Origin of the sequence: Halomonas sp. B23F22_10 (assembly GCF_043496975.1) — a bacterium.
In the GTDB taxonomy this organism is placed as follows: domain Bacteria; phylum Pseudomonadota; class Gammaproteobacteria; order Pseudomonadales; family Halomonadaceae; genus Halomonas; species Halomonas smyrnensis.
The window spans coordinates 288,756-742,304 of record NZ_JBIEKF010000001.1 but is presented as its reverse complement, the minus strand read 5'-3'; the positions used below and the strand labels follow the sequence as shown (position 1 = coordinate 742,304).

Genomic DNA, 453,549 nt, shown 5'->3' with positions numbered 1-453,549 from the left:
AGTCGGGAAAGTTGTTGGTGCCGAAGGCACGCACGAACAGCTGATAGAGGTAGGCGGCCTCGTTGCTGGCCCGGCCGGAGGTGTAGAACTCGGCCTGGTCGGGCGACTCGAGACGGTTCAGGTGCTCGGCGATCAGCGCGAAGGCGTCTTCCCAGCGGATCTCGACGTAGCGGTCACTGTCGGCGTCGTAGCGCATGGGATGCGACAGCCGGCCCTGATATTCGAGCCAGTAGTCGCTCTGCCTGAGCAGGTCCGAGACGCGGTGTTCGGCGAAGAACGCGGGGCCGACGGAGCGCCCGGTGGATTCCCAGTTCACCGCCTTGGCACCGTTCTCGCAGAACTTCACCAGCCCGCTCTCCGGCGCCTCGCCCCAGGCGCATCCCGGGCAGTCGAAGCCGTGATCCTGGTTGGTCTTGAGCATGGCACGGAGGTTCCTGACCGCGTTGTCGCTGCCGAGCCAGCTTTTGGTCACGCTCTTCAGCGCTCCCCAGCCGGCCGCTGCGCCCGAATACTCTCTGATATGCTCGTCCTGGCTCATTGCCTCTTCCCCAACTAATGAGCCCCCCTAACATATTCCTCTCGTCGCACCGCGTCCAATCGAATCCCGTGAGGCCTTGACCCTGCCGTCCGTGAAGGCGGTGCCGAGAAGATCGACACGTCCTGACCGAACAGCGCTTCGCCGAGATTCGCGCCCGGTGGCCCGAAGCGGATGACATGCCGATGTCCCGAAGCCCGACCTGCCCCGGCTCGCATGGCACCCGCGGCCTCACTCCTCTATATTATTATACAGCACGCATAAAGGATATGAGTCATGTATAGAAAATTACCGAGCCGGCGGGGCCGCCCGATCGTCTGGCTGGCCCTGGTGTTGATGCTCGCCGGCTGTGCCGGCATCGACGTGGGGCGCTACGCGGGAACCACGCCACGGCTCGACATCGCCGACTACTTCGAGGGGCAGACGCGGGCCTGGGGCATGGTGCAGGACTACAGCGGCGAGGTGCAGCGCCGCTTCACGGTGGACATCGACGGCAGCGTCGAGGGCGACACCCTGACCCTGGATGAGCGTTTCACCTACGCCGACGGCGAGACCGATCGCCGCGTCTGGACCTTCGAGCGTCGCGACGGCGGCCGCTGGGAGGGGCGCGCCAATGACGTCGAGGGCGTGGTGCAGGCTCGTCAGGCCGGGCACGTCTTCCATATGAGCTATCCACTCGAGGTCACGGTCGACGGGCGCGACCTCACCTTCCAGATGGACGACTGGATGTTCCTGCAGCCCGACGGCCGGCTGATCAATCGTACGTCCATGAAGAAGTTCGGCCTGACGCTGGCCGAGATCACCATCATCTTCGACCGCGATGCCCCACGCTAGGTAGTCACCCTGCCCTGTCTTCCCGTTCTTTCTTTACAGGAAACGACACGGCCCCGGTTCCTGATGGAACCGGGGCCGTTGGCGTCATGGCCTGATCGATGGTTGATCAGTCGTCGGCCGGCGCGTAGGAGCCATCCTCGCGGTGAACCTCTTTACCGGTCAGGCCCGGAGTGAACACGCAGGCCAGATGCATGGTCTTGGTCGCCCGCAGCAGGTGGTCGTCATGCTGATCGAGGATGTAGATGTCGCCCGGCTTGATCGGCCAGATCTTGCCGTCGGCCAGGGTCTCGACCTCGCCCTCGCCTTCGATGCAGTACACCGCCTCGAAGTGGTGCTTGTAGTGGATGTGGGTCTCGGTGCCCTCATAGATCCGGGTGATATGGAAGGAGCAGTTGCCGCCGTCCTCGGCCAGCGACAGGCGGGTGCTGTCCCAGTTGCCGTTCTCGGCGGTGACCATGCGGTCGGTCTGACGGGCTTCCTCGAGATTGCGAACGATCATTGGCGCTCTCCATGGGATGTCTGGTGTGACGGCCGGCCCGCTCGATGTGTCGAGGCACGGGCCGGCACCGATGACCACCCGCCTCGTCGGCGACGAGACGGGCCGGGTGAATCGATCAGCTCAGGGCCTGGCGGGCACTGGCCTCGAGGATGTCCAGGGCTTCGATCAGGTCCTCGTCGGGAATGGTCAGCGGGCACAGGCACTTCACCACTTCACCGTCCTGGCCGCTGGTCTCGATGATCAGGCCGTTCTCGAAGGCCTGGCCGGTGATCTTGTCGGCGATGTCACCGCTGCCGATGTCGATGCCGCGCATCAGGCCACGCCCGCGCTCGCTGGCCTCGATGCCGTGCTCCTCGGTGAGCCAGGCGGCGATCTTCTGGAAGCGCTCCTCGACGATGCGGCCCTTGCGCTGCACGTCACGCTCGAAGGTGTCGTCGCTCCAGTACTGGCGCAGCGCGGCGGCGGCGGTGGTGAAGGCCAGGTTGAAACCGCGGAAGGTACCGTTGTACTGGCCCGGCTTCCACTTGTCGAGCTCGGGGCGCATCAGCACGTGGGCGAACGGCAGGCCGAAGCCGGACAGCGACTTGGAGTTGGTGACGATGTCCGGCACCACGTCGGCGTGCTCGAAGCTGAAGAACTTGCCGGTACGGCCGCAGCCGGCCTGGATGTCGTCGACGATCAGCAGGATGTCGTGGGCACGGCAGATGCCTTCCAGACGCTTGAGCCAGTCGAGACCGGCCACGTTGATGCCGCCTTCGCCCTGCACGGTCTCGACGATCACGCCGGCCGGCACGTCCAGGCCGCCGGACTTGTCGCCGAGCAGCTTCTCGAAGTAGTCGAGGGTGTCGGTGGCCTCGCCCATGTAGCCGTCGAACGGCAGGAAGGAGGCGCCCTGGGTCGGGATGCCGCCGGTGGCCTCGCGGAACTTGCGGTTACCGGTGGTGGCAAGTGCCCCCATGGTCACGCCGTGGAAGCCGTTGGTGAAGGTCACGATGTTGTGACGGCCCTTGGCCACGCGGGCCAGGCGAATGGCCGCTTCGACGGCGTTGGTGCCGGTCGGCCCCGGGAAGTGCACTTTGTAGTCCAGGCCGCGCGGCTTGAAGATCACTTCCTCGAGGGTCTCGAGGTAGTCGCGCTTGGCGGCGGTCCAGAAGTCCAGGCCGTGGACGATGCCGTCGCTGGCCAGATAGTCGACCAGCGCCTGCTTGATCTTGGGGTTGTTGTGGCCGTAGTTCAGGGTGCCGGCGCCAGCCAGGAAATCGATGTACTCGCGGCCGGTCTCGTCGGTCAGGCGCGCATTCTGCGCTTTGGTAAAGACGACCGGAAAGGAGCGGGAATAGGTCCGGACGTCGGATTCCATGCGTTCGAGGGTCTGGGTCTGCATTGCGACCTCCTGTCGGAAAGAGCGGAAGAAAGGGAAATTCGGGCGTGACGATGCCGGCCGACGTGGCGCGCCGGCACCGTGGCAGCAGCGATCAGATGTCGGCGGTCTGGAAAGGCCCGATGCGCACGAGGTTTTCGGGGTCGTGCTCACCGCCCAGCTGATCGGTGGAAAAGTATTCACGGCTGTTCAGCGGCGCCTGCCAGCGGTCGGCCAGACGGCGGAACAGGCCCCAGGACGCCTGGTTGTCCGGCGTGATGGTGGTCTCGAGGTGGTGTACCTCGGCCAGCTCCGGGCGGCCCATCACGGCCTCCACCAGGCGGCGAGCCAGGCCGGTGCCGCGGGCCTTCTCGCCCACGGCGACCTGCCACAGGAAATAGGTGTCCGGGCAGTTGCTCTTCACGTAGCCGGAAACGAAGCCGACGATCTCGCCTTCCTCGTTGGTGGCCACGGCGCAGCTGTCGCGAAACTGGGTCGCCAGCAGCAGATAGGCGTAGGCGGAATTGATGTCCAGCGGCGGGCAGGACTTGACCAGTTCGTAGATGCCCCAGCCGTCGTCCGGGTTGGGCTTGCGGATGAACAGCGGGGTGGACTGATGGCCGACGACGGTGTCGGCAACGCTGGGCCGGGCGAGCTCGGCGGAGGGAATGAAGGGCTCTGTGGTCACGTTCATTATCATGTTCGCTTAGCGAATTCGGGAATTAGCATAACAGCTGCTTATCACCTTTTCAAAAACCCTGTTATCCGGGCGGCAAAAAACCATAAACCTGTATTATAGCTTATGTGGAAATGCCGCCATGACGGGCTTCTCACAGCATAGTCCCGTCTCGTTCCTCCGGCCTGTCGAGCCTTCAAACGCAGCGGGCCACCCATTCAGGGTGGCCCGCTCTTGTGGCGATGGTGTGACGGCGAGATGTCGCCGTCCGTGGCGTCAGCGACGCGTCGGCGTACGCATGGTCACGAATTCCTCGGCGCCGGTGGGATGGATGCCCACCGTCTGGTCGAACTGGGCCTTGGTCAGCCCGGCACGCACCGCGATGGCGATGCCCTGGATCAGCTCGCCGGCCTCGTCGCCGACCATGTGCGCCCCGACCACCACGTCGCTCTCGTCATCGACGATCAGCTTCATCAGGCAGCGTTCGCTGCTGCCGGACAGGGTGTGTTTCATGGGGCGAAAATCGGCGCTGTAGACGCGAATGGCGTCGAAACGCTCGCGCGCGGCCTCTTCGGAGAGGCCCACGGTGCCGATGTTGGGATGGCAGAACACCGCGGTGGCGATGCGCTCGTAGTCCAGCGGCTCGGGCGTGGTGTCGCCGAAGTGGTGCTCGACCAGCTTCATGGCCTCTTCCAGCGCCACCGGAGTGAGCTCGGGGCCGTCGGTGACGTCGCCCAGCGCCAGGATGGACGGCACCGAGGTCTCGAAGCGCTCGTTGACCTTGAGCTTGCCGTCGTCGCTGGTGGCGACATCGAGCTTGTCCAGGCCCAGCCCTTCGAGGTGCGGGCGACGGCCGGTGGCGGCCAGCACCGCATCCACTTCCAGCGTCTCGCCGCTGGTCAGGGTCACCTCGAGGCCGCCCTCGACCTGCTCGATGGTCTCGATGTTGGTGCCGAAGTGCAGGTTGACGCCCTTCTTGTCCATCTCGTCGCGGGTGAACTCGCGCACTTCCTGGTCGAAGCCTCGCAGGAACAGGTCACCGCGGTAGACCAGGTGGGTGTCGCTGCCCAGGCCGTTGAAGATGCTGGCGAACTCCACGGCGATATAGCCGCCGCCGAGCACCAGGAAGCGTTCCGGGAAGCGGTCGAGATCGAAGACGCGGTTGGAGTCCAGCGTCAGCTCATTGCCCGGGAAGTCCGGCACCCAGGGCCAGCCGCCCACGGCGACCAGGATCTTCTCGGCGCTGATGGTCTCGCCGCCGACGCTGACGTGATGCTCGTCGACCACCGTGGCCCGGCCGTTGATCAGGCGCACGCCGGCGCCGTCGAGCAGCCGGCCGTAGATGCCGTTGAGGCGCTTGATCTCGCCGATCTTGTTGTCACGCAGGGTCGCCCAGTCGAAGGTGGGCGCCTCGGGCAGGGTCCAGCCGAAGCCGCTGGCGTCCTCGAAGCTGTCGTGGAAGTGGGCGGCGTAGGAATACAGTTTCTTGGGCACGCAGCCGACGTTGACACAGGTGCCGCCCAGGTAGCGATCCTCGGCCACGGCAACGCGGGCCCCGGTGGCGGCGGCGGTGCGTGCGGCGCGAACGCCGCCGGATCCCGCCCCGATGACGAAGAGGTCGTAGTCATACTCGGTCACAGACACAGGCATCTCCTGTTGGGTGTGTATAGATGGGTGCGTGATAGAGGGGATGGGCGTGAGTGGCAGCGATCATACCAGCCGTCGGCAGCCCCCGGGAGGTCCGCGGCCATTGACCGCCGCTATGGTGGTAATAAAAAAAGCAACTTGTCAGCGATCCCGATCATAAGAGCCGCCTCCCTGCCCCATCAAAACGTCATGAACGCCCCGTCGGTGGGCCTCGGCCGGGTCGCCCTGCCGTATCCCAACGACCGCCTGGCACCGCCAGGCGAGCCTCATTCGCCGGGCGCATGACGCCTCTCGTTATTTCGATTGTCCTCCCGCCGCCGAACTCTCTATGTTGAAGGCCGGACCGGAACAAACGGTCGTTCGCCCCATCCCGAGGCGATACGCATAACAATCCATCCGGCATGGAATACAACATGACAATCAAGAAGACCCTTCTGGCCAGCGCCGTCGGCGCGGCCATGACCGCGGCTGCCATCGCACCGGCCGCCCAGGCCGAGACCACCCTCAGCATGGCCTACGACGCCGACCCGGTGTCGCTCGATATCCACGAGCAGCTCTCCGGCGGTATCCTGCAGCTGTCCCACATGACCTTCGACCCGCTGGTGCGCTGGAACAAGGACCTCGAGTTCGCCCCGCGCCTGGCCACCGACTGGGAGCAGGTCGACGACACCACCCTGCGCATGACGCTGCGTGAGGGCGTCGAATTCCACAGCGGCAACGCCTTCACCGCCGAGGACGTGGTGTGGACCGTGGAGCGTCTGAAGCGCAGCCCCGACTTCAAGGCGATCTTCGCGCCCATCGCCTCGGTGACCGCGGTCGATGAGCACACCGTGGAGTTCACCACCGAGAAGCCCTATCCGCTGCTGCTCAACCTGGCGACCTACATCTTCCCGATGGACAGCCAGTTCTACAGCGGTGAGGACGCCGACGGTGATCCCAAGGACGAGATCGTCAAGAACGGCAACTCCTACGCCTCGCGGCATCTGTCCGGCACCGGTCCCTTCGAGGTCAGCGAACGCCAGCAGGGCGTGCGCGTGGTGTTCGAACGCCACGACGACTACTGGGACGAGGATTCCCCCGGCAACGTCGACAAGATCGTGATGACGCCGATCAGCGAGAACGCCACCCGCGTGGCCGCCCTGCTCTCCGGCGACGTCGACTTCATCGCCCCGGTGCCGCCCAACGACCTGGAGCGCATCCGTAACGACGACGATACCCAGCTGGTCACCATGACCGGCACCCGGATCATCCTCTTCCACATGAATCAGGAGCGCGTCGAGGCCTTCCAGGATCCGCGGGTGCGCCAGGCCTTCGCCTATGCCATCAACCAGGAAGGCATCGCCGACCGGCTGATGAAGGGCTTCGCCACCCCGGCGGCCCAGATGTCGCCGGAAGGGTATGCGGGCCACGTCGAGGACCTCGCGCCACGCTACGACCTCGAGCGAGCCCAGGAACTCATGGCCGAGGCCGGCTATGAGGACGGCTTCGAGATCACCATGATGGCGCCCAACAACCGCTACGTGAACGACGCCAAGATCGCTCAGGCGGTGGCCGCCATGCTGGCGCGCATCAACGTCACGGTGGATCTCAAGACCCTGCCCAAGGCCCAGTACTGGGGCGAATACGACGACCGTGTCGCCGACATGATGATGATCGGCTGGCACGCCGACACCGAGGACTCGGCCAACCTGCACGAGTACCTCACCGCCTGCCCGGACGCCGACAGCGGGGCCGGTCAGTACAACGCCGGCAACTACTGCAACCCGGAGCTCGATGCCCTGGTCACCGAGGCCAACCTGGAGGTCGACCTCAAGGCCCGCGCCGAGATGCTGCAGCGGGTCGAGCAGACCCTGCATGACGAGGCCGCCTTCATTCCGCTGCACTGGCAGGACCTGGCCTGGGCATCCGCCGCCAACGTCGATATCGAGCCGGTCGTCAACGTGATGAACTTCCCCTATCTCGGGGACCTGGTCGTCGAGGAAGAGTGATTCCTCCCTCGCCGGCGTCATCGTCGGCGAGGACTTCCCCCCATCCTGACCCGGTGGCGCGCTCGACGCGAGCGTGCCACCCCGTATTGCCTACGGGACGCCACTCATGATCGCCTTTCTGATCAAGCGCCTTTTCCATGCGCTGCTGGTGATGTTCGTCATCAGCGTGATCGCCTTCGCCATCCAGGACAATCTGGGCGACCCCATCCAGCAGATGGTCGGCCAGTCGGTGCCGGAGAGCGAGCGCGCGGCGCTGCGCGAGGAACTGGGCCTGAACGACCCCTTCGCGGTGCAGTACCTGCGCTTCGCCGCCAACGCGGTGCAGTTCGACTTCGGTTATTCCTACGTCTTCAACGAGCCGACCACCGACGTCATCCTGCGCCACCTGCCCGCGACCCTGGAGCTGGTGGCCGCGTCCACCTTCCTGATCATCGCCCTGTCGATTCCCATCGGGGTCTACAGCGCCATCCGGCCGCGTGCCTGGCTGTCGCGGTTCTTCATGGGCGTGTCGATCATCGGTATCTCGATACCGGTGTTTTTGACCGCCATCGTGCTGATCCAGCTGTTCGCCATCGGCGTGTCCTGGTCGCCCTTCCCCGCCGATACCGGCTGGGGCGCCTGGCTCAATGACCTGATCAGTACCGACGGCGGCATGCCGGCCTACGGCCGCGGCGACCCGGTGCCGGTGTTCGGCACCTGGGAGACCAACTTCGCCTCCCTCGAGGGGCTGACCTACCTGGTGCTGCCCGCCATCTCGCTGGCCTCGATCATGCTGCCGCTGTTCATCCGCCTGATCCGCGCCGAGATGCTCGAGGTGATGCAGTCGGAGTACGTGAAGTTCGCCCGCGCCAAGGGCATCTCGCTGCGCCGCATCTACTTCCTGCACGCGCTGAAGAACACCATGCTGCCGGTGATCACCGTGGGCGGGGTACAGATCGGTACCCTGGTCGCCTACACCATCCTCACCGAGACGGTGTTCCAGTGGCCCGGCATGGGCCTGATGTTCCTCGACGCCATCGAACGCTCCGACATTCCGCTGATCGTCACCTACCTGATGATCGTGGGGCTGATCTTCGTGATCACCAACACCCTGGTCGACCTGATCTATGGCCTGGTCAACCCCACCGTCAAGCTGACAGGAAAGCCCGCATGACCACCTCGACCTCATCCGCTGCGAGCTCGTCCACGGCGAGCCGCTGGGAGCGCTTTCGCGACTCCTACCTGCTCTACAGTTTCCTGCGTGACCCGATCGCCCAGGTCAGCCTGGCGGTGTTCATCCTGATGGTGGCCTGCGCCGTCCTGGCACCCTGGCTGGCACCGATGAACCCCTACGACCTGGCACAGATCGATATCCTGGCCTCGGAGCTGCCGCCGTTCTGGGTCGACGGCAGCGATCCGGCCTATCTCATGGGCACCGATGCCCAGGGGCGTGACCTGCTCTCGACCATCCTCTACGGCCTCAGGGTCTCGCTGATCATCGGCTTCGGCGCGGTGGCGCTGCAGGCCACCCTCGGCGTGTGCTTCGGCCTGCTGGCCGGCTACCTGGGCGGGCGCGTCGATGCCTTCCTGATGCGCATGGCCGATATCCAGCTGTCGTTCTCCACCCTGATGGTGGCGATCGTGGTCGGCGCGCTGTTCAAGGCAATCTTCGGCGGCGCCACCTTCAGCACCTATGCGGTGCCGCTGCTGGTGCTGATCATCGGCCTGGCCGAGTGGCCCCAGTATGCGCGCACCGTGCGCGCCTCGGTGCTGGCCGAGAAGAGCAAGGAATATGTCGACGCCGCCCGCGTGATGGGGCTGCCGAGCCGGCGCATCATGTTTCGCCATATCCTGCCCAACACCCTGTCGCCGATCTTCGTCATCTCCACCGTGCAGGTGGCCAACGCCATCATCTCCGAGGCGGCGCTGTCCTTCCTCGGCCTCGGCATGCCCGAGACCCAGCCCTCGCTGGGCTCGCTGATCAAGTCCGGGTTCGACTACATCCAGTCCGGCTCCTGGTGGATCACCCTGATCCCGGGCCTGGTGCTGGTGGTGCTGGTGCTGGTCATCAACCTGCTCGGCGACTGGCTGCGCGACGTCCTCAATCCGCGTCTCTACAAGGGCTGAGGCCATGCTGAATATCGATACGTCCCCCATGTCCGACGGTCGCCGGCACGACGCGCTCGATCCGCGCCTCTTCATCCGGCACAAGGGCTGAGGCCAAGGAGTTCCCATGTCACTTCTCGAAGTCAACCACCTCGACGTGCGCTTCGCGCTGCGCCGCGGCGACGTCCAGGCCCTGCGCGACGTCTGCTTCAGCCTGGATCGCGGCGAACGCCTGGGCATCGTCGGCGAGTCCGGCGCCGGCAAGTCCGTGGCCGCCTTCAGCCTGCTCAACCTGATCGCCAAGCCCGGCTACATCGCCGGCGGCAGCATCGTGTTCGACGGCCAGGAGCTGATCGGCCTGTCCGACCGCGCCCTGCGCCGCATCCGCGGGCATCGCATCTCGATGATCTTCCAGGACCCGATGATGACGCTCAATCCGGTGCTGACCATCGGCGAGCAGATGATCGAGTGCCTGAAGGCCCACCGTCGCATCTCGACCAAGGACGCCCGGGCGATCTCGCTGCGCAAGCTCGAGCAGGTGCAGATCCCCTCGCCCGAGGCGCGCCTCGAGCAGTATCCCCACGAGCTCTCCGGCGGCATGCGTCAGCGCGTGATCATCGCCATCGCGCTGTTGCTCGACCCGGACATCATCATCGCCGACGAGCCCACCACGGCGCTGGACGTGACCATCCAGGCCGAGATCATGGCGCTGCTGCTGGAGCTGTGCGAGGAGCACAACGTCGGCCTGGTGCTGATCACCCACGACCTGGGCGTGGTCAGCCAGGTCACCCAGCGCATGCTGGTGATGTATGCCGGCCGCGTGATCGAGCAGGGCCCGACCCGCGAGATCATCAACGACCCGCAGCACCCTTACACCCAGGGCCTGCTCAACGCCCTGCCGCAGATGGCCACGCCCGGCGAGCGGCTCAACCAGATCCCCGGCAGCATGCCATCGCTCAGCCACCTGCCGAGCGGCTGCGCCTTCCATCCGCGCTGCGGCTTCGTCACCCGGCCCGACGGCTCGCGTCGCCAGGCCTGCGTCGACGAGGTGCCCGCCTTCGTCGCCTCGGGCAACTGCCAGGCGGCCTGCCACATGGTCGCCGAGATGATCGAACGCGAACGCATTCCGGCCGAGGAGCAAGATTCATGACCACCGCCTCTCTTTCTTCATCTACCGGCTCCTCCCCGGGCGCTTCGAAGGCGCCGGAGACGGCCGAGCCGCTGCTGTCGATCCGCGGGCTGGAGAAGCGCTTCTCGCTGTCCGGCGACTTCCTCGAGCAGCTCAAGTTCAAGGGCGGCAAGCTGGTGCGCGAGCAGAAGCACGTGCACGCCATCAACGGCGTCGACCTGGACATCCGGCGCGGCGAGGCGCTGTGCGTGGTCGGCGAGTCCGGCTGCGGCAAGTCCACGGTGGCGCGCACCGTGATGGGCCTGATCACCCCCAGCGCCGGGGAGATCCGCTACGACGGCGAGCGCATCGACGACCGCTCCACCAGGGAGCTGCTGCCCTACCGTCGGCGCATGCAGATGATCTTCCAGAATCCCTATGCGTCGCTGAACCCGCGCATGACCATCCAGCAGACGCTGGAGGAGCCGATTCGCCTGCATCATCCCGACTGGTCGCCGGCCAGGGTCCAGGACAAGGTCGCCGAGGTGATGAACGCGGTGGGCATCGCCCCGGACTGGGGGGCGCGCTACGGCCACGAATTCTCCGGCGGCCAGCGTCAGCGCATCGCCATCGCCCGGGCGCTGGCGGTGGACCCGGAGTTCATCGTCGCCGATGAACCGATCTCGGCCCTCGACGTCTCGATCCAGGCCCAGGTACTCAACCTGCTGATGGAGGCCCAGCAGCAGCGCAACCTGACCTACCTGTTCATCACCCATGACCTGGCCGTCGTCGAGCACTTCGGCACCCGGGTGGCGGTCATGTATCTGGGCCGGGTGTGCGAGGTGGCGCCCACGGCGACGCTGTTCGCCACCCCGCGCCATCCCTACACCCAGGCGCTGATGTCGGCGATTCCCCGGCTCGAGGATGACCGCCCGCAGCACATCCGCCTGCAGGGCGAGGTGCCGACGCCGGTGAACCTGCCGTCGGGCTGTGTGTTCCACGGCCGCTGCCCGCATGCCGACGCGCGCTGCCGGGAAGAAGTCCCGACCCTGATCGCCACCGACCAGGGCGGCCAGGTGGCCTGTCATGGGGTGGAGGAAGGCCGGATCTGAGGTATCGAAAAGTGCCTGCGCTCGGCTAGACGCGCGGAGAACCGCTGCCGTTGATCATCCGGCTGACCGGTTGGTCAACGCTGGCTAAGCTGAGTAGACTCACCGTCCCTGGCGCTCCGGCACAAGGAACACTATGGAATTACGCTGGCTGGAAGACTTCATCGCCCTGGCGCGTACGCGCCACTTCTCGCGGGCGGCGGAGACCCAGAACGTGACCCAGCCGACCTTCTCGCGCCGCATCAAGCTGCTCGAGGAGGAGATGGGGGCCACCCTGATCAATCGCCAGACCCTGCCGCTGTCGCTGACGCCGGCCGGCGAGGAGTTCCTGGCGCTGTGCGAGGACGTCACCCGACGGGTGACCACCGCCCGCGAGCGCCTCGGCCAGCTGGCCGAGGCGGACGCCAGCCGTCTGCGCCTGGCCGCACCCCAGAGCCTGCTGGCCAATTTCCTGCCGGAATGGCTGGCCGATTTCGATCCCGCCCCGCCGGTCACGCCTTACCTGCGCGCTACCGGCTGGCTGGCCGACGACTACTTCCGGGCCCTGGAGCGCCAGGAATGCGACCTGGTGCTCTGCTACTGGCCCGCCACGCCACGCACGTTGCCGCTGGAAACCGAGGGCCTGGAGGCTCGGGTGCTCGGCCGCGAGCGGCTGGTGCCGGTGTCGCTGCCCGACGCCGAGGGCAACCCGCGTTTCTCGCTCGAGGACAGCGGGCGTCGTCCGCTGCCGCTGATCGCCTATCACCCCCGGGGGGTGATCGACCAGTGCATTCGTGCGCATTTGCAGGCGCTCGGCCAGGTGCCGACCTTCAGCGTGCTCAACGAGAGCATCCAGAGCGGCAATATTCGCGAACTGGTGGGGCTCGGCTACGGACTCGGCTGGCTGCCGGCGCGCTCCATCCAGACCGCGCTGGCCTCCGGCGGTCTGGTGCCGGCCGGCGGCACGCGCTGGCAGGTGCCGCTGGAGATTCGCCTCTTTCGCCACCGTGACAACCCACACCCGGCGGTGGAGGCGCTGTGGCAGAGGCTCGTCGAACCCAGGGCCGACGCCATATGACGCCGGGCCGCCATGCGGCGGATTTCCGCGCCCCGACGGGCCTGGCCAATCGCCACCTGCAGACCCTGTTGCCGAGGATGCTGCCGGCGCCCTCGCCCGCGCTGGCCTGGGAGACGCTGGCGCTGCCCGACGGCGATGTGGTCGAACTCAGCTGGGTGACACCGGGCCCCGCCGACGACGACGCGCCGCTGTTCGTGCTGTTCCACGGGCTGGAAGGCTCGGTGCACTCGCCCTATGCCCGGCAGCTGCTGACGGCGGCCGGCGAACGTGGGCATCGCGCCGTGCTGATGCATTTCCGCGGCTGTGGCCGCCACCCCAACCGTCGCCCGCGGGCCTACCACAGCGGTGACACCGCCGATGCCCACTGGCTGCTGACCCAGCTGGCCCGCCGCCATCCCCGGGCGCCGCGCATCGCCTGCGGCGTGTCGCTGGGGGCCAACATGCTGCTCAAGCTGATGGCCGAGGACGCCGGCAGCGAATCCCCGGCGCTGCACGGCGCGATCGCCATTGCCCCGCCGGTGGATCTCGCGGCCAGCGCCGACTGCCTGGAACGCGGCTTCGCGCGGGTCTATCAGCGTCACCTGCTCGGTGCGTTGAAGGCCAAGGTGGCGCCGCGGCTCGAGGCCGGCGAGCTGCCGCTGGCACTGTCATCCCGGGCGCTTGCCGGCCTTGGCACCCTGCGCGAGTACGATGATGTGGTGACCGCGCCGCTGCATGGCTTCGACGGCGCCGCCGACTACTATCGCCGGGCCTCGGCCGGGCCACTGTTGCAGGAGATTCGCCGGCCGACGCTGATCCTCCACGCCGAGGACGATCCCTTCATGCCGCCGGGCCTGTTCGAGGACGTCGCACTGGGCCCGGGAATTCGCCTGGAAACGGCCCGCCACGGCGGTCACGTGGGCTTCGTCGAACGCCGTGACGGGCGGCTGGCGAGCTGGCTCGCGCGCCGGGTCGGCGCTCAGCTGGAGTGCCGGGCCGACACGGCGCCCTGCCTGCGCGAGCCGCTCAGCCGATCGGGCAGCTGACGCCGGTGCCCTTGAGGCCGCAGTAGCCGTCGGGTCTCTTGTCGAGGTACTGCTGGTGATAGTCCTCGGCGTAGTAGAAGGTCTCGAGCGGCTCGATGGCGGTGGTGATGGGGCCGCGTCCGACCCGGGCCAGGGCGTCGTCGTAGGCCGCGCGGCTGTGCTCGGCGATCTCGCGCTGGGCCTCGTCGGTGACCAGGATGATCGAGCGATACTGGGGCCCGATGTCGTTGCCCTGGCGATTGCCCTGGGTGGGATCGTGGGCCTCCCAGAAGTGGCGCAGCAGGGTCTCCAGATCGATCGTCGCCGGATCGAAAACCACCCGCACCACTTCGGCGTGGCCGGTGCGTCCGGTGCAGGTCTCCTCGTAGGTGGGGTTCGGCGTCACGCCGCCGGCATAGCCCACGGCGGTCACATGCACGCCGGGCAGCTGCCAGAACAGCCGCTCGGCGCCCCAGAAACAGCCCAGCCCGAGCACGATCTCCTGCAGGCCCGCCGGCCACGGCGGCGTCATGTCGCGGCCGCTGACGGTGTGGCGACCCAGAATCTGCAGCGGCGTGTCGCGGCCCTCGGGGGCGTACAGCGGCGAAGTGGTCATCGTGTGGCTCCTTGGTTCGTCTTGCGCATGTCGCTCATCGTGTCAGCGCCGGGGGATCGCCCGGCAGGCTGAAGGTATAGATCAGGTCGACCGCCTGGCTGGCGCCGGATACCGCCTCGAGGTAGAGGTCTCGCCACAGCTTGTAGCGCAGCGTCAGCTCGGCGATCGGCGAGAAGACGCCGACACCATATCCGACGCTCAGCCGGTCGGTCAGGTTCCCGGTCACGACCACCTGGCTATCGTCGCCGCTGCCGGCGGTGTCGAGGCTCAGGTCGTCGATGCCGAAGGCCTCGCCGATCGCGCCCACGGCGCCGCCGGCCTGGCCCAGGGTCACGCCGATCAGCGCCGAAGTCAGGGCGCTGCCGCCGCTGCTGTCGTCCGGCGCACGGCCGCGCAGCACGTAGGACAGCGCCCGGGACTCGTCCATGGACGGCTCGGAGAAGATCTCCAGGCTGGGATTGGCCGCGGGCCCGCTGACCCGCAGACCGGCCACCACGTCGTCCTGGGTATTGTCCGGATTGCGCACCGCCTCGAAGTCGAGCAGCGGCTGGCCCGGGGGGCCGCTGAAGTAGAGGATGCCCTCGCGGACGATCAGGTCCTGGCCGAAGGCCCGGAAGCGCCCGTCTTCCAGGTTGACGTTGCCGAACAGCTGCACGGGGCCGTCGGACTGGCGCACCTGCAGGTCGCCGCGCAGGTCGGTCTCGAGCCCGTAGGCCTCGAGACGCATGTCCGGCCCCAGCACCAGGTCCACCTGGACGTCCAGCGCCATGCCGGCCTGCTGCATGGCCTCGGCGGTGCTTGCCCCCGGCTCCTCGCTGGCGGCCTGGCGGTCGGCGGCCTCGGCCTCCTCGCGGGTGACGATGACCTCGTCGGGGCTCGGCGAGACCGCCGAGGCCGGGACCTTGCCGACCTCGAGCCGGGCCCAGGGAATGCCGACCTCGCCGCGCACCTGAAGCCGGTCCGGATCGGCGCGGATCGACAGGTCCGGGGCGATATGCAGCCGCCCGAACCCCGGCAGCGCGGCCAGCAGCGGCGCGTCGCGCCCTTCCAGGTCGAGGGCCGCCTGCCACGCGGCCGACGAGGGCCAGCGGGCATCGCCGGTGATGTTCATCCGGCCTTCCTCGCCTTCCAGGTAGCCGTCGATGTCGGCGCGGTCGCCGGACAGGTCGACCTCAAGCTCGCCGTCGGCCACCGACAGCGGCAGCCCGAGGCCCTCGGCACGCAGGCCGGCCAGCGCGAGGCGGCCGTTCAGCCGCGGCTGCTCGCGGTCGCCGGCGATGTCGATACCGGCGTCGAGCGCGCCTTCCAGGGTCTCCATGTCGGCGACCAGCGGCCGGTACGGCGCCAGTCGCAGGTTGTCGATCTCGAAGCGCCCGTCCAGGCGGCCGGCGCCCATGGGCTCGATGATGCCCAGGTCGAGGCGCATCGCGCCCTGTTCGCCGAAGGTCAGCCCCAGGTCGACGTCGGCACGCTCCTGATCGGCGTCGAGGGCGAGCGAGAGCCCGGTGCCGGGCACCGACCACGGCTGGCCATAGGCGTCCTGGCCGTTGATCTCGGCCTGGCTGTCGAGATTCGCGCTGGCCTGCCAGCGGGCGCCGCCGTTCGACCATTCGGCCACCAGGCCGCCCTCGGTGGCGCCGTCGATGGCCCATCCCGGCGGCATGGCGTCGTTGATCAGGTCCATCGGCAGCTCGCGGATCGCGAGCTCGGCTCGGCCGCTGTCCGACGACGCCGACAGCGGTGCCGTCAGGCACAGCCCGCCGCCCTCGGCGCGGGTCAGGCAGAACGGCTGGACCTCCACGGCGCTGGCGGTCAGGTCGGCATCGAAGGCCAGCGCCTGGTCGAGACCGAGGCTGCCGTAGGCGGTCTCGGCGTCAAGCGGCGTCAGCCGCCCGCGATAGTGCTTGCGGGCCTCGTCCAGCGCGCCCTCGAGGGCCAGGTTCAGCGCCGACAGCGGCCCGTCCGGGTCGCCTTCCACGTCGAGGGTCAGGCGATGCTCGGAGAGCCGGCCGTCGAGGCCCAGCGCGATAGACGGGAAGGCCTGGCCACCGGCGGCGACGTCGTCGGCGGCCAGGCTCAGGTCGAGGCTCGGGTCGTCGAGGCCGGCCACCTCGCCGTCCAGGCGCAGCCGGGCGAGGCGGTTGTCGCCGAAGGCCAGCCGATCGCCGCTCAGGGCCAGCGACAGCTGCGGCCGCTCGACGCTGCCGCGGGCCTCGATGTCGCCGTCGAGCGCCCCGTCGAGCTCGGGATGGAGGGTGTCCAGTCGCGGCATGTCGATGCGGGCGTCCAGGTCCAGCTCGCTCGGCGCGACCCGGCCAGAGGCGTCCAGGCGATTGTCGCCCTGGCGCAGGCTCAGCGAGGCGATGTCCCAGTTCATGTCGTGATCGCCGGACAGCTGCCCCGAGAGCGAGAACGGCTGCTCGGCGAGTTCGCCGTCCACGGCAAGCGTCGGCACGCCGAGCCGCCAGCCATCGGCGCTCTGGGAGAAGGCCACCTGCAGGCGGCCGTCGAGACGGCCGGCCAGTCCCTCGACGAAGGGCTCGGGGTCGAAGCCGTCGACGTCGAGCCGCGCCGACACCGAGAGTGCCTCGGACCAGTCGATCCGTCCCTCGCTGGTCAGCGTGCCCTCCGGCGGCGTCAGGCGCAGCGGCGCCCAGTCGAAGCGCTGCAGGTTGCCCTGCCCGTTCAGCGCGATGTCTGTGCGCGGCAGCGACGGGCCCTGGGCGGCGAGGCCCAGGCTGACCCGATAGTCGTCGAGCGTGCCTTCGGCGTCGAGATCGAGGTTCTCGACCCGCCACGGCTCGGCCGGCGTGTCTTGCGCCGTCTCGCTCGCGCCCTCGTCCTCGCCGTTATCCGAGTCCTCGGGCGCCGCCACGGCGCCGGGCAGCGGCCACTGCAGCTCGGGGCTGGTCAGGCGAGCGGAGAACGGCAGCGTCGGGTCCAGGGCGTCGAGGCGGGCCGTCAGGCTGGCTTCCATGGGGCCGCTGGCAGTCAGCGCCACGTCCAGGTCGCCGAGGTCCCCGCTCAGGGCCAGCTCGAGCCGCTGGCCGGCCAGGGCCGGCAGGCGTTCGGGCAGGTAGAAGTCGGCGCCCAGCCGTACGTCGAGGGGATAGTCATCGCGCAGGGTGACCTCGGCCTGGAGGGTGGCGTCGGCCTCCCGGGAGGCGACGGCGAGCGGGTGCACGGCGATGTGCTGGTCGCGGGCGGTGACGCGGAGATCGAGCCGGTCGATGACGTAGGCCTGCGCCCCCTCGAAGGCCGCGTCTTCCACGGTCAGACTCGGCACCTCCACCGCCAGCGGCAGGGTGACGTCCGGCAGCCGGAGGCGCTCCTCGGCCGGAGAGTCCGTCGACGGCGGCGAATCGCTCACGCCTGCGGCGGCTGCGGCGACGCTGGCCGGCAGCGGCGAGCGCACCGCCACGGCGGCGTCGATCGCCGCTGCCGTGAGCACGTCCTCGCGGCTTTCCGCCTCGCTCAGGGCGAGCCGGTTGCCCGGCGAGATCGACGGCGTCAGCCGCAGTCCGACCAGGCGCGTCGGCGACAGGGTCAGGGCGTTGCCTTCGGCCTCGGCCCCGCTCTCGAAGTGCCGCCAGCCAAGGCGGGTGCCGTCGGCGAGGCGCACCTCGACGTCATCCAGCAGCAGCTCGCGCAGCGCCACCGGCAGCGGCAGCTGGATCGGCCCGGGCGGGCCGCCGTCGCCCTCTTCCGCCACCGGCTCCTCGGCGGCGTCGCTCGCGCCGAGCCGAATGCGGGCGCCCTTCACGGCCAGGCGGTCGATGCACAGCCGCCCCTGGAGCAGGCAGTCATCGGCCCAGGCGAGCTCGACGTCGGACAGCGCGACGCTGGCCGGGCCGGCCGTCAGGCGCAGCCCCTCGATCCTGAGCGTGTCCAGGGGGGCGCCCTCGACGCGCTCGACCTCGAGCAGGCCGAGCCGCTCGGCCTGGGTGAACAGGGCGCTGGTGCCCCAGGGCGACAGGGCCAGGCCAAGCAGCAGCATGACCAGGCCGATCAGCCACAGCGGCAGCAGGATCAACAGCCGGATCAGGGCCCAGCTAAGGCGGCGCATTCTCACGATGATGACTCTCGCGGCAGCGTCGTCCGGGGCACGGTGCGCCACGGACGACGGGGGTGAACGGTGACGATGATCGGTGCCCGGCGCACGCTAGCACTCACGCTAGAACTCCGGGCCGATGGCGAAGTGGATGCGATAGGCGTCGTCGCTGTCGAAGGGATGGGCGACATCGAAGCGGATCGGCCCCACCGGCGAGATCCAGCGCACGCCGAGGCCGGCGCTGGTGTTCAGCTCCTGGGGCCACCAGTCGGTGAAGGCATCGCCTGCATCGACGAAGCTGGCCAGCCACCAGGGGCCGGTGATCCGGCGCTGGGCCTCGACGCTGCCGACCAGGCGCTGCTCGCCGCCCACCAGCTCGCCGTCGCTGTTCTCCGGCGACAGGGTCTCGTAGCCATAGCCGCGCACGCTGGTGTCGCCGCCGGTGAAGAAGCGCAGCGACGGCGGGATGTTCTCGAAGTCGTCGGTGACGATGCTGCCCGCGCCGACGCGACCCACGAAGCGATAGTCGTCGCCGAGGCTGCGGATCCACTGGGAATCGGCATCCAGGCGCAGGAACTCGGCGTCGGAGCCCCAGGCCTCGCTGGAGTACTGCACCGAGATCTGCTGGCGATCGCCCCAGCGCGGAAAGGTCGGATTGCGCGAGCGAGTGCGGGTCCAGCGCACGCCGGGATAGAGCAGCAGCACCTGGTTGTCGAGGTCGGCCTGGGTGAAGTCCTCGTAGGTGGCGCGCAGGTAGACGATCTGCTCCCAGGCATTCTCGAACTGCCAGCGGCGTCCGAACTCCACGCTGGCCTCGAGGGATTCGGTGTCCTCGTTGTCCTCGTTGCGCAGGCCGTATTGCAGGCGATAGCTGTCGCGCCGCGGGTCGTCGAGCGGCATGTCGTAGACGCCGCTGAACTCCTGCTCGGGCCCGGAGAGATAAAGGTTGTGCTCGAGGCTGTGGCCATAGCGGTTGACCCAGGGCTGGTCCCAGGAGAAGCGCATCCGGGGGCCGACGTCGGTGGCAAAGCCGATACCGACCTCGAACTGGTGACGATCGGCCGGCGTGACATTGACCTCGATGGGCACCTCGGGCACCGCCGGTGCCTGGAGCGACTCGGCCGCGGCGAGCGCCTCCGCGCTCAGGCGGGGCTCGGGCGGTGGCGCCTCTGGCAGGCCCTCCACGTCGAGGGCGTTGAGAAAGCCGATGGGCGCCGGCGGCAGCGCCAGTTCGCCGATGCCGGCATCCAGCAGCGGACGCACGCTGACCGAGCCGAACCACTCGGTCTGGCCGAGGCGCTGGTTGAAGGTAGCGATGTCGCTGGCGAGATAGGGCTTGCCCTCATGGAACGGCGCCAGGGCCTGCAGGCGTTCGGTCTCGATGTGCTGACCGTGGAAGCGCACCGGCCCGAAGCGATAGCGCGGGCCGCTGTCCAGGTCCAGCGACAGCCGGGCGCTATTGGCCCAGGGGCGGATCTCCATGCGCCGTTCGGTGAACCGCCAGTCGAAGTAGCCGCGCTCGAGGGCCAGGCCGGAGAGCTGGCTGCGCAGCGAATCGAAGGGGGCGTGGCGTAGCACATCGCCCTCTTCCTGGGGATAGGCGTCGATGGCGTCCTGGAAGGGCTGGTCGTCGGCGGCGCCACCGGCCAACCCGAAGGCGAGACGCTCGATTCGCACCGGTTCGCCGGGGTCGACGACGATGGTCACTTCTTCCGGTGCGTCGCGGTCGTCGAAGCGAAGCTCGAAGGTGGGCTCGTAGTAGCCATAGACCCTGAGCGACTCGCCGGCCAGGCGACGCACTTCGGATTCCAGCCGCTGCGGCGAGTACTGCTCGGCATCGAGGCCGTCGAGGTAGGTCTCGAGGTTCTCGGCCGGCTCGCCCTCGAGGCCTTCGATATTGGCGTCGAGGGCCAGGACGACGCCCGGTGAGACGAGGCCGGCGACCAGCAGGCCGGTCACGAGACGATTGACGAGACACTTGTCCATGATGTCGGGGTTCCCTGGCTGACGTCCTGTCACTGCCGCAGCGCTTCCAGCTGGGCGTTCATGGCCAGCTGTGACTGGCGCAGCTCCCGCAGTTCGGCCTGCAGATCCGCGAGGCGTTCCTCGAGGGCCGCGGTTTGCTCGCGCTCATCATCGCTCGACGAACTCAGGGCTTCAACGTCGTCGCTCAGCTCGGACAGGGCCTCGACGGCGCCATCGAGCCGCTCGTCCAGCGCCTGCTGACGCTCGGCCTCGCCCTGCTGAGTGCTCTCCAGCGCCGCGAGGCGCTCGGTGAGCGCGGACCGGCCCTCGCGGCTGGCGGTCTCGAGGGCATCCATGGAGTCGCGCACCGCCGCCAGGGTATCGGCGCGCACCTCGCCATCCTCGGCCAGGGTCGCGACCCGGCCTTCGAGCGCAGACTGGGCCTGTGCTTGCGGCGCCAGGTTTTCGTCCTGCCAGTCCGACAGACGCTCGGTGACGCGGTCGTCCAGCGTGTCTTGTAGCTGGTCCTCCAGCCCCACGAGCTCGTCGAGGCGTGTCTGGATCTCCGACAGCAGCTCGCCGCGACCCTCGGAGGCGTCGAAGCGGGCATGGACGTTGGAGATCTCACCGTTGAGACGGGTCAGCTGCTGCTCCAGGCGCTGACGTTCCATCCAGCCGGCGTAGGCCAGCCCGATCAGCGCCGCGGTGAGCAGCAGGATCAGCAGCCAAAGGGGCCAGACGGTCGTCCTGGGCGGGGCGTGTGACCGGTGGTGCCCGCCCAGGCTGGCATCCGGGTCCGGCACGATCGGTCGTGGCTGCCGGCTGTCTTCCGGGCGCTCTGCCATGGTGGTCTCCTTGCGCGTTGCGTGTCGGCGTCCCGCCGGCGATATCGCCGGCACGCGACCCAAGCCCGAGTCCCCTGATCGGAATTGGCGGACCCCAGGCCGGGTGATATGATGCCGTGACCGGACTGGCACAGCACACTGATAGTGTACGGTTTTTTATCGAGGGAGCGAACGGGGCACGGCCGAATCCGGGCCGACATCGACCTTGCACTCCCCCAGCGCACTGGCACACCATGGGTCGCCGACCCATGACTAGTAACGAGGAGAAACGATAATGGCATTCGAACTGCCCGCACTGCCGTACGAAAAGAACGCCCTGGAGCCGCACATCTCCGCCGAGACCCTGGAGTACCACTACGGCAAGCACCACCAGGCCTACGTCACCAAGCTCAACGAGCTGACCGAGGGCACCGAGAACGCCAACAAGTCCCTGGAGGAGATCATCCAGTCTGCTTCCGGTGGCCTGTTCAACCAGGCGGCTCAGGTCTGGAACCACACCTTCTACTGGCACTGCCTGTCCCCGAACGGAGGCGGTGAGCCGACCGGCGCGCTGGCCGAAGCCATCAACGCCAAGTTCGGTTCCTTCGAGGAATTCAAGAGCGCCTTCAACGCCAAGGCCGTCGGCAACTTCGGCTCCGGCTGGACCTGGCTGATCAAGACCGCCGACGGCGGCGTCGACATCGTCAACACCGACGACGCCGACACCCCGGTCGCTCACGGCCAGACCCCGCTGCTGACCATCGATGTGTGGGAACACGCCTACTACATCGACTACCGCAACGCGCGTCCGAAGTACCTCGAGAACGTCTGGAACGTGCTGAACTGGGACTTCGTCGCCCAGAACTTCGCCTGATCCCCAGCGGACTCGCGAACGACAACGGCCCCGCCATCTGGCGGGGCCGTTTTGTTTCTACTGCTTATTAGAGAGTCGGCCTCGATTTACGTCGCGAGCGAAGGCAGGCTGGTTGTCGCCGGAGCACAGCTATCGGAGCGTAGCCTGCTACATGAGGATAGCGAGCACCGCCGGCGGCCAGCCTGTCGAGCGCAGCAGCAAATCGAGTCGACTCAAGGATCGGCGCGGCGACCGATGCCCCGGTAGTGCAGCCCCATGTCGGCGACGTGGGCCGGGTCGTAGATATTGCGGCCGTCGAGCAGCAGCTTGCCCTTCAGCTTTGATGCCAGGCGCGGCCAGTCCGGGTTCCAGTAGGCCTTCCACTCGGTGACCAGCATCAGGGCGTCGGCGCCCTCGAGCGCCTCGTCCGGATCGCCGTCGAACAGTTCCAGCAGCGGATGCTCGCCCAGCCGTTCACGCAGCGCCTCGGTGGCGGCGGGATCGTGCAGCCGCACGCGCACGCCCTGGGCCCAGAGGGCACGCAGCAGCGTCAGCACCGGCGCATGGTCGATGCGCGCGGTACCGGGCTTGAAGGCCGCGCCCCAGATGGCCACGGTCAGGCCTTCCAGCCGGCCGTGGTAGTGGGCCCACAGCTTGCGGAACAGCGTCTCCTTCTTCTGCTCGTTGATGTCGAGCACCTGATCGAGCAGCGCCGAATGGCGGCCGCTGGCCGACTGGACGTCGGCCAGGCGCATCAGGTCGCGGGAGAAGCTGGGGCCGCCGAAGCCGCAGCCGGGATAGAGGTACTCGTAGCCGATGCGGCTGTCCGTCCCCATGCCCTCGCGCACGTCCTCGACGTCCACCCCCAGGGTGTCGGCGAGGCCGGCGATCTCGTTCATGTAGCTGATGCGAGTGGCCAGCATGCCGTTGATCGCCAGCTTGGTCAGCTCGGCGGCACGCCGCGGCATGCGCTGGAAGACCTCGCGGCGGCGATTGAAGGCGCGCAGCAGCTCGCGCACCTGTCGCTCGGCGTCGCGGTCGTCGCAGCCCAGCAGCCAGCGTGACGGCCGGGTGAAGGTCTCCCAGGCGCGGCCCTCCTCGAGCAGGTCGGCCAGCGCCACGGCGCGCCGGCCGTTGCCGAGGCCGGCGGCCAGGCGGTCGGTCTCGCCGACCGGGAAGGTCGAGTTGTTGACCAGCACGGCGTCCGCGGTCAGCCGCGACGACAGCTCGGCGACGGTGGCACGGCCTTCCTCGCGCTGCTCCGGCGACAGGGCCAGCCACAGCACCTCGAAGTCGTCGCCCTCGGGCTGTTCGCCTGCGCCGAGCACGCTCAGATGGCCCTGGGCGATGCCCTCGCCCAGGCGCGCCATCAGCTGCGGCTCGCTGGTCAGCCAGCCGCTCTCGGACAGGGTCGACCAGTCGGCGCTGGCGTGGGGCCACCAGCTCACCCGGTGGCCGACCGAGGCCAGCGCCGCCGCCGCGGTGGCGGCGGCCAGCTCACTGCCGTGGACCAGAACGCGCATGGCTTACTCCTCGCCGCTGTAGCGGGTCAGCAGCTCGCGGAAGCCCTCGCCGTAGCGGGCATGGCGGCGGCCGTAGGCGAGGATCGCCTCGAGGTAGCCGAGCTGATGGCCGCAGTCATAGGTGCGACCGCGCATGCGCCAGGCGTCGACGCCGCTCTGCTGACGCAGGGTCTCGATGGCATCGGTGAGCTGGATCTCGTTGCCGGCACCGGGCGGCGTCTCGGCGAGCAGCGGGAAGATGGCGCCGGGCAGCGCGTAGCGGCCGATGACCGCCAGGTCGGAGGGAGCCTCCTCGACCTTGGGCTTCTCGACCAGTCCGGCCAGGGCCCCGGCTTCGCCGGCCGCGGGCGGCTCGCCCTCGGGGGCGACGATGCCATATTTGTAGACCAGCTCGTGGGGCACTTCCTCCACCATCAGCTGAGTGCGGCCGGTGGCGTCGAAGGATTCGATCATGCCGGCCAGGTCGTTGCGCTCGAGGCCATCGCCGTCGACCAGCACGTCGGGCAGCAGCACGGCGAAGGGTTCGTCGTCGCCGATCACCGGGCGCGCGCAGAGCACCGCGTGGCCGAGGCCCAGCGGCTCCGGCTGGCGCACGCTGATGATGTTGACGTCCTCCGGCACGATCGAGCGCAGCTCCTCGAGCAGCTCGTGCTTGCCCTTGGCCTCGAGGCCGGCCTCGAGCTCGAAGTGCTTGTCGAAGTGGTTCTCGATGGCGCTCTTGCTGCCGTGAGTCACCAGCACGATGTCGCGAATGCCGGCCTCGACGGCCTCCTGGACCACGTACTGGATCACCGGGCGGTCGACGATGGTGATCATCTCCTTGGGGATCGCCTTGGAGGCGGGGAGGCAGCGGGTGCCGAAACCTGCAACGGGGAGAACGGCCTTGCGGATCATGGTGCGGTCCTTGTCTTGTTGCATGCAGCCCTACGCGGCCGGGCATGGGCCGGGCCGTCGGGAACGAGTAGAATGGCATCATACCGAATCATGCCGAGCTCGCCACAGTGGCCGGCCGGCGACACCTACGGAGAGGACAGATGACGGCAAGCCAGTCGCAAGCGGACAACGTCGACGCGGCGGAGATCGCCAAGTTCGAGGCCCTGGCCCATCGCTGGTGGGATACCGACGGCGAGTTCAAGCCGCTGCACGAGATCAATCCCCTGCGCCTCGACTTCATCGACGCCCGCGCCGGGCTGGCCGGCCATCGGGTGCTCGACGTCGGCTGCGGCGGCGGCATCCTCGCCGAGGCCATGGCCCATCGCGGCGCCGAGGTCACCGGCATCGACCTGGGCGAGGCGCCGCTGGCGGTGGCCCGGCTGCACGCCGAGGAGACCGGCGCGAGCGTCGACTACCGCCAGGTCAGCGTCGAGGCCATGGCCGAGGCCCATGCCGGCGAGTTCGACGTGGTCACCTGCCTGGAGATGCTCGAGCACGTGCCCGACCCCGCCTCGGTGATCCGCGCCTGCGCGCGGCTGGTCAAGCCCGGCGGCCAGGTGTTCTTCTCGACCATCAACCGCAATCCCAAGGCCTACGCCCTGGCCGTGGTCGGCGCCGAGTACCTGCTGCGCATGCTGCCGCGGGGCACCCACGACTACGCCAAGTTCATCCGCCCCTCGGAGCTCGCCGGCTGGTGCCGAGAGGCCGGTCTCGCGGTCTGTGAGCAGAGCGGCCTGACCTACCAGCCGCTGACCCGCCGCTATCGCCTGTCGGCCACCGACGTGTCGGTGAATTACCTGATGCACTGCCGTCGGGAGACGTCGTGAGTCGCGAATGGACGACACCCGAGGCGCTGCTGTTCGATCTCGACGGCACCCTGGTGGATACCGCGCCGGATCTGGCCCGTGCCACCAACGCCCTGCGTGACCACCACGGGCTGGCGCCCCTGCCCTACCCGACCATCCGCGCCCAGGTCTCCAACGGCGGCAGCGCCCTGGTGACCCTGGCGCTGGGCCTCGAGCGCGAGCACGACGGCCACGATGATGCCCGGGCCTTCCTGTTGGCCGCCTACGGCGAGGGGGTGGCGGTGGAGAGCCGCGTCTTTCCGCCGCTGGACCGGCTGCTGGACGAATGGCGTGGCGCCGGTCGCCCCTGGGGCATCGTCACCAACAAGCCGCGGGCCTACGCCGCGCCGCTGGTGGAGGCCCTGGGCCTCGAACCGGGCGCGCTGCTGTGCGCCGACGACCTGCCGGTGAAGAAGCCCGACCCGGCGCCGCTGCTCGAGGCGGCGCGGCGCCTCGCCGTGGCCCCCGGCGACTGCTGGTACCTCGGTGATCATCACCGCGACATGCAGGCCGCCAGGGCGGCGGGCATGCCGGCGGTGGCGGTGGGCTATGGCTATATCGTCGAGGACGACGACTACCGCCTGTGGCCGGCGGATCACTGGTTCGACACCGCCGAGGCGTTGACCGAGACCCTGCTGCCGGTCGATCCCAAGCGTTGATGTCCCGTCGGGGCGACACCCCTGTGCCGGCATGACGGCCCGGTCGTGACGGCTCCGGCAGGGGGGAAAACGCGATCAAGGCCATCGACAAAAAAAGCGGGCCTCCCAGTCGGGAGGCCCGCTTTCGAGAGGCCCGCTTTTTTCGGTAACCCTGGTCCGCGCCCATGCCGCGCCCTTGCCGTGCCGGCATGTTTCGCCGGTCCGGCCCTACTTGCGCGGCGGCTGAGCGTCGAACGCCTCGCCGCTGTGGCCGCGGCTATCCGGCCCCATCAGCCACAGATAGGTGGGCATGATGTCCTGCGGCGTGCGCAGCGTGCCCGGATCCTCCGCCGGATAGGCGGACTGGCGCATGGCGGTGCGGGTGGCGCCGGGGTTCAGGGTGTTGATGCGCAGCGTGCCGAGATGCTCCACCTCGTCGGCCAGCACCTCCATGAAGCCCTCGGTGGCGAACTTCGACACCGCATAGGCGCCCCAGTAGGCGCGCCCGCGGCGACCCACCGAGGAGGAGGTGAAGATCACCGAGGCATCCGGTGAGGCCTCCAGCAGCGGCAGCAGTGCCTGGGTCATCCAGATCGGGCCATTGATATTGACCTGCATCACCTGCTCCCACAGCGCCGGGTCATACTGGGCGAAGGGCGTGATGCTGCCCAGCAGGCCGGCGTTGTTCAGGATACCGTCCAGACGCCCGAACTCCTTGTTCAGGGCCTCTGCCATGTCGTGGAAGTCCTTGAGCGTCGCGCCCTCGAAGTTGAGCGGGAAGATCGCCGGCTGCGGCAGCCCCTCCGACTCGATGGCGTCGTACACCGCCTCCAGCTTGGCGATCGTCCGTCCCAGCAGGATCACCGTGGCGCCGTGGCGCGCATAGCTCAGGGCCGCGGCGCGGCCGATGCCATCGCCCGCGCCGGTGACCAGGATCACCCGGCCGTCGAGCAGCCCCTGCGGTGCCTCATAGTCGATCTTGCAGACCGTCATGATGTCCCTCCGGGGCTAGTTGCCCGACTGCCGCTGGAAGTCGGCGGCCAGATTGGCGGCGCTGCTGTCGGGATATTCCTGCTGAACCCGCTCGAGCAGTGCCTGGCTGGCCTCCGGCTCGCCCTGGCGGGCCTTGAGCAGGCCCAGCTTGTAGAGGGTGTCGGGCACCTTGTTGCTGTCGGAGAAGTCGTCGAGCACGCGCTGGAAGGAGGCCCCAGCGGCCTCGAGGTCGCCGCCGGCCGAATGCAGCTCACCGAGCCAGTAGTAGGCGTTGGCGGTCAGCCCGGCGTTCGGATACTGGTCGACGAAGGCCTCGAAGGCCTGGGTCGCGGCATCGAACTCGCGGGCCTGCACCTTGGCGAAGGCCGCCTGGTAGTCGGCCCGGGCGCCGGCGTCGTTGTCCGCCGAGCCCGACGCGCCGGCGGCCTGCCCGGTGGATGATGCCGACGGCTCGCCGGCATTGCCGCCATTGGCCACCTGCTCGGCCGCGGCGGCACCGGCCCCGCCTGCCGCACTGGCGGCGCCGGCGTTAGCCGACAGGCGCTCGTCCAGGTCCATGTACTGCTGACGGGTCTGGCGCTTGAGCCGGTCGAGCTGATAGCGCAGCTCCTCGACCTGGCCACGCAGCTGGCGGAGCTGCTCCTGGTTGCGCTGCAGCTCGTTGAACAGCTCCAGATTGCCACCCGCCGGCTCGCGGGCCGCGGTCTGGTCATAGAAACTGCCGGAGCCGGAGCGGGCGGTGAGATCCTCCACCACCGGCTGCTGGGCCAGCGCCGGGGCGGCCAGCAGGCTCAAGGCGCCGGCGGCGGTCCAGATTCTGAGACGCGGTCTCATCGCTTTCTCCCTTCGCTATCGTGGTGCCGTGCGTGGCGCGGGGCTCAGTAGGCGAAGACCACCCGGCGGTTCTGAGCGTAGGCTTCCTCGTTGCTGCCGCGGGCCGCCGGGCGCTCCTCGCCGTAGCTGACGACTTCGACCTGGGACGGCGACACGCCCTGCACGCTCAGGAAGCGCTTCACGGAGTCGGCGCGACGCTCGCCGAGGGCCAGGTTGTACTCGCGGGTGCCTCGCTCGTCGGTATGACCCTGCAGCACCACGCTGGCGTTGCCGTTGTTCTGCAGGAAACGGGCGTGCGCCTCCAGCACCGACTGGAACTCGGGGCGGATGGTGTCGCTGTCGTAGGCGAAGTAGATGGTACGGACCTCGGGAATGCGCGAGCCGGCCATCTGGCCGGCGCCCTCGCCGAGGCCGCTGCCGCTCGCCTGGCCGGCACCGGCGGTGCCGGTCCCCACGCCGCCGGCACCTGCGCCGGCGGTGCCATCCATGGAGCCTTCCTGGGTGCCACCGGTGCTGGAGCAGCCGGCCATGACGGCCATCGACATGGCGGCGATCAGAGTGCGGGCATAAGGCTTGAATTGCATCGTATGACTCCTTTCTTTGCGGGATACATTCAGTTCAGAAACGGGGACCAGGCAGGCTCGCGCACGTCGCCCTGGGCCGCGGGAAGACGGAACGAGGCACGACCGTCCGCGGAAACGCCCCCCAGCACCCCATTACCGCCCTGCTGGGTGGCGAAGATTACCATGGTGCCGTTGGGCGCGACACTGGGCGACTCCGCCTGGCGGGCGTCGCCGAGCTCGACCAGCCGGCCGCTCTCCAGATCCTGCTTGGCGACCCGATAGCCGTTGCCGCCGCGATGGATCAGGAAGATGGATTCGCCGTCCGGCGCGAAGCGCGCCCGGGCATTGTAGTTGCCGGTAAAGGTGATGCGCTCCGGCGAGCCGCCAAGCGACTGGCGATAGATCTGCGGGCCGCCGCTGCGGTCCGAGGTGTAGATCAGGCTGTTGCCGTCCGGTGACCAGGCCGGCTCGGTCTCGATGCTCTGGCTGTTGGTGACGCGCTGCAGGTTCTGCGAGGCGACGTCCATGACATAGATCTCCGGCTGGCCGTCGCGGGACAGCGCCATCGCCAGTCGGCGGCCGTCCGGCGACCAGGTCGGGGCGCTGTTGAGGCCCTCGAAGGAGGTCAGGCGCACTCGACGGCCGCTGGCGACTTCCTGCACGTAGATGCCCGGGCGGCCGGACTCGAACGACACGTAGGCCAGCTTGCCGCCGTCCGGCGACCAGGCCGGCGACATGATCGGCTCGTCGGAGCTCAGCACCTGCCGGCTGTTGCGTCCGTCGGCGTCGGCGACGAACAGCTGATAGGCGGTCTCGTCGCCGACGCCCTGAGAGGTGACGTAGGCGATGCGCGTGGAGAAGGCACCGCGAATGCCGGTGATCTCCTCGAAGATCTTGTCGCTGATGCGGTGGGCGGCGGCACGCATCTGATCCTGGCCGGCGGTGATCACCTCGCCCAGCATCCGCGATTCGCCGCTGACGTTCATCAGCTCGTACTGGATCTCGACGCCGCCGCCGGTGCGGCTGACCCGGCCGACCACCAGATAGCGGGTGTCCAGGGCCTGCCAGTCGCCGAAGCTGACGTCGTCGCCGCGGGTCGGCCTGGCGAACATCGCCTCGCGCTCGAGGGGCGCGAAGTAGCCGCTGCGTTCCAGGTCGTCGGAGATGATCCGAGCCACGTCCTGGGGCAGGTTCTCGCCTTCGGCGAACGGCACCACGGCGATCGGCGTGGCCTGCTCGTTGCCCTGGGTGATGTCGATGGTCAGGTCGGCCTGGGCCAGCGACGTGCACAGCAGCAGCACGGCCGCCAGCCAGGTGGTCATCAAGGCTCTCATCAGCGTATGTCCCCCGGTCGGAATCTGAGATTGAACTCACGGTACTGGCGCTGCACCGAAGCGGGCAGCTCGCGCAGTTCGGCGAAGGGCGCGGCGGTTTCCACCGCGCTCAGCGCCGAACGGTCGAAGGCACTGTTGCCACTGCTACGACCGATGTTGGCGGCGAATAGCTCCCCGGAGGGCCCCAGGCGAACCGATATCTCGGCCGCGGCGCCGTCGGGGACGTTGGGCGGAATCGACCAGGCCTGCTCCACCGCCTGGCGCACCAGGTTGATGAAGCCGTTGGCCGCCTCCTCTGCCTGTTGGGCGTTGGCCACGGCCTCGGACTCGCCGGCGATGGCCTGGTCGAGGCTGCTCTGGGCGGCTTCGGCGGCGCGCTGGGCGGCGGCCTCACGCTCGCGCTGCTCCTCGGCTTCGCGCTGGCGGCGGGCCTCTTCCTCGGCCTGGCGCTGGCGTTCGGCCTCCGCTTCACGCTCACGCTGCTCCTCGGCTTCGCGCTGACGACGGGCCTCTTCCTCGGCCTGGCGCTGGCGTTCGGCCTCCGCCTCGCGCTCACGCTGTTCCTCGGCTTCGCGCTGACGCCGGGCCTCTTCCTCGGCCTGGCGCTGGCGTTCGGCCTCCGCCTCGCGCTGTCGCTGTTCCTCGGCTTCGCGGCGTTGGCGCGCGGCCTCCTGCTGACGCTCCCGCTCGGCCGCCTGCTCCGCGGCCTCGCGCTCGCGGCGTTCGGCTTCGGCCGCCGCCTGTTCGGCGGCTTCGCGGGCCTGCTCCCGCTCGGCGGCCTGGACCGCCTCCTGTTCCTGGCGCTGGGCTTGCTGTGCCTGTCGCTCCGCTTCGGCGGCGGCCTGACGTTCCGCCTCCGCCTGCTCGGCGGCCTCGGCCTCTCGTCGCTGCTGCTCCGCCTTGGCCGCGGCCCGGGCCTGCTGCTGTGCCTGCTGGGCCTGATCGGTGGCGGTCTCGGCACGCACCAGGGTGGCATTGACGATGGCCTGGTTGGGCGGCTCCTGCTCGGCGCTCGGGAAGCGGATCACGCTGACCACCAGCAGCCCCAGATGCAGCCCGACGGCGAGGATCAATGGCAGACCGTAGCCGACATGGCGATGTTGTTTGGCCATGCGTCCTCCTCAGGCGTCCCCGGGCGGGGGCTCGGAGATCAGTCCGACGTTGGCCACGCCCGAGGTCTGCAGGGTGCTCATCAGGGTGACGATTTGGCCGTAGGCGACGTTGCGATCCCCGCGGACCAGGACGCGGGTGCCCGGCTCGCGCTCGAGCAGGATACCGACCCGCTGGCCGAGCTGATCGAGATCGACGGCGGTCTCGTCGCCGCTCAGGCTGACGTAGATCTGCCCCTCGCTGTCCACCGAGACGACGATCGGATCGCGATCCTCGCTGTCCTCGATCGGCTCGGAGGTCACCTGGGGCAGGTCCACCTTGACGCCCTGGGTCAGCATCGGCGCGGTGATCATGAAGATCACCAGCAGCACCAGCATCACGTCGATGAAGGGCACGACGTTGATCTCGTTCATCGGCTTGCGCCGGCCCATGCGATTGAAGGGTCCGTGCATGGCGTGGCCCTCCTCAGCCCGCGGCGGATTCGCCGCGACCCTGCAGGTTGCGGTGCAGGATGGAATGGAATTCCTCGGCGAAGTCCTCGTACTTGCCCAGCAGGCGGCTGGATTCCGCCGACAGCCGGTTGTAGAAGATCACCGCGGGGATAGCCGCGAACAGGCCCATGGCGGTGGCGATCAGCGCCTCGGCGATCCATGGCGCCACGGTACCGAGTGTGGCCTGCTGAGCCATGGACAGCGACTGGAAGGAGCCCATGATGCCCCACACGGTGCCGAACAGCCCGATGTAGGGGCTGGACGAGGCCACGGTGGCCAGGAACACCAGATGCAGGTTGAGGCGGTCTTCCTCGCGGGACCAGGCGACGCGCATGCTGCGCTGCACGCCGTCGAGGATCGCCTGGGGGCTCTGGGTCTTCGGCATCAGGCGATTGAACTCGCGAAAGCCGGCGCGAAAGATGTGCTCGGCGCCCAGGGTCTCCTGCTCGGCGGGCGTCTCGCGATACAGCTCGTTGAGGTCGACCCCGGACCAGAAGCGGTCCTCGAACTCACGGTGGGCCTTGCGCGCGCGGCGCATCACGAAGGTGCGCTGGAAGATCACCACCCAGGACAGCAGCGAGCCCAGCAGCAGCAGCAGCATCACCGCCTGGACCACGCCGCTGGCGTTCATGATCAGGTGGGGAATGGACATGGCGTCGTTCACGGGAATCCTCGTCTCGTCGAAGTCAGTCTTGGGAAGGTGTCGGCGCCGGGGCGCGGTCGTCCGGGGCCAGGCCGAAGTGCTGCCAGGCCTGGCGCGTTACCACCCGGCCGCGGGCGGTGCGCATCATCAGCCCCTGCTGGATCAGGTAGGGCTCGATGACGTCCTCGATGGTGTCGCGCTCCTCACCGATGGCCGCGGCCAGGGAGTCGACGCCCACCGGGCCGCCGTCGAACTTCTCGATCATCGCCAGCAACAGGCGGCGGTCCATGTGGTCCAGACCGTGATGATCGACGTGGAGCATGTTGAGCGCCTGGTCGGCGATCTCGGCGTCGATGCGCCCGCCGCCGCGGACCTCGGCGTAGTCGCGCACGCGGCGCAGCAGGCGGTTGGCGATGCGCGGGGTGCCGCGGGAACGGCGCGCCACTTCCCGGGCGCCGGCATCGTCGGCGGTCACGCCCAGCAGTCGCGCCGAGCGGGCGACGATCTCGCTGAGTTCCTCGATGGAGTAGAACTCCAGGCGCTGGACGATGCCGAAGCGGTCGCGCAGCGGTGAGGTCAGAAGGCCCGCCCGGGTGGTGGCACCGACCAGGGTGAAGGGCGGCAGGTCGAGCTTGATCGAGCGCGCCGCGGGCCCCTCGCCGATCACGATGTCGAGCTGGAAATCCTCCATGGCGGGATAGAGGATCTCTTCCACCACCGCCGACAGGCGATGGATCTCGTCGATGAACAGCACGTCGCCGGGCTGCAGGTTGGTGAGCATGGCGGCGAGATCGCCGGCCCGCTCGAGCACCGGGCCGGAGGTCGACTTCAGACCGACGCCCATCTCGGTGGCGATGATGTTGGCGAGCGTGGTCTTGCCGAGCCCCGGCGGGCCGAACACCAGGGTGTGGTCAAGGCTCTCGTCGCGACCGCGGGCGGCGTGGATGAAGATCTCCAGCTGCTCGCGGACCCGCGGCTGGCCGATGTAGTCGCCGAGCTGCTTGGGGCGGATGGCGTGATCGAGATGGCCCTCGCCCTCGCGGTTCTCGGCGGCGATCAGGCGGTCAGTTTCCAGCATGGGGGCCCTCCGCCGGCATCGGGATGAAAGGCTGCGAATCGCGCATGGTCATCAGCCTGCCATGCGACGCGCGAGCGCCGCCTTGATGATCGCCTCGGTGCTGCCCTCTTCCTCGAGGCCGGCGAGCATCCGCGCGGCCTCGGCGGGCTTGTAGCCGAGGCTGACCAGCGCCGCTTCGGCCTCGGCCAGCGGCTCCTGGCGCGGCTCGGGGGCGCTGCCGGTCGACGGCGCCGCGCCGTCCGCGGGCGCCTCGGCCTCCCAGTGCGGGAAGCGGTCGCGCATCTCGACGATCAGCCGCTCGGCGGTCTTCTTGCCGACGCCGGGCAGGCGCGTCAGCGACTTGACGTCGTCGTCCATCACGCAGCGGATGAAGGCGTCCTCGTCCATGCCGGAGAGGATGGCCAGGGCCAGCTTGGGGCCGACACCGTTGACCTTGATCAGGGCGCGGAACAGCGAACGCTCCTGCTCGCGGGCGAAGCCGTAGAGTAGATGGGCGTCGTCGCGCACGGTGAGATGGGTATGCAGCACCACGTCCTCGCCGACCCCGGGCAATGCCACCAGGGTGGTCATGGACGCCTCCAGCTCGTAGCCGACCCCGGCCACGTCCAGCAGCAGCCAAGGAGGCTGCTTGTCGACCAGGGTGCCTCGCAAGCGTCCGATCATGATATGTCACTGTCCTTGATGATGAATCCGCAGCGCGTCGCGCTCACTATACTGGTCCCCCCCGGGCCATGCCAGCCCGTGGAACGCTGTTCGACAACCGCTTCGGCGTCGCCGTCAGGCGACATCACTCGGGGCGAAAGTCGCGCCAGGACGCGCTCTTGCCGCGCCCTCGCCCGCCGCCGCCGTAGCTGCCCCGGCGGATCAGCCCGAGCCGGGCATAGGCGTGGGTCAGGGCGATGGCCAGGGCGTCGGCCGCATCGGCCTGGGGCGTGCCGGAGAGGCCCAGGATGGCGGTCACCATGTGCTGCACCTGGGCCTTGTCGGCCGCCCCGCCGCCGGTGACCGCCTGCTTGATCTGGCGCGGGCCGTACTCGCTCACCGGCAGGCCGTGATTGGCCGCGCAGACGATGGCGGTGCCCCGCGCCTGCCCGAGCTTGAGCGCCGAGTCGGCGTTCTTCGACATGAACACCTGCTCGATGGCGAACTCGCCGGGGCCGTGCAGGCCGATCACCTCGCTGACCCCGGCATAGACCTGAGCCAGGCGCTGGGCCAGGTCGTCGCCGCGAGTGCGGATGCAGCCGCTGGTCACGTACTTCGGTTTGGGCTCGGTGACGTCCAGCACGCCGTAACCGGTGATACGGGATCCCGGATCGATGCCCAGGATCAGCATGGGCGTTCTCTCGTCGTGAAATGATCAGTCATCATGCAGCTCTTCCAGCATCTCATCCGAGCCAGGTCGAGAGCGCATTGGTGTGCCGTCTCAATCATGCAGTTCATCGAGAATGGCATTATCGAAGTCGGCATTGGTGTAAACATTCTGCACATCGTCCAGGTCCTCGAGCCGGTCGACCAGCTTGACGATGCGCCGGCCGAGCTCGGCGTCGTCGATGCGGGTGTAATTATCGGGATACAGCCCCACGTCGCTGGCCTCGGGCGCGATGCCCGCCTCGACCAGGGCGTCCTTGACCGCGCCGAAGGTGTCGGGGGTGGTGACGACCTCCAGGCGACCGTCCTCGAGGGTCTCGATGTCCTCTGGCTCGGCGGCCAGGGTCGCCTCCATGGCCGTCTCCTCGTCGACGCCTGACGGCAGCGTCAGTCGCCCCTGCTTGTGGAACATGAAGGCCACCGAGCCGGAGGTGCCGAGGTTGCCGCCATGCTTGCCGAAGGCGTGTCGCACCTCGGAGACAGTTCGATTGCGGTTATCGGTCATGGCCTCGACCATCACCGCCACGCCTTCGGGGCCGTAGCCCTCGTAGACCACCTCCTCCATGGCATCGCCGTCGGTGTTGCCGGCGCCGCGATCCACCGCCCGCTGCACGGTGTCCTTGGGCATGTTGCTGCCGAGCGCCTTGTCCATGGCGGCGCGCAGGCGCGGGTTGTCCTCGGGATCGCCGCCGCCCTGTCGCGCGGCCACGGTCAGCTCGCGAATCAGCTTGTTGAAGATCTTGCCGCGCTTGGCGTCCTGAGCCGCCTTGCGATGCTTGATATTGGACCATTTGCTATGGCCGGCCATATTCCCTCCTTTCTTGGTGGCTCGTCAGTCGGGAAAACGCCCATGTCGCTGTACCCAGCGAGATGAGCGCCGAGGATAAGGGGGAGCGAGGTTCTTTTGACAAGGGTGAGGCGAACCTCGCCGAACGGGTTGGCCAAGGATGGCCAACACCGGTCCTGCAAGCGGTACAGGATGCACATTAGCGCGGCAGGTCAAAAGAAGCGCCCAGGGCTGGGTTTACCGCGTCCTCGCGACACCTTGTCGTCGGGAAAGCAAATCTGGGGATCGAAGCCCAGAAACGACACCGGCGCCACAAGGGGCGCCGGTGCGATCACGGGAGACTCGCCGATTATTCGGCGGCGCCTTCCGCCTTGGCCTTCTGGCGCAGGCGAATGTTGAGCTCCTTGAGCTGCTCGCCGCTGACCTCGCCCGGGGCGTCGGTCATCAGGCAGGCCGCGCTCTGGGTCTTCGGGAAGGCGATCACCTCACGGATGGTGCGGGCGCCGCTCATCAGCATCACCAGGCGGTCGAGGCCGAAGGCCAGGCCACCGTGGGGCGGCGCGCCGTACTGCAGGGCGTCGAGCAGGAAGCCGAACTTCTCGCGGGCCTCTTCCTCGCCGATGCCGAGCAGCTCAAGCACGCTCTGCTGCATAGCCTGATCGTGGATACGGATCGAGCCGCCACCCAGCTCGGTGCCGTTGAGCACCATGTCGTAGGCGCGGGACAGCGCCTCGGCCGGGTTGTTCTTGAGCGTTTCCACGTCGCAGGACGGTGCGGTGAACGGGTGGTGCAGCGCCTGCAGGCGGGCGTTGCCGTCGGCCTCGAACATCGGGAAGTCGACCACCCACAGCGGCGACCACTCGGCGGTGTAGAGCTCGAGGTCCTCACCCAGCTTGACGCGCAGCGCGCCCAGCGCCTCGTTGACGATGTTGGTCTTGTCCGCGCCGAAGAAGATGATGTCGCCGTCCTCGGCGCCGACGCGGTCCAGCAGCTGCTCGACCACGCCTTCCATGAACTTGACGATCGGCGACTGCAGGCCCTCGAGGCCCTTCGCGCGCTCGTTGACCTTGATCCAGGCCAGGCCGCGGGCGCCGTAGATGCCGACGAACTTGGTGTACTCGTCGATTTCCTTGCGCGTCAGGGTCGCGCCGCCCTTGACCTTGAGCGCGGCCACGCGGCCGTCATCGGCGTTGGCCGGGCCGGAGAAGACCTTGAAGTCCACGTCCTTCATCAGGTCGTCGACGTCGGTCAGCTCGAGCGGGATACGCAGGTCCGGCTTGTCGGAACCGAAGCGCTGCATGGCCTCGGCGTAGGGCATGCGCGGGAACTCCGGCAGCTCGACGTCCAGCACGTCCTTGAACAGGTTGCGCACCATGTTCTCGGTGATCGACATGATGTCTTCCTCCTCGACGAAGGAAGCCTCCAGATCGATCTGGGTGAACTCGGGCTGGCGGTCGGCGCGCAGGTCCTCGTCACGGAAGCACTTGGCGATCTGGTAGTAGCGATCGAAGCCGGACACCATCAGCAGCTGCTTGAACAGCTGCGGCGACTGCGGCAGCGCGAAGAAGCTGCCCGGATGGGTGCGGCTCGGCACCAGATAGTCGCGGGCGCCTTCCGGCGTGGCGCGGGTCAGGATCGGCGTCTCGATGTCGAGGAAGCCCTGCCCCTCGAGGTAGGCGCGCACGCTGTGGGAGATGCGCGAACGCAGGCGCAGCTTGTCGATCATCTCCGGACGACGCAGGTCGATGTAGCGATGCTTGAGGCGCACCTCCTCGCCGACCTTGCCGTGCTCGTCGAGCTGGAACGGCGGCGTGGCGGCGGTGTTGAGCACCTCCACGTCCTTGGCCAGCACCTCGATCAGGCCGGTGGGCATGTTCGGGTTCTGGGTGCCCTCGGGGCGCAGACGCACGCGGCCGCTGATGCGCAGCACGTATTCGCTGCGGGCGCGGTCGGCATTGGCGAAGGCCTCGGCGGTGTCGGGGTCGACCACGACCTGGGCGATACCGTCCCGGTCGCGCATGTCGAGGAAGATGACCCCGCCATGGTCACGGCGGCGATGGACCCAGCCGCACAGGGTGACCGTCTGATCCACCATGGTCTCGTTCAGCTGGCCGCTATAATGGCTGCGCATGTCGTATCCTGTTCTGTTGCGTGAAATGGTGTAAGGAGGCGACGACCGCGGTCAGGCCGCCGACCCGGACGTCTCGCCGCCGCCGGCCAGGTTCTTCTTGCTGCCGGACTTGAAGTCGGTCTCGTACCAGCCGCTGCCCGCCAGGCGGAAACCCGCCGCGGAGACCAGGCGATCGAGCTCGGCCTGTTCGCAGGCCGGGCAGTCGGTCAGCGGCGCCGCGCCGATCTTCTGCAGCTTCTCCAGGCGGTGGCCACAGGCCTTGCACTCGTATTCGTAGATGGGCATGGTTCGATATCTCCCGGTAACGACGTCCCAGAGGGCGATGCGGACCGAGCGGGCCCGCGACACGTTCTGCGATATAGGGTCGGGCGGCGAAGATTCCAACACTGGCCTGCCCTGAAAGCCCGACATTATAGCCTGCCGTCAGGCCCCAGGCCCAGCCCCGCGGTGACGTCTCTAACGACAAGGAAGACCGCCATGCATGCCGTGATTCTCGACGCCGCCAGCCTCGGCGATGATATCGATCTCACGCCGATCAGCGAGCGGGTGTCCCGCCTCGACGTCCATGCCTTCACCGAGCGCGACGAGGCCGTCGCCCGGCTCGCCGGTGCCCAGGTGGCCATCGTCAACAAGGTGGTGCTCGACGCCGACGTCCTGGCCGCCCTGCCCGACCTCAGGCTGATCTGCGTGCTGGCCACCGGCACCAACAACATCGCCATGGACGAAGCCGAGCGCCGCGGCATCGTGGTGCGCAACGTCTCCGCCTACGGCACGGCCAGCGTTGCGCAGCACACGATGATGCAGCTGCTGGCCCTGGCCGGCCGTCTGCGCCGTTATCAGCGCGACGTGGCCGAGGGCCGTTGGGGAGACAGCCCCTTCTTCTGCCTGATGGATCACACCACCCTGCAGCTCGAGGGCAAGCGGCTGGTCATCGTCGGCCAGGGCGAGCTCGGCACCCGGGTCGGCGAGCTCGCCGGTGCCTTCGGCATGGAGGTCATCTTCGCCGCGCGCCCCGGGGCCGAGCAGGATGCCCGCCCCACCCTCGCCGAGCTCGCCCCCACCGCCGATGCCATCAGCCTGCACTGCCCGCTCACCGAGGCCAGCCGGCACCTGGTCGACGCCGACCTGCTGGCGACGCTCAAGCCGTCGGCACTGCTGGTCAACTGTGCCCGCGGCGGGATGATCGACGAGATCGCGTCGCTCGAGGCCCTGCGCGAGGGCCGGCTCGGCGGTCTCGCCGTCGACGTGCTGCCCGAGGAGCCGCCGCGTGACGGTCATCCGCTGATCGATGCCCTGAGCGAGCCGCTCAACCTGATCGTGACGCCCCACAGCGCCTGGATCAGCCCCGAGGCCCGCCAGCGCATCGTCGCGCTCACCGCGGACAACCTCACGCGCCCCCTCCGAGACTGAAGACTCTTACACCGCCGGCCTTTGCTTGGCGGTTCAAGCAAGGAGGATAACGGTATAAATGTGGTATTGGGCCTCGGCCCGGCTTGCGAAGGTCGCTCTGGCCCCCGATACTCTCGCCGGTATCGTTTCCCCAAGCCCCTTCATCCGGACGACGGCATGCTGCACAACTTCGGGTCGATCAATCTCGACCATATCTATCGCGTTCCCCACCTGGTCACGCCCGGCGAAACCCTTACCAGCCACGGCTACCGCGTCGGGCTCGGCGGCAAGGGCGCCAACCAGTCGCTGGCCATGGCCCGTGCCGGCGGTCAGGTGCGCCACTGGGGCCGCCTGGGCCGGCAGGACGCCTGGGCACGCGACCTGCTCGAGGCCTCCGGGGTCGGCGTCGACAGCGTGGAACTGGTGGATGAGCCCAGCGGCCACGCCATCATCCAGGTCGACGACGCGGGCGAGAACGCCATCCTGCTCTTCCCCGGTGCCAATCACGGCTTCACCGAGGCGGCGCTGGACGCCCGTCTGGCCGAGGCCACGCCCGGCGACTGGCTGCTGGCCCAGAACGAATGCATCGCCCTGCCCTACCTGTTCAAGGCAGCGCGCGAGCGCGGGCTGCATATCGCCTTCAACCCGGCGCCGATGACCGCCGACGCCGCCGAGCTGCCGCTGGAGGCCTGCCGGCTGCTGTTCGTCAATCGCAGCGAGGCCGAGATGCTCACCGGCCTGCCCGCCGGCAGTGCCGCCTCGGCCCTGCTCGACGCCCTGGCCCAGCGCCTGCCGGCCACCGAGACCGTGCTGACCCTGGGCGGCGACGGCGCCTGGTACCAGGTCGGCGAGACGCGCCACTTCCAGCCGCCGATGCCGGTCACGCCGGTCGACACCACCGCCGCCGGCGACACCTTCATCGGCTACTATCTGGCGGCACTGCAGGAAGGCGAAGGCCCCGAGGCCTGCCTGGAACGGGCCGCCGCGGCCGCCGCCCTCGGCGTGCAGCGCTCCGGCGCGGCCGAGAGCATTCCCGAGGCCGCCGAGGTGGCTCAGTGGCAACGCCAGACTCAGACCCCGAACACTCCCTGAACCGACCGCCGAGGACGCCATGTCTGAACCGATCATCTTCGATACCGATCCGGGCGTCGACGACGCCCAGGCCATCGCCATCGCCCTGCGCCATCCCGACATCGAGCTGCTGGGCATGACCACCACCTTCGGCAACGTCGACGTGGAGACCGCCACCCACAACGCGCTGCTGCTGTCCGAGCTGGCCGGCCAGCGCATCCCGGTGGCCCAGGGCGCGGCGGTGCCGATGGTCAAGCCGCGTCATCCGGCGCCGGCGCATATCCACGGCGCCAACGGGCTCGGCGACATCGAACTGCCGGCGGTGACCGGCCAGGCCGACGCCCGCAGCGCGGCGCAGTTCATCGTCGATACCGTCAACGCCCGCCCCGGCGAGGTGTCGCTGGTGGCCGTGGGGCCGCTCGGCAACCTGGCCGCGGCGCTGCAGATCGACCCGAGCATCACCGAGCGGGTCAAGCGCGTGGTGGTGATGGGCGGCTCGATCAGGGAAGGCGGCAACGTCACCCCGGTGGCCGAGGCCAACATCTTCAACGACCCACACGCCGCCCAGCGGGTGCTGACCGCCGGCTGGCCGCTGACCCTGGTCGGCCTCGACGTCACCCATCGCTGCGTGCTGGCGCCGCAGCACATGGAACGCATCGCCGCCGGCCAAGGCACGCTGGGCGAGGTGCTGGCCGGCAGCTACGCCTTCTACCGCGAGTTCTACCAGGGCGCGCTGGGCATCGACGGCTGCTGCCCGCACGACAGCCTGGCCCTGGCCTGGCTGGTGCGTCCGGAGCTGTTCACCGTCGCCAGCGGCCATCTCAACGTGGCCACCGAAGGCCCGGCGGAGGGGCAGACCCTGTTCGCGTCCGAGGGCCGCGAGTTCATCGCCCCGCGCTGGTCGCAGACGCCGCTGGCCGACGTCTGCCTGGGGGTCGACGGCGAAGCCGTGGTCGAGTGGATCACCGAGACCCTCGCCTGATTCGCGGGCATCGCGAAGCCGTACGACACCGCCGGCCCACAGGGCCGGCGGTTTTCGTTGCGGCACCGCGTCTCGTTCGTGCCGCCGTCAGCCGGTGGTGAAGGCGCCCGGCGCCTCGCCCTCCGCCAGCGCGATCTGCTCGGACTCGACGCTTGTGACCTCGGCGTTCGGCGGCCCCTGCCACAGCCAGGCCGCCACGGCCTCGACGTCCTCCCGCGCCCCGCACAGCAGCACCTCCACGCGGCCGTCGGCCAGATTGATGGCGTAGCCGGTCACCCCGGCCTGCCTCGCGCGCTCCTGGGTGGAGCGGCGATACCAGACGCCCTGGACGCGTCCGCTGACGCGCGCCTTGATGGCATGAATCTGCATACGACGCCTCCTGTGGTGAGCGGTTGGCGATGATGATGTCCTAATCTACAGGGTGACATCGGCGTTTGCGCGGCCACAAGCCTCGCGGCGCCGCCTCGCTGCCCCGGTTTCCTCATAAGGGAGACGCCTCATGCCGGTCTTCGATCATCCCGACTTCGACCACCATCTGCAGGTCATCCACGGCTGCGACACGGCCAGCGGCCTGCGCGCCATCATCGCCATCCACGACATCACCCGCGGCCCCGCGCTGGGCGGGCTGCGCATCTATCCCTACGCCAGCGAGGCCGACGCCCTCACCGACGTGCTGCGGCTGTCCCGCGGCATGACCTACAAGTCGGCGCTGGCCGATCTGCCGCTGGGCGGCGGCAAGGCGGTGATCATTGCCGATCCACGGCGCGACAAGACGCCCGAGTTATTGCAGGCCATGGGCCGACTGATCGACTCGCTGGGCGGGCGCTACATCACCGCCGAGGACGCCGGCTCCGACGAGGCGGACATGCACGTCATCGCCGAGGCCACCGAGCACGTCGGCGGGCTCGGCCGCAACGGCGCCTCCGGCGATCCCTCGCCCTGGACCGCCCTCGGCGTCTTCCACGCCATGCAGAGCGCCGTCTACCACGGCCTCGGCCGGGCGGAATCCGAGCGCCAGTTCGACGGCCTTCGCATCGCCCTGCAGGGCGTCGGTCACGTCGGCAGCCACCTGGCCCGGCGGCTGCACGACGCCGGCGCGCGGCTGGTGCTGGCCGACATCGACCGTGACGCCGCGGCCCGGCTGGCCGGGGAACTCGACGCCGACACCGTAGCGCCCGAGGCCATCGTCGATGCCGAGGTGGACGTCTTCGCCCCCTGCGCCATGGGCGCGGCGCTGACGCCGGAGGTGGCGAGGCGCCTCAAGGCGCGGGTGGTGTGCGGTGCGGCCAACAATCAGCTGGCCAGCCCCGAGGTGGCGGACCAGCTGCTGGCCCGCGGCATTCTCTATACGCCCGACTACGTGGCCAATGCCGGCGGCGTGATCGAGATCGCCTGGCAGCGCCGCGACGACGCCCGCCCCGAGGCGGTGATGGCGCATATCGCCGGGATCGGCTCGACCCTGGACGAGATCTTCGCCAGGGCCGCGCAGGAGGGTCGCAGCCCGGCCCCGGTCGCCGACGACATGGCCCGGGAGCGCTTCGAGACCGGCGGCTGAGGCTCAGCGAGCCGAAGGGGGACGGGACTCCGAATCGCCGGTGGCGCCATCGGTGTCCTCCGTGCTCGCCTCGGCGCGGGATGATGCGCTGGCACGTTCGCCGGCGGGCGTGTCATCGGCCGCCTCGTGGGGCGACGCGTCGTCCCGGTGGCGACCGGGCCACCACCGATGGCCGTTGGTCGCGGCTTCGTCCCGGGATTCGTTCTCGACCAGCTCGTGATGCACCAGCACGGCGGTATTGCGCGGAATCACCTTGCCGCCCCGCGCCAGCAGCAGGCTCTTGGTGAAGGCGACACCGAACAGCAGGATCAGCGAGCTATAGTAGACCCACAGCAGCACGACCACCACCGAGCCCGCCGCGCCGTAGGTGGAGGCAGTGGCGGTGTAGGCCAGGTAGGTGGCGATGGCGCTGCGGCCCACGGCGAACAGCAGCGCGGTGACCACGGCCCCCACCAGCACGTCGCGCCAGCTCAGCAGCACGTCCGGCAGCACCCGGAAGATGGTCGCGAACAGGGCGCTGACCAGCGCCAGGGAGATCAGGAACTCGATGCCGGCGGTCAGGGCACCGACGAACGGCATCAGGTCATTGGCCGCGTGCAGCAGCGACTTGACCGCCACGCCCAGCACCAGCGACACCAGCAGGATGAAGCCGATGGCCAGTACCACCGTCATCGACAGGGTGCGCTTCTTCAGCAGCAGCAGCACGCTGTTGGCCTTGGGGTGAGCGGTGACGCCCCACAGGGTATTCAGCGAGTACTGCATCTGGCCGAATACGGTGGTCGCACCGACCAGCATGGCACCGATCCCCATCAGCGTCGGCCACAGCCCGGAGGCCTCGATACGCGACTGGGCCACGGCGCTCTGGATGGCCTCCGCGGCGCCGGTGCCCATGGTGCCCTCGAGCTGGGCGACGATCTGCCCCTGGGCGGCCTCCTCGCCCAGCACCACGCCGATGACGGTCACCGCGATGATGATGGTCGGCGCCAGCGAGAACAGCGTGTAGAAGGCCAGCGAGCCGGCATAGCTGAAGGCGTTGCGCTCGACCCACAGCTTGACGGCGTCGCGGGTCACGCCCCACCAGAAGAGTACGACCTGCTTGATACGGCTCCACATCACGATGTCTCCTTCACAGTCCCTTGCCGCTTCAGCATACCGGAGCCCACCGGTCGTCACGAGCATTCGCATTGCACGGCTTCATGGGGCTCACCATAATGGGCCCTTTTCACGCCGGAGCCCCGCCATGTGTCCGCCGCCGGACGCCGAGACGTCCTCTCCCGACTTCGACTGCCTGGTCTTCATCGGCCGCTTCCAGCCCCCGCACCTGGGGCATCTGGCGGTGATCCACGAGGCGCTCAAGCGGGCCCGGCAGGTGATCGTGCTGGTGGGATCCGCCTGGCAGGCACGCTCGCTTCGCAATCCCTGGCGCTTCGACGAGCGCCGCAGGATGCTGCGGAGCGCCTTCGACGCCGACGACAACGCCCGGCTCGAGATCGTGCCGCTGCTCGATGCGCTCTACAACAACGACGTCTGGGTCCGCGACGTGCAGCGCAAGGTCCGCGACATCGCCGCGCCGAGCCATGCCCGCCTGCCGCGCATCGGCCTGATCGGCGCCAGCCGGGGCCAGTCCAGCTACTACCTGTCGCTCTTCCCCCAGTGGGAATCGGTCAGCGTGCCGATGGTCGAGGGCATCTCGGCGAGCCAGATCCGCGAGCGGCTGTTTCGCTCGTCGATCGCCGCGGCAGACTACGCCAGCGCGGGCGCCTCGCATGATCTGCCGCCGGGCGTGGTGAACAGCCTCAAGGGGTTCCTCGAGACCGAAGCCTTCGAGCAGCTGGTGGAAGAACAGGGGCTGCTGGAGCAGTACCGCCAGGCCTGGGCCCAGGCGCCCTACCCGCCGGTGTTCGTCACCGCCTGCGCGGTGGTGGTCCAGTCGGGGCACGTGCTGCTGGTCAAGCGCACCGCGGCGCCCGGCAAGGGGCTCTATGCCCTGCCCGGCGGCTTCATCAGTCCTCAGGAGCGACTGCTGGATGCCTGCCTGCGCGAGCTGCGCGAACGGGTACGGCTCAAGGTGCCGGAGCCGGTGCTGAAGGGTTCACTGCGCGGGCAGCGGCTGTTCGACGAGCCGCATCGCAGCTGGCGGGGACGCACCCTGGCGGAAGCCTTCTACTTCGCCCTGCGCCCGGAACAGCAGCTGCCGCAGCTCAAGCCGGTCAAGGGCGGCGACCACGCCCGCTGGGTGCCGCTGGCCGACCTCGAACCCGACGCGCTGTTCGAGGATCACTTCTTCATCATCCAGAACTTCCTGGGCCTGCCCGCCGACTTCGGCGGGCCCTGACAGGCGCCGGCGACTCCCTGTCACCCCAGCAGTGATGCTGGAACGCTAACAAAGTCGAGATTTCCGTCACGAGCTATCGAGCGCAGCAGGAAATCCCGCCTTTTTCAGGCCTGGAGGAAATCCCGCGGCAGCTTCATCATCTGCCGCCACAGCTTCTCCACCCCCGGCTTGTGCACCAGCGAACAGCGATAGAGGCGGATCTCCAGCGGCACGTCATAGTTCTCGGGCCCCGCCCGCACCAGGCGCCCGCTGTTGAGCTCCTCGCGGATGCAGAAGTCGGGAATCCAGGCCATGCCCACGCCCTGCAGCACCATGCCCTTGAGGCCCTCGGCCATGGCCGTCTCGTAGACCACCCGCAGCCGCATGCGCAGCGGGTCGTTCTTGAGCAGCATGCGCACGCTGCGGCCGAGGAAGGCGCCCTGGGTGTAGGCGAGATACGGCACCTCCTGGCGCCCTTCCAGCGAGAAACGCGGCTTGCCCGCCTCGTCGGGCAGGCTCACCGGCACCATCTTGACCTGACCGATCGAGAACGACGGGAAGACCTCGGCATCGAGCTGCATGGTGGCGTAGGGATCGTAGTAGGCCAGCATCAGGTCGCAGTTGCCCTCCCGCAGCACGTGGATGGCGTCCCCCACGTTCATGGCGACCAGCCGCGTCGGCAGCTCGCCCACGCCCTTCTGCAGGCGCGAGATCCAGGGCGGAAAGAAGCTCAGCGCCAGGGAGTGGGCGGCGACGATGTCGAGCGCCTCGTTGGCCATCGACAGTCCACGCAGGTGCCCGAGGCTCTCGTTGAGCTGCTCGACCATGTTGCGCGCGGTGACCAGGAACAGCTGACCCTGGGGAGTGAGATCGACCGGCGTGGTGGAACGATCGACCAGGGTCACGCCGACGGCCTGCTCCAGGGAGCGGATGCGGCGACTGAAGGCCGGCTGCGTGACATGACGCTGGCGGGCCGAGGCGGAAAAGCTGCGGGTATTGGCCAGGGCAACGAAGTCCTCCAGCCACTTGGTCTCGAGATTCACCACGACTCCGAACGGAATGCATGAAGGCCGCTAATGTACCCCAGCCGGCCTGACGACCCAAGGCGATTCGCCGCTTTCCGCGTTCACTGCACCGGCGCGAACAGGTAGGCGCCCCGGGAGACCAACTTCTTCCATAGCGGGCGCGAGCGGATCTCCTCCAGCGAGACCTCGCGGCAGTTGGCGAAATCCCGCTCCAGCATGGTTTCCACTTCCGTGGCGAAGCCCTGATCCGGCACGAAGGCGGTGACCTCGAAGTTGAGCCGGAACGAGCGATTGTCGAGATTGACCGTGCCGACGCAGGCCGCGGCCTGGTCGATCAGGATCACCTTCTGGTGCAGGAAACCCGGCTGGTAGCGGTAGACCCTGACCCCGGCGCGCAGCATGTCCGGCAGGAAGGAGAAGGCCGACAGGAATACCAGCAGGTGATCGGGCCGCTCGGGCATCATGATGCGCACGTCCACCCCACGCATGGCCGCCAGGCGCAGGGCGTCCTGTACGCTGTGATCGGGCACGAAGTAGGGACTGGTGATCCACAGTCGCTCGTGGGCCCGATGGATGGCGTGCTGCACCAGCAGGCTGGCGGTCTCCTGGGGGTCCGCCGGCCCCGAGGGCACGATGACCACGTTACGACACGCCTGACCGCTCTCGCGCGGCACCCAGTCCAGGCGGATCACCTCGCCGGTGGCCCAGTGCCAGTCTTCCCAGAAGGCCTCCTGCAGGCCGAGCACGCTAGGCCCGACCAGCTTGAGATGGGTATCGCGCCAATGGCCGTGGCGGGCATGCTGGCCCAGGTACTCGACGCCGACGTTGTGCCCCCCGATCCAGCCCTGATAGCCGTCGACCACCACGATCTTGCGATGGTTACGGAAGTTGAGCTGGAAGCGATGACGCAGCCCACGTGACGAATGGAAGGCGCTGACCTCGATACCGGCTTCCCTCAGCGCCTTGAGGTAGCGCTCCGGCAGCGCGTGGCTGCCGATTTCGTCGTACAGGAAACGCACCCAGACGCCCCGCTCCGCCGCCGCCCGCAGATGCTCGCTGAGCCGATGACCCAGGTCATCGTCGCGGACGATGAAGAACTGGATCAGGATATAGTCCTCGGCGGCATCGATCCCGTCGAACAGGCTGTCGAAGGTGGCCGTACCATCGATCAGCAGCTCGGCGTCGTTGCCCCGGGTCATCGGCATCATCGCCAGCTTCTCCACGGCCCGCACGTCGGCCTCACGGGCGCCGGCCAGATAGGGCGCGACCCGCTCGCGATAGCCTTCCAGCACGCGGCGCAGCACGGTATCGCGCTCGCCCCTCGCGGAGACGTAGCCGTAGAAGCGCGGGCGCCCGAACACCCAGTAGGCCGGCACCGCCAGATAGGGCACCGTGACCAGCGACAGGATCCAGGCGATCGCCCCCTGGGAGGTGCGCGCCGACATCAGCGCCTTCACCGCCGACAGCATGCCGAGCAGATGAAGGGCGAGGATCAGCAGGCCGAACAGCCATGACGTCATGAGCAGACTCCCTTTCCGTGGGATGTGCGCGAGGGTCCCCAGCATACGCAAAACGACGACGGCCCCGCCAGATGGCGGGGCCGTCGATTCTCACGCTGGCGTCGGGGATCAGACGCGCTCGGCGATGATCTCCTTCCACTTGGCCGGACCGGTCTGGTGGACCGAGGTGCCCGCGCTGTCCACGGCCACGGTCACCGGCATGTCTTCCACCTCGAACTCGTAGATGGCTTCCATGCCCAGGTCCTCGAAGCCGACCACGCGGGCCTGCTTGATGGCCTGGGCCACCAGGTAGGCAGAACCGCCCACCGCCATCAGGTAGACGGCCTGGTTGTCGCGGATCGCCTCGATAGCCGCCTCGCCCCGCTCGGCCTTGCCGACCATGCCCTGCAGGCCGGTCTGTTCGAGCATGGTGCGAGTGAACTTGTCCATGCGGGTCGCGGTGGTGGGGCCGGCCGGACCGACCACCTCGTCGCCGACCGGATCGACGGGCCCGACGTAGTAGATGAAGCGGCCCTTGAGGTCCACCGGCAGGGTCTCGCCCCTGGCCAGCATGTCGACCATGCGCTTGTGGGCGGCATCGCGGCCGGTCAGCAGCTTGCCGTTGAGCAGCAGGGTGTCGCCGGGCTGCCAGCTCTGCACCTCTTCCGGAGTGATCGCGTCGAGGTTGACGCGCTTGACGTTGTCGCCCGCCTCGCGGGTGATCTCCGGCCAGTCCTCGAGCTTCGGCGCCGGCAGCGCCGCCGGGCCCGTGCCATCCAGCGTGAAGTGGGCGTGACGGGTGGCCGCGCAGTTGGGGATGATCGCCACCGGCTTGTTGGCCGCGTGGGTCGGGTAGTCCTTGACCTTGATGTCGAGCACCGTGGTCAGGCCACCCAGGCCCTGGGCGCCGATGCCGGTCTGGTTGACCTTGTCGTAGAGTTCGAGGCGCAGCTCCTCGGCGCGATCGGATGCCCCCCGGGCCTGCAGGTCCTGGATGTCGATCGGGTCGAGCAGCGACTCCTTGGCCAGCTCCATGGCCTTCTCGGCGGTACCGCCGATGCCGATGCCGAGCATGCCGGGCGGGCACCAGCCGGCGCCCATCTTGGGCAGCTGCTCGAGCACCCAGTCCACCACACTGTCGGAGGGGTTGAGCATGGCGAACTTGGACTTGGCCTCGCTGCCGCCGCCCTTGGCCGCCACGTGCACCTCGACTTTATCACCGGGCACCAGCTTGTGGTGGATGATCGCCGGGGTGTTGTCCTTGGTGTTCTGACGCTTGCCGTCCGGGTCGGCCAGCACCGAGGCGCGCAGGATGTTGTCGGGCAGCTTGTAGGCGCGGCGCACACCCTCGTTGACCATGTCGTCGAGACTCATGTCGGTCTCGAAGCGCACGTTCATGCCGACGTGGACGAAGACGGTGACGATGCCGGTGTCCTGACAGATCGGCCGATGGCCGGTGGCGCACATCCGCGAGTTGATCAGGATCTGGGCGATGGCGTCCTTGGCCGCGGGGTTCTCCTCGCGCTCGTAGGCCGCCGCCATGGCGTCGATGAAGTCCTTGGGATGGTAGTAGGAGATGTACTGCAGGGCATCGGCGACGCTCTGGATGAGGTCATCCTGGCGGATCACGGTCATGGGCAAGACGCTCCATTGGTGGGTCGACACGCCCGCTTCTCAAGACAGATGCCGGACTCAACGCTGATCCGACAGATGCCTGCGGCCTGAAACCGGTGGCGGGCTCGAACGGGGCGACATTATATCGCACTTGCCTTCCAGCGGCAGCGCCACCGAGGTTAGCGAGGTAAGCAAGATGCAAGATAACGGTATACTTTTCCAACGAGAGCCTTGTAGGGCTCAGTCCGGCTGGCAGGACGGGCAGCGATAGAGCCGCCGCGAGGCCACGCTGAGCTTCTCGATCGGCCGCCCGCAGCGATGGCAAGGCAGGCCCTCACGCTCGAAGGCGGCGAAGCGCCTGCGCCCCTCGCGCCGGTCGGCGGCGGCCCAGTCGTCGCGGTTGGTCACCCCGCCGGTCTCGTAGGAGCGCCGCGTCAGGGCCAGCATCTGCCCGGCAAGCTCGCGACGCTCGTCGTCGCTCAGGTTGACCGGCCGGGCCCGATGGGAGAGCGCGGCGAAGAACAGGATCTCCGAGCGCAGGTAGTTGCCGAGCCCCGCGACCAGCGACTGGTCCAGCAGCAGGCCGCCCAGGCGGCGCCCGCGCCAGCGCGGGTCCATCAGCCGCTCGACGAGGGTGTCGACCGTGACCTCATGGGTCAGCAGATCGGGACCGAGCCGCGACAGGAAGGGATGCTCGTGCAGGCGCCCGGCTTCCCACAGCGACACATCGGAGGCGCTGTAGAGGCTCGCCATGCGATCCCCGGCGGTCAGGCGCACGCGCAGCGAGCGCCGGGTGTCGGGCTCGCGCTCGGCGTCGTGGAGCTTCCACACACCATAGAGCTGGTTGTGGGAATAGAGCACCCGACCGTCGTCGAAGCGGGTCAACAGCGCCTTGCCCCAGCTGTCGACCGCCCTCACCTCGCGGCCGATCAGCGATCCTGACTGGCCCGCCAGCTCGGGAAACGCGAACCAGGCGTCGTCGAGACGACGCCCGGCGAGGTGGTCGTGCAGCGCATCCGCCGCACGACGAATCTCGGGGCCTTCCGGCATGCTTTATCCTTGCTGATACCGTCCCTGCTCAACCGCCGGTGACTAGCCCACGGCCAGCTGGCGCTCCTTGAGCTCCAGCAGCCGGTCGCGCAGCCGCGCGGCCTCCTCGAACTCGAGGTTCTGGGCCGCCTCGGACATGGCGTCCTCCAGCCGGGTGATCTCCTTCGCCAGCTCGGCCGGCCCCAGGTCGTTCGGATCGTAGACCGTCGAGCCCTCGGCCACCTTGCGCTCGCTCTTGCGGCCCTTGCCCTTGCGCCCCGGGGCCTCGGCGGCCTCGAGGATGTCGGCCACCGAGCGATGCACCGTCTCCGGCACGATGCCGTGCTCCTCGTTGTGGGCGATCTGCTTGCCCCGACGACGCTCGGTCTCGTCCATGGCGCGGCGCATGGAATCGGTGATGCGGTCGGCGTAGAGCACCGCCTTGCCGTGGGCGTTGCGTGCCGCCCGACCGATGGTCTGGATCAGCGAGCGCTCGTTGCGCAGGAAGCCTTCCTTGTCGGCGTCGAGGATCGCCACCAGCGACACCTCGGGAATGTCGAGGCCCTCGCGCAGCAGGTTGATGCCGACCAGCACGTCGAACTTGCCGAGGCGCAGGTCGCGGATGATCTCGACCCGCTCCACGGTGTCGATGTCGGAGTGCAGGTAGCGCACCCGCACGTCGTGCTCGTCGAGGTACTCGGTGAGGTCCTCGGCCATGCGCTTGGTCAGGGTGGTGACCAGCACGCGCTCCTCCACCGCGGTGCGCTCGCGGATCTCGGACAGCAGGTCATCGACCTGGGTGGAGGCCGGGCGTACCTCGAGCTCGGGGTCGAGCAGCCCGGTGGGCCGCACCACCTGCTCGACCACCTGACCGGCGTGCTCGGCCTCGTAGGGGCCGGGCGTGGCCGAGACGAAGACCGTCTGCGGGCTGATCCGCTCCCACTCCTCGAACTTCATCGGGCGGTTGTCCAGCGCCGAGGGCAGCCGGAAGCCATACTCGACCAGGGTCTCCTTGCGCGAGCGGTCGCCCTTGTACATGCCGCCCACCTGGGGAACGCTGACGTGGGACTCGTCGATGAACAGCAGCGCGTCGCTGGGCAGGTAGTCGAAGAAGGTCGGCGGCGCCTGGCCCGGCTCGCGGCCCGAGAGATAGCGCGAGTAGTTCTCGATGCCGTTGCAGTAGCCGAGCTCGAGCATCATCTCGATGTCATAGAGGGTGCGCTGCTCGAGGCGCTGGGCCTCCACCAGCTTGTCGTGCTGGCGCATGAAGGCCAGCCGCTCCGCGAGCTCCTCCTTGATGCGGTCGATAGCGCCCATGATGGTCTCGCGGGGCGTGACGTAGTGCGACTTCGGGTAGATCGTCATGCGCGGGACCTTGCCGCGCACCTCGCCGGTCAGCGGGTCGAACAGGCTGATGCCGTCGATCTCGTCGTCGAACAGCTCCACCCGCACCGCCTCGTCCTCGGCGTCGGCCGGGAAGATGTCGATCACGTCGCCGCGCACCCGGTAGGTGCCGCGCTTGAAGTCCAGGTCGTTGCGGGTGTACTGCAGCTCCGCCAGGCGGCGCAGGAAGGCCCGCTGGTCGATCAGCTCGCCGCGATTGAAGTGCAGGCGCATCTTCAGGTACTGATCGGGATCGCCGAGGCCGTAGATGGCCGACACCGAGACCACGATCAGGGCGTCGCGACGCTCGAGCAGCGCCTTGGTCGCCGACAGTCGCATCTGCTCGATGTGGTCGTTGATCGAGGCGTCCTTCTCGATGAAGGTGTCCGAGGACGGCACGTAGGCCTCGGGCTGGTAGTAGTCGTAGTAGGAGACGAAGTATTCCACGGCGTTGTCGGGGAAGAACGACTTGAACTCGCCGTAGAGCTGCGCCGCCAGCGTCTTGTTGGGCGCCATGACGATGGTCGGACGCTGCAGGCGCTCGACCACGTTGGCCATGGTGTAGGTCTTGCCCGAACCGGTCACGCCGAGCAGCGTCTGGTGGGCAAGCCCCGCATCGAGCCCGTTGACCAGGCCCTGGATGGCCGTGGGCTGGTCGCCGGCGGGCCGGTACTTGGACTCGAGTCGGAATGCCTTGCTCATCGGGTCTCCTGGTCTGGTGACGACGGGTCACATGAATCTGGGGGCTCAGTCGCACTGCCGGGTGGTGATCTCCACCGTGGCGGCGGTCATCAGGCGGTGGATCGGGCACTTGTCGCTGATTTCCTCGAGCCGCGCCCGCTGGGCGTCGTCGAGATCGCCACGGAAGGCCATGACGACCTCCAGACGATAGACGCCGTGGCGCTCCTCGCGTTCATCGCGATTGACCGTCACCTCGACGCCCTCCAGCGGCCATTCCTTGCGCCGCGCGTACATCTGGGCGGTGATCGCCTTGCAGGCGCCCAGCGAGAGGTCGAAGTAGTCGTGAGGATCGGGCGCGCTGCCCTCGCCGCCGAAGGCCTCGGGGACGTCGACGAACAGGTCCTCCGCGCCCTCGAGCTCGACCCGCTGACGGAGCACGCGATCGCGCTGGCTGGTGACACGGATCGGCGGCTTCATCACGACACCTCGATGCCGAGCCCCAGCTTCTTCACGGCCTGAATCAGCGCCTCGCGGCGCGCCCGGCCGTCGACCTCCGCCCCGTGACGGCCGACCTCGACACTCTCGACGCCGTCGAGCATCATCAGGGCGGTGGTGATGCGATTGACCTGATCGGCGTTCTCGACGCCCTTGAAGGTAAGGCTCTGCTGGGCCATGGGCTGGCTCTCCGGTCGGCTGGATGGGAATGGCACGAGTCTAGCATGCCGCCTCGGGGCCCGGCAGCGGTTGCAATGCCGCCCCGACGCCCTCATCTCGGGGGATCAAAGGCCTAAGGAAAGAGACGAGGAAGACCCCACATGATTGATTGGCTCGACCGCCTCGGCGGCCGCCGGGAAGACGACACGCGCCTCGTCTTCGACACGCCGGACCAGGCCCATCTGGCCATGGACGCCACCGTGATGACGCCGCTGGTCCACCTAGGCATCCTCGATGTCAGCGGCGCCGACGCCGAACGCTTCCTGCAGGGCCAGACCAGCGCCCAGGTGTCGCTGGCCGACGGCACCTTCGCGCCGCTTACCAGCTTCTGCACGCCCAAGGGGCGGATGCTGGCCAACGCCCAGCTGTGGCGCGTGGCCGAAGGACACTACCGGCTGCTGATGCATCGCAGCCTGGTGGCCCGCCTGCACGACCATCTCAAGAAGTTCGCGCCCTTCTACAAGGCCGAGCTTGCGGTCCGCGACGACCTGGCGCTGATCGGGCTGATCGGCCGCGAGGCGCCGGCGGTGGCCGAGGCGCGCCTGGACATGCGACCGCCCACGGCCTGGCATCAGGCCAACGGCGACGATCTTCAGCTGCTCGCCCATCCCGGGCCGCGCCCCCGCCTGCTGGCCTGCCTGCCCGCCGAGCGCGCCGAGGCCGTCTGGCAGTCGCTGGCCGATCAGGCCACCCCGGTCGACAACGCCATCTGGCGCCTGCACGACATCCAGGCCGGGCTGGCCTGGCTGAACGCCGACCAGGCCGACGCCCATCTGCCGCAGATGCTCAACTGGGAGGCCCTCGGCGGCATCAGCTTCAAGAAGGGCTGCTATACCGGCCAGGAAGTCGTGGCCCGCGCGCACTTCCGCGGTCAGGTGAAGAAGCGCCTGGTGCGCGGTCAGCTCGAGGGCGAGCGACTGCCCTCCGAGGGCAGCGCGGTGGAGGATGCCAACGGCAAGAGCCTGGGGGAGGTACTGTGCGCCGAGCTCGACGCCTACGGCCAGCCAGAGGTGCTCGCGGTGATGAGCACCAAGGAAGCCCCCGAACCGCTCAGCGTCGACGGCCAGCAGTTCAAGCGCCTGCAGCTGCCCTACCCGCTCGAACGTCTGGATCCGGAGAGCCTGGCCGCCAGGGCCTGAGCGAACGCCTCACGCACACACCGGCAGGCCGAACAGCCGCCGGGCGGTGGCGGTGCTGTCCGCCGCCACGCGCTCGGCGGACTGCACCCGCAGCGCGGCCACCCGGCGACACACCTCACTCACCCTGGCCGGCTCGTTGCGCTCCCCCTGATGACCGGCCGGTGGCATGTCCGGGCTGTCGGTCTCCAGCACGTAGCCATCGTCCGGCAGTGCCACCACGCTGCGCTGCAGGCGTCTCGCCCGCTCGTGGGTCAGCGCCCCGCCGAGCCCCACCGCGAAGCCGAGATCGAGAAACGCCTTCGCCTGCTGCGGCGAGCCGGCGAAGGCATGGATCAGCCCGCCGGCCTCGGGCGCCAGCTGACGCAGCCGCTTGGCCAGCCGGTCGTTGGCCCGCACGCAGTGGATCACCAGCGGCAGGTGGCGCTCCCTGGCGAGGCGGACCTGGGCGTCGAACAGCGCCCACTGGGCGTCCAGGGTGTCGGCGAAGCGCGCATCGATGCCGCACTCGCCCAGCGCCACCGCCTCGGGATGCGCGTCCAGCGCCGCCGCCAGGGCATCGATATCGCCCTCGCGGTGATCCTGCATGAAGTAAGGATGCAGCCCCAGGCAGACGCTGATGTCATGCCGTGCTCCCAGCGCCAGCACCCGTGGCCAGTCGCGACGCCGGGTGCCCGGCACCACGAAGTGCTCGACGCCCGCCGCATGGGCACGCGCCAGCACCGCCTCGCGGTCGGCGTCGAAGTCGGGAAAGTCCAGATGGCAGTGGGCGTCGATGAGCATGGGCTCAAGCTACAAGCTACAAGCTGCAAGCTGCAAGCTGCAAGCTGCAAGCTGCAAGCTGCAAGCTGCAAGCTGCAAGCTGCAAGCTGCAAGCTGCAAGCTGCAAGTCAGCAGCATGACACCGCCCGAAGCAAAAGAACCCCCCGAAGGCTCAACCTTCGGGGGTTTCTTGTCGCTCGGCGCTTGGCGCTTGTAGCTCCGGGCGCAGCCCGGTTCAGTGCTCGCGGGTCGGGCTGAAGCGAACGTCCGGCCAGCGCTCCTGGGTCATCTGCAGGTTGACCCGGGTCGGTGCGATATAGGTCAGGTAGCCACCGCCGTCGATGGCGAGGTTCTGGCTGGCCTTGCGCTTGAACTCCTCGAGCATCTTGGCGTCGTCGCAGTAGACCCAGCGGGCGGTCTGGACGTTGATGCCCTCGTAGATGCAGTCGACCTTGTACTCTTCCTTGAGGCGATGGGCGACCACGTCGAACTGCAGGGTGCCCACGGCGCCGAGGATCAGGTCGTTGTTGTCCATCGGCATGAACACCTGGGTGGCGCCCTCCTCGGACAGCTGCTGCAGGCCCTTCTGCAGCGCCTTCATCTTCAGCGGATCCTTGAGGCGCACGCGCTTGAAGAGCTCCGGGGCGAAGTGCGGGATGCCGGTGAATCGCATGTCCTCGCCCTGGGTGAAGGTGTCACCGATCTGGATGGTGCCGTGGTTGTGCAGGCCGATGATATCACCCGGCCAGGCCTCCTCGACATGGGAACGATCCGAGGCCATGAAGGTCAGGGCGTCGGCGATCTTGACGTCCTTGCCGATGCGCGTGTGGCGCATCTTCATGTTCTTCTCGTACTTGCCCGAGCAGACCCGCAGGAAGGCGATCCGATCGCGGTGGTTCGGGTCCATGTTGGCCTGGATCTTGAACACGAAGCCGGTGAACTTGCCGTCCTCGGACTCCACCGTGCGCAGGTTGGTCTCCCGCGACTGGGGCGCCGGCGCATATTCGACGAAGCCGTCCAGCATCTCGCGCACGCCGAAGTTGCCCATGGCGGTACCGAAGTACACCGGGGTCAGCTCGCCGCGACGATAGGCCTCGAGATCGAACTCGTGGGAGGCGCCACGCACCAGCTCCACCTCCATGCGCAGTTCCTCGGCGGCGTCCTCGCCCAGGATCTCGTCGACCTCGGGGCTGTCGAGGCCCTCGATGCGCTTGTCCTCGGGGATCCGGTTGCCCTGGCCCTGGGTGTAGAGATGGATCACGTCGTTGTAGAGGTGATAGACGCCCCTGAAGTGACGGCCCATGCCGATCGGCCAGGTCATGGGCGCGCACTGGATGTTGAGCACCTTCTCGACCTCGTCCATCACCTCGATGGGATCGCGGATGTCGCGGTCCATCTTGTTGATGAAGGTCAGGATCGGCGTGGTGCGCAGCCGGCAGACCTCCATCAGCTTGATGGTACGGTCCTCGACGCCCTTGGCGCCGTCGATCACCATCAGCGCCGAGTCCACCGCGGTCAGGGTGCGGTAGGTGTCCTCGGAGAAGTCCTCGTGGCCCGGGGTATCGAGCAGGTTGACGATACGCCCGCCGTAGGGGAACTGCATCACGGAGGTGGTCACCGAGATGCCGCGCTCCTGCTCCATCTTCATCCAGTCGGAGGTGGCATGGCGATCGTCGCGCTTGCTCTTCACCGAGCCCGCCATCTGGATGGCGTTTCCGAACAACAGCATCTTCTCGGTGATGGTGGTCTTACCGGCGTCCGGGTGCGAGATGATCGCGAAGGTGCGGCGCAGCGCGGCTTCTTGGGCGATAGGGTCGGTCGACATTGAGGCTCGTTGCTGATCTGTGCTCACCCGCGGACTCGGGCGTCCGAAGACCGCGGGCGATGATGGGTGTGAGAAATGCGGAGATTGTACCGCCAGGCCCGCCCGCTGTCTCGACAGCATGACGTCGGGCAGGCACTCGGCGGCGGGGCGATGGCTTACAAGGATGTCTGAGATCGCCGACAAGGCGCTGGCGCGCCGGCAGACTACTATCAGCGCTGACATCACCTAATAGAGAACAATCAAATGGACGATATCACGCTGATGCCTGAACCTCGCGGGGGATGGCTCATGATGTGTCCCTGCGGAGCCAGTGAGATTCGCCCATCGACGATGGACACCTGGCACGAATTCGGCGTTACCGCGGTCGAGGATCGCACCTACCTGCTGGTCTGCGGCCAGTGCCAGCAGCGCACCGTCTATCGACAGCCGGCGCCGGCCCAGGAGGACGACCGCTAGCCGGCCCCCTACACCACTGCTCCGAGCGCATCGCCCAGCGCCTCGATGATGAACGCCTTCACCTGCGGATCATCGGGCTCGGCCACTTCCACCGCCAGCAGGCGCATGGCCAGGATGTCGCTGCCGCGACTGACATCGTAGAGCGGATAACAGCGCGCGCCGGACTGCAGCATCAAAAAGAGCCCCTGCCGGGGGGCCCAGCCGACGCCGCGCAGCGGCTCACGGCGCGGGACGACGAAGACCACCTCGGGCGCCGCGCCGCCACGCTGGTGCAGTCGATGAAGGGGACGCCGCTCGACCTCGACATGACACATGTGACCGCCTCCGCGCTGACCGCTGGGACCTAAACAATAGTCCAAAGGAGGGAGGCCGGAGGCTCATGTGCGGATGAAAGTTTTGCGTCCTCGGCGTTGTCGAACAGCGGTCGATCTCCGACTCGGCGCTCAGTCCGCCCTCCCTCGCCTTCCTCCCTCAGACCTCCTCGTCCAGGCTCTCGGCCAGCGCCCGCTGCCAGCGGGGATCGCGCTCGCCGCAGGCGATGAAGGCCGGATTGAGCAGCGAGGCCTGTCGATTGCAGCGCAGCGGCGTCAGGGTCCGGGCATCCAGCACCTCGCCCCCGGCGGCGGTCACCACCGCCTGCGCCGCCGCCGTGTCCCACTCGCTGGTCGGCCCGAAGCGCGGATAGAGATCGGCGACGCCCTCGGCCACCAGGCACAGCTTCAGCGAACTGCCTCGCGAGACGAGTTCGTGCCGCGGCAGGCGTTCCAGAAAGCCCGCCAAGGCCGACAAGCCATGGGAGCGGCTGCCCATGACGTGCCAGGGCTCGCGGTCCGGATCCGGCAGCGTGCGCACGCCGATCGTCCGGGTCTCGCCGGCCTCGCGCCGCCAGGCGCCTTCCCCCAGCTGGCCGAACCAGCTCACGCCGAGCGTCGGCGCATGCACGATGCCGAAGGTCGGCACGCCGTCCTCGATCAGCGCCACGTTGAGCGTGAAGTCGCCGCTGCGCCGGATGAATTCCTTGGTGCCGTCCAGCGGATCGACCAGCCAGTAGCGTCGCCAGGTGCGGCGCGTGTCGTAGGATACGGCCTCCGACTCCTCGGAGAGCACCGGCAACGTCGGCGTCACCTCGCCGAGCAGCTCGACCAGCGCATGATGGGCGCAGAGATCGGCCTCGGTGACCGGGCTGTCGTCGGCCTTGATCGCCACGTCGAAGGGCCGCCGATAGATCGCCATCACCGCCTCGCCCGCCGCCTCGACGCCCGCCAGCAGACGCTCGCGCGCCTCGGGCGTGACGAAACCTATCCCCTCACCGGCACCGGACCTCACCATGGCAGGCGCTCGCCGTTGCAGTGCCAGAAGCCGCCGCTCGTCTCCAGCGTCAGTGCCTCGATGCGCTGGGCCAGCCCCGTGGCGGCCTCCTCGGGGTCGATCAGCCCGCCGAAGTTGACCATCCGCGTCTGCACATAGCCCGGATGCAGCTGGGCCACGGCGATGCCGCGCGGCGCCAGGTCCACCGCCAGCGACTTGCCGAAGGCGTTCAGTGCCGCCTTGGAGGCGCGATACCCGTAGCGTCCGCCGGAATCATTGTCGGCGATCGAGCCCATGCGGCTGGTGATGTTGGCGATCTTCGCCCCCTCGCCCAGGCACGGCAGCAGCGCCTCGACCACCCGCAGCGGCGCATAGGCGTTGATCTCCATCTGGGCACGGATCACATCGAAGTCGATCTCGCCCAGCACCTCGTCGTGCAGCATCCCGGCATTGTTGACCAGCAGCGCCAGCGACTGGCCCTCGAGCTCGGCCGCCAGGCGCGCGACGTCTTCCTCTCGCGTCACGTCGATGCCCTCGATGACGCGAGCCGCCACCTCGGCCAGCTCGAAGGACGCCTCCCGGCAGACGCCGATCACGGCCCAACCCGCCTCGTGATAATGACGCGCCAGCGCCAGCCCGACGCCGCGATTGGCGCCGGTGATCAGTACGGTGGATGTCATGTCGCCTCCTTGGATATTCAAAACACTAATGTGCAGAAAATTGCTCAGAAATTGTCGAAGCCGTTTTTTTTGAGAAGCACAGTTCTCAAAAAAAGCCTCCCTGCTCTATCCTGAGTAGCATATTGCTCAAAACAGATGCCTCTCATGCAGCTGACGATACAGATCCACCACCAGGCACGCTGGCAGGACGCCGCGCTGCTCGAGATTCCTGCGCCAGAACAGGGAACGCGTGGCCCCGCCAGGCTGGGATACTTCCAGGACTATGCCCTGGCATGGATGTTCCACGACGACGAACATGCGTGCAGTCTGACCCTGCCCGTCGAATTGATGATGACCCACCGCGGCAATCGCTGGTTCGGCTTTCTCGAGGACATCATGCCGGCCGGTGCCAGCCGCCGCTACTGGATCGACCATCTGGGCCTGCAGGATCTCGACGCCGGCCAGCAGGACAGCGAACTGCTCCGTCGCGGCACCATCGCACCGGTGGGCAATCTGCGCATCCGCGAGGCACTGCCCGAGCGCCCGCCCGGGGATGCACTGGCGTCCCTGCGCTTTCCGCTGGAAGACGTGCTGGAGCGCCACACCGACTTCCTCGAATACGCCCAGCAGATGGGCGCCGCCAGCGGCGGCGCCACGGGTGCCGGTGGCGAGGCACCCAAGCTGCTGATACGTCGCACCCCGGAGCGTCAGGTGTGGATCGATACCTGGCAGGACGACACCACCACGCCCGACGCCCATTACCTGGTCAAGTTTCCCCGCGGGAGCCGCAGCGACGACGACTGCGACATCCTGCGCGCCGAATATCACTATTACCGCGAGCTGCATGCCCTCGGCGTGGATACCGTGCCGCTCGAGGGCCTGGAGCTCCACGAGGGCACGCGCTATCCCTCTCTCTGGCTGCCGCGCTTCGACGTCGAATGGCGCCAGGGCCAGCTCCACCGCCACGGCCTGGAATCGGTGTACGCGCTGCTCGGCGCCGCACCGGGCACCCATCTGCGACATCCCAAGGTCATTCGCCGACTGGTGACGCTGCTGAAGGGCCAGCATCGGGTGCGCGAGGGTAACGAGCCCTTCGATACGGCCGCCTTCGTCGTCGAATGGGTCACGCGGGACCTGCTCAATCTGGCCTTCGGCAATTCTGACAACCACGGTCGCAATGCCGCCCTGCTCAAGCGCCCCGAAGGCATATGGCACGCGCCGGTCTATGACTTCGCTCCCATGAAGGCCGATCCCGAGGGCGTGACCCGGACGACACAGTGGGGCCCGGAATTCGAACGAGGCGGAGACGTCGACTGGCCGGCGGTCGCCGAGCACCTGGCGGATCTGGTCGAGCCGGAGCGCCTGATGGGTGAGCTGCGAGCCCTTGGCGAGCGCCTGACGGGCCTTCGCGATCGACTGGCGGATCGCGGCGTGCCGTCGCGCATCCTGGACATGTCGGCGGTGGGGCTGAACCATCTCGACGATCGCCTGACGCGCTGGGGGCTGACATGAAGCCACAGGCCCGAACTCCCGAAGCGCGCCAGGCGGCGCTGCTCGAACAGCTGCGGCTGCTGATGCGCGGCGAGACCACCGAAGGCCGCGTGCTGCGAACGCTGCGTCGCGAGGTCCTGGGCCTGACCCAGACGGCCTATGCCGAGCTGGTCGGCGTCAGCCGCCGCACCCTGTCAGACATCGAGCGGGATGCCGGCAACGCCTCCATGGCCAGCCTCGACCGGGCCTTCCGTCCGCTGGGGCTCAGGGTCGGCCTGATGCCGCGACAGCCCGAACTGCTGGCCGAACTGCTCGACGACGAGTCATGACCGAACCGTTCACGTTCCCCTGGCACCCGGCACCGCCTCGCGCCCGAAGCGCTCGCGCAGGTGCTCGAGATAGCTGAGCAGCGCCGGGATCACCGCCAGCACCAGCAGCGTCGAGAGTCCCAGCCCGAAGGCGATAGACACCGCCATCGGGATCAGGAACTGGGCCTGCAGCGAGGTCTCAAACAGCAGCGGCATCAGCCCGCCGATGGTGGTCAGCGAGGTCAGCAGCACCGCGCGGACCCGCTGCACCACCGCCTCGTTCAGTGCGGCATCGATGGCCAGCCCGCGGTGGCGCTGCTGGCGGTAGAAGGTCACCAGGATGATGGCGTTGTTGACCACGATGCCGGAGAGCCCGAACAGGCCGAACAGCGACAGCATGGTCAGGTCGAGCCCCATCAGCCAGTGGCCCAGCAGCGCGCCCACCAGCGCCAGCGGGATCGTCGCCATGACGATCAGCGGCAGGCTCCATGAGGCGAACACCCAGGCCAGCACCACGTACATCAGCGCCAGCCCGACCAGGAGCCCGACGCGCATGTCGGCGAAGGTCTCGCGCTGATCGGCGGCGCGGCCCTCGAAGCTGTAGCGCACGCCGTGTTCGCGCATCAGCGTCGGCAGTACCGTGGCGGCGAGATCGGCCAGGATACGGTCGGGCGTGTTGACCGCGGCGTCCACCTCGGCGGTGACCTCCACCGCCAGCCGCCCGTCGGCGTGGCGCAGCGTCTCGAAGCCCTGGCGATAGTCGAAGCGGGCCACCTGATCGAGGAGCACGAAGTCGCCGTCCGGGGTGCGAATCGACAGCCGCGACAGCGAGCTGAGCCGTTCGCGCTGCTCGCGGGGCAGCAGCACCCGCACCTCGACCTCGTCCGGCCCGTCCTGGTAGACCTGCACCAGCCTGCCGTCGTAGGCCGCGCGCAGCTGGCGCCCCAGCTCGCGGGTGGTCAGCCCCAGCGCCTCGCCGCGCGGGCTGACGCGGTAGATCAGCTGCTCCCGGCCCCAGGGCATGTCGTCCTCGGTGGCCAGCACCCCGGGCAGCTGGGAGAGCGAGCGCGACAGCGATGTCGCCGCCGCCTTCAGGGGCTCGGCGGCATCGCCGGTCAGGCGCACGTTGACGTCCTTGCCCGGCGGGCCGGCGCTGCGCTCGCTGATGGTCAGGTTCTCGATGCCCGCCGGCGGGTCGAGGCGCCCGCGCCAGTCGCGGATGATCTCGGCGTTACGCGCCGTGCGATCGTCGGAGGGAATCAGCTCGACCATGATCGAGCCCAGGTTGTCGCCGCTGCGCCCGGCCTGCCCCTCGGCGATCACCGCGCCGTGTCGCGTCACCGCCTGGGCCACCAGGCCACCGCCCAGCGCCTCGTCGGTGGCCTCGAGGGCGGCTTCCATGTCGCTCAGGAAGGCATCGACCCGAGCGCGATCGGTGCCGGCGACGAAGCTCGCGTTGGCATAGAGCACGTTGGGCTCGGGCGTGGGGAAGAAGTTGAAGGCCAGCCGCCCGCCGACCAGCAGCCCCACCGTGGCCAGCACCACGGCCACCGCCGCCGCCAGGGTCGCGGCCCGGTAGCGCAGCGTCAGCGACGAGAAGCGCCGGAAGGGGCCCTCGCGGAAGGCGTCGAAGGCGGCATCGAAGCGGGCGCGGGGGCGCGCCAGCGGCAAAGACCTCGGTGCCCTGGCGCCTTTCGACGCGGCGGGCACGAAGGCGTTGCGCAGATGGGCGGGCAGCACCACGAAACACTCGAGCAGTGAGGCGACCAGCACGCAGATCATCACCACCGGAATGTCGCCGAGGATGCTGCCGATCACGCCGCCCACCATCAGCAGCGGCATGAAGGCCGCCACCGTGGTCAGCGAGGAGGCCATCACCGGCCACAGCATGCGCCGCGCCGCGCCCTCCGAGGCGCGCTGCGAGGCCTCGCCCTGGCGGAAGTGGGCATCGGCATCCTCGCCGACCACGATGGCGTCATCGACGATCACCCCCAGTGCCATGATCAGCGCGAACAGCGAGATCATGTTGATCGAGCCGCCGATGATCCAGAACGTCGCCATGGCACCGAGGAAGGCGGTGGGAATGCCGACCGCCACCCAGAAGGCCACCCTCCCCGGCAGGAAGAAATACAAAAGCCCCAGCACCAGCAGCAGGCCGCCCAGGCCATTGCTGATCAACAGTCCGATGCGCTCGGCGATCAGCTGCCAGGTCTCGTCGTGGACCTCGAGCGTCACCGTGGGCGGCAGCAGCGGGCGCGTCTCGTCGAGCCAGGCCCGCAGCGTCTCGGCCGCCGCCAGGGAGTTGCCGTCCTCGCTGCGCTGCAGCAGCAGCTCCACCGCGCCCTGGCCGTCACGGCTCAGCGTCACCTCGCCCTGCCGGGGCTCCTGGCGGATGATGGCGATGTCGCCCAGGCGCAGCTGCACGCGGTCGCTGCCGAGAATCGGCAGCTCGCCGAAGCCGGCCGGCGAGCGGCGCTGCTCCACGGCACGCAGCTCGCGGGTGCTGTCGCGCTGGCCGATCAGCCCCGCCGGCAGGTCCCGGGACATGGCCTCGACGCGTTCGGCGATCTCGTCGAGGGACAGCTGCAGCCCCTCCAGGCGCCGGGCCGGCACCTCGATGCTGATCTGCTGCTCGGGCAGGCCCTCGATCTCCACCCGGTCGAGGCCCGCCTGCAGCAGCGAGTCCTCGAGCCGATTGGCCAGATGACGCAGCTCGTCGTCGGACAGCGCGCCGTGAATCAGCAGCCGCGCCACCGGCTCGAAGTGCGCCACCCGGCTGATGCGCGGCTCCTCGGCATCGACCGGCAGGTGGGTGAACTCGTCGACCCGCTGGCGCACGTCGTCCAGCGCCAGCACCGGATCGGTGCCCTCGCGGAATTCCAGGCTGATGCTGGACACGCCCTGGGCCGAGGTCGAGGTCATGCGCTTCAGCCCCTCGATGCTGCGCAGTCGCTGCTCCAGCGGCAGGGTGATGCCCTGCTCCACGTCCTCGGCGGCGGCCCCGCTCCACACCGTGCTCACGCTGACCACGTCGAGGGCGAAGTCGGGGAAGAACTGGACGTTCATGCGCGCAAGCCCGAGCGCGCCCCCCAGCAGCATGACCAGCATCACCAGATGCGCGGCGACGCGGTGGTGGACGAAGAAGCTCAACGGGCCGCGACGCCGGCTCATGGGCGCTCCCCGGTCCTGTCGTCTTTTTCCCCGGCGACCTCGACCCTGAGGCCCTCCGCGGCGTTGGGCAGATGGGTGACGATCACCTGCTGGCCGTCGGCCAGCCCCGCGCCGCTGACCAGCACCCAGCCGTCGCCGGGCGCCGTGGCGTCGTTCACCGGGCCATGACGCTCGACGCGCAGCCGACGCATGCGATCGTTCTCGTCGCGCAGGTAGAGCACCTCGTCGCCGTAGAGCGCGCTGGCCGGGACCGCCAGGCTATCCGCCACCGCCGGGCGACGCAGCGTCACGTCGACCAGGCTGCCCGGCCGCAGTCCCCGGGGCTCGCCCACCAGGCGCAGGATCGCCTCGGTGCCGCCCGGCGCGCTCTCGCCGACGAAGCCATCGAGGCGAAACCGCGCGCCCTCGCCCTGGGCGACGGGATGCTCGCCGTCGTCCAGCGCCGCCTGCAGCTCGCCGAGATGGGCGCTGGGCACCTGGGCGCGAAGTTCCAGGCCATCACGCGGGTAGATCGACAGCAGTTCGGCGCCCTCGCCGACCCGCTCCCCGGGCGCCACCGTCACGCCGCTGACGATGCCCTCGAAGGGCGCCAGGACCCTGGCTCGTTCGGCGTCGCGACGCGCCTCGGCGAGCCCGGCCCTGGCCTCGGCCAGCCCGGCCTCGAGCTGGGCCAGCCGGGCGGGGTGGCCGGCCAGGGCGCCTTCCCGGGCGTCGACGGTCACCCGCGCCTGGGCCAGGGCGTCGCGGGCATCGTCCAGCGACGAGGCCGAGGCCAGATTGCGATCGGACAGCGAGCGTACACGCGCGAGCCGGCGGCCGGCGTTGTCGAGCAGCTCGCGCTCCCGGGCCAGCGCGGTGCGATCGCTCTGCTGGCGCACGCGTTCGGCCTCGATCTGCGCCGCCAGGTCGGCGACCCGGGCCTCGGCTCGCGCCACCACCGGCGCCACGTCCGCCTCGTCCAGGACCACCAGCGGCTCGCCTTCGGCCACGCGCTGGCCGTCGCGCACCGGCCGTTCGGCGATGCGCGCGGGCAGCGGCGCGGTGAAGGTCACCGCCTCCGGGGCGACGATCTCGCCGTAGAGCGGCAGCAGCGGCGCATGGCTCGACAGCGCCACGGACAGCGTCTCGACGCGCCAGCTGCGCTCCTGGGGCGCCACCTCGGCGGGCTCCGGGCGCGTCGCCCGCAGGCCGAGAAAGGCGCCGGCGCCGAGCGCCAGGAACAGCACGGGGATCAGCAATCGTCGCATCGGCCATCCATCGGACAGGATTCGAAGACTCCAATATACCGTCTGAACCGCACGGAGAAACCCGAGATTCGTCGTCGACTTGCGCGCCGTCATGGTTCCGTCATCCCGCGCCCCCAGGGTCGTGCCCCGACTACCAAGGGAGACCATCGATGCGACAGGGACGCGACATCCTGGGTCTGGGCGTTCAGCCCCGGAGCAGCCGCCACGGGGCGGACACGACACCATCACGCCATCATCATCGCCGAAGCCCCGCCGGCCGGCGGTGACCTCCGGGGTGATGAGCGTGGACCTGCTGACCGGGCGCGCCATGCACTGGTCACGGGGCGGCGACCACGGCCGATCGGGGAGCGACGCCTGACCGCACCCCGCCGCGGGACGCGGTGCGGAGCGATCGGGTATCATCGCGAGCACGATTCTGCCGCGGAGCCCCCATGCCAGCCGCCCTGCCCCTGCCGCTGTCCACCCCCAACCGCAACATGGTGCGCCTGACCATCGTCCGAGGCATCACCTGGACCGGTTTCCTGTTCGGCATCGTGATCGGCGTGACGGGGCTCGGCTTCGAGCTCGACCTGCCCGCCGTGGGCGCGGTGATCGTGGTGATGGCGCTGATCAACATCGGCACCTGGTGGCGGCTGGGCCGTCCACGGGACGTCAGCCACCGCGAATACCTGGCGCACCTGCTGGCCGACATGGCGGGCCTGACGCTGCTGTTCTACTTCACCGGCGGGGCCACCAATCCCTTCATCAACTACTACCTGGTGCCGGTGACCATCGCCGCCGCCACGCTGCCGTGGCGCCATGCCTGGGGCGTGGCCGCCGCGGGCCTGGCCGGCACCAGCTTCCTGATGGTCTTCTATCATCCGGTGCCTCAACTCGGCATGCCGCACCTGCAGGACGGCATCAGCCTGCATATCCTCGGCGTGTGGCTGAACTTCGCGCTGTCCGCGGGGCTGGTGACCTTCTTCATCTTCAAGATGGCGCGCGCACTGCGCGGCCGCGAGCAGGCCCTGTCGCGCACCCGCGAGGCGGTACTGCGCAACGAGCAGGTGCTGGCCGTGGCCACCCAGGCCGCCGGCACCGCCCACGAACTCGGCACCCCGCTGTCGACCATGGCGGTGCTGCTCAACGAGATGCGCGAGGACGCCCGGGGCAACGAGCTGCTGGAGAAGGACATCGACCTGCTGCGCGAGCAGGTCGCCACCTGCAAGTCGCGGCTGCGCCACCTGGTGGACAACGCCGACCGGCGCCGTATGGCCAGCCCCGAGGTGCGCGAGGCCACCGAGTGGCTCGAGGAGGTCGTGCAGCGTTGGCTGGTGCTGCGCCCGGACGTCGGCTACCGCCTCGAGGTGACCGGCCGCCGCGGCTCGCCGCGCCTGACCGTCGACACCACCCTCGCCCAGGCGATGACCAACCTGCTCAACAACGCCGCCGATGCCAACCCGGACAACATCCTCATCCAGCTCGACTGGAAGGCCGACGAGGTGGTGATCGACATTCGCGACCACGGCCCCGGCGTGTCGCTGGACATCGCCGACCAGCTCGGCGAGACCTTCGTGTCCACCAAGAGCAAGGGCCTCGGCATTGGCCTGTTTCTGACCCATGCCACCATCAACCGTTTCGGCGGCGGCGTGCGGCTGTACAATCATCCCGAGGGCGGCACCCTGACCGAGGTGACCCTGCCTCGCAGTGCCCCCGCCGTCTGAGCGGCCCCGATTCCAGCGAGGATGCCATGCAAGAGACCGACGAACGCCTGCTGATCGTCGATGACGACGAGATGTTCTGCCATGTGCTGCACCGCGCCATGAGCCGGCGCGGCTTCGAGGTGCTGGTGGCCCACGACGCCGAGCACGCCCTGTCGCTGGCGCGCCAGCATGCGCCGACCATGGCCACCCTGGATCTGAAGCTGGAACAGGAGTCGGGGCTCAAGCTGCTGCCCGAGATGCTCGAGGTGGTGCCGGACTGCCGCGTGGTGGTGCTGACCGGCTACTCGAGCATCGCCACCGCGGTGCAGGCGATCAAGCTCGGCGCGGTGAACTACCTGTGCAAGCCCGCCGACGCCGAGGAGATTCTCGCCGCCCTGTCACAGGAAGAAGCCGACCCCGGGGCCGAGGTCGCCGAGCATCCGCCCTCGATCAACCGCCTGACCTGGGAGCATATCCAGAAGGTGCTGCAGGAGCACGACGGCAATATCTCCGCCACCGCCCGCGCGCTGGGCATGCATCGCCGCACCCTGCAGCGAAAGCTGCAGAAGCGCCCGGTCAGGCGCTGAGTCGGAAGCTGCAAGCTGCAAGCTGCAAGCTGCAAGCTGCAAGCTGCAAGCTGCAAGCTGCAAGCTGCAAGCTGCAAGTCGACAGCATGAAACCGCCCGAAGCAAAAGAAACCCCAAAGGCCCGGGCCCTCGGGGTTTCTTGTCGCTCGGCGCTTACTGCGCCGTCCAGCCCAGATCGATGTTCCAGCTGGCGCCGGTGACGGCCCCGGCCGCATCGGAGGCCAGGTAGCCCACCAGCGACGCCACCTCGCCGGGATCGATCAATCGCTTGACGGCGGCGTTCTTGAGCATGATCTGCTCGACCACCTCCTGCTCGTCCATCTGGTTCAGTCTCGCCTGGTCGGCGATCTGGTTCTCCACCAGCGGCGTCTTCACATAGGCCGGGCACAGGGCGTTGGCGGTGATGCCCTGCGGGCCGCCTTCCAGGGCCGCGGTCTTGGTCAGCCCGATCAGGCCGTGCTTGGCGCTGATGTAGGCGGCCTTGCCGGGGGACGCGACCTGGGCATGAATCGAGGCGACGTTGACGATGCGGCCCCAGCCGTTTTCGCGCATCGAGGGCCAGGCGGCCTGGGCCAGCCGGGCGGGGTGGCCGGCCAGGGCGCCTTCCCGGGCGTCGACGGTCACCCGCGCCTGGGCCAGGGCGTCGCGGGCATCGTCCAGCGACGAGGCCGAGGCCAGATTGCGATCGGACAGCGAGCGTACACGCGCGAGCCGGCGGCCGGCGTTGTCGAGCAGCTCGCGCTCCCGGGCCAGCGCGGTGCGATCGCTCTGCTGGCGCACGCGTTCGGCCTCGATCTGCGCCGCCAGGTCGGCGACCCGGGCCTCGGCTCGCGCCACCACCGGCGCCACGTCCGCCTCGTCCAGGACCACCAGCGGCTCGCCTTCGGCCACGCGCTGGCCGTCGCGCACCGGCCGTTCGGCGATGCGCGCGGGCAGCGGCGCGGTGAAGGTCACCGCCTCCGGGGCGACGATCTCGCCGTAGAGCGGCAGCAGCGGCGCATGGCTCGACAGCGCCACGGACAGCGTCTCGACGCGCCAGCTGCGCTCCTGGGGCGCCACCTCGGCGGGCTCCGGGCGCGTCGCCCGCAGGCCGAGAAAGGCGCCGGCGCCGAGCGCCAGGAACAGCACGGGGATCAGCAATCGTCGCATCGGCCATCCATCGGACAGGATTCGAAGACTCCAATATACCGTCTGAACCGCACGGAGAAACCCGAGATTCGTCGTCGACTTGCGCGCCGTCATGGTTCCGTCATCCCGCGCCCCCAGGGTCGTGCCCCGACTACCAAGGGAGACCATCGATGCGACAGGGACGCGACATCCTGGGTCTGGGCGTTCAGCCCCGGAGCAGCCGCCACGGGGCGGACACGACACCATCACGCCATCATCATCGCCGAAGCCCCGCCGGCCGGCGGTGACCTCCGGGGTGATGAGCGTGGACCTGCTGACCGGGCGCGCCATGCACTGGTCACGGGGCGGCGACCACGGCCGATCGGGGAGCGACGCCTGACCGCACCCCGCCGCGGGACGCGGTGCGGAGCGATCGGGTATCATCGCGAGCACGATTCTGCCGCGGAGCCCCCATGCCAGCCGCCCTGCCCCTGCCGCTGTCCACCCCCAACCGCAACATGGTGCGCCTGACCATCGTCCGAGGCATCACCTGGACCGGTTTCCTGTTCGGCATCGTGATCGGCGTGACGGGGCTCGGCTTCGAGCTCGACCTGCCCGCCGTGGGCGCGGTGATCGTGGTGATGGCGCTGATCAACATCGGCACCTGGTGGCGGCTGGGCCGTCCACGGGACGTCAGCCACCGCGAATACCTGGCGCACCTGCTGGCCGACATGGCGGGCCTGACGCTGCTGTTCTACTTCACCGGCGGGGCCACCAATCCCTTCATCAACTACTACCTGGTGCCGGTGACCATCGCCGCCGCCACGCTGCCGTGGCGCCATGCCTGGGGCGTGGCCGCCGCGGGCCTGGCCGGCACCAGCTTCCTGATGGTCTTCTATCATCCGGTGCCTCAACTCGGCATGCCGCACCTGCAGGACGGCATCAGCCTGCATATCCTCGGCGTGTGGCTGAACTTCGCGCTGTCCGCGGGGCTGGTGACCTTCTTCATCTTCAAGATGGCGCGCGCACTGCGCGGCCGCGAGCAGGCCCTGTCGCGCACCCGCGAGGCGGTACTGCGCAACGAGCAGGTGCTGGCCGTGGCCACCCAGGCCGCCGGCACCGCCCACGAACTCGGCACCCCGCTGTCGACCATGGCGGTGCTGCTCAACGAGATGCGCGAGGACGCCCGGGGCAACGAGCTGCTGGAGAAGGACATCGACCTGCTGCGCGAGCAGGTCGCCACCTGCAAGTCGCGGCTGCGCCACCTGGTGGACAACGCCGACCGGCGCCGTATGGCCAGCCCCGAGGTGCGCGAGGCCACCGAGTGGCTCGAGGAGGTCGTGCAGCGTTGGCTGGTGCTGCGCCCGGACGTCGGCTACCGCCTCGAGGTGACCGGCCGCCGCGGCTCGCCGCGCCTGACCGTCGACACCACCCTCGCCCAGGCGATGACCAACCTGCTCAACAACGCCGCCGATGCCAACCCGGACAACATCCTCATCCAGCTCGACTGGAAGGCCGACGAGGTGGTGATCGACATTCGCGACCACGGCCCCGGCGTGTCGCTGGACATCGCCGACCAGCTCGGCGAGACCTTCGTGTCCACCAAGAGCAAGGGCCTCGGCATTGGCCTGTTTCTGACCCATGCCACCATCAACCGTTTCGGCGGCGGCGTGCGGCTGTACAATCATCCCGAGGGCGGCACCCTGACCGAGGTGACCCTGCCTCGCAGTGCCCCCGCCGTCTGAGCGGCCCCGATTCCAGCGAGGATGCCATGCAAGAGACCGACGAACGCCTGCTGATCGTCGATGACGACGAGATGTTCTGCCATGTGCTGCACCGCGCCATGAGCCGGCGCGGCTTCGAGGTGCTGGTGGCCCACGACGCCGAGCACGCCCTGTCGCTGGCGCGCCAGCATGCGCCGACCATGGCCACCCTGGATCTGAAGCTGGAACAGGAGTCGGGGCTCAAGCTGCTGCCCGAGATGCTCGAGGTGGTGCCGGACTGCCGCGTGGTGGTGCTGACCGGCTACTCGAGCATCGCCACCGCGGTGCAGGCGATCAAGCTCGGCGCGGTGAACTACCTGTGCAAGCCCGCCGACGCCGAGGAGATTCTCGCCGCCCTGTCACAGGAAGAAGCCGACCCCGGGGCCGAGGTCGCCGAGCATCCGCCCTCGATCAACCGCCTGACCTGGGAGCATATCCAGAAGGTGCTGCAGGAGCACGACGGCAATATCTCCGCCACCGCCCGCGCGCTGGGCATGCATCGCCGCACCCTGCAGCGAAAGCTGCAGAAGCGCCCGGTCAGGCGCTGAGTCGGAAGCTGCAAGCTGCAAGCTGCAAGCTGCAAGCTGCAAGCTGCAAGCTGCAAGCTGCAAGCTGCAAGCTGCAAGTCGACAGCATGAAACCGCCCGAAGCAAAAGAAACCCCAAAGGCCCGGGCCCTCGGGGTTTCTTGTCGCTCGGCGCTTACTGCGCCGTCCAGCCCAGATCGATGTTCCAGCTGGCGCCGGTGACGGCCCCGGCCGCATCGGAGGCCAGGTAGCCCACCAGCGACGCCACCTCGCCGGGATCGATCAATCGCTTGACGGCGGCGTTCTTGAGCATGATCTGCTCGACCACCTCCTGCTCGTCCATCTGGTTCAGTCTCGCCTGGTCGGCGATCTGGTTCTCCACCAGCGGCGTCTTCACATAGGCCGGGCACAGGGCGTTGGCGGTGATGCCCTGCGGGCCGCCTTCCAGGGCCGCGGTCTTGGTCAGCCCGATCAGGCCGTGCTTGGCGCTGATGTAGGCGGCCTTGCCGGGGGACGCGACCTGGGCATGAATCGAGGCGACGTTGACGATGCGGCCCCAGCCGTTTTCGCGCATCGAGGGCCAGGCGGCCTGGGTCAGCAGGAAGGGCGCGGTCAGCATCAGATCGATGATCCGCCGCCACTGCGCCTCGGGGAATTCCTCGATCGACGACACATGCTGGATGCCGGCATTGTTGACCAGGATATCGAGCCGGCCGAAGCGGCTCAGGGCATCGGCGACCGCGGCCTTGCAGGCCTCTCCGTCGGTCAGGTCGGCCTGGAAGAAGGCGGCGCCGGCGCGCTCGGCGATCGCCTGGCCCTCGGGATTGAAGTCCACGGCCAGCACCTGATGGCCCTGCTCTCGGAAGTGGCGCACCACGGCCTCGCCGATGCCGCTGCTGGTGCCGGTGACGAGCGCCACGCGCGGCGTGGATGATTGAGCGGTCATGGAGTCTCCTCGTTCCAGTTCCATGGGAAAGCTGAAGATACGACGCTGCGCCACCAGCATATGAACCTTTGCCGCACTGCACCAGAGCGACCTTTCTCCTACTCGGCGGCAGCCGGCGCCATCACCTGCGCCATCAACCGCTGGGCCAGCCGGCTGCCGTCCTGCACCGAATCGAGATCGGAGAGATCGTCGAGCAGCGTGCACAGCCACAGCCACTCGCCGGCGCGGAGCGACACCGCCTGGAAGGGATAGCGCCCGGAGGGCAGCGCCAGCGTCAGGCGCGCCCCCTCGCCGGGACACGCCTCGTCGTCTTCCGGCACCAGCGCCAGCGACAGCGAACCCGGGGTGATCAGCGCGCCCAGCAGGCCGCGCCGACCGTCCGGCAGCGCCTGGGGCTGGAAGCACAGGGCATCCACGCCGAGCCGCGGGTTGTCGCCGGGGGCGCGGCGGGCGGCCTCCAGGAAGTCGCGCTCCCAGACCTGCGCCAGGCGGTTAAGGCGGTCGTACTGATCGGCGGACAGGGCCTGCATCACGGCGCTCCTGCGTTGAGATGACACGATGAGATGAACGGGCGGCCAGTATAGCCAGCCGACCGGGGGTTACTGCTAGCATGGTAAGCCTAACGACACCCCGAGGAGCCGCCATGACCCCCGAACAGCGCCTGGAGATCGCCGTCGACATCGCCACCCACGCCGGGCGGATGATCATCGAGGCCCGCGAACAGGGCGATTTCGACCATCGCTACAAGCAGGGCCAGGAACTGGTCACCGACATCGATCTGCAGGTGGACACCTACATCGGCGAGCGGCTGGAGGCGAGCTTCCCGGAGGAAGCGCGGCTCAGCGAGGAGCTCGCCCCGGACCGCGAGGTCCTCGAACGGCCCGATGCGCTGTGGGTGGTGGACCCGATCGACGGCACCGTCAACTTCGCCCACGGCCTTCACCATGTGGCGGTCTCGGTCGGCTGGGCCAGCGGCGGCAAGGTGAGGCTCGGCGTGGTCCACGCCCCCTTCCTCGGCGAGACCTACACGGCGCTGGCCGGACGCGGCGCCTGGTGCAACGGCGAGCCGATTCGCGCCAGCGGCAACAAGGAGATGGCCACCAGCCTGGTCGGCACCGGCTTCCCCTATCGCCGCGACAGCCGGCCGCCGCTGATGCGCCGGCTGATGGCCGTGCTCACTCACTGCCAGGACGTGCGCCGTGCCGGCTCCGCGGCCCTCGACCTGTGCGCCGTGGCCAGCGGCCGCCTGGACGCCTACTACGAGAGCGTCTCGCCCTGGGACCTGGCCGCCGGCCTGCTGATCGCCCGCGAGGCCGGGGCGCGCACCGGCCATCTCTATCCGGTCCCCGGCGGCTTGCCCGAGGATCTCTACGGCGAGAACCTGCTGGTATCGAGCCCGGCGCTGCACGAGCCACTCGGCGAGCTGCTGCGCCACGCCGACGCCAGCGACCAGGACGCCCTCTGAGCCCGGCCGCCGGGGCGCACGCCCCCGGCGGCAAGGCTCCCTATAGGGCGATGCAATCGCCGCCTCAGCCGATGCCTATTGGCCACACGCGCGTCGCTGGGGCAGAATGGCCCCCGATTTCGCCTTTATCCCCTTTCGATGCATCCGTGATGCAAGGAGTCATGTCATGTTCGTCGTCATCTTCGGCCGCCCCGGCTGCCCGTTCTGCGTTCGCGCCAAGGAGCTCGCCGAGAAGCTCGAGAGCGCCGGCGCCATCCAGGGGCATCGCTACGTGGACATCCACGAGGAAGGCATCACCAAGGCCGACATGGAGAAGACCATCGGCAAGCCGGTCGAGACCGTGCCGCAGATCTTCGCCGACCAGACCCACATCGGCGGCTTCACCGAGTTCGACCAGTACGTTCGCGAACAGGGGCTTCTGGAGAAAGCAGAAGCCGCCCAGTAAGCCGCACGACACGTGCCAGACGAAGGCCGCCCAAGGGCGGCCTTCTTGCGTCATGGCCGCGCCTGCTGCCTCGTTGAATCCGCCCACACCCGCGCGGCTTACACTGCCTGAGGGGACAACCACGCGGACAGAGGAAGAGGCAGGATGCAGCGGGAAGAATTCATCCAGCAGCTATGGCTGGATTACGTTCATCAGCACCCGGATCTCGGCGGGCTGCGGCTATGGCCGGTGGAGACCCCGCCGGAATACCTGACGCTGCTGACGCTCAACCACGGCCCCTGGGCCATGGAGGCGCTGCTGCCGACCCTGGTGCGTTTCGGCTATCGCCCGCTGCAGCGCTATGCCATGGCAGACCGCGGCCTGCTCGCCACCCTGCTGGCGGCTCCCGACGATGGCGCCTGGCTGGTGCTGGCCGAACTGCAGCTCGGCACCCTGTCGCGGCCGCCCCGCGAGGCCCTGCAGCAGCTGGTGAGCCAGGCCCATGCCGCCGACACCCGGGGCCAGAACCTGCTGTGCCGCGGTCGCCCCTGGCCGATGCCGGACTGGGCCACCTTCCAGGCACTGACGGCGGCACATCCGCTGGCCGGCTGGCTGGCCGCCATGGGGCCGCGACTGCATCATCCCGGCTTCGACTGCGCACGGCTCGGCCAGAGCCTCGATCACCTCGACGGCGCCCTCGCCCAGTCGGGCATCGACGGCAACGCCGACCGCCATCACGGCATCCTGCCCGTCTCGCCACTGCTCGACTACCGCTTCTATCCGGGGCCGGCCCGGCGGCTGATCTTCGCCGAGGGCGACGAGCACAGGGTCACCGCCGGCGGCCTGGCGCTGGTACAGAAGCAGGTCAGCGCCAATCAGGAGCGCTGCGCCGAGCTGCTGCTGCCCCACCACACCCGCTGCGAGCTCACCTAGGTTCTGTACGAAAACTGTCTGCGCTCGCCCATCCGGCGGGCGTTTTTTGCTGGCCAACCGAGCGCCAGCTCACCCGCCGTTTCTCGCCCCGGCCTCCGCCCGCGTCCCTTGACGATTCGGCCTCGAGGCGTCCCGGCTCGCGCCGCGCCGGCGCGACCATCCACAGTTTCTGTGGATAACGCTGTGTATCATCTCGTCACAGGCGGCGACGAGCCCCGTGACATGGCCGTGGCGCTTGTAATGGTCAGTTTTTCGGCACTCGCCGGCAACGAGATGGCCCGGGCAAGCCCGGGCCATGAAAGGAAAAAAATCCTTGACGCCGGAGACGTCAGTCGGCGAAGACCATCTCCGGCACGTGGTCCGGCACGATCAGCTTGCCGGCGGTCTTTTCCTTGATCTCCTCGACCGAGACGCCCGGCGCGCGCTCCTTGAGCACGAAGGCGCCGTTCTCGATCTCGAGGTAGGCCAGGTCCGTCAGCACGCGATTGATGCAGCCGGCGCCGGTCAGCGGCAGGTTGCAGGATTCCAGCAGCTTGGACTCACCGTGCTTGGAGGCGTGGGTCATGGTGCAGATGATGTTCTCGGCGCCGGCCACCAGATCCATGGCGCCGCCCATGCCCTTGATCAGCTTGCCGGGGATCATCCAGGAAGCGATGTTGCCGTTCTGGTCGACCTCGAAGGCGCCGAGCACGGTCAGGTCGACGTGGCCGCCGCGGATCATGGCGAAGGATTCCGCGGAGGAGAAGATCGCCGCGCCGGAACGGGCGGTGACGGTCTGCTTGCCGGCGTTGATCATGTCCGGATCCACTTCTTCCTCGGTGGGGAAGCGCCCCATGCCCAGCAGGCCGTTCTCCGACTGCAGCATGACGTCGATGTCGTCCGGCACGTAGTTGGCCACCAGGGTGGGAATGCCGATGCCCAGGTTGACGTAGAAACCGTCCTCGAGTTCGCGCGCCACGCGCATAGCCATCTGTTCGCGAGTCAGTGCCATCGTGATTGCCTCTTGTATGTCATGATTGACGACCGTCGGGAAAAGGCGAAGCGAGGGTTGTTGCCATGGATGGCAAAAGTAGCGCCCAAGAATGGGTTCACAGCGCCTCGCGCAGGCTTTCCCGGACAGGCTCGCCTCATCGTTGATCGTGTAATGACGCGCTTAGCCCTGGTGCACGGTGCGCTTCTCGATGCGCTTCTCGAAGGTGCCCTGGATGATGCGATCGACGTAGATGCCCGGGGTATGGATCTGGTCCGGCGGCAGCTCGCCGGGCTCGACGATCTCCTCGACCTCGACCACGGTGATCTTGCCCGCGGTGGCGGCCAGCGGATTGAAGTTCTGGGCGGTATCGCGGTAGATGACGTTGCCGTAGCGGTCGGCCTTCCAGCCCTTGACGATGGCGAAGTCGCCGACGACGGATTCCTCGAGGATGTAGTGGCGGCCGTTGAACTCGCGGACCTCCTTGCCCTCGCCGATCGGCGTGCCGTAGCCGGTGGCGGTGTAGAAGGCCGGAATGCCGGCACCGCCGGCGCGCATCTTCTCGGCCAGGGTCCCCTGCGGCGTCAGCACCACCTCGATGTCGCCATCGAGCATCTGCCGCTCGAACAGCGCGTTCTCGCCCACGTAGGAGGCATAGATGGTGCCGATCTGGCGATCCTCGAGCAGCAGGCCCAGGCCGAAGCCGTCCACGCCGCAGTTGTTGGAATAGACGGTCAGGTCCTTGACGCCACGGCGCTTGATCTCGCCGATCAGATTTTCGGGGATACCGCACAGCCCGAAGCCGCCGGCGATCACGGTCATGCCGCTCTCGATGCCGGCCATTGCCTCCTCATAGGAACCCACTCGCTTGTCGAATCCGGCCATATCTGCCTCGCCTGGTTGGAAAGTGGTTGTTGTTGCGGAGCCATATTCAAGACTCCTTGTTGCAGCCCCCCAGCAGTGTCGACGGGGAATATATATTTGTTAAGTTTGATTTTTTTATGGATTATTTTAGTTACCAAATAGACTAGCGTAGCGCCCATGACCGTCAAGCAACTCCGCGCCTTTCTCGCCGTGGCCCAGACGCTCAGCTTCACCCAGGCCTGCGAGCGGCTGCACCTATCCCAGCCGGCCCTCAGCCTGACCATCAAGAGTCTGGAGGAATCCCTCGGCGGCCGCCTGCTGACCCGCAGCACCCGCAGCGTGCGGCTGACGCCCGAGGGCGAGTCGCTGGTGCCGCTGGCCAAGCGCCTGCTGGCCGACTGGGACAACACCGAGGAGCTGCTGCGCCAGCGCTTCACCCTGCGCCTGGGCCGGGTGGCCGTGGCGGCCATGCCCTCCTTCGCTGGCAACCAGCTGCCCACCGTGCTCAGGGCCTTCCGCGCCCGCTATCCGCAGATCAATGTCACCGTGCACGACGTGATCAACGAGCAGGTCATCGAGATGGTACGCCAGGGCCGCGTAGAGCTGGGCATCGCCTTCGCCCCCGAGGCCACCGATACCCTGCACTTCACGCCGCTGTTCGAGGACCGCTTCGTGGCCGTGGTGCCGGCCGATTCGCCGCTGACCGAGCGCCAGCGGGTGGACTGGCCGACCCTGCTCTCCGAGGACTTCATCACCCTGCAGCGTCCCTCCATGGTCCGGCTGATGCTCGAGGAGCAGCTGCGCGCAGAGGCCATCGAGCTGCCGGTGGCCTTCGAGAGCTATCAGCTCTCCACCGTGGGCCGCATGGTGGCCGCCGGGCTAGGCGTCAGCGCGGTGCCGTCGCTGTGCATCGAGCAGATGCATGAGCTGGGCGCGCGCTGCCTGACCCTGGAGGCGCCGACCATCCAGCGCGCCGTGGGCGTGCTGTCCGCCAACGCCGAAGCGCTCTCGGTGGCCGCGCAGGCGCTGAGAGAGGTCATCCAGGAGACCATCACCGCCCCCGTCCTCGGCGCCGACTAATCTCAAGACAGGGGAATGCGACAGCCGTCGTCGATCAGGAGGGATGTCCCATGGCCGAACCGCTCTGGCAACCGTCTCCCGAGGCGATCGAGACGACTCGCCTGGCCGCCCTGATGCGCCGGCTCGAACGCCGGCACGGCATCGAGCTGCCCGACTACGCCGCCCTGCACGCCTGGAGCCTCGCCCATCCCGACGCCTTCTGGACCCAGCTGTGGGACGACGCCGATATCATCGCCGAGCGGCGCGGCGAGCGCGTGCTGGAACGGCCCGACGCCATGCCCGGCGCCCACTGGTTCCCGGACGCCCGGCTGAACGTTGCCGAGAACCTGCTGCGCCGCCGTGACGCGCATCCGGCGCTGATCGCCCGGGACGAGCGCGGCCGGCGCCGCGAGCTGAGCCATGCCCAGCTGTATCGGAGCGTGGCCGCCCTGGCCGCGGCGCTACAAGAGCTCGGCGTGGGCCCCGGCGACCGCGTCGCCGGCATCGTGCCCAACGGCGAGCATGCGGTGATCGCCATGCTCGCCGCCACCAGCCTCGGCGCCATCTGGTCATCCTGCTCGCCGGACTTCGGCGTCCAGGGCGTGCTCGACCGCTTCGGCCAGATCGGTCCTCGCGTGCTGATCGCCGCCGACGGCTACACCTGGCACGGCAAGGCGATCGACATCCGCCCACGGCTGGCCGAGATCGCCGGCGCCATCGACGGCCTGGCGCGCGTGGTGGTCTACCCCTTCCTGGACGACGCGCCCGAGCTCGGCGACATTCCCGGGGCCGTGGCCTGGGACGACGTCCTGGATCACGACGCCACCGAGATCGCCTTCGCCGCGCTGCCCTTCGATCACCCCCTCTACCTGCTCTACTCGTCCGGCACCACCGGCACGCCCAAGGCCATCCTGCACTCGGCCGGCGGCACCCTGCTGCAGCATCTCAAGGAGCACCGGCTGCACACCGACATCGGCCCCGGCGACGTGCTGTTCTACTACACCACCTGCGGCTGGATGATGTGGAACTGGCTGGTCTCGGGGCTCGCCTCGGGCGCCACCCTGGTGCTGTTCGACGGCGCCCCCTTCGCGCCCTCACCCGACGCGCTGTGGGCCATGGCCGAGCGCGAGGGCGTCACGGTGTTCGGCACCAGCGCCCGCTACCTGGCCGCCTGCGAGAAGCAGGGCCTGCGCCCCGGCCGCGACCACGACCTCTCGGCGCTGCGGGCGGTGCTGTCCACCGGCTCGGCGCTGTCGCACGCCTCCTTCGACTACGTCTACCGCGACATCAAGGCCGACCTGATGCTGGCCTCGATCTCCGGCGGCACCGATATCGTCTCCTGCTTCGCCCTCGGCTGCCCGATCCGCCCGGTCCATCGCGGCCAGATCCAGTGTCGCGGGCTGGCCATGGCGGTGGACGTGTTCGACGACGACGGCCGGCCGCTGCGCGGCGACAAGGGCGAACTGGTGTGCACGCGGCCGTTTCCCTCCATGCCGCTGGGGTTCTGGAACGATCCCGGCGGCGAGCGCTATCACGACGCCTACTTTTCCACCTTCCCCGGCGTCTGGGCCCACGGCGACTACGCCGAGATCACCCCGGAGGACGGCCTGATCATCCACGGCCGCTCCGATGCGGTGCTCAATCCGGGCGGGGTACGCATCGGCACCGCCGAGATCTACCGCCAGGTGGAGAAGGTCGAGGAGGTGCTGGAGTCGCTGTGCATCGGCCAGGAATGGCGCGATGACATCCGCGTGGTGCTGTTCGTGCGCCTGCGCCCGGGGCTGAGCCTCGACGACGCCCTGCGCGAGCGCATTCGAGAGACCATCCGCGCCAACGCCACGCCGCGCCACGTGCCGACGAAGATCCTCCAGGTGGAGGACCTGCCGCGCACCCTGTCAGGCAAGCTGGTGGAGCTCGCCGTGCGCCACGTGGTCCACGGCCGGCCGGTCAGGAACCGGGACGCACTGGCCAATCCCGAGGCGCTCTCGCTGTTCGAGGATCTTCCCGAGCTGAGAAAGTGATGCCTGACCATGCACGGGCCGATCCGTCGAGGGGTCCACGAGCGGGGCCGCCTCCTCGCCTTCCGGCACCGACGCCACCGAGTTGACGCGCAGCGCTGGGCACCCCCGCCACGATCCATTAGCATTGGCGCCTACATCTTTCTTCAAGGAGACCAACGGCATGTCGACCCTCAGGGGCATCGTCAGCCTGCTGCTGCTGACCCTCAATACCCTGTTCTGGGCGGTGCCGCTGATCGCGCTCACCCTGCTCAAGCTGATCACCCCGGGCCGCCCGCTGCGGCGCCGGGTGCTGCACTGGCTGAACGGCGTGGCCCTGGGCTGGGTCGACGTCAACCTGTGGTGGATCCGCCACTGGATCCGCCCCGATCTGCGCCTCGACCTGCCGGACGGCCTGAGCCGCGATGAATGGTGGCTGGTGCTGGCCAACCATCGCAGCTGGACCGATATCTTCGCGCTGTTCCTGGCCCTGCATCGCCGGCTGCCGATGCCGCACTTCTTCGTCAAGCGCCAGCTGATCTGGATTCCGGTGGTCGGGCTGGCCTTCTGGGCGCTGGAGTTCCCGATGCTGCGCCGGCTGACCCGGGAGCAGCGCGAGCGCCATCCGCACCTGGCCCGCCGCGACCGGGAGGCCACCGAGCGCATGTGCGCCCACGCCCGCGAGCGGCCGATCGCCATCTACAACTTCGTCGAGGGCACCCGCTTCACCCCGGCCAAGCACGCCGCCCGCCACAGCCCCTATCGCCACCTGCTGCCGCCGCGCGCCGGCGGCATCGCCCAGGTGCTGAACCTGCTCGGGGATCGGCTGAGCGGCATTCTCGACGTGACCCTGCGCTACTCGCGCCCCGAGCCCCGCTTCTGGGATTTCCTCTGCGGCCGCGAGGGGGCGATCCACCTGAGCGCCCGTCGCCTGACGGTGCCCGAGTGGATGACCCAGGGCGACTATCACCAGGACCCCGCCTACAAGGAACGCTTCCACACATGGCTCAACGCCCAGTGGCAGGCCAAGGACGCCGCCCTCGATACGCCCTGACCCTTCTCTCGCTGCTGCTGGTCGTCCTGCTGGCCGGCTGCGCCGGCCCCTCGGGGGTGATGCGCGGCGGCTCGCCGGCCGGCCACTGGGTGACCATCCAGCGAGGCGACACCCTGGGCGAGATCGCCCGGCGAGCCGACGTGCCGCTGGTGCGGCTGCGGCGCTTCAATCCCGGCGTGAATCCGCGCGGGCTGGCCGTGGGGCAGCGCATCCTGGTCCCCAGCCAGCGGGAGCGGGCGCCGTCCGGCGGCCCCTATCGCTACCAGATCCGATCCGGCGACACCTACAGCGCCATCGCCCGGCGCTTCGGCACCTCGCCGGTCAGCATCGCCGCGGCCAACACCGGCGTCAGCCCCACCGACCTCAAGGTCGGTCAGCTGGTGTCGGTGCCGCTGCACGGCTCCCGGGCGGCCTCGAGCCGCGGCAGCACGTCCAGCGCCCCGTCACGCGCGTCGTCACCAAGCCCGGCGCCCGATCCCGGTCCGGTGCCGAGCGACGCCCGCGACTGGCCCTGGCCGCTGGACAACTACCGGGTCGCCCGCGCCTTCGGCCAGGACAGCCGCGGCACCCTGCAACCCATGCTGCTGGCCACCGACCAGGGCGCCCGCGCCAAGGCCGTGGCCGACGGCGAGGTGCGCTTCGCCGACAGCATGCGCCAGCTCGGCCGGGTAGTGATCGTGCACCATGAGGACAACCTGCAGAGCGTCTATGCGCTGTGCGACACCCTGCTGGTGGACAGCGGTACCCGGGTCACCCAGGGCACACCGCTGTGCACCGTGAGCCGGCACGCCGCCACCGCACGCCATGACCTGCTGTTCGACATGCGCCACGGTGGCAAGCCCATCGATCCGCGCAGCGTGCTGCGCTGAGCCGAACCGCTCCGATATTGTCATCGCGGCGTCATGACGATGTCGCGATGCTGTCACCCCGCCCGGCCATCCTGAATCGGCAACGGGGCCACTCCGGCCACCGACGTCACGAGGATGGACATGCGCATCTGCCTGGTCAGCGAAACCTGGACGCCGGACATCAACGGCGTGGCCCACACCCTGGCCCAGCTCAGCGGCCAGCTGCGGGAACGCGGCTTCTCGTTGCAGCTGGTACGACCGCGCCCCGCCGACGGCGAGCATCGCGCCGAGGGCATGGACAGCGAACTCCAGGTGCGCGGCGCCTCCGTGCCGGGCTATCGCGAGGTGCGGCTCGGCTTTCCCGCCGGGGGCCGCATTCGTCGCCTGTGGCAGGCCGAGCGCCCCGACGTCGTCTACGTGGCCACCGAGGGCCCGCTCGGCTGGTCGGCGCTGGCCGCCGCCGAGAAGCTGAGCATCCCCGTGGTCAGTGGCTGGCACACCAACTTCGATCATTATTGTCGGGACTACGGCGTCGACTGGCTACGACCGCTGGTCACCCAGCGCCTGCGCCGGTTCCACAACCGCTGCGGCGCCACCCTGGTGCCGACCCATGCCCAGGCCCGCGACCTCGGCCAGCGCGGTTTCGAACGGGTCAAGGTGATGGCGCGCGGCATCGACGGCGAGCGTTTCTCGCCGGCCCATCGCGACCCGGTCCTGCGCGAGCAGTGGGGGGCCGACGAGCATCACCCGGTAGCGCTCTACGTGGGCCGCCTGGCGCCGGAGAAGAACCTCGACCTGCTGCGTGACACCTTCGCCGCCATGCTCGACGCCCATCCCGGCCTCACGCTGGTGGTGGTCGGCGACGGCCCAGGCCGCGCCAACCTCGAGCGCGCCCTGCCCCAGGCCCACTTCGCCGGCTTCGTCTCGCCGGACGACCTGATCCGCTACTACGCCAGCGCCGACCTGTTCGTGTTCCCGTCGATCTCCGAGACCTGGGGCAACGTGCTGCTCGAGGCCATGGCCAGCGGCCTGGCGACCGTCGCCTTCCGCCACGCCGCCGGCGCGGAACTGATCGAGGACGACGTCAACGGCGTACATCTGGCAGTCGGCGACGAGGCCGGCTTCCGCGACGCCGCGGTGGCGCTGTGTCAGCAGCCGGCCCGCTACGGCCGGATTGGCCGCGCCGCCCGCCAGCGCGCCCTCGGCTATCGCTGGCCCGCCATCACCGATGACTTTCTCGCCGCCCTGACCCACGCCCGGGAGATGTCCGATGAAACCTCGCGCCCCTGCCGTGTTTGACCGCCTGGATACACTCGAATGGCACCTCTGCCAGCGCCTGGCCGGGTTCAGCATTCACCGTCCCTGGCTGTGGTCGCTGCGCCTGGCCAGCAAGGCCGGCGACTGGCCGATCTGGGTGGCGCTGATCGCCGCCCAGCCCTGGCTGCACGGTGGCGAAGCGGGCTGGCGACTGACCCTCCACTATACCCTGACCGCCTTGGTGGCGATCGCCTTCTACCGGCTGGTGAAGACGCGACTGTGTCGCGAGCGTCCCTTCATCACCTTCACCACCATCGCTTGCCAGGAACCGGCCCGGGATCGCTACAGCTTCCCCAGCGGCCACACCATGCACGCGGTACTGTTCTGCACCCTGGCCGCCGCCCACACGCCCTGGCTGCTGCCGGCGCTGATTCCCGTCGCCGCCCTGATCGCGGTCTCGCGGGTCGGCCTCGGCCTGCACTACATCAGCGATGTGATCGCAGGCGCCGCCATCGGCTACGCCATGGCGCTGGCGAGCCTGGGGCTGGCGTCCTGACACTGGTGTCCACGCCCCGGGGCTGGCACCCTGCGGGCATGGACCTGTTTTCACCCTCTGCCGACGACGGCGAGCGGCTGCTCGACCATCCGCCGTTGCATCGCTTCGCGCCTCTGCTCGGTGCTGATAGCGCCGACCGGGCCCTGGCCCGTCTCGACGGCGAGCTGGACTGGCAGCGACCGACGCTGCGTCTCTACGGCCGCGACCACCCGATTCCCCGCCGCCAGGTGTGGATGGGCGACGCCGACTACCGCTACTCGGGCCGGCGCTTCGCGCCGACGCCCTGGCATCCCGCCGCGCTGGCGATTCGTGATGCCGCCGTGACGCGACTGGCGCGCGCCGGCATCGAGGCCCGCTTCAACAGCGTGCTGCTCAACCGTTACGCCGACGGCGACGAGCGCATGGGCTGGCACAGCGACGACGAGCCGGAACTCGGCGAGGCGCCGCTGATCGCCGCCGTCAGCCTGGGTGCCGACCGCCCGCTGCGCTTTCGCTGGAAGGATCGCAGTGCTCCGGCCTTCAACGTCAGCCAGCCCCACGACGGCCTGCTGCTGATGGGCTCGGGCGTTCAGGCCGACCTCGAGCACGCCCTGCTGCCGCGGCGCGGCCATGGGCTACGCATCAGCCTGACGTTTCGCTGGGTACAGCACGACTGACGCCCGCTCTCCCCGGCGGCTCACCCGACCCACCCCCCCCCTTCGCACGACGCACATAAAAAACGGCCACCCCTTTCGGGATGGCCGCCTCCGACTCGATGCACCTGCGACATTCGATGTCGCCGATGCGCTCTGTCATGAAGACCGAGATAACGGTATAACATCAGCCACGATGGTAGCCCGGCGCAACGAAAGGCATCTTGCTGACCACCATCGGTAGGCGCTTGCCGCGCACCTCGGCGAAGACCGTGGCGCCGACTTCGGCCCGCTCGATGGTCACATAGCCCATCGCCACCGGCTTGCCGACGGCGGGGCCGAAGCCACCGGACGTCACCACGCCGATGACATGGCCCTCGTCGTCGAACAGCTCGGCGCCCTCGCGCACCGGGGCGCGCCCCTCGCCGAGCAGGCCCACGCGCTTGCGACGATGATCCTTCTCGGCCACCTGATGCAGGATCAGATCGGCGCCGGGGAAACCGCCGGGCCGCTCGCCGCCACGGCGACGCGGCTTGCCGATGGCCCAGATCAGCCCGCCTTCCACCGGCGTGGTGGCGGTGTCGATATCGTGACCGTAGAGGCACAGCCCGGCCTCGAGACGCAGCGAATCGCGCGCCCCAAGACCGATCGGCTCGACCTCCTGCTCGGTCAGCAGGCGACGCGCCAGGGTCTCGGTGTCCTGGGCGGCCACCGAGATCTCGAAGCCGTCCTCGCCGGTATAGCCACTGCGGCTGACCCAGACCTCGATGCCGTCGATGGAGAAGCGGCCGTGCTGCATGAACACCATCGTGCAGGCCTCGGGGCACAGCCGTGACATGACGTCGGCGGCCTTCGGTCCCTGCAGCGCCAGCAGGCCGCGATCGAGCACCTCGACCTCGTGACCGGACAGGCCACGACGCAGGTGGGCGATATCCTGCTCCTTGCAGGCCGCATTGACGACCAGATAGAGGTGATCCCCCCCGTTGACGATCATCAGGTCATCGAGGATGCCGCCTTCCTCGGAGGTGAACAGGCCGTAGCGCTGCTGCCCCTCGGCCAGGCCGACCAAGTCGGCGGGCACCAGGGTCTCCAGCGCCTCGGCCGGCTCGGGGCCGCGCACCAGCACCTGGCCCATGTGCGAGACATCGAACAGGCCGCAGGCCTGGCGGGTATGCTCGTGCTCCTTCTTGACCCCCAGCGCGTACTGCACCGGCATGCTGTAGCCGGCGAAGGGCACCATCCTGGCGCCCAGTTCGAGATGGAGATCGTGAAGCGGCGTCTGGCGTTGTTCGTTCATCGCGGTCGTATCACTCCCATGAAAACGGGGGCGCGGGGCGGTATCCGACCCGCGCCGGGTGTTGTTTACTTGTTGAGGTCTTCGCCCGGCAGCACGTCCTTGCCGTCGAAGTAGTCGCGGGTCAGCTTGAACACCACCGGCGACAGCAGCGCCAGGGCGATCAGGTTCGGGATCGCCATCATGGCGTTGAACACGCTGGCCAGCAGCCACACGAAGCCAAGCGGCAGCACCGAGCCGACGAAGATCGCCAGGATGTAGATCACGCGGTAGTACTTGATGGCGCCCACGCCGAACAGGTACTCGAAGCACTTCTCACCGTAGAAGGCCCAGCCGAGGATGGTGGTGAAGGCGAACACCGACAGCGCGAAGGACACCACGTACTGGCCGATCCCCGGCAGCGCCTCGTTGAACGACAGCGTGGTCAGGGCCGCGCCGGTCTCGCCGGAGGTCCAGGCGGTGGTGAGGATCGCCAGCGCGGTGATCGAGCACACCACGATGGTGTCGATGAAGGTGCCGAGCATCGCGATCAGGCCCTGGCGGACCGGGTTCTTGGTCTGCGCGGCGGCATGGGCGATCGGCGCGCTGCCGAGGCCGGCCTCGTTGGAGAACACGCCGCGGGCGACGCCGAACTGGATCGCCTTGGCCACGGCCGCACCGGCGAAGCCGCCCGCCGCTGAGATCGGCGTGAAGGCGTGGCCGAAGATCAGGCCCAGTGCATGGCCGATCTGGTCGGCGTTGATGATCAGCACCAGCAGGCCGCAGAGGATGTAGGCCACGGCCATGATCGGCACCAGCTTGCCCGCCACCTTGGCGATGCGCTTGATGCCACCGAGGATGACCGCGCCGGCCAGCAGCATGATCACCAGGCCGGTGATCCAGTGCGGCAGGCCGAGGGATTCGCCCAGGCCGTCGGCCACCGAGTTGGACTGCACGGTGTTGCCGATGCCGAAGGCGGCCACGGCACCGAACAGCGCGAAGGCGCCGCCCATCCAGGCCCACTTCTGGCCCAGGCCGTTGCGGATGTAGTACATCGGACCGCCGACGTGATCGCCGGCCTCGTCGACCTGGCGATAGCGCACGGCCAGCACCGCCTCGGAGAACTTGGTGGCCATGCCCACCAGGGCGGTGATCCACATCCAGAACACCGCGCCCGGGCCGCCAAGGAAGATGGCGGTCGCCACGCCGGCGATGTTACCGGTCCCGATGGTCGCGGACAGTGAGGTCATCAGCGCGTTGAACGGCGAGACCTCGCCTTCGCCCTCATCGCCCTTCTCGGTGCTGCGCCCCTTCCACAGCAGCTTGAAGCCCATGCCCAGCTTGCGAATGGGCATCACCTTCAGGCCGACCTGCAGATAGAGGCCGACCCCGAGCAGCAGCACCAGCATCAGCGGGCCCCATACGACCCCCTCGATGGCCGACAGAAAATTGGTCAAGGTTTCCACGTCTTGTCTCCCTAAAGCTTGTTGTTATGCACCAACGTGCATTTGTCTTGCGGGCGAGTGATACCAACGATGATACGAACTCGCGTACCATAGCGGATCCTTCCGTTGGCGCTCCAGTCTCCTATAGGAAAATACGGCGATTTCCCCGCGTCACAGCATGAAGCATAGCCGAGATCGCATTTGACGCGGCGCGTCCCCATTCCTGTGCCGCCACCTCGGCCGGAGCCGGAGAAATATGTTTCTTATCGGAAACAGGCATCACTCTAGCCGCCCGCCACGAGGGTAGCAAGTCCGACATCACCGCCCCGGTGCCCTCGCCACGCGGCGCCGAACGGGTTCGTCACGGGGCAGGCGAGCAGGAATCTCCTCGGCGGCCTACGCTGGGAGAGGCGTTCACGCATCGCCCCGTGATGTCCCGTTGCGTCCGGGGCTCGCCAAACGCCTCCGGGGGCGTTAGGATGCCCCCACACCAGAAACCTTTTTCGTATAGGAAAACGTCATGAGTGCTATCCCCGCCAACCTGCGCTACGCCGAAAGCCACGAGTGGATCCTCGACAACGGCGACGGCACGGTAACCATCGGCATCACCGACCACGCCCAGCAGTCCCTCGGCGATGTGGTCTTCGTCGAGCTGCCCGAGGTCGGTGCCGCCCTGGCCAAGGGCGACGAGTTCGGCGTGGTCGAGTCGGTCAAGGCCGCCTCCGATCTCTACGCCCCGCTGTCCGGCGAGGTCGTCGCGGTCAACGAGGAACTCGAGGACGCGCCCGAGACCCTGAACGAATCGCCCTACGAGGACGGCTGGATCCTGAAGCTTCGCCTCGAGGAAACCAGCGCTCTCGACGACCTGCTCGATGCCGACGCCTACCAGGCGCTGGCCGACGCCGAGGACTGATCCGACCCCGTCGGTCCCGGCGGCGGGGCATGGCGCCAATCCCCCTGACGCCATGCCCCGCGCCCCTTTCCCCTTTCCCTGCCCGCATCGGGCGCGACCGCAATAGGGTATCCCATGGCTTTCGAACAACGCCGCCTGGCCGAACTGGCCAACCATGACGCCTTCCTCCGCCGCCACAACGGCCCGGAGGCCTCCGACGTGGCCACCATGCTGGACACTCTGGGCATGGACAGCCTGGACAGCCTGCTCGAGCGCACCCTCCCCGCCGGCATCCGCCTGGGGCGCGAGCTGGAGCTGGACCCGCCGCGTAGCGAAGCCGAAGCCCTGGACTACCTTCATCGCCTGGCCCGCCAGAATCGCGTGGCCAGGAGCTACATCGGGCAGGGTTACTACGACACCCATCTGCCGGCGGTCATCCAGCGCAACGTGCTGGAAAACCCGGGTTGGTACACCGCCTATACCCCCTATCAGCCGGAGATCTCCCAGGGTCGCCTGGAAGGCCTGCTGAACTTCCAGCAGATGGTCATGGACCTCACCGGCATGAGCCTGGCCAACGCCTCGCTGCTGGATGAGGCCACCGCCGCCGCCGAGGCCATGGCGCTGTGCCGTCGCGCCAACAAGAAGGCCAAGACCAACGCCTTCTTCGTCGCCGACGACGTCTTCCCGCAGACCCTGGATGTGGTGCGCACCCGCGCCCACTACTTCGACTTCGAGCTGATCGTCGCCCCGGCCGCGGAAGTGGCCGAGCACGACGTCTTCGGCGCCCTGCTGCAGTACCCGGGCGACGGCGGCCGCGTCCACGACCTGGCACCGCTGCTGGAAGCCGCCAAGGCCAAGGGCATCATGACCTGCGTGGCCGCCGACATCCTGTCGCTGGTGCTGCTCAAGGAACCGGGCGCCATGGGCGCCGACATGGTGGTCGGCTCCGCTCAGCGCTTCGGCGTTCCGATGGGCTTCGGCGGCCCGCATGCCGCCTTCTTCGCCACCACCGACAAGCTCAAGCGCTCGATCCCGGGCCGCATCATCGGCGTCTCCCAGGACAGCCGAGGCGAGACCGCACTGCGCATGGCCATGCAGACCCGCGAGCAGCATATCCGCCGCGAGAAGGCCACCTCCAACATCTGCACCGCCCAGGCGCTGCTGGCCAACATCGCCGGCTTCTATGCCGTCTATCACGGCGCCGAGGGCTTGCGCACCATCGCCGGCCGCGTGCATCGCCTGACCACCATCCTCGCCGAGGGCCTGGCCCGCGGCGGCGTGAGCCTGGCCCACGACAGCTGGTTCGACACCCTGCGCCTGACCGGCATCGACCCGCGCAGGATCCACGGCCGTGCCATGGCCCATGACGTCAACCTGCGCTACTTCGACAACGGCGACATCGGCGTCAGCCTCGACGAGACCACCACCGCCCACGATCTCGACCTGCTGTTCGACGTGCTGCTCGACGCCGAGCACGGCCAGTCCGTGGCCGCCCTCGACGCCGAGATCGTCGAGGCCGGCAAGAGCGGCATCCCGGCGGGCAGCGAGCGCGAGTCCGACTTCCTGACCCATCCGACCTTCCGCCGCTACCACAGCGAGACGGAGATGCTGCGCTACCTCAAGCGCCTGGAGAACAAGGACCTGTCGCTGGCCCACGCCATGATCCCGCTGGGCTCGTGCACCATGAAGCTCAACGCCACCAGCGAGATGATCCCCATCACCTGGCCGGAACTGGCGCGCATCCACCCCTTCGCGCCCAAGGACCAGGTGGCCGGCTACCAGCAGATCATCGACGAGCTGGCCGACTTCCTGGTGGAGATCACCGGCTACGACCACATCTCCATGCAGCCGAACTCCGGCGCCCAGGGCGAGTACGCCGGCCTGGTGGCGATCCGTCGCTATCAGCAGGCCGAAGGCCAGGGCCATCGCGACGTCTGCCTGATCCCGAGTTCCGCCCACGGCACCAATCCGGCGTCCGCGGCCATGGCCCACATGAAGGTCGTGGTGGTGGAGTGCGACGACGACGGCAACATCGATCTCGCCGACCTGCGTGACAAGGCCGAGCAGCACGCCGCGTCGCTGTCGGCGATCATGCTCACCTACCCGTCCACCCACGGCGTGTTCGAGGAAGGTGTGCGCGAGGCCTGCGACATCGTCCACGGCCACGGCGGCCAGGTGTACATCGACGGCGCCAACATGAACGCCCAGGTCGGCCTGGCCCGCCCCGGCGACTTCGGCGGCGACGTCAGCCACCTGAACCTGCACAAGACCTTCTGCATCCCCCACGGCGGCGGCGGCCCGGGCATGGGCCCGATCGGCGTCAAGTCGCACCTGGCGCCCTATGTGTCCAACCACGTGGTGCGCCCGCTGGACGGCGTCGAGGCCGGCAGCGGCGCGGTGGCGGCGGCGCCCTTCGGCAGCGCCTCGATCCTTCCGATCTCCTGGGCCTACATCAAGATGATGGGCGCCCGCGGACTGCGCGAGGCCACGGAGCTCGCCATCCTCGGCGCCAACTACATCGCCGCCCGCCTCGGCGAGCACTATCCGGTGCTCTACAAGGGCGCCAACGGCACCGTGGCCCACGAGTGCATCATCGACATCCGCCCGCTCAAGGCCGACTCCGGCATCAGCGAGGAGGACATCGCCAAGCGCCTGATGGACTACGGCTTCCACGCGCCGACCATGTCCTTCCCGGTGCCCGGCACGCTGATGATCGAGCCCACGGAATCCGAGTCGCTGTACGAGCTCGACCGCTTCTGCGACGCCATGATCGCGATCCGCGAGGAAGTGGCCAGGGTCGAGGCCGGCGAATGGCCCGCCGACAACAACCCGCTGGTCAATGCGCCGCACACCATGGCCGACCTGATGGACGCCGGCTGGGAGCGCCCCTACTCCCGCGAGCTGGGCGCCTTCCCCTCCGAGGCGGTCAAGACGGCCAAGTACTGGCCGACCGTCAACCGTGTCGACAATGTACTCGGCGACCGCCAGCTGATCTGCTCCTGTCCTAGCATCGACGCCTATCGCGAGTGATCCCGGGCGGCTGACGGCACCACGCGAAGCGCCCCGCCATTCGGCGGGGCGCTTGTCGTTTGTGGGGATGTCACATCAGGGGACGGGGCCGTCGATGGGAAGCGGCGCCGCGGCGGCCGAGCGGCTACCCGGCGCCCTCGTCCGGCACCTCGCCGAGATCGGCAAGGCCGGGCTCGCCGTGGCCATAGCGTTCGTGGTGGCGATGCTCGCGGAACGCCTCGAGCAGGCGGGTATAGCGCCGGGGCATGCGCATGCCGCGCCGGGTGACCAGGTAGAGCGTTTCCTGCACCGGGTGCGGCAGCGTCAGCTCGCGTACCTGGCGCTGCCAGGGTGAGGTCTCGAGCACCAGCCGCGACACCACGGTGAAGCCCAGCCCCCGTGCCACGGCGTCGAGCACCATGCTGGATTCGTTGGTAAAGCCCTGGCGCGGGAAGTGGCTCATCGAGCGGAACTCCCCGGGGAAGTTCTGGCGCAGCACGCCGCCGGCGCGATTGACCCCATCGGCATAGCCGATGAAGCCCAGCGCCATCAGGTCGGCCAGGCCGGTGCCGGTGAAGTCCGCCGGCACCACCAGGCACAGCGGCTCCTGATGCCAGGCCTCGCAGTCGATCTCGGGGTGGCGAACCGCCTCGGTGACGATGCCGAGATCATGCCGGCCGGCCTGCACGTCCGTGACGATCTCGTGGTTGAAGGCGAAGCTGTAGCTCACCGTCAGCCCAGGATGCATCTGCTGCTGGCCGAGGATGAAGGGATAGAACATCAGCCCCACGCTGCCCGGCGAGGCGATGCGACATTCGCCGCTGTCGAGGCTCTCGTCGTCCAGCGAATGCCGGAACTGCTCGTGCTCGGCGAACAGCTTGAGCGCGTAGTCATAGGCCCGGCGGCCGGCCTCGGTCAGCGCGAAGCGCCGCCCCTGGCGGTCGAGCAGCGACTTGTCCAGATAGCGCTCCAGCTTGCGGATATGCTGGCTGACCCCGGGCTGGGTCATCTCCAGACGCTGGGCGGTCCGGGTGAAGCTGCCGGTCTCGACGAGGGTGATGAAGGTACGGAAATACAGGGCATTGAACATGGCGGAAGACATCTTGACCACAGGGACCGGACATCGACATTCTACCAGCTCGCCCGGAAGCGCGCAGCGCTGCGCCTTGCGCGGGGGCGTGTTAGCATCGAAGCAGGCGGCCGCGAGCCGCCCTCCAGGCGCGATCCGACGCGCCGGCAAGCGAAGGCCAGGCACGATCGGACACCGCCGCTCCCTTTCCAGTGACACGGACGCGCTGCATGGCCAATACCATTTCCAGCATCATCTCCCCGGAAGGCAGCCTCGAGATCCTCTCTCAGCATGAGGTCAACCGGCTGCACGATACCTCCCGCAGCGGGCTGCATGGACTCCTGCGCAGCTGCGCCCTGGCCGTGCTGAACTCCGGCAACCCGACCGACGACGGCCTGGCGCTGATGGAGACCTACTCCGATTTCGACATCGAGGTCATCCAGCAGGACCGCGGGGTTCGCCTCAAGCTGACCAATGCCCCGGCGGAGGCCTTCGTCGATGGCAAGATGATCCGCGGCATCCGCGAGCACCTCTCCTCGGTGCTGCGCGACATCGTCTACGTCTACAACGAGATCCAGACCCACCAGCGGTTCGACCTGACCACCGGCGAAGGCACCACCAACGCCGTCTTTCACATCCTGCGCAAGGCCGGCACCCTGCACCCCAGCCGCGACCCGAGCATGGTGGTGTGCTGGGGCGGTCACTCGATCTCCCGCGAGGAATACGACTACACCAAGCACGTCGGCTATCACCTGGGGCTGCGCGAGCTGGACATCTGCACCGGCTGCGGCCCCGGCGCCATGAAGGGGCCGATGAAGGGCGCCAACGTGGCCCACGCCAAGCAGCGCCGCACCGAGGGCCGCTACCTGGGCGTGTCCGAACCCGGCATCATCGCCGCCGAGGCGCCCAACCCCATCGTCAACGAACTGGTGGTGATGCCGGACATCGAGAAGCGCCTCGAGGCCTTCGTGCGCTTGGGCCACGGCATCATCGTGTTCCCCGGCGGGGTCGGCACCGCCGAGGAGATCCTCTATCTGCTCGGCATCCTGCTGCACCCGGACAACGCCGACATGGAGCTCCCGGTGATCCTCACCGGCCCCGCCGGTTCCGCCGACTACTTCAGGCGCATCGACGAGTTCCTGGTCTACACCCTCGGCGAATCCGTGCGCCGGCTCTACACCATCATCATCGACGACCCGATCGAGGTGGCGCGAACCATGCGCAAGGGCATCGACGGCGTCGCCGAGTATCGCCGCCAGCGCCAGGACGCCTTCTACTACAACTGGCGCCTCACCGTGGCCCGCGACTTCCAGGCGCCGTTCGACCCGACCCACGAGAGCATGGCCGGCCTGGCCCTGCATCGCGAGCAGCCGGTGCACGAGCTGGCCGCCAACCTGCGCCGGGCCTTCTCCGGCATCGTCGCCGGCAACGTCAAGGAACGCGGCATCCGGCTGATCGAGGCCCACGGCCCCTTCCGCCTCAACGCCGAGCCCGAACTGATGGCCAGGCTCGACGAGCTGCTGAACTCCTTCGTCGCCCAGGGCCGCATGAAGCTGGCCGGCGAATACAAGCCCTGCTACACGCTGAGCTGACCCAGCGAAGCGTCCAACGAAAAGCCCCGCCGGCATCCGCCGGCGGGGCTCTTTCGTCTGACGTGGCAGGCGTTCAGTCTCGCAGCGGCCTGAGCCAGATGCCGAGCGCATGCAGCAGCAGCCCCAGGGTGGTGCCGTGGGAGGCCAGCAGCGCCCAGCCGCTCCAGCCGGCAACGAGCCCCTGCCAGGCCGCCATCGCCACCAGCCCCACCACCAGGAAGACCACCAGCCGGCGCAGCAGCGCCGGCAGCCTGGCGCGGGCCTCGGCGGCCAGCAGCCGCCACTGGGCCAGCGCCACGCCGAGCACCGCGACGATGGCGAATGCCAACAGGATCAGGCGCGTCTGATGACCACCGATCAGATAGCGCGGCAGGGTCGCCGCCATCATCACCGCCAGCCCGACCAGAAGGCTGAGCCGCTCCGGGCTAGAGGTCGCGCCCATCAGGCCACCTTCAGCTGCTGGGTGGTGATCCACTCCTCGACCCAGGGAATCGCCGCGTCGTCGGCCATGAAGGTCTCCATGGCGTCGATCTCGAGGCGCTCGCCCAGCCGCGTGGCCCCCTGCCCCTGCAGCTGTTCGTCGAGGGAGCGGCCGGCGCCGCAGAAGGAGTCGACGTAGGAGCCGTCACCGAGCGCGATCATGCCGTAGCGCAGCTCGGTGAGCCCGGGGCTCTGGGCGTCCAGTTCGCGCACGAAGGGCACCAGGTTGCCCGGCACGTCGCCGCTGCCGGTGGTGGACACGCAGAACAGCGCCAGATCGGTGGGGGTATCGGTCAGATCGGCCAGGGTCGGCTGGTCGAAGATCTCGACCTCGTAGCCGGCGTCCTCGAACAGCGGCTGGACCTGCTCGGCCACATCCAGGGCACCGCCGTACATGGTGCCGACGAAAATCTTGAGCTTGGGCATGTCGTGGATTTGCCTGAAAAATTTGATGGGATTTTAACACGGCCGCCGGCAAGGCCGCACCCTTGCGCCCCCTGCGGGTCAGGGAGCCAGGCCGTATAATGACCCTACCGTCACCCTCTCTCCGGGAGCCCTCATGACCCACACCTTCGAAGCCTGGATCACCCCCCTGATGATCGGCGGCCTGATGCTGTTCATGTGCTTCATCATCTGGGATCTGGCCAGACAGTCGAAGGCCGGGCGCTTCGGCACCCTGATGCTGTTCGTGGTGCTCGGCGCCGGCATGCTGGGCTACGTGCTCAAGGTGGTGATCACCTGGTGGCTGGAACGCGGCGCCCTCTAGCGACCGTCCCGACAGGCACAAGAAAGCCGACGCCACCCCGGAGGGTGGCGTCGGCGTATCGCATGAAGGAGGCGGGGTCAGCCCTCCTCGGGATGGTACTCCTCGACCTGCGTCTTGAGCTTCTGCCCCGGCCGGAAGGTCACCACCCGCCGGGCGGAGATCGGAATCTCCTCGCCCGTCTTGGGGTTCCGGCCCGGCCGCTCGCTCTTGTCCCTGAGGTCGAAGTTCCCGAAGCCCGACAGCTTGACCTGCTCGTTCTCACGCAGGCAGGCGCGGATCTCCTCGAAGAAGGCTTCCACCATGGACTTGGCCTCACGCTTGGAGAGACCGAGGTCGGCGTGCAGATGTTCGGCCAGTTCGGCCTTGGTCAACGCCCCCATGTCGCTTCCCTCTCGCTGCTGGTCGAGCCCGGAATCCCTCATGCGCGAAGCTCGGCGCCCAGATGCAGCCGCGACTCCTCGACGATGGCATCGACCAAGTGGTTGATTTCCTCGTCATTTAGCGTGCGCGAAGGATGCTGCCAGGTCAAGCCCAGGGCGACGCTCTTGTGACCCTCGGCCACGCCCTTGCCCTGATAGACGTCGAACAGGCGCACATCCACCAGCCATTCGCCGGCCTGGGCGTGCACGGTATCGAGCAGCGCCTGGACCGGACGCTCGGCGTCGACCAGGAAGGCCAGGTCGCGACGCACCTCGGGATAGCGCGACAGCGGCGCGAAGGCCGGCACCTGGCCCTGGGTCAGCGCCTCGAGGCGAACCTCGAACATCACCGCATCGACCTTCAGCCCCAGCTCGGCGCGCACCGCCGGGTGCAGGGTGCCGATCCAGCCGGCCTCCTCGCCGCGGTACAGCACCCGCGCGCACTGGCCGGGATGCAGGGCCGGATGCTCGGCCGGCTCGAAGCGCCAGGCCTCGGGCTCGCCCCCCATGGCCAGCAGGGTCTCCAGGTCGCCCTTCAGATCGAAGAAGTCGACCTTGTCCTTGCCGCCGTTCCAGCCTTCCGGATCGCGGGCGCCGCAGACCAGGGCGCCGAGCATCGGCACCTGATGCAGGCCGTCCAGCTCGCCGCGGAACACCAGGCCGGTCTCGAACAGACGCACCCGTGTCTGCTGGCGATTGAGGTTGTGCTGCAGCGCACGCACCAGGCCCGGGAACAGGCTCGCCCGCATCACCGACAGGTCGCTGGAGATCGGGTTGGCCAGCGTCGGAGAGACGGCTTCCGGCAGCAGCGTGGACTGCAGCTCCGGCGCCACGAAGCTGTAGGTCACCGCCTCGAAGTAGCCGCGCGCGACCATCTGGTTACGCAGGCGGGACAGCGGCGTGCGGGCCTCGACATCGGGCTCGAGGCCCAGGCGGGCCTGGGGACGACGCACCGGCAGGCGGTTGTAGCCGTGGATGCGCGCCACTTCCTCGATCAGGTCTTCCTCGATGGCCAGATCGAAGCGCCAGCTCGGCATGCGCGCCTGCCAGCCCGCCTCGACGCTCTCGACCGCGAGGCCGAGGCGCTCGAGGATCTCGCCGACTTCCTCGCCGTCGAGCACCTTGTCCAGGGCCTGGTCCAGGCGCTCGCGACACAGCAGCACCTCACGGTCGCCGGGCAGGCGCTCGGCGTCGGCCACCTCGACCAGCGGGCCGGGCTCGCCGCCGACGATCTCCAGCAGCAGCGCGGTGGCGCGCTCGGCGGCCTCGCGGGCCAGCACCGGGTCCACGCCGCGCTCGAAGCGGTGGGAGGCGTCGGTGTGCAGGCCATAGGAACGGGCCTGTCCGGCCACCGCCAGCGGCGAGAAGTGCGCCGACTCGAGGAAGATGTCGCGGGTCTCGGCGCCGACGCCGGAGTGTTCGCCGCCCATCACGCCGGCGATGGCCAGCGGGCCGCGCTCGTCGGCGATCACCAGGGTGCTGGCGCTCAGGGTGATCTCCTGGCCGTCGAGCAGCACCAGCCGCTCGCCCTCGCGGGCGCGACGCACCACCACGGCCTCGCTGAGGTTGGCGAGGTCGAAGGCATGCAGCGGCTGACCGAGCTCGAGCATCACGTAGTTGGTGACGTCGACCACCGGGTCGATGGCACGAATGCCGCTGCGACGCAGGCGCTCGACCATCCACAGCGGCGTCTCGGCGGTCACGTCGACGCCCTTGATCACCCGGCCCAGGTAGCGCGGGCAGCCGTCGGCGTCCTCGACGCGCACCGGGAAGGTCTCATCGTGGCTCGCCGCCACCGGCGCGATGGCCGGGCCTTCGACCGGCAGGCGATTGAGCACGCCGACCTCTCGGGCCATGCCCTTGACGCTCAGGCAGTCGCCGCGGTTGGGGGTCAGGTCGACCTCGATGGTGTGGTCGTCCAGGCCCAGGTAGTCGCGCACGCCCTCGCCCACCGGCGCGTCGGCCGGCAGCACCAGGATGCCCGGCGAGGCATCTTCCTCGAGACCGAGCTCGGAGGAGGCGCAGATCATGCCGCGTGACTCGACGCCGCGCAGCTTGGCCTTCTTGATCTTGAAGTCGCCGGGCAGCACCGCGCCGACCCGGGCGAAGGGCACCTTCTGGCCGACGTCGACGTTGGGCGCGCCGCACACGACCTGGACGCGCTCGCCGCTGCCGTCCTCGACCTGGCAGACATTGAGCTTGTCGGCATCGGGGTGCTGCTCGCGGGCGACGACCTCGGCCACCACCACGTCGGTGAACTCGGCCGCCACCGGCTCGATGGCATCGACCTCGAGGCCGGCCATGGTGACCTGGTCGGCCAGTGCCTGGGTCGCCAGCGCCGGGGAGACCCATTCACGCAGCCACTGTTCGGAAAATTTCATGTCAGTTCCTGTTTCCGCGTAGTCGGTGGTCGATCAGGCGAACTGCTTGAGGAAGCGCAGGTCGTTGTCGAAGAACAGCCGCAGGTCGTTGACGCCGTAGCGCAGCATGGCCAGGCGCTCGGCGCCCATGCCGAAGGCGAAGCCCTTGTAGCGCTCGCTGTCGATGCCGGCGTGGCGGAACACCTCGGGGTGCACCATGCCGCAACCCATCACCTCGAGCCAGCCGGTGTGCGAGCACACGCGGCAGCCGTCGCCGCTGCACATCACGCACTCGATGTCGACCTCGGCGGAGGGCTCGGTGAACGGGAAGTAGGACGGGCGGAAACGGACCGAGAGGTCGTCACGCTCGAAGAAGGCGTGCAGGAAGTCCTCGACGGTGCCCTTGAGGTCGGAGAAGCGCACGTCCTCGTCGACCAGCAGCCCTTCCACCTGGTGGAACATCGGGGTGTGGGTCAGGTCCGAGTCGCTGCGATAGACGCGGCCCGGGCAGACGATGCGGATCGGCGGCTCCTGATCCTTCATGGTGCGCACCTGGACCGGCGAGGTATGGGTGCGCAGCAGCCGGGTGGCGTCGAAGTAGAAGGTATCGGCCATGCCCCGCGCCGGGTGATGGGCGGGAATGTTGAGGGCCTCGAAGTTGTGGTAGTCGTCCTCGATCTCCGGGCCGACCGCCACGTCGAAGCCGACGCGGGTGAACAGTCCCTCGATGCGCTCCAGGGTGCGGGTCACCGGGTGCAGGCCGCCGCTGGGCTGGCCGCGGCCGGGCAGGGTCACGTCGAGGCGCTCGGCGGCCAGACGCGCTTCCAGGTCGGCCTTCTCCAGGGCCTGGCGGCGAGCGTCGATCTCCTGGGACAGCGCCTGCTTGGCCTCGTTGATGCGCTCGCCGGCGGCCGGGCGCTCCTCGGGGGGCAGCTTGCCGAGGCCCTTGAGCAGCGCGGTGATCTCGCCCTTCTTGCCGAGGTAACGCACCCGCAGCTCGTCCAGGGCGGCCATGCTCTCGGCGGCCTGAACGGCGTCGCGGGCCTCGGCGACCAGAGTGGGAAGGTGGTCCATCCGTTGTGCTCCGATGTCTTGATCAGGGGGTCACATGCCAAAAAAACAGGGGAAGAGCGGCTGCTCTTCCCCTGCGACGATCCGTGGCATGGCGCGCCCACGGAGAGCCCACCATGCCATCACGAGATCACTTACTGGGCAGCCTTGGCCTTCTCGACGATAGCGGCAAAGGCAGCCTTTTCGTTGACGGCCAGATCGGCCAGGACCTTGCGGTCGATCTCGATGCCGGCCTTCTTCAGGCCACCGACGAAGCGGCTGTAGGACAGACCGTGCTGACGGGCACCGGCGTTGATGCGCTGGATCCACAGGGCGCGGAACTGACGCTTGCGCTGGCGACGGTCACGGTAGGCGTACTGACCGGCCTTGATGACGGCCTGCTTGGCAACGCGGAAGACGCGTGAACGGGCACCGTAGTAACCCTTGGCCTGGCTGAGAATCTTCTTGTGACGACGACGTGCGACGACACCACGCTTGACGCGAGTCATGGCTTACTCCTGACGTTTAAAATGGTCTACCAAGGATTACAGGTTCGGCAGCATGCGCTGCACGAGCTGCTTGTCGGCGTCGTGGATCTGCTTCATACCACGCAGCTGACGCTTACGCTTGGTGGACTTCTTGGTCAGGATGTGGCTGCGGAACGACTGCTTGTGCTTGAAGCCGTTGGCCGTCTTCTTGAAGCGCTTGGCAGCGCCGCTGTTGCTCTTGATTTTCGGCATGAGAATACACTCCGCTCGAGGTTTTTGAGAAAATCCGGGGCCAATGGCCGGCTAGACGCCGGCCATCCGTTTGACGGGCCGTCGGATCACTTCTTCTTGGGGGCAATGATCATGATCATCTGCCGCCCTTCCATCTTCGGGAAGGACTCCACGGTACCGAGATCTTCGAGATCGGCGGCGATCCGTTCCATCAGTTTACGACCGAGGTCCTGATGGGCCATTTCGCGTCCGCGGAAGCGCAGCGTGACCTTGCCCTTGTCGCCACCTTCGAGGAAACGCGTCAGGTTCTTCATCTTGACCTGATAGTCGCCCTCGTCGGTGCCAGGCCGGAATTTGACTTCCTTGACCTGAATCTGCTTCTGCTTCTTCTTTTGAGCCGCCTTCTGCTTCTTCTGCTCGAAGACGAACTTGCCGTAATCCATGATCTTGCAGACGATCGGATCGGCATTGGAAATCTGGACCAGGTCCATACCGGCGGTTTCCGCGCGCTCCAGGGCATCGCGAGTCGGCATGACGCCGAGCTGCTCGCCGTCGCTGTCGATCAGGCGAACCTCATCTACGGTAATCCGCTCGTTCATCGGGGGCCGCTTGTCCTGCGGACGCCCTCTGGGGTTGCTTCTCTTGATGGTTCCGTCTCCACTTCAGTCTTGGAAGATGTCGTTATAACCGTTCGGCCAGCACCTTGTCGATGAAGGTCTCCACCGTCATGGTGCCGAGATCTTCGCCGGTGCGGGTGCGCACGGCGATGGAATCGGCTTCGACTTCCTTATCTCCCACCACCAGGAGATAGGGGACCTTCTGCAACGTATGCTCGCGAATTTTAAAGCCGATCTTCTCGTTCCTCAAGTCCGCCTTGACGCGCATGCCAATTTTCTGCAAGCGGCGTTCGAGATTTTCGACGAAATCCCGCTGCGAATCGGTGATGTTGAGGATCACGGCCTGCTCCGGCGCGAGCCACAGCGGCATGGCCCCGGCGTAGTGCTCGATGAGGATGCCGAGGAAGCGCTCGAAGGAGCCCAGGATAGCACGATGCAGCATGACCGGCGTCTTGCGCTCGCCGTGCTCGTCGACGAACTGGGCGCCCAGGCGGCCCGGCAGGTTGAAGTCGAGCTGCAGGGTGCCACACTGCCAGACGCGGTTCAGGCAGTCACGCAGCGAGAACTCGATCTTGGGCCCGTAGAAGGCGCCCTCGCCCGGCTGCAGATCCCAGTCCAGGCCGGTGCTGTTCAGCGCGGCCTCGAGCCCGGCCTCGGCGCGATCCCACAGCTCGGCCTCGCCCATGAAGTCATCCGGGCGGGTGGACAGCTTGAGCTCGACGTCCTCGAAGCCCAGCTCCTTGTAGACCTGCAGCGTCAGCGCGATGAAGGCCTCGGCCTCGGACTGGATCTGCCCCTCGGTGCAGAAGATGTGCGCGTCGTCCTGGGTGAAGCCGCGCACGCGCATCAGGCCGTGCAGCGAGCCGGAGGGCTCGTTGCGGTGGCAGCTGCCGAACTCGGCCAGGCGCAGCGGCAGATCACGGTAGCTCTTCAGCCCCTGGTTGAACACCTGCACGTGGCAGGGGCAGTTCATCGGCTTGACCGCGTATTCGCGCTTCTCCGACTCGGTGGTGAACATCAGGTCGCTGTAGTGCCCCCAGTGACCGGACGCCTTCCACAGCGAGAGATCGACCACCTGGGGCGTCTTGATCTCCTGATAGCCGTGCTCGATCTGCACCCGGCGCATGTACTGCTCCAGCGCCTGGTACATGGTCCAGCCGTTGGGGTGCCAGAAGACCATGCCCGGCGCCTCTTCCTGCAGGTGGAAGAGGTCCATCTTCTTGGCCAGCTTGCGGTGATCGCGCTTCTCGGCTTCCTCAAGGCGCTTGAGATAGGCCTTGAGCTGCTTCTTGTCGCCCCAGGCCGTGCCGTAGATGCGGGTCAGCATCGGGCGTTCAGCGTCGCCGCGCCAGTAGGCACCGGCCAGCTTGGTGAGTTTGAAGGCCTTGAGGTGGCGCGTGTTCGGCACGTGCGGACCGCGGCACATGTCGGTGTATTCCTGGTGATGGTAGAGACGAATGGTCTCGCCATCGGGAATCTCACGCACGATCTCCTGCTTGTAGGGCTCGTCGCGATGCAGGAAGGTCAGCATGGCCTTGTCGCGGTCGACGTACTCGCGCACCACGTCGTAGCCGGTGTCGATCAGCGCCTTCATGCGCTGCTCGATGGCCTCGAGGTCCTCGGGGGTCGCAGAACGACCGAAGTCGACGTCGTAGTAGAAGCCGTCGTCGATCACCGGACCGATCGCCATCTTGGCGTCGGGATAGAGCTGCTTCACCGCGTGGCCGATCAGGTGGGCGCAGGAGTGGCGAATGATCTCCAGGCCGGCCTCGTCACGCGCGGTGATGATGGCCACCTCGGCGTCCTGGTCGATGACGTCCGCGGCATCCACCAGCTCGCCGTCGATGCGGCCGGCCACGCAGGCCTTGGCCAGGCCGGTGCCGATGCTCTCGGCCACCTGCATCACGGTGAGCGGTTCGTCGTAAGTTCTCTGGCTGCCGTCCGGCAGGGTCACGATGGGCATGATGAAGAAGTTCCTTGTGCGCAGTGGTGATCCATACCAGGGATCACATGCCGCCAGAAGAAGAATGGTCGTCGGAAGCGCTTACGAAAGCGCGCCTAGCCTAGCAGACGGCGCCGGCACGAGGCCATGCCGTCGCGGCGAAACATGCCGCCACAACGAAAAGAGGCGCCCGAAGGCGCCTCTTTCACTCTCGAGATGCCCCGGCAGGCCGGGGCGAGGGCTCAGTAGGAGATCACTCCCACTCGCCCAGCTCGACGCGACGGTTCTCGGCACGGCCGGCGTCGGTCTCGTTGCTGGCGACCGGCTGGGCTTCGCCGTAACCGATGGTACGCATGCGGTTACGCTCGACACCCTGGGAGGCCAGGTAGTCGGCCACGGAGTCGGCACGACGCTGGGACAGATCTTCGTTGTAGCTGTCGCTACCCACGGCGTCGGTGTGGCCTTCGATGCGAACGCGGACGTTCTCGTTGGCCACCAGCTTGTCGGCGACGTCGTCGAGGATACCCTCGGCACCCATGGTCAGGGTCGCGGAGTCGAACTCGAAGTTGACGTCACGCAGCACCAGGTCCTCGACGCAGCCCAGGGCGTTGACCTCGGCACCGGCCGGGGTACCCGGGCACTGATCCTGGTAATCCGGCACGCCGTCGTTGTCGGAGTCCAGCGGGCAGCCCACGGCATCGACGGCCACGCCGGCCGGGGTACCCGGGCACTGGTCGTTGGCGTCGATCACGCCATCGCCGTCGGTGTCTCGCGGAGCAGGCTCGGCCTTCTTGTTGGGCTCGGCACACAGCAGGGCACCGATGGTGGCACCGGCGGTACCGCCAACGGCTGCACCGGTGTCCTCGTCGGACTCGCTGGAAGAGGCATAGCCGATGCCGCTGCCGATCAGGCCACCGGCCAGACCGCAAACCGCCGGATGCTGATACCAGGCACGATCGGAAGAGGCGCTATCGCCCATGCCGGAGGATTGAGAGGCCGAGCTCGCGCAGCCGGAGAGGCCGACGACGAGAGCGGAACCGAGCAGCAAGCCAGTCGTTGATTTTTTCATGTAAGACTCCTTCTTCACACAAATCCGAATGGACATCTCAGGGACGCCATTCGTGAGGTCCGATGGTGTTAGCCAGCGGCGGCGAACAGCGTTCGCCTACACCGATCAAGAAAGCACGAAAATGTGATTTAAGCCAGCAAGCACCGCAAGATGGCACCGGCATCCTTCCACATATCAGCCATCTACGATACCTGTACAAGGTTGCCGGAGGTGATCGTCAGATGCAATCGCTGTCTGCCCGATCGATCTTCCACGCGGACGGAGTTCAGTACCTCATCATCAATGCAGGGACGCCGGCCATTCACGACGGAATCGCAGCACCGCGCCCGCCGCCTCGATCACGGCGTCGCGCATTTCGTCCTCCACGGCCAGGCGCTCACGATCCTCCTGAAAACGCGCCTTCGGCGTCAGCGCCTGACGCGCGGAGTGCGTATGCAGGTGGCGAGTGCGACCATGCACCTCGCCGAAGGCGCGAAATTCTGGGCGCTCGACCAGGCTCGGGTCGAGGATGTCGAGCAGCGTCTTGCAGCGCCAGGCACCTTCGGTGATGTCGACCTGCTCCTGCTGCAGGGCCGAGGCCACCAGCTCCAGGTTCTCCAGACAGTTCTCATGGGCGCGACGCAGCTCCTCCTCGCGGAAGGCCTTGCGGCGGCGCACCTCGCGCCACAGCGTCACGGCATAGGCTGCCAGGCCGGCCACGATAGCCAGGGCAATGCCCAGCAGGATCAACGCGGTAGTAAGGGACATGCAGGCTCCCGAAGACATCGAAGGGTAGGGATACGCATTTTATACTCTGCCCCGCAACGCCCCAATCCCCCTCAGGACCTTCACGGCAAGGAGCCAGGCATGAGCGATTCGGAGAGTCATCCCACCACCGCGGCCCGCATCGGGCTGATACTCGGCCCGCTGTGGCTACTGATGACGCTGACGCTGACGCCGCCCGGCGGCATGAGCGAGAGCGCCTGGGCCTGCGCCGGACTGGCCCTGCTGATGGCGACCTGGTGGTCGACCGAGGCGATCCCGATTCCCGCCACCTCGCTGGTGCCGCTGGTGCTGATCCCGGCACTGGGCCTCGGCGACATCAAGCAGGCCGCCACGAGCTACGCCAACCCGATCATCTATCTGTTCCTGGGCGGCTTCCTGCTCGGCATTGCCATGCAGCGCTGGAACCTGCACCGCCGCATCGCACTGCACGTGCTGCGCGTGGTCGGCCACGAGCCACGCCGCCAGATCGGCGGCTTCATGCTGGCCACCGGCTTTCTCAGCATGTGGGTCTCCAACACCGCCACGGCGATCATGATGCTGCCCATCGGCATGTCGGTGATCAGCCTGCTGGACGACAGCGATCCCGATGAGCTGGCCCGCTACGCCACCGCCCTGCTGCTGGCCATCGCCTATTCCGCCAGCATCGGCGGTATCGCCACCCTGATCGGCACGCCGCCCAACGCGCTGCTGGCCGGCTACCTGGCCGACAGCCGCGGTATCGATCTCGGCTTCGCCCAGTGGATGCTGGTCGGTCTGCCGGTCAGCGTGACGATGATGATCTGCGCCTGGTGGTGGCTGACACGCCGCCGCTTTCATCTGGCGGGCGGCGACGACAGTGCCGACATGGTACGCCGCGAACTGGCGTCGCTCGGGCGCAGCAGCGCCGCCGAGCGCCGCGTCGGCCTGATCTTCCTGCTGGCCGCCCTCGCCTGGGTGTGTCGTCCGCTGCTCAACCAGGCCGGCCTCGACTGGCTGTCGGACACCGGCATCGCCATCGCCGCCGGCATCGCACTGTTTTTGGCGCCCTCGGGTGACGGCAGCGGCGAGCGCCTGATCACCTGGGACACGGCCCAGTCGCTCCCCTGGGGCATCCTGCTGCTGTTCGGCGGCGGCCTGACCCTGGCCGGCGCCATCAGCCGCTCGGGACTCGCCGAATGGATCGCCCAGCGACTCGAGATCTTCGGCGCCTTCCCGCTGCTGGCCCTGATCGGCGTGGTGGTGCTGGTGATCATCTTCCTCACCGAGGTGACCTCCAACACCGCCACCGCGGCGGCGTTCCTGCCCCTGCTCGGGGCGCTGGCCGTGTCGCTGGATATCTCGCCGCTGCTGATCACCGTGCCCGCGGCCATCGCCGCCAGCTGCGCCTTCATGATGCCGGTCGCCACGCCACCCAACGCCATCGTGTTCGCCACCGGCCATCTGCGTATCCGACCGATGATACGCGCCGGGTTCGCCCTCAACCTGATCGGTACCCTGCTGGTCAGCCTGCTGGCCTATCCGCTGGTGACGCTGTTCTGGTAAGCCGAGGGAGCGCTGGCCGACGCCACCTGCGGCACCGGCCAGCGCCATCGCCACCCCGCCAGCAACAGGCTGACCACCAGACACAGGGCGCCCGCCGTGTGCAGCATCGCCAGCCACAGCGGCAGCCACAGCAGGACGTTGGCCACGCCCAGGGCCGCCTGGGCCAGGCCGGTGCCCACCGCCAGCGCCAGCCAGGGGCGCATCGCGCGATCGCGGCCATGACGCCAGCCCAGCACCAGCAGGCACGCCAGCAGCGCCGCGCCGCCAAGACGATGACCCACCTGGATGGCGCTGCGCGCCTCGGCGTGCAGCTGGCCATAGAGATAGCTGGGCCCCACCGCCTGAGTCAGATGGAAGCCCTCGCCCCAGTCCAGCGCCTCGACCCAGCGCCCGTTGCAGGTGGGAAAGCCCTGGCAGGCAATGCCGGCATAATTGCTCGAGGTCCAGCCGCCCAGCGCCAGCTGCAGCACCAGCGCCAGCAGCGTCGCCCGCCACAGCGGTGTCATGCGCCGTGGCCGCATCACTGCAGGAGCCCCGAACGCCAGCCGGCGCAGCCGCAGGTGCAGCCACAGGAACATCGCCATCACCGACAGCCCGCCGAGCAGGTGCAGAGTCACCACCTGCGGCCACAGCTTGAAGGTCACGGTGAGGGCACCGAAGGCGCCCTGCACCGCCAGCGCGACCAGCAACCCCAGGGTCAGCCGCCAGGGATAGTCGTCACGACCGCGACGCAGGCGCAGACCGCGTGCCGCCAGCAGCAGCGCCACGGCGATCAGCCCTGCCGCCAGATAGCGATGCAGCATTTCCATCCAGGCCTTGGTCGCCTCGAGCGGCCAATGGGGGCTATGCGCCAGGGCCCGCTCGGCATCGGGCACCAGCGGCGCACCGTAGCAGCCCGGCCAGTCGGGACAGCCGAGTCCCGCATCCATCAGCCGGGTCGCTGCCCCGACCAGCACCACCAGGGCACAGAGCCCGGTACCGGCCAGGCTGAGCCGCATCACGCTTCGCCATGCCGGAGACGCCTGGAAGAGTCGCATCGCCTTCCTCCTTTCTCGCTGACCGCTCGCTCACCGCCATCACTCGGGCTGGAGACGCGCCATGGGCGGCTCGGGATTGCGCTCGAGCAGCAGCTCGATGTCCTCGAGCACCCTTGCCGTCTCGATGTCCGGAGCATAGGCCAGCACCGCGCGGCCGTCGGGGTCGAACACCCACAGCCGGCCCGGCGAGCGCCAGGATGCCGCCTCCGTCCAGCTGGCCGCCGAGGCGCCGGGCAGCGTCTCGCCGCTGCCGCCGAGGCGCAGCCGGCTGATGCGATGGGCGTCTCGTCCCAGCGCCCGATGCAATCGCCACCAGCGATCGGCCTGGGCGTCGCACGACGCCGGACAGTCGAAGGCCAGCACCCAGTCGTCGGCGCCCTGCCTGGCCATGCCGTCGAGCGGCCAGGCCTCGAGCGGCGGCAGGTCCGGCGTCAGCTGGCCGTGGGCGGTGCGGCCCTCGGGAATGCCCAGCCGCCACTCGACCATGCCCCAGGCCACCGCCATGGGCAGCAGGAACACCGCAAACAGCGCCAGCAGCTTGAGTCGCGACGAGACGGGAGACACACGGGCGTCGGCGGGCATCGGCTTACTCCTCTGGGGCGGGCGTGGAGAGAGAGGAAGGGGAGCGATCTCGCACCAGGCGACGGCCTCCCAGCCACATGACCGTCAGCGCGGCGAGCGCCAGACCCCACCATTGGAAGGCATAGGCCCGGTGACGCTCCGGCGGCAGCACCGCGGGCGTCCACCAGGACTCGAGGTGGCCGGGGCCTTGTTCCAGATGCAGCCAGCCGGCATGGGCGAAGCCCTCCAGCGCCGACCAGGCGGAGAGCGTGATACGCTGCAGTCGCCGACCCTCGCGATTCGGCCCGAACAGCGGTGCGCTGTCGCCGGCGACCTGCCAGCGTCCGCTGAGCGTCACCGAGCCCTCGGGCGTGGCCACCGACGGCGTCTCCCGGCGGGTGCCGGTAGCCAGGAAGCCGCGCTGCACCAGCCACAGTCGCCCCTCCTCGTCACGCAGCGGTGTGAGGGCGGCCACGCCAAGACGGTTGCCATGGGTGCGATTGTCGAGAAACAGCGTCTCCGCGCCGAGGTACTCGCCGCGCAATGTCAGCCGGGCGCCGTCCGGCGGCGCTGCGACGGGGGCCTCCAGCCGCGGCGCCGTCTCGTAGCGAAGCAGCAGCTCGCGCTTGTCGGCGGCCCGCTGCCACTGCCATAGTCCCAGTGCCAGCCCGAGCGCGACGACCAGGCTCCAGCACAGGATCCAGAGCCCCAGCCGACGGCCGTTCCCGCCCCGCGCGACGGCGTCTTTCACGGAGTGTGAGATGCTACTCAAGACCCTGATCGCCCTCGTTTTCCTGGCCATGGTGACGAGCCTCGTCGCTGGCGCCGGGTTTCTGATCAAGGACGGCGGCCGCTCGCGGCGCGTCCTCGTCTCCCTCAAGCTGCGCGTCGCCCTGGCGACGCTGCTGCTGGCCCTGCTCTTCTACGGCTTCCATGTCGGCCGCCTCGGCTGACGCACTCGGCGCAAACGTGCTCGGCACACACGCACTCAGAACACACACACACTCAGAACACACACACACTCAGAACACATAGACGAAGATGAACAACCCGATCCACACCACGTCGACGAAGTGCCAGTACCAGGCCGCGGCCTCGAAACCGAAGTGATCGTCACGGCTGAAGTGGCCGCGCACCACCCGCGCCAGGATGGCGATCAGGATGATGGTGCCGATGATCACGTGCAGGCCATGGAAGCCGGTCATCAGGAAGAAGGTGGCGCCGTAGATGCCGGCCTGTAGGGTGAGGCCGTAGTGGGCGTAAGCCTCGTAGTATTCGACGCCCTGGACGACGATGAAACACAGCCCGAGCAGCACGGTGCCGGCCAGCCAGTGTCGCGCCGTGGTGCGATAGCCTTCCTTGAGCGCTTCGTGAGCCACCGTCAGGGTGATGCTGGAACCGACCAGGATCAGGGTATTCACCAGTGGCAACTGCCAGGGCGACAGCACATTACGGGGCCCTTCGATGCCCTCCCCCGGCGGCTCGAGCAGCGGCCAGGAGGCGGTGAAGTCGGGCCACAGCAGGGCCGCCACGCCCTTGGCGCCCTCCCCGTCCAGCCACGGCAGCGCGAAGGTGCGCACATAGAACAGCGTGCCGAAGAAGGCCGCGAAGAACATCACCTCCGAGAAGATGAACCAGCCCATGCCCCAGCGGAAGGAGCGGTCCATCTGGGCATCGTAGAGTCCACCGCGCGACTCGTGGATGACGTCCCGAAACCACAGCGTCATCACCGCCAGCACGGCCAGCAGGCCGACCACCATCACCGGCATGCCGACCACCCCGAAGACCAGCAGCGTGCCGGTGCCGACCATCATCGCCCCCAGCGCCAGCGACGCCAGCACCGGCCACTTGCTGGAAGGGGGAACGTAGTAGCTTCCACCGCTCATGTGCGATCTCCTCCGCCGAGAGACGGCTCAGTGCTGCCGGGGCACGAACTCCGGCGGCGTCTCGAAGGTGTGCAGGGGCGCCGGGCTCGGCACCGTCCACTCCAGGTCCTCGGCGCCATCCCAGGCACGGGCCGGCGCCTTCTCGCCGCCGCGCACGCACATCACCACCACCACCACGAACAGCAGCTGGGACAGCCCGAACAGGAAGGCGCCGATGCTGGTGATCATGTTGAAGTCGGCGAACTGCAGCGCGTAGTCGGGGATCCGTCTCGGCATGCCGGCCAACCCGGCGAAATGCATGGGGAAGAAGGTCAGATTGACGCCAATCACCGAGAGCCAGAAGTGCCACTGGGACAGTCGCAGGTGCGGGTAGTGGCCGGTCCACTTGGGCAGCCAGTAATAGACGCCGGCCATGATCGCGAAGACCGCGCCGGGCACCAGCACGTAGTGGAAATGCGCGACCACGAAGTAGGTGTCGTGGTACTGGAAGTCCGCCGGCGAGATGGCCAGCATCAGCCCGGAGAAGCCGCCGATGGTGAACAGCACCACGAAGGCCAGGGCGAACAGCATCGGCGGCTCGAAGGTGATGGAGCCGCGAAACAGCGTGGTCACCCAGTTGAAGACCTTTACCCCGGTCGGCACCGCGATCAGCATGGTGCTGTACATGAAGAACAGCTCGGCCACCAGCGGCAGGCCCACCGTGAACATGTGATGCGCCCAGACCAGGAACGACAGGATGGCGATGGACGCCGTCGCGTAGACCATGGAGGCGTAGCCGAACAGCGGCTTGCGCGCGAAGGTCGGGATGATCACCGAGACGATGCCGAAGGCCGGGAGGATCATGATGTAGACCTCCGGATGGCCGAAGAACCAGAAAAGATGCTGGAACAGCACCGGGTCGCCGCCGCCGGCGGCGTTGAAGAAGCTGGTGCCGAAGTTGATGTCCATCAGCATCATGGTGATCACCCCGGCCAGCACCGGCATCACCGCGATCAGCAGGAAGGCGGTGATCAGCCAGGTCCACACGAACAGCGGCATGTCCATCAGCCGCATGCCCGGCGCCCGCAGGTTGAGAATGGTGGCGATGATGTTGATCGCCCCGAGGATCGAACTGATGCCGGCCAGGTGCAGCGAGAGAATGAAGAAGGTGGTGGACGGTGGCGAATAGGTGGTGGACAGCGGCGCGTAGGACGTCCAACCGAAGTTGGGCGCCCCGCCGGGCATGAAGAAGGTCGACAGCAGCAGCGTGAAGGCCACCGGCAGCAGCCAGAAGCTGAAGTTGTTGAGCCGGGGCAGCGCCATGTCCGGTGCCCCGATCTGCAGCGGCACCATCCAGTTGGCGAGCCCGACGAAGGCCGGCATCACCGCGCCGAAGATCATGATCAGCCCGTGCATGGTCGTCATCTGGTTGAAGAATTCGGGCTCGACCAGCTGCAGACCCGGCTGAAACAGCTCGGCGCGGACGACCATGGCGAACAGGCCACCGATGAAGAACATCGCCAGCGACAACAGCATGTAGAGCGTGCCGATGTCCTTGTGGTTGGTGGTCAGCAGCCAGCGCTTGAGTCCACCCGATGGCGAGTGCGGCTCGGCGGCCACCCCCGCGGAACTGGGCTGGCTGTGCTGCGTGGTCGACTTGGGAGGCAGGTGCGAAGCCATCGTGGTTCCCCCTGGTTGGCGCCTCGGGGAGGCGCCCGTCGAAAGAAGGACCGCCAGCGTGCCTAGTCGGCGAGTCGCTCGGCGATCACCGAGGGCTGGACAGTGTCGCCCGCCTCGTTGCCCCAGGCGTTTCGCTCGTAGGTAATCACGGCGGCGATCTCCGCCGGATCCAGCGTGTTGGCAAAGCCCGGCATGGCGCTGCCCGCAATGCCATCGATCACCGTCTCGATGTGCCGCTCGCGGTCATCCAGCAGCGCCTGGTTGCCGGCCAGGGCCGGGAACACCGGCGGGTTGCCGCTGCCATCGGGCTGGTGACAGGAGGCGCAGATGGTGCCGTAGACCTGCTCGCCACGCGCCATCAGCTCGTCCATGGACCATTCCCTATCGAGCCCCATGGCGGCCTCGGCGGCCTCGGCCTGGCGTTCGGCCAGCCAGACATCGAAACGTTCGGGCTCCACCGCCTCGACGACGACCGGCATGAAACCGTGGTCGCGACCGCACAGCTCGGCGCACTGGCCGCGATAGATGCCCGGCTCGTTGATGCGCACCCAGTTCTCGTTGACGAAACCCGGGATGGCATCCTGCTTGACGCCGAGTTCCGGCACCCACCAGGAATGGATCACATCGTCGGAGGTCAGCAGCAAGCGCACCTTGCGGTCGACCGGCAGCACCAGCGACCGGTCGACCTCGAGCAGGTAGTGCTCGCCCTTTTCCTGCTGGCCGGCGATCTGCTCGCGAGGGGTCGCCAGACTGGAGATGAAGGACACCTCTTCGCCACGATACTCATAACGCCAGCGCCATTGCTGCCCGGTGATCATCACCTCCATATCGGCGTCGGAGGCGTCGTACATCGACTTGAGCGTCGCCGTGGCAGGGATCGCGATCACGACCAGAATCAGCAGCGGCACGATCGTCCAGATCACCTCGACCGTGGTGTGCTCATGAAAGGCCGATGGTTTGGCGCCTCGGGAGCGGCGATAGCGGAAAAGCGAATAGAAGAGTGCACCGAAGACCACGATGCCGATGACCACACAGATCCAGAAGATGGCCATGTGAAGGCCATGGATGTCCCGGCTGAGATCGGTGACACCGACCGGCATGTTCCAGCCGCTGGCCAGGGCCCCCGACACCGGAACGCCCATGGCCGTTCCGCTCGCCGTCCATACGAGCCGCTTGCGCATCCGCATCGCCCCCTCCTGAACGTCGACGTGTATCCACCACGCCTGGATCGAGTATAGGACTCCGTTGTCGCATGACCCGCGGGCGCCATCTCCCGTACCCAACGCCCCCTTCAACGCAGTCCGGATTCCTCAGCGAGCCGCCAGCATCGCCACCAGGGCGATCAGAACCACCAGCACGATCGCCAGCACCACGCCCGCCACGATGAAGGGCCCCGCCCCGCCTCTGGAGAAATCCTCCTGGCGCCGCGCCTCCTTCTGAACCCCGAAGAAGGCCGCCAGCACCGACGCGATGACCCGCCACATGAACATGCTCCCACTGACCGACTCACTCCTAGACCGTAGACCAGGGATCGCCGATATGCGCACTCCCTGACCTGCATCAGGGAAAAAGGGAAAGCCCGCTCGGCGCACGCGAGGGCGCTGCGAGGGCCTATACTTCGGGGGTGACAGCGACGACAGCGGATGGCGTTGCACCATCCTTCAGCGCACAGATCGGGAGGTTCGAGATGACCCAGTCAACGGGAGAGACCACCAGCGCCCTCCCTCCCGCCAGCGATGCCATGCTCCAATGGTGGACCCAGCAGCTGACGCAAGGCACGACGCCCCTGGCCCGGAAGCGGATGGCGTTGCACCACCCTTCAGCGCACAGATCGGGAGGTTCGAGATGACCCAGTCAACGGGAGAGACCACCAGCGCCCTCCCTCCCGCCAGCGATGCCATGCTCCAATGGTGGACCCAGCAGCTGACGCAAGGCACGACGCCCCTGGCCCGGATGCAGTTCGCCTGGCTGGAGAGCCTGGCCGAGGCCATGCAGTTCGAGGCCGAGTGCCTGCGCGCGCTGGCGGAGAGCGGCGAGCGCATGGCCGGCTGCTACAGTGGCGAAGCGCATCCGCACGAGCTCCACGAGTGCTACCAGCGGCTCATGCAGGATGTCGCCCAGGTCCACTGGCAGCGGCTCGAGAAGGTCGCCGAGCTCTCCGAGGACTTCCGCCAGCGGATCTGGGAAGAGATCTGATCGGCCAGCGCGCGGAACTCCTTGACCCCTGCGGCGCCCTCGCCTCGGCGATCAGCTCAGTCCCAGCAGATGCACCAGCGGCGGCAGCAGGAAGGCCGTCAACAGTCCCGTGATGCCCATCGCCAGCCCCGAGAAGGCACCGGCCACCGCGCCCAGCCGTGCAAACGACTGAGCCGTGCCGAAGCCATGGGCCGCCAGCCCCATGGTGAAACCCTGCACCGCGGGATCCTGGATACGCAGCAGCCGGAAGATGACCGGCCCCAGCGCGCAGCCGATAGCCCCGGTCAGCAACACCAGTCCCGCCGCCAGAGACGGAATGCCGCCGATCTGTTCGGCGATGCCCATGGCGATCGGTGACGTCACCGATCTCGGCGCCAGCGACATCAGCGTCTCGTGACGCGCCCCCAGCACCAGCGCCAGCCCCAGCGTGCTGGCCACGGCCGTCACGATCCCGGTCACACAGGCCAGCAGCAGCGGCACCAGCAGGCGCCGCACCCGTTCGCGGTGATCGTACAGCGGAATGGCCAGCGCCACCGTGGCCGGCCCCAGCAGGAAGTGGATGAACTGGGCGCCCTCGAAATAGGTGGCGTAATCCATGTCCAGCAGCAGCAGGCTGCCGATCAGCAGGGCAATCGCCAGCATCACGGGATGCAACAGCGGCGTGCCGCCCAGCATCTTGTTGATCCGCACCGCCAGAGTGAAGGCCACCAGCGTCAACAATAGCGACAGCAGCGGATTGCCCGACAGGTAGACCCAAAGCTGGTCGAGGCGAGCGACGTTCATCGGCGGCCTCCCTGGCCCAGGCGGCCCTGAAGTCGCGACAGCACCCAGGCCGTGACGCCCAGCGTCAGCGCGGTGGAGACCACCAGCGTCACCAGGATCGGCAGAATATCGCGGCCGATCAGCGCCCCGTGCACCATCACCCCGACGCCGGCCGGCACGAACAGCAGCGTCAGATAGCGCAGCAGCCCCTCGCCCGAGGCCCTCAGGCTATCCGGCACCTTGCCTCGCACCAGCAGGGCCACCAGCAGAATCACCATGCCGATCACCGGCCCCGGTATCGGCACCGCCAACCCCCTGGCCAGCAGTTCCCCCAACATCTGACACGCCAGCAGCATGCTCATTCCCAAGATCAGCGGCATCGTCGTTCTCCCTATCCGTGTGCTCCTATTCTACTAAGCGGGGAGCACGACGGCAGTTCTCGACGGGGCTAGCCAACCTTTTGAAAAAAAGCGCAAAAAGGACTTTTCATTTGCGGAGGAGCGAGGTAATATACGCCTCGTTCTCGGGGGACACGCCCAACGGCAACAAGCCCAAAAGAGAACGTCGGAGCGTGGCGCAGCTTGGTAGCGCGTTGCAATGGGGTTGCAAAGGTCGCTGGTTCGAATCCAGTCGCTCCGACCATCAAACATCTGAAAAACGGCCACTTAGCTCATCAGAGCGGTGGCCGTTTTTCTTTGGCTGGATATTTTCGACAGACCCACCTTTTCCAACTGCGCTGCTCGCCGCCCGACGCCCTTGGTTTGCCAGTACGACGGGGCATGCAGGACAGCGCTTGTGCCGAGGGACACCGCTAGATGCTGGGAACACACTCGGATGGCTCACCGCAACAGACTTGGGCGGCCGTGACAGGGCTTGATCTCACCCACTGACGCATCCATAACTGTCGCACAGGCCATCTATCCTAGGAGCGCATGCCATGAAGAAAGCCATTGGGGCCGCGATTGCGAACTGGTTTCGCAAGCCCGAGAACCGTGAAAAGGCCAGGCAGGCGGCGAAGCAGGCCTATAGCCAGTACCGGAAGCGCAAGAATTCCGGCAAGTAGCCGAATACGCACAAGCTAATGGCGCGAATGCTCGTCGACCATAGCCCCGACCGCCATGTGTCGTCAGCCCGGTGAAGCAACCGCGAGAAGCCGCCGAGACCGGCAGGAACGACGAAATAATCGAATGCCCAAACGCTAACCGGGAGCCCTGAGGGGCTCCCGGTTAGCATGCTCGATGGCACCCTTCGGCCTGGATGATCTCTCCTGGCCGATGCCGCCTCAGCCCATATAGTGGGCGATGGCCTTTTCGGCTTCGTTCTTGGCGGCCGCCACGGCGGTCCAGTGATCGAGCACTTCGGGGGTCAGGGAAGTGGGCATGACAGACTCCTGTTTCAAACGTATGACTCGAGCGCAAGATTACCACGGCGGCCGCACGCCGCCATTCGCCTTTCGGCTACCCGGCGGCAATACTGCAGACGAGTCCATCCAGCGAGGACACGACATGCGCCACCACGAACAGACCCACATCGGCTTCGACGAGCACGGCAACGAATACGTCATCGACGAGTTCCACGACCGGCCGCACCTCGAGGGCCTTCAGCACGGCGGCGCCATCAGCCGGGAGCTGCCGACCTTCAGGACCCGCGACGGTCATGAGGTGGAGTGTCGGGGCCCGGGCGAGTTCTGCGTCCGCGTGCCCGGCGAGGAAAGCGGCGTCCCGGTGTGGACCCACGATCCCGAGCATGTCTAATAGGCTGGGCGCTCCCCAGAAGGAGCCCGACATGCCACGACTCGCGCCGACCGCCCTGCTCTGCCTCGCCCTGATGGCCCCTCTCAGCGGCTGCACCACCTACACCTGGCCCGATGGCCACCGTGAGACGGTCTGGGGCGTGCCCACCCAGGACGAGACCAAGACCGATCAGCAGAGGCGCGCCGAGGGCGTGCAGTATCGCGAGCCGGGCGAGCTGCCCGAGTGACGCCTCGGGCCTTCGATCAGGCGCCGTGCTTGCGAAAGACCAGGCACAGGTTGTTGGCCGGCATCTCCACCAGCCGCTCGAGGCCGAGCGCGTGACGCTCGGCCTCGGCGCTCACGTCCGCCAGATCGCGAATGCCCCAGCGCGGATCCCGCGCCCGCAGGTCGGCGTCGAACGCCAGGTTGCTGGAGGCCGTCGGGTGATCCGCCCGCAGGTAGGGACCATAGAGCAGCAGCATGCCGCCGGCCTCGAGCCGCTCCCCCGCCCGTGCCATCAGCGCCTCGGTCACCGCCCAGGGCGAGATATGGATCAGGTTGATGGCGACGATCGCCTCGAAGCGGCCCTCGGGCCAGTCGGCGGTGGCGTCCAGCGCCAGCGGCGCCCTCAGGTTGGGCAGCGCCACGGCCTCACGCCAGGCGGCGATGGAGGCCCGGGCCTCCGGCGTCGGGTCGCTCGGCTGCCAGTCCCAGTCCGGCCGCGCCGCGGCGAAGTGGCAGGCATGCTCGCCGCTGCCGGAGGCCAGCTCGAGCACGCGCGCCGGGCCGGGCAGCGCCTCGGCCAGCACCTCGAGAATCGGCTGGCGGTTGCGGGCCGCGGCGGGGCTGTACAGTCGGGCATCGGTCATAATGGCCTCTGACGATCGGGTAAAGGAGAGTAAACGGCCGATGATAGCCGCATCGGCCCTCGCCTCTCCAGCGCCAGCCTCTCTGCCGCGCCACCCTCCTTCCCCCGTTTGGCCGCCGGCGGTGTCCGCCTCAGGACACCGTGTCCCGCGTCATCGGCGAGGCGTTCAGCAGGCGGTGCAGCACCGCCATCACCACCAGGGTGGTGACCATGGCCACGCTCATCGAGCTGAAGCGGTAGAGTGCGGCGTAGAAGACATCCTGGTTCGGCCCCAGGTACTGGCCAAAGAGAATCCCGAGCGTCGTCAGGGCCCCGAAGCCGACCCCCGAGCCGCCGCCCTCGAGCAGATGGATGCGGGCGAACAGCATCAGGCCGATCCAGTAGCTGAGCATCACCAGCAGCAGATGATCGCTCTGGGTGAACAGCAGCAGCTGTATCAGGATCGCCAGGTTGCAGCCCAGCAGCGCGCCGACCGACCGCTTGACCGCCGAGACCCTGGCATTGGGATAGCCCAGCGCGAACAGGATCAGGATGGTGGCCATCTGCGCCGACAGCGAGTCCTTCAGGTCCAGGGTCTGGAAGACCGCGAACGACAGCGTGGCGGTGATGGCGCCGATCAGTGTCTGGTGGCGCACCAGCGAGGCCGGCTTGTCGACCGTCGGCGGCGGCTTGCGCCCATCGGCGTCGGGAAACAGCAGGTACATCAGCGCCGCGATGCACACCGCCAGCACGCTGGCCACCACGTTGTTGGTCAGCAGGTCGAACAGGTTCCGGCTCGGATAGCTGGCGAAGTGCAGCAATATGCTGAGCGTCAGCACGCCGTTGGCGCCGAACAGGAACAGCGGCCCCTTCGCCATCAGCCGGAAGCGCGAATAGAACAGCAGGAACGCCAGCCCGGTCATCACTACCGGCATGTGCTGGGTGAACCCGACCACCAGCGACACCTCGACCACGTTGATGCAGGCGTTGCCCAGGAACTGGCGCACCACATGGGGTTTGAAGACCGGCACCAGGCCCAGCAGGAACATCGGATAGACGGTATAGAAGACGCCGTAGTTCCAGTCCATCAGGTGGCTGATGGCGAAACCGATCATGCCGGCGAAGGCGATGCGCAGGCACTGGCGCATGTCGTTGACCGAGAAGCGCGACTCGCCGGCTTCCTGCTCCTCCGGGGCATGGCCGCGGTGCGGCAGCACCAGCCCCGCCAAGCGCAGCAGCAGTCGCCTCAGGCCATGCACCAGCCCGACCTGCGAACCCGCCGGCGAGGCCCGCTCGCCGGCCCCCGGCGCCGCCTCGGTCGCGGTATCCGGCCGTGCTTCGTCCCCGCCGGGACGATCAGTAGACATAGTGCAGCCAGGACATCAGGCGGATCTGCAAGCCCCCGAACAGCGCCGACAGCGGATTGGCCTCGGGCAGCAGCTGCACGGTGGCCCGCGCGCCGCTGACGGGCAGCGGCTCGGGCGGATGTTCCAGTTCGAGATGCAGACGCACGCGCTGGGCGTCGCGCACCCAGCGATCGGTGGTCGGGATGTCCGCCAGGGTCCCGTCCGCGGCCAGCTGGCCGTCCTGGACGCCGGCATCCCGCGAGGCCACGCGCGCCTCGAACACCCGTCCCGGCAGCGCGTCGAACACCACCCGGGCCGCCTCGCCCTCGCGCACATGGCGCAGGCTCTTCTCGCGCAGATCGGCCACCAGGTCGAGCCCGTCGCCCACCACCGCCAGGGCCGGCTGGCCGCGGGTCACGTAGTCGCCCTCGCGCAACTGAAGGTTGGTCACCACACCATCGCGGTCGGCGCGCACCAGGGTGTGCGTCAGGTCGAGTTCGGCCTGGTCGATGGCGTTGTCCGCCTGGCGCAGCTGCAGGTTGTTGTCGCCACGATCGCCGAGCTGCACCTCAAGCTGACGAATACGGGCCTGAGCCGCCGCCACCGAGGAGCGCGCCTGGCGCTCCTCGGCCACGATGCTGTCGACCTGCTGCTGGGAGATGCTGTGGCGACTGAGCATCGTCTCGGCCCGACGACGCTCGCCGGCCAGCTCCTCGGCGGAGGCCCGGGCCGCATCGAGATCGGCCCGGGCCTCGGCGAGATCGGCCTCGAGCAGGGTGTTGTCGCGTTCCACCGCCTCCCGATCCAGCCGCGCCTGATGCAGCGCCAGCTCGAACGGCGCGCGATCGAGCGAGAACAGCACGTCGCCGCGCTCGACCCGCTGGTTGTTGGACACGGCCACCGTCTCGACCCGGGCCGATACCTCCGGCGCCACCCGCACCACGGGCCGCAGCACCCGCGCCTGCGGCGTCATCGGCATGTAGGTATCGGCAACCACGAAATAGACGAACAGCACGCAGAAGGCCGCCAGCGCGACTCGAACCCAGCGCGCGAAACTCTGATCTGGAGACATTGACCCCTTCCCGTCGATGAGGCCGGCCGAGACGGCCGGCGACGCAAAAGGGAAAGATGATAGCAACCCTTTTAGCAAGCTAAAAGATGAATCGAGATTGTATTGCCAACTACTTTCATGCTCGCTATCGATAGCGCCGCTTGCTGGCTCCCAGACGAGCATCGATGCCCCGTTCTGCGCGGCATGCCTGGCATCGCGAGTCGAGATGACTACAATGGACGGCTGCTTTTTTCGCCCATCCCCGACCTCCCCCGCAAGGAATCCTCATGAACGCCATCGTGCTTGCCATCCTGGTCATGGTCATTCTCAGCCTGATGCGAGTGTCCGTGGTCTTCGCGCTCATCGCCGCCACCCTGGTCGGCGGTCTCTACGCCGGCATGCCGATCGGCGAGATCATGGACGCCTTCAACGACGGCCTGGGCGGCGGCGCCACCGTGGCCATCTCCTACGCCGTGCTCGGCGCCTTCGCCGTGGCCCTGTCACGCTCGGGCATCACCCAGCTGCTGTCGCAGAAGGCCATCGCCGGGCTCCACCTGGACCAGGGCATTCCCCGCCGCCGCACCATCGTCTACGTGCTGCTCGGCGTGCTGCTGGCGTTCTCGGTCAGCTCCCAGAACCTGATCCCGGTCCATATCGCCTTCATCCCGGTGCTGGTGCCGCCGCTGCTCAAGCTGATGAATCACCTCGAGCTCGACCGCCGCGCCGTGGCCTGCGTGATCACCTTCGGCATCACCGCGCCCTACATGCTGCTGCCGGTAGGCTTCGGCTCGATCTTCCTGCACGACATCCTGCTGACCAACCTCAACGACAACGGCCTCGACGTGAGCGCCGCCATGGTGCCCACGGCGATGATCGTGCCGATCGGCGGCATGGCGATCGGCCTCGTGGTCGCGATCCTGTTCAGCTATCGCGGCAAGCGCAGCTACGAGGACCGCGACCTGGCCCACGGCGACGAGACCCCGGCAGAGGCCGCCGGCCACCTCAAGCCCTGGCAGATGGCGGTGCTCGGCCTGTCGCTGGTCGGCACCGTGGCGGTGCAGCTGGTCAGCGGCTCCATGGTGCTCGGCGGCCTGTTCGGCTTCGCCGTGCTCTCCGTCAGCGGGGTGTTCCACTGGCACGAACAGGACGACATCTTCACCGAAGGCATGCGCATGATGGCGCTGGTCGGCTTCATCATGATCGCGGCGGCCGGCTTCGCCAGCGTGATGCAGGAAAGCGGCCAGGTGGAGACCCTGGTGACGAGTTCCACCGAACTGATCGGCGACCACAAGGGCCTGGCCGCGCTGGTCATGCTGCTGGTGGGCCTGTTCATCACCATGGGCATCGGCTCGTCGTTCTCGACCATCCCGATCATCGCCTCGATCTATGTGCCGCTGGCGATCGGCTTCGGCTTCTCGCCGATGGCCACCATCGCCCTGGTCGGCACCGCCGCCGCCCTGGGCGACGCCGGCTCGCCCGCCTCGGACTCCACCCTCGGCCCGACCGCCGGCCTCAACGCCGACGGCCAGCATGACCATATCTGGGACAGCGTGGTGCCGACCTTCCTGCACTACAACATCCCGCTGATCGGCTTCGGCTGGCTCGCCGCCATGACGCTGTAAGCCAGTCAGTCGCGTCACCATGCAAGAGGCCCCGCCGGGCGATACCGGCGGGGCCTCCTGCTTTCAGGAGAAGGGCTCGGCAACGCGGGACTCAGCCGCGCACGCAGCAGGCCTTGCCCTTCTTCCCGCTCCCGCACGGGCAGGGATCGTTGCGCCCCGGCTTGAGCCGCGCCACCGAGGGCTCGCCGTCCACGTAGACCCAGCGGCCCGCCTCGCGGCGAAAGCGCGAGCGCTCGTCCAATGCGCCCCAGCGACGACCCTCGCGGAAGGTGGCGCGAAAGTGCACCGTGCCGGTATCGCCCGCCTCGTCGTGATCGAGGATCTCGAGGCGCACCCACTGGGTCGGATCGTCGTCCGGCAGCGACGCCGGTCGCGTCTCGGGCGCCCAGCTCTGCAGCAGATAGTCACTCAGGCCCAGGGCGAAGGCGCTGTAGCGCGAGCGCATCAGCGCCTCCGGGGTCGGTGCCGGCTCGCCGTGATGATAGCGGCCGCAGCAGGCGGCGAGCGGCAGGCCGCTGCCGCAGGGGCAGTCGTTCGAAGTCGTCATCGGGGTCTCGTATCCCTCTTGAAAGCGTCTTCAGCGAAACGCGCTCAGGCGTTACGCCGCTTGGTGCGCGCCGTGGCTTGGGCCGACCACGGATCCTCCGGCCAGGGATGCTTGGGGTAGCGACCGCGCATGTCCTTGCGCACCTCGGGGTAGCCATTGGCCCAGAAGCTCGCCAGGTCCGCGGTGACCTGCAGCGGGCGCCGCGCCGGCGACAGCAGGTGCAAAAGCGGCGCCACCCGGCCGTCGACCAGCCGCGGCGCGGCCTCCCAGCCGAACACCTCCTGCAGTTTCACCGCCAGCACCGGCGTCTCGCCGCGATAGTCCAGCGCCACCCGCGAGCCGCTGGGCACCGTCAGGTGGGTCGGCACCAGGGCGTCGAGCCGGGACGACTGGCCGCCGGCCAGGCCGTCTCTGAGGATGCGCGCGAACGGCAGCGCCTCGACCTCGTCGAGGCGAGTCAGCCCGGCCAGGTAGGGCCCAAGCCAGGCGTCCAGGTCCTCTAGCAGGGCCTCGTCGGACCAATCCGGCCAGTCGTCGCCCAGGGTGCGGCGCAGCAGCAGGACCCGGGCTCGCAGCTGCTCGGTGGCCTCGTCGAACGGCAGCCCGCGCCGGCGCACCGCCTCGAGCAGCGCCTGCCGGGCGGCCTCCGGCGGCAGCCTCGTCAGCGGCCGGCGCTCGAGCACCACGGCGCCGAGCCCGCGCCGCCGCTCGCCGACCAGCCGCCCGCGCTCGTCGGACCATTCGAGATGATCGCGCCACTGGCCGGCCTCGGGATGCAGCGCGGTCAGCCGCGCCTCGTCGAGGGCCGCGGCGCGGAAGATCCGCCCGCCGCCGCCCTCGCCGTCCAGGGCTACCGCCACCAGCAGCTCGGCGTGGGCCAGCGGGTGAGACTCGGGCAGCGTGGCCTGCCCGCCGCCGGCCAGCCGGAAGCGCCCCGTCGAGAGCCGCTGGGCGATGCGCTCGGGCCAGGCCAGCGCCAGCAGCTCGCCGAGCGCCTCCATCCGCGGCGACGACAGCCGGCAGCCCATCAGGCTCGCCAGGCGTTTCGCATCGCGCTGCCAGGCGCGATCCTCCCCGGGGCTGGCGAAGCGCTTCTCCAGTGCCGCGGCCAGGTCGCGCTCGTCGTCGGCACCGCGCCCTTCGAGCAGCGCCGCCAGGCCGCAGGCCAGGGCCGCCGCGTCGAGCTCGGACGCGCGCTGAAGCATCACCGCCAGCCGCGGTTGGGTCGGCCAGCGCGTCGAGGCGCGGCCCAGCGCCGTCAGCCGATGGGCGTCGTCCAGCACGCCGAGGCCGCGCAGCAACTCGCGCCCGGCAGCGAGCGCCCCTGAAGGCGGCGGCGTGATCCAGGTCAGCGACTGGGGCTCGGTGATCCCCCAGCGCGACAGCTCGAAGGCCAGCGGCGCCAGGTCGGCCTGACGCATCTCCGGCTCGCGGTCCGGCACCAGCGGCTGCTCCTCGGCCCACAGCCGATAGCAGACGCCGGGGCCCTGGCGACCGGCGCGGCCGCGGCGCTGGTCGGCGCTGGCCCGGTTGACCCGCCGGGTCTCGAGGCGCGTCAGGCCGGTGCGCGGCTGGAACACCGGCAGCCGTTCCTGGCCGGCGTCGATCACCAGCCGCACGCCGGGCACCGTGACGCTCGACTCGGCGATGGCGGTGGCCAGCACCACCCGGCGACGGCCCGCAGGATCGGGTGCCAGCGCCTGTCGCTGGGCGTCCAGCGGCAGCCGGCCGTGAAGCTCGTGGATCGCGGCATCGGGCAGCCGATCGGCCAGCGCCCGCGCCAGGCGGCGGATCTCGCCGACGCCCGGCAGGATCACCAGGGCGTCGCCGTCGTCGGCCGCCAGCGCCTCGGCCACTACCGCCGCCTGATGGCGCGAGGCCTCGCCACGACGCTTCGGAGGACGGTGATGGGTGGCGACCGGAAACTGGCGCCCCTCGCACTCGATCACCGGCGTGTCCTCGCCGAGCACCGCGGTCAGCGAGGCCACGTCCAGGGTCGCCGACATCACCAGCAGGCGCAGGTCATCGCGCACCGACTGGGCGTCGAGGGTCAGCGCCAGGCCGAGGTCGGCCTCGAGGCTGCGCTCGTGGAACTCGTCGAAGATCACCCCGGCCACGCCCTCGAGCAGCGGGTCCTCCTGGAGCATGCGCGTCAGCACGCCCTGGGTGACCACCTCGAGGCGCGTCTCGGGCCCTACGCGAGACTCGCCGCGCATCCGGTAGCCCACCGTCTGGCCGACGCTCTCGCCCAGGGAATCGGCCATGTGTCCCGCCGCCAGCCGGGCGGCCACGCGGCGCGGCTCGAGCAGCAAGAGGCGCTGTCCGCGGCACCAGTCGGCCTCGAGCAGGGCGAGCGGCACGCGGGTGGTCTTGCCGGCGCCGGGCTCGGCCACCAGCAGGGCACGGGCGTGCCCGGCCAGCGAGCCCTGGATGTCGGCCAGCCTCGCCTCGATGGGCAGGCCGGTCGGAGTCGCGTCATTCACGCCTGTGGTCATGCGGATCTCGTGTCGTATTCCCGGAGAGAAAGGGGGTTCCAGGCGCCATTTTGTCGAGCCTGGGGCGTCATGGACAGGTCAAGAGCCAGTTTTCGTCGACGGGTCCCTCTCGGCGACATCGACCGCCGAGCCCGATACTCGCCTCGCTTGCACGCCGGCGGGCCAGCGGCTAGCCTTGATTTTCGCTGATCTTGACCAAAAGGTCAGAAAAATTGCCTCACATCACCCACAACAACAACAGGGTACCGGCATGCAACAGACCTCTCCCCGCGCCGACGGGGCGCTCAACGCGGACGCACCCTCGCGGCAGGCCAGCCTGCCTCTCCTCGATCGGTGGTTCGGCGTCACCCGCCGCGGCTCGACGCTGAAGACCGAGCTGCTGGCCGGCATCGCCACCTTCCTGGCCGGGATGTACATCATCGTGGTCAATCCCGCCGTGCTCTCGGACGCCGGCATCCCCTTCTCCGCGGCGTTGTCCGCCACCGTGCTGATCAGCTTCATGAGCAGCCTGGCGATGGGCCTCTACGCCCGCAACCCCATCCTGGTCGCCCCGGGCATGGGCATGAACGCGCTGTTCACCTACACCCTGGTGCTGGGCGCCGGCCTCAGCTGGGAAGTCGCGCTGGGCTGCGTGTTCTGGTCGGGGGTGCTGTTCGCCCTGCTGGCGGTGTTCAACGTGCGCCGCGCCATCATCGAGGCCATCCCCGCCTCGCTGCGCTACGCCATCACCTGCGGCATCGGGCTCTTCATCACCTTCATCGGGCTGCAGAACGCCGGCTTCATCGTCGGCAGTGACGCCACCCTGGTATCGCTCGGCACCATGGACGCCCCTCTCGCCACCTTCTTCCTCGGGCTGGTGGCCACCGCGGTGTTCGTGATCCTGCGCTTCAACGGCGCGCTGATCATGGGCATCGCCCTGACCACGCTGATGGCCGCGCCCATGGGTCGGCTGTGGGGCGACGAGGTGATGGTGGCCTGGAACGGCCTGGCCGCCTGGCCGGACTTCGGCGCCGTGATGCAGGTCGACATCCTCGGCGCGCTGAAGGTGGCCTACCTGCCGTTCATCTTCGTGATGCTGTTCACCAACTTCTTCGACGCCCTGTCGTGCTTCATGGCGCTGTCTGAGTCGGCGGACCTCAAGGACGAGGACGGCAATCCGCGCCACCTGAAGCGCTCGATGACGGTGGACGCCTTCGCCTCGATGATCGCCGCGCCGCTCGGCACCAGCGCCGCCCAGACCTTCATCGAGTCGGGCGCCGGCGTCGCCCAGGGCGGCCGCACCGGCCTGGTGGCGGTGGTCATCGCGCTGCTGTTCCTGCCCTTCCTGTTCCTCTCGCCGCTGCTGTCGCTGGTGCCCGGCATCGCCACCGCCCCGGCGCTGGTGCTGGTCGGCCTGTTCATGATGGCGCCGGTGGCGAAGATCGACTGGCAGCGCTTCGACCAGGCCTTTCCCGCCTTCCTGGCCATCATCCTGATGCCGCTCACCTACTCGATCACCCTCGGCATCGCCTTCGGCTTCATGAGCTTCGTGCTGATCAAGGTGGCCACCGGGCGCCTCGAGGACATCCGGCCGGCGATGTGGGTGTCGGCGGCGCTGTCGGTGCTGCTGCTGGTCACCGCTCAGTAAGCGACGCCTCGTCGGCCGGCGCGCGGTCGGCGGGGTGCTTCACCCCGCAGCCCTTGATCACCACCCGGGTCAGGAACTCGGTGATGCGCTCGATATCCTCGTCGGAGAGTGCCTCGTGGCCGGTGATACCCCGCACCTGGGCCTCGAAGTCGGCGTAGTGCTGGGTCGAGGACCAGATCAGAAAGATCAGCCACACCGGGTCGACCGGGTCCATCAGGCCCCGCTCGGCCCACTGGCGAAACACCGCCGCGCGGCTGTGCACCCAGTCGCGCAGCTCGCCGCTCAGGAACTCCTGCAGGAAGGGCGCGCCGCCGATGATCTCGCTGGCGAACAGCCGTGAGCCCTCGGGATACCGGCGCGACATCCACATCTTCGAGCGAATGAAGGCCGACAGCACCTCGGCCGGGTCGTCGTCGGCCGAGATGTCGTCGAGCATGGCGTTCCAGCGCTCCATCACCTGCTCCAGCAGGCGCACATAGAGCCTGCGCTTGCTGCCCATGTAGTAGAGGACATTGGACTTGGGCAGTCCCGCCTGCTCGGCGATCTCCTGCACGCTGGCCCCGCGATAGCCGTGGCGGGCGAAGACCCGCTCCGCCGCCGCCAGGATCGCCTGCTCGTTGCGCCGGCGGATGGCACCGCCTTCCTGTTCACTGCCGTTGTCTGCCTTGGCCATGGGCCCTCGCTGTCGGTACCGATCCTGGGGGCAAAGAGTGCCTCAGGGCCCGGCATCAAGGCAATTCGGCATCACCGCCGACGCCCGATCGGGGGATAAAACGGCACCGGGAGGCGCCGGACACTTGCCAAAGCTGACCACACGGTCAAGAATTAGATCATCCCCTGATTCCCGGCCACTACAACCACAATCGGAGCCGACACCCATGATCGACTTCTACCTCAACGGCAGGCGTCAGCGCTGTCGCGACGTCAGTGCCGACACCAGCACCCTCGAGCTGCTGCGCGAAGGCCTCGGCCAGACCGGCACCAAGGAAGGCTGCGCCTCCGGCGACTGCGGCGCCTGCACCGTGGCGATCGGCGAACCCGGTGAGGACGGCGAGCTGGTCTATCACAACGCCAACGCCTGCCTGACTCCGGCCCACCAGCTCGACGGCTGCCACCTGGTCACCGTCGAGGGACTGGCCAGCGGCGAGCGGCTGCACCCCGCCCAGGCGGCGATGGTCGACTGCCACGGCAGCCAGTGCGGCTTCTGCACCCCGGGGATCGTGATGTCGCTGTTCACCCTCTACGAGGATCAGCGGCGCCGACCTGCCCCGCTGAACCAGGCGCGCCTCGAGGAGGCCCTGGGCGGCAACCTGTGCCGCTGCACCGGCTACCGGCCGATCCGCGACGCCGCCCTCGCCATGGGCGACTATCCGGCGGCCGACCCCGCCTGGGCCGAGGACGCGGGCCTCGCCGGCCACGTCGCCTGCCTGCGCCAGCCCCGCGACGGCGAGCCCGCCGCGGCGGGCCACGACGTCAGCCACTACGTCACGCCCCGGGACCTCGAGGCCCTGCGCGCGCTGAAAGCCGAGCGCCCCAACGCCCGGCTGGTGGCCGGCGGCACCGACCTGTGGCTCGAGGCCACCCAGCAGCTCAAGGCGCTGGATGATCTGATCGACGTGCGCCGCGTCGCCGAGCTGAACGCCATCGAGGAGGTGGAGGCCGGCTGGTGGATCGGCGCCTCGGTCACCCTGGCCCGGCTGGCGCCGCTGCTCGCCGAGCCCTACCCGGCCTTCGCGCACCTGATGCACCGCTTCGCCTCCTCGCAGATCCGCCACCGCGCCACGCTCGGCGGCAATATCGCCAACGCCTCGCCGATCGGCGACACCCCGCCGGTGCTGCTGGCCCTCGATGCCATACTGCGTCTCGACGGCCCCGGCGGCCCGCGCGAGCTGCCGCTGGCCGATTTCTTCCTCGACTACCGCCAGACGGCGCTGGCCGACGACGAGTTCATCGCCGCCGTCTTCCTGCCGCGCCCGAGTGCGGCGCAGAATCTCAAGGTCTGGAAGCTGTCGAAACGCCGAGAGGACGACATCTCCGCGGTGCTCGCCGCCTTCGCCTGGCGCCTGGAGGACGGTGTGATGCGCGACGTCCACCTGGCCTTCGGCGGCATGGCGGCCGTGCCGCGCCGCGCCCCCGCCGCCGAGGCCGCGCTGGAGGGCCGCGCTCCGGACGCCGAGGCCTTCGCCGCCGCCCGGGCGGCGCTCGCCGAGGAGCTCGCGCCGATGACCGACGTACGCGGCAGCGCCGAGTACCGGCGCCTGGCCGCCGGCAACCTGCTCGAGCGACTGCGGCTGATGATCGCCACCGAACATGGCCCCATCGACGACAACGGCGCCAACGACAACAACGATTCCGCGACCAAGGTGACTCTCGATGCGTACGCTCACTGACATTCCCCAAGACACCTCACGGCGGAACCAGGGCGACGCGCCGCTGGCCCGGGAGACCGCCGCGGCCCGGGGTAGCGCCGGCAGCGCCCGCGCCCACGAGAGCGCCGTCAAGCACGTGACCGGCCGCGCGCCCTATATCGACGATATCGCCACCCCGGCCAACGCCCTGCACGTGGCGGTGGGCTTCTCCCCGGTGGCCCACGGCCGGCTGACCCGGCTCGACCTGGACAGGGTGCGCAACGCGCCGGGCGTGGTGGACGTAATCACCCTGGCCGACGTGCCCGGCCATACCGACATCGGCCCGGTGTTCCCGGGCGACCCGATCTTCGCCAGTGAGGAGATCAGCTACCTCGGCCAGAGCCTGTTCGCGGTGGCGGCGGAGAGCCACCGCGCGGCGCGGCTGGCGGTCAGGGAGGCGATCGTCGAGATCGACGAGCAGCCGGCGTCGCTGGACCCGGTGGCCGCCGCCGAGCGCGAGGAGTTCGTGCGCCCCACCCACGTGCACCAGCGCGGCGACTGGCAGCACGCCCTGAACGAGGCGCCCCATGTGCTGGAGGGCGAGCAGTTCGTCGGCGGCCAGGAGCACTTCTACCTCGAGGGCCAGGCCTGCCTGGTGGTGCCCTCCGAGGACGAGGGCGTGATGGTCTACACCTCCAACCAGCACCCCAGCGAGAGCCAGAAGCTGGTCGCCGAGGTGCTCGGCGTGCCCTTCCACGCGGTGACCATGGAGATGCGACGCATGGGCGGCGGCTTCGGCGGCAAGGAGACCCAGGCCTCGCCCTGGGCCTGCATCGCCGCGCTGATCGCCCGGCGCACGAACCGCCCGGCCAAGCTGCGCCTGCCCCGGGCCGAGGACCTGCGCGCCACCGGCAAGCGCCACCCCTTCCATAACCGCTATCGGCTCGGCTTCGACGAGCGCGGCGTGCTGGCCGGCGGCGACATCACCGTGATCGGCGACTGCGGCTACTCGCCGGACCTGTCCGAGGCGATCGTCGACCGCGCCATGTTCCACGCCGACAACGCCTACTCGCTGGGCGAGGCCCGCGTGACCGGCCAGCGCGCCCGCACCCACAAGGCCTCCAACACCGCCTTCCGCGGCTTCGGCGGCCCCCAGGGCATGATGATCATCGAGCGCGCCATGGACGACATCGCCCGCCACCTCGGCGAGGACCCGCTGACCGTGCGCAAGCGCAACCTGTATCGGGCCAAGGGCGAAGACGGCGCGCCGCTGGACGTCACCCGCGATATCACCCACTACGGCCAGCGCGTCGAGCAGCTCACCCTGCTGCACGACCTGATCAATCAGCTCGAGCGGAGCAGCGACTACTGGGCGCGGCGCCGAGAGATCGCCGCCTTCAACGCGGCAAGCCCGGTCGTGAAGCGCGGCCTGGCGCTGACGCCGGTGAAGTTCGGCATCTCCTTCACCGCCCAGCACCTCAACCAGGCCGGCGCGCTGCTGCACGTCTATACGGACGGCAGCGTGCTGATCAATCACGGCGGCACCGAGATGGGCCAGGGCCTGCACACCAAGGTGTGCCAGGTGGTGGCCCGGGAACTGGGCCTCGATCTGGAGCGCGTGCGCATCAGCGCCACCCGCACCGACAAGGTACCCAACACCTCGCCCACCGCCGCCTCCAGCGGCGCCGACCTCAACGGCCAGGCGGCCCGCGACGCGGCGAGCAAGCTCCGCGAGCGGCTGTTCGACTTCGCCGCCGCTCACTTCGACCGGGAAGCGGGCGGACTCGACCGCGAGACCATGCGCCTGGAGGACGGCCAGCTGGTGGCCGGGCTCGGCGAGGCCGAGACGCGCATCCCCTGGGGCGAGCTGGTGCAGGCCGCCTATATCGGCCGCGTCTCGCTGTCCGAGAAGGGCTTCTACGCCACGCCCCTGATCCACTACGACCGCGCCACCGGCCGCGGCCGGCCCTTCTACTACTATGCCTTTGGGGCCGCCGTGGCCGAGGTCGAGGTCGACACCCTGTCCGGCGAGTACCGCGTCAGCCGCGCCGATATCCTTCACGACGTGGGCGATTCGCTGAACCCGGCCATCGACATCGGCCAGATCGAGGGCGGCTTCATCCAGGGCATGGGCTGGCTGACCAGCGAGGAGCTGGTCTGGAACGAGGCCGGCCGGCTGGTCTCCGACGGCCCGGCCACCTACAAGATTCCGGCCTTCGGCGACCTGCCCGAGACCTTCAACGTCGCGCTGATGCAGGGCCATCCCAACTCCCAGGCCAGCATCTATCGCTCCAAGGCCGTGGGCGAGCCGCCCTTCATGCTCGGCATCTCGGTGTGGTCGGCGCTGCGCGATGCCCTCTCGAGTCTCGCCGACTATCGCGTCAGCCCGGCGCTGGACACGCCCGCCACCCCGGAGCGTGTACTGATGGCCGCCGAGTCCCTCAGAAGGACCCCCACCGGCGCCGATGCCGAGCGTGGCGCCGCCCATGACGAGGGGGCTGACCATGCACCCGCCTGAGCCCTGGTACGCGGCGCTCGCCCGCCTGCAGCGCGAGGCGCGCCCCCACGCCCTGGCCAGCGTGGTGGGCGTGGCCGGCTCCACCCCGCGGGAGCCCGGCGCCAAGATGGTGGTCACCGCCGACGATGTCCACGACACCCTGGGCGGCGGCCACTTCGAGCAGCAGGTGATCGAGTCCGCCCGCGAGGCGCTGGCCAGCGGCCGCCGCGACACCCGGCTCGAGGCCTTCCCGCTGGGCGGGCGCTCCGGTCAGTGCTGCGGCGGCTACGTGCACGTGCTGATCGAACCGTTCGCCGGCGCCGAGATGGAGATCGCGCTGTTCGGTGCCGGCCACGTCGGCCGGGCGCTGGTCCAGGCGCTGGCCCCGCTGCCCTGGCGCATCCGCTGGTTCGACAGCCGCGACCACGCCTTCCCGGATGACGTCGCCGACCGCGACCGGCTGCAGCATGTCCGACTGGCGGCCGGCGCCGAGGGCGCGGAGGCCGCGGTGGCCGCACTGCCGGCCGGCTGCCACGCCCTGGTGATGACCCACGATCACGCCGAGGATCGCGCCCTGGTCGACGCCCTGCTGCGGCGCGGCGACTGCGCCTCGATCGGCCTGATCGGCTCCGACAGCAAGTGGGCGAGCTTCAGGAGCCGGCTGCGCGACGCCGGCCACGACGAGGCCACACTGGCAACGGTGCGCTGCCCGATCGGCGTGCCCGGCGCCCACGGCAAGCGGCCCTGCGAGATCGCCCTGGCGGTGGCCGCCGAGCTCTTGACGCTCAAGCCCGACACCGAGCGCGACGACCGCCGCGGCGTCGCCCCGGAGGCGCTGCGCCAGGCGTTTCCATCAAGAACTTAGAGCCACACCGATGAGCACCGGGGATAAGGCGCAGCGAGGGTTTTTGCCATGGATGGCAAAAGTAGCGCCCAGGGAAGGGTTCACAGCGCCTCGCGATGGTCCGGCACCCCGGGGCTTGTCGCCGGGTAAGCTCATCTCCTGAACATTCGCCAAGACCCAACAGAATCCGACTTTTCCATGCGCCGGCCAAGCGGCGTTCAGCGGAGAGATTGATGACCGACCCCCAACCCCACATGCGCCTGCTGCGCGGCCCGCTGCTGAGCTTCGACGCCGACCCGGGCGAGGACGACGCCCCGGCCGCGGGCAGCGTGCGCCATCTGGAAGACGGCGCCGTCTGGCTGGTCGACGGCCGCATCCACGCCGTGGCCGACTTCGCCGAGCTGGCCCCGCACCTGCCGGCGGACATCGAGACCGTGGACTACGGCGACAAGCTGATGATGCCGGGCTTCATCGACAGCCACGTGCACTACGCCCAGCTCGACATCATGGCCTCCTACGGCCGCCAGCTGCTCGACTGGCTCAACGACTACACCTTCCCGGAGGAGTGTCGCTTCGCCGAGCGCGCCCACGCCGAGGCGGTGGCCGAGGCCTTCCTCGACGAGACCCTGCGCGCCGGCACCACCACCGCCCAGGTGTTCTGCACCTCGCATCCCGGCTCGGTGGACGCCTTCTTCACCGCCGCCCGGGCCCGCGGCCTGCGCATGCTGGCCGGCAAGGTGCTGATGGATCGCCACGCCCCCGAGGCGCTGGTCGACGATCCCCTCGGCGGGCTGGCCGACAGCGAGCGGCTGATCGGCGACTGGCACGGCCGGGACCGCCTCGGCTACAGCCTGACCCCGCGCTTCGCGCCCACCTCCAGCCGCGAGCAGCTCGAGGCCACCGGCGCGGTGCTGCGCAACGCCCCGGATCTTCACCTGCAGACCCACCTCTCGGAGAACGAGGGCGAGATCGCCTGGGTCGGCGAGCTGTTCCCCGAATGCGAAGACTATCTGGGGGTCTACGAGCGCTACGGCCTGGTGGGGCCGCGCAGCACCTTCGCCCACGGCATCCACCTCGACCAGCCGATGCGCCGCCGGCTGGCCGGGGCCGGCGCCAACGTCGCCTTCTGCCCGACCTCCAACCTGTTCCTCGGCAGCGGGCTGTTCGACCGCCTGGCCTGCCGCGAGGCGGGGCTCGCCACCACGCTCGCCAGCGACGTGGGCGCCGGCACCGATCTCTCGGGGCTCGCCACCCTCAAGGCCGCCTATCAGGTCGGCCAGCTGCGCGGCCAGCCGCTCACCGCCTGGCAGGGCTTCTACCGGCTGACGCTGGGCAACGCCCGGGCCCTGCACCTGGACGAGCGCATCGGCCGCCTGCGCGAGGGCCATGATGCCGACCTCGTGGTCCTCGACCCACAGGCCACGCCGCTGCTGGCCCGACGCACCGCCCGCTGCCGCACGCTCGCCGAGACGCTGTTCGCGCTGATGATGCTGGGCGACGACCGCACCGTGTACGCCACCTGGGCCAACGGCCGGCGAGTGCATCAGCGAGACGCCTGATCTCCCCCTGCACACGCCAGGCATGAATGACCGGCACGAACCGGCACGAAAAAAGGGCGGCGCCGAAGCGCCGCCCTTTTTTCATCGATTCCCGCCGACATCAGCCGCAGGCCGCGAGCCTGGCGCGAAGTTCCGAGCGGCGCTCCTCGCTCATGAAGGCCGCCTCGATCGCGTTGCCGGCGAGCCGGCTGAAGGTCTCCCGGGACCAGCCGAAGGCGCGCTGGCAGGCGAGGAAGTTCTCCAGCATACCGCCGCCGAAGTAGGCGGGGTCGTCGGAATTGAGCGTCAGGTTGAGGCCGGCCTCGAGCATCGCCGGCAGCGGATGCGCCTCCATGCGCTCGACCACCTTGAGCCGCAGGTTCGAGAGCGGGCAGACGGTCAGCACCATGGCCTCGTCGCGCAGCCGCGCGACCAGCGCCTCGTCCTCCAGGCAGCGCACGCCGTGATCGATGCGGCAGACGTCGAGCACGTCCAGCGCCTCATGGATATAGGCGGGTGGCCCCTCCTCGCCGGCGTGGGCGACCCGGGCCAGGCCCAGCTCACCGGCGCGGCGGAACGCCTCGGTGAACTTGCCCGGCGGATGGCCGACCTCGGCGCTGTCGAGGCCCACGGCGTCGATCCGGTCGAGATAGGGCGCGGCCTGCTCCAGCAGCGCCTCGGCCTCCTCGGCGGGCCGGTCGCGCAGGAAGGCGAGGATCATCGCCGTGGACAGGTCCAGCTCGTCCTCGGCGCGACGGCGGGCGCGCTCGAGCCCCGCCATCACCGCCTCCAGCGCCACGCCCCGCGACAGATGCGCCTGGGGGTCGACGTGCATCTCCACGTGCACCACGCCCTCGGCGGCGGCGCGCCGGAAGTAGTCCATGGCCAGGTCCTCGAAGTCCCGGGCGGTGAGCAGCACGCTCATGCCCTGGAAATAGAGGTCCAGGAAGGACTGCAGGTCGTCGAAATCGTAGGCGGCGCGCACCTCCTCCACCGAGGCGTAGGGCAGCGTCACGCCGTTGCGCTCGGCGAGCGCCATCATCAGTTCGGGTTCCAGGGTGCCCTCGATGTGCAGATGCAGCTCGGCCTTGGGCAGGGCCTTCAGGAAATCCCGCATGAATCACCTCGTATCAATGCTTTGCCCTATCCTGAAAGATTCCGCGCGGCGGCGCAAAGTCCTTCTCCGGCAGCAGGCTCAGGGCCTGCCAGCGGTCGACCCCGGGCAGCGCCGTCTGTTCGGCCCGTTCGTGCACCAGATAGAGCACGCTGCGCCCGGCGAGCCAGCCGTCGAGGCGCTCGGCGATGCGGGCGGCCAGCGCCGGATCGAGGCCGGCGAAGGGCTCGTCGAGGATGACCAGCCCCGGATCGCGCAGCAGCAGCCTCGCCAGCGCCACCCGACGCGCCTGGCCGCCGGAGAGTCGCCGACCGCCCTCGCCCACCCGCGTATCGAGCCCGCGCGGCAGCGATTCCGCCCAGTCGGCCAGTTCCACCGTCTCGAGCACGGCCCACAGCCGCGCGTCATCGGCCTCGGGGGCGGCCAGCAGCAGGTTGGCCGCCAGGCTGTCGTCGAACAGCTCGCTGTGCTGGGTCAGACAGGCGACCCGCTCGGCCAGAACGTCGGCGGCGATCTCGCCGACCGGCGCCTCGTTCAGCCGCACCCGGCCCGCGTCCGGCACCCGCTGGCCGGTGACCAGCGCCGCCAGGCTCGACTTGCCGCTGCCCGACACCCCGTGCACGGCCAGCCGCTCGCCGGGCGACAGCGCCAGCGAGAAGCCGTCGAACACCGTCATCAGGGCGCCGGGATAGCGCAGCGCGACCTCCTCGAGGGCGAGCGCCAGCGCACCGGGGCGCAGCGACGCCGCGCCCCGGTCGGCGTCGTCGCGACGGGCGTCCTCCAGCGCATTGAGCCGCTCGGCGGCGGCCAGGGTGGCCCCGAACTGGGTGAAGGCCATGGGCAGCGCGGTCAGCGCCTCGCTCATCGCCATCACCGCCAGCGGCATCATCACCATCAGCGGGCCGGACAGCGCCCCGGCCTGCCAGGCGAGGGCCGCGAGCCACAGCGCCGAGAGCCAGCCGAGCCCGACGGCCAGCCCGGCCACCGCCGTGCCCAGCGCCGAGAACCGCCCCAGGCGGCGCTGATCGGCGTAGAGCCGATCCTCGATGACCTCGAGGCGCCGCCGCTGGCCGGCCAGGGTGCCGTAGGTCTCGAGCTCCGCGAGCCCTTGGAGCTGTTCGATCAGCCGGCCGCGCAGGCGCTCCAGCTCATCGACCCGTTGCCGGCTGGCGGCGAGCCCGAGGCGCGCCTGGCCCAGCGTCAGCCAGCCCCAGGCGGCGCCGAGCAGCCCCGCCACCGCCAGGGCCGCCGCCGGCGACCAGATCGCCAGGAAGCCAACCAGGGCGAGGATCGCCAGCAGCGCCACCGCCGCCGGCGCCAGCAGGCGCAGGAACAGGCTGTCCAGGGTGTCGATGTCGGCGGTCAGGCGGTTCAACCAGTCGCTGGCCCGGCGCCGCGACAGCGTCTGGGCGTCGAGGCCGGCCAGCACCGCGAACATCCGCCCGCGCAGGTCGGCCAGCAGGCGCAGCACCGTGTCGTGGTTGTAGAGCCGTTCGACGTAGCGCGTCGCGGTGCGCGTCACGGCGAAACCGCGGATACCGCTGCCCGGCACGTAGACGTCCAGGGTCATGGCCCCCCCGGCGGCCAGGGCGATGCCGGCCAGCCCGGTCGCGGTGATGAACCAGCCGGACAGCGCCAGCAGTCCGATCGCCGAGGCCAGCGCCAGCGCCATCAGCGCGCCGCCGGCCAGCAGGCGGCCGCGGCGCCGGCCGAGCAGGCGCAGCCAGGGCGCGAGGGTCGCGATCGTGGCGCGTCGCTCAGTCATGGATCACCTCCTCGAGGCGGCCGTCACGCAGCGTCAAGTGCCGGTCGGCGCAGGCCAGCGGCGCGGCCCGGTGGCTGGCGATGACGAGGCTGCGGCCCTCGGCGGCCAGCGCCATCAGCGCCTCGATCACCACCGCCTCGCTCTCGGCGTCGAGGCTCTCGGTGGGCTCGTCGAGCAGCACCAGCCGCGCCTCGGAGAGAAACACCCGGGCCAGCGCCAGACGCTGGGCCTGGCCGCCGGAGAGCCCGACCCCGCGCTCGCCGAGCCGGGTGTCGAGCCCGTCGGGCAGCCCCGCCACCAGCTCGCCCAGGCCGGCGGCGACCAGCGCCCGGTGCAGCGCGGCGTCATCGGCGGCGGGCGCGGCGAGGCGCAGGTTGTCGGCCAGGCGGCCATGGATCAGCAGCGGACGCTGGTCCATCCAGGCCACCTCGAGTTGGGTGCGCAGGCGACGATGGCCGCTGTCCGGATCGACAAAGCCCGCCAGGAGCTGCAGCAGGGTCGACTTGCCGACGCCGGAGGGCCCGCTGATCGCCAGCACCTCGCCCGGCGCCAGCGTCAGGTCCAGCGGCCCCAGCACGCGGCCGCGCTCGGGGTGCGACACCGTGACCGCCTCCAGCTCGGCCACCGCCCGAGCGGCATGGGGCGCGGGTGGCGTCAGGCCGCTGCGGCGTGGCGTCTCGTCGAGCAGTGCCACCATGCCCTCGGCGGCGCCCAGGGCCGAGGCCCGGTCGTGATAGTGCTGGGCCAGGCTTCTCAGCGGCTGGAAGAATTCCGGCGCCAGCAGCAGCGCCAGCAGCCCGGAGAACAGCGTCAGCTGGTCGGCCGGCCCGTAGCTGATGTAGCCGAGCAGGCCGAAGCCCACGTAGATCGCCACCACGGCGATCGACACGGCGGCGAAGAATTCCAGCACCGCCGAGGAGAGAAAGGCCAGGCGCAGCGGGCGCAGGGTCCGGCGCCGGTAGTCGTCGGCGGCGGCGTGCACCTCCTCGGTGGCCGCGGCGGTGCGGCCGAACAGCTGCAGCGTGGTGATGCCGCGCACCCGGTCGATGAAGTGGCGCGACAGCCGTGCCACGGCATCGAACTGCTCCTCGTTGAGCCGCTCGGCGCCCATGCCCACCAGCGCCATGAACAGCGGGATCAGCGGGGCCGCCAGCAGCAGGAACACCGCCGCCAGCCAGTCGAGCCAGGCCACGACGGCCAGGATGACCAGCGGCAGCAGCACGGCGAGATAGCGCTGGGGCAGGAAGCGGGCCACGTAGCCGTCCAGCGCCTCGACCTGGTCCACCGCCCGCTGGGCCAGGCTGGCGCTGTGATGGCCGGTGAGGCCCACCGGCCCGAGCCGTTCCAGATGATCGAGCAGCTCGCCCCGGGCCCGGCGGCGCAGCCGCAGGCTGGCGGCGAGGCCCAGGGTCTCCTGGCCCCACTGGGCCAGGGCCCGCAGCCCCATCAGCGCCGCCAGGGCGATGAAGACCAGAAACAGCGTGGAGGGCGCACGGCCCTCCACCAGGAGTGATGTCACCAGCCAGGCCAGCAGCACCAGCTGTGCCACGGTGGCGATGCCGGCGACCAGGCCACAGCCCACGGCCAGGCCCAGTCGCCCTCGTTCGGCGCGCGCCAGGCCGGCGAGCCAGGCGCGCGATGTCGATGCCTGCGTCATCGTCTCAGTGGTACCCCTCGCCCACGCGGACCTTGCCGCGGAACACCCAGTAGCTCCAGGCGGTGTAGGCCAGCACGATCGGGATCACGAACAGCACCCCGAGCAGCAGGAACAGCTGGGACTCCGGCGCCGAGGCCACGTCCCACAGGGTGTAGTTCGGCGGCACGATCACCGGCCACTTGCTGACCACCAGCCCCAGATAGGTGAAGACGAACACCCCCAGGGTGGCGATGAACGGCTGGCCCTCGCGGCGCGCCTGCACCGAGCGCCACAGCCAGAAGGCACACAGCAGGGCCAGCGCCGGGAACACCCACAGCAGGTGCAGGTGACCGAACCAGCGCTCGCGCACCGCGTCATCCACGAAGGGGGTCCACAGGCTGATGATGGCGAACACCGCCAGCACCGCGACCAGCAGACGCGGTGCCAGCCGGTAGGCCCAGGCCTGGATGTGGCCCTCGGTCTTCATGATCAGCCAGGTGGCGCCGAGCAGCGCATAGCCGGCCACCAGGCCGAGGCCGGTCAGCACGGTGAAGGGCGTCAGCCAGTCCAGGGCGCCGCCGACGTAGACGAAGTCCTCCACCGGGAAGCCCTGGATGTAGGCGCCCACCACGGCCCCCTGGGCGAAGGCCGCCACGGTGGAGCCGCCGAAGAAGGCACGGTTCCACCAGCGACGATTGCGATGCGACTTGAAGCGGAACTCGAAGGCGATGCCGCGGAAGATCAGCCCGGCCAGCATCAGGAAGACCCCGATGTAGAGCGCCGGCAGGAACACCGAGTAGACCACCGGGAAGGCCGCCAGCAGCCCGGCCCCGCCGAGCACCAGCCAGGTCTCGTTACCGTCCCAGATCGGGGCCACGGAGTTCATCAGCACATCGCGGCTGTCCTCGTCCGGGGCGAAGGGAAAGAGGATACCCACGCCCAGGTCGAAGCCGTCCATCAGCACGTACATGATCACGCCGAAACCGATGATGCCGGCCCAGATCAGCGTCAGATCCAACATTTCCATGGTTCAGCTCCTTCCCGGCTGGTTGGCGGCGTCTTCGAACGGCACATGGGAGGCGGACAGCGGCCGCTTGGGACGCTCCACCTCGTCGTCATGGGGTGGCTCGGGCAGCATGCCCTGACGCACGACCCGGGTCAGGTAGAGCGTGCCGGCGTAGAACACCACGGCGTAGACCAGGATGTAGCCGATCAGGGTGAACAGCGCCATGCCGCCGGTCAGCGACGGCGTCACCGCCTCGGCCTGGGTCATGATGCCGTACACCAGCCAGGGCGCGCGGCCGATCTCGGTGACGAACCAGCCGGCGAGCACCGCCAGGAACGGCGTGATGGTCATGACCCGCATGAACTGCAGGAAGCCGCGATGATCGTAAAGCCGCCCCTTGGCACGCAGCCCGGCGCCGATCAGCACCGCGACGATCATCGCCAGGCCCATGGCCACCATGATGCGGAACGACCAGAACACCAGCCACACCGGCGGCTGCTCTTCCGGCGGCACCTCGCTGATGCCCGGGACCTCGCCGTCGATGTCATGGGTGAGGATCAGGCTGGCCACGCCGGGCAGACCGACTTCCAGCGCGTTCTCCTGGGCCTTTTGATCGGGCCAGGCGAACAGCAACAGCGGCGTGCGCGACTGGGTCTCCCAGTTGCCTTCCATGGCCGCCACCTTGGTCGGCTGGTGCTCCAGGGTGTTAAGGCCATGCTCGTCGCCGACGATCGCCTGGGCCGGCGCCAGCACCAGCAGCAGCCACAGGCACATGGAGAACGCCTTGCGGTTGGCCTCGACGTCACGGCCGATCAGCAGGTACCAGGCGCTGACGCCGGCCACCACGAAGCCGCCGGTCAGGAACGACGCCATCACGAAGTGCACGAAGCGATACGGGAAGGAAGCGGTGAAGATCGCCTCGCTCCAGTCGGTGACGTGGAAGCGCCCATCGATCAGCTCGGTGCCGGCCGGCGTCTGCATCCAGCTGTTGGAGACCAGGATCCAGAACGCCGAGATGAAGGTGCCCAGCGCCACCATGACCGAGGCGAACAGGTGCACGCCCTGGGGCACCTTGCCGCGTCCGAACAGCAGCACACCGAGGAAGGCCGCCTCGAGGAAGAAGGCGGTGACCACCTCATAGCTCAGCAGCGGACCGAGAATGTTGGAGGCCGCCAGCGAGAAGTTGCTCCAGTTGGTGCCGAACTGGAAGGCCATGACGATGCCCGAGACCACGCCCATGCCGAACACCACGGCGAAGACGCGCGCCCAGAAGATCGCCAGGCGTTCCCAGGCGGGGTTGCCGGTGCGATAGAACAGGCCGTTGAGCACGGCGAGATAGGATGCCAGCCCGATCGTGAAGACCGGGAAGATGGCATGAAAGGAAACCACGAAGGCGAACTGCAGCCGCGACAGCAGCAGAGGATCCAGTTCCATGGGTGACACCTCGTTCCTGCGGATCGATGAACGTGATGCGAAGGCACTCTCCGTGCTCTTGGTCGTCGGGCGCCGGGGGCGCCCTGCCGCATTTCTCCCTTGCCTGCCCAGCCTAGCCGAAGTGGCCACGGCAGGAACAGGCAACGAAATCATCTTACCCCGGGAAGGCTTCCCCCATGTGTGTCGGGATGTCGCAGTGCATCATGCGGCGCCGGCGTCTATCACCAGGTGCACCATGAAGCCGAGATAGGCCACGTACATGGCCAGCAGGGCGCCGCCCTCGAGGCGATTGATGCGGCCCTGTCGACCGCGCCAGCCCAGCGCGAAGACCACCATCAGCACCGTCATCGCCGCCATCAGGCTCCAGTCGCGCAGCAGCACCTCGCGGCCAGCGTCGATCGGCGAAATCACCGCGGCCAGCCCCACCACACCGAGGGTGTTGAACAGGTTGGACCCCACCACGTTGCCCAGCACCAGGTCGTGCTCGCGGCGGCGCAACGCGCTGATCGAGGACGCCAGCTCCGGCAGCGAGGTGCCCACCGCCACCACGGTCAGGCCGATCACCAGATCGCTGACGCCGAGGCTCTGGGCGATGTCCACCGCGCCCCACACCAACAGCCGGGAACTGGCTACCAGCAGCACCAGCCCGAGCGCCGTCCAGCCCAGGGCGGCCTTCATCGACATCGGATGCGAGGCCAGCTCGGTCTCGGTGTCCGACGACAGCGGATCGCTGCCGTCCTTGAGCCCCCGGAACACGCTGTAGCCCATGAAGGCCACCAGTACTACCAGCAGCAGCGCGCCCTCCAGGCGCACCACGCCGCCCAGCAGCAGCACCGCCGACAGCAGCGTCGCGCCGCCCAGCACCGGCAGCTCGCGGCGGATCACCCCGGAGTGCACCGCCAGCGGCGCGATCAGCGCCACCAGGCCCAGGATCAGGCCGATGTTGGCGATGTTGGAGCCATAGGCATTGCCCAGCGCCAGGCCCGGATTGCCCTGGCTGGCGGCAATGGCCGAGACCACCATTTCCGGTGCCGAGGTGCCGAAGCCGATCACCAGCATGCCGATCAACAAGGGCGATAAGCCGAGTCGCGCGGACGTCGCCGCCGCGCCGTCGACGAAGCGCTCGGCGCTCCAGACCAGCAGGATCAGGCCTGCCACCACCGCCAGGGCGGGAAGCATCATGGTGTCTCCATCGGAACAAATGAGACGCGCATGGTTGACTATGGTGCCCCCCGCGTCAACGTGACACACTTCCCTTAAGCCGTTGATCGTCAGGAGGACATCATCGCCGTGCCAAGGCCGGCCTTTCGCCACATCGCCCTGCCCGCCCAGGTGCCCTATGTCGACCGCATGCCGCCGGAGGCCCGCGCCACCCGGCGACGCCTGCGTGCCTGCCACGAATGCGACTGGCTGATGGCCCTGCCGCCGCTGCATTCCGGCGAGCAGGCGGTATGCCCGCGCTGCGGCCACGCCGAGGTGCGGCGCCATCGCTATCCGGCCCAGCGCAGCCTGGCGCTGGCGATCGCCGCGCTGGCGAGCCTGGCGATCGCCGCGGCCTTTCCATTCCTGGCCTTCAGCGTGCGCGGCGTGGGCAACCGCATCGAACTGACCCAGACCGCCACCGACCTGATCGGCCATCACGCGCCGTTGGTGGCGATCGTCGTGCTGCTGACCATCCTGGTGCTGCCGACCCTCTATCTGCTGGCGGTGGTGTGGCTGCAGATCGGCCTGCTGAGCGGCCATCCGCTGCCGGCCAGCCGCAGCGCCGCCCGCGCCCTCGCCCACCTGCAGCCCTGGATGATGGCCGACGTCTTCCTGATCGGCACCCTGGTCAGCCTGATCAAGATCGTCGGTCTCGCCCAGATCGAGCTCGGCCCGGCCTTCTGGGCCTTCGGCGCCTTCGCGGTGCTGCTGCTGGCCACCACCCAGTCGGTGGACCGCGACTGGCTGTGGTTCGCCCTGGCCGGCGAGCCCCCGGCACCGGAGGGCAGCCAGACCGGACGCCCCGCCGCCCCCCAGGGCCTCACCGGCTGCCACACCTGCGGCCTGGTGGGCCGCCTCGATGCCGGCGGCCACGGCCAGTGCCAGCGCTGCGGCGAGCCGCTCCACGCCCGCCGCCCCCACAGCCTTCAACGCACCTGGGCCCTGCTGGCCGCGGCGGCGGTGCTCTACATACCGGCCAACGTCTATCCGATCATGACCACCGTCAGCCTGGGTCGGGCCAGCCCCAGCACCATCGTCGGCGGCATCGTCGAACTGATCGAGATGGGTTCCTTGCCGGTGGCGCTGGTGATCCTGGTGGCCAGCGTGATCGTGCCGATCGGCAAGCTGCTGGCCCTGGCCTGGCTGTGTCTGATGGCGCCCAGGGCCCACGCGCTGAAGGCCCCGGTGCGCACCCGGCTGTATCGCATCACCGAGTTCATCGGCCGCTGGTCGATGGTCGACATCTTCGTGGTCGCGATCCTGGTGGCACTGATCCGCGCCGGCAACCTGATGGCCGTCGAGCCGGGCCCCGCGGCCGTGGCCTTCGGCAGCGTGGTGGTGCTCACCATGCTCGCCGCCATGACCTTCGATCCCCGATTGATCTGGGATGGCACCACTTCCACAGCGGACGAGGAAGCCCCGCATGAACGACACGCCCCCTGACGCCGCGCCCGACAACGAGCAGCAGCGCGCCCGGGCCACCCGCCAGGCGCCGCTGTCGCCGATCTGGATCGTGCCCATCGTGGCGCTGCTGATCGGCGCCTGGCTGGTCTACGACAGCTACCTGAGCCGCGGCCCGACGATCACCCTGATCATGGAGAGCGCCGACGGCATCGAGGCCGGCAGCACCCTGATCAAGACCCGCAACGTCGAGATCGGCCGGGTGGAGTCGGTGGACCTGTCCGACGACCTCTCCCAGGTGGTGCTGACCGCCCGCATGAAGCCCGAGGCCGCGCCGATGCTGGTCGAGGACAGCACCTTCTGGGTGGTCAAGCCGCGGATCGGCCGCGAGGGCATCAGCGGGCTCAACACCGTGTTGTCCGGGGCCTACCTGCAGCTCGAACCCGGCCAGAGCGACGAGGAGGCCGAGCGCTTCACGGTCACCGAGCAGCCGCCGGTGGCGCCCCCCGGCGCCGAGGGCCTGCGCATCAACCTGCTCAGCGAGGTCGGCAACGGCCTCAGCGTCGGCGACCCGGTCACCTACCAGGGCTTCACCGTGGGCCGCGTCGAGGAATCCGAATTCGACGTCGAGACCCGGCGCATGCGCCACCGCATCTTCATCGAGAGCCCCTACCATCGCCTGGTCACCGTCAACACCCGCTTCTGGGGTTCCAGCGGCGTCGACCTGCGGCTCGACTCCGAGGGCGTGCGCGTCAGGCTCGACTCGCTGGAGACCATGGTCAGCGGCGGCGTCACCTTCGGCGTCCCCGAGGACCTGCCCCGCGGCGTGCAGGCCGATCCCGACAGCACCTTCACCCTCTACGCCGACGAGGACAGCGCCCGGGAGGGCACTTTCGACCGCTATCTGGAATACGTGCTGCTGATCGAGGACACCGTGCGCGGCCTGTCCCGCGGCGCGCCGGTGGAGTTCCGCGGCGTACGGGTCGGCACCGTGGCCAGCGTGCCGTGGAACTTCACCTCGCCCCAGCCCGAGAGCGACGCGCGCCTGGCCATCCCGGTGCTGATCCGCATCGAGCCCCAGCGACTCGGCATCGACAGCCAGACCCTGGACCTCGACGAGTGGCGGGCACGCTTCGAGCGGCTGTTCCAGCGCGGCCTGCGCGCCTCGCTGAAGAGCGGCAACCTGCTCACCGGGGCGCTGTTCGTCGACCTCAGCCTGGACCCCGAGCGCAGCGACGACTACGCGCCCGAGCTGTTCGCCGAGCGCACCGTCTTCCCGACCACCTCCGGCGGTCTGGCGCAGATCCAGGGCCAGGTCACCGCACTGCTCGACAAGCTCAACGACCTGGAGCTCGAGCCGATCCTCGACGGCCTGCAGAGCAACCTGGCCACCTCGGAGGCCACCTTGGAACAGGTGCGCCAGCTCACCGCCGGCGTCCAGTCGCTGCTCGACGATCCCGAGACCCGCGCCCTGCCCGGCGAACTCAACAGCACCCTGTCATCGCTGCGTGACACCCTCGAGGGCGTGTCGCCGGGCGCGCCGGCCTACCGCGACCTCACCGAGACTCTGGACCAGCTCGAGCGCCTGCTGCGCGACCTCCAGCCGACCGCCCGCCGCCTCGGCGACAACCCCGGTGCCCTGCTGTTCGACAGCCTCGACGCCGATGACCCCATGCCCCGCGCCCCCGACAGGAGTTCGCCATGACCGCGCTGCGCGCCCTGCTGCCCTTCCTGGCCCTGCTGTGGCTCACCGGCTGCGCCCTTAACGGCACGCCGGCGACCCGCTACACCCTGCCCGACGCCGAAGCGCCGGCCAGGGCCGATGCCTCCGCCGGGCACACCCTGCTGCTGCGCCCGCTGCGCCTGGCCCCGCTGCTCGATGCCGAAGGCATCGTCGTGCAGCTCGACGACATCACCCTGCGCGAGGCCAGCGGCCATCGCTGGGCCGAGCCGCTGGGCCGCCAGCTCGAGCGCGGCCTGCGTGACCGGCTCACCGCGGCGCTGCCCGACACCCGGGTGCTGTTCGACGCCGAGGCCGGCGCCGGGGACGATCCCTTCCAGCTGAGGGTCACGGTGGAGCGCTTCCAGGGCCTGCCCGACGGCCAGGCCCTGGCGGCCGGACGCTGGCAGCTGCTCGACGCCGACCAGACGCTGGTCGACGCCGCTACCTTCCGCGTCGCCACGCCCCTGGCCGAGGACGGCTATCCTGCCCTGGTACGGGCACTGGGCCACAGCTGGGACGCCGCCGCCGACCAGGTCGCGGCGGCGGTCGCGCGTCATCAGCGGCGCGCGACACCCTGACGCGGCCCACGGTCGGCTGCGACTTTTCCGGCGCTATGGCATAATGCGCGCCACTCGCGGCCGCCTCCCGCCGTCGCGATTCACCTCATTCCCTCGTTCCGCCACGATCCGCGCGCCCCGCGCGATGGATCGGGCGTGACGTTGCCGCGGAGACTGCATGACCTTTTCCGATCTTGGCCTGTGCCCCGAGCTGCTGCGCGCCATCGACGCCCAGGGCTATACCACCCCGACGCCCATTCAGAGCCAGGCCATCCCCGCCGTCCTCGGCGGCGGCGATCTGCTGGGCAGCGCCCAGACCGGCACCGGCAAGACCGCCGGCTTCACCCTGCCCATGCTGCAACGCCTCAAGGACGGCCGCCGCCCGGCCAAGCGCGGCGTGCGCGCCCTGGTGCTGACCCCGACCCGCGAGCTCGCCGCCCAGGTGGGCGACAGCGTGCGCGACTACGGCAAGCATCTGCCGCTGACCTCCCACGTCATCTTCGGCGGCGTCGGCCAGCAGCCCCAGGTGGACGCCATCCGTCCCGGCCTCGACATCCTGGTCGCCACCCCCGGCCGCCTGCTCGACCTGCAGCAGCAGGGCCACGTCGACCTGTCCGGCGTCGAGATCCTGGTGCTGGACGAAGCCGACCGCATGCTCGACATGGGCTTCATCCACGACATCAAGAAGGTGCTGAAGCTGCTGCCCGACAGCCGCCAGAACCTGCTGTTCTCGGCGACCTTCTCCAAGGAGATCCAGGCGCTGGCCAACAAGCTGCTCGACGATCCGACGCTGATCGAGGTGGCGCGCCGCAACACCCCCGCCGAGACCGTGGACCAGGCCGTCTACCGGGTCGACCGCGAGCGCAAGCGCGATCTGCTCACCCACCTGATCAGCAGCCGCCAGTGGTTCCAGGTGCTGGTCTTCACCCGCACCAAGCACGGCGCCAACCGCCTGGCGGAGCATCTCGACAAGCGCGACATCTCGGCCATGGCGATCCACGGCAACAAGAGCCAGTCGGCCCGGACCCGCGCGCTGAGCGCCTTCAAGTCCGGTGACCTGCAGGTGCTGGTGGCCACCGACATCGCCGCCCGCGGCCTGGACATCGACGAGCTGCCCCACGTGGTCAACTTCGAGCTGCCCAACGTCGCCGAGGACTATGTGCACCGCATCGGCCGCACCGGACGCGCCGGCCACGACGGCCAGGCGGTATCGCTGGTCTGCGTCGACGAGCACGGCCTGCTCGGCAACATCGAGAAGCTGATGAAGCGCGACCTGGCCAAGCACATCGAGCCCGGCTTCGAGCCCGACCCCAACGCCAAGCCCGAGCCGATCGAGAACGGTCGCAACCGCGGTCGCGGCGGCAACGGTCGCGGCAACGGCGGCGGCCGCAACGGTAACGGCGGCAACCGCAGCAGCGCCGGCGGCAACGGCGGCAACGGCGGAAACGGCGACGGCCAGGCCCCGGCGCGCCGTCGCCGTCGTCGTCGCAGCGGTGGCGGCCAGGATCGCCAGCGCTCTGGCAATTAACATCCGACAATGCGAATGTACTATCCGCATTGGCTGACACGACACGTGCAAGGAAGCCCATGGACTCTTCAGAGCTGATCCACGACTACCGCCGCTGGCAGCGCTTCCAGCGCCAGGCCCAGCTCGATCGCGAACATCGCGCGGCCTGGCAGCAGCTGGAATCGGCCGGCGTCTCGGCGCAGCGCACCACCGAGGCCTACCGCAGCATGGCCGACAAGGCCGCCACCCAGGGTGCCTGCTACCGCACCCTGTTCCAGCGCGAATTCGAGGCCGGCGAGCGGCTGGCCTGCGAGGGCTGGCTGTTCGTGCGCCGGGTGATCGCCGAGAACGGCGCCACCCGCGTGCGCGCCACCCTGCTGCCGAGCTTCACGCTGACCGGCGGCACCCTGTCGCCGGCCGAGGCCGCCGCCGAATCCGTCACGCTGGAGATCTTCGACCAGCTGCTGGTCGACCGCGGCCTGGCCAGCGTCGCTCGGGTCGATCGCGTCGACGCGTCCGGCGACAGCCACTTCATCACCCTGATCGACAGCGTGCGAGGCGATCTGCGTCAACATATGAGTTGAGCGAGCCATGTGGAAGAAACTGTTCGGCAAGCCCCCGATCCGCGTCTGGGTCATCAAACAGGTCGACGACGGCCTGCTGCACCTGTGCGGCGAGGGGCACATCGAGCCCGGCAGCAAGCGGGCGCGCGAGAGCGTGCTCACCGGCCTGCAGGACGGCACCTACCGCGGCGCGGTGGCGCTGGCCGACAACGGCCTGGTGCTCAACGCCCGGTTGTTCGCGGCCCTGGTGCCGCATGACGGCCTGCATCTCGATGCCGACGGTCTCGCCCACTGGCAGGGAGGAGTGTGGCGCACGTCCCAGGTGCCCCAGCGCTGCTGGACCTACGAGGGCGCGCTGATCGCTCGCGCCACGACCCAGGGCCCGCTCGACCTGGTCAGCAGCGAGGACGTCAGCGGCATCCGCCGGCGCGCGTCCGGCGAGGGCCAGATCGCGTCGAGCCACCTGCAGTTCGGCGCCGCCGACGAACTCGAGGGCGAGGCCGAATTCGCCGAACGCTGGCGCCGCCGCCAGGAAGGGCCCTCCCTGGAGGCGCCTCCCCCTGACGCCAGCGACAGCGAACGCCAGACGGAACGCCTGCATGGCGACCAATGATCCCGGACAACGGCGCGGCACCCCGTCACCCGGGGTCTTCATTGCCCTGATGGTGCTGGTCGGGCTCAACCTGCGCCCGGCCCTGTCGTCGCTGGCGCCCCTGCTGCCACGCATCGAGGCCGACAGCGGCCTGCCGATGCTGGCCATCGGCGCCCTCACCACCCTGCCCGTGCTCTGCCTGGGTCTCTTCGCCCCCTCCGCGCCCTGGCTGTCTCGACGCCTGGGCACCGAACGCACCCTCTCGCTGGCGCTGGTGATACTGGCAGCCGGGCTCGGCCTGAGGGGGCTGGCGGCGCCGTTGTGGCTGTTCGCCGGCACCCTGCTGGTGGGCGCCGGCATCGGCATCGCCGGCACCCTGCTGCCCGCCCTGGTCAAGCGCGAGCTGCCCGACAGCGCCGACCTGATGACCGGGGTCTACACCATGGCCCTGTGCCTGGGCGGCGCGCTGGGCGCCGGACTCAGCATTCCCCTGGCCGAGGCGCTGGGCGGCTGGGCCGCGGCGTTGACCAGCTGGGCGGCGCTGGCGGTGGTCAGCCTGATCGCCTGGCAGACCCTGATGCCGACGCCGACGCAGCCGCCGACAACGGCACCGGCCCGTGGCGATACTGGCGCGCTGCTGCGCCAGCCGCTGGCCTGGCAGGTCACGCTCTACATGGGCTGCCAGTCCTCGCTGGCCTATATCGTCTTCGGCTGGCTGCCGGCCCTGCTGGTGGAGCGCGGCTACGACGAGGTCGAGGCCGGCTGGATGACCGGCGCCTCGGTGATGCTGCAGCTGGGCGCGGCGCTGTCCGCGCCCTGGCTGGCCCGCCTCGGCCGCGATCAGCGCCCGGCCCTGGTGCTGGTACTGAGCCTGATCGCCGGCGGCTTCTGGATCCTGCTGCAGGGCCCGACCGAATGGCGCTGGGCCGGGGTGGCGCTGCTCGGCTTCGGCCAGGGCGGCGGCTTCAGCATGGCGCTGTCGCTGATCGTGCTGCGCACCGCCGATGCCCGCCTGGCGGGCAAGCTCTCGGGCATGGTGCAGGGAATGGGCTATGCCCTGGCCTCGCTGGGCCCGCTGGGCGTCGGTGTGATGCTGGAGCTCGACCTGGGCCTCGCCAGCATCACCGCGGCGCTGCTGGCCTTGGCCGCCGCCGCCACCGGCTTCGCCCTGCTCGCCGGCCGCGATCGCCGTCTGGCCAGCGATGACGCGGGCCGGCTCGTCGTTCGTTGAACGAGTGCGCTGAGTCAGGAGCTCGCTGGCGTCTTGCGCCTCTTGCCTGCCGGCGCCGGCGCTCTATCATGAGCCCCAACCTCAGCCTGGAGCTTCCATGACGTCACCCGCTTCTTCCCTGCTGGTCATCTACACCGGCGGCACCCTCGGCATGGTGGACAGCCCCGACGGGCTGATCCCCGGTCATGACATCGAGCCCCGACTGCGCGCCGCGCTGGCCACGCTGCCGCCGGGCCGCCAGGCCGGACTGGCCGATTTCCGGGTCATCGCCACGCCGACGCCCATCGACTCCAGCGCCGCCACCCCCGAGGACTGGCAGCGTCTCGCCGGGCTGATCGCCGAACACTACGCCGACCATGCCGGCATCGTGGTGATCCACGGCACCGACACCCTGGCCTGGACCGCCTCCAGCCTGGCCTATCAGCTGCAGGGCCTGGACCGGCCGGTGGTCATCACCGGCTCCATGCAGCCGCTGGAAGCCCAGGGCAGCGATGCGCTGGCCAACGTCGAGGCGGCGCTGCGCTTCGCCGCCGATTCGCGGCTGCAGGAAGTGGCGATCTGCTTCGCCGGACGCCTGCTGCGCGGCGCGTGCAGCCGCAAGTGGCAGACCCGCGAGGCCGATGCCTTCGTCAGCCCCAATCATCCGCCGCTCGGCGAATGGGTGGATGACGACGCCGTGCTCTACCCCAGCCGCGGCCTGGAGCGAGCGCAGCGCGGCGCCCCTCGCTTCGAGCTGCCCGACTACACGCCACTGGCCGAGGGTGCGGTACCGCGCCTCGTGCTGTGGCCGGGGCTCGCCGCCTGGCAGCTGGAGGCCTGGCTGCTGGACGATCGCGTCAGGGGCGCGCTACTGGAGGTCTGGGGCGGCGGCAACCTCCCGGACGACCCACGCCTGGCGGGCGTGCTGGCCCAGGCCGTCGGCGAGGGCAAGCTGATCGCCGCCATCAGCCAGTGCCCCCACGGTGCGGTGGCCATCGGCCACTACGCCGCCGGCCAGACGCTGGCCGAGGCCGGCGTGCTGTCCGGCGACGACATGACGCCGGAGGCCGCCGTCGCCAAGCTGGTGCACCTGCTGGCCCAGCCGCTGCCGGAAGCGGAGCGCCGTCGACGCTTCCTGACCCCGCTGGTCGGCGAGCGCGCCGCGCCCTGAACAGGGCGCCCTGCCGGAGGGACGGTCAAGCGTTGAACACGCCGGGGCCGCCCCATCGCCATGACGGGGCCCGAGAGGCTAGAGTGGAGTCACACGTCCGCTTGCACAGGTAGCCCGTCATGGAACATCCCGATCATCCCTTCACCGAACTCTTCGAACAGCTCGGCCTGGCCTCGGAGCCGAGCGCCATCCAGCGCTTCATCGAGCGCAACTCGCCGATCCCCGAGAACATGGAGCTGCCCGACGCGCCCTGCTGGAACGAGGGCCAGGCGGAGTTCCTGCGCGAGGCCATCGAGGCCGACGCCGACTGGGCCGAAGTCGTCGATCACCTCGATGCCTCGCTACGAAAAGCCTGAGTGGCCTGAGACGGCCATCCGCCTCAGAACGAGAACGCCGCCCGGGTGGGCGGCGTTCTCGTTGGGTCAACGCTACAATCTGGCCGCGACGCGATCCAGGATCTGCTGGCTGACCCGATTGACCAGCGGCGTCACCGCGCGCTTGACGGCCTTCTCCACCAGCCGGCTCTGGATCTCGTAGTCCAGCGTCAGCGCCACCTCGGTGCCCTCGGGCACCGGCGTCAGCCGGTAACGTCCGCGGTTCTTGACGCCGCTGCGCGACTCCCAGGCCAGCGCCTCCGGCGGGCGGTGTTCGGTGATCTCCACCTCGAAGGTCCAATCCATGCGCACGGCATGCACGTGCCAGCGGTAGCGCCCCTCGCCCAGCGGCTCGATGCGCTCGATCAGGTCCGAATAGTCGACGAAGTCCTCGACCCGCTCGAGCAGGGCGAAGACGCGTTCGGGCGGCGCCTCGAGAATGGCGCGATGTTCGATGGTGGCCATGCCGTTTCCTTGTGCTGGGGGCCTTCGGTGCCGTGCCAGCTTCCCCGAAGGGCCCGGCCGATGTCCAGTCCGCGGCGATTCCGCTCGAGGCGGCTCGTCGACGTCTGGCACCTGTCTTCCTGGTCAAGTACACTCCCGGACCGCCGGACCGGACCCCGGTAAAGAAAATTCTCCGACCAAAGGTTCTCCCATGTCCGATTCTCCCCGTCCGGCCACCGTGGTGATCTACTCCGGTGGCATGGACTCCTATACCGTGCTGCATCGCGCCCTGCGCGAGGGCCGCGAGGTGCACGCCCTGTCCTTCGACTACGGCCAGCGCCATGCCCGCGAGCTCGAGGTCGCCCGCGAGGTCTGCCGTGACCTCGGCGTGCCCCACCAGGTGGTCGACATCACCGCCATCCATGGCCTGATCGACGCCTCGGCGCTCACCGACTCCAGCCAGGAACTGCCCGACGCCGACTACGCCGAGGCCAACCTCAAGGCCACCGTAGTCCCCAACCGCAACATGATCCTGCTGTCGCTGGCCATCGCCAAGGCGGTCAACATCGGCGCCGACCGGGTCGACTACGGTGCCCACGGCGGCGATCACGTGCTCTATCCGGACTGCCGCCCGGAGTTCGTCGAGGCCATGAACGACGTGGCCGGCATCGCCAACTTCGAGCCGGTGACCCTGCACGCGCCCTACCTGCGCACCGGCAAGGACGAGATCCTCGCCGAGGGCCTGGCCATGGGGCTCGACTACGCCATGACCTGGACCTGCTACCGCGGCGAGGCACTGGCCTGCGGCCGCTGCGGCAGCTGCCGCGAACGGCTTTCGGCCTTCGCCGCCAACGGCGCCGTCGATCCCCTCGCGTATGACACCATCGGCGACGAGGCCGAAGGGACCGACCATGTATAGCGTCAAGGAAGCCTTCTACTCGCTGCAGGGCGAAGGCGGCCAGGCCGGCCGCGCCAGCGTGTTCTGCCGCTTCAGCGGCTGCAATTTATGGTCCGGGCGCGAGGCCGATCGGGCCGCCGCGGCCTGCCGCTTCTGCGATACCGACATCCGCGGCACCGACGGCCAGCACGGCGGGCGCTTCCATGATGCCGAGGCGCTGGCCGAGCACCTGACCGCGCTGTGGCCGGACGCCCCGGGCACCGCCACGCCCCAGGTGATCTTCACCGGCGGCGAGCCTCTGCTGCAGCTCGACGAGGCGCTGATCGAGGCCATGCACGAGTGCGGCTTCGACGTCGCCGTGGAGACCAACGGCACCCTGCCGGCGCCACCGGGCATCGACTGGCTGTGCGTCAGCCCCAAGGGCGAGACCGAGCTGGCCCAGACCTCCGGCGACGAGCTCAAGCTGGTCTACCCGCAGAGCGACGCCCCGCCCGAGCGTTTCACCGCCCTGGACTTCCATCACTTCTTCCTGCAGCCGATGGACACCGCGGCGGTCGGCGGCGGCGATGTCACGGCCGAGACCGTGACCTACTGCCTGAGCCATCCCCAGTGGCGGCTCTCGCTGCAGACCCACAAGATCACGGGGATCGACTGATGACACTGTTCGTCAACCGCCTCACCCATCTCGACGCCTCGCTGTGGTGCCCCGAACGCGGGCTGATCGGTGCCAGCTGGCGGGTCGACGCCGAACTCGACGGCGAGCTCGGCGAGGACGGCATGCTGTTCGACTTCGGCGAGGTCAAGCCGTGGATCAAGTCGCGCATCGACCGGGGGCCCGATCACACCCTGCTGGTGCCCACCGAGGCCCCCGGCGTCAGCATCCACGACTGCGCCGAGGGGCTGTGCGTGCGCGCCGAGTCGCCCTATCCGTTCGAGGTCCGCGGCCCGCGCCAGGCCTTCGCCCTGCTGCCCTGGCCGGCCATCACTGCCGAGCGCCTGGCCGAGCACCTGTCGACCTCGCTGACCCGCCAGCCGCCGGCCCGGGTCGAGGCGATCCGCCTGACGCTGACCGACGAGGCCATCGACGGCGCCGCCTACACCTACAGCCACGGCCTCAAGCGCCACGCCGGCAACTGCCAGCGCATCGCCCACGGCCATCGCTCGCGGCTGCACGTGTGGCAGGACGGCGAGCGCCGCCCGGCGCTCGAGGCCGAGTGGGCCGAGCGCCTCGCGGATCGCTACCTGGTGGACGAGGCCGACGTGATCGAGGGCCTCGATGCCGCCTTCACCGGCCGGCTGACCACCCGCTACACGGCCGAACAGGGCCGCTTCGCCCTGACCCTGCCGCGGGAGCGCTGCATCCCGATGCCGACGCCGACCACGGTGGAGCATATCGCCGCCTGGCTGGCCGGCGAGATCGCCCGCGAGACCGGCCGCACCACCCGCGTCCAGGCCTTCGAGGGCATCGACAAGGGGGCGCTGGCGGAGGCCGAGGCGTGAGTTCGAACCCGACCATGAGCGCCGCCCCGGACGGCGGCTGCCGTCCCGGCTGCGGCGCCTGCTGCATCGCGCCCTCGATCAGCTCGCCGATCCCCGGCATGCCGGATGGCAAGCCGGCCGGCGAGCGCTGCGCCCAGCTCGACGACGACAACCTGTGCCGGCTGTTCGGCCGGCCCGAGCGGCCGGCGGTCTGCGCCCGGTTCGATTACGACCGTGAACTGTGCGGCGATCACCGCGATCAGGCGCTGGAGCGGATCGCCGCGCTGGAAGTCGCGACCTGAGCCGGCGCCTCGCGCTCCGCCCCATCACCTCTCCCGAGACGCAAGACGCCCGGCGACGCTCGTCTCACGAGCCTCGCCGGGCGTCTCGCCGTTTACCATGGCGCCGAGGGCGCGTGCGCCGTCAGTCTTCCAGGTCGGCGGTATGCGGCAGCCGCTTGTCGAGCAGGGTCCGCCAACGCACCAGCACCGGCGCATCGCTGTGGCTGACCTCGCCCAGCAAGCCGCGGAACGCCATCCGCGCGTCCTCGTCCTCCGGATCGACTCTCGTCAGCCAGGCCTCCAGGGCGCAGAGCTGCTGGTGCAGGTTGCCATCGCCGCGGGCCTGCTCGAGGGCCTGCTCGATCAGCGCGCGCACCTCCTCGGCGGGATGCCCCAGGCGGTGACGCACCCCGGCCAGATGCACCGCCAGTTCGGCGACGAACAGCGTGGCGCGCTCGCGGGCGATCAGCAGGCACTGGTCGAGGTAGTCCTCGGCCCGGGCCAGCTCGCCCAGCGAGGTGCAGGCGTCCACCCACCACAGCGAGGGCCGCTGGTAGGGATCGCGCCCGGTGACCTCGACGAACTCCTCCTGGGCCGCCTCGATGCGCTTGAGCCCTTCGCGATCGCCGGACAGCGCCCGCTGCCAGCCCAGCACCTGCCGCGCCGAGACCTGCCACAGCTGCAGATCCGGCGTGCCGGTGATCTCGTAGGCGCGCTCGGCACGCTGGGACGCCAGATGTTCGTGCCCCACCTGGCGATAGAGCGCCGCGGCATACATCAGCGCCATGGCCAGGCTGCCCGGGTGATTGATGCGCTCGGCCAGACGGATCGCCGATTCGATCTGCTGCTGGGCGCGATGGTAGTCGCCGCGCAGGCACAGCGCCCAGCTCTGGAAGCAGGTCGCGGCCACCTGAGGGTGGTCGGAGAACGGCAGCCACTCGATCATCATCGGCGAGTTGAGCGGGTCGATCTCCTCAAGATGCTCGTAGGCCTGCTGGATGCGGCCGGCCCAGTACTCGCAGCTGGCCCGCGCGAAGTCGGCCAGGCGCCGGTAGCGCGGATCCTCGAGCCGCGAGGCCAGATCCGCCAGCCGCGAGGCCAGCAGGAAGGCATCGGCGTGGGCGTTGCGCTGGCTGCAGCCGACCCACAGCCCCCACTTGACCAGAAACGCCTGCTCCAGGTCCTCGCTGTCCTCCGGCACCTCGTCGCTGCAGACCAGCAGCTCGCGGGCGCGGACGAAGCTCTCGTGGGCGGTGGGCGAACCGTGTCCCTCGAGGGCGAAGGCCGCCTGGCCGCGCACGGTGTGCAGGCTGACCTCGCGCTCCTCTTGGCCCTCCACGTGGCGCAGGCTGGCCAGGCCGAAGTCGGCCATGCGCAGCGCGGTGCGGTTGGCACTGACCTTGAGCGCCTCGCGGGCCGCCAGCTCGAAGTAGCGGGCGCCGCGGGCGTAGTGGCCGCTGCGCCGCAGATGGGTGGCGAAGTCGCCGGGATGGCGGCTGATCCAGACCGGGAAGCGCTCCTCGATCAGCGTTACGACCTGACTGTGCAGGGCCACGCGCACGTCCCGCGGACAGGACAGGTAGGCCGCCTCCTGCAGCAGCTGATGGGTGAACTGGTATTCGCGGCCCTCTTCCGTCTCGTCGACCGACTCGATGATCTCCAGCCGCACCATCTGCTCCAGCGCCGCGGTCAGCTTCGGCATCTCGCGGTCGATGCACTCGGCGAGGAAGTCGAGCCGGAATCGCCGTCCCAGCACCGCCGCCACGTGGGCCACGCCGCGGTCGCCGTCGAGCTGGTCGATGCGGCTGGCCAACAGGCCGAGCAGGCCCTGGGGCAGCTCGTCGAGGTCGATGTGACGCCCTTCGCGACGGTCCATGTCGACGCGGCGGCAGATCTCCTGGAGATACAGCGGCACGCCGTCGCAGCGCTCGACGATCTGGCTGCGCAGGCGCGGACTGAGCTGCAGCCGGTAGCGCCGCGCCAGCTGGGTGAGCAGACGCGACGACTGCATGGGATCGAGCCGCCCGAGGGTGATCTGCTGATCCCAGTCGAGCCGGGTCGGCAGCGCCTCGCGGCCATGGTGGCTGGCCACCATCAGGAAGGGGCAGGTGATCGGCAGGCGTGCCTGCAGGCGGCCCAACACCTTGAAGGAGGGCTCGTCGAGCCATTGCAGGTCGTCGACCATCAGCACCAGGGTGCGGGTCTCGGTGAGCTGCTCGATCAGCCGCTGCAGCACGCCGACCACCAGCTCCACGGCCTCGCCGCTCTGGGTAAGCATGGCCACCTCGCGGGGAAGGCAGACGCCCAGCGCCTCTTCCAGCAGCAGCCGAGGCTCGTCGCCGAGATCGTCCGGCGTCAGCGAGGCCAGCGCCTCGGCATCGAACGCGTCGCCGAAGTGCCAGTGCAGCAGCTGCCGGGCCACGCCGTAGGGTTCCTGGATCGACAGCCGGGTGGTGGGCTGCCAGCAGATCGCCGCCTCGCGGCTCTGCTCGAGGTGGCGGAAGCCGACCAGCAGCGCCGACTTGCCGAGCCCCGACGGGCCGCGCACCAGCACGCTCTGACGCAGCCCGATGCCGGCCCGGGCCAGGGCGTCACGCAGCGTGCGCAGCGCCCCTTCGCGGCCGATCAGGCTCGGCGGCATGGCCTCGCGGCCGCCTTCATTCGCGCCGAGCACCAGCGCTCGCAGCCACACGCGACCGTCGCTGGCCACCAGCCGTGACGAGAGCCGCGGCTGCAGGTCGAGCGCCGGCGGCATGTGCTGACTGGCCTCCTGGGAGATCACCAGCTCGCTGCCCTGGGAGGCCGCCATCAGCTCCAGCGCGCCCCGGGTGACCTCGCCCAGCGGATCGACCAGGTGGCGCTCCGGCAGGTAGACCACCTGGCCGCTGTTGAGACCGGCGGCCAGGCAGATGCCCGGCGGCTCGCCTTCGCCGCTCCAGTGGCGAGCGCACTCGTCGGCGAGTGCGCGCTGACAGTGTTCGTAGAGCGCCACCAGCTCGGCGAGCTGGTGGGCCGGCCCGTGGGTGCCGAAGCAGGCCAGGCCGATGCCACCGGCGGCGCCGGGCAGCCAGAAGCCGCCCAGATGATGACACTGTTGCTCGAGCCAGCGCATCAGCTCCGACTGCAGGGTCAGACTGGCCCGGGTTTCGCCGCGGGTGGAGAGATCGGCGTGCAGGTCCAGGCGGATCGCCATGACCGACAGCTGACGCATCTCGATCTCGTCGTCGCGCAGCGGCGCGCTATCCGCGGCCAGGGTGCGCGAGAAGCCGGCACCGGGGCCGACCGACTCGTCGCCGGCGCCATCGGACCAGTAGCGTGCCAGCTGCAGGAAGGCGGGGTCCGGCTGCTGGCCGGTCAGCGCCAGCAGCTGCAGGTAGGCGTTGTACTGTTCATGGGCGGCGGCCAGCTGGCCCTGCTCGGCGAGCTGGCGCACCAGCCGCTCGTGGAAGGGACCGTAGCCGGAGAAGCGGCTGACCAGGGTCTCCAGCAGCGCGTCGGGCAGCGGCTCCGCCTGCTCGAGCACCGACTCGGCATAGCGGATCACCCGCTGACGCCACTCGTTGCGCACCTGGACCAGCCAGCGCTGGAACTCGGCGCAGGTGGCGAGCTGCAGCTCCTCGACCAGATCGCCCTGGTAGCACTCCAGGATCTCTTCCAGGGTCGCCACCTCGGCGGGCGCCTCGAGCATCGACTGCAACTCGTGGAGATCGAACTGCCACGCCTCGGGGAGCTCGAAGGCGATGGTCTGGCGGGATACCGACAGCACCTCCTCGGCCTGCTCGCCCAGCGACTGCCGCAGGCAGTGCAGGGCGTGACGCAGATTGGTCCGCCCCGAGGAGAGGCCCTGGTCGGGCCACAGCAGTTCGGCGAGGGTCGCGCGGTTGACCGGCTGCTCGTGAAGCAGCAGGTAGACCAGCAGCGCCTTGACCTTGTCGTAACTGAAATGGGTCAGCGCATCGTCGCCCAGGGTCAGCGAAAAATGACCGAATAACGCCAGGCGATCTTGTTCTTCACGGGTTACGGCGTCGGAAGCATCCCGCATGATTATTAGGCCCTGCTGGGCGGCGCCCCGAACGTCAGGCGGGAACACCGCTGTGAAAACGAAATGCCGTATCCGGCATGGTGATCAGCTCGGCTTCTCGCGCGGCGAGGAAGGCGATGCGATCGTCGATGGCCTCCGGGGCGGCCCGGCGTGCCAGCATCAGGTAATCCTCATAATGACGCCCTTCCGACTTAACCAGACTGCGATAGAACTTTGCAAGCTCATCGTCAAGCTGGGGGATCAAACGGGCGAAACGCTCGCAGCTGCGCGCCTCGATCAGCGCCCCCACGATCAGGATATCGACCAGCCGCTGCGGCTCTTCGCCGCGCACGTGCCGGCGCAGCCCCTCGGCGTAGCGCGAGGCCGACAGGTGGCGATAGACGATGCCCCGCTGCTCCATCAGCGTGACCACCTGCTCGAAGTGCAGCAGCTCCTCGCGGGCCAGCTGACACATCTTGGTCAGCAGCAGCGGCCGGTCGACATAGCGATAGAGCAGGCTCATGGCCGTGGAGGCGGCCTTCTTCTCGCACTGGGCGTGATCGATCAGCAGCAGCTCGGGGTTATCGAGGGCCCAGTCGACCCAGGCATCGGGCGTCGGGCAGTGGAGAAACGCGAGCAGCCCCTCGGGCAGCAGGTCGACGGGGGCAGGGGCATCGGCAATGGCGGTCATCGAAGAGTCCGGCGGTACATGGTCTGGGAAATCAGGAGAGCGAGGCCCGGGCCTCGCGGCGCGCCTCGGCGGCGTCCAGCAGGTCGGCGGCGAGGCGGGCGTGCAGGGTCGCGGCGTCGAGCGGCTCGACGGGCGCCAGGCCATAGCGCGACAGGTCGCGGATACGATCGCGGCCGACCCGCAGCAGCTCCACCGCCCGGGACAGCGGCGGCTGATCGGCGCGAAAGCGAATCCGGTGGCGCACCAGCTGGGCCTCCAGGGCCGCGGCGTCCACCACGCTCAGGTGACGGCCGGCCACCTCGACGCGCAGGGCGTCCAGCTCGGTCATGCGCCGATCACGCGCCTCGCCGTCCAGGGCCGGCCAGTCGCGGATCTCGTCGTCGATACGCTGACAACCGCGGCAGACGCGATCGCCTACCGTCGTCGAACACAGGCCCACACAGGGGGAGGCGATACGCCCCGCCATCGGCCACTCCTCTCCGTTGATGAAAGTCGCACCATGGTAACGCGACGACCGCACACTGGCACCCCGCCGGGCCTCGAACACGACCAGAGACCAAAGTTCGAAGCCCGTCATGGCCGGGATTCTTAACATTGTCGACAGTTTCTCCTAGAATACCGCCACCGTTGACCGTGCCAGGAGCCAGCCAGGCGTCACGCCGATCGGCGACGAATCCCGGGATTCCCGCCACGATCGGTCACCTGTGGCTGGCGACTGTGCGTCGTGCCAAGCGGCTCGTTGCGGCCTCATCGCCGCCGCAGGACGCTCGGCCACTACCAACCAATGAGGGCCACCACGTGCTTGAAGCCTATCGCCAACATGTCGAGGAGCGCGCCCAGGCGGGCGTTCCGCCGAAGCCGCTGAACGCCGAGCAGACGGCTGCCCTGGTCGAACTGCTGAAGAATCCGCCCGCCGGCGAGGAAGAGGCCATCCTCGACCTGCTGACCAACCGCGTGCCGCCAGGCGTCGACGAGGCCGCCTACGTCAAGGCCGGCTTCCTGACCGCCATCGCCCAAGGCGAGGCCGAGTCTCCGCTGATCGACCGCGTCCACGCCGTCAAGCTGCTGGGCACCATGCAGGGCGGCTACAACATCGCCTCGCTGGTCGAGCTGCTTGACGACGACTCGCTGGCCAAGGAAGTGGGCGAGCAGCTCAAGCACACCCTGCTGATGTTCGACGCCTTCCACGACGTGGAAGAGCGCGCCAAGGCCGGTAACGCCGTGGCCAAGGAGATCATCGAGTCCTGGGCCGAGGCCGAGTGGTTCCTGTCCAAGCCGGCACTCGCCGACAAGATCACCCTGACCGTGTTCAAGGTGCCCGGCGAGACCAACACCGATGACCTGTCCCCGGCCCCGGATGCCTGGTCGCGCCCGGACATTCCGCTGCATGCCAACGCCATGCTCAAGAACCCGCGCGACGGCATCGAGCCGGAAGAGCCGGGGGTCACCGGTCCGCTCAAGCAGATCGAGGAAGTGAAGGCCAAGGGTCACCAGGTCGTCTACGTCGGCGACGTGGTCGGCACCGGCTCCTCGCGCAAGTCCGCCACCAACTCCGTGCTGTGGTTCTTCGGCGACGACATCCCCCACGTGCCGAACAAGCGCGCCGGCGGCTTCTGCTTCGGCGGCAAGATCGCCCCGATCTTCTTCAACACCATGGAAGATTCCGGCGCCCTGCCGGTCGAGATGGACGTCGAGAAGCTCGAGATGGGCGACGTCATCGACGTCTACCCGTATGAAGGCAAGGTCTGCAAGCACGGCACCGACGAAGTGCTGACCACCTTCGAGCTCAAGACCCAGCTGCTGCTCGACGAGGCCCGCGCCGGCGGCCGTATCCCGCTGATCATCGGCCGCGGCCTGACCACCAAGGCCCGCGAGTCCCTCGGCCTGGCCCCGTCCGACGTCTTCCGCCTGTCCGAGCAGCCGGCCGACACCGGCAAGGGCTTCACCCTGGCCCAGAAGATGGTCGGCAAGGCCTGCGGCATGGAAGGCGTGCGCCCGGGCATGTACTGCGAGCCGAAGATGACCACCGTGGGTTCCCAGGACACCACCGGTCCGATGACCCGCGACGAGCTCAAGGACCTCGCCTGCCTCGGCTTCCAGGCCGACCTGGTGATGCAGTCCTTCTGCCACACCAGCGCCTATCCGAAGCCGGTCGACGTGGAGACCCACCACACCCTGCCCGACTTCATCATGAACCGCGGCGGCGTCTCGCTGCGTCCGGGCGACGGCATCATCCACAGCTGGCTGAACCGCATGCTGCTGCCCGACACCGTGGGCACCGGCGGCGACTCCCACACCCGCTTCCCGATGGGCATCTCCTTCCCGGCGGGCTCCGGCCTGGTGGCCTTCGCCGCCGCCACCGGCGTGATGCCGCTGGACATGCCGGAATCCGTGCTGGTGCGCTTCAAGGGTCAGCGTCAGCCCGGCGTCACCCTGCGTGACCTGGTCCACGCCATCCCCTACTACGCCATCCAGCAAGGGCTGCTGACCGTCGAGAAGTCCGGCAAGAAGAACGCCTTCTCCGGCCGCGTGCTGGAAATCGAAGGCCTCGAGGACCTCACCGTCGAGCAGGCCTTCGAACTCTCCGACGCCTCCGCCGAGCGCTCCGCCGCCGGCTGCACCATCACCCTCTCCGAGGACAGCGTCAGCGAGTACCTGAAGTCCAACATCACCCTGCTCAAGTGGATGATCGCCAACGGCTACGGCGATGCCCGTACCATCGAGCGCCGCATCCAGGGCATGGAAGAGTGGCTCGAGAACCCGAGCCTGATGCGCGCCGACAAGGACGCCGAGTATGCCGAGGTCATCGAGATCGATCTCGACCAGCTCGACCAGCCGGTGCTGTGCGCCCCGAACGACCCGGACGACGCCCGCCTGCTGTCCGACGTCGCCGGCCAGGACATCGACGAGGTATTCATCGGCTCGTGCATGACCAACATCGGCCACTTCCGTGCCGCCGGCAAGCTGCTCGAGAAGCAGCCCGCGGGCAGCCTGAAGACCAAGCTGTGGCTGGCGCCGCCGACCAAGATGGACCAGCACCAGCTGACCGCCGAAGGCTACTACGGCATCTACGGCCGCGCCGGCGCACGCATGGAAATGCCGGGCTGCTCGCTGTGCATGGGCAACCAGGCCCGCGTCGCCGCCAAGAGCACCGTGGTCTCCACCTCCACGCGCAACTTCCCCAACCGCCTGGGTGACGGCGCCGACGTCTTCCTGGCGTCCGCCGAGCTCGCCGCCGTGGCCGCGGTCGAGGGTCGCCTGCCGAGCGTCAGCGAATATCGCCGCTATATGAGCGAGTTCGACGCCATGGCCGGCGAGATCTATCGTTACATGAACTTCCACGAGATCGAGGAATTCCAGAACGCCGCCTCGAACGTGATCCCGGTGAGCCAGGAAGCCTGATCACCGCCATCGTCACCGATGCTCGCAACATCGCGGGCCCGCCGTAAGGCGGGCCGTCGACGACCGAAGCGCCCCGCCCCGTGCGGGGCGCTTTTTTTGTTGCCCCGTCCGTTCTGCCCCCCCAAGGGGGGACTTTCCTCATCGTCTGGCTGTGGCATCATCGATGGGTTCATCGACCGAGGAGACACCCCGTCATGCCTGCCATCGTCACCCCCGATCTGTGCGATTCCTATCCCGAAGTGGCCGTGCTGGAGCCCATGTTCGTCAACTTCGGCGGCCATGAGACCTTCTTCGGCCCGGTGCGCACCGTCAAGTGCTTCGAGGACAACTCGCTGGTGCGCCAGGCCGTCAACGAGCCCGGCGACGGCGCCGTGCTGGTGGTCGATGCCGGCGGCTCGACCCGCTGCGCCATGCTCGGCGACCGACTGGCCGAACAGGCCGCCGGCAACGGCTGGGCGGGCGTGGTGATGTACGGCTGCGTGCGCGACGTGGACGAGCTGGCCGAGACCGAACTCGGCATCCAGGCCCTGGCCGCCCACCCGCGCAAGAGCGAGAAGCACGGCGAGGGCCAGCGCGACGTGCCGGTCAGCTTCGGCGGTGCGACCATCGAACCCGGCCAGTGGCTCTACGCCGACAACAACGGCATCCTGATCGCCGATGACCGCCTCGCACTGGACTGATCCCCCGCCAGACACGGCGCAGCGGCTTGCCGCCCGAGGGACTCGGCTGGCAGGCTGAGAGCATGCCCCACACGATGCCGACCACGCCTCGCCTGAGCGGCGATGTCCTGCGCAGCCTCAAGCACCATCTGCGCCCGCTGATCGCCTTTCACGCCTTCTTCACCCTGCTCGCCTCGAGCCTGCTGCTGCCGGCGGCGGGCTGGGGCCTGGCCAGCATGCTGGGGCGTCTCGACCGCCCGCTGATCACTCTCCAGGCCCTGCTCGAGGCGCTGTGGACACCGGGCGGGATGGCCTGGCTGCTGGCCACGCTGGCCGTCACCTTCCTGATCCTCTACCTGCAGCAGGCCGGCATGACCCTGGTCGCGGTGCGTCCCCGTGACAACCATCTTCGCCTGGCCGCCGAGGCACTCTGGCACAGCCTGCGCCGGCTGCCTGCGCTGTCCGGCCTGGCGCTGCTCCAGGTCGGCACGCAGCTGCTGCTGATGCTGCCCGTGGCCGGCATCGTGGTGACGCTGCACGGCCGCCTGCTTGGCGACCTCGACCCCTACTATGTCCAGCAGGTGCGCCCCCCGGCCCTGTGGGCCTTCCTCGCCACGATCGCCCCGGTGATACTGGGCTGGGGCGCCCTGGCCGCCGCCCTCTACACCCGCTGGCATCTGGCCCTGCCGGCGCTGATCCTGGAGGGCCTCGGCCCGCTCCACGCCCTGAAGCGCAGCGCGCGCCTGACCCACGGCTGCCGCTCCGGCATCGCGGCATCGATCCTGGTGCTGCTGGCGACGATCCTGGTGCTGCCGCTCGGGGTGGGGGCCCTCTTCGACGCCCTCTTCACCCCGCTGCTGGGCCATCTGCCCGAGCATCGCGAGATCCTGCTGCCCGCCATGCTCGGCTATGTCACCGCCTACGGCCTGGTGACCCTGGCCGCGGTCTTCGTCGGCATCGCCGCCAACGCCTTGCTGGGAAGCTGCCTCTACCTGCGCCTGGCCCATCGTGAACCCCGGCCGCCGGCGCCGCCGTCGGCACACCCCGGGCGCCTGGCCTGGGGCGTGGAGCTGGGCGTTCTCGCCTTCGCCATCGCCCAGGCCTGGTGGGTCGTCCAAGGCAGCACGATCCGCGAGGAGGTCGACAACATCGCCCACCGCGGCAGCTCGATGGTCGCCCCGGAGAACACCCTGCCGGCCATCGAACAGGCCATCCATGACGGCGCCGATCTGATCGAGGTCGATGCCCGGCTCACCGCCGAGGACAAGGTCGTGCTCTACCACGACACCACCCTGTCCCGCCTGGCCGGCGATGATCGTCGCATCGCCGACCTCGAGCACGACGTCCTCGACGGCGTGGACGTGGGCAGCTGGTTCGGCGATCCCTTCGTGGGCACCCGGATTCCCGAGCTCGAGGAGGCCCTGAGGAAGGTCAGGGGGCGAGCCGGACTGGTGATCGAGCTCAAGCCAGATCCCGGCCATGGTCAGCGGCTCGTGGACCGGGTAGTGACGATACTGGAGGCCGAGGCCCGGGCACGGCGAGTCTGTCGCGACCGCGCGTCGGACGGCGTCGGTCGCGCGGCCTGCGGCGAGCCCGATCTGAGCGCGGGAATATGGCTGGCCGCCCAGTCCTACGAGCTGCTCGACGAGGTCGCTCGACGGGCCCCCGGGGTGCGCCGCGTGCTGCTGGCCCAGCTGACGCTACGGGGCGCCCTGCCCCGGCATGGCTACGATGTCCTGGCGCTGCGCCATAACCGCATCGACCAGCGCGAGGTACGGCTCGCCCAGCACCACGGCTATGCCCTGATGGCCTGGACCGTCAACAACCCGACCCGCATGTCGCGGCTGATCGACCTCGGGGTGGACGGCATCATCACCGACCGCCCGGCTTCACTGCGCCGACTGCTGGCCGAGCGGCGGTCGCTGGGCGACGGCGCCCTGCTGCTGCTGAAGCTGCGTCACTGGCTGCGCGACTGATCAGCTAGGCATGACGCCGGCAGCGCCAGCTTGCCAACAGGCCGACCAGCGCCACACCGACCAACGCCATCGCGCCCCAGCCCACGGCCTCCACCAGCTGGCGAAAGGCGTCGGGGGCGTGCTGGGGCCGGGCCACCATGCCATGGTCAACCAGCCGTCCGCCGCCGTACAGGGCGCCGAGCAGCACGGCCAGCGGCCAGGCGCCGCGCAGCGGCGCCAGCGCCACGGTCAGCCGCCAGGGCGGCGATGGCTCCGCCTTCTTGTCGCGGCGCGCGGCATCACGGCGCGATGGCGCCTTCTCCTTTTCCCTGGACGGTGCCCTGCTCGGTGCCTTGGCGGCCACCTGTCTACCCTTCGACGCCCTGGCGGCCGTCTTCTTCCTTCCCCCGGACGGCGTGCGGCGCCCCACATGCGCGCAGGCCCAGCGCAACATCCGCCAGACGGCCCACCCGGAGGTGAAACATACGGTCAGGACCAGCCCGCCCATTACCAGAAAATACGCCATCGGGCGGCTCCTCGAGACAATCAACCGCCCATGATGCCAAAAGGCGCGCCCTCTGTGGGAAACCAGGACAGCTCAGGGGGCCACGATGACCGGTATCGTGGCCCGCGACAGGCCGCCCACCTCCTGCACCTCGCCGTGCTGCCGGTCGGGGCGAAGTCGAAGGGCTCGCTCGGGCGGCACCGGAACACCGCCTCCACCTCGAGGGGATCCACCATGGTCCGTCTCCGTCGTCGTCGGAAACAGCATGGTGGATCCCCGCGAAGGCGGCTCGATGCGGATCAGTCGAGCACGTCGCGGATCACGTCATGGATGATGTCGTTGGTGATGTCGACCAGCACGGCATCGGTGCCGACGCGGCGCCATTCATAGCCATCGTAGTGCGGCAGGTCGCGGCGGATGTCGTCATCGAACCGCTTGGCGATGCCCGGGGGCATGGGCTTGCCGCGGGCCAGATTCTGGCGCACGCCGGGGGGAATCGAGGCGCGGTCCTGATGGGCATAGCGGTCGCGATGACCGTGGAAGATATCGCGGATCAGCGCTTCCTCGAGGCGTGGGGCGTCGCGGCCATCGCGGTCGCGATCCCGACCATCGAAGCCGCGCTCCTCGTGACGCTCGTCATAACGGTCTTCATGGCGTTCCTCGCGGCGCTCCGTACGCTCGCGACCGTGAGCGTTATCGCGCAGCCGCTCGGACTGACCCTGGCCGCCCTGCCCCCCCTTGGCATGCTCCGGCGGCCCGTTACCGTTGCCGGGATTGGCCAGCGCCGGCAGCGCCAAGAGGCCGAGGATCAGGGCGCCGGCCGGCGCCAGGCGATGGAATCGACGCTTCTGTGAGGCCATGACGGGCATCCTCCTTTTGCCTGAATGATGCCCGCAGTCTAACCCCTCTCGCCCCGCCAAGCGTGCAAGGGGCGTGCAGAAACGACGACACCCGGGCCGAGGCCCGGGTGTCGTGTCGTTCACGGTCGCGATCGCGGGACGATCAGCCCAGCGTTTCGCCGGCCAGCATGAACCAGGTCTCCAGTACCGCGTCCGGGTTCAGGGATACGGAGTCGATGCCCTGCTCCATCAGCCACTTGGCGAGGTCCGGGTGGTCGGACGGGCCCTGGCCGCAGATGCCGACGTACTTGCCCTGGGCCTTGCAGGCCTGGATAGCCATGGACAGCAGCTTCTTGACCGCCGGGTTACGCTCCTCGAACAGCCCGGCGACGATGCCGGAGTCGCGGTCGAGACCCAAGGTCAGCTGGGTCAGGTCGTTGGAGCCGATGGAGAAACCGTCGAAGTACTCGAGGAACTCGTCGGCCAGCAGCGCATTGGCCGGCAACTCGCACATCATGATGACCTTGAGGCCGTTGTCGCCACGCTTCAGGCCGTTGGCGGCCAGCAGGTCGATGACGCCACTCGCTTCCTCGGTGGTGCGAACGAAGGGCACCATGATCTCGACATTGTCGAGGCCCATCTCGTCGCGCACGCGCTTGATCGCCCGGCACTCCAGCTCGAAGCAGGCCTGGAAGTCCTCGGAGAGGTAGCGCGAGGCGCCGCGGAAGCCCAGCATCGGGTTTTCTTCGCCCGGCTCGTAGAGTTTGCCGCCGATCAGGTTCTCGTACTCGTTGGACTTGAAGTCCGACAGGCGCACGATGACCCGCTGCGGGTAGAAGGATGCCGCCAGAGTGGAGACGCCTTCGACCAGCTTGTCGACGTAGAAGCTGACCGGATCGTCGTAGCCGGCGGTGCGCAGGTCGATGGTCTGCTGCAGATCCGGCGACAGGGTTTCGTAGTCGAGCAGTGCCTTGGGGTGCACGCCGATCATGCGGTTGATGATGAACTCCAGGCGCGCCAGGCCGACGCCGGCGTTGGGCAGGCTGGCGAAGCTGAAGGCGCGGTCCGGGTTGCCAACGTTCATCATGATCTTGAACGGGATGTCCGGCATCGCATCGACGCTGGTGACGTTGCGATCGAAGGCCAGCAGGCCGTCGTAGACGTGGCCGGTATCGCCCTCGGCGCAGGACACGGTGACATCGCGGCCGTCTTCCAGCACCTCGGTGGCGTCGCCGCAGCCGACCACGGCCGGGATGCCCAGCTCACGGGCAATGATCGCCGCGTGGCAGGTACGACCGCCACGGTTGGTGACGATGGCGGAGGCCCGCTTCATCACCGGCTCCCAGTCGGGGTCGGTCATGTCGGTGACCAGCACGTCGCCGGCATGGATCTTGTCCATGTCCTCGGGGGTCTCGACGACCTTGACCGCGCCGCTGCCGATGCGTTGGCCGATGGCCCGGCCGGTCACCAGGGTGCGGCCCTTTTCCTTGAGCTGGAAGCGCTCGAGCTTGCCGCCCTCCTGCTGGGAGACCACGGTCTCGGGACGCGCCTGGACGATGTAGAGTTTGCCGTCGTCGCCGTCCATCGCCCACTCGATGTCCATCGGGCGGCCGTAGTGCTGCTCGATGATCACCGCCTGGCGGGCCAGGGCCATGACCTGTTCGTCGTCGACGCAGAAGCGCGCGCGGTCGGCCAGCGGCACGTCCACGGTCTCGACCGACTTGCCGGCGCTGGCATCCTCGGTGTAGACCATCTTGATCAGCTTGGAGCCCAGGTTGCGACGCAGCACGGCCGGGCGGCCGGCGGCCAGGGTCGACTTGTGGACGTAGAACTCGTCGGGGTTCACCGCCCCCTGGACCACGGTCTCGCCCAGGCCCCAGGAGGCGGTGACGAAGACCGCATCGCGGTAGCCGGACTCGGTGTCCAGGGTGAACATCACACCGGAGGCGCCGGTCTCGGAGCGCACCATCTTCTGGATGCCGGCGGACAGCGCCACGTTCTCGTGGGCGTAGCCGCGGTGCACGCGGTAGGAGATGGCGCGGTCGTTGAACAGCGAGGCGAACACCTCGTGCACGGCCCGCTTGATGTTGTCGAAGCCTTCGATGTTGAGGAAGGTCTCCTGCTGGCCGGCGAAGGACGCGTCCGGCAGGTCCTCGGCGGTGGCGGAGCTGCGTACCGCGACCTTGAGGTTCGGATGCATGGCGGCGAGCTTCTCGTAGCTCTCGCGCAGGGCGGCCTCGAAGGTCGGCGGCAGCGGGGTGTCGATCACCCACTGGCGGATCTGGGCGCCGACGCGGGCCAGCTCGGCGACGTCATCGACGTCCAGCGTGGACAGCGCCTCGTTGATGCGCTCGTTGAGGCCTTCGTGGGACAGGAACTCGCGGTAGGCGTGGGCGGTGGTGGCGAAGCCGCCGGGCACGGTGACACCGGCCTCGGCCAGGTTGGAGATCATCTCGCCGAGCGAGGCGTTCTTGCCGCCGACGCGCTCGACGTCGTTCATGCCCAGCTTCTCGAACCACTGAATGTAATCGTCCACGAAACCCCCTTAGGATTGGAAACCGACACCGGAAAGTGCATGACGCACCGTCATGAGTGGATGCGAGCGACTCTATCAACGGCCTGCCATATTCGCCATTGGTCTAACAGCTAAGTCACTGAAGGTTTTTTACAACAATTCGCCGATCCGGGCATTTCCTGTAGTCGGCTTGTCTGGCCCCGCGCGAGACTCGACAATGAGGCCATTCCTTCTCCCGCCCGAGCGAGCCCCATGACACGCACCGCCTTCTTCATTTCCGATGGCACCGGCATCACCGCCGAGAGCCTGGGTCGCAGCCTGCTGGCGCAGTTCGAGAACGTCGAGATGCGCATGCTGACCAAGCCCTACATCGACAGCGTCGACAAGGCCAAGCGCCTGGTCGAGGTGATCCAGGCCACCGCGGTCAAGGACGGGAACACCCCGATCATCATCGACACCATCGTCGACCAGGACGTGCGCGACGTGATTCGCACCGCGCCGGGCTTCACGGTCGACATCTTCTCGACCTTCCTCAAGCCCCTGGAGCAGGAGCTGGCCACCCACTCCTCCTACAGCGTGGGCCGCACCCACGCCATCGGCAGCGACGACGTCTACATGGATCGCATCCATTCGGTGCACTTCGCGCTGGACAACGACGACGGCGCCCGCACCCATCAGTACGACCAGGCGGACATCATCCTGGTCGGGGTGTCGCGATGCGGCAAGACGCCGAGCTCGCTGTACCTGGCACTGCAGTTCGGCGTCCGTGCGGCCAACTACCCGCTGACCGAGGACGACCAGGACGAGAACGGCAGCCTCAAGCTGCCGCCGGTGCTGGCCAAGCATCGCCACAAGCTGTTCGGGCTGACCATCGACCCGCGCCGGCTGGCGGCGATCCGCCACGAACGGCGCCCCAACAGCCGCTACAGCTCCATGGACCAGTGCGTGCAGGAGGTGGCCGAGGCCGAGGCACTGTATCGTCGCATGCACATCCCCTACATCGATACCACGCGCTTCTCGGTGGAGGAGATCTCGACCCGGATGATCGCCGAGACCGGCATCAACCGACGCTTCTCGCCACGCTGAACTGGTCTCAGGGAACACCGGGCTGGAGGTCACGGACGCTTCAGCGCACGATATTCAGACGCCGCAGCCGCGCGATCGCCTCGGCGTCCAGGCCCAGCTCGGCGAGCACGGCGTCGCTGTCCTGGCCGAGGCTCGGCGGCGCGCCATTGGAGGTGGCACTCTCGCCGTCGAAGCGCAGCGGGTTGGCCATCTGCGGTACCGACCGCCCATCGGCGAGCGCCAGGGTGCGGCACAGGCCGCGATGGCGCACCTGAGGATCGTCGAAGGCCTCGGTCAGGGTATTGATCGGCCCGGCGGGAATGCCGAGGGCCTCGAGATCGGCCAGCCAGGCATCGCGCCGCCGGGTCAGCAACGCCTCGGCGATCCACGGCACCAGCGTCTCGCGGTGCGCGACCCGAGCGGCATTGGTGGCGAAGGCGGGATCGTCGGCCCATTCCGCCTGCCCGAGCAGCTCGGCCAGGCGTGCGAACTGGGCGTCGTTGCCCACCGTCAGCACCAGGTAGCCGTCGGCGCAGGCGAAGGCCTGGTAGGGCACGATGTTGGGGTGGGCGTTGCCGTGGCGGGCGGGGCTCTCACCCGTCACCCAGGCGTTGAGCGCCTGGTTGGCCAGGGTCGCCAGCTGGACGTCGAGCAGCGCCACATCGATATGACGCCCCTCGGTCCTCGCCTCGCCCTGTTCGCCCTCCTCGCCCCGCTGTCGCTCATGGAGGGCCGCCAGCACGCCGACCGCGGCGTAGAGCCCGGTCATCACATCGGTGATCGCGACCCCGGTCTTCATCGGCATGCCATCGGGCTCGCCGGTCAGGCTCATCAGCCCGCCCAGGGCCTGGATCATGAAGTCGTAGCCGGCGCGGTGGGCGTAGGGGCCGTCCTGGCCGAAGCCGGTGATCGAGCAGCCGATCAGGCCCGGATTCACCGCCTTCAGGCTCTGATGGTCGAGGCCATAACGGGCCAGGCCGCCGACCTTGAAGTTCTCCAGCAGCACGTCGGCGCCGGCGGCGAGCCGACGCACCAGCGCCTGGCCCGCCTCGGTGGCGATATCCACGGCCAGCGACTGCTTGCCGCGATTGGCGCAGAGGTAATAGGCGGCCAGACGCTCGGCGCTCTCCTCGCGGCCTTCCTTACCCTTCTCTTCGCCTTCCAGCCAGGGCGGTCCCCAGCCGCGGGTATCGTCACCGCGCACGGGATGCTCGATCTTGATCACCCGGGCGCCCAGGTCGGCCAGCAGCTGCCCCGCCCAGGGCCCGGCCAGCACCCGGGACAGATCCAGCACCACCACGCCGTCCAGCGGTCCGCTCATTGCGTCCTCCCTCCTCTCGAAGCTGCTCCGGCGTCAAGCCATCGAGGAGTCCTGTATTAGCCGGTGAAGGCCTGAATGCCGGTCTGCGCCCGCCCGAGTATCAGCGCATGGATATCGTGGGTGCCCTCGTAGGTGTTGACCGCCTCGAGATTCATGACGTGGCGGATCACCGGATACTCGTCGCTGATGCCGTTGCCGCCGTGCATGTCCCGCGACTGACGGGCGATGTCCAGGGCCTTGCCGCAGTTGTTGCGCTTGATCAGCGAGATGGTCTCGGGCACCAGCTGGCCGTCGTCGATCATCCGCCCCACCCGCAGCGCGGCCTGCAGCCCCAGCGCGATCTCGGTCTGCATGTCGGCAAGCTTCTTCTGGATCAGCTGATTGGCGGCCAGCGGGCGGCCGAACTGCCGGCGGTCCAGCGTGTACTGGCGGGCGGCGTGCCAGCAGGCCTCGGCGGCGCCCATGCTGCCCCAGGCGATGCCGAAGCGGGCGCGATTGAGGCACGAGAAGGGCCCCTTGAGGCCGGTGACGCCGGGCAGGCAGGCGTCGTCCGAGACCTCCACGTCCTGCATCACGATCTGACCGGTGGTCGAGGCGCGCAGGCTGAACTTGCCATCGATCCTGGGGGCCGAGAGTCCCGCCATGCCCCGCTCCAGCACGAAGCCACGGATCGTGTCCTCCTCGTCCCGGGCCCAGACCACGAAGACGTCGGCGATCGGCGCGTTGGTGATCCAGGTCTTGGTGCCGTTGAGCCGCCAGCCGCCCTCGGTGCGCCGGGCACGGGTCGACATGGCGCCGGGATCGGAGCCGTGATCCGGTTCGGTGAGACCGAAGGCACCGACCCACTCGCCGCTGGCGAGCTTCGGCAGGTAGCGATCCTTCTGGGCCTCGCTGCCGAAGGCGTGAATCGGGTACATGACCAGGCTCGACTGCACGCTCATGGCGCTGCGATAGCCGGAGTCGACCCGCTCGACCTCGCGGGCGATCAGCCCATAGCTGACATAGTTCATCCCGGCGCAGCCGTAGCCGTCGAGGGTCGCCCCGAGCAGGCCGAGCTCGCCCATCTCGGTCATGATCTCGCGATCGAAGCGCTCCAGGCGGTTGGCCTCGCGCACCCGGGGCAGCAGCTGCTCCTGGCAGTAGTCGTGGGCGGTCTGCTGGACCAGTCGCTCGTCGCCGTCCAGCTGATCGATGAGGCGGAAGGGGTCGTCCCAGGTCATGGGAGTGATCTGGCTCATGAGGGCGCTCCGATGAATATCTACATTTTATTAAAATGTAGACCTGAGGAGCACCCTTGCCAAGCCAGACCAAGGGAGATGAAGGGAGGCAACAGGAAGGCGGAAAGCGAGACCGGCCGCCGGCACTGTCGGCCATTCGACAGCGCCGGCGGCGAGGCCCTATTCCTCTTCGGCGCGCGGCAGGATGGCGTTGAGCAGGATACCCACCAGCGCGGCGAGGCCGACGCCCTGAAGGGTGAACTGGCCGCCGCCGAGCTGCATGCCGCCGATGCCGAAGACCAGGATCAGCGACACTACCACCAGGTTGCGCGGCGCGGTCAGCGGCTTGCCGGCGCGGACCAAGGTATTCATGCCGACCACCGCGATGGAACCGAACAGCAGCGTCATGATGCCGCCCATCACCGGGCCGGGAATGGTCTGCAGCACGGCGCCGAGCTTGCCGAGGAACGACAGCAGCACGGCGATCACCGCGGTGACCACCATGATCCGTGGGTTGAAGGCGCGGGTCAGGGTCACGGCGCCGGTGACCTCGGAATAGGTGGTGTTGGGCGGGCCGCCGAACAGCGAGGCCGTGCAGGTCGCCAGGCCGTCGCCCAGCAGGGTGCGGTGCAGGCCGGGCTTGTCCAGGTAGTTGCGGCGCGTCACCGAGCCGATGGCGATCATGTCGCCGATATGCTCGACCGCCGGGGCGATGGCCACCGGGATCATGAACAGCACCGCCGCCCAGTGGAAGCTCGGCGCCACGAACTCGGGCATCGCCAGCCAGGCCGCCTCGCGCACCGGGGTGTAGTCGACCACGCCCATCAGTGCGGCCAGCAGATAGCCGGTGACGATGCCGCCGAGGATCGGGATCAGGCGAATCAGGCCGCGGCCGAACACCGCCAGCACCAGGGTCACCAGCAGGCTGGCCATGGACAGCACCATCGCCCGGCCGTAGCCGATGGCGTCGGTGGTGCCGCCGGTGGCCATGTCCACCGCGACCGGCGCCAGGGCCAGGCCGATCACCATGATCACCGGACCCACCACCACCGGCGGCAGCAGGTGGTGCAGCCAGACGGTGCCCTTGAGGCGCACGATCTGCGAGATCACGATGTAGACCACGCCGGCGGCCAGCAGCCCGCCGAGGGTCGCGGAGACGCCGAAGCTCGCCACCGAGCCCTGGATCGGCGCGATGAAAGCGAACGACGAGGCCAGGAACACCGGCACGCTGTTGCGGGTCACGGCGTGGAACACCAGGGTGCCGATGCCGGCGGTGAACAGCGCCACGTTGGGATCGAGACCGGTGAGCAGCGGCACCAACACCAGCGAGCCGAAGGCCACGAACAGCATCTGGGCGCCGACGATCAGTGTACGCAGGGGGGATTCGGCCGTCGGGGCGGTCGAGGAAGCGGTACTTTCCGTCATCCGAAGTCTCCGTAAGAGCCTGGCAGAAAAACGCCCCTGATCAGGGGCGTTGAAGCAAAGAGTCTATTGTTGAGCGGGCACCACGGCGAGCGACGACCAGACAAGGCAAGAAGCGAGGAAAGAGCGGAGTTTACTGAAGTAAATGAGCATAGTGAGTCGCTTCTTAACGCCGTATGGTCGAGCGCAGCCAGGTGCCGGCCAACAATCAGCGGGTGCCGAAGATCTTGTCCCCGGCATCCCCCAGTCCGGGGACGATGTAGCCGTGCTCGTCCAGGCGCTCGTCCACCGAGGCGGTGTAGATCTCGATGTCCGGGTAGGACGCCTGGACGCGCTCGATGCCCTCGGGCGACGCCACCAGCACGATCACCTTCATGTGCTGGCAGCCGCGCTCGCGCAGCATGTCCAGGGTGGCGACCATGGTGCCGCCGGTGGCCAGCATCGGATCGATGACAATGGCCATGCGCTCGTCCAGCTCGCCGGCGAACTTCGAGAAGTACGGCACCGGCTCGAGGGTCTCCTCGTCGCGGTAGAGGCCGACCACGCTGATCCGCGCGCTGGGAATCAGGTCGGTGACGCCGTCGAGCATGCCGAGGCCGGCACGCAGGATCGGCACGATGGTGGTCTTCTTGCCCTTGAGCTGCTGAACGGGAATCTTGTTGCCGCTCCAGCCGTCGATCTCCTGGATCTCCAGCTCGAGATCCTGGGTCGCCTCGTAGGTCAGCAGCTTGGCCACCTCACCGGCCAGTTCACGGAAACTCTTGGTGCTGATACCGGCTTCGCGCATCAGTCCCAGCTTGTGCTGGACCAGGGGATGCTGGATGGCGTGAACACTCATGGGGCGGACCTCTTCGGGGCGTGGGGATTCGTCGGCAAGCTTAGACGCACGCGGGGCGTGCGCAAATCGCGCGCCATTCTACCCGCAAGCCGCCTCGAGGTTAAGGCGGCCGTTGAACCGCGCCCGTAAAGTCACGATCGTCGAGGAAAAGGCGCGATACAGGGCGACAACATCGTGGGGAAAGGCCGTTTCCGGGCAATGCCTCCCCCCCGGAAACGGTACGGCTTCACTCCGCCGCGGCCGGCAGCTGCCAGTCGATCGGCTCGCGGCCGTGCTCGGCCAGGAAGGCGTTGGCACGCGAGAAGTGGTGATTGCCGAAGAAGCCGCGGTGCGCCGACAGCGGGGACGGGTGCGGCGACTCCAGCACCAGGTGGCGCGAGGTGTCGATCAGCGCCTTCTTCTGGCGGGCGTGGCTGCCCCACAGCAGGAACACCGTGGGGCCGGCCTGTTCGTTGACCGTGGCGATGGCGCGGTCGGTGAACGTCTCCCAGCCCTTGCCGCGGTGGGAGCCGGCGTTGCCCTGCTCCACCGTCAGCGAGGTGTTGAGCAGCAGCACGCCCTGGCGCGCCCAGTGCTCCAGATTGCCGTGGTCGACGGGCTCGAAGCCGACGTCGGCGGCCAGCTCCTTGTAGACGTTGACCAGCGACGGCGGAATGCGCACGCCGGGGCGCACCGAAAAGCACAGGCCGTGGGCCTGGCCCGGACCGTGGTACGGGTCCTGCCCCAGGATCACCACCTTGACCCGATCCAGCGGGGTCAGCTCGAAGGCGCGGAACCAGTGCGAGGAGTGCGGGTAGATGACCTTGTGGGCGGCCTTTTCGGCCGCCAGGAAATCACGCAGCGCCTGCATGTAGGGCGCGGCGAACTCGTCGCCGAGCCAGCGCTGCCAGCTGTCGGGTAGCGGGCCATTCATGGTCAGCGCTTGACCCGATCGGCCAGGGGTTCGACATAGGTCACCCCCATGTCCCAGGGGAACTGGATCCAGCAGTCCTGGCCCACCTCGGTGAGGTACTGGTCGACCAGCGGGCGGCCCTCCGGCTTGGCGTAGACGGTGACGAAGTGTGCCTTGGGCAGCAGCTCGCGCACCTTGCGCGCGGTCTTGCCGGTATCGACGAGATCGTCCACCAGCAGCCAGCCGTCGCCGTCGTGGTCGACGCCCTTCATCACCTCGAGCGCTCCCTGGTCCTGACCCTCGTAGCTCTTGATGCAGATGGTGTCGATCAATCGCACGTTGAGCTCGCGGGCGATCAGCGCCGCTGGAATCAGGCCGCCGCGGGTGATGGCGACGATGCCTTGAAAGTCGCGTTCGACCAGTCGATGGCAAAGCTCGCGCACGTCCCGGTGGAGCTGGTCCCAGGACACGGTGAAGTGCTGGTGATAGCGATGACTCATGATGGCGTCACTCGTCCTCGGTGAAGGAACAGACCGCGAAGACGTTGAAGCCGGCCTCGCGGATACGATCGGCGCCGCCCAGATCCGGGAGGTCGACGATGGTGGACGTCTCTACCACATGGCCGCCGCTGCGGGTGATCAGCTTGGCCGCGGCCAGCATGGTGCCGCCGGTGGCGATCAGGTCGTCGACCACCAGGATGCGGTCGCCCTCGCGGAAGGCGTCGCTGTGCAGTTCGACCTCGGCCTCACCGTATTCCAGCGTGTAGGTCTCGCTGATGGTCTTGAACGGCAGCTTGCCCTTCTTGCGCACCGGCACGAAGCTGCAACCCAGCTCGTAGGCCAGCGGCGCACCGACGATGAAGCCGCGGGCATCGATGGCGGCGATGGCGTCGAGCTCCAGGTCCTGATAGCGGTGCACGAAGCTGTCGATCAGCTTGCGGAAGGCCGAGCTGTTCTGCAGCAGCGGCGTGATGTCACGGAAGTTGACGCCCGGCTGCGGCCAGTCGGGGACGGTGCGGATGACGGACTTGATGTAGTCGCCGTAGATGCTCATCGCGATTCTCGTCGGTCGGTGTCAGTCGAGGAACAGCAGCTTGGCGCTGAAGACCAGCGCCAGCACCACCACGGCCGGGTTCAGATCGCGGAAGCGACCGGACAGGGCCTTGATGGCGGCATAGCTGACGAAGCCCAGGGCGATGCCCTCGGCGATGGAAAAGGTCAGCGGCATGGCCAGCGCCGCGATCAGCACCGGCGCCGCCTCGGTGGCGTCATCCCAGTCGGCGTGCGCCAGGCTGCCCGCCATCAGCACCGCCACATAGAGCAGCGCCCCGGCGGTGGCGTAGGCCGGGATGGAGCCGGCCAGCGGCGAGAAGAACAGGCTGATCAGGAACAGCACGCCGACCACCACGGCGGTCAGGCCGGTACGCCCGCCGGAGATGATGCCGGCGGTGGATTCGATGTAGCTGGTGGTGGTCGAGGTGCCGAGCGCCGCGCCGGCCATGGAGGCCCCGCTGTCGGCCATCATGGCGCGACCGATGCGCGGCAGCTTGCCGTTCTCGTCGAGCAGGCCACCACGGTGGGCGACGCCGATCAGGGTGCCTGAGGTGTCGAACAGGTCGACGAAAAGGAAGGCAAACACCACGCTGATCATGGCCACGTCGAAGGCGCCGGCCACGTCGAGCTGCATCAGCGTCGGCGCAACGGAGGGCGGCATGGAGACGATGCCGCCGAACTCGTTGTGGCCGAGCAGCATCGACAGCACGGTGACGCCGAGGATGCCGATCATCACCGCGCCGGTGACGCGCAGATGCGACAGCGCGGTGATCACGAAGAAGCCGAGCAGCGCATAGAGGGCGGCGGGTTCGGAGAGATCGCCCAGCGCCACGTAGGTGGCCGGATTGGCGACCACGATACCGGCGTTCTTCAGCGCGATCATGGCCAGGAACAGGCCGATGCCGGCGGCGATCCCCAGGCGCAGCGACATGGGAATCGCGTTGATGATCCACTCGCGGATGCGGAACACGCTGAGCAGGAAGAAGGTGAAGCCGGACAGGAAGACCGCCCCCAGCGCCGTCTCCCAGGCATAGCCCATGCCCATTACCACGCCATAGGTGAAGAAGGCATTGAGGCCCATGCCGGGCGCCATGGCGATGGGATAGTTGGCCCACAGGCCCATGATGAGACAGCCCACCGCGGAGGCCACGCAGGTGGCGACGAATACCGCGCCGTAGTCCATGCCGGACTCGGAAAGGATGCTCGGGTTGACGAAGATGATGTAGGCCATCGTCAGGAAGGTGGTGATCCCGGCGATGATCTCGGTCTTCACGTTCGTGCCGTGTTCGGCGAGCTTGAAGTGACGTTCGATCAGGCTTTTCTGCATGGAGAAGTCGTCCTGTGCGGCGCGTGGCGTCCTGCTGGGTGCGAGAAAAGCCGCACATGGTAGCGGATGGCGCCCCGGGAATCGAGGCGCCATCCGCTAGCGACAATGCGGCACGGCCTTCAGAGGTATAAGGGATGGCCGGAGCGCTGGCCAGCGGGCTGGCCAACGCACACTGAACGCCTCAGGCCCCGCGCGAGGCCATGACCCGCTCCACCGTCTCGACGATGGCCTGGGTCTGGGGATCGATCTCGATGTTGACGTGATCGCCCGGCACCCGGTCGGCGAGCACGGTCCGCGCCAGGGTCTCGGGGATCAGATCGACGCAGAACCGCGGGCCGTGATCGGCGGTGGCCGGGCGCGCCTCGCCGATGGTCAGGCTGGCCCCGTCCACGCCGATGTAGCCCTTGTCGAACACGAAGCGACCCAGGGTCTCGGGCAGCTCGAACCACAGCCGACGGTTGTTGGGTGCCTCGTCGAGCGACACCAGTTCGGCGGTGGCGATGACGTGGCCCGACATGGCATGGCCGCCGATCTCGTCGCCGAAGCGCGCCGCACGCTCGACGTTGACCCAGTCGCCGACGGCCAGCTCGCCGAGATTGGTGACGCGCAGCGTCTCGCGCATCAGGTCGAAGCTGACGCGCTCGCCGTCGATCGCGGTGACGGTCAGGCAGACCCCGTTGTGCGCCACCGACGCACCGATCTCCAGTCCCTCGCCCAGCGCCCCCGGCAGGCGCACTACATGGGTGCGAAAGGCCTCCGCCTCCTCAATGGCCACCACCTCGGCCATGCCCTGCACGATGCCTGTGAACATGTGCTGCTCTTCCTCTCGTGTCGTACCGCCCGGACGGGCGAAAAGGCGATCAGTGTAGGAAAAGGCGGCACCTGGCGTCCATGGCGGCGTCGGTGGGCCACGGATCCGAACGCCCCCCCTACCCACCCCTTTCGCCAGACGTTTTTCCTGTCTCAGGCGTTTTTCTGGGCATTCTCACCACCACCCCGGCCAGAGAACGCCAACTTGGACCAAATGGTTTGACATACACCCGTTCGAACCCTAGGATACGCGCACATTTTGACGGCGCCGATTTGGACCCGGATTGCGGGCGCCGCTGACGCATGGTTCTCGAGCCGTGCGCTCAGGAAGTGCAGCTAAAAGGGTGTGTCCAGCGTTGATGGCCACCCGTCAGGGTGGCCTTTTTTTTGACCGCTCGCCGGCTGACGGCCCGCCCCGCCCCCGGCGCCACCCCGGTGGCCCAGATGATTCGACTCCAGAACGTATCCAAGACCTATTTCACCAAGGGCAAGCGCGACGGCGTCGAAGCGCTCAAGCCCGTTGACCTGCACGTACCCCAGGGGCAGATCCACGGCGTGATCGGCCTGTCCGGCGCCGGCAAGTCGACCCTGATCCGCTGCGTGAACCTGCTCGAGCGCCCCACAACGGGCACCGTCACGGTGGACGGCCAGGAACTGACCGGCCTGTCCCGCGATGCGCTCAACCAGGCGCGCCATCGCATCGGCATGATCTTCCAGCATTTCAACCTGCTGACCTCACGCACCGTCTTCGACAACGTCGCCCTGCCGCTGGAGCTGATGGGCGTGAAGAAGGCCGAGATCCGCGAGCGCGTCACGCCGCTGCTGGAACTGGTCGGCCTGGCCGACAAGGCCAGCCACTATCCGGCCCAGCTCTCCGGCGGCCAGAAGCAGCGCGTGGCCATCGCCCGGGCGCTGGCCAGCCGCCCGCGGGTGCTGCTGTGCGACGAGGCCACCTCGGCACTCGACCCGCACACCACCGGCGCCATCCTGGAGCTGCTGCAGGACATCAACCAGAAGCTCGGCCTGACCATCCTGTTGATCACCCACGAGATGGAGGTGGTCAAGACCATCTGCCATCGCGTCAGCCTGATCTCCGGCGGCGAGCTGGTCGAGGAAGCCGACGTCGGCGACTTCTTCACCGCTCCCGGCACCCAACTGGGGCGCGACTTCCTCAACGACTTCCTCGAGCTCGAGCCGCCGCGCACGCTGGTCGAACGCCTCGAGGAGTCGCCCGGCGCCAAGACGCATCCGGTGGTACGACTGGCCTTCTCCGGCGATGCCGTCTCCACGCCGCTGATCTCGCGACTGGCCCGCGAATGCGGCGTCGACGTCAGCATCCTCCAGGCCAAGGTGGAATCGATCCAGGATCGCACCCTCGGCCTGATGATCGCCGAACTGATGGGCGACGCGGACGACACCCGCCGCGCCATCGCCTACCTGGAAACCCATGACCTGAAGGTGGAGGTGCTCGGCCATGTCCAGCGCGATGATTGAACTGATTCTCGAGGCCACCCTCGACACGCTTTACATGGTGGCAATCTCCGGACTGATCTCCGCGGCGGTGGGCATCCCGCTGGGCGTGCTGCTCAACGTCACCCGGCCCCGCCAGGTGCTGGCCCAGCCGGCGCTCAACGGCGTGCTCGGCATCATCACCAACGTCGGCCGCTCGGTGCCCTTCATCATCCTGATGGTGGCCATCATTCCCTTCACCCGCGCCCTGGTCGGCTCCTCCATCGGCACCAACGCCGCGGTGGTGCCGCTGACCATCGCCGCCATTCCGTTCGTGGCGCGGCTGGTCGAAGGCGCGCTGAACGAGATCCCGCCGGGCCTGGTGGAAGCCGCCCAGTCCATGGGCGCCACGCCCTGGCAGATCATCACCCGGGTACTGCTGCCCGAAGCCCGCGGCGGCATCTTCACCGCCCTGACCGTGACCATCGTGACCCTGATCAGCTACTCCGCCATGGCCGGCGCGGTAGGCGGCGGCGGCCTGGGCGACCTCGGCATCCGCTACGGCTACAACCGCTTCAACCCCACCATCATGCTGATCACCGTGGTGATCCTGGTGGTCATGGTGCAAGGCTTCCAGAGCCTGGGGGACTATCTGGTGCGCAAGAGCGATCACAAGTGAGCGCATCGACTAGATAACCAGATAGCATTACACATCTCGTTTTTATACCTTTATAGTAGTGGACGAACCTCACGTCAGCTTCGACAGGGAGACATCGATATGCGCAGCATCCTGATCGGCGGCCTCGCCGCTTCCGCCCTGGCCCTCGCGATCGGCCAGGCCAACGCCGACGAGCACGGCATCAAGATCGGCACCGTGGCCGGCCCCGAAACCGATGTCATGCAGGTCGCCGCCGACGTCGCCGAGCGCGAGTACGGCCTGGACGTCGAGATCGTCGAGTTCACCGACTACGTCACGCCCAACGCCGCCCTGGCCGACGGCAGCCTGGATGCCAACGCCTACCAGCACGAGCCGTACATGCAGTCGATGATCGACGACCGCGGCTACGACTTCGCCATCGCCGGCCACACCTTCGTCTACCCGATCGGCGCCTACTCCGAGAAGTTCGACAGCATCGACGCGCTGCCGGACGGTGCCACCATCGCCCTGCCCAACGACCCGACCAACGAAGGCCGCTCGCTGATCCTGATGCACGAGCAGGGCCTGATCACCCTGGACGACCCGTCGAACCTCGAGGCCACCCCGCTGAACGTTGTCGAGAACCCGCATGACTTCGACTTCCGCGAGATCGAGGCCGCCCAGCTGCCCCGCGTGCTGCCCGACGTGGACATGGCCTTCATCAACAACACCTTCGCCCAGCCGGCCGGCCTGAGCCTGGACGACGCACTGATCAAGGAAGGCCCGAACTCGCCCTACGTCAACCTGATCGCCGTGCGCGCCGGTGACGAGGACCGCGAGGAGATTCAGCAGCTGGTCGACGCCTACCAGAGCGACGACGTGGCCGCCAAGGCCGAGGAGCTGTTCGGCGGCGCCGCGGTGCCGGGCTGGACCGAAGACGAAGCCAAATAAGGCGCACGATCGCGCCATGGTGCGCGATCACGCACCGATGAGGCCGGCCCATGGGCCGGCCTCCGTCGTTGAAGGAGAGATCATGACCGACTATGCCCTGCTCGCCCGCCAGCTCGACGCCCTGCTGGACACCCGCGACTGGCTGACCAACAGCGCCCAGACCTGCGCCTTCATCATGCAGCAGGTGCCCGAACTGAACTGGGTCGGCTTCTATCTGCAGCGCCGGCCGGAGGTGCTGTCGCTCGGCCCCTTCCAGGGCCAGCCCGCCTGCCATCCGATTCCATTCAGCAAGGGCGTATGTGGCGCCGCGGCGCGCTCCCGCGAGACGCAGCGGGTCGAAGACGTCCACGCCATCCCCGACCACATCGCCTGCGACGCCGCCTCCCAGGCCGAGCTGGTGATCCCGATCGTGGTGAACGACCGTCTGTGGGGCGTGCTCGACCTGGACAGCCCGACGCGCGGCCGCTTCGGCGCCGACGATCAGGCCGGCCTCGAGGCGCTGGTGAAGGTGTTCACCGAGCGCAGCGATCTCGACTAGAGGCCTGCTCCGCCCGGCGGCCACGACTGCCGCCGGGCGGAAGCGCATCGCTCCAGCACCACCGAGCCGCAGACAGCCACAGGCACAACGAAAAACGCCCCGAAGCGTGAGCCTCGGGGCGTTTTTACGGAATCTGGTAGGACCAGGCGGATTTGAACCGCCGACCTCCACGATGTCAACGTGGCGCTCTAACCAACTGAGCTATGGTCCTGCTGTCGATGTCGCGGTGCGCGATGGTAGGACCAGGCGGATTTGAACCGCCGACCTCCACGATGTCAACGTGGCGCTCTAACCAACTGAGCTATGGTCCTGCTATCGATGTCGTGTCGCGATGGTAGGACCAGGCGGATTTGAACCGCCGACCTCCACGATGTCAACGTGGCGCTCTAACCAACTGAGCTATGGTCCTACATTGCTGTTTGCGGCGATCTGTGCCGTGACAACGGATGCGTATTCTACGGACCCCGCGGAAAAATGCAAGCCCTTGAGTTCGCCGAATGATTCCCCGATTCGAGCCCCTACCACCTCCGCCCCGAAGCCTCTCTCGAGCGACGCCGCGCATCCCCTTCACGGCGACACGACCTCACTCGCCAAGGGCCCGGCGCTTCCTTTACGATCATGGCCAGTTTTCGACGAATCCGGCCTCAAGGGAACCACGGAATGCAACAACCACAACGACATGACGCCATCGTCGAACTGATCCAGCGCCAGGGCTACGTGAGCATCGAGCAGCTGACCGACCACTTCTCGGTCACCCCCCAGACGATTCGCCGGGATCTCAACACCCTGGCCGGCGAGGGCCGCGTGCGCCGGGTCCACGGCGGCGCCGGGCTAGAATCGAGCACGGTCAACGCCTCCTACGCCACGCGCAAGACGCTCAACCTGGAGGCCAAGCGTCGCATCGCCGAGGCAGTGGCTCGCCAGGTCCCCCACCACGCCTCGCTGTTCATCAACATCGGCACCAGCAACGAACTGGTGGCCGAGGCGCTGCTCGAGCACCAGGGGCTCGAGGTGATCACCAACAACCTGAACGTGGCCGCCACCCTGCACCACAAGGAAGACTTCACCGTCATCGTCGCCGGCGGTCAGGTGCGGTCGCGGGACGGCGGCATCATCGGCGAGGCCACCATCGACTTCATCCACCAGTTCAAGGTCGACATCGGCCTGATCGGCATCAGCGGCATCGACGAGGACGGCTCGCTGCTGGAGTTCGACTATCAGGAAGTCCGCGTGGCCCAGGCCATCATCCAGAACTCGCGCCAGGTCTTCCTGGCCGCCGATCACTCCAAGTTCCACCGCAACCCCGTGGTCCGCCAGGGCAATCTCTCCCAGCTCGACGCCCTGTTCACCGACCGCGAGCCGCCCGAGGCCATCCTGGCGCTGCTGCGCGAGCACGAGGTGGCGCTGCACATCCCCTGAGAGCCTACCCGCCGCCTCTTCGGCGCCCTAAATGTTCGATTTCAATCATTAGCCATCACGCATCCATTCTGCCGGGCACCGGCCCCGGCGGCCTCTCTCGTTAACGCACGCTCCCACCATCGCCCCGCCCGGCATGATTCAGCAAACACCCACCTATCGCACCACCAAAGTCGTAGCCCTCATCCGCCTCAGGCGCCTTGCCTGCCCTGGCGGGCTCCACTAGCATTATTTTCGATAACGAAAACAAAAGAACAAAAGAGGCGAATTCGAACATGAGGTTCGGGTTGCCGACGACAACGACAACACGCCAAAGGAGACTCGCTCATGACACCCTTTCTCGGTGAACTGCTCGGCACCATGCTATTGATCATCTTCGGCGGCGGCGTCGTCGCCGGCGTGGTCCTCAAGGGCTCCAAGGCCGAAGCCAGCGGCTGGCTCGTGATCACCTTCGGCTGGGGCCTCGGCGTGGCCATGGCCATCTATGCCGTTGGCCGCTTCAGCGGCGCCCACATCAACCCGGCGATCACCCTCGCCCTGGCGACGATCGGCGAATTCCCCTGGCGCCAGGTGCCGATCTATCTGCTGGGCCAGTTCATCGGCGCCTTTCTCGGCGCCGTGGTGGTCTGGCTGCACTATGCCCCGCACTGGCGCGCCACCGAGGACGCCGGCGCCAAGCGCGCGGTGTTCTGCACCGACCCCGCCATCGCCAATGCCCCGGCCAACCTGCTCAGCGAGATCATCGGCACCTTCGTGCTGGCCCTGGGCGTGCTGGCCATCGGCGCCAACGACTTCACCGAAGGCCTGAACCCGCTGATCGTCGGCCTGCTGGTGCTGGCCATCGGGCTGTCACTGGGCGGCACCACCGGCTATGCCATCAATCCCGCTCGCGACTTCGGCCCCCGGCTGGCCTACGCCCTGCTGCCCATCCCCGGCAAGACCGGCGCCAACTGGCGCTACGCCTGGATTCCGGTGCTCGGCCCGATCATCGGCGGCATCGGCGGCGGGCTCTTCTATCAGCACGTGGTGGTCGAAGGCAGCCTGACGGTGCTGGCCGTGGCGCTGGCGGCCGTGCTGCTTTACCTGGTGGTCGGCGCCCTCGCCGGCCGACGCACCGCCTCGAGCCACCACGGCTGATTTACCGTCACGCTCTCGATACCGAACGACAATAAATCGATCCACGCCAAGGAACCCAGCTCATGACCGCTCGCTACATCATGTCCTTCGATCAGGGCACCACCAGCTGCCGCGCCATCCTCTTCGATGAACAGGCCCGCATCGTCGGCAGCGCCCAGAAGGAATTCACCCAGTCCTACCCGCAGCCCGGCCAGGTCGAGCACGACGCCATGGAGATCTGGGGCAGCCAGATGGGCGTCGCCCGTGAGGCCCTCGAGACCTACGGCATCAAGCCCGCCGAGGTGGCGGCGATCGGCATCACCAACCAGCGCGAGACCACCGTGATCTGGGACCGCGAGACCGGCAGGCCCATCCATCCCGCCATCGTCTGGCAGGACCGCCGCACCGCGCCGCTGTGCGACGACCTCAAGGAGCGCGGGCTGGAACGTCATATCCGCGAGGCCACCGGCCTGGTGGTCGACGCCTACTTCTCCGGCACCAAGATCCGCTGGATCCTCGACCAGGTCGAGGGCGCTCAGGAACGGGCCGAACGCGGCGAGCTGCTGTTCGGCACCATGGACAGCTGGCTGGTCTGGAACCTGACCCGCGGCGAGCGGCACATCACCGACGTCACCAACGCCTCGCGCACCATGCTGTTCGACATCCACGCCCTCGACTGGGACGACCGGCTGCTGGACGCGCTGAACATTCCCCGCGCCATGCTGCCCGAGGTCTGCTCCTCCAGCGAGGTCTACGGCACCACCGGCGGCGAGATGTTCGGCGGCGCCCGGATTCCCATCGCCGGCATCGCCGGCGACCAGCAGGCGGCACTGTTCGGCCAGGCCTGCTTCGAGACCGGCATGGTCAAGAACACCTACGGCACCGGCTGCTTCCTGCTGATGAACACCGGCGAAACCCCGGTGCCCTCGCGTTCAGGCCTGCTCACCACCATCGCCTGGGGCCTCGACGGCAAGGTCACCTACGCCCTGGAGGGCTCGATCTTCATCGCCGGCGCCGCGGTGCAGTGGCTGCGCGACGAGCTCAGGATGATCGACTCCGCCGAGGACTCCGAGTACTACGCCGGCAAGGTGCAGGATTCGGGCGGCGTCTACGTGGTCCCGGCCTTCGCCGGTCTCGGCGCGCCCTACTGGGACATGTACGCCCGCGGCGCGATCTTCGGGCTGACCCGGGGCTCCAGCAAGGAGCACGTCATCCGCGCCACCCTGGACGCCCTGGCCTACCAGAGCCGCGACATCATCGACGCCATGCAGAACGATTCCGGCATCACGCTGAAATCACTGCGGGTCGACGGCGGCGCCGTGGCCAACAACGTGATGATGCAGTTCCAGTCGGACATGCTCGGCGTCGACGTCGCCCGCCCCCGAGTCACCGAGACCACCGCGCTGGGCGCCGCCTACCTGGCCGGCATCGCCGTCGGCCTGTGGACCCAGCCCGAAGTGGCCGACAAGGGCGAGCTCGACCGCACCTTCACGCCCGAGATGACGACCGAGGAGCGCGAGCGACGCTACAAGGGCTGGAAGAAGGCCGTGCGCCGCACCATGGACTGGGAGCGCGAAGACGACGAATGATCCGATCCGGGCGCTCGCCGCGGGCGCCTGGCAGCCCCCCCCCCCCCGACGGAGCCTTTCTCATGCAACTGCGAGACAGCAACATCCAGCGCCTGGCCGACGAGACCTTCGATGTCCTGATCGTCGGCGGCGGCATCAACGGCGCCTCGGCGGCGGCAGCGCTCGCCGGCAAGGGCGTCCGGGTGGCGCTGATCGACCGCGGCGACTTCGCCGGCGCCACCAGCCAGCAATCCTCCAACCTGGCCTGGGGCGGCATCAAGTACCTGGAAAGCCATGACTTCGGTCTGGTGCGCAAGCTGTGCAAGAGCCGCAACCACCTGATCGAGAGCTTCCCCTCCACGGTGCAGGAGATCCGCTTCCTGACCACCGTGGGCCGCGGCTTCCGCCACCGCCCCCACACCCTGTGGGCGGGCGCCTGGCTTTACTGGCTGATGGGCCACGGCGCCACGCGAATCCCCCACTATCTGCGCCCCGCCGGCATTCGCCGCCGCGAGCCCATCGTCGACGTCGGGGAGGCGGCGGGTGGACTCGAGTACTCCGATGCCTACCTGCACGACAACGACGCCCGCTTCGTCTTCAACTTCGTACGCAGCGCCCTCGACCACGGCGGCTGCGCGGCCAACTACGTGGCCTCGGAAGGCGCCCGGCGCAGCGGCGACGGCTGGCTGACCCGGGTGCGCGACGGGATCAGCGGCAGGACCTTCGAGGTCCGCTCCCGGGTGCTGATCAACGCCGCCGGCCCCTGGGTCGACGCCCATAACGCCCTCACCGGCCAGGCCACCGAGCATCGCCACGCCTACTCCAAGGGCATCCACCTGATCGTGCCGCGGCTCACCGATCACCACCGCGTGCTGGCCTTCTTCGCCGACGATGGCCGGCTGTTCTTCGCCATTCCCATGGGGCCGCGCACCTGCATCGGCACCACCGACACGCCGGTCGACGCGCCCGAGGTCTCGGTCACCGACGACGACGTGGCCTTCGTGCTCGACAACATCAACAAGCGTCTGACCCTGCCGACGCCGCTGACACGCGACGACGTCATCTCGACGCGCTGCGGCGTGCGCCCGCTGGCGGTCAAGGCCAGCGGCGGCGAGGGGCGCGATTTCCTGCAGCTGTCGCGCAAGCACGCCATCGACACCGACGAGAAGCGTCGCCACATCAGCATCTTCGGCGGCAAGCTGACCGACTGTCTCAACGTCGGCGAGGAGATCGTCGCCGAGGTCGAGCGACTCGGCATCGCGCCGCCCGATCCCGACGCCCGCTGGTACGGCGAGCCGGGCGACGACGTCAGGCGCGACTTCCTCGCCCGCGCCGAGCGCATGGGGCTCGACGCCCTGACGCCGGCCGGTTCCAGCGAACCGCTCACGGTTCGCCTGTGGCGCCGCTACGGCCGGCACGCCTTCGCGCTGCTGGAGCGCATCGAGCAGGACCCGCGCCAGGGCGAGCTGTTGATCGAAGGCACCGAGTATCTGCGCGGCGAGCTGGAGCAGGCCCGCGAGCGCGAGATGATCACTCGCCTGGAGGACTTCCTGCGTCGGCGCTCCAAGATCTCGCTGGTGGTGGGCAAGGAAGCGCTGCGCGCCTCGCCGGGTCTGCGCGAGGCCTGCGAGATCCTCTTCGACGAGCTGGCCGAGCAGCGGCTGGCGGAGTACTTCGCCGAGACGACAGACGGCGAGAGCCCGACCGTCCCCGATGAGGCGGCGACCGACGCGCCATCTCGCGCCAGCGCCTGAGCCGATATCGCTCACCGCCCTCGCGATCGATCGCCTTAGCCCTTACCCTCGAACGACGGGCGTGACGGACGGCGCCTATCATGGACCGACGCGAGGTAGAGTGAGATGCTCGATGGGATACTCGGATGGGTGCTCGGCGGGATCGCCGCTCTTGTGCTGCTGGCCAGCCTGATCGCCCGGGTGCCCGGGCACTGGTGGTGGCTGAGGGCCTGCGAGTTCCCGCGCCTGCAGATCGGCCTCGCCGGCGCCGCCTGCGCGCTGGCCTCGCCGCTGGCCGATGCGGCCATGACGCCCTGGATCGCCGCCACGGGTGTCACCGTGCTCGCCATCCAGCTGCGCTACATCCTGCCCTGGACACCGCTGTGGCCGGTGCAGGTGAAGCGCGCCCGGAACGACCGCCCGGATCGCTGCCTGACGCTGCTGGTCGCCAACGTGCTGACCCCCAACCGCGACAGCGATGCCCTGCTCGCGATCATCCGCGAGCAGGACCCCGACCTGATCCTGACCCTCGAATCCGACGCCTGGTGGGGCGAGCGCCTCGACGAGGGGCTGGGCGACGACTGGCCACATGCGGTACGCGTGCCGCTGGACAACCTCTACGGCATGCACCTCTATTCCCGCCGGCCGCTGGTGGACCCCAGGGTCAAGTGGCTGATCCAGGACGACATCCCCTCGATCCACTGCGGCATCGAGCTCGAGAGCGGCGATCATATCCGCTTCCACGCCCTGCACCCGCGCCCGCCGGCGCCCAGCGAGAGCGAGGAGTCGCTGTGGCGGGACGGCGAGCTGATGCTGGTGGCCAAGCACATCCATCAGGACCCGGTGCCCACCGTGGTGGCGGGCGATCTCAACGACGTGGCCTGGTCGCGCAGCACCCGGCTGTTCTGCCGGGTCAGCGGCATGCTCGACCCGCGCCGCGGCCGCGGCATGTTCAGCACCTTCCATGCCCAGCACGCGCTGCTGCGCTGGCCGCTGGATCACGTCTTCGCCAGCGAGCATTTCACCCTCGGGCGCATGCGCCGCCTGCCGTCCTTCGGCTCGGACCACTTCCCGATCCTGACCACGCTGTGCTATCGCCCCTCCCGCGCCGACGAGCACGAGAACCCGACGGCGACCAGAGACGAGCATCGCGACGCGGTGGAGACCGTCGAGGAGGCTCGGGAGCGCGAGCAGGACGACTGACGCTCCCGGCCATCTCGCCGAGGCCTAGCCCGGGATGCCGCCCCGGGTCAGCCCGGCCGGATCCAGCAGCCGCTCGAGCTCCTCGCGGCCGAGGCCGGTCTCCTCGTCCGCCACATCGATGATCGGCCGCCCCGCCTGGTAGGCCTTCTTGGCGATGGCCGCCGCGGCGTCATAGCCGATCACCGAGTTCAGCGCGGTCACCAGGATCGGATTGCGCGACAGCGGCTCGCTCAGGTGATCCTCGCGCACCTTGAAGGTGGCGATGGCGCGGTCGGCCAGCAGCCAGGCGGCGTTGCGCATCAGGGTGATCGAATCCAGCAGGTTGTACGCCACCAGCGGCAGCATGACGTTGAGCTGGAAGTTGCCGCTCTGCCCCGCCACCGTCACCGCCGCGTCGTGGCCGATCACCTGGGCGGCGGCCTGGGCGGCCGACTCGGGAATCACCGGATTGACCTTGCCCGGCATGATCGAGCTGCCCGGCTGCAGCGCCTCGAGTTCGATCTCCCCGAGCCCCGCCAGCGGCCCGGAGTTCATCCAGCGCAGGTCGTTGGCGATCTTCATGATCGTGCAGGCCAGCGCCTTGAGCTGGCCGGACAGCTCCACCGCGGCATCCTGACTGCCGAGGCTGGCGAAGAAGCTGTCATTGGGCGCAAGCGCAAGCCCGGTCTGCCGGCCGAGCTCCTGGGCCATCCGGCTGGCGAACTCGGGATGAGCGTTGATGCCGGTGCCCACCGCGGTGCCACCCTGGGCCAGCCGGCACAGCCGCCCCATGGCATCGTCGAAGCGCTCGATGGCCTGGCCGACCTGGCTCGACCAGCCGCCGAGCTCCTGGCTCAAGCGCAGCGGCATGGCATCCATCAGGTGGGTGCGGCCGGTCTTGACCACATCGTCCAGCGCCTCGGCGCGCACGTCGATGGTGCCGCGCAGGTGCACCAGCGCCGGACGCAGCTCGCAGGTCACGCCCAGCGCCGCCGAGAGATGCAGCGCGGTGGGAACGACGTCGTTGCTCGACTGCCCCATGTTGACGTGGTCGTTGGGCCCCACGTCCAGGCCGTCGCGGCTGGCCAGATGGGCGATCACCTCGTTGACGTTCATGTTGCTGGAGGTGCCGGAGCCGGTCTGGAAGACATCCACCGGGAACTGACCGTCGTGGTCCCCGGCGATCACCGCCTCGGCGGCCGCCTCGATGGCCTCGGCCCGGGCCGCGTCCAGCAGCCCCAGGTCGCGATTGACCCGGGCCGCCGCCAGCTTGATGCGGGCGACGGCATGAATGAAGCCCGTGGGCATCGCCTGGCCGGATACGGGGAAGTTGTTCACCGCCCGCTGGGTCTGGGCGCCGTAGAGGGCATCGGCCGGGACCTCCAGTTCGCCCATGCTGTCGCGCTCGATGCGGTGCTCGCTCATGTTCGCCTCCTGGCTGATGGTCTCCTGTCACCATGGTGGCGCACCCGCCGGCTTGCAAGACGCCGACAGGACGAAAAGCCGAATCGAGGATGTTGCACTGCACAAAAAGCGCTGCTATTGTGCATTGCAACAGAGGAGAGAAGGCGGCGGCATCCAGCCCAGGCCTTCGCAACGTGCGCCATCACAGGAGGCGAAGACGATGCAAAACTTCGATACCAAGCAGTTCACCGAACAGTTCGAATCCATGTTCTTCGGCCCGGCCCGCGCCTATGCCAGCCTGTCCGTGGACTACGCCGAGAAGCTGACCAACGCCCAGCTCGAGGCCGGCCGCGCCTACACCGAAACCGGCATGGCCCAGCTTCGCGCCCTGCTCGACGTCAAGGATGCCGAAGGCCTGCGCAGCTACATGGAAGGCCAGCAGAAGGTCGCCAAGGACCTGACCGAGCGCATGAAGGGCGACGCCGAGAAGGTCGTCTCCCTGCAGCAGGACTTCGTCCAGCAGAGCCAGAAGCTGACCGAAGAAAACGTCAAGCAGGCCACCGAGACCGCGACCAAGGCCGCCAAGTAAGTCCAGCGGTCCAGGCAGTCTCTCGGGGCCACCGCCATCGGCGGTGGCCCTTTCGTTGTGCATATGCGTTAAGCTCTTCCCCGCACAGGGCCAACCCTCACGGGAGAGTGCGATGACCAGTACGATGAACCGCGTGGCGACGCGCGCCATGCGATCCGCCTGTCTGCCCATCCTGACGGGCCTGATCCTCACCGGCTGCCAGCTGCTGCCGCCCGACGGCGCCACGCGACGCGGCCCCGCCGAGGTGATCGACATCGGCGGCGAGGCCCCCGGCACGGCAACGTCGTCCCAAGGCCGCGTGCCGCGTCAGGTGTCCTTCCCCGCCGACGAATACGCCGCCCTGGAGAAGACCGGCAGCGCCGCGCTCAGCGGCCGGCTGACCCTGAACACCGCCTCGGGTACCGTGGTCGGCCGCGGCGAGACCGTCTCGGTGGCGCCGATCACCACCTACTCCGCCGAGGCCGCCGAACAGGCGCTGGCCGGACGCGCGGTGGAGCCCGCCGATCCGCGGGCCCGGGCCTACACCCACACCACCCGCACCGACGGCGACGGCTACTTCGTGCTGCGCGGCCTGCCGTCCGGCAGCTTCTATGTCTCGAGCAGCGTGGTCGATCCCGCGAGCGGCCAACGCCGGGTGATCATCCACCAGGTGTCACTCTCCGACGGCCGGCGTCACGAGGTGCAGCTGAGCCGCTGAGAGGGACGCCAGGCGAGGCGCCGAGAAAACAAGGCAGGAACGCCGGCCCGGGCGAGCCGGCGCGGACTACCAGCCCAGCGCCTGCTTGACGAACGGTATGGTCAGTTTGCGCTGGGCCGAGAGCGAGGCCTGGTCGAGGGTTTCCAGGGCGTCGAAAAGCGCATCGAGCTTGCGCGGGCCGCGGTGCAGGATATAGCGCGCCACCTCGTCCGGCAGCTGCATGCCGCGCACCCGCGCCCGCAGCTGCAGGGCGGCCAGTCGATCATCGTCGCCCAGTCCCTGCACGTGGAAGGTCATGCCCCAGGTCAGCCGCGAGGCCAGATCGGGCAGCTTCACCGCCAGCTGACGCGGCGGCGCCTCGGCGGCGATCACCAGCCGCTTGCCCTCGTCGCGCAGGCGATTGAAGGCGTGGAACAGCGCCTCTTCCCAGCGCTTTCGCCCTACCACGCGGTCGATGTCATCGATGGCGACCAGGTCGAGCCGCTCCACTTCCTCCAGCATCAGCGGCGGAAAGTGGCCGAGCTCCTCCAGCGGCAGGTAGAGCGCACGACGGTCGCGATCCGAGGCGGCGTGACAGGCGGCCTGCAGCAGGTGGCTGCGGCCCACACCCTCGCCGCCCCACAGATACAAGAAGGGCTCACCGTCGTCATCCAGCTGCCGCTTCAGTCGATCGACCAGGGTGGCGCTGGGGCCGGGATGGAAGTTGGCGAAGGTAGCGTCGTCACGCAGCCCCACGCCCAGCGGGAGCTGCGCGGGTGCTCGGCTCATGGTGACTCCTCGTCCTGGGCGCTGCGTCCCGCGTCATAAAGTGTGCTGTTTTTATAATGCTCGTGAAGATAACGCAACACCACCATCACCACGGCGGCCACCGGCAGCGCCAGCAGGATGCCGGTGAAGCCGAACAGCTGGCCGCCGGCCAGCACGGCGAAGATCACCGCCACCGGATGCAGGCCGATCTTGTCGCCGAGGAGCTTGGGCTGCAGCACGGTGCTCTCGACCAGCTGGCCGAAGCCGAAGACCCCGGCCACGGCGAGCAGCATCAGCCAGTCGCCGAACTGGAAGAAAGCCACCAGGCCGGCGACGCTGATGCCGACGATCACGCCCAGATAGGGCACGATGCTGGCCAGCCCCGACAGCAGGCCGATCAGCAGCCCGAACTTGAGCCCCAGCAGGGTCAGGCCGACGGCATAGATGACGCCCAGACACAGCATCACGATCAGCTGGCCGCGCAGGAAGGCCGACAGTACCTCGTCGCACTCGCCGCCCAGGCGCGCCGCCGCCGGCTCCCACTGACGCGGCAGCGACCCACGCAGCTTGGCCACCAGCACGTCCCAGTCGAGCAGAAGATAGAAGGTCACCACCGGAATCAGCGCCAGATTGCCGATCCAGGCCGCCAGCACCAGCCCCGACTGGGACACCTTGGCCAGCAGGGTCGCGGCCACGGTGCCCGTCTCGCGCCAATTGTCGAGCAGCGCCCGGCGCAGCTGGTCGAAGTCGGTGCCCAGATCGATGCCGGTCAGGCGGCGGATCTCGGGCAGCACCGTGGCCTGCACCCAGTCCAGGGCCGCCGGCAGCAGCTGGGCCAACTGGCCGATCTGGCGGCCCAGCAGCGGAATCACCAGCAACAGCGTCAGCACGATGACCAGCGTCAACAGCAGGAACACCAGCGACACCGACAACCGCCGCGACAACCCCTTGTCTTCCAGCCGGTCGGCCAGCGGATCGCCGAGATAGGCCAGCACCGCGCTGATGAAAAACGGCATCAACACCGGCTCGATGCTGATGAAGAACCACAGCCCCAGCGCCGCCGTGACGGCCAGGACCCACCCCTGTCTGCGCATCTCGCTCTCCCTGTGTGATGCCCGGCACGGCGGTGCGAGCCGTGCGCCGTGATGCTACAATTCACGCCCCATCTTGCCCAGCCCGGCGGCGCCGACAGCGCCAAGGGCATTATTGACCGCAATGTTCATACAGGACAGGCCATGACCGATTCCACCAACCGCCCGAGCGGCGCCTCCCTCAGCTACAAGGACGCCGGCGTCGACATCGATGCCGGCAACGCGCTGGTCGACCGCATCAAGGGCGTCGCCAAGCGCACCAGCCGCCCCGAGGTGATGGGCGGCCTGGGCGGCTTCGGCGCCCTGTGCCAGCTGCCCAGCGGCTACCGCGAGCCGGTGCTGGTCACCGGCACCGACGGTGTCGGCACCAAGCTGCGCCTGGCCATGGACCTGGGCCGCCACGACACCATCGGTATCGACCTGGTGGCGATGTGCGTCAACGATCTGGTGGTGGCCGGCGCCGAGCCGCTGATGTTTCTCGACTACTATGCCACGGGCAAGCTCGACGTGGACATCGCCGCCGACGTGGTGAGCGGCATCGGCACCGGCTGCGAGCAGGCCGGCTGCGCCCTGGTCGGCGGCGAGACCGCCGAGATGCCCGGCATGTACGAGGGCAACGACTACGACCTGGCCGGTTTCTGCGTCGGCGTGGTCGAGAAGGACGAGATCCTCGACGGCAGCCAGGTCGCCGAGGGCGACGTGCTGCTGGGCATGGCCTCCTCCGGCCCCCACTCCAACGGCTACTCGCTGATCCGCAAGATCCTCGAGGTCTCCGACGCCTCCCTGGACACCGCCATCGACGGCAAGCCGCTGGGCGAGGCGCTGCTCGCGCCGACGCGCATCTATGTCAAGCCGCTGCTGTCGCTGATCAAGGAAACCGACGTGCCGGTGCACGCCCTGTCGCACATCACCGGCGGCGGCCTGACCGAGAACCTGCCGCGCGTGCTGCCCGAGGGCGCCGCCGCCCGCGTCGACGTGGCCAGCTGGGAACACCCGGCGGTCTTCGACTGGCTGCAGCAGCAGGGCAACGTCGAGGAAAACGAGATGTACCGCGTGCTCAACTGCGGTATCGGCATGGTCATCGCGGTGCCGGCCGACAAGGCCGACCAGGCCCGCGCCCACCTGCAGGGCCTCGGTGAGACGGTCTACCGCATCGGCGAGATCGTCGCCCGCGGAGACGACGAGGAGGTCGTCCAGCTGGAGAACCTGAAGGGATGAGCGAGAACGACTACAGCAGCGATACCCTGCAGGACTTCACCCCCGAGCCCGCCGAGGCTCGGCGGGTGGTGGTGCTGATCTCCGGCAACGGCAGCAACCTCCAGGCGCTGATCGACGAGCAGGTCCACGACCGCCTGGGCGGCGAGATCGTCGCGGTGATCTCCAACCAGGCCGACGCCTACGGCCTGCAGCGCGCCCGCGAGGCCGGCATCGACGCCGTCGCCCTGCCCCATCGCGAATACGACAGCCGCGAGGCCTACGACGGCGCCCTGATCAAGGTCATCGAGCGTCACGAGCCCGACCTGGTGGTACTGGCCGGTTTCATGCGCATCCTGACGCCGCGCTTCGTGCAGCGTTTCCTGGGCCGGCTGATCAACATCCATCCGTCCCTGCTGCCGGCCTACCAGGGCCTGCACACCCACGCCCGGGCGCTGGCCGACGGCGTCGCCGAGCACGGCTGCAGCGTGCACTACGTCACCGAGGAGCTCGACGGCGGCCCGGTGCTGCTCCAGGCGGCGGTCGAGGTGGCCGACGGCGAGACCGAGGAAAGCCTCAAGGACAAGGTCCACGCCCGCGAGCACCTGATCTACCCGATCGCCGTGAAGTGGTGCCTGGAGGGTCGCCTGCAGTTCGGCGAAGGCGGCGCCCGCTTCGACGGCATGCCGCTGCCGGAACAGGGCCTGCGCATGTCCCACGCCGACGCGGCCGAGGAGCTGGACGAGGATATCGAGGAGTAAGCTGCAAGCTGCAAGCTGCAAGCTGCAAGCTGCAAGCTGCAAGCTGCAAGTCGATAGCCTGAAATCGCCGAGAGCAAAAGAAAACCCCGAAGGTGGAAGCCTTCGGGGTTTTCTTGTAGCTCGGCGCTTGTAGCTCGGCGCTTGTAGCTCGGCGCTTGTAGCTCGGCGCTTGTAGCTCGGCGCTTGTAGCTCGGCGCTTGTAGCTCGGCGCTTGTAGCTCGGCGCTTGTAGCTCGGCGCTTTCCGTCTAACCGGTGCTCAGGTGCGCGGCAGGGTCACGCCTCTCTGCCCCATATACTTGCCGCCGCGATCCTTGTAGGAGGTCGCGCAGACCTCGTCGGACTCCAGGAACAGCATCTGGGCCACGCCCTCGTTGGCGTAGATCTTGGCCGGCAGGTTGGTGGTGTTGGAGAACTCCAGGGTCACGTGCCCTTCCCACTCCGGCTCCAGCGGCGTGACGTTGACGATGATGCCGCAGCGGGCATAGGTCGACTTGCCTAGGCAGATGGTCAGCACGCTGCGCGGAATGCGGAAGTACTCCACGGTGCGCGCCAGGGCGAAGGAATTGGGCGGGATCACGCAGACGTCGCCCTTGACGTCGACGAAGCTGTTGTCGTCGAAGCCCTTGGGGTCCACCACCGCCGAGTGGATGTTGGTGAACACCTTGAATTCATCGGCGCAGCGCACGTCGTAGCCGTAGCTGGACGTCCCGTAGGAGATCACCCGCCGGTCGTTCACATAGCGCACCTGGTCGGCCTCGAAAGGCTCGATCATGCCTTCCCGCTCGGCCATGCGGCGGATCCAGTGGTCGGATTTGATGCTCATGGGTCGTCCTGCTGGGTGGAATCGAAACGAATAGGGGCCGCCATGATAGCGGCCCCGGGAGCGGGCGTCACGGTTCTCGCCGCCGGCGGGCTCAGTCGCTGAACGAGATCGCCGGGCCCGTGTCGGACGAGGCGCCCTCGAGCTGCTCGGCCACCTGACGGGCCATGGCGCGGAAGCTGGCGGTGACCTTGCCGTCCGGCTCGGCGACCACGGTGGGCGCGCCGCCGTCGGCCTGCTCGCGGATCGACAGCGTCAGCGGCAGCTGGCCCAGCACGCGGGTGTCGTATTCTTCGGCGATGCGCTCGCCGCCGCCCTCGCCGAAGATCGGCTCGCTGTGACCGCAGCTCGAGCAGACGTGCAGGCTCATGTTCTCCACCACGCCGAACACCGGTACGTTGACCTTGCGGAACATCTCGATGCCCTTGCGCGCATCCAGCAGGGCGATGTCCTGGGGCGTGGTGACGATCACCGCGCCGTCCACCGGCACCTTCTGGGCCAGTGTCAGCTGGATGTCGCCGGTGCCGGGGGGCATGTCGACGAACAGCACGTCCAGCTCGTCCCACACGGTCTGGGTCAGCAGCTGCTGGAAGGCGCCGGCGACCATCGGGCCGCGCCAGACGGTGGGCTCGCGGGTATCGATCAAAAACGCCATGGACATCACCTGCAGGCCGTGGGCCCGCATCGGCTTCATGGTCTTCTCGCCCGCCGCCTCGGGGCGTGCGCCCTCGGCGACGCCGAGCATCTTGGCCTGGCTGGGGCCGTGGATATCGGCGTCCAGAACGCCCACACGGTAGCCCTCGGCGGCCATGGCCAGCGCCAGGTTGGCGGTGACGGTGGACTTGCCCACTCCGCCCTTGCCGGACGCCACGGCGACGATGTGCTTGACCCCTTCGATCACGACTTGCTCCTTACCTCGGTTGGGATGGCCGCCCGGGCGGCACAGGCCATCAGTATACCCGCCGTCCCGGCGGCCGGTGAATGCCATCTCGGTGCCCGAGAACGACAGCCAGGATCACCCGCCGGCCGCGGCGGGATTGACGCCAATGCCGTCGAGCGGCCTATCATGCCGTCAGACTTCCTCGACCCGGCCCCGCCATGACACCGCCTCCCGCCAGCGCCACCTCGTCATCTCGCCGCTTCCGCCACACCCGGCGAGTACTGAGCTTCGTCTGGCGCGTGCTCGGCGCCTTCCTGCGCAATCGCGGCATCCTGCTGGCCGGCGGCGTGGGCTACAACATCCTGCTCTCGGTGGTGCCGCTGTTCGCGGTGATGGTGGTCCTGCTCGCGCGGGTGGTCGACGAGCAGCAGCTGCTCACCCTGCTGTCGATCCAGGCGCGCCATCTGGCCCCCGCCCACGCCGAGGTGCTGCTCGACGCCGTGCGCTCGCTGCTCGACTCGCGCGAGGCGATCGGCATTCTGGGCCTGCCGGTGCTGCTGGTGTTCAGCTCCTTCGCCTTTCGCATGCTGGAGGACGCCCTGGCGATCATCTTCCACGCGCCCGATACCCACGTCGGGCGCTCGGCCTGGGTCTCGGTGCTGATGCCGTACGCCTTCATGGTGGTGCTGGGCGCGGGGCTGATGGGCCTGACGCTGCTGGTCAGCCTGGCGGATGCGGTCAATACGCTGTGGATGGCGCTGCTGGGCAGGGAGCTGCCCCTGGCGGGGCTCTCGAGCACGGCGCTGAACCTGACCAGCTTCGCCGGCGTGTTCCTGCTGTTCAGCGCCATCTACAAGGTGATGCCGGTGGTCAAGGTGGCGCTCAGGCGCGCCCTGGTGGGCGGCTTCGTCGCCGCCCTGCTGTGGGAGGGCGCCCGGCTGCTGCTGGTCTATTACTTCGCCCATCTGTCGTTCGTCAACGCCGTCTACGGCTCGCTGGCGACGCTGATCGTGGTGCTGCTGACCCTGGAAGTCGGCGCCATCATCCTGTTGCTCGGCGCCCAGGTAATCGCCGAGCTGGAGCGCAACGCCCGCCTGGGCCTGCCGTGGCATCTGGACTCACGGCATCAGGCGGTGACCCACGTCGAGTAGCGGATGACCGCGCGAACCTCCGGCGACTCAGCGGTGCTTGGCGTGCTCCTGCTGGCCACGCAGGCGCCGCACCAGCCCCATCAGGCTGCGTCCGCTGATCATCCCCAGCAGGTAGAGAGCCGCGATCAACAGCGCCAGCGGTACCGAGAAGCTCCAGGTCAGCAGGCGCACCTGGACAAGATTCAGATTCTGCACGACCAGTACGAACACCAGCGCCAGCAGCACCAGCTTCACCCCCAGCCAGAACCGTTCCATGTCGTGTCTCCCTCGTGATCGCGGATCGCCGCCGGCTGCTTCAAGGTGGGTCGGCCTCGACAAGGCTGTCAAGGCGAACCACCGCCCATCAGAAGGTCGAGAGCCCCGTGGCCTCCATCACCCGGTAGCGCCAATGATCCACCGCCCCGGCGGCATCGGACGCGGCATAGGCTCGGCTGGTGGTGCGTTCCGGCGTGGAGTGCCAGCGACGGGCGAAGAACGCCTCGGCGTCGGCCAGCGCCGGCAGGCTCGGCGGGCCCAGCAGCCGCACGCTGGTTTCCAGGTTCAGATCATCGAGGTTGCGGCGGGTGAAGTTGGCCGAACCCAGGATCAGTTCGCTCTCGCCGCCATCGGCGGGCTGGCGCATCAGCAGCTTGGTATGGCACTGCTCGCCGCGGGTGGCGCACCAGCGCACCGCAATGCCGGCCGCCACCAGCTCGTCGGCCACCGGCCGGTTGGGAATGCCGCCCTTGTCGATGCCGAAGGCCTCGCGGTTGGGATCGAGCAGCACCCGCACCTCGGCGCCTCGCCGACGCGCCACGATCAGCGCCTCGATCAGCTCGCGATGGGCCAGATAGAACACCGCCACGTCGAGGCGATCGCCCTCCCCGACCCGCTCCACGGCGGTGACCAGTGCATCGCGGATCGCGCCCTCGGTCAGCAGCTGCAGGCGGGTGCCGGGCGGGTCGTCCTCGGCGGGCGGCGGCGCGGGTCCGGGCACGGTGACGCCGGACCAGCCCGCCACCGCGCGCTCCGAGGCCAGCAGATCCAGGGCCGCCGCGCCCTCGACGCGCAGCGCCACGTTGCCGTGCAGGCTGCTGGCATCGTGGGGATTGGCCGAGGTCACCAGCCCCGCCCAGCCGTCGCCCTGGTCCACCACCAGCGTCTTGCGATGATTGGCCTTGACGTTGGCCAGCGCCAGATAGCTGCGCAGGGTGACCTCCCCCGGCCCCAGGGCATTGGGCAGCCAGCCGGCGGACGCCTGATTGCCGAGCCAGCGTGGCCCCAGATGCCACAGCCCCGACCACAGCGGGTTGGAGGCCCGCAGCCGATTCAGATCGGTGATCGCCACCTCCACGCCGGCCTGGCGCAGCCGCTCGAGGTGGTCGAGCTCGAGCCCGCCGTAGAGCGTATTCAGCGGATCGGTGATCAGGATGGCGCGCAGCTCGGGATGACGGCGCCGCTGACGGACCAGCGCCTCGGTGAGCTCCTCGGACAGCGGGCGGAAGTCGACCCCGTCGGCCGCCCCGGCGAAGTCGTTGAACAGGAACATGTCGACCACCACCAGGCGCCGCGCCTGGCCGATTAGCGCCAGCGCCTCGTCGAAGATCGACTGGCGACGATGGCGCTCCCCCGCGGCGTCGTACCAGGTCTCGTCGGTCAGCAGCCGCGGCGATTCGGCCACTCGCAACGGATGGGCCTGGCCGACGCCCTCCGGCAGCGGCTTGTAGCGCTGCCAGGCGCCCATGGCCAGCCACGCCAGCAGCAGCCCCCCGAACCACCATGACCACATCCGTCGACTCCTCGTCCCGCTTCTCATGTCGCGCCTCCCTGGCAGCCACCGAGGGCACCATCGGCCCCGCTCATCGACGCCAGCATAGCGTGGGACCGGCCTCGACGCAGCGCGCCGCTCACTACAGTGCACCAAACACCGCGCCCCTCACTAGAGCGCGCCAAACACCGCGCCCCTCACTAGAGCGCGCCGAACACCGCGCCCCTCACTTCAGCGCGCCGGACACCGCGCCACTAACTACAGCGCGCCGGACACCGCGCCACTAACTACAGCGCGCAGAGCACCGCGCCCCTGGCACAGCGCCCCTGACACAAGAGCCAGAACGCAGCGCGCCCGGCACGAGGCCGGGCGCGAGGACATCCTGCGGCGAGCGATCAGCCGATGGCGAACAGCGCGCCCATGGCGGCGATGGCCGCGCCCAGGCTGCGCAGCACCCGCTGCTCGCGAGTCATCAGCCAGCCGGCGACGCGGCGGCCGGCAACGGTCAGGCCCAGGGTCGCCAGGCTGAAGCCGGCCAGGTACAGCAGGGTGCTGGCACCGTGCGGCATCTCGGCGGCGTGGGCATGGCCGTGGAAGACCATGAAGGCGATCACGGCCACGCCGCCCAGCCCCGCGGGCACGCGGGCCAAGGCCGCGACCAGCACGCCGGCCAGCAGCACGCTCATGGCGATGCCGAACTCTACGCCGGGCAGCGCCACGCCGGCCCAGGCCAGGCCGGCGCCGAGCAGCATGCCGCCCACCGCCAGCAGCGGCACGAAGCGACCCATCGCGGCCGACTGACGCACGCTGAACAGGCCGACGGCCAGCATCGCCAGCAGGTGATCGAGGCCGAACAGCGGGTGGCCGAGGCCCGCCGCGAAGCCGCCGCCGGCGACCTCGTGACCGGGATGGGCCCAGGCGCTGCCGGCCACCAGCATCAGGGAGGCGGCGCCCAGGGCGCGCGAGCGGACGAGGGACGAGAGGTTCATGGCGTTCTCCTTGCCGTGATGAGTAGAGGGATTCAGTCGGCGTCGGCGTGCTGAGCCCGGCGCTCCGGCAGCATGCCGCGGTCGAGGATGAAGGCGATGATCTCCTCGAGCCCCACCCCGTCGTGCAGGTTGGTGAACACGAAGGGCCGCTCGCCGCGCATCATCTTCGAATCGCGTTCCATCACCGCGAGCGAGGCATGGACCTGCTCGGCGATGTCGATCTTGTTGATGATCAACAGATCCGACTTGGTGATGCCAGGCCCGCCCTTGCGCGGGATCTTGTCGCCGGCGGAGACGTCGATCACGTACAGCGTCAGATCCGAGAGCTCGGGGCTGAAGGTCGCCGACAGGTTGTCGCCGCCGGACTCGACCAGCACCAGCTCGAGCCTGGGGTGGCGCGCCTGGAGGTCGTCGATGGCCGCGAGGTTCATCGAGGCGTCCTCGCGGATGGCGGTGTGCGGGCAGCCGCCGGTCTCGACGCCGAGGATGCGATCCGCCGGCAGCGCCTCGTGACGGGTCAGGAAGTCGGCGTCCTCGCGGGTGTAGATATCGTTGGTGACCACGGCGATGTCGTAGTGATCACGCAGGGCCCGGCACAGCTGCTTGAGCAGCGCCGTCTTGCCGGAGCCCACCGGGCCGCCGACGCCAATACGCAGGCAATGGGTCATTTTCCTCTCCTTGTCCGCCATGGCGGCTCTATCAAGTTTGCAATGCCGAAGGCCAGTCGCTGCCGAATCCACCTTGCGCGGCCGCTGTCGCTTCGGCCGAGGCGACGCGGTCGATCTTCATGGATAGAAGATCGAGGTGAGCAGGCACAGGGATGTGCCGTCTCACCGACCGCGGGAGACCGGCCGAAGCGTCAGGGTTTCGGACGCGTGGAGTGGTGAGTGCAGCGTGCTGGCCCGGCAGCCTCATCCTTCAACTTCTGAACAGTCGCGAGTACTGGGTCTCGTGCTGGGCGCTGGCCAGCGCCAGGCCGGGCAGCATCGGCCCGAGTTGGTCGTCGTCGTACTCGAGGGCCGCGTCCGTCGCCGCCACCAGCGCCGGGCGCAGGCGCTCGATCAGGCGCTGGGCGGCGGTGTGGCCGAGCGGCAGCGCCTTGCAGGCCACGGCGAGCTGGTTCTCGAGCCAGGCCCAGGCGAAGCCGAGCAGCGCCTGGCGCGGCGTCACGCCCCGGGCCAGCGCCAGCCAGGCGAAGACGCCGACATAGCCCATGCCGGTGAGGCGCGACGGCTCGGGCGGCGTCAGCCCGAGGCTAGTGACCAGCCGCGTCAGGGCGCTGCCGAGGCGCGCCTCCTCGGCGGCGAGCTCGGCGGTCTCGCGGGTGGCGGCGAGCCAGCCGTTCCAGTGCTCGAGCGCCTCGACGTCGCCCTCGGCCCAGGCCGCCATGAAGCGCGCCAGGGCCGGCAATTCGCAGCGCGCGAGGCCGTCGTCGAGCACGCCCTCCAGCCACTCGCCGAGATCGTCCTCGCCGCTCACCCAGTCGAGCTCGAAGGCGCTTTCCAGGCCCTGGGACCAGGCGAAGGCGCCGATCGGCAGCGCCGGGCTGACCAGCTGCAGCAGCCCGAGCAGCGCCAGATCGTCGCTCGACTCAGTGGGCATGGTCATGACCGTGATGGTGGCCGTGATGATGGTGATGGCCGCCTTCCCCGGCGCGGGCATAGGCGCCGGGCTCGGGATCGAAGGGCGCGTCGTGGTGCTCGAGCCGCGCGCCCAGGCGCTCGGCCAGCGCCTCCAGCACGTGATCCGGCGGGAAGCGGACCCAGCCGAGGCCATCGCCATCGACCCCGATGGCGAGCTGCACGTGGCGGTTGCCCAGGTGATAGCTCAGCCGCGCCAGCGGCAGGCCGGCCTCGAGGCGCGCGGTGACCACCGGCTCCACCGCGGCCTGGACGCGGATGGCCTGGCCGTCCTCGCCGGTCAGCCCGTCGCCATGGCGCAGCACCGGCCCGCGGTCGAGGAAGACCCCGACCTCTCGGCCGCCATCGGAGCTGGCCTTGAAGCGCCCGCGGGTGCGGGTCGTGTAGTCCAGGGTCAGGGTGTCGACGGCGGCGCTCGCCTCGATCGGCCCCAGGCGTTCGGTCAATGTCAGCATCGTCACTTCCTTAGAACAGGTGATAGCGCTGGGCCAGCGGCAGCTCGGCCAGCGGCTCGCAGGTCAGGAGCTCGCCTTCGCAGCGCACCTCGTAGGTCTGCGGGTCGACGCTGAGCTCGGGGCAGGCGTCGTTGAGCTTCATGTCGCCCTTGCGCACCTCGCGCACGTTCCTGCAGGCCACCAGCTCGCTGTCGAGCCCCAGCCGCTCCTTGATGCCCGCCTCCAGAGCCGCCTGGCTGACGAAGGTCACCCGAGTGGCGCTCGCGGCGCGGCCGAAGGCGCCGAACATCGGCCGGTAGTGCACCGGCTGCGGGGTCGGAATCGAGGCGTTGGGATCGCCCATCGGCGCGGCGGCGATCATGCCGCCCTTGAGGATCAGCGCCGGCTTGACGCCGAAGAAGGCCGGGTCCCACAGCACCAGGTCGGCCAGCTTGCCGACCTCCACCGAGCCCACCTCGTGACCGATGCCGTGGGTGATGGCCGGGTTGATGGTGGTCTTGGCGATATAGCGCTTGGCGCGGAAGTTGTCGGCGCCCAGCGCCTCGTCCTCGGGCAGCAGGCCGCGCTGCAGCTTCATCTTGTGGGCGGTCTGCCAGGTGCGGCAGATCACCTCGCCGACCCGCCCCATGGCCTGGGAGTCCGAGGCGATCATCGAGATCACGCCCAGGTCGTGGAGAATGTCCTCGGCGGCGATGGTCTCGCGGCGAATGCGCGAGTCGGCGAAGGCCACGTCCTCGGGGATGTTCGGGTCGAGGTGGTGACACACCATCAGCATGTCGAGATGCTCGTCGATGGTGTTAACGGTATAAGGCCGGGTCGGGTTGGTCGACGACGGCAGCACGTAGGGCTTGGCGCAGGCGGTCAGGATGTCCGGCGCGTGGCCGCCCCCGGCGCCCTCGGTGTGATAGGTGTGGATGGCGCGTTCCTTGAACGCCCCCAGGGTGTCCTCGACGAAGCCCGACTCGTTGAGGGTGTCGGTGTGGATGGCGATCTGCACGTCATAGCGCTCGGCCACCGACAGGCAGGTATCGATGGAGGCCGGCGTGGTGCCCCAGTCCTCGTGCAGCTTGAGGCCCATGGCGCCGGCCTCGAGCTGGGCCTCCAGCGCCTCGGGCAGGCTGGCGTTGCCCTTGCCGAGCAGGCCGATGTTCATCGGCAGGGTGTCGATCGCCTGCAGCATCTTGCCCAGGTGCCAGGCGCCCGGGGTGCAGGTGGTGGCGTTCGAGCCGGTGGCGGGGCCGGTGCCGCCGCCGAGCATGGTGGTCACGCCGCTGGCCAGCGCCTCCTCCACCTGCTGCGGGCAGATGAAGTGGATGTGGGCGTCGATGTGGCCGGCGGTGAGGATCTTGCCCTCGCCCGCGATCACCTCGGTGCCGGGGCCGACGACGATCTCCACGTCGGGCTGGGTGTCCGGGTTGCCGGCCTTGCCGATGGCCGCGATGCGCCCGCCCTGGAGGCCCACGTCGGCCTTGACGATGCCCCACCAGTCGAGGATCAGGGCATTGGTGATGACGGTGTCCATGACCGCGTCATCGACGCGCTGGCTCTGGCCCATGCCGTCGCGGATCACCTTGCCGCCGCCGAACTTCACCTCGTCGCCGTAATGGGTCGCGTCGCGCTCGATCTCGATCCACAGCTCGGTGTCGCCCAGGCGCACGCGGTCACCCACCGTGGGGCCGTACATGTCGGCATAGGCCCGGCGACTGATCCTGCTGGGGGTGGCGTTGGGCGTGTTATCCGTCATGACGACTCTCCTTGATCGGCATCGCGGGATGACGAAGGACGCTCAGCCTCGGGCGCGGCAGAGGCATGACGCTCGGCTTCGGGAGCGGTAGAAGCATGACGCTCGGCTTCGGGAGCGATAGAAAGCGCCCCCATGACGTCGCCACGGAAGCCGTAGATGCGCCGATGGCCGACGAACGGGATCAGCGTCACCTCCCGCGACTGGCCAGGCTCGAAGCGGATCGCCGTGCCCGCGGCCACGTCGAGGCGCCGGCCGCGTGCCAGGTCCCGATCGAAGACCAGTGCCGGGTTGGCCTCGGCGAAGTGATAGTGGGAACCGATCTGCACCGGGCGGTCGCCGGTGTTGGCCACCTCGAGGGTGATGCGTTCACGTCCCTCGCAGAGCGCGATCTCGCCGTCCTGAAGCCGATATTCACCGGGAATCATCGATGCTCCCTCTTCGTTATTGGCGGTTATCCCATTGACGAAAGACTGCGCGGACGACGATCAGGCAAGGCGGCGGCGAAAAAACGGACCGGGCTCGTGCCCGAGTGCACTCGAGTAAATGAGCATTTTTCGTCGCGAAGCCAACACGGCCTGATCGAGTGCCGCCAGTTTTAGACGATGGGGTGATGGATGGTGACCAGCTTGGTCCCGTCGGGGAACGTCGCCTCCACCTGCACTTCGTCGACCATCTCGGCCACGCCCTCCATGACGTCGTCGCGTCCGAGGATCTCGCGGCCCGCGCCCATCAGCTCGGCGACGCTCCTGCCATCGCGGGCGCCTTCCATGATCTCGCAGCTGATCAGCGCCACGGCCTCCGGATAGTTCAGCTTCAGGCCGCGGTCGCGGCGCCGCTCGGCCAGCAGGCCGGCGGTGAACAGCAGCAGCTTGTCCTTGTCTCTCGGGGTCAGTTCCATCGCGGTCACTCCCTCGCCATATCGTGATCGTTCGATGCCGGCGCATGGCGGGCACGCCCCGGCTGGTGTCAGTCCGTCAGGTCAGCCAGATGCGCGGCACGCAGGCCGGCCGCCCCGCCAGCCGCGGGCGCAGCACTTCCCAGGCCCGCTGGCACAGCGACCAGGCGACGTTGCGTTCATCGCCCAGGTAGCGCAGCAGCAGCACGCCCTGGCGCACCGTCACCGCCCATTCCCGGCTCGCCGGCAGCGCCTCGCGCAGCGCGGCGATCGCACCGGCCTCGTCGTCGAGCCCCACCGCCCACAGCGTCGCCTGAACGCCGGCGCCACCCTGTCCCCAGGCGCCGCGGAAGCGACGATGGACCGGGTCCAGCAGCTGGCGTTCGCACCACAGCGGGCGCCCTTCGCGGGTCAGACGAAAGCGCTGCTCGATGGCGCCGGAGACATAGGGCAGCTCGCTTGCCGGCCGCCCCAGCGCCAGCACCTCCCAGCCCAGGCAGCGCGCCCCGGCGGCCAGCTCGATGTCGGTCATCTGGCTGCCCTTCGAGCCGTCGAAGGCGATGGTCTCCTGGGGCAGCCACTCCAGCAGCGCGTGCTCGGCCACGTCGAGCCGGGTGTGCTGATGCCAGCGCACGCCCTGGCTGTCGGCACGATAGAGCTTGTTGGCCGCCGGCGTGGTGAGCAGCGCCCGGGCCCCGGGCGCGAGCCGCGCCTCGATGGCGAGCTCGTCGCCGCTGACCAGGCCGCCGGGCGGATGCAGCAGATAGACGTGGCAGGCGCCGGGGCGGCCCGCCTCGTCGGGGGCCTCCGGATAGAAGGGACGCTGCACGCGCAGCGGGCCCTGGTGGCGAGCCTTGAGCAAGCGGGTATGGCCATCGTCGCGGGCATCGAAGGCCAGCGACAGCGACGCCGCCCAGCGACGCTCGCCGTCGAAGCGGTGGCCCGACTCGGCGGGCGGCGGGAGGGCACGCGGAATGGCGGTCATCGACGGGTCCTGTCGGTCGGGTGGCTGTTGTCCATTGCCCTGACTTGAGCAAGTCACGTACCAAGTTGGTGAAATCAAAAAATAACCATTAATAAACAACATTTTATGTTGTACACAATGGCGTATCCCAAGGCCGCACTGCACCAGGAAGGTACACCCAGGTCCTCGTGGCGCACTGATATCGATCGCATTTTTTCTCTTTCGCACCAGCATGATGCACCACGCCCGTCGGGAGGGGACCTCGCGACGGGCGTGGTGCGGGTGCGCCGAGTCCGACGCTCGGCGTCAGACGGTCAGGTGGGTCTTGATCAGCTCGTCGTCGAGCTCGTCGATTCCCCCTTCGGCCACGGGCCGGCCGCGATCCATGATCGCGAAGCGGTCGGCGTACTTGCGGGCGAAGGGCAGCTTCTGCTCCACCAGCAACACGGTCAGGCCGTCCTCTTTGATCAGCCGGCGGATCACCTCGCCGATCTGGGCGACGATATTGGGCTGGATGCCCTCCCCCGGCTCGTCGAGGATCAAGAGCTTCGGCTCCAGCACCAGGGCCCGGCCGATGGCCAGCTGCTGCTGCTGGCCGCCGGAGAGGTCGCCGCCGCGCCGGTGGCGCATCTCGGCCAGCACCGGGAACAGCTCGTAGATGCGCTCGGGAATGCGCCTGGCGCGGTCGCCGCGGGCCGCCAGGCCAGTGCGCAGGTTCTCCTCCACGGTCAGCAGCGGGAAGATATGGCGGCCCTGGGGCACGTAGCCGATGCCGAGCCGCGAGCGATCCTCGACGCGTTTCTTCGTCAGCTCCACGTCATCGGCGTAGCGCAGGCTGCCCGAGGCCACCGCGACCTCGCCCATCACCGCCTTCATCAGGGTGGTCTTCCCCACCCCGTTGCGGCCCATCACGCAGGTGCACTGCCCGGCCGGGATCTCGAGGTCGACGCCCCACAGGGTGTGGCTCTCGCCGTAGTACTGATCGAGTGCGCGAATGCTCAGCATCGGGCGTCCTCCGTGTTGTCCGACTCGGTGCCGAGATAGACCTCGACCACCCTCGGGTCGCTCGACACCTGATCCATGCTGCCCTCGGCCAGCACGCTGCCCTGGTGCAGCACCGTCACGGTGCGCGCGATCGAGCGCACGAAGCCCATGTCGTGCTCGACCACCACCACCGACTGCTTGCCGGCCAGGCCGGTGAGCAGCTCGGCGGTGCGCTCCATTTCCTGTTCGGTCATCCCCGCCACCGGCTCGTCGACCAGCAGCAGCCGCGGCCGCTGCATCAGCAGCATGCCGATCTCCAGCCACTGCTTCTGGCCGTGGGAGAGGATCCCGGCCGGCCGATCGCGGTGCGCGGTCAGGCCGATGGTGACCAGCACCTCGTCGATGCGGTCCTGCGCCTCGCCGGAGAGTCGGGCGGTCAATGTCGGCCAGATGCGCTTGTCGGCGGCCATGGCGAGCTCGAGGTTCTCGAACACCGTCAGCGCCTCGAAGACGGTCGGCTTCTGGAACTTGCGGCCGATGCCGAGGCTCGCGATCTGCGGCTCTTTCATGGTCAGCAGGTCGTGGCGGCTGCCGAACCACACCGAGCCGTGATCGGGCCGGGTCTTGCCGGTGATGATGTCCATCATGGTGGTCTTGCCGGCGCCGTTGGGGCCGATGATGCAGCGCAGCTCGCCGTCGTCGATGGTCAGGTTCAGGTCATTGATGGCGCGGAAGCCGTCGAAGCTGACGCTGACGTCCTCCAGATACAGGATGGGACCGTGGCGCACGTCCACCGGCGAGCGCGCCGGCGCCATGAAGTCGAAGACGCGATCGCGGCTGGCCATCTCCTTGAGCAGGTTCATGAGCTCGCTCCTTGCGCGGGTGTCTCGGAGGCGTCGTCATCGCGACGGCGACGCAGCGACGCCAGCAGGCCGGCCACGCCCTTCGGCAGCAGCACCGTGACCACCACGAACAGCCCGCCGAGGGCGAACAGCCAGGCCTCCGGCATCACCCCGGTGAACACCGTCTTGGCATAGTTGACCACCAGCGCCCCGATCACCGCGCCGTAGAGGGTGCCACGGCCGCCCAGGGCGACCCACAGCACTACCTCGATGGAGAAGATGGGCGAGAACTCGCCGGGGTTGATGATGCCGACCTGGGGCACGTAGAGCGCGCCGGCCACGCCGGCGAGCATCGCCGAGACCACGAACACGAACAGCTGCACGCGCTCGACGCGATAGCCGAGGAAGCGCGTGCGCGCCTCGGCGTCGCGGCAGGCCATGCTGACCCGCCCCAGCTTGCTGGCGACGATGGCCCGGCACAGCACGTAGCCCAGTGCCAGCGCCAGCCCCGAGGCCAGGAACAGCCCCAGCCGCGTGGCGTCGCTGCGCAGGTCGAAGCCCAGCAGCTCCTTGAAGTCGGTCAGGCCGTTGTTGCCGCCGAAGCCCATCTCGTTGCGGAAGAAGGCCAGCATCAGGGCGAAGGTCAGCGCCTGGGTGATGATCGACAGATAGACCCCGGTGACCCGCGAGCGAAACGCCAGGAAGCCGAACACCAGCGCCAGCAGCCCCGGCGCCAGCAGCACCATCAGCAAGGCGAACCACGCCATGTCGAAGCCCTGCCAGTACCAGGGCAGGCTGTCCCAGTCGAGGAACACCATGAAGTCCGGCAGTACCGGATCGCCATAGACGCCCCGGTCGCCGATCTGGCGCATCAGGTACATGCCCATGGCGTAGCCGCCCAGGGCGAAGAAGGCGCCGTGGCCGAGGCTCAGGATGCCGAGATAGCCCCACACCAGGTCCAGCGCCACCGCCAGCAGCGCGAAGCTCAGGTACTTGCCGAGCAGGGTCACGGTATAGGTCGAGACGTGCAGCGGATGTCCCGCCGGCACGATCAAGTTGAGCAGCGTGACGACCGCCAGGGCGGCCAGCAGCACGCCGAGGAATATCTGCGTCGAGCGCTCGCGCAGCGGCCGCGACAGCCAGGATCTCGAAGCCAGCATGGATCAGCCCTCCGCCGCACGGCCCTTCTGCGGAAAGAGTCCGCGGGGGCGTTTCTGAATGAACAGGATGATGAACACGAGCACCAGGATCTTGGCCAGCACCGCGCCGGCCCAGGGCTCGAGCACCTGGTTGATGACGCCCAGCGACAGCCCGGCCACCAGGGTGCCCCACAGGTTCCCCACGCCGCCGAACACCACCACCATGAACGAATCGATGATGTAGTTCTGGCCGAGGTTGGGGCCCACGTTGGTCAGCTGCGACAGCGCCACGCCGGCGAGGCCGGCCACGCCGGAGCCCAGCGCGAAGGTCAGGATGTCGACCCGGGTCGCGCGGATGCCCATCGAGCGTGCCATGGCACGGCTCTGGGTCACGGCACGCACCTCCAGGCCCAGCCGGGTGCGGCGCATCACCAGCATCAGGCCGGCGAACACCAGCAGCGCGAAGCCCAGCACGAACAGGCGGTTGAGGGTCAGCGACAGGCCCTCGTTGATCATCAGCGAGCCGCTCATCCACTCCGGCGAGACCACCGTGCGGTTGAGCGGCGAGATCAGGGTGCGCACCAGCTGCTGGAGGATCAGGCTGACGCCGAAGGTGGCCAGCAGGGTCTCCAGCGGGCGGCCCTTGAGGAACTGGATGACGCTGCGCTCGATGACGATCCCGGCCAGCGCCGCGACCAGGAAGCCCGCGGGAATCGACAGCACCAGCGCCAGTCCCGGCTGGCCCGGCAGCAGCTGCTGCATGCCCCAGGTGGTGTAGGCGCCGAGCATGATCAGCTCGCCGTGGGCCATGTTGATCACGCCCATCACGCCGAAGGTGATGGCCAGGCCGATCGCCGCCAGCACCAGCACCGAGCCGAGCGACAGGCCGAAATACAGCGTCTGGATGCCGTCGTTCAGCTTCTGCTTCTGTTCGATGCCGGCCAGGGCCTCGGTGGCGGCCTCGGCCAGTGCCGCGTCGTCGCTGCGGGCGGCGGCGCTGAGCGCCGAGCGCACGGACGCATTCAGGCTGCCGGACAGCGCCTCCACCGCCTCGAGGTCGCCCCGCTCCAGGCGCTGGATGGCGATGGCCTGGGTCAAGAGCCGCCGCACCTCGTCGTCGGCCTCGTTGTCCACCAGGCCATTCAGCGGCTCGACCATCGCCGGGCTCACCTCGCCGAGCAGGTCACGGGCCGCCTCGCGGCGCGCCGAGACCGACGGGGCACGCAGGTCGAGCAGCGCCAGGGTGTTCTGCAGCTGGCCGCGCAGCGCATTGTTGATGCCGATGCGATCGAGATCGCGGCGCGACACTTCGCCGAGGTCCTCGTCGGAGAGCGCATCACGCACCGGCCAGTGGCGGCCGCGATTGGCAAGCACCACCACGAAGCGACCGCCGTCTTCCTGACGCTGCAGCTTGCCGTCGAGCAGCGCCTCGAGCCAGACGCGGCTCTGCGGATGGCCGCTGTCGGCGATGGCCGTCACGGCCTCGCCCTTGGCGGCGTAGGAATCGGTGTCCAGGGCCTCGAGCAGAGCCCGGCCGTCGTCATCGGGCGCGGCCAGGGCGGCCGGCGCGGCGAACGAGACGACGATCAGGCACAGCAGCCCCTGCACGAGGGAGCGAATCGTCCTCATGACCATGTCCTGTCAGTGGGAGAATGGAAGCCCCGGGCCGCGACCGCGGCCCGGGGAGCGGCTTATTCGGCCGAGGCCACCTCGGCGTCGGCGCCGCCACCGCAGCGTCCCTCGACGACGTTGTAGTTGCCGCAGCGCATCGGCGCGCGCCAGTCGCTGATCAGGTCGCGCGAGCCCGGCAGGTAGTCGGACCAGGCATCGCCGGCCACGGTGGACGGGGTCTCCCAGACGATGGAGAACTGGCCATTGTCCTGGATCTCGCCGATCAGCACCGGCTTGGTGATGTGGTGGTTGGGCATCATGGTGGCGTAGCCGCCGGTCAGGTTGGGCACGGACACGCCGATGATGGCGTCCTTGACCGCGTCGACCTCGGCGGTGCCGGCCTTGCGCACGGCCTCGGCCCACATGTTGAAGCCGATGTAGTGGGCCTCCATCGGATCGTTGGTGACCGCCATCTCGTCGCCGGTGTAGTCGATCCAGCTGTCGATGAAGTCGTAGTTGGTGTCGGTATCGACGCTCATGAAGTAGTTCCAGGCGGCCAGATGGCCGACCAGCGGCGCGGTGTCGATGCCGGACAGCTCCTGCTCGCCCACCGAGAAGGCCACCACCGGGATGTCCGCGGCGTCGATGCCCTGATTCCCGAGCTCGCGATAGAACGGCACGTTGGCGTCGCCGTTGATGGTCGAGACCACCGCGGTCTTCTTGCCCTGGCTGCCGAAGTCGGCGATGTCGGAGACGATGTTCTGCCAGTCGGAATGCCCGAAGGGGGTGTAGTTGACCATGATGTCGTCATCGGCCACGCCGTGGTCCTTGAGGTAGGCCTCGAGGATCTTGTTGGTGGTGCGCGGATAGACGTAGTCGGTGCCGGCCAGCACCCAGCGCTCCACGCCGACCTCGTTCATCAGATAGTCGACCGCCGGGACCGCCTGCTGATTGGGCGCCGCGCCGGTGTAGAAGACGTTCTCGGAGGACTCCTCGCCCTCGTACTGGACCGGATAGAACAGCAGGCCATCGAGCTCTTCGACCACCGGCAGCACCGACTTGCGCGACACCGAGGTCCAGTTGCCGAAGATCACGTCGACCTCGTCCTGGGCCAGCAGCTGGCGCGCCTTCTCGGCGAACAGCGGCCAGTCGGAGGCCGGGTCGACCACCACCGGCTCGAGCTCGCGGCCGAGCAGGCCGCCCTGCGCGTTCTGCTGCTCGATCAGCATCAGCATGGTGTCCTTGAGGGTCGACTCGCTGATGGCCATGGTGCCGGAGAGCGAGTGCAGGATGCCGACCTTGATCGGGTCCTCCTGGGCCATGGCGGGTGCCGAGACGGCGAGGCTCAGCAGGGTGGCGGCGAACAGACGCTTGGGCACGGCGGGCGAATGGGAACTCATGATCATCTCCTTGTCGATCCAGACGTAGTATTGGCGTTGTTATGAAGGGCGGTGGCACGCCACGGTGCACCATGCCCTACCCCCGCGGTGCAAGAGCTACGCCACATTCTGGATCAACCGGGATAAACATTAACTTTCAATAATTTAATGGATCCTCCAACACACTTCCTCCTGCCGATAGTGCCCTTCTGGTGCAAGTGTCGCACCGGCTTCGCTCCACGTTGGTGCCACCCCGAGGCGCTGGGAGGTCGCGGCCGAGGGCGCATGGTGTCGCTGTCGATATCAATGTCAGGCCGATAACGAAACGGGGACGCCGGCACGATGCCGACGCCCCCGTCAGGTGGCGGATGCGATCAGGTTCACGCCATCAGTCGCCGTCCGGGCCTCCGGTGCCGGTGGCCACCTTCATGCGACGGCGCAGCAGCGGGCCGACGATATAGGGCAGGATCAGGCCCAGGCCGGCGAACACCCACAGGCCGATGGCCAGGCCGCTGTCCCACAGGATGGTCCAGTCGCCGTCGGCGATGTCCATGGCGTGACGCAGGTTCTTCTCCATCTCCGGCCCCAGTAGCAGGCCGAGGATGATCGGCACCAGCGGTATCTCCAGCTTGCGGAAGAGATAGCCGGCCACGCCGAAGGCCACCATGAAGTAGAGGTCGAAGGCGCTGTTGCTGATCGAGTAGATGCCCACGAAGGCCACCATGGTGACGACCGGCAGCAGGTACTTCGGCGGCACCGACAGCAGCCGGACGAAGATGCCCACCAGCGGAATGTTCAGCACCAGCAGCAGGAAGTTGCCGATCAGCAGCGCCGCGATCACGCCCCAGACGATATCGGCGTTCTGGGTGAACATCAGCGGCCCCGGGGTGATGTTCAGCGAGATCAGCAGCGCCAGCAGCACCGCGGTGGTGCCGCTGCCCGGCACGCCGAGGGTCAGCATCGGCACCAGGGCGCCGCTGGAGGCGCCGTTGTTGCCGGCCTCGGGGCCGGCCACGCCGCGCGGGTCGCCCTCACCGAAGTAGCCCTTGCTGCCGACCACCTTCTTCTCGAGGGTGTAGCCGATGAAGCTGCCCAGGGAAGCCCCCGCACCGGGAAGCACACCGGCGATGAAGCCCAGGATGCCGCCGCGGATGCTCGACGGCATGATGCCGCGGATGTCGGCCCACTTCAGCGACAGCTTGTTGACGGTCATCTTTTCCTTGCCGCCGCCGGCCTTGTCCTCGATGAAGAACAAGAGCTCGGAGATGGCGAACAGGCCGACGATGGCGATGATGAAGTCGACGCCCTCGTAGAGCTCCAGCACGCCGAAGGTGTAGCGCTGCACGCCGGTGCTGTCGATGCCCATGGTGGAGATCATCAGGCCCAGGCAGGCCGCCACCACGGTCTTCATCGGGTTCTTGCCGGTGATGCCGCCGAGGGTGGCGAAGGCCAGCAGGAACAGTGCGAAGTACTCGGCCGGGCCGAAGGTCAGGGCGAACTTGGCCAGCAGCGGCGCCAGCAGGATCAGGCCCACGGTGGCGATCAGGCTGCCCATGAAGGAGGCCACGGCGGAGATCGCCAGCGCCTCGGCGGCCTTGCCCTTCTTCGCCATCGGGTAGCCGTCGAGACAGGTCATCATCGCCGGCTCGTCGCCGGGGATGTTGAGCAGAATCGAGGAGATGCGCCCGCCGTACATGGCCCCGGCATAGACCGAGGTGAGCATGATCAGCGCGGTTTCCGGCGGCAGGCCCAGGGAGAAGGCCAGCGGAATCAGGATCGCCACGCCGTTGGCCGGCCCGAGGCCCGGCAGCGCCCCGATCAGGGTGCCGAGGAAGGCCCCCAGCAGGGCGAACATCAGGTTATGCGGCGCCAGGGCGACGCCGAAGCCGTCGATCAGATAACCCAGCGTTTCCATCAGCTCACCTCCAGGACAGACAGCGGCCCCAGCGGCAGCGCCAGATCGAGGGCAAAGTTGAACACCAGGAACACCACCACGCCGGCCACGCCGCCGGTGACATAGGCCCGGACCGGAGAGGCGCCCATGCGCCAGCACAGCGTACCCACCGCCAGCAGGGTGCTGAGGATGAAGCCGAGCGGCTGCAGCAGCGCGGTGTAGGCGATCAGCACCAGCACCGCGATCACCAGCTCGATGCCGGTGCGGCTCCAGGGCCAGGCGTTATCCGGGTCGGGACGCACGATCAGATAGAGGCTGGACAGCGCCAGCACGACGGAAAGCAGCAGCGGGAAGGTCTCGGGGCCGACGCCCTCGGACCCGCCGAACGGTTCGGGAAACTGGGTAGCGCCCCAGCCGTACGCGACGGCCAGGGCGATCAACAGGACCCCGAAGATGCGGTCGTTGAAGGTCATTCCTGAATCAGCCCGATATCTTTGGAGAGTTGGTTGATGTCGGCGATCTGGTCGTTCACGAACTGCTCGAACTCACCGGCGCTCATGTGGAACGGCATCAGGCCGTTGCTGGCCATCACGTCCTTCCACTCCTGGCTCTCGTAGATGGTGTCCATGGCCTCCATCCAGTACTGCTTGGCGTCGTCGGAGACGTCGGCCGGCATGTAGAAGCCGCGCCAGTTCGGACCGATGGCGTCGATGCCCTGCTCGCGGGCGGTGGGGATGTCGCTGTACTCGCCCGGCAGGCGCTCCTCGGAGAGCACGGCCAGCACCCGCAGGTCACCGGATTCCATGAAGCCCTGGGCCTCGGTGATGTCGCCGGTGAAGGCATCGACGTGGCCGCCGACCACCTGGGTCATGGCCTCGCCGCCGTTGTTGTACGACAGGTAGGGAATCCGCGGCAGGTTCTCGACCCCGGCTTCCTGGGCGGCGATCAGCACCTTGAGGTGGTCCCAGCCGCCCTTGGCGCTGCCGCCGGCGAACTTGACGCTGCGCGGGTTTTCCTTGAGCGCGTCCATCAGCTCGGGCAGGTCGTCGTACTCGGAGTCATCGGCCACGGCGATCACGCCGTAGTCGGCGCCCAGCGCGCCCACCCAGTTGACCATGTCGGCGTTCATGCCCGGGAACTGGCCCTGGGCCAGACGGGTGGTGGTGGCGGTGGAGGCGGCCACCAGCAGCTGGTCGTCGCCGGCGCGCTTGCTGACGGTGTGGGCGAAGGCCACGCCACCGCCGGCACCGGCCATGTTGATGGTCTGCACGCTGGCCGGCACCAGGTCCAGCTGTTCCATCACGTTGCCCACGCTGCGGCAGGTGAAGTCCCAGCCGCCACCCGGGTCGGCGGGGGCGATGCATTCGACCTTGCCTTCCGGCTCGAAGGCCATGGAGGAACCGGCGCTGACGGTGAAGGCGGCGACGGCGACAAACTTGAGTGGCGTTCTCACGGACATTGTTGTTGTCCCCTCTGATGTTTTCGTTGGCAGATCGGGTCGGGCTTGTCGGACGCTGACACCTGCCTTACAATTCTGTAAGGCAGAACAGCGTTCCCTTGGGCGGAAAATTAGGCCGCCCATGCCATGGGGGTCAATGCCGTTTCGGCGAATTGCGACCAAAGTTGCAGAGGCCCTGATCGCCGTCACGGAGGCCGCACAGGGCCATGAGAGACCATCCCCGGCGATGGCGAGAGCAAGATCATGAACGAGGAGCGACGATGGCCCAGGACCGCGTCGAGGCCGTCGAGCGCGCACTGACCGTGCTCGAGGTGTTCGATTCTTCCCAGGAGGCGTTCGCCCTGGCCGAACTGGCCGAGGCGACCGGCTTCTACAAGAGCACCCTGCTGCGCCTGCTCGGCTCGCTGGCCCGTTTCGACTACGTGCAGCGCGGCGATGACGGCCGCTGGCGGCTCGGCGGCAGCCCCATGCGCCTGGCCCGTCGACACGCGCCCTCGCAGCAGCTGGCCGCGCGCGTCCAGCCCTGGCTCGACCGCCTGGCCGCCGAGACCGGCGAGACCGCCGCCCTGCTGGCGCTGCATCCCGGCGAGGCGGAATGCCGTCTGGCCGCCCTGCCCGCCACACCGCTGCGCCACGACCTGCGCCCCGGCAGCCGCTGGCCGGTGGAGCAGGACGTGGACCCGCGCCCCGCCCTGCCCGGCGGCACCATGACCTGCCTGGCACTGGCCGACGCGCCCGGGGAGCCGCCGCTGTGGCTGTCACTGTCCGGCCCCGCCGGCCGCCTGGCCCCCGAGGCCGCCCACGAGGCCCTGGCCCGGGCCCGCGACGCCCTGAGCCGAAGCCTTGCCGGCGAGGAGACCCCACGATGATGCTGCTGGTGGAAGACGATCGGCTGCTGGCGGAGACGCTGGTGGACGCCCTGTCGCTGGAGGGACACGGCATCGAGCACCTGGCCGACGGCGAGGCCGCCCGGCAGCGCCTGGACGGCGCCGACCACGGCCTGTCGCTGGTGCTGCTGGACCTCAACCTGCCCGGCTGCAGCGGGCTCGAGGTGCTCGAGACCCTGCGCCGCCACGACGCCGACACCCCGGTGCTGATCCTCACCGCCCGGGGCGCGGTGGAGGATCGCGTGCGCGGGCTCGATCTCGGCGCCGACGACTACCTGGCCAAGCCCTTCGCCCTGGACGAGCTCGAGGCCCGGGTGCGCGCCCTGCTGCGCCGCCGCGAGCGCGGCCAGGCGCTCCAGGTCGGCCCGCTGGCCTTCGACGCCCCGGCCCAGCGCTTCACCCTCGACGGCGAGACGCTGTCGCTGCCGCCGCGGGAGCAGCGCCTGCTGGCCTGCCTGATGCGCCACGGCGGCGAACCGGTCGACAAGGCCCGCCTGGCCGAAGAGGCCTTCCAGGGCGAGGCCATGGGCGACAACGCCATCGAGGTCTACGTCCACCGCCTGCGCAAGCGCCTGGCCGGCAGCGCCGTCGCCCTGCGCACCGTGCGCGGCCTGGGCTACCTGCTGGAGGCCGAGTGACGCGGCGCGACAGCCTGTATCGGCGCCTGCTGACCTGGCTGCTGCTGCCGCTGATGGCGCTGGGCGCGCTGATGGTGCTGCAGGCCTGGATCGAGGCCCGCCACACCGCCGATCGCGCCTTCGACCGCCTGCTCGAGGCCGCCACCCTGGCCATCGCCGAGCAGGTTCAGTGGCAGGACAACCGGCTGTGGCTCGACCTGCCGCCGGCGGCGCTGGAGATGCTCGCCACCGACGCCGAGGAGCGCGTCTTCTACGCCCTCTACGACGCCGAGGGGCGCTTCGTCACCGGCAACGCCGACCTCCCCGGCCCGCCCCGCCGCGACGGCAATGACGAGAACGCGCTGCGCTTTCGCGATCTGGTCTGGCACGACCTCGAACTGCGCCAGGGCGTGCGCCGCGCCCGCCTGGAGGACTGGCGGGCGCGCGAGCGCTTCGAGGTGCGCGTCGCCCACACCCGCGAGGGGCGCGAACGCCTGACCGGCGAGCTCTTGCGCGCCAATCTGGCCTACATCCTCGGCATGGCGGGGCTCGCTGCCGCAGTGGTGGTGCTGGCCATTCGCGGCGCCCTGACCCCGCTGAGCCGCCTGCGTCGCGCCATCCGCGCCCGCGACCCGCGCACCCTGGCGCCGCTGGAGCTGCCGCTGCCGCACGAGCTCGCCGAGCTGCGCGAGACGCTCAACGAGCTGCTGGCCCGCATGCGCCGGGTGAAGGCCAACCAGGAGCGCTTCATCGGCGACGCCTCCCACCAGCTGCGCACGCCGCTGGCCGGCCTCTCGGCCAGGGCCGAGCTGGCCCTGCGCCAGGACGACCCGCAGCGCTGGCGCGAGGCGCTCGAGGCCATGCAGGCCACCAGCGCCCGCACCTCGCATCTGGCCGTCCAGCTGCTGTCGCTGACCCGCCTCGACAACCCCGAGTACCACCCGGAGCTCACCCCGGTGGATCTCGATGCCCTGGCGCGCGGCGCCGTGCGTCGACACTGGAGCCCCTGCCATCGCGCCGGCATCGACCTGGGGCTCGACGCCCCGGACTCCCCGGTGACGGTGACCGGACTCGACTGGCAGCTCGAGGAAGTGCTGGCCAACCTGATCGACAACGCGCGCCGCTACGGGGCGGCGCGCATCACCGTGCGGGTCACCGCCGCCCCGCCCGTGCTCGAGGTCGAGGACGACGGTCCCGGCATTCCCGCCGACCGGCGCCTGCTGATGCTGCGCCCCTTCCATCGCGGCAGCGACGATCCCGACGGCTCCGGGCTCGGGCTCGCCATCGTCGACGGCATCGCCCGCACCCACGGCGCGCGCCTGCGGCTCGACGACGGCCTGGACGGCCTGGGGCTGCGGGTCGGCCTGCACTTCCCGGAGGAGAACGCCTGATGCGACATCGCTGGCTCGCCCTGCTGTGGCCATGGCTATGCCTGGCCCCGCTCGCCGGCGCCGACGAGCGCCTGCACTACCCCGCCGAGCCAACGGCCGGCGAGACCTCGGACGAGCTGGTGGTGCACGGCGCGCTGGACCTGGTCTACGCCCGGCCGCTGTTCGAGGCGTTCCACGAGCGCCATCCGGGCATCGCGCTCACCTATCGCAACCTCGACACCCTGAGCCTGCATCGGCGCTTCCTGGCGCATCCCGACGAGGTCGACGTGTTGATGTCCTCGGCCATGCCCTGGCAGTACCGTCTGGCCAACGACGGCCACGCGCGCCCGCTGGCGTCGCCGGAGGCAGAGGTCTGGCCCGCCTGGGCGCGCTGGCGACACGAGCTGTTCGCCTTCACCTTCGAACCGATCGTGATGGTGGTGCGGCGCGAACTCATCGAGCGCTTCGGACGTCCGGAGAGCCACGCCGATCTGCTCGCCATGCTCGAACGCCATCCCGAGGCCCTGCGCGGGCGCGTGGTGACCTACGACCCGGAGCGCAGCGGCGCCGGCTACGGCTATGCCATTCAGGAATCGCGGCTGACGCCGCGCTACTGGGATCTGGTGGCCGCCTTCGGGGGCGCCCGAGCGGCGCTGGCGACCACCACCGGCGAGATGCTGGCGGGCCTCGACGACGGCCGCTACTGGCTGGGATACAACCTGCTGGGCAGCTATGCCCGGGCGGTGGCAGACGCCAATCCGGCGCTGGAGGTCGTGGTGCCCGATGACTATGCCCTGGTGACCCAGCGCCTGGCGCTGATCTCGCGCCACGCGCCGCATCCGGACAACGCGCGCCGCTTCATGGACTTCCTGCTCGGCGAGACCGGTCAGCGGGTGATCGCCGAGGCCACGCCGCTGGGCGCCGTACACCCGGCGCTGGAGGGTCCGGGCACGGCCGCGGCCCTGCAGGCGACCCACGGCGAGGCACTGAGGCCCGTGTCGCTGGGGCCGGGGCTGCTGGCCACCCTGGACGACCTCAAGCGCCAGGCGCTGCTGACGCGCTGGAAACGGGAGTTCACACGCACGGACGCCGCGTCACCCTGACGGGCGACGCGGCGTCCGGACGGCGGATCAGTCGACCAGGCTGAGCTGGACCCGGGCCGTGCCGCGATGGAGCATGCCGAGCGCACGGGCGGCGCTCTTGGAGAGATCGATCACGCGGCCGGAGACGAAGGGGCCACGGTCGTTGATCATGACCTCGACCTGACGGCCGTTGTCGGGCCGGGTCACCAGCACCTTGGTACCGAACGGCAGGGTGCGGTGCGCGGCGGTGAATTCACGCTGGTCGAAGGCGTCGCCGCTGGCCGTGGTGCGCCCCTGGAAGCGATCGCTGTAGAAGGACGCCACGCCCTTCTGGATCGACGCGGCGTCGCCCTCGTCGTGGGCCAGGCTCGGGCCGGTGCTGCCGAACATGCCGGCCAGCAGGCCGATCATCGCCAGACGGCGAACGCCGCTGAAGCGGACCGGGCCCGCCTTGCCGAAAAACCCCATGTGTCACCTCGCAACAGCATGGGCGCCAATCGACCTCCTGCGATCAGGCGCCGCCAGACGTATCGGACGGTGTCGGGTGCTTTCCCTGCAGCCAACCATGGCTGGCGGCTCGATCGCTGTCGAACCAGGCCAGCGCGTCATGCAATGTCACCACCGTGCCGACGATGATAAGCGTTGGAGGGCGGATATTAGCCAACTCATCGGCCGACGGCAAATCCGACAGGCTGGCCACGTGCACCCGCTGGCGTGCCGTGGTGCCCTGCTCGATCAGCGCCAGCGGCGTGTCATCCGCCAGCCCATGGGCACGCAGTTGCTCGCAGATGAGCTCGAGGCTGCCGAGCCCCATGTAGAACACCAGGGTCTGGCCGGGGCTGGCCAGCGCCGGCCAGTCCAGATCGCAGCTGCCATTGCGCAGGTGGCCGGTGATGAAGCGCACCGACTGGGCGTGATCCCGATGGGTCAGCGGAATGCCGGCATAGGCGGCACAGCCCGAGGCCGCGGTGATGCCCGGCACCACCTCCACCTCGACGCCGGCCGCCACCAGGGTCTCGAGCTCCTCGCCGCCGCGGCCGAAGATGAAGGGGTCACCGCCCTTGAGGCGCACCACGCGCTTGCCCGACTGCGCCCAGTCGACCAGCGCCTGGTTGATGCCCTCCTGGGGCACGCTGTGGTCGGAGCGGGCCTTGCCGACATAGAGACGCTGCGCCTCGGGGCTGGCCAGGGCCAGGATCTCGTCGCTGACCAGCCGGTCATGGAGGATGACGTCGGCGGCCTGCAGGCGCCGCAGCGCCTTGACGGTCACAAGCTCCGGATCACCGGGCCCGGCGCCGACCAGGCTGACGCGCCCGGGTACCAGGTCGGACGCCGCGGGAGGCAGCCGGAGAGCCGAGGAAGCGGACGGAGGGGTCGCGGCGCACATATTCCAATATCTCGATCAAAAAAGATTTTATATGCAATAAAGTAATTAATTTGCCGGCAAAATGCCACTCCCCATCGCCTCTCATACAGGATTTCCGTGCCCGCACGATGCCTGAAACGACGCGGCCCCCGCCAGAGCGGGGGCCGCATACACGCGAAGCACAGTGCCGTCAGGCGGACAGCGTGCGCATCAGCCGGGGGCTGGCGAGCTCGCCGATCAGCGTGATGACCGCCAGTGCCAGCAGCAACCAGGGCCACTGCACGCCGAACTCCAGGGTGGCGATGCCCAGGGCATCGAGGAAGATGACCACGATGCCCAGCGGGCTGACGTAGCGCACCATGAACAGCCACAGGGCATGCACCGCCGGCGACAGACCGAGCTCCTCGCGCACCGACTCGCTGTTGAGCACGAAGCCGGCCAGCAGCGCCACGCCCAGGCCGCCGAGCGGCATCATCCAGCGCGAGGTCAGGTAGTCCAGCCAGTCGAAGAAGTGCTTGCCGGCCAGGGTCCAGTCGGCACCGACGTTGAACGACAGCATGGCCAGGGTGCTGATCACCCACAGCACGATGCCGATGCCCCAGGACGCGGTGCGACGCGAGATGCCCTTGTTGTCGGTGAGCCAGGAGACCGTGGCCTCGACCATGGAGATCGAGGAAGTCAGCGCGGCCATGGACAGCATGACGAAGAACAGCACGCCGAACAGGGTGCCCATCGGCATGGCCTGGAAGGCCAGCGGCAGGCTCATGAAGATCAGCCCCGGACCGCTGCCCGGCTCCATGCCGTTGGCGAAGATCACCGGGAAGATCGCCAGGCCGGCCATCAGCGCCACCAGGGTATCGGCGACGGCCACGCTGAGGGTGGTGCGGCCGATGGAGGCGTGGCGCGGCAGGTAGCTGCCGTAGGTCAGGATCGCGCCGGAGGCCAGCGACAGGGTGAAGAAGGCGTGGCCCATGGCGGCCAGCATGCCTTCGCTGGACAGGCTGCCGGCGTTGAAGGCGAACAGGAACTGCACCGCCTCGCCGAAGCCGCCGGAGAAGGCGCCGTAGACGATCATGATCACCAGCATCACGACCATGCCGGGCATCATCCAGCTGACGCTCTTCTCGATACCGGCCTGCACGCCCTTGCCGACGATCACCATGGTGGCGACCGTGACCAGGGTGCTCCAGAATCCCAGGTTGAACGGGTTGGCGTTGTTGGCGCCGAAGAGGGCCGCCATGTCGTCGACGCTGGACCCGGCCAGGCCGCCGGTCAGCATCTTCCACAGGTAGGAGAAGGACCAGCCGGCCACGACCACGTAGAAGCACAGGATCATGAAGCCGCAGAGCATGGCCATCCAGCCGAGCAGCGACCAGGCCGAGGCCCCCTTCGATTCGGCGGTGACCCGGCGAATGGCGTCGATGGGGCTGCCGCGGCCGCGGCGACCGAGGGCGATCTCGGTCATCATCACCGGCACGCCGATGGCCAGGATGCAGGCCAGATAGACCAGCACGAAGGCCCCGCCGCCGTATTCGCCGGTCATGTAGGGAAACTTCCAGACGTTGCCCAGGCCGACCGCGGAGCCGGTCGCCGCCAGGACAAAGCCCCAGCGGCCCAGCCACTGAGTACGGGGTTGTGAGTCGTTAGTCATGTCACACCAGGGATCACGGAACTGTTGTTGTCGCCGCCACACAGCATGGGGCCACCGCAAGGCGGCTATTGTGACGGATTTTATCGTGGTTGGGCAGGGAGACGGCGGATTGTTCTGTTTTCCGCCTCCCCGCCATGACCGGCACTCGGCCGACCGGTGGGATCAGTCTGCCTTGAGCACGCCGCGGCGGATCTGGTCCTCCTCGATGGATTCGAACAGGGCCTTGAAGTTGCCCTCGCCGAAGCCGTCGTTGCCCTTGCGCTGGATGATCTCGAAGAAGATCGGCCCGATCACGGTCTCGGTGAAGATCTGCAGCAGCACCCCCTGCTCCGGGGCACCGTCCACCAGCAGGTTAAGCTCGCGCAGCTCGTCGAGGTTCTCCTCGTGGTTGGGCACGCGCTGGTCGACCCTCTCGTAGTAGGTGTCCGGGGTGGACAGGAACTGGATGCCATTGGCCTTCAGCGCGCGCACGGTGGCGTAGATGTCGTCGGTGGCCATGGCCAGGTGCTGGATGCCCTCGCCGTTGTACTCGCGCAGGAATTCGGCGATCTGGGAGCTGTCGTCGGCGGACTCGTTGATCGGGATGTGCATCTTGCCGCAGGGCGCGGTCATGGCCCGGGAGTAGAGCCCGGTCTTCTTGCCGGCGATATCGAAGTAGCGCAGCTCGCGGAAGTTGGCCAGGCGGGTGTAGAAGCCGGCCCAGACGTCCATCTGGCCGCGGTCGACATTGTGGGTCAGGTGATCGAGCACCTGCAGGCCGACGCTGTGATCCCGAGCGCTGCGGCCCTCGATCGGCGTGAAGTCGATGTCGTAGATGCTGCGACCCTCGCCGTCGAGCTTGTCGTCGACGAAGTACAGCAGCGAGCCGCCGATGCCCTCGACCGCCGGAATGCCGACCTCGCCCTCGCCCACCGGCACCTCCACCGGCGTGGCGCCGCAGTCCACGGCGCGCTCGAAGGCCCGGCGGGCATCGGCCACCTTCCAGGCCATGGCGCAGGCGGAGGGCCCGTGAACGCGCGCGAACTCGGCGGCATGGCTGCCGGGTTCGGCGTTGAGCACGAAGTTGATCCTTTCCTGCTGGAACAGGAAGACGTCCTTGGAGCGGTGCTTGCGCGTCTCGGTGAAGCCGAGCTGCAGGAACAGGCGGCGCAGCGCCTCGATGCCCTCGGCGGTGGGCGCGCTGTACTCGACGAAGGCGAAGCCGTCGGTGCCGAGCGGGTTGGTGGTATCGGTCTGGGGCGCCTGAGCGGGGGTGCCTTGGACGGGGGCGTTCATGCAGAACCTCCGGGGGTGCTTGTGATTGTGATCTCCGGGCCTTGGCCCGTCGAGGTGCCCCCAGACTAGTGCGCCTCGCCCCCCGCCGGAATGCGCCACGGCGCCCTCCCGCCGCCCTCGGACGGCCCGCCGCGACGGGCATCGTCAAGATTCCGTGACACCGTCAGCCCACCCCCCAAACCCCCTCGCTCGGGCGGAAAGGTTCGCTGACAGACCGTCAATTTTTCGTTACGCCCTAGGCGTCGGTATCGCCCAGCAGGCGCTCGACGCTCTCGACCTTGTCATCCATGCGCTGCTCCCGGTCGGTCCGCGTCCCCATCTTGAGGGTCGAGGTGATGCGCGGCGCCCCCATCTCGTGCACCGTCTCGTGACAGCGCTTGACCACCGCCATGACCTCGTCCCAGGGCCCTTCGATATTGGTGCCGTAGGCATGCATCCGGTAATCCAGTCCGGAGGCCTCGATCACCCGCTGGCAGGCCGCCACCTGGGGCGAGACCGACACACCGACGCCCAGCGGCACCACACACAGATCCACGATGACGTGCATGATATTGCCCTCCTCTCTTAACGGTTGGCGATTCATGAAACAGTAACGTGAGTTGTCAGAAACGCTCACGCCTGATCTATGCTAACGCCTTGTAATAGAACAATCGGAATCACGCCACCTCCCGCTTTCACATCCCGGCTGCCCCGACTCTGAAGGACCAGGAGGAACCATGACCAGCGACCCACGTCTCGGCCCCATCGCCCTGCCCGACACCCGAGCCCGACGCGTCTTCGAGAAGCTGCTCGACGGCTCCGGCATCGCCCTCAACGGCTCGGCCCTCGCGGACATCCGCGTCTACCACCCCGACTTCTTCTCGCGCGTTCTGCACCAGGGCACACTGGGGCTCGGCGAGGCCTACATGGACGGCTGGTGGGAGTGCGAACACATCGACGAACTGGCCCACCGGCTGCTGCGTCATGGCCTGGGCGAACATGCCCAATCCAAATCGGAACGGATGATGTATCGCCTGCAGTCCGGTTTCTTCAACCTGCAGAGCCGCGCCCGCGCCCACATCGTCGGCGAGGCCCACTACGACTTCGGCAACGACCTCTTCGAGCGTATGCTGGACGAGACCATGTGCTACTCCTGCGGCTACTGGAAGGGCGCCGGCAGCCTGCGGGAGGCGCAGCACGCCAAGCTCGAGCTCGCCTGCCGCAAGCTCGAGCTGGAGCCCGGCATGCGGGTGCTGGACATCGGCTGCGGCTGGGGCAGTTTCGCCGAACACGCCGCGCGACATCACGGCGTCGAGGTCACCGGCATCACCATCTCCAGGGAGCAGGCGGAGCTGGCCCGCCGGCGCTGCGAGGGGCTGCCGGTCGAGATTCTGCTCGAGGACTACCGCGAGCTCGAGGGCCAGTTCGATCGCGTGGTGTCCATCGGCATGTTCGAGCACGTCGGCCATCGCAACTACGCGACCTACTTCGAGACCGTGGAACGCCTGCTGCCCGCCGACGGCCTGTTCATGCTGCACACCATCGGCTCCAACATCTCTCACATCAACGCCGACCCCTGGATCAACCGCTACATCTTCCCCAACGGCGTGCTGCCCTCCGCCCGATACATCGCCCAGGCCAGCGAGGAGCACCTGCTGATGGAGGACTGGCAGAACTTCGGCGCCGACTACGATCGCACCCTGATGGCCTGGCTCGAGAACTTCGACGCCCACTGGGACGAGATCGCCGAGCGCTACAACGAACGCACCCGGCGGATGTTCCGCTATTACCTGGCCATCTGCGCCGGCGCCTTCCGCGCCCGCCATCTGCAACTGTGGCAGGTGGTATTCTCGAAAGGCCGAGAGGGACGCTACGACGCACCGCGCTGATAAAGAACACGCCGATGAAAAGACAGGCGCCGAGGCGCATGTTCCGGCTCCTGCGGGGCCTCGCCATCTGCGCCGGCGCCTTCCGCGCCCGCCATCTGCCACTGTGGTTCGACGAAGAGATCTCGCTGAGCCCCCCCCCATGCCACCCCGCTGTCGCTGATGATGATCGACATCGACCACTTAAAGGCGATCAACGACACCTGGGGACACCTGCAGGGGGATGCCACGCTTTGCGAGCTGGTCGACTGCTGCCGCTCGCTGCCGCGCGAGGAGGCTCTGCTGGCCCGACTCGGCGGCGAGGAGTTCGCCCTGCTGCAGCGCGCCGACGCCAGCCTCTACCGGGCCAAGCACCAGGGCCGCAACCGGGTGGTGGCCGACGGCTGACGACGGGGCCGCCCCGGAGCGGGGCGAGATCGCCGCCCATGGCGTGTATCCTTGTCGCTTCATCGACGCCGCCCGGAGCCGCCATGACCGCCATCGACCAGACCCTCGCCCGGGTCTTCGGCTATCCCGACTTCCGCCCCGGCCAGCGCCCGGTCATCGAGGCCGTGGTCGCCGGCCGCTCGGCGGCCGCCATCTTCCCCACCGGCTCGGGCAAGTCGCTGTGCTATCAGCTCTCCGCCCTGCACCTGCCGAACCTGACGCTGGTGGTCTCGCCGCTGCTGGCGCTGATGCAGGACCAGCTGGCCTTCCTGCAGCGTCACAGCATCGCCGCCGCCAGCCTCGACTCCTCCCAGAGCAAGGACGAGGCCCGGGCGGTGATGGACGGCGTGGCACGCGGCGAGATCCGCATCCTGATGGTGTCGGTGGAGCGGCTCAAGAACGAGCGCTTCCGCGCCTTCATCCGCCGCGTGCCGATCTCGCTGCTGGTGGTCGACGAGGCCCACTGCATCTCCGAGTGGGGCCACAACTTCCGCCCCGACTACCTGACCCTGCCGGCCACGCGCCACGAGCTCGGCATTCCCCAGAGCCTGCTGCTGACGGCCACCGCCACCCCCAAGGTGATCGAGGACATGCGCCGCCACTTCGCCATCGAGGCGGAGGACGTCACCGCCACCGGCTTCTATCGCCCCAATCTGGACCTGCAGGTGGCGCCGGTGGCGGCCGACGAGCGACCGCGGCGGCTGGTCGAATGGCTGCGCCCACGGGGCGAGGGGCCGAACGCCGGGGCCACCGTGGTCTACGTCACCCTGCAGCAGACCGCCGAGCGCCTGGCGGCCTATCTCGGCGCCGCCGGCCTGCCCGCGGCGGCCTATCACGCCGGCCTCGACGCCGAGACCCGCGCCCACCGCCAGGACGACTTCATGGCCGGGCGCACGCCGGTGATCGTCGCCACCATCGCCTTCGGCATGGGCATCGACAAGAGCGACATCCGCGCCGTGGTGCACTTCGACCTGCCCAAGTCGGTGGAGAACTACAGCCAGGAGATCGGCCGCGCCGGGCGCGACGGCGCCCCGGCCGAGTGCCTGATGCTGGCCGGCCGCGATCACCTCAGCGTGCTGGAAAACTTCACCTACGGCGACACCCCGGAGCGCGACGCCATCGCCCGGGTGACGGCGACCCTGCCCGCCCCCGGCGAGGACTGGGCCTTCACCCTCAACACTCTGTCCCGGGACAGCGACATCCGTCCGCTGCCGCTCAAGACGCTGCTGGTGCACCTGGAGCTGGAGGGCGTGATCCGGCCGCGCTTCAGCTACTTCGCCGAATACCGCTTCCGCCTGGAGGAGCCGGCGGAGACCCTGGTGGCCCGCTTCCAGGGCGAGCGCCGGGCCTTCGTCGAGGCGATCCTCGAGGCCTCGTCGAAGGCGCGCACCTGGTACCGACTGGACCTCGAGGCCCTGACGCGGCTGGGCGCCGAGCGCGGCCTCGACACCTCGCGCCAGCGGGTGATCACCGCCCTGGACTACTTCGCCGACAAGGACCTGATCACGCTGGAAAGCAAGCAGATGACCGAAGTCTTCGAGGTGCGCCAGCCCGTCGACGAGGCCCTGATCACGCGACTGCACCGGGCCTTCGTCGACAAGGAGCGGGCCGAGATCGAACGGCTGCACGCCATGCTGGCGCTGTTCGAGGGCGAAGGCTGCCTGACCCGACGGCTGGCGGACTGGTTCGGCGACGCCGCCGCCCCCGAACGCTGCGGCCACTGCTCGGGCTGCCGCGGTCAGGTGGCGCAACTGCCCTCCCCGCCGCCTCCGGCGCCGCTCGCCGCGATGGACGCCGCCGCCCTGACCGCGCCGCTGCGCGAACGGCTCTCGGCCGCCGGCGAAGGCGAGGCCGCCACCGCGACGCTGCTGGCCCGCTTCCTGTGCGGGCTGACCTCGCCGCGGCTGACCCGCCACAAGGCGCGCCAGCTCGACGGCTTCGCGGCGCTGGAGGCCCATCCCTTCGGCGAGGTGCGCGACTGGCTTTCCCGCTGATCGTTCACGCTCGCCGCCGCATCAGCGAAAGCGTCGCCAGATGCACCGGCAGATAGAGCGCCAGCGGCCAGGCCAGCATCAGCGCGATGACATAGAGCCCGTCCGGCAGCCAGGCCTGGGCGCCGCCGAAGGGGCCCTCGACCCAGTTGACGTTGCGCGAGGGATCGGTCAGCGCCCGGGCGGCGAGGATCGCCGCCCAGGTCAGCGCGGTCTGCCAGGCGAGGGCCACGCGATCGTAGCCGAGCCTCGCGACGCCGAAACCGGCCACCAGCGGCAGCACCAGGTGATAGAGCGACAGCAGCCGCACCGACGGCGCAATGCGCGTGTCGAACATGTACTCGGTGCCGCCGATGGGATGCCAGCCGCTGGCCCAGGCGACGCCGGCATCCAGCGCCCACAGGCTACCCACCAGCGCCGTGGCCAGCCAGGCCATGGAGACCAGCCGGCGGCTCTCGCCCCACAGCCCGGCCAGCAGCAGGAAGTTGGCCAGGTTGCACAGCCACAGGTAGTTCTGCACGCCGATGCGTAACGCCACCGAAGGCGCCCAGAACAGCATCCACAGCGTGAAGGTCACCTTCAGCCAGCGCGGCAGTCGCCCTCGACCGGCGACACTCATTCATCCTCCGAGCCGATCCCGTGGCGCTTGAGCTTGTTGGCGATGGTGGTATGCGAGACGCCGAGTCGCTTGGCCAGCTGGCGGCTGGAAGGATGCTGCGGATAGAGGCTCGACAGCACCCGCCGCTCCACCTCGCCGAGGATATCGCCCAGCGAGCCGCCGAGATCGATGCCGGCGAGCCCCGGTACCCGGCCCACCTCGGGCAGGCGCAGATGCGCCGGCTCGATGACCCCGCCCTCGCACAGCGACACCGCCTGGAACAGCACGTTCTCCAGCTGGCGTACGTTGCCCGGCCAGTGATAGGCCGACAGCCGCGCCACCGCACCCGGTGACAGCTGCGGCATCGGGCAGCCGATCTGGGTGGCGGCGCGGTCGATGAAGTGCGTCGCCAGCGCCTGGATGCCGTCCAGGCAGTCCCGCAGCGGCGGCACCTCCAGGGTCAGCACGTTGAGACGGTGGTAGAGATCCTGGCGGAAGCGCCCCTCGGCGCACAGGCTCGGCAGGTCCTGCTGGGTGGCGCAGATCACCCGCACGTCCAGATAGGTCTCCTCGTCGCTGCCCACACGGCGAAAGCTGCCGTCCTGCAGGAAGCGCAGCAGCTTGACTTGCATGCGCGGGCTGGTTTCGCCCACCTCGTCGAGGAAGATGGTGCCGCCGGCGGTCAGCTCCAATAGCCCCAGCTTGCCCTCGGGTCGCGCGCCCTCGAAGGCGCCCGGCGCATAGCCGAACAGCTCGGTCTCGGCCATGGATTCCGGCAGCCCCGCACAGTTGAGCGCCATGAACGGCGCCTGCCCCCGCGGGCTCGCCAGGTGGCAGGCCCGGGCCAGCAGCTCCTTGCCGGTGCCGGTCTCGCCCTGGATCAGCAGCGGCGCGTCCAGCGGCGCCATGCGGCGCGCCTCGCCGATCAGCGCCTCCAGCCGCGGGCTGGCCTGGAACAGCGACTCGAAGCCGCGCAGCTCCTGGCGCTGCACCTGATAGATGCGCTCGCCGATGCGATCGGCGCGATGCAGGGTGACCACGGCGCCGGCCAGCGAGGCCACGTCCGACTGCTGCTCGCGGTGCAGCGGCGAGATGTCGGCCAGGTAGACGGTGTCACGCAGCTTGACCCGCAGCCCGTTGACCCGAGCGTTGTTGCGGCGGATCAGCTCCGGCAGGTCGAGATCGGGCAGGTAGCGGTCCAGCGACAGGCCCGGCACCTCATCGACCCGCACGCCCAGCAGCTGCCCGGCGGCGCGGTTGGCCGCCACCAGGTGGCCCTCCATGTCGATCGACATCACCGGGTCCGACAGCGACGACAGCAGGGCATCGAGCTCGAGGTGTCGCCGCTCGCTGGGCATCAGGCCGACCCGGCGCACGCCGAACACCCCGGGCACCTGCTCGAGCTCGGGCTTGAGCGTGGCCAGCTGGGCGTTCAGCAGGTTGGGCACGTGCAGGTAGATGGCGTTGCCGTGCTCGCCGCCGACCTCGCCGTGGGCCACGTTGAGCCCGTAGTCGGCGAAGTGGGCCACGATATCGCGCAGGATGCCGATGCGGTTCTGGCAGTGGAATCTCAGGCGCATGAAAGACTCGCAGGTCGAAAAAACGGACCGGGCCGCAAGAAGGTCGTCAGCCCGGCGTGACTCATCTGTAAAGATAACGTGACATTATGGGCGTGGCGACGCCGATACCATGCGCCTTTGGCCGCATCACCCCCTCCGCGCGCCCCGACTGTCATGCATTCTTTACAACCAAACGCCTTCCCGCCGCCCGAGGTCGCCCGCTGAACGCCCCACTCGCCCCGTCGCTCCACCTAGACTGCGGTCATCCCCTTGAGGCCATGACAATTCCAATACCGTGACGGGAGCAACCATGAAGGCTCAAAGCGCCCCCAAGAAGACCGCCTATCAGGCCAGAATGCCGGACGCCAACGGCCATATCGCCTGGAGCGAGCAGGAAAACGCCACCTGGCGCACGCTGATGGAGCGTCAGATCGAGCTGCTGCCGGGCCGCGTCTGTCAGGAATATCTCGACGGCATGGAGCGCCTGGCGCTGCCCGTCGAGCGCATCCCTCAGCTCGCCGAGGTCGACGCCGTGCTGCGCGACGCCACCGGCTGGGAAACCGCCCAGGTGCCGGCACTGATTCCCTTCGACACCTTCTTCGAGCTGCTGGCCAATCGCCGCTTCCCGGTGGCCACCTTCATCCGCACGCCGGAGGAACTGGACTACCTGCAGGAACCGGACATCTTCCACGAGATCTTCGGCCACTGCCCGATGCTCACCAATCCGGCCTTCGCCGAATTCACCGCCACCTACGGCCGCCTGGGCCTGGAGGCCACGCCCAAGGAGCGCGTCTACCTGGCCCGGCTGTACTGGATGACCGTGGAATTCGGCCTGGTCGATACCCCCGCGGGCCGGCGCGTCTACGGCGGCGGCATCATCTCCTCGCCCAAGGAGACCCAGCACGCCCTGTCCGACGCCCCCGTGCATACGCCCTTCGATCCGCTGGACGCGCTGCGCACGCCCTACCGGATCGACATCCTCCAACCGCTCTACTACGTGCTGAACGACCTGGAGACGCTGCACGAACTGGCGGGCCGCGACATCATGGGCATGGTCCACGAGGCCATGGCACTCGGCCTGTTCGAGCCGCGCTTTCCGCCGAAGCCGAAACCCGCCGAGACCGAGGCGGCCAGCGCCTGATACGTCGCCGCAGCGCGACCGCCCCTTGCATCGGTGGGCGATCATCACCATGACATATCCCACATCCACCACAACGCGCCTACGAGGAGCCATCATGAGCGAACTTTCCGAACAGCAGTGCGAAGCCTGCAGCTGGGACGCCCCCCACGTCACCCAGAGCGAGATCGAGCAGTATCGCGGCAATATCCCCGAGTGGCAGATCGTCGAGCGCGATGGCATCATGCAGCTGGAGCGGATCTTCATGTTCCGCAACTTTCGGCAGGCCCTGGCGTTCACCAACCGGGTCGGCGAGATCGCCGAGGAAGCGGGTCACCACCCGGCCCTGCTGACCGAGTGGGGCAAGGTCACCGTGACCTGGTGGTCCCACGAGATGAAGGGCCTGCACAAAAACGATTTCATCCTAGCCGCCAGAACCGACGAGGTAGCGACGTAAATGTTCGAACAGATTGAGCGGGTTCCCGGGGATGCCATCCTCGGGCTCATCGAGGCCTTCAAGAAGGACACCAACCCTCAGAAGGTCGATCTCGGCGTCGGCGTCTATCGTGATGCCCAGGGCAACACCCCGGTGATGCGCGCGGTCAAGGAAGCCGAGGCCCTGCTGCTCAACAACGAGACCACCAAGACCTACATCGGTTCTCACGGCGCTCCGGCCTACGGCGACGTGGTGCTGCCAATGGTATTCGGCCAGGGCTCCCCGGTGCTCGAGGCCGGCCGCGCCAGCGCGACCCAGTCCCCCGGCGGCACCGGCGCGCTGCGCCTGGCGGCGGACTTCATCGCCACCCAGCTGCCCGGCAAGGACGTCTGGGTCAGCGATCCGACCTGGCCGAACCACCTCGGCATCTTCCCGGCGGCCGGCCTCACCCTGCACAAGTACCCCTACGTCGACGCCGACAACCGCCTCGACTTCGACGGCATGCTCGGGGCCCTGAAGCAGATCCCCGAGGGTGACGTGGTGCTGCTGCACGCCTGCTGCCACAACCCGACCGGCTTCGACCTGTCCCAGGATCAGTGGAAGCAGGTGCTGGAGGTGCTCAAGGAGCGCAAGCTGCTGCCGCTGGTCGACTTCGCCTACCAGGGCTTCGGTGAGGGCCTGGACGAGGACGCCTTCGCGCCGCGCCTGCTGGCCGAGAACCTCGACGAGGTGATCATCACCAGCTCCTGCTCCAAGAACTTCGGCATCTACTGCGAGCGGACCGGCTGCCTGATCATGGTCGCTAGGAACGCCGAACAAATGGAGAACGTGCGCTCCCAGGTGGCCATCGTCGCCCGCGAGAACTACTCCAACCCGCCGGCCCACGGTGGCGCCATCGTCTCCGAGATCCTGCACTCCGACGAGCTGACCGCCGTCTGGCGCGAGGAGCTCACCGAGATGCGCGACCGCATCAACACCCTGCGTCGCGACTTCGTCGAGGCCCTGAAGCCGTACGGCCTGGACGAGAAGTACGCCCACGTGGCCGAGCAGCGCGGCATGTTCTCCTACACCGGCCTGACGCCGGAACAGGTGGACCGCCTGCGCGACGAGTTCAGCATCTACATGGTGCGCTCCGGCCGTGCCAACGTGGCCGGCTTCTCCCACGAGAACCTGCCCTACCTGGCCAAGGCGATCGCCGCGGTCAACGACTGACCGGCTGACGCCGTTCGGACACGCGACGCCCGGGCCCTGCGGCCCGGGCGTCGTGCATTCCAGCCGCGACGCGCGGCGGCTCGGACTCAGCGCCGACCGGCGCGATGCGTGGCATCCTCCACGGCGGTCGTGGCCCGATCGTGGCGCTGCGCCAGCTGCCGCTCCACCCGGTCCGTGGCGTCATGTACCGTTTCCGAAGCCCGCTCATGATGCTCGTCCAGACGAGACGAGGCCCCGCCCCCGTCGCGGTCGGTCGCGAGGCCACTGTCGGTATCGGCGACGGCACCGACGCGCACGTCATGGTGCGAGGCCGACAGCCGGGCACCGGCGCTGGCGTCGGCCGCGGTATCGGCCAGCAGGGTGCCCGCGCTCAGTGAACTGCAGGCCAGGGTGATGCCGATGGCGAGTGTCTTGAACGTCATGATGCCTCCTTGGCGAAACCGGCGTGGCGGCGATACGACGCCTGCGACGCCCGGTGGGTATCGACGGCAGTCCATCGAGACCTGCCTCACCCTCAGAAACTGCGAACGACGTGCCACTTGTGCCTCGACACTTTAATATCAGCAAGTTAAAAAACAATCGAGACGACCGACCGAGCCCGGCGGCCGGCCTCGAACGGGCAGACGTCGCCATAAGGCGACATACTAGCCCCTCACCCTTTATTGTCTTTTAAAACAAACGATTACGTTGTCGCCATACGGCGACGGCCCGCGCCATGCGCGGGGCGTCCGGCCAATATCCGCGACCAAGTCGCGAGCAAGAGCGCGTCAGGCGGCGTAGCGCGAGACGTCGAGCCCCTGCGGGTCGATGCGCGGCGTTTCGGCCGCCATCAGATCGGCCAGCAGCTGGGCGCTGCCGCAGCTCATGGTCCAGCCCAGGGTCCCGTGGCCGGTGTTGAGCCACAGGTTGTCGTAGCGGGTGGCGCCGATGATCGGCGTGGAATCCGGCGTCATCGGTCGCAGGCCACTCCAGAACTCGGCGCGGTCGACGTCGCCGCCCTCGGGGAAGACGTCGCGCACCACCATGTCGATGGTCGCTCGGCGCTTCTCCGGCAGGCTCAGGTCGTGGCCCGCCAGCTCGGCGGTGCCGCCCACGCGGATGCGGTCATCGAAGCGCGAGATCGCCACCTTGTAGGTCTCGTCCATCACCGTGGACTGGGGCGCCCCGCCGTCGTCCACCACCGGCACGGTCAGGCTGTAACCCTTGACCGGGTAGATCGGCAGGCGGATGCCCAGGTCCTTGACCAGGAACGGCGAATAGCTGCCCAGGCAGACCACGTAGGCGTCGGCGGTGAGCTCGCCGGCGCTGGTGATCACGCCCTCGATGCCGGCGTTGCCGCGGCGGATGCGCTGGATGTCGACGCCGAAGCGGAAACTGACGCCCAGGTGCTCACGGCAATAGTCGGCCAGGCGATTGGTGAACAGGTGGCAGTCACCGGTCTGGTCGTCCGGCAGGTGCAGGCCGCCGACGAACTTGCCCGGTACCCGGGAAAGGGCCGGTTCGACCGCGGTGACCTCGTCGGCGCCCAGCAGCCGGTGGCGAACGCCGCAGCGCTCGAGCACCTGCATGTCCTTGGCCACGGCCTCCACCTGGCTGTCGTGACGGAACAGCTGCAAGAGACCCTTCTGACGATCCTCGTAGCGGATGCCGGTCTCGGCGCGCAGAGCGTCGATGCAGGCCCGGCTGTGCTCGGCGATGCGCACCATGCGCTCCTTGTTCACCGCATAGCGCTCGGGATTGCAATTGCCGAACATCTTCATCATGAAACGGGCCATGGTCGGGTCCATGCGCGGCTGGATCTTCAGCGGCGCATGCTCCTGGAACATCCACTTCACCGCCTTCTGCGGGATCCCGGGCGCGGCCCAGGGCGAGGAGAAGCCGAACGACACCTGACCGGCGTTGCCGTAGCTGGTTTCCATGGCCGGTGCCGATTGGCGATCCACCACGGTGACCTCATGGCCCTGACGCGCCAGATAGTAGGCGCTGGTGACACCGACCACACCGCTGCCGAGAATCAATACCTTCATGCCGTGCTCTCCCCTGATCGTGTTGTTGGATCGCCGTGCCATCTGCGGGAACGAGATCGCCCGGGCCATGCCCGGGCGATGCGATCAAACGAGTATAGGAGAGCAAAGTTAGATGATTTTTCTGTTATTCACTTCAAGGATTGTCACAACCTTCAAATAATCATCACTTTCTGGGCTTTCAATAAACAAAAACCAAGAGAAACAGAAAAAAACACTACCCACCCCCGACTGGCTGGCGCCGCGGGCTGGCGAGGGTACGCCGCAACAGCCCCCAGGCCGCCAGGCCGGCCAGCAGATTGCCCAGCGCCGCCCCCAGTGCCAGGCCCGGCAGGCCGCCCAGCCAGGCACCCAGCCCCAGGCACGGCAGGTAGAAGGCGAACAGCCGGGCGGCGGACATCATCATCGCCCGCAGCGGCCAGCCCAGCGCATTGCCGGCGGAGACCACCAGCATGCAGACCCCTAGCGCGGCATAGCTCGGCGGCAGCCAGTGCAGCAGTATGGTTAGGTCATCGCTCACCTCGGCGGAGCCGGCCAGGGCCGCGGCCACCCAGGGCGCGGCCAGCGCCAGCGCCAGCCCCAGTCCCAGCTGCCAGAGCACCGCCACCTTCAATGCCAGACGCATCAGGCGATTCACCTGCGGCCAGTCGCCGGCGCCGTAGCAGCGCCCCAGCCAGGGCGGCAGCGACATGGTCATCGCCAGCACGGCCATCAGCGACAGGGTCTCCAGGCGGCTGGCCAGGCCCCAGGCCGCCACCTGGGACTCGCCGAGCCGAGCCACCACCGAGATCGCCAGCATGGCGGCCAGCGGCGGCATCAGCTGGCTGATCATGGCCGGCCCGGCGATGCCGAGGAAGGGCCGCAGCGACCGACCGGCCTCCTCCCACAGCCCGCGGGTGGCCAGCCACTCGGTGCCGGCCAGACGCATGCCCATCACGCCGAGCCCTACCAGCATGGCCAGCACCGTGGCCCAGGCCGCCCCCGGCAGCCCCAGCCCCTGCCAGTCGCCGACGCCGAAGATCAGCAGCGGATCGAGCGCCAGGTTGGCCAGGCTGGTGATCACCATCAGCGAGCCGGGCAAGCGCGTGTTGCCGTGGGCCCGGAACAGGCTGTAGCCGAAATAGAGCACCGCCCCCACCCAGGCGGACAGCAGCTGGGGGCCCCAGTAGGCGCGGATCAACGCCAGCGAATCGGGGGCGGCGCCCAGACGCCGGAAGATCGACACCTGGGCCAGCCACAGCCCTACGGCCAGCAGCGCGATGACCAGCGCCCCCACCAGCAGCACCAGGCTGCTCAGGCGACGGGCTCGCGACGCCTCCCCCGCCCCCAGGGCCCGGGAGATCAGCGCGGCGATGGCGATCCCCATCCCCACCTGGACGCCGATGATCAGGAAGGACAGCGGCAGGGTGAAGGACTGGGCGGCCAGCGGCGCCGTGCCCAGCCGGGCGACGAAGGCGCTGTCGATCAGCTGGAAGCCCAGCAGGGACAGCACGCCGATGGCCATGGGCCAGGTCTGACGCCACAGCGTCACGCCCAGCGAGGAAGTGGTAGCGTCGTTTCGCAACACAAAGACTCCGCGAGAATCGTCGAGGGCGGTCCATTCTACGCGAAGTCGCGGCCCGTCTCAGGGGGCGTGCTCGAGCTGGGCGAGCAGCAGCCGCTGCACCTCGGCCACCGGCAGCGGTCGATGGTAATAGTAGCCCTGCACCAGATCGCAGCGCATCTCGCGCACCAGGGCCAGCTGTTCGGCGGTCTCGACGCCCTCGGCCACCACCTCCAGCCCCAGCCGATGACCGATGAAGACCGCGGCCTCCATGATGGCGCGGTCCTCCGGCTGCCGCGGCGCATCGCGCACGAAGGAGCGGTCAATCTTGAGCGTGGTGAGCGGAAACAGCTTGAGGTAGCTGAGCGACGAATAGCCGGTGCCGAAGTCGTCGATGGCGATGCGCACCCCACGGCGATAGAGGCGACGCAGGCGCGTCAGCACGTCCTCGTTGGCCTCGATCAGCACGTTCTCGGTCAGCTCGATGCCGATGTCCTGCGGCTCGAGTCCGTGGCGCGCCACGCAGGCCTCCAGGCGTTCGAGCGTCTCCGGCGCGCGCACCTGGCGCCCCGACAGGTTGATGTCGATGCGCAGCGCCTCGACCCCCACCGCACGCCAGGCCGCCTGCTGGCGACAGGCCTCCTCGACCACCCAGTCGCCGAGCCGCTCGATCAGCCCCGAGCGCTCGGCTAGGGGGATGAACTCGGCGGGCGAGACTGCCTCGCCGTCGGTCGGCTCCCAGCGCAGCAGCGCCTCGAGGTTCTCGATCCGACCGCTCACCGCCGACACCTGGGGCTGATAGTGCAGGCTGAGCTCGCGATTGGCGATGGCGTGCTCCAGCCGCTCGGCGAGCCGGTGCTGACGCACCAGCGCGTCGTGGTAATGCTGCTGGAAGCCCTGTAGGGAACCCTGCCCGTCCAGCTTGGCGCGATTCTTGGCCACGTCGGCGTTGCGAATCAGCTCCCGGGCCACCCGACCGTGATCGGGGAAGACGCTGAGCCCGAGGCTGGCGGTGACCGCGCGCGCGATGCCATCCACCTCGAAGGGCCGGTCGAACACCGAGCGGACGCTCTCGACCACCGTGCGCCGCGCCTCGGCATCCCCCACGCCGGGAAAGGCCATCACGAACTCGTCGCCGGAGACCCGCGACATCAGGTCCCCGGACCGCTGGCGATGGCGCAGGCGGCGGGTCAGCTCGATCAGGATCTGGTCGCCCTGGGCATAGCCGAAGGCGTCATTGATCTCGGCGAAACGGTCGATATCCAGGTAGAGCACGGTCAGCGACCGTCCCTGGCGCCGGCAGCGGTCGAGCCGCTCGTCCAGGTCGGCCTCGAAGGCCTGGCGATTGGGCAGGTGCGTCAACTGATCGAAGCGGGTGGCGAAGGCCAGATCGCGATGGGCCCGCTTCTGGTCGGACAGATCGATATCGACACAGAACATCAGCGGGTTGTCGGTATGCTCGCCGAGCATCACGTGGTGGGAGAACACCGGCACCGGCTCGCCGCTGCGGTGGCGCAGCTCGAGCTCATCGGCGGGAATTGCCTGGCCCTGCTCGACCCACGCCCGGTGGGCCTCGACGACAGGCTGACGCATGGGATCGGGAATGATCAGATCCTCGAGCAGGCGTCCCATGGCTACCTCGGTCGGATAGCCGTAGAGCCGGGCACTGGCCTCGTTCCAGTAGATGACCCGACGCTGCCGGTCGTAGCCCTGCACTGCCACGCGCGGCAGGCTCTCCAGCAACACGCGAAATCGCTGCTCGCTGTCCTGGTGAAGGCGCTGGATCGCCTTCAGGTCCTCGCGATCATGTTTCCCGGAGGCAGGCCATGCCCCGACCGTGCTGCACCACCGGAGCCATCGATCACGAATGCGTTTGACGTGCCGTCCGCCCATGGAAACTCCGTGTCGTTGGGACCCGACCGCCTGACGAAGAAGGAACATTTGTCATTCAAAAGTATCAGACGGCCACCCTCAGCATAGACGTTATCCACGCCCAGGATATCCCAGCCGAGGCAAAGTGATCATCGCGGCACATCGAGCCCCACGTCCACGCAGAACATCACCGGCGAATCGGTATCGCTGTCGAACATGACGTGATAGGAGTAGACATCGACGGGCTGGCCGCTTCGACCCTGAAGCCGCAACCGCTCCGCGGGGATGGGAATGCCGTGATCCACCCAGGCCTGGTGACGACGGATGACCGCCTCCCTCATGGGCAAAGGGATGATCAGCTCCTCGAGCTTGTGCCCCCAGGCCTCCTCATACCGGTAGCCGTAGAGTCGCGTGCTGGCCTCGTTCCAGAATACCACCCGTCGATGCCGGTCGTAGCCCTGGACGGCGGCACCGGTGAGCCCTTCCAGCAAGGCGCGGAAGCGATCGTCGCCACACCGGGCCTGGCGTCGGGTCAGCTCGTCGACCGCGGGGCGGCGGCCACCCGGCAGCGCGCACGCCGCGGAGACGATACAACAGCCGATGACCACGATCAGGGCCGTCCCCGCCCACCACTGGCCGTGCCACAACACTAGCGCGGCCAACAGCCAGGACAGAAGACCCAGCCCCCAGATTACGCGAGCCCGCCACTGGCGATGATGACCACGCGCCTTTTTCATCCTGCCAATTCCCCAAGCCTCCGGGTTCCGGATCCTGCCGATTACAGCCCAAAACGACACATCCCGGCCATGGGCCGGGATGTGTCGCACAGGCGCCGCCGGAAGTTTACTGGCGAATGCCCTCGAAGGTCACGTACAGCTCGAGCTCGTGCATCGACTCCGGGAACTGCGACATGTCGATGCCATAGTCGGAGAGTGTCAGGGTGGTGGAGCCCTCGAAGCCCGCACGATAGTTGCCCCAGGGATCGTCGCCCTCGCCCAGCAGGGTGACCGGCATCTCGATGGTCTGCGTCTCGCCGTGCAGGGTCAGGTCGCCGGTCAGCACCCCCTCTCCGTCTCCGGTGGGCTCGAAGCCGGTGGAGGCAAAGCTCGCGGTCGGGTACTCGGCCACGTCGAGGAAATCGTCGCTCAGGATGTGCTTGTCGCGCTCGGCATGATTGGTGGTCAGGCTGTCGACTTCCACGTCCAGATGGGCAGAAGACGCCCCCGGATTCTCGGGATCGTAGCTGAAGCCGCCGTCGAACTCCTCGAAGCTGCCCAGGATGTAGGAAAAGCCCAGGTGGCTGATCTTGAACTGCACGAAGGCGTGCTGGCCGTCGGTGTCGATGGCGTAGTCGGCGGCCTGTGCCTGGGCGAGCGGCACCAGGGACGCGGCGGCCAGGGCGGCGGTCATTGCGGTCTTCTTGTACATCGCTAACTCCTTGCGTGACTCGATGGGTCAGTGGGAAGCGGGCCCGCCGCGGCGGCGAGCCCGGGTGTAACGGGGCGAGAGCATGCGCAGCAGGGTGTCGTGACGATCCACCCAGTGATGCTTGAACGCGGCGAGGCCATGGCCACCGGCGAGCAGCATCAGCGCCAGCGCCGCATACCAGTGGACGCTGCCGGCGACGCTGGCCTGGCGGGGCAGCCCGCTGATTAGCGCCGGCACCTCGAAGAGGCCGAAGACGTCGATGCCGGCCCCCTCCGCGGTGGAGATCAGATAGCCGCTGACCAGCACCAGCAGCATCAGCGCGTAGAGCCCGGCATGGCCGAGGTGAGCGGCCAGGCGCTCCAGGCGCGAGCCAGGCAGCGCCGGCGTCGGCTGCAGCACCCGCCACGCCAGCCGGCCCAGGGTCACGGCGAAGACCAACACGCCCACGGAACGATGCCACCAGGGCGCCAGATGATACCAGTCGTCGTAGTAACCGAGACCGGTCATCCACCAGCCGAGCACGAACAGCCCGACGAAGGCCAGCGCACTCAGCCAGTGCAGCAGGATGCTGGTCAGTCCCCAGCCAGAAGAGGTATTACGCCACATGAGCGCTCCCGAACGCGGATCACAAGGCACCAGACTACCCGAACGCGACGGGGGAATCCGCTGAAAAAAGATGAATGCTTCGTGCGGAAATTCCGCATGCCGCCCGCTTGAACGGCATGCGAACGCCTTGGCATCGGCCTAGACGAGGGTGTCGAGGCCGCGAGCCAGGTCGGCCTGGATGTCGGCGATGTCCTCGAGGCCCACCGCAATGCGGATCAGGCCCTCGCGAATGCCGGCGGCGGCCTTCTGGTCGTCGGAGAGGCGACCGTGGGTGGTGGTGCCGGGATGGGTGATGGTGGTCTTGACGTCGCCCAGGTTGCCGGTGATCGACAGCATCTCGGTGGCATCGATCACCGACCAGGCGCCTTCCCGGCCGCCCTTCACCTCGACGCCGAGCACCGCGCCGAACGCCTTCTGCTGACGCGCGGCCAGCTCATGCTGCGGATGACCGGCCAGCCCGCTGTAATACACCCGCTCCACCGCCGGATGGGCCTCGAGCCACTCGGCCAGACTAAGCGCGTTGGCGCAGTGGGCCTTCATGCGCAGCCCCAGGGTCTCCAGGCCCTTGGTGAAGATCCAGGCGTTGAACGGGCTCATGCAGGGCCCGCAGGTACGCACCACGCCGTAGACTTCCTGCAGCAGCGCGTCGGGGCCGACCACCGCGCCGCCAACGGCACGCCCCTGGCCGTCCAGGTACTTGGTGGCGGAGTGGATCACCAGATCCGCCCCCAGCGCGATAGGCGTCTGCAGCGCCGGGGTCAGGAAGCAGTTGTCGATCGCCAGCCAGGCACCGTGGCGATGGGCGATCTCGGCCAGTGCCGGGATGTCGCCCACCTCGGACAGCGGATTGGACGGCGTCTCGGCGAACAGCAGCCTGGTCGCCGGCGTGATCGCCGCCTCCCAGGCCGCCAGGTCGGAGAGCTCGACGTAGCGGGTGGTGATGCCGAACTTGCCCAGGTACTTGTCGAACAGGCTGACCGTGGAGCCGAACAGCGAGCGCGAGGCGACGATCTCGTCGCCGGCCTGCAGCAGCGCCAGCGCCGTGGACAGGATCGCCGACATGCCGGAGCTGGTCGCCACGCAGCGCTCGCCGCCCTCCAGGGCGGCGAGGCGGCGCTCGAAGGTCTGCACCGACGGGTTGGTGAACCGCGAGTAGACGTTGCCCGGCTCCTGGCCGCCGAACTTGCGCGCCGCTTCGGCGGCGCTACCGTAGACGAAGCTCGAGGTCGGAAAGATCGGCTCGCCGTGCTCCTGCTCGGCGGTACGGTGGTGCCCGGAGCGGATCGCCAGGGTATCGAGCCCCCAGTCCTGCTCGGGAATGGTGTCGTCGTGCATGGCGCCTCCCTGTCAGTCGGTGTCGTCTTCCTGATTGTGCATGCCCACCAGCGCGTGGTCGCCGGCGCTCTGCTCGGACTTGGCGTCGTCGTTGCGGCTGGCTTCCAGGGCGGCCAGATAGGCGTCATCGATGTCGCCGGTGGGATAGCGGCCATCGAACACCGAGCAGTCGAACTCGTCCAGCGCCGGGTTGATCTCGCGACAGGCCGTCTTCAGGTCCTCGAGGTCCTGGTAGATCATGCGGTCGGCGCCGATCAGCTCGCCCACCTCGTCCTCGGTGCGGCCGTGAGCGATCAGCTCGCTGGCCGCCGGCATGTCGATGCCGTAGACGTTGGGATAGCGCACGGGCGGCGCCGCGGAGGCGAAATACACGTTCTTCGCGCCGGCTTCCCGGGCCATCTGGATGATCTGGTTGCAGGTGGTGCCACGCACGATGGAATCGTCGACCAGCAGCACGTTCTTGCCCTCGAACTCGATGTCGATGGCATTGAGCTTCTGGCGCACCGACTTCTTGCGCTGGGTCTGCCCCGGCATGATGAAGGTCCGCCCAATGTAGCGGTTCTTCATGAAGCCTTCGCGGTAGGTCACGCCCAGGTGCTGAGCCAGCTCCAGGGCCGAGGTCCGCGAGGTGTCGGGAATCGGGATCACCACGTCGATGTCATGATCCGGCCACTCGTGCTTGATGCGATCGGCGAGCTTGCGGCCCATCGCCATGCGGGTGCCGTAGACATAGGCGCCGTCAAGCAGGGTATCCGGGCGCGCCAGATAGACGTGCTCGAAGATGCAGGAGGTCAGACGCGGTGCGTCGGCGCACTGCTGGGTGTGGATCTCGCCGTCCATGCTGACGAAGATCGCCTCGCCCGGGGCCAGGTCGCGATGCAGCTTGAAGCCACCCACGTCCAGCGCCACCGACTCGGAGGCGATCATCACTTCCTGGCCCTCGCCCTCGTCGCGGCTGCCGAACACCACCGGGCGGATGCCGTGCGGGTCACGGAAGGCCACCATGCCCACGCCGTTGATGATGGCCACCGCGGCGTAGCCGCCCAGGCAGCGACGATGCACGCGACGCACGGCGTCGAAGATGTCGCCCGGCGCCAGGTGCGGCCCCTGCTTGCCCAGCTCGTGGGCGAAGACGTTGAGCAGCACCTCGGAGTCGGAGCTGGTGTTGATGTGGCGCAGGTCGGAGGAGAACAGCTCCTGCTTGAGCTGGTCGGCGTTGGTCAGGTTGCCGTTGTGGGCCAGCGAGATGCCGTACGGCGAGTTGACGTAGAACGGCTGGGATTCCGCCTCACTGGAGGAGCCGGCCGTGGGATAGCGCACGTGGCCGATGCCCAGGTTACCCTGGAGACGTGCCATGTGGCGGGTGTGGAAGACGTCGCGCACCAGACCGTTGCTCTTGCGCAGCAGGAAGCGACCGTCGTTCCAGGTCATCATGCCGGCGGCATCCTGGCCTCGGTGCTGGAGCACCGTCAGGGCATCGTAGATCCCCTGGTTCACCGCCTGCTTGGCCATCAGGCCCACGATACCGCACATTACACCTTACCTCGCTTGCCTTGGTTGGGCGGCACTGCGGCCGCCTCGATCAATCATGTCGGGGGGTAGCGATCCGCTCGTCCGGTGCCTGCGATGGCATCAGCGAGGCGGGATCGCCGAGGGATTCGGGGGATACCGGCAGCCGCCCTTCCCAGGCGGCCAGGCGGCCGATCGCCCAGTCCTTCAGCTGCTGGAAAGGAGGCCGCAGGCTGGCCTGCTGCCAGGCCTCGAGTTGTTGCAAGGGGGTCAGGCCGATCAGCAGGGTCGCCACCACCAGGATGGCGCCGCCCTTGGCCAGGCCGAAGGCGGCACCGGCCACGCGGTTGAGCAGGCCCATGCCGACCCACTCCACGGCGGCCTGAATCAGGCGGATGATCACCCCGCAGGCCAGGATCACGCCCAGCACCACCAGCACGAAGGCCAGGATCAGACGCCCGTCGGGGCTGTCGATCAGGCCATCGAGCTGGGCGGCCAGGGGCGCGGCGAGCCAGCGCGCCGCCAGCAGCGCCACCACCCAGGCCGCCAGGCCCAGGGCCTCGCGGACCAGGCCGCGCACCAGCCCGGCGATACCGGTGACGGCGAGCACCGCCACGAACAGCCAATCCAGCCAGGTCAGGGTCATGACCTTATTCCGTCTCCACCAGCAGGCCCTGAAGATTGAGGTCGGCCTTGAGCTCGGTCATCGCCTGCTCGGCGACCTCGCTGCTGGCATAGGGCCCGACGTATACGGTGGTCAGATCGTTGTTGCGCGGACGCCGATAGGCGGGAAAGCCCTGATCCTCGAGGCGTGTCTCGAGGCGCTCGGCGTTGGCCGGCTCGCCGAAGCTGCCCACCTGCACCGCCCACTCGCCGCCGGAGACCGCCTCACGGGTCGGCGCGTCGGCGGCCGCCATGCGCTCATCGGCGGCGCGGGCCAGATCGGCGATGGGGTCCGAGGCGGGCGCATCGGCCTCGGACGACGCCGCGGCATCATCGGAACTGGCCGTCGCCTCGACCTCGGCCGGACGCTCCTGCGCCGTGTCCTGGTCGGTCGACGCGCCGTCGGAGGACGAGGCATCGACCGACGCCTGTCCCGCCTCGACCGAGAGGACGTCATCGCCCGCCGACGCCGGGTCGCTGGACGACAGCTCGTCCGGAGGCTCGGGCGCCTCCGGCTCGCGGTGCGGCACCTCGATCGGCTGCTCGATGCTCATGGTCGGCTGCGGGCGATCTTCCCGCGGCGCCGGATCATCGAACAGCAGCGGCAGGAAGATCACCGCCAGGGCCAACAGGATCAGCGCACCGCTGATCCGCTCTCGCCATCCGTACTTCATCTCGTTCCCTCGCTGCCGGCCTCCGCGGCAGCCTGCGCCGGCTCGGCCCAGGCCGCCAGTACATCGGCCACGGTGAAGAAGGAGCCACAGACCAGGACTCGGTCCGCCGGGCTCAGCCGCTCGCTCAGCCAGGCCACGCCGACCGCCGGGGAGTCGGCCCGGTGCCACACCGGCTGGCCGAGCGCCTCGAGGGTCTCGGCCAGCGCCTCGGCGCTGCGCGCCCGATCGCCCGCCAGGCTCACCGGCAGCCAGGCGTCGATCGCCGGCGCCAGGGCGCCGATCACGCCCTCGGCGTCCTTGTCGGCGAGCATGCCCAGCAGGGCGACGGTGCGCCCCTCGCAGGGCCGCTCGGCCAGGCGTTCGGCCAGGTAGGTCGCGGCATGGGGATTGTGACCGACGTCCAGGCACCACTGGCCGCGCCACTGCATGCGCCCGGGCAGCTCGACGCCGGCCAGGGCTCGCCGGCAGGCCTCGGGCTGCAACGCCCAGCCGCCCAGCGCGAAGGCCTGCAGCGCGGTGGCGGCGTTGTCCAGCGGCAGGCCCGGATCGGGCAGCGCCTCGAGGCGCGCCTCGGCGCCCGCGGCATCATGCCCCTGCCAGGTCCAGCCGCCCTCGCCCGCTTCTCGGCCGAGGGTCTCGCGCCGGCATGCGGCACGCGTGAATGCCGTGCCCAGGGCATGCACCTCGGCGCCCAGCGCCTCGGCGGTGGCGGCCACGCTTTGCGGAAGTGCCTGGCTGCCCAGCACCGCGGGGCGGCCCGCGCGCAAGATACCGGCCTTCTCGCGGCCGATGACCTCGAGGTCGTCACCCAGATAGGCGGCATGGTCGCGGGCGATGGTGGTCACCACCGCCACGTCGGCGTCGAGCACGTTGACCGCATCCAGGCGGCCGCCGAGGCCGACCTCGAGGATGGCGAGCTCGGGCGCACGCTCGCGGATGGCGTGCAGCGCGCCCAGGGTACCGGCCTCGAAGTAGGTCAGGCTGATCGGCTCGCCGTCGAGACGCGCGGCCTCGACGGCCTCGAAGCCCGCCACCAGCTCGGCATCGCCGGCCTCAACGCCGTCGAGGCGCAGGCGCTCGTTGTAGCGCAGCAGATGGGGCGAGGTGTAGGTGGCCGTGCCGATCCCGTGTGCCCGGGCCAGCGACTCCAGCATGGCCACGGTGGAGCCCTTGCCGTTGGTGCCGGCCACGGTGATCACGCGCCCGGCGATGGGCCCATCGAGCAGCCCCATGCGCCGGGCGACCTCGGCCACTCGCTCGAGGCCGAGGTCGATGCTCACCGGGTGCGCCGCCTCCAGCCGCGCCAGCCAGTCCTCGAGGGAAGCGGAACGAGCGTCGTTCATGTGGCGATCAACGCTCGGCGTCCTGACGCGGTTCGGCGCCGTCGTCCGCCGCCGGCTCGAACGGGACGTCCTCGGCCTGCTGAGCGGCGTCGACCAGATCCGGCTCGGCGTCCTCGGGCGCGTCGGCCGGGCCGTTGGTCGGCTGGTGGGTCAGCTTGCGCAGCACGCCGCCGAGGCGCTCACGCATCTCGTGGCGGTGGACGATCATGTCCACGGTGCCGTGCTCGAGCAGGAACTCGCTGCGCTGGAAGCCTTCCGGCAGCTTCTCGCGCACGGTCTGCTCGATGACCCGCGGGCCGGCGAAGCCGATCAGGGCGTTGGGCTCGGCGACGTTGAGGTCACCGAGCATCGCCAGCGACGCGGAAACGCCGCCGAAGACCGGGTCGGTCAGCACCGAAATGTAGGGCACGCCGGCCTGCTTGAGCTTCTCCAGCGCGGCGGAGGTCTTGGCCATCTGCATCAGCGAGAACAGCGCCTCCTGCATGCGCGCACCGCCCGAGGCGCCGAAGCACACCAGCGGCACGCCGTCTTCCAGGGCCTGCTCGGCGGCGCGCACGAACTTCTCGCCCACCACGGCGCCCATGGAGCCGCCCATGAAGGTGAACTCGAAGGCCACCGCCACCACCGGCAGGCCGTCCAGCTGGCCGCGCATGGCGATCAGGGCGTCCTTCTCGCCGGTGGCCTTCTGGGCCGCGGTCAGGCGGTCCTTGTACTTCTTGGAATCACGGAACTTGAGGCGGTCGACCGGCTCGAGCTCGGCGGACAGCTCCTCGCGGCCCTCCTTGTCGAGGAACCAGTCGAGACGCTTGCGTGCCGTGAGACGCAGGTGATGCTCGCACTTGGGACAGACGTGGTGATGCTTTTCGAGTTCAGGCAGGTACAGCACCCCATCGCACTTGGGACACTTGCGCCACAGACCATCCGGTACGGTCGAACGGCGGTCCTTGCGCTGAATGCGGCCCACCGAGGGCACGATCTTGTCTAGCCAGCTCATGTCAGAAACGCTTCCATTTTTTGCGGTCGCCCCATCTTGAGGGGGCGACTGACGAATCGGTGTTCGGGGTCTGTCAGGCGTCCAGGGCCTGGCGCATCTCGCCCAGCACGGCTTCCAGCTCGGCGGGAATCGCCTCGGGCCGCTCGGCATGCTCGGCGATGCGCGAGACCAGCGCACTGCCGACGATCACCCCGTCGGCCACGCGGCCGACCTCGGCGGCCGAGGCCCCGTCGCGGATACCGAAGCCGACGCACAGCGGCAGCTCGGTCATTTCGCGCAGCGGCGCCAGGTGCTCGGCAACGTCGGCGGCATCGACGCTGGCACCGCCCGTGACGCCCTTGAGCGAGACATAGTAGAGATAGCCTTCGCCATGGGCGCATATTGTAGCGGCCCGGGCCCGGGAAGTGGTAGGGGCGACCAGGAAGATCGAGGCCAGACCGCGCGCCTTGAGCGCCGGCCCCATCAGATCGGCCTCCTCCGGCGGCATGTCGACCAGCAGCACGCCGTCGATGCCGGCGTCCCGCGCGGCGTCGGCGAAGGCCTCGAGGCCCATCCGCTCGACCGGGTTGAGATAGCCCATCAGCACCACCGGGGTCTCGGCGTCGCCGCGACGGAACTCGCGCACCATCTCGATCAGGTCGGTCAGGCGCACGCCGTGCACCAGGGCCCGCTCGCAGGCCTTCTGGATCACCGGGCCATCGGCCATGGGGTCGGAGAACGGCACACCCAGCTCGATGACGTCGGCGCCGGCCCGCACGAGGGCGTGCATGAAGCCCACGGTGTGCTCGGGGGCGGGGTCGCCGGCGGTGATGTAGGGAATCAGCGCGCGGCGGCCCTCTTCCTTCAGCGCGGCGAAGCGTTGGTCGATACGATTCATCGGTGTCCCCTAGAGTTCGATGCCGTCGAGCTTGGCGACCGTCAGGATATCCTTGTCGCCGCGTCCGGAGAGGTTGACCACGATATGCTGGTCGGGCCGCATCTGCGGCGCCAGCACCCTGGCATGAGCCAGCGCATGGGCCGACTCCAGCGCCGGCATGATGCCCTCGACGTGGGTCAGCTCGCGGAAGGCCTCGAGCACGGCGTCGTCGTCCGCCGCCACGTAGTTGACCCGGCCCACGTCCTTCCAAAGCGCATGCTCGGGCCCCACGCCCGGATAGTCGAGCCCGGCGGAGATCGAATGGGTGTCGCTGACCTGACCGCCCTCATCGGACATCAGGTAGGTGCGATTGCCGTGCAGCACGCCGCGCGGCGCGCCGGAGGCCAGCGGCGCGGCATGACGCCCGGTGGCCACGCCATCGCCGCCGGCCTCGACGCCGACCATGGCGACCCCGTCGTCCTCGACGAAGGGATAGAACAGCCCCATGGCGTTGGAGCCGCCGCCCACGCAGGCGATCAGCGCATCGGGCAGGCGACCGAACTCCTCCACCGACTGGCGGCGGGCCTCGCGGCCGACCACGGCGTTGAAGTCGCGCACCAGCATCGGATAGGGATGCGGCCCGGCCACGGTGCCGATGATGTAGAAGGTGTTGTCGACGTTGGTCACCCAGTCGCGCAGCGCCTCGTTCATGGCGTCCTTGAGGGTGCGGGTGCCGGACTCCACCGGAATCACCTTGGCGCCGAGCAGGCGCATGCGGTAGACGTTGAGCTTCTGGCGCTCGACGTCCTCGGCGCCCATGTAGACCTCGCACTCGAGCCCCAGACGCGCCGCCACGGTGGCGGTGGCCACGCCGTGCTGACCGGCGCCGGTCTCGGCGATCACCCGCGGCTTGCCGCTCTTCTTCGCCAGCAGCGCCTGGCCGATGGTGTTGTTCACCTTGTGGGCGCCGGTGTGATTCAGGTCCTCGCGCTTGAGCCAGATCTGGGCGCCACCGAGACGCTGCGACCATCGCTCGGCGTGATAGAGCGGCGATGGCCGACCGACGTAGTGGGACAGGTCATGGTCGAACTCGGCCTGGAACTCCGGATCGTCGCGCAGCTGCGCGTAGGTCTTCTCCAGATCCTCCAGGGCGAAGCTCAGAGTCTCCGAGACGAATCGGCCGCCGTAGGGGCCGAAGTGGCCGCGGGCATCCGGCAGCCGGGTCAGGTCGCTGAACTTGCTCACAAGGACACCTCACAGGGTCGCCAGTAGGGAATGGACGGGACGCCGCTTCGACAGCGAGGGTCAGGCATCGGCGCATCTGACCGCACGGAGAAACTCGGCCATTGCCGCGCCGCCCTTGATGCCGGGCGCGGTCTCGATGCCGCCTGACACATCCACCGCCAGGGGGTGCACCGCGGCGATGGCCTCGGCCACGTTGGCCGGCGTCAGGCCTCCGGCGAGAATAACAGGTTTCGCCAGGCGCGCGGGGATGCGCGACCAGTCGAAGGTCTCGCCGGTGCCGCCGGGCACGCCGGGGCGGTAGGCGTCGAGCAGCAGCGCCCGGGCGCCGGCGTAGTCGCGGGCGGCGGCGTGGAGATCCAGACCGTCGCGCATACGCAGCGCCTTGATCCAGGGCCGGGGGGCGGCCGCGCAGAACGCCGGCGTCTCCTCGCCGTGGAACTGCAGCAGGTCCAGATGCTCGGCGGCCTGGGCCACCAGCGCCGCGTCGGGATCGACGAACAGCCCGACCCGGGTGACGAAGGCCGGCACCCGAGCGGCCAGCGCGGCCAGGCGCTCGAGATCCACCGCCCGCTTGCTGCCGGTCCACAGCACGAAGCCCAGGGCATCGGCGCCGGCCGCCACCGCGGCATCGACGTCCTCGGCGCGGGTCAGGCCGCAGAACTTGATGCGGGTACGGCCGAGGGCCGCGCCATGCTCAAGCATCGTCGCCCTCCTCCGCCGCCAGCGCCGCCGCGGCGTTGGCCGCCCGGGAGCGGTCGCGCCGGTAGGCGGCCATGGGCGAATCGGGCACCGCCCGCTCGCCGCTCCACTCGCCGAGGAAGGCCAGCAGATTGGGACCGAGCGGCTCGTCGGGCAGCCCCCAGCTCTCGTCGAAGAGGCAGTCGACGAAGTGCAGGCCGTGGGCCGGCGCAGTGACGTCGCCCAGGGTGCGATCACGCAGGGTCAGCAGCCGGGCGATATGGCCCTCGTCCTGGGCGCCGCGCCCCACCGACATCAGCGCCCCGGCGATGTTGCGGATCATGTGATGCAGGAAGGCGTTGCCCTGCACGTCGATGACCACCAGCGGGCCGTAGCGATTGACCTCGATGAAGTGCAGGTGCCGCCAGGGCGTTATCGACTGACAGCCGGCGGCGCGGAAAGTGGAGAAGTCGTTCTCGCCGACCAGCGCCTGGGCGGCGCGATGCATCGCCTCGGCGTCGAGCGGATCGCGGCACCAGGTCACGTTGTGGCGCTCGAGCACCGGCGGGCTGGTGCGATTGAGGATCACGTAGCGATAGCGCCGCGCCAGCGCCGAGAAGCGGGCATGAAAGTCGTCGGCCACCGGCTTGACCCAGCGCACCGCGATGTCACGGGGCAGGTTGGCATTGGTGCCGAACACCCAGGCCTTCTCCGAACGCGGCGAAGGCGGGTCGAAGTGAATCACCTGGCGGGTGGCGTGCACGCCGGAGTCGGTGCGGCCACTGCACATCACCGAGACCGGCGCGGCGGCCACGCGGGACATCGCCTTTTCCAGGGAGGCCTGCACCGAGGCGCTGTGCTTGAGGCGCTGCCAGCCGCAGTAGCCGGTGCCGTCGTATTCCACGGCCATGGCCAGCCGGCCGCGGAGGGGTTGCTTGTCGTCGAGACGATGAAAGAAGGTCATGCGTTCTTCATGGCTGATGGCGGTCGAGCAGGTCGCGGGCCTCTTGCCGGGCGGCGGCGTCATCGGACGCCTCGAGGAAGCGCTCCAGCATGACGCGCGCCTCGCGAGCCTCGCCGACCTCGATCAGGTGGCGTGCCTCGTCCAGGATGGCGGTCGCAGGCGCCGCGTCGTCGGGGCCGTCATTATCCTCGGGCAGCGGCGGGAACGCCACCTCCTCGACGTCCCAGGCCGCCTGATCACGATCACCGCGGGCACCGCGATCGATGTCCTCCTCCGGCGTGAACGCGATCTCCGGCTGACGCGGCGTTTCCTCACGGGGCGCGGCCGGCTCCAGCGGCGGCGGCCGATAATCGATGACCCGAGTGCCGTTATCCTTCGTCCGGGTGGCCACCTGGGGCATCTCCGGCTCAGGCTCTCGCGCCGGCTGCGAGACCGACGCCTCAGGGTCGACGTCGGGCCCACTCGCCCGCCCCGTCCCGCTCGTCGGCTCGGCCGATGCCTCGTGCGGCTGCCGGCCGGGATCGGCGGACGATGCCGCATCGGAGCTGGGCTCGGTGACCGGAGGACGATAGCGCGACAGATCGGACGAGCCCGAGGCCGGGCCCGTCCGTTCGGGCCCGCGCGGGTGGCCTGCCTCGCCGAAGTGACGCGGCTGGCGCTCATCGGCCGCGCCGAAGACCGCACGCTCGGCGGTGGCCGGCGCGTCCTCCGGCTCCTCGGCGGGGCGCCCCATCAGCCGGGCCACCTCGCCGCGGACCACCGCGTCATCGGCATGGCGCAGCCGCTCGGCCTGGGCCTCGGCGGCGACGCGATCGCCCTGCTCCAGCTGCACCCGCATCAGTTTAAGACGCAGGTCCTCGCGCCCCGGATCGCGGGCGACGCTCGCCTCCAGCAGCTCGCGGGCCTGGTCGTAGCGGCCGTAGGCGATGAAGATATCGGCTTCGCTGATCGCCTCAGCCTCCGGCATGGCCGCGCGCACCGAGCGTCCGGACGCGCCCGCGGCGTCGCCTCCGGCCGCCGGGCGCATGACCCGGTTCTCGCCGAAGGCGGCCGCCGGGCGAGTCGGCGCGCCCGCTTCCTCGCGACGCCGACGCACCAGCGCCCACAGCGCCAGCAACAGCGCGATCGCCGCACCGCCCAGCACCAGCGGCCGCTCGACCGCTCCCTGGTAGAGCGCGCCCCACCAGGGACGCGACGGGCCCGCATCGCCGGCGCCCTCGGCCGGCACCACGCCGCCGCCCCCCGACGCATCGACGCCGGCGCCGCCGGCCGCCAGGGCGGCGACCCGGTCGCGCAACGCATCCAGCTCCTCGCGCAGCCCGCCGACCTCATCCTCCAGCGCGTCGCGCTCGGCCTGCACCTCGACCAGGGCCGAACGGCCCTCCTGGAAGCGCTGTTCCAGGCGCAGCAGGCGTTCGTCGTCGGTCAGCCCACCGCGACCGGTGATGGCCGCCAGGACCTCGGGGGCGATCCGCTCGGCGGCGTCGAGAGACGCCGGGGGCATCCTTGTCTCCGCGCTGCCGACCTCGCCGCCGTCTACGCTCGCCGCGTCCCCGGCACCATCGGTATCTACGCCGTCGTCCCCCAGGCCGGCGGCGATCTCCTCGTCGGTCAGCAGGGTCAGGCGCGGCGCCTCGTCGCGCGAGGCCTCGCGTGGCGACTCGGGAGTTGCGGTCTCGTCGGCGATCGTCTCACGCATCTCGCCCCCGCGCATCTCGCCCCCAGGCGTCTCGAGGCCGGACGTTTCCCTCTCGGCCATGGCCGGCTCGGCGGGCCCCAGCGGCACCGGTGCCGGCGCCCCGCCACCGCGACTGGCCCAGGCGCTGCTCATGGCCTGCGCCAGCTCGGCCGATCTTGCCGGCGAACGCGCGGCGATGGCCTCTCGGGAGGGCACGGTCAGGGTGAAGCCGGCACGCATCTCGTTGATGTTGCCGCTGGGGAAGACCTCGGGATTGGCCTCGACCAGCGCCAGCATCATCTGATTCATGCCGATGCCGCTGTCGGGCCGCAGCCGGCCGGCCACCGTCCACAGGGTATCGCCGCTGCGCACCCGGGCCGGATCGCCGGCACCGCCGGAGGACACGCCCCGCGCGGGCGCCGCCGACGCCGGCGATGTCGAGGACGTCGTCGTGGCCAGGCCCACCGACCCGCTGCCCTCGACCAGCGCCGGCATGGCGGCATAGTCGGGCGGGTCGAGCAGCAGTGTCACCTCGCGCAGCTGGCGGCCGCCCGGCCAGTCGAAGCGCAGTAGCAGATCGACCCAGGGCTCGCGCACGGCACGCTCGCTGGAGAGCTCCAGCACCAGCCGCCCCTGGCGACGCCGGACCGCCAGGTCGACGCTGGCCACCAGCGGCGTGCGGATCAGTCCCGCGTCACGATAGGCGTCGGCGTCGGCCAGCGAGGCGTTGAGCAGTCCGACTTCCAGACCGGCGGTGTCGGTCAGCGGAAGGGTGGCGCGCAGCGGCGCGTTGAGCGTCGAGCCGACCTCGGCGCTGCCGAGCCCCAGCGCCAGCGCCAGCGGGCTGACCAGGGAAAGCGGCAGCAGTGTGGTGAGCGATAGCGTGCGTTTCATGGATCCCCTTGCGCCGCCCGGTCGGGCGCGGTGCGCGGCGCCGACCTGGAGCAGTCAATACGATATCTGACTTACTGGTCTAACACTTTCGGCTCGTTGGCGGCTCTCGGCCACCCGCGCCCGTATCTCGCACTTTCAACGTAACCCATTGACCTGCGCCAGGGCGAGCCCGCCCCAACGACAGGCGGGGCGCCTCCCGAAGGAGACGCCCCGCCAGGTCCGCCCACATGAAGCGGAAGGAAATCCACGATTCCGTCACAAGCGCGATCAGGAAACCGGGAATGCCCCTTACTGCTCGCGCAGGATCTTGAGCATGCGCTTGAGCGGTTCGGCCGCGCCCCACAGCAGCTGGTCGCCGACGCTGAAGGCGGACAGGTATTCGCCGCCCATGGCCAGCTTGCGCAGGCGGCCGACCGGCACGGTCAGGGTGCCGGTGGCGGCGGCCGGGGTCAGGCCGTCGATGCTGGCATCCTTGTCGTTGGGGATCAGCTTGACCCAGTCGTTGTGGGTCGCGATGCGCTCCTCGATCTCGTCGAGCGGCACGTCCTGGCGCAGCTTGATGGTGAACGCCTGGCTGTGCGAGCGCATGGCGCCGATGCGTACGCAGAGACCGTCGATCGGCACCGGGTTGTCCTGCAGGCCGAGGATCTTGTTGGTCTCGACGTTGCCCTTCCACTCCTCGCGACTCTGGCCGTTGTCGAGCTTGGAGTCGATCCACGGCAGCAGGCTGCCGGCCAGCGGCGCGCCGAAGTGATCGGTCGGGAACTCGCCGGAGCGCATGGCCGCGGTGACCTTGCGATCGATGTCGAGGATGGCGCTGGAGGGATCGGCGAGCTCGTCGGCCACGCTGTCGCGCAGGCCGCCCATTTGATTGAGCAGCTCGCGCATGTGCTTGGCGCCGGAGCCGGAGGCCGCCTGGTAGGTCATGGAGGTCATCCACTCGACCATGTTGGCCTCGAACAGGCCACCCAGGCCCATCAGCATCAGGCTGACGGTGCAGTTGCCGCCGACGAAGGTCCTGGCGCCGCGGGCCAGCTGCTCGTCGATCACCTTGCGGTTGACCGGGTCCAGCACGATGGTGGCGTCGTCGGCCATGCGCAGGGTGCTGGCGGCGTCGATCCAGTAGCCCTTCCAGCCGCCGTTGCGCAGGTCCTCGTAGACCTTCTTGGTGTAGTCGCCGCCCTGGCAGGTGATGACCACGTCGAGCGCCTTGAGCGCCTCGAGGTCGAAGGCGTCCTTCAGCGGAGGCACCTCAACGCCGACGTCGGGACCGGCCTGGCCAACCTGGGAGGTGGTGAAGAAGATCGGCTCGATGCCGTTGAAGTCTCCATCTTCCACCATCCGCTGCATGAGCACGGAACCCACCATGCCCCGCCATCCGACGAAACCGACTTTCAACATGTGAAGTCCTCCAGAAAGAATTGAACCCGTTAGTCTACAGAAAAAAGCGTGGCCTAACAGCGAGCGCCCGGTTGTCGCGATCGCGACACGAAATGACAGGAAAACGCACGCTTCCTGTCACTTTCATCGCCTCGAGCGCCTCGCCGACACGCCACTCCTCGGGCGATCAGAGCGCCTCGAAGGCCGCCAGCACGGCGTCACCCATCTCGCGGGTGGAAACGCGGGGCGCGCCCTCGGCCGCGATATCGGCGGTGCGCAGGCCATCGTCGAGCACCTTGCCCACGGCGGCCTCGATGCGCTCGGCCAGCTCGGCCTCGCCCAGCGAGTAGCGCAGCATCATCGCCACCGAGAGGATGGTGGCCAACGGATTGGCCAGGCCCTGACCGGCGATGTCCGGGGCACTGCCGTGACAGGGCTCGTACATGCCCTGACCGGATTCGTTCAGCGAGGCCGAGGGCAGCATGCCGATGGAGCCGGTGAGCATGGCGGCGGCATCGGAGAGGATGTCGCCGAACATGTTGCCGGTGACCACCACGTCGAACTGCTTGGGCGCGCGGACCAGCTGCATGGCGGCGTTGTCGACGTACATGTGCGACAGCTCGACGTCCGGGTATTCCGGCGCCAGCCGCTCCATGACCTCGCGCCACAGCATGGTGACCTCGAGCACGTTGGCCTTGTCGACGGAGCACAGCTTCTTGCCCCGCTTCTGGGCCATCTCGAAGGCGACGCGACCGATGCGTTCGATCTCGGCCTCGGAGTAGACGTAGGTGTTGTAACCGACCCGCTGGCCATCGCGCTCCTCGATGCCGCGCGGCTGGCCGAAGTAGATGCCGCCGGTGAGCTCGCGCACGATCATGATGTCGAGACCGGATACCAGCTCGGGCTTGAGGCTGGAGGCCTCCGCCAGCTGCGGGTAGAGCAGCGCCGGGCGCAGGTTGCCGAACAGGCCGAGCTCCTTGCGCAGGCCCAGCAGGCCCTTCTCGGGCCGCTTGCTGATGTCCTCGAGCTTGTCCCACTTGGGGCCGCCCACCGCGCCCAGCAGCACGGCATCGGCGGCCCTGGCCTTGGCCAGGGTGCTCTCGGGCAGCGGCGAGCCCTCGAGATCGTAGGCGGTGCCGCCGACCGGCGCCTCCTCGACCTCGACGTCGAGGCCGCGGGCCTGGCAGGCGGCCAGCACGCGGCTGGCCTGAGCGGTGATTTCCGGGCCGATGCCGTCGCCCGGGAGAACCAGAATCTTGCGTGTCATCGTGTCTTCCTTGTGTCCTCAGGGCCGGGCGGCCCAAGGGGCGCCGGGGGCAGGCCGCAGAGAAGGTCCTACGCCAGGGATGGCGTCGGTAGCGCCCATGGATGGGTTCACAGCGCCTTCTCGCAGGCCTGCCGCCGGATCAGCCCCGCCGCCCGACTGATGCGGGGTAAAACGTCAGGCGCCTGCCTCATCGCGGAACAGCCAGGGACGCGCGGCGCGATGCTTCTGCTCGAAGGCGCGGATGGCGTCCTCGTCCTGCAGGGTGATGCCGATGTCATCGAGCCCCTCGAGCAGGCAGTGCTTGCGGAAGGCGTCGACCTCGAACTCGAGGACCTCGCCGGACGGCGTGAGGATGCGCTGGGCCTCGAGATCCACGTCGAGGCGATAGCCTTCCTCGGCCTCGGTCTCGTTGAACAGCCGGTCGACCTGCGCCTCGGGGAGCTTGATCAGCAGGATGCCGTTCTTGAAGGCGTTGTTGTAGAAGATGTCGGCGAAGCTCGGCGCGATCACCACCCGGAAGCCGAAGTCGGCCAGCGCCCAGGGCGCGTGCTCGCGGGAGCTGCCGCAGCCGAAGTTCTGGCGCGCCAGCAGCACGCTGGCGCCCTGGTAGCGCGGCTGGTTGAGCACGAAGTCGGGGTTCAGCGGACGCTGCGAGCAGTCCTGCCCCGGCTGGCCCTCGTCGAGGTAGCGCAGCTCGTCGAACAGGTTGACGCCGAAGCCGGTACGCTGGATCGACTTCAGGAACTGCTTGGGAATGATCAGGTCGGTGTCGACGTTGGCGCGATCCAGCGGCGCGACCAGGCCCTGGAGACGTTCGAATTTCTGCATGGCTCAGGCCTCCTGCTGCTGGGTGGCATCGTTGGCGGCAAGCCCGCGAACGTCGACGAAGTGGCCGGCGATGGCGGCGGCGGCGGCCATGGCCGGGCTGACCAGGTGGGTGCGCCCGCCGTAGCCCTGGCGACCCTCGAAGTTGCGATTGGAGGTCGAGGCGCAGTGCTCGCCGGCACCGAGCTTGTCGGCGTTCATCGCCAGGCACATTGAGCAGCCCGGCTCGCGCCACTCGAAGCCCGCCTCGCGGAAGATCGCGTCGAGCCCTTCCGCCTCGGCCTGCTGCTTCACCAGGCCCGAGCCCGGCACCACCATGGCCAGCTTGATGGAATCGGCGACCTTCTTGCCGCGCGCCACCTTGGCGGCCTCGCGCAGGTCCTCGATGCGGGAGTTGGTGCAGGAGCCGATGAACACCTTGTCCAGGCGGATGTCGGTGATCTTCTGCTTAGGCGCCAGCCCCATGTACTCGAGCGCGCGGCTGATGCCGGTGCGTGCGGTATCGTCGACGGCCTCGGCCGGGTCCGGCACTTCACCGCCGATGCCGGTCACCATCTCGGGGCTGGTGCCCCAGCTGACCTGCGGCTCGATGTCCGCGGCGTTCAGGGTCACCACCTTGTCAAAGTCGGCGCCTTCGTCGGACACCAGGCCACGCCAGTCGGCCACCGCGGCCTCCCACTGCTCGGCGCTGGGCGCGTAGTGGCGATCCCTGAGGTAGTCGATGGTGGTGTCGTCCACGGCGATCAGGCCGACCCGCGCGCCCGCCTCGATGGCCATGTTGCAGACCGTCATGCGGCCTTCCATGGACAGCTCGCGGATGGCGCTGCCGGCGAACTCGATGGCGTAGCCGGTGCCGCCGGCGGTGCCGATCTCGCCGATGATGGCCAGCACCACGTCCTTGGCGGTGACGCCGACGCCGAGCTCGCCTTCCACGCGCACCTGCATGTTCTTCATCTTCTGGGCCAGCAGGCACTGGGTGGCCAGCACGTGCTCGACCTCGGAGGTGCCGATGCCGTGGGCCAGCGCGGCGAAGGCGCCGTGGGTGGCGGTGTGGGAGTCGCCGCAGACCACGGTCATGCCGGGCAGGGTCGCGCCCTGCTCCGGACCGACCACGTGCACGATGCCCTGGCGCGGGTCGTTGATGCGGAACTCCTCGATGCCGAACTCGTTGCAGTTGTCATCGAGGGTCTGGACCTGGATCAGCGACACCGGGTCCTCGATGCCGGCGTTGCCCTCGGCCCGCTCCTTGAGCGTGGTCGGGACGTTGTGGTCCGGCGTCGCCAGGTTGGCGTCGATCCTCCACGGGCGGCGGTTTGCCAGGCGCAGGCCCTCGAAGGCCTGGGGCGAGGTCACTTCGTGGAGCAGCTGGCGATCGATGTAGATCAGCGCGGTGCCGTCGTCGCGCTCCTTCACCAGATGCTGCGACCACAGCTTGTCGTAGAGAGTCTGGGCTGCCATCTCGTTCTCCCGGGCCTGGGCCCTGTGCGTGTCCGGTCGGTCTTTTGGTGCTTGGCGCTTGGCGCTTGGCGCTTGGCGCTTGGCGCTTGGCGCTTGGCGCTTGGCGCTTGGCGCTTGGCGCTTGGCGCTTGGCGCTTGGCGCTTGGCGCTTGGCGCTTTTGCAGAAGTGTCCCGCGACGCGCACATAAAAGCAATTCATGTTATTTATTCAAAGGATTCCTGAAAGGAATACATAACTCTCCCAAGCCCACATCGCTGGAGCCCGAATGGATACCCAGAGCCTGCAGGCCTTCCTCGCCGTGGCCGACGGCGGCAGCTTCTCCCGCGCCGGCGAGCAGCTGCATCTCACCCAGCCGGCGGTCAGCAAGCGTATCGCGGTGCTCGAGGATCAGGTCGGGGCGCGGCTGTTCGATCGCATCGGCCGCCGGGTGGCACTGACCGAGGCCGGCCGGCTGCTGCTGCCGCGTGCCCGGCAGATCCTGGTCATGGTGGACGACAGCCGGCGCGCCCTGGGCAACCTGGACGGCCAGGTGGCGGGCAGCCTGACGCTGTCCACCAGCCATCATATCGGCCTGCACCGACTGCCGCCGCTGCTCAAGGACTATACCCGCCAGCATCCCGAGGTGCGGCTCGACCTGCGCTTCGAGGACTCGGAGCAGGCCTACCAGGGCGTGCTCGACGGCACGCTGGAAATCGCCGTGGCCACCCTGGCCCCGCATCCCGACGCCCAGCTCCAGGTGGTGCCGGTGTGGATCGACCGGCTGTGCTTCGTCTGTGCCCACGATCACCCCCTGGCCGCACGAGGCCCGCTGGCCCTGAGCGAGCTGTGCGCCTTCGATGCCGTGCTGCCGGGACCGCTGACCTTCACCCGCGGGTTGATCGAGGCACGCTTCGCCGCCGCCGGCCTGCGCCTGCCGGTGACGCTGTCCACCAACTACCTCGAGACGCTGAAGATGATGACCGCCATCGGCCTGGGCTGGAGCCTGCTGCCGGAAGGTCTCGCGGCCGGCGAACTGCACGTGCTCGAGGTGGATCACCCGCCGATCCAGCGCCCGCTGGGCTATCTGGTGCACCGCAGCCGCACCCTCTCCAACGCCGCCCGGGCGATGCTGGAGCGGCTCGAGGCCGCCCGCAGCCCCGAGGCGATCGCCTGGCAGGCCTGACGAAAGCCAGCGGGAAAGCATGAAAAACGCCCCGCTCATGGAGAGCGGGGCGTGCGTTCCGGCGGACGCGGCGCGCCTTAGAAGGTCAGGCCGACATGCGTCTGGAAGCTGGTGTGCCAGTCGTCGTTCACCGGCGAGCCGAAGTAGTTCAGCCCGTTCTTGTTGGTGACGATATCGAACCAGGCGTAGTAGGGACCGGCGGTGATCTTCATGCCCAGGTCGTTCAACATGGGATCGTCCTGATCGCCGAAGCCGCCGTTGATGGCCGAATAGTCGCCCGACGGATCGATCATGCTGAAGTCGTTGTAGAAATAGAGGTTATCCACCGGCCCCCAGTCGACATCCATGCTATAGGCCAGGCTGGCGGAATACATCTCGGCCTCGGCCGGGATCAAATAGTTGAAGCCGAAGGCACCGATCTGGATCACATCATCCGAGATGCCTGACACGCTCTCGGCCGGATTCTCGGCATTGTACTCGTAGGTCGTCGCCTGAAGACGGGTCGACCAGTTGCCGTACTGGCCGCTCAGCCCCAGTGCCGCCTGCCAGTTGTCACCGCTGTCGCCGGTCCGGGTGTTGTAGAGCTGGCCGCCCTTGGCCGAGAGATTGATCTCGGTGGTGGCATCGGTGCCCTGACCGAAGGTATAGGCGACGCGACCGGCGAGCTGGTTCTCTTCCGAGTTGCCCTGGGCGCTGCTGCCGACGGCGTTGGCCCCGTAATGCTCGTTGCCATCGCCGAGCTGGTCGCTCTTGAAGAACGCCAGCGAGGTATCCCAGGCGCCCTGGGAGTGGTCCCACTTGAGGCCGGCGTTCTGGTTGTCATTGAAGCCCGCGATATAAGGCAGGGTGCCGTACCAGCCGAGATAGCCGTAATCCATGTTGCCGAACGGCGCCTGCACCAGGCCCAGCTTGAGGCTGTCGTCATCGGTCAGGTCGTAGCCCAGCCAGCCGTGCTGGAGAAAGTTGTAGCCGTCGTAGAAGCGATACTGCAACGAGTAATTGAACTTGCCGGTACCGCCGGTGAAGCCCAGGTTGAACTTGCCGAAGTCCATGTCCCCGGCCGTTTCCTTGTCGCGCTCGTCCCAGTCGTTGAAGACAGAGCCGAACTCGAGCTGGCCATTGACCTGAGTGCTCTGGAGCGTCTCGAGGATGGCGCTGTTCTCTTCGACCAGATCGCGGGTGGACGCGGAAGAGGGCTCGGCATCAGCGGAGGCGTCGCGCGGCGCACGCTCGGCCTGCTGCGTTTCGATCGTCTCCTGCATCCGCGCCAGCTCGGCGCGCAGGGCGTCGATCTGGCGCTGCATGGCCTCGGTGGACGAATCAGACTGCGCCATCGCCGGCGCCGACAGCGCAAGGGTACCGACGGCGAAGCCAGCCGCCTTGAGAGAGTGTCGGATCATTGTGTTCCCTGAATCCTGATGAGTCGTTTCGATGAGTTCGGGAGTGACAGCAAGCGGAACTTCCCCGGCGCTCGAGGTAACCGGTCGTCATTTTTGTGCGCCAGTCTGTACAACGAATCGTTAGCAGGCAACTATTGCATTTTTCGCAATAGGCATGACAACGCGCGCAGGAAAAAGGATGTAATGATGATAAAAATGAGAAAATAAAATCCGCCAGACGCTTTTATGCAGAGAATCTTCCTGATGAATACGCCCCTAACCCCGCATCTGGAAGCCAGCTTGTGGGCGCCCAGCGCCTTGCTTAGGATGCTATGATTTCGCCGGGCTTCCGCCGCGAAGCCTGCCCCCGCCAGCCAGGAATTATCGCCATGCCCGCCCAGACCGTCGAAGCGACCGCCTCCGGCGTTGGCTTCCGCCATGCCCTCGCCGGCCTGTCGATCCTCGTCGGGCTGCTGTCGCGCATCACGGGGTTGGCCTGGCTGCCTGGCGCCGAGGCGCTGACCGGGCCGGCCCTGTGGCTGGGCACCGCGCTGCTGTGGCCCGACCTGCCACGCCGCAACCGCCGCCAGGCTGGCCTGCTGGCGGGCCTCGGCGTCGGCCTGCTGCTGATCGCAGCGTTCGTCTATGGCGCTCGGGTGGACTGGCCGGCGATGCTCGACGCCAATACCCAGGTGGTGGCGATGCTGGTGGGGGTCAGTTTCATCGGCCTGATCGGCAATCGTCGCGGCCGGTCGCGCCCCTCGGGGCCACCGGTCACCGGGCGGCGCGGCCTCGCCGGCACCTGGCTCGGGGTGCACCTGCTCGGCACCATCCTCAATCTGTCGACGGTGTTCATGGTCGGCGATCGCCTGGCACGCCGCGCGCCGCTGACCACGCCCCAGTTGCTGGCGCTCAACCGGGGGCTGTCCAGCGCCGCGCTGTGGTCGCCCTTCTTCGCCTCCATGGGCATCGTCATCACCCTGGCGCCGGGCATGGACTACGCCACCGTGCTGGCCCACGGCCTGCCGCTGGCGCTGTGCGCGGGGCTGGTGACGCTGATCGAGCTGCCGCGACGCTTCGACCTGACCGACACCGCCGGCTTCTCGATGGCGCCGAGGAGCCTGCTGCTGCCGGTGGTGATGGCCGCGCTGGTGATGGTCTTTCACTTCGAGCTGACGCCGGCGCTTTCCATCGTCGCCATCATCACCTTCCTGATGCCCGGCGCGGCGCTGGCGGCCAACCTGACACGCGGCCTGCACTGGACCGCCGGCCGGCTGCGCCAGCACACCCTGACCCGGCTGCCGGCCATGCGCGGCGAAATCTCGCTGTTCCTGTGTGCGGGGCTTCTGACCCAGGGGCTATCGACGCTCGCCGAGGCCGCCACCGAGGGCGGCTGGACGCTGTTCGAGCACTTCGGTGCTCTCCAGGCGATCGGCAGCTTTCTCGCCATCGTGGTCAGCGCCGTGGCCGGGCTGCACCCGATCATCGGCGTCTCGGTGCTGGCCTCGGTGCTCGACCTGGAAGCGTCGGAGCAGACGCTGTTCGCCTTCGTCGCCCTGGCGGCCTGGGCCGTGGGCACCAGCGTCGGGCCGCTGTCGGGGATCAATCTGTCGCTGCAGGGACGCTATGGCGTCAGCGGCGGGCTGATGATGCGAGAGAACCTGCGCTATGCGCTGATCATGGCGACGCTGGTGGTCGGCATGATCGCCTGGCTGGCGTAAGGCGCGCCAGAGAGTGCCTGCGCTCGGTGACGCGGCGTTAAACATCGCCTCGTGCGCGAGCCCGGTCGGAAGACTCGTTTACACGAGCCCCCGGAGCGCCGGGTCGGCCTCAGGGGGCGGGGAGATCAGTCCAGCGGCGCGCGCATGAAGTAGCGGTGGCCGCACTGGTGGCAGGGCTCGAGGCGGGCGACCCCGTTCAGTTCGACCACCGCGTCGCAGTTGGCGCAGGCCATGCGACCCGGCGCCGCCATTTCGCCGGCGGTATAGTCGGCCCGCGAGGCCTCGAGGTCGTCTTCCAGGCGTTCGCGCTCGACCTGGCTGCGGTCGGCGATCGACAGCAGCGATTCCACCACCCGACGCGACAGCACCGAGAGATCGACGCCGAGCCAGTGGGCCACGCTATGGCCACCGGCGTTCAGGTAGCGGCGCATCTCCTTGAGGTCACGATCGACCCAGGCGCGCAGCAGCGAGAGCTCGTACCGGGTGAACTCCTCCACCTCGGCCTCGAACTCGATCGCCTCGTCGAGTTCCTTCTGCAGCGACTCCCGGTTCAGCTCGCCGGCGCCCTCCTGCAGACGCTCCAGCACGCGTTCGTAGGCATCCTTGAGGCGATGGTCCTCAGGGGGCTTTTGCGGTTGATCGCTCATCGCAGTTCTCCAGTCCGTGTCCTGTCCGCGTCGGGGTCACGGCGCCGCCACCATAGCCGGCGCCCGCCGTGCTGGGGTATCCTTGCGCCCCAGAGGTTCTTCCATTTAGACGATATGCCGTCGGTGAATCAATGGCTTCCCCCAACGAATGGGGATGACCCTGACGCCGGACAAGGCCCGCTGACATGCGCCGCGCCACGCGCGCCGCGCTCGACTAGCAAGGTACCCGAAGACAGCGATGGACGCACAATACCAGCCCCGAGAAATCGAACGCGACGCCCAGCAGTACTGGGAGAAGAACGCCTGCTTCAAGGCAGTGGAAGACGCCAGCCGCGAGAAGTACTACTGCCTGTCGATGTTCCCCTACCCCAGCGGCAAGCTGCATATGGGGCATGTGCGCAACTACACCATCGGCGATGTCGTCTCCCGCTTCCAGCGCATGCAGGGCAAGAACGTGCTGCAGCCCATGGGCTGGGACGCCTTCGGCATGCCGGCGGAAAACGCCGCGATCAAGAATCAGGTGCCGCCGGGCGAGTGGACCTACCAGAACATCGACTACATGCGCGGTCAGCTCAAGGCGCTCGGCTTCGCCTACGACTGGGACCGGGAGTTCGCCACCTGCGACGCCGACTACTATCGCTGGGAGCAGTGGTTCTTCACCAAGCTGGTCGAGAAGGGCCTGGTCTACAAGAAGATGTCGACGGTCAACTGGGACCCGGTCGATCAGACCGTGCTGGCCAACGAGCAGGTGATCGACGGCTGCGGCTGGCGCTCCGGCGCGCCGGTCGAGCGCAAGGACATCCCGCTGTGGTTCCTCAAGATTACCGACTACGCCGAGGAGCTGCTGGCGGATCTCGAGCAGGTCGACTGGCCCGAGCAGGTCAAGACCATGCAGCGCAACTGGATCGGCAAGTCCAGGGGCGTCGAGCTGGCCTTCGACGTCGCCGACCATGAGGACAACACCCTCGAGCCGCTGCGGGTCTACACCACCCGCCCCGACACCCTGATGGGCGTGACCTACCTCGCCGTGGCCGCCGGCCATCCGCTGGCCAAGGCCGCCGCCGAGGGCGATCCCGAACTGGCCGACTTCCTCGAGGAGTGCGCCCACGGCGGCACCTCCGAGGCCGAGCTCGCGACCAAGGAAAAGAAGGGCATGGCCACCGGCTACCAGGCCGTGCACCCGCTCACCGGGCGCCGCGTGCCGGTCTACGTGGCCAACTTCGTGCTCATGGAGTTCGGCACCGGCGCGGTGATGGCCGTGCCCGCCCATGACCAGCGCGACTGGGAGTTCGCGACCAAGTACGCGCTGCCCATCGAGCCGGTGATCGCCGACGAGAACGGCCAGGCGCCGGACCTGAGCCAGGGCGCCTTCGATGAGCACGGCGTGCTGATCAACTCCGGCGAGTTCGACGGCCTCGACTTCCAGGCGGCCTTCGATGCCATCGCCGCCCGCCTGGCCGAGCAGGGCCACGGCGAGGTCAAGACCAACTTCCGCCTGCGCGACTGGGGCGTGGCCCGCCAGCGCTACTGGGGCGCACCGATCCCGGTCAAGTACGGCCCCGAGGGCCAGACCGTGCCGCTCACCGACGACGAGCTGCCGGTGTGCCTGCCGCTGGAGGTCACCGTCGACGCCTCCGGCTCGCCGCTCAAGAAGATGCCCGAGTTCAGCGACCTGGGCGACGGCTGGGTGCGCGAGACCGATACCTTCGACACCTTCATGGAATCCTCCTGGTACTACGCGCGCTTCGCCTGCGCCGACAACCCGGAGGCCATGCTCGACGAACGCGCCAACTACTGGCTGCCGGTCGACCTCTACATCGGCGGCATCGAGCACGCCATCCTGCACCTGCTCTACGCGCGCTTCTTCCACAAGCTGATGCGCGACTTCGGCCTGGTCGAGTCCGACGAGCCTTTCAAGCGCCTGCTGACCCAGGGCATGGTGATCGCCGAGACCTTCTACCGTCCCGAGGCCAACGGCGGCAAGGAGTGGTTCAACCCGGCCGATGTCACCGTCAAGCGCGACGACAAGGGCCGGCCGCTGAGTGCCGTGCTCGAGGAGGACGGCCAGCCGGTGGAAATGGGCGGCATCGAGAAGATGTCCAAGTCCAAGAACAACGGCGTCGACCCCCAGGCGATGATCGACCGCTTCGGCGCCGACACCGTGCGCCTGTTCATGATGTTCGCCGCGCCGCCCGAGCAGTCCCTCGAGTGGTCCGACTCCGGCGTCGAGGGCGCCCATCGCTTCCTCAAGCGCCTGTGGCGGATGGTGGCCGAACACGTCGAGGCCGGCACCCCGGGCGAGCTCGACCTCGACGCGCTGAACGAGGATCAGCGCGAGCTGCGTCGCAAGACCCACGAGACCATCCAGAAGGCCAGCGACGACATCGGCCGGCGCACCACCTTCAACACCGCCATCGCCGCGGTGATGGAGCTGACCAACGCGGTCGGCAAGTTCGAGGACGCAAGCTCGCTCGGCCTGGCCGTGGCCCGGGAGGCCGTCGAGGCCTGCGTGCTGCTGCTGGCGCCGATCACCCCGCATGCCTGCCACGCGCTGTGGGCCGAGCTCGGCCATGACGAGCCGGCCATCGACGCCGCCTGGCCGGCGCTCGACGAGTCCGCCCTGACCCGCGACACCATCGAGCTGGTGGTGCAGGTCAACGGCAAGCTGCGCGCCCGCCTCGAGGTGCCGGCCGAGGCCGACAAGGCCGCCATCGAGGCCCAGGCCATGGCCGCCGAGAACGTCCAGCGCCATCTCGAGGGCAAGACGGTGCGCAAGGTGATCGTGGTCCCGGGCAAGCTGGTCAACATCGTGGTCGGCTGAGCCGACCGCCGGCCAAGGAGAGAGCCATAATGCAACGGCGTGACTTCCTGCGCTTCACCCTGGCCGGCGCCGCCGGCCTCACCCTCGGCGGCTGCGGCTTCCGGCTGCGCGGTGTCGACCAGCCGGCGCTGGGCCTGGAGGCGCTGGCCGTGGCCGGCGCCTCCGGCGACTTTACGCAACGGCTCGGCCAGCGACTCGAATCCGCCGGCGTGTCGCTCCGCGACGATGCGCCGATGGTGCTCAACCTCGGCGCCGAGCGCATCGAGGAGCAGCAGATCGGCGTGCTCGACACCGGCAGCCAGGAGCGCGAGCTGACCCTGAGCGTGCCCTTCTCGGTGCAGCGCGCAAGCGACGGCGCCTATCGCCTCGACCAGCAGGTGGTGGAGGTCAGCGAGCGCTACTCGATCAGCGACAACAACCTGCTGGTCGCAGACGAGCTGCGCGACGACGCCACCGAGCGACTGCGGCGCGAGGCCGTGCGCCGGCTGATGGACCGCCTGCGCGCCCTGTCACCGAACTGAGGTCGTCGTGAAGGTCTTTCCCGACAAGCTCGAAGGCGCCCTGGCCAAGTCGCTGCCGCCGGTCATCATCGTCGCCGGCGACGAACCGCTGCAGCACCGCGAGGCCTGTGACGCCGTGCGCGCCTCGGCCCGCCAGGCCGGCATCGAGGAGCGCGAGGTGCTCCATGTCGAGGCCAACTTCGCCTGGGGGCGGCTGACCGAGGCCGCCGCCAGCCTGTCGCTGTTCGCCTCGCGCAAGCTGATCGAGCTGCGCCTGGGCAACGGCAAGCCCGGCCAGGAAGGCGCCAAGGCGCTGCGCGAGTACGCCGAGGGCATGGCCGGCAGCGACAACGTGCTGCTGGTCGCCGCCGGCAAGCTCGACTACCGCGAGCAGAAGAGCGCCTGGTTCAAGGCCCTCGACAAGGCCGGACTGTTCGTCCCGGTGTGGCCGGTGGACGTCTCGCGGCTGCACTTCTGGCTGCGCGATCGCGCCTCGCACCACGGCCTGAACCTCGACCTCGATGCCGCCCGCCTGCTCGGCGAGCGCACCGAGGGCAACCTGCTGGCCGCCGACCAGGAGCTGCAGAAGCTTGCCCTGCTCTCGCCGCCCGGCGCCCGCATCGCTCCCCAGCAGGTGGCCGGCGGCGTGGAGGACAGCGCGCGCTTCGACGTCTTCACGCTGATGGATGCCTGCCTCAAGGGCGAACGCGCCCGGGTGTCGCGCATCATGACCGGCCTGCGTGGCGAAGGCGTCGAGCCGCCCATCGTGCTGTGGGCACTGACCCGCGAGCTGCGACTGCTGCTGTCGCTGCATCAGCATCTCGATCAGGGCCAGAGCCTGGAGCACGCCTGCAAGGCACAGAAGCCGCCGATCTTCGACAAGCGCCGCCCGGCCTACCAGCAGGCGCTCAAGCGTCTGCCGATGAAGCGCCTGCACAAGCTGCTGCTGTTCGCCCAGCGGCTCGACCTGGCGATCAAGGGCGCCAGCCCCATCCCGCTGTGGGAGGGCCTGCACGACCTGGCCCTGACGCTCGCCGGCGGCCGCGGCCTGCTGGCCGAGTCGCCCTACTCCTACCGCGTCGGTTGATCGACCCGGCACAGTCTACACGCCCACAATCCCCGGGCTTCGGGGTATCATCATCGGCAATTCCTTGTTGAGGCATTCCATGATGCTGTCACGTCGCCTGGCCCTTTCTGCCCTGCTCGCCGCCGCCCTGTGGCCCGCCCTCTCGACGGCGGCCGAGCCCGTTCTGGATATCCACGCCCACGGCGAAACCCGCCATCTGTCGCTCGAGGACATCGAACGGAGCGATACCGGCGAGGTCACGATGCGCCACTTCGAGGGCCCGGAAGGCACCTTCAGCGGCGTCTGGCTGAATGACTTCCTCGCTGACCAGAACCTCGACGAGGCCTCCCGGCTGCGCTTCATCGCCCTGGACGACTACACCAGCTTCCTCACGCCCGCCGACCGCGAGGGGAAACGCTTCCTGCTCGCCACGCGGCTGGACGGCACGCCGCTGACGCCCGACAACCTCGGCCCGCTGATGCTGGTGGTGCCGGCCGATGCCGAGGCGGTGCTCAAGGGCGATGCGCCGATGAGCCAGTGGATCTGGTCCATCGACGAGATCCAGGCGCGGTGATTCCGGCGTCCGGCCTGCGCCTTCGCCTGCTCGCGGGCTTCTGCCTGCTGGGGGCGATCGGCGCCGTCGTGGCCGGCGCCTTCGCTCTCCAGGCGGGCCGCCATCTGGGCGCCGACTACTCGGCTCTGGCCGGCGACATCGTGCGCGCCCAGGAAGACACCGCCGAGCTGCGCCTCGAGCTGGACGGACTGATCGATCACGCCCACCACGCCTGGCATATGGACCGCATCACCAGCCTGGTGGAGCGTATCCCCGAACGCATTCGCACCATCCGCGAGGGGCTCGCGCGCAGCGAGATCAACGCGGCCGACTACGCGCCGATGCTGGCCGAGCTGACCCAGGCGGAAGGCCTCTACCGCAGGCTGGCATCGACCCTCGATACCCTGGCCCCCTCCGTCGGTGACGACGTCCGGCATCTCAACCGCCTGGGGCACGAGCTGGAGGGCTCGCTCGCCTGGGCCTACAGCCGTCTGCTGCAGGAGGTCCACCAGGCCGCCGCCGACCAGCAGCGCCTGATGAGATGGCTGAGCCTGGCCGTGATCCTGCTGGTGATCCTGGTGCTGCTGGTGGCCGCGGCGCTGATGCTGGCGCTCGTCCGCATCCATCGCCAGTGGCTGTCGCTGCGCGAGCTGAGCGTCACCGACGAGCTGACCCAGCTGGCCAATCGGCGTCAGCTGTGGGAGGTGGCGCAGCGCTATCTCGAGCTCAACCAGCGAGACGGCGGAGAACTGAGCCTGCTGCTGATCGACCTGGACCACTTCAAGCGGATCAACGATCGCTACGGCCATCCCGCCGGCGACGCGGTGCTGCAGGCCGTGGCGGCCGAGTTCACCCGCGTGGCGCGGGAATCGGACCTGGTGGCCCGACTGGGCGGCGAGGAGTTCGCCGTGCTGATGCCGAACACCGGCACAGAGGGCGGCCGGCGACTGGGCGAACGCCTGCGCGAGGCCACGGCCGACCTGACCCTGCCCGGCGAGGCCCGCGAGCATCGGCTGACCATCAGCCTCGGCCTGGCCACGACCCTCGCCGGCCGGGAAGCGCTGGCTCAGCTCTACTCCCGTGCCGACCGCTGCCTATACCGTGCCAAGCAGAACGGGCGCAACCGTTTGGAAATCAACGCACAAGCGTGAAACCGCCCCCACTTATCCCCTATACTGTCGTGGCATCGCCGCCGGCATGGCGCTAGGACGCCCATGTGGAGCGACACCGAGCCGGACCTCCCCAGAAACACAAGGAATGCCATCATGAAACGACTCACCCGACTCCTCAGCCCGCTCCTGATCCTCGCCCTGGTCCTCGGCAGCCTGCCGGCCATCGCCGCCGTTCCGGCGGCCGATCAGGGACTGGTGGGCACCACCACGCTGCTCGACGCCCAGTCCAGCCAGCAGGATCGCGACAAGATCCGCCGCGTTCTGGCCCGCGAGGACGTGCAGCAGCAGCTGCTGCTCCAGGGCGTCTCCCCGGCCGAGGTAGAGAACCGCGTGGCCGCCCTGTCCGACGCCGAGGCCCGTCAGATGGCCGACCGCCTCGACCAGATGCCCGCCGGTGCCAGCGTGGTCGGCGCCCTGTTCGCGGTCTTCATCATCCTGCTGGTGACCGACATCCTCGGCCTCACCGACGTCTACCCGTTCACCCGCTGAACCGGGAGATCCCATGACCGGCCTGTTCTCTACCGCCGGACGCCAGAACGCCCGCCCCGCGGGCGTTCTTGCGTTGGTGCTGACGCTTCTGCTGCTGACGGGCTGCGCCACCGCCCCGTCGCTTTCTCCTGCCACCCGCCAGGCGCTACCGTCGATGGCGCTCAACGAGGCGGTCCCCTTCCACGGCCAGCGCGACTACCAGTGCGGCCCGGCCTCGCTGGCCATGGCCCTCGAGGCCGCCGGCCTCGAGGTGAGCGTGGACGAGCTGATCCCCCAGGTCTTCCTGCCCGGCCGCGACGGCAGCGTGCAGCCGGAGATGCTGGCCACGGTGCGTCGCCACGGGCGGATTCCCTTCCGCCTCGAGGGCGACTTCGCGACCCTGCTCGACGAGCTCGCCGCCGACCACCCGGTGGTCGTGATGCAGAACCTGTCGCTGCCGGCCTTCCCTCAGTGGCACTACGCCGTGGCCATCGGCTATGACCTGCCGGCCGAGGAGCTGGTGCTGCACACCGGCATGACGCCGTCGCGGCGCATCGGCTTCGCCCGCTTCGACGCCACCTGGGCGCGCAGCGAGCGCTGGGCCTTCGTCGCCCTGCCCCCCGGCGACCTGCCGGCCGACGCCAATGCCGAATCCGCCACCCGCGCCATCGCCGACTTCGAGACCGTGCAGGGCAGCGAGGCCGCCCTGCCCGCCTGGCAGGCCCTGGCCGAACGCCATCCCGACGCCGCGACCGTGCAGTTCGCCCTGGGCAACGCACGACACGCCACCGGCGATGCCGACGGCGCCATGGGGGCTTTCCAGGCCGCGGTGAGCGCGGATCCCGAGCTCGCGCCGGCCTGGCTCAACCTCGGCATCGTCGCGGCCGACCAGGACCGTCTCGACACCGCCCGGGAGGCGCTGTCCCGCGCCGCGGCACTGCCCGGCCCCTGGCAGTCGCGCGCCCGGGAGGAACGGCAGGCGCTGGAGACGGAGGGCGACGCATGAGCCGGGAGATCGCCCTCAAGCGCGTCTACCAGGCCCCCGAGCCCGACGACGGCGCGCGGGTGCTGGTCGACCGACTGTGGCCTCGCGGCAAGCGCCGTGAGTCGCTGCAGCTGGCCGACTGGTATCGCGATGCCTCGCCCTCGCCCACCCTGCGGCGCCAGTTCCACGAGGGAGAGATCAGCCCCACCGTGTTCGCCGTGCGCTACCGCGGTGAGCTGCGCGACCACCCCGAAGCGCTGACACCGCTGATGCGTCACGCCCGCGGCGGGCGCCTGACGCTGCTTTCCGCGGTACGCGATCTCGACGACTCTTACCTCCCGATCCTGCGTGAGGCGCTGCTGAAGGCCCTGGACGCCGAGGATGCCCTCGATCGCGAGCCGAGCTCCCCGCCGTGTTACGGCCACCTGGATCCCGAGCCACCCGCCAACGGCTGACATCAACGACGGTCGTCAATCACTGGCATGAACGACCGACGGCGCCCCGGGGGGCGCCGTCGGTCGTCTTTCGACTCAAGCTGATCGACGGATCAGAACAGCCGATTCAGCCCGTTCTGCGCCGCGACTCGGTAGGCCTCGGCCATGGTGGGATAGTTGAAGGTCGTGCTGACGAAGTACTCGAGGGTGTTGGCCCCGCCCTCCTGCTGCATGATCGCCTGGCCGATATGGACGATCTCCGAGGCCTGGTCGCCGAAGCAGTGGATGCCGTAGATCTCCAGCGTGTCCTGGTCGAACAGGATCTTCAGCATGCCCACGGTATCGCCGGTGATCTGCGCCCGAGCGGTGTCCTTGAAGAACGCCTGAGCCACCTCGTAGGGCACCCTGGCCTCGGTGAGCTCGCGCTCGTTGCGACCGAAGGAGCTGATCTCCGGAATCGTGTAGATGCCGGTCGGCACCTCGCTGACGAAGCGGTACTCACGATCGAGCAGCTCGTCGCAGGCGTTCAGGCCCTGGTCATAGGCCGCGCTGGCCAGGCTCGGCCAGCCGATCACGTCACCGGCGGCATAGATGTGCGGAATCGCCGTGCGATAGTGCTCGTCGACCTGCAGCTGCCCGCGGCCGTTGGCCTCGAGGCCGACGTTCTCCAGCCCCAGCTCGTCGGTGTTGCCGGTGCGGCCGTTGGCCCACAGGAAGGCGTCGGCGCGCAGCCGCTTGCCCGACTTGAGATACACGGTCACCCCGGACTCGTCGCCCTCGACCCGCTCGTACTCCTCGTTGTGGCGGATCAGCACTCCGTGCTTGCGCAGGTGGTAGGACAGCGCATCGCTGATCTCGTCGTCGAGGAAGGACAGCAGACTGTCGCGACTGTTGATCAGGTCGACCTTGAGCCCCAGGCCCGAGAAGATCGAGGCGTACTCGCAGCCGATCACCCCGGCACCGAAGATGATCATGGTGCGAGGGGTATGGTTGAGGCCGAGGATGGTGTCCGAGCAGTAGATGCGCGGATGCCGGAAGTCGATGTCGGCCGGGCGGTAGGGCCGCGAGCCGGTAGCGATGATGATCCGCTCGGCCACCAGCTCGTCGACGCTGTCACCGTCACCGCGCACCACCAGGGTGTGGGCGTCCTTGAAGCGGGCCACGCCGCTGTAGAGGTCGATGCGGTTGCGGGCGTAGAAGTTGGTGCGCATCGCCACCTGCTGGTCGATGGTGACGCGGGAGCGCTCCATCACCCGTGGAAACGAGAACCAGCGGGGCTCGCCGATGTCGCGAAACATACGATTGGTGTTGAACGACAGGATCTGCTTGACCTGGTGGCGCAGCGCCTTGGAGGGGATCGTGCCCCAGTGGGTGCAGTTGCCGCCCACCAGGGGCTGCTTCTCCACCACCGCCACGCGCTTGCCGTGCTTGGCGGCATTGATGGCGGCGCTCTCGCCGGCCGGCCCGGTGCCGATCACCACCACATCGTAGTTATGAACTGCCATGACTCCCCTGCTCGTCTGGGTGCTTGAAGGCACCGAGCCGGGGAATCATGGCGCAAGCATCACCTCTCGTGCCTGGCGCCGTCATTCCGGCGCCAGCCTGCGGCCACACGTCCCTGGCGGCTCAGCGCCGGAAAATGAAAAAAGGGTGGTGCCGTCGGATCAGCGGCGGGTCGCGTCGTAGCCGAGATCCGCACCGCGGCTCTCGTCGCTGCGGCGGCGGGCGCCGCCCTGACGCTTGCGGTTTTCCTCTTCGCAGACCTGGTCCTGGCCGCCGCAGACCTCACAGCCTTCCTTGAGGCCGAGCTGGTTGAGGCCGCCGCAGCTGCCCGCGATCGGCTTGCGGGCGACGATGACGCCGATGGCCATGGCGGCCATGATCACCAGCATGAAGGCGAGTACCACGAGAAAGGTGCCCATAGAGTGCTCCATCGAGTTCGCTGAGAAGGTGTTGCCCTTGGGACCACGTCAGCGCCGCTGTGATCCCCGGGGAGCGCTGCCACTGCAGGGTGCCGTCGCCTGATATGCCGCCGCAAGAGCGGCATATCGGGCGGCGGAACCAATCAGGGCTGGCACGAAGGCCAGCCCTGACGGTCGCCGCGGAGCGATCAGCCGCCGAAGTCGTCGAGCATGATGTTCTCGGGTTCGACCCCGAGATCCAGCAGCATCTTGATCACGGAGGCGTTCATCATCGGCGGTCCGCACATGTAGAACTCGCAGTCCTCGGGAGCCGGATGGTCCTTGAGGTAGTTCTCGTAGAGGACGTTGTGGATGAAGCCGGTCGGGCCTTCCCAGTTGTCCTCGGGCTGCGGATCGGACAGCGCCAGATGCCAGTCGAAGTTGTCGTGCTCTTCGGCCAGCTGGTCGTACTCTTCATTGTAGAAGGTCTCGCGCCAGGAGCGCGCGCCGTACCAGAAGCTGATCTTGCGCTTGGTGTCCAGGCGCTTGAGCTGGTCGAAGATGTGGCTGCGCATCGGCGCCATGCCGGCACCACCGCCCACGAATACCATCTCGGCATCGGTGTCCTTGGCGAAGAACTCGCCGAAGGGCCCCATCACCGTGACCTTGTCACCCGCCTTCAAGCTGAAGACGTAGGTGGACATCAGGCCCGGCGGATGGTCGGTGTTGGGCGGCGGCGTGGCGATACGGATGTTGAACTTGAGGATGCCCTTCTCTTCCGGGTAGTTCGCCATGGAATAGGCCCGGATGATTTCCTCGTTGTTCTTGTGGGAGACGTTGAACAGACCGAACTTCTCCCAGTCGCCGCGATACTCTTCCTCGATGTCGAAGTCGGAGAACTTGACGTCGTAGGCCGGTGCCACCAGCTGCACGTAGCCGCCGGCGCGGAAGGCCACGTCCTCGCCCTCGGGCAGGCGCAGGTTGAGCTCCTTGATGAAGGTGGCGACGTTGGGGTTCTCGATGACCTCGCATTCCCACTTCTTGACGCCGAAGACCTCCTCGGGAACCTCGATCTTCATGTCCTGCTTCACCGGCACCTGGCAGGACAGGCGCCAGCCTTCCTTCTTCTCGCGCAGGGTGAAGTGGGACTCCTCGGTGGGCAGGATCGAGCCACCACCCTCTTCCACGCGGCACCGGCACTGGGCGCAGGAGCCGCCGCCGCCACAGGCGGAGGACAGGAAGATGCCGTTGGCGGCCAGGGTGTTCAGCAGCTTGCCGCCGGCCTGGGTGGTCAGGGTGTGATCGGGATCTTCATTGATCTCGATGGTCACGTCCCCGGTGCTGACGAGCTTGCTGCGGGCGGCCAGGATCACCGCCGTCAGACCGATGATGATCACGGTGAACATGACCACACCGAGCAAGATGACTGTTGTATCAACCATGTCGGTTTCCTATTGCTAGCATTGACTGGTCACACCGGCGGCGCGCCACACGCGCCGCCGGAAGCCGCCTCAGAGCTGGATGCCGGAGAAGGACATGAAGCCCAGCGACATCAGGCCCACCGTGATGAAGGTGATGCCCAGGCCCTGCAGAGAGGCCGGCACGTCGCTGTACTTGAGCTTCTCGCGAATACCGGCCAGCGCGGTGATGGCCAGTGCCCAGCCCACCCCGGCGCCGAGGCCGTAGACCACGGATTCGCCGAAGTTGTAGTTACGCTCGGACATGAACAGGGTCGCACCGAGGATCGCGCAGTTCACGGTGATCAGCGGCAGGAACACGCCCAGCGCGTTGTAGAGCGCCGGCACGTACTTGTCGAGGAACATCTCCATGATCTGCACGATGGCCGCGATCACGCCGATGTAGCTCAGGTAGCCGAGGAACGACAGGTCGATGTTCTCGGCGCCGGCCAGACCGGTCCAGGTCAGGGCGCCCTCACCGAGCAGATAGGTCAGCAGCAGGTTGTTGACCGGCACGGTGATCACCAGCACGGCGATGACCGCGATGCCCAGGCCGATCGCCGAGGAGACCTTCTTGGACACGGCCAGGAAGGTACACATGCCCAGGAAGAACGCCAGGGCCATGTTCTCGACGAAGACCGAGGCGACGAACAGGCTCAGATAGTGTTGCATCTTACACGGCCTCCTTCGGCTGGGTGTTGTCCTTCATCTTGAACTCGTTCTCCTCGACCTGTTCCGGGTTGATGGCGCGCAGCGCCCAGATGATCAACCCGATGATGAAGAACGCGGACGGCGGCAGCAGCAGCAGGCCGTTGGGCACGTACCAGCCACCGTTCTGCACGGTCTCGAGCACGGTGAAGCCGAACACGCTGCCGGAGCCGAGCAGTTCGCGGAAGAAGCCGACGGTCATCAGGATGAAGCCGTAGCCCAGACCGTTGCCGACGCCATCCAGGAAGGACAGGCCCGGGCTGTTGGTCATGGCGAAGCCCTCGGCGCGGCCCATCACGATGCAGTTGGTGATGATCAGGCCGACGAAGACCGACAGCTGCTTGGACATCTCATAGGCGTAGGCCTTGAGGATCTGGTCCACCACGATCACCAGCGAGGCGATGATCGTCATCTGCACGATGATGCGGATCGACGACGGAATGTGGTTGCGGATCAGCGAGACGAAGAAGTTCGACAGCGAGGTGACGAAGATCACCGCCAGGGACATGACCAGCGACACGCTCATGCTGCTGGTCACCGCCAGCGCGGAGCAGATCCCCAGGATCTGCAGCGCGATGGGGTTGTTCTTGAAGATCGGCGTTACCAGGACGCCCTTGGGAGTCGGTGCAGACATCATCAGGCTCCTTCAGTGTCGGTGGAGGCATCCTGCACGGTCTCACGCTCGATGCCGCTGCGGAACCGGGCGAGGTACTCGCCGAAGCCCTCGGGGCTCAGCCAGAACTGCAGGAGGTTGGTGACGCCCTTGCTGGTCAGCGAGGCGCCGGAGAGCGCGTCGACCTCGGTCTCGCCGCTGGCGCCGCCCTTGACCAGGGCGATGTCCGGCTGAACGCTGTCGTCGCTGGCGAAGATCTCCTTGCCGTCCCACTGAGACTTCCAGCGCGGGTTGTCGACCTCGCCGCCGAGACCCGGGGTCTCGGAGTGGGAATAGAAGGTGATGCCCTGGATGGTGTTGCCATCGCCCTGCACCGCCAGGTAACCGCGCATCAGGCCCCACAGACCCTGGCCACGCACCGGCAGGATGATCTGCTCGGGGTCATCCGGGTTGCCGACCAGATAGACGGTGGTGAAGTTCTCCTGACGCGACAGGCCGGCGATGTCCTTCTCCCCCGAGAGGGTACGGGACTGGGCCGGATCGCGGGCCGCCTGGAAGCTGTCGTAGGTGGCCGCATCGAACTGGTCGGTGTACTCGCCGGTGCGCAGGTCGACGACCCGCGGCGTGACCTGTTCGAAGGCCTCCTCGACGTCGGTGCCGGGCTCATAGAGCCCCGCCACGTCGAGGATGTTCGACTTGCGGTCCAGCTCCTGGTTGAGCTCCTGCTTGGCGCGCAGGCCGACCGCGGCGGTGGAGACGATCACAGAACACACGATGCAAAGTGCGAACGCCACCGTCAGGATCTTCTTGATGGAGTTGTTGCTCTGTGCCATCAGGCGTTCTCCTCGGCCGGCACACCGGTGCGCTGCTGGCGGCGCTTGATGTTGGCCTGAACAAAGAAGTGGTCGATCAGCGGGGCGAACAGGTTGGCGAACAGGATCGCCAGCATGATGCCCTCCGGGAAGGCCGGGTTGACGACGCGGATCAGCACGGTCATGACGCCGATCAGGGCACCGAAGATCATGCGGCCCTGGTTGGTCATGGAGGCGGAGACCGGGTCAGTGGCCATGAACACCATGCCGAAGGCGAAGCCGCCGATCACCAGGTGCCAGTACCACGGCATGGCGAACATCGGGTTGGTGTCGGAGCCGATCAGGTTGAACAGCAGGCTGGTCGCCACCATGCCCAGGAACACGCCCAGCATGATTCGCCAGGAGGCGATCTTGGTCCACAGCAGCACGATCGCGCCGATCAGGATGGCCAGCGTCGAGGTCTCGCCCACCGAGCCCGGGATGTAGCCGAGGAAGGCGTCCCACCAGCTGAACTGGTCGGTCAGCGCGCTCATGCCGCTCTGGAAGGCGGTGGAGAGCGCGGTGGCGCCGGTGTAGCCGTCGGCCGCGACCCACACGGAGTCACCGGAGATCTGCGCCGGATAGGCGAAGTACAGGAAGGCACGGCCGGTCAGCGCCGGGTTGAGGAAGTTCTTGCCGGTGCCGCCGAAGATCTCCTTGCCGATCACCACGCCGAAGGTGATGCCGAGCGCCACCTGCCACAGCGGGATGGTGGCCGGCAGGATCAGGGCATACAGAACGGAGGTGACGAAGAAGCCCTCGTTGACCTCGTGGCCGCGCTTGATGGCGAACAGCACTTCCCAGAAGCCGCCGACCGCGAAGGTCACCAGGTAGATCGGCAGGAAGTAGGTCGCACCGAGCACGAAGTTGGCCCACAGGCTGCCCGGATCGTGGCCGCCTGCCAGGGTCATGACGATGGCCTCGCGCCAGCCGCCGGCGGCGCCGAAACCGTCGGCGATGGCCACGTTGGCCTGCCAGCCGGCGTTCCACATGCCGAAGAACATGGCCGGGAAGGTGCACAGCCACACCGTGATCATGATGCGCTTCAGGTCGATGCCATCACGCACGTGAGCCGTGGTCTTGGCGACGCTGGGCGGCGTGTAGAAGATGGTGTCCACCGCCTCGAAGAGCGGGTAGAACTTCTCGTACTTGCCGCCCTTGTGAAAGTGCGGCTCGAGATTCTCGAGTGTCTGTCGGATACCCATCATCAGGCCTCTTTCTCGATCATGGTGAGGTTATCGCGCAGGATGGGACCATATTCGTACTTGCCGGGGCACACGTAGGTGCACAGCGCCAGGTCCTCCTCATCCAGCTCCAGGCAACCGAGCTGCATGGCGGTCTCGATGTCGCCGACGATCAGCGAGCGCAGCAGCTGGGTGGGCAGGATGTCCAGCGGCATCACTTCCTCGTAGGCCCCCACCGGCACCATGGCCCGTTCGGAACCATTGGTGGAGGTGGTCGGGGCGTAGTTGCTGAGGCCCTTGATGCGCGACAGGTAGATGCCGAGCACCGAGTGGCGGTTCGCGCCCGGCGACAGCCAGCCCATGAAGCTGCGCTTGTTGCCTTCCTCGAGCAGGCTGAGCTGGGTGTTGAAGCGACCCACGTAGCGCAGGCTGCCCTCGGCGGTGAAGCCGGAGAACACCGAGCCGGAGATCACCCGGGTGTCATCGGGGTCACGGACCTCGCTGGCCAGCAGCTCCTCGGTGCTGGCACCGACGCGGGTGCGCAGCAGCCGCGGCTTCTCGGCGCGCGGGCCGCCCACGGCCACCACGCGGCTGACGTCGAGCTTGCCCTCGGTGAACAGCTTGCCGAAGGCGATGACATCCTGGTAGCCGATGTGCCAGACCTTCTTCTGCAGGCCCACGGGCGAGAGATGATGGATGTGCGTGCCGACCAGGCCGGCCGGATGCGGACCGCCGAAGGTCTCGGCCTGCACGCCCTGGACGTCGCCACCCGGCACGTCGGCGCCCGGTGCGGTGCACAGGAAGACCTTGCCTTCGGTCAGGCGCGTCAGCACCTTGAGGCCATCCTCGAAGGCCTGGGACTGGCCCTGGACGACGGTGGCGGGGTCGGCAGACAGCGGGTGGGTATCGACAGCGGTGACGAAGATGTCGTTCGGCACGCTGTCGATGGCCGGCGTGCGGGAGAAGGGGCGCGTGCGCAGTGCCGTCCAGAGACCGGAGTCGACCAGCTGATCGACCACTGCCTGACGCTCCAGGGAAGCCAGCTTGTCACGGTTGTAGGAGGCGAACTCCACCGCATCTTCGGACTCGTCGACCTTGATCACCACGGACAGCAGCCTGCGCTTCTCACCGCGGTTGATGGCGACGACTTCACCGCCGGCCGGCGCCGTGAAGCGCACGCCATCGATCTTCTTGTCCGTGAACAGCAGGTCGCCCAGCTTGACCTTGTCCCCCTCTCGAACCTCCATGGTCGGCTTCATGCCGATATAGTCGGTACCGAGAACCGCCACGTGGCGCACCGGACGCGCGTCTTCGACACGCTGCTCCGGGGCTCCCGTGATGGGGAGATCCAGGCCTTTCTTGACTTCGATCATAGTCTCGCCCAGTTGATGGATCTGATATACGAAGGAAAGGGGTGCGATTGGATCGGATTCTTGTGTTTTGTCCAGAATGTAACCAGTCGGGCCCGAGGCGAACTCGAACCACCCCGAAAAATCCCCCGCATTATAAAGAGAAGCCAGTGGAATGACTACCTGCCGGAAGGTCGCAGGAGGCCGCCCTCGGCAAGTGACGAAGTGTCGCAGAAGAGTGATAAAAGCGTTGAGGGAGAGACGTTTGGCGGGTGCCCCGGCCGAGCGGCCGGGGCGGAGGTGATGCAACGCGCGGGAGCGCTTAGCCCTGGGCGTGGGGCAGCTTGCGGAAGGCCACGTTGGAGATGTGCTGCAGGATGCGGATGACCTGGCAGCTGTAGCCGAACTCGTTGTCGTACCACACGTAGAGCACGGCGTGCTTGCCGTTGGCGATGGTCGCCTGAGCGTCGACGATGCCGGCGTGACGGTTGCCGACGAAGTCGGTGGACACCACCTCGGGCGAGTCGACGTAGTCGATCTGCTTCTGGTATTGGGAGTCGATCGACATGCGACGCAGGTAGTCGTTGAGCGATGCAACGTCGGTCTCGCGCTCCAGCGTCAGGTTGAGGATCGCCATGGAGACGTTGGGCGTCGGTACGCGGATGGCGTTGCCGGTCAGCTTGCCGCCCAGCTCCGGCAGCGCCTTGGCCACCGCCTTGGCGGCACCGGTCTCGGTCAACACCATGTTGAGCGGAGCGCTGCGGCCGCGGCGATCGCCCTTGTGGTAGTTGTCGATCAGGTTCTGGTCGTTGGTGTAGGAGTGCACCGTCTCGACGTGACCATGAACGATGCCGTACTCGTCGTTCAGCGCCTTGAGGGCCGGGACGATGGCATTGGTGGTGCAGGACGCGGCCGAGATGATGCGGTCGTCGGCATTGATGTCCTGATGGTTGATGCCGTAGACGATGTTCTTGACGTCACCCTTGCCCGGCGCGGTCAGCAGCGCCTTGGCCACGCCCTTGCAGGCCAGATGCTGGCCCAGGCCGTCCTCGTCGCGCCAGATGCCGGTGTTGTCGACCACCACGGCGTTGTTGATGCCGTAGTCGGTGTAGTCGATCTCGGACGGCGAGTCGGCGTAGATCACCTTGATGACGTTGCCGTTGGCGGTCAGGGTGCGCGCTTCCGGGTCGACGCTGATGGTGCCGTCGAAGGGCCCGTGAACGCTGTCACGACGCAGCAGGCTGGCACGCTTCTCGAGATCCTTGGCGATGTCGCCGCGGCCGCGCACCACGATGGCCCGCAGGCGCAGCAGGTTACCGCCGCCGGCCTTCTCGACCAGCACCCGCGCCAGGATGCGGCCGATGCGACCGAAGCCGTAGAGCACCACGTCCTTCGGCTCGCCGTTGCCGGTGTCCGCGCAGTGGCCGTCGACGATCTCGGCCAGCTCCTTGCGCAGGAAGGCCACCGCATCGCCGCCGCCCTGCTTCTTGTAGGCCACGCCCAGCTTGCCCACGTCGACGTGAGCCGGCCCCAGGTTCAGCTCGGTCATGGCCTTGACCAGCGGGAAGGTGTCCTGAACGGACAGTTCGGTGCCCTCGATCTTGCGCACGAACCGGTGGTCCTTGAGGATGCGGATCACGCTGCGATTGAACAGCGAACGCCCGTACAGCGTGGTCACGACGTTGTTGTGACGGTACAGGCTGCCGATCATCGGGATCATCTGCTCGGCGAGCGCCTGATTGTCGTGCCATTCCTGGAAGACGGTATCGGGGGTTTGCTGACTCACGTGGGGCCTCTCCGTGGGGTTGAGATTCGAGAGGCATTATCCGAGGGCGGGCACCAGGGGGCAATCGAGGGATAGTCGCAGACGCTGTAGGGGATTTACAGGAATTCGGGTTTCACTACATGACGGTGCCGGACTGTTATGATGCCCCCAGTCACCCATTGGACACGACGCAAGCGACGCCCATGCCGACCTTCTCGCCTCTCGACCCGCCCCGCCCCACGGGCCTGCGCGACACCCTCTACTGGCAGACGCCTCCCGGCAGCGCGACCGCCCTGGCCCTGGCGCACCTCGCCGAGGACGCGCCGCTGCTGGTGGTCACCACCGACACCGCCGCCGCCCAGCGCCTGGAAGACGACCTGGCCTTCTATTCACGGCTGCCGGTGCTGCCCTTCCCCGACTGGGAGACGCTGCCCTACGACAGCTTCTCGCCCCACCAGGACATCGTCTCGGCCCGACTGCGCACCCTGCGCCGCCTGCAGGACGGCGAGCACGGCATCGTGCTGGTGCCGATCAACACCCTCATGCAGCGCCTGCCGCCGGTGGACTACATCGCCGGCCGGGTGATGACGCTCGAGGTGGGGACCACGCTGGACCGCGAGGGCTTCCGCGACCGCCTGTCGCGCGCCGGCTACCGCGCGGTGGAGACCGTCTTCGAGCCCGGCGAATACGCGCTGCGCGGCGCGCTGATCGACCTCTTCCCGATGGGCTACGATGCGCCGCTGCGCATCGACCTGTTCGACGACGAGATCGACACCCTGCGCCACTTCGATCCCGATACCCAGCGCAGCGCCGACAGGGTCGAGCGCATCGAGCTGCTGCCCGCCCACGAGTACTCGCTGTCCCGCGGCGCCATCGCCTGCTTCCGCGAGGGCTTCGAGACGCTGTTCGACGTCGACCCGCGCCAGTGCCCGCTCTACGTCGATGCCCTCAAGGGCATCCCCTCCCCCGGCCTGGAGCAGTACCTGCCGCTGTTCTTCGACGAGACGGCGACGCTGTTCGAGCACCTGGCCGAGAGCACTCGCATCGCGCTGCTGCCCGGCGTGTTCGAGGCCGCCGAACACCATTGGGCGGCCATCGAGAGCCGCTATGAGAACCTCGGCGTCGATCCGACGCGGCCGCTGCTGCCGCCTCATCGCGCCTTCGTGCCGGTGGCCGAGGCATTCGGCGCCATCAAGCGCCATCCGCGGGTCGAGCTCACCGACGACGCCGAGCACCGCCATGCCCTGGCGCCGGCGGCGCGGCCGGCGCCGAACCTGCCGGTCAACGCCCGCGCCAAGCGTCCGCTGGCCGAGCTCGAGGACTTCCTCACCGAGCACGACGCCACCCGAGTGCTGTTCGTCGCCGAGTCCCGCGGCCGCCGCGAGGCGCTCGAGGAAACGCTCGCGCCGCTGAACCTGCCCCTGCCCCACGTCGATGACTTCACGGCCTTCCTCGACGGCGAGTCACGCACCGCCATCACCGAGGGCACCATCGACGCCGGCCTGTGGCTCGAGTCGCCGGATATCGCCGTGATCGGCGAGACCGAGCTCTACGGCGAGGTGGTGCGCCAGAGCCGCCGCCGTGAAAGGGCCACCGACGACAACGAGCTGGCGATCCGCCACCTGGCCGAGCTCAAGCCCGGCGCCCCGGTGGTCCATCAGGCCCACGGCGTCGGCCGCTATCGTGGCCTGGAGACGCTGGAGGCCGGCGGCCAGGCGGCGGAATTCGTCACCCTGGAATACGCCGACGGCGCCAAGCTGTACGTGCCGGTGGACAGCCTGCATCTGATCTCGCGCTACGCCGGCGTCGACGACGAGCTGGCGCCGCTGCACCGGCTCGGCTCCGAGCAGTGGGACAAGGCCAAGAAGAAGGCCGCCGAGCGCATCCGCGACACCGCCGCCGAACTGCTCGACGTCTACGCCCGCCGCGAGGCCCGGGAAGGCTTCGCCTGCGAGGCGCCGGACGCCGAGTACGCACGCTTCGCCGCCAGCTTCCCCTTCGAGGAGACGCCCGACCAGCGCGCCGCCATCGAGGCGGTGGTCGGCGACATGACCGCCCCCAGGCCCATGGACCGCGTGGTCTGTGGCGACGTCGGCTTCGGCAAGACCGAGGTGGCGATGCGCGCCGCCTTCCTGGCGGTGCACTCCGGCCAGCAGGTCGTCGTGCTGGTGCCCACCACCCTGCTCGCCCGCCAGCATTACGAGAACTTCCGCGACCGCTTCGCCGACACCGCGGTCAACATCGAGCTGGTCTCTCGCTTCACCGGCGGACAGGGCCAGAGCGCGGCCGCCAAGCGCATCGAGGAAGGCCAGGCCGACATCGTCATCGGCACCCACAAGCTGCTGTCCAAGTCGATGCGCTTCCCCAAGATGGGCCTTCTGATCATCGACGAGGAACATCGCTTCGGCGTCGCCCAGAAGGAGCGTCTCAAGGGCCTGCGCGCCGAGGTCGACATCCTCACGCTCACCGCCACGCCGATTCCGCGCACGCTCAACATGGCCATGAGCGGCATCCGCGACCTGTCGATCATCGCCACCCCGCCCGCCCGCCGGCTGTCGGTGAAGACCTTCGTCCAGCAGCGCGACGAGGCGGTGATCAAGGAGGCGATCCTGCGCGAGATCCTGCGCGGCGGCCAGGTCTACTTCCTGCACAACGAGGTCAAGACCATCGAGACCGCCGCGGAGACGATCCGCGAGCTGGTACCCGAGGCGCGAGTCGGCGTGGCCCACGGCCAGCTGCCCGAGCGCGCCTTGGAGCGCGTGATGTCGGACTTCTACCACAAGCGCTTCAACGTGCTGGTGTGCTCGACCATCATCGAGACCGGCATCGACGTGCCGAGCGCCAACACCATCGTCATCGAGCGTGCCGACAAGTTCGGCCTGGCCCAGCTGCACCAGCTACGCGGTCGGGTCGGGCGCAGCCACCACCAGGCCTATGCCTACCTGCTGGCCCCGCCGCCGCGGGCCATGAGCCGCGATGCGGTCAAGCGCCTGGAGGCCATCGGCCAGGCCGAGGACCTGGGCGCCGGCTTCACCCTGGCCAGCCACGACATGGAGATCCGTGGCGCCGGCGAGCTGCTCGGCGAGGAACAGAGCGGCCAGATGGAGGCGCTCGGCTACAGCCTCTATATGCAGATGCTCGACCGCGCCGTGAAGGCCATCCGCGAGGGCAAGACGCCCAACATCGAGGCACCGCTCGACGAGGGCGTCGAGGTCAGCCTCAACCTGCCGGCACTGATCCCGGACGACTACCTCCACGACGTCCAGCAGCGCCTGGTGATGTACAAGCGCATCGCCGGCGCCGAGACCGAGGCCGAGCTCAAGGAGCTGCAGGTGGAGATGATCGACCGCTTCGGCCTGCTGCCGGCGCCGGTCAAGACCCTGCTGCGCCAGACCCGCCTGCGCCAGCGCGCCGAGCGGCTGGGCATCGCCCGCCTCGAGGCCGGCCCCGAGAAGGGCCGGGTGATCTTCGCCGGCCATACCGGCGTCGACCCGCTGATCCTGGTGGAGCTGATCCAGCGCCAGCCCGATCGCTATCGCCTCGATGGCGCCGACACCCTGCGCTTCGAGGCCGACATGGAAGGCGAGGACGCGCGCTTCTCGGAGGTCGAGGCGCTGCTCGACCACTTCAACCGCAAGGCCGAAGCCGCCTGAAGTCCGCGGTGGCGACTGGCGAACCGTCGCCACCTCGGGCACTCTAACGACATGGCCGCTCCGCGCGAGCGGAGCGACCCCTGACGCCCCCGATTCGAGACATGACCAAGATGATCCCTTCACCCCTGCGCAGCACCGTGGCCCGCACGACCCTGCTGGTCGGGCTGACCACCGCCCTCGCCGCCCCGCTGCAGGCCAGCGAGGACCTGCCCCGCGGCTACTATTACCTGCCCGAGGAAGGCGACCTGGTCGGCGAGGTCTACACCATCGAGGCCGAGAAAGAAGACACCCTGATCGACATCGGCCACGAGCACGGCATCGGCTATCGCGCCATGGTCCGAGCCAACCCCGACGTCAGCGTCTGGTACCCCGGCGAAGGGACCGAGGTGACGATCCCCGGCCAGTTCATCCTGCCCGACGTCCCGCGTAACGACATCGTGATCAACGTCGCCGAGATGCGGCTCTACTACTATCCGCCGACCGAGGATGGTGAACGGCGCATCGTCCAGACCTACCCGCTCGGCGTGGGCCGCCAGGACTGGGAGACCCCGCTGGGCAACACCACCATCACCCAGATGGTCCGCAATCCGGCCTGGTACCCGCCGGCATCGATCCGCCGGGAACACGCCGAGGCCGGCGACCCGCTGCCGAGCGTCGTACCCGCCGGCCCCGACAACCCGCTGGGCACTCGCAAGATGCGCCTCGGCATTCCGGGCTACCTGATCCACGGCACCAACAAGCCGGAGGGCGTGGGCATGCGGGTCTCCCACGGCTGTGTGCGCATGCTGCCCGAAGACGTGGAGACCCTGTTCGACCAGGTCTCGGTGGGCACCCAGGTGCGCATCATCAACGAAAGCTTCAAGCTGGGCTGGTCCGACGGCACCCTCTACGTCCAGGCCTACCCCTACCTGGACGAGAAGCAGGGCACCACCATCCAGCGCGTCACCGAGGCCCTGGATGAGGTCGACGCCAGCACCGAGGGGCTCGACTACGCGGTGGATTACTCGCGGCTGCGCGAGGTCGTGGAAGTGCCGGGGGGCATGCCCGTGGCGCTCGAGACGCCCGCCGAGCCGCAACCCGAGCCCGCGCCGCGGTTCTACGAGCAGCTGCAGCTGATCGCCGCCACCGACGATGACGACGAAGACGAGGCCTCACGGGGCTGATTCGAGACCGGCCGCAGCACCTCGAGGGCCCGGCGATTGCCGGGCCCTTTTCGTTTCACGCAGGAGCCACCCGCAGAGCGAGCACTCCGCCACCGGACGCCGACGGCCCTCTCATCGCGTCGTCGCGACACGCGACACCGCCTTCTTCTCTTGGCACCTCACTGTCATGCGTCGTCAGGCTCGACCGCGCCCTTGAGGGACGGATCGCCCGCGCGGCCCGCTCGTGCCGATTCGTCCGCCGCCAGGCGCTTCACCAGAACCTCCACCGGCTGCGGACCACCGAACAGCGGCCCCTGCACCGAAACGAAGTTCATGCCGCGAATGGCCACCAGCTGGTCCGAGGTGGTGACCCCGGTCACGGTGATATGGCGCCCCGCCAGCTTGACCATGTCGCGCAGGCTCTTGATCAGCAGGATCGACGCCTGATCGGCGGGCACGCCGCGCATGAGCCGCGACTCGAGCGCCAGTCGCGTCAGTGGTTGACGGAAGATGGCCTCGAGCGCCTGACGAGAGTGCACCAGCCCCTTGAGCACCACCCCGAAGCCGCATGCCCGGCAGTAGCGAATCGCCGGCTGCAGCGGCCATGGCTCGTGCAACTCCTCACCATGCCACTGCAGCTCCACACCGTCCGTCGCCAGTCCCAGTGCCTGGCAGCGCTCGACCAGGGCGTCGATGAAGTCGGCATCGGACAACTGCGCCAGCCCCAGCGGCAAGGTCCAGATGGGGCGTGCGAAACGTGGCCCCTCCGACATCGCGGCCAATCCCGAGCGAGCCAGGGCCTCCAGGGCCAGCCTACAGAGGGTACGATCCAGCAGCGCACGCCGACCCGCGGCCTCGGCCAGCCGCATCAATTCTTTCCCGGGCACCTCGCCCCAGGTCGGATGCCGCCAGTAGGCGCGGAACTCCCCGCCGCAGCAGCGGCGGTCGGCCAGCAGGAAACGAGGCTCAACCAGCAGTGTCATCTGCTCGGCCAGCGCCTCGTCGGACAGGCCCGCCAGCGCCTCGGCCAGCGCCAGGCTGCGCTCCTCGGGCGCCACCGCCCCGGGCACCAGCTCCCGGGGGCGGCGCTCTCCGCCTCGCAGGACCTGCCGGGCGGCGCCCTGGGCCTCCTCGAGCAGGCCGAACGGCGTGCGGCCCATCGCCGAGCGGACGAGCCCGATGCGCGGCAGCAGCAGACGGTCACTGGTGCCGACACGAAAGGGAGCGGACAGGCTCTCCTGCAGCCGCTCGGCGAACATCGTCCCGGCCGGCGATTCCCCGCTCTCGTGTATCGGCAGGAAGCTCATGACGACGAAGACATCGCCCTCCAGGCGCGCCACATAACCTTCCCCGCGGGCGACCCGCCTGAGCCGCTTGACGATCCGCCGGATGGCCTCCTGGGTGCCCGCCGGCCCCAGCGTCTCCTGGAGGCCATCGAGTCGATCGAAGCTGACCCAGCACAGCTGAAAGGGATGCTGGCTGTCCAGGTAACGCTGCAGGCGTTGCTCGAGCCGCGGCCGCCCCGGCAGCCCGGTCTGCGCATCGAGGCCGAAGCGCGCACGCTGGCGCCGGCGATGGCGCTCGATGCCGAGCGCGCTCAGCAGGGCGAGCATCGCACCGGCACCCACCAGCAACGCCCCGAGCCATAGCCGCTCCGCCCGGGCGCGGCGCCCGATCTCCGAGGCCGGCACGTTGACGTATTGCACACCGTCACGCACCTCGGGCGACAACCGCCCGCGGCCGGCGTAATCCAGCCGCGGCGCCGCCGGAGCCGTCACGCCGCCCCCTCGCTCGAGCCCGCGCAGCAGGCCATCGGCCACCCCCGCCATGTCCGGCTGAACACCGCCGAAGCAGCCGTCGGCCAGCCACTCCGGCATCAGGCACCAGGCGCCTCGTCGGCTGCCCAACACCTCGGCGGCCTGCTGTCGCGGCACCCTGCCGGGCAGCCCCAGCAGCACCTGCTCGGTCCTGTCTCCCGCCACCGGAGCATCACGGCCGAGCACCTTTACGACATCCAGCCGGGCCTCCCCCTCCAGCAGCAGATCCCCCAATGACAGCAGCGGCGAGCCTTGCGTCACCCAACCCACGAGCCGTCTGGCCCCGGTGCCGTGTCGCACCCAGCTCAGATGACGCCGCAGTACCGGCAGCAGATCGAGATGCCCGGCGCCTTGGCGGCGCAGCCAGCGGCGATTGGCCGGCGAAAAAGCCCCATAGGCCGACAACCTCGGCGACGGGCTCACCCCGGAAGCCAATACCTTTCGATAGGCGGCAATCGCCGCATCGTGGAGCAGGATGATCCCTGTAGCATCTATGAGGGCCAGCTCCCGGCGCAGCTTGGCCGTGGTGACCTCAGCGTCTTCCAGGTACAGCACCCGCAGCGCGCCCGGGCCGTCCCTGGCCTCCAGGCGATCGTCGAGCTCACTCAGCAGCTGGCGATCCAGCCGCCCGCCCGGCTCCCCGGGCGCAATGGCCACGGTGGTGACCGCGGCCCAACTCGGCACCGCGACGCCAAGCGCCAGCAGAAGCAATCCCCCGCCTGCCCACCGCCGAAGGCGTGTCATAGACGGATGGTTGAGCTGGACTCGAGAGCCTCAAGATGAGGTACGGTGATGCCCAGTAGGCTCAGGCGCGGCAAGGACAGAACATTACCGCCATCACCTTCACTTCCATCATCGGTCAGGCGAACCTCGAGGCAGACCTTCAACAGATCATTGTCTTCAATGAGTTCATATCGCTTATCATTACCGTCAACACATCCCCTGATCAAATCACTACTGAGCCATGAGTTATTAACAACATCTGCAATCTCCTGATCGACAGCATTCGGATCGCCTGAAAACAATACAGTCCGCTCAATACTAAGCACGGCTCTCGCGGCATCCGAACTTATACCATGGAGGGTAAAGACCACGGCAAAGCAGATGGCGTAGCTGACGATGGCATATAAGATCAACAGAAACAGCGGAAAGATGATGGCAAATTCTATAGCCACTGAGCCCTTATCCCTGCGCCTTGACCGGTATCGTGCTAAACTCATAGCACCAACTCCCCGCCACCCCGACTGGGTTCCACATCGATGATACGGACATCCGCCGATCCAACCTGCACGCCGAGTGCCCCCAACAAGGGTTCAAGCACCTCTTCGGCGACCACCTGAGTTAAAACCTTCCTCAAAACTTCTTCGATGAAATTCACGACAGGAGTTGCGAGCGAGGAGCCATGTACGCCCAAACCCAACACATTCACCTCCAAATTAATCTGATGCAATGCGGATGCAAGATCGCCCGTCAAGTCAGAGATGTTTCCCGAAAAGCTGATGGAATTTTCATCAGGGAAGTAAACCAGCCCAGGATTTGGAGACATCACACTTCCACCCCAGCTGGCTTCATGTTTTTCCACCCAGACATCCAAATCAACGTCCGACCAACCATCTGTACTTCCACCGGAAGTCCCTAGCTCATCTTCGAGAGTTGGAACATCGCTATGATAGGACCATGGCTTGAGGCACAGAATACCTAAAATACAGTTTCTCGATTGAATCTCGGTCGCATCATCAGGATTAATTCGAGTCTGCTTACCTCCCAAAAGTTCACTAACACCGCTGAGCAAGCCATCGATCACCCCTCCGGCTGTCTTGACGACATTATCCACCAGATCACCTTCGCCAGAAACCCCCAAAGACGAAGTAAGATTGGACACCAAACCACCTTGAGTAATCCCCGTACCCGAATCATTTGAGACACGCGTATCACTGAGAATACCAACTTCTAACTCTAGCTGAAGATCCACAGGCTGGTGATAGGCCGATACGGTCAGTTTATAGCCATCCTCTTCATTACCCTCTACCTTATCGATACCGGCACGGGTACCCGCCGACCAGACGCCGGCTCTTAGACTGACATCAGCCAACAGGGGCACTTCAACAACCCCTTCCATTCCAATTCGAAGCTGAGCTGTTCTAGCTTCGGTAATCCACTCGCCTTGGCAGTACCCTTCAGTACCGTTGGCGCAACCTGCCTGCCCCACCGCTATACGGGGCGATTCAATCACGTCAAGCACAATATTGGCACTGCCTAGCTCAGCAATACTGGCTTCCAGGCTATCAACTTCAAGAAAACGCCCATTCCCCATTAGCACCATTGTATGCAACAAATTCTGCAAACCTATCTGAGCTTCCATGGCTTCGGCTGGCGTGGTGGAATCGACAGCAAGAAGATCTCCGAGCTTCAGAAAACAGGAAGCTTCATCACAGTCATCATTTGCATCACTGGAAGGTTCAAGCTCGATAAACGACACCAACGCTTCTTGAAAAAGCTCCACACTAGATGTGGCAACATCTTGGCCGCGAACTATTGCAGCCAAATCAGATTCTGCCAACTTCCCGATATCCAGCTCGACATCCTGAAGCAGCCCGTCTTCCGTCCCGGCTTTGGCTCCCAAATCGAGCAGATCGCCAATAGAAAGCGTTGCGTTGGCTAAACCCTTATGGCTTAAGGCATCGACAGTCGTTTCATCACCCAGCAACGTCTTGAGAAGGCCGCTTTCTTTTGATGTCAGCAATCCAGAGCCAACACTGAACGTCACAGTACCATTGCGTTGTCTGGCAACGGCCATTGCGTGCAACGTCGTGTTGGGCTCAACATCATACCCTGGAATCAAGCCTGCGAGATTGGCCATCAAGTTCGTCGGCACCGAATGATTCAGTTCGACCTTTACCGCATCTTTCACCTCGGCACTGCCATCAAATCCATAGCGGCCATCCGCCACGAAGACTTTGCCAGCGACAAGACGGTCTGCTCCCACGATCTCATCGGATAAATCCAGGCTATAGCCATTTTCCGAAGCTGCCTCACGAGCGAAACTTTGTTGTTCATTTTCCTCACAGGCATCCAAATAATGACAGCTCGATACAACAGAAAGTGCAATCAAGTCCGCCACCCGCTGAAGATTCCGCTTCTCCATGTACAGCCGCCCGGTATCCAGCGCCAGGGCGATGCACACGACCACGAGCGTCATCACACAGGCCCCGAGCACGCCGATCACGCCACGCTGGCGCCGCGGACCGTAGAAGCGGCAGGTCGTCATCACTCACCGAAGCTCAGGTCGATGTACTGTTCGGGAATCGCGTGAGTGAAGCTCTGCAGGTAGCGATCATAGATCCGCGACTGCACCTCGCCGGACAACGATTGCCGGTGCCGGCTGGCGATCCGTCCGCTGCGCTGCAGCTCGAACAGCCGCTCGGTGCGCGCACCCACGTCGGCACGGCGGTGATCCACCGTCGGCATCGCCCCCTGTCCGGAAGGCACATCATCCTGCGCCCAGGCCAGCGGAGCTGCGATCAGCATTGCCCCGCAGGCACCCAGGCACCGCACACGCTTCATCATCCTGCTGGAACGCATCACGCGATCTCCTTGCTCGACGTTATCCATGTTCTCGGGCTCGCTCATCGGTCGCCAGCCGGCGCAGCCGAACCAGCAGTTCATCATCCAGGTCGTACCGACGCGCCAGCCGCTCGGCCTCGACGACCCGCCCTTCCTGCATCATCAGCAGCACCAGGTTGGAGGCGGCACGCCGGCCAGCCCCGCCCAGCTCGAGCGCCGTCAGCAGCTCTTCCCTCGCCCGACGGTGCTGGCCCTCGAGCAGCAGCAGATATCCCAGGTCGTTGCGGATATCGGCATCGGTGGGCCGCGCGCCGCGCGCTTCTTGCATCAACAGCAACGCCTCGTGGCGATCACCGCGGGCGACCGCGTTGCGCGCCATCCCCTGATAGGCATCGGCCGCCAGGCAGCCGGTCGCCAGCGTCTCGTAGACCGCATCCGACTCGTCGCGACGCCCCGCATCACGCAGGGCGTCGCCCTTCATCAAGGTCGTCTCGGCGTAGTCAAAGCCGCTCTCCTCGAGGTGGGCCAGCGCCGAACGCGAGCGCCCGTCTTCCATCTGCTGACGGATCATGTCGATACGCAGCCCCACATCGGCGCTGTAGCGTTCGCCGCAGGGTCCGGTGACGTCCTTCACCTCGTCGCGCTGCCCAAGCCCGATCAAAGACATCGGCTGCATGCCCCCGGCACAGCCGCTGAGGATCGCCATGAGCAGCGTCGGCAGGCCGACTCGAAGGCATCGTGTCATCATCGCTTGCACCTCAACTTCCCAGGCTCTGGAGCATGCCGCCCAGGTTGATCACCGCCGGTCCGGCCAGCACGATCAGCAGCGCCGGAAACAGGAACACCATCATCACCAGCGACATCTTGCCCGACAGGCTCGACACCGCCTCCTGGATACGCATGCGGCGACGATCGCGCAGCCGCTGGCTCAGGTCGAGCATCGCCCGACGCGCCCCGCCGCCGGATGACGATATCTGCGCCAGCAACTTGAGCAGGTCCTCGAGCCCCTCACTGGCCTGGAGGGCCGCCTGCTCCTCGAGCACTTCTTCGCGGGCCTGCCCCGCCTCGATGCGCAGCAGGATCAAGCGCAGCTCCCGCACGCTCTCGGGACAGGTGTCATCCAGGTTGTGAATCAGGCCGCGCAGCACGCCTTCCAGGGTCATCCCCGACTCCCACAGCATGCGCGTGACCTGAATCACCATGTCGGCCTCTTCATTCAGGCGCGCCACCCGGCGGCGGCGCACCCGCTTCAGCCAGATCCAGGCGCCGACGGCCGCCAGCGCGGCGAAGGCCAGCCCGGTCATCATGGCCGAGAGCCAGGTCTGCCCGCCCTGAAGGGCATGCAGCACGCCGCCACTGAACACACCGAAGAGCACCAGCGCCACGCAAAACAGCAGGTGGAGCTGAGCACGCGTGCCGATGAAGCCTGCCTGACGCAGCACCAGCGCCAGCTCCGCCAGCCAGGGCCGGCCGCGGGTCTGCCGGCGCCAGATCACCCGGCCGCTGCCCATCAGCCGCGCCTCCCTGGCCGCCACCTGCTGGCGACGGGGCGCCCCCTCCGGCGATGCGCTGCCCGGAGCCGTGCCCGGCATCTCGCGCCGCCCGGCACGGGCCAGCCACAGGCAGATCCCGGCCGCCGCCAGCACCAGCAGGGCACTCGTCATCAGCCACACCATGGCCTTCTCCTATATCGACTTGAGCATCCGCCACAGCGCCACACAGCCGCCTACCTCCAGCAGCACGGCCACCCACAGCCCCATCCGACCTCCGGCACTGTCCAACATCGGCGCCAGGAACTCGGGATTGCTGAACCACATGAAGCCCGCCATCGCCACCGGCACCGCCGCCAGCACAAAGGCCGTGACGCGGGTTTCGCCCGTGAGCGCCCGCAGTTCGCGGCGGCCCTTCTCCTGCTGACGCAGCAGCTCGACGAAGCTGCCCAGGATGTCACGCAGGCTGCCCCCGTGGGTCTGGTTGACCTCCACCGCCGTGGCCAGCAGGCCAAACTCCTGGAGCTTGAGCAGCCGCGACTCGCGATATAGCGCCTCGTGGAGCTCCATGCCCAGTTCGCGGCGCACGTTGACCCGCGCGGTGGCCTCGCGCAGCAGGCCGGTGGAGGCCTCGCCGTTGCGGCGGAAGGCGATCTCGACGGTGGCACCGGTGCCCAGATCACGCACCACCCGTTCCATGAAGGCCGGCAACTGGGCACGCAGCCGTCGACGCAGGAGCTGCGCCCGGCCCCTCAGGCTCAGATTGATCAGCACCAGCGCCCCCAGCACCAGCAGGGCACCGACAAGGTGCGACAGCAGCATCAGCGCCACCACGACCGCCACCAGGGTCAGCCCCCCGACGAGCCAAATTCCTCGGGGGGTGGCATGAATGCCGGCGGCCAGCAGGTAATCGAGCAGCCACTGCATCAACGATTCCGACGGCATGCGCCGGGCACGCCGCCTGGGCTTCTCGGCCCGCAGCGTCCTGTCGCTCTCGTGCTTGGCGCTGCGCCACAGCAGCCAGGCGGCGGCCAGCAGCAACGCCATGGTCAGGGCCCAGAGTTGCCAGGCACTCATGCGGCGTCCTCGATATGCTTGTGCCAGTCGACGGCGTCGATCAGGCGACGATCCTCATGGCGATAGAGGCGGGCCAGCTCGACCCGGCCTTCTCTCAGCCCCCGCACCTGCTGAACCTCGACCACATGGCGATGGCCGTCGGCGTCCCGCGTGACATGCACCACCAGGTCCAGGGCCGTGGCGATGATCTGATTGACCAGCCCATCGCTGCCCTCGAAGCCGGCCAGGCGCACCATCATCTGCAGGCGCACCAGGGCATCCCGGGCGGAGTTGGCGTGCACCGTGCTCATCGAGCCCAGGTGGCCGGTATTCATGGCCTGCAGCATGTCCAGCGCCTCGTCGCCGCGGCTCTCGCCGAGGATCACCCGGTCGGGTCGCATGCGCAGCGCATTGCGCACCAGCTGACGGGCCGAGACCTCCCCCTCCCCCTCGCTGTTGGGCGGGCGGGTCTCGAGGCGCACCACATGGCTGTTGCCGAGCTGCAGCTCGGCGGCATCCTCGATGGTCACGACCCGCTCATGGGCGGGGATGTCGCGGCTGAGGATATTGAGCAGCGTGGTCTTGCCGGAGCCGGTCGCGCCGCTGATCAGGATGTTGCGACGCTCGGCGACCGCCGCCTGCAGCATGGCCATCAGCGCCGGGGTCACCGCCTGGCCCTGGATCAGCGCCTCGGCCGTGAGGGCCTCACGACGGAACTTGCGGATCGACACGCAGGGCCCGTCCAGGGCCAGCGGCGGAATCACCACGTTGACCCGCGAGCCGTCCGGCAGTCGCGCATCGACCATCGGGCTGGATTCGTCGAGCCGCCGCCCGAGCGGGGCCAGCATTCGCCGCACCACGCGCAGCACGTGGGCATCATTGATGAAGTGCTGCGCGACGCCCTCCAGCCGCCCCTGGCGCTCGACCAGGATATTGTGCGGGCCGTTGATCAGGATGTCGGAGATATCGTCATCGCCCAGCAGCGGCTGCAAGGGGCCGTAGCCGGCGACCTCGTTGAGCACCTCCCGCGCCAGCGACTCCAGCGCCTCGACCGGCACCCGCTCGCCGCGCTGGTCGAAATAGTCCCGCACCAGGCTCTCGATGCGCACCAGCATGGCCGAGGGCTCGTCGCCGAACAGCCCCTCGTCATCCTCCAGACGCTCGATCACCTCGCGGTGCAGCGCCGCCTTGAGGGCGCCATCGGTCAGGTCGGGCGCCGACCGCGACGGGGTCGGTTTGTGTCGAGTCAGCGAAGACCAGGCCCCCATACCACCTCCTAGCGGGAAAAGCCGATATCGCCGAGCCGCTCGATCTCCCGGGCGTCCTGGGGATCGAACAGCAGCTCCAGGAAGCTCGGATCGTAGCGCCCCAGCGCCTCGCCGGGCAGGTCGTCGAGCTCGACCCCGGCGGCGATCGGCGACACCAGATGCGGCGTGACGATCATGATCAGCTCCGTTTCCTCGCGCTCGAAGCGAGTCGAGCGGAAGAAGGCCCCCAGCACCGGGATGTCGCCGAGCCCCGGGAACTTGTCGACGCTCTGCCTGGTGGACTGGCTGACCAGGCCGCTGATGATGAAGCTTTCACCATCGCCGAGCTGCACGGTGGTATCGGTGCGACGCACGCTCAGCGAGGGCACGGCGATGCCGCTGGACTGCACGGAGCGGGTGAAATCCAGCTCGCTCACTTCCGGTGCCACCTTGAGCATGATCCGCTGGTTGTCGAGCACCGTGGGCGTCAGCTGCAGGCGGATGCCGAACTCCTTGAAGTCCACCGAAACGTCGCCGTCGCTGCTGTTGCTGGGGAAGGGAAACTCGCCCCCGGCCAGGAAGGAGGCGCTCTGTCCGGACAGGGTCACCAGGCTGGGCTCGGCCAGGGTATAGGCGAAGCCGTTGTTGCGCAGGGCACTGATCGCCCCCAGGTAGCCGTCGTTGTCGCCGCTGATGATCGAGAAGCCCTCGCTCAACGGCGCTACCAGGCTGTTGTCGTTGATGAAGCTGCTGCCGCTGTCGGTGGGGCCGACGGCGTAGCGGGTATTGCCGCCGTTGTTGCGACCGAGGAAGAAACCGTAGGACTGCAGCCGGCTGCGGTTGACCTCGACGACGCGGATATCGGTCTGGATCTGCACCGGCCCGAGCTGTCGGGTCGCATCCACCGGCGGGGCGTCGCCGAAGCGCTGCAGGGCCTCGTCATGACGATCCAGCGCACGGGTCTGGCCGATCAGGCGCCCGCGCTCGCCGCTCGCCTCGACCCGATACTCCGGCTCCAGCGAGCGGGCCCCCGCCGGCTGCACCTCGAGCGTCACCGCCTGCGGTGTCTGCCGCCCGGCGAACCACACGCTCAGCGAGGTCGCCCCGGCACCGATGCCGGTCACCAGCAGCTGGCGGTCGCCCACCACGCGCACGTCGGCGACACCGTCACGGCCCACCGCGGTGCGCACGATGCTGGCGCCGTAGTCGAGGCGCTGGTGGTCGCCGACCAGCAGCGATACCGTGCGCCGGCCCTCCTGCGCCGGGGCCGTCATGGACAGCCCCAGCGCCATCAGGCCCAGCCAGATCGCCAGGAGTGTCGGCCAGACACGCGGAAGGGCCAGCGGCCGCCGGAGGGGTGGAGTCGTCGCTCGTTGCATGCTGTTCCCTGCATCCTGCTTGAAATTATCGTGTCGCTTGTCGTTATCGTGCGGCCGATGATTATCGTGTCGTTATCGTCTCAGCCGCCCACGCGCACGGTGCGCACCTCGCCGCCGACCTGCTGGACCACCTGGCGCCCGCCACTGCGGCGCACCGGACGCGCGGCCGGTGCCGGGCTCGCCTCGCCGTCGCGCGCCATCAGGGCCTCGAAGCCGACCGGCTCGCCGAGATCCTCCCGCGGGGCATCGGCCAACGACAGGGAGGCCGGCATCAGCCAGTCATCGCCGGCCTCGGGCATGGCGGGTTCCAGGGCGGCGCGACGCTCCTCGGCGCCGATCACCGCCAGCCGCAGCCGGCCGGTCTCCTCGGCCAGCAGCAGCCGCGGGGCCTGGGCCTCGTCCAGTGCCAGCACCGCGGTGCGCCCGCTGCGCTTGGCGCCGCCCTCATCACCCTCGGGCGAAGGCTGGCCACGCAGGGCGTTGCCGAAGCTCAGCACCTCGACATCGCTCAGCACCCGGCGCGCCAGGCGTGTGCGCTCGCCGTCGCTGTCCTGGGCGTAGAAGAAGACGTCGACGCGATCCCCCGGCGCCACGAAGCCGCCGCTACCGATCACCTCGTCGACGCTGACGGCGATGCCGCGCTTGCCCGCCGGCACGGCCTCGGCCAGCAGGCCGCCGGCGGCGAAGTGCGAGGGCCTCAGCACGTCCCCCGGGGCGAGGGGGCGGGTCAGCACCCGCCCCTCCACCTCGGCAAGCGCACCGAAGCTCTCGTCCAGCGGCTGGGGATAATCGATAGCGCGAAGCAGCGGCGCCCGGCCCTCGCCGGGCGCCTCCAGCCGCGTGCCCACCGCCAGGCGGCGGGCCGCGGTCAGCACCGGATGCCCGGCGGCCGCGGGCGCCGGCGGGGTCACCGCCGGCGCCGTCGCCACCGTCTCCGGCGCGTCGTTGGCCATCCGCCAGCCGGCGAAGGCCAGGCCGATGGCCACCGCCACCAATACAGCGGCGAGGCTTTTCAGTACACTGGGGGACATAAAATCAGTTCCTACCTGTATCTGATCTAAACCCCTAGGCTTAGTTACAACGCCATAGAAAGTTTGCGCCTAATAACACCCCACACCTAGGATTTACTGTTTACTAGCCTCAGTATCTATCGCTGTTTCCACTTTATCAAACAGCGTTTCCAAGTCAGGACCAATCAAAGCTGCAGATGCGATCACTACTATCGAAATAACAGCTGCAATCATCACATACTCTATCGCACTGGCCCCCCGCTGCCGGCGATAGATGGGGCGATTAAGTTGACGGCTCGCCAGATTCGCATGGGCCTTGCCGAACACCTGATAGAGAGAGGATATTTTCATGGTAGAACTCCGCTTGGCTTATTATGACGTTCCCTGAATCGCCGCGATCACTCGCGGCCACTCGTCGGCCCCGATGAGGCCGACGACTTCCCTGCGACACACTGACAACAATACCGACTTACGCCATTTCCCCTGTAGGACATTGCCGACAGCCTGCGTAGGAGAATGACATTTCTCATACTTCGGTACGATGGCCCGGCATACCGCCGGGCCATGCCCGTCAGCCGCCGAAGTCCCAGCTCAGGCGCGCATTGACCCGCCCTTCCCGGGAGGCGTCCTCGGCGGGGAGATCGCCGACGGGGTAGGCATACTCGAGCCCCAGACGATACATGCTGCCGCGGCTCAGCTCGACGCCGCCGGCCACCGAGGCCAGGTCGTATTCCAGATCGCTGTCGTTGAACTCGGTGTGGGCGCCGTCCATGACCAGGTAGGGCGACACATGCGAGGCCCAGGACGCGCCCAGCGCGTGGCGGTAGCGCAGCTCGATCTCGCCGGCGTAGCCACGCTCGCCCTCGGCCTCGCCGTCGTCATAGCCACGCGCAAAGCGGCCGGCGCCGTACTGGCCGCGCTCCGGCGCCGGCAGCCGGTCGTCCGACCAGAAGCCGGCCACGCGCGTCGACAGCCGCCAGTTCGGCGTCAGCGCCTCCAGCCATCGCCCGTTGAGCTCGACGCGCGTGTATTCGAGTTCTTCCTGGCCGTTGGCCGCCACCGAGACGCCGTTGACCACATTGCGGATCTCGGTGGTGGTCCGGGCCTCTCCCAGATCGACACCCTGACGCAGCTCGCCACGCGCCTCGAGGCGACGGTTGGCATTACCCTGGTGGTAATGCGTCCCCAGCTCCAGCGTCGAGTAACTCAGATCCTGCCGGGCGCGCAGCCCCGGCCCCAGATCGGAGCGATAACGATAGTCGGCCGTTTCGTCGAGATGCTCGACGTTGGCCTCGACGCTCCAGCGGCGATTGCGCTCCAGCAGCAGCGGATAGTCGAGCCCCAGACGATAGCGATCGCGCGTCTTTTCCTGGTCGACCTCGTAGGGCCGCCCGCTCACCAGAACCGGATCTTCCTCGTCGCCCTCGAAGCGCTGGGCGCTCATGGTCAGGCGCAGGCCGTCGGTACCGAGCTCCTGGCGATACTGGGCGGCATAGAAGGTATCCTCGTTGTCGACCGGCATCAGGTAGGCAAACGAGAGCGTTTCCGCGTAGCGCGTATGGCTGTGCAGGGCCAGGTTGCCGACCGCCTGGGTGTCGTTCTTGTCGCCACCGCCGAGCGTCAGGCCGGCGTCGATGCGGTCGCTGTCCCGCTGCTCCACACGCAGGGTGGTGGCACCGGACGGGGTGCGCGGCACCGGCGCCTTGACCGCCAGGCTCGCCCCCGGGATGCGCTCGATCAGCGCCGTGTAGCGCTCGAAGGTCGCACGCGTCAGCGGGCGCTCCTCGCGCATCCGCTCGGCCAGCCGACGGACTCGCTGGGCCACCGCCGTATCCTCCACGGCGATCTCGGTGCGGGCGATATAGCCCTCGACCACCACGACGGTCAGCGTGCCGTTTTGGAAGTTGTTGCTGGGCAGATAGGCATAGGAAAGGGGGTAACCGGCGTCCTGGTAGCGCCGCGAGATCGCTTCCACGGCTTCGACCAGTCGCTCGACACTCACGCGCTGCCCGACGAGCGGCTGGAGGGGGGCACTCAGGGCATCGAGTTCGAACACACTGCCACCGCGAATCTGCACGCGCTCCACCGGCACCTGCGTCTCGGGGCCGATCGCCCCGGCGGCACCGGGCAGGCTGATCTCTGCCCCGCCCTCTCCCTGCTGCTCCAGCGTATCCTGCACCGGCGGTGTCAGCGTCGGCTGACGCTCGTCGATGACCGATGGCACATCATTGGCCTGCGCCGCCCCCGACAACAACGAAACGACCGTCATCGCGGTCAGTGGCACAAGACTCTGCCGCACGCGTGACGCGTTCAACCTTGGCATCATGTTTTTTCCCTGCGTTCTATTCAGCTCCGAAGGCGCCGTCGCATCATTATCGTGTGAGCGTTTGGCGCATCGGCTGCATTGCTTTACCCGAGCGTTTCATGCCGAAGGCTGAAACTAATTAGTACAAATTTCACACTCGATGACAACCAAAGATTATTAAAATCTAATATAAAGGGCTGCCATACAGGCCACTGTCGGCCTCAGGACGCACACACGACGAAGGGCCCGGCGTTTGCCGGGCCCTGTTACACGCGTGGCGTCATCGCCCTCAGCGCTTACCGAGCAGGCTTCCGCCCAGCAGGTTGCCGAGAAGACCACCGCCGCCATCGGCGCTGGCATCATCGCCATCGGACGAGGAGCCGCCCAGCAGGCCGTTCGCCACGTCGTCCACCGTGCCGGTCACACCCTGCAGGGCACCGCCGGTCACACCATCGACGGCATCGGTCACGCCATCCACGGTATCCGAGACGCCACTGAGGAGTCCGCCGGCACCGCCCAAGCTGCCGCCGTCATCGCCGCCGCCGAGCAGACCCGAGCCACCACCCAGCAGGCCGCCGCTATCGCCGCCACCGAGCAGACCCGCGTCGCCACCCAGCAGGCCATCGGTCACGCCGCTAAGCAGGCCACCGTCGCCTCCCAGCAGGCCACCGTCACCGCCGGCAACGCCGCCCAGCAGGCCACCATCGCCGCCGGCCAGGCCGCTCAGCAGGGCACCGTCGCCTCCCAGCAGGCCACCATCGCCACCGGCCAGGCCACCCAGCAGGCCTCCGTCGCCGCCGGCCAGGCCACCCAGCAGGCCACCGTCGCCGCCGGCAACGCCGCCCAGCAGGCCACCATCGCCGCCGGCCAGGCCACCCAGCAGGCCACCATCGCCGCCAAGGAGGCCGCCACCGGAGGACAGGGAATCCGTCAGCAGGTTATCGTCGCCGACGACCTCGCCGTCGCCACCGACCAGCAGGCCGCCGGTCACGCCACCCAGCAGACCACCACCGCTTCCCAGCAGGCTGCCATCACCACCATTCGAGGACAGCAGGCCGCCGGCATCGGCCACCAACTGACCGGTGGAAGTCACCAGGTCGCCGACGCCTGCGAGCCTCACGTCGTCTCCCAGACGCTCGCCCAGCAGGACGACGGCACCACCGGTCTTGCCCAGCAGTTGACTGCCCACGGGGCCAACGACCAGGGCGTCACCGAGGCGCTGGGTGGTCCCCTCCAGGTTCACGACCAGCGGCCTGACCACGCCGGTCAGCTCACTCGTCAGGCCCGACAGGTGGCCGTCTTCGTCGGTCAGCGTGAAGGTCAGGCGATCTCCCACCGCGGTGATCGTGGCGCCGAGCTGGTCGACCGTGCCGCCCGCGCTGGCGAGCACCCCGGTGCCATCTTCCACCTGCATCAGCACCGGCAGGGAACCCAGGCCCTCGACGATACCGCCCGTGCTGCTGACCGCCTTGCCGGTCTGAGACACCAGTCCCGTCGCACCGCCCAGCGTCGTGCCCAGGGCATTGTCGTTCTCGCTGAGGTTGCCCAGCCCGTCACGCAGCCCCGTGGCCAAGCTGTCGACACCGCCGCCAAGGTCCTGGACGACCTGGCCGGTACCGTCGGTCACGCCGCTGACCACGGGAGCATCCACCTGCTGGATCTTGCCCCCCAGCGTCGTGACGGTGCTGCCCACCGCACCCGAGGCGCCGGCGACATCCTGCAGCACTCGCTCGCTGCTGGAAGCGGTATCACCGGCGCCGTCTCCACCGTCGCCGGAACCATCGCCGCCACCGGAACCATCGCCGCCACCGGAGCCATCGCCGCCGCCGGAGCCATCACCAGAGCCATCGTCACCGCCGGAGCCATCACCGGACTCCATGCCACCGTTGCCGCCATCGAGCGGCTGTGAAATGTCCGAGCTGCCGCTACAGCCGGCCAGCGAGATCGCCAGCACCAGCGCCGTCAGCGGAAAGATACGCGTCCTGAATTCCGTGTTCCCTGCCATCATCACGTTCCTCGTCTTTTTCTTCCGGAGCCATCATCCATCGGGCGGAGGGGCGATACCCGACGAATGCATTACTCGCGTAAGCCTATGAAGGAACGGAGGTTTTTCATACCATCTAAATTTTCTTATATATTGACGTAAGTCATTGAAAAAAAGATGGTATTACATAAGACGGAAAAATGATTACACACTTTGTATGATATCTCCTACACGCATCATGGCCATAGACGCCGCCAGGGGCGCGACAAGAGCGACACCCCGGCCCGGCCGGCGTCGTCGGGCGCCTGGGTGGCACTCCCGGCGTGATGTCCTGCATTGCGCCAGAGACACAAAAAAGGCCACCCCTCTCGCGAGGGGTGGCCCGGGTGTGGCATCACCAGGCGGGTAGGCCCGGCCTGCCGCTACCGACTTACTTGCGCATGGAACGCTCGAACATGCGGTTCATCTCTTCACGGTTCTGCTGAGACATCTGCAGAGCCGCTTGAGCGTCGCGCTGAGCCTGGTTGGCGGTGTTCTGCGCCTGGGTCGCGATGCTGCGAGCTTCCGCGGCGTCGGCCTGTGCAGATTCGGCAGTGGTGCGAACTTCTTCCAGGGCGCCGGAAGAGGCGCAACCGGCCAGAACGGCGAGAGAGGCGGCAGCGGCGGACAGCTTGAGAGTAGTCTTCAGAGTCATGGTGTTCTCCTTGAGTCTTCCTTGGTACTGCGTTGGTGATGCCTGACAACCAGGCGTCCTGCTATCGCAGGTTCTAATGCAGGAACAATGCCTGCTGCGAACCGGAGACGTCAAATGCTGGGCGTTTTTCACGACAGCACACGCCCACCGGCTAGAACGTCCTTAGCGCATATAAAGACTAGCGGATGACGACCCGCGTGCCAATGTCGATCATCGACGACAGGGTATCGATCTGCCGATCGGTGACCGCGACACAGCCATCGGTCCAGTGAAAGCGTCGGTGAATCTCGGGGTCGGCCACGCCGATGCCATGAATACCGATGTAGCCGCCCAGCACCGTATCCTGCGGCGGCGTACCGTGGCGACGGTAGTAGCTGAAGTAGTCGTCGTAGTCCTGCTGGCTGTAGACCCCGGCATTCAGCGCCATGCGGGCATGCGTCGGCGTGGGGTAATCCAGCCCGACGAAGGTGCGGTACTTGCTCTGATAGTTGAAACGCGTGACGCGAAATTCGCCCAGCGGCGTCGCGCGATCGCCCCGGGTACGCTCCGCTCGGGCCCCACCACGACCGAGGGAGATCGGCGAGAAGCGCTCCACCGCCCTGTCACCGCGGAAGACGCTCAGGCGAGCCTCGTGGTCATCGACCAGCACCCACAGCTCATCGGGGGCGCGCGGCGTGCTGGCCCGCGCCAGCAGGTCGTTCATCAGCGTGGCCGCTGGGGCGGAGGCCGACCAGAATGGCAGACTCAGCGCCAGCAGGCCGAAACGCCGCCGGCTCAGCCGGAGCCGCTCTTCTCGGTGTTGCGTCATGGGGAAAGCCGGTAGCCAGAAAACGAGGAGGCCGTTATATCGCATCTGGGCACCGATGTCAGGCGACAACCGCCACACCCGACCTCTTCCTGCCGACGCGCCCCTTCTCCGGCCGACTTGTCACCCCCAAGCGACAACCGAAACCTCTCCGCTCGACACGGCCGAAACAGCGGCGGATTCAGTAGGCTTCCAGCCGCTGGATATCCCGCACCAGGCGTCGCACCTCGGCGTCTTCGGCCTGCACCAGCGCCTCGAAGAACTCCCTCTCCGGATCACTGCCGGCGCGCTCCACACGCTGCCGATAGAGATCCTGCAGCGTGCGATGCATCGTCAGCGCCGTCGACAACACCGTCTCCACATCCTCGCCGTCATCACCCTCGGGCAGGCGCTCGAGCACCGGCGCATGAGGGAACTCCTCGGGATCATCGAACCAGGTATCGAGCACGCGCCTATGCTCGCTGTCTTCGTCGAGATAGGCCTCGAGCTCTCGCCGCATGCGACGCTCGTGATCGGCGAGATAGTCCAGCGCCATTCGTCGGCGTTCGCCGACACTCTCCTGCGCGGCCCACCCGACGTAGGCCTCATCGAGTCGATCGTGATAGTCCGCCGCCCAACGCACCAACTCTCTGACCTGATGAAAACGCATGGCACACCCCCAGAGACACGATGACCGCGGGAATCCCGTTTTCATGCTCCCGCTACTGATATCCTAGTCGACACGGGCACCATGCCGGCTTGATGCACGTCATTCGGAGGTACCGAGCCCGGCCGTCGCGGACAACCGGTTAGCGCGCCACCGGCCGTGCGTATCGAGGAGAGACCATTGATCGAGCTGATGCTGGACAGGGGCCACCTGCTGGTGGCGGGCACCACCCTGGTGGTGGTGGCGGCCTGCGTGCTGCTGCACTTCGAGGCGTCGAGCGTGCTGAGCCGGATGATGCGGCGCACCTCGCCGTCGCGGCGGCGGCGCTTCCTGGGGCTGATGTACGGCCTGCTGGCCGCCCACGTGCTGGAGATCTGGCTGTTCGGCCTGGCGGCCTGGTGGCTGACGGACGCCACGACGGCCACCGTGGCCGGCACGACGCCGATGGAAAACGGGCTGGACTACATCTATCTCTCGGCGATCACCTTCACCACGCTCGGCTACGGCGACGTCTTCCCCGAGGGCCCGCTGCGCTTCCTGATGGGCACCGAGTCACTGACCGGCTTCATGCTGATCACCTGGTCGGCGTCGCTGACCTTCCTGGAAATGCAGCGGCACTGGAACGACCGCGGCTAGACGCTGGCAGGATCCCACGCCTCGCCGCGGCCGTCGTTACCACTCTTCGCTGGTCTGACGCAGTTCGCCGATCTCGCGCTTGGCGGCCGCCAGGACGTCGTGCAACTCGTCACCCAGGGCAGCGGCGCTGCCCACGGCGATGATGCCCTGGGCCGCGCCGCTGGCGCGACGCGCCACGCCGTCGCTGGCATGCAGCGCCTCGAGGCGGGCGATCAGCCGCGCGAGCCAGCTGTCCGGTCGCCGGGCCAGGCTGCGCAGACGCTCGAGCTCGGCCAGCGGCTTGCCGTCCGCCGCCAGCAGCTCGCGCCAGTCGTGACGCTCCAGGCGGGCATGCTCGGTCACCTCGCGCAGCAGCGACTCCAGCGCCAGCTCGAGCATCGCCAGCGCCCCCTCTTCCCCGGCCATGCGGCGTGCCTCGGCGTGCTCGTCATCGCCGGCGGGCGTCGTCAGCAGCAGCTCGGCCTGATAGAGCAGCTGATTGGTACGGGCTCTCGGGGTCACTTGCGCTTGTCCTCCACCTGCCATTTACCGTCGTCGAAGGTGGCCTTCCAGCCGGTGGCCTTGCCGTTGTCCTCGGTCATCAGGAACTGCGCCTTGGCCTTGCGCGAGAAACGGATCTGGGCCGGACGACCATCGGGATCGGCGTCCGGCGCGTCGAGCAGGTAGCGGTACTTGTCCGGCAGCTCCTCGGCGTGCGCCTTGAGCTCGATCACCAGCGGCGGACGGGTCTCGCGGTTCTTGGGGAACTTGCTGGCCGCCAGGAACAGGCCGCTGGCCCCGTCGCGCAGCACGTAGTGGTCCTCGACCTTCTGGCAGGCCAGCTCCGGCATCGGGATCGGGTCCATCTTGGGCGGCGCGACCTCGCCGTTCTTGAGCAGCTTGCGGGTGTTCTTGCAGCTCTCGCTGGTGCAGCCGAAGTACTTGCCGAAGCGCCCGGACTTGAGCTGCATCTCGCTGCCGCACTTGTCGCACTCGATGGTCGGGCCTTCGTAGCCCTTGATGCGGAACTTGCCCTGCTCGACCTCGTAGCCGTCGCAGTCCGGGCTGTTGCCGCAGACGTGCAGCTTGCGATCCTCGTCGATTAGGTAGCTGTCCATCGCCGTGCCGCACTTGGAGCAGCGGTGCTTGGCGCGCAGCGCATCGGTCTCGGCGTCCTCGTCGGCATCGGCGGCCACCGCCTCGTCGCCGGGCAGCAGATCGATGGTGGTCTTGCAGCGCTCCTTGGGCGGCAGGTTGTAGCCGGAGCAGCCCAGAAACACGCCCGTCGAGGCGGTGCGGATCTGCATCTTGCGCCCGCAGCTCGGGCAGTCGATGTCGGTGGGCACCGGCTGATTGGGACGCATGCCCTCCTCGCTCTGGGCCTCGTCGAGCTCCTCGCGGAACTCGGCGTAGAAGGCGTCGAGCAGCTCGCGCCAGCGGCGCTCGCCCTCGGCCACCTCGTCGAGGCTGTCCTCCATGCGCGCGGTGAAGGAATAGTCCATCAGGTCCGGGAACGACTCCTTGAGCCGTTCGGTGACGATGTCGCCGAGCTTCTCGGCGTAGAAGCGCCGGTTCTCCAGCGCCACGTAGCCGCGGTCCTGGATGGTCGAGATGATCGCCGCGTAGGTCGACGGCCGGCCGATGCCCTTCTTCTCCAGCTCCTTGACCAGGCTGGCCTCGGTGTAGCGGGCCGGCGGCTTGGTGAAATGCTGCTGCGGGTCCAGCGACTCGAGGGTCAGCGCCGCGCCCTCGGCCAGATCGGGCAGCGACTGGTCCTCGTCCTTGCGGCCCATGGGCTTCATCACGCGGGTGTAGCCGTCGAACTTGAGCACCCGGCCCTTGGCCTTGAGCTCGTAGCCGTCGGCGGCCACGGTCAGGGTGGTCGAGAGGTACTCGGCCGGGGTCATCTGGCAGGCCACGAACTGACGCCAGATCAGCTCGTAGAGCCGCTCGGCGTCACGCTCCATGCCGGCCAGGTCGGTGGCGCGACGGGTGACCTCGGAGGGACGGATCGCCTCGTGGGCCTCCTGGGCGCCCTCCTTGCTGGAGTAGCGGTTGGGCGCCTCGGGCAGGTAGCGCTCGCCGTATTCCTCGCCGATGAAGTCGCGCACGCCGTCCACCGCCTCGCGGGAGAGGTTGGTGGAGTCGGTCCGCATGTAGGTGATGTAGCCCGCCTCGTAGAGGCGCTGGGCCAGCGTCATGGTCTTCTTCACCGAGAAGCCCAGGCGACCGCTGGCGGCCTGCTGCAGGGTCGAGGTGATGAAGGGCGCATTGGGCTTGGAGCGGGTCGGCTTGTCCTCGCGGGAGGTGATCGCCAGATCGGCCTGGCGCAGCGCCGCGATGCGCTCCAGGGTCTCGGCCTCGGAGGTCGGGCGGAAGGCCTTGCCGTCCTGGCGCGCCAGCTCGAAGCGCACCGGCTCGGCCGAGGGGTCGTCGGCCGGCTTGAGGTCGGCGTGGACGTCCCAGAACTCCTCGGGCACGAAGGCGCGGATCTCGCGCTCGCGCTCGACGATCAGGCGCATGGCCACCGACTGCACGCGGCCGGCGGACAGCCCGCGAGCGATCTTCGCCCACAGCAGCGGCGAGAGCATGAAGCCCACCACGCGGTCCAGGAAGCGCCGCGCCTGCTGGGCCTCGACCCGCGGCATGTTCAGCTGGCCCGGATCCTCGAAGGCCTCGTGGATGGCGTTCTTGGTGATCTCGTTGAACACCACGCGCCGATAGCGCGACTCGTCGCCGCCGATGGTCTCGCGAAGGTGCCAGGCGATGGCTTCCCCCTCGCGGTCCAGGTCGGTGGCGAGATAGACAGTATCGGCCTTCTCGGCGAGCTTCTTGAGCTCGGCGACCACCTTCTCCTTGCCGGGCAGGATCTCGTAGTTGGCTTCCCAGTCATGCTCGGGGTCGATGCCCATGCGCCGGATCAGCTGCTCGTGGGACTTGCGCTGGCGATACTCGGCCTTCTCCTCGGCGGACATCTTGCGGGTCGCCGCGGCCTGCCGGGCACGCTCCTTGGGATCCGAGGCCGCCTTGCCCGAGCCGCTGGTCGGGAGGTCACGAATGTGCCCCACGCTCGACTTCACGATGAACTCGTTGCCGAGATACTTGTTGATCGTCTTCGCCTTGGCCGGCGACTCGACGATGACCAGAGACTTGCCCATAGTGCTCCAAACGTCTGTAGGCGCGGGAGAACCCGCGTCGAACGGAATCGGCCACCCGCTGGCGGGTGAAAAATGCGCTTACCCTACCCCAGCGCCAGCCAACACGCCAGTCGCGGGGTTGCCGGGCCTTTGACCCTAGACCGCCGCCCCCGGCTCGGCAAGCACCGCCCCCAACGCAGGCGCCCCCGCCGGGAGACCGGCGGGGGCGCGGTGCGCGACGCTCGCGAACGTCAGCTCTTGGACTCGGGCGGCTTGCGTCGCCGTGCGGCGGTCTGACGCGGGCCGCTGCGGCGCGCCCCGGACTTCGCCGGCGATGTCTCGGCCTTGGCGGACGCCTCCGACGAAGCAGCCTCGGAAGGCGAAGACGCCTTGGACGCCGTCGCGGCCTTGCTCGGAGCGCTCTTGGCCGGAGCACTCTTGGCAGTGACATTCCTGGCCGGAGCGGGCTTCCTGGCGGCCGGGCCCGTCTTGGGCGTTTCAGGCGCTGCAGGCGTCTCGACGGCCTGGGCCGACGCCGATGACGCGGGCGTCTCAGAGGCCGATGGCGCGTCGGACCGAGCGGCACCCGGCTGGGCCGATCCGGACGCTCCGCCTTGCTCGGGCGTTCCCTCCGGCGTCTCGTCGGGCGTGGACGGTGGCGTCGGCTCGGGGCGGGCGCTCTCGAACAGCTCGCGAATGCGCGCGAAGCGCTTGGCGGCATGATCGCTGAGCTCGCCGCTGGCCGCCAGCACGTGGTCGATGTGCTCCAGATGGGCGTCGATCTCGTCGGCCGCGAGCCCTTCCAGCAGCGTCGGGATCGCCTCCAGCGCCAGCTCGCGGTCCTGCTCGAGGATGAAGAACTGCTCGCGCACCAGGTGCTTGAAGTCGGCCAGCCGGGCATCCGGCTCCAGCTCGGCCCGCGAGGCCCGCAGGCGCTGGAAGTTGCGCCCGTCGGTGGCCGGCGCGCCGCCCAGCACGTAGATCACCGAGCGCATCACCGCCTCGTGGCTGCCGCCCTGCGCGACCCGGGTACGGATCGCCGCGTGACGCTGTTGCACGAAACGACGCTGCTCGGGCTCGGCGCCCGGCTGACGGCGCACCGGGGCGTCGCCGCCGAGGCCGACCAGCAGCTGCAGCAGCGGCTGGCCATAGACGTCCTGAAACCAGCGTTCGAGGCTGCGATCGCGAAACTCGCGCCAGGCCTCCAGGGCATGAGTGATCTGGCTCGACACCACGCCCTCCAGGGCGCGGAAGACGTTGTCATCGCCGACCTCGTGACGATCGTGGCGGACCCGATCCGCCAGCACCGGGACCGGCACCATCAGCGGATTGCGATCGGAGAGCAGCCGATAGCCCAGGCGATTGGGGTGCATCCGGCGCATCCAGTGAGCCGACTCGGGCGTGGCCAGCGCCTGCACCCAGGGCTGCAGGAAGGCGCGATAGAGGCCCTGATTGATCTCGGAGACACGGGCCACGGTGGCGAAGCGCCGCTCGTCGTCGGCGCGGTGCTGGATCTCGTGATCCAGCTCCTCGACGCTGCGCGGCTGGAACTCGAGCAGGTAATCGCGCTCGATCAGCTCGGCGTCGGGGCGATCCTCGGCCCGCGAGATCGCGGTCTCGTAGAGCCCCGGCGGCAGCACGTCGATGTAGTCCATGTTGGCGGTGAACTCGGCGTGCTCCTTGCGCGACACGCTGCCCGACACGAAGATGCCCAGGTGCCCGGTGGTGTCGTGCACGCAGTAGACGATGGTCTGCTCGTTGGCGATCAGGTCATCGTTGTCCTGGTAGAGATCCTGCACCCAGCCCAGGGCCTGGGGCGGCGGCGTGATGTCGTCGCCCCGCGAGCAGAACACCACCACCGGCGAGCGCAGGTTGCGCAGGTCGATGCGCCGGCCGTCGGCGGTCACCATCTGGGCGGTGGAGAGGCGGTTGCCGACGAACAGGTTATCGACGATGTACTGGATCTCCTGGCCGCCCAGCACCACGTGACCGCCCCACCAGCGTTCGAAGTCCAGATAGCGCTCGGCCTCGGTATCGACGCGGGAATAAAGGTGGTACTGCTTGCTCCACCAGGTGTTGGCCGGGTTCAGGCGCTCGAAGTTCTGCACCAGCCAGGCGCCGTCGAACAGGCCGTCGCCCAGGTCGCTGAGCAGCGTGGTGACCCAGCTGCCGCCGGTCATCCCGCCGGTATAGCGCATCGGCGCCTGACCGCGGTGGCCGGCCCAGTAGGACAGCGGCGCGCCGGCGATCAGGATCGGTCCGAACACATCGGGTTCCAGCGCCGCGGCCATCATGATCTGCCAGCCGGCCTGGCAGTTGCCCACCACCATCGGCTTCTCGGCGGTGTCCGGGTGCAGCGAGATCACGTGGCGCAGGAAGGCCACCTCGGCCTCGACCACGTCCTCGACCGTCTGGCCGGGTTCGGGGTAAGGCAGAAAGCCGATGAAATAGCAGGGATGGCCGGCGCGCAGCGCCACCCCGAGCTCGCTGTCGGGCTTGAAGCCGCCGATGCCCGGCCCGTGGCCGGCCCGCGGGTCGACGACCACGAAGGGTCGCATCAGCGGATCGGTCTCGACGCCGTCGGGAGGCAGGATGCGCATCAGCTCGTAGTTGACGGGACACGGCAGGTCGCGGCCGTCGAGCACGACCTCGGACTCGAAGCCGAGCACGTTGGGCTTGGTCTGCTCGATGTGTTCCAGATACTGGTTGCCACGCTGACGCATGACATCCAGGTAAAGCGTGCTGCGCTCCAGGCCGTCGCGCCAGTAATCGACGGCGGCGCGGCCGAAGCCGAAGGGGTCCATCCAGGACGCCAGGGCGGGAGGCAGAGTCGGCATGAGGGGAATCATATTATCGACGCTCCATGGGTCGCCATGGGGATAAAGGCGGTCACGCCTCCAGCGCCGAACCGCCTTTGCTGCATCGCAATATAACCCACACGCCGCCGCGTGGCGAGAGCCACCTTACTCGAGGGGCCAGTGCGCTCGCGCGCCCTCCTCGCCCAGCAGCGCGGTCAGCACACGACAGGCGCGCCCCTGCAGATCCTCGTGGCGCCGCCCCCACACCACCAGCCGCGCTTCCTCCCCGGAGCCGGCGCCGTCCAGTCGCACGCCGGGACCGCCATCGAGCCGCGCCTCCTCGGGCAGGATCAGCCGCCACAGCCGGGCATGGCCACGGGCGGTCAGCCCGCTCTGGCGCTCACCCAGGCGCTCGCCGCCCCACAGGCGCCACTGGGCCACCAGCGGATCGAGGCCGAACAGCGACTCGTCGAGGGCCTCCTCGCCGTTCGGCCCGGGCACCAGGGAATCGAAGCCCACCGCATTGTCGAATACGCGAAACCTCGCCTCGACCAGCCCCGTCGCCCCGAGCGCGGCCACGGCCTGGCCGGCCAACCGCCCCAGATAAGCACTGCGCTCCGGCGTCAGCCACGGCAGTGGCGCCAGCGATGCACCGTCGGGCAGCGTCTGGCGCGGCGCCAGATGCACCACTCGCCCCGCGCCGTCGGCCAGCAGCGAAACGCTCACCAGGGGGCCGGACACTTCGGCCGACAGCGGCAGCCCGGCCTCCTGCATCAGCCGGCGCATGGCCGCCTCGTCGGCCATGGTGGCGAGCAGCGTTGTGCCCTGACCGAGAAAGCGCATCCCGGCCGCGCGACAGGCCCGGGCCAGGGCGAGCTGACGAGACGGCGCCGCCTCGCCGGGATGCAGGGCATCGCAGTCCAACGCTCGCGCCCTGGCCACCAGCGCGGCGGGCTCGCCCTCGGCGCTGTGCGCCATGATGCCGAGTTCCCGGGCGGCCTGACGCAGCCGCAGGGCGGCCACGCCATGGCCCACCACCAGCGGTCGACGAGGAAGAGAGAACGAAGAGGACATGAGCGGATTCCACAGGCTGATGATGACGGCGCCGGACACGGCCGTGGGCAGGCGCCCGCCCGCGGCGCCGAATGTCGGACATTACCGGCGGGCACCGCCGAGATGCTAGCATGAAGAGGCCCTGCCGGACGCTTCCGCGCCGCCGCTACGGATGATCCATGACCACGCCCAAGCTGCTCAATCGCCTGACCTTTCGCCAGCTCCAGGTATTCCGCGCCGTCCACGAGCGCCAGTCCTATTCCCGGGCGGCGGAGGCGCTGGGCCTGACCCAGCCGGCGGTCAGCGCCCAGATCCGCCAGCTCGAGCAGGCCCTCGGCCATCCGCTGTTCAAGTATGCCGGGCGCACCCTGCACGCCCTGCCCGCCGCCGACGCCCTGGCCGCCTCGACCCAGGCGATCTTCGGCCAGGTGTCGCGGCTGCAGATGAGCCTGTCCGACCTCGAGGGCACCATCACCGGCGAGCTCAACCTGGCCGCGGTGTCCACCGCCCAGTACGTGGTGCCGCACCTGCTGGCCCGCTTTCGCGCCCAGTATCCCAACGTCCAGATCCGGTTGCGGGTGTGCAACCGCAGCCAGGCCCTGGAGCGTCTGGCCGAGCGCCGCGACGATCTGGTGATCATGGCCCGGGTGCCGGACGACGACGCCCTGGAGTTCATGCCGATCCTCGACAACGAGATGATCCCGGTGGTGTGGCCGGGCCATCCACTGCTCGAGGCACAGCGCCCGACGCTCGAGGATCTCGCGCGCCACTATCTGCTGATGCGCGAGCCCGGCTCCGGGGTGCGCGGCGCGCTGGAGGAGCTGGCCGCCGACCAGGACGTGCGCCTCGATCACGCCATCGAGATGGGCACCAACGAGGCGGTCAAGCAGGGCGTGATGGCCCAGCTCGGCGTGGCCGTGCTGCCACGCCTGGCGGTGCGCCTGGAGCTCGAGGCCGGGCTGCTGGCCACCCTCGGCCTGCCCGGCTTCCCGCTGCGCCATTCCTGGTGCACCGTCTATCATCGCGAGCGCTTTCCCACCCCGGTCACCGAGCTGTTCCTGCGCTTCGTGCGCCGTCATCTGGACGAGTGGCAGCACCATTTCGCCGCCGGCCCCGCGCCCCTGCCCAGCCACGGCGTGGCCTGCCTGCCCAGCGCCCTCCCCTGAGGCGCCTGTCCAGCCGGACAGCAAATATGGTAATTTAAGCGCCCGAGATTCTGGATAGACAGATCCTAGACAGCACCACCGGCCGCCCGAGGGCGAGACGCGCGGCGACCGGCCGCCGAGTGGAGAAACGCCAGCTCATGAGCGACAACACCAGCAAGTCAGTGTCCAGCGGCGAGAAATACCGCAACGAACACGGCGCCACGGCCATCAAGGATGGCATGAAGGCGCGCCAGCAGGCCGAGGACAGCCCGGAACTGGGCCGCAAGCCCAAGTGGCTGCGGGCCCAGATCCCCGGCGGCGAGCGCTTCGACGCCGTGAAGAAGAACGTGGCCGAGCATCGGCTGAGCACCGTGTGCGCCGAGTCCCACTGCCCCAACATGGGCGAGTGCTGGAGCAACGGCACCGCCACCATCATGCTGATGGGCTCGGTGTGCACCCGCGCCTGCCGCTTCTGCGCCGTCGACACCGGCAACCCCAAGGGCTGGCTGGACCCCGAGGAGCCCGAGAACACCGCCAAGTCGGTGGAGCTGATGGCCCTGCGCTACATCGTGCTCACCTCGGTGGACCGCGACGACCTGCCCGACGGCGGTGCCGGCCACTATGCCGACTGCATCCGCGCCATCAAGGCCCGCACGCCCGAGGTCGCGGTGGAGGCCCTGACGCCGGACTTCGACGGCGCGCCCAGCGCCATCGAGAAGGTGGTGGACTCCGGCCTCGAGGTGTTCGCCCAGAACGTCGAGACCGTGGAGCGCCTGACCCGCCGCGTGCGCGACCCCCGCGCCGGCTACCGCAAGACCCTCGACGTGCTGGCCCACGTCAAGCGCCACCGCCCGGACGTGATCACCAAGACCAGCCTGATGGTCGGCCTCGGCGAGACCGAGGAAGAGATCATGCAGACCTTCGACGACCTGCGCGAGATCGGCGTCGACATCGTCACCCTCGGCCAGTACCTGCGCCCGACCCGCAACCACCTGCCGGTGGAGCGCTGGGTCACCCCCGAGGAGTTCGAGCGCTATCGCCAGAAGGGCCTCGAGAAGGGCTTCATGGAGGTGCCGTCCGGCCCGCTGGTGCGCTCCAGCTATCGCGCCGACCGGGTGTTCGAGAACAACAACCTGGGCCTGGAGCTCGCCTCCCCCGTCGAGGTGCCCGGCCAGGAAGCCGACCCGAACATCATCCCCGCCCGCAACGTCAGCTGAGGCAAGCTGAAAGCTGAAAGCTGAAAGCTGAAAGCTGAAAGCTGAAAGTCGGCAGCCTGAAATCGCCCAGAGCAAAAGAAACCCCCGAAGGCTTAACCTTCGGGGGTTTCTTGTAGCTCGGCGCTTGTAGCTCGGCGCTCGGCGCTATCCCGCGGCGTCGACCAGTTCGCGACCCAGCTCGCGGGCCAGACAGGCGGCGAGCGCCTCGCCGACGTCCGACACCGACGGCGCATCATCCATCAGATCGGCCACCCGGGTCATCGCCAGGCCGGCGTAGCCGCAGGGGTTGATGCGCCCGAAGGGCGAGAGATCGCCATCGACGTTCAGGGCGATGCCGTGGAAGCTCGCCCCGCGCCGGATACGCAGCCCCAGCGAGGCGATCTTGGCCTCGCCGACGTAGACGCCAGGTGCGTCAGGACGGGCACGGGCCTCGATGCCGTACCCGGCCAGCAGCGCGATGGCGGCATTCTCCAGTGCACTGACCAGCTCGCGCACCCCGATGCCGGCGCGCCGCACGTCCAGCAGCGGATAGAGCACCACCTGCCCCGGGCCATGATAGGTGACCTGGCCGCCGCGGTCGGTCTGCACCACCGGGATGTCCCCGGGCATCAGCAGATGCTCGGGCTTGCCGGCACGCCCCTGGGTGAACACCGGGTCGTGCTCGACCAGCCACATCTGGTCCGGGGTGTCGGCATCGCGGGTATCGGTCAGCTCGCTCATCGACCGCCACACCGGCTCGTAGGGGCGCCGACCGAGGCGATGCAGCGTCAGCGGATCCATCTCATAGCACCATGTGCACGCGCTCGCAGGCCTTGAGCTCGGCGAACAGCGCCTGGAGCTGGGCCTCGCCGGTGGCGCGCAGGGTGATGCGCACCGAGACGAAACGCCCGTTGCGGCTCGGCACGACCTGGATGGCGTTGGCATCGAATTCGGGATCGTGGCGGGTCACCACCTGGCACACCAACGCGGTGAAGTCCTCGGCGGCATCGCCCACGACCTTGACCGGATAGTCGCAGGGGAATTCGATCTTGGGGGGCTCGCCGCCGGAGGCGGTGGTGCTGGGCTGGCGCAGGTCGCGCAGGGTCTTGTTGCTCATCCGTCAACCGTCTGAAAGCGTGTCGACCCTTTATTCTACGCGACCCGCGCCCGCCCACCAAGGTGACCCGCTCAGTCGAAGAAGCCGCCCACCAGATTGATGAAGAAACGCTGCACCTTGTCGAAGATGCGCTTGAAGAAGCCGCCCTCCTCGACCGGCTCCAGCGCCAGCAGCGGGCGCTGCCCCACCACCTCGTCGCCGAGGCGCACTTCCATGGTGCCCACCTGCTCGCCGGCGGCGATCGGGGCGGTGATATCGGAGCGGATATCCAGCTTGGCGGTCAGCTCCTGGTCGCGGTTGCGCGGCACGGTCATGAAGACGTCCTCGTCCACGCCGACCTTGAGCGCGTTGCGATCGCCGCCCCACACCCGCGGGGTGTTGAGCACGGCGCCCTGGTCATAGAGCTTGAGGGTCTCGAAGTAGCGGAAGCCGTAGCTGAGCAGCTTCTGGGACTCCTGGGCCCGGGCCTCCTTGGAGTCGGTGCCCATCACCACCGAGATCAGACGCATGTCGTCGCGCTCGGCGGACGCCACCAGGCAGTAGCCGGCGGCTTCGGTCCAGCCGGTCTTGAGGCCGTCGACGCTGGCATCCCGCCACAGCAGCAGGTTGCGGTTCGGCTGCTCGATCCCGCCGTAGGTGAAGTGCTTCTGCTCGTACATCCGGTAGTGATCCGGATAGTCGTTGATGATGTGCTGGGCCAGGATCGACAGGTCGCGCGCCGAGGAATAGTGGTTGTCGTGCGGCAGGCCGGTCGGATTCTCGTAGTGGGTGTTGGTCATGCCCAGCTGCGCGGCGTGCTGGTTCATGAGATCGGCGAAGGGCTCGGTGCCCCCGGCCAGATACTCGGCCATGGCCACGCTGGCATCGTTGCCGGAGACGATGACGATGCCGTGCAGGAGCTCGCTGACCGGCACCTGGTCGCCGACCTCGACGAACATCTTGGAGCCACCGGTACGCCAGGCCTTCTCGCTGATCGGCACCAGGTCGTTCGGCGAGATGTTGCCGGTCTCCAGCTCACGCTCGACCAGGTAGGCGGTCATCAGCTTGGTCAGGCTGGCCGGAGGCAGCCGCTGGTCGGGGTTGTGCTGCGCCAGCACCCGGCCGCTGTCGGCATCCATCAGAATCCAGGAGCTGGCCGCCAGCCGCGGCGGCGACGGAATCACCGTGCGCGGAATCGCGGCGGTGGTATCGGGCTGGGGCACCTGCGCCAGCAGCGGCGAGGATACCAGCGACAGACAGATCAACAGTAACGGCAGCAGCCGGCGTAGCGTGGTGGTGCTCAGGGGTTTCATGAAGGACAGTCTCTTCGGGAACATCGGGAAGATTCGGGGCCGACTCAGTCGGCCCTGGTATCGACGACAAAGGCTTCGTCGAAACCGGCCCGGCGCAACTCGCCGCGCACCGGGTCGATCTGGGCTCGGCCGGCCAGCGGGCCGACCTGAACGCGATGCAGGCCGGCGTCGGACGCCACCCGCACCGGGCGTGAGAGCGCGTCCTGCAGCCTCGCCTTGAGCGCATCGGCCCCTGCGACAGAACCCAGCGCCGCCACCTGCAGGTAGACGGCGCCCTCCGGCGCCGCCCCCGCGCCGTCGCTGGCGGCCACGGGCCGGGCGCGGGCATCATCGTCGGCGCCGCCATGCTGCGCCTGCCAGTCGGCGGGATCGATCGCCTCGACCTTCACCCGGCCGGTGCCGTGATCGAGGATGTCGAGGCGCGCCGCCGCGGCGTAGGAGAGATCGATCTCGCGCTCGCTGTGGAAGGGCCCGCGGTCGTTGACGCGCACGATCACCGAGCGGCCGTTGTCGAGATTGGTGACCCGGGCGAAGCTCGGCAGCGGCAGCGAGCGATGAGCGGCGCTCATCTTGTACATGTCGTAGATCTCGCCGTTGGACGTGGCATAGCCCTGGAACTTCTCGCCGTACCAGGACGCGGTGCCGCGGCGCTCGTAGCCGGTGGCGTCATCCAGCACGTGATAGGTCTTGCCCCACACCTCGTAGGTCGAGCGGTTGCCGGCGCGCGAGCGCGGCTCGATGCGCGGCACCGCATCCGGCACCTGGCTGACGTCGGGCGGCTCCTCGGGATAGGCGTCGCTGCTCATGGCGTAGCGCCCGCCGCCGCTCGAATCATCGTCGTCGACGCCGGCGGACGACACGGGGGCCGTGCCACCGCCGCCGGCACAGCCGGCCAGGACGAGCGTGGCCAGCAGCGGGATCCACCAGGCTCTCATGGGCGTTCCTCCGGGTCGGCGGCGGTCGCGGTGAACCAGTCGGCCTGGCGACCCTCGGCCTCGGCGATGGCCTCGGCCAGCTCGGTCACGGCCATGGCGTAGAGATAGCTGTGGTTGTAGCGGGTGATGACATAGAAGTTGTCGCGCCCGAAGCGGTAGCGCAGGCTGCCGTCTTCCAGCTCCAGCGCCAGCGGCACCACCTCGGTGTCGGCGGCAAGCCCGGCCTCGCTGTCGATGCCCACCGCGGCCAGCTCGCCCACGGTGGTGCTCGGCGGCCGCGCGGCATTGAAGGTGATGCCGTCAGGCAGCGCGCTCGGCCCCTCGGCCTCGTGATAGATCGGCGCCCCCGGCTGCCAGCGGTGCTCGGCGAAGTAGTTGGCGATGCTGCCGATGGCGTCCACGGGATCGGTCCAGAGGTTGCGATGACCGTCGTCGTCGAAGTCCACCGCGTAGGCGCGATAGCTGGTCGGGATGAACTGCGGATAGCCCATGGCACCGGCGTAGGAGCCCTCGATGCTCTCCGGTGCCACCTCCTGGCGGTAGGCGATCTCGAGGAAGGCGGCGAGCTCGCCGCGGAAGAAGTCACCGCGCCGAGGATGGTTGAAGGCCAGGGTCGACAGCGAATCGAGCACCCGATGATCGCCGGTAATCCTGCCGTAGCGGGTCTCGACGCCGAGGATGGCGGCGACGATCTCCGGCGGCACGCCGTACTCGGCCTCGGCACGCTCGAAGGCCTCGCGATGGGCGTCGATGAAGTCGACGCCCTGCTGGATGCGCTCCTCGCCGAGGAAGATATCGCGGTAGTCGTGCCACACCAGGCGGTGCTCGGCGGCACCGGACATGGCGTCGAGCACCTCCTCGCGGAACTCGGCGCGGCCCATGGCCTGCACGAGCCAGCCGCGGTCGACGCCGCGCTCGGCGACCTCGTCCACCAGCGCCCGGACCTTGCCCTGCCCGGGGTCGAAATCCGCCGCCGAAACGCCGGCGGACAGCCCCGCCAGCAGGCCGCCGAGGGCCAGGCCCAACCAGCGGCGTCCGTGTCGCGACATCGTCACCGTCATGCTGCTCTCCCTGAGTCGATCGGCCCGCTCGCCGCGCTAGCGCGGCAGCAGGCGGCGGTGCGAATGAATGGCCATGAGAATACCGAAACCGGCCAGCAAGGTCACGCTGGAGGTCCCGCCGTAGCTGACCAGCGGCAGCGGCACCCCGACCACCGGCAGAATGCCACTGACCATGCCGATGTTGACGAACACATAGATGAAGAAGGTCAGGATGATGCTGCCCGCCAGCAGCCGCCCGAAGGACTCCTGCGCGGCGCCGGCGAGCCACAGTCCGCGGCACACGATCAGCAGGTACAGCAGCAGGAAGACCAGCATGCCGATCATGCCGAACTCCTCGCCAAGCACCGCGACGATGAAGTCGGTATGGCTCTCGGGCAGGAACTCCAGCTGCGACTGGGTGCCGTGCAGCCAGCCCTTGCCCCACAGCCCGCCGCTGCCGATGGCGGTGGTCGACTGGATGATGTTCCAGCCGGCGCCGAGCGGATCGCTCTCCGGGTCGAGGAAGGTCAGCACCCGCTGTCGCTGGTAGTCGTGCATGCTCATCCACAGCAGCGGCAGCGCCGCAGCGGCCAGCGCCCCCAGCAGCCCGATGATGCGCCAGGACAGCCCGGCCAGCAGGATCACGAACACCGCCGCCATGGCCACCAGCAGCGAGGTGCCGAGGTCGGGCTGGCGGGCGATCAGCAGCACCGGCGCGCCGATCAGCAGCGCGCAGACCAGCAGGTCCTGCCAGCGCGGTGGCAGCTCGCGGCGGCTCAGCCAGGCGGCCACCATCATCGGTACCGCCAGCTTCATCATCTCGGAGGGCTGGAAGCGCACCACACCGGGAATCACCAGCCAGCGCTGGGCGCCCATGCCCATGTCGCCCATGATCTCCACCGCGATCAGCATCATCATGCCCGCCAGATAGGCCGGCAGCGCCCAGCGCAGCAACGTGGCGGGCGTGAACTGGGCGATGATCACCATGCCCGCCAGGGCGACGCCGAAGCGGATCGCCTGGGCGGTGACCAGCTGCATGCCCTGGCCGCCGGCGCTGTAGAGCACCACCAGGCCGGCCGACATCAGCGTCAGCAGCAGCCCGAGCAGCCAGGGATCCAGGTGAATGCGCTCCCAAAGACTGCGCTTGCGGGACATGCCGCTCGCGGTCTGCTTGACCGGATACGGGCGTCGAAGCAGGACGTCGACCATGGCCATCATGCCTCTCCCTCGGCGCCGTCCGCCTCGCCGGTCTCGTCGGCCGCCGCTTCCGGCGGGAGCTCGCCGTGATCGCGCTCGAGCATCCAGTAGTCGGTCATGGCGCGGGCCGGTGCCGCGGCGTGGCTGCTGCCGCCGCCGGCGTTCTCGATGATCACCGACACCGCGATCTGCGGGTCCTCCACCGGCGCGAAGGCCATGAACAGGGCGTGGTCGCGCAGCCGCTCCTTGAGCTCGTTGGCGTTGTAGCGCTGATCCTGCCCCAGCGAGAACACCTGGGCGGTACCGGACTTGCCGGCCATGCGATATTCGAGCCCGGCCCCGGCGCGCCGAGCGGTGCCTTCGTTGCCGGACAGCACCTGCTCCATGCCGGAGATGACGTCTTCCCACCACTCGGTACGCTCGAGCTCGACATCCGGCGGCGTGTCGGGCAGCTCGAGCAGCATCGGCTCGTCGCCGGTCTCGTGAACCAGGCGCGGCTTGACCCAGTGGCCGCGGTTGGCCAGCGTCGCGGTGGCCGAGGCCAGCTGCAGAGGCGTGATCTGCAGATAGCCCTGGCCGATGCCCACCGACAGCGTCTCGCCGGGGTACCAGGGCTGGTCGAAGCGCGCCCGCTTCCAGTCCCGCGACGGCAAAAGCCCCGTGCTCTGACCGTAGACGTCGGCGGCCACCCGGGTGCCGAAGCCGAACTGGGTCAGGCTGTCGTGGATGCGGTCGATGCCCAGCTCATGGGCCAGGGAATAGAAATAGGTGTTGTTGGAGACCTCGAGCGCGCGCTCGAGATCCACCCGCCCGTGCCCCCAGCGCAGCCAGTTGCGATAGCGGCGCGAATCGTTGGGCAGCTGGTAGTAGCCGGGATCATAGATCACCTCGTCGGGGGTGATCTCGCCGTTGCGCAGCCCGGTGATGGCCATGAACGGCTTGATGGTGGAACCCGCGGGATAGCTGCCGCGGATGGCGCGGTTGAACAGCGGCAGGTCGATGTCCTGCTGCAGCGCGCGATAGGACGACACGTCGATGCCGGTCACGAACTGGTTGGTGTCGAAGCCGGGCACCGAGGCCATGGCCAGGATCTCGCCGGTCTGCGGCGCGATCGCCACGATGGCGCCGCGGCGGCCGTCGAGCAGGTCCACGGCGAGGTGCTGCAGCCCCTTGTCCAGGGTCAGCGTCAGGTTCTCGCCGGGCACCGGGTCGGTGTGGCCGAGCTCGCGCAGCACTCGGCCACGGGCGTTGGTCTCGACCTTGCGCAGCCCGGCCTGGCCGTGCAGCGTGTCCTCGTAGAAGCGCTCGACGCCGGTCTTGCCGATGAAGTGGGTGCCGGCGTAGTTGCCGCCGTCGACCCGCTGCAGCTCCTCGGTGTTGATCCGGCCGACATAGCCGAGCACGTGCGACATGGCCTCGGCGTCCGGGTAGTAACGCAGCAGCTGGGCCTCGACCTCGACCCCGGGCAGCCGGTGGCGATTGACCGCCAGCCGGGCGATCTGCGCCTCGTCGAGATCGCTCATCAAAAGCGCCGGCTGATAGGGGCGCTGGCGCTGGCGCGAGCGCTCGCGGAAGGCCTCGACCTGATCCGCGGGCAGGTCGAGCAGATCGACCAGCAGCGCCAGGGTCTGGTCCAGATCGTCGACCCGCTCGCGCACCAGGGTCAGATTGTAGGTGGGCCGGTTCTCGGCCAGCAGCTCGCCGTTGCGGTCGTAGATCAGCCCGCGGGTCGGCGGCAGCGGCTCGACCCGTACGCGGTTCTTCTCCGAACGGGTGCTGTACTTCTCGTGCTGGACGACCTGCAGGTAGAACAGGCGCCCGGCCAGCAGGCCGCTGAGCGCCAGCACGATCACCACCGCCAGCAACGAGCGCAGGCGGAAGATCCGCAGTTCGTGTTCGGGGTTCTTCAGGGTGTCACGTGGCTGACGCATGCTTGGCGAAGACCTCGAGCCTCAGCGATGGTAGGGATGGCCGACCATCAGGGTCCAGGCCCGATAGAGCTGCTCGGCCAGCAGGATGCGCACCAGCGGATGCGGCAGGGTCAGCGGCGACAGCGACCAGCGCTGGTCGGCACTGGCGGACAGCGCCGGGTCGAGCCCGTCGGGACCGCCCACCAGCAGCACCACGTCACGCCCGCCGAGGCGCCAGTCCTCGGCCTGGCGAGCGAGCTGCTCGGTGCTCCAGGTCTTGCCGCCCACCTCGAGGGCCACCAGATGCTCGTCGCCCTTCAGCCGGGCGCGCAGGCGCTCGGATTCCTGGGCGATGGCGCGGCGGGTATCGGCGTTCTTGCCGCGCGCTCCGGGCGCGATCTCCTCGACCTCGAGGACGAAGTCCCGGGGCAGGCGCTTGCGGTACTCCTCGACGCCCCTGGTCACCCAGTCGGGCATCTTGGTACCGACGGCCAGCAGTCGTACCTTCATGAAGCGCCGTGGGCCCGCTCTTCTTCCTCCAGCGCCTGGCCGTCGCTCGGCAGGTCGGCCCACAGGCGTTCCAGATCATAGAGTGCCCGGGTCTCGGGCATCATCAGATGCACCACCATGTCGCCGAGGTCGACCAGCACCCAGTCGGCACCGCTCTCGCCCTCGACGCCCAGCGGCGTCACGCCCTCTTCCTTCACGGTCTGGATCAGCTTGTTGGACAGCGCCGCCAGGTGGCGGTTGGAGGTACCGCTGGCGACCACCATCAGGTCGGTCACGCTGGTCAGGGAGGAAACGTCGATGACGGTGATGTCCTGAGCCTTGAGCTCCTCCAGTGCGTTGAGCACCAGCGTCTTGAGTGCGTCGATGTGCATACCCTTCGTATCAGCCCCTCTAGGCAAAAATGATCACGCCACCATTGTACCGGCTCGGGCCCGGCCTGGCAGCGCCCGATGGCGGCTCGACCACGTTTTTTTGTGCCGGGCCGCCAGCGGCTAGCGACGATAGAGTCCCGCGGAGAGAATTCGTTCCTCGACCGCCTCGGGCAGCAGATAGCGCACGCTGAGCCCCTCGGCCAGACGCCGACGCAGCTCGGTGGCCGAGATCGCCATCCGCGACGGCAGCCGCAGGCGCAGCAGTCCGCCGCACGGCGAGGCCATCAGCGCCTCGGCATCATCGACCTCGCGGCCGTCGATCAGCGAGGCGAGCGCCTCGGGCAGCGCATCGTCGTGATCCGGGCGATCCACCACCACCAGATGCGCCAGCGCGAACAGACGCTCGGGCGCACGCCAGTCGGCCAGCCGCAGGAAGGCATCGTGGCCCAGCGCCATGACCAGCCGCGCCTCGGGCCCATAGTCGCGACGCAGCGTGGCCAGGGTATCGGCGCTGTAGGACGGCCCCTCGCGCTCGAGCTCGCGCGGATCGGCGACAAGCCCCGGGGTGTCGCCGATGCCCAGGCGCAGCAGCGCCAGGCGCTCTTCGGGGGTGATGTGCGGCTGTCCGCGCAGCGGCGGCTGGGCCGCGGGAATCATGTGCACCCGATCGAGCCCCAGCGCCTCGTGCAGCTCCACGGCGCTGCGCAGATGGCCAAGATGGACGGGGTCGAAGGTCCCGCCCAGCATGGCGACACGCGGGGCGCACTCGTTCACCGGCCCCACGCTCACTGTCGGATCTGGCCGTCGCCGAGCACCACGTACTTGCGCGTGGTCAGGCCCTCGAGGCCCACCGGGCCGCGCACGTGCAGGCGATCGGTGGAGATGCCGATCTCCGCGCCCAGGCCGTACTCGAAGCCGTCGGCGAAGCGGGTGGAGGCGTTGACCATCACCGAACTGGAGTCGACCTCGGCCAGGAAGCGCCGCGCCAGGGTGTAGTTCTCGGTGACGATGGCATCGGTGTGCCGCGAGCTGTAGCGCTCGATGTGGGCCATGGCATCATCGATGCCGTCGACCACGCGGATCGCCAGCACCGGCGCCAGGTACTCGGCCGCCCAGTCGTCCTCGGTGGCCGGGGCGACGTCGGCGAGGATCGCCCGGGTGCGCTCGCAGCCGCGCAGCTCGACGCCGTGCTCGGCGTAGGCCGCGGCCAGCGCGGGCAGCAGGTCTTCGGCCACCGGGGCGTCGACCAGCAGGGTCTCCATGGTATTGCAGGTGCCGTAGCGCTGGGTCTTGGCATTGACGGCGATGGCCAGTGCCTTGTCGCGATCCGCGGTGGCGTCGAGATAGACGTGGCAGACCCCGTCCAGGTGCTTGATCACCGGCACCCGCGCGTCGCGGGAGATGCGCTCGATCAGCGACTTGCCGCCGCGCGGGATGATCACGTCGACGTACTCCGGCATGTCGATCAGCCGGCCGACCGCGGCGCGGTCGGTGGTCGCCACCACCTGTACCGCCGCCTCGGGCAGCCCGGCACGCTCGAGGCCCTCGCGGATGCAGGCCGCGATGGCGGCGTTGGACTCGCGCGCCTCGGAGCCGCCGCGCAGGATCGCCGCATTGCCCGACTTGAGACACAGGCTCGCGGCTTCCATGGTGACGTTGGGCCGCGATTCGTAGATGATACCGATCACGCCCAGCGGCACGCGCATGTGGCCGACCTGGATGCCGCTCGGGCGAGCGTTGAGGCCGTCGATCTCGCCGACCGGATCGGGCAGCGCCGCGACCTGGTGCAGACCCTCGATCATGGCGTCGAAGCGCGCCTCGTTCAGCGCCAGGCGGTCGAGCAGCGCGGCATCGAGGCCGTCCTCGCGACCGCGCTCCAGGTCGCGCGCGTTGGCCGCCAGCACCGTATCGCGGGACTCGCCCAGCCGCTCGGCCATGGCCTTCAGGGCGGCGTTCTTGGATGCGGCGTCGGCGCGGCGCAGACGCGCGACGGCGTCACGCGCCTGCTGCCCCAGCTGCTGCATGTAGGCATCGACGTCGGCGATGGCGTCATCGGAGTGGGAGGCGTGAGCTGTCATGCCGTAGAGTGTCTCCAGGAAATCGGTGCGGGGCATCAGGCCACGCCCCAGGCTCGTGTCGAATCGGGAAGGAGCCCATACTAAGTCACCATGCAGAGCAAGTACAAAGTCGGGCTGATGCGCGCCAACCTGCTGATCGCCGCCGGCCTCACGAGCTTCCTGGCCGCCACCGCCGAGACCCTGCCGGACGCCCTGCTGCTGGGCCTCGCCGCGCTGTGGCTGGCGGTGACGACCACGCAGATGGCCCACCGCCATCGCCATCCGGCCACCGTGCCCTGGCAGCTGATGCCGGGCCTGCTGCTGGCCGCCATGCTGTGGGTCACGCCGGAGCGGCATCTGACCTGGCTGTGGGCCTGGGCCATCCTGCTGATGCTGCCCCAGCCGCGCTGGATGCTGCTGTTCAACGCCGCACTCGCCGCCACCAGCTGGTGGCACCTGCAGCCGCTGCTGGGCCTCGAGCAGTGGGCGCTGGCCGGCCTGCTGCTGGTCGGCCTGATGCTGTTGGGGCTCGCGCGCTCGCTGGGGCTCCAGGCCCTGCGACGCCGCATCCGCCACCGCGCCCGACTGTCGCCGGACCTGCCCCTGTGGCCGAGCCAGTGCCTGCGCCACGACATTCAGCGCGAGCGCCAGCGTGCCCGCCTCGAGAACAGCCATGTGGAACTGCTGCTGCTCTATACCGGCCGCCGGCAGCTGTGGTCGCTGGCCGACCGGCTGTGCCGGGAACTGCGGCCGTTCGAGAACGGCTATCGCCTGGACCGGCGCACCCTCGGGCTGCTGCTGGTCCATCGCGATGCCGACCAGGCCGCCGAACGCCGCCAGGCCCTGCTGGCGCCGCTGGACGACTCGGTGCGGGCCCGGGTCGTCACCCTGCCCCGCCTCGGCTCGCTGACCCGGGAGCGTCGTGCGCTGAAGCGCCAGACCCGTGGCGTCGAGGTGCGGGAGGTCGCCCATCATGACTGAGTCGAATACCCCCCGCCCTCGCCTGTTCCTCATGGTGCTCGGCACCGCCACCCTGCTGCTGCTCGGCCAGGCGCTGTGGTTCTATCTGATGGGCCACTACGTGCGCATCCTGCTGCCGGCCCTGCTGGCGCCGGTGATGGCGCTGGCCGCACTGCTGGCCGCCGCCGGCAAGACGCCCTCGCGGGCCTCGGCCTATCTCGCGCTGATCTGCGGCTTCCTGCTGATCGCCGTCGAGCTGCCCAGCCAGAGCGGGCATCCGGCGCTGTGGATCGGCCTGCCGCCGATCCTGACCCTGGTGCTGCTGCCGCTGGGGCCCGCGATCTTCCTCAACCTGGCGCTGACGCCGATCTGGCTGGCCCTGCTCGGCGACGGCCAGGCCGACGCCGATCTCGCCGCGGCCTATCTGGCGCTGGTCGCCGTGGCCACCCTGGCGCTGTGGGACCGCCTGCGCCAGCGCAGCCTGCTGCAGGCCACCGACCCGCTGGAGCAGGAATGCCGCGCCCTGACCCGCACGCACCTGCATGAGCGGCTGATCGGCGAGTTCGAGCGCGCCCGCCTGCTCGAGCGACCCATGGCGGTGCTGCTGATCCATCTGCCCCAGCTCGACATGACCCGCGAGCAGTTTGGCGATGACACCCGGCGCGCCATGCTGACGGCGTTCTGCCAGGGCGTGCTGCGCGACTGCCGCGACCTCGACTCGCTCGGCCGCGAGGACGAGACCGCCTTCTGGCTGATCCTCCCCGACACCACCGAGAGCGGCGCCCTGCTGGTGCGCCAGCGCTTGCAGCAGGCCCTGGAGCAGATCGTGCTGGTGGACACCGGGCCGCTGGAAGTGCGCCTGCGCCTGGAGACTCCTCGCGCCGGCGAGGCCAGCCCGGCCTTCCTGACCCGCCTGCAGGCCATGACCCAGGCCCTGGCCGCCGGCTAGCGCCCACCCATCGATCAAGGAGGGAACCTTGAATCTCGTCGACCTGCTGCAGCAGCTGACGCCATCACCGGCCATGCTGCTGCTGTTGACCGCTCTCATCGCCATGGTGGAGTCGCTGGCCCTGGTCGGCCTGCTGGTGCCCGGCGTGGTACTGATCACCGCCGTCGCCTCCATGGCCGGCCACCAGGAGCTGGCCGTGGCCGCGATGATCGCCGCCGCCTTCATCGGCGCCGTGATCGGCGACGGCCTGAGCTTCTGGCTCGGCCATACCCAGCGCGAACGCGTCACCGGCATGTGGCCGCTGTCCCGCTACCCCGAATGGATCGCCCAGGGCGCGCGCTTCTTCCACCGCCACGGCGCGCTGTCGGTCTTCTTCGGCCGCTTCGTCGGACCGGTGCGTCCGGTGATACCGATGATCGCCGGCATGATGCACATGCCGCCGCGGCGTTTCACCCTGGCCAACCTGGCCTCGGCGGCGCTGTGGGCACCGGCCTACGTGCTGCCCGGCTACCTGCTGGGGCGCACCTGGCAGCGCCTGCCCGGCGTGCCCGAGGCCCTGGAACCCTGGCTGGTGGGTCTCGGCGCCGTGGTGGTGGCCCTGGCGCTGATCTTTTCCTGGCTGCGCCACCAGACCCATCACGACGGCCTGATCTACCGGGCCATGATCGACCTGCTGCGTCGCCACCCCCGCGGCCGCCGGCTGTGGCGGGCGCTGGGCCGGGCCCGGGGCCGCGAGGCGCCGCTGGGCACCTGGCTGCTGCTGCTGACCTCGCTCACCGCGCTCTCGGCCTGGACCCTGGTGGTGCTGCATCACGGCGGCCCGCTGCCCATGGATCAGCGGCTCGACGGCCTGATGGACGAACTGGCGCCCCCCTGGCTGGCGACCTTCGCCGACACCCTGGCACGGCTCGGCGATCTCTACGGCGTGATCGCCCTGGTGCTGCCCTGGGGGCTGTGGTGGTTGCTGCGAGGACGGCTCGACGCCTTCGCTCATCTGGTCGGCGGGCTGGTCGGCATCGCCGCCCTGAACACGCTGAGCAAGGCGCTGATTGGCCGCGTGCGGCCGGACACGCCGCTGCATCTGGCGGACTCGTTCTCCTATCCCAGCGCCCATACCTCCACCGCGGTGGTGCTCTACGGCCTGGCCGCGGCCTTCATCGCCCGCGAGCTGCCGCTGGCGCGACGCTTCTGGGCCTACTGGGGCGCCATCGCCATCATCGTGCCCATGGCGCTGTCGCGGCTGGTGCTGGGCGTCCACTGGCTGAGCGATCTGATCGGCGGCACCCTGCTGGGGCTGGTGGTCTGCACGCTGGTGCAACTGGCCTGGCAGCGCCGGGCCCACCGCACCCTGCGCCCCACCCCCTGGCTGACACTGGGCGCGGCATCGCTGGCGCTGGCCGCCGCACGCGTCGCCTGGCTGGGGCCGGCGTAGGGGCAAGCGGCAGCGTGAAACCGCCCGAAGCAAAAGAAAACCCGAAGGCCATGGCCTGCGGGTTTTCTTTTAGCTCGGCGCTTTTAGCTCGGCGCTTTTAGCTCGGCGCTTTTAGCTCGGCGCTTTTAGCTCGGCGCTTTTAGCTCGGCGCTCGGCGCTCGGCGCTAGGCGCTAAGCGCTAGCCCAGAATCAGCCAGGCCCCGACGCCGATCATCAGCGTGCCGGCCAGGCGGTTGAGCAGGCGCACCTTGTCGGCCTGGCCCAGCAGATGGCGAAGGGTCTGGCCGCCGGTGGCGTAGGCCAGCAGCGCGCCGAACTCGATGGTCAGGATGATCGCCACCAGCGCCACCAGCTGGGCGGCGAGCGGCCGCGAGGCATCGAGAAACGGCGGCAGCAGGGCGACGAAGAAGGCCCAGCCCTTGGGATTGGCCACCGCGGTGACGAAGCCCTGCATGGCCAGCTCCCGACGCCCGGCGCGCCCCTGGCTCTCGAGGTCGTCGGGAATCGCCATGCGACCGCGGGAGCGCCACATCATCACGCCGAGATAGGCCAGGTAGGCGCCACCCACCCACTTGAACACCGCGAACAGCGTCGGCTGGCGCAGCATCAGCGTGGCCACGCCGGCGCCGGCCGCCACGGCCACCAGCCCCACGCCGACGAGCTCGCCGATCATCATCCACAGGGTGCGTCGCACGCCCTGGGTCATGCCCAGCACCATGGCCAGGGTCATGCACATGCCCGGCGTCAGCGACACCAGCAGGAAGGTCGGCACGAACACCGACAGCACAGACAGCGTGATCACGGGAAGCACATCCTTGTGGTCGCGACCCGCTCAGCGTGGCGGGTCGGCATGACGGCGGCGTGAACGGGCGCTCCGTGGCCCGGGCCACCCTATTCGCCCCAGCGGGGCATCAGGCGATGCTCGATGCCGAGCTGGTTGAGAATGCGCGCGACGATGAAGTCGATCAGGTCCTCGACCGAGGCCGGCCGATGGTAGAAGCCCGGCGCCGCCGGCATCACCACCGCGCCTAGACGGGTGAGGTTCAGCATGTGCTCGAGGTGGATCGCCGACAGCGGCGTCTCGCGCGGCACCAGGATCAGCTGACGGCGCTCCTTCAGGGCCACGTCGGCGGCGCGCTCGATCAGGTTGTTGCTGGCGCCGCAGGCCACCGCCGAGAGCGTGCCCGTGGAGCAGGGGCAGATCACCATCGCCGAGCTGGCGCCGGAGCCGGAGGCCACCGGCGCCATCCAGTCCTCGCGGCCGAAGCAGCGGATCTGGCCCGGTGCGGCGCCGGCGCGCTCGGTGAGCGCCTCGGCCAGCCGTTCGGGGCGCGCCGGCAGGTCGCCGTCGGTCTCGGTGGCGATCACCAGGTGCGCGGCCTTGGAGATCATCACCCAGACCTCGCGCTCGGCCGCCACCAGCGCCTCGATCAGGCGCAGCCCGTACTGGGCGCCGGAGGCCCCGGTCAGCGCCACGGTGACCGGGGCGCCGAAGCGCTCGCTGCCGTGCTCAACCGCCATGGGCCACCTCCAGCGCCGCCAGCAGCTTCTCGTGGATGCCGCCGAAGCCGCCGTTGGACATCACCACCAGCCGGTCGCCCGGCCGCGCCTCGGCCACCAGCGCCGCCACCAGGCCGTCCAGGTCGTCATACACGCCGCCGGGCCGGCCGCTGGCCTCGACCACCGGCGCCAGGGTCCAGTCGAGCCCCGCCGGCTGGTACCAGTAGGCGGCATCGGCGTCGGCCACGCTGCCGGCCAGGCGCTCGCGCAGGGTGCCGAGGCGCATGGTGTTCGAGCGCGGCTCGATCACCGCCAGCAGCCGCCCTTCCCGGGCGGACGCGCGCAGCCCGCCGAGGGTCGCGGCGATGGCGGTGGGATGGTGGGCGAAGTCGTCGATCACCTGGATGCCGGCCACCTCGCCGCGCACCTCCTGGCGCCGCCGCGGGGTGGCGAAGCGGGCGAGCGCCTCGGCGCCGTCGGCGAGCGACACGCCGCAGGCGTGGGCCGCGGCCAGCGCGGCCACGGCGTTGCGGGCGTTGTAGGCGCCGGTCAGCGACCAGTCGACCACCGCGGCTTCCTCGCCGCCGTCATCGCGGCGATGCACGACCCGGAAACGGCTGGCGTCGTCGCGCTCGAGGGCCAGGCGCCAGGCGCTGTCCGCCGCGCTGCCGAAGCGCTCCACCGGCGTCCAGCGGCCCTGCTCGAGCACGCGCTGAAGCGCCGGCTCGCCGTCGGCCACCAGCAGCCGCCCCTTGCCCGGCACGGTGCGCACCAGGTGGTGAAACTGGCGCTCGATGGCGGCCAGGTCGGGAAAAATGTCGGCGTGGTCGAACTCCAGGTTGCCCAGCACCGCGATCTCGGGGCGGTAGTGCACGAACTTGGAGCGCTTGTCGAAGAAGGCGGTGTCGTACTCGTCGGCCTCGACCACGAAGGGCGCCTCGGCATCGCCCAGCCGCGCCGAGACGCCGAAGTTGCGCGGCACGCCGCCGATCAGGAACCCCGGCGCCTGGCCCGCGGCCTCCAGCAGCCAGGCGGTCAGGCTGGCGGTGGTGGTCTTGCCGTGGGTGCCGGCCACGGCGATCACCCGCCGACCGGGCAGCACGTGCTCGGCCAGCCACTGGGGGCCGGAGACATAGGGCAGGCCGCGGTCGAGCACCGCCTCCACCTCGGGATTGCCCCGCGAGAGGGCGTTGCCGATCACCACCAGGTCCGGCGCCGGCTCGAGATTCTGCGCCGAGAAGCCCTCGCTCAGGACGATGCCCGCCTGCTCGAGCTGGGTGCTCATCGGGGGGTAGACGCCGGCGTCCGATCCGCTGACCCGATAACCGGCCCCCCGGGCCAGCAGCGCCAGGCTGCCCATGAAGGTGCCGCAGATACCGAGGATATGAAGGTGCATGCAAACTCCGCTGCCGAAAGCCTGTCTGCCGGCGGGCCGGCGAAAAGCGGCAGCCTAGCATGGCGCCTGCGACCGCTCCAGCACACGCCGACGCGTGTCAGGCGTCGCGCGTCGCCGACAGGGTGCAGCACCCCGAGTGATGGGCTAGAATCGCGACTTTTCGGGACGAAGCCGGGAAGCGCTCGCCGAGCCACGGCCGCCCTTCCCTTGACGCGACCAGCAACAGGATAGCTCCATGGCCCAGCACAACGCCTTCTACGCCCAGTCCGGCGGCGTCACCGCCGTGATCAACGCCAGTGCCTGTGGCGTCATCGAGGCCTGCCGCCGCCACTCCGACCAGATCGGCAAGGTCTATGCCGGCCACAACGGCATCATCGGCGCCCTCACCGAAGACCTGATCGACGTCAGTGAGGAGAGCGACGAGGCGATCGCCGCCCTGCGCCACACCCCGGCCGGCGCCTTCGGCTCCTGTCGCTACAAGCTCAAGGACATCGAGACCCATCGCGCCCAGTACGAGCGGCTGATCGAGGTCTTCAAGGCCCACGACATCCGCTACTTCTTCTACAACGGCGGCGGCGACAGCGCCGACACCTGCCTCAAGGTCTCCCAGCTGTCCGAGAAGATGGGCTATCCGCTGACCGCCATCCACGTGCCGAAGACCGTGGACAACGACCTGCCGATCACCGACAACTCCCCCGGCTTCGGCAGCGTGGCCAAGTACATCGCCACCTCCACCCTGGAGACCTCGCTGGACATCGCCTCCATGTGCGCCACCTCCACCAAGGTGTTCGTGCTCGAGGTGATGGGCCGCCACGCCGGCTGGATCGCCGCCGCCGGCGCCCTGGCCGGCGAGAAGGAAGGCGACGCGCCGCACCTGGTCATCTTCCCCGAGGTCGCCTTCGACCGCGCCGCGGTGATGGCCCGGGTCGAGCAGTCGGTCAAGGACTACGGCTACTGCGTGATCGTGGTCTCCGAGGGCGCCCGCTACGAGGACGGCACCTTCCTGGCCGACTCCGGCAACACCGACGCCTTCGGCCACCGCCAGCTGGGCGGCGTGGCACCGACCCTGGCCGGCATGGTCAAGCAGGATCTGGGCTACAAGTACCACTGGGCCGTGGCCGACTACCTGCAGCGCTCCGCCCGCCACCTGGCCTCCAAGACCGACGTGGAGCAGGCCTACGCGGTGGGCGAGAAGGCCGTCGAGCTGGCCATCGCCGGCGACAACGCCAAGATGCCGGCCATCAAGCGCACCGGAGACGCCCCCTACGCCTGGACCGTCGAGGCCGCGCCGCTGGCCGAGGTAGCCAATCGCGAGAAGTTCATGCCCCGCGAGTTCATCAGCGAGAACGGCTTCGGCATCACCGAGGAATGCCGCCGCTACCTCTCGCCGCTGATCCAGGGCGAGGACTTCCCCCCGTTCGAGAATGGCCTGCCCAAGGTCGCGCGCCTGGCCAAGCATCGCGTCGAGCGCAAGCTGCCAGAATTCAGCATCTAAGCGGCAAGCTGCAGGTCAACAGCCTGAAATCGCTGCGAGAAACAGAAAACCCCGAAGGCAAAACCTTCGGGGTTTTCTTGTAGCTCGGCGCTTGTAGCTCGGCGCTTGTAGCTCGGCGCTTGTAGCTCGGCGCCACAGGGGGTTACCCCGCGTCGATGCCTATCTGAGGAACCAGCTCAGCACCAGCAGCACCAGCAGTGCGGCGGCGACGGCCTGCCAGAAGCCCGTCGCCCCGCCCCGCTTCGGCGGCGCCTCGCTCGGCACCGGCGGCGTCGGCGCCTTCAGGGCATGCAGGAATTCGGACAGGCGCCGGAAACGAAGCGCCCGCTGGGGCGTCAGGGCGCGCTTCAGCGCCTCGTCGAGGGCCTCCGGCACCTCCGGGTTGAGCGTCCGGGCGCTGCGGTAGTGCATGCGTTCCAGGTCGGTGTGGCGCAACAGGTCCTTCACCGGCACCTCAAAGGGCAAGGCGCCGGTCAGCAGCCAATAGACGGTGGACGCCAGCGAGTACTGGTCGCTGCGACGGCCGACCTCGTCGTCCATGGCGTACTCCGGCGCGCTGTGCTCGGTGAGCCCCACCTGGCGCAACAGCCCGCGGGAGCGACGGTGGCCATCGACGTCGCGCAGGTGACAGGCGCTGAAGTCGGTCAGCACCACCTGGCCGTGGCGGTCGACCAGCACGTTCTCGGGGTGAATCTGCTGGTGTATCAGGTCGCGGCGATGCAGCGCCTGCACCGCCTTGCCCAGCTGGGTGGCGATGTCGAGCCGCTGTCCCAGGCTCGCCCGGGGATGATGCCGCGCCCACTCCTCCAGCGTCATGCCTTCCACGTAGGCCATCAGGTAATAGAGGAAGCGCCGCGGCCGCGAGGGCGTTATGACCCGCACCACGAAAGGCGAGCGCACCCGCTCGACGATCCACTGCTGCAGCAGGAAGTGCTCCAGGTAGGCGTTGCGGCTGGAGAGCTCCGGGCTCGGCGCCTTCATCACCATCTCGCGCTCGGTGTGGGTATCGCGCACCCGGTAGACCCGCGACTGGGCGGTGCGCGACAGCACCTCCTGCACCTCGAGCCCGTCCAGCCGTTCACCCACCGCCAGCTCCGGCGGAATCGGCAGCTCGCCGTAGGAGCGGTCCGGCTGGTCGCGCTGCTCCTCGGGCAGCGCATCGATGCGCACCAGCTGGAAGCAGAACGGATCGCCGCCGTAGCCGCGGGCGCTGGCGCGCTCGCTGGCGGTCTGGGCCAGGCGTTCGCAGGCCGCGTGCAGGTCGCTGGCGTCCTGGCGAATCAGCTGCACATAGTCCGAGGGCATCAGGGTGCCCTGCACCGCCTGGGTGGTGAACAGGAAGATGTCGCCCTGCTTGAGCGGCAGCTCCACGTAGTCGATGTCGAGGCTCGCATCCATGCCCAGCGCCCGTGAGGGATAGCGATAGCCGCCGAGATCGGTGACGTGGTCGCGACTGAGCTGTTCGAACTCGGCCCCACGCAGGCAAAAGACCAGCGTATCGCCCATGTGGAAGAGATGCGCCACCTGGCCCTGGTAGACCATCGCCGACATCGAGCTCACGTAGCCGCCGTCACGCACCTGACGGCTCTGGCCATAGCACCAGCTGTTCAGGGCATGCAGCACCCGGTGCGCCGAAAGCTTGGCGCCCCAGTGCTCGGGCGTCGAATAGAAGTCGGCCAGAAAGCCCTGCACGCTGAGATCGCCGGCCTGCTTGGCCAGCGGATTGCGCGAGGTCGAGTCGGTGATCAGCGCCGTCGCGCCCTTGCCCGTCAGCAGCGCCGTCTCGTCGGGCACGCAGACCGACATCGAGCTGCGATGCCGGCCTCGGTCCGGCACCACGAAGGCCTGGCCGAAACTCAATGACAGTTGCGCGGATGCCACGACGATCTCCTTGTATGTCAGCGACTTCGAGACCGCGAGGCCCCTTTCCATCGCCGCCCATGATACACGCCCACCCCCGTGCCTGGCTCTCCCCCCATGGTCGGCGTCCTCGCGGCACGCGAACGACCTAGGTCGGGTTGGTAATCGCCGGGGCGGCCTCGTATAATTCGGCGGATTTTCAACCGACGGCCACCCGCCAGGGTCATACGCCCAGGGCCACAAGCCAGAGAAGGACGCGCTCATGAACTTCGACAACATCCCCGCCGGCAAGGACCTGCCCAACGACCTCTACGTCGCCATCGAGATCCCGGCCAACCACGCCCCGGTCAAGTACGAGATCGACAAGGACATGGGCGCCCTGCTGGTCGACCGCTTCATGGCCACCCCGATGTTCTACCCGGCCAACTACGGCTTCATCCCGCACACCCTGGCCGACGACGGCGACCCGCTGGACGCCCTGGTCGTGACCCCGTATCCGGTCCAGCCCGGCAGCGTCATCCGTGCGCGCCCGGTCGGCATCCTGAACATGACCGACGAAGCCGGCGAAGACGCCAAGCTGGTCTGCGTGCCGCACGAGAAGCTGTCCAGCCTGTACGATGACGTCCAGGAAGTGACCGACCTGCCGGAACTGCTGCGCCAACAGATCGCCCACTTCTTCGAGAACTACAAGGATCTCGAGAAGGGCAAGTGGGTCAAGGTAGAATCCTGGGAAGGCGTCGAGGCCGCGCGCAAGGCCATCGAGAAGTCCGTCGCCGCCTACAGCAAGGCCTGATCACGACCGTGATCCCGTCCCGCGGAACGCACGCGTCCTGCGAGACATGAGACGAAAAAGGGCCGCCCACCGGGCGGCCCTTTTTAGATAACGTCTGACATGGCGGCATGGCGTCGATCGAGCGACGCCCCGCCCGACTCAGGGCTCCTCGCCATCTTCCGGCACGGCCAGCGCCGCGCCCTCTTCATCGGCCACCTCAGGCGCCGGCGCTTCGGCATTCTCCTCCCCCGCACTTTCTCCAGCGCTTTCCGTCGCGGCAGCGCCCGCGTCTTCCACCCCCTCGGCCCGGGCATCCTGGCCTCCGGCTTCTGAAGAGGGCGCTTCCCCGGCGCTTTCCCCGGCGCCTTCTGCTGCAGCCGCATCGGCGCCGGCCCGATCGACCGACTCGTTCGCGGCGTCATCGCCGCCCGCCGCTTCCGGCGACGCCGCGGCCTCGCCTTCGCTGGATGAGGGCGCGGCGCCAGGCGCTGCCGCGTCGGGCGCGCCAACCTGCGTCGCCACGTCCTCGGAGAGCTCGCGGCTCAGGTCGCGGGCGCGCAGCACGTGGTGCGCCATCACCAGCGAGTGATTGGCGAACAGGCCGAAGCCGGAGCCGTTGAGGATCACCGGGCTCCACAGCCGGCGCTGGCTGAGCTCGAGTTCGGCCAGCAGGGCCTCCCAGCGCATCGCGAGCCCGGCCGCCTCGATCCGCTCGGCCTGATCGCGGCGCACCGCCTCGAGCAGGCGATGCAGGGCCCAGGCCTGGCCTCGGGCCTCGAAGAAGACGCTATCGAGCCGGTACCAGGGCGTCTCCGTGGGCAGCCCTTCGGTGTCGAGATCCAGCCCGGCCAGCGCCTCGGGGCTGCCGACGCTCGCGGATAGGCGCCGCCCCATGTCGTCGAGCCCCCGCGCCACGCCATTCAGCCAGGCGGCGAGGCCCTGGGCGTCGGCGGCGAAGTCGACCTGTCCACCGGCCACCGCCTGACGATAGCCGTCGAGCGCGGCGCGGGCCTGCTCGAGGCGATGCTCGGTGGAGGGATAGAACCAGTCGTCGGCGTCGCCCTCCAGCGCGGTGCGGGCGGCATCCAGCGCCGAAGCATCGCTGCCGGCGATGGTCGGCAGCGACTGGCTCATCCAGCGCGCCTGGTCGAGCACGCCGAGCTCCCAGGCCGGCATGTTGTCCAGCCACAGCCCCGGCGGCGCCAGGTCGTTGCGCAGGTAGCCGCCCGGCTTGTCCAGCAGCGTGGCCACCAGCGTCGACAGACCGTCCACGGTGGCCGTGCCGGAGGCGGGATCGGCGATCGCCACGACATCGTCGGCCGGCACCTGGGACGGGGTCGGCTCGAGAGCCGGCGTGCGGCTCCACCAGACCCCGAGACCAAGCGCCACCACCAGCGCGATGATCAGCGCCGCCAGCAGCGGCTTCCAGATCCAGCCATATTGCGGACGCTCCAGCGCCTCCTTCCTGCGGCGGCGCCGGTCGGCCGCCTGTCGCTTCAATGCCATGATAGAATTTCCCTGACGATGTGGGCCCGGAATCCGCCCGAGCTGCGACGACGCGGCGCATACACCCACGCCCCGCCGCTACGATATCCTGAGCGCGCCGGATGCCGGCTCGGCACTGCACGCCCCCTGCATCAGATCATAGCGGCCAACGCCGCGGAACCCCATGCCCCGCCAAGGGTCACACGCTCGCCGCCGATTCACGGCCTCGGCATTGACGCCACGACACCCGCCTCAAGATCAAGGAACGCCCCGTGCTTCACCTTCGCCGCCTGCCATGCCTGCTCGTCCTGCTGTGGATCCCGCTGCTCGCCCAGGCGCAGTGGTTCGACAACAGCGGCGACGACGGCGATTTCCTGCCCGTCGAGGCGGCCTTCCAGCCCAGCGCCTGGCACGACGGCGAGACGCTTTCGATCGGCGTCGAGAACGCCGAAGGCTACTATCTCTATCGCCATCGCTTCAGCGTCGAGAGCGACACTCCCGGCGTGACCCTCGGCGAGCCTCGGCTGCCGGCCGGCAAGGCCAAGACCGACGAGTTCCTCGGCGACGTACGGGTCTTCTACGACCGCGTCGTGTTCACGGTGCCGATCGAGCACCGGGGCGAGGGAATTCCCGAGGGGCCGTTCGATGTGACCTTCGGCTTCCAGGGCTGTGCCGACGCCGGCCTCTGCTATCCGCCGGAGACGGTGTCGCTGCAGGCGCCCGAGGGCCAGGCACCGGCCGCCTTCGCCGATGCGACCCCCGACGGGCCGGCCGCGACCGACATCGACACCCGGCCCGACAGCACCCCCCGGCCCGCTTCCGGCGCGCCCGCGGCCCCGGTCAGCGAGGATGGCCGCTTCAGCGCCCTGCTCGAGGAGGCCAGCCTGCCGCTGGTGCTGGGCCTGTTCTTCCTCGCCGGCCTGGGGCTGACCTTTACCCCCTGCGTGCTGCCGATGATCCCGATCCTGTCCTCGATCATCGTCGGCCAGCAGCCCCGCCGCCCTCGAGCCTTTGCCCTGTCGCTGTCCTACGTGGCCGGCATGGCGCTGACCTATGCGGTGGTGGGCGTGCTGATGGGCAGCTTCGGCGCCGGGCTGAATCTCCAGGCACGACTGCAGTCGGCCCCGGTGCTGATCGGGTTCGCCGGGCTGTTTACGCTGTTCGCCCTGGCCATGTTCGGCGCCTTCGACCTGCGCCTGTCGTCGCGGCTGTCGGGGCGCATCGAGGCCTGGCAGACCCGCGCCCAGAAGAGCGGCCCGGCCGGCCTGGCACTGGCCGGTGCACTCTCGGTGCTGGTGGTCTCGCCCTGCGTGTCGGCGCCGCTGGCCGGCGCCCTGGTGTTCATCTCATCCACCGGCGATGCGGCGATGGGCGGCATCGCCCTGCTGGCTCTGGCGCTCGGAATGGGCGTGCCGCTGCTGCTGGTCGGCACCTTCGGCCCGACCCTGCTGCCGCGCACCGGCGCCTGGATGAACGGCATCAAGGCCGCCTTCGGCATCCTGCTGCTGGGGGTCGCCGTGTGGCTGATCGAGCGCCTGGTGCCTGGCCCAGTGGCCCTGCTGCTGTGGGCCGCCCTGGCCATCGGCACGGCGCTGACCCTCGGCGCCCTGAGCCTGAACGCGCCCCAGGGCTGGGCGCGCGCCCGCCAGGCGCTGGGCATCCTGCTGCTGGTGTGGGGCGTGACCCTGGTGATCGGCGCCTCCCGCGGCGCCGAGGACCCGCTGCGCCCGCTGGCCCGTCACGGCGCCCCGGCGCCGGCCGAATCCGGCCCCGGCGCCCCCGAGCCGGTGACGGTGGTCACCCGGCTCGACGAGCTGGACGCGGCCCTGGCCGCGGCCGAGCAACCGGTGTTCGTCGACGTCACCGCCGAGTGGTGCATCTCCTGCAAGGTCATGGAGCGCGAGGTCTATCCCGACCCGGCCGTGGTCGCGGCGCTGTCCGGCTTCAAGCGCATCGAGGTCGACGTCACCGAGACCGACGCCGACAGCCGGGCGCTGCTGGAGCACTACGGCCTGTTCGGACCGCCGAGCCTGCTGTTCTTCGACGACGGTCGCGAACTGCGCCAGGCCCGCATCCAGGGCGAGGTCGACGCCGACCAGCTGGCCCGCCATCTGGAGGGCGTAAGCGCCTCGCTCGACGGCGCCGCCGCCGCGGGCTAGGGTTCATTGGCGAACGCCGTTCGGGCCGCTGGACATCGCCCGGGAATTTCGGCAAACTCCGCCCACACCGCTTTTAGAGGCCAATAGAGACGACAAGAGACGAGATCTTGTCGCGATCTATAGCAAGTTAGCCGAGGTTGACTGCGACGGCCGTTATCCCGAACTCACCATTGAGACGACGTCATATGGATATTCGCAAGGTCAAGAAGCTGATCGAGCTGCTGGAAGAGTCGAACATCAGCGAGATCGAGATCCAGGAAGGCGAAGAGTCTGTGCGCATCAGCCGTCACCCGAACGGCACCGCCTACCCGCAGCCGGCCGCTCCCGCCTGGCCTGCTGGCGCTCCGGCTCAGCCCGCCGCCCCGGCACCGCAGGCGCCGGCCGCTGCCGCCGAGCCCGCCGAACAGGGCCCGGCCTACCAGGGCCAGGAAGTCCTGTCGCCGATGGTCGGCACCTTCTACCGCGCCCCGGCCCCGGGCGCCAAACCGTTCGCCGAAGTCGGCCAGAGCGTCAAGAAGGGTGAAACCATCTGCATCGTCGAGGCGATGAAGATGATGAACCAGATCGAGGCCGATCGTGACGGCGTCATCGAAGCCTTCCTGGTCGACGACGGCGAGCCGGTCGAATTCGAGCAGCCGATGGTCGTCATCTCCTGATCCCTTCACCCACATTGGCGGACCCCATCATGCTGGACAAGGTTCTCATCGCCAATCGCGGCGAGATCGCTCTGCGTATCCTGCGTGCCTGCAAGGAGCTCGGCATTCGCACGGTCGCGGTCCACTCCAAGGCCGACCGCGACCTGATGCACGTGCGCCTGGCCGACGAGGCCGTGTGCATCGGCCCGGCCTCCTCCGCGCAGTCCTACCTCAACATCCCGGCGCTGATCAGCGCCGCCGAGGTCACCGACTCGAGCGCCATCCACCCCGGCTACGGCTTCCTGTCCGAGAACGCCGACTTCGCCGAGCAGGTGGAACGCTCCGGTTTCACCTTCATCGGCCCCCGCGCCGAGACCATTCGCCTGATGGGCGACAAGGTCAGCGCCATCGAGGCCATGAAGAAGGCCGGCGTGCCGACCGTACCGGGCTCCAACGGCCCGCTGGGCGACGACGAAGGCGAGATTCTCGCCACCGCTCGCCGCATCGGCTATCCGGTGATCATCAAGGCGGCTGCCGGCGGCGGCGGACGCGGCATGCGCGTGGTGCACACCGAGGGCCACCTGCTCTCCGCGGTGACCGTGACCCGCACCGAGGCCCACTCGGCCTTCGGCGACGGCACCGTCTACATGGAGAAGTTCCTCGAGAACCCGCGCCACGTCGAGGTGCAGGTACTGGCCGACGGCCAGGGCAATGCCGTCCACCTCTATGACCGCGACTGCTCGCTGCAGCGCCGTCACCAGAAGGTGCTCGAGGAAGCCCCGGCCCCGGGCCTCGACCCGGACGCCCGCGCCCAGGTGCTCAAGGCCTGTACCGATGCCTGCGTCGAGATCGGCTACCGCGGCGCCGGCACCTTCGAGTTCCTGTACGAGAACGGCCAGTTCTTCTTCATCGAGATGAACACCCGCGTGCAGGTCGAGCACCCGGTCACCGAGATGGTCACCGGCGTCGACATCGTCCGCGAACAGTTGCGCATCGCCTCCGGCCTGCCGCTGTCCGTGAGCCAGGACGAGATCGAGCTCAGCGGCCACGCCTTCGAGTGCCGCATCAACGCCGAGGATGCCAGGACCTTCATGCCCTCCCCGGGCAAGGTCACCCTCTACCACCCGCCGGGTGGCATCGGGGTGCGCATGGACTCCCACGTCTACACCGGCTACTCGGTGCCGCCGCACTACGACTCCCTGATCGGCAAGCTGATCACATGGGGCGTCGACCGCGAGACGGCGCTGACCCGGATGCGCAACGCCCTGGACGAGCTGCTGGTCGAAGGCATCAAGACCAACACCGACCTGCACAAGGATCTGGTCCGCGACGGCTATTTCCAGCAGGGCGGCGTCAACATCCACTACCTGGAGAAGAAGCTGGGCCTCTGAGCCCGGTCGACACTCCTCCGGCAGCGGGGCGGCTTGGCCGCCCCGCCGTCGTTTCACCACGCGATTCCCGGGAGTTCCCATGCCCTGGCTGCAACTCAAGGCCCGCATCGCCCCCGAGCAGGCCGACCTGCTCGAGGAACTGCTGCTGGACGAAGGCGCCACCGCCATCACCCTCCAGGACGCCCAGGACGACCCGCTGTTCGAGCCCGAGCGCGGCACCACGCCGCTGTGGGACGAGACGGTGCTGACCGGCCTCTACGACGACCTCGAGGGCCTGCCCGCGATGCTCGAGCGCCTGGCCGGCGCCTGGTCCGAGGCCATGCCCGGCGAGCCCTGCCCCGAGATCGAGCACGAACTGCTCGACGATCGCGACTGGGAGCGCGCCTGGATGGACGACTTCGCGCCCCTGCAGATGGGCCAGAAGCTGTGGATCGTGCCGAGCTGGCACGAGGCGCCGGACCCGCAGGCGGTCAACCTGCATCTCGATCCCGGCCTGGCCTTCGGCACCGGCACCCACCCCACCACGGCGCTGTGCCTTTCCTGGCTCGACGGCCTGGCCGTGGCCGGCGAGCTCGACGGCCGCGAGGTGCTGGACGTGGGCTGCGGCTCCGGCATCCTGGCCATCGCCGCGCTCAAGCTCGGCGCGAGCTCGGCCCGGGGCACCGACATCGACCCCCAGGCGCTCGCCGCCAGCCGCGACAACGCCGAGCGCAACGGCGTCGAGGAAGACGACTTCTCGCTCCACTATCCGGAGCAGCTCGACGCCACGGCGCGCTTCCCGGTGGTGATCGCCAACATCCTGGCCGGCCCGCTGGTCGAACTGTCCGGCGAGATCGCCGGGCGCGTGGCGCCGGGCGGCCGCCTGGCGCTGTCCGGCATTCTCGAGGCCCAGGCCGACGAGGTGCGCGAGACCTACGAGGCACGCGGCCTGATCATGGACGAGCCCGAGGTGCGTGAGGGCTGGGTGCGCCTCACCGGACGGCGCGCCGCCGAGGGCTGACCGCAGCGGCGACGCCGCGTCCGGCGCCGACCACCGTGTGCAGGGCGACGCCCTGCCGCACGTTGCTCCTTCACCCAGGCCATCGGGGGGCGTATGATATGTCCCCCCTTCGAACCTTCGATCTCGACCATGCCCGATTCACGCCCCCTGCCTCGCATCGGCGCTCATGCGTTGCCGAACCGGGTGATCCTGGCCCCCATGGCCGGCGTCACCGACCGTCCCTTCCGCGCGCTCTGCCGGCGGCTGGGCGCGGGCCTGGTGGTGGGCGAGATGGTGACCTCGGACCCGAACCTGTGGCACACCCGCAAGTCGCGCCTGCGCATGGACCATCGCGGCGAACCCGGCCCCCGCGCCGTGCAGATCGCCGGCGGTGACGCCGAGATGCTCGCCGAGGCGGCGCGGCTCAACGCCGAGATGGGCGCCGAGATCATCGACATCAACATGGGCTGCCCGGCCAAGAAGGTCTGCAACAAGGCCGCCGGCTCGGCGCTGCTGCGCGACGAGGCGCTGGTGGCCGAGATCCTCGAATCGGTGGTCGCCGCGGTGGACGTGCCGGTGACGCTGAAGATCCGCACCGGCTGGTGCGCCGACAGCAACAACGGCGTGCGGGTGGCCAAGCTGGCCGAGGACGCCGGCATCCAGGCGCTGGCCGTGCACGGCCGTCACCGCCAGCAGCGCTACGGCGGCGAGGCCGAGTACGACACCATCGCCGCCATCAAGGCCGCGGTGAGCCTGCCGATCTTCGCCAACGGCGATGTCGATACGCCGGAGAAGGCCCGCCACGTCCTCGACTATACTGGGGCGGATGCGGTGATGGTCGGCCGCGGTGCCCAGGGCAACCCCTGGATCTTCCGCGAGATCGACCACTACCTGCGGCACGGCCAGCGCCTCGCGGCGCCCGACGACGCCGAGCGCGCGGCGGTGCTCCACGGCCACCTGGTGGCCCTGCACGACTTCTACGGTGAGCACATGGGCGTGCGCATCGCCCGCAAGCATCTCGGCTGGTACCTGGCCGGCGATGTGCGCCTCGACGACGACGGACGACGCGCCCTGCGCGCCACCTTCAATGGCCTGGACAGCGCCGCTGCCCAGTGCCGCTTCATCGACGAACTCTTTCGTCATGACCCCGCCACGGCGCCGCACCGTGTCGCCCGGGCCATGACGCCGGATGGAACCTGTGCCGCATGACCAGCAGCCAAGCCCTTGACCAGAATTCCGCGCTGACCGAGCTGGACGCCCGAGCCTCCCGTCGCCTCGACGAGGCCGACGGCAGCGCGCTGAGCCCCCACGGCGACATGCCCCTGCGCGAGGCCGTCGACGCCGCCATGCGACGCTACTTCGACCACCTCGACGGCGGCGACGTCACCGACCTTCACGCCATGGTGATGGCCGAGGTCGAGGCGCCGCTGCTGGCCTCGGTGCTCGAGAACGCCCAGGGCAACCAGACCCGCGCCGCCGAAATGCTCGGCCTCAACCGCGGCACCCTGCGCAAGAAGCTCAAGCACTACGGGCTGATCTGACTCCCCGCGAGGGCGCCATCGAGCGCCCTCGCTTGCGTTTTGTTCCCTCAACGCCCAACAGAGTGACCTTCATGTCCCAAGCCTCTTCCACTCCGGTCCGTCGCGCCCTGATCAGCGTGTCCGACAAGACCGGCATCGTCGACTTCGCCCGCGGCCTCAGCGCCCAGGGCGTCGAGCTGCTCTCCACCGGCGGCACCTTCCGCCTGCTGCAGGAGAACGGCATTCCGGTCACCGAGGTCTCCGAGCACACCGGCTTCCCCGAGATCATGGACGGCCGCGTCAAGACCCTGCATCCGAAGATCCACGGCGGCATCCTCGGCCGTCGCGGCCAGGACGACGCGGTGATGGCCGAGCACGACATCGCGCCGATCGACATGGTGGTGGTCAACCTGTATCCGTTCTCGGCCACCGTGGCGCGCCCGGACTGCACCCTCGAGGACGCCATCGAGAACATCGACATCGGCGGCCCGACCATGGTCCGCTCCTGCGCCAAGAATCACGCCTACACCACCATCGTGGTCGACGCCGGCGACTACGGCCGCGTGCTCGAGGAAGTCGCCCGCGGCGGCATGCAGCAGGCCACCCGCTTCGACCTGGCGGTCAAGGCCTTCGAACACACCGCCGGCTACGACGCCGCCATCGCCGACTACCTCGGCCAGCGCGTCGAGGGCGGCGAGGATGGCTTCCCGCGCACCTACAACCTGCAGTTCCACAAGAAGCAGTCCATGCGCTACGGCGAGAACCCGCACCAGTCCGCGGCCTTCTACGTCGAGCCGAACTGCCAGGAACCGAGCGTCTCCACCGCCGAGACCCTGCAGGGCAAGCCGCTGTCGTTCAACAACGTGGCCGATACCGACTCCGCGCTGGAGTGCGTGAAGAGCTTCACCGACACCGCCTGCGTGATCGTCAAGCACGCCAACCCCTGCGGCGTGGCCGTCGGCGCCAGCCAGCTCGAGGCCTACGACAAGGCCTTCGCCACCGACCCGACCAGCGCCTTCGGCGGCATCATCGCCTTCAACCGCGCGCTCGACACCGAGACCGCCCGCGCCATCATCGACCGCCAGTTCGTCGAGGTGATCATCGCCCCCGGGGTCGAGGACGCGGCCCGCGAGATCGTCGCCGAGAAGAAGAACGTGCGCCTGCTCGATATCTCCGCGCACTGGCCCGGCGAGCGCGAACACGCCCACGACCTCAAGCGCGTCACCGGCGGCCTGCTGGTCCAGGACCGCGACCTGGGCATGGTCGGCCGCGACGAGCTGACCGTGGTCACCGAGCGCGTGCCGTCGGAGCAGGAGATGCGTGACCTGGCCTTCGCCTGGAAGGTCGGCAAGTACATCAAGTCCAACGCCATCGTCTACGTCAAGGACGGCCAGACCATCGGCGTGGGCGCCGGCCAGATGAGCCGCGTCTACTCGGCCAAGATCGCCGGCATCAAGGCCGCCGACGAGGGCCTCTCCGTACCCGGCTCGGTGATGGCCAGCGACGCCTTCTTCCCGTTCCGCGACGGCATCGACGCCGCCGCCAAGGCCGGCATCACCGCGGTGATCCAGCCCGGCGGCTCCATGCGCGATCAGGAAGTGATCGACGCCGCCAACGAGGCCGGCATCGCCATGGTCTTCACCGGCATGCGCCACTTCCGCCACTGAGCTGCAAGCTGCAAGCTGCAAGCTGCAAGCTGCAAGCTGCAAGCTGCAAGCTGCAAGCTGCTGCAAGTCAGCAGCATGAAACCGCCCGAAGTAAAAGAAACCCCGAAGGCCAGAGCCTTCGGGGTTTTCTTGTAGCTCGGCGCTTGTAGCTCGGCGCTTAGGCGCCCAGATCAATACACAGATACTTGGTCTCGAGGAACTCCTCGATGCCCTGGTGGCCGCCCTCGCGGCCGAGGCCGGAGGCCTTGACGCCGCCGAAGGGCGCGGCGGCGTTGGAGATCAGCCCGGTGTTGATGCCGACCATGCCGTACTCCAGCGCCTCGGAGACGCGCCATACGCGGGCCAGGTCGCGGGAATAGAAGTAGGAGGCCAGGCCGAACTCGGTGTCATTGGCCATGGCCACGGCGTCCTGCTCGTCATCGAACGGGAACACCGCGGCCAGCGGGCCGAAGGTCTCCTCGGTGGCGACCTTCATGCTGCCGTTGGCGGCGTTGATCAGCGTCGGGGTGAAGAAGTTGCCGCCCAGCGGGTGCGGATGGCCGCCCAGCAGCAGCTCGGCGCCATGATCCACGGCGTCCTGAACGTGCTCGGAGACCTTTTCCACCGCGCGGTCGTCGATCAGCGGGCCGATGTTGACGCCCTCGTCGCTGCCGTTGCCCACCTTCAGCTCGCTGTTCATGGCCACCGCCAGCTTCTCGCAGAAGGCATTGACCACGCTGGACTGCACCAGGAAGCGGTTGGTGCATACGCAGGTCTGACCGGCGTTGCGGAACTTGGCGGCCATGGCGCCTTCCACGGCGGCGTCCAGGTCGGCGTCCTCGAACACGATGAAGGGCGCGTTGCCGCCGAGCTCCAGAGAGATCTTCTGCACGTGGCGCGAGGCCTGGCTCATCAGCTCTCGGCCCACCTCGGTGGAGCCGGTGAAGGTGATCTTGCGCACCAGCGGGGACTCGGTCAGCGCCGCGGCGATCTCCGAGGCGCGCCCGGGCACCACGTTGAACACGCCGCGCGGCACGCCGGCGCGCTCGGCCAACAGCGCCAGCGCGGTGGCGGAGAAGGGGGTCTGGCTGGCCGGCTTGACCACGAAGGTGCAGCCCGCGGCCAGCGCGGCGCCGGCCTTGCGGGTGATCATCGCCGCCGGGAAGTTCCACGGCGTGATGGCGCCGACCACGCCGATCGGCTGCTTGGTGACCAGGATACGCTGCTGGGACTGGGCGGCGGGAATGGTCTCGCCATAGACCCGGCGGGCCTCCTCGGCGAACCAGCGCAGGAAGCTCGCCGCATAGGCGATCTCGCCGGCGGCTTCCTTGAGCGGCTTGCCCTGCTCGAAGGTCATGATCATGGCCAGGTCGTCCTGATGCTCGAGCATCAGGTCGTGCCATTTCATCAGGATATCGGCCCGTTCCTGGGCGGTGAGGGCGCGCCAAGCCGGCAGGGCCGCATCGGCGGCGGCGATGGCGCGTTCGGTCTCGGCGCGGCCGAGCCTCGGCACGTCGCCCATCGATTCGCCGGTGGCGGGGTTGATCACATCGATCTGCTCGCCGCTGTCGGCGGCGACCCAGCTGCCGTCGATATAGGCGAAGGGGCAATAGAGCTGGGTTTCCTTCAGGGCTTCCATGTTTGACTCCTGGGGTGCGGCCTTGCGGGGATGCACCTCATGCTAAGCGCAAGCCCCCCGACACGCCAACCGCTCATCCATGAGCGTCATTCAACCCTGCCGCCTCGCCGCGGCCGCGGAGTCAGGCCGGGCGACGCGCCTCGCGGGAGTCGGAGAGCGTGATCGACACCGAGTCGGCGAAGCGCAGCGCATGGGGCTTGTCGATCTCGACCTGCGCCGCCAGCACCTGCTCATCGCTCATCACCAGATCGAGCACCTCGCGGGTCATGCGTTCCAGCAGCTGGAAGCGATGGTCCTCCACGTGGGCGATCACCTGCTTGGTGATGGTGCGATAGTTCAGCGCCTGCTCGATGTGGTTGAAGGCCACCGCCTTGTCGGCGCGATAGCGGATCACCATGTTGATCACCACGTCCTGGCGATTCTGGATCTCCTCTTCCTTGATACCGATATGGGTCCTCAGGCGCAGATCCTTGATGCGGATCGTCGCCAGATCGTGATCGAGGTGCTCGTCGCCCAGCGCGTGCAGTGACATGTCGCTCTCCTTAGCGGCCTTAGCGGCCTTGAACCAGGGTCAGGAACTCCTGGCGCGTGCTCTGGTGCTCGCGGAAGGCACCGAGCATCACCGAGGAGGTCATGCTGGAATTCTGTTTCTCGACGCCGCGCATCATCATGCACATATGGCGGGCCTCGACCACCACCGCCACGCCGCGGGCGTTGGTGACCTGCTGTACCGCCTCGGCGATCTGGCGGGTCAGGTTCTCCTGAATCTGCATGCGACGGGCATACATGTCCACGATACGCGCGAACTTGGACAGGCCCAGCACCTTGCCCTGCGGCAGGTAGGCGATGTGGCACTTGCCGATGAACGGCAGCAGGTGGTGCTCGCACATCGAGTACAGCTCGATGTCCTTCACCAGCACCATCTCGTCGGTCTCGGAGGCGAAGACCGCGCCGTTGACGATCTCCTCCAGCGACTGCTGATAACCATGATTGAGGAACTGCATGGCCTTGGCGGCCCGCTTGGGGGTGTCACGGAGCCCCTCACGTTCGGGGTCCTCCCCCAGTCCCTCGATGATCTGGCGGTAGTGCTTGGCGAGCTGTTCGGTCATGGTCAGGCCCCATGCAGAGTCGTGATAGCGGTGCGTCGGCGATGGCCCGGCCACACCTTATACATAAGTTATTAAAAAACCGCTTCTTGTACAATTAGCGGCTTGGGGAACGCATCATTCTAGCGCAAGGCGCCGCTCGACGCAGTGCCGCGGCGGCCTTGCGGCCGCATGACGGCGACGCCATGTCGCACCGGTCCGACTGGGTGCCGCCGGCGGCTATGATAGAGTTGAGCCCACCGCGACACTCGATCCGCTGCCTGCCGAGCACCGACATGTTCAAGCCGACGATTCTGCTGATGGCGACCGCCCTGGCCCTGCCGAGCCTGGCCCTGGGCGACACCCTCTCCCTGCCCGCCGATGCCCGGGTGGCCATGGCCCTGGTCGATGACCTGGCCCTCGACGCCGAGACCCCGAGCCGCGACAACGTGGTGATGCATCCGGTGCAGAGCGAACGGGGCAGCCACCGCCTCCCCGATTACTGCGTCGTCACCGGCAATGCCCGGCGCGACGGCGAGCGCCTGCGGCTGACCGCCAGCGCCCTGACCTGCGTCGAGACCGCCGGCGCCGACAGCGCCATCTACAGCGGCGGGCTCACCGCCGGCGCCTACGACGAGGACGGCGACGCCGGCCTCGACGCCTGTGCGGACGGCCGCTGCCGGCTGACGCCGGACGACGTCTTCGTGCTGACGCTGACCCGGCCGCTGAGCCTGGAGCAGCAGGCGAATCCCTCCGCGGAGATCAACGCCCGCCGCCGCCAGCACGACGCCGACGAGACCGCCGACAGGCCGTAAACGCCGCTGCGCGTCGCCCGGGCGCTGCTCAGGACAGCCAGCGGGTCGTACTGTCCAGCATCACCCGCTGCTGCTCGAGCTCGCGCAGGTGAGCGTCCCAGTAGCCGGCGTCCGCCAGCCACGGAAACGCCTGCGGGAAGGCCGGATCCTCCCAGCGCGCCACCAGCCAGGCGCTGTGGCGCATCAGCCGCAGCGCACGCAGCGGCTCCACCAGCGCCAGCTCGCCGCGATCGAAGTCGCGGTGCTGCTCGTAGCCCTCGATCACCTCGGAGAGCTGCATCTGGCGCTCGCCCTCGTCCTCGGCGGTGAGCAGCATCCACAGGTCCTGCACCGCCGGCGCCATCAGGCAGTCGTCGAAGTCCACCAGCGCGAAGTGCTCGTCGCGGCCCAGCATGTTGCCCAGGTGGCAGTCGCCCTGGACCCGCAGCTGTCGCGCCGGCCACTCCCGGGCGCCGAGCGCCTCGATCAGGCCCCGGCTGATGCGCTCGTAGGCCGGGCGCTGATGATCCGTCAGCCAGCGGCTGGCCAGCACTGTTTCGGCGGCCTCCTCGGCCATCGCCCGCGGCGCCAGGTGGCGGCGATGCACGAAGGCCCGGCGCTCGCCCACCGCGTGCACGGCGCCGATGGTCTCGCCGAGGGCGAACAGGTGCTCGGGATTGTCCAGCTCCGGCGCCTGACCGGGCAGATGGGGAAACAGCGAGAAGCGGAAGTCGTCGTGGCGATGCAGGCTCGCCCCCGCATCATCGCGCCAGGGGGCGGCCACCGTCACGCCGGCCGCCTCGAGCTCGGCCAGGAAGTCGTGCTCCTCCTGGATCTGGGCGTCGCTCCAGCGGTTCGGGCGATAGAACTTGACCACCCAGCGGCGGCGCTCGTCGTCGTGCACCAGGTAGACCCGGTTCTCGTAGCTGTTGAGCGCGAAGGGCTCGCCCGGCAGCCAGAAGCCCAGGGACTCCACCGCCGCCACGACCCGCGCGGGCTCGAGGCGAGCAAAGGGATGAATCGCATCGGTCATGGGCGCTCTCGTCACAGGCAAAACGCCATGGTAACAAAGCCATCCCCCAGACGGCTCCTCGGGGCGGATCCGTCGACAGCCTCCTCCTCTACCGCCTGTCCCGGCGCCCATCGCCACGAATACCGCCGATAGGGAAAGCGGCTAGAAATCGCCCCCGCGCCTGCCCTATGCTCGTGCCTTCATCGGCACGGTGACCGATGCACGTCTTGGACACCCCGGCCGGAGGCACGCCATGGAACTGCTGACCTGGATCACCTATCTCGGCGTGATCGTCGCCCTGATCATCTTCCCCGGCCCGGTGGCCCTGCTCTGCACCAGCCACGGCCTGCGCTTCGGCCGCCGCCGCGCCGGGGCCACCGTGTGCGGCGGCACCCTGGCCTCGCTGGCCCTGATGGTGCTGTCGTCGCTGGGCCTCGGCGCCATCCTGGCCGCCTCGGAGACCGCCTTCCACGTGCTGAAGCTCGTCGGCGGCGCCTATCTCGTGATCCTCGGCCTTCAGGCATGGCGGCGCTCCGGCGACGACTCGCCGCTGGACGCCCCGGACACCGCCGCGGCGCCCCCGCCCGCGACCACCTCCGGCCTCCGCCTGTTCCGCCAGGGCTTCCTGGTCGGCATCAGCAACCCCAAGGACCTGCTGTTCTTCGCCGCCCTGTTCCCCAACTTCATCGACGTGGGCGAGCCCCAGCTGTCGCAGTTCGCCATCCTTGCCGCCACCTGGGCGGCGGTCGACCTCAGCCTGATGTGGCTCTACGCCGCCATGGGTTCGGGCCTCGGCCAGTGGTTCCGCCATCCCGGCCGGGCCAGAGGCTTTCATCGCGCCACCGGCGGCCTGTTCATGGCCGCCGGCGGCTCGCTGATCGCCACCTCGCCCTAGACGCCGATTCACGGCGTTTCCCGCGGCGTTCTCGCGATGGCCCAGGCCTCGATCTCCTCGGCGCCCGCCCGGCGACAGGCCCGGGCCAGGGCGTCGAGGGTGGCGCCGGTGGTCATGACGTCATCGAGCAGCACCACCCGCGCCGGCAGCGCCCGGGGCACCTCGAAGGCGCCGCGCAGATTGCCCCGCCGCCCTCGCCGGTCGAGGCCCCGCTGGCTCGGCGTATCCTTCTTGCGCCGGGCCGGGATGAGCGGCACCTCGAGCCTCGCCGCCAGCCGTTCGGCCAGCCAGCGGCCCTGATCGAAGCCGCGCTCCCGGGCGCGTCGCGGATGCAGCGGCACGGCGATCAGCGCCTGGGGCGGCGCGATGCCGACCTGACCCGCTTTCCCCCCTTCTTCCAGCCCTTCCTCCAGCAGCGTCAGCAGCAGCATGCCGGCCCGTGGCGAGGCATGGAACTTGAAGCGCTGCATCAGCCCCGCCACCTCGCCCTCGTAGCGCAGCGGCACCCGGGCGCGAAGGTAGGCCGGCGGCCGACGCAGGCAGTGGCCGCAGGGGCGCGGGGTGACAGTGCCCGGGAGCGGCTCGGCGCAGACCGGGCAGGCCGCGCGATTCCAGGGCAGCGCCGCGTGGCAGTCGGCGCACCAGGGGCGGCCGGGCGCGCAGGCCGCCAGGCAGAAGGCGCAGCGGCCCGGCAATGCGCGACGCAGCCAGTCGTCAACCTCATGACGCCACAAGGTTGACATGCCGACCTGCCTCCGTACCCTATCGGTCAACTCACGTATTCGTGCCAAGTTGACCATAAGCGAGCCCCTCATGCCTGCCCAGCCCCACGACAACGCCCCGGTTGATCTGACCCTAGCCAGCCGTCCGGACCTTCGCCACGACTGGTCCCTCGAGGAGATCGAGGCGCTGTTCGCGCTGCCCTTCAACGACCTGATGTTCCGCGCCCAGCAGGTCCATCGCGCACACTTCGATCCCAACGCCGTGCAGGTCTCCACCCTGCTGTCGATCAAGACCGGCGCCTGCCCGGAAGACTGCAAGTACTGCCCGCAGTCCGGCCACTACAACACCGGGCTCGGCAAGGAGAAGCTGCTCGAGATCGAGAAGGTGGTGAACCAGGCCAAGGCCGCCAAGGAGGCCGGCGCCAGCCGCTTCTGCATGGGCGCCGCCTGGCGCAGCCCGCGGGAGAAGGACCTCGAGGTGGTGATGGAGATGGTCAGCCAGGTCAAGGCGCTGGGGCTCGAGACCTGCATGACCCTGGGCATGGTCGACGTCGATCAGGCCAAGCGCCTGTCCGAGGCCGGGCTCGACTACTACAACCACAACCTCGACACCTCGCCGGACTACTACGGCGAGATCATCACCACCCGCACCTACGCCGATCGCCTGGAGACGCTTTCCAACGTGCGCGAGGCGGGCATGAAGGTCTGCTCCGGCGGCATCCTCGGCATGGGCGAGGCGCCCCGCGACCGCGCCGCCCTGCTCCAGCAGCTGGTGCGCCTGGAGCCGCATCCCGAATCCGTGCCGATCAACATGCTGGTCAAGGTGCCGGGCACCCCGATGGAGAACGCCGAGGACCTGGACCCGCTGGAGTTCATCCGCGCCATCGCCGTGGCCCGCATCCTGATGCCGAAGAGCCACGTGCGCCTGTCCGCCGGCCGCGAGCAGATGGACGAGTCCACCCAGGCCATGGCCTTCCTGGCCGGCGCCAACTCGATCTTCTACGGCGACACCCTGCTGACCACCGGCAATCCCCAGGTGGAGCGCGACCGGGCGCTGTTCGACAAGCTCGGCCTGCACCCGGAGCAGCGCGAGACCTGCGCCGACGACGAGAAGACCGAGGCCGCCCTGGAAGCCGCCATGCGCGAGCGCCAGGACGACGCGATGTTCTACGACGCCACCGGAGCCTGATCCCATGGCCGAGACCTGGTCGCGTCGCCTGGCCGAGCGGGCCGAGGCCCGCCGCGCCGAGGGGCTGTGGCGCGCCCGGCCCACCGTGGGGCCGGGGGACGGCCGGCTCGACTTCGCCGGCAACGACTATCTCGGCCTGGCCCGCGACCCGCGCCTCGCCGAGGCCCAGGCCGAGGGCGCGCGGCGCTTCGGCGCCGGCGGCCGGGCCTCGCATCTGGTATGCGGCCATCAGGAGATTCACGAGGCGCTGGAGCAGCGCCTCGCCGCGCTCACCGGCCGCCCCCGGGCGCTGCTGTTCTCCACCGGCTACATGGCCAACCTGGGCGTGCTGCAGGCACTGTGCGATCGCCACACGCCAGTCTTCCAGGATCGTCTCAATCACGCCTCGCTGATCGACGGCGCCCGGCTCGCCGGCGCGCCCTCGCGGCGCTTCCACCACCGCGACCTCGACGACCTCGAGCGCCTGCTGGCCCGCGCCCCGAGCGGGGCCCCGGCGCTGGTGGTCAGCGACGGCGTGTTCAGCATGGACGGCGACGTGGCCGACGTGGCGGGGCTTTCCGCCACCGCCCGCCGCCACGACGCCTGGCTGATGATCGACGACGCCCACGGCCTGGGCGTGCTCGGCGAGGCCGGCGACGGCTGCGCCGGCCGCGCCCACGGCGCCGACGACGTGCCGGTGCTGGTCGGCACCCTGGGCAAGGCGCTGGGCAGCGCCGGCGCCTTCGTGGCCGGCGACGAGGCGCTGATCGAGCATCTCGTGCAGTTCGCCCGGCCCTACGTCTACACCACCGCCCAGCCGCCCGGGGTGGCGGCGGCCACCCTGGCCGCCCTCGACGTGCTCGAGGCCGAGCCCGAGCGCCGCGCCCGACTGCATGAGCGCATCGCGCGCTTCCGCCACGAGGCCGCCACCCTGGGCCTCGAACTCGACGAATCGACCACGCCGATCCAGCCGCTGCGCCTCGGCGACAGCGCGCGCACGCTACGCTGGGCCGCCCGGCTCGGCGACGCGGGCCTGCGAGTCGGCGCCATCCGCGCCCCGACGGTGCCGAAAGGCGAGGCGCGGCTGCGCATCACGCTCTCCGCCGCCCACGACGACGACGCCCTGGACGCCCTGCTCGACGGCCTGGCCGCCTGCCAGCGGGAGGAAGGCCCATGAGCGAATCGGCAAACCGGAAGCTGGTGCTGCTCAGCGGCTGGGGCTGCGACGCGCGGCTCTGGCAGGCCCTCGACGGCCACTGGCCGAGCGGGCTCGAGATCACCGCACCGGACTGGCCGGGCTACGGCGAGCGCGAGGCCCTCGAGGATCCCGCCTCGCTGGACGAACTGGCCGAGGCCATGGCCAGTGAGCTGCCGAGCGACGCCATCTGGGTCGGCTGGTCGCTGGGCGGCCTGCTGGCCGGCGCCCTGCTAGAGCGGCTGCCGGCGCCCCGCGCCCTGGTCCTGCTCGGCATGGGCGAGCGCTTCCCGCATCCCGAAGGCGTCAGCCGCGCCGCCCTGGCCCAATTTCGCAAGGCCTTCCGCCGTGACCCGGCGAGCACCCACGCCCACTTCCTGCGCTGGCAGCTCGGCGGCGAGCCGTCGCCCCGGTCCGCGCATCAAAGGCTTATCGCCCTGCTCGGCGATGACGCCAGCGCCGACACCGCGACCCTGGCCGCGGGGCTCGCCCAGCTCGGCGAGCTCGACAACACCGAGCGCCTCGCCTCGCCGCCCTGCCCGGTGCATCGCCTGGCCGGCGAGGCCGACCCGCTGCTGGCCCCCTCGGTGCGCGAGCGGGCCGACCTGCGACTGCCCGAGGCCGGCCACTGCCCGCTGATCAGCCAGCCGACACGGCTCGCCCGCGCGCTGGCCGCCATCGCCGAGGCGCCCGAGCGCACGACGATCGAAGGGGCCGCCCTGGAGCCCACGTCATGACCGCCCAGCCCAGTCACGCCGTCGACGCCCGCCCCGTCGACGAGCACAACGACCACGGGAATCGCGACTGGCGCGCCCGGGTCGCCCACGCCTTCTCGAGGGCCGCGCCGCATTATCACGAACGCGCCCGGGCCCAGCAGGCCATGGCCGAGCGACTGATCGCGCGGCTGCCCGACCGCGCCGGCGCCGTGCTGGACCTGGGCTGTGGCCCCGGCGACCTGACCGCCGAGCTCGCGCGACGCTATGGCGATGGCACCACGATACACGGCCTCGACCTGGCGCCGGGCATGCTCACCGAGGCCCGCCGCCGCCACGGCGAGGGCATCGACTGGCTGTGCGCCGACGCCGCCGACCTGCCGCTGCCGAGCGGCCGCCTCGACCTGGCGGTCTCCAATCTGGCGATCCAGTGGTGCCCGGACCTGGAGGCGGTGCTGGCCGAACTCGCCCGGGTGCTGCGCCCCGGCGGTCGCGCGCTGATCAACACCCTGGCGCCGGGCACGCTTTCGGAGGTCGGCCAGGCCTGGCAGCGCCCCGCCGCCCTGCTCGACTTCCACGACGCCGGCCATCATCGCCGCGCCGCCCACGAGGCCGGCTTCCGACGGGTCGAGGTCAGCGAGCGCCTCGAGCGCTTCCACTACCCCGATCTCTCCGCGGTGATGGCCTCGATCAAGGGCGTGGGCGCGCAGGTCGCCCGCGACGGCGCTCGGCTCTCGCGCACCGACGTCGCCCGCGCCGCCCGCCGCTTCGAAGCCCTGCGCACCACGGACGGCCTGCCCGTCTCCTACCACCTGCTGACGCTCGACCTGGAACGCTGACATGACCGCCTACTTCGTGACCGGTACCGACACCGACGCCGGCAAGACCCTCGTCGCCAGCGGCCTGCTGGCCCTGGCCCGCCGCCACGACCTGACCACCCTCGGGCTCAAGCCCGTGGCCTCCGGCTGCGATACCAGCACCGAGGGGCTGCGCAACATCGACGCCCTGACGCTCCAGGCCCAGAGCACGCCGAGCACGCCCTACGCCACCATCAACCCCTACGCCTATGCGCCGGCCATCGCGCCTCACCTGGCCGCCAAGCAGGTCGGCGAGCGGCCGACCGTCGACGCCCTGGCCGACCACGTCGCCGCCCCGCTGGCCGAGCAACGCGGGCTGACGCTGATCGAGGGCGCCGGCGGCTGGCGCGTGCCGCTCAACGATGAGGAGGACCTCGCCGGCCTGGCGCTGCGCCTCGAGCTGCCGGTGATCCTGGTGGTGGGGCTCAAGCTCGGCTGCCTGAACCATGCCCGCCTCAGCGCCGAGGCGATCCGCGCCGACGGCCTGCGAGTGGCCGGCTGGGCAGGCAACCTGATCGACCCCGACTTCTCTGCCGACGACGCCTGCTATCGCGACAACCTGGCCACCCTGGAGCGCACCCTGAACGCGCCCTGCCTTGGCATCGTGCCGCGACTGGACGCCGACACCCCGGACGCCCGCGCCGCCGCGGCCGCCGATCACCTGGAGTTGCCCGACGACGATTGACTTGCCGCAAAGCGTCCGTAAAATATGGACGCCTGCCTGACCCGTGCGGATGTGGTGGAATTGGTAGACACGCCAGATTTAGGTTCTGGTGCCTTCGGGCGTGGGAGTTCAAGTCTCCCCATCCGCACCATTCTTTCCTTGATTTTCAATATCTTACTCAGCGACCAACAGTCAACAAAGGGCTGATTTTGGGCATCCTTTGAAGATATTGTCATCAGCATTCTCGCCTGACCTTGCAGGCGCTCAGCCCATACCCGATACTGTATCTTCATACAGACCATGAAAGCACTATCGAGAGCCTCAGCTGTAACGCTTCTGAAATTGATGCCATCGCTCGATTCATCATCGTGAATGGCCACGACCTCGTCGGCAGAGCGATCACAAGCACCGTCGCGATGAAGCTACAGAAGAGACCTAGCGGCTAGCATGATCAGAAACAGGGTGAGTGATACCATTTACCGGTTTATGGTCACTGAGCACAGGCATGCTCCATCCATCAACGAGAATTTTCCAGCAGATACCGAGCCAGGGCTGCTGGCAAGGTATAACTGATCGGTGAAAGCCCCATGAGCAGGATTATCCAGCAAAAAATCGAACGCTTGCACTCCGGGGGCGCACCCAGAGTGCTTGACCTCTTTGCGGGCTGCGGCGGCATTTCACTGGGGTTCCAGGCGGCAGGATTCAGAAACATCGGCGCAGTCGAACTGGATCCCGCAGCAGCGCGATCGCACGCACTGAACTTTCATCGTGATGCTCCCGAAGAGCTCCGTGAGATCCACGCTCAGTCTCGCGACGTCGTCAGCACCGAGCCAGAGGACCTGCTCAAGGAGTTCAGACTTGAAGAGGATCCGGAATCACATGTGGACGTGGTCGTCGGTGGACCGCCCTGCCAGTCTTTTGCACGTGTCGGTCGTGCCAAGCTGCGTGAAGTGGCGGAGCATCCCGAGGCCTACCTGAACGATCCTCGTGGCAACCTCTATCTCCGCTACCTCCACTACGTCAGCAAGCTGAAGCCGGTCGCGATTCTGATGGAAAACGTGCCAGATGTGCTGAACTACGGCGGGCACAACATCGCGGAGGAGGTCTGTGAGGCTCTCCGGGACCTCGGATACGACGCCCGTTACACCATGCTGAATGCGGTGTTCTACGGCGTCCCGGAAATGCGCGAGCGTATGTTCCTTGTGGCTTACCGCACGGAGCTGAATGCATCCCAGTGGTTCCCTGATCCCACTCACTGGATCAACCTGCCGCGTGGTTATCACGGTTCCCGTCAGGTAGCGATGAAGACCGTCAAGACGGACCTCCTGGATGGTGAGACCCGTTTCTTCGTGGATCCGCCCGAACCGGATCAGGAAGGGCTGAAACCCGCTGTCACGGCCGAGCAGGCGCTTTCCGATCTTCCTTTCATCGAAGAAGACTCGGAACAGAAACTGCGCAAAGGCCCCAGAAGGTTTGACAAACTGGCTCATTACCCCGACGGAGCAGGCCTCAATGACTTCCAGAAGAAGATGCGCTCATGGCCTGAATTCGAGGCCTCGGAAGGCATCTATGATCATGTGATCCGCTACCTCCCGCGCGATTACAAGATATTCGCCAGAATGCAGCCCGGTGATCAGTATCCCGAGGCCTACCAGCTGGCATCCGAGATGTTCGAAGAACGGCTGTCACAAATCGAGAAGAATGAAGGCTTCCGTCCTGTGGTAGGCACCGAACGCTATGAGGCGGAAAAGAAGGCCTATATTCCGCCCTATGACCCGAGCAAGTTCCCCAACAAATGGCGCAAGATGGAAGCTGACCAGCCGGCCAGAACGCTGATGGCCCATCTTGGCAAAGACAGCTACTCCCATATCCACTATGACAGCCGACAGTCCCGGACGATCTCGGTGCGGGAAGCGGCAAGGCTTCAGTCGTTCCCCGATGGGTTCATCTTTCAAGGGCCCATGAACCCGGCTTTCCGCCAGATCGGCAATGCAGTGCCACCGCTGATCTCTAAAGCACTCGCAGAAAACATAAAGCAGCAACTGACAGGGAATCGTCAAAATGTCCAGAAAAATCGCATTGAAGAGGTTGACGAAATCTGACCTCACGATTTTCGATTATCACTTTCGCCTCGGCGGTGCGGGACATCAGAAATCTATCAACCTCAACCGCAATATTCTGGAAGGAAAGTTCTACCAGAATCTGACGGAAGTGGCCGTGGAAAGAGACTGGGAGCCCTTCATTCTCAATCTCACGATTCTTGGGCCCGGTGTGTCGAATGCCCATACACTTCCTCAGAAGATTATCAAAGGTGGCTCTGCAAAGAATTGGCGATTGAATGGAAAGATGATTCAGTCCCCTGATGATGAGGAGCGATATGCCCCCCTTTCCGAAGGGGATTTTGCCATCATGGAATTTATTGGTGCAGCTTGGCCTACATCAATGCGCATGACACTGGTAACGTCAGATCTTGAGGAAGATACTGCCCTCCACTCTGAGTTAAGCAGGAACTTCCCTCTAAATATCCGAAAAAGCATGACTGTGCTTGGTGTGGATGATCTTGAAAAAACCATCAATTCTGTGAGTGACCGCCTATCAAACGCTCATCCGATACGAGATTTTCTTGAAGCATTTGATCTGGAAGATGCCGCCCAGGGTGGTCCGATAGGGACTAACCGACTCAACAAGCGTCGAAAAGGCAGAGGTGTCTCTCAGGAAGAACTTCGCAAGGCCAAAAAAGCGGCTGAAATCATAGGAAGGCAAGGGGAGGAAATTCTCGACACACACTTTCTGAATCTCAAGGATGAAGGCCTAGTTGAGGACTACGCTTGGGTTGCAGATACGAATGCTGTTTCTCCTTTCGACTTCACCTGCACCATGAATTCAGGTCAGAAAATCATGATAGATGCAAAGTCGACGGGGGGACCTTTTAGCAACACACTTCATATCTCTCTGTCTGAGCTATATGAAATGGCTGAAAACTCTTGTGACTACCACCTCTACCGGCTATATGAAGTGAAAGATGGATTTGCAAGAATGAAAATTTCAGCGCCAATGAAAGATTTTGCTGGTGAGGTCTTGTCCAACCTTGAGTCACTTCCTGATGGTGTTTTGGCCGACAGTGTCTCTGTCAACCCTGAGAAACTTTCCTTTGGAGAAGAGCAGATTCTGGATTTTAATGCCCAGATGGAGCAGGTCTGATTGGAGAGGAAGGCATGCCCGGCGACGTTCTGACTCCTGAACAGCGCGCCTACTGCATGTCCCGTATCCGTGGGCGTGACACCAGCCCCGAGCTGAAGGTCAGACGCTACCTGCATTCCAGAGGCTTCCGTTTCCGGTTGAAGCGCAAGGATCTGCCATGCAGGCCAGATCTCGTCATGCCCAAGTTCGACCTGGTCATCTTCGTCCATGGCTGCTTCTGGCATCGCCACGAGGGCTGTGGCTACGCCACCACCCCCTCTACCCGGCAGGAGTTCTGGAGCGACAAGTTCGCCCGCAACGCGGAGCGCGATCAGCGCCAGTATCGGCAGCTGCGGGAGGCCGGGTGGCGCGTTCTGGTCATCTGGGAGTGCGGGCTGAAGAAGATCCCTGAACGCATCGAAGAGATAGTCCCTTTGATTCAGGAAAGCGAAATGTTCCAGGAGTGGCCGGGAACACCACCAAGGCCCACAGACTTATGATATCCCATATTTTCTTGTCTTCCCCTCAGCGCTCTGGGTGGCACACAGTGATTCTATATAGCCCCACCAAAGAGACCAGCACGGTCATTATCGGGCAGACTGTAGATATAGGTTCATCACAACGGTCCGCTGCCACCATCTAGTGGTAAAGGATCACTTCGACCCCCAACTGTCAGCGATCTCCTATACCGCACGCTCCGTCCAGCGCCTAGCCTTAGGTCGCACCAGGAGTGAAACGGAGAGGATCGGCGCATGTCGGAGATCACCATGATGCCCATGCCCCGCGGCAGCTGGGCGATGATCTGCCCCTGCGGCGCGACCGAGATCCGCGCCCCGCAGGGACCGCGCTGGGCCAGTTTCACGCTACGACGAGTGGATGCCTATCGCTACCGTGTCACCTGCCTGGCCTGCGGTCACGCCACCGAGCACGCCACCAGCCCCCGTGTCGCCGGTGCCGGTCACGGCGCACAGCGCTGATTACGCCCGCCGAGCTCCCTCTTTCGCTATTCTCCACCCTCATCTTCTCCTTGCCGTCGGCCCTATTCACTATAGCCCGCCGCCACAGTCAACATCTTCATAACCCCAGGGTTTACATGTAAGGTATGGGTCATCCGACCGCCGGCGCCCGCACGCGCCGGCGGTGCCGTTCACGCCTGCCCAGGAGGCCCGATGACATCCCCCGTCTGGCACCCCTACGCCCATCTCAAGACCCAGACCCCGTCGCCCAAGGTGGTCGGCGGTGAAGGGCCACGTTTCACCCTCGAGAGCGGCGAGTCGCTGCTCGACGCAACCTGCTCCTGGTGGTGCATGATCCACGGCTATCGCCATCCGCGGCTGGTCGAGGCCATCCAGCGCCAGGCCGACGAGCTGTGCCACGTGATGCTGGGCGGGCTGACCCACGAGCCGGCCGACCGCCTGGCCCGCGAACTGGTGCGCGTCACGCCGGAGGGGCTGAACCACGTGTTCTTCTCCGACAGCGGCTCGGTGGGCATGGAAGTGGCCATGAAGATGGCCGTGCAGTACCACTACCTGCACGGCAAGCCGGCCAAGCACCGCATGCTGACGCTGATGAAGGCCTACCACGGCGACACCGCCGGCTGCATGGCGGTGTGCGATCCCGAGGAAGGCATGCACTCGCTGTTCGCGGGCTTCCTGCCGCAGCACCACTTCGCCCCCGCGCCCACCGCCGGCTTCGACGCCAGCCGCGACGAGGTGCAGGCCGATCTCGACGCCCTGCGCGGCGTGCTGGAGGCCCATCACGAGGAGATCGGCGCGCTGCTGATGGAGCCGCTGCTGCAGGCGGCCGGCGGGCTCAACATGACCTCGCCCCACTACCTGCGCGGCGCCCGCGAGCTGTGCGACGAGTTCGACGTGCTGCTGATCTTCGACGAGGTGGCCACCGGCTTCGGTCGCACCGGCAGGATGTTCGCCGCCGATCATGCCGACGTGACGCCGGACATCATGGTGCTGTCCAAGGGCCTGACCGGCGGCTATCTGGGCCACGCCGCGACGCTGGCCACCGACCGCGTCCACGATGCCTTCATCGGCGACAGCGAGCTGCACGCCTTCATGCACGGCCCGACCTTCATGGGCAATCCGCTGGCCTGCCGCGTCGCGCTGGAGAGCCTGGCGGTGTTCGAGGAGGACGACTACCTCGGGCGCATCGAGGCGCTCAACGGCGTGCTGCGAGAGGAACTGGTGGACGACGAGGCGCTGCGCGCCCACCCGGACGTGGCCGACGTGCGCGCGCTCGGCGCCACCGCGGTGATCGAGGTCCACGACCCCGAATCGCTCAAGGGGGCGGCCGACTTCGCCCGCACCCAGGGCGTGTGGCTGCGCTCCTTCGGCCGCTGGCTGTACACCATGCCCGCCTACATCACCCCGCACGACGACATGCGTCGCATCACCGGCGCCATGAAGGGCTGGTTCCTGTCCCGGGAACGCTGACGCGTCCCGTTCGGCCTCGGGCTGGCACTCGCCGCTGCGGCGTGTCAGCCTTGGGCAAACCTTCAGGGATGACGTGACCCATGAGCCTGAGCAAGACCCGCACCAGCTTCTACCGCCGCCTCTACGTGGCCCACCTGATCGCCACCGGCACCGCCAGCGTGCCGGCGATCATGGAGGCCACGGGGATGCCCCGACGCACGGCCCAGGACACCATCACCGCGCTGGCCGAGCTCGACATCCACTGCGAGTTCCTGCCCGAACCCGGCCAGCGCCACAACATCGGTCACTACGTCATCCAGGACTGGGGCCCCATCGCCCCCGACTGGGTGACTAGCCACGCCGAGATGCTGCGCCAGGCCCTGGGCTATCCCCCGCGCGACCAGGCCCGCTGATCGCGCGCCGATGCGCCCGGCACGGCGTGACGCCTCGCCAGGCCGGACGACGTTTGTTAGGGTGCTATCAGGTAACGGAACACACGCGACCCAACGCCAGGAGGCTTCCATGCAGATCGATCTGACCGGCAAGACCGCCATCGTCACCGGCTCCACCGGGGGCATCGGCTTCGCCATCGCCAAGGGGCTCGCCGACAGCGGCGCCAGCGTGGTGCTCAACGGCCGCAAGCAGGCCGCCGTCGACGAGGCGCTGACGCGCCTGCGCCAGCAGGTGCCGAACGCCAACGCCCGCGGCGTGGCGGCGGACCTGGGCACCGCCGAGGGCTGCGACGCCCTGCTGGCCGCCGAGCCCACCACCGACATCCTGGTCAACAACGTCGGCATCTTCGGCCCCCAGGACTTCTTCGAGACGCCGGACGACGAGTGGCAGCGTTTCTTCGACGTCAACGTGATGTCCGGGGTGCGCCTGTCGCGGGCCTACTCGGGCGACATGGTCGAGCGCGGCTGGGGCCGCATCCTGTTCCTGTCCTCGGAGTCGGCGCTGAACATCCCCGACGACATGATCCACTACGGCGTCACCAAGACCGCCTACCTGTCGCTGTCCCGCGGCCTGGCCAAGCGCCTGGCCGGCACCGGCGTCACGGTCAACGCCGTGCTGCCGGGGCCGACGCTGTCCGAGGGCGTGCAGGCGATGCTCGCCGAGCAGCAGAAGGAAAGCGGCAAGTCGATGGAGGAAACCGCCAGGGAATTCGTGATGGCCCAGCGCCCGAGCTCGATCATCCAGCGCGCGGCCACCGTCGAGGAGGTCGCCAACATGGTCGTCTATGCCGCCTCGCCGCAGGCCTCGGCCACCAGCGGCGCGGCCCTGCGCGTCGACGGCGGCGTGGTCGACACCATCGCCTGACGGCCACCGCACCACGTCGACAAAAAACGCCCCCTGGCCAGCGCCTGGGGGCGTTCTACTTTTCCGGATGACGCTCCGCACTCACTGCATGCGAATGCCCCCGTCCAGGCGGATCACCTCGCCGTTGAGCATCGGATTGGTGATGATCTGCTCGGCCAGGCGAGCGTACTCGTCGGGCCGGCCCAGCCGCTTGGGGAACGGCACCGCCGCCGAGAGCGCTTCCACGGCGGCCTCGGGCAGGTCTTCCATCATCGGCGTCTCGAACACCCCCGGGGCGATGGCCATCACCCGGATGCCGTGGCGCGAGAGCTCCCGGGCCGCCGGCAGGCTCATGCCCACCACCCCGGCCTTGGAGGCGCTGTAGGCGCACTGCCCCACCTGGCCGTCGAAGGCCGCCACCGAGGCGGTGTTGACGATCACCCCGCGCTCGCCGTCCTCGCCCGGGGCGTTCCCTGCCATGGCCGCCGCCGCCAGGCGCATCACGTTGAAGGTGCCGACCAGGTTGATCTGCTGGGTGCGCGCATAGTCGTCGAGGTCGGCCGGATTCCCCTCGCGGTCGAGCAGCTTGGCCACGCTGACCACGCCGGCGCAGTGCACCACGCCGGCAAGGCCTGCCTCGCCGCCGTGGGCCATGGCGGCGTCCACCGCGGCCCGGATATCATCGGCCGAGGTCACGTCGCCGCGCACGGCGATGGCCGCCGCGCCCAGCCGCTCGGCCAGGTCCTCGATGCCCTCGCTCAGGTCGCACAGGGTCACGCGGCCGCCCGCCGCCACCAGCCGCTCGGCGGTGGCGGCGCCCAGCCCGGAGGCGGCGCCGGTGATCAGAAAGGCGTTGTCCTTCACTTGCATGGTCATGTCTCCACGGTCAGGGGGCGACCGCCGCCTTATCGGCGGCGTCCGCGCGCAGCTTGAAGCGCTGGATCTTGCCGCTGGGGGTCTTGGGCAGGGCGTCGACGAACTCGATCGCCCGCGGGAAGGCGTGGGTCGAGAGCCGCTCGCGCACCTGCTGGCGAATCTCCTCGGCCAGCGACTCGCTGGGCTCATGCTCGTCGCGCAGCACCACGTAGGCGCGGATGATCTCGCCGCGCAGCGCGTCGGGCTGGCCGACGGCGGCGGACTCGGCCACCGCCGGGTGCGTCAGCACGGAGTTCTCCACGTCGGTGGGGCCGACGCGATAGCCCGAGGTGGTGATGATGTCGTCGTTGCGACCGGCGAACTGGAAGGTGCCGTCCTCGTGGCCGATCACCACGTCGCCGGTCAGGTAGTAGCCGTCGATGAAGGGGTCCTTCTCCTGCCAGGTATAGCCGGCGAAGAAGTGCGCCGGCGAGCGGGCGATGTCCACCGCCAGCACCCCGGGCTCGCCCGGCGGCAGCTCGCGGCCCTCGGCGTCGAGGATCGCCAGCCGATAGCCGGGCAGCGGCGCGCCCATGCCGCCATGGGGGCGAGGATGATCCAGCACATGGTGATTGCAGCAGGTCATGCCGGTCTCGGTCTGGCCGTAGTGATCCATCACCGGGCAGCCCAGCGTGCGCTCCACCCAGTCCACCACCTCGGTATTGAGCGGCTCGCCCGCCGAGCTGGCGCGCCTCAGTGCGAGGCGCGCGCCGGCCTCGTCGAACAGTCCCGAGGCCTTCATCAGCCGGTAGGCGGTGGGCGCGGCGGCGAAGTTGGTGATGCCGTGGCGCTGCAGGAAGTCCCGCGCCACCTCGGCGCCGAAGCCCGCCTCGCAGAAGTGGGTGGTCGCGCCCAGCAGCAGCGGCCCGGTGATGGCGTAATAGAGCCCATAGGCCCAGCCGGGATCGGCCATGTTCCAGAAGCGGTCGTCTCGCTCCAGGCCCACGGCCAGCTCCATGTAGAGCGCGAAGGCCGGCAGCGCCGAGAGCGGCACGGCCACGCCCTTGGGCTTGCCCACGGTGCCGGAGGTGAACATCTGCAGGAAGGGCGCGTCCGGCGCCTGGCGCGGGGGCGGCGTGGCGATGGGCGCGTGCGCGAGGGCGGCGGCCCAGTCGTGATCGGCACCATGCGCGGCATCAACGCCGCCCACCGCGAGCACCGGCGGGCAGTCGGCCAGGCCGTCGAACTTGGCCCGGTTGGCGGGATCGGTGATCACCAGCCGCGTTCCGGCCCGCGCGAGGCGATAGCCGACCGAGTCCGGCCCGAAGGCGGTGAACAGCGGCTGGTAGACCGCGCCGATGCGCCAGGCGGCGAGCACCGCGATCAACAGCGCCGGCGTGCGCGGCAGCATCCCGGCGATGCGGTCGCCCTCGCCCAGGCCCTGGTCGGCGAACCAGCCGGCCAGGCGCTCGCTGGCCGTCGCCAGCTTGGCGTAGCTCAGGGTGGTGACGCGGCCCTCGGCATCTTCATGCACCAGCGCCGTGGTCGCCCCGCGCCCTTCGCGCCGGTGGCGGCCGCAGCAGGCCTCGAAGGCGTTGAGGCGGCCGTCGGCGTGATCGTCGAGCCGGGCGCTCACGGCTTCGACGGAGAAGGTCTCGAGATAGGTGGCGAGAGAGGTGGCGAGTGAGGTGGCAGGATCGGCAAGCGTCTCGGGCGTGCTCATGGAAGGCCTCCGTGACGGACGCCCGGGCATCGCCCCGGAACGCCCGCTGATTGTTGTTGTGCGTCGGCGGGTCGCGGGCTGGCGCGCCGCTTTGATTCCGTTGACGTAAACGTCAACATGTCGCCGTACCCGACTCAAGCTAGAGGTTTCACGATGACGCGGCAAGGCGAATGCGCGTTCGCGCGGCTAGACCATGGTCGAGCCCGCCCCGCCGCAGGCCCTGGCTCGGCCCTCGGCGAACCGTCTCGGCGTTCTGGTCTCAGCCCCGGGGCGCCATCAGCATGGCCACCAGCTCGCGGCCCAGCTCCTCGGGGGAGCGCTCGCCCTCGGGGTCGTACCAGCGCACCGTCCAGTTGAGCGCGCCCATCACGAAGCGCGAGACCAGGAAGCGGTCGCCGTGAATCAGCCCGGCGGCCAGGGCCTCGTCGATGACCGCCTCCCACAGCGCCTCGTAGGCATCGCGCAGGTGGCCGAGATGGGCGCGGGCGTCGTCGTCCAGGCGGCGCCATTCGTAGAGCGCCACGACGTGGGCATTGCGGTCGGTGAGCAGGGTCTCCAGGTGGGCGCGGGCCATGGCCTGCAACCTCGCCTGTGGATCGCGGTCGCATGATTCGAGGGCCGCATGGGCGATCGCCAGGGCGTTGCGGGTGCCCTCCTCGATCACCGCGGCCAGGATCTCCTGCTTGTCGCGGAAGTGATGGAAGAGGCTCCCCGACTTGATGCCCATCTCCTCGGCCAGCATGCGCACCGTGGTCCGGTCGAAGCCCTCCTGCACGAACAGCTGGGCGGCCTGGCGGGTGAGCTCCTTGCGACGCGGGGAGTCATTCATTACATTCATCGACATTCACACTAGCGCTTGCTTGGCTAGCTCGAGAGAACCATAGCCCCTCCGGCGGGTCAACGCGCCCGCCGTCCTCCCACATAACAATCCCTATCGGGAGCCACGCCATGAGTGATTCACGCGAGATCGTCTTCCTTTCCGCCGCCCGCACGCCGATGGGCGGCCTGCTGGGCGGCCTCTCCCGCCTGAGCGCCCCGGAACTCGCCGCCACCGCCATCCGGGCGGCCGTCGAGCGCGCCGGCATCGACGCCGCCGCCATCGACGAGGGCTTCATGGGCTGCGTGCTGCCCGCCGGCGTCAAGCAGGGCCCGGCCCGACAGGCGATGCGCCAGGCCGGCATCCCGGACGCCGTCGGCGCCACCACCGTCAACAAGCTGTGCGGCTCGGGCATGAAGGCCACCATGCTGGCCCACGACCTGATCCGCGCCGGCGCCGGCGAGCTGATGCTGGCCGGCGGCATGGAATCGATGTCCAACGCGCCCCACGTGCTGCCCAAGGCGCGCTCGGGCTACCGTCTGGGCCACGGCGAGCTCAAGGATCACATGTTCCTCGACGGCCTGGAGGACGCCGAGACCGGCCAGCTGATGGGCGGCTTCGCCCAGCAGATCGCCGACGCCCGCGGCTACTCCCGCGAGCGCCTGGACGACTTCGCCATCGCCTCGCTGGAGCGTGCCATGGAAGCCACCAACGCCGGTCACCTGGCCGCGGAAATGGCGCCGGTCACGATCGCCAGCCGCCAAGGCGAGAGCGTGGTCGAGCACGACGAGCAGCCGTTCCAGGCCAGGCTCGACAAGATCCGCGACCTGCGCCCGGCCTTCGCCAGGGACGGCACCATCACCGCGGCCAACGCGAGCTCGATCTCCGACGGCGCCTCGGCGCTGATACTGGCCAGCCGGGAATGCGCGAGCCGCCTGGGCGCGCGCCCGATCGCGCGGATGCTCGGCCACAGCACCCACTCGCGTCACCCGAGCGAGTTCACCATCGCCCCGGTGGGCGCCATCGACACGCTGATGAAGCGGCTCGGCTGGGGCGTGGACGACGTCGACCTGTTCGAGATCAACGAGGCCTTCGCCGTGGTCACCCTGATGGCCATGGACGACCTCGGCCTGCCCCACGAGAAGGTCAACGTCTTCGGCGGCGCCTGCGCCCAGGGCCACCCCATCGGCTCCACCGGCTCGCGGATCATCGCTACCCTGATCCACGCCCTGCGCACCACCGGCGGCCGGCGCGGCATCGCCAGCCTGTGCATCGGCGGCGGCGAGGCCACCGCCGTCGCCGTGGAACTGATCGACTGACGCCTCCCGCCTGCTGCCCCAGGCGCCCGCCTCTCGGGCGGGCGCTCTCACTGGCGCGGCGCCGGCGGCCGTGGGCGGGGGACTGGTGGTGATACCGGTGATGCTCGCCCTGGTGCGCCTCGCCGATGCCACGCGACGGCCGTTGCCTTGAAGGCAAGCGTCATCATCCGACCGACCATGCCGCCGTGGTGTCCCGGGTGCCATTGGGACGCCGCAGAGAGCTCGGCAAGATGACGTCAAGGAGGACATGCCATGCCCCACTATCTGATCTTTATCGGCACCGCGCGCGACTCGACGCCCCCCGCACCGGCTCGGCTGGGCCTCAGGGTGGCCCGTGCCTGCCAACGACTGCTCGAGGCCGACGGCGCCTCGGTCGAGCTGATCGACCCGCTGGAGCTCGAGTTAGGCGCGGTCTTCAAGCCGCACTTCGCCTACACGAGGTCGCAGGTACCCGATGCGCTGGATGCCCTCGCCGGCAGGATCGCCGCCGCCGACGGCTACGTGATGGTGAGCCCGGAGTACAATCACGCCATGAGTCCGGCCCTGGCGCATCTGCTGAACCACTTCGGCAGCTCGCTCTATGCCTTCAAGCCCAGCGCCATCGTGACCTACTCGGCCGGCCAATGGGGCGGCGCCAGGGCCGCGGTCAACATGCGCACCTTCCTGGCGGAGCTGGGCTGCCTGCCGGTCTCGGCCATGATTCATGTCCCCCATGCCCAGCAGGCGCTGGAGGAAGACGGCCGCTTTCACGACGACACGGAGCGCTGGGTCGGCTATTTCGGCCGCACCCTGGGCCAGCTGGGCTGGTGGGCACAGGCCGCTGCCCGTTACCGGGCGGTGGCCGACCCCCAGCGAATCAGCCCCGCGTTCCGCGAGGCCCCCTCACAGCGTAACGCCCCTGACGATGGGGCCTGAGACATCGCCTTCAGGACGGTCTAAGCCACCGACTCGGCCATACTGTCCTGCTGCTTGGCCCGCTTGTGGCCGTCTTCGGTTTGGCCGATCTTCCAGTAGCTCGAGACATAAAGGTGTGACTTGGGCAGCTCATGGGTGTGCTTCAGCCAGCGGCGCAGGGCGCGCATGCTGCCGAACTCGCACGCCGCCCAAACCGCCGGCTGACCCTCCAGCCACGGCAAGTCCTGCACCCTGCCCAACAGCGGCTGGCCTGTCGGGTCCGGTGTCGGGTTGATGACCCAGTGCAGCCGTATGTTCTCGGGGTGCACGAGGGCCTGCCGATCCGATTCGTGAGGGATCTCGATCACCACGTGACCGCGAGCGTCGTCGGGCAAGGCGGCCAGGTTGACGCTGATCGCCGGCAAGGCCGTCATGTCGCCGGCCAGCAGGAACCAATCGGCCTCCGGCTGGATCATTTTCTTCGCGCCGGGGCCGCCCACCAGGATGCGATCCCCCGGCACCGCCGCTACCGCCCAACGTGACGCGGGGCCCATGTCATCGTGCAGGGCGAAATCGATATCGATTTCCGACGCCCGCTGATGCCGGATGGTGTAGGTGCGCATCAGGGGCTTCCCCCCTTCGTCACCGGGGAATATCAGCTTGAGGTAGGCGCTCTCCTGGTCTTCCGGAAAGTCCGCCAGGCCCTCGCCCCCCAGCGTGATGCGCCGCATATGCGGCGTGACCTGAGTCGCACCTATTACCTCCAGCTCCCTGGTCGCGGGCTTACCCATGCTCCTGGCTCCCCTCCGGCTCGGTATCGTGGTCGTCGGCACTGGCCGTCATGGTGGCGGCGATACGCAAGAAGGTCTCCACCTCCTCGGGGCCGAGTCGATCCGTCAAGCGGCTCGCGGCCTCTTCTTCCAGCACGGTGATCGTCTCGAGCATCTCCCTGCCTGCTTCAGTCGCGGTCACCAGCTGACTGCGACGGTCGTTCGGGTGATCCGCACGCTCGATGAGGCCTTCATCCATCAGACTGTTGAGCACGCGGGTGACGCGCGACTTGTCCTGGCCCATGCGCTGCGCAATGGCCATGGCGGTGCAGTCGGGCAGTCGCCCGACGCCCTTCAGCACACGGATGTGGGTGATAGGAAGGGATATCCGATGCTGCCGGATACTGGCACGTAGCTGTTTCTTGTAGGCATGCAGCAGGCGGTGCAATGCCTCGTTCAAGGAGGGTGAAGACATACGACGCTCGCGATTTGGTTGACCTTGTCCACTATACGCACATGGTGGACAAGGTCAACCAAGTCGCCATAGGTCGCGCCGGCCACCGTCACCCAGCCCCGGGGAGGGGCAACGCCATCTCCCCAGGCGTGGGCGTCGACGGGGGGAACGGCCTCTTTGCTGCGCTCGGGGGCTGCATCGATGGGAGGAGGATCCGCTCATCGCCTCACCTCGGACAGCGGCGAGGCCTTGTCGTGCTCAACAAAGCGCGGTTCGACGCTCGGGCCGGTTGCCCATCCGCGCCAGGCGCGCGCACACCCGTTCGAGTTCCGTGGCTCGCCCCTCGGCCGCCGCGGTCAGAGTGGCCATGACCCAGCCCGGTAAGCTAGCCTCGATCCCGTAGTAGACCCACTGGCCCTCGCGGCGATCCTCGAGCAGGCCGCACTGGCGCAGCTGCGCCAGGTGCCGCGACACCTTGGGCTGCGAGAGCTCCAGGGCGTGGGTCATTTCGCAGACACAAAGCTCCTGCTCGCGCCGCACGAGCAGCGTGAGCATCAGGCGAGTCTCGTCGCCCAGGCACTTGAAGACACGGACCGGGTCCAGCGACATCAGGGTTTCTCCAGGGAGTATCGACATGATTCTACGCGACGAGGGTCGGGGCGCGCAGCACGCCCCGCGGCAAGGCGAGCGGCCGGGGAGGCGCCCATGAGCCGCCTCCTGCGCCGCCATCCCCTCGCCGTGATCGTGCTGGCCCAGCTCTGCGGCACCTCGCTATGGTTCTCCGTCAACGGCGTGGGCCTCTCGCTGGCCCGCGACCTCGGCTTCACCGAGGCCGACCTCGGCGGGCTGACGCTGGCCGTCCAGGCCGGCTTCATCCTCGGCACCCTGGCCATCGCCGCAAGCGGCCTGGCGGACCGCTTCCGGGCCAGCCGGCTCTTCGCCGCCTCCTGCCTGCTCGGCGCACTGATCAACGCCGGCTTCGTGCTGGCCGCCGAGCACGCCGCCGCCGGCCTGCTGCTGCGCTTCGCCACCGGCCTGTGCCTGGCCGGCATCTACCCCCTGGGCATGAAGCTCGTGATCGGCTGGACGCCGACCCACAAGGGGGCGGCCCTGGCCTGGCTGGTCGGCATGCTGACGCTGGGCACCGCCCTGCCCCACCTGCTGCGCGGCTCGACCCCGGGGCTGCCGTGGGCGTGGCCGCTGCTCGGCGCCTCGCTGCTGGCGCTGGCGGGGGGCGCGGCCATCTACCGGCTCGGCGACGGTCCGCACCTGCCGCCCCCGGCCGGACCCACCCGGCTGCGGGAGGGCCTGGCGGGACTTCGCGCGCCGCGCTTTCGTGCCGTGGCGGGTGGCTACTTCGGGCACTGCTGGGAGCTCTACGCCCTGTGGATGCTGACGCCCTTCCTGGTGGCGAGAGAGCTTGAGCGCCTGGCGGCACCGATGGACCTGGTCCCGTGGCTCGCCTTCGGCGTCATCGCCCTGGGGCTGGTCGGCTGCGTGGGGGGCGGCGAGCTGAGCCGCCGGCTGGGCAGCCTCTGGGTCGCCCGGCGGGCGCTGACCGTCTCGGGGCTGACCTGCCTGGCCTACCCGCTGCTGGCCTGGGCACCGCCCGGCCTGCTGCTCACGCTGCTCGCCGTCTGGGGGCTCACGGTGATCGCCGACTCGCCCCAGTTCTCGGCCCTGGCCGCGGCCACCGCGCCCCACGCCCGGGTCGGCTCGACACTCTCGGTGATGAACGCCGTGGGCTTCGCCCTGACCCTCCCGGCGATCTCGCTGACCTCGAGCCTGTGGGCCGCCCAGGGCCCCTGGGTGCTGTGGTGGCTGCTGCCGGGGCCGGCGCTGGGGCTCTGGGCGCTGCGTCGCCTGACCGAGACCGCGCCTCGACAGGCACCGCGCGCCGCCCCCTGAGCGGTTTGCGCCCCGACCTCAGCGGGGCGTGGCCTCCCGCGGCAGGGCCAGGGCCATCAGCGCGCTGGCGGCCACCAGTGCGGACGAGATCCCGAGGCAGGCGGCGAGCCCGAAGGCCTGGTAGACCCAGCCGGAGAGCAGCGTGCCGGCGAGGCGCCCCATGGCGTTGGCCATGTAGTAGAAACCCACGTCCATGGAGACGCCGTCGGCGCGGGCATAGTGGACGATCAGGTAGCTGTGCCAGCTCGAGTTGACCGCAAACAGCACACCGAAGGCGAGTAGCCCCGCCACCAGCCAACCCACCTGGTCCAGGGGCAGCAGCGCCAGCAGGGCCGGCAGGCAGGCCAACGCCAGGGCCCAGAAGGCGGTGATTCCCCGAGCGCCGCCCTTGACCAGGCCGGTCAGGCGCGGCGCCTGGGTCTGTACCCCGCCGTAGCCGATCACCCACAGCGCCAGCAGGCCGCCCACGGTCCAGTGGCTCCAGCCATGCTGGTCATAGAGGAAGACCGGCAAGGCCACCACGAACCAGACATCCCGCGAGGCAAACAGGCACAGGCGAGCCGCCGACAGGACGTTGATCGCCTTCGAGGGGGAGAACATCTCGCCGAACGCCGGCTTGCGCTTCTGCCGCCCCAGATCGGCCTTGAGCCGCACGAGCGACAGAACCAGCACGCCCGCCAGCATCAGCGCCATGGCGATCACAGCGCCACGGAAGCCGATCAGGGTCAGCAGCACCCCGCCCAGGAAGAAGCCGGCGCCCTTGAGGGCGTTCTTGGAGCCGGTCAGGATCGCCACCCAGCGATAGAGCGCGGAGCCGGCACTGGGGCTGTCCTTGGGCACCAGCACCTTGACCGCGCTCTTGGCGCTCATCTTGTTGAGGTCCTTGGCGATCCCCGACAGCGCCTGGGCGGCCATGACCCAGGGCACGGTCAGCGCCGTGGCCGGCACCATCAGCATGGCCAGCGCCACGATCTGCAGCCCTAGCCCCATGTTCATGGTGCGGTTCAGCCCGAGCCTCGCCCCGAGCCAGCCGCCCACCAGGTTGGTGATCACGCCGAAGGCCTCGTAGAAGAGGAACAGCAGCGCCACCTCCAGCGGCGAGTAGCCCAGCTGGTGGAAATGCAGCACCACCAGCATGCGCAGGGCACCGTCGGTGAGGGTGAAGGCCCAGTAGTTGCCGGTGATCAGCAGATACTGGCGCACCTCGAAGGGCAACGCCTTCAGCCGGTCGATGCTGCGTCCGACCTCAGGCATCGGTCATCGACTCCCTGCCGACCGTCGCTCGTCCTGCCTTGAGCGCCAGCTCGGCGGTGCGGTTGGCGTAGCCCCACTCGTTGTCGTACCAGGCGTAGAGCTTCAGCTGGGTGCCGTTGACCACCATGGTGGACGGGGCGTCGATGATGGCGCTGCGCGGGTCGGTGCGATAGTCGATGGAGACCAGCGGGCGCTCCTCATGGCCGAGGATGCCGGCGAGCGGGCCCTCCGCCGCGGCCTTCAGCGCCGCATTGACCGCCTCCACCGTGGTCTCGCGCTCGAGCTCGAAGACCATGTCGGTCAGCGAGGCGTTGGCCAGCGGCACGCGGACGGCATGGCCGTTCAGCTTGCCCTCGAGCTCGGGGAAGATGGCGGTGATGGCCTTGGCCGAGCCGGTGGTGGTCGGGATCAGGCTCATGCCGCAGGCCCGGGCGCGACGCAGGTCCTTGTGGGGGGCGTCGAGGATGGTCTGGGTGTTGGTGATGTCGTGCACCGTGGTCATCGAGCCGTGGCGGATGCCGAAGGTCTCCTGAATCACCTTGACCACCGGGGCCAGGCAGTTGGTGGTGCAGCTCGCGGCGGTGACGATGCGATGGCGGGCGGGATCGAAGGCGCCGTCGTTAACGCCCATCACCACGTTGAGCACGCCGTCCTCCTTGACCGGTGCGCTGACCACCACCCGACCCACGCCCTGGTCGAGGTAGGCCTGGAGCCTGTCGGTGGTCTTCATGTGACCGGAACACTCCAGGGCCACGTCGCAGCCGGACCAGTCGGCGGCGGCGATGGTGTCATGGCCGCTGAAGGCGATGCGCCGGCCGTCGATCACCAGCGCCTCGGCCTCGGCCTGGATGCCCTGCCCCGGGGACCAGTGGCCGTGCACCGAGTCGAATTCCAGCAGGTGGGCGAAGGTGGCGGCGTCGCCGCCCGGGTCGTTGAGGCGTGCGATGACAACCTCGCCGGCCTCGACGCGCGGCCACAGGCTGCGCAGCGCGAGACGGCCGATGCGGCCGAAGCCGTTGATGCCGATGGACAGGGTCATGGGGCGCTCTCCTGATCACGAATGATGTCGCCGCCAATATATATGAAAAACCATATATATTCGAGATCGTTGACACCTCGATGACGGCCACAAACGACGACGGGGAGGCCTGTGGCCTCCCCGTCGAACCGTCACACGCCCGCGGCCATCAGCCGTAGCGGCCGGTGATGTAGTCCTCGGCCTTCTTGGTGGCCGGGTTGGAGAACATGGTCTGGGTATCGTTGTACTCGATCAGCTCGCCCAGGTGGAAGAAGGCCGTGTAGTCGGCGACCCGCGCGGCCTGCTGCATGTTGTGGGTCACGGTGATGATGGTGAACTGCTGCTTCAGCTTGTCCATCAGGTCCTCGATGGTCGCCGTGGAGATCGGGTCCAGGGCCGAGGTCGGCTCGTCCATCAGGATGACCTCGGGCTGGACCGCGATGGCCCGGGCGATACACAGGCGCTGCTGCTGGCCGCCGGAGAGCGAAGTGCCGGGCTCGTAGAGCTTGTCCTTGACCTCTTCCCACAGGCCGGCGTCACGCAGCGCGCGCTCCACCAGCTCGTCGACGTCGGCCTTGCGGCTCACCAGGTCGTGCATGCGCGGGGCGTAGGCGACATTGTCGTAGATCGACTTGGGGAAGGGATTCGGCTTCTGGAACACCATGCCGACCCGGCGGCGCAGGGCCACCTCGTCCATCTTGGGCTCGTTGACGTCGCGACCGTCCATCGAGATCAGGCCCTCGATGCGCACGCTGGGGATCAGGTCGTTCATGCGGTTGAGGCAGCGCAGGAAGGTCGACTTGCCGCAGCCGGACGGCCCGATCAGCGCCGTGACGTTCTTCTGGAAGACGTCGACGTTGATGTTCTTGAGGGCCTGGTTGTCGCCATACCAGAGGTTCAGGTCGCGCACTCGCACGCTCAGCTCGTGATTGGCGTTCTCGTTGCGTACCACCGGTTCACCGGCACTGTGTCCGCTCATGGGGCCCATCTTCCGCTCGGAAACGTGAATGTTCATCTTGGCATATCCTGTGTCTGGCCGCGGGACTTACCAGCGACGCTCGAATTTCTTGCGCAGCACCACGGCGGTGGCGTTGAGAGAGATCAGCACGGCCAGCAGCACCAGAATGCCTCCCGATGTCTTCTCGATAAAGGCGCGCTCGGGCTCACCCGCCCAGGTGAAGATCTGCGCCGGCAGCACCGTGGCCGCCTCGCTGAAGGACGCGGTGACGTCGGGGATGAAGGCCACCATGCCGACGATGATCAGCGGCGCGGTCTCGCCCATGGCCTGGGCCAGGCCGATGATCGAGCCGGTCATGATGCCCGGCAGGGCCAGCGGCAGGACATGGTCGCGCACCACCTGCCAGCGCGAGCAGCCGACCCCGAAGGCGGCGTGGCGGATGGAATCCGGCACGCTGCGCAGCGCGGTGCGGGTGGAGATGATGATCACCGGCAGCGTCATCAGCGCCAGCGTCAGGCCGCCGACCACCGGCGAGGAGCGCGGCACGCCGAAGAAATTGATGAAGATCGCCAGGCCCAGCAGACCGAACAGGATCGAGGGGATCGCCGCCAGGTTGTTGATGTTGATCTCGATCAGCTGGGTGAAGCGGTTGTCCGGGGCGAATTCCTCGAGGTACACCGCGGTCATCACCCCGATCGGGAAGGACACCGCCAGCGTCACCAGCAGGGTCATCACCGTGCCCATGGCCGCCGAGGCGATGCCGGCGAGCTCCGGCATCTTGGAATCGCCGCTGGTGAAGAAGGTGGTGTTGAAGCTCAGCTCGGCGCGGCCCTCGGCCTGCAGCCGATCCACCACCTCCTGCTCACTGTCGCTCAGGCGGGTGTGATGTCCCTTGAGGTACTGATCGACCTGGCTGTCGGCCAGCACCCACTCCATGCGCGTGGTGCCGAGCAGCTCGGCATTGTCTTCCATGCGGCCGGGAATCAGGCGCAGGTAGCCGCGGCTGACCAGCGGACGCACGTCCTCCTGGACGGCGGCCAGCGGCAGCTGGCTGGCCTGCTCGCTGTAGTCGACCTCGACCTGGATCTGGGCCTGCTGAAAGGCCGGCAGGCCCTTGATCATCATGTCGGTGAAGAACAGCACCAGGAACAGCCCGGCCAGGCCCAGGGCCCCCATGGACATCCACTTCAGGCGCGCGGACTTGCGGTGACGACGCCGGAGCTGGGCGCTGATCTCGTCGAAGGATTGGCTCATCGGAAAAAGCTCCCAGCGTTAAAGGTTGTTGATCCGGTACTTCTCGCGGAACCGGCGAATCATGATCACCGAGACCAGATTCAGCGACAGGGTCACCACGAACAGCACCAGGCCCAGGGCGAAGGCCGACAGCGTCTCGGCGCTGGCGAATTCCTGGTCGCCGGTCAAGGCGGCGACGATGCGCACCGTCACCGTGGTCATGTCCTCGAACGGGTTAGCCGTGAGGTTGGGCCGCATGCCGGCGGCCATGACCACGATCATGGTCTCGCCCAGCGCCCGGGACACCGCCAGCAGCGAGGCCGAGATGATGCCCGGCAGGGCTGCCGGGACCACCACGTCGCGGATGGTCTCGCCCTTGGTCATGCCCAGCGCCAGCGACCCCTGACGCATGCTGTCCGGCACCGAGTTGATGACGTCGTCGGACAGCGAGGAGATGAAGGGGATGATCATGATGCCCATCACGATGCCGGGGGCCAGGGCGTTGTTGAACGAGGCATCGATGCCGAAGAAACCGGCCACGTCGACGATCAGCGGCGCCACGGTGATGGCGGCGAAGAAGCCGTAGACCACGGTCGGGATGCCGGCCAGGACCTCGAGCACCGGCTTGGCCAGGGTGCGCACTCGCTGCGGGGCGAACTCGGCCATGTAGATGGCCGACAGCAGGCCGACCGGAATCGCCACCAGCATGGCGATGGCGGTGATCATGAAGGTACCGGCGAACAGCGGAATCGAACCGAACTGGGCGGCGCTTGCCCCCTCCTCCGCTCGGCCCGCGGCGGCGAGGAAGCTCGCGCCCGGGTTCCAGGTGGTGCCGGTGATGAAGTCCCAGAAACTCTGCATCTGGAAGAAGCGGATGGCCTCTCCCACGATGGAGATCAGGATCCCGAAGGTGGTGAAGATCGAGATCAGGGCGGCGCCGGCCAGGAAGAAGCGGATGACGCTCTCGATGGCCTTGCGCGCATGAAAGTCCGGACGCACCAGGGCGATGCCCATGGCCAGACCGGCGCAGCCGACGACCAGGCTGGCGGCCAGCAGATACAGCGTGGGAATCTCGGCGCCCAGGAGCAGCATGGCGAACGCGCCCACCACGCCGACGGCGATGGCCGGGCCGGCGCTGGACAGCACGCTGAACCAGGCGTATTGGTCGGGCTGGGCGTGCATGGCGGCGCCGGCGGCGCGCACCCTGGAGGCCTTGGCCCGCCCCAGGAAATAGGCTATCAGACCCAGCACCAGCAGGGTGCCGCAGAACAGAGCGAGTATTTGGTTGGTCTGCATAGTTGACTCTCGTCTGAATGAATCCGCGGGGACCGGCGAGGCCGGTGAGCCGGCGGAACGTGCACCGGCCGGCAGCTCCTGGCTGCCGGCCGTGACAGGGCGAGGACCCGGCCGTGCTTACTTGAGGTCGGCCAGCTCGAGCGTCTCGTGGTTCTCGACCGCGCTGCGAGCCTCGGCGCGCAGGTCTTCCGGCGCCGGGATCAGGCCGATGCCCTTGAGGTAGCCCAGATCACCGATCATCTGCTCGCTCATGAACAGGTTGGCGTATTCGTTCATCGCCGGGACCTCGTCGGCGTGCTGGTTCTTCACGTAGAAGAACATGGAGCGAGACACCGGGTACTCGCCGCTGCCGATGGCATCCGGGGTCGGCGCGACGCCGTCGATGCTGGAGCCCATCAGGCTGTCGGAGTTCTCTTCCAGGAAGGAGTAGCCGAAGATGCCGAAGGCCTCGGTATTCTCGGCCAGGCGCTGGACGATCAGGTTGTCGTTCTCGCCGGCGTCGATGAAGGCACCGTCGGTGCGGATGTCGGTGTAGCCCTCACCGCCGTAGGCGTCCATCTCCTCGGAGGCGGCTTCCATCACCAGCTCCTCGAAGGCGTCACGGGTGCCGGAGGTGGTGGGCGGACCGTAGACGGCGATCTCGCGGGCCGGCAGCGAATCATCGATCTCGTTCCACTGGGTGTAGGGGTTGTCGACCAGCTCGCCGTCGACCGGCACCTGGGCGGCCAGGGCCAGGAAGATCTGCTCGAGGGTCACGTCCATCGCGTCGTTTTCGTTGGACTGGGCGAAGGCGATGCCGTCATAGCCGATGAAGGCTTCGGTGATGTCGGTCACGCCGTTCTCGACGCAGCGCTCGAACTCGGAGGGCTTCATGCGACGCGAGGCGTTGGTGATGTCAGGAGTCCCCTCGCCGATGCCGTTGCAGAACAGGCGCGCGCCGCCGCCGGAGCCGGTGGACTCGATCACCGGCGTCGGGAAGTCGGTAGTGGCACCGAATTCCTCGGCCACGTAGCTGGCAAACGGGTAGACGGTACTGGAGCCAACGATGCGCACCTGATCGCGGGCCTGGGCAACACCGACGACGCCCATGACGGCGGCAGCAATGACAGTAGTCTTGAGGATGCGGTTCATGGAGAGAGCTCCTGTTCGGGGAAGTGATCATCCTTTCGTGACACACAAGATGCCCCACGAAAATGACAGCTTCATGACAAGCGAGCTCGATGGCCGACATCGGCGTCGGCAGAGGGAGACGAAGGGCCCGGCGACGGGCACGAGAGCTCCGGCCCGGGCGGGCCGGAGCGGCAGGACGACTCAGTTCAGGGCGGCGCGCCCCACCAGGCCGCGCAGGGCCAGGTTGCCGACCAGCGACACCGCCAGCATGGTCAGCACCATGGGCCAGGCGCTGTCGACCTCGAAGGCGCTGACCACCACCCCGGCCAGGGCGCCGCTGGTGAACTGGATGCAGCCCAGCAGCGCGGTGGCGGTGGCGCTCATGTGACTGAAGTGCTCGAGCAGCGAGGCCATGGCATTGGGCGTGATCAGCCCGACCATGCCCATGAACAGCATGATCAGCGGTACCACCGTGAACAGCGAGTCCCTCCCGGTCGCCACCAGCGTCACCAGCGCCAGCGCCACGCAGCACTGCACGCCGAGTCCCAGGCGCATGTTCTGCTGGGGCGTGCGCCGGCCCAGCAGGCGGATATTGAGGCGGTTGGACAGCGCCATCACCACCACGTTGGCGCCGAACACCACCGGATAGACCGCCGGCGAGACCCCGTAGTGGGTCATGTAGAGAAACGGCGAAGCGGTGATGAAGGCGAACATCCCGGAGAAGGTCGACGCCACCGACAGCACATAGCCCATGGCCTCGCGATGACGCAGCACGCTGGCATAGTTGCGCAACACCTGGCCGGCCGAGGCGATCGGCGCATCGGGCGGCCGGGTCTCCGGCAGGCGGGTGCCCATCAGCCACAGCAGGAAGGCCGCATAGACCACCAGGAAGGCGAAGATCAGCCACCAGTCCGCCAGGTAGAGCAGGCCGCTGCCCACCGCCGGCGCCACCAGCGGGGCCAGCATCAGGATCATCGCCATGGTCGACATCACCTTGGCCGCCTCGCGCCCGCTGAAGCAGTCGCGCACGATGGCCGCGGAGTTGACCACGCAGGCGCCGCCGCCCAGGGCCTGCACGAAGCGCCAGGTCAACAGCTCGCCGAGCGAGTCGACGCGCATGATCATCAGGCTGGCCAGCAGGAAGATCACCAGCCCGGTGAGCAGCACCGGCCGACGCCCCAGGCGGTCGGACATCGGTCCGCCGACCAGCTGGCCGATGGCGAAGCCGAACAGGAACAGGCTGATCGACAGCTCGGTGTGATGGACGCTCGCCCCCACCGCCTCGGCCAGCGCGGGCATGGCGGGCAGGTAGGCATCGATGGCGAAGGGCGCCAGGGCGGTATTGGTGGCGACCAGCAGGGCCACCCGTCGGGCATTAAGTATCAAGCGACCTCCAAAGGGATTTCCACGAGGGCGCTAATGATAACGCACCACACTGGCCGATGCCGTGCGTCTGTATTTCATCCCCTTGTGCTTGGTAGAGTGGACCTTCGACACACGGAGGATCCAGGACCCATGGCAGACGACCTGCTGACGCAACTCAAAGGCATGACCACGGTGGTGGCCGACACCGGCGACATCGAGGCGATCCGTCGCTTCCAGCCCACCGACGCGACCACCAATCCCTCGCTGATCCTGCAGGCCGCCCAGCAGGAGGGCCGCCGCGCCCGGCTGGCCGAGATCGCCCGCCAGGCCACCGATATCGACGACGCCATGGACGCCGTGGCGGTGGATATCGGCAGCGAGATCAGTGCCCTGGTCCCCGGCTACGTGTCCACCGAGGTCAGCGCTCGCCTCTCCTTCGACACCCAGGCCTCGCTGGACCGCGCCCGTTCGCTGATCGACCGCTACCAGCGCCATGGCGTCGACCCGAAGCGGATCCTGATCAAGCTCGCCGCCACCTGGGAGGGCATCCGCGCCGCCCAGGTGCTGGAACGCGAGGGCATCCACACCAACCTGACGCTGATGTTCAACTTCGACCAGGCCCGCGCCTGCGCCGATGCCGGCGTGACCTTGGTGTCTCCCTTCGTCGGCCGCATCCTCGACTGGCACAAGGCCCAGGATCCAGAGGCCGATTTCGCCGGCGACCGCGACCCGGGCGTGCAGTCGGTCAAGCGCATCTACGAGCACTTCAAGGGCCACGGCTACGAGACCATCGTGATGGGCGCCAGCTTCCGCAACAGCGGCGAGATCAAGGCCCTGGCCGGCTGCGACCGCCTGACCATCTCTCCGGCCCTGCTCGGCGAGCTGGCCGAGACCGAGGGCACGCTGGAGCGCCGCCTCTCGCCGCTGGACGCCGAGACCCGCGCGCCGGAGCCCCAGGGCGAGGCCGACTTCCGCTGGGCGATGAACGAGGACCCCATGGCCACCGAGAAGCTGGCCGAGGGCATCCGCAAGTTCATGGCCGACCAGCGCAAGCTGGAGACGCTGCTGGGCGAGCTGCGCCAGGGCTGATCCGGCCCCGGGCGACGCAAGAACGAAAAGAGGGGGAGGCGCCGCCGGCGCCTCCCCCTCTTTGACTGTGTCCAGCGTTTGCTCCGACCGCTTCTGCCCCGTCTCACTGCGAGCGCTGCGAGGCCCGCCAAGGCGGCGATTCACTCCCGGTCGGCGGGACTCTTCTGCTCCTCGAGCATCTCGACCAGCGGCTGAAACTGCTCGCGGTTGTGGTCGTTCATGTGCATCAGGATGCGGTGCGCCTCGAGGATGTGCTCGCGCATGCCCTCTTCGTTGGCGGGCACCTCGGGCAGGTCACGCAGCTCGTGGGGCTCGGTGATCGGCGACTCCAGCAGCGTGAAGTAGCGGGCGAAGCCCATCACGTCGAGCATGCGCCGCACATCGGGGTTATCGACGACGATGGTCGGCGGCTGCTTCAGACGGCCCTGCAGTGCCATGGCCACCTTGGCCAGGAAACCGAGCGCCGTGGAATCGACGTTGGTAGCCTCGCGCAGGTCCACCATCACCGCCTCCAGCCCGGGCGTCTCGGCCAGACGCTGTGCCTGGGTATCGAGCGTCGCGCAAAGCGTCAGCCGGACGTCCCCGCACAGCTTGAGCACGAACACGCCGGAATCGAACGCCGCCTTGAGGCGGCCTTCATGCATCATCATTGCCAAATCCGCTCAACATCATGATCGTCAGGTCGTCGGGAAGCTCATCCCGGCCGGAGCCGTCGCCCTCGTTGTCAGCGTCGACGATGTCGTCGCCGAGGGCAAGACTGTCGCGCAGCGCCGCCAGCGTCTCGCTGGTCTCGGCGCGCGAGCGCAGCACCTCCAGCCGCGCCTCCAGGGTCTCGCCGGGCAGGCACTCCAGGAGGCCGTCGGAGCACAGCCACAGCCGGAAGTCCGCCGGCAGCTCACAGCCCAACGACGGGTATTCGACGTCAGGAAACAGCCCCACCGGCATGCCTTCGCCTTCCAGGTAGCGCGCCTCGCCGCCGCTCACCAGCAACGGCATGGGCAGCTGGGCGCCGAGCGAATAGTGAAGATAGCGACGCTCCCGGTCAATGACACCAACGAACAGGGTGGCATGCTTGCCGATGCCGGTATCGAGCAGCTCGCGGTTGAGCCCGGCCAGCCAGCGCGGCGCCAGGTCCTGCGGACGCTGACCGTCCCACTCGTTCTGCCAGCGGTGCGACAGCGACTTCAGCAGCACCGTGACGAAGGCCGACGACGCCCCGTGACCCGAGACATCGGCGAAGTAGAACAGGGTGTAGCGGTCGTCGAAGCGCTGGAAATCGAGGAAGTCGCCGGACAGGTACAGCGATGGCACCAGCCAGTAGTCCCCGCTCACGCCGTTGATGCTCTGCGGGCTCGGCGGCAGCAGCTTGCGCTGGATCTGGCCACCGGCCTGCTGGTCGAGCCGCAGCATCGCCAGATGGGTCTCCAGGCGCTCGTTGAGCTCGGCCAGCCGTGCCCGGTCGTGTTCGCGCTCCTGGGCCAGGCGATTGAGATCGATCACCCGGCGGATCATGCGCCGCAGCAGGTGGCCGTGGCGACGCGGCTCGATCACGTAGTCGACCAGCCCCGCATCCACGGCCTGGAGCAGATCGCTGTCCTGGCGTTCATCGCTGACCACCAGGGTCGGCAGCCGCTCGGCCAGCGCCCCCCAGGCCTCGCTGGGCACCGCCCGGGCATGGGCGACCACCAGCACCGCGTCGCCCGGCAGCTGCTCGTGATGTTCCACGGCGACGACCGCCAGGCCGTCGCGGGCGATGATCTCGGCCAGGGCATCGCGTTCGGCCCCGGGAACGTCGATCAGGCCGACCAGCTCGTTGGCTTCGGGCATCCTAGGGCCTCACTCGGCGAAGGCATCATCGAAGTCGGCGTCATCGAAATCGAAGTCGTCGCTGGCGAAGGGGTCTTCCCCGGCCTCGCCGTCGTTGACCTCGAAGCGCCGACGCTGCAGCCAGCTGTCGCGGATGAAGCTGTAGCGATCGCCGCGGATCAGCTGCTCCTGGTCGAGCAGCCCGGCGCGGGTATCGACCACGTCCAACCCGCGCAGCCCGTAGCGAATCTCGTCTTCCTCGACGTAGGTCAGCGGGTCGGTGTACCAGTCCACCGGCATGCCGGCGGTGGCCCGCACGGTGCTCGGGCCCAGCAGTGGCAGCACCAGATAGGGCCCCTCGCCCACGCCCCAGACGGCCAGAGTCTGGCCGAAGTCTTCCTCGCGGCCGACCAGGTCCAGGTGCGAGGCGACGTCGAAGAAGCCCAGCACGCCCGCCGTGGAGTTGATCAGAAAGCGCCCGCCGGAGATGCCGGCATTGGCCGGCTTGGCCTGCAGCAGGCTGTTGACCGTGTTGCTGATCTCGCCGAGGTTCGAGAAGAAGTTGCCGACGCCGGTCTGCACCGGGTCCGGCGTCACGAAGCGGTAGCCCTGGGCCACCGGCTTGAGCGCATAGCGATCGATCGTGTCGTTGAAGGCGAACACCCCGCGGTTGAAGCCCTCCCAGGGATCGTCCGGATTGGCGTCATCGACGCCCGAGGTGGTGGCGCAGCCCGTCAGCAGTGACAGGGCGCACATCGCCGCCAGGCCTTGGCCGGCCCGGCGGCCGGGGAATGTCGGAATCATGGCTCGCACGGTCTCCCTACGCGTCATTCTGGTGTCCATCGTCGATCATTATCGCTCGTCCGCGACGCTGCGGGCACTGTAGCCCGCGGCGTCGCAACACTCCAGCCCGGGGCCCTCAGGCCCGCCCGGTGAGTTCCTTCCAGTGCTTCTCGAGGCGCTTCTCCGAGACCGGCATCCGGGTGCCCAGCTGCTGGGCGAACAGCGACACGCGCAGCTCCTCGATCCACCAACCGAACTCGACCAGCGCCGGGTCCTCGACGCCGCCGCGACGCTCGCTCTCGCGCCGGGACGCCAGCCGCGCCTCGAAGTCCTGCACCGACTGCATGTGCATCTGGTCGCGCATGCGCTCACGGGGCGCCTTCTCCAGGCGGATCTGGGCGGCCTCCATGTAGCGCGGATACTCGACCAGCCAGTCGCCGGCCTCGGTGACGAAGCCGGGATGCACCAGGCGCTGCATCTGGGCCTTGAGGTCACTGTATACCAGCGCCAGCGAAAGGTTCAGATTGCCCTTCAACGCCTTGGTCACCGCCAGATGGCCCTGAAGCGCCTGCTTGAGGATGCCGAGGCGTTCCTCGGCGTGGGGCACCAGGGCGTCGCGAGTCCCGGCCAGCCGCGCCTCCAGCTCGTCGCGGGAGCGCGGCAGCGGGTCGACCGCCACCACCTGCTGGAAGACGGCGCTGACCAGGTCCTCGGCCAGCTGGCGCTTGCTGCCCACCTTGGCGAACAGCAGCGCGCAGGGCTGCAGGCCGGGCAGACGCTCGATGGCGCGCACCTGGTCCGGCAGCCGCGCCATGGCGGCGCGCACCACGCCGCGACGATGGGCCTCGCGGGCCTTGTCGGGATGATCGAACAGCTCGACCCGCAGGCTGTCGTCCTCCGGCACCACCGCCGGATAGGCCTCGACGCGGATGCCGGCCTGGGTGGTGACCCGGGACTCCGGCAGCGGCGCCTCGGGCAGGGTCTCCAGCGCGTCCGCCTCGCTGGCTTCGCTGGCCAGCGCGCGCGCGCCCTCCCCGGCCGCGGCCTCGAAGCGCTGTTCCAGGGCGCGGATGTCGCGGCCCTGGCCGAGCTCGCGGCCCTCGTGGTCGACCACCCGCAGGTTCATCACCAGGTGCGGCTCGAGCTGGTCGACCCGCCAGTCGTCGGGCGCCAGCCGCACGCCGGTCTTGACCCGCAGGAACTCGCCCAGCGACTCGGTGAGCGGCATGTCGTCCGGGGTCATGGCCTTCAGGGCGGCGTCGACCCAGTCGGGGATCGGCACCACCTGGCGGCGGATCGACTTGGGCAGTGACTTGAGCAGCGCGATGCACTTCTCGCGCAATAGCCCCGGCACCAGCCACTCCAGGCGGCCTTCCGGCAGCTGCGGCAGCATCGCCGCCGGCACCGTCAGGGTCACGCCGTCGTCCTCGGCGCCGGGGGCGAAATGGTAGCTCAGCGGATAGCGCACGCCGTTCAGCGCCAGCTCGTCCGGGTAGTCGGCCTGGGTGACCTCCTCGGCCTCCCGCGCCAGCAGCGCGGCGCGATCGAACTTGAGCACGTCCGGGTCGTCGCGCTCGGCCTGCTTGCGCCAGGCCTCGAAGCCCTTGCCGTTGACGATGTCCTCGGGGAGGCGCGCATCGTAGAAGTCGAACAGCGCCTCCTCGTCGACCAGGATGTCACGCTTGCGGGCGCGATCCTCGAGGTCCTCGACCTCCTCGACCAGCGCGCGGTTGTGGGCGAAGAACTCCCCGCGGGTCTTGAACTCGCCCTCCACCAGCGCGCGGCGGATGAACAGCTCGCGGGACTCCGCCGGCGCGATCGGGCCGTAGTGCACCCGGCGCCGGCTGACGATCGCCAGGCCGAACAGCGTGACCTGCTCGAAGGCCACCACCTGGGCGCGCTTCATCTCCCAGTGCGGCTCGCTGTAGCTGCGTTTGACCAGGTGGCCGGCCAGCGGCTCGATCCAGGCCGGATCGATCCTGGCCACGGTGCGGGCGAACAGCTTCGAGGTCTCGACCAGCTCGAAGGCCATCACCCACTTGGGCGTCTTCTTGGCCAGCCCAGAGCCTGGGTGAATCATGAACTTGCGGTTGCGCGCGCCCTGGTACTCGCGGTTCTCCAGCAGCTGACCGAGGTGCGAGAGCAGCCCCGGCAGCAGCGCCTGGTGCAGCCGCACGGCGCTCTCACGGCGGGCCTTCTTCGCCGCCTCGCCGTCGTCGTCCTCGGCCGGCAGCGGCGCCGGCGCGGGCACCTCGATGTCCATGTCGCGCAGCAGCTGGCGCAGCTGGCGGAAGGTGTCGTGCCACTCGCGCAGCCGCAGGTAGTTGAGGTAGTTGTCCTTGCACCAGCGGCGCAGGCGATTGCCGGAGAGCTCCTCGCGGGCGGCCTCGAAGCCGTGCCACAGGTTCACGAGGCCGACGAAGTCGGAGTCCGGGTCCTGCCAGCGGCGGTGGGCCTGGTCGGCGGCCTGGCGCTTCTCGGCCGGGCGGTCCCGCGGGTCCTGGATGGCCAGCGCCGAGACCACCACCAGCACCTCTCGCAGGCCGCCCTGCTCGGCGCCGGCCAGCAGCATGCGGGCCAGGCGCGGGTCGATGGGCAGGCGGGCGAGCTTGCGCCCGAGCGGCGTGATACGCTGGCCCTCGTCCACCGCGCCGAGCTCGAACAGCAGCCGGAAGCCGTCGGTGACGAAGCGCGAGTCGGGCGGGTCGACGAAGGGGAAGGCCTCGATGCTGCCGAGCTTGAGCGACAGCATCGACAGGATCACCGAGGCCAGGTTGGTGCGCCGGATCTCGGGATCGGTGAATTCGGGGCGGCCGAGGTAGTCCTCCTCATCAAAGAGGCGGATGCACAGGCCCTCGGCCACGCGGCCGCAGCGGCCCTTGCGCTGATCGGCGCTGGCCTGGCTGACCGCCTCCACCGGCAGGCGCTGGATCTTGGCCCGGTAGCTGTAGCGGCTGATGCGCACCAGGCCCGGGTCGATCACGTAGCGGATGCCCGGCACGGTGAGCGAGGTCTCGGCGACGTTGGTCGAGAGCACGATGCGCCGCCCGCGGTGCGGGGCGAAGACGCGATTCTGCTCGGCGTTGGAGAGCCGGGCGTAGAGCGGCAGGATCTCGGTGTCGCGCAGCTCGGCGCGGCGCAGGGTATCGGCGGCCTCGCGGATCTCGCGCTCGCCGGGCAGGAACACCAGGATGTCGCGGGGGCCGTGCAGCCAGCCCTTCTCGCGCTCGGCGGCCTGGATCTCCTCCACCGCGTGCAGGATGCCCTCCTGCAGGGTGCGGTCTTCCTCGTCCTCGGCCTCGCGGGTCAGCGGCCGGTAGCGCACCTCCACCGGATAGGTGCGGCCGGAGACCTCGACCACCGGCGCCGGGCGCCGGGTGCCGTCCTCGCCCGCCAGGGCGAAGTGCTCGGCGAAGCGCTCCACGTCGATGGTCGCCGAGGTGATGATCACCTTGAGATCCGGGCGACGGTCGAGCAGGCGCTTGAGATAGCCAAGCAGGAAGTCGATGTTGAGGCTGCGCTCGTGGGCCTCGTCGATGATGATCGCCTCGTAGCGCGTGAGGTCGGGATCGTGCCGGGTCTCGGCCAGCAGGATGCCGTCGGTCATCAGCTTGACCTGGGTGGCATCGTCGGTGTGGTCGGTGAAGCGAACCTGGTAGCCGACCTGCTCGCCCAGCGGCACCTCCATCTCTTCGGCCAGGCGCGTGGCCACCGAGCGGGCCGCCAGCCGGCGCGGCTGGGTGTGGCCGATCAGCCCGCGCCGGCCGAGGCCGAGCTCAAGGCACAGCTTGGGCAGCTGGGTGGTCTTGCCCGAGCCCGTCTCGCCGGCCACCACCACGACCTGGTGGTCGCGCAGCGCCTCGAGGATGTCCTCGCGGCGTTCGGCGACCGGCAGCTCCTCGGGATAGGACAGTGTTACCGGGCGCGAGGCGCGGGCCTCGACCCGGGCACGGGAACGCTCGACCTCGCGGCGCAGCTCGGCGAGCCCGCGGTCCACCGGCTTGCCCTGGCGGCAGCGCCGGGTCAGGCCGGCGAGGCGCTTGCCCAGGCGGGGCGCGTCGCGCAGCTGCACGCCGTCGAGTTCGCCCCTGAGGGCCTCCAGGGCGGCAACATCGGATTCGGGCGCGTCGGGGGCTGGGGTCAGGGTACTCACGATGGACTCGAAGGCTCCGGTGATCGAACGGGCGGGACGACAGGACGGCTCGCATCGGTCGGGCGATGCGAGCCGGCCATTGTAACGCCGCGAACCAGTCGGGGGCTAATCGACCCTCCATACCCCCTGGATCAGGAGGGTTCGCCCTCCGCCTCTTCGCCCTCCTCCTTCGCGTCGCCTTGCGCCTCGTCGCGAAGCTGGCAGCGCAGGACCTTCCTGACATGATCGGGTCTTGGGCAGCCGAGACGCCCTAGGAGGCCTCGCCCTCCTCCTTCGCTTCGCCTTGCGCCTCGTCGCGAAGCTGGCGGCGCAGGACCTTCCTGAACATGATCGGGTCTTGGGCAGCCGAGCTGCCCTAGGAGGCCTCGCCCTCCTCCTTCGCGTCGCCTTGCGCCTCGTCGCGAAGCTGGCGGCGCAGGACTTTCCCCACGTTCGTCTTGGGCAGCTCGTCACGGAACTCCACGTGGCGCGGCACCTTGTAGCCGGTCAACTTCTTCTTGCACCAGGTGCGCAGGGTCGCGGCGTCCAGGTCGGGGTCGCTGGCCACCACGTACAGCTTGATGGCCTCGCCACTGTCCTCGTCGGGCACGCCCACGACGGCGGACTCCACCACCCCGGGATGATGCGCCACCACGTCCTCGATCTCGTTGGGATACACGTTGAAGCCCGAGACCAGGATCATGTCCTTCTTGCGATCGACGATGCGGATGTAGCCGTCATCGTCGAAGACCGCCACGTCGCCGGTGCGGAACCAGCCCTCGGCATCGAGGGAGGCGCCGGTATCCTCCTCGCGGTTCCAGTAGCCCTTCATCACCTGGGGCCCCTTGACGCACAGTTCGCCGGGCTCGCCCAGCGGCAGGTCGTTGCCGTCCAGGTCGATGACCTTGACCCGAGTGCCGGCCACCGGACGGCCGATGGTGCCGAGCCGGATGTCGTCGATGGGGTTGAAACTGACGATCGGCGAGGTCTCGGTGAGGCCATAGCCCTCGGCGACGGGGCAGCCGGTGACCTCCTGCCAACGCTGGGCCACGGCGCTGGTCAAGGCCATGCCGCCGGAGATCGTCAGGTGAAGGGCGGAGAAATCGAGGCGCCGGAAGTCCTCGCGCTGGCACAGGGCATTGAACAGGGTGTTGAGCCCCACGAAGCCGGTGAAGTGCACCGTCTTCAGCGTCTTGACGAAGCCCTCCAGGTCGCGAGGATTGGGAATCAGCACCGAGTGGTTGCCGGTCTCCATCATGAACAGGCAGTTCACCGTGAAGGTGTAGATGTGATAGACGGGCAGCGGCGCGACGATGGTCTCGGCCCCCTCGGCGAGCCCCGGGCCGATCGCCTGGCGCGCCTGGAGCATGTTGGCCACCAGGTTGCCGTGGGTCAGCATGGTGCCCTTGGCCCGCCCCGTGGTGCCGCCGGTGTACTGCAGGGCGGCGATGTCGTCGCGGCCGCGGCCGACCTCGCGATGCTCGAGGCGCGCACCGCACGCGAGCGCATCACGCAGGCGCGTCGCCCCGGGCAGCCGATAGGCCGGCACCATCTTCTTGACGTATTTCACCGCGGCGTTGATCAGCGGCCGCTTGGGGAAAGGATGCAGGTCGGCGATCTCGGTCACCACCACCCGCTCGATATCGGTGTCGCCGAGGATAGCCTCGAGCTTGGCCGCCATGTTGGCCAGGATGACGATGGCCCGGGCGCCGGAATCCTTGAATTGATGGGCCATCTCCCGCTCGGTGTAGAGCGGATTGGTGTTGACCACCACCAGGCCGGCGCGCAGCGCGCCGAACACCGCCACCGGGAACTGCAGCAGATTGGGCAGCTGGATGGCGATGCGGTCGCCGGGCTCGAGCCCGGCCTCGTGCTGCAGCCAGGCGGCGAAGTCGGCGGACAGGCGATCGAGGTCGCGATAGTCCAGGGTCCGCCCCACGCAGGTGAAGGCGGGCTTGTCGGCGAAGCGCTCGATGGCGGCGTGGAAGACCTCCATCACCGAGGCGTAGTCGTCGCGGCCCTCTAGCTCGGGGCCACTGAGGACGGCGGGCGTGGCGTGCTCGCTCATGGCATTCTCCAGGCTGTGGCGACCCTGCGGGATCGCGCCCTGTTGTTATATTAGCGCTGTCATGGCACTGCGGCTGTGCCCCACCCTATCCCAGTCGCTGCCGATCTGGGAATACAGAATTTAAACTTATGTTTTAAACCTTCGTTCATCCCTGTGCGGTGAAGCGCCCCTGAATCGCGCCGTCACGCCACACCAGCAGCTCGCCGGGCACCATGCGCACCCACTCCTCGTTGTCGGTCAGCGGCTCGGTGGCGATCACCGAGACCACGTCGTCGGGCGTGGTGTGCTCGGCGAAGTTCACCGCCATCTCGGCGTCGGACAGGCTGGCCTGGCCGAACGGCGCCCGGCGGGTGATGTGCGCCAGCTTGGTGGTGCAGTAGGTGTAGAGGTACTCGCCGTCGGCCAGCAGCAGGTTGAAGACGCCGAGCCCGCGCAGCCGCTCGCACAGCCCGTGCAGGTGCGCCCACAGCGCCTGGCGATCGTCCGGCGGTTCGGGGAAGGCCCGGCGCAGCTCGCCCATCAGCCAGCAGAAGGCGTGCTCGCTGTCGGTGCCGCCCACCGGCCGGTAGAACGACAGCGCCAGGTCCTCCCAGCCGGCGAGCTGGCCGTTGTGCGCATAGCACCAGGGCTGCCCCCACATTTCCCGGGTGAAGGGATGGGTGTTGGCCAGGCGCACCTGGCCGACGTTGGCCTGCCGGATGTGGCTGATCACGATGTGCGACTTGATCGGGTAGTCGCAGATCAGCCGGGCGATGGGCGAATGCACCGAGGGGTGCGGGTCGCGGAAGTCGCGATAGCCGCCGGCCTCGTAGAAGGCGATGCCCCAGCCGTCGCGGTGTGGCCCGGTGCCGCCGCCGCGGGTCAGGAAGCCGGCGAAGCTGAAGCAGATGTCGGTCGGCACGTTGGCGCTCATGCCCAGCAATTCACACATGCGGATCCCTGCGCTCGCGGGTGGAAGCGGAACGGCTGGTATGGCGCCACAGCAGGCGCAGCATCACCAGACCGATGGTCAGCACCAGCAGAATCCAGAACATCGGCCCCTGCGACCAGCCGCGGACCCGCTCGACCAGCCCCGGCCAGCCCTCCTGCCAGGCCAGGCGCAGCCTGGCCGGCAGGTCGTTGACGCCCTCGACGAGGCGATCGGCGAGGCTCGGCTCGGCCTCGGGGGCGGCGGCCTCGCCGGCATCGCCGAAGCGCTCGGCGGACAGCGTCGGGCCGGCGTCGACCCCGGCGATGCCGACCCGGGCGTCGGGGTTGAGCATCAGCCGCGGCAGGCTCAGTTCGCGGGTCTCGCCGTCCAGGGTGACGCGGGCGCTCAGGGTCAGCGGCTGGCGGAGATCCGGATCGAGCTCGGGCAGCGCCATCGTCCAGCGCGTCTCGCCGATCGGCTCGGCCTCGAGCGCCTCGCCGGCCAGTTCGCCGCGGATCTCGGTGTTGTCGCGATTCAGGCGCGGATGCTCGGCGGCCAGCACCACGCGGCCCCCGGCCGGATCATGCACCGCGCCGATGGACGGCAGCACGTTGACCGCCTGGCGGCGCTGGCGGGTGAAGCCGTCGCCGGAGGCACGCACCACCAGCTGGGCGTTGCCGGTCAACGCCGGCGCCGGCAGCTCGCCCTGGAAGCGGCCCTGATCGTCGGCGGTCAGGGTCACCGTGGACTGCGCCTCGCCGTCCGGCAACGCCAGCGACACCTCCAGCGTCAGGTTGCCCGGCAGGGGCGGCGCCTCGCGCTCCGCCTCCAGCCAGGCCTCGACCGGCACCGGGAAGCCGCGATACAGCGTCGCCGGCAGCGACCCGATGCGCAGCCGCCAGGGGCCACTGATGCTGATGCGGCTGCCGTCGTCCACCGGCCCCTCGAGGCGCCACTGCCCCGCCTCGGGCTCGGGGATGCGGACCAGGTCGAAGCGCGGCTCAACCTGCCAGTTCGCCCCCTCCGGGGCCGAATCGGCCCGATAGCGGGTGCCGTCGGGGCCGATCAGCGTCAGCGGCTCGGCCTCGGGATCGTGGAAGATCAGCGCCGAGAGCCGATCCACCCCCTGATCGACCACGAAGCCGCCGTCGTCGTCAAGCGGCAGGCGGTCGGCGGGGAAGATGCGCTCGAAGATATCGAGGAAGGCGCCCATCAGCCCTTCCGCGGAATCGACCCGGGTGGCCAGGCCCTCGGTACGCTGGGCCAGCCGCTCGATCAGCGCCAGGTCGGCCTCGTCGGAGAAGGCGATGGCATGCACCGTCACCCCCTGCGCGGCCAGCTCGGGGGCCAGCTCCTCGACGATACGCCGGCGCGAGGCGCGATCGATGGCCGGCTTGTCGCCGCGGCCCGGCGGCAGATCGATGACGCCGTCGGTCATCAGGATCAGGTGCAGCCCGCCGTTGGCCTCGCCGTTCGCGGCCTGGCGCAGCGCGGCCTCGATATCGGTGTACTGCTGGTCGCGCCGCGACGGCGGCAGGGACAGCGCGCGCTCGCGCCAGCCGGCCTCGACGCGGCCCAGCGGCAGCGGATTGTCGACCCGCTCGCCGAAGGTCCAGACGCCGGCGCTGGCGCTCTCCGGCAGCAGCGAGACCAGCAGCCCCATGGCGCTCTCGGCCAGGCGGTCGGGGTCGTGGCTCTTCATGCTGCCCGACACGTCGACCACCGCCCGCACGTCGTCCTGCTCCTGCCAGGCCCGAGGCTCGGTCCGGTCCTGGTCCTGGTCCTGGGCGTGAGACGAACTCGCGCCGAGCCCGATCAGGCACAGCGCTATCAGCCACACGAGGCGCACCGCGCCCCGGGCGCCGGGATTTCCCCTTTGCATCGAACGTCCTTAGCCGATCATCGGCTCGCGTCGCGCCTCACCGCCGTCCTGGCGGCCCTTGTCCTCGCCCTCCTGCGCCTGGCGAGCGGCCGAGTGGCGTCCGCGACGCCACAACAGCAGGCCCACCAGCGCGCCCAGGCCGGCCGCCACGGCCACCAGCATCAGCGCCGGCAGCATGGCGCCGCCGTCGTGGGAGAGAAACGCCAGCCCGGCGACCACCACCGCGGGCGCGAACCCGTTATAGACGCCGTCCCCGGTGGTCAGCGGCAGCTGGAAGCTGGCCGGCACCCACATCACCCCGGCCACGGCCCAGGTGATCACCAGCCGCGGCAGTCGCGGCAGAAAGGCCAGCCCCAGATAGCCGGTGCCGAGCACCACCAGAGACAGCACGGCATAGGTCAGCCATAGTAGAGACATCGAATCCGAAAGCAGCATCGGTACCTCGTCATTGCGGCGTCGAAAGACGCACCCCGTTGAATTCACTCCGAGTATGGTACATCCCGCACCATGAAAGCACAGCCGCCACGTGCCCCAGGCCAGACGAACATGACCGACGCCCCCCATCCGACCGCCGGATTCCGGCGCGCCGACGACCCCGACTGGCACTGGCTGGAGCAGCGCGACGACCCGCAGGTGACGGCCTTCCTCGAGGTCGCCAATGCTCACTCCCAGGCCTGGTTCGCGCCCCTGGACGACCTCACCGAGCGCCTCTACCACGGCCATCTGGCCCGCCGCGAGCTGGCCGTACACGGCCTGCCCACGGCGCTCGACCACTTCACGGTGTGGAGCGAGACCGCGGTGGACGCCGACCATCCGGTCTGGTGGCGCCATCCCAACGTCGAGCCCGAGCGCCGCGAGCCGTTCTTCGACCTGCAGCGCCGCGCCGCCGACCACGCCTTCTTCGAGGTCGGCGACATGTCGCTGTCGCCGGACGAGCGCTGGATGGCCTGGAGCGAGGACACCCAGGGCGACGAGATCTTCACCCTGTGGCTCAAGCGGCTGCCGGACGGCGAGCCGCTGGCGCTGCTCGAGGAGATCGGCCCCGAACTGTGCTGGGCCGAGGACGGCGCCACCCTGCTGTTCACGCGCTATGACGCCACCCAGCGCCCCGAGAGCATCTGGCGGCTGCCGCTGACCCTCGGCGCCACGCCGAGCGCCGGCGAGCCCGCGCTGATGCTGCGCGAGGACGACCCGGAATTCTGGCTGGGGCTCGGCAAGACCCGCTCGCGCGAGTGGCTGATGCTGGAGTCCGCCTCCAAGGACACCAGCGAGGTCCACCTGGTTCCGGCGGCCGCGCCGGCCACGGCGCCGACGCGGTTTCGCCCCCGCGAGCGCGGCGTGGAGTACGGCGTCGATCACCGCCCCGGCCACTTCTACGTGCTGCACAACCGCGAGGCCCCACACTTCTGCCTCGACCGGGTCGACGAGGCCGACCCGCAGGGCGAGCCCGAGCGCCTGATCGAGCACCGCCAGGACACCACCCTCGAGGGCATCGATGCCTTCAGCTGGGGGCTGGTGGCCAGCGAGCGTGACCATCAGCAGGCCCAGGTCTGCCTGAGGGTGATCGAGCTCGACGCCGATCACACCGTGCGGCGCGACGAGCGCCTGCCGCTGCCCGAAACGCCCTGCAGCCTGGGGCTCGCCGACGCCCCGAACTTCCACGAGCGCCGCCTGCGGCTGCGCGAGGAATCCTTCACCCTGCCGGTGACCTGGACCGAGCTCGACCTGGACAGCGGCGAGCGTCGTCGCCTCAAGCAGCAGCCGGTGCACGGCGACCTGCGCCCCGACCAGCTGACCTGCGAGCGGCTGTGGGCGATCTCCCACGACGGCGAGCGCGTGCCGGTCTCGGTGGTGATGCGCGCCGACCTGGCCGGCCATCCGCTCCCCACCCTGCTCTACGGCTACGGCGCCTACGGCGAGACGCTCGACCCCTGGTTCTCGGTGGCCCGCCTGGAGCTGCTGGCCCGCGGCGCGGCCTTCGCCGTGGCCCACGTGCGCGGCGGCGGCGACCGCGGCGAGCCCTGGTACCTGAGCGGCAAGCTCGAGCACAAGGCCAACAGCTTCCACGACTTCCTGGCCGCCCGCGACGCCCTGGTCGAACAGGGCGTCGGCGACGGCGAGCGCATCGTCGCCTACGGCGCCAGCGCCGGCGGGCTGCTGGTCGGCGCCAGCCTCAACCTGTCGCCGGAGCGCTTTTGCGCCGCGGTGCTCGACGTGCCCTTCGTCGACGTGCTGCGCACCATGGAGAATCCCGACCTGCCGCTGACCACCGCCGAGTACAGCGAATGGGGCGACCCGCGCGAGCCCGCCGCGCGCAGCCGCATCCGCGACTACTCGCCGCTGGACAACCTGCCCGAGCGACCCTGGCCGCCGGTGTTCCTGCAGGGCAGCTGGCACGACACCCGGGTGCCCTACTGGGAGCCCGCCAAGCTCTACGCCCGCCTGAGCGAGCTGGCCGAGGGACACGGCGTGGGCGGCAGCGACCATCCCACGCTGCTGCGCACCGACCTGGAGGCCGGCCACGGCGGCGCCTCGGGGCGCTTCAAGGGCTGGCACGACAACGCCCGCCAGGATGCCTTCATCCTGTGGGCGCTGGGGCTGGAGACGCGGGAGGCCTGAGCGGAGAGAACATCGGGCGCAGCAATGAAGAAGGCGGCCGAGAGGCCGCCTTCTTCGTTCTAGCCATCAATGGGGAGGATGGCGATGATATGGTCCTCGAGCTCCTCCTCGGGCACCTCGGCCTGGGACACCGCGAAGCTGCGCACGCTGATGCCCTTGCGGTGCACCCGCTCGGGGTCGCCCGAGATCAGCGGATGCCAGCCGGCGAGCTTGCGGCCCTCGGCCAGGCGCCGGTAGGCGCAGGACTTGGGCAGCCAGCGAAACGCCTCGATGCGCTCGACGGTGAGCTGCTGGCAGTCCGGCACCTTCTCGAAGCGGTTGGCGTAGTCGCTGCAGCGGCAGCCCTCGATGTCGAGCAGCTCGCAGGCCACGTTGAGCACCGCCAGGTCGCCCTCGTCGTCCTGGAACTTGAGCAGGCAGCACTGGCCACAGCCGTCGCACAGCGCCTCCCACTCTTCATCGGTCAGCTCTTCCAGCGGGAAGCGCTCCCAGAATTTCTCTCTCATGTTCTCTCCTGCGCGAAGGCAGCCTTCGCGCGGCACCCGGCACGATGACGGCATCGCCCCTTCGCACGGCCTCGGGCGCGATAAAAAGAATAGCGCCATTCACGCGGTCTCGGGCGCGACAAGGGAATAGCGCCATTCACGCGGTCTCGGGCGCGACAAGGGAATAGCGCCGTTCGCGCGGCCCCGGGCGCGACAAGGGAATAGCGCCGTTCGCGCGGCCCCGGGCGCGATAGACTAGTAGCGGGCCTCGGTGGGCGTGCGATAAAGATCCAGCAGATAGTCCTCCTTGGCCGGCGGCATCTGCAGATAGAACCCCTTCTCCTCGATGGCGGCCATCACCTCGGCACCGCGCGTGCGGGCCAGCGGCTTCTCGGGCGTGAGGATCAGCGTCAGCGCCGGGACCGGCTTGCCGAAGCGCTCGAGCAGCGCCTCGGGCACGTCCTCGAGGCCGCGGCGCTTGTCCACGTACAGATACATCTCGTCCTTGCGCGGGCTCTTGAAGACCTCGCACAGCAGCTTGCCGCTCATGGTGGTCATGCTGGGACCTCGTTCAGGGCGCTCTCCAGGGCATCGGCCAGGCGCTCGCCGCGCCAGCCGACGGGCAGCGGCAGCACGCGGCCGCGCAGCCGGGCGCTGGCAAGGGCCTCCAGGTCACGGCGGCGCATCAGCATCTCGGGGGCCAGCCCCAGGGACTCGGCCTCGAGATTCACTACCTTCTTCATCGCCTTCAGGCAGCGCTTGAAGGCCGGCGACAAGGGCGACAGCGGCACCGACGGCAGCTCGGCCTCGTCGAGCAGGCGCGCCTCCTTGACCAGCGCCAGCAGGACATCGCCCTCGCGCTTGACCAGCGGCGGCTTGATGCCCTCCACCGCGGCCAGCTCATAGCGATTCTCGGGCAGCCGCTCGGCGATGGCGAACAGCAGCTTGTCGCTGACCAGCCAGCTGCGCGGCAGGTCGCGGCGACGCACCTCGCCCTCGCGCCAGGTGGTCATCAGGCGATAGGCCTCGATCTGGCGCGGGCCCAGGCGCCACAGGTTGCGCTGGCGCAGGTACCACTGGCCGTCGGCCTCGTCGCTGCGCGAGGCCTGGTCGGTCAGGGCGGCACAGTCTTCCTCGAGCCATTCCAGTCGGCCGTGGCGCTCCAGGGACTCGCGCTGGTGCGCCCAGACGTCCAGCAGATAGACCACGTCCAGCGCCGCATAGGTCTTCTGGGCATCGGAGAGCGGGCGCTCGAGCCAGTTGGAGCGGGTCTCGTCCTTGGGCAGGGTCTCGCCCACCCAGTACTCGACCAGCTTCTGGTAACCCATGGAGGTCACCTCGCCGAGCAGCGCCTGGGCGATCTGGGTGTCCACCAGCGGCGCGATGGGCACCCCGGCCCAGTGGGCGAAGACCTCGAGGTCCTCGCTGGAGGCGTGCAGCAGCTTCAGCGGTCCCTCGGCGAGCAGGCGGCGGAAGCGCTCGGTACAGGCGACCTCCTGGGGATCGACCAGGTAGGCCGGCCCGCCGGCGCAGAACTGGATCAGCGCCGGCACCGGGTGGAAGGTGCGCTCGCGGAAGAATTCGGTATCCAGGGCCAGGACATCGGCCTCGGCCACCTCGGCGCAGGCGGCGTCGAGCGCCTCGGGAGTGTCGATCCAGCGGATCTCGGGTGTCAGGGACATGCGGTCATCCGGCATGGCAGGGATGGGACGGCGATCATTCGCCCTGGAAGGGCAACCGGCCGTTGAAGGCCCGGCTCAGGGTACCGCCGTCGACGTATTCGAGTTCGCCGCCCATGGGCACGCCATAGGCCAGGCGCGAGAGCTTGAGCCCCTGCGGCGCGAGCTGGGAGGCGATGTAGTGGGCCGTGGCCTCCCCTTCCACCGTGGGATTGGTGGCCAGGATCACCTCCTCGACGCCGGCCTCGGCGACCCGCGCCTCCAGCTGGTCGAGGCCGATGTCCTCGGGCCCGACGCCGTCCAGCGGCGACAGGTGGCCGTGCAGCACGAAGTAGCGGCCCTGATAGCCGCCGGCCTCCTCGATGGCCAGCTGATCGGCCGGAGACTCGACAACGCACAGCACGCCGTCGTCGCGGCGCGGGCTTTCGCAGATGCCGCACAGCTCCTCCTCGGTGAGGGTGCGGCAGCGGCGACAGTAGCCGACCGACTCGAGGGCCGTGCCGAGCGACTCGACCAGCCGCCGGCCGCCGTCGCGGTCGCGCTCGAGCAGATGCATGGCCATGCGCTGGGCGGTCTTGGGGCCAACGCCGGGGAGCACCCGGAAGGCCTCCATCAGCCGTTCGACCAGGGGGGAAAAGCTCATGGGTCGTTCAGGACTCACGTCTCGTCATGGGACGAGATGAGCGCCACGCGGGCGCTCATCTCTCGTCGTTGCGTTCCGGCGAGGCGCCTCAGAACGGCATCTTGAAGCCCGGCGGCAGGTCCAGGCCGGAGGTGGCGCCTTCCATCATCTCCTTGGAGTTGGCCTCGACCTTGCGCACGGCGTCGTTCACGGCGGCGGCCAGCAGGTCCTCGAGCAGCTCCTTGTCCTCCTCCATGACGCTCGGATCGATGTCGACCTTGAGCACGTCGTGGCGGCCGTTCATGGTGATCTTGATCATGCCGGCCCCGGCCTCGCCGTGAACCTCGGCCTTGGCGACCTCTTCCTGGGCCTTCTGCATCTTCTCCTGCATTTCCTGGGCCTGCTTCATCAGGTTGCCCATTCCACCTTTCATCATGGTGACGTCCTCTCGATTGGATGTTCGGTCCGGCCGCCCGGGCGGCCGGTGTCGTGTACGGTCGGTGCTACCCCTTCCGACGCCTGGCGGTCGCGTCCGTTCAGTAACGCGCCGCCTCGGCGGGCTTCACCGTGGTCTCGATCAGCCGGGCGCCGAAGGCCTGCTGGATCTTCTGCACTTGGGGATCGGCCTGCAGCGCGGCCACCGCCTCGGCGTGGCGCTCGGCGGCCAGGCGGTCGGCGCGCTGGCGCGGCGTCTCGACGCCCTCGGGCAGCGGCCCGTCGGCGATGGTCAGGCGCCGCGCGAAACCGGCCCCGGCCAGCGCCTCGCGGATGCGCTCGACGTGGACGTCGGCCTGCATCGCCGCCTGGGACGGATCCAGCCGCAGCGTCAGGGCGTCGCCGTCGTCGGCTTCGACCACGCAGTGGGCCGCCAGGTTGCGCGTCAGCCCCGACAGGCCCAGGGCGTCGAAGCGCTCCAGCCATTCGGCATGGCTCAGCTCGCCCGGGGCGACGTCGGCGGCGGGTGCGTCCGGTGCCTCGGCCGGCACCTCGACAGGGGCGGCCTGGGGTTCTGTCGCCGGCTCGGGCGCCGCGACCGGCTCGGGCCGTGGTTCAGGCTGCGATTCGGTCTGTGGCGCCGGCGACTCGGCCACCGGGGCCGGTTCGGGCTCGGCCGGCGCCGACGCCGCCGGCTCGTCCACGATCCAGGGCGGCGGCTCGGGGGTCGGCTCGGCTGCCGCGAGCGCGGACGGCGCGGGTTCCGGCGCGGCCTCGGGAGCCGGCTGCGGGGCAGCGGGTGCCTCGGCCGGCGCCGGCGAGGCGGCGGACTCGACCGGCGCCGGAGCCGGTTCAGGCGTCGGCGCGGGGGCCGGGGCGGATTCGGCCGCCGGCTGCGATGCCGCGGCGCCAGGCGCCGCACTCGGCGCTGGCGCAGCGCCGGCCGCCTGATCGCCGCTCCCCGACGGCCCGGCGCCGCCGGCCGCGGGCTGTCCGCCGTCACCGCCTCCGCGCATGGGCAGCGGCGTCTGGGCCGGCTTCGGCACGCCCTGGGGGCGGAAGGCCAGCATGCGTAGCAGGGTCATCTCCAGGGCGGTGCGCAGGTCCGGCGCGTGGGCCATGTCGCCGCGGCCCTGGATGCCGATCTGGTAGTAGAGCTGGATGTCCTCGGCGGTGAAACGCGCAGCCAGCGCCAGCAGCGTCTCACGGTCGCCGTGGCCGTTGTCCAGGGCGTCGGGCACCATCTGCGCCACGGCCAGGCGGTGCAGCACGCCGGTGACGTCGTCGAGCACGCCGGCGAAGTCCGGGCCCTGCTCGGCCAGGGCCGCGACCTCGGCCAGCACCCGGGCGGCGTCGACCTCGGCCATGGCCTCGAGCAGCGCCAGCACGTGGCGATGGTCGAGGGTGCCGAGCATCGCCGCCACGTCGGCGTGGCGCACCTCGCCCTGGCCGAAGGCGATCGCCTGGTCGGTCAGGCTCATGGCGTCGCGCATGGAGCCCTCGGCGGCCTTGCCGAGCAGCCACAGCGCGCTCTCCTCGAAGGAGACCGACTCGGCCTCGAGCACCTTGGACAGGTGACCGACGATGCGCTCCGGCGGCATGTGCTTGAGGGTGAACTGCAGGCAGCGCGACAGCACCGTGGGCGGCAGCTTCTGCGGGTCGGTGGTGGCCAGCAGGAACTTCACGTGGGGCGGCGGCTCTTCCAGGGTCTTCAACAGCGCGTTGAAGCTGCTGGTGGAGAGCATGTGCACCTCGTCGATGAGGTACACCTTGTAGCGGCCCTGGGTCGGCGCGTACTGCACGTTGTCGAGCAGCTCGCGAGTGTCCTCGACCTTGGTGCGCGAGGCGGCGTCGACCTCGATCAGGTCGACGAAGCGCCCGTCGTCGATGGCCTCGCAGCTGGGGCACTGGCCGCAGGGCGTGGAGGTCACGCCCTCGTCGCCCTGCCCGCCCGCGGTGCAGTTCAGGCACTTGGCGAGGATGCGCGCCAGGGTGGTCTTGCCGACGCCGCGGGTCCCGGTGAACAGGTAGGCGTGGTGCAGCCGGCCCTGGTCCAGGGCATTGACCAGCGCGCGCTGGACATGCTCCTGGCCGACCAGTTCATGGAAGGTACGCGGCCGCCACTTGCGGGCCAGAACCTGATAGCTCATGCAGCTCGGAATCCTTGCGGCTGGGCTGGCTGGCAGCCGAACACGAAAGCCCCGCCGGTGCGCGAATCGCCGACCGACGGGCTTGAAGAGATGCCCCACATTCTACCGGGTGGCGGCCCGGGCGCAAAGCGTGGGCCGAAGCGAGTCAGCCGCCGCAGAGCCGGCCGCTGTCGCGGATGTCGGCGAGGCGCCCGGCGGCGATGCCGTCGAGGCGCATGAGCTCGCCGCTGCCCGACCAGGGGCGACCGGCCACGATGGCCTCGGCGCGGGCCGGGCCGATGTGCGGCAGCTGCTCCAGCGAGGCGACGGAACTGGCGTTGAGGTCGATGCAGCCGGCCGTCGTGCCGAGGGAGGCGCCGCCGGCATCGGCGACCACCCCGGCGCCGGGCGGCAGGGGTTCCAGCTCGCCCTGGTGCAGCGCCAGATAGACCGGGGCGTGATCGGAGACGTGCTCGCGGGCCTCGCCGTGCTGGAGGCCGGCCAGCGCCGGATAGCGCAGCATGCCGAGCATCGAGGGGCTCAGGCGATCCGGGCGATACCAGAGGTTGTCGTAGGCGCTGGCGTAGCGGCCCGGTGCATGGCCGAGCGTGGTGGCCTGATCGCTCAGGGCCGGTACCGCGCCGAGCGCCCGCAGCGGCGCCCAGGCGTCATCGTCCGGCGCCAGGTTGAAGTCGCCCATCAGCATCCGCGGGGTGTCGGGATAGGCCTCGTCGAGCCATTGCCAGTAGTCGGCCAGCGCCTCGACCTCGGGCCGACGGTCGACGAGACCGTCGCCGTAGACCACGTGCACCGTGGCGGCGACGAAGGGGGCGCTGCTCTCACGGTCGCGGAACGTCGCCGAGAAGGGCTCGCGGGCGAAGACGTCGCCGCGGTCGAGATACACCGCACCGCCGCCGAGCGACGCGACGCGCGACTCGCGCCACAGGAAGCCGTAGTGCTCCTGGTAGCGGCCGCGCCCCACCGCGTGGCTGGCCATCGACGACCAGTCCTCGCCGGACACGCCCTCGAGCTCGCGCTCAAGCCGCGTCAGCGCCTCCGCTTCCATCAGCTCCTGCACCGCCAGCAGGTCGAATCGCCCGGCCACCCGGGCCACCCGATCGAGCCGTTTGTCGTTGTTCCAGCCCAGATGCTCGAGGTTCCAGCTGCCGATCACCGCGGCGCCGGCCAGGCCCGGAAAACCGGCCAGAGCCAGCGCAATAAAACCTGCCAAGACAAGACGTTGCATGCCCCCCTCCCTATCGGAAAGGCGCTATCCTGCCGGTCGGCGATGGGGACATCAATATCAGCTATTCCCGATATGCTATCGGCGGCAAGGGGCTGTTAGGCTGGACACTCGTCATTCAAGGAAGGGACGCCTGCGATGCCTGCCATTCTGATCTGGAGTCTCGTGGCCGTGGTGGCCACCGCCATCGTCTGGCGTGGCAGCGGCCTGCTGGAAACCAGCAGCGAGCGGCTGGCGGCCCACTACCGTCTGCCGGACATCGTCCAGGGTGCCATCGTGGTGGCCGTGGGCTCGAGCTTTCCGGAGCTCTCCACCACGGTGATCTCCACCCTGGTGCACGGCGAGTTCGAGCTCGGCGTGGCGGCGATCGTCGGCTCGGCGCTGTTCAACATCCTGGTGATCCCCGCCGTCTCCGGCCTGGCCAGTCGCCACCCGCTAAAGGCCAACCGCGATCTGGTCTACAAGGAAGCCCAGTTCTACATGATCGCGGTGGCGGTGCTGACCCTGACCTTCGCCTTCGCCGCCATCTATCACCCCGCCGAGGCGACGGGCGGCGCCATCAGCGGCGAGATGACCCGCGGGCTGGCGCTGATGCCGGTGGCGCTCTACGGGCTCTACCTGTTCGTGCAGTACCAGGACACCCTCGACCACGAAAGCGAGGTCGACGCCGGCGACGTGCACCCGGGACGCGAATGGGCCCGGCTGGCGCTGTCGCTGGCGGTGATCGTGATCGGCGTGGAGGGACTGGTCCGCGCGGCGATCGCGTTCGGCGAGATCTTCGACACCCCGAGCTTCCTGTGGGGCATCACCGTGGTCGCCGCCGGCACCTCGATTCCCGATGCCTTCGTCTCGATCCGCGCCGCCCGCCAGGGTCGCGGCGTCACCAGCATCGCCAACGTGCTGGGCAGCAACACCTTCGACCTGCTGGTGTGCATCCCGGCCGGCGTGCTGATCGCCGGCACCGCCATGGTCAACTTCTCCATCGCCGCGCCGATGATGGCGGTGCTCACCGCCGCCACGGTGGCGCTGTTTTTGATGATGCGCACCGGCATGGTGCTGACGAAGCGCGAATGCGTGGCCCTGCTGGGGCTCTACGCCGGCTTCCTGATATGGATCGGGATGGAGACCTTCGGGGTGGTCGACCTGGTGCCGAGCCTGCCGCCGCCACGGGCGTAGGGAGCGCCGCGACGGCGCTTGAGGACGAGAGCATTCCCGGCGGCCGGGCGGCCGCCGGGAACGGGGCGGGAAACGCGACTTACGGCTGGTTTTCCAGCTCGCCGAAGTGGCCGGCGAACAGCGGCGAGGAGAGATAGCGCTCGGCGCTGTCCGGCAGGATCACGACGATGTTCTTGCCGGCGAAGGCCGGGTCACGCCCGATGCGCACCGCGGCGGCCACGGCGGCGCCGCAGGAGATGCCGCACAGGATGCCTTCTTCCTGCATCAGCCGGTGCGCCATCTCCATGGCCTCGTCGTTGCCCACGGCCTCGATGCGGTCGACCAGCGACAGATCGAGATTGGCGGGCACGAAGCCGGCGCCGATGCCCTGGATCTTGTGCGGCGCAGGCGTCGGCGCCTGGCCGTCGCGGGTCTGGGCGATCACCGGCGAGTCGACCGGCTCCACCGCCACGCTGGTGATGGCCTTGCCCTGGGTCTGCTTGATGTAGCGCGAGACGCCGGTGAGGGTGCCGCCGGTGCCCACGCCGGCGACGAAGACGTCCACCTCGCCGTCGGTGTCTTGCCAGATCTCGGGGCCGGTGGTGGTCTCGTGGATGCGCGGGTTGGCCGGGTTCTCGAACTGCTGCGGCAGGAAGTAGGCCTCCGGCTCGGCCTCGGCCAGCTCCTTGGCCTTGGCGATGGCGCCGGCCATGCCCTTGGCGGGCTCGGTCAGCACCAGCTCGGCGCCCAGCGCCTTGAGCACCTTGCGCCGCTCGAGGCTCATGGAGGCCGGCATGGTCAGCACCAGCGGATAGCCGCGGGCCGCGGCGACGAAGGCCAGGGCGATGCCGGTGTTGCCGCTGGTGGGCTCGACGATGCGCATCCCGGGCTTGAGCACGCCGCGCTCCTCGGCGTCCCAGATCATCGCCGCACCGATGCGGCACTTCACCGAGTAGGCCGGGTTGCGGCCCTCGATCTTGGCCCAGATCGTGGCCCCCTCGCTGACCCGGTTGAGCCGGACCAGCGGGGTGTTGCCGATCGAGCGGGAATTGTCGTCGTAGATGCGTGCCATGAATCGTTCCTTGTGATGGGCGTGTTAACGGGCGGCGTCGAAGCCGGCCAGCACGTTGACGGCATTGATGCCGATTTCCTTGACCGCATAGCCGCCCTCGAGCAGGAAGGTGGTGGGCAGCCCCGCGCCGGCCAGTCGCCGGCCGAGCTCGGTGAAGTCGTCGCTGGTGAGCCTGAAGGCGCTGATGGGGTCGTGCTCGAAGGCGTCGACGCCGAGCGAGACCATCAGCAGCTCGCAGCCGGCCTCGCGAATGCGCGCCAGGGCATCGTCGAGCGCCCGGGACCAGGCATCGAAGCCCGTCCCCGGCGCCATCGGATAGTTGAGATTGAAGCCCTCCCCTGCCCCGCGGCCGGTCTCGTCGGCGTGACCCAGGAAGTAGGGGAAGCAGCTGCGCGGGTCGCCGTGCAGCGAGGCGAACAGCACGTCGTCGCGCTCGTAGAAGATCTGCTGGGTGCCGTTGCCGTGGTGGAAGTCGACGTCCAGCACCGCCACGCGCCCCTTGCCGCTGTCCAGCGCATGCTGGGCGGCGATGGCGGCGTTGTTGAAGAAGCAGTAGCCGCCGAACTGGTCGCTGGCGGCATGGTGGCCAGGCGGCCGGCACAGCCCGAAGCAGGGCTCGCCGCTGGCCAGGGTATGGGAAACGGCCGAGAGCGCGATGTCCTTGCTGGCCATGGCGGCCTCGAAGGTGCCCGCGCAGATCGAGGTCTCGGCGGCCAGCGCGTAATAGCCGAGCCGGCCGTCGATATGCTCGGGAATGAGGTCGTCGCGCATGGCCCGGGCCGGCCAGACGGAGGGGATGGCCTCGCCGCGCCGGCCCGCCGCCCGCCAGTCGTCCCAGCAGCGGGCGAGGAAGTCGACGTAGCCGCGGTCGTGCACCGCCAGCACCGGCTCGAGACCATAGGCCTCGGGCTCGCGCACCTCGCCGAGGCCCACCTCGCGCACCCGTTCAAGCACCAGCTCGACCCGCTCGGGGCACTCGTAGGGCGCCACCAGCTCGCCGCCGTCGAGTTCGGTACGGGCGCGACGCAGGCCGGTGTCATCGCTGTGGAAGGTCAACATCTCGCCATTGCTCCTCGTGCTCAGGTGCCGTCGACGACCCGACGCATCCGTCGGCAACGGATCCGTTGCGCGCGCCTGACCATTTCCTTGCGGGGATTGATCGGGGCGCCGGCCGGCGCCCGGGACACGACTATGACGCGCGCCGATAACGGCTGCAAGCCCGGAGGGCGCAGACACGAGCGGGCCTCATGACGGGCATGAAACGAGGGCGATCGAACGAGGAGAACAACGAAAGGGAGGCACAAATGGAGGCGGCCCCGAAAGCCACATCCCGGCACACGCGTCCATCACTACCGTTGCTCCCTTCCGGGCCTGGCGGGGTTTGCGACTTAGCGTTGCGGGAGGACCTAAGGGGCCACCACAGCGGGCACCTGACGTGCCATTTGAGTCGGGCAGTTCTCTGAGTGGGATCAGTGACTTGCCGAACGCCGCGCACTATACCAAGCGACCGGCGGCGCAGCAAGGAGCGATTGTCGAATCGTGATCTGACGCGAGCATTACCAACGCCCCCGAAGCGTCGTCAGGGTCTATGGTGAGGGTGACTCGCCTCTCCGCCGCCCCGCGGCGGAGAGGCCCGCTGTATCATTCGACGACCGGAGGCATCCATGACCAAGGATTCGAACAAGGGCTACATCGCACTGCTGGGCTGGAGCCTGAATGCCATCGAGGCCGCCGAGAACTTCGACCGCCGCTACGTGGTGGTGGCCCCGGACTGGGCGGAGGAATACTGCCAGCAGCACGACATCCCCTACGTTTCCTGGAACTTCGAGCGCCTGAACGACCGCTCGATGGAGATCGCCGAGACCCTCAAGGGCATGGGCGTCGACGTGTCCATCCCGCTGTTCGAGGAAACCGTGGAGTGGGCCGGCGCCATCAATTCGGTGCTGCTCGACAACCCGCGGCTCTACGGCCAGTCGCTGCTGCTGCGCGACAAGGCGCTGATGAAGCGCCGTGCCCAGCTCGGCGGCATCCGCGTCGGTATCTTCGAGGAGGCCCACGACAAGGACGACGTGATCCGCTTCCTCAAGCGCGTCAACCAGACGCTGCTCAAGCTCGACGGCGATCCCAACGACCCCATTCACCTCAAGGCCTTCGACAAGGCCGGCTGCCTGGGCCACCGGGTGATCCGCACGCCGGACGAGATCGACACCATCCCCGACGAGGAATTCCCGGTGCTGATGGAATCGCACCTGGACGGCTGGGAGTTCGCCGTGGAGGCCTGGATCCACGACGGCAAGATCGCCTTCCTCAACATCTCGGAATACGTGACCCTGGGCTACTCGGTGTTCGTGCCCGCCTCGCCGGAGCTCGAGCGCTATCGCCCCCAGATCACCGCCCAGATCGAGAAGCTGATCAAGGCCTTCGACATCTCCTTCGGGCTGATTCACCCGGAATACTTCGTCACCAGCGACGGCGAGATGTACTTCGGCGAGGTCGCCTACCGGCCGCCGGGCTTCAAGGTCTTCGAGCTGCTCGAGCGGGTCTACGGCTTCAACGCCTATCAGGCCAGCATGCTGGTGTTCGACCCCAGGACCACGGCCGAAGAAGTCGCCGACTTCTTCCCCAGGGAGGTCGTCGATGCCGACGGCTATGCGGGCTGCTTCGGGGTCTATCCGCGCCTGCGGGTGGTCAGCCGGCTGGAGATTCCCGAAGTGGTCGAGGACGACGCCTACTTCGAGTCCCACGAGCTGACGACGCCGATGCAGGAAACGGTCACCAAGCGCACCGCCTTCGGCACCCACTGGGGGCTGATCTACTTCAAGGGCGACGACCCCAATCGCATGCGCGACCTGCTCAAGCATATGGAAGAGCTTGATTTCTATGTCTGACGGGCGCGTCATTAAGACCTTTCCCACGGATGACGAGGAGTCGGTGTGACCAGTCCCCCCACACCAACCGGCGACGACAGGCTCACGGGCCTGCTGAAACGTCTGGACGAGGCCACGGACCTGCTGGCCGGGGCCCGGGGCTTCGCCAAGCCGGGCAAGCTGCCCCGGGTGCTCGACACGGCCCGCCGCGTGCTGCTGCTGGAAGGCGGTGCCGCGGCGGTCGAATCCCGCGCCGCGGCCATGGAGGCCGCCGGCGTCTTCGAGGGCTCGGACTGGGCCACGCCCCAGTTCCTGGTGCCCTCGCTGACCACCCAGGCGCTGAAGAGCGCCGATGCCAACATGGTGACGATCGAGGCGCTCAGCGAGCTCAGGCTGGTGGCGGTGGCCAAGGGCGAGGTGCGCCACGGGCTGATCTCGTCGGAGCAGGCCCACCACTACCTGACCCAGGTGATCGCCCTGAACCTGTGGCTGCTGTTCGGCGCGCCCAGCGAGGCCGAGCGGGAGACCCAGGGTCGCCTGGCCGAGCTGCCGCGGCGTCTGTTCACCCATCTGGCCCAGCGCATCGGCTACGAGCACATCATCGACCGGCTGATCGGCGAGATCTGGCGCATCCTCCAGCAGCGTCCGATCCAGGTCGGGCCGGTCAAGCAGATGATCACCCAAATCGCCATCTGCCAGGCCGACCCGACCATCGACCTCGGCACCAGCGGTCAGGGCGCCGACCGCCTGGTCAGCTCGCTGTTCGGCCCGTCCCACGCCTGTCGCGAGGACCCGGGCCTCGAGGTCTATCGCCAGCGCCTGGCCAGCATGGACGCCAGCGCCCTGCAGGCCGAGGCCACCGGCTTCGCCCGGTCGATGCACGACACGGGCCTGGTGTCGCCCTACCACCCGGTGCTGCTGCGCCACCTGCTGGACAACGGCGACACCCTGATCGGCGAGGCGCTGGGGCTCTCCTCCACCGGCCGCGACTGCCTGCTGTGCTATCGCGAGCTGGTGCATGCGCTGATCCGCGGCGGGCTGCACCCCGACACCGCCCAGGCGGTCTACGGCCTGGCGCTGATGCTCGAGCGCGGCATCCTCTACCAGCCGCCGGTAGCACCGGCCATCTGGCGCCAGCTGGGGCTCACGCTGTCGGACTGGTCGACGGCGCGGCTCAACCTGGCCTTCGGCGAGGCGGTCTCGCCCCGGGCGCGGCTGCTGGAGGGCGTGCTATGCATGCTCGGCCTGCCGCTGGGCGTCGGCCAGGGCAACAACCCCACCTGCCAGTCGGCCCGGGCGCTGTCGATGTGGGCCTACAACGACCCGGACTACCTGCTGCAGATGGTGACCTGGGCGGCCCGCGACGACGAGATCATCATGCACTTCGAGGGCCAGCCGATCTCGTCGATGGCGAGCGAAGGCGGCGTGGCCACCGAGCTGCCCATGGACCTGGACCCGGTATCGCTGATCGTGGTGCCGCACCTGGACCGCATCTACGCCGAGATGGGCCGGCGCTGCATCGGCCGCGAGGGCGACCCGCACCGCTGGGTCAACCCGGAGTTCCACGGCTGGTGGTCGGGGCGCGGCTTTCGCATCAACGTCGACGTGGCCAGCGGCCAGCTGCTCGACCTCGACGGCTTCCTGCGCCACTTCTATGCCAGCTACCACCCGCACTACAACGGCAACCAGCCGCTCATCCATCCCCAGCCGGCCGGTATCGCGGTCACCGACAGCGCCGCCCGCTTCATCGGCTGGCATGCCATCACCCTGCTGCGGATCGGCGTCGACCCCAGCGGCGAGATGCGCGTGTTCTTCTACAACCCCAACAACGACAGCGGCCAGGACTGGGGCGACGGCGTGCAGGTCAGCACCGCCGGCCACGGCGAACGCTTCGGCGAGGCCTCGCTGCCCTTCGAGCAGTTCGCCTCGCGGCTCTACATCTTCCACCACGATCCGCTGGAGCGCGGCGAGCCGGCGCGCATCGACCAGGCCGAGCTGGATCGGGTGATCGGCTACCTGCAGCGCAGCTGGGGCGCCGACCGCCTGCCCCCGGGCGGGCTGCAGGCCGAGTCGGGCGGCTGACCGGGCCGCCCGCTGTGGCATAATGCGGCCCCGTTTTCCCGCTCCACCACTGCCAGGATCGCCCATGCCACGCCTCGACCAGCTGCTCCTCCTTCAGGGACTGGCGCGCTCGCGCACCCGCGCCCAGCGCCTGATCCGCCACGGCCGGGTGAGCCTCAGGGACGGCGGCCGGGTGCTGACCAAGCCCGGCGAGAAGCTCCCCGAGACCGTCGAACTGAAGGTCGAGGAGGACCCGGAGGAGCGCTACGTGTCGCGCGCCGGGCTCAAGCTGGAGGCGGTGCTGAAGGCCCTGTCGCTGCCGCTCGAGGGCCGCATGGTGCTCGACGTCGGCCAGTCGACCGGCGGCTTCAGCGACTGCGCGCTGCGCCACGGCGCGGCGCACGTGATCGGCGTCGAGGTCGGCCACGACCAGCTCGCCGCCGAGCTGCGCGACGAGCCGCGCCTGACCTGCCTGGAGGGACTCAATGCCCGCGCCATGCGCAACGATCCGCGACTGACCGCGGCGCTGGCCGAGCATCCCGCCGAGGTAGCGGTGATGGACGTGTCCTTCATCTCGCAGACGCTGATCCTGCCGGAGCTCGGCGCCCTGCTGCCCGCTGGCGGCGAGCTGGTGTCGCTGGTCAAGCCGCAGTTCGAGGTCGGCCCCGAGGGCGTCAGTGCCCGCGGACTGGTCACCGACCCCGCGCGCTACCCCGAGGTGGAGGCGCGCATCCGCGAGGCCTGCGCCGACGCCGGCTTCATCGCCAAGCACTGGCAGGAGAGCCCGATCCGAGGCGGCGACGGGAATAGGGAATTCCTGCTCTACGCCCGCCGGCGCTAACCGAAAAGTATCTGCGCTCGGCTATACGGCGTTAAAAATCATCTCGTACGCGAGCCCGGTCAAAGTCCTCATTTACGGCTCGTAAACTCCGGCTTTTCGCTGCTTTTTGCCTTGTCTAGCCTTCGCTCGAAGACTTTTCCGAAACTGAAGGGGCTTTAACGGCCGGCGTCGCCTCCACCTCCCCCGGCATCGCCCGCATCCAGCTCGCCGGGATCGCCGCCCGCTCCGGGCGGAGGGTTGGCGGGCGCCTCGCCCGTGCCGCGGCTCGGCACCCGCGCCTGGCGCCCCTTGTCGTCGCGCAGCCACACGTCCATCTGATTGAAGGCGATCTCAAGGCCCTGCTCGGCGAACAGCTCGCCAACCCGGCCGTTGAGCTCATCGGTGGCCAGCAGCCGGTCGCCCAGGCTGTTGACGAAGATGCGCAGCTCGAACTCCAGGCGGCTATCGCCGTAGCGCATGAACAGCACCTGGGGCTCGGGATCGGCCAGCACCCGGGCGTTCTCTCCGGCGGCCTGGGTCAGCAGCCGCTGCACCAGGCGATGATCCGAGCCGAGGGCCACGCCGTAGGTCAGGATCACCCGGGTGATGTTGTCCGACAGCGACCAGTTGATCAGCTGGTCGGTGACGAACGTCTTGTTGGGAATGATGATCTCCTTGCGATCGAAGTCGGTCACCGTGGTGGCGCGAATGCGAATGCGGTTGACCGTGCCGGTGAGGTTGCCGAGCGTGATGGTATCGCCGATGCGCACCGGGCGTTCGAACAGGATGATCAGCCCCGAGATGAAGTTGGCGAAGATCTCCTGCAACCCGAAGCCGAGCCCCACGCCCAGCGCGGCGACCAGCCACTGCAGCTTGCTCCACGACACCCCGAGGGTGCCCAGCGCCCAGACTACGCCGGTGCCGACGATCACGTAGGACAGCAGCGAGCTGATGGCGTAGGCGCTGCCCTGCTTGAGCTCGAGGCGCGACAGCACCATCACCTCCAAGAGCCCCGGCAGGTTACGCGCCATGATCAGCGTCAGCGCCACCACCAGCAGCGCCACGCAGAGGTCGGCCACCGAGATCGAGGCGCCCACCAGTTCGCTGCCCTGCTGGCCGTCGCCGCCGAGGATCATCACCCGTTCGAGGTAGCCGAACACCGTCAGCAGATCGGTCCAGACCAGGTAGAGGACCACCACGAAGCCCAGCATCAGGATCAGCTTGGACAGGCGCAGCGACTGCTGGTTGACCTGCTGCATGTCCAGCGGCGGCTCCTCGACGACCTCGACGCCGTGCTCTCCGTTCTCCGCCTCGTGCGCCAGCGCCCGGCGCCGGGCCAGCGCGCGTCGGTAGGCCAGCCGCCGGGCCGCCACGGCCAGTCCGCGCACCACCGCCGCCTCGACCAGGATCCACGCGCCCAGCAGATAGATGGTGATCACGAAGCGCCCCACCAGGCTGAGCGCCGCATAGGCATAGCCGAACATCACCAGTCCGCCCAGCACCAGGGGCACCATCGCCATCGCCAGCCCCAGTAGCAGGCGGAACAGCTTGACGCCGAAGAACGGCGTGTGCGCCAGGATCAGCCGGGCCAGCGCCACGCTCATGCCGACGAGCCCGGCCAGCAGAAGCAGCATCGCCAGCGGACGCTGGGTCAGGTCGATATCGACATCGCGGGCCTGGGTGCCCACGAACAGCACCGGCACCAGCGCCAGTCCCAGCCACCACAGCCAGCGGCGCAGCTGCGCCACGTAGCCGCTGGGCCAGTGGAAGTGGCGCGTCGCCACGCCCTCGGGCACCAGCAGCCGCCGCATCCAGGCGATCCCCGCCCAGGCCAGCGCCAGATACATCAGCGCCCAGCCGATGCTCACCGCCAGCCCGGCGCCGCCCAGCGTCATCCCCAGCGACGCCGCCAGCAGGCTCAGCGGCCCCGGCAGCGCCAGCAGGGCTTCCACGCCCACCGCCAGCGGCGTATGCCCCTGGCTGTCCTGGCGCAGATGACCGATCTCGTCGTGCAGGCGGGCGAGGCGACGCGACAGCGGCCGGCGCAGCCCCAGCAGCACGCCGGCGATCAGCAACAGCGGCGAGGCCAGAAACGCCGCCGAATCCGGCCAGCGCCAGTGTGTCGGCAGCGCCCGGCGCCACTCGCCCTCGCCCCACTCGGCACTCAGGTGGCTCGGCAGGCGGGTCAGCCAGTTCAGATCGAGAGGGTGGGAGTTGGCGATCCAGAACAGCTGCTCGTCGATGGCGGCGCGCAGCTCGCGACTGGTCTCGAACAGCTGCTGCTGATTGAGCTGAAGCTCGATGGCGGCGGTCAGCACCTCGCCGTAGGTCGGCTCGAGCCGATCGAGCAGCTCGCGGCGGGCCCGCAGCAGCTGGGCCAGCGTCTCGTGCACGGCCTCCGAGGCACCGGCATCGGCCTGCTCAAGACGCTGGCTGGCCCGCTGCTCTACGTTCTGCAGCCGCTCGCGCTGGCGGTCGAGCTCGAACTGCTGGAGACGCAGATCGGCGATCTCCTCCTTGAGGCCGCTGGTGGACTCGACGCTCGGCAGCGCCCGGCGCTGCTCGCGCAGGATGCGTGACAGCAGCGGGCTGCCGCGGATCGCCTCGATATGCTCGGAGAGCCCACGCTGCAGCTGGCGCACGCGCTCGAGCTGGCGACGCGCTTCCTGGCCCTGGCGACCCAGCTCGTTGGCACGACTGGTGGCGCGGAGCAGCTCCAGGCTCATGTCGCGGTTGGCCTGGCGCGCCTCGAGGACCTGCGGATGGCGGGACACGCCCTCCGGCTCGTCGCCCACCGCCTCGGCCACGGCCTGCTCCGACTGCTCACGACGGCGCTCCTCCAGCGACGCCTGCAAGGCCCGCACCCGGCTCTCGAGCCGGGTCACCCTCAGCCGATAGAGTTCGCGTTGCTGCTGGGCCAGCTCGCGGAAGCGCGAATTGGTGGCCAGCTCACGACGATGCAGCGCCAGGCGCCGTTCGGCCAGCGCGCGCTCGACCCGGTGTTCCAGGCGCCGAGGCGCCTGGGACGCCACGTCGCGAGCGTCCAGCTCTTCCAGGGCGCGCCGGTGCTCCTCCATCGCCGCGGAGGCCTCGGCGATGGCCTGCTGGGCGCGCTCGGGCAGGGTCTGGGTGCCGAGCAGCCGGGTCTCCACCTCGGACAGGCGATCCTGCGCCGTCTCCAGCTCGTCGGTGGCCGTCTCCAGCCGCGACATCAGCGTCTCGAGATCGAGCCCTGCCAAGGCTTCGCGATCAGGCGACTCCCGCGGCGTGTCCCGGGCGGAAGCCAGCGCCTGGCGCGTCTCGCTGAGTTCCTGGGGCGCGCGATCGTCGCGTTCCTCCAGTGTCGACAGCCGGCCCTCGACGTCCTCGAGGCCCGCGAGGGCGTCCAGCGTCGCCTCCAGCGCATCGATGCTCTCCTGGGTGGCCGCATCTGCCGTCTTGCCCTCCTCGGGCTGAAGCGAGGCGAGGCGCTCCTCCAGGGCGGCGCGCTCGGGGAGCTCGTCGGTCTGGGCGGCGAGCGGCACCGGCGCCAGCAGCGCGGCGATCACCGGCAGGCAGCAAAGAATGTGAAAGCGGACGAGCCGCCGACAACGCGAAAAATCGATCACTAGCACCTCGACGGGGCGATACCATGGGCCTGGCAGCGGATTGTCGGCGCCCCCGGTCGGCAAGGCAACGACGAAAAAGCACGCAAGCTGGCCGTTGACTCGCCGGACGGGCATGATAGAACGAAGATTCCCTCTAGACAGAGTAGTCACTCCCCATGGCTCCACGCTCCATCGCCACGCTGCTGGCCGCCGCCCTCGGCGCCGGCCTCGCCGGCCAGGGACAGGCCCAGACGGACGGGGCGCTCGGCGACGCCGAACGCCAGGCGATCCGTGAACGCATCGAGTCCCTGCAGGCCGAGATCGGCGAACTGCGCGCGCGCCTGGATCCGCCGGCAAGCGAGGCACCAGCGCCGACCGTCGCCGACAGCGTCGACGCCGCGCCGCCGGCAGAACCGCCGATCGGCGCCTCCGTGGCCGAACGCCGGCTGCTGGAGGAGGAGTCGGCCGACAACCCCTTCTCCATCACCGCCCATCACCGCAACTATCTGCTGCCGTTCAGCTACACCACCTCGCCCAACCAGGAGACCTTCAGCGAGATCGACCGCGACGCCAGTCCCGACCGGCTTGAGGTGAAGTTCCAGTTCAGCGCCAAGTTCAAGCTCGCCAACGACGTGCTGTTCGACCGCGCCGATCTCTACTTCGGCTATACCCAGCGCAGCTGGTGGCAGGCCTACAACGCCGACGCCTCCTCGCCGTTCCGCGAGACCAACTACGAGCCGGAGGTGTTCGCCGACTTCGAGAGCGACTGGACGCTGGCGGGCTGGACCAACGTCAACAACCGGCTATCGCTCAACCACCAGTCCAACGGCCGTTCGGGAGAGCTGTCGCGCAGCTGGAACCGGCTGATCCTGAGCAGCACCTTCATCAACGACGACTGGGCCGTCTCGCTGTCGCCCTACTGGCGCCTGCCCGAGACCGAGGGCGAGGACGACAACCCCGACATCGAGGACTACCTCGGCTACGCCGACGTCACCGTGGCGCGCCAGCTGTTCGACGATCACGAGGCCAGCCTGCTGTGGCGCGGCAATCCCGACCAGGGCCACATGGGCGCCCAGCTCGACTACTCCTGGCCGCTGTTCGGCAAGATCCGCGGCCACGTACAGTTCTACCAGGGCTATGGCGAGAGCCTGATCGACTACGATCGCAGCACCCAGCGGCTCAGCCTCGGCTTCAGCCTCAACCCGCTGTTCTCCACCGGCACCTTCTCGCGGTGATAGGGTCATTACGCACCGCGAGGACGGCTGCTATGCTGGGCCTGTCATGAACCGTCAGAGGATGACCCGATGAGCGACAATGCTTCCCGCACCCGCCAGTCCACCGAGCAACTCAAGGAAGACCTGCAGCACCTCTCGCAGACCGTCGAGGAGCTGGTCAACGCCACGGCCGATGATTCCCGCAGCAACATCAAGGAGCTGCGCGAACGCGCCGAACAGCGCCTGACCGAGACTCGCGCGCGGCTCGAGGCCCGCGGCGAGCGCGCCTACCAGGACACCCGCGAGGCCGTGACCCAGCAGGCCGACGCCTGCGACCGCTATGTTCACGACAATCCCTGGACCAGCATCGGCATCGGCGCCGCCGTCGGCGTGGTCGTCGGCATGCTGATCGGGCGGCGCTGATGTCGGAGGGCCAGGGACCGGCTCAGCGGCTGTTCGGCGCCGGCAAGCGACTGCTCGGCAGTCTGGTCGCCACCGGCGAGACGCGCCTGCGTCTCGCCGTGCTGGAGCTCGAGGAGGAACGCGCACGGTTCGTCACCCTGCTGCTGCTGGCCGGCATCAGCCTGCTGCTGCTGCTGCTCGGGCTCGGTGCGCTCACCACCCTGATCATCGTCGCCTTCTGGGACAGCTACCGGCTGGCCGCCATCGGCGGCTGCGCCGCGGTCCTGCTGGTCGGCGGCCTGGGGCTGGCCGGCTGGGTGATGCACCTGGCCCGGCGCCGTACCCTGCTGGTCGATACCCTCAAGCATCTGGCACTGGACCGCGAGCTGATGGAGACCCGGAGCGAGGAACGCTGACCGATGACCAACGCCGAGCGCCGAGCCCGCAAGGCGGCCCTAGAGGCCGCCATCGAACAGCAGCGCCTCGACCTGCTGGTCGAGTCCGAGCACTGGCACCAGACCGCCCGCCCGCTCGAGGCCGGCTGGCACTCCCTTCAGCGCTACCGACTGCCCGCCGCGGGTGGCGGCGCCCTGCTGCTCGCCTGGTCGCTGCGCCACCCCGCGGCGGCCAAGCGGCTGGCCAAGCGCTCGCTGTTCGTCGCGGTCACCGTACGGCGGCTGAAGCTGCTGCAGCGCTTCCTGCCGATCCCCTGAGACCGGCCTGACGACAACCATCATCCCGCCGTAACACACTGACATGGCAGGCCCGTTATGATCTTGTTTCGACATCGTGACGGAATGACGACAGGACATGGACCCCATGCGCATGCTGGCGCTCTATAGCATCAAGGGCGGCGTCGGCAAGACCGCCTCCGCCGTGAACCTGGCAGCGGAAGCCGCCCGGGCGGGATATCGCGTACTGCTCTGGGACCTCGACCCCCAGGCGGCCACCAGCTTCTACCTGCGCGTCAAGCCCAAGGTCCGCGGCGGGGTGGAAAGGCTGGTCAAGGGCAAGGCCTCCTTCGACAAGGCCATTCGCGCCACCCAGGTCGAGGGGCTCGACCTGCTGCCGGCGGCGCTGGCCTCCCGGGAAATGGACGCCCTGCTCGCCAGCCGCGGCGCGAGCCACCTGCGCCAGATCCTCAAGCCGGTGCGCAACGACTACGACCTGGTGATCCTCGACTGCCCGCCCAGCCTCTCGCATCTCTCGGAAAACATCTTCTCCAGCGTCGATGCGCTGCTGGTGCCGGTGGTGCCCACGGTGCTGTCGCTGCGCACCCTGGATCAGCTGCAGGACTTCCTCGACGATCACGACATCGCCTGCACGGTGTGGCCCTTCATCACCCTCGCCGATCGCCGGCGCAACCTGCACCGCGAGGTCATGGACGGCTTCCACGAGCGCTGGCCGCTGCGGCTGTCCACCGCCATCCCCTCGGCCAGCGCGGTGGAACGCATGGGGCTGGAACGCGCCCCGGTACGCGACTATGCCCCGCGCATCGCCGCGGCCAGGGCCTATACCGCGCTGTGGCGCGAGATCGACCAGCGCCTGCACTGAGAGCGGCGCACCCTCCCGACACCCTCAGTCGCCGCGCATGGCGACAATGGCCGCCTCCAGCCGGTCCGCCAGCGTCGGCGCCTTCCCCGCTCCCGGCCCGGCCGCGCGCGCGACCTCCAGGGCGCGATCATAGTGCGCCAGCCGATGCTCGCGATTGGCCCGCGCCAGCCCCATGAAGCCGCGCAGATGACGCGGCGCCGCGGCCCTGGGTTCCTCGCCCTCGGCCGCCAGCGCCAGCCGCGCCCGCGCCTCCTCGTCGGCATGGGCGGCGGCCGCCGCCTCGAGCGCCGACTCGCGGACCAGATCGTCGTGCAGCACGCCGAAGGCATCCTGGAAGGCCTTCATGGCCTTTTCCGCCTGCTCGAAGATCGGCGCCTCCTGGGTCCAGGGCTTCAGCAGATAGCGGATGCGCTTGCCGGTGATGCGCGGGCGATGCAGGGCCTCGCGCTCGTCGGGAGAGCCGATGGCGGCGAGCTCCGCGGTCAGGGTCGCGTGCAGGGTGGCCAGTTCCCGGGCCGTCGCCTCGCCGAAGCGGGGCCCTCCACCCTGCTTCGCCAGTGCCGCCAGGGTCTCGCCGAGCTCGCGATCGAGGCCCGGAAACCCCGCCTCCAGCACGCAGCGGGCCTCGGCGTAATCGGCCTCGACCCTGGCCGCCAGCCGCTCGGCCCACCAGTCGATGGCGCCGCGCTCGGCGTTGCCGAGCGCCGGCCGCTCGGCCTCGAGCCAGGCCAGCATCACCTCGCCGTCACGGGCGTCGTTGGTGGCACGGGCCAGGTCGCGCAGGCGCTTGCGCTGGGCCTTGGGAATCGACACGCCCGGATAGCCGCGATAGGCCTCGAGCCAGGAGCGCAGCCGGCGCAGCGCTACCCGGAAGTCGTGCAGTCCCTCGCCGTCGTCGGGATCCTCGATGCGCGGCCAGGCCGCCCGGGCCTGGGCCAGCAGCGCCAGTCCCTGCCGGCCGACCACGCGCTTCAGGCGCTTGCGATGCAGCGGCTTGCCCATGACGATCTCCCCTTCCGCGGCGAGCGATGCCCCCCAGTATAGGCGGCCTACCCCGTTGCCAGATCGAGGAGACAAGTCGAGGAGACAGGACGAGGCGTCTCGCCCCGGGGATGACGCTAGAGCGACTGGCCGCAGGCCACGCCCGAGGCCCATGCCCACTGGAAGTTGTAGCCGCCGAGCTGGCCGGTGACGTCCAGCACCTCGCCGATGAAGCGCAGCTGGGGCAGGCCGTTGACCTCGAAGGTCTTCGACGACAGCGCCCGGGTGTCGACGCCGCCCATGGTGACCTCGGCGGTGCGCCAGCCCCCGGTGCCGGCGGGCTTGATCCGCCAGTCGTTGAGGCGTGAGGCCCAGGCCTCGAGGTCGGCGTTGGAGCGCTCGGCCATGGGGCCATCGCCGCCGTGCCATTCGACCAGCGCCTGGGCCAGGCGCCGCGGCAGGCGCTCGCCGAGCCAGGTGGAGAGCCGCCGCTTGGGCGCCTCGCGGCGGGCGGCCGCCAGCGCCTCGAAGGCCGGCTCGCCGGGCAGCAGGTCGATGGCGAGCTCGTCGCCGGGATGCCAGTGGCTGGAGACCTGCAGCAGCGCCGGCCCGGACAGGCCGCGGTGGGTGAAAAGCATCGGCTCGCGGTATTCGCCGTCGCGGCAGCGTACCACCACCTCGGTGGAGAGGCCCGACAGCGACGCGGTACGCTCCTTCCAGGCCGAGGTCAGGGTGAAGGGCACCAGGGCGGCCCGGGTGTCGGTCACCTCGAGGCCGAACTGGCGGGCAACCTCGTAGCCGAAGCCGGTGGCGCCGAGGGTCGGGATCGACAGCCCGCCGGTGGCGACCACCACCGCCCCGGCGTCGATGCGCCCGGCGGAGGTCTCGAGCCGCATGCCCTCGCCACGGCGATCGAGCGCGTCGACGGATGTCCTGAGGCGGATCTCGACCCCGGCCCAGTCGCACTCGGTGAGCAGTATCGCCAGCAGGTCCTTGGCCGAGTCGGCGCAGAACAGCTGCCCGGGCGCCTTCTCCACGTGCTCCAGGCCGTGACGCTCGACCAGCTCGACGAAGTGCTCCGGCCGGTAGCGCTTGAGCGCCGAGATGCAGAAGTGCGGGTTGTTCGAGAAAAAGTTGGCCGGCGAGGTGTCGAGGTTGGTGAAGTTGCAGCGCCCGCCGCCGGACATCAGGATCTTCTTGCCGGCCTTGTTGGCATGATCGATGACCAGCACCGAACGCCCGGCATAGCCGGCGGTCAGCGCACACATCAAGCCGGCGGCGCCGGCGCCGATAATCACCACGTCATAGTTCATGCCACTGCGCTCCCCGAGCCGCCGCGTCCCGCGCGGACGCCCGCCAGTCAAAAGGGCGACATGGTACCAGAGCCGGCCGGCCCGGGCCCGCGACGCATCGCCCCGCGCAACGCCCCGTTGCCGTCGGGGGAACGAGTTGCGAAAACATTGTGCAAGGCACGCCGCGTTGACATCCTGACGCTCGGCTTGAGGCATGCTGTCGCCATCTGTCGACAGGTCTTCACCCCGGATATCGACGCCCACTCGACACTCACGTTAGCGGGGCCGCCGCCCTCTTTGCGGACACTGATCATGATCCACGCTCTTCTCTCTCGCCGCGCCCGGCGCACAGGGCCGGCCACGCTGGCCCTGCTGCTGCTCGCCCTGTCGCCGGCGCTGCCGTGCCTGACCCCGGCCGCCCTGGCCCAGCCCGCCGGCATGCCGCCGACGCCGGTGATCGGCGCCGAGGCCACCCGCCAGGCCTGGTCCGACCCGCTGGAGTCGCTCGGCACCCTGGCCGCCAACGAGAGCGTGACGCTCTCGGCCACGGTCACCGACACCGTCACGGCGATCAACTTCGAGGGCGGCGAGACGGTCAGCCGGGGCGACGTGCTGGTCGAGCTGTCCGACGCCGAGGAGCGGGCGGCGCTGCGCGAGGCCCAGGCGCTGCGCATCGAGCGTCAGAACGCCGTCGACCGCCTGGCCCAGCTGCAGGAGCGCAACCTGGCGCCCCGCGCCGACATCGAGGACAGTCGCGCCCAGCTGCAGCAGGTGGACGCCACCCTCCAGGGCCTGCGCGCGCGGCTCGACGACTACCGCGTCACCGCCCCCTTCGACGGCGTGGTCGGCGTGCGCGACATCAGCGTGGGCGCGCTGGTCACCCCGGGCGACGAGCTCGCCACCCTCGATGACGTCTCGCGCATGAAGCTCGACTTCGAGGTGCCCGAGGTGCAGCTCGGCGCGCTGGCCGAGGGCCTCGCCCTGAGCGCCACCACCGCCGCCTATCCGGAGCGCGTGTTCGAGGGCCAGATCGCCACCATCGACTCCCGGGTCGACCCGGTCAGCCGCAGCATCGGCGTGCGCGCCCTGCTCGACAACGACGAGCGGCTGCTGCGCCCCGGCATGCTGATGCGCGTCACCCTCGACCGCCGCCCGCGCCAGACGCTGGTGATCCCGGAATCCGCGGTGGTCGCCGAGGGCCGCCGCCAGGCGGTGTGGGTGATCACCTCGCGCGAGAACGGCCGCGTGGAGCGCCGCGAGATCGGCGTGGGCGCCCGCCGCCGCGGCGAGGTGGAAGTCACCGAGGGCCTGGCCCCCGGCGACCTGGTGGTCAGCCACGGTGCCGATCGCCTGCACGACGCCTCGACAGTCGAGCTGATCGGCGTCGCCGACGACGCCACCGACGTCAGCGACATCCTGCGCGCGACCCGCGACGGAGATGACGCCTGATGCGCCTGTCCGACGTCTCCGTCCAGCGACCGGTGCTGGCCATCGTCATGGCCGCGCTGATCGTCGCCTTCGGCCTGCTGGCCCTGACCCGCCTGCCGCTGCAGGAATATCCGACCATCGATCCGCCGATCGTCAGCATCAGCACCTCCTATCCGGGCGCCAACGCCGAGGTGGTCGAGACCCGCATCACCCAGGTGCTGGAGGAGCGCATCGCCGGGATCGCCGGCATCGAGGTAATCTCCTCCTCCAGCCGTGACGGCAACTCCAACATCACCATCGAGTTCGGGCTGAACACCGACGTCGACGCCGCCGCCAACGACGTGCGCGACCGCATCTCCGGCGCCGCCGACAACCTGCCCGAGGAGGCCGATCCGCCCGAGGTGCGCAAGGAGGACACCAGCTCCGAGATGGTGATGTGGCTGATGCTCTCCGGTGAGGGCTACACCACCGCCGAGCTGACCGACTACGCCGAGCGCTACCTGGTCGACGGCTTCTCGGTGCAGGAAGGCGTCTCCGGGGTGTTCGTCGGCGGCGGCCGCGAGTACGCCATGCGCGTGTGGCTCGATAACGACGCCCTCGCCGCCCGCGGGCTGGCGGTCGGCGACGTCGAGGACGCCCTGCGCGACGAGAACGTCGAGCTGCCCGGCGGCGCCGTGGAATCCGCCGACCGCCAGTTCATCGTGCGCCTGCCGCGCAGCTTCGCCACCCCCGAGGACTTCCGCGAGCTGGTGCTCGACCGCGGCGAGGGCGGCTATCTGGTGCGCCTGGCCGACGTGGCGCGGGTCGAGCTGGGCACCGTCGAGGAGCGCTCGCTGTTCCGCGGCAACGGCCAGACGGTGGTCGGCCTGGGCATGATCAAGCAGTCCACCGCCAACGTCATGGCGCTCTCCGCCGCGGTGCGCGCCGAGGCCGAGCGGGTCGGGCCGCGGCTGCCCGAGGGCATGAGCCTGGCGGTCAACTACGACGCCTCCACCTTCGTCTCCGGCGCCATCCGCGAGGTGGTCAGCACGCTGCTGATCGCCATCGGCCTGGTGGTGGTGGTGATCTTCGTGTTCCTCGGCAACCTGCGCACCACCCTGGTGCCGGCGGTCACGGTGCCGGTGACGCTGATCGGCACCTTCGCCGCCCTGGCGGCCATGGGCTTCACCATCAACCTGCTGACCCTGCTGGCCCTGGTGCTGGCCATCGGCCTGGTGGTGGACGACGCCATCGTGGTGCTCGAGAACATCCACCGGCGCATGCATCTCTACGGCGAGACGCCGCTGGTGGCCGCCTACCGCGGCGCGCGCCAGCTGGCCTTCGCGGTGATCGCCACCAGCCTGGTGCTGATCGCGGTGTTCGTGCCGCTGAGCTTCATCCAGGGCGACGTCGGCAAGCTGTTCACCGAGTTCGCCCTGACGCTGTCGGCGGCGGTGGCCATCTCCAGCCTGCTGGCCCTGACGCTGAGCCCGATGATGGCCTCCAAGATCCTCTCGCCGAGCCTGCACGAGGGCCGCCTGGCCCACTGGGTCGACGGCGGCCTGCACTGGGCCCAAGGGCTCTATCGGCGCTGCCTGGAGGCGGTGCTGCGGCTGAGCTGGCTGGTGGTGGCGGGCTTCGCGGGGCTGATCGCGGCCATCGCCTGGCTCTACCCCCAGCTGCCGGCGGAATACACCCCGCAGGAGGACCGCGGCACCTTCTTCGTGCTGATCAACGGCCCGCCCGGCGCCACCTTCTCCTACATGGAGGACTACATGGACGAGGTGGAGGCCCGGCTGCTGCCGCTGCGCGAGGGCGGCGAGGTCGAGGACGTGATGATCATGTCGCCCCGCGGCCGCGGGCGCACCGAGAACTTCAACTCCGGCTTCGCCATCGTCGGCCTCGCCGACTGGGACGAGCGCGGCCCGGCCGGGCCGGTGCTCAACCGGGTGCGCCGAGACCTGGCCGAGCTGCCCGGCATCCGCGCCTTCCCGATCATGCCCCAGGGCTTCGGTGGCGGCAGCGAACAGGGCCTGCAGTTCGTGCTCGGCGGCGGCAGCTACGAGCAGCTGGTGACCTGGCGCGACGCGCTGATGGACCACATCCGCCAGGACAACCCGGGGCTTCTTAACCTCGAGAGCGACTATGAGGAGAACCAGCCCCAGCTCAGCGTGAACATCGACTACCACCGCGCGGCGGACCTCGGCGTCACCGTCAGCGACATCGGCCGCACCCTGGAGACGCTGCTCGGCGGGCGCACCGTGACCCGCTTCACCGACGAGGGCGAGGAATACGACGTCATCCTCGAGAGCGAGCGCGGCGCCACCCCGACCCCCGGCGCCCTGGAGAGCCTGCGGGTGCGCTCGGCGCGCACCGGCGAGCTGATCCCGCTATCGAGCCTGGTCGAGATCGAGAGCTTCGCCGGGCCCAGCGAGCTCAACCGCTACAACCGCCTGCGGGCGATCACGGTGCAGGCCGATCTCGCCGACGGCTATTCCATGGGCGAGGCGCTGGCCTATCTGGAGAACGCCGTGGACGAGGTGCTGCCGCCGGGCGTGCAGACCGACGTCAAGGGCGGGGCGCGGGACTATCGCGAGTCCAGCGGCGCCACCACCTTCCTGCTGGTGCTCGGCACCCTGGTGGTGTTCCTGGTGCTGGCCGCCCAGTTCGAGAGCTTCATCCATCCGCTGGTGATCATGCTCACCGTGCCGCTGGCCATCGGCGGCGCCCTGCTCGGCCTGTGGCTGACCGGGCAGTCGCTGAACATCTACAGCCAGGTGGGGCTGGTGATGCTGGTCGGCCTGGCGGCCAAGAACGGCATCCTGATCGTGGAGTTCGCCAACCAGCTGCGCGACGAGGGCGTGGCCTTCCGCGAGGCGCTGATGCGCGCCGCCATGACCCGGCTGCGGCCGATCGTGATGACCTCGGCCACCACCATCGCCGGCTCGGTGCCGCTGATCCTGTCCAGCGGCGCCGGCGCCGAGACGCGGCTGGTGATCGGCACCGTGATCTTCACCGGCGTGGCCGCGGCGACCTTCTTCACCCTGTTCGTGGTGCCGGTGGCCTACGATCTGCTGGCGCGGCGCACCGGCTCGCCCGGCGATGTCGCCCGGCGCCTGGAGCGCGAACTGGGCGACCAGCCGGCCGGACACTGAGCCGGCATCGACAGGCGGGAGCCCGACGCCGGGCTTCCGCTGCCCTCCGGGCGTGAGCGGCGTTCCACGGACGAGCGGCTATGCTGCAAGGCAGGCACGATCATCCATTCGAGGAGCCACGCACATGCTCGAACTCCTGCCCTCGGGCGCCTCCCACGTGGTGGCGATGAAGGTCAGCGGCCGCGTCACCGCACCGGACCTGCAGGTCGCCATCGACGCCATCGAGGCGACCAAGAAGACCCAGCCCCGCGTCAGCCTCTACGCCGAGATCGACGAGATGCGCTGGATGACCTTCACCGCCTTCCTGCGCGATCTCGGCTACGGCCTGACCCAGATCGGCGATCTCAACCGCTACTACCGCGCCGCGGTGCTCAGCGACAGGCACTGGGTGCGCCACCTGACGCGGCTGGAGAACCATCTGTTCAAGTCGATGGAGATCCGCACCTTCACCGTCCGCCACAAGCCGGACGCGCTGGAATGGGTCACTCACCTACCCGGACCACCCGCCACCCGCCAGGCCTGAGTCTGTCGCCAGGCGAAACGGCGGTGTGCGGCCGCGCAAAAAAACGCCCCCACGCGTGGGGGCCAAGCAGGGAACCGGTGTCTCGGGCCCCGACGACATCACCGCCGTGCTCGACGAGCCCGCAGGAAGAAGGAGTCCGGCATGCCACGGGGACATCCCTGGCGTGCTCCGGGCCTTCCCTGACCCGGCTTGCCCGGCCTCTTGCCGACCGGGGCCTCACGCCTGGCGCTCATCATGACCCGGGAGGGCCGCCGCGACCGCACGGCATCGACGCCACGGCGCGTAAGAGATCGCCGACAACGAGGCGACGCTCGGCGCACCGTCGGGTCAGCCGACAGCGCGAGCGTCGAAATCCAAGGCGATCCGGACAGCACCGGGGCTTTTGCTTTAGGCTAGGGATCGATTCGCGACCAAACGACAGGGAACGTCATGTTCGAATGGATCTCGCAGCACAAGGGCGTGCTCAACGTCATCATCAGCCTGGGCACGCTGTTTCTCTCGCTGGTCTATGCGCAGCTGCTCTACTGGGGCTTTCGCCGCCAACGACGGCCGCGGCTGCTGATCAACCGCGGCAAGAAGCGCGACATCGAGGCGCTGTGCATCATCAGCAACATGAGCGCCGAATCGATCTTCCTCGAGTACATCGTCGCCGACCTCGAGACCTCCCGGGGCACGCTCACGGTCGACGTGACGGACCGCAAGCAGCAGTACAGCGAGGGCGACGAGGCGCGCGACGACGACAACCATCGCAGCGGCCGGGATCACGATGACGATGATCACGACCCTCGCCGCGACAGGCGCGATCATCACTACGACACCCGCCAGGGCCCGCTGGATTCCGGTGACTTCCTGCACATCGGCACCTTCTCCGGGCTGATCGCGAGCATCGCCGAGCTGGAGGGCATCGAGATGGCCGGCCATCAGCCGACGGGCGACCTGAGGTTCCACAGCCTGACGATCCGGCTGATCGGCATCTACGGGCCGGAGGACATGCCGGTCGGCGCCGAGCGCACCTTCCGGCTGAGCTTCCACGCCGATCAGTGCACCCTGGTGCCCGCCAGCTGGGACACCAAGCGCCTCTCCTCCTGGGGCCAGCGGCGACGGCTCAGGCGCATGATCCAGCGGCTCAGCGCCCAGCGCACGGATCGGCTGGTCGGCCTGTCGGATCACGACGGCTGACGCGCCCATAAAATCAACCTTGCTAACTAAATTCCCGTTGAAGTAGGGTGGTCACACGTCAGCATCCTCGCGATGCCTCCACTTCATCCAGCATCTGCCGAGATGCCAAGGAGAGACCCATGGCCACCCTGACCGCCGTCAACGACAGCAATTACACCCAGGAAGTGATCAACAGCAGCCAGCCGGTGCTGATCGATTTCTGGGCCCCCTGGTGCGCACCCTGCAGGACGCTCAACCCGATCGTCGGGACCATCGCCAAGGAGCATGGGTCTGCGCTCAAGGTCGTCACCATCAACGTCGACGAGGCGCCCGACCTGGCCGCCAGGAATGCCGTGCGCAGCCTGCCGACCATCGCCCTCTTCAAGGGCGGGAAAAAGGTCGGAGTCCTCACCGGCGCGCAGCCCAAGGAAAGCTACGATGACCTGATCGCTCGCCACGCCTGAAGCGAGAGCGGCACAACAGCGAAGCGGCAGCGGGGCCCGTTCGGGCCCCGCTTTCGTCTGCCCCGCGCCTTCCCGCCCCTTTCTATCCCCTCGTTCCCTCGCCGCTGATCCTCTCACCATCATGGCGACGTCGAGCGCCGCTGCCTATGACGCTTCCGGGCATACATCGCCGCGTCGGCGCGCTGCATCAGCGCCTCGAGATCCAGCGTGCGCGAATCGTCGAAGCCGATTCCGATGCTGACGCCCACGCGGATCGCCGTGTCGTCCGAGAGCCGGATCGGCTGGCGGATTGCGGCTTCCAGACGCCGCTTCAGCGCCTCGACCTCCTCGAGGCCGCTCAGGTCCTCACACAGCACCAGGAACTCGTCGCCGCCGAGGCGGGCGCAGTGGTCGTGCTGGCGTATCTGGTGGCGCAGCCGCCCGGCGATGACCTGGATGACGCTGTCGCCCGAGGCATGCCCGAAGCGGTCGTTGATCGGCTTGAAGTCGTCGAGATCCAGCATCAGCACCGCCAGCGGTCCGCCGCTCTTCTCGCGGCGCCCCCAGGCCGCCGCTGCGCGATCGGCCAGGCCGGTGCGGTTCAACAGCCCGGTCAGGGTGTCCTGGCGAGCCATCTCCTCGAGCTCCGCGGTGCGCTCGGCGACACGCTTCTCGAGAATCGATTCCTGAGTCTTCAGCGACGCCACCAGCTGCGCCTGGGCCTTCTCCCTCTGGCGCTTGAGCGTATTGAAACGCGCCGCCAGCGCGAAGGACAGCAGCAGCATCTCCAGCGCCGACCCCGCCTGGATGCCGTACAGCGTGAAGGCGTTCGACGGAATGATGCCCAGGTTGCGCAGAACGAAGATCGAGGCACCCACCAGCAGGAAGGCCCAGGCCAGCATGAACAGCCTGGCCCCGGGCACGCGGCGGTAGGCGCAGGTCACGGCACAGGCCAGCAGCGACAGGCAGGTCGCCAGCCCGACCACGTCCATCAGCTGAAGCGCCAGGTGACGCGGGAGAAGGCCGACGCCGATCATGCCCGCCAGGCATGCCAGCAGCAGCCAACGCAGGCCACGGTGCCAGCGTGGCGCGAAATATTGGGTGCGCAGAAACTGCCGGGCGAAGAGAATGCCGAGCGCCGCCGAGAGCGTGAAGCAGAGGGCAAGAAAACGCGCGGTCGCCTCGCCCAGCCCGCCCCACAGCAGCAACGGCCCCAGGCCGTTGGCGGTGACGACCGCCACGCAGAAACTGCCGACGAACAGCGCATAGAGCAGGAACACCCGCTCCTGCAGCCCGACGAACAGCAGCAGGTTGTAGAGCCCCAGCGCCACCAGCAGGCCGACATAGGCGGAGAGCCAGAACATCTCCCGGTCATTGGCGACCCGGAAGGCCTCGAGGCTCAGCAGCTCGACGCCGAGCGCCATGCTACCGGCGCTTTCCACCCGCGCCAGCAGGGTGACGGTCTCGCCGGGCTCGAGGTTCAACGGGAACGCAGGCAACCGATGGGCCAATGCACGATGCTCGGGAGCGAGCGCCAGCCCACTCTGCCAGGCCTGTGCGATCGCACCTTTCTCCACCCGATAGAGCGAGACGTGCTCCAGCAACGGATAGACGAAGCGCAGCACGGCCTCGCTCGCGCCATGCGCCCCGCCCGAGACCCGCAACCGCAGCCACACCGGATGATCGGTGTAGCCGATGCTCTGCTCGGCCCGCGTCTCGAGCGGCCGGAAGGCATCCTCCCGGCCGACCAGCGCCGTTGCCCGCCACTGCCCTCCCGGATCGGCCAGCATGGCGACGCTCTCGATGGTCGGCGGCCCCGACGACGCCATGGCGACGGTCGCGAGCGAGAACAGCAGCACCATGGCCGCCAGCCTCGGGCGCAGGCCGCACAGCAGCGGGATGTTCGGGAAGGAAGAGCGCAGGAGCATGCAGCATGAGCCTCAAAGGCGCCGGCCGGCCGTATACGGAAAGGCTACTCATGGAGGGGCCAGACAAGCAAATCGGGGCTCGACGACCGGATGGGCATCGCCCTGCCCCGCCGCCCTGCCCCGCCGCCAGGGCCTTGCTCGCCGTGCGCGACACGCCAGATCAATGGCTTGCTGGCAGCCCGTTTGCGCACAGTGTTCTTGGCGTGACAGGCGCCTCGGGATGGTCAAGACTCAGACGGATGCTCATGTCAGGAGAGTTCACCCATGCAGCTTCTCGTCGTCAGCTACACCCCGGGCAGCTACCTGCTGCATTGCCTGGAAGCCGAGGAAATCCCCGGTGTCGGCAGCCTGATCGAAGCCGAGCGCGTCAGGGGGCGCGTGCTCAGCGCCGAGCGTTTCACCGACGTTCAGGGCTGTGAAGGCGCGGTAATCGTCGATGATCTCACCGTCAGCCAGGCGGCCGAACTCTGGCCCGCCACGGGCGCTGTGCGGGGGGCGGAATAAGCCGGCTACACCGCAGGATCGGAGCCTGGGCGAGCCTTCGCGACAAACGTTTCAGACGGAACCGAGCACAAGACGCGCCAGGGTCATGGGGCGAAACCCTCGCCCATGGATCACCGCTGGCGCCGCAGGAAGTGGCGATGCTCGAACTGCCAGGCATGGGCCACGATATCGCGCAAGTCATGGGTCGGCGCCCAGCCGAGCGCCCGCTCGGCCTTGGCGATGCTGGCCACCAGGCGAACGGGATCGCCCGGCCGCCGGGGACAGATGGCGATCTCGATCTCGCGACCGGTGACCTCCCTGGCGGTCCGGATCAGCTCGAGCACGCTGTAGCCGATACCGCAGCCGAGGTTGAAGACGTCGCTCTCGCCCCCCGCCAGCAGGCGCTCCAGGGCCAGCTCATGGGCGCGACACAAGTCCTCGACGTGCACGAAGTCGCGCACGCAGGTGCCGTCGGCCGTCGGATAATCGTCACCGAACACATCGATCCGCTCGCGGCGTCCCGAGGCCGCCTGCAGCACCAGCGGAATCAGGTGGCTCTCGGGCTCGTGCCGCTCTCCCAGCAGGCCCTCGGGGTCGGCGCCGGCGGCATTGAAGTAGCGCAGGCAGATGGCCTGCATTCCGTAGGCACGCCGATAGTCCTCGAGGGCCCGCTCGACCAGGTACTTGGTATTGCCATAGGGATTGATGGGATCGCAGGGCAGGGTCTCGTCGAGCCCCCCCTCGCCGGGCATGCCGTAGACCGCGGCGGTCGACGAGAAGACGAAACGCGGGATCCCGTGTCGTACCATGGCATCCATCAACGCCAGGGTCTGCACCACGTTGTTGTGATAGAAGGCCGAGGGGTCGCGCACCGACTCGCCCACCTCGATCAGGGCGGCGAAATGCATCACCGCATCGAAGGCGGTCGACGAGAGCAGCCGGTCGAGGAGCGCACGGTCCCCCAGGTCTCCGACGACCAGCTCGGCGCCCATCACCGCGTCGCGATGGCCTCGAGAGAGATTGTCGAGCACCGTGACGGCGTACCCCGAACGCGTCAGCCGCTTGACCATGTGGGAGCCGATGTAGCCGGCTCCGCCCACCACCAGTACCCTGGCCTTGCCACCGGGCTCAGTGATCATGTCGCTCTCCCTGGTCAGCGGTGAAGCTCCCCGGCCCTCGCGACTCAGCCATCGACGGTGGCCTCGCCCGACCAGCGCTCGAGCTTCCGGTAGAGCGTCGAGGGGCTGACCGCCAGCACGCGGGCGGCGCCCGGGACGCTGCCGTGATTCAAGGAGATGGCCCGCTCGATCACCCGCCGCTCGATCTGCGCAAGCGTCATGCCATCGAAGGCGGCCTCCGGGTCTACGGATGATCCGTCGAGGAGAGCCGCGTCCGAGGGCACGGCGCCGAGGCCTCCCGGGCTCGCGGGCGTCGCCTGGGGCACCGGGCTCGCCTCCCGGGGCAGCAGCGGCGCCAGCGAGAGCGCCGGCCCGGGATTCATGACCACCGCGCGGCGCATCGTGTTCTGCAATTCCCGCACGTTGCCGGGCCACGCATAGCGCCGGAGCTGATCGACGGCGGCGGCATCCAGGGGATCGAACGCCTTGCCCTCCTCGGCGGCGAAACGATCGAGGAAGGCCTGTGCCAGCAGCACCACGTCATCGCCACGCTCACGCAGGGGCGGCAGCTCGATGGGCAGCACGGAGAGGCGGTAGAACAGGTCTTCCCGGAAGCGGCCGGCCTGCACCTCGGCGGCGGGATCGCGGTTGGTCGCGCAGACGACACGCACGTTGACCGCCTCGGGACGGCTGCTCCCCACGCGCTGGATCATGCCCGTCTGCAGGAAGCGCAGCAGCTTGACCTGGAGCTTGAGCTCCATTTCACAGATTTCGTCGAGAAACAGGGTCCCGCCGTCGGCCTCCTTGGCGGCCCCGACGCGGTTGTCAAGCGCCCCGGTGAAGGCGCCCTTCACGTGGCCGAAGAGCTCCGACTCGAGCAGGTTTTCGGGAATGGCGCCGCAGTTGATGGCCACGAAATGGCCCTTGCTGCGCTGGCTGATGGCATGGATCGCCTCCGCCGTCACCTCCTTGCCGGTCCCGCTTTCCCCGGTCACGAACACGGTGGCCCGGGAGTTCGCGACGTTCTCGATGGCGCGATACACCACCTGCATGGCATCGGAGCCGCCGACGAACCCCTGGAAGCGATCGCGCTTCTTGATCCGGCGCGCCACCTGCACTTCGCGCTCGAGCATCCGATGCTGGCCGGCGCGAACCACCGTGGTGGTCAGGCGCTCCGGCGCCACCGGCTTGACCAGGAAGTCATAGGCGCCGGAGCGCATGGCCTGGATCGCGCGACTGATGGAGCCATCGGCGGTAATCACCACGACGCTGGCGTCTCGCGCCATCTGCGGCGTCGATTCCAGCAGCTCCAAGCCGTCGCCGTCGGGCAGGTTGAGGTCCAGCAGGATGACGTCGAAGGGCCGTGGGGATCGTGTCAGCTGCTGGCGTGCCTCGGCCCCGGAGTCGGCCATTTCCACGGTACAGCCCGCGGCCTCGAGCTGACCCGCGAACGTCAGCGCCAGCGACACGGTATCCTCGATGATCAGCACATAGGTACTTTCACTCATATTGCATCGCTGTCTGTCCCTGGACGAATGATGAAGCGCGCATGATCCGACACGCTGTCGGGACACCACTCCACACGACTATGCTCACTATAGAAAACGATGCACTGCTGAACCAGACCGAAGGCGATGTGCGCGAAGGCGCGATGGGAGCGGTAGGCGACGATGAATCCCCCCTCGCACTCGTGGGTCGTGACCGAGGGCGGCGTGGCCCCTGGATAGATGACCTTGACCTCCTCGTGGATATGACTCTGCACGTGATCGAGCAACTCGCGCGCCGAGGCGTAACGATGCAGCAGGTGGGGGAAGCGCACCTCGAAACGCTGGAACAGGTAGCGCCCGAAGGCCTCGCAGAGCCCGGCGGCGTCGGCATCGGCGAGGAGGGAGGCCGCCTCCACCAGGGCCCCCGCATGTTCGCTCGGGTAGTTGCCCACCGTGGTGAAGGCGGCTTCATTGGGCAAGTCGGCCTGCTCGATGACGCGCTCGGTGAAATCCGCCCCGAAGCTCTCGTCCATAAAGTTCATCAGCTCGACAAAGATCATCCCTTTCATAGCAGTCGCTCGCTCAACAGGTGAATCGACCGGGCACTGACGGATCGCCTGTCGTGCCGCCCGCGGCACGCGACGACGCCCGCGAGACTCCGGTGACGTGATGCATAGCACTATCCAAGCAAGAAAGATGCCAAGGTGCGACGCCCGGCACATCGGTATGCCTTCCTCCGACAATCGCAGAGTGCAACGGAAAAGACGCATTCTGCAACGATTGACGTTGCAGAATGCCATGAGCCGGTCCCATCGCCCGCCTCGGGGCCGGGCGCTCCCTCCGCCTTCCCGATCTCTACCCCCCGTCTGCCGCCACGCTCCGGCACGCCACGCGGCATCATCACCACGCAGCAGGAGAAACTTCTTCCCTCCTGGCCCGAATCTTGTATTCAATCTACTACAGTATTCTTCTAATGAAGGGAGAAAGCGCATGGACGATAGCGTCTGCCGGGCTCGGGCGATCCTCGGCACGATCCTCCTCGGACTGATCCTCACCGGCTGCGCCTCGGCGCCGACCCCCGACAACCGGGCGGAGGCGCGGTGGATGCCCCAGCAGGAGGAGCTCGAGACGGCTCGAGAGCAGTGCGTGCCCGGGCGACCCGCGCAGATGGACCCGGCGCTCGACCATGTCCCGGCCACGGACCTTCGCCGGGAGGGGGACATGCTGGGCCCGGGGGACAGGCTGCGCATCCAGGTGGTCGGCGATGACGGCCGCCTCTCCCGCGCCTACGTGATCGATGATTACGATCGCCTCGAGCTGCCCGGCCTCGCGCCGTTGGACACCCGGGGCAAGACCCTGCGCCAGGTCGAGACGACGCTGGCAGAGCGGTTGGTGGAGGCCGGCCTGGTTCGCCCCTTGCCGAGGGTCGTCGACGTATCGCTGATGGAAAGCGCCGGCCTCTCGGTGCCGGTCAGCGGCGCCATCTTCCAGGCCGGTACGGTGCGCATCGGCGAGCGCGCGAGGGAGACGCTGGTGGGCCAGCGCGAGGGACCGGCCAGCGGCGATGCCAACAGCGAACGCAGCGTCGCGGCCGCCATTCGCGCCGCCGGGGGCGCGCGGCCCGATGCCGACCTGACGCGCATCCGGGTGGTACGTGGCCAGCGCTGGACCGAACTGGACCTCAGCGGGCTGCTCGACGGCACGCGTCTGGGCGACGTTCGCCTCTCTCCGGGCGATCGTGTCATCGTGCCGAGCACGGCGTGCTTCGACGAGCGACTGGTGCGCCCGAGCCCGCTGACGCCCCCCGGCATCCGCGTCTACCTGTCGAACCTGTCTCGGCCCGCCGCCAGCAATGCCAACTCGGCCATCGGCAAGGAATCCAGCAGCCTGCCCTACGGCACGCGGCTGCTGCAGGGCCTGGCTTCCGCCAACTGCATCGGCGGCTCGGCCATGAACGCGCATCGCCAGGCCGTGCTGATCTCCGCCAATCCGCTGAACGGCCGCAGCGTCGTGATCCAGCGCGACATCGAGGGGATGCTGGAACATGCCCAGCGGGACCGCATCAATCCCTACCTGATGCCCAATGACGCCATCGCCTGCTACGACAGCCGGGCCATGAACGCGCGCGACGCCATCGCCCTGTTCGGCGAGGCGCTCGGCTCCGCGGCGACCGCCATCCTGATCGACGACCTGGCACAATGAGCGAAGACACCTCGACACAGCCTCGCCGGCTGCAGCGGTTCTGGTACCTGGTGCGGGACGGCCTGCCCTCCGCCGGCCGCTACCGGCGCTATGCCGCCTCCCTGCTGCCCTGCCTGATCGTGATCTGGGGCCTGGTGGCGCTCTACCTCATCCTGGCGCCCGTCAGCTACAAGAGCTCGATGACGCTGATCCTGCCCGGTTCCGGCGCGGGCGGCTCCATCAACCTCGAGTCCATCGGCCAGGCCACGTCGCAGACGACCTCGGCCTTCTCGAGTCCCTCGCTCAGTCCGACGCAGAACTACAAGCGCCTGCTCGGCGCGGACCTGATCCTGCGTCAGGGGGCGACCAGGCTGGCGGAGGACGCCGAGATCCTGCCGGAGCCGACCGTCAAGCTGGTCGATCAGACCAACCTGATCATGGTGTCGATGCGCGGGGCCAGCCCCGAGCAGGCGCAGGAGCGCCTGGAGGCCCTCCGGCTCGCCTTCCTGTCGGGCCTCGAGCGCCTGCGTCAGGACGAGGCCGCGAAGCGCGAGGCCGCCGACCTCGCGCGGCTCGACGAGCTGGAGCAGAAGCTCCAGCAGGCGCAGCGCCGGGTCCTCGAGTTCCAGGGCACGACGGGGCTGGCGACCCTGGACCAGTTCCACCAGCGGCTCAACGTGGTCGACGGCCTGCAGGGCAGCGAACGCGAGTTTCGCCAGGCGGTGCGGCGCAGTGAGGCCCAGGCCCGCCGGCTCGGCGAGATGCTCGATATCTCCCTGGACGAGGCACGCAGCGCACAGCTGCTGCGCGCCGACCCGCTGTTCCAGTCGCTGCTGACCCGCTATGCCGGCGTGCTGGCCGACTGGACCCAGGCGCGCGCCACCCTAGGCGAGCAGCACCTGACGCTGACCGAGCTGAGCGCCCAGCGCCGTACCCTGCGCCAGTCGCTGGTGCAGCGTGGCACCGCCCTGACCCCGCTGTCTCCCGAGACCCTGCTCGGCTTCGCCGACCTCTCCGTCAGCGATGGCCGCGAGCGACTGCTCGACGAGCTGATGCGCACGGCGGGCAGCGGCGCCGGCGCCCAGGCGGCGCTGGCGGAGGTCCGGGAGCAGATCGCCCAGCAGAGCGATGAGGCGAACGCGCTGGTGGAGAAGGCCGCCGAGCTGACCGACCTGCTGCGCGAACAGCGCGTCGCCGAGGCGGTCTTCTCCTCCGCCCTGGCGCGCCTGGACACCAACAAGGCCGACCCCTTCGCCTCCTACCCCCTGGTGCAGACCTTCGAGTTCCCCTCGCTGCCGCAGGGCCCCTCCTCGCCCTCCACCCTGCTGGCCGTCGCCGGCGCGGTGGTGGCTTCGATCCTCGTCACCATGGGCTTCCTGCTGCTATGGCTACGCCAACCCCTTATCCAGCTAATGCTGCCGAAAAGCTGATCTCGGTGGCGATCCAGAGCACCTGGCTGCTCTGGGTGTTCGGCGGCCTGTACATCGCCGGACCGGCGCTGGCCTGGATCCTGGGCCTGATGGCCGCCGTCACCCTCTACCTCGGCCCCGCGCTGCCCCAGCACCAGCGGCCGCCGCCGCTGCATCCGACCATCCTGCTGTGGCTGGTCGGCATGCTGGCCATGCTGGTGATCCTTATCGTGGGCCATGTGCTCAACGGGCTGGGGCTGGGCAAGACCATCAAGTCCTCCATCGGATGGGCCAAGGGGTGGGCGCTGATCGCCCTGTTCCCCTTCGCCGGCGCGGTGCTCGCCATCCGCCCCGAGGTGATCTACCGCGCGGTCTGCCGGCTGGGGCTGCAGACCCTGATTCTGCTGCCGCTGTTTCTGGTGGCGCCGTTCATCGGCCTGCCGGGCCTGCTCTACGTCTCGCCGCTGAAGATCGTGGGCGGCTCGGGGCCCGAGTACTTCGCCGTGATCCTCTACACCCTGGAGCCCGGCACGGGGGTGCCGCGCTGGCAGTTCTTCGCCCCCTGGGCGCCGGCGGCCGGCATGGTCGCCGTGGTGCACATCCTGTGCGCGCTGGAGGAGAAACACCTGGGCTGGAAGATCATCGGCGTGGGGGCGGGCCTGATGATGGCCCTGCTCTGCCAGTCGCGCCTGGCGCTGGTCGCGCTCGCCATCGTCTGGCCGCTGGCCTTCGGCATCAGCCAGCTGCGCCGGCCCTGGACCTGGTTCACCGCCGCGCCCGCGATACTGGGGCTGGGGCTCTTCGCGCCGCAGCTGCAGATGCTGCTGGACCAGGCGATCGCGCGCTTCGTGGGCGCGCGGGCCGACTCGAGCCGGGTGCGCGCGGCGCTGGGGAGGATCGCGGTGGAGCGCTGGCGCAACGAGGCGCCCTGGTTCGGCCACGGCGTGGTGGAGAACGGCCCCCACCTGGTGGAGTACATGCCCATCGGCAGCCACCACAGCTGGTTCGGCCTGCTGTTCGTGAAGGGCATCACCGGCCTGTTCGCCCTGCTCCTTCCGCTGCTGGCGAGCCTGTGGATGGCGGCGCGACTCTCGCTCACGCACCCCGTCGGACGCGTCGCCCTGTCGATGCTGCTGCTGCTGACGCTCTACAGCTTCGGCGAGAACCTCGAGATCCTGAGCTACCTCTACTGGCCGGCGCTGCTGCTGGTCGGCGTGGCCGCGAGGACCGCCTCCCGGAAGCGCCGACTCGCCGTCGCCGCTCGGGATGCCTCAACGCCGGCGTCCTGAGGAAGAGGCGTCAGGCATCCGCGCCCAGCAGGCGGCGCCAGGCGTCGAGGCGCGCCTCGGTCAGGCCGGCCACCGAGGCGCGGGCCCTCCTGCCCAGCTCCGCCAGGGAGCGCTCGCTAAGCGCGGCCAGGCTGTCCTGGAGTCCGCTCGGGGAGGCGAAGTCGACTCGCAGCCCCGCCTCGCCGAGCTGCTCGGGAAGGCCATCGACATCAGCCACCAGCAAGGCCCGCGCCGCCTGGCGTGCCTCCGTGGCCACCAGCCCGAAGGCCTCCCAGCGGGACGGTACCGCGATGACGTCGCACCGGGCGAGGAAGGCCGCGCGATCCGACACCGGGCCGACGAAGCGCACATGGGGCAGGCCCGCCGCGGCGGCCTTGAGGGCCGCCTCCTGAGGGCCGAAACCGCCCAGCAGCAGCGTGTAGCGCTCGGGGTCGAGCCCCCGGAAGGCCTCGATCAGCCGATCGAAGCCCTTCTGCTCGGCGAAGCGCCCGTAGGCGCCGACCACCAGCGGCCGCCGACGCGCCTCGTCCGGCGGCGCGATCGCCGCCAGGTCGGGCACGTCGCTCCAGGGGGAGATCACGCTGAGGCGGCGTCCGGGGATGCCCACCGCCTGCCCCAGCCACGCCCGCTGGCCGTGGGAGACCGCCACCACGTCGTCGAAGAGCCGGTAGGCGAGACGCAGCATGGTTCGAAAGCGCCGCCGATGAGGCACGCAGTGCGCCTCCCAGGCCCCGGTGTAGCTGTGCTCGACGTGGATCAGGCGCGCACGCGGGTAGCGGGCGCGCAGGGCGGCGAGGAACGGCAGGGCGCGCCAGCGCGGCGGGAAGTGGGTCAGGATGACATCGGCCTCCAGCCGCGGCACCCGGGGCCGGTCCGGCACCACCTGGACCACCCTCGAGGTCACCAGGTCGGCGAGCCCCGGATGGTCGTAGATCGCCAGGGCCTGGGTGACGCCACCGGGGGCGACGTCATCCAGCAGGTGCACCACCCTGATCGGCGTCATGCCGCGGCTCCGGCACCGAGGCGGCGCGCCGCCAGCGCCCGGAAGGCCCGGCGCGGCAGCCAGCGTGCCGCCAGCGACCCGAGGGTGGTTTCCAGCGTCTTGAGCGGCTCGCGAATCAGGATCGAGGGGCTGGCGGCGAAGGCCTGGCCGATCAACGACACGGCGAAGCCGCCGTCGCCCAGCTGCACGGCGCGACGGGCCAGGTAGCGCAGCTGATAGGCCCTGGCGCGGCGGCCGTAGCGCGCCAGCAGGGCCGGCGCGTAGTCGCGCGCCTTGTCGATGGCCCGCTCCCAGCTCTCGAACTGGCGCACCATGTTGGCCGACAGGCCACCGCCGAGGATGCGGTAGTCGGTCAGGCTCCCCTCGATGCCCTCGAAGACGCAGCCCGCGCCGGCACTCATCCGCAGCCACAGCTCGATGTCCTCGGACTGGCGGAAACTCTCGTCGAACCAGCAGGTACGCCCCGGCTCGCGGGGGTGAGGGAAGGCGACGCGATCCAGCGCCGAGCGGCGGATCACCGCCGCCGAGCCGTTGCCCACGGGATTTCTCATCAGCACGTGGTGAGGCTTGATGCCGGTCAGGCGCGGCCGCTGCTCGATCCCCAGGGGGCGCCCCGCCGCATCGATCAGCCGCGAGCCGGCATAGCTGACGTCGACCTCGCCGCTGGCCCGCAGGTGGATGAAGTGCAGGGCGAGCTTGGTGGGGTGCCAGCGATCGTCGGAGTCCAGCAGCGCGATGTAGTCGCCGCGCGCGGCGGCGATGCCGGTGTTGCGCGCGCCGGCCAGGCCACGGTTGTGCTGGGTGACGATACGGATCCGCTCATCGCTGAAGCCGCGGCAGATCTCCATGCTGTGATCGCTCCCACCGTCGTCGACGATGATGAGCTCGAAATCACGAAAGGTCTGTTCCAGCACGGAGGCGATCGCCTCACCGACGAAGGCTTCGACCTGGTAGACCGGCATCACGACGGAGAAGATGGGGTGGCTCATGGGAAGGCTCCTGGAAAGGGGAAAGCGCTGCGGTTCGCTATCTACACTCCAAGAACCGTGCCAACTTATTTTTTCTTTCAGAAACAGCAGGATAAAGAATAGCCGCATCCGCCGACGTGCGATCTGTCACCACAATGCGATGCAGGCTGCAATTCGGCGACGGGCGCCTTTGCAAAGTGCAACGATCGCCCGCCTTCCCGGCCCCAGGGTGGCGCCCTAGGCGAACAGGCGCATGCGCGCCGCCCTGGGCAGCAGCGGGCTGACCAGCGCGCCGATCACGGTCAGCGCTCCCCGTCGCCTGTCCTTCAGGAAGGCGCCGGGCGAGCTCTTGAGGCCCTCGAGCGTGAAGCCCCAGGCCTGGGTGGAGGAGCCGCCGGCGCGCAGCGCACGGCGCGCCAGGTAGCGACAGTAGAGCGCCCGCGCCGCCGCCACGTCGAAGCCCTCGGCATACGCCTCGCTCAGCCGCCGCCAGCCGGCGTACATGGCGGGCAGATCGGCCGAGAGTCCTCCCGTGGAGAGCCGGTACCCCACCAGCACGCGTTGCAGCCCGACGGCCCTTGCCCCGCCGGCGATCACCCGCGCGAGCCACTCCTGATCCTCGGCGTGCTGCATGCCCTCGCGAAAGCCGCCGCTGGCCTGCCAGCACGCGCGGGTGACCACCAGATTGGAGGTGGTGCAGACCGGGTTCTCCCCCAGCGCCTGCTCGAGGGCGAGCGCCCCCGTCGGCACCGTCGAGTGGGTCCGAGCGGCCTCCAGCCCGGAGTCGTCCGGATGCAGGAAGGCGATCCGGGCATAGCTGATCTCGACGCCTCGGTGCCGCTCGTGGAAGGCCGCGTGTGCCTCGAGCTTGTCGGGCGCCCACAGGTCATCCGCATCGAGAAAGGCGATCAGCTCGCCGCGGGCATGCGCGGCACCGGCATTGCGGGCGCGGGCCACGCCGCCGTTGGCCTGATCGATGACATGGATGCGCGCGTCGCGCCGCTGCCAGCGGGTGAGCCGTTGGAGGGTATCGTCCGTCGAGCCGTCGTTGACCAGCCAGACCTCGAAGTCCGTCTCGCGCTGGTCGAGCACGCTGCCCAGGGTCGCATCGATCGCCTCGCCCCCGTTGTAGACGGGGATGACCACGGAGAATCTTGGCGACGTCATGCGGAGGCCCTCTGGAAACCGGCCAGGGTCGCGATGCCTTCACGCCCCGACAGCAGATGGATCGACGCGGGAATCAGCGCCAGGGCCAGGCCGATCACGTAGGCCCATGCCGATGCCATGAGGCCGAATCCCGCGAACAGGGTCAACCCGCCCAGCGCCGCGGCCGCGGCGACGCTGTTGAGCAGCGCCTCGACGCCGGGGCGGCACTGGGCACGCAGCCAGGCGCTGGCCACGGCGGCGAAGATCATCGGCACCGCGCCCAGCGCCAGGACCGAGACCAGGGGCGCGGCTTCCCGCCACTGCTCGCCGAACACCAGAGGCACGTACCAGGGGGCCAGGCCGACCTGGAGCGCCAGCACGGGAAGGAAGAGCGCCAGCCCCAGCCACAGCCCCTGCCGGCAGCGGCGGGCGCGGTTCGAGGCGGCCTGGGCCGCGCTGATGTAGGGGAACAGCACCTGCCCCAGGGCCGTGATGAAGGACGTGGTGATGCCGAGGCCGGCGTTGAAGGCGAAGTAGTAGATGCCCAGCGCCTGCACGCCGAACAGCGCCCCGACCAGCAGCTTGTCGAGCTGGGTGCGCCCGACGTTGACCAGCTCGGAGACCAGCACGCCGGCGGCGAAGCCGAGAAACGACCGCCAGGGCGTCAGCCCGGCCGCCGCCTGCGGCCGCCAGGCCTTGGCTCGGCGCACCAGCAGCAGCCACAGCGGGGCGGTGACGAGCTTGGGCAGGACGATGGCCCAGGCGCTGGGCCACAGCAGCACGAAGGCGAGCGTCAGCAGCTGATCGGCGATGGCCTGAGCGGCGGTGATCCGCGCGATGATGCCGAAGCGGCCGTCACGCATCAGCAGAAAGACCTGGACCAGCCCCGCGGGCATGAACAGGTAGACCCCGGAGAGCACCGCCAGCATCGCCGCGATCTCCCCCATGCCGAAGGCGTGAAGCACGGCCGCCAGCGTGAGCTGGATCAGGCTCACGCCCAGGCACCAGATCCAGAAGAGACGATGGGCGGTGTTGCAGGTGGCCGCCAGCTGCTCCGGAGACTCGGCGATGATGCGCTGGCCGATGCCGGCGTTGGCCAGCACCCGCACCACCTCGAACAGGCTCAGCGCCAGGGCGGCAACGCCCATGATGGTCGGCGAGACCTGCCGGGCGATGACGACCACGCTGGCGATCCGGATGAGCCGCGTCGCCACCTCGGCCCCGCCGAAGGCGGCGAGTCCTCTCAACAGCTGGCCGATATCGGCGGTACGGCAGCGGGCGATCAGGTGGGCAGGGTTCATGGTGCTCTCCGGGGGATCAGGGACCGAAACTTTTATTCAATTTCCGGGCCAACCTCACCATTTCGCAAGTTATCAACAACTTGAACACTCCACCTGTGCGATCTGCATCATGGCGGCCCCAGGTGCATCGCGTAACGCAACGCGACGTCGCATTCCTCATTGCAGATTGCAAATCCTCCGCGACACGCCGCGAGGACAACCACGCAAGACACTGTTATTAAAGCAATAAAAAAACTGGCACGGTTCTTGATACGGGAGGGGCAGTCCACCTTACGACGCGCTGGAGCCTGCCATGACCGTCTTTACCGATACCCTTCGCCACCTCGACGCCACTTCCTCTCGCCACGGGCTCCATGAATTCGTCGCTCCCGGGCGGGAGGCACTCCCCACCACTCGCCTCTTCGGGCTGCCGCTGGTGAACGCCTCCCGGGCCCAGGCCGTGTCGCGCATCATGGCGCTGGCCACGCAGCCGGCACGCGCCGTCGTCAACTTCGTCAATGCCCACTGCGTCAACGTGGCCCGTACCGATGCCCGCTATCGCGGTCACCTGCGCCAGTCGGATCTGCTGCTGCCCGACGGGTCCGGCATGCGCCTGGCCTCTCGCCTGGCGGGCGTCTCCCTCGGCGACAACCTCAACGGCACCGACCTCTTCCCGATGCTCTGCGAGCGGGCCGCCAGGCAGGGGCTCTCCATCTACCTGCTGGGCGGCCGCCCCGGCACCGCCCGGCGCGCCGCCGAGGAGATGCAGCGGCGCTTTCCGGGGCTGATCGTGGCCGGCACCCAGCACGGCTACTTCGCGGCCGCCGATACCCCGCGCATCATCGAGCGGATCAACGCGGCCCGGCCGGCGCTGCTGTTCGTCGGCTTCGGCGTGCCGCTCCAGGAAGCGTGGATCGCCGAGCATCGCGCGGTCCTCAATGCTCCCGTGGCCCTGGGGGTCGGCGGCCTGTTCGACTACTACGCGGGCAACGTCTCGCGCGCCCCCGCCCTGCTGCGCCGCCTGGGCGGCGAGTGGCTCTGGCGGCTGGCCCAGGAGCCGCGTCGCCTCGCCAGGCGCTACCTGCTGGGCAATGTCACCTTCATGAGCCACGCCATCGGCCAGGGCCTCGCCGCGCGCCGCCCCACCCACGTCGCCCATGCCGCCGCCAAGCGAGCGCTGGACATCGCCATCTCCGGCACCGCCCTGCTGCTGCTCTCGCCCCTGCTGGCGCTGATCGTGCTGGCCATTCGCGGCGAGGACGGGGGCCCGGCGCTGTTCGCCCAGCGGCGCATCGGCGCTCAGGGCAAGCCGTTCACGATGCTCAAGTTCCGCTCCATGGTGCAGGACGCCGAGGCGCGCCGCGCCGAGCTGCTGGCCAAAAGCGAGCGCGACGGCGTGTGCTTCAAGATGAAGCGGGACCCGCGCATCACGCGCATCGGGGCCTGGCTGCGCAAGACCTCGCTGGACGAACTGCCGCAGCTCATCAACGTGCTGCGCGGCGACATGTCGATCGTCGGCCCCCGCCCGGCCCTGCCCGACGAGGTGGTGACCTACGCCGGCAGCAGCTGGCAGCGCCTGGCGGGCAAGCCCGGCATCACCTGCACCTGGCAGGTCTCGGGGCGCGCCGACATCCCCTTCGAGCGCCAGGTGACCATGGACATCGAGTACCTGGGTCGGAAATCCGTCTTCCACGACCTGGCGCTGATGCTGCGCACGGTACCGGCGGTGCTGACCAGCCGCGGGGCCTACTGAGCCTCAGGTCGGCAGGGACTCGAACAGCTCGCGGGCGCGCACGATCGCGTCCGCGCTCTGCTGTTCCAGCACCGCGAGCAGGCCACCTGCCCGCTCGGGCTCGGCATGGCGAAGGGCATTGACCGTGGCCATCAGGGGGAAGGCACCGACATTCCCGGCGACGCCCTTGAGGCTATGGGCCGCCCGCTGCAGCGGCTCGCGCTCGCCGAGCCGGTGGGCGGCGACCACCTCCGCCACCAGGCGTTCGATATCGTCGACGGCCGCCTGGAGCAGCATCTTGCGGCGTGCCGGGGGAAGCGAGGTGAAGATCGCCTGAAAGTGCGCCTCGTCCACGGCAGGGGCCGAGGCCGGCGTCTCCGCCACGGCAGGGGGCGATGAAGCCGCCTCGAGGGCGTCGGAAGGGGCCGGGGGGCGATCCGCGTCAGGGCCGGGCTCGCCGCTCAGCTGCTCCAGCAGAATGGCCGCCAGGCGCTGACGATCCACCGGCTTGGCCATCGCGGCCGAGAAGCCCTGGCGGGTCAGCTCGCCGAGCTCCTCCCGGTTGGTGTGCGCGGTGATCGCGACGATGGGCAAGGCGGCCAGCGACGGATGGCGGCGCAGCTCCGCGGTCGCCTCGAGCCCCGACATCCGCGGCATCAGGATATCCATCAGCACGCCATCGAAGTGCTCGCTCAGCGCCCTGTCGACCGCCTCTCGCCCATCGCAGGCGATGTCGCTGTCGCACCCCATCACCTCGAGCATCTGGCACAGCACGACGCGATTCGTCTCGATGTCGTCGACCACCAGCAACCGCGGGCGCGCCTGCTCGCCGAACAGCCGGTCCGGCAGCGGCGGGGCCGGCACGGGCGCACCGCTCGGCACCGCCTCACGGGGGGCGTCCGGCACCTCGTGGCGCAGCGGGAGACGCAGCGTGAATCCGGTCACGCCCGCCGCCATGCAGGGCTCGACGACGGCCTCGATCGACGCCGCCCAGCGCTCGAGCAGCGCGCGGCGACGATCCCGGCGCTCCTGCAGCACGCGCCCGTCCATGGCGCCGACGATGTCGATGCGCAGGGACGCATCCTCCGTCGCGACGATCAGGCGAATCGGCACGCTCCCCTCCCCGAGCCGCTCGATGAAGGCATCCATCAGCTGACGCAGGCGGGTAGGGTCGGTGACCAGGCGCTCCGGCGCCGAGGCCGCCAGCTCCAGCGACAGGCGCCGGCCGATGCGCTCGTGCCCGTAGCGCCAGAACTGCAGGAGGCCATCGAAGTAGCGCCGCAGTTCGACCTCCTGCAGCGAGATCCCCGGCGCCCCGTCATCGGCGTGGGCCATGTCGACGATCTCTTCGATATGGCGCTGCAGCTGGTGGGCCGCCTCACGGGCCACGCCGAGTCGCTCGGCCTGGGCCGGGTTCAGCTCGCCCAGCGACAGCAGATCGATCATGCCCAGCAGCCCGTTGAGCGGCGTGCGGATGTCATGGCTCATGGCGGCCAGGAAATCGGCCTTGGCGTAGAACGCCTCCTCCGCCGCCTGACGACTCGCCTGCAGCTCCTTGCTGAGGCGCACCAGCTGGCGGACCCGGCGATCGGCGATCAGCGCCAGCGCCCGGGCCCGTCGATCCGACGCCCGCTGCTCGGTGATGTCCTGCACGGTGCCGAAGAGCGACTTGAAGCGCCCGTCGGCGTCATCCTCTCGACAGATGTTCCAGCGCATCCAGCGCGTCTCGCCGTGACGCAGGATGCGAAATTCATAGCCGTGATCGACCCCGGGCGCGGCGGAGGCATAGAACTCGGCCTCCTGGCGCCGCACGCGCTCACGATCCAGGGGATGAATCTGGCGCAGCAGCGCCTGCTCGTCGGGCCGGGTCCCGGGGTCCAGCCCCAGCAGGCGGTGAAATTCCGGCGAGGTCGAGAATCGCCGGCCGCGATCGCGATGGAAGCTGGCGATGCGTGCCGTGCGCTGGGCGCGCAGCAGATACTGGCTCTCCCTGTCGAGGCGTTGCCGCAGCTCGCTCTCCCGGGCCATGAGCTGGTCATTGACCTGGAGCAGTTCGCGGCTGCGACGCTCGAGGATCTCCTCGGCCTCTTCCCGCGCGGCCTCGGAACGGCGCAGGCGGCGCTCGAGGCGCCGAATCGTCTCGGCATCGGACGGCGAACCGCTCATGCGACGTCCCCTCCGCGGGCCCCGCCCTCCTGTCCCTGAAGGCGGGCCAGCAGCTGCCTGACGGCCGTCAGCAGCGCCTGGGCCAGGGCGGCGTCCAGCTCCGCGAGGCACCCCTCGACGAAGGCGGCCAGCTGTTGCAGCGCACCATCGTGCGACGACTGCCCCTGCCCCCGGAGTGCCGCCAGGGCCCGATGCGCCGGTGCCGTCTCCTCCGCCTCGAGCGCGGGGATCAGCGTGTCCAGGCAGCGCTCGGCGGCGGCCGCCGCCTCGGGGGAGAGCGGCGCATCGGCCGAACAGGGATCCCGGGCCCAGCGCTCCAGCAGCGGGGCCAGCAGATCCAGCAGGCGGTCGCGGTCGAGCGGCTTGCCCAGGGTCCCGTCGAGGATCGACGCATCGAGCCCCGTGGCGTTGTCCGCTTCCCGGCCCGCGCTATATCCGAGCACCGGAATCTCCGCGAACGGCGTCGGCAGCTGGCGTATCAGGCGAAGGCAGGTCGCACCGTCGACGAGCGGCATGGCGTTATCCAGCAGCACCGCATCGAACGAAGAGACGCACAGCTTCTCGAGCGCCTCGAGGCCGCTGCCGGCCTCCTCGCAGGTCGCGCCGATGGCCCTCAGGCAGCCCTCGGCGATCAACCGGTTGGTCTCGGTATCGTCCACCACCAGCACATGAGGGGCCCGCCCCGCCACCCGCGGCAGCACCTCGGCACGCGAGAGGTCCGATTGCGCCTGCTGGGAGATCCGGGTCCGGGGCAGGGTGACGCGCAGCCAGAAGCGGCTGCCGACCCCGACCCGACTCTCGACGCCCACGGTGCCGCCCATGGCTTCCGCCAGCAGGCGGCAGATGGAGAGCCCCAGCCCCGTGCCACCGAAACGCCCGGCGATGGAGCGGTCGGCCTGATGAAAGGGAGTGAACAGCGCCTCCTGCACCGAGGGAGCGACGCCGATCCCCGTATCGGTGACCTCGATCAGCAGCCGATCATCCCCCTCCTCCCTGACCGACAGCCGCACCGAACCGCGCGCCGTGAACTTGATGGCATTGCTGAGATAGTTCGACACGATCTGCTGCAGCCTGGCGGGATCGCCGATCACGCCGATGGGGCCGTGGACCTCGCGCTCCAGCACCAGCCGCTTGTCCTGGGCACTGGCCTGGAACAGGTCGGCCGTGGCGTGCAGCACCTCGGCCATGTCGAAGGCCGTGCTGTCGAGCTCGAAATGACCGCTCTCCATCTTGGCGTGGTCCAGCACGTCGTTCAGGGAGACCATCAGGCTGCGCGAGGCCGCCTGCATGGCCCGCAGCGACTGCTCCCGATCCTCGTCACGATCGCCCGCCAGCTGGGCGTCGATCATGCCGATGATCCCGCTGAGCGGGGTGCGGATCTCGTGACTCATGGTGGCCAACAGCATCATGTTGGCCTCCGCGGCCCTGACCGCCTCATCACGCGCGGCGATCAGCTGGCGAGTGGCCAGATTCTCGGCGGTGCGATCGTGGATGACCCCGAAGAGCGCCGCGGCACGCCCCTCATCGTCGGTCTCGACACTGCCCTTCACGTCCACCATGCGCAGCGTGCCATCGGGACGACGCAGCGAGGCGCGAAAGGCGAAGCCCTGCTGTCTCGCGATGGCGTCCGCTATCAGCTGCTCGATATGGGGCCTGTCCTCGGCAATGTAGGAACCGATGGCGTCCTGAAGGTCCACCTCCTGCTGCGGATCGAAGCCATGGATATGGTAGACCCCCGGCGACCAGGTGATCGTCTCGGAGGACAGGTCCATTCGCCAATGCCCCAGGCCCGCCGTCTGCTCGGCATCGTGCAGCATGCGCAGGCTGCCCTGCAGCTGCTCCTCGGCCTCGAGGCGATCGGTCACGTCCGCCAGGGTAATCGCGAACCCCCCGGCGCTCCCGCCTCCCGGCGGCAGGTACTCGACGCGCATGTCCAGCCAGAAGCGGCGGCCATCGCGGTGGCGCCGCAGTCGGCGGTCGCTCACCACGCCGGCCTGCCGCCTGGCCGCGTCGAGCCACTCGCCATCGTCGGAGGCCGACTCGGCATCGCGGCGTGGCAGGACATCAACAAGGTGTCGGCCCCGGGCATTGGCCTCGGTCACGCCGATCAGCGTCCAGGCCGCCTGGCTCCCCTGCAGGACGCATCCCGCCTCGTCCAGCAGCAGCAGCGCCTGATGCGTCATTCGGCACAGCATCTCATCGGCTCGGCTGCCATCTTTCCTGAAGTGCATGATGCCCTTGCCCTCCCCCTCCGTAGACGAGTTATCTTGCCACGGGTCGACGAGATACTTCCATGTTCACGAGCGCTATAGGGTTTTTCAAGCGACTCAGAGTTTTTCCGGAGCATGACGTCACGCCCTGCCCTTCCATGACACCTCTTTTCCGCATGGGATGAATCCCTCCCGACGTTCCCCCCGGTACACATCGGCCGGCAAGAAACACGCATCGCTGTCGTCACCGATCTGGGCATCACCCTGGGTTTAGTAGGCACTTCCAGGCCTTGTATGAAGGCACGCTCGACGAAGAACCATGAACTCTCTTGTCTGGCGTTGTATTCGTGAAATAACTGCCGGACTCGAGCCCGTGCTCAACGGGCACAGGTAGTTCACTCGCATGTCGTCCATGCCAATTCGTGATCCTGCCACCAGCCGCGCCATGCCGGGCCCGGCCGCCTGCGACCCCGGCGCGTTGTTCATATTAGCGTTTGCCTAAGGGTGTGCTGTTATCGAATACTGTATATACGAACAGTCTTTGACAAGAGGCACCGCCATGCGTGATCCCGAGATCCACCATCCGCACCCGGCACCGCCATACCGCGCCCTGCCCCATCCGCTGGCCACCATCCGCGCCGGCATCTCCGGCTTCCCCTCACCGGCGGAGGACTATGTCGGCCGCACGCTCGACCTCAACGAGCGACTGGTAAAGCGCCCCGCCGCCACGTTCTTCATGACCGTCACCGGAGACAGCATGGTCGAGTTCGGCATCCAGGACGGCGACACCCTGGTGGTGGACCGCTCCATCGACGCCCGCCCCGGGCACATCGTCGTCGCCCTGGTCGACGGCGAGGTGATCGTGAAGCGCTACGAGATGATCGGGAAGCGGCCCTACCTGTGCTCAGGCAACAGCCAGTACGCGCCGATCCCGGTGGCGGACCTGGACTGCCAGGTGTGGGGCGTGGTGCGCTCGGTCATCCACGAGTACGCCGTATGATCGGGCTGGTGGACTGCAACAACTTCTACGTCAGCTGCGAGCGCGTCTTCCAGCCGCGGCTCGAAGGCCTGCCGGTGGGCGTGATGTCCAACAACGACGGCTGCGTGATCGCCCGCTCCAACGAGCTCAAGGCCATGGGCGTGGAGATGGGCACCCCGGCCTTCGAGCTGCAGCAGTGGGTCAACCAGGGGCGCATCCACCTGCTCTCGTCCAACTACGAGCTCTACGGCGACATGAGCGCCCGGGTGCGCGAAGTCCTCGAGGAATTCTCCGCCGGCGTCGAGCCCTACTCCATCGACGAGATGTTCGTCAGGTTCGACGGCTTCGACGCCGCCACCACCCAGGCCCTGGCACGCACGCTCTACCGCAACGTGCGCCAGTTCACCGGCATCCCCGTCTGCGTGGGCGTGGCGCCCACCCGCACCCTGGCCAAGCTGGCCAACCGCGCCGCCAAGAAGCTGCCGGAATTCCAGGGCGTGTGCGTGATGCACGCCGACGGCGACGACACCCGCCGTCTGCTCGAGCGCACCGCCCTGGGCGACGTCTGGGGCGTCGGCCGCCGGCTGGTCGAGCGGCTGGCCATCCAGGGCATCGAGACCGCCTGGGATCTCCGCCAGGCCGACCCCAAGGCCATCCGCCGGCGCTACTCCGTCACCCTCGAGCGCACCGTGCGCGAGCTCCAGGGCACGCCCTGCATCGAGCTCAACGACGCCAGCGAGCCCCGCCAGCGCATCATGACCTCGCGCTCCTTCGGCCGGCTGACCGGCGAGCTGGGCGACCTGCAGGACGCCATCCGCCAGCACGCCCAGCGCGGCGCCGAGAAACTCCGCCAGCAGGACAGCCACGCCCGCGCCGTGCTCGTCTTCCTCAAGACCAACCGCCACCGGCCCGACCTGCCCCAGTACTCCCCCAGCGTGGTGGTCGAGCTGCCCGAGCCCACCGACGACAGCCGGCCGATCCTGGCCGCCGCCCAGCAGGGGCTCGAGGCGATCTATCGCCGCGGGTACCGCTTCATGAAGGCCGGCGTGATGCTGCTCGACCTGGTAGACGCCAACCGCGAGCAGCTCTCGCTGCTCGACACGCCCGAGCGGGAAGCCCAGCGCGAGCGCGACCACAAGCTGATGGCCGCCCTGGACGAGCTGAACGGAAAGATGAGCAAGGGCACGGTGCGCCTGGGCGTGCCACGCCAAAACGCCGCCTGGCACCTGCGCTGCGCGCACCGCACGCCACGCTGGACAACGCAGTGGCCGGAGCTACGGAAGGTGAAAGCCTGAAGACGGCCTTCCTTGGCCTCCCATGACCATTTTGGGAAAGGTATGACGTCGGCCAGCCATCCTGGCGGCGGGCTTTTCCAGAAGCTCGCAGGTGCCAGACGTCATGAGTTTCAGCCTAGCGCCGCCGGAGAGGCGCCACTGTCAGCGATTACTGATGGGAAGCGTCAGCCGGTTCGATCAGCTTCCCATTATCGCTTAAAGTTAAATAAATAAATAAAAAGCAAAACCTATTGATTAACATCTCATGCATTATCAAAAACTTCAGGAATCGCCACTTCAATTTTCTCATGTAATGGCTTCCTTCTATAAAAATTCTCGCGAGCATAACGAACAAACTCAGGAGACAAGCAAAAAACAGCAACAGCCCCGCCCCCATCTTCTTCGTAAAGAATTCTCATTTGAACTAAGTCGCACATGGCATTAAAAACATCAATACCAACTTCTAGCAAGTCGCCAGAATTTTTCTCAACATTCTCATCTGAATAAAAAATATTCAGCGCAACTCGATACCGAGCAGCCGCTTGCCCCATAAATCTTGGGATAAAATCATTTTCAAAAATATCATCTAAATGTTCTGACACTACATCATAAAAAAATGGATTAATCTTATAGACAGCTTGCCCTTCAGGAAGATCTAAAACCTTTTGAATCACATTTTGATTTGCCAACAATTCCACACTTCGATTAACCTCTAAAGAACTGTCCCCCTGATACAAAAGGTATATAATGACTCTCTGATGCGTTGTCATATGCGGTATCGCACTTGCAACACTACCTCTAAGATCTAAATCTTTTCTAGCTTTCTCACTCTGCAGCTTTTTGCTCTTAAAAAACTTCCCAAGAAAACCAAAAAACCACTCAAAGAAAGAAACAAAAATCACAGAGGAAGAAAAAGAAAAAAGCGCTAAAACAGCTCCAGCAATCGCATCAGGAACGCCCCAGGCATCACCAATCTCTTTATAAAAAATCCACAACAAAACAAAAAACAAGCACCCGAAAAAAATTATCGAGGCTTTTTTTAAACTTGCGGCATCATTCAAAAGCTGCACAATTCCTTTCATATTCCCTCCTTGGCCAAGGCCTAGCTTATGGCATAGCTTTCAAAATATTCCCCACAACATAAATACTTGAAATAAACAAGAAGCTAGTTGTTGACAGCAACGCCCCAAGGATAGCTGCCGGTGAGCTCAAAAATATGATTTCGCAAATAATTTGAAGTGGCAACAGCAAGTTTATCGACAAAGTCAGAATGCTGCTTGACATACCCTTTATCAACTTTGTTATCAAGCTCTCCGCGATGTGCTATAGCCCCTCTGACAGAGACGAAATCACGCAGCTTTTCTTTTGCCCTTTTCTTTCCCATGCCTTTCCACTGCCAGCAATCAGTTATTGAACTCAAGCCAATAAGATTTTTGAAAAGATCATCAATATTTGAAGGCTTAGGCGTATTAAATGCTCCAATATAAGCCTTAGCCATATCATCCAAATGATTTTCAAAAACTCTCTTCCAGCCATCTCCGGAAAGTTTCAGAACATAAAGATCATGACTCTGCCTTTTAGCGTAAGAAGCTAAAATCTTTTGCAGCTTTGGCGGCATGCTAGATGGGGAATCAAAACTTCTTGAAATATGAAGGACTGTCTGCCTAGCTAAATCCTCAATAAAAGCCTCCCAGTTTGCACATATGAAAACAACTGCACTTTTATTAATGACCTCAACACCATATTTCCTACCCTTTCCTTCCCCAGCAACCTCAACATGAATTTCCAAAAGGCGTTCAACATCTTTAAAATTTTCGGAAAAAACTTCAAAAGGACTCATAACACCCACCCCAAAACTTAAAAAAATATTTTGACAGCATAAACAGCTACCTCTTTGGAACCTCGCCGGTAAGAAGCATCCTGTTTAACTGAGAACGGTCTAAAAACATGCATCCTTGACCTCTAGCCTTAGCCAGCTTCGAAGAACCAGCACGCGGCCCAGCACACACGAACATCAGATTTTTTGTCACAGTCTTTCGCACAACTAGACCCGCGTCTTCGGCATCAGCTTCTAGGTCGAACCTCTCATCTTCGCTGAAACCAGTGAACAAGATCTCCATCCCCGGCCGATCAGCAAATGACTCATCGACAAATTCGCTGGCATCTATCATCGGCACCAGAAGCTCTTCGCCTTCCAGGTACTCCACCACGCGGTCACGGCGGAATGTCCGAACTGCTCGCCTGCTATGGCAGAACCCTTCGATGTAGACACCATCGTCAGAGAAGTCCGTTACCTCTCTAGTTGATGTATTGCCGTTGGCATCTTCATAGACAAAACGCAGCCGGCCATCAGATGAAGGGGCCGACGTGCCGGAAAGATGGGGGGATTGTCTTGAGGCAATAGTTACGGGAATGCCAGCATCATCGCCCTGGATATGCTGCTGGGTCGCCGCTCTTCGTCTCTTGGCGTCCGCCTCAGCTTCGCGCGCCTTGCGCTTGGTCCGGCGGATCATGAACACCATAACGACGCCGGCCAGCGCCCAAAAAATCAGACCTTCCATGGCTGTCTCCCTGCGTAAGGAGTTGTGGTGCCCTTTCCGGGCGGTTTGTTATCGAACGCGACGGCCTTCCGCCACGCCTATGGCTTCCCGTCTTTGCGGGAATGCCGTTCTACCGTTACGAGATCCGACCAATCCGAATCTCACACCGCCCCAGGATCTCCACGTCCTTCATGTCCTGCGGCTTGATCAATTCCTTCTCATAGCGCGGGTTGTCGCTGATCAGCAGCCAGGCACCGCCGGCGACGCGCTGCACGCGCTTGATGCGCCGCTCGCCGTGCACGAGCAGCAGGAACACCCCTTCCGGGTGCGGGTCGCGGCTGCTCCGGTCCACCAGCACCCAGTCGCCGTCGGCCAGGGTGCCGTCCATCGAATCGCCGCGAACCTTCACGCCAACCACCTGGGCCGGATCGAGGCCCTGGGCAGCGAGCTGCTCGGTGGGGAAGTACATGGTGGACTCGACCTCCTCCCGCTCGAGCGAGTGGCCATCGGCGGCTGCGGTGTAGATGCATCCGAGAAGAAAGCGTACATCTCCAACCCTACGGCTGCTCACAACACTTAGGACGACAGTACCGAAAGCCTGAACTGCTGTCATGCCTGAATTAGGAAATGACTGCCCAGATGAGGCATGGCGGCGGGAAGAGCGACAGCACCAGGACAAAGGCGGGCCAAAGGCGTCTTGGAGGGCCCAGGGGGAAACCAGGTGCCAGGCATGGGGCACAGCGCGGGAAAAAATACAGACAAAGAAAAAAGCCGCTGATTTCTCAGCGGCTTTCTTAGAATTCTTGGCGGAGGGGGAGGGATTCGAACCCTCGAAGCCTTTCGACTTACACACTTTCCAGGCGTGCTCCTTCGACCACTCGGACACCCCTCCGCATTTTGGCTCTCGAACCGTTTGGCTTGCTGCCTTTGCCTCGAGAACGGGGCGTATATTATCCACTTAAGTCCGTGTACGCAAGTGGTTTTTTCGATTTCTTGCGGATCGGGGCCGACGGCTCAGCCTGCCGGGCGCACGGCGTAGTCGCCGCGGGCCTCGAGACAAAGGGTCTCGCCGCAGTACAGGCGCTGCACCAGGGCGATGCGCCCCCTGCCCCGCTCCGCCAGCCGCTCCTCGAGGCGCGCCGGGCCGTCCTCGCTCTCCGGCGTGCAGACCAGCCGATAGTCGCCGGTCACCGGCGCCAGGAAGCGCTGGCTGGCCTCGGCCACCACCACGTCGCGCTCAACGCCGTGTCGCCGCAGCCAGAGCGTGGCCCAGCACCAGCCGAGCAGCGTGGCCTGGGCGGTCAGGGCGCCGCCGAAGCCGGTGCCCTTGTCGTTGAGGCTCGGGGCGATGGCGAGCCGCCATTCCAGCGCCTCGCCGTCGCGCCGCATGGCCTCGATGCCGAGATGCGCGGCCATCGGGATGGCGTCGCGCAGCCAGGCCAGGAAGGCCGCCGGATCGTCTTCCCCGCCCGAGGGCGGCAGCGGCAGGCGCGGACGGGGCACGCCGAGCTCGCGCATGCTCAGCTCCAGCGTTCGACGAAGGCGTCGAGGTCGTGCTCGGGCACCGGGCGGTGGCGGCCGCCGACCTGCCCCAGATAGAGGAAGCCGACCAGCTCGTCCTGCTCGGCCAGGCCGAGCCCTTCGCGCACGGTGGCGTCGAAGGCGTACTTGCCGGTGCGCCACATGGCGCCCAGGCCCTGGGCGTGCGCGGCCAGCAGCAGGCCGTGGGCGGCGCAGCCGGCGGAGATCACCTGCTCGACCCGCGGCACCTTGGGCTCGTCCGGCGTGACCCTGGCGACCACGGCGATGATCATCGGCGCGCGCCTGGGCTTCTTGCGTGCACCCTCGAGCACGGCCTCCGGGGCATCGGGGTTCTCGACCCGCTCGGCCTCGGCGAACAGCTCGCCGAGGCGGTCGAGCCCGTCGCCGGAGAACTCGATGAAGCGCCAGGGCCGGAGCTCCTTGTGGTCCGGGGCGCGCAGCGCGGCCCGATACATCGCCTCGAGCTGTTCCGCGTCGGGGGCCGGGGCCATCAGTTTGCCCATGGAGCTGCGTTGTTGCAGCAGCGTCATCGCATCCATCGGTGTCTCCTTGCCGAGGTCAGACGAGAAAGGTTCTCGATACTCTATCAAGCCGCTCGATCGCTGTCGTGCCGAGACTGGTGACGGGAAGGCCCTACTGCCGCGCCAGGCCTACTGTCTCGCCAGGCGAAGCGGCGTCGGCGGCTGCTCGCCGGGAGTGCCGCGCCAGGGGCTGATGTCGAGGCCGCCGCGGCGCACGTAGCGCGCCAGTACCAGCAGCCGCTCGGGACTGGCCCGTTCCATCAGGTCCATGAAGATGTGCTCGACGCAGTGCTCATGGAAGTCCTGATGCTGGCGATAGCCGATCAGGTAGCGCAGCAGGCCGTCGCGGTCGAGGCGCGGCCCGCGGTAGCGGATGAGCACGCTGCCCCAGTCGGGCTGCCCGGTGACCGGGCAGTTGGACTTGAGCAGGTGCGAGTGCAGCGTCTCCTCGACGATCTCGTCGCCGGCGGCCAGATGCTCGGCGCTGGGCGTGTAGTCCTCGACCTCGATGTCACGATCGTCGATGCACTCCCCCGGCAGGCGGCGCGGGGCGAGCGCCTCGTCGTCGACGCCGAACAGCTCCACGACCACCGGTGCGCCGGCCGCGGCGGAGAGGTCGCGCGCCATGATCGCCCGGGCCTCGTCCTGCGAGGCCAGGCGGGTCTGGTTGAAGCTATTGAGGTAGAGCTTCCAGGACTTGGATTCGATCAGCCGCGGCGACTCAGCCGGCAGCCGGAAGCGCGCCACGGCGACGATCGGCTTGCCGCGGGCGTTGAGCCAGGAGACCTCGAAGGCGTGCCACTCGTCCTCGCCGACGAACGGCAGCGCGCCCTCCTCGATGCCCAGCGGCGCACGGTTGGCGGCGCGGGCAATCGGGTACAGCAGCCCGGCATCGTAGTGCTCCGGGTAGGCGGACTCGCGGCCCAGCGGGGCCTCTGCGAGCGTCTCGGGTCGTTCGTGTGCCATGGTCAACTCCTGATGCCCTTGCCGTTGTTGAGCATCCACAGGGCGATGCCGAACAGTACCACGATGAAGCCGAGGATGGCGGTCAGGGCCCAGCCCACGGGGATGTCGGAGACGCCCAGGAAGCCGTAGCGGAAGACGTTGACCATGTAGAGGATCGGATTGAGCATCGAGGCGCCCTGCCAGAAGGCCGGCAGCAGCGAGATCGAGTAGAACACCCCGCCCAGGTAGGTCAGCGGCGTCAGCACGAAGGTCGGCACGATGGAGATGTCGTCGAACTTCTTGCCCAGCAGCGCATTGATGAAGCCGCCGATGGCGAACAGCGCCGCGGTCAGCACCACCACCCCGATGGTCAGCAGCGGATGAGCCACGTCGAGGCGGGTGAAGAACAGCGACACGCAGGTGACGATGACGCCCACGCCCAGGCCGCGCGCCATGCCGCCCAGCACGAAGCCGGCGAGGATGACCCAGTTGGGCATCGGCGAGACCATCATCTCCTCGACGCTGCGCTGGAACTTGTTGGAGAAGAAGCTCGAAGCGACGTTGGAGTAGCTGTTGGTGATCACCGCCATCATGATCAGGCCGGGCACGATGAAGTCCATGTAGCTGTAGCCATCCATGGCCCCGATGCGCGATCCGATCAGGTTGCCGAAGATGATGAAGTACATGGTCATGGTGATCGACGGCGGCAGCAGCGTCTGCGGCCAGATCCGGGTGAAGCGGCGGATCTCCTTGGACACCAGCGTCCAGAGGGCGATGGCGATCTGGGTGGCGTTCATGAACGGGCCTCCTGGTCGGATGTCGCGGTTCTCTGCCCCTCTTCCACCATGGAGACGAACATTTCCTCGAGTCGGTTGGCGCGGTTGCGCATCGAGACCACTTCGATGCCCTGCCGGCCCAGGGCGTCGAAGACGTCGTTCAAGCGCTGGCCGCGATGAACCATCACCGCCAGCTGGGCGTCGTCGGACTGGCGCACGTCGAAGCCGTCGATGGCGGGCGCGTCCTCGAGCGGGTGCGCCAGGTCGAGCAGGAAGGTCTCGGTGTCCAGCTCGGCGAGCAGGTCGCGCACGCTGGTGTCACGGATGATCTCACCGTGGTTGATGATGCCCACCCGCCGGCACAGGCTCTCGGCCTCTTCCAGGTAGTGGGTGGTGAGAATGATGGTGGTGCCTTCCTTCTCGTTGATGCGGCGCATGTACTCCCACATGCTGCGGCGCAGCTCGATGTCGACCCCGGCGGTCGGCTCGTCGAGGATCAGCAGCTTGGGGCGATGCATCAGGGCGCGGGCGATCATCAGCCGGCGCTTCATGCCGCCGGAGAGCATGCGGGCGCTGCCGTTGCGCTTGTCCCACAGCCCCAGGTCGCGCAGCAGTTCCTCGGCGCGCGGCAGGGCCTCGCGGCGCGGCATGCCGTAGTAGCCGGCCTGAGCCAGCACGATGTCGATGACCTTCTCGAACTGGTTGAAGTTGAATTCCTGGGGCACCACGCCCAGATGGTACTTCGCCTTGGCGAAGTCCTTGTCGATGTCGATGCCGAAGATCGAGACCTTGCCGGCGGTCTTCTGCACCAGCGAACAGACCACCCCGAGGGTGGTGGACTTGCCCGCACCGTTGGGGCCCAGCAGGGCGTAGAAGTCGCCCTGCTCGACATCGAGGTCGATGCCCTTGAGGGCTTGGAAGCCATTGCCGTAGACCTTGGTCAGGCCACGAATGGACAGCGCCGGTTCGGCCATGAGCAGTCCTGTGTACTTGGGTGAATGTCGTCGAAGGCCCACTACTATGGGGGCGATTCCGCCAGGTTCAATCGCTGGCGAACGAGTTGGGCCGTTTGCCGGGAGGCAGGCGCTTGTGGCACGGCGAGGAGAGACGCCCATCGACAGACGCCAGGGGCAGAAACACGACATCCCGGGCAGGCGCATTGGGCCGGACCGGTGATCAGAGAAGTGCTTAAGACAATCTGGAGCGGGAAACGAGATTCGATCAGACCGGCACACCGGATCGTGACCCGAGCCTTGGCCTATCGAAGCATGTTTTAGAAGAAAAACTGGAGCGGGAAACGAGATTCGAACTCGCGACCCTCGCCTTGGCAAGGCGATGCTCTACCACTGAGCTATTCCCGCTTAACACTGGTGACACTGCGAAGTGGCGTCCCATAGGGGGTTCGAACCCCTGTTACCGCCGTGAAAGGGCGGTGTCCTAGGCCACTAGACGAATGGGACGCAATCATTGCTCTATGAGCAAATGGAGCGGGAAACGAGATTCGACCGGGCTGGCGTACCAGCTCGCGACCCTCGCAGGCCCTACTCTAAAACCCATCATCCCGGAAGAAGATGGAGCGGGAAACGAGATTCGAACTCGCGACCCTCGCCTTGGCAAGGCGATGCTCTACCACTGAGCTATTCCCGCTTAACACTGGTGACACTGCGAAGTGGCGTCCCATAGGGGGTTCGAACCCCTG

At 68.5% G+C, this 453,549-nt stretch carries 409 protein-coding genes, 10 tRNA genes, 1 other RNA gene and 1 pseudogene (2 of these 421 running past the window's edge); 160 read left to right on the top strand and 261 right to left on the bottom strand.

Features of this window, described 5'->3' with window-relative positions; all coding sequences use genetic code 11:
* Positions 1-538 carry the 5' portion of an FdhF/YdeP family oxidoreductase gene (locus ACGTNF_RS03355; RefSeq protein ID WP_394600415.1) on the bottom strand. It extends 1,787 nt beyond the left edge of the window, so the window shows 538 of its 2,325 coding nt (coding positions 1-538); the start codon lies at positions 536-538; its stop codon lies beyond the left edge, outside the window.
* A 273-nt stretch (positions 539-811) separates the two neighbouring features.
* On the opposite strand from ACGTNF_RS03355, the gene ACGTNF_RS03350 reads away from it, so the two are divergent.
* Positions 812-1,369 carry a DUF3833 domain-containing protein gene (locus tag ACGTNF_RS03350; protein ID WP_394600414.1) on the top strand — a complete coding sequence of 186 codons (558 nt, stop codon included), beginning with the start codon at positions 812-814 and terminating at the stop codon, positions 1,367-1,369.
* Between the two features lie 106 nt (positions 1,370-1,475).
* Here the strand turns inward: ACGTNF_RS03350 and ACGTNF_RS03345 are convergent, their stop codons facing one another.
* The 4 genes from ACGTNF_RS03345 to gorA all read right to left on the bottom strand — a co-directional run bounded on the left by ACGTNF_RS03345 (position 1,476) and on the right by gorA (position 5,554).
* Positions 1,476-1,868, bottom strand: a complete 393-nt coding sequence (locus ACGTNF_RS03345) for an ectoine synthase (RefSeq protein WP_394600413.1) — start codon at positions 1,866-1,868, stop codon at positions 1,476-1,478.
* Between the two features lie 115 nt (positions 1,869-1,983).
* On the bottom strand, positions 1,984-3,252 hold the full coding sequence (gene ectB / locus ACGTNF_RS03340; RefSeq protein ID WP_394600412.1) for a diaminobutyrate--2-oxoglutarate transaminase: 1,269 nt from the start codon (positions 3,250-3,252) through the stop codon (positions 1,984-1,986).
* 91 nt (positions 3,253-3,343) lie between these two features.
* Complete coding sequence (gene ectA, locus ACGTNF_RS03335; RefSeq protein WP_394600411.1) at positions 3,344-3,922, bottom strand: diaminobutyrate acetyltransferase; 579 nt, start codon at positions 3,920-3,922, stop codon at positions 3,344-3,346.
* A 258-nt stretch (positions 3,923-4,180) separates the two neighbouring features.
* Positions 4,181-5,554 carry a glutathione-disulfide reductase gene (gene gorA, locus ACGTNF_RS03330; RefSeq protein WP_394600410.1) on the bottom strand — a complete coding sequence of 458 codons (1,374 nt, stop codon included), beginning with the start codon at positions 5,552-5,554 and terminating at the stop codon, positions 4,181-4,183.
* 410 nt (positions 5,555-5,964) lie between these two features.
* Here gorA and ACGTNF_RS03325 point away from each other — a divergent pair, with 410 nt between their 5' ends.
* The 7 genes from ACGTNF_RS03325 (at position 5,965) to ACGTNF_RS03295 (ending at position 13,923) form a co-directional block, all read left to right on the top strand.
* Positions 5,965-7,539: an ABC transporter substrate-binding protein gene (locus ACGTNF_RS03325; RefSeq protein WP_394600409.1), complete on the top strand. Its 1,575-nt coding sequence runs from the start codon at positions 5,965-5,967 to the stop codon at positions 7,537-7,539.
* 106 nt (positions 7,540-7,645) lie between these two features.
* Positions 7,646-8,692, top strand: coding sequence for an ABC transporter permease (locus ACGTNF_RS03320; protein ID WP_016854911.1), 1,047 nt, complete (start codon positions 7,646-7,648; stop codon positions 8,690-8,692).
* A complete protein-coding gene (locus tag ACGTNF_RS03315) occupies positions 8,689-9,645 on the top strand; it encodes an ABC transporter permease (protein ID WP_016854910.1) in 957 nt (318 codons plus the stop codon). The genes ACGTNF_RS03320 and ACGTNF_RS03315 overlap by 4 nt, the downstream gene beginning before the upstream one ends.
* 106 nt (positions 9,646-9,751) lie before the next feature.
* Positions 9,752-10,774 (top strand): ABC transporter ATP-binding protein, encoded by a 1,023-nt coding sequence (locus tag ACGTNF_RS03310; RefSeq protein WP_394600408.1) that lies wholly within the window; start codon positions 9,752-9,754, stop codon positions 10,772-10,774.
* On the top strand, positions 10,771-11,844 hold the full coding sequence (locus ACGTNF_RS03305; protein WP_152478946.1) for an ABC transporter ATP-binding protein: 1,074 nt from the start codon (positions 10,771-10,773) through the stop codon (positions 11,842-11,844). The genes ACGTNF_RS03310 and ACGTNF_RS03305 overlap by 4 nt, the downstream gene beginning before the upstream one ends.
* Positions 11,845-11,977: 133 nt before the next feature.
* Positions 11,978-12,898: a LysR family transcriptional regulator gene (locus tag ACGTNF_RS03300; protein WP_152478945.1), complete on the top strand. Its 921-nt coding sequence runs from the start codon at positions 11,978-11,980 to the stop codon at positions 12,896-12,898.
* The gene (locus ACGTNF_RS03295) at positions 12,895-13,923 is read left to right on the top strand and encodes a hydrolase (protein WP_394600407.1); all 1,029 of its coding nucleotides are present in this window, start codon (positions 12,895-12,897) and stop codon (positions 13,921-13,923) included. The genes ACGTNF_RS03300 and ACGTNF_RS03295 overlap by 4 nt, the downstream gene beginning before the upstream one ends.
* Here the strand turns inward: ACGTNF_RS03295 and msrA are convergent.
* The 4 genes from msrA to ACGTNF_RS03275 all read right to left on the bottom strand — a co-directional run bounded on the left by msrA (position 13,904) and on the right by ACGTNF_RS03275 (position 21,379).
* Positions 13,904-14,518 carry a peptide-methionine (S)-S-oxide reductase MsrA gene (gene msrA, locus ACGTNF_RS03290; protein WP_016854905.1) on the bottom strand — a complete coding sequence of 205 codons (615 nt, stop codon included), beginning with the start codon at positions 14,516-14,518 and terminating at the stop codon, positions 13,904-13,906. The genes ACGTNF_RS03295 and msrA overlap by 20 nt on opposite strands.
* A 34-nt stretch (positions 14,519-14,552) precedes the next feature.
* Positions 14,553-18,584: an autotransporter assembly complex protein TamB gene (tamB, locus tag ACGTNF_RS03285; RefSeq protein ID WP_394600543.1), complete on the bottom strand. Its 4,032-nt coding sequence runs from the start codon at positions 18,582-18,584 to the stop codon at positions 14,553-14,555.
* 108 nt (positions 18,585-18,692) lie between these two features.
* Positions 18,693-20,555, bottom strand: a complete 1,863-nt coding sequence (gene tamA / locus ACGTNF_RS03280; protein WP_394600406.1) for an autotransporter assembly complex protein TamA — start codon at positions 20,553-20,555, stop codon at positions 18,693-18,695.
* 29 nt (positions 20,556-20,584) lie between these two features.
* Positions 20,585-21,379: a hypothetical protein gene (locus ACGTNF_RS03275; protein ID WP_394600405.1), complete on the bottom strand. Its 795-nt coding sequence runs from the start codon at positions 21,377-21,379 to the stop codon at positions 20,585-20,587.
* Between the two features lie 274 nt (positions 21,380-21,653).
* Between ACGTNF_RS03275 and ACGTNF_RS03270 the strand changes: the two genes are divergently transcribed.
* On the top strand, positions 21,654-22,232 hold the full coding sequence (locus ACGTNF_RS03270) for a superoxide dismutase (protein ID WP_016854901.1): 579 nt from the start codon (positions 21,654-21,656) through the stop codon (positions 22,230-22,232).
* Between the two features lie 212 nt (positions 22,233-22,444).
* On the opposite strand, the gene ACGTNF_RS03265 is transcribed toward ACGTNF_RS03270, so the two are convergent.
* Positions 22,445-23,734: a nucleotide sugar dehydrogenase gene (locus ACGTNF_RS03265; protein WP_394600404.1), complete on the bottom strand. Its 1,290-nt coding sequence runs from the start codon at positions 23,732-23,734 to the stop codon at positions 22,445-22,447.
* A gap of 3 nt (positions 23,735-23,737) precedes the next feature.
* The gene (galU, locus tag ACGTNF_RS03260) at positions 23,738-24,628 is read right to left on the bottom strand and encodes a UTP--glucose-1-phosphate uridylyltransferase GalU (protein ID WP_394600542.1); all 891 of its coding nucleotides are present in this window, start codon (positions 24,626-24,628) and stop codon (positions 23,738-23,740) included.
* A 140-nt stretch (positions 24,629-24,768) separates the two neighbouring features.
* Between galU and ubiG the strand changes: the two genes are divergently transcribed.
* On the top strand, positions 24,769-25,494 hold the full coding sequence (gene ubiG / locus ACGTNF_RS03255; RefSeq protein WP_394600403.1) for a bifunctional 2-polyprenyl-6-hydroxyphenol methylase/3-demethylubiquinol 3-O-methyltransferase UbiG: 726 nt from the start codon (positions 24,769-24,771) through the stop codon (positions 25,492-25,494).
* Positions 25,491-26,171, top strand: a complete 681-nt coding sequence (locus tag ACGTNF_RS03250) for an HAD-IA family hydrolase (RefSeq protein ID WP_394600402.1) — start codon at positions 25,491-25,493, stop codon at positions 26,169-26,171. The genes ubiG and ACGTNF_RS03250 overlap by 4 nt, the downstream gene beginning before the upstream one ends.
* Before the next feature lie 207 nt (positions 26,172-26,378).
* On the opposite strand, the gene ACGTNF_RS03245 is transcribed toward ACGTNF_RS03250, so the two are convergent.
* From ACGTNF_RS03245 to ACGTNF_RS03185, 13 genes are all read right to left on the bottom strand, one after another.
* Positions 26,379-27,143, bottom strand: coding sequence for a YciK family oxidoreductase (locus tag ACGTNF_RS03245; RefSeq protein ID WP_394600401.1), 765 nt, complete (start codon positions 27,141-27,143; stop codon positions 26,379-26,381).
* 15 nt (positions 27,144-27,158) lie between these two features.
* Complete coding sequence (gene ybgF, locus ACGTNF_RS03240) at positions 27,159-27,977, bottom strand: tol-pal system protein YbgF (RefSeq protein ID WP_152478936.1); 819 nt, start codon at positions 27,975-27,977, stop codon at positions 27,159-27,161.
* 44 nt (positions 27,978-28,021) lie between these two features.
* Positions 28,022-28,561 carry a peptidoglycan-associated lipoprotein Pal gene (gene pal / locus ACGTNF_RS03235; RefSeq protein ID WP_394600400.1) on the bottom strand — a complete coding sequence of 180 codons (540 nt, stop codon included), beginning with the start codon at positions 28,559-28,561 and terminating at the stop codon, positions 28,022-28,024.
* A 29-nt stretch (positions 28,562-28,590) separates the two neighbouring features.
* A complete protein-coding gene (gene tolB, locus ACGTNF_RS03230; RefSeq protein ID WP_026068410.1) occupies positions 28,591-29,874 on the bottom strand; it encodes a Tol-Pal system beta propeller repeat protein TolB in 1,284 nt (427 codons plus the stop codon).
* Complete coding sequence (gene tolA, locus ACGTNF_RS03225; RefSeq protein ID WP_394600399.1) at positions 29,874-30,986, bottom strand: cell envelope integrity protein TolA; 1,113 nt, start codon at positions 30,984-30,986, stop codon at positions 29,874-29,876. Before tolA ends, tolB begins: the two co-directional genes overlap by 1 nt.
* Positions 30,987-30,995: 9 nt before the next feature.
* Complete coding sequence (gene tolR, locus ACGTNF_RS03220) at positions 30,996-31,436, bottom strand: protein TolR (protein WP_152478933.1); 441 nt, start codon at positions 31,434-31,436, stop codon at positions 30,996-30,998.
* Positions 31,437-31,449: 13 nt separating this feature from the next.
* Positions 31,450-32,127 (bottom strand): protein TolQ, encoded by a 678-nt coding sequence (gene tolQ, locus ACGTNF_RS03215; protein ID WP_172977757.1) that lies wholly within the window; start codon positions 32,125-32,127, stop codon positions 31,450-31,452.
* 34 nt (positions 32,128-32,161) lie between these two features.
* On the bottom strand, positions 32,162-33,196 hold the full coding sequence (gene ruvB / locus ACGTNF_RS03210) for a Holliday junction branch migration DNA helicase RuvB (RefSeq protein WP_016854889.1): 1,035 nt from the start codon (positions 33,194-33,196) through the stop codon (positions 32,162-32,164).
* A 51-nt stretch (positions 33,197-33,247) separates the two neighbouring features.
* Positions 33,248-33,859 (bottom strand): Holliday junction branch migration protein RuvA, encoded by a 612-nt coding sequence (ruvA, locus tag ACGTNF_RS03205; RefSeq protein ID WP_394600398.1) that lies wholly within the window; start codon positions 33,857-33,859, stop codon positions 33,248-33,250.
* Between the two features lie 124 nt (positions 33,860-33,983).
* On the bottom strand, positions 33,984-34,529 hold the full coding sequence (gene ruvC, locus ACGTNF_RS03200; RefSeq protein ID WP_016854887.1) for a crossover junction endodeoxyribonuclease RuvC: 546 nt from the start codon (positions 34,527-34,529) through the stop codon (positions 33,984-33,986).
* Between the two features lie 90 nt (positions 34,530-34,619).
* Positions 34,620-35,372 carry a YebC/PmpR family DNA-binding transcriptional regulator gene (locus ACGTNF_RS03195; RefSeq protein WP_394600397.1) on the bottom strand — a complete coding sequence of 251 codons (753 nt, stop codon included), beginning with the start codon at positions 35,370-35,372 and terminating at the stop codon, positions 34,620-34,622.
* 328 nt (positions 35,373-35,700) lie between these two features.
* A complete protein-coding gene (gene aspS, locus ACGTNF_RS03190; RefSeq protein ID WP_394600396.1) occupies positions 35,701-37,482 on the bottom strand; it encodes an aspartate--tRNA ligase in 1,782 nt (593 codons plus the stop codon).
* A gap of 51 nt (positions 37,483-37,533) precedes the next feature.
* Complete coding sequence (locus tag ACGTNF_RS03185; RefSeq protein WP_394600395.1) at positions 37,534-37,767, bottom strand: FmdB family zinc ribbon protein; 234 nt, start codon at positions 37,765-37,767, stop codon at positions 37,534-37,536.
* 192 nt (positions 37,768-37,959) lie between these two features.
* On the opposite strand from ACGTNF_RS03185, the gene ACGTNF_RS03180 reads away from it, so the two are divergent.
* The 3 genes from ACGTNF_RS03180 to ACGTNF_RS03170 all read left to right on the top strand — a co-directional run bounded on the left by ACGTNF_RS03180 (position 37,960) and on the right by ACGTNF_RS03170 (position 40,924).
* Positions 37,960-38,892, top strand: coding sequence for a D-2-hydroxyacid dehydrogenase (locus ACGTNF_RS03180; RefSeq protein ID WP_394600394.1), 933 nt, complete (start codon positions 37,960-37,962; stop codon positions 38,890-38,892).
* A 156-nt stretch (positions 38,893-39,048) separates the two neighbouring features.
* Positions 39,049-39,963: a ribokinase gene (locus ACGTNF_RS03175; protein ID WP_046078710.1), complete on the top strand. Its 915-nt coding sequence runs from the start codon at positions 39,049-39,051 to the stop codon at positions 39,961-39,963.
* A gap of 19 nt (positions 39,964-39,982) precedes the next feature.
* A complete protein-coding gene (locus ACGTNF_RS03170) occupies positions 39,983-40,924 on the top strand; it encodes a nucleoside hydrolase (protein WP_394600393.1) in 942 nt (313 codons plus the stop codon).
* Between the two features lie 87 nt (positions 40,925-41,011).
* Here the strand turns inward: ACGTNF_RS03170 and ACGTNF_RS03165 are convergent, their stop codons facing one another.
* The gene (locus ACGTNF_RS03165) at positions 41,012-41,293 is read right to left on the bottom strand and encodes an acylphosphatase (RefSeq protein ID WP_394600392.1); all 282 of its coding nucleotides are present in this window, start codon (positions 41,291-41,293) and stop codon (positions 41,012-41,014) included.
* Between the two features lie 130 nt (positions 41,294-41,423).
* Here ACGTNF_RS03165 and ACGTNF_RS03160 point away from each other — a divergent pair, with 130 nt between their 5' ends.
* Entirely contained in the window at positions 41,424-42,479 is a 1,056-nt protein-coding gene (locus tag ACGTNF_RS03160) for a Glu/Leu/Phe/Val family dehydrogenase (protein ID WP_394600391.1), read from the top strand.
* Between the two features lie 3 nt (positions 42,480-42,482).
* On the opposite strand, the gene ACGTNF_RS03155 is transcribed toward ACGTNF_RS03160, so the two are convergent.
* A complete protein-coding gene (locus tag ACGTNF_RS03155) occupies positions 42,483-43,592 on the bottom strand; it encodes a YihY/virulence factor BrkB family protein (RefSeq protein ID WP_394600390.1) in 1,110 nt (369 codons plus the stop codon).
* A 127-nt stretch (positions 43,593-43,719) separates the two neighbouring features.
* On the opposite strand from ACGTNF_RS03155, the gene ACGTNF_RS03150 reads away from it, so the two are divergent.
* Positions 43,720-44,814, top strand: coding sequence for a bifunctional nicotinamide-nucleotide adenylyltransferase/Nudix hydroxylase (locus ACGTNF_RS03150; protein ID WP_394600389.1), 1,095 nt, complete (start codon positions 43,720-43,722; stop codon positions 44,812-44,814).
* Between the two features lie 104 nt (positions 44,815-44,918).
* Here the strand turns inward: ACGTNF_RS03150 and ACGTNF_RS03145 are convergent, their stop codons facing one another.
* The 7 genes from ACGTNF_RS03145 to ACGTNF_RS03115 form a co-directional block, all read right to left on the bottom strand.
* The gene (locus ACGTNF_RS03145) at positions 44,919-45,836 is read right to left on the bottom strand and encodes a LysR substrate-binding domain-containing protein (RefSeq protein WP_016854876.1); all 918 of its coding nucleotides are present in this window, start codon (positions 45,834-45,836) and stop codon (positions 44,919-44,921) included.
* Between the two features lie 83 nt (positions 45,837-45,919).
* Positions 45,920-47,338 (bottom strand): cardiolipin synthase, encoded by a 1,419-nt coding sequence (gene cls, locus ACGTNF_RS03140; RefSeq protein WP_394600388.1) that lies wholly within the window; start codon positions 47,336-47,338, stop codon positions 45,920-45,922.
* 108 nt (positions 47,339-47,446) lie between these two features.
* Complete coding sequence (locus ACGTNF_RS03135; RefSeq protein WP_394600387.1) at positions 47,447-48,952, bottom strand: fumarate hydratase; 1,506 nt, start codon at positions 48,950-48,952, stop codon at positions 47,447-47,449.
* 219 nt (positions 48,953-49,171) lie between these two features.
* Entirely contained in the window at positions 49,172-49,981 is an 810-nt protein-coding gene (gene nei, locus ACGTNF_RS03130; protein WP_394600386.1) for an endonuclease VIII, read from the bottom strand.
* A 42-nt stretch (positions 49,982-50,023) separates the two neighbouring features.
* Positions 50,024-52,045 (bottom strand): excinuclease ABC subunit UvrB, encoded by a 2,022-nt coding sequence (uvrB, locus tag ACGTNF_RS03125; RefSeq protein WP_394600385.1) that lies wholly within the window; start codon positions 52,043-52,045, stop codon positions 50,024-50,026.
* Positions 52,046-52,090: 45 nt separating this feature from the next.
* Positions 52,091-52,501 carry an OsmC family protein gene (locus ACGTNF_RS03120; RefSeq protein WP_394600384.1) on the bottom strand — a complete coding sequence of 137 codons (411 nt, stop codon included), beginning with the start codon at positions 52,499-52,501 and terminating at the stop codon, positions 52,091-52,093.
* Positions 52,501-52,698 carry a hypothetical protein gene (locus ACGTNF_RS03115; RefSeq protein WP_016854870.1) on the bottom strand — a complete coding sequence of 66 codons (198 nt, stop codon included), beginning with the start codon at positions 52,696-52,698 and terminating at the stop codon, positions 52,501-52,503. The genes ACGTNF_RS03120 and ACGTNF_RS03115 overlap by 1 nt, the downstream gene beginning before the upstream one ends.
* Before the next feature lie 141 nt (positions 52,699-52,839).
* Here ACGTNF_RS03115 and ygfZ point away from each other — a divergent pair, with 141 nt between their 5' ends.
* The gene (ygfZ, locus tag ACGTNF_RS03110; RefSeq protein WP_394600383.1) at positions 52,840-53,877 is read left to right on the top strand and encodes a CAF17-like 4Fe-4S cluster assembly/insertion protein YgfZ; all 1,038 of its coding nucleotides are present in this window, start codon (positions 52,840-52,842) and stop codon (positions 53,875-53,877) included.
* A gap of 9 nt (positions 53,878-53,886) precedes the next feature.
* On the opposite strand, the gene ACGTNF_RS03105 is transcribed toward ygfZ, so the two are convergent.
* Together ACGTNF_RS03105 and prfC are read right to left on the bottom strand one after the other, a co-directional pair.
* Entirely contained in the window at positions 53,887-54,657 is a 771-nt protein-coding gene (locus ACGTNF_RS03105; RefSeq protein WP_394600382.1) for a TatD family hydrolase, read from the bottom strand.
* A 214-nt stretch (positions 54,658-54,871) separates the two neighbouring features.
* Complete coding sequence (gene prfC / locus ACGTNF_RS03100; protein ID WP_394600381.1) at positions 54,872-56,461, bottom strand: peptide chain release factor 3; 1,590 nt, start codon at positions 56,459-56,461, stop codon at positions 54,872-54,874.
* Between the two features lie 330 nt (positions 56,462-56,791).
* Between prfC and ACGTNF_RS03095 the strand changes: the two genes are divergently transcribed.
* Positions 56,792-56,917 (top strand): hypothetical protein, encoded by a 126-nt coding sequence (locus tag ACGTNF_RS03095; RefSeq protein WP_016854866.1) that lies wholly within the window; start codon positions 56,792-56,794, stop codon positions 56,915-56,917.
* A gap of 8 nt (positions 56,918-56,925) precedes the next feature.
* Here ACGTNF_RS03095 and ACGTNF_RS03090 read toward each other — a convergent pair whose 3' ends face one another.
* The 3 genes from ACGTNF_RS03090 to ACGTNF_RS03080 all read right to left on the bottom strand — a co-directional run bounded on the left by ACGTNF_RS03090 (position 56,926) and on the right by ACGTNF_RS03080 (position 58,905).
* Positions 56,926-57,231, bottom strand: coding sequence for a hypothetical protein (locus ACGTNF_RS03090; RefSeq protein ID WP_394600380.1), 306 nt, complete (start codon positions 57,229-57,231; stop codon positions 56,926-56,928).
* A gap of 157 nt (positions 57,232-57,388) precedes the next feature.
* A complete protein-coding gene (gene cysQ, locus ACGTNF_RS03085; protein ID WP_394600379.1) occupies positions 57,389-58,246 on the bottom strand; it encodes a 3'(2'),5'-bisphosphate nucleotidase CysQ in 858 nt (285 codons plus the stop codon).
* Positions 58,240-58,905 carry an SDR family oxidoreductase gene (locus ACGTNF_RS03080; protein WP_394600378.1) on the bottom strand — a complete coding sequence of 222 codons (666 nt, stop codon included), beginning with the start codon at positions 58,903-58,905 and terminating at the stop codon, positions 58,240-58,242. Before ACGTNF_RS03080 ends, cysQ begins: the two co-directional genes overlap by 7 nt.
* Before the next feature lie 144 nt (positions 58,906-59,049).
* Here ACGTNF_RS03080 and ACGTNF_RS03075 point away from each other — a divergent pair, with 144 nt between their 5' ends.
* Together ACGTNF_RS03075 and ACGTNF_RS03070 are read left to right on the top strand one after the other, a co-directional pair.
* Complete coding sequence (locus ACGTNF_RS03075; protein ID WP_394600377.1) at positions 59,050-60,396, top strand: type II toxin-antitoxin system HipA family toxin; 1,347 nt, start codon at positions 59,050-59,052, stop codon at positions 60,394-60,396.
* A complete protein-coding gene (locus ACGTNF_RS03070; RefSeq protein ID WP_394600376.1) occupies positions 60,393-60,704 on the top strand; it encodes a helix-turn-helix transcriptional regulator in 312 nt (103 codons plus the stop codon). The genes ACGTNF_RS03075 and ACGTNF_RS03070 overlap by 4 nt, the downstream gene beginning before the upstream one ends.
* A 9-nt stretch (positions 60,705-60,713) precedes the next feature.
* On the opposite strand, the gene ACGTNF_RS03065 is transcribed toward ACGTNF_RS03070, so the two are convergent.
* Entirely contained in the window at positions 60,714-63,854 is a 3,141-nt protein-coding gene (locus tag ACGTNF_RS03065) for an efflux RND transporter permease subunit (RefSeq protein ID WP_394600375.1), read from the bottom strand.
* On the bottom strand, positions 63,851-65,101 hold the full coding sequence (locus ACGTNF_RS03060) for an efflux RND transporter periplasmic adaptor subunit (protein WP_394600374.1): 1,251 nt from the start codon (positions 65,099-65,101) through the stop codon (positions 63,851-63,853). The genes ACGTNF_RS03065 and ACGTNF_RS03060 overlap by 4 nt, the downstream gene beginning before the upstream one ends.
* A 431-nt stretch (positions 65,102-65,532) precedes the next feature.
* On the opposite strand from ACGTNF_RS03060, the gene ACGTNF_RS03055 reads away from it, so the two are divergent.
* Together ACGTNF_RS03055 and ACGTNF_RS03050 are read left to right on the top strand one after the other, a co-directional pair.
* Positions 65,533-66,804: an ATP-binding protein gene (locus ACGTNF_RS03055; RefSeq protein WP_394600372.1), complete on the top strand. Its 1,272-nt coding sequence runs from the start codon at positions 65,533-65,535 to the stop codon at positions 66,802-66,804.
* Positions 66,805-66,830: 26 nt separating this feature from the next.
* On the top strand, positions 66,831-67,370 hold the full coding sequence (locus ACGTNF_RS03050) for a response regulator transcription factor (RefSeq protein ID WP_016854857.1): 540 nt from the start codon (positions 66,831-66,833) through the stop codon (positions 67,368-67,370).
* Positions 67,371-67,523: 153 nt separating this feature from the next.
* Here ACGTNF_RS03050 and ACGTNF_RS03045 read toward each other — a convergent pair whose 3' ends face one another.
* Positions 67,524-68,519, bottom strand: a complete 996-nt coding sequence (locus tag ACGTNF_RS03045; protein ID WP_394600373.1) for an SDR family oxidoreductase — start codon at positions 68,517-68,519, stop codon at positions 67,524-67,526.
* A gap of 431 nt (positions 68,520-68,950) precedes the next feature.
* Between ACGTNF_RS03045 and ACGTNF_RS03040 the strand changes: the two genes are divergently transcribed.
* Together ACGTNF_RS03040 and ACGTNF_RS03035 are read left to right on the top strand one after the other, a co-directional pair.
* Positions 68,951-70,222 carry an ATP-binding protein gene (locus ACGTNF_RS03040; RefSeq protein ID WP_394600372.1) on the top strand — a complete coding sequence of 424 codons (1,272 nt, stop codon included), beginning with the start codon at positions 68,951-68,953 and terminating at the stop codon, positions 70,220-70,222.
* Between the two features lie 26 nt (positions 70,223-70,248).
* Positions 70,249-70,788 carry a response regulator transcription factor gene (locus tag ACGTNF_RS03035; RefSeq protein ID WP_016854857.1) on the top strand — a complete coding sequence of 180 codons (540 nt, stop codon included), beginning with the start codon at positions 70,249-70,251 and terminating at the stop codon, positions 70,786-70,788.
* A gap of 153 nt (positions 70,789-70,941) precedes the next feature.
* Here the strand turns inward: ACGTNF_RS03035 and ACGTNF_RS03030 are convergent, their stop codons facing one another.
* Positions 70,942-71,712, bottom strand: a complete 771-nt coding sequence (locus ACGTNF_RS03030) for a 3-hydroxybutyrate dehydrogenase (protein WP_152478908.1) — start codon at positions 71,710-71,712, stop codon at positions 70,942-70,944.
* Between the two features lie 98 nt (positions 71,713-71,810).
* A complete protein-coding gene (gene hybE, locus ACGTNF_RS03025; protein WP_394600371.1) occupies positions 71,811-72,242 on the bottom strand; it encodes a [NiFe]-hydrogenase assembly chaperone HybE in 432 nt (143 codons plus the stop codon).
* Positions 72,243-72,355: 113 nt separating this feature from the next.
* Here hybE and ACGTNF_RS03020 point away from each other — a divergent pair, with 113 nt between their 5' ends.
* The 3 genes from ACGTNF_RS03020 (at position 72,356) to ACGTNF_RS03010 (ending at position 74,534) form a co-directional block, all read left to right on the top strand.
* Positions 72,356-73,177 (top strand): inositol monophosphatase family protein, encoded by an 822-nt coding sequence (locus ACGTNF_RS03020; RefSeq protein ID WP_016854854.1) that lies wholly within the window; start codon positions 72,356-72,358, stop codon positions 73,175-73,177.
* A gap of 166 nt (positions 73,178-73,343) precedes the next feature.
* Positions 73,344-73,622 carry a GrxA family glutaredoxin gene (locus tag ACGTNF_RS03015; RefSeq protein WP_394600370.1) on the top strand — a complete coding sequence of 93 codons (279 nt, stop codon included), beginning with the start codon at positions 73,344-73,346 and terminating at the stop codon, positions 73,620-73,622.
* Positions 73,623-73,766: 144 nt separating this feature from the next.
* Positions 73,767-74,534, top strand: a complete 768-nt coding sequence (locus ACGTNF_RS03010; protein ID WP_394600369.1) for a VOC family protein — start codon at positions 73,767-73,769, stop codon at positions 74,532-74,534.
* 328 nt (positions 74,535-74,862) lie between these two features.
* Here the strand turns inward: ACGTNF_RS03010 and ACGTNF_RS03005 are convergent, their stop codons facing one another.
* Positions 74,863-75,525: a CoA transferase subunit B gene (locus ACGTNF_RS03005; protein WP_016854851.1), complete on the bottom strand. Its 663-nt coding sequence runs from the start codon at positions 75,523-75,525 to the stop codon at positions 74,863-74,865.
* A gap of 162 nt (positions 75,526-75,687) precedes the next feature.
* Complete coding sequence (locus ACGTNF_RS03000) at positions 75,688-76,389, bottom strand: CoA transferase subunit A (protein ID WP_394600368.1); 702 nt, start codon at positions 76,387-76,389, stop codon at positions 75,688-75,690.
* Positions 76,390-76,545: 156 nt separating this feature from the next.
* Between ACGTNF_RS03000 and ACGTNF_RS02995 the strand changes: the two genes are divergently transcribed.
* The 7 genes from ACGTNF_RS02995 (at position 76,546) to ACGTNF_RS02965 (ending at position 83,795) form a co-directional block, all read left to right on the top strand.
* Positions 76,546-77,448 (top strand): LysR family transcriptional regulator, encoded by a 903-nt coding sequence (locus tag ACGTNF_RS02995; protein WP_394600367.1) that lies wholly within the window; start codon positions 76,546-76,548, stop codon positions 77,446-77,448.
* A gap of 50 nt (positions 77,449-77,498) precedes the next feature.
* Positions 77,499-79,448: an acetoacetate--CoA ligase gene (locus ACGTNF_RS02990; protein ID WP_394600366.1), complete on the top strand. Its 1,950-nt coding sequence runs from the start codon at positions 77,499-77,501 to the stop codon at positions 79,446-79,448.
* 160 nt (positions 79,449-79,608) lie between these two features.
* On the top strand, positions 79,609-80,478 hold the full coding sequence (gene yihG / locus ACGTNF_RS02985) for a 1-acylglycerol-3-phosphate O-acyltransferase, YihG family (RefSeq protein WP_394600365.1): 870 nt from the start codon (positions 79,609-79,611) through the stop codon (positions 80,476-80,478).
* On the top strand, positions 80,427-81,347 hold the full coding sequence (locus ACGTNF_RS02980) for a LysM peptidoglycan-binding domain-containing protein (RefSeq protein WP_394600364.1): 921 nt from the start codon (positions 80,427-80,429) through the stop codon (positions 81,345-81,347). Before yihG ends, ACGTNF_RS02980 begins: the two co-directional genes overlap by 52 nt.
* Before the next feature lie 120 nt (positions 81,348-81,467).
* The gene (locus tag ACGTNF_RS02975) at positions 81,468-82,625 is read left to right on the top strand and encodes a glycosyltransferase family 4 protein (RefSeq protein WP_394600363.1); all 1,158 of its coding nucleotides are present in this window, start codon (positions 81,468-81,470) and stop codon (positions 82,623-82,625) included.
* Complete coding sequence (locus ACGTNF_RS02970) at positions 82,597-83,139, top strand: phosphatase PAP2 family protein (protein WP_394600362.1); 543 nt, start codon at positions 82,597-82,599, stop codon at positions 83,137-83,139. Before ACGTNF_RS02975 ends, ACGTNF_RS02970 begins: the two co-directional genes overlap by 29 nt.
* Positions 83,140-83,177: 38 nt before the next feature.
* Positions 83,178-83,795 carry an alpha-ketoglutarate-dependent dioxygenase AlkB family protein gene (locus tag ACGTNF_RS02965; protein ID WP_394600361.1) on the top strand — a complete coding sequence of 206 codons (618 nt, stop codon included), beginning with the start codon at positions 83,178-83,180 and terminating at the stop codon, positions 83,793-83,795.
* A 163-nt stretch (positions 83,796-83,958) separates the two neighbouring features.
* Here the strand turns inward: ACGTNF_RS02965 and gcvT are convergent, their stop codons facing one another.
* Both gcvT and ACGTNF_RS02955 read right to left on the bottom strand, forming a co-directional pair.
* Positions 83,959-85,068 carry a glycine cleavage system aminomethyltransferase GcvT gene (gcvT, locus tag ACGTNF_RS02960; RefSeq protein WP_394600360.1) on the bottom strand — a complete coding sequence of 370 codons (1,110 nt, stop codon included), beginning with the start codon at positions 85,066-85,068 and terminating at the stop codon, positions 83,959-83,961.
* 65 nt (positions 85,069-85,133) lie between these two features.
* Positions 85,134-86,510 (bottom strand): alanine/glycine:cation symporter family protein, encoded by a 1,377-nt coding sequence (locus ACGTNF_RS02955; RefSeq protein ID WP_394600359.1) that lies wholly within the window; start codon positions 86,508-86,510, stop codon positions 85,134-85,136.
* Positions 86,511-87,009: 499 nt separating this feature from the next.
* On the opposite strand from ACGTNF_RS02955, the gene gcvH reads away from it, so the two are divergent.
* The gene (gene gcvH / locus ACGTNF_RS02950; protein ID WP_016854840.1) at positions 87,010-87,402 is read left to right on the top strand and encodes a glycine cleavage system protein GcvH; all 393 of its coding nucleotides are present in this window, start codon (positions 87,010-87,012) and stop codon (positions 87,400-87,402) included.
* A 114-nt stretch (positions 87,403-87,516) separates the two neighbouring features.
* The gene (gene gcvP / locus ACGTNF_RS02945) at positions 87,517-90,411 is read left to right on the top strand and encodes an aminomethyl-transferring glycine dehydrogenase (RefSeq protein ID WP_394600358.1); all 2,895 of its coding nucleotides are present in this window, start codon (positions 87,517-87,519) and stop codon (positions 90,409-90,411) included.
* A 124-nt stretch (positions 90,412-90,535) separates the two neighbouring features.
* Here gcvP and ACGTNF_RS02940 read toward each other — a convergent pair whose 3' ends face one another.
* On the bottom strand, positions 90,536-91,480 hold the full coding sequence (locus ACGTNF_RS02940; protein ID WP_394600357.1) for a LysR family transcriptional regulator: 945 nt from the start codon (positions 91,478-91,480) through the stop codon (positions 90,536-90,538).
* A gap of 209 nt (positions 91,481-91,689) precedes the next feature.
* Here ACGTNF_RS02940 and ppnN point away from each other — a divergent pair, with 209 nt between their 5' ends.
* Positions 91,690-93,051 carry a nucleotide 5'-monophosphate nucleosidase PpnN gene (gene ppnN, locus ACGTNF_RS02935; protein ID WP_394600356.1) on the top strand — a complete coding sequence of 454 codons (1,362 nt, stop codon included), beginning with the start codon at positions 91,690-91,692 and terminating at the stop codon, positions 93,049-93,051.
* A gap of 73 nt (positions 93,052-93,124) precedes the next feature.
* Here ppnN and ACGTNF_RS02930 read toward each other — a convergent pair whose 3' ends face one another.
* Together ACGTNF_RS02930 and ACGTNF_RS02925 are read right to left on the bottom strand one after the other, a co-directional pair.
* On the bottom strand, positions 93,125-93,493 hold the full coding sequence (locus ACGTNF_RS02930; RefSeq protein WP_394600355.1) for a hypothetical protein: 369 nt from the start codon (positions 93,491-93,493) through the stop codon (positions 93,125-93,127).
* Entirely contained in the window at positions 93,493-93,957 is a 465-nt protein-coding gene (locus tag ACGTNF_RS02925; RefSeq protein WP_016854835.1) for a flavodoxin, read from the bottom strand. Before ACGTNF_RS02925 ends, ACGTNF_RS02930 begins: the two co-directional genes overlap by 1 nt.
* Positions 93,958-94,090: 133 nt before the next feature.
* On the opposite strand from ACGTNF_RS02925, the gene ACGTNF_RS02920 reads away from it, so the two are divergent.
* Positions 94,091-94,297, top strand: a complete 207-nt coding sequence (locus ACGTNF_RS02920; protein ID WP_016854834.1) for a DUF2788 domain-containing protein — start codon at positions 94,091-94,093, stop codon at positions 94,295-94,297.
* 77 nt (positions 94,298-94,374) lie between these two features.
* Here ACGTNF_RS02920 and ACGTNF_RS02915 read toward each other — a convergent pair whose 3' ends face one another.
* From ACGTNF_RS02915 to ACGTNF_RS02875, 9 genes are all read right to left on the bottom strand, one after another.
* A complete protein-coding gene (locus ACGTNF_RS02915; protein WP_016854833.1) occupies positions 94,375-94,677 on the bottom strand; it encodes an integration host factor subunit alpha in 303 nt (100 codons plus the stop codon).
* A gap of 38 nt (positions 94,678-94,715) precedes the next feature.
* Positions 94,716-97,097: a phenylalanine--tRNA ligase subunit beta gene (gene pheT, locus ACGTNF_RS02910; protein ID WP_394600354.1), complete on the bottom strand. Its 2,382-nt coding sequence runs from the start codon at positions 97,095-97,097 to the stop codon at positions 94,716-94,718.
* A 33-nt stretch (positions 97,098-97,130) separates the two neighbouring features.
* Positions 97,131-98,150 carry a phenylalanine--tRNA ligase subunit alpha gene (gene pheS, locus ACGTNF_RS02905; protein WP_016854831.1) on the bottom strand — a complete coding sequence of 340 codons (1,020 nt, stop codon included), beginning with the start codon at positions 98,148-98,150 and terminating at the stop codon, positions 97,131-97,133.
* A gap of 131 nt (positions 98,151-98,281) precedes the next feature.
* Positions 98,282-98,635 (bottom strand): 50S ribosomal protein L20, encoded by a 354-nt coding sequence (rplT, locus tag ACGTNF_RS02900; RefSeq protein ID WP_016854830.1) that lies wholly within the window; start codon positions 98,633-98,635, stop codon positions 98,282-98,284.
* Between the two features lie 36 nt (positions 98,636-98,671).
* Positions 98,672-98,866, bottom strand: coding sequence for a 50S ribosomal protein L35 (gene rpmI, locus ACGTNF_RS02895; RefSeq protein ID WP_016854829.1), 195 nt, complete (start codon positions 98,864-98,866; stop codon positions 98,672-98,674).
* A gap of 86 nt (positions 98,867-98,952) precedes the next feature.
* On the bottom strand, positions 98,953-99,492 hold the full coding sequence (gene infC / locus ACGTNF_RS02890) for a translation initiation factor IF-3 (protein ID WP_394600541.1): 540 nt from the start codon (positions 99,490-99,492) through the stop codon (positions 98,953-98,955).
* Positions 99,493-99,526: 34 nt separating this feature from the next.
* Positions 99,527-101,425 (bottom strand): threonine--tRNA ligase, encoded by a 1,899-nt coding sequence (thrS, locus tag ACGTNF_RS02885; protein ID WP_394600353.1) that lies wholly within the window; start codon positions 101,423-101,425, stop codon positions 99,527-99,529.
* A 232-nt stretch (positions 101,426-101,657) separates the two neighbouring features.
* On the bottom strand, positions 101,658-102,473 hold the full coding sequence (locus ACGTNF_RS02880; protein WP_394600352.1) for an OmpA family protein: 816 nt from the start codon (positions 102,471-102,473) through the stop codon (positions 101,658-101,660).
* A gap of 279 nt (positions 102,474-102,752) precedes the next feature.
* Positions 102,753-103,220, bottom strand: a complete 468-nt coding sequence (locus ACGTNF_RS02875; RefSeq protein WP_152478823.1) for a DUF2489 domain-containing protein — start codon at positions 103,218-103,220, stop codon at positions 102,753-102,755.
* A 99-nt stretch (positions 103,221-103,319) separates the two neighbouring features.
* On the opposite strand from ACGTNF_RS02875, the gene ACGTNF_RS02870 reads away from it, so the two are divergent.
* Positions 103,320-104,759 carry an SLC13 family permease gene (locus ACGTNF_RS02870; protein WP_394600351.1) on the top strand — a complete coding sequence of 480 codons (1,440 nt, stop codon included), beginning with the start codon at positions 103,320-103,322 and terminating at the stop codon, positions 104,757-104,759.
* Here the strand turns inward: ACGTNF_RS02870 and ACGTNF_RS02865 are convergent.
* Genes ACGTNF_RS02865 through ACGTNF_RS02855 form a run of 3 tightly spaced genes read right to left on the bottom strand, consistent with a single transcriptional unit; the run spans position 104,732 to position 107,108 of the window.
* On the bottom strand, positions 104,732-105,796 hold the full coding sequence (locus ACGTNF_RS02865; RefSeq protein ID WP_394600350.1) for a COX15/CtaA family protein: 1,065 nt from the start codon (positions 105,794-105,796) through the stop codon (positions 104,732-104,734). The genes ACGTNF_RS02870 and ACGTNF_RS02865 overlap by 28 nt on opposite strands.
* 39 nt (positions 105,797-105,835) lie before the next feature.
* Positions 105,836-106,378, bottom strand: a complete 543-nt coding sequence (locus ACGTNF_RS02860; RefSeq protein WP_394600349.1) for a redox-active disulfide-containing membrane protein — start codon at positions 106,376-106,378, stop codon at positions 105,836-105,838.
* Between the two features lie 4 nt (positions 106,379-106,382).
* The gene (locus tag ACGTNF_RS02855; RefSeq protein WP_394600348.1) at positions 106,383-107,108 is read right to left on the bottom strand and encodes an SURF1 family protein; all 726 of its coding nucleotides are present in this window, start codon (positions 107,106-107,108) and stop codon (positions 106,383-106,385) included.
* Between the two features lie 10 nt (positions 107,109-107,118).
* Here ACGTNF_RS02855 and ACGTNF_RS02850 point away from each other — a divergent pair, with 10 nt between their 5' ends.
* Positions 107,119-107,310 (top strand): DUF2909 family protein, encoded by a 192-nt coding sequence (locus tag ACGTNF_RS02850; RefSeq protein ID WP_394600347.1) that lies wholly within the window; start codon positions 107,119-107,121, stop codon positions 107,308-107,310.
* Positions 107,311-107,379: 69 nt separating this feature from the next.
* On the opposite strand, the gene ACGTNF_RS02845 is transcribed toward ACGTNF_RS02850, so the two are convergent.
* From ACGTNF_RS02845 to ACGTNF_RS02830, 4 genes are all read right to left on the bottom strand, one after another.
* Positions 107,380-108,243, bottom strand: coding sequence for a cytochrome c oxidase subunit 3 (locus ACGTNF_RS02845; RefSeq protein WP_394600346.1), 864 nt, complete (start codon positions 108,241-108,243; stop codon positions 107,380-107,382).
* A gap of 27 nt (positions 108,244-108,270) precedes the next feature.
* A complete protein-coding gene (gene ctaD, locus ACGTNF_RS02840; protein WP_394600345.1) occupies positions 108,271-109,902 on the bottom strand; it encodes a cytochrome c oxidase subunit I in 1,632 nt (543 codons plus the stop codon).
* 62 nt (positions 109,903-109,964) lie between these two features.
* Complete coding sequence (gene coxB / locus ACGTNF_RS02835) at positions 109,965-111,083, bottom strand: cytochrome c oxidase subunit II (RefSeq protein ID WP_394600540.1); 1,119 nt, start codon at positions 111,081-111,083, stop codon at positions 109,965-109,967.
* Between the two features lie 129 nt (positions 111,084-111,212).
* Positions 111,213-111,386, bottom strand: a complete 174-nt coding sequence (locus ACGTNF_RS02830) for a DUF2970 domain-containing protein (protein WP_152478816.1) — start codon at positions 111,384-111,386, stop codon at positions 111,213-111,215.
* 361 nt (positions 111,387-111,747) lie between these two features.
* Here ACGTNF_RS02830 and ACGTNF_RS02825 point away from each other — a divergent pair, with 361 nt between their 5' ends.
* Positions 111,748-112,098, top strand: coding sequence for a hypothetical protein (locus ACGTNF_RS02825; RefSeq protein WP_016854816.1), 351 nt, complete (start codon positions 111,748-111,750; stop codon positions 112,096-112,098).
* Between the two features lie 51 nt (positions 112,099-112,149).
* On the opposite strand, the gene ACGTNF_RS02820 is transcribed toward ACGTNF_RS02825, so the two are convergent.
* Together ACGTNF_RS02820 and ACGTNF_RS02815 are read right to left on the bottom strand one after the other, a co-directional pair.
* Positions 112,150-112,881: an LrgB family protein gene (locus ACGTNF_RS02820; protein ID WP_394600344.1), complete on the bottom strand. Its 732-nt coding sequence runs from the start codon at positions 112,879-112,881 to the stop codon at positions 112,150-112,152.
* Positions 112,878-113,240, bottom strand: coding sequence for a CidA/LrgA family protein (locus ACGTNF_RS02815; protein WP_016854814.1), 363 nt, complete (start codon positions 113,238-113,240; stop codon positions 112,878-112,880). The genes ACGTNF_RS02820 and ACGTNF_RS02815 overlap by 4 nt, the downstream gene beginning before the upstream one ends.
* Positions 113,241-113,425: 185 nt before the next feature.
* Here ACGTNF_RS02815 and ACGTNF_RS02810 point away from each other — a divergent pair.
* The 4 genes from ACGTNF_RS02810 (at position 113,426) to ACGTNF_RS02795 (ending at position 114,840) form a co-directional block, all read left to right on the top strand.
* A tRNA-Pro gene (locus ACGTNF_RS02810) sits at positions 113,426-113,502 on the top strand.
* A gap of 295 nt (positions 113,503-113,797) precedes the next feature.
* Positions 113,798-113,923, top strand: a complete 126-nt coding sequence (locus ACGTNF_RS02805; protein WP_016854754.1) for a hypothetical protein — start codon at positions 113,798-113,800, stop codon at positions 113,921-113,923.
* A 442-nt stretch (positions 113,924-114,365) separates the two neighbouring features.
* Positions 114,366-114,614 carry a hypothetical protein gene (locus tag ACGTNF_RS02800; RefSeq protein ID WP_394600343.1) on the top strand — a complete coding sequence of 83 codons (249 nt, stop codon included), beginning with the start codon at positions 114,366-114,368 and terminating at the stop codon, positions 114,612-114,614.
* 31 nt (positions 114,615-114,645) lie between these two features.
* A complete protein-coding gene (locus tag ACGTNF_RS02795; RefSeq protein WP_394600342.1) occupies positions 114,646-114,840 on the top strand; it encodes a hypothetical protein in 195 nt (64 codons plus the stop codon).
* A 16-nt stretch (positions 114,841-114,856) separates the two neighbouring features.
* Here ACGTNF_RS02795 and ACGTNF_RS02790 read toward each other — a convergent pair whose 3' ends face one another.
* From ACGTNF_RS02790 to ACGTNF_RS02780, 3 genes are all read right to left on the bottom strand, one after another.
* The gene (locus ACGTNF_RS02790) at positions 114,857-115,462 is read right to left on the bottom strand and encodes a DUF938 domain-containing protein (protein ID WP_152478812.1); all 606 of its coding nucleotides are present in this window, start codon (positions 115,460-115,462) and stop codon (positions 114,857-114,859) included.
* Positions 115,463-115,592: 130 nt separating this feature from the next.
* Positions 115,593-116,588 (bottom strand): DUF2955 domain-containing protein, encoded by a 996-nt coding sequence (locus ACGTNF_RS02785; protein WP_394600539.1) that lies wholly within the window; start codon positions 116,586-116,588, stop codon positions 115,593-115,595.
* 208 nt (positions 116,589-116,796) lie between these two features.
* A complete protein-coding gene (locus tag ACGTNF_RS02780) occupies positions 116,797-117,858 on the bottom strand; it encodes an HlyD family secretion protein (RefSeq protein ID WP_394600341.1) in 1,062 nt (353 codons plus the stop codon).
* A gap of 266 nt (positions 117,859-118,124) precedes the next feature.
* On the opposite strand from ACGTNF_RS02780, the gene ACGTNF_RS02775 reads away from it, so the two are divergent.
* Entirely contained in the window at positions 118,125-119,459 is a 1,335-nt protein-coding gene (locus ACGTNF_RS02775; protein ID WP_394600340.1) for a Na+/H+ antiporter family protein, read from the top strand.
* A gap of 91 nt (positions 119,460-119,550) precedes the next feature.
* Here ACGTNF_RS02775 and ACGTNF_RS02770 read toward each other — a convergent pair whose 3' ends face one another.
* On the bottom strand, positions 119,551-120,006 hold the full coding sequence (locus tag ACGTNF_RS02770) for a YchJ family protein (protein ID WP_394600339.1): 456 nt from the start codon (positions 120,004-120,006) through the stop codon (positions 119,551-119,553).
* A gap of 44 nt (positions 120,007-120,050) precedes the next feature.
* Positions 120,051-122,501 carry an ATP-dependent helicase HrpB gene (gene hrpB, locus ACGTNF_RS02765; RefSeq protein WP_394600338.1) on the bottom strand — a complete coding sequence of 817 codons (2,451 nt, stop codon included), beginning with the start codon at positions 122,499-122,501 and terminating at the stop codon, positions 120,051-120,053.
* A 250-nt stretch (positions 122,502-122,751) separates the two neighbouring features.
* Between hrpB and ACGTNF_RS02760 the strand changes: the two genes are divergently transcribed.
* Positions 122,752-124,128, top strand: coding sequence for an NCS2 family permease (locus tag ACGTNF_RS02760; RefSeq protein WP_394600337.1), 1,377 nt, complete (start codon positions 122,752-122,754; stop codon positions 124,126-124,128).
* Here the strand turns inward: ACGTNF_RS02760 and ACGTNF_RS02755 are convergent.
* Entirely contained in the window at positions 124,115-124,801 is a 687-nt protein-coding gene (locus tag ACGTNF_RS02755) for a TetR/AcrR family transcriptional regulator (protein ID WP_016854743.1), read from the bottom strand. The genes ACGTNF_RS02760 and ACGTNF_RS02755 overlap by 14 nt on opposite strands.
* Positions 124,802-125,006: 205 nt before the next feature.
* Between ACGTNF_RS02755 and xdhA the strand changes: the two genes are divergently transcribed.
* The 4 genes from xdhA (at position 125,007) to guaD (ending at position 131,376) form a co-directional block, all read left to right on the top strand.
* Positions 125,007-126,518: a xanthine dehydrogenase small subunit gene (gene xdhA / locus ACGTNF_RS02750; RefSeq protein WP_394600336.1), complete on the top strand. Its 1,512-nt coding sequence runs from the start codon at positions 125,007-125,009 to the stop codon at positions 126,516-126,518.
* The gene (gene xdhB / locus ACGTNF_RS02745; RefSeq protein WP_394600335.1) at positions 126,502-128,994 is read left to right on the top strand and encodes a xanthine dehydrogenase molybdopterin binding subunit; all 2,493 of its coding nucleotides are present in this window, start codon (positions 126,502-126,504) and stop codon (positions 128,992-128,994) included. Before xdhA ends, xdhB begins: the two co-directional genes overlap by 17 nt.
* Complete coding sequence (gene xdhC, locus ACGTNF_RS02740; protein ID WP_394600334.1) at positions 128,981-129,838, top strand: xanthine dehydrogenase accessory protein XdhC; 858 nt, start codon at positions 128,981-128,983, stop codon at positions 129,836-129,838. The genes xdhB and xdhC overlap by 14 nt, the downstream gene beginning before the upstream one ends.
* A 212-nt stretch (positions 129,839-130,050) precedes the next feature.
* Positions 130,051-131,376, top strand: coding sequence for a guanine deaminase (gene guaD / locus ACGTNF_RS02735; protein ID WP_394600333.1), 1,326 nt, complete (start codon positions 130,051-130,053; stop codon positions 131,374-131,376).
* 100 nt (positions 131,377-131,476) lie between these two features.
* On the opposite strand, the gene ACGTNF_RS02730 is transcribed toward guaD, so the two are convergent.
* The 6 genes from ACGTNF_RS02730 to ACGTNF_RS02705 form a co-directional block, all read right to left on the bottom strand.
* A complete protein-coding gene (locus ACGTNF_RS02730) occupies positions 131,477-132,472 on the bottom strand; it encodes an adenosine deaminase (protein ID WP_394600332.1) in 996 nt (331 codons plus the stop codon).
* Between the two features lie 13 nt (positions 132,473-132,485).
* On the bottom strand, positions 132,486-134,234 hold the full coding sequence (cydC, locus tag ACGTNF_RS02725) for a thiol reductant ABC exporter subunit CydC (protein ID WP_394600331.1): 1,749 nt from the start codon (positions 134,232-134,234) through the stop codon (positions 132,486-132,488).
* Entirely contained in the window at positions 134,227-135,891 is a 1,665-nt protein-coding gene (gene cydD / locus ACGTNF_RS02720) for a thiol reductant ABC exporter subunit CydD (protein ID WP_394600330.1), read from the bottom strand. The genes cydC and cydD overlap by 8 nt, the downstream gene beginning before the upstream one ends.
* A gap of 4 nt (positions 135,892-135,895) precedes the next feature.
* Entirely contained in the window at positions 135,896-136,897 is a 1,002-nt protein-coding gene (gene cydB / locus ACGTNF_RS02715) for a cytochrome d ubiquinol oxidase subunit II (protein WP_152478798.1), read from the bottom strand.
* A 3-nt stretch (positions 136,898-136,900) separates the two neighbouring features.
* Positions 136,901-138,310: a cytochrome ubiquinol oxidase subunit I gene (locus tag ACGTNF_RS02710; RefSeq protein ID WP_394600329.1), complete on the bottom strand. Its 1,410-nt coding sequence runs from the start codon at positions 138,308-138,310 to the stop codon at positions 136,901-136,903.
* Between the two features lie 201 nt (positions 138,311-138,511).
* Positions 138,512-139,492, bottom strand: a complete 981-nt coding sequence (locus ACGTNF_RS02705) for a calcium/sodium antiporter (RefSeq protein ID WP_016854732.1) — start codon at positions 139,490-139,492, stop codon at positions 138,512-138,514.
* 108 nt (positions 139,493-139,600) lie between these two features.
* Between ACGTNF_RS02705 and ACGTNF_RS02700 the strand changes: the two genes are divergently transcribed.
* From ACGTNF_RS02700 to ACGTNF_RS02660, 9 genes are all read left to right on the top strand, one after another.
* Positions 139,601-140,956, top strand: coding sequence for a PqiA/YebS family transporter subunit (locus ACGTNF_RS02700; RefSeq protein WP_016854731.1), 1,356 nt, complete (start codon positions 139,601-139,603; stop codon positions 140,954-140,956).
* A complete protein-coding gene (gene pqiB / locus ACGTNF_RS02695) occupies positions 140,937-142,619 on the top strand; it encodes an intermembrane transport protein PqiB (protein WP_016854730.1) in 1,683 nt (560 codons plus the stop codon). Before ACGTNF_RS02700 ends, pqiB begins: the two co-directional genes overlap by 20 nt.
* The gene (locus tag ACGTNF_RS02690; RefSeq protein ID WP_016854729.1) at positions 142,616-143,215 is read left to right on the top strand and encodes a PqiC family protein; all 600 of its coding nucleotides are present in this window, start codon (positions 142,616-142,618) and stop codon (positions 143,213-143,215) included. The genes pqiB and ACGTNF_RS02690 overlap by 4 nt, the downstream gene beginning before the upstream one ends.
* A 157-nt stretch (positions 143,216-143,372) precedes the next feature.
* Positions 143,373-144,722, top strand: coding sequence for a DEAD/DEAH box helicase (locus ACGTNF_RS02685; protein WP_394600328.1), 1,350 nt, complete (start codon positions 143,373-143,375; stop codon positions 144,720-144,722).
* Between the two features lie 59 nt (positions 144,723-144,781).
* Entirely contained in the window at positions 144,782-145,285 is a 504-nt protein-coding gene (locus ACGTNF_RS02680; RefSeq protein WP_016854727.1) for a hypothetical protein, read from the top strand.
* Positions 145,286-145,292: 7 nt separating this feature from the next.
* Positions 145,293-145,877 (top strand): hypothetical protein, encoded by a 585-nt coding sequence (locus ACGTNF_RS02675; RefSeq protein ID WP_394600327.1) that lies wholly within the window; start codon positions 145,293-145,295, stop codon positions 145,875-145,877.
* Positions 145,864-147,087, top strand: coding sequence for an MFS transporter (locus tag ACGTNF_RS02670; protein WP_394600326.1), 1,224 nt, complete (start codon positions 145,864-145,866; stop codon positions 147,085-147,087). Before ACGTNF_RS02675 ends, ACGTNF_RS02670 begins: the two co-directional genes overlap by 14 nt.
* Positions 147,088-147,184: 97 nt before the next feature.
* Positions 147,185-148,237, top strand: a complete 1,053-nt coding sequence (locus ACGTNF_RS02665; RefSeq protein WP_394600325.1) for an asparaginase — start codon at positions 147,185-147,187, stop codon at positions 148,235-148,237.
* A 119-nt stretch (positions 148,238-148,356) separates the two neighbouring features.
* Positions 148,357-148,593, top strand: coding sequence for a DUF2789 domain-containing protein (locus ACGTNF_RS02660; protein ID WP_394600324.1), 237 nt, complete (start codon positions 148,357-148,359; stop codon positions 148,591-148,593).
* Between the two features lie 72 nt (positions 148,594-148,665).
* Here the strand turns inward: ACGTNF_RS02660 and ACGTNF_RS02655 are convergent, their stop codons facing one another.
* On the bottom strand, positions 148,666-149,076 hold the full coding sequence (locus ACGTNF_RS02655) for an SRPBCC family protein (protein ID WP_016854722.1): 411 nt from the start codon (positions 149,074-149,076) through the stop codon (positions 148,666-148,668).
* Between the two features lie 190 nt (positions 149,077-149,266).
* On the opposite strand from ACGTNF_RS02655, the gene queC reads away from it, so the two are divergent.
* The 4 genes from queC to ACGTNF_RS02635 are packed head-to-tail and all read left to right on the top strand — an operon-like array spanning position 149,267 to position 151,734.
* Positions 149,267-149,974, top strand: coding sequence for a 7-cyano-7-deazaguanine synthase QueC (queC, locus tag ACGTNF_RS02650; protein WP_394600323.1), 708 nt, complete (start codon positions 149,267-149,269; stop codon positions 149,972-149,974).
* Complete coding sequence (gene queE / locus ACGTNF_RS02645; RefSeq protein WP_394600322.1) at positions 149,967-150,608, top strand: 7-carboxy-7-deazaguanine synthase; 642 nt, start codon at positions 149,967-149,969, stop codon at positions 150,606-150,608. The genes queC and queE overlap by 8 nt, the downstream gene beginning before the upstream one ends.
* Positions 150,608-151,453 carry a 6-pyruvoyl trahydropterin synthase family protein gene (locus ACGTNF_RS02640; RefSeq protein ID WP_394600321.1) on the top strand — a complete coding sequence of 282 codons (846 nt, stop codon included), beginning with the start codon at positions 150,608-150,610 and terminating at the stop codon, positions 151,451-151,453. Before queE ends, ACGTNF_RS02640 begins: the two co-directional genes overlap by 1 nt.
* 14 nt (positions 151,454-151,467) lie before the next feature.
* Complete coding sequence (locus ACGTNF_RS02635) at positions 151,468-151,734, top strand: YkgJ family cysteine cluster protein (protein WP_394600538.1); 267 nt, start codon at positions 151,468-151,470, stop codon at positions 151,732-151,734.
* A 121-nt stretch (positions 151,735-151,855) separates the two neighbouring features.
* Here ACGTNF_RS02635 and ACGTNF_RS02630 read toward each other — a convergent pair whose 3' ends face one another.
* The 3 genes from ACGTNF_RS02630 to ACGTNF_RS02620 are packed head-to-tail and all read right to left on the bottom strand — an operon-like array spanning position 151,856 to position 156,891.
* Positions 151,856-155,755 (bottom strand): ATP-binding protein, encoded by a 3,900-nt coding sequence (locus tag ACGTNF_RS02630; protein ID WP_394600320.1) that lies wholly within the window; start codon positions 155,753-155,755, stop codon positions 151,856-151,858.
* A gap of 34 nt (positions 155,756-155,789) precedes the next feature.
* Entirely contained in the window at positions 155,790-156,425 is a 636-nt protein-coding gene (locus tag ACGTNF_RS02625; protein ID WP_016854716.1) for a MiaE family protein, read from the bottom strand.
* Positions 156,426-156,456: 31 nt separating this feature from the next.
* Entirely contained in the window at positions 156,457-156,891 is a 435-nt protein-coding gene (locus ACGTNF_RS02620; protein ID WP_394600319.1) for a DUF1289 domain-containing protein, read from the bottom strand.
* A gap of 332 nt (positions 156,892-157,223) precedes the next feature.
* Here ACGTNF_RS02620 and acnB point away from each other — a divergent pair, with 332 nt between their 5' ends.
* The 3 genes from acnB (at position 157,224) to ACGTNF_RS02605 (ending at position 162,462) form a co-directional block, all read left to right on the top strand.
* Positions 157,224-159,827 carry a bifunctional aconitate hydratase 2/2-methylisocitrate dehydratase gene (gene acnB, locus ACGTNF_RS02615; RefSeq protein ID WP_394600318.1) on the top strand — a complete coding sequence of 868 codons (2,604 nt, stop codon included), beginning with the start codon at positions 157,224-157,226 and terminating at the stop codon, positions 159,825-159,827.
* A 194-nt stretch (positions 159,828-160,021) separates the two neighbouring features.
* A complete protein-coding gene (gene rraA / locus ACGTNF_RS02610; protein ID WP_152478781.1) occupies positions 160,022-160,507 on the top strand; it encodes a ribonuclease E activity regulator RraA in 486 nt (161 codons plus the stop codon).
* 62 nt (positions 160,508-160,569) lie between these two features.
* Positions 160,570-162,462, top strand: coding sequence for a glycerophosphodiester phosphodiesterase family protein (locus tag ACGTNF_RS02605; protein WP_394600317.1), 1,893 nt, complete (start codon positions 160,570-160,572; stop codon positions 162,460-162,462).
* 4 nt (positions 162,463-162,466) lie between these two features.
* Here the strand turns inward: ACGTNF_RS02605 and ACGTNF_RS02600 are convergent, their stop codons facing one another.
* The 3 genes from ACGTNF_RS02600 to ppsA all read right to left on the bottom strand — a co-directional run bounded on the left by ACGTNF_RS02600 (position 162,467) and on the right by ppsA (position 166,321).
* Entirely contained in the window at positions 162,467-162,967 is a 501-nt protein-coding gene (locus ACGTNF_RS02600) for a hypothetical protein (RefSeq protein WP_394600316.1), read from the bottom strand.
* Between the two features lie 278 nt (positions 162,968-163,245).
* A complete protein-coding gene (locus ACGTNF_RS02595; RefSeq protein ID WP_394600315.1) occupies positions 163,246-163,806 on the bottom strand; it encodes an anti-virulence regulator CigR family protein in 561 nt (186 codons plus the stop codon).
* A gap of 142 nt (positions 163,807-163,948) precedes the next feature.
* A complete protein-coding gene (ppsA, locus tag ACGTNF_RS02590; RefSeq protein ID WP_394600314.1) occupies positions 163,949-166,321 on the bottom strand; it encodes a phosphoenolpyruvate synthase in 2,373 nt (790 codons plus the stop codon).
* Positions 166,322-166,552: 231 nt separating this feature from the next.
* On the opposite strand from ppsA, the gene ppsR reads away from it, so the two are divergent.
* Positions 166,553-167,386 (top strand): posphoenolpyruvate synthetase regulatory kinase/phosphorylase PpsR, encoded by an 834-nt coding sequence (gene ppsR, locus ACGTNF_RS02585; RefSeq protein WP_394600313.1) that lies wholly within the window; start codon positions 166,553-166,555, stop codon positions 167,384-167,386.
* Positions 167,387-167,426: 40 nt separating this feature from the next.
* Here the strand turns inward: ppsR and ACGTNF_RS02580 are convergent, their stop codons facing one another.
* From ACGTNF_RS02580 to ACGTNF_RS02540, 9 genes are all read right to left on the bottom strand, one after another.
* Positions 167,427-168,686 (bottom strand): CaiB/BaiF CoA transferase family protein, encoded by a 1,260-nt coding sequence (locus tag ACGTNF_RS02580; RefSeq protein WP_394600312.1) that lies wholly within the window; start codon positions 168,684-168,686, stop codon positions 167,427-167,429.
* Positions 168,687-168,742: 56 nt separating this feature from the next.
* Positions 168,743-169,924 carry an acyl-CoA dehydrogenase gene (locus ACGTNF_RS02575; RefSeq protein ID WP_394600311.1) on the bottom strand — a complete coding sequence of 394 codons (1,182 nt, stop codon included), beginning with the start codon at positions 169,922-169,924 and terminating at the stop codon, positions 168,743-168,745.
* Positions 169,925-170,083: 159 nt separating this feature from the next.
* On the bottom strand, positions 170,084-171,328 hold the full coding sequence (locus ACGTNF_RS02570; RefSeq protein ID WP_394600310.1) for a uracil-xanthine permease family protein: 1,245 nt from the start codon (positions 171,326-171,328) through the stop codon (positions 170,084-170,086).
* A 205-nt stretch (positions 171,329-171,533) separates the two neighbouring features.
* Positions 171,534-172,163, bottom strand: a complete 630-nt coding sequence (upp, locus tag ACGTNF_RS02565; RefSeq protein WP_016854703.1) for a uracil phosphoribosyltransferase — start codon at positions 172,161-172,163, stop codon at positions 171,534-171,536.
* Between the two features lie 226 nt (positions 172,164-172,389).
* Entirely contained in the window at positions 172,390-173,076 is a 687-nt protein-coding gene (gene ung / locus ACGTNF_RS02560; RefSeq protein WP_394600309.1) for a uracil-DNA glycosylase, read from the bottom strand.
* A gap of 2 nt (positions 173,077-173,078) precedes the next feature.
* Positions 173,079-173,558 carry a xanthine phosphoribosyltransferase gene (gene gpt / locus ACGTNF_RS02555; protein WP_026068398.1) on the bottom strand — a complete coding sequence of 160 codons (480 nt, stop codon included), beginning with the start codon at positions 173,556-173,558 and terminating at the stop codon, positions 173,079-173,081.
* A 4-nt stretch (positions 173,559-173,562) separates the two neighbouring features.
* Complete coding sequence (locus ACGTNF_RS02550; RefSeq protein ID WP_016854700.1) at positions 173,563-174,108, bottom strand: adenine phosphoribosyltransferase; 546 nt, start codon at positions 174,106-174,108, stop codon at positions 173,563-173,565.
* Between the two features lie 21 nt (positions 174,109-174,129).
* Positions 174,130-175,434: an NCS2 family permease gene (locus ACGTNF_RS02545; protein ID WP_016854699.1), complete on the bottom strand. Its 1,305-nt coding sequence runs from the start codon at positions 175,432-175,434 to the stop codon at positions 174,130-174,132.
* 181 nt (positions 175,435-175,615) lie between these two features.
* On the bottom strand, positions 175,616-176,245 hold the full coding sequence (locus tag ACGTNF_RS02540; RefSeq protein ID WP_394600308.1) for a riboflavin synthase subunit alpha: 630 nt from the start codon (positions 176,243-176,245) through the stop codon (positions 175,616-175,618).
* Positions 176,246-176,688: 443 nt separating this feature from the next.
* Between ACGTNF_RS02540 and ACGTNF_RS02535 the strand changes: the two genes are divergently transcribed.
* The 4 genes from ACGTNF_RS02535 (at position 176,689) to msrC (ending at position 179,819) form a co-directional block, all read left to right on the top strand.
* The gene (locus tag ACGTNF_RS02535; RefSeq protein ID WP_026068396.1) at positions 176,689-177,738 is read left to right on the top strand and encodes a methionine ABC transporter ATP-binding protein; all 1,050 of its coding nucleotides are present in this window, start codon (positions 176,689-176,691) and stop codon (positions 177,736-177,738) included.
* Entirely contained in the window at positions 177,719-178,372 is a 654-nt protein-coding gene (locus ACGTNF_RS02530; RefSeq protein ID WP_016854696.1) for a methionine ABC transporter permease, read from the top strand. Before ACGTNF_RS02535 ends, ACGTNF_RS02530 begins: the two co-directional genes overlap by 20 nt.
* Before the next feature lie 99 nt (positions 178,373-178,471).
* Positions 178,472-179,281 (top strand): MetQ/NlpA family ABC transporter substrate-binding protein, encoded by an 810-nt coding sequence (locus ACGTNF_RS02525; RefSeq protein ID WP_394600307.1) that lies wholly within the window; start codon positions 178,472-178,474, stop codon positions 179,279-179,281.
* An 82-nt stretch (positions 179,282-179,363) separates the two neighbouring features.
* Positions 179,364-179,819 (top strand): free L-methionine (R)-S-oxide reductase MsrC, encoded by a 456-nt coding sequence (msrC, locus tag ACGTNF_RS02520; protein ID WP_394600306.1) that lies wholly within the window; start codon positions 179,364-179,366, stop codon positions 179,817-179,819.
* Positions 179,820-179,953: 134 nt separating this feature from the next.
* On the opposite strand, the gene ACGTNF_RS02515 is transcribed toward msrC, so the two are convergent.
* The 3 genes from ACGTNF_RS02515 to ACGTNF_RS02505 form a co-directional block, all read right to left on the bottom strand.
* Positions 179,954-180,030 (bottom strand) — tRNA-Val (locus tag ACGTNF_RS02515).
* Positions 180,031-180,053: 23 nt separating this feature from the next.
* Positions 180,054-180,130, bottom strand: a tRNA-Val gene (locus tag ACGTNF_RS02510).
* Positions 180,131-180,151: 21 nt separating this feature from the next.
* Positions 180,152-180,228: transfer RNA gene (locus ACGTNF_RS02505), tRNA-Val, on the bottom strand.
* Positions 180,229-180,479: 251 nt separating this feature from the next.
* On the opposite strand from ACGTNF_RS02505, the gene ACGTNF_RS02500 reads away from it, so the two are divergent.
* The 5 genes from ACGTNF_RS02500 to ACGTNF_RS02480 all read left to right on the top strand — a co-directional run bounded on the left by ACGTNF_RS02500 (position 180,480) and on the right by ACGTNF_RS02480 (position 186,855).
* A complete protein-coding gene (locus ACGTNF_RS02500) occupies positions 180,480-181,238 on the top strand; it encodes a DeoR/GlpR family transcriptional regulator (RefSeq protein ID WP_394600305.1) in 759 nt (252 codons plus the stop codon).
* Positions 181,239-181,562: 324 nt separating this feature from the next.
* Complete coding sequence (locus ACGTNF_RS02495; RefSeq protein WP_394600304.1) at positions 181,563-182,372, top strand: MIP/aquaporin family protein; 810 nt, start codon at positions 181,563-181,565, stop codon at positions 182,370-182,372.
* A gap of 62 nt (positions 182,373-182,434) precedes the next feature.
* Positions 182,435-183,940, top strand: coding sequence for a glycerol kinase GlpK (gene glpK / locus ACGTNF_RS02490; protein WP_394600303.1), 1,506 nt, complete (start codon positions 182,435-182,437; stop codon positions 183,938-183,940).
* Between the two features lie 62 nt (positions 183,941-184,002).
* On the top strand, positions 184,003-185,673 hold the full coding sequence (locus ACGTNF_RS02485; protein ID WP_394600302.1) for a glycerol-3-phosphate dehydrogenase/oxidase: 1,671 nt from the start codon (positions 184,003-184,005) through the stop codon (positions 185,671-185,673).
* 117 nt (positions 185,674-185,790) lie between these two features.
* Positions 185,791-186,855, top strand: coding sequence for an endonuclease/exonuclease/phosphatase family protein (locus ACGTNF_RS02480; protein ID WP_394600537.1), 1,065 nt, complete (start codon positions 185,791-185,793; stop codon positions 186,853-186,855).
* Between the two features lie 24 nt (positions 186,856-186,879).
* On the opposite strand, the gene ACGTNF_RS02475 is transcribed toward ACGTNF_RS02480, so the two are convergent.
* Positions 186,880-188,259, bottom strand: a complete 1,380-nt coding sequence (locus ACGTNF_RS02475; protein ID WP_394600301.1) for a class II fumarate hydratase — start codon at positions 188,257-188,259, stop codon at positions 186,880-186,882.
* A gap of 199 nt (positions 188,260-188,458) precedes the next feature.
* Here ACGTNF_RS02475 and ACGTNF_RS02470 point away from each other — a divergent pair, with 199 nt between their 5' ends.
* Together ACGTNF_RS02470 and ACGTNF_RS02465 are read left to right on the top strand one after the other, a co-directional pair.
* Positions 188,459-188,827: a phasin family protein gene (locus tag ACGTNF_RS02470; protein WP_016854675.1), complete on the top strand. Its 369-nt coding sequence runs from the start codon at positions 188,459-188,461 to the stop codon at positions 188,825-188,827.
* Between the two features lie 112 nt (positions 188,828-188,939).
* Positions 188,940-189,524, top strand: a complete 585-nt coding sequence (locus ACGTNF_RS02465) for a hypothetical protein (protein WP_394600300.1) — start codon at positions 188,940-188,942, stop codon at positions 189,522-189,524.
* A gap of 66 nt (positions 189,525-189,590) precedes the next feature.
* Here ACGTNF_RS02465 and hda read toward each other — a convergent pair whose 3' ends face one another.
* Positions 189,591-190,292, bottom strand: coding sequence for a DnaA regulatory inactivator Hda (gene hda, locus ACGTNF_RS02460; protein WP_016854673.1), 702 nt, complete (start codon positions 190,290-190,292; stop codon positions 189,591-189,593).
* Positions 190,289-191,365, bottom strand: coding sequence for an AI-2E family transporter (locus ACGTNF_RS02455; protein WP_394600299.1), 1,077 nt, complete (start codon positions 191,363-191,365; stop codon positions 190,289-190,291). Before ACGTNF_RS02455 ends, hda begins: the two co-directional genes overlap by 4 nt.
* Positions 191,366-191,506: 141 nt before the next feature.
* Here ACGTNF_RS02455 and purM point away from each other — a divergent pair, with 141 nt between their 5' ends.
* Both purM and purN read left to right on the top strand, forming a co-directional pair.
* The gene (purM, locus tag ACGTNF_RS02450) at positions 191,507-192,580 is read left to right on the top strand and encodes a phosphoribosylformylglycinamidine cyclo-ligase (protein ID WP_394600298.1); all 1,074 of its coding nucleotides are present in this window, start codon (positions 191,507-191,509) and stop codon (positions 192,578-192,580) included.
* A complete protein-coding gene (purN, locus tag ACGTNF_RS02445) occupies positions 192,577-193,317 on the top strand; it encodes a phosphoribosylglycinamide formyltransferase (RefSeq protein ID WP_016854670.1) in 741 nt (246 codons plus the stop codon). Before purM ends, purN begins: the two co-directional genes overlap by 4 nt.
* A 257-nt stretch (positions 193,318-193,574) precedes the next feature.
* Here purN and dcd read toward each other — a convergent pair whose 3' ends face one another.
* On the bottom strand, positions 193,575-194,141 hold the full coding sequence (gene dcd / locus ACGTNF_RS02440) for a dCTP deaminase (protein ID WP_016854669.1): 567 nt from the start codon (positions 194,139-194,141) through the stop codon (positions 193,575-193,577).
* 91 nt (positions 194,142-194,232) lie between these two features.
* Positions 194,233-195,036, bottom strand: a complete 804-nt coding sequence (gene apbC, locus ACGTNF_RS02435; protein ID WP_394600536.1) for an iron-sulfur cluster carrier protein ApbC — start codon at positions 195,034-195,036, stop codon at positions 194,233-194,235.
* A 200-nt stretch (positions 195,037-195,236) separates the two neighbouring features.
* Here apbC and ACGTNF_RS02430 point away from each other — a divergent pair, with 200 nt between their 5' ends.
* Complete coding sequence (locus tag ACGTNF_RS02430) at positions 195,237-196,169, top strand: YihY/virulence factor BrkB family protein (protein ID WP_394600297.1); 933 nt, start codon at positions 195,237-195,239, stop codon at positions 196,167-196,169.
* A 27-nt stretch (positions 196,170-196,196) separates the two neighbouring features.
* Here ACGTNF_RS02430 and ACGTNF_RS02425 read toward each other — a convergent pair whose 3' ends face one another.
* The 18 genes and pseudogenes from ACGTNF_RS02425 to ACGTNF_RS02340 all read right to left on the bottom strand — a co-directional run bounded on the left by ACGTNF_RS02425 (position 196,197) and on the right by ACGTNF_RS02340 (position 213,911).
* Complete coding sequence (locus tag ACGTNF_RS02425) at positions 196,197-196,424, bottom strand: lipopolysaccharide assembly protein LapA domain-containing protein (RefSeq protein WP_394600296.1); 228 nt, start codon at positions 196,422-196,424, stop codon at positions 196,197-196,199.
* Positions 196,425-196,512: 88 nt separating this feature from the next.
* Complete coding sequence (locus tag ACGTNF_RS02420) at positions 196,513-197,937, bottom strand: phospholipase D-like domain-containing protein (RefSeq protein ID WP_394600295.1); 1,425 nt, start codon at positions 197,935-197,937, stop codon at positions 196,513-196,515.
* Positions 197,938-198,311: 374 nt separating this feature from the next.
* Positions 198,312-198,905 (bottom strand): HupE/UreJ family protein, encoded by a 594-nt coding sequence (locus ACGTNF_RS02415; RefSeq protein ID WP_394600294.1) that lies wholly within the window; start codon positions 198,903-198,905, stop codon positions 198,312-198,314.
* Positions 198,906-198,937: 32 nt separating this feature from the next.
* Positions 198,938-199,573, bottom strand: a complete 636-nt coding sequence (ureG, locus tag ACGTNF_RS02410) for an urease accessory protein UreG (RefSeq protein ID WP_016854663.1) — start codon at positions 199,571-199,573, stop codon at positions 198,938-198,940.
* Between the two features lie 250 nt (positions 199,574-199,823).
* Entirely contained in the window at positions 199,824-200,507 is a 684-nt protein-coding gene (locus ACGTNF_RS02405) for an urease accessory protein UreF (protein ID WP_394600293.1), read from the bottom strand.
* The gene (ureE, locus tag ACGTNF_RS02400; RefSeq protein WP_394600292.1) at positions 200,497-201,000 is read right to left on the bottom strand and encodes an urease accessory protein UreE; all 504 of its coding nucleotides are present in this window, start codon (positions 200,998-201,000) and stop codon (positions 200,497-200,499) included. The genes ACGTNF_RS02405 and ureE overlap by 11 nt, the downstream gene beginning before the upstream one ends.
* A gap of 10 nt (positions 201,001-201,010) precedes the next feature.
* Positions 201,011-202,744 (bottom strand): urease subunit alpha, encoded by a 1,734-nt coding sequence (gene ureC, locus ACGTNF_RS02395; protein ID WP_394600291.1) that lies wholly within the window; start codon positions 202,742-202,744, stop codon positions 201,011-201,013.
* Between the two features lie 122 nt (positions 202,745-202,866).
* Positions 202,867-203,169, bottom strand: a pseudogene (locus ACGTNF_RS02390) (urease subunit beta); the annotation flags it as partial.
* A gap of 170 nt (positions 203,170-203,339) precedes the next feature.
* Positions 203,340-203,642 carry an urease subunit gamma gene (gene ureA / locus ACGTNF_RS02385; protein WP_016854658.1) on the bottom strand — a complete coding sequence of 101 codons (303 nt, stop codon included), beginning with the start codon at positions 203,640-203,642 and terminating at the stop codon, positions 203,340-203,342.
* Positions 203,643-203,718: 76 nt separating this feature from the next.
* Complete coding sequence (locus ACGTNF_RS02380) at positions 203,719-204,624, bottom strand: urease accessory protein UreD (RefSeq protein WP_394600290.1); 906 nt, start codon at positions 204,622-204,624, stop codon at positions 203,719-203,721.
* Between the two features lie 285 nt (positions 204,625-204,909).
* Positions 204,910-205,608, bottom strand: a complete 699-nt coding sequence (urtE, locus tag ACGTNF_RS02375; protein ID WP_394600289.1) for an urea ABC transporter ATP-binding subunit UrtE — start codon at positions 205,606-205,608, stop codon at positions 204,910-204,912.
* On the bottom strand, positions 205,602-206,450 hold the full coding sequence (urtD, locus tag ACGTNF_RS02370; RefSeq protein WP_394600288.1) for an urea ABC transporter ATP-binding protein UrtD: 849 nt from the start codon (positions 206,448-206,450) through the stop codon (positions 205,602-205,604). Before urtD ends, urtE begins: the two co-directional genes overlap by 7 nt.
* The gene (urtC, locus tag ACGTNF_RS02365; protein ID WP_394600287.1) at positions 206,447-207,589 is read right to left on the bottom strand and encodes an urea ABC transporter permease subunit UrtC; all 1,143 of its coding nucleotides are present in this window, start codon (positions 207,587-207,589) and stop codon (positions 206,447-206,449) included. The genes urtD and urtC overlap by 4 nt, the downstream gene beginning before the upstream one ends.
* 3 nt (positions 207,590-207,592) lie before the next feature.
* Positions 207,593-209,197 (bottom strand): urea ABC transporter permease subunit UrtB, encoded by a 1,605-nt coding sequence (gene urtB / locus ACGTNF_RS02360; protein WP_394600286.1) that lies wholly within the window; start codon positions 209,195-209,197, stop codon positions 207,593-207,595.
* Positions 209,198-209,259: 62 nt separating this feature from the next.
* Complete coding sequence (urtA, locus tag ACGTNF_RS02355; RefSeq protein ID WP_394600285.1) at positions 209,260-210,579, bottom strand: urea ABC transporter substrate-binding protein; 1,320 nt, start codon at positions 210,577-210,579, stop codon at positions 209,260-209,262.
* A gap of 367 nt (positions 210,580-210,946) precedes the next feature.
* Positions 210,947-212,473 (bottom strand): tripartite tricarboxylate transporter permease, encoded by a 1,527-nt coding sequence (locus tag ACGTNF_RS02350; RefSeq protein WP_394600284.1) that lies wholly within the window; start codon positions 212,471-212,473, stop codon positions 210,947-210,949.
* A complete protein-coding gene (locus tag ACGTNF_RS02345; RefSeq protein ID WP_152478739.1) occupies positions 212,473-212,925 on the bottom strand; it encodes a tripartite tricarboxylate transporter TctB family protein in 453 nt (150 codons plus the stop codon). The genes ACGTNF_RS02350 and ACGTNF_RS02345 overlap by 1 nt, the downstream gene beginning before the upstream one ends.
* Positions 212,922-213,911, bottom strand: coding sequence for a Bug family tripartite tricarboxylate transporter substrate binding protein (locus ACGTNF_RS02340; protein ID WP_394600283.1), 990 nt, complete (start codon positions 213,909-213,911; stop codon positions 212,922-212,924). Before ACGTNF_RS02340 ends, ACGTNF_RS02345 begins: the two co-directional genes overlap by 4 nt.
* 260 nt (positions 213,912-214,171) lie before the next feature.
* Between ACGTNF_RS02340 and ACGTNF_RS02335 the strand changes: the two genes are divergently transcribed.
* From ACGTNF_RS02335 to ACGTNF_RS02320, 4 genes are read left to right on the top strand one after another with little or no spacing between them, the layout of a single operon-like run.
* Positions 214,172-214,780, top strand: coding sequence for a helix-turn-helix domain-containing protein (locus ACGTNF_RS02335; RefSeq protein ID WP_394600282.1), 609 nt, complete (start codon positions 214,172-214,174; stop codon positions 214,778-214,780).
* Positions 214,777-215,436, top strand: coding sequence for a response regulator transcription factor (locus tag ACGTNF_RS02330; protein WP_152478736.1), 660 nt, complete (start codon positions 214,777-214,779; stop codon positions 215,434-215,436). The genes ACGTNF_RS02335 and ACGTNF_RS02330 overlap by 4 nt, the downstream gene beginning before the upstream one ends.
* The gene (locus tag ACGTNF_RS02325; protein WP_394600281.1) at positions 215,433-216,806 is read left to right on the top strand and encodes a sensor histidine kinase N-terminal domain-containing protein; all 1,374 of its coding nucleotides are present in this window, start codon (positions 215,433-215,435) and stop codon (positions 216,804-216,806) included. Before ACGTNF_RS02330 ends, ACGTNF_RS02325 begins: the two co-directional genes overlap by 4 nt.
* Positions 216,806-217,888 carry an ABC transporter substrate-binding protein gene (locus ACGTNF_RS02320; protein WP_394600280.1) on the top strand — a complete coding sequence of 361 codons (1,083 nt, stop codon included), beginning with the start codon at positions 216,806-216,808 and terminating at the stop codon, positions 217,886-217,888. The genes ACGTNF_RS02325 and ACGTNF_RS02320 overlap by 1 nt, the downstream gene beginning before the upstream one ends.
* A gap of 27 nt (positions 217,889-217,915) precedes the next feature.
* Here ACGTNF_RS02320 and ACGTNF_RS02315 read toward each other — a convergent pair whose 3' ends face one another.
* The 5 genes from ACGTNF_RS02315 to ACGTNF_RS02295 all read right to left on the bottom strand — a co-directional run bounded on the left by ACGTNF_RS02315 (position 217,916) and on the right by ACGTNF_RS02295 (position 222,706).
* Positions 217,916-218,335, bottom strand: coding sequence for a septal ring lytic transglycosylase RlpA family protein (locus tag ACGTNF_RS02315; protein ID WP_016854645.1), 420 nt, complete (start codon positions 218,333-218,335; stop codon positions 217,916-217,918).
* Between the two features lie 43 nt (positions 218,336-218,378).
* Entirely contained in the window at positions 218,379-219,254 is an 876-nt protein-coding gene (cobA, locus tag ACGTNF_RS02310) for a uroporphyrinogen-III C-methyltransferase (protein WP_394600279.1), read from the bottom strand.
* A gap of 169 nt (positions 219,255-219,423) precedes the next feature.
* The gene (locus tag ACGTNF_RS02305) at positions 219,424-220,884 is read right to left on the bottom strand and encodes a sodium-dependent transporter (RefSeq protein ID WP_394600278.1); all 1,461 of its coding nucleotides are present in this window, start codon (positions 220,882-220,884) and stop codon (positions 219,424-219,426) included.
* Between the two features lie 162 nt (positions 220,885-221,046).
* On the bottom strand, positions 221,047-222,159 hold the full coding sequence (gene hppD, locus ACGTNF_RS02300; protein ID WP_394600277.1) for a 4-hydroxyphenylpyruvate dioxygenase: 1,113 nt from the start codon (positions 222,157-222,159) through the stop codon (positions 221,047-221,049).
* A 235-nt stretch (positions 222,160-222,394) separates the two neighbouring features.
* A complete protein-coding gene (locus tag ACGTNF_RS02295) occupies positions 222,395-222,706 on the bottom strand; it encodes an MTH1187 family thiamine-binding protein (RefSeq protein ID WP_394600276.1) in 312 nt (103 codons plus the stop codon).
* 169 nt (positions 222,707-222,875) lie between these two features.
* Here ACGTNF_RS02295 and cfa point away from each other — a divergent pair, with 169 nt between their 5' ends.
* The 3 genes from cfa to ACGTNF_RS02280 all read left to right on the top strand — a co-directional run bounded on the left by cfa (position 222,876) and on the right by ACGTNF_RS02280 (position 226,444).
* Positions 222,876-224,027, top strand: coding sequence for a cyclopropane fatty acyl phospholipid synthase (gene cfa / locus ACGTNF_RS02290; RefSeq protein ID WP_394600275.1), 1,152 nt, complete (start codon positions 222,876-222,878; stop codon positions 224,025-224,027).
* 159 nt (positions 224,028-224,186) lie between these two features.
* Positions 224,187-224,411 (top strand): GGDEF domain-containing protein, encoded by a 225-nt coding sequence (locus ACGTNF_RS02285; protein ID WP_394600274.1) that lies wholly within the window; start codon positions 224,187-224,189, stop codon positions 224,409-224,411.
* 83 nt (positions 224,412-224,494) lie between these two features.
* Complete coding sequence (locus ACGTNF_RS02280; RefSeq protein WP_394600273.1) at positions 224,495-226,444, top strand: RecQ family ATP-dependent DNA helicase; 1,950 nt, start codon at positions 224,495-224,497, stop codon at positions 226,442-226,444.
* Between the two features lie 4 nt (positions 226,445-226,448).
* Here the strand turns inward: ACGTNF_RS02280 and ACGTNF_RS02275 are convergent, their stop codons facing one another.
* Both ACGTNF_RS02275 and ACGTNF_RS02270 read right to left on the bottom strand, forming a co-directional pair.
* The gene (locus ACGTNF_RS02275; protein ID WP_394600272.1) at positions 226,449-227,060 is read right to left on the bottom strand and encodes a hypothetical protein; all 612 of its coding nucleotides are present in this window, start codon (positions 227,058-227,060) and stop codon (positions 226,449-226,451) included.
* Positions 227,057-228,619, bottom strand: coding sequence for a sigma-54-dependent transcriptional regulator (locus tag ACGTNF_RS02270; RefSeq protein ID WP_394600271.1), 1,563 nt, complete (start codon positions 228,617-228,619; stop codon positions 227,057-227,059). The genes ACGTNF_RS02275 and ACGTNF_RS02270 overlap by 4 nt, the downstream gene beginning before the upstream one ends.
* A gap of 289 nt (positions 228,620-228,908) precedes the next feature.
* Here ACGTNF_RS02270 and phhA point away from each other — a divergent pair, with 289 nt between their 5' ends.
* From phhA to ACGTNF_RS02255, 3 genes are all read left to right on the top strand, one after another.
* Positions 228,909-229,739: a phenylalanine 4-monooxygenase gene (gene phhA, locus ACGTNF_RS02265; RefSeq protein WP_394600270.1), complete on the top strand. Its 831-nt coding sequence runs from the start codon at positions 228,909-228,911 to the stop codon at positions 229,737-229,739.
* A gap of 94 nt (positions 229,740-229,833) precedes the next feature.
* Complete coding sequence (locus ACGTNF_RS02260) at positions 229,834-230,172, top strand: 4a-hydroxytetrahydrobiopterin dehydratase (RefSeq protein WP_394600269.1); 339 nt, start codon at positions 229,834-229,836, stop codon at positions 230,170-230,172.
* Positions 230,173-231,363 carry an amino acid aminotransferase gene (locus ACGTNF_RS02255; RefSeq protein ID WP_394600267.1) on the top strand — a complete coding sequence of 397 codons (1,191 nt, stop codon included), beginning with the start codon at positions 230,173-230,175 and terminating at the stop codon, positions 231,361-231,363.
* Positions 231,364-231,449: 86 nt separating this feature from the next.
* On the opposite strand, the gene ACGTNF_RS02250 is transcribed toward ACGTNF_RS02255, so the two are convergent.
* The 22 genes from ACGTNF_RS02250 to leuC all read right to left on the bottom strand — a co-directional run bounded on the left by ACGTNF_RS02250 (position 231,450) and on the right by leuC (position 256,599).
* A complete protein-coding gene (locus ACGTNF_RS02250; RefSeq protein ID WP_394600266.1) occupies positions 231,450-231,785 on the bottom strand; it encodes a hypothetical protein in 336 nt (111 codons plus the stop codon).
* 345 nt (positions 231,786-232,130) lie between these two features.
* The gene (locus ACGTNF_RS02245; RefSeq protein WP_016854629.1) at positions 232,131-233,390 is read right to left on the bottom strand and encodes a D-amino acid dehydrogenase; all 1,260 of its coding nucleotides are present in this window, start codon (positions 233,388-233,390) and stop codon (positions 232,131-232,133) included.
* A gap of 214 nt (positions 233,391-233,604) precedes the next feature.
* On the bottom strand, positions 233,605-234,891 hold the full coding sequence (locus ACGTNF_RS02240) for an MATE family efflux transporter (protein WP_394600535.1): 1,287 nt from the start codon (positions 234,889-234,891) through the stop codon (positions 233,605-233,607).
* Positions 234,892-235,011: 120 nt separating this feature from the next.
* Positions 235,012-236,823, bottom strand: a complete 1,812-nt coding sequence (locus tag ACGTNF_RS02235) for a putative bifunctional diguanylate cyclase/phosphodiesterase (RefSeq protein ID WP_394600265.1) — start codon at positions 236,821-236,823, stop codon at positions 235,012-235,014.
* A 128-nt stretch (positions 236,824-236,951) separates the two neighbouring features.
* Positions 236,952-237,539, bottom strand: coding sequence for a PAS domain S-box protein (locus ACGTNF_RS02230; protein WP_394600263.1), 588 nt, complete (start codon positions 237,537-237,539; stop codon positions 236,952-236,954).
* 106 nt (positions 237,540-237,645) lie between these two features.
* Complete coding sequence (locus ACGTNF_RS02225; protein WP_394600261.1) at positions 237,646-238,230, bottom strand: YceI family protein; 585 nt, start codon at positions 238,228-238,230, stop codon at positions 237,646-237,648.
* A gap of 27 nt (positions 238,231-238,257) precedes the next feature.
* Positions 238,258-238,836 carry a cytochrome b gene (locus ACGTNF_RS02220; protein WP_394600259.1) on the bottom strand — a complete coding sequence of 193 codons (579 nt, stop codon included), beginning with the start codon at positions 238,834-238,836 and terminating at the stop codon, positions 238,258-238,260.
* Positions 238,837-238,974: 138 nt separating this feature from the next.
* A complete protein-coding gene (locus tag ACGTNF_RS02215) occupies positions 238,975-240,171 on the bottom strand; it encodes an O-succinylhomoserine sulfhydrylase (RefSeq protein WP_394600258.1) in 1,197 nt (398 codons plus the stop codon).
* Between the two features lie 12 nt (positions 240,172-240,183).
* The gene (gene purF, locus ACGTNF_RS02210; protein WP_394600257.1) at positions 240,184-241,704 is read right to left on the bottom strand and encodes an amidophosphoribosyltransferase; all 1,521 of its coding nucleotides are present in this window, start codon (positions 241,702-241,704) and stop codon (positions 240,184-240,186) included.
* Between the two features lie 49 nt (positions 241,705-241,753).
* The gene (locus ACGTNF_RS02205) at positions 241,754-242,326 is read right to left on the bottom strand and encodes a CvpA family protein (RefSeq protein ID WP_016854621.1); all 573 of its coding nucleotides are present in this window, start codon (positions 242,324-242,326) and stop codon (positions 241,754-241,756) included.
* 4 nt (positions 242,327-242,330) lie between these two features.
* Positions 242,331-243,017, bottom strand: a complete 687-nt coding sequence (locus ACGTNF_RS02200) for an SPOR domain-containing protein (protein ID WP_394600256.1) — start codon at positions 243,015-243,017, stop codon at positions 242,331-242,333.
* On the bottom strand, positions 243,014-244,360 hold the full coding sequence (gene folC / locus ACGTNF_RS02195; protein WP_394600255.1) for a bifunctional tetrahydrofolate synthase/dihydrofolate synthase: 1,347 nt from the start codon (positions 244,358-244,360) through the stop codon (positions 243,014-243,016). The genes ACGTNF_RS02200 and folC overlap by 4 nt, the downstream gene beginning before the upstream one ends.
* A gap of 7 nt (positions 244,361-244,367) precedes the next feature.
* On the bottom strand, positions 244,368-245,354 hold the full coding sequence (gene accD / locus ACGTNF_RS02190) for an acetyl-CoA carboxylase, carboxyltransferase subunit beta (protein WP_394600254.1): 987 nt from the start codon (positions 245,352-245,354) through the stop codon (positions 244,368-244,370).
* A 73-nt stretch (positions 245,355-245,427) separates the two neighbouring features.
* Positions 245,428-246,231: a tryptophan synthase subunit alpha gene (trpA, locus tag ACGTNF_RS02185; RefSeq protein ID WP_394600253.1), complete on the bottom strand. Its 804-nt coding sequence runs from the start codon at positions 246,229-246,231 to the stop codon at positions 245,428-245,430.
* Between the two features lie 9 nt (positions 246,232-246,240).
* On the bottom strand, positions 246,241-247,455 hold the full coding sequence (gene trpB, locus ACGTNF_RS02180; protein ID WP_394600251.1) for a tryptophan synthase subunit beta: 1,215 nt from the start codon (positions 247,453-247,455) through the stop codon (positions 246,241-246,243).
* Positions 247,456-247,515: 60 nt separating this feature from the next.
* On the bottom strand, positions 247,516-248,157 hold the full coding sequence (locus ACGTNF_RS02175) for a phosphoribosylanthranilate isomerase (RefSeq protein WP_394600249.1): 642 nt from the start codon (positions 248,155-248,157) through the stop codon (positions 247,516-247,518).
* Positions 248,150-249,097, bottom strand: a complete 948-nt coding sequence (gene truA, locus ACGTNF_RS02170) for a tRNA pseudouridine(38-40) synthase TruA (protein ID WP_394600248.1) — start codon at positions 249,095-249,097, stop codon at positions 248,150-248,152. Before truA ends, ACGTNF_RS02175 begins: the two co-directional genes overlap by 8 nt.
* 7 nt (positions 249,098-249,104) lie before the next feature.
* The gene (locus tag ACGTNF_RS02165; protein ID WP_394600246.1) at positions 249,105-251,669 is read right to left on the bottom strand and encodes a FimV/HubP family polar landmark protein; all 2,565 of its coding nucleotides are present in this window, start codon (positions 251,667-251,669) and stop codon (positions 249,105-249,107) included.
* A gap of 288 nt (positions 251,670-251,957) precedes the next feature.
* Complete coding sequence (gene asd / locus ACGTNF_RS02160) at positions 251,958-253,070, bottom strand: aspartate-semialdehyde dehydrogenase (protein ID WP_394600245.1); 1,113 nt, start codon at positions 253,068-253,070, stop codon at positions 251,958-251,960.
* Positions 253,071-253,236: 166 nt separating this feature from the next.
* Positions 253,237-254,316 (bottom strand): 3-isopropylmalate dehydrogenase, encoded by a 1,080-nt coding sequence (gene leuB, locus ACGTNF_RS02155; RefSeq protein WP_152478707.1) that lies wholly within the window; start codon positions 254,314-254,316, stop codon positions 253,237-253,239.
* 174 nt (positions 254,317-254,490) lie between these two features.
* The gene (leuD, locus tag ACGTNF_RS02150) at positions 254,491-255,144 is read right to left on the bottom strand and encodes a 3-isopropylmalate dehydratase small subunit (RefSeq protein ID WP_394600244.1); all 654 of its coding nucleotides are present in this window, start codon (positions 255,142-255,144) and stop codon (positions 254,491-254,493) included.
* A gap of 3 nt (positions 255,145-255,147) precedes the next feature.
* Positions 255,148-256,599 (bottom strand): 3-isopropylmalate dehydratase large subunit, encoded by a 1,452-nt coding sequence (gene leuC / locus ACGTNF_RS02145; protein WP_394600243.1) that lies wholly within the window; start codon positions 256,597-256,599, stop codon positions 255,148-255,150.
* Between the two features lie 266 nt (positions 256,600-256,865).
* Between leuC and ACGTNF_RS02140 the strand changes: the two genes are divergently transcribed.
* Positions 256,866-257,762 (top strand): LysR family transcriptional regulator, encoded by an 897-nt coding sequence (locus ACGTNF_RS02140; RefSeq protein WP_394600241.1) that lies wholly within the window; start codon positions 256,866-256,868, stop codon positions 257,760-257,762.
* A 77-nt stretch (positions 257,763-257,839) separates the two neighbouring features.
* On the opposite strand, the gene ACGTNF_RS02135 is transcribed toward ACGTNF_RS02140, so the two are convergent.
* Entirely contained in the window at positions 257,840-259,162 is a 1,323-nt protein-coding gene (locus tag ACGTNF_RS02135; RefSeq protein WP_394600240.1) for a TonB-dependent receptor, read from the bottom strand.
* Positions 259,163-259,530: 368 nt separating this feature from the next.
* Here ACGTNF_RS02135 and ACGTNF_RS02130 point away from each other — a divergent pair, with 368 nt between their 5' ends.
* On the top strand, positions 259,531-260,862 hold the full coding sequence (locus ACGTNF_RS02130; protein WP_394600239.1) for a hypothetical protein: 1,332 nt from the start codon (positions 259,531-259,533) through the stop codon (positions 260,860-260,862).
* A 125-nt stretch (positions 260,863-260,987) separates the two neighbouring features.
* Here ACGTNF_RS02130 and ACGTNF_RS02125 read toward each other — a convergent pair whose 3' ends face one another.
* Positions 260,988-261,509 carry a zinc ribbon-containing protein gene (locus tag ACGTNF_RS02125; RefSeq protein WP_394600238.1) on the bottom strand — a complete coding sequence of 174 codons (522 nt, stop codon included), beginning with the start codon at positions 261,507-261,509 and terminating at the stop codon, positions 260,988-260,990.
* A 238-nt stretch (positions 261,510-261,747) separates the two neighbouring features.
* Between ACGTNF_RS02125 and leuS the strand changes: the two genes are divergently transcribed.
* From leuS to ACGTNF_RS02085, 8 genes are all read left to right on the top strand, one after another.
* Positions 261,748-264,330, top strand: a complete 2,583-nt coding sequence (gene leuS / locus ACGTNF_RS02120; RefSeq protein ID WP_394600237.1) for a leucine--tRNA ligase — start codon at positions 261,748-261,750, stop codon at positions 264,328-264,330.
* 29 nt (positions 264,331-264,359) lie between these two features.
* Entirely contained in the window at positions 264,360-264,851 is a 492-nt protein-coding gene (locus ACGTNF_RS02115) for an LPS-assembly lipoprotein LptE (RefSeq protein WP_394600236.1), read from the top strand.
* Positions 264,852-264,858: 7 nt separating this feature from the next.
* A complete protein-coding gene (holA, locus tag ACGTNF_RS02110; protein ID WP_394600235.1) occupies positions 264,859-265,917 on the top strand; it encodes a DNA polymerase III subunit delta in 1,059 nt (352 codons plus the stop codon).
* A 79-nt stretch (positions 265,918-265,996) separates the two neighbouring features.
* A complete protein-coding gene (locus tag ACGTNF_RS02105) occupies positions 265,997-266,470 on the top strand; it encodes a molybdopterin-dependent oxidoreductase (protein ID WP_394600233.1) in 474 nt (157 codons plus the stop codon).
* The gene (locus tag ACGTNF_RS02100; protein ID WP_394600232.1) at positions 266,467-267,600 is read left to right on the top strand and encodes a GGDEF domain-containing protein; all 1,134 of its coding nucleotides are present in this window, start codon (positions 266,467-266,469) and stop codon (positions 267,598-267,600) included. Before ACGTNF_RS02105 ends, ACGTNF_RS02100 begins: the two co-directional genes overlap by 4 nt.
* Positions 267,601-267,714: 114 nt before the next feature.
* Positions 267,715-268,110, top strand: coding sequence for a PA2779 family protein (locus ACGTNF_RS02095; RefSeq protein WP_394600231.1), 396 nt, complete (start codon positions 267,715-267,717; stop codon positions 268,108-268,110).
* 13 nt (positions 268,111-268,123) lie between these two features.
* Positions 268,124-269,095, top strand: a complete 972-nt coding sequence (locus ACGTNF_RS02090; RefSeq protein ID WP_394600229.1) for a PA2778 family cysteine peptidase — start codon at positions 268,124-268,126, stop codon at positions 269,093-269,095.
* The gene (locus tag ACGTNF_RS02085; RefSeq protein ID WP_394600228.1) at positions 269,092-269,529 is read left to right on the top strand and encodes a DUF488 domain-containing protein; all 438 of its coding nucleotides are present in this window, start codon (positions 269,092-269,094) and stop codon (positions 269,527-269,529) included. Before ACGTNF_RS02090 ends, ACGTNF_RS02085 begins: the two co-directional genes overlap by 4 nt.
* A 92-nt stretch (positions 269,530-269,621) precedes the next feature.
* Here ACGTNF_RS02085 and sthA read toward each other — a convergent pair whose 3' ends face one another.
* The 9 genes from sthA to ACGTNF_RS02040 form a co-directional block, all read right to left on the bottom strand.
* Positions 269,622-271,013 (bottom strand): Si-specific NAD(P)(+) transhydrogenase, encoded by a 1,392-nt coding sequence (sthA, locus tag ACGTNF_RS02080; protein WP_016854589.1) that lies wholly within the window; start codon positions 271,011-271,013, stop codon positions 269,622-269,624.
* 159 nt (positions 271,014-271,172) lie between these two features.
* Complete coding sequence (nqrM, locus tag ACGTNF_RS02075) at positions 271,173-271,430, bottom strand: (Na+)-NQR maturation NqrM (RefSeq protein ID WP_016854588.1); 258 nt, start codon at positions 271,428-271,430, stop codon at positions 271,173-271,175.
* Between the two features lie 188 nt (positions 271,431-271,618).
* Positions 271,619-272,851, bottom strand: a complete 1,233-nt coding sequence (nqrF, locus tag ACGTNF_RS02070) for an NADH:ubiquinone reductase (Na(+)-transporting) subunit F (RefSeq protein ID WP_394600226.1) — start codon at positions 272,849-272,851, stop codon at positions 271,619-271,621.
* 69 nt (positions 272,852-272,920) lie between these two features.
* Entirely contained in the window at positions 272,921-273,538 is a 618-nt protein-coding gene (gene nqrE / locus ACGTNF_RS02065) for an NADH:ubiquinone reductase (Na(+)-transporting) subunit E (RefSeq protein WP_016854586.1), read from the bottom strand.
* Between the two features lies 1 nt (position 273,539).
* Entirely contained in the window at positions 273,540-274,208 is a 669-nt protein-coding gene (locus ACGTNF_RS02060) for an NADH:ubiquinone reductase (Na(+)-transporting) subunit D (protein WP_026068383.1), read from the bottom strand.
* Positions 274,209-274,210: 2 nt separating this feature from the next.
* Positions 274,211-275,020 carry a Na(+)-translocating NADH-quinone reductase subunit C gene (locus tag ACGTNF_RS02055; protein WP_394600225.1) on the bottom strand — a complete coding sequence of 270 codons (810 nt, stop codon included), beginning with the start codon at positions 275,018-275,020 and terminating at the stop codon, positions 274,211-274,213.
* A complete protein-coding gene (locus ACGTNF_RS02050; protein ID WP_394600224.1) occupies positions 275,020-276,246 on the bottom strand; it encodes an NADH:ubiquinone reductase (Na(+)-transporting) subunit B in 1,227 nt (408 codons plus the stop codon). The genes ACGTNF_RS02055 and ACGTNF_RS02050 overlap by 1 nt, the downstream gene beginning before the upstream one ends.
* Positions 276,246-277,595, bottom strand: coding sequence for a Na(+)-translocating NADH-quinone reductase subunit A (locus tag ACGTNF_RS02045; protein WP_152478695.1), 1,350 nt, complete (start codon positions 277,593-277,595; stop codon positions 276,246-276,248). Before ACGTNF_RS02045 ends, ACGTNF_RS02050 begins: the two co-directional genes overlap by 1 nt.
* A 298-nt stretch (positions 277,596-277,893) precedes the next feature.
* Positions 277,894-279,357: a glyceraldehyde-3-phosphate dehydrogenase gene (locus ACGTNF_RS02040; RefSeq protein ID WP_394600223.1), complete on the bottom strand. Its 1,464-nt coding sequence runs from the start codon at positions 279,355-279,357 to the stop codon at positions 277,894-277,896.
* Positions 279,358-279,539: 182 nt separating this feature from the next.
* Here ACGTNF_RS02040 and mfd point away from each other — a divergent pair, with 182 nt between their 5' ends.
* On the top strand, positions 279,540-282,989 hold the full coding sequence (mfd, locus tag ACGTNF_RS02035; RefSeq protein WP_394600222.1) for a transcription-repair coupling factor: 3,450 nt from the start codon (positions 279,540-279,542) through the stop codon (positions 282,987-282,989).
* Between the two features lie 101 nt (positions 282,990-283,090).
* Positions 283,091-284,152, top strand: coding sequence for a L,D-transpeptidase family protein (locus ACGTNF_RS02030; RefSeq protein ID WP_394600221.1), 1,062 nt, complete (start codon positions 283,091-283,093; stop codon positions 284,150-284,152).
* Positions 284,153-284,316: 164 nt separating this feature from the next.
* Here the strand turns inward: ACGTNF_RS02030 and ACGTNF_RS02025 are convergent, their stop codons facing one another.
* The 16 genes from ACGTNF_RS02025 to ACGTNF_RS01950 form a co-directional block, all read right to left on the bottom strand.
* Positions 284,317-286,659, bottom strand: coding sequence for an EAL domain-containing protein (locus ACGTNF_RS02025; RefSeq protein WP_394600220.1), 2,343 nt, complete (start codon positions 286,657-286,659; stop codon positions 284,317-284,319).
* A gap of 29 nt (positions 286,660-286,688) precedes the next feature.
* Positions 286,689-287,168, bottom strand: a complete 480-nt coding sequence (locus ACGTNF_RS02020; protein ID WP_394600219.1) for a TadE/TadG family type IV pilus assembly protein — start codon at positions 287,166-287,168, stop codon at positions 286,689-286,691.
* Entirely contained in the window at positions 287,165-289,216 is a 2,052-nt protein-coding gene (locus ACGTNF_RS02015; RefSeq protein WP_394600218.1) for a pilus assembly protein TadG-related protein, read from the bottom strand. The genes ACGTNF_RS02020 and ACGTNF_RS02015 overlap by 4 nt, the downstream gene beginning before the upstream one ends.
* The gene (locus ACGTNF_RS02010; RefSeq protein WP_394600217.1) at positions 289,216-289,560 is read right to left on the bottom strand and encodes a DUF3613 domain-containing protein; all 345 of its coding nucleotides are present in this window, start codon (positions 289,558-289,560) and stop codon (positions 289,216-289,218) included. The genes ACGTNF_RS02015 and ACGTNF_RS02010 overlap by 1 nt, the downstream gene beginning before the upstream one ends.
* The gene (locus ACGTNF_RS02005) at positions 289,553-290,260 is read right to left on the bottom strand and encodes a tetratricopeptide repeat protein (protein ID WP_394600216.1); all 708 of its coding nucleotides are present in this window, start codon (positions 290,258-290,260) and stop codon (positions 289,553-289,555) included. Before ACGTNF_RS02005 ends, ACGTNF_RS02010 begins: the two co-directional genes overlap by 8 nt.
* Positions 290,261-290,270: 10 nt before the next feature.
* Positions 290,271-291,176 carry a type II secretion system F family protein gene (locus tag ACGTNF_RS02000; RefSeq protein WP_394600215.1) on the bottom strand — a complete coding sequence of 302 codons (906 nt, stop codon included), beginning with the start codon at positions 291,174-291,176 and terminating at the stop codon, positions 290,271-290,273.
* A gap of 21 nt (positions 291,177-291,197) precedes the next feature.
* Entirely contained in the window at positions 291,198-292,079 is an 882-nt protein-coding gene (locus ACGTNF_RS01995) for a type II secretion system F family protein (protein WP_394600214.1), read from the bottom strand.
* On the bottom strand, positions 292,076-293,326 hold the full coding sequence (locus ACGTNF_RS01990) for a TadA family conjugal transfer-associated ATPase (RefSeq protein ID WP_394600213.1): 1,251 nt from the start codon (positions 293,324-293,326) through the stop codon (positions 292,076-292,078). The genes ACGTNF_RS01995 and ACGTNF_RS01990 overlap by 4 nt, the downstream gene beginning before the upstream one ends.
* An 8-nt stretch (positions 293,327-293,334) precedes the next feature.
* Positions 293,335-294,684 (bottom strand): type II and III secretion system protein family protein, encoded by a 1,350-nt coding sequence (locus ACGTNF_RS01985; protein WP_394600212.1) that lies wholly within the window; start codon positions 294,682-294,684, stop codon positions 293,335-293,337.
* 80 nt (positions 294,685-294,764) lie between these two features.
* The gene (cpaB, locus tag ACGTNF_RS01980) at positions 294,765-295,715 is read right to left on the bottom strand and encodes a Flp pilus assembly protein CpaB (RefSeq protein ID WP_394600211.1); all 951 of its coding nucleotides are present in this window, start codon (positions 295,713-295,715) and stop codon (positions 294,765-294,767) included.
* Between the two features lie 93 nt (positions 295,716-295,808).
* A complete protein-coding gene (locus ACGTNF_RS01975; RefSeq protein ID WP_394600210.1) occupies positions 295,809-296,045 on the bottom strand; it encodes a Flp family type IVb pilin in 237 nt (78 codons plus the stop codon).
* A gap of 220 nt (positions 296,046-296,265) precedes the next feature.
* Complete coding sequence (locus ACGTNF_RS01970; RefSeq protein ID WP_394600208.1) at positions 296,266-297,918, bottom strand: ShlB/FhaC/HecB family hemolysin secretion/activation protein; 1,653 nt, start codon at positions 297,916-297,918, stop codon at positions 296,266-296,268.
* Between the two features lie 370 nt (positions 297,919-298,288).
* The gene (locus ACGTNF_RS01965) at positions 298,289-300,004 is read right to left on the bottom strand and encodes a collagen-like triple helix repeat-containing protein (protein ID WP_394600207.1); all 1,716 of its coding nucleotides are present in this window, start codon (positions 300,002-300,004) and stop codon (positions 298,289-298,291) included.
* Positions 300,005-300,413: 409 nt separating this feature from the next.
* Entirely contained in the window at positions 300,414-300,677 is a 264-nt protein-coding gene (locus tag ACGTNF_RS01960) for an Lpp/OprI family alanine-zipper lipoprotein (protein WP_394594062.1), read from the bottom strand.
* Positions 300,678-300,855: 178 nt separating this feature from the next.
* A complete protein-coding gene (locus ACGTNF_RS01955; RefSeq protein WP_394600205.1) occupies positions 300,856-301,485 on the bottom strand; it encodes a L,D-transpeptidase family protein in 630 nt (209 codons plus the stop codon).
* 178 nt (positions 301,486-301,663) lie between these two features.
* Positions 301,664-302,017 carry a 2-hydroxyacyl-CoA dehydratase gene (locus ACGTNF_RS01950; protein ID WP_394600204.1) on the bottom strand — a complete coding sequence of 118 codons (354 nt, stop codon included), beginning with the start codon at positions 302,015-302,017 and terminating at the stop codon, positions 301,664-301,666.
* 291 nt (positions 302,018-302,308) lie between these two features.
* Between ACGTNF_RS01950 and ACGTNF_RS01945 the strand changes: the two genes are divergently transcribed.
* Positions 302,309-302,764: an ion channel gene (locus ACGTNF_RS01945; RefSeq protein WP_394600203.1), complete on the top strand. Its 456-nt coding sequence runs from the start codon at positions 302,309-302,311 to the stop codon at positions 302,762-302,764.
* 36 nt (positions 302,765-302,800) lie between these two features.
* Here ACGTNF_RS01945 and ACGTNF_RS01940 read toward each other — a convergent pair whose 3' ends face one another.
* From ACGTNF_RS01940 to ACGTNF_RS01925, 4 genes are all read right to left on the bottom strand, one after another.
* Complete coding sequence (locus tag ACGTNF_RS01940) at positions 302,801-303,265, bottom strand: DUF6586 family protein (protein WP_394600202.1); 465 nt, start codon at positions 303,263-303,265, stop codon at positions 302,801-302,803.
* Positions 303,262-305,901, bottom strand: a complete 2,640-nt coding sequence (gene topA, locus ACGTNF_RS01935) for a type I DNA topoisomerase (protein WP_394600201.1) — start codon at positions 305,899-305,901, stop codon at positions 303,262-303,264. The genes ACGTNF_RS01940 and topA overlap by 4 nt, the downstream gene beginning before the upstream one ends.
* A 230-nt stretch (positions 305,902-306,131) precedes the next feature.
* Entirely contained in the window at positions 306,132-308,729 is a 2,598-nt protein-coding gene (locus ACGTNF_RS01930) for a DUF3141 domain-containing protein (protein ID WP_394600200.1), read from the bottom strand.
* Positions 308,730-308,843: 114 nt separating this feature from the next.
* Positions 308,844-309,752, bottom strand: a complete 909-nt coding sequence (locus ACGTNF_RS01925; RefSeq protein ID WP_394600199.1) for an acetyl-CoA carboxylase biotin carboxylase subunit family protein — start codon at positions 309,750-309,752, stop codon at positions 308,844-308,846.
* A 158-nt stretch (positions 309,753-309,910) separates the two neighbouring features.
* On the opposite strand from ACGTNF_RS01925, the gene ACGTNF_RS01920 reads away from it, so the two are divergent.
* Entirely contained in the window at positions 309,911-310,897 is a 987-nt protein-coding gene (locus ACGTNF_RS01920) for a LysR family transcriptional regulator (RefSeq protein WP_394600197.1), read from the top strand.
* A gap of 137 nt (positions 310,898-311,034) precedes the next feature.
* Positions 311,035-312,093, top strand: a complete 1,059-nt coding sequence (lipA, locus tag ACGTNF_RS01915; protein WP_394600196.1) for a lipoyl synthase — start codon at positions 311,035-311,037, stop codon at positions 312,091-312,093.
* A gap of 144 nt (positions 312,094-312,237) precedes the next feature.
* Here the strand turns inward: lipA and lipB are convergent, their stop codons facing one another.
* The 11 genes from lipB to ACGTNF_RS01860 form a co-directional block, all read right to left on the bottom strand.
* Complete coding sequence (gene lipB, locus ACGTNF_RS01910; RefSeq protein ID WP_394600195.1) at positions 312,238-312,873, bottom strand: lipoyl(octanoyl) transferase LipB; 636 nt, start codon at positions 312,871-312,873, stop codon at positions 312,238-312,240.
* A gap of 1 nt (position 312,874) precedes the next feature.
* Positions 312,875-313,189, bottom strand: a complete 315-nt coding sequence (locus tag ACGTNF_RS01905) for an HP0495 family protein (RefSeq protein WP_394600194.1) — start codon at positions 313,187-313,189, stop codon at positions 312,875-312,877.
* A gap of 71 nt (positions 313,190-313,260) precedes the next feature.
* Positions 313,261-314,505, bottom strand: coding sequence for a D-alanyl-D-alanine carboxypeptidase family protein (locus tag ACGTNF_RS01900; protein ID WP_394600193.1), 1,245 nt, complete (start codon positions 314,503-314,505; stop codon positions 313,261-313,263).
* Positions 314,506-314,525: 20 nt separating this feature from the next.
* Positions 314,526-315,416: a septal ring lytic transglycosylase RlpA family protein gene (locus ACGTNF_RS01895; protein WP_394600192.1), complete on the bottom strand. Its 891-nt coding sequence runs from the start codon at positions 315,414-315,416 to the stop codon at positions 314,526-314,528.
* Positions 315,413-316,477: a lytic murein transglycosylase B gene (gene mltB / locus ACGTNF_RS01890; protein ID WP_394600191.1), complete on the bottom strand. Its 1,065-nt coding sequence runs from the start codon at positions 316,475-316,477 to the stop codon at positions 315,413-315,415. Before mltB ends, ACGTNF_RS01895 begins: the two co-directional genes overlap by 4 nt.
* A 36-nt stretch (positions 316,478-316,513) precedes the next feature.
* On the bottom strand, positions 316,514-317,671 hold the full coding sequence (rodA, locus tag ACGTNF_RS01885) for a rod shape-determining protein RodA (RefSeq protein WP_394600534.1): 1,158 nt from the start codon (positions 317,669-317,671) through the stop codon (positions 316,514-316,516).
* Positions 317,671-319,584 carry a penicillin-binding protein 2 gene (mrdA, locus tag ACGTNF_RS01880; RefSeq protein WP_394600190.1) on the bottom strand — a complete coding sequence of 638 codons (1,914 nt, stop codon included), beginning with the start codon at positions 319,582-319,584 and terminating at the stop codon, positions 317,671-317,673. Before mrdA ends, rodA begins: the two co-directional genes overlap by 1 nt.
* A gap of 21 nt (positions 319,585-319,605) precedes the next feature.
* A complete protein-coding gene (gene rlmH / locus ACGTNF_RS01875; protein WP_394600189.1) occupies positions 319,606-320,073 on the bottom strand; it encodes a 23S rRNA (pseudouridine(1915)-N(3))-methyltransferase RlmH in 468 nt (155 codons plus the stop codon).
* On the bottom strand, positions 320,070-320,444 hold the full coding sequence (rsfS, locus tag ACGTNF_RS01870; RefSeq protein WP_016854557.1) for a ribosome silencing factor: 375 nt from the start codon (positions 320,442-320,444) through the stop codon (positions 320,070-320,072). Before rsfS ends, rlmH begins: the two co-directional genes overlap by 4 nt.
* Positions 320,445-320,564: 120 nt before the next feature.
* Complete coding sequence (gene nadD / locus ACGTNF_RS01865) at positions 320,565-321,191, bottom strand: nicotinate-nucleotide adenylyltransferase (protein WP_394600533.1); 627 nt, start codon at positions 321,189-321,191, stop codon at positions 320,565-320,567.
* Between the two features lie 38 nt (positions 321,192-321,229).
* Positions 321,230-322,522: a glutamate-5-semialdehyde dehydrogenase gene (locus ACGTNF_RS01860; RefSeq protein ID WP_394600532.1), complete on the bottom strand. Its 1,293-nt coding sequence runs from the start codon at positions 322,520-322,522 to the stop codon at positions 321,230-321,232.
* Positions 322,523-322,612: 90 nt separating this feature from the next.
* On the opposite strand from ACGTNF_RS01860, the gene ACGTNF_RS01855 reads away from it, so the two are divergent.
* Genes ACGTNF_RS01855 through ACGTNF_RS01845 form a run of 3 tightly spaced genes read left to right on the top strand, consistent with a single transcriptional unit; the run spans position 322,613 to position 325,842 of the window.
* A complete protein-coding gene (locus tag ACGTNF_RS01855; RefSeq protein ID WP_394600188.1) occupies positions 322,613-323,482 on the top strand; it encodes a hypothetical protein in 870 nt (289 codons plus the stop codon).
* Positions 323,475-324,410 carry a diguanylate cyclase domain-containing protein gene (locus ACGTNF_RS01850; protein WP_394600186.1) on the top strand — a complete coding sequence of 312 codons (936 nt, stop codon included), beginning with the start codon at positions 323,475-323,477 and terminating at the stop codon, positions 324,408-324,410. The genes ACGTNF_RS01855 and ACGTNF_RS01850 overlap by 8 nt, the downstream gene beginning before the upstream one ends.
* Before the next feature lie 28 nt (positions 324,411-324,438).
* Positions 324,439-325,842, top strand: coding sequence for a bifunctional DedA family/phosphatase PAP2 family protein (locus ACGTNF_RS01845; RefSeq protein ID WP_394600185.1), 1,404 nt, complete (start codon positions 324,439-324,441; stop codon positions 325,840-325,842).
* 178 nt (positions 325,843-326,020) lie between these two features.
* Here ACGTNF_RS01845 and ACGTNF_RS01840 read toward each other — a convergent pair whose 3' ends face one another.
* The 3 genes from ACGTNF_RS01840 to mpl form a co-directional block, all read right to left on the bottom strand.
* Positions 326,021-326,644 (bottom strand): LysE family translocator, encoded by a 624-nt coding sequence (locus ACGTNF_RS01840; protein ID WP_394600184.1) that lies wholly within the window; start codon positions 326,642-326,644, stop codon positions 326,021-326,023.
* Between the two features lie 89 nt (positions 326,645-326,733).
* Positions 326,734-327,363 carry a flavin prenyltransferase UbiX gene (locus ACGTNF_RS01835; protein WP_016854550.1) on the bottom strand — a complete coding sequence of 210 codons (630 nt, stop codon included), beginning with the start codon at positions 327,361-327,363 and terminating at the stop codon, positions 326,734-326,736.
* Positions 327,353-328,738, bottom strand: coding sequence for a UDP-N-acetylmuramate:L-alanyl-gamma-D-glutamyl-meso-diaminopimelate ligase (gene mpl, locus ACGTNF_RS01830; RefSeq protein WP_394600183.1), 1,386 nt, complete (start codon positions 328,736-328,738; stop codon positions 327,353-327,355). The genes ACGTNF_RS01835 and mpl overlap by 11 nt, the downstream gene beginning before the upstream one ends.
* Before the next feature lie 235 nt (positions 328,739-328,973).
* On the opposite strand from mpl, the gene ACGTNF_RS01825 reads away from it, so the two are divergent.
* The gene (locus tag ACGTNF_RS01825) at positions 328,974-330,233 is read left to right on the top strand and encodes a 6-phosphofructokinase (protein ID WP_394600181.1); all 1,260 of its coding nucleotides are present in this window, start codon (positions 328,974-328,976) and stop codon (positions 330,231-330,233) included.
* A 159-nt stretch (positions 330,234-330,392) separates the two neighbouring features.
* Here the strand turns inward: ACGTNF_RS01825 and ACGTNF_RS01820 are convergent, their stop codons facing one another.
* The gene (locus ACGTNF_RS01820; RefSeq protein ID WP_394600179.1) at positions 330,393-332,114 is read right to left on the bottom strand and encodes a bifunctional protein-serine/threonine kinase/phosphatase; all 1,722 of its coding nucleotides are present in this window, start codon (positions 332,112-332,114) and stop codon (positions 330,393-330,395) included.
* A gap of 241 nt (positions 332,115-332,355) precedes the next feature.
* On the opposite strand from ACGTNF_RS01820, the gene ppa reads away from it, so the two are divergent.
* Positions 332,356-332,886 (top strand): inorganic diphosphatase, encoded by a 531-nt coding sequence (ppa, locus tag ACGTNF_RS01815; protein ID WP_016854546.1) that lies wholly within the window; start codon positions 332,356-332,358, stop codon positions 332,884-332,886.
* A gap of 138 nt (positions 332,887-333,024) precedes the next feature.
* On the opposite strand, the gene ACGTNF_RS01810 is transcribed toward ppa, so the two are convergent.
* On the bottom strand, positions 333,025-334,371 hold the full coding sequence (locus ACGTNF_RS01810) for a DUF2333 family protein (RefSeq protein ID WP_394600178.1): 1,347 nt from the start codon (positions 334,369-334,371) through the stop codon (positions 333,025-333,027).
* A 251-nt stretch (positions 334,372-334,622) separates the two neighbouring features.
* On the opposite strand from ACGTNF_RS01810, the gene dsbD reads away from it, so the two are divergent.
* The 7 genes from dsbD (at position 334,623) to purH (ending at position 342,701) form a co-directional block, all read left to right on the top strand.
* Entirely contained in the window at positions 334,623-336,509 is a 1,887-nt protein-coding gene (gene dsbD / locus ACGTNF_RS01805; protein WP_394600177.1) for a protein-disulfide reductase DsbD, read from the top strand.
* Positions 336,510-336,694: 185 nt separating this feature from the next.
* Entirely contained in the window at positions 336,695-337,165 is a 471-nt protein-coding gene (gene accB, locus ACGTNF_RS01800) for an acetyl-CoA carboxylase biotin carboxyl carrier protein (protein WP_394600531.1), read from the top strand.
* Between the two features lie 29 nt (positions 337,166-337,194).
* Positions 337,195-338,535, top strand: a complete 1,341-nt coding sequence (accC, locus tag ACGTNF_RS01795) for an acetyl-CoA carboxylase biotin carboxylase subunit (RefSeq protein WP_394600176.1) — start codon at positions 337,195-337,197, stop codon at positions 338,533-338,535.
* A 79-nt stretch (positions 338,536-338,614) separates the two neighbouring features.
* Positions 338,615-339,535 (top strand): 50S ribosomal protein L11 methyltransferase, encoded by a 921-nt coding sequence (prmA, locus tag ACGTNF_RS01790; RefSeq protein WP_394600174.1) that lies wholly within the window; start codon positions 338,615-338,617, stop codon positions 339,533-339,535.
* Positions 339,536-339,664: 129 nt separating this feature from the next.
* Positions 339,665-340,723, top strand: a complete 1,059-nt coding sequence (dusB, locus tag ACGTNF_RS01785) for a tRNA dihydrouridine synthase DusB (RefSeq protein WP_394600173.1) — start codon at positions 339,665-339,667, stop codon at positions 340,721-340,723.
* Complete coding sequence (gene fis / locus ACGTNF_RS01780; RefSeq protein WP_016854539.1) at positions 340,720-341,055, top strand: DNA-binding transcriptional regulator Fis; 336 nt, start codon at positions 340,720-340,722, stop codon at positions 341,053-341,055. Before dusB ends, fis begins: the two co-directional genes overlap by 4 nt.
* Positions 341,056-341,126: 71 nt before the next feature.
* Complete coding sequence (gene purH / locus ACGTNF_RS01775) at positions 341,127-342,701, top strand: bifunctional phosphoribosylaminoimidazolecarboxamide formyltransferase/IMP cyclohydrolase (RefSeq protein WP_394600172.1); 1,575 nt, start codon at positions 341,127-341,129, stop codon at positions 342,699-342,701.
* Positions 342,702-342,858: 157 nt separating this feature from the next.
* Here the strand turns inward: purH and ACGTNF_RS01770 are convergent, their stop codons facing one another.
* From ACGTNF_RS01770 to folE, 3 genes are all read right to left on the bottom strand, one after another.
* A complete protein-coding gene (locus ACGTNF_RS01770) occupies positions 342,859-344,319 on the bottom strand; it encodes an NAD-dependent succinate-semialdehyde dehydrogenase (RefSeq protein ID WP_394600171.1) in 1,461 nt (486 codons plus the stop codon).
* A gap of 121 nt (positions 344,320-344,440) precedes the next feature.
* Positions 344,441-344,851: a dihydroneopterin triphosphate 2'-epimerase gene (gene folX / locus ACGTNF_RS01765; RefSeq protein ID WP_394600170.1), complete on the bottom strand. Its 411-nt coding sequence runs from the start codon at positions 344,849-344,851 to the stop codon at positions 344,441-344,443.
* Between the two features lie 19 nt (positions 344,852-344,870).
* Positions 344,871-345,428 (bottom strand): GTP cyclohydrolase I FolE, encoded by a 558-nt coding sequence (folE, locus tag ACGTNF_RS01760; protein ID WP_016854535.1) that lies wholly within the window; start codon positions 345,426-345,428, stop codon positions 344,871-344,873.
* Between the two features lie 272 nt (positions 345,429-345,700).
* Here folE and ACGTNF_RS01755 point away from each other — a divergent pair, with 272 nt between their 5' ends.
* Positions 345,701-346,219 (top strand): hypothetical protein, encoded by a 519-nt coding sequence (locus tag ACGTNF_RS01755; protein WP_394600169.1) that lies wholly within the window; start codon positions 345,701-345,703, stop codon positions 346,217-346,219.
* 28 nt (positions 346,220-346,247) lie between these two features.
* On the opposite strand, the gene ACGTNF_RS01750 is transcribed toward ACGTNF_RS01755, so the two are convergent.
* Entirely contained in the window at positions 346,248-347,231 is a 984-nt protein-coding gene (locus ACGTNF_RS01750; protein WP_394600168.1) for a serine/threonine protein kinase, read from the bottom strand.
* Positions 347,232-347,463: 232 nt separating this feature from the next.
* On the opposite strand from ACGTNF_RS01750, the gene ACGTNF_RS01745 reads away from it, so the two are divergent.
* Positions 347,464-348,105 (top strand): LysE family translocator, encoded by a 642-nt coding sequence (locus tag ACGTNF_RS01745; RefSeq protein ID WP_394600167.1) that lies wholly within the window; start codon positions 347,464-347,466, stop codon positions 348,103-348,105.
* A gap of 8 nt (positions 348,106-348,113) precedes the next feature.
* Here ACGTNF_RS01745 and ACGTNF_RS01740 read toward each other — a convergent pair whose 3' ends face one another.
* Positions 348,114-348,848 (bottom strand): ComFC family protein, encoded by a 735-nt coding sequence (locus tag ACGTNF_RS01740; RefSeq protein WP_394600166.1) that lies wholly within the window; start codon positions 348,846-348,848, stop codon positions 348,114-348,116.
* 70 nt (positions 348,849-348,918) lie between these two features.
* On the opposite strand from ACGTNF_RS01740, the gene bioB reads away from it, so the two are divergent.
* The 13 genes from bioB to ACGTNF_RS01675 all read left to right on the top strand — a co-directional run bounded on the left by bioB (position 348,919) and on the right by ACGTNF_RS01675 (position 360,347).
* Positions 348,919-350,016: a biotin synthase BioB gene (gene bioB, locus ACGTNF_RS01735; RefSeq protein ID WP_172977673.1), complete on the top strand. Its 1,098-nt coding sequence runs from the start codon at positions 348,919-348,921 to the stop codon at positions 350,014-350,016.
* A 4-nt stretch (positions 350,017-350,020) separates the two neighbouring features.
* Positions 350,021-351,172, top strand: a complete 1,152-nt coding sequence (bioF, locus tag ACGTNF_RS01730; RefSeq protein WP_394600165.1) for an 8-amino-7-oxononanoate synthase — start codon at positions 350,021-350,023, stop codon at positions 351,170-351,172.
* On the top strand, positions 351,169-351,927 hold the full coding sequence (locus tag ACGTNF_RS01725; protein ID WP_394600164.1) for an alpha/beta fold hydrolase: 759 nt from the start codon (positions 351,169-351,171) through the stop codon (positions 351,925-351,927). The genes bioF and ACGTNF_RS01725 overlap by 4 nt, the downstream gene beginning before the upstream one ends.
* Positions 351,924-352,742: a malonyl-ACP O-methyltransferase gene (locus ACGTNF_RS01720; protein ID WP_394600163.1), complete on the top strand. Its 819-nt coding sequence runs from the start codon at positions 351,924-351,926 to the stop codon at positions 352,740-352,742. The genes ACGTNF_RS01725 and ACGTNF_RS01720 overlap by 4 nt, the downstream gene beginning before the upstream one ends.
* Position 352,743: 1 nt before the next feature.
* Positions 352,744-353,445 carry a dethiobiotin synthase gene (gene bioD, locus ACGTNF_RS01715; protein ID WP_394600162.1) on the top strand — a complete coding sequence of 234 codons (702 nt, stop codon included), beginning with the start codon at positions 352,744-352,746 and terminating at the stop codon, positions 353,443-353,445.
* Between the two features lie 45 nt (positions 353,446-353,490).
* Positions 353,491-353,575, top strand: a tRNA-Leu gene (locus ACGTNF_RS01710).
* Between the two features lie 436 nt (positions 353,576-354,011).
* Complete coding sequence (locus ACGTNF_RS01705; RefSeq protein WP_394600161.1) at positions 354,012-355,526, top strand: DNA cytosine methyltransferase; 1,515 nt, start codon at positions 354,012-354,014, stop codon at positions 355,524-355,526.
* Positions 355,486-356,625, top strand: a complete 1,140-nt coding sequence (locus tag ACGTNF_RS01700) for a protein NO VEIN domain-containing protein (protein ID WP_394600160.1) — start codon at positions 355,486-355,488, stop codon at positions 356,623-356,625. Before ACGTNF_RS01705 ends, ACGTNF_RS01700 begins: the two co-directional genes overlap by 41 nt.
* 14 nt (positions 356,626-356,639) lie before the next feature.
* Entirely contained in the window at positions 356,640-357,104 is a 465-nt protein-coding gene (locus tag ACGTNF_RS01695; RefSeq protein WP_394600159.1) for a very short patch repair endonuclease, read from the top strand.
* A 252-nt stretch (positions 357,105-357,356) separates the two neighbouring features.
* Positions 357,357-357,581 carry a hypothetical protein gene (locus ACGTNF_RS01690; RefSeq protein ID WP_394600158.1) on the top strand — a complete coding sequence of 75 codons (225 nt, stop codon included), beginning with the start codon at positions 357,357-357,359 and terminating at the stop codon, positions 357,579-357,581.
* A gap of 192 nt (positions 357,582-357,773) precedes the next feature.
* Entirely contained in the window at positions 357,774-359,051 is a 1,278-nt protein-coding gene (gene bioA, locus ACGTNF_RS01685) for an adenosylmethionine--8-amino-7-oxononanoate transaminase (RefSeq protein ID WP_394600157.1), read from the top strand.
* An 80-nt stretch (positions 359,052-359,131) separates the two neighbouring features.
* A complete protein-coding gene (locus ACGTNF_RS01680) occupies positions 359,132-359,443 on the top strand; it encodes a winged helix-turn-helix domain-containing protein (RefSeq protein ID WP_394600156.1) in 312 nt (103 codons plus the stop codon).
* A 109-nt stretch (positions 359,444-359,552) separates the two neighbouring features.
* Positions 359,553-360,347, top strand: a complete 795-nt coding sequence (locus ACGTNF_RS01675) for an SDR family NAD(P)-dependent oxidoreductase (protein WP_394600155.1) — start codon at positions 359,553-359,555, stop codon at positions 360,345-360,347.
* Between the two features lie 81 nt (positions 360,348-360,428).
* Here ACGTNF_RS01675 and ACGTNF_RS01670 read toward each other — a convergent pair whose 3' ends face one another.
* From ACGTNF_RS01670 to ACGTNF_RS01660, 3 genes are all read right to left on the bottom strand, one after another.
* Complete coding sequence (locus tag ACGTNF_RS01670) at positions 360,429-361,196, bottom strand: SDR family NAD(P)-dependent oxidoreductase (protein ID WP_394600154.1); 768 nt, start codon at positions 361,194-361,196, stop codon at positions 360,429-360,431.
* 16 nt (positions 361,197-361,212) lie between these two features.
* On the bottom strand, positions 361,213-362,904 hold the full coding sequence (locus ACGTNF_RS01665) for an AMP-binding protein (protein WP_394600153.1): 1,692 nt from the start codon (positions 362,902-362,904) through the stop codon (positions 361,213-361,215).
* A gap of 259 nt (positions 362,905-363,163) precedes the next feature.
* A complete protein-coding gene (locus ACGTNF_RS01660; RefSeq protein ID WP_016856308.1) occupies positions 363,164-363,733 on the bottom strand; it encodes a TetR/AcrR family transcriptional regulator in 570 nt (189 codons plus the stop codon).
* Positions 363,734-363,852: 119 nt separating this feature from the next.
* Here ACGTNF_RS01660 and ACGTNF_RS01655 point away from each other — a divergent pair, with 119 nt between their 5' ends.
* Both ACGTNF_RS01655 and ACGTNF_RS01650 read left to right on the top strand, forming a co-directional pair.
* On the top strand, positions 363,853-365,040 hold the full coding sequence (locus ACGTNF_RS01655; RefSeq protein WP_394600152.1) for an acetyl-CoA C-acyltransferase: 1,188 nt from the start codon (positions 363,853-363,855) through the stop codon (positions 365,038-365,040).
* A gap of 252 nt (positions 365,041-365,292) precedes the next feature.
* Positions 365,293-365,955: an NADPH-dependent FMN reductase gene (locus ACGTNF_RS01650; RefSeq protein WP_394600151.1), complete on the top strand. Its 663-nt coding sequence runs from the start codon at positions 365,293-365,295 to the stop codon at positions 365,953-365,955.
* A gap of 20 nt (positions 365,956-365,975) precedes the next feature.
* Here the strand turns inward: ACGTNF_RS01650 and ACGTNF_RS01645 are convergent, their stop codons facing one another.
* The 3 genes from ACGTNF_RS01645 to ACGTNF_RS01635 form a co-directional block, all read right to left on the bottom strand.
* Positions 365,976-366,725 (bottom strand): siderophore-interacting protein, encoded by a 750-nt coding sequence (locus ACGTNF_RS01645; protein ID WP_394600150.1) that lies wholly within the window; start codon positions 366,723-366,725, stop codon positions 365,976-365,978.
* The gene (locus ACGTNF_RS01640; protein ID WP_394600148.1) at positions 366,718-367,179 is read right to left on the bottom strand and encodes a MarR family winged helix-turn-helix transcriptional regulator; all 462 of its coding nucleotides are present in this window, start codon (positions 367,177-367,179) and stop codon (positions 366,718-366,720) included. The genes ACGTNF_RS01645 and ACGTNF_RS01640 overlap by 8 nt, the downstream gene beginning before the upstream one ends.
* Positions 367,180-367,416: 237 nt before the next feature.
* Positions 367,417-367,767 carry a metalloregulator ArsR/SmtB family transcription factor gene (locus ACGTNF_RS01635; RefSeq protein WP_394600147.1) on the bottom strand — a complete coding sequence of 117 codons (351 nt, stop codon included), beginning with the start codon at positions 367,765-367,767 and terminating at the stop codon, positions 367,417-367,419.
* 96 nt (positions 367,768-367,863) lie between these two features.
* Here ACGTNF_RS01635 and ACGTNF_RS01630 point away from each other — a divergent pair, with 96 nt between their 5' ends.
* The gene (locus tag ACGTNF_RS01630) at positions 367,864-369,066 is read left to right on the top strand and encodes an MFS transporter (RefSeq protein WP_394600146.1); all 1,203 of its coding nucleotides are present in this window, start codon (positions 367,864-367,866) and stop codon (positions 369,064-369,066) included.
* A gap of 18 nt (positions 369,067-369,084) precedes the next feature.
* Here ACGTNF_RS01630 and arsJ read toward each other — a convergent pair whose 3' ends face one another.
* From arsJ to ACGTNF_RS01595, 7 genes are all read right to left on the bottom strand, one after another.
* Entirely contained in the window at positions 369,085-370,320 is a 1,236-nt protein-coding gene (gene arsJ / locus ACGTNF_RS01625; protein ID WP_394600145.1) for an organoarsenical effux MFS transporter ArsJ, read from the bottom strand.
* Positions 370,313-371,359 carry an ArsJ-associated glyceraldehyde-3-phosphate dehydrogenase gene (locus tag ACGTNF_RS01620; RefSeq protein WP_394600143.1) on the bottom strand — a complete coding sequence of 349 codons (1,047 nt, stop codon included), beginning with the start codon at positions 371,357-371,359 and terminating at the stop codon, positions 370,313-370,315. Before ACGTNF_RS01620 ends, arsJ begins: the two co-directional genes overlap by 8 nt.
* 148 nt (positions 371,360-371,507) lie before the next feature.
* Positions 371,508-372,290, bottom strand: coding sequence for a phosphate ABC transporter ATP-binding protein PstB (gene pstB, locus ACGTNF_RS01615; protein WP_040478648.1), 783 nt, complete (start codon positions 372,288-372,290; stop codon positions 371,508-371,510).
* A gap of 93 nt (positions 372,291-372,383) precedes the next feature.
* Positions 372,384-373,550 (bottom strand): phosphate ABC transporter permease PstA, encoded by a 1,167-nt coding sequence (gene pstA / locus ACGTNF_RS01610; RefSeq protein WP_152478649.1) that lies wholly within the window; start codon positions 373,548-373,550, stop codon positions 372,384-372,386.
* An 18-nt stretch (positions 373,551-373,568) separates the two neighbouring features.
* Positions 373,569-374,825, bottom strand: a complete 1,257-nt coding sequence (gene pstC / locus ACGTNF_RS01605) for a phosphate ABC transporter permease subunit PstC (protein WP_394600142.1) — start codon at positions 374,823-374,825, stop codon at positions 373,569-373,571.
* A gap of 117 nt (positions 374,826-374,942) precedes the next feature.
* A complete protein-coding gene (locus tag ACGTNF_RS01600; RefSeq protein ID WP_394600141.1) occupies positions 374,943-375,956 on the bottom strand; it encodes a PstS family phosphate ABC transporter substrate-binding protein in 1,014 nt (337 codons plus the stop codon).
* Between the two features lie 180 nt (positions 375,957-376,136).
* The gene (locus ACGTNF_RS01595) at positions 376,137-377,321 is read right to left on the bottom strand and encodes a Bcr/CflA family multidrug efflux MFS transporter (RefSeq protein ID WP_394600139.1); all 1,185 of its coding nucleotides are present in this window, start codon (positions 377,319-377,321) and stop codon (positions 376,137-376,139) included.
* 129 nt (positions 377,322-377,450) lie between these two features.
* On the opposite strand from ACGTNF_RS01595, the gene tal reads away from it, so the two are divergent.
* Positions 377,451-378,389, top strand: coding sequence for a transaldolase (tal, locus tag ACGTNF_RS01590; RefSeq protein WP_152478646.1), 939 nt, complete (start codon positions 377,451-377,453; stop codon positions 378,387-378,389).
* A 140-nt stretch (positions 378,390-378,529) separates the two neighbouring features.
* On the opposite strand, the gene ACGTNF_RS01585 is transcribed toward tal, so the two are convergent.
* The 8 genes from ACGTNF_RS01585 to ACGTNF_RS01550 all read right to left on the bottom strand — a co-directional run bounded on the left by ACGTNF_RS01585 (position 378,530) and on the right by ACGTNF_RS01550 (position 390,405).
* Complete coding sequence (locus ACGTNF_RS01585; RefSeq protein WP_394600138.1) at positions 378,530-379,039, bottom strand: STAS domain-containing protein; 510 nt, start codon at positions 379,037-379,039, stop codon at positions 378,530-378,532.
* Entirely contained in the window at positions 379,026-380,216 is a 1,191-nt protein-coding gene (locus ACGTNF_RS01580; RefSeq protein ID WP_394600137.1) for a PP2C family protein-serine/threonine phosphatase, read from the bottom strand. The genes ACGTNF_RS01585 and ACGTNF_RS01580 overlap by 14 nt, the downstream gene beginning before the upstream one ends.
* 9 nt (positions 380,217-380,225) lie before the next feature.
* Positions 380,226-380,999, bottom strand: a complete 774-nt coding sequence (locus tag ACGTNF_RS01575; RefSeq protein WP_394600135.1) for an MlaA family lipoprotein — start codon at positions 380,997-380,999, stop codon at positions 380,226-380,228.
* A gap of 115 nt (positions 381,000-381,114) precedes the next feature.
* Positions 381,115-385,131, bottom strand: a complete 4,017-nt coding sequence (gene hrpA, locus ACGTNF_RS01570; RefSeq protein WP_394600134.1) for an ATP-dependent RNA helicase HrpA — start codon at positions 385,129-385,131, stop codon at positions 381,115-381,117.
* Positions 385,132-385,486: 355 nt separating this feature from the next.
* Positions 385,487-387,178 carry an AMP-binding protein gene (locus tag ACGTNF_RS01565; RefSeq protein ID WP_394600133.1) on the bottom strand — a complete coding sequence of 564 codons (1,692 nt, stop codon included), beginning with the start codon at positions 387,176-387,178 and terminating at the stop codon, positions 385,487-385,489.
* Between the two features lie 145 nt (positions 387,179-387,323).
* On the bottom strand, positions 387,324-388,109 hold the full coding sequence (locus ACGTNF_RS01560; protein ID WP_152478642.1) for a class II glutamine amidotransferase: 786 nt from the start codon (positions 388,107-388,109) through the stop codon (positions 387,324-387,326).
* Entirely contained in the window at positions 388,102-389,970 is a 1,869-nt protein-coding gene (locus ACGTNF_RS01555; protein WP_394600132.1) for a vWA domain-containing protein, read from the bottom strand. Before ACGTNF_RS01555 ends, ACGTNF_RS01560 begins: the two co-directional genes overlap by 8 nt.
* 9 nt (positions 389,971-389,979) lie before the next feature.
* Positions 389,980-390,405 (bottom strand): hypothetical protein, encoded by a 426-nt coding sequence (locus tag ACGTNF_RS01550; RefSeq protein ID WP_152478640.1) that lies wholly within the window; start codon positions 390,403-390,405, stop codon positions 389,980-389,982.
* 72 nt (positions 390,406-390,477) lie between these two features.
* On the opposite strand from ACGTNF_RS01550, the gene ACGTNF_RS01545 reads away from it, so the two are divergent.
* Positions 390,478-392,589, top strand: coding sequence for a S9 family peptidase (locus ACGTNF_RS01545; protein ID WP_394600131.1), 2,112 nt, complete (start codon positions 390,478-390,480; stop codon positions 392,587-392,589).
* Between the two features lie 59 nt (positions 392,590-392,648).
* Here the strand turns inward: ACGTNF_RS01545 and ACGTNF_RS01540 are convergent, their stop codons facing one another.
* The 7 genes from ACGTNF_RS01540 to ACGTNF_RS01510 form a co-directional block, all read right to left on the bottom strand.
* Entirely contained in the window at positions 392,649-393,095 is a 447-nt protein-coding gene (locus tag ACGTNF_RS01540; protein WP_394600130.1) for a YcgN family cysteine cluster protein, read from the bottom strand.
* A 234-nt stretch (positions 393,096-393,329) separates the two neighbouring features.
* Positions 393,330-393,632: a YcgL domain-containing protein gene (locus ACGTNF_RS01535; protein ID WP_394600129.1), complete on the bottom strand. Its 303-nt coding sequence runs from the start codon at positions 393,630-393,632 to the stop codon at positions 393,330-393,332.
* Positions 393,629-394,756: a ribonuclease D gene (rnd, locus tag ACGTNF_RS01530; RefSeq protein WP_394600128.1), complete on the bottom strand. Its 1,128-nt coding sequence runs from the start codon at positions 394,754-394,756 to the stop codon at positions 393,629-393,631. The genes ACGTNF_RS01535 and rnd overlap by 4 nt, the downstream gene beginning before the upstream one ends.
* Before the next feature lie 34 nt (positions 394,757-394,790).
* Positions 394,791-395,396, bottom strand: coding sequence for a recombination mediator RecR (gene recR, locus ACGTNF_RS01525; protein WP_016856282.1), 606 nt, complete (start codon positions 395,394-395,396; stop codon positions 394,791-394,793).
* Positions 395,397-395,484: 88 nt separating this feature from the next.
* Entirely contained in the window at positions 395,485-395,811 is a 327-nt protein-coding gene (locus tag ACGTNF_RS01520; RefSeq protein WP_394600126.1) for a YbaB/EbfC family nucleoid-associated protein, read from the bottom strand.
* A gap of 100 nt (positions 395,812-395,911) precedes the next feature.
* Positions 395,912-397,960 (bottom strand): DNA polymerase III subunit gamma/tau, encoded by a 2,049-nt coding sequence (gene dnaX, locus ACGTNF_RS01515; RefSeq protein WP_394600125.1) that lies wholly within the window; start codon positions 397,958-397,960, stop codon positions 395,912-395,914.
* Positions 397,961-398,105: 145 nt separating this feature from the next.
* Complete coding sequence (locus ACGTNF_RS01510) at positions 398,106-399,185, bottom strand: endonuclease/exonuclease/phosphatase family protein (RefSeq protein ID WP_394600123.1); 1,080 nt, start codon at positions 399,183-399,185, stop codon at positions 398,106-398,108.
* 135 nt (positions 399,186-399,320) lie between these two features.
* Here ACGTNF_RS01510 and ACGTNF_RS01505 point away from each other — a divergent pair, with 135 nt between their 5' ends.
* On the top strand, positions 399,321-400,358 hold the full coding sequence (locus tag ACGTNF_RS01505; RefSeq protein ID WP_394600122.1) for a sodium:calcium antiporter: 1,038 nt from the start codon (positions 399,321-399,323) through the stop codon (positions 400,356-400,358).
* Between the two features lie 79 nt (positions 400,359-400,437).
* Here the strand turns inward: ACGTNF_RS01505 and cysK are convergent, their stop codons facing one another.
* From cysK to ffs, 3 genes are all read right to left on the bottom strand, one after another.
* Positions 400,438-401,409, bottom strand: coding sequence for a cysteine synthase A (gene cysK / locus ACGTNF_RS01500; RefSeq protein WP_394600121.1), 972 nt, complete (start codon positions 401,407-401,409; stop codon positions 400,438-400,440).
* A gap of 24 nt (positions 401,410-401,433) precedes the next feature.
* A complete protein-coding gene (locus ACGTNF_RS01495; RefSeq protein ID WP_394600120.1) occupies positions 401,434-402,468 on the bottom strand; it encodes a histone deacetylase family protein in 1,035 nt (344 codons plus the stop codon).
* A 255-nt stretch (positions 402,469-402,723) separates the two neighbouring features.
* Positions 402,724-402,820, bottom strand: an RNA gene (gene ffs / locus ACGTNF_RS01490) — signal recognition particle sRNA small type.
* A gap of 253 nt (positions 402,821-403,073) precedes the next feature.
* Here ffs and ACGTNF_RS01485 point away from each other — a divergent pair.
* The 3 genes from ACGTNF_RS01485 to ACGTNF_RS01475 all read left to right on the top strand — a co-directional run bounded on the left by ACGTNF_RS01485 (position 403,074) and on the right by ACGTNF_RS01475 (position 407,178).
* Positions 403,074-404,297: an ATP-grasp domain-containing protein gene (locus ACGTNF_RS01485; protein ID WP_394600119.1), complete on the top strand. Its 1,224-nt coding sequence runs from the start codon at positions 403,074-403,076 to the stop codon at positions 404,295-404,297.
* 45 nt (positions 404,298-404,342) lie between these two features.
* The gene (locus ACGTNF_RS01480; protein WP_394600118.1) at positions 404,343-406,358 is read left to right on the top strand and encodes a hypothetical protein; all 2,016 of its coding nucleotides are present in this window, start codon (positions 404,343-404,345) and stop codon (positions 406,356-406,358) included.
* A 64-nt stretch (positions 406,359-406,422) separates the two neighbouring features.
* On the top strand, positions 406,423-407,178 hold the full coding sequence (locus ACGTNF_RS01475) for a TlyA family RNA methyltransferase (protein WP_394600117.1): 756 nt from the start codon (positions 406,423-406,425) through the stop codon (positions 407,176-407,178).
* Positions 407,179-407,333: 155 nt separating this feature from the next.
* Here the strand turns inward: ACGTNF_RS01475 and mscK are convergent, their stop codons facing one another.
* On the bottom strand, positions 407,334-410,765 hold the full coding sequence (gene mscK, locus ACGTNF_RS01470) for a mechanosensitive channel MscK (protein ID WP_394600116.1): 3,432 nt from the start codon (positions 410,763-410,765) through the stop codon (positions 407,334-407,336).
* Positions 410,766-410,920: 155 nt separating this feature from the next.
* Between mscK and ACGTNF_RS01465 the strand changes: the two genes are divergently transcribed.
* From ACGTNF_RS01465 to ACGTNF_RS01445, 5 genes are all read left to right on the top strand, one after another.
* Positions 410,921-411,979, top strand: coding sequence for a phospholipase A (locus ACGTNF_RS01465; protein ID WP_394600115.1), 1,059 nt, complete (start codon positions 410,921-410,923; stop codon positions 411,977-411,979).
* Between the two features lie 69 nt (positions 411,980-412,048).
* Complete coding sequence (locus ACGTNF_RS01460; protein ID WP_016856176.1) at positions 412,049-412,381, top strand: ElaB/YgaM/YqjD family protein; 333 nt, start codon at positions 412,049-412,051, stop codon at positions 412,379-412,381.
* Positions 412,381-412,776, top strand: a complete 396-nt coding sequence (locus ACGTNF_RS01455; RefSeq protein WP_394600114.1) for a phage holin family protein — start codon at positions 412,381-412,383, stop codon at positions 412,774-412,776. The genes ACGTNF_RS01460 and ACGTNF_RS01455 overlap by 1 nt, the downstream gene beginning before the upstream one ends.
* Before the next feature lie 3 nt (positions 412,777-412,779).
* Positions 412,780-413,073, top strand: a complete 294-nt coding sequence (locus ACGTNF_RS01450; RefSeq protein WP_394600113.1) for a YqjK family protein — start codon at positions 412,780-412,782, stop codon at positions 413,071-413,073.
* Positions 413,074-413,179: 106 nt separating this feature from the next.
* Positions 413,180-413,914: a ParA family protein gene (locus tag ACGTNF_RS01445; RefSeq protein WP_394600530.1), complete on the top strand. Its 735-nt coding sequence runs from the start codon at positions 413,180-413,182 to the stop codon at positions 413,912-413,914.
* A 24-nt stretch (positions 413,915-413,938) separates the two neighbouring features.
* Here the strand turns inward: ACGTNF_RS01445 and ACGTNF_RS01440 are convergent, their stop codons facing one another.
* Both ACGTNF_RS01440 and ACGTNF_RS01435 read right to left on the bottom strand, forming a co-directional pair.
* Entirely contained in the window at positions 413,939-414,916 is a 978-nt protein-coding gene (locus tag ACGTNF_RS01440) for a CHAD domain-containing protein (protein ID WP_394600112.1), read from the bottom strand.
* 116 nt (positions 414,917-415,032) lie between these two features.
* The gene (locus ACGTNF_RS01435; protein WP_394600110.1) at positions 415,033-416,208 is read right to left on the bottom strand and encodes a BaiN/RdsA family NAD(P)/FAD-dependent oxidoreductase; all 1,176 of its coding nucleotides are present in this window, start codon (positions 416,206-416,208) and stop codon (positions 415,033-415,035) included.
* 291 nt (positions 416,209-416,499) lie between these two features.
* Here ACGTNF_RS01435 and ACGTNF_RS01430 point away from each other — a divergent pair, with 291 nt between their 5' ends.
* The 5 genes from ACGTNF_RS01430 to trxA all read left to right on the top strand — a co-directional run bounded on the left by ACGTNF_RS01430 (position 416,500) and on the right by trxA (position 422,894).
* Complete coding sequence (locus ACGTNF_RS01430; protein ID WP_394600108.1) at positions 416,500-417,636, top strand: efflux RND transporter periplasmic adaptor subunit; 1,137 nt, start codon at positions 416,500-416,502, stop codon at positions 417,634-417,636.
* Positions 417,636-420,749 (top strand): efflux RND transporter permease subunit, encoded by a 3,114-nt coding sequence (locus ACGTNF_RS01425; RefSeq protein ID WP_394600107.1) that lies wholly within the window; start codon positions 417,636-417,638, stop codon positions 420,747-420,749. The genes ACGTNF_RS01430 and ACGTNF_RS01425 overlap by 1 nt, the downstream gene beginning before the upstream one ends.
* A gap of 124 nt (positions 420,750-420,873) precedes the next feature.
* A complete protein-coding gene (locus tag ACGTNF_RS01420; protein WP_016856184.1) occupies positions 420,874-421,272 on the top strand; it encodes a SpoIIAA family protein in 399 nt (132 codons plus the stop codon).
* A 429-nt stretch (positions 421,273-421,701) separates the two neighbouring features.
* Positions 421,702-422,451, top strand: coding sequence for a hypothetical protein (locus ACGTNF_RS01415; protein WP_394600105.1), 750 nt, complete (start codon positions 421,702-421,704; stop codon positions 422,449-422,451).
* 119 nt (positions 422,452-422,570) lie between these two features.
* Complete coding sequence (gene trxA, locus ACGTNF_RS01410; protein WP_394600103.1) at positions 422,571-422,894, top strand: thioredoxin; 324 nt, start codon at positions 422,571-422,573, stop codon at positions 422,892-422,894.
* A gap of 119 nt (positions 422,895-423,013) precedes the next feature.
* Here the strand turns inward: trxA and ACGTNF_RS01405 are convergent, their stop codons facing one another.
* Positions 423,014-424,801 carry a 7TM diverse intracellular signaling domain-containing protein gene (locus tag ACGTNF_RS01405; protein WP_394600101.1) on the bottom strand — a complete coding sequence of 596 codons (1,788 nt, stop codon included), beginning with the start codon at positions 424,799-424,801 and terminating at the stop codon, positions 423,014-423,016.
* Positions 424,802-425,065: 264 nt separating this feature from the next.
* Between ACGTNF_RS01405 and ACGTNF_RS01400 the strand changes: the two genes are divergently transcribed.
* Positions 425,066-425,305, top strand: a complete 240-nt coding sequence (locus ACGTNF_RS01400; protein ID WP_394600100.1) for a hypothetical protein — start codon at positions 425,066-425,068, stop codon at positions 425,303-425,305.
* Between the two features lie 110 nt (positions 425,306-425,415).
* Here the strand turns inward: ACGTNF_RS01400 and galE are convergent, their stop codons facing one another.
* Genes galE through ACGTNF_RS01385 form a run of 3 tightly spaced genes read right to left on the bottom strand, consistent with a single transcriptional unit; the run spans position 425,416 to position 428,458 of the window.
* The gene (gene galE / locus ACGTNF_RS01395) at positions 425,416-426,423 is read right to left on the bottom strand and encodes a UDP-glucose 4-epimerase GalE (RefSeq protein ID WP_394600099.1); all 1,008 of its coding nucleotides are present in this window, start codon (positions 426,421-426,423) and stop codon (positions 425,416-425,418) included.
* A 44-nt stretch (positions 426,424-426,467) separates the two neighbouring features.
* On the bottom strand, positions 426,468-427,910 hold the full coding sequence (locus ACGTNF_RS01390; protein ID WP_394600097.1) for a sigma-54-dependent transcriptional regulator: 1,443 nt from the start codon (positions 427,908-427,910) through the stop codon (positions 426,468-426,470).
* Positions 427,907-428,458 carry a heme NO-binding domain-containing protein gene (locus ACGTNF_RS01385; RefSeq protein ID WP_394600096.1) on the bottom strand — a complete coding sequence of 184 codons (552 nt, stop codon included), beginning with the start codon at positions 428,456-428,458 and terminating at the stop codon, positions 427,907-427,909. Before ACGTNF_RS01385 ends, ACGTNF_RS01390 begins: the two co-directional genes overlap by 4 nt.
* Positions 428,459-428,879: 421 nt before the next feature.
* Between ACGTNF_RS01385 and ACGTNF_RS01380 the strand changes: the two genes are divergently transcribed.
* Genes ACGTNF_RS01380 through ACGTNF_RS01370 form a run of 3 tightly spaced genes read left to right on the top strand, consistent with a single transcriptional unit; the run spans position 428,880 to position 432,768 of the window.
* Entirely contained in the window at positions 428,880-430,091 is a 1,212-nt protein-coding gene (locus ACGTNF_RS01380) for a polysaccharide biosynthesis/export family protein (RefSeq protein ID WP_394600094.1), read from the top strand.
* Complete coding sequence (locus ACGTNF_RS01375) at positions 430,088-431,500, top strand: GumC family protein (RefSeq protein ID WP_394600092.1); 1,413 nt, start codon at positions 430,088-430,090, stop codon at positions 431,498-431,500. Before ACGTNF_RS01380 ends, ACGTNF_RS01375 begins: the two co-directional genes overlap by 4 nt.
* 5 nt (positions 431,501-431,505) lie before the next feature.
* A complete protein-coding gene (locus tag ACGTNF_RS01370; protein ID WP_394600090.1) occupies positions 431,506-432,768 on the top strand; it encodes an O-antigen ligase domain-containing protein in 1,263 nt (420 codons plus the stop codon).
* A gap of 10 nt (positions 432,769-432,778) precedes the next feature.
* Here ACGTNF_RS01370 and ACGTNF_RS01365 read toward each other — a convergent pair whose 3' ends face one another.
* The 4 genes from ACGTNF_RS01365 to ACGTNF_RS01350 form a co-directional block, all read right to left on the bottom strand.
* Positions 432,779-433,771: a glycosyltransferase family 4 protein gene (locus tag ACGTNF_RS01365; protein WP_394600088.1), complete on the bottom strand. Its 993-nt coding sequence runs from the start codon at positions 433,769-433,771 to the stop codon at positions 432,779-432,781.
* The gene (locus tag ACGTNF_RS01360) at positions 433,768-434,760 is read right to left on the bottom strand and encodes a glycosyltransferase family 2 protein (RefSeq protein ID WP_016856196.1); all 993 of its coding nucleotides are present in this window, start codon (positions 434,758-434,760) and stop codon (positions 433,768-433,770) included. Before ACGTNF_RS01360 ends, ACGTNF_RS01365 begins: the two co-directional genes overlap by 4 nt.
* Before the next feature lie 216 nt (positions 434,761-434,976).
* Positions 434,977-435,906, bottom strand: coding sequence for a glycosyltransferase family 2 protein (locus tag ACGTNF_RS01355; protein WP_394600087.1), 930 nt, complete (start codon positions 435,904-435,906; stop codon positions 434,977-434,979).
* On the bottom strand, positions 435,903-437,186 hold the full coding sequence (locus ACGTNF_RS01350) for an oligosaccharide flippase family protein (protein ID WP_394600085.1): 1,284 nt from the start codon (positions 437,184-437,186) through the stop codon (positions 435,903-435,905). The genes ACGTNF_RS01355 and ACGTNF_RS01350 overlap by 4 nt, the downstream gene beginning before the upstream one ends.
* A 292-nt stretch (positions 437,187-437,478) precedes the next feature.
* Between ACGTNF_RS01350 and ACGTNF_RS01345 the strand changes: the two genes are divergently transcribed.
* The gene (locus ACGTNF_RS01345) at positions 437,479-438,918 is read left to right on the top strand and encodes a WecB/TagA/CpsF family glycosyltransferase (RefSeq protein ID WP_394600083.1); all 1,440 of its coding nucleotides are present in this window, start codon (positions 437,479-437,481) and stop codon (positions 438,916-438,918) included.
* A gap of 3 nt (positions 438,919-438,921) precedes the next feature.
* Here the strand turns inward: ACGTNF_RS01345 and ACGTNF_RS01340 are convergent, their stop codons facing one another.
* Both ACGTNF_RS01340 and ACGTNF_RS01335 read right to left on the bottom strand, forming a co-directional pair.
* Positions 438,922-441,063, bottom strand: coding sequence for a response regulator (locus tag ACGTNF_RS01340; protein WP_394600082.1), 2,142 nt, complete (start codon positions 441,061-441,063; stop codon positions 438,922-438,924).
* Positions 441,060-443,246, bottom strand: a complete 2,187-nt coding sequence (locus ACGTNF_RS01335; protein WP_394600081.1) for an ATP-binding protein — start codon at positions 443,244-443,246, stop codon at positions 441,060-441,062. Before ACGTNF_RS01335 ends, ACGTNF_RS01340 begins: the two co-directional genes overlap by 4 nt.
* 586 nt (positions 443,247-443,832) lie before the next feature.
* Between ACGTNF_RS01335 and ACGTNF_RS01330 the strand changes: the two genes are divergently transcribed.
* Positions 443,833-444,273, top strand: coding sequence for a LexA family protein (locus ACGTNF_RS01330; RefSeq protein WP_394600080.1), 441 nt, complete (start codon positions 443,833-443,835; stop codon positions 444,271-444,273).
* Complete coding sequence (locus tag ACGTNF_RS01325; RefSeq protein ID WP_394600078.1) at positions 444,270-445,547, top strand: Y-family DNA polymerase; 1,278 nt, start codon at positions 444,270-444,272, stop codon at positions 445,545-445,547. Before ACGTNF_RS01330 ends, ACGTNF_RS01325 begins: the two co-directional genes overlap by 4 nt.
* 242 nt (positions 445,548-445,789) lie before the next feature.
* On the opposite strand, the gene ACGTNF_RS01320 is transcribed toward ACGTNF_RS01325, so the two are convergent.
* The 14 genes from ACGTNF_RS01320 to ACGTNF_RS01255 all read right to left on the bottom strand — a co-directional run.
* The gene (locus tag ACGTNF_RS01320; RefSeq protein WP_394600077.1) at positions 445,790-446,608 is read right to left on the bottom strand and encodes a hypothetical protein; all 819 of its coding nucleotides are present in this window, start codon (positions 446,606-446,608) and stop codon (positions 445,790-445,792) included.
* A gap of 83 nt (positions 446,609-446,691) precedes the next feature.
* On the bottom strand, positions 446,692-447,366 hold the full coding sequence (locus tag ACGTNF_RS01315) for a HEPN domain-containing protein (protein WP_394600075.1): 675 nt from the start codon (positions 447,364-447,366) through the stop codon (positions 446,692-446,694).
* A 46-nt stretch (positions 447,367-447,412) separates the two neighbouring features.
* A complete protein-coding gene (locus ACGTNF_RS01310) occupies positions 447,413-448,087 on the bottom strand; it encodes a WYL domain-containing protein (RefSeq protein ID WP_394600074.1) in 675 nt (224 codons plus the stop codon).
* A 115-nt stretch (positions 448,088-448,202) separates the two neighbouring features.
* On the bottom strand, positions 448,203-448,679 hold the full coding sequence (locus ACGTNF_RS01305; protein ID WP_394600073.1) for a S24 family peptidase: 477 nt from the start codon (positions 448,677-448,679) through the stop codon (positions 448,203-448,205).
* A gap of 191 nt (positions 448,680-448,870) precedes the next feature.
* Positions 448,871-448,958 (bottom strand) — tRNA-Ser (locus ACGTNF_RS01300).
* Positions 448,959-449,080: 122 nt separating this feature from the next.
* The gene (locus ACGTNF_RS01295) at positions 449,081-449,584 is read right to left on the bottom strand and encodes a YiiD C-terminal domain-containing protein (RefSeq protein ID WP_394600072.1); all 504 of its coding nucleotides are present in this window, start codon (positions 449,582-449,584) and stop codon (positions 449,081-449,083) included.
* Positions 449,585-449,586: 2 nt separating this feature from the next.
* Positions 449,587-450,147, bottom strand: coding sequence for a nitroreductase family protein (locus ACGTNF_RS01290; protein ID WP_394600071.1), 561 nt, complete (start codon positions 450,145-450,147; stop codon positions 449,587-449,589).
* Between the two features lie 111 nt (positions 450,148-450,258).
* A complete protein-coding gene (queF, locus tag ACGTNF_RS01285; protein ID WP_394600070.1) occupies positions 450,259-451,095 on the bottom strand; it encodes an NADPH-dependent 7-cyano-7-deazaguanine reductase QueF in 837 nt (278 codons plus the stop codon).
* A gap of 2 nt (positions 451,096-451,097) precedes the next feature.
* Positions 451,098-451,871 (bottom strand): ABC transporter permease, encoded by a 774-nt coding sequence (locus tag ACGTNF_RS01280; protein ID WP_394600069.1) that lies wholly within the window; start codon positions 451,869-451,871, stop codon positions 451,098-451,100.
* Positions 451,868-452,824, bottom strand: a complete 957-nt coding sequence (locus ACGTNF_RS01275) for an ABC transporter ATP-binding protein (RefSeq protein WP_394600068.1) — start codon at positions 452,822-452,824, stop codon at positions 451,868-451,870. Before ACGTNF_RS01275 ends, ACGTNF_RS01280 begins: the two co-directional genes overlap by 4 nt.
* A 312-nt stretch (positions 452,825-453,136) precedes the next feature.
* Positions 453,137-453,211, bottom strand: a tRNA-Gly gene (locus ACGTNF_RS01270).
* A 23-nt stretch (positions 453,212-453,234) separates the two neighbouring features.
* A tRNA-Glu gene (locus tag ACGTNF_RS01265) sits at positions 453,235-453,310 on the bottom strand.
* 112 nt (positions 453,311-453,422) lie between these two features.
* A tRNA-Gly gene (locus ACGTNF_RS01260) sits at positions 453,423-453,497 on the bottom strand.
* A 23-nt stretch (positions 453,498-453,520) separates the two neighbouring features.
* A tRNA-Glu gene (locus ACGTNF_RS01255) sits at positions 453,521-453,549 on the bottom strand (it continues 147 nt past the right edge of the window).

Coding starts and splice junctions, on each gene's coding strand:
- ACGTNF_RS03350 (WP_394600414.1), top strand. CDS start 812: ATGTATAGAAAATTACCGAGCCGGCGGGGCCGCCCGATCGTCTGGCTG.
- ACGTNF_RS03345 (WP_394600413.1), bottom strand. CDS start 1,868: ATGATCGTTCGCAATCTCGAGGAAGCCCGTCAGACCGACCGCATGGTC.
- ectB (WP_394600412.1), bottom strand. CDS start 3,252: ATGCAGACCCAGACCCTCGAACGCATGGAATCCGACGTCCGGACCTAT.
- ectA (WP_394600411.1), bottom strand. CDS start 3,922: ATGAACGTGACCACAGAGCCCTTCATTCCCTCCGCCGAGCTCGCCCGG.
- gorA (WP_394600410.1), bottom strand. CDS start 5,554: ATGCCTGTGTCTGTGACCGAGTATGACTACGACCTCTTCGTCATCGGG.
- ACGTNF_RS03325 (WP_394600409.1), top strand. CDS start 5,965: ATGACAATCAAGAAGACCCTTCTGGCCAGCGCCGTCGGCGCGGCCATG.
- ACGTNF_RS03320 (WP_016854911.1), top strand. CDS start 7,646: ATGATCGCCTTTCTGATCAAGCGCCTTTTCCATGCGCTGCTGGTGATG.
- ACGTNF_RS03315 (WP_016854910.1), top strand. CDS start 8,689: ATGACCACCTCGACCTCATCCGCTGCGAGCTCGTCCACGGCGAGCCGC.
- ACGTNF_RS03310 (WP_394600408.1), top strand. CDS start 9,752: ATGTCACTTCTCGAAGTCAACCACCTCGACGTGCGCTTCGCGCTGCGC.
- ACGTNF_RS03305 (WP_152478946.1), top strand. CDS start 10,771: ATGACCACCGCCTCTCTTTCTTCATCTACCGGCTCCTCCCCGGGCGCT.
- ACGTNF_RS03300 (WP_152478945.1), top strand. CDS start 11,978: ATGGAATTACGCTGGCTGGAAGACTTCATCGCCCTGGCGCGTACGCGC.
- ACGTNF_RS03295 (WP_394600407.1), top strand. CDS start 12,895: ATGACGCCGGGCCGCCATGCGGCGGATTTCCGCGCCCCGACGGGCCTG.
- msrA (WP_016854905.1), bottom strand. CDS start 14,518: ATGACCACTTCGCCGCTGTACGCCCCCGAGGGCCGCGACACGCCGCTG.
- tamB (WP_394600543.1), bottom strand. CDS start 18,584: ATGCGCCGCCTTAGCTGGGCCCTGATCCGGCTGTTGATCCTGCTGCCG.
- tamA (WP_394600406.1), bottom strand. CDS start 20,555: ATGGACAAGTGTCTCGTCAATCGTCTCGTGACCGGCCTGCTGGTCGCC.
- ACGTNF_RS03275 (WP_394600405.1), bottom strand. CDS start 21,379: ATGGCAGAGCGCCCGGAAGACAGCCGGCAGCCACGACCGATCGTGCCG.
- ACGTNF_RS03270 (WP_016854901.1), top strand. CDS start 21,654: ATGGCATTCGAACTGCCCGCACTGCCGTACGAAAAGAACGCCCTGGAG.
- ACGTNF_RS03265 (WP_394600404.1), bottom strand. CDS start 23,734: ATGCGCGTTCTGGTCCACGGCAGTGAGCTGGCCGCCGCCACCGCGGCG.
- galU (WP_394600542.1), bottom strand. CDS start 24,628: ATGATCCGCAAGGCCGTTCTCCCCGTTGCAGGTTTCGGCACCCGCTGC.
- ubiG (WP_394600403.1), top strand. CDS start 24,769: ATGACGGCAAGCCAGTCGCAAGCGGACAACGTCGACGCGGCGGAGATC.
- ACGTNF_RS03245 (WP_394600401.1), bottom strand. CDS start 27,143: ATGACGGTCTGCAAGATCGACTATGAGGCACCGCAGGGGCTGCTCGAC.
- ybgF (WP_152478936.1), bottom strand. CDS start 27,977: ATGAGACCGCGTCTCAGAATCTGGACCGCCGCCGGCGCCTTGAGCCTG.
- pal (WP_394600400.1), bottom strand. CDS start 28,561: ATGCAATTCAAGCCTTATGCCCGCACTCTGATCGCCGCCATGTCGATG.
- tolB (WP_026068410.1), bottom strand. CDS start 29,874: ATGAGAGCCTTGATGACCACCTGGCTGGCGGCCGTGCTGCTGCTGTGC.
- tolA (WP_394600399.1), bottom strand. CDS start 30,986: ATGGCCAAACAACATCGCCATGTCGGCTACGGTCTGCCATTGATCCTC.
- tolR (WP_152478933.1), bottom strand. CDS start 31,436: ATGCACGGACCCTTCAATCGCATGGGCCGGCGCAAGCCGATGAACGAG.
- tolQ (WP_172977757.1), bottom strand. CDS start 32,127: ATGTCCATTCCCCACCTGATCATGAACGCCAGCGGCGTGGTCCAGGCG.
- ruvB (WP_016854889.1), bottom strand. CDS start 33,196: ATGCTGGAAACTGACCGCCTGATCGCCGCCGAGAACCGCGAGGGCGAG.
- ruvA (WP_394600398.1), bottom strand. CDS start 33,859: ATGATCGGACGCTTGCGAGGCACCCTGGTCGACAAGCAGCCTCCTTGG.
- ruvC (WP_016854887.1), bottom strand. CDS start 34,529: ATGCTGATCCTGGGCATCGATCCGGGATCCCGTATCACCGGTTACGGC.
- ACGTNF_RS03195 (WP_394600397.1), bottom strand. CDS start 35,372: ATGGCCGGCCATAGCAAATGGTCCAATATCAAGCATCGCAAGGCGGCT.
- aspS (WP_394600396.1), bottom strand. CDS start 37,482: ATGCGCAGCCATTATAGCGGCCAGCTGAACGAGACCATGGTGGATCAG.
- ACGTNF_RS03185 (WP_394600395.1), bottom strand. CDS start 37,767: ATGCCCATCTACGAATACGAGTGCAAGGCCTGTGGCCACCGCCTGGAG.
- ACGTNF_RS03180 (WP_394600394.1), top strand. CDS start 37,960: ATGCATGCCGTGATTCTCGACGCCGCCAGCCTCGGCGATGATATCGAT.
- ACGTNF_RS03175 (WP_046078710.1), top strand. CDS start 39,049: ATGCTGCACAACTTCGGGTCGATCAATCTCGACCATATCTATCGCGTT.
- ACGTNF_RS03170 (WP_394600393.1), top strand. CDS start 39,983: ATGTCTGAACCGATCATCTTCGATACCGATCCGGGCGTCGACGACGCC.
- ACGTNF_RS03165 (WP_394600392.1), bottom strand. CDS start 41,293: ATGCAGATTCATGCCATCAAGGCGCGCGTCAGCGGACGCGTCCAGGGC.
- ACGTNF_RS03160 (WP_394600391.1), top strand. CDS start 41,424: ATGCCGGTCTTCGATCATCCCGACTTCGACCACCATCTGCAGGTCATC.
- ACGTNF_RS03155 (WP_394600390.1), bottom strand. CDS start 43,592: ATGTGGAGCCGTATCAAGCAGGTCGTACTCTTCTGGTGGGGCGTGACC.
- ACGTNF_RS03150 (WP_394600389.1), top strand. CDS start 43,720: ATGTGTCCGCCGCCGGACGCCGAGACGTCCTCTCCCGACTTCGACTGC.
- cls (WP_394600388.1), bottom strand. CDS start 47,338: ATGACGTCATGGCTGTTCGGCCTGCTGATCCTCGCCCTTCATCTGCTC.
- ACGTNF_RS03135 (WP_394600387.1), bottom strand. CDS start 48,952: ATGACCGTGATCCGCCAGGATGACCTCATCCAGAGCGTCGCCGATGCC.
- nei (WP_394600386.1), bottom strand. CDS start 49,981: ATGCCGGAAGGCCCCGAGATTCGTCGTGCGGCGGATGCGCTGCACGAC.
- uvrB (WP_394600385.1), bottom strand. CDS start 52,045: ATGAGCAAGGCATTCCGACTCGAGTCCAAGTACCGGCCCGCCGGCGAC.
- ACGTNF_RS03120 (WP_394600384.1), bottom strand. CDS start 52,501: ATGAAGCCGCCGATCCGTGTCACCAGCCAGCGCGATCGCGTGCTCCGT.
- ACGTNF_RS03115 (WP_016854870.1), bottom strand. CDS start 52,698: ATGGCCCAGCAGAGCCTTACCTTCAAGGGCGTCGAGAACGCCGATCAG.
- ygfZ (WP_394600383.1), top strand. CDS start 52,840: ATGATTGATTGGCTCGACCGCCTCGGCGGCCGCCGGGAAGACGACACG.
- ACGTNF_RS03105 (WP_394600382.1), bottom strand. CDS start 54,657: ATGCTCATCGACGCCCACTGCCATCTGGACTTTCCCGACTTCGACGCC.
- prfC (WP_394600381.1), bottom strand. CDS start 56,461: ATGTCGACCGACCCTATCGCCCAAGAAGCCGCGCTGCGCCGCACCTTC.
- ACGTNF_RS03095 (WP_016854866.1), top strand. CDS start 56,792: ATGGACACCTGGCACGAATTCGGCGTTACCGCGGTCGAGGATCGCACC.
- ACGTNF_RS03090 (WP_394600380.1), bottom strand. CDS start 57,231: ATGTGTCATGTCGAGGTCGAGCGGCGTCCCCTTCATCGACTGCACCAG.
- cysQ (WP_394600379.1), bottom strand. CDS start 58,246: ATGGTGAGGTCCGGTGCCGGTGAGGGGATAGGTTTCGTCACGCCCGAG.
- ACGTNF_RS03080 (WP_394600378.1), bottom strand. CDS start 58,905: ATGACATCCACCGTACTGATCACCGGCGCCAATCGCGGCGTCGGGCTG.
- ACGTNF_RS03075 (WP_394600377.1), top strand. CDS start 59,050: ATGCAGCTGACGATACAGATCCACCACCAGGCACGCTGGCAGGACGCC.
- ACGTNF_RS03070 (WP_394600376.1), top strand. CDS start 60,393: ATGAAGCCACAGGCCCGAACTCCCGAAGCGCGCCAGGCGGCGCTGCTC.
- ACGTNF_RS03065 (WP_394600375.1), bottom strand. CDS start 63,854: ATGAGCCGGCGTCGCGGCCCGTTGAGCTTCTTCGTCCACCACCGCGTC.
- ACGTNF_RS03060 (WP_394600374.1), bottom strand. CDS start 65,101: ATGCGACGATTGCTGATCCCCGTGCTGTTCCTGGCGCTCGGCGCCGGC.
- ACGTNF_RS03055 (WP_394600372.1), top strand. CDS start 65,533: ATGCCAGCCGCCCTGCCCCTGCCGCTGTCCACCCCCAACCGCAACATG.
- ACGTNF_RS03050 (WP_016854857.1), top strand. CDS start 66,831: ATGCAAGAGACCGACGAACGCCTGCTGATCGTCGATGACGACGAGATG.
- ACGTNF_RS03045 (WP_394600373.1), bottom strand. CDS start 68,519: ATGCGACGATTGCTGATCCCCGTGCTGTTCCTGGCGCTCGGCGCCGGC.
- ACGTNF_RS03040 (WP_394600372.1), top strand. CDS start 68,951: ATGCCAGCCGCCCTGCCCCTGCCGCTGTCCACCCCCAACCGCAACATG.
- ACGTNF_RS03035 (WP_016854857.1), top strand. CDS start 70,249: ATGCAAGAGACCGACGAACGCCTGCTGATCGTCGATGACGACGAGATG.
- ACGTNF_RS03030 (WP_152478908.1), bottom strand. CDS start 71,712: ATGACCGCTCAATCATCCACGCCGCGCGTGGCGCTCGTCACCGGCACC.
- hybE (WP_394600371.1), bottom strand. CDS start 72,242: ATGCAGGCCCTGTCCGCCGATCAGTACGACCGCCTTAACCGCCTGGCG.
- ACGTNF_RS03020 (WP_016854854.1), top strand. CDS start 72,356: ATGACCCCCGAACAGCGCCTGGAGATCGCCGTCGACATCGCCACCCAC.
- ACGTNF_RS03015 (WP_394600370.1), top strand. CDS start 73,344: ATGTTCGTCGTCATCTTCGGCCGCCCCGGCTGCCCGTTCTGCGTTCGC.
- ACGTNF_RS03010 (WP_394600369.1), top strand. CDS start 73,767: ATGCAGCGGGAAGAATTCATCCAGCAGCTATGGCTGGATTACGTTCAT.
- ACGTNF_RS03005 (WP_016854851.1), bottom strand. CDS start 75,525: ATGGCACTGACTCGCGAACAGATGGCTATGCGCGTGGCGCGCGAACTC.
- ACGTNF_RS03000 (WP_394600368.1), bottom strand. CDS start 76,389: ATGGCCGGATTCGACAAGCGAGTGGGTTCCTATGAGGAGGCAATGGCC.
- ACGTNF_RS02995 (WP_394600367.1), top strand. CDS start 76,546: ATGACCGTCAAGCAACTCCGCGCCTTTCTCGCCGTGGCCCAGACGCTC.
- ACGTNF_RS02990 (WP_394600366.1), top strand. CDS start 77,499: ATGGCCGAACCGCTCTGGCAACCGTCTCCCGAGGCGATCGAGACGACT.
- yihG (WP_394600365.1), top strand. CDS start 79,609: ATGTCGACCCTCAGGGGCATCGTCAGCCTGCTGCTGCTGACCCTCAAT.
- ACGTNF_RS02980 (WP_394600364.1), top strand. CDS start 80,427: ATGGCTCAACGCCCAGTGGCAGGCCAAGGACGCCGCCCTCGATACGCC.
- ACGTNF_RS02975 (WP_394600363.1), top strand. CDS start 81,468: ATGCGCATCTGCCTGGTCAGCGAAACCTGGACGCCGGACATCAACGGC.
- ACGTNF_RS02970 (WP_394600362.1), top strand. CDS start 82,597: ATGAAACCTCGCGCCCCTGCCGTGTTTGACCGCCTGGATACACTCGAA.
- ACGTNF_RS02965 (WP_394600361.1), top strand. CDS start 83,178: ATGGACCTGTTTTCACCCTCTGCCGACGACGGCGAGCGGCTGCTCGAC.
- gcvT (WP_394600360.1), bottom strand. CDS start 85,068: ATGAACGAACAACGCCAGACGCCGCTTCACGATCTCCATCTCGAACTG.
- gcvH (WP_016854840.1), top strand. CDS start 87,010: ATGAGTGCTATCCCCGCCAACCTGCGCTACGCCGAAAGCCACGAGTGG.
- gcvP (WP_394600358.1), top strand. CDS start 87,517: ATGGCTTTCGAACAACGCCGCCTGGCCGAACTGGCCAACCATGACGCC.
- ACGTNF_RS02940 (WP_394600357.1), bottom strand. CDS start 91,480: ATGTTCAATGCCCTGTATTTCCGTACCTTCATCACCCTCGTCGAGACC.
- ppnN (WP_394600356.1), top strand. CDS start 91,690: ATGGCCAATACCATTTCCAGCATCATCTCCCCGGAAGGCAGCCTCGAG.
- ACGTNF_RS02930 (WP_394600355.1), bottom strand. CDS start 93,493: ATGGGCGCGACCTCTAGCCCGGAGCGGCTCAGCCTTCTGGTCGGGCTG.
- ACGTNF_RS02925 (WP_016854835.1), bottom strand. CDS start 93,957: ATGCCCAAGCTCAAGATTTTCGTCGGCACCATGTACGGCGGTGCCCTG.
- ACGTNF_RS02920 (WP_016854834.1), top strand. CDS start 94,091: ATGACCCACACCTTCGAAGCCTGGATCACCCCCCTGATGATCGGCGGC.
- ACGTNF_RS02915 (WP_016854833.1), bottom strand. CDS start 94,677: ATGGGGGCGTTGACCAAGGCCGAACTGGCCGAACATCTGCACGCCGAC.
- pheT (WP_394600354.1), bottom strand. CDS start 97,097: ATGAAATTTTCCGAACAGTGGCTGCGTGAATGGGTCTCCCCGGCGCTG.
- pheS (WP_016854831.1), bottom strand. CDS start 98,150: ATGGACCACCTTCCCACTCTGGTCGCCGAGGCCCGCGACGCCGTTCAG.
- rplT (WP_016854830.1), bottom strand. CDS start 98,635: ATGACTCGCGTCAAGCGTGGTGTCGTCGCACGTCGTCGTCACAAGAAG.
- rpmI (WP_016854829.1), bottom strand. CDS start 98,866: ATGCCGAAAATCAAGAGCAACAGCGGCGCTGCCAAGCGCTTCAAGAAG.
- thrS (WP_394600353.1), bottom strand. CDS start 101,425: ATGCCCATCGTGACCCTGCCGGACGGCAGCCAGAGAACTTACGACGAA.
- ACGTNF_RS02880 (WP_394600352.1), bottom strand. CDS start 102,473: ATGAAAAAATCAACGACTGGCTTGCTGCTCGGTTCCGCTCTCGTCGTC.
- ACGTNF_RS02875 (WP_152478823.1), bottom strand. CDS start 103,220: ATGTCCCTTACTACCGCGTTGATCCTGCTGGGCATTGCCCTGGCTATC.
- ACGTNF_RS02870 (WP_394600351.1), top strand. CDS start 103,320: ATGAGCGATTCGGAGAGTCATCCCACCACCGCGGCCCGCATCGGGCTG.
- ACGTNF_RS02865 (WP_394600350.1), bottom strand. CDS start 105,796: ATGCGACTCTTCCAGGCGTCTCCGGCATGGCGAAGCGTGATGCGGCTC.
- ACGTNF_RS02860 (WP_394600349.1), bottom strand. CDS start 106,378: ATGCCCGCCGACGCCCGTGTGTCTCCCGTCTCGTCGCGACTCAAGCTG.
- ACGTNF_RS02850 (WP_394600347.1), top strand. CDS start 107,119: ATGCTACTCAAGACCCTGATCGCCCTCGTTTTCCTGGCCATGGTGACG.
- ACGTNF_RS02845 (WP_394600346.1), bottom strand. CDS start 108,243: ATGAGCGGTGGAAGCTACTACGTTCCCCCTTCCAGCAAGTGGCCGGTG.
- ctaD (WP_394600345.1), bottom strand. CDS start 109,902: ATGGCTTCGCACCTGCCTCCCAAGTCGACCACGCAGCACAGCCAGCCC.
- coxB (WP_394600540.1), bottom strand. CDS start 111,083: ATGCGCAAGCGGCTCGTATGGACGGCGAGCGGAACGGCCATGGGCGTT.
- ACGTNF_RS02830 (WP_152478816.1), bottom strand. CDS start 111,386: ATGTGGCGGGTCATCGCGTCGGTGCTGGCGGCCTTCTTCGGGGTTCAG.
- ACGTNF_RS02825 (WP_016854816.1), top strand. CDS start 111,748: ATGACCCAGTCAACGGGAGAGACCACCAGCGCCCTCCCTCCCGCCAGC.
- ACGTNF_RS02820 (WP_394600344.1), bottom strand. CDS start 112,881: ATGAACGTCGCTCGCCTCGACCAGCTTTGGGTCTACCTGTCGGGCAAT.
- ACGTNF_RS02815 (WP_016854814.1), bottom strand. CDS start 113,240: ATGCCGCTGATCTTGGGAATGAGCATGCTGCTGGCGTGTCAGATGTTG.
- ACGTNF_RS02805 (WP_016854754.1), top strand. CDS start 113,798: ATGAAGAAAGCCATTGGGGCCGCGATTGCGAACTGGTTTCGCAAGCCC.
- ACGTNF_RS02800 (WP_394600343.1), top strand. CDS start 114,366: ATGCGCCACCACGAACAGACCCACATCGGCTTCGACGAGCACGGCAAC.
- ACGTNF_RS02795 (WP_394600342.1), top strand. CDS start 114,646: ATGCCACGACTCGCGCCGACCGCCCTGCTCTGCCTCGCCCTGATGGCC.
- ACGTNF_RS02790 (WP_152478812.1), bottom strand. CDS start 115,462: ATGACCGATGCCCGACTGTACAGCCCCGCCGCGGCCCGCAACCGCCAG.
- ACGTNF_RS02785 (WP_394600539.1), bottom strand. CDS start 116,588: ATGCGCCAGTGCCTGCGCATCGCCTTCGCCGGCATGATCGGTTTCGCC.
- ACGTNF_RS02780 (WP_394600341.1), bottom strand. CDS start 117,858: ATGTCTCCAGATCAGAGTTTCGCGCGCTGGGTTCGAGTCGCGCTGGCG.
- ACGTNF_RS02775 (WP_394600340.1), top strand. CDS start 118,125: ATGAACGCCATCGTGCTTGCCATCCTGGTCATGGTCATTCTCAGCCTG.
- ACGTNF_RS02770 (WP_394600339.1), bottom strand. CDS start 120,006: ATGACGACTTCGAACGACTGCCCCTGCGGCAGCGGCCTGCCGCTCGCC.
- hrpB (WP_394600338.1), bottom strand. CDS start 122,501: ATGACCACAGGCGTGAATGACGCGACTCCGACCGGCCTGCCCATCGAG.
- ACGTNF_RS02760 (WP_394600337.1), top strand. CDS start 122,752: ATGCAACAGACCTCTCCCCGCGCCGACGGGGCGCTCAACGCGGACGCA.
- ACGTNF_RS02755 (WP_016854743.1), bottom strand. CDS start 124,801: ATGGCCAAGGCAGACAACGGCAGTGAACAGGAAGGCGGTGCCATCCGC.
- xdhA (WP_394600336.1), top strand. CDS start 125,007: ATGATCGACTTCTACCTCAACGGCAGGCGTCAGCGCTGTCGCGACGTC.
- xdhB (WP_394600335.1), top strand. CDS start 126,502: ATGCGTACGCTCACTGACATTCCCCAAGACACCTCACGGCGGAACCAG.
- xdhC (WP_394600334.1), top strand. CDS start 128,981: ATGCACCCGCCTGAGCCCTGGTACGCGGCGCTCGCCCGCCTGCAGCGC.
- guaD (WP_394600333.1), top strand. CDS start 130,051: ATGACCGACCCCCAACCCCACATGCGCCTGCTGCGCGGCCCGCTGCTG.
- ACGTNF_RS02730 (WP_394600332.1), bottom strand. CDS start 132,472: ATGCGGGATTTCCTGAAGGCCCTGCCCAAGGCCGAGCTGCATCTGCAC.
- cydC (WP_394600331.1), bottom strand. CDS start 134,234: ATGACTGAGCGACGCGCCACGATCGCGACCCTCGCGCCCTGGCTGCGC.
- cydD (WP_394600330.1), bottom strand. CDS start 135,891: ATGACGCAGGCATCGACATCGCGCGCCTGGCTCGCCGGCCTGGCGCGC.
- cydB (WP_152478798.1), bottom strand. CDS start 136,897: ATGGAAATGTTGGATCTGACGCTGATCTGGGCCGGCATCATCGGTTTC.
- ACGTNF_RS02710 (WP_394600329.1), bottom strand. CDS start 138,310: ATGGAACTGGATCCTCTGCTGCTGTCGCGGCTGCAGTTCGCCTTCGTG.
- ACGTNF_RS02705 (WP_016854732.1), bottom strand. CDS start 139,492: ATGATGCTTCCCGCCCTGGCGGTGGTGGCAGGCCTGATCCTGCTGGTC.
- pqiB (WP_016854730.1), top strand. CDS start 140,937: ATGAACGACACGCCCCCTGACGCCGCGCCCGACAACGAGCAGCAGCGC.
- ACGTNF_RS02690 (WP_016854729.1), top strand. CDS start 142,616: ATGACCGCGCTGCGCGCCCTGCTGCCCTTCCTGGCCCTGCTGTGGCTC.
- ACGTNF_RS02685 (WP_394600328.1), top strand. CDS start 143,373: ATGACCTTTTCCGATCTTGGCCTGTGCCCCGAGCTGCTGCGCGCCATC.
- ACGTNF_RS02680 (WP_016854727.1), top strand. CDS start 144,782: ATGGACTCTTCAGAGCTGATCCACGACTACCGCCGCTGGCAGCGCTTC.
- ACGTNF_RS02675 (WP_394600327.1), top strand. CDS start 145,293: ATGTGGAAGAAACTGTTCGGCAAGCCCCCGATCCGCGTCTGGGTCATC.
- ACGTNF_RS02670 (WP_394600326.1), top strand. CDS start 145,864: ATGGCGACCAATGATCCCGGACAACGGCGCGGCACCCCGTCACCCGGG.
- ACGTNF_RS02665 (WP_394600325.1), top strand. CDS start 147,185: ATGACGTCACCCGCTTCTTCCCTGCTGGTCATCTACACCGGCGGCACC.
- ACGTNF_RS02660 (WP_394600324.1), top strand. CDS start 148,357: ATGGAACATCCCGATCATCCCTTCACCGAACTCTTCGAACAGCTCGGC.
- ACGTNF_RS02655 (WP_016854722.1), bottom strand. CDS start 149,076: ATGGCCACCATCGAACATCGCGCCATTCTCGAGGCGCCGCCCGAACGC.
- queC (WP_394600323.1), top strand. CDS start 149,267: ATGTCCGATTCTCCCCGTCCGGCCACCGTGGTGATCTACTCCGGTGGC.
- queE (WP_394600322.1), top strand. CDS start 149,967: ATGTATAGCGTCAAGGAAGCCTTCTACTCGCTGCAGGGCGAAGGCGGC.
- ACGTNF_RS02640 (WP_394600321.1), top strand. CDS start 150,608: ATGACACTGTTCGTCAACCGCCTCACCCATCTCGACGCCTCGCTGTGG.
- ACGTNF_RS02635 (WP_394600538.1), top strand. CDS start 151,468: ATGAGCGCCGCCCCGGACGGCGGCTGCCGTCCCGGCTGCGGCGCCTGC.
- ACGTNF_RS02630 (WP_394600320.1), bottom strand. CDS start 155,755: ATGCGGGATGCTTCCGACGCCGTAACCCGTGAAGAACAAGATCGCCTG.
- ACGTNF_RS02625 (WP_016854716.1), bottom strand. CDS start 156,425: ATGACCGCCATTGCCGATGCCCCTGCCCCCGTCGACCTGCTGCCCGAG.
- ACGTNF_RS02620 (WP_394600319.1), bottom strand. CDS start 156,891: ATGGCGGGGCGTATCGCCTCCCCCTGTGTGGGCCTGTGTTCGACGACG.
- rraA (WP_152478781.1), top strand. CDS start 160,022: ATGCCTGCCATCGTCACCCCCGATCTGTGCGATTCCTATCCCGAAGTG.
- ACGTNF_RS02605 (WP_394600317.1), top strand. CDS start 160,570: ATGCCCCACACGATGCCGACCACGCCTCGCCTGAGCGGCGATGTCCTG.
- ACGTNF_RS02600 (WP_394600316.1), bottom strand. CDS start 162,967: ATGGCGTATTTTCTGGTAATGGGCGGGCTGGTCCTGACCGTATGTTTC.
- ACGTNF_RS02595 (WP_394600315.1), bottom strand. CDS start 163,806: ATGGCCTCACAGAAGCGTCGATTCCATCGCCTGGCGCCGGCCGGCGCC.
- ppsR (WP_394600313.1), top strand. CDS start 166,553: ATGACACGCACCGCCTTCTTCATTTCCGATGGCACCGGCATCACCGCC.
- ACGTNF_RS02580 (WP_394600312.1), bottom strand. CDS start 168,686: ATGAGCGGACCGCTGGACGGCGTGGTGGTGCTGGATCTGTCCCGGGTG.
- ACGTNF_RS02575 (WP_394600311.1), bottom strand. CDS start 169,924: ATGAGCCAGATCACTCCCATGACCTGGGACGACCCCTTCCGCCTCATC.
- ACGTNF_RS02570 (WP_394600310.1), bottom strand. CDS start 171,328: ATGACGGAAAGTACCGCTTCCTCGACCGCCCCGACGGCCGAATCCCCC.
- upp (WP_016854703.1), bottom strand. CDS start 172,163: ATGAGTGTTCACGCCATCCAGCATCCCCTGGTCCAGCACAAGCTGGGA.
- ung (WP_394600309.1), bottom strand. CDS start 173,076: ATGAATGGCCCGCTACCCGACAGCTGGCAGCGCTGGCTCGGCGACGAG.
- ACGTNF_RS02550 (WP_016854700.1), bottom strand. CDS start 174,108: ATGAGCATCTACGGCGACTACATCAAGTCCGTCATCCGCACCGTCCCC.
- ACGTNF_RS02545 (WP_016854699.1), bottom strand. CDS start 175,434: ATGCAGAAAAGCCTGATCGAACGTCACTTCAAGCTCGCCGAACACGGC.
- ACGTNF_RS02540 (WP_394600308.1), bottom strand. CDS start 176,245: ATGTTCACAGGCATCGTGCAGGGCATGGCCGAGGTGGTGGCCATTGAG.
- ACGTNF_RS02535 (WP_026068396.1), top strand. CDS start 176,689: ATGATTCGACTCCAGAACGTATCCAAGACCTATTTCACCAAGGGCAAG.
- ACGTNF_RS02530 (WP_016854696.1), top strand. CDS start 177,719: ATGTCCAGCGCGATGATTGAACTGATTCTCGAGGCCACCCTCGACACG.
- ACGTNF_RS02525 (WP_394600307.1), top strand. CDS start 178,472: ATGCGCAGCATCCTGATCGGCGGCCTCGCCGCTTCCGCCCTGGCCCTC.
- msrC (WP_394600306.1), top strand. CDS start 179,364: ATGACCGACTATGCCCTGCTCGCCCGCCAGCTCGACGCCCTGCTGGAC.
- ACGTNF_RS02500 (WP_394600305.1), top strand. CDS start 180,480: ATGCAACAACCACAACGACATGACGCCATCGTCGAACTGATCCAGCGC.
- ACGTNF_RS02495 (WP_394600304.1), top strand. CDS start 181,563: ATGACACCCTTTCTCGGTGAACTGCTCGGCACCATGCTATTGATCATC.
- glpK (WP_394600303.1), top strand. CDS start 182,435: ATGACCGCTCGCTACATCATGTCCTTCGATCAGGGCACCACCAGCTGC.
- ACGTNF_RS02485 (WP_394600302.1), top strand. CDS start 184,003: ATGCAACTGCGAGACAGCAACATCCAGCGCCTGGCCGACGAGACCTTC.
- ACGTNF_RS02475 (WP_394600301.1), bottom strand. CDS start 188,259: ATGAGCGAGCACCGCATCGAGCGCGACAGCATGGGCGAACTGGAGGTC.
- ACGTNF_RS02470 (WP_016854675.1), top strand. CDS start 188,459: ATGCAAAACTTCGATACCAAGCAGTTCACCGAACAGTTCGAATCCATG.
- ACGTNF_RS02465 (WP_394600300.1), top strand. CDS start 188,940: ATGACCAGTACGATGAACCGCGTGGCGACGCGCGCCATGCGATCCGCC.
- hda (WP_016854673.1), bottom strand. CDS start 190,292: ATGAGCCGAGCACCCGCGCAGCTCCCGCTGGGCGTGGGGCTGCGTGAC.
- ACGTNF_RS02455 (WP_394600299.1), bottom strand. CDS start 191,365: ATGCGCAGACAGGGGTGGGTCCTGGCCGTCACGGCGGCGCTGGGGCTG.
- purM (WP_394600298.1), top strand. CDS start 191,507: ATGACCGATTCCACCAACCGCCCGAGCGGCGCCTCCCTCAGCTACAAG.
- purN (WP_016854670.1), top strand. CDS start 192,577: ATGAGCGAGAACGACTACAGCAGCGATACCCTGCAGGACTTCACCCCC.
- dcd (WP_016854669.1), bottom strand. CDS start 194,141: ATGAGCATCAAATCCGACCACTGGATCCGCCGCATGGCCGAGCGGGAA.
- ACGTNF_RS02430 (WP_394600297.1), top strand. CDS start 195,237: ATGACACCGCCTCCCGCCAGCGCCACCTCGTCATCTCGCCGCTTCCGC.
- ACGTNF_RS02425 (WP_394600296.1), bottom strand. CDS start 196,424: ATGGAACGGTTCTGGCTGGGGGTGAAGCTGGTGCTGCTGGCGCTGGTG.
- ACGTNF_RS02420 (WP_394600295.1), bottom strand. CDS start 197,937: ATGTGGTCATGGTGGTTCGGGGGGCTGCTGCTGGCGTGGCTGGCCATG.
- ACGTNF_RS02415 (WP_394600294.1), bottom strand. CDS start 198,905: ATGAACCTCTCGTCCCTCGTCCGCTCGCGCGCCCTGGGCGCCGCCTCC.
- ureG (WP_016854663.1), bottom strand. CDS start 199,573: ATGACCCATTGCCTGCGTATTGGCGTCGGCGGCCCGGTGGGCTCCGGC.
- ACGTNF_RS02405 (WP_394600293.1), bottom strand. CDS start 200,507: ATGCCCACTGAGTCGAGCGACGATCTGGCGCTGCTCGGGCTGCTGCAG.
- ureE (WP_394600292.1), bottom strand. CDS start 201,000: ATGCTGACATTGACCGAACGCCTGGGGCCGATCGAGGCGAGCGCCGCC.
- ureC (WP_394600291.1), bottom strand. CDS start 202,744: ATGACGGATAACACGCCCAACGCCACCCCCAGCAGGATCAGTCGCCGG.
- ureA (WP_016854658.1), bottom strand. CDS start 203,642: ATGGAACTGACCCCGAGAGACAAGGACAAGCTGCTGCTGTTCACCGCC.
- ACGTNF_RS02380 (WP_394600290.1), bottom strand. CDS start 204,624: ATGACCGCCATTCCGCGTGCCCTCCCGCCGCCCGCCGAGTCGGGCCAC.
- urtE (WP_394600289.1), bottom strand. CDS start 205,608: ATGCTGAGCATTCGCGCACTCGATCAGTACTACGGCGAGAGCCACACC.
- urtD (WP_394600288.1), bottom strand. CDS start 206,450: ATGAACCTGCTCAAGGAGATGGCCAGCCGCGATCGCGTCTTCGACTTC.
- urtC (WP_394600287.1), bottom strand. CDS start 207,589: ATGCTGGCTTCGAGATCCTGGCTGTCGCGGCCGCTGCGCGAGCGCTCG.
- urtB (WP_394600286.1), bottom strand. CDS start 209,197: ATGAGGACGATTCGCTCCCTCGTGCAGGGGCTGCTGTGCCTGATCGTC.
- urtA (WP_394600285.1), bottom strand. CDS start 210,579: ATGAGTTCCCATTCGCCCGCCGTGCCCAAGCGTCTGTTCGCCGCCACC.
- ACGTNF_RS02350 (WP_394600284.1), bottom strand. CDS start 212,473: ATGGAAACGCTGGGTTATCTGATCGACGGCTTCGGCGTCGCCCTGGCG.
- ACGTNF_RS02345 (WP_152478739.1), bottom strand. CDS start 212,925: ATGACCTTCAACGACCGCATCTTCGGGGTCCTGTTGATCGCCCTGGCC.
- ACGTNF_RS02340 (WP_394600283.1), bottom strand. CDS start 213,911: ATGTCCGTGAGAACGCCACTCAAGTTTGTCGCCGTCGCCGCCTTCACC.
- ACGTNF_RS02335 (WP_394600282.1), top strand. CDS start 214,172: ATGGCCCAGGACCGCGTCGAGGCCGTCGAGCGCGCACTGACCGTGCTC.
- ACGTNF_RS02330 (WP_152478736.1), top strand. CDS start 214,777: ATGATGCTGCTGGTGGAAGACGATCGGCTGCTGGCGGAGACGCTGGTG.
- ACGTNF_RS02320 (WP_394600280.1), top strand. CDS start 216,806: ATGCGACATCGCTGGCTCGCCCTGCTGTGGCCATGGCTATGCCTGGCC.
- ACGTNF_RS02315 (WP_016854645.1), bottom strand. CDS start 218,335: ATGGGGTTTTTCGGCAAGGCGGGCCCGGTCCGCTTCAGCGGCGTTCGC.
- cobA (WP_394600279.1), bottom strand. CDS start 219,254: ATGTGCGCCGCGACCCCTCCGTCCGCTTCCTCGGCTCTCCGGCTGCCT.
- ACGTNF_RS02305 (WP_394600278.1), bottom strand. CDS start 220,884: ATGACTAACGACTCACAACCCCGTACTCAGTGGCTGGGCCGCTGGGGC.
- hppD (WP_394600277.1), bottom strand. CDS start 222,159: ATGAACGCCCCCGTCCAAGGCACCCCCGCTCAGGCGCCCCAGACCGAT.
- ACGTNF_RS02295 (WP_394600276.1), bottom strand. CDS start 222,706: ATGCACGTCATCGTGGATCTGTGTGTGGTGCCGCTGGGCGTCGGTGTG.
- cfa (WP_394600275.1), top strand. CDS start 222,876: ATGACCAGCGACCCACGTCTCGGCCCCATCGCCCTGCCCGACACCCGA.
- ACGTNF_RS02285 (WP_394600274.1), top strand. CDS start 224,187: ATGATGATCGACATCGACCACTTAAAGGCGATCAACGACACCTGGGGA.
- ACGTNF_RS02280 (WP_394600273.1), top strand. CDS start 224,495: ATGACCGCCATCGACCAGACCCTCGCCCGGGTCTTCGGCTATCCCGAC.
- ACGTNF_RS02275 (WP_394600272.1), bottom strand. CDS start 227,060: ATGAGTGTCGCCGGTCGAGGGCGACTGCCGCGCTGGCTGAAGGTGACC.
- ACGTNF_RS02270 (WP_394600271.1), bottom strand. CDS start 228,619: ATGCGCCTGAGATTCCACTGCCAGAACCGCATCGGCATCCTGCGCGAT.
- phhA (WP_394600270.1), top strand. CDS start 228,909: ATGAAGGCTCAAAGCGCCCCCAAGAAGACCGCCTATCAGGCCAGAATG.
- ACGTNF_RS02260 (WP_394600269.1), top strand. CDS start 229,834: ATGAGCGAACTTTCCGAACAGCAGTGCGAAGCCTGCAGCTGGGACGCC.
- ACGTNF_RS02255 (WP_394600267.1), top strand. CDS start 230,173: ATGTTCGAACAGATTGAGCGGGTTCCCGGGGATGCCATCCTCGGGCTC.
- ACGTNF_RS02250 (WP_394600266.1), bottom strand. CDS start 231,785: ATGACGTTCAAGACACTCGCCATCGGCATCACCCTGGCCTGCAGTTCA.
- ACGTNF_RS02245 (WP_016854629.1), bottom strand. CDS start 233,390: ATGAAGGTATTGATTCTCGGCAGCGGTGTGGTCGGTGTCACCAGCGCC.
- ACGTNF_RS02240 (WP_394600535.1), bottom strand. CDS start 234,891: ATGGCCATCGGCGTGCTGTCCCTGCTGGGCTTCCAGCTGATCGACAGC.
- ACGTNF_RS02235 (WP_394600265.1), bottom strand. CDS start 236,823: ATGGGCGGACGGCACGTCAAACGCATTCGTGATCGATGGCTCCGGTGG.
- ACGTNF_RS02230 (WP_394600263.1), bottom strand. CDS start 237,539: ATGAAAAAGGCGCGTGGTCATCATCGCCAGTGGCGGGCTCGCGTAATC.
- ACGTNF_RS02225 (WP_394600261.1), bottom strand. CDS start 238,230: ATGTACAAGAAGACCGCAATGACCGCCGCCCTGGCCGCCGCGTCCCTG.
- ACGTNF_RS02220 (WP_394600259.1), bottom strand. CDS start 238,836: ATGTGGCGTAATACCTCTTCTGGCTGGGGACTGACCAGCATCCTGCTG.
- ACGTNF_RS02215 (WP_394600258.1), bottom strand. CDS start 240,171: ATGCACGACGACACCATTCCCGAGCAGGACTGGGGGCTCGATACCCTG.
- purF (WP_394600257.1), bottom strand. CDS start 241,704: ATGTGCGGTATCGTGGGCCTGATGGCCAAGCAGGCGGTGAACCAGGGG.
- ACGTNF_RS02205 (WP_016854621.1), bottom strand. CDS start 242,326: ATGACCCTGACCTGGCTGGATTGGCTGTTCGTGGCGGTGCTCGCCGTC.
- ACGTNF_RS02200 (WP_394600256.1), bottom strand. CDS start 243,017: ATGAAGTACGGATGGCGAGAGCGGATCAGCGGTGCGCTGATCCTGTTG.
- folC (WP_394600255.1), bottom strand. CDS start 244,360: ATGAACGACGCTCGTTCCGCTTCCCTCGAGGACTGGCTGGCGCGGCTG.
- accD (WP_394600254.1), bottom strand. CDS start 245,354: ATGAGCTGGCTAGACAAGATCGTGCCCTCGGTGGGCCGCATTCAGCGC.
- trpA (WP_394600253.1), bottom strand. CDS start 246,231: ATGAATCGTATCGACCAACGCTTCGCCGCGCTGAAGGAAGAGGGCCGC.
- ACGTNF_RS02175 (WP_394600249.1), bottom strand. CDS start 248,157: ATGCTTGAGCATGGCGCGGCCCTCGGCCGTACCCGCATCAAGTTCTGC.
- truA (WP_394600248.1), bottom strand. CDS start 249,097: ATGACCTTCTTTCATCGTCTCGACGACAAGCAACCCCTCCGCGGCCGG.
- ACGTNF_RS02165 (WP_394600246.1), bottom strand. CDS start 251,669: ATGAAACGCACGCTATCGCTCACCACACTGCTGCCGCTTTCCCTGGTC.
- asd (WP_394600245.1), bottom strand. CDS start 253,070: ATGTTGAAAGTCGGTTTCGTCGGATGGCGGGGCATGGTGGGTTCCGTG.
- leuB (WP_152478707.1), bottom strand. CDS start 254,316: ATGACACGCAAGATTCTGGTTCTCCCGGGCGACGGCATCGGCCCGGAA.
- leuD (WP_394600244.1), bottom strand. CDS start 255,144: ATGCAGAAATTCGAACGTCTCCAGGGCCTGGTCGCGCCGCTGGATCGC.
- leuC (WP_394600243.1), bottom strand. CDS start 256,599: ATGGCAGCCCAGACTCTCTACGACAAGCTGTGGTCGCAGCATCTGGTG.
- ACGTNF_RS02140 (WP_394600241.1), top strand. CDS start 256,866: ATGGATACCCAGAGCCTGCAGGCCTTCCTCGCCGTGGCCGACGGCGGC.
- ACGTNF_RS02135 (WP_394600240.1), bottom strand. CDS start 259,162: ATGATCCGACACTCTCTCAAGGCGGCTGGCTTCGCCGTCGGTACCCTT.
- ACGTNF_RS02130 (WP_394600239.1), top strand. CDS start 259,531: ATGCCCGCCCAGACCGTCGAAGCGACCGCCTCCGGCGTTGGCTTCCGC.
- ACGTNF_RS02125 (WP_394600238.1), bottom strand. CDS start 261,509: ATGAGCGATCAACCGCAAAAGCCCCCTGAGGACCATCGCCTCAAGGAT.
- leuS (WP_394600237.1), top strand. CDS start 261,748: ATGGACGCACAATACCAGCCCCGAGAAATCGAACGCGACGCCCAGCAG.
- ACGTNF_RS02115 (WP_394600236.1), top strand. CDS start 264,360: ATGCAACGGCGTGACTTCCTGCGCTTCACCCTGGCCGGCGCCGCCGGC.
- ACGTNF_RS02105 (WP_394600233.1), top strand. CDS start 265,997: ATGATGCTGTCACGTCGCCTGGCCCTTTCTGCCCTGCTCGCCGCCGCC.
- ACGTNF_RS02095 (WP_394600231.1), top strand. CDS start 267,715: ATGAAACGACTCACCCGACTCCTCAGCCCGCTCCTGATCCTCGCCCTG.
- ACGTNF_RS02090 (WP_394600229.1), top strand. CDS start 268,124: ATGACCGGCCTGTTCTCTACCGCCGGACGCCAGAACGCCCGCCCCGCG.
- ACGTNF_RS02085 (WP_394600228.1), top strand. CDS start 269,092: ATGAGCCGGGAGATCGCCCTCAAGCGCGTCTACCAGGCCCCCGAGCCC.
- sthA (WP_016854589.1), bottom strand. CDS start 271,013: ATGGCAGTTCATAACTACGATGTGGTGGTGATCGGCACCGGGCCGGCC.
- nqrM (WP_016854588.1), bottom strand. CDS start 271,430: ATGGGCACCTTTCTCGTGGTACTCGCCTTCATGCTGGTGATCATGGCC.
- nqrF (WP_394600226.1), bottom strand. CDS start 272,851: ATGGTTGATACAACAGTCATCTTGCTCGGTGTGGTCATGTTCACCGTG.
- nqrE (WP_016854586.1), bottom strand. CDS start 273,538: ATGCAACACTATCTGAGCCTGTTCGTCGCCTCGGTCTTCGTCGAGAAC.
- ACGTNF_RS02060 (WP_026068383.1), bottom strand. CDS start 274,208: ATGTCTGCACCGACTCCCAAGGGCGTCCTGGTAACGCCGATCTTCAAG.
- ACGTNF_RS02055 (WP_394600225.1), bottom strand. CDS start 275,020: ATGGCACAGAGCAACAACTCCATCAAGAAGATCCTGACGGTGGCGTTC.
- ACGTNF_RS02050 (WP_394600224.1), bottom strand. CDS start 276,246: ATGATGGGTATCCGACAGACACTCGAGAATCTCGAGCCGCACTTTCAC.
- ACGTNF_RS02045 (WP_152478695.1), bottom strand. CDS start 277,595: ATGATCGAAGTCAAGAAAGGCCTGGATCTCCCCATCACGGGAGCCCCG.
- mfd (WP_394600222.1), top strand. CDS start 279,540: ATGCCGACCTTCTCGCCTCTCGACCCGCCCCGCCCCACGGGCCTGCGC.
- ACGTNF_RS02030 (WP_394600221.1), top strand. CDS start 283,091: ATGACCAAGATGATCCCTTCACCCCTGCGCAGCACCGTGGCCCGCACG.
- ACGTNF_RS02020 (WP_394600219.1), bottom strand. CDS start 287,168: ATGAGTTTAGCACGATACCGGTCAAGGCGCAGGGATAAGGGCTCAGTG.
- ACGTNF_RS02015 (WP_394600218.1), bottom strand. CDS start 289,216: ATGACGACCTGCCGCTTCTACGGTCCGCGGCGCCAGCGTGGCGTGATC.
- ACGTNF_RS02010 (WP_394600217.1), bottom strand. CDS start 289,560: ATGGATAACGTCGAGCAAGGAGATCGCGTGATGCGTTCCAGCAGGATG.
- ACGTNF_RS02005 (WP_394600216.1), bottom strand. CDS start 290,260: ATGATGACACGATGCCTTCGAGTCGGCCTGCCGACGCTGCTCATGGCG.
- ACGTNF_RS02000 (WP_394600215.1), bottom strand. CDS start 291,176: ATGACGAGTGCCCTGCTGGTGCTGGCGGCGGCCGGGATCTGCCTGTGG.
- ACGTNF_RS01995 (WP_394600214.1), bottom strand. CDS start 292,079: ATGAGTGCCTGGCAACTCTGGGCCCTGACCATGGCGTTGCTGCTGGCC.
- ACGTNF_RS01990 (WP_394600213.1), bottom strand. CDS start 293,326: ATGGGGGCCTGGTCTTCGCTGACTCGACACAAACCGACCCCGTCGCGG.
- ACGTNF_RS01985 (WP_394600212.1), bottom strand. CDS start 294,684: ATGCAACGAGCGACGACTCCACCCCTCCGGCGGCCGCTGGCCCTTCCG.
- cpaB (WP_394600211.1), bottom strand. CDS start 295,715: ATGTCCCCCAGTGTACTGAAAAGCCTCGCCGCTGTATTGGTGGCGGTG.
- ACGTNF_RS01975 (WP_394600210.1), bottom strand. CDS start 296,045: ATGAAAATATCCTCTCTCTATCAGGTGTTCGGCAAGGCCCATGCGAAT.
- ACGTNF_RS01965 (WP_394600207.1), bottom strand. CDS start 300,004: ATGGCAGGGAACACGGAATTCAGGACGCGTATCTTTCCGCTGACGGCG.
- ACGTNF_RS01960 (WP_394594062.1), bottom strand. CDS start 300,677: ATGACTCTGAAGACTACTCTCAAGCTGTCCGCCGCTGCCGCCTCTCTC.
- ACGTNF_RS01955 (WP_394600205.1), bottom strand. CDS start 301,485: ATGACGCAACACCGAGAAGAGCGGCTCCGGCTGAGCCGGCGGCGTTTC.
- ACGTNF_RS01950 (WP_394600204.1), bottom strand. CDS start 302,017: ATGGCGCTGGACTATCTCGCCGATCACGAGCGTCGCATGCGGCGAGAG.
- topA (WP_394600201.1), bottom strand. CDS start 305,901: ATGGGCAAGTCTCTGGTCATCGTCGAGTCGCCGGCCAAGGCGAAGACG.
- ACGTNF_RS01930 (WP_394600200.1), bottom strand. CDS start 308,729: ATGATTCCCCTCATGCCGACTCTGCCTCCCGCCCTGGCGTCCTGGATG.
- ACGTNF_RS01925 (WP_394600199.1), bottom strand. CDS start 309,752: ATGTCCTCTTCGTTCTCTCTTCCTCGTCGACCGCTGGTGGTGGGCCAT.
- ACGTNF_RS01920 (WP_394600197.1), top strand. CDS start 309,911: ATGACCACGCCCAAGCTGCTCAATCGCCTGACCTTTCGCCAGCTCCAG.
- lipA (WP_394600196.1), top strand. CDS start 311,035: ATGAGCGACAACACCAGCAAGTCAGTGTCCAGCGGCGAGAAATACCGC.
- lipB (WP_394600195.1), bottom strand. CDS start 312,873: ATGGATCCGCTGACGCTGCATCGCCTCGGTCGGCGCCCCTACGAGCCG.
- ACGTNF_RS01905 (WP_394600194.1), bottom strand. CDS start 313,189: ATGAGCAACAAGACCCTGCGCGACCTGCGCCAGCCCAGCACCACCGCC.
- ACGTNF_RS01900 (WP_394600193.1), bottom strand. CDS start 314,505: ATGTTCCCGAAGAGACTGTCCTTCATGAAACCCCTGAGCACCACCACG.
- ACGTNF_RS01895 (WP_394600192.1), bottom strand. CDS start 315,416: ATGAGAGCCTGGTGGATCCCGCTGCTGGCCACGCTCGTCCTGGCCGGC.
- mltB (WP_394600191.1), bottom strand. CDS start 316,477: ATGACGGTGACGATGTCGCGACACGGACGCCGCTGGTTGGGCCTGGCC.
- rodA (WP_394600534.1), bottom strand. CDS start 317,671: ATGGCCATGGTCGACGTCCTGCTTCGACGCCCGTATCCGGTCAAGCAG.
- mrdA (WP_394600190.1), bottom strand. CDS start 319,584: ATGCGTCAGCCACGTGACACCCTGAAGAACCCCGAACACGAACTGCGG.
- rlmH (WP_394600189.1), bottom strand. CDS start 320,073: ATGAAGGTACGACTGCTGGCCGTCGGTACCAAGATGCCCGACTGGGTG.
- rsfS (WP_016854557.1), bottom strand. CDS start 320,444: ATGCACATCGACGCACTCAAGACGCTGGTGCTCAACGCACTGGAGGAG.
- nadD (WP_394600533.1), bottom strand. CDS start 321,191: ATGCTGGGCGGGACCTTCGACCCCGTCCATCTTGGCCATCTGCGCAGC.
- ACGTNF_RS01860 (WP_394600532.1), bottom strand. CDS start 322,522: ATGACAGCTCACGCCTCCCACTCCGATGACGCCATCGCCGACGTCGAT.
- ACGTNF_RS01855 (WP_394600188.1), top strand. CDS start 322,613: ATGCAGAGCAAGTACAAAGTCGGGCTGATGCGCGCCAACCTGCTGATC.
- ACGTNF_RS01850 (WP_394600186.1), top strand. CDS start 323,475: ATGACTGAGTCGAATACCCCCCGCCCTCGCCTGTTCCTCATGGTGCTC.
- ACGTNF_RS01835 (WP_016854550.1), bottom strand. CDS start 327,363: ATGGCGGTTGAGCACGGCAGCGAGCGCTTCGGCGCCCCGGTCACCGTG.
- mpl (WP_394600183.1), bottom strand. CDS start 328,738: ATGCACCTTCATATCCTCGGTATCTGCGGCACCTTCATGGGCAGCCTG.
- ACGTNF_RS01825 (WP_394600181.1), top strand. CDS start 328,974: ATGGCCCAGCACAACGCCTTCTACGCCCAGTCCGGCGGCGTCACCGCC.
- ppa (WP_016854546.1), top strand. CDS start 332,356: ATGAACTTCGACAACATCCCCGCCGGCAAGGACCTGCCCAACGACCTC.
- ACGTNF_RS01810 (WP_394600178.1), bottom strand. CDS start 334,371: ATGGCATTGAAGCGACAGGCGGCCGACCGGCGCCGCCGCAGGAAGGAG.
- accB (WP_394600531.1), top strand. CDS start 336,695: ATGGATATTCGCAAGGTCAAGAAGCTGATCGAGCTGCTGGAAGAGTCG.
- accC (WP_394600176.1), top strand. CDS start 337,195: ATGCTGGACAAGGTTCTCATCGCCAATCGCGGCGAGATCGCTCTGCGT.
- prmA (WP_394600174.1), top strand. CDS start 338,615: ATGCCCTGGCTGCAACTCAAGGCCCGCATCGCCCCCGAGCAGGCCGAC.
- dusB (WP_394600173.1), top strand. CDS start 339,665: ATGCCCGATTCACGCCCCCTGCCTCGCATCGGCGCTCATGCGTTGCCG.
- fis (WP_016854539.1), top strand. CDS start 340,720: ATGACCAGCAGCCAAGCCCTTGACCAGAATTCCGCGCTGACCGAGCTG.
- purH (WP_394600172.1), top strand. CDS start 341,127: ATGTCCCAAGCCTCTTCCACTCCGGTCCGTCGCGCCCTGATCAGCGTG.
- ACGTNF_RS01770 (WP_394600171.1), bottom strand. CDS start 344,319: ATGGAAGCCCTGAAGGAAACCCAGCTCTATTGCCCCTTCGCCTATATC.
- folX (WP_394600170.1), bottom strand. CDS start 344,851: ATGTCACTGCACGCGCTGGGCGACGAGCACCTCGATCACGATCTGGCG.
- folE (WP_016854535.1), bottom strand. CDS start 345,428: ATGACCGAACAGCTCGCCAAGCACTACCGCCAGATCATCGAGGGACTG.
- ACGTNF_RS01755 (WP_394600169.1), top strand. CDS start 345,701: ATGTTCAAGCCGACGATTCTGCTGATGGCGACCGCCCTGGCCCTGCCG.
- ACGTNF_RS01750 (WP_394600168.1), bottom strand. CDS start 347,231: ATGACCGATGCGATTCATCCCTTTGCTCGCCTCGAGCCCGCGCGGGTC.
- ACGTNF_RS01745 (WP_394600167.1), top strand. CDS start 347,464: ATGGAACTGCTGACCTGGATCACCTATCTCGGCGTGATCGTCGCCCTG.
- ACGTNF_RS01740 (WP_394600166.1), bottom strand. CDS start 348,848: ATGTCAACCTTGTGGCGTCATGAGGTTGACGACTGGCTGCGTCGCGCA.
- bioB (WP_172977673.1), top strand. CDS start 348,919: ATGCCTGCCCAGCCCCACGACAACGCCCCGGTTGATCTGACCCTAGCC.
- bioF (WP_394600165.1), top strand. CDS start 350,021: ATGGCCGAGACCTGGTCGCGTCGCCTGGCCGAGCGGGCCGAGGCCCGC.
- ACGTNF_RS01725 (WP_394600164.1), top strand. CDS start 351,169: ATGAGCGAATCGGCAAACCGGAAGCTGGTGCTGCTCAGCGGCTGGGGC.
- ACGTNF_RS01720 (WP_394600163.1), top strand. CDS start 351,924: ATGACCGCCCAGCCCAGTCACGCCGTCGACGCCCGCCCCGTCGACGAG.
- bioD (WP_394600162.1), top strand. CDS start 352,744: ATGACCGCCTACTTCGTGACCGGTACCGACACCGACGCCGGCAAGACC.
- ACGTNF_RS01705 (WP_394600161.1), top strand. CDS start 354,012: ATGAGCAGGATTATCCAGCAAAAAATCGAACGCTTGCACTCCGGGGGC.
- ACGTNF_RS01700 (WP_394600160.1), top strand. CDS start 355,486: ATGTCCAGAAAAATCGCATTGAAGAGGTTGACGAAATCTGACCTCACG.
- ACGTNF_RS01695 (WP_394600159.1), top strand. CDS start 356,640: ATGCCCGGCGACGTTCTGACTCCTGAACAGCGCGCCTACTGCATGTCC.
- ACGTNF_RS01690 (WP_394600158.1), top strand. CDS start 357,357: ATGTCGGAGATCACCATGATGCCCATGCCCCGCGGCAGCTGGGCGATG.
- bioA (WP_394600157.1), top strand. CDS start 357,774: ATGACATCCCCCGTCTGGCACCCCTACGCCCATCTCAAGACCCAGACC.
- ACGTNF_RS01680 (WP_394600156.1), top strand. CDS start 359,132: ATGAGCCTGAGCAAGACCCGCACCAGCTTCTACCGCCGCCTCTACGTG.
- ACGTNF_RS01675 (WP_394600155.1), top strand. CDS start 359,553: ATGCAGATCGATCTGACCGGCAAGACCGCCATCGTCACCGGCTCCACC.
- ACGTNF_RS01670 (WP_394600154.1), bottom strand. CDS start 361,196: ATGCAAGTGAAGGACAACGCCTTTCTGATCACCGGCGCCGCCTCCGGG.
- ACGTNF_RS01665 (WP_394600153.1), bottom strand. CDS start 362,904: ATGAGCACGCCCGAGACGCTTGCCGATCCTGCCACCTCACTCGCCACC.
- ACGTNF_RS01660 (WP_016856308.1), bottom strand. CDS start 363,733: ATGAATGACTCCCCGCGTCGCAAGGAGCTCACCCGCCAGGCCGCCCAG.
- ACGTNF_RS01655 (WP_394600152.1), top strand. CDS start 363,853: ATGAGTGATTCACGCGAGATCGTCTTCCTTTCCGCCGCCCGCACGCCG.
- ACGTNF_RS01650 (WP_394600151.1), top strand. CDS start 365,293: ATGCCCCACTATCTGATCTTTATCGGCACCGCGCGCGACTCGACGCCC.
- ACGTNF_RS01645 (WP_394600150.1), bottom strand. CDS start 366,725: ATGGGTAAGCCCGCGACCAGGGAGCTGGAGGTAATAGGTGCGACTCAG.
- ACGTNF_RS01640 (WP_394600148.1), bottom strand. CDS start 367,179: ATGTCTTCACCCTCCTTGAACGAGGCATTGCACCGCCTGCTGCATGCC.
- ACGTNF_RS01635 (WP_394600147.1), bottom strand. CDS start 367,767: ATGTCGCTGGACCCGGTCCGTGTCTTCAAGTGCCTGGGCGACGAGACT.
- ACGTNF_RS01630 (WP_394600146.1), top strand. CDS start 367,864: ATGAGCCGCCTCCTGCGCCGCCATCCCCTCGCCGTGATCGTGCTGGCC.
- arsJ (WP_394600145.1), bottom strand. CDS start 370,320: ATGCCTGAGGTCGGACGCAGCATCGACCGGCTGAAGGCGTTGCCCTTC.
- ACGTNF_RS01620 (WP_394600143.1), bottom strand. CDS start 371,359: ATGACCCTGTCCATCGGCATCAACGGCTTCGGCCGCATCGGCCGTCTC.
- pstA (WP_152478649.1), bottom strand. CDS start 373,550: ATGAGCCAATCCTTCGACGAGATCAGCGCCCAGCTCCGGCGTCGTCAC.
- pstC (WP_394600142.1), bottom strand. CDS start 374,825: ATGCAGACCAACCAAATACTCGCTCTGTTCTGCGGCACCCTGCTGGTG.
- ACGTNF_RS01600 (WP_394600141.1), bottom strand. CDS start 375,956: ATGAACCGCATCCTCAAGACTACTGTCATTGCTGCCGCCGTCATGGGC.
- tal (WP_152478646.1), top strand. CDS start 377,451: ATGGCAGACGACCTGCTGACGCAACTCAAAGGCATGACCACGGTGGTG.
- ACGTNF_RS01585 (WP_394600138.1), bottom strand. CDS start 379,039: ATGATGATGCATGAAGGCCGCCTCAAGGCGGCGTTCGATTCCGGCGTG.
- ACGTNF_RS01580 (WP_394600137.1), bottom strand. CDS start 380,216: ATGCCCGAAGCCAACGAGCTGGTCGGCCTGATCGACGTTCCCGGGGCC.
- ACGTNF_RS01575 (WP_394600135.1), bottom strand. CDS start 380,999: ATGATTCCGACATTCCCCGGCCGCCGGGCCGGCCAAGGCCTGGCGGCG.
- ACGTNF_RS01565 (WP_394600133.1), bottom strand. CDS start 387,178: ATGAGCGAGCACGCCACGCCCGCCGTCCTCAGTGGCCCCGAGCTAGAG.
- ACGTNF_RS01560 (WP_152478642.1), bottom strand. CDS start 388,109: ATGTGTGAATTGCTGGGCATGAGCGCCAACGTGCCGACCGACATCTGC.
- ACGTNF_RS01555 (WP_394600132.1), bottom strand. CDS start 389,970: ATGCAAAGGGGAAATCCCGGCGCCCGGGGCGCGGTGCGCCTCGTGTGG.
- ACGTNF_RS01550 (WP_152478640.1), bottom strand. CDS start 390,405: ATGCTGCTTTCGGATTCGATGTCTCTACTATGGCTGACCTATGCCGTG.
- ACGTNF_RS01545 (WP_394600131.1), top strand. CDS start 390,478: ATGAAAGCACAGCCGCCACGTGCCCCAGGCCAGACGAACATGACCGAC.
- ACGTNF_RS01540 (WP_394600130.1), bottom strand. CDS start 393,095: ATGAGAGAGAAATTCTGGGAGCGCTTCCCGCTGGAAGAGCTGACCGAT.
- ACGTNF_RS01535 (WP_394600129.1), bottom strand. CDS start 393,632: ATGACCACCATGAGCGGCAAGCTGCTGTGCGAGGTCTTCAAGAGCCCG.
- rnd (WP_394600128.1), bottom strand. CDS start 394,756: ATGTCCCTGACACCCGAGATCCGCTGGATCGACACTCCCGAGGCGCTC.
- recR (WP_016856282.1), bottom strand. CDS start 395,396: ATGAGCTTTTCCCCCCTGGTCGAACGGCTGATGGAGGCCTTCCGGGTG.
- ACGTNF_RS01520 (WP_394600126.1), bottom strand. CDS start 395,811: ATGATGAAAGGTGGAATGGGCAACCTGATGAAGCAGGCCCAGGAAATG.
- dnaX (WP_394600125.1), bottom strand. CDS start 397,960: ATGAGCTATCAGGTTCTGGCCCGCAAGTGGCGGCCGCGTACCTTCCAT.
- ACGTNF_RS01510 (WP_394600123.1), bottom strand. CDS start 399,185: ATGCAACGTCTTGTCTTGGCAGGTTTTATTGCGCTGGCTCTGGCCGGT.
- ACGTNF_RS01505 (WP_394600122.1), top strand. CDS start 399,321: ATGCCTGCCATTCTGATCTGGAGTCTCGTGGCCGTGGTGGCCACCGCC.
- cysK (WP_394600121.1), bottom strand. CDS start 401,409: ATGGCACGCATCTACGACGACAATTCCCGCTCGATCGGCAACACCCCG.
- ACGTNF_RS01495 (WP_394600120.1), bottom strand. CDS start 402,468: ATGTTGACCTTCCACAGCGATGACACCGGCCTGCGTCGCGCCCGTACC.
- ACGTNF_RS01485 (WP_394600119.1), top strand. CDS start 403,074: ATGACCAAGGATTCGAACAAGGGCTACATCGCACTGCTGGGCTGGAGC.
- ACGTNF_RS01475 (WP_394600117.1), top strand. CDS start 406,423: ATGCCACGCCTCGACCAGCTGCTCCTCCTTCAGGGACTGGCGCGCTCG.
- ACGTNF_RS01465 (WP_394600115.1), top strand. CDS start 410,921: ATGGCTCCACGCTCCATCGCCACGCTGCTGGCCGCCGCCCTCGGCGCC.
- ACGTNF_RS01460 (WP_016856176.1), top strand. CDS start 412,049: ATGAGCGACAATGCTTCCCGCACCCGCCAGTCCACCGAGCAACTCAAG.
- ACGTNF_RS01455 (WP_394600114.1), top strand. CDS start 412,381: ATGTCGGAGGGCCAGGGACCGGCTCAGCGGCTGTTCGGCGCCGGCAAG.
- ACGTNF_RS01450 (WP_394600113.1), top strand. CDS start 412,780: ATGACCAACGCCGAGCGCCGAGCCCGCAAGGCGGCCCTAGAGGCCGCC.
- ACGTNF_RS01445 (WP_394600530.1), top strand. CDS start 413,180: ATGCGCATGCTGGCGCTCTATAGCATCAAGGGCGGCGTCGGCAAGACC.
- ACGTNF_RS01440 (WP_394600112.1), bottom strand. CDS start 414,916: ATGGGCAAGCCGCTGCATCGCAAGCGCCTGAAGCGCGTGGTCGGCCGG.
- ACGTNF_RS01435 (WP_394600110.1), bottom strand. CDS start 416,208: ATGAACTATGACGTGGTGATTATCGGCGCCGGCGCCGCCGGCTTGATG.
- ACGTNF_RS01430 (WP_394600108.1), top strand. CDS start 416,500: ATGATCCACGCTCTTCTCTCTCGCCGCGCCCGGCGCACAGGGCCGGCC.
- ACGTNF_RS01425 (WP_394600107.1), top strand. CDS start 417,636: ATGCGCCTGTCCGACGTCTCCGTCCAGCGACCGGTGCTGGCCATCGTC.
- ACGTNF_RS01420 (WP_016856184.1), top strand. CDS start 420,874: ATGCTCGAACTCCTGCCCTCGGGCGCCTCCCACGTGGTGGCGATGAAG.
- ACGTNF_RS01415 (WP_394600105.1), top strand. CDS start 421,702: ATGTTCGAATGGATCTCGCAGCACAAGGGCGTGCTCAACGTCATCATC.
- trxA (WP_394600103.1), top strand. CDS start 422,571: ATGGCCACCCTGACCGCCGTCAACGACAGCAATTACACCCAGGAAGTG.
- ACGTNF_RS01405 (WP_394600101.1), bottom strand. CDS start 424,801: ATGCTCCTGCGCTCTTCCTTCCCGAACATCCCGCTGCTGTGCGGCCTG.
- ACGTNF_RS01400 (WP_394600100.1), top strand. CDS start 425,066: ATGCAGCTTCTCGTCGTCAGCTACACCCCGGGCAGCTACCTGCTGCAT.
- galE (WP_394600099.1), bottom strand. CDS start 426,423: ATGATCACTGAGCCCGGTGGCAAGGCCAGGGTACTGGTGGTGGGCGGA.
- ACGTNF_RS01390 (WP_394600097.1), bottom strand. CDS start 427,910: ATGAGTGAAAGTACCTATGTGCTGATCATCGAGGATACCGTGTCGCTG.
- ACGTNF_RS01385 (WP_394600096.1), bottom strand. CDS start 428,458: ATGAAAGGGATGATCTTTGTCGAGCTGATGAACTTTATGGACGAGAGC.
- ACGTNF_RS01380 (WP_394600094.1), top strand. CDS start 428,880: ATGGACGATAGCGTCTGCCGGGCTCGGGCGATCCTCGGCACGATCCTC.
- ACGTNF_RS01375 (WP_394600092.1), top strand. CDS start 430,088: ATGAGCGAAGACACCTCGACACAGCCTCGCCGGCTGCAGCGGTTCTGG.
- ACGTNF_RS01365 (WP_394600088.1), bottom strand. CDS start 433,771: ATGACGCCGATCAGGGTGGTGCACCTGCTGGATGACGTCGCCCCCGGT.
- ACGTNF_RS01360 (WP_016856196.1), bottom strand. CDS start 434,760: ATGAGCCACCCCATCTTCTCCGTCGTGATGCCGGTCTACCAGGTCGAA.
- ACGTNF_RS01355 (WP_394600087.1), bottom strand. CDS start 435,906: ATGACGTCGCCAAGATTCTCCGTGGTCATCCCCGTCTACAACGGGGGC.
- ACGTNF_RS01350 (WP_394600085.1), bottom strand. CDS start 437,186: ATGAACCCTGCCCACCTGATCGCCCGCTGCCGTACCGCCGATATCGGC.
- ACGTNF_RS01345 (WP_394600083.1), top strand. CDS start 437,479: ATGACCGTCTTTACCGATACCCTTCGCCACCTCGACGCCACTTCCTCT.
- ACGTNF_RS01340 (WP_394600082.1), bottom strand. CDS start 441,063: ATGAGCGGTTCGCCGTCCGATGCCGAGACGATTCGGCGCCTCGAGCGC.
- ACGTNF_RS01335 (WP_394600081.1), bottom strand. CDS start 443,246: ATGACGCATCAGGCGCTGCTGCTGCTGGACGAGGCGGGATGCGTCCTG.
- ACGTNF_RS01330 (WP_394600080.1), top strand. CDS start 443,833: ATGCGTGATCCCGAGATCCACCATCCGCACCCGGCACCGCCATACCGC.
- ACGTNF_RS01325 (WP_394600078.1), top strand. CDS start 444,270: ATGATCGGGCTGGTGGACTGCAACAACTTCTACGTCAGCTGCGAGCGC.
- ACGTNF_RS01320 (WP_394600077.1), bottom strand. CDS start 446,608: ATGAAAGGAATTGTGCAGCTTTTGAATGATGCCGCAAGTTTAAAAAAA.
- ACGTNF_RS01315 (WP_394600075.1), bottom strand. CDS start 447,366: ATGAGTCCTTTTGAAGTTTTTTCCGAAAATTTTAAAGATGTTGAACGC.
- ACGTNF_RS01310 (WP_394600074.1), bottom strand. CDS start 448,087: ATGGAAGGTCTGATTTTTTGGGCGCTGGCCGGCGTCGTTATGGTGTTC.
- ACGTNF_RS01305 (WP_394600073.1), bottom strand. CDS start 448,679: ATGACAGCAGTTCAGGCTTTCGGTACTGTCGTCCTAAGTGTTGTGAGC.
- ACGTNF_RS01295 (WP_394600072.1), bottom strand. CDS start 449,584: ATGCGCGAGCTCGGCGTGCCCCGTCCGCGCCTGCCGCTGCCGCCCTCG.
- ACGTNF_RS01290 (WP_394600071.1), bottom strand. CDS start 450,147: ATGGATGCGATGACGCTGCTGCAACAACGCAGCTCCATGGGCAAACTG.
- queF (WP_394600070.1), bottom strand. CDS start 451,095: ATGGCACACGAACGACCCGAGACGCTCGCAGAGGCCCCGCTGGGCCGC.
- ACGTNF_RS01280 (WP_394600069.1), bottom strand. CDS start 451,871: ATGAACGCCACCCAGATCGCCATCGCCCTCTGGACGCTGGTGTCCAAG.
- ACGTNF_RS01275 (WP_394600068.1), bottom strand. CDS start 452,824: ATGGCCGAACCGGCGCTGTCCATTCGTGGCCTGACCAAGGTCTACGGC.